The organism is Arthrobacter sp. NPDC089319 (assembly GCF_040684925.1).
Taxonomy (GTDB): Bacteria; Actinomycetota; Actinomycetes; order Actinomycetales; family Micrococcaceae; genus Crystallibacter.
Window position 1 is genome coordinate 1 of sequence record NZ_JBFBGZ010000004.1, and the last position, 348,185, is coordinate 348,185.

A 348,185-nucleotide genomic window follows, 5' to 3' on the forward strand; every position below is an offset into this window, starting at 1 on the left:
ATCGCCTGCACGCGGATTTGGGCGATGTTCAGGTCCGCGGTGTCCTCGCGGTTGATCCGGTCCAGGATCAGCGCTCTTTCAGTCTCCGTCAGCGCGGCCGGCTGGCGCCGGTCTTTGTGCGGGACCGGCGTCGGGCAGGGCAGTGGCGGATTCCGGTACCGGTACCAACTGGCCCGGGCAACACCGAGCAGGCTGCAGGCCCGGTCAACGCCTACTCCGGCGTCGACGAGTCCGGTGACTGCGTCGTTTCGGAAGTGTCTTTCAGCGGTTCCGGCTCCGCGCTCTCGGCAAGTTTCTCCAAGAGCGCGTGCGCTTTTCCCATGGACTCAAGTGCGGCGTTCAGGACCTCGCGGTCGGCCTGTGCCTTGGCCAGTTCCCTGCGCAGCCGCGCGATCTCGGCGCTCTGCCGATTCGGCGTCACAGCTGACTTCCCGGTCCGTGGCCTGTTGCCCTTGGGGCCGGGTCCGAATTCATCATGGTCCCGAGCATAGGCCCACCTGCCGATCGTGGAAGAGCCAAGTTTGTGCCGGCGAAGCACCTCGCCCTTCGACCCGTTTGGCGCTGCCTCGTACTCCGCAAGGATCTCCATTTTCTCAACAACAGTCCGGAAAGGGCCACGACGAGCTGATTTGGTCATTTCCTACATCTCTCCATCAGCCCTCATGAAACGGAATCGTCTCATTTCAGGTTGACAGAGAGGGATAGGCCCTGTCCTCGACGATTAACCCTGCCCTCGGCGACGAACCCTGTCCTCACCGGAGCGTTGCGCGCGGGGGCCGAGAGGCGGCCCGGGAGTGGCGCGGGGTAGCCGGATGGGCCGACCGGACGCGATGACCCGCAGCAGCGCCGATTTGTTGAACGGGGCCGCCGTCGTGCTAAAGTTTCAACGTCCTCGGGGATGTAGCTCAATGGTAGAGCCTCAGTCTTCCAAACTGATTACGCGGGTTCGATTCCCGTCATCCCCTCTGCAGTGAGAGGCGGTCCAGAAGGGCCGCCTTTTCTGTTAGCGGCTGCAGTGCCAGGGTTTCATCGGCGCAGCAGCACCGCGGACCGCAATTGTGCAGCAAGCCGGGATAGCCCGTAGACTTGCGTGTGCACTACGGGGCGTAGCGTAGTGGCTAGCGCGCCTGCTTTGGGAGCAGGAGATCGCAGGTTCGAGTCCTGTCGCCCCGACTCTGTATTCTTGGTGCAGATTCAACCCCTATAGCTATCAGGAGTCCTAACGCTGTGAAGAGCGCTGTCGAAACCCTCACCCCCACCCGGGTCAAGCTCAACGTTGAGGTCCCCTTTGAGGAACTCAAGCCCAGCATCGACGCGGCGTACAAGACCATCGCGGGCCAGATCCAGGTTCCCGGCTTCCGCAAGGGCAAGGTTCCCGCCAAGCTGATCGACCAGCGCGTTGGCCGCGGCTACGTCATCGAGACCGCCATCAACGAAGGCCTGAACGGCTTCTACCAGGGCGCCATCGAAGAGACCGGCATCCGCCCGCTGAGCCGCCCCGAGGTTGAAATCACCGAGGTCCCGGACCCCACCGCCACCGAGGGCCAGCTGGCCTTCCATGTGGAGGTTGACATCCGCCCCGAGATCGAGCTGCCCGAGTACGCCGGCCTCGAGGTCACTGTGGAAGCCACCGAGGCCTCCGATGAAGACGTGCAGAAGGCGCTGGACGACCTGCGCGGCCGCTTCGGCACCCTGAAGACCGTTGACCGTCCGGCCGCTGCCGACGACTTCATCACCATGGACCTGTCTGCCAAGGTGGACGGCGAAGAGGTTGATTCCGCCGCCGACCTGTCCTACCAGGTAGGCGCCGGCACCATGCTCGAGGGCCTGGACGAGGCCGTCACCGCGCTGAGCGCCGGCGAAGACGCCACGTTCGAGACCAAGCTGGCCGGCGGCGAGCACGCCGGCCAGGACGCCACCGTCACGGTGACGCTCAAGGCCGTCAAGGAGCGCGAGCTGCCCGAGGCCGACGACGACTTCGCCCAGCTGGCGAGCGAGTTCGACACCATCGCCGAGCTGAAGGAAGACCTGGCCAAGCAGGCTGCCGACGCCAAGGTCATGGAGCAGGGCATTGAGGCCCGCGACAAGGTGCTGGACAAGCTCATGGAGCTGGTTGAGGTTCCGGTGCCGGATTCCGTCGTCGAAGAGCAGATGGAACAGCACTTCCGCCCGGAGAACAGCCACGGTGAAGACCACGACACCGAGGAGCACCGCGCCGAGGTCCGCGAGAACACCGCGAAGGCTTTCCAGAACGAGATCGTGCTGGACGCCGTGGCCGACAAGGAAGAGCTGGGCGTCAGCCAGGCCGAACTGATCGACTACATCGTCTCCTCCGCCGGCCAGTATGGCATGGACCCGAACCAGTTCGCGCAGCTGCTGGACCAGTCCGGCCAGGTCGGCATGATGGTGGGCGAAGTCCGCCGCCGCAAGGCCCTGGCCAAGGTGCTGGAGCTGGCCAAGGTCACCGACTCCAACGGTGCCGAGGTGGACCTGAGCGACTTCGTCCGCCCCGCCGGCGAAGAAGAGCCGAACATCGAGGACATGATCCAGGCTGCCGAGGCCGGCAGCGCTGAGAGCGGCGATGAAGCCGAAGCAGACGCCGCCGACACCGAGTCGATCGAGGACGCCGACGCTGCCGAAGAGGCCGCCGAGGAAGACAAGAAGTAGGCAGCACACTGCCGCAGGACGGACCGCCGGACTCCCACCAGGGACCGGCGGTTCGCCGCTTTAACTGCCGCACGACGCCGGCGCCCGGCTCGGGCACGAGCGGAGCCGATGCGCGCACGACGGCGGGGCCTGGCCCGGGCACGAGCGGAGCCGATGCGCGCACGACGGCGGTGCCTGGCCCGGGTGGGATGGGTTGCACGACGGCGGTGACTGGCTTGGGGCGGTATAGGTGCCACAACGGCGGCGCCCGTCTCGGCCGCGTGACCTCCGTCCCGCCGGAAAAGACGCGCCGAGCGCATGGTGAACGGCCCTGCGGAAGGCAAGCTCCGGCGTCGTAATTCTGCTGCAGGCAGAGGGTTTTCCCGCGCCAACACTGGCCTGATGCGCCGTCAGCGAACAGTGCGTCGTCAGGGAGGAATCGGGCAGCCGAACACGTTACTGTCCAAGTAGATAAACGACCCGAGGGCCGCCGGATGACGGACTGGCCAGGGGAAGAAGCGAGAGGTATTTCAGCATGTCGAATGAATCCGCCACTCCGAAGATGGCAACGGTCGAGGCCGCCAGCCGCGAAGACTACATCTATAACCGCCTGCTCAAAGAGCGCATCATCTGGCTCGGCTCCGAGGTGCGGGACGATAACGCCAACGCCATCTGCTCGCAGCTGCTGCTGCTCTCGGCCGAGGACCCGGAAAAGGACATCTACCTCTACATCAACTCGCCCGGCGGCTCGGTTACTGCCGGCATGGCCATCTACGACACCATGAAGTTCATTCCGAACGACGTGGTGACCGTGGCAACCGGCCTGGCGGCGTCGATGGGCCAGTTCCTGCTGTCCTCGGGCACCAAGGGCAAGCGCTACGCCACGCCGCACGCACGGATCCTGATGCACCAGCCCTCCGGCGGCATCGGCGGCACGGCCTCAGACATCAGGATCCAGGCCGAGCTGATCCTGCACATGAAGCAGGTCATGGCCGAGCTGACTGCCGAGCAGACCGGGCAGACGGTCGAGCAGATCCTGATCGACAACGACCGCGACAAGTGGTTCACGGCCGAGGAAGGCCTGGCCTACGGGTTCTTCGACAAGATCTCCGCCCACGCCGGCGGTGTCACCGGCGGCGGCGGGACGCGAAACGACTCCGCCCCGGCCACGGAATCCTGAGCCCACGCGCCACCGACCCGAATACAAGCAGGAGAATCTCATGGACTACAACTTCGGTGCCGCTGCCGGCGGTTTCGCCGCGAACATGCCGCAGAGCCGCTATGTGCTGCCCCAGTTCGAGGAGCGCACGCCGTACGGCTTCAAGCGCCAGGATCCCTACACCAAGCTGTTCGAGGACCGCATCATCTTCCTGGGTGTCCAGGTGGACGACGCCTCGGCCGACGACGTGATGGCCCAGCTGCTGGTGCTTGAGTCGACCGACCCGGACCGCGACATCACCATCTACATCAACTCCCCGGGCGGTTCGTTTACCGCGATGACTGCGATCTACGACACCATGCAGTACATCCGCCCGGAGATCCAGACCGTGTGCCTGGGCCAGGCCGCCAGCGCCGCAGCCGTGCTGCTGGCCGCCGGTACGCCGGGCAAGCGTTTGGCCCTGCCGAACGCCCGCGTGCTGATCCACCAGCCGGCGCTGGGCGGCGGCGAACGCGGCCAGGCCTCGGACCTGCAGATCCAGGCCGACGAAGTGATGCGGATGCGTGCCTGGCTGGAGAACGCCCTGGCCATGCACTCGGGCAAGGACGCGGCCCAGGTCAACAAGGACATCGAGCGCGACAAGATCCTCACGGCCGACGGCGCCCTGGAATACGGGCTGATCGACCAAGTCCTGGACTCCCGCAAGATCCACAAACCGGCGATCACCAAGTAATACCGAGTAAGATAGCCGGATTGCCTTCACTGCCCGTGGCGCGTCATATCGCACCACGGGCAGTGTGGTTACTGAAACTGTCGGCGCAGTGAATTAGAGTTGGTGTCAGCTAGCTTCGGCAACGCAGCACCAGCCCGGCATTTCTCGGCGGGGTTGAGGCTACGGCTGCCGCGGCAAGTGCCGACGTAGAACCAAGTAAGGGGACGGATATGGCTCGCATAGGTGAGAGCGCTGACCTGCTCAAGTGCTCTTTCTGCGGCAAGAGCCAGAAACAGGTCCGGAAGCTGATCGCCGGCCCCGGCGTGTACATCTGCGATGAATGCATCGAGCTGTGCAACGAGATCATCGAAGAGGAGCTGGCCGAGGTATCGGACCTGGGCAGCTTCGAACTGCCCAAGCCGCGCGAGATCTTCGATTTCCTGCAGGAGTACGTGATCGGCCAGGAGCCCGCCAAGCGCGCGCTGGCCGTGGCGGTCTACAACCACTACAAGCGCATCCAGTCCGGCCATGCCCCGAAGGGCACCGCCAACCTGTCCGATGCCAGTCCGCTGGAGGACGTGGAAGTCTCCAAGTCCAACATCCTGCTGATCGGCCCCACCGGCTGCGGCAAGACCTATCTGGCGCAGACGCTGGCCCGCCGGCTGAACGTTCCCTTCGCCGTCGCGGATGCCACCGCGCTGACCGAGGCCGGCTACGTGGGCGAGGATGTGGAGAACATTCTGCTCAAGCTGATCCAGGCCGCCGATTATGACGTCAAGAAGGCCGAACAGGGCATCATCTACATCGACGAGATCGACAAGATCTCGCGCAAGAGCGAGAACCCGTCGATCACCCGCGACGTCTCCGGTGAAGGCGTCCAGCAGGCCCTGCTGAAGATCCTGGAAGGAACCGTGGCCTCGGTCCCGCCGCAGGGCGGACGGAAGCATCCGCACCAGGAATTCATCCAGATCGACACCACCAACGTGCTGTTCATCGTGGCCGGTGCGTTCGCCGGGCTGGAGGAGATCATCGGGTCGCGGGCCGGTCGCAAGGGCATCGGCTTCGGCGCCCCGCTCAAGGACGCGGCAGCGGAAAAGGACAGCTACGGCGAGGTGATGCCGGAGGATCTGCTCAAGTTCGGGCTGATCCCGGAGTTCATCGGCCGGCTGCCGGTGATCACCACGGTGTCCAACCTGGACCGGCCGGCGCTGATCAAGATCCTGACCGAACCGAAGAACGCCCTGCTGCGGCAGTACCAGAAGATGTTCCAGTTGGACGGCGTGGAATTGAGCTTCGAGCAGGATGCCCTGGAAGCAGTCGCTGACCTCGCGCTGGAGCGGGGCACCGGTGCCCGCGGGCTCCGGGCCATCATCGAAGAGACGCTGCAGCCGGTGATGTTCGAGCTGCCCAGCCGCGAGGATATCGCCTCCGTGGTGATCACCGCCGACGCGGTGCTGAACAAGGCGGAACCGACGCTGATTTCCCACGACGTAGTGGCCAAGCGGCGGAACAAGTCCGCCTGACACGCCGAACCACCGACGACCACCGCACGACCGCACGAGGACCAGACAAGGGGACACACTATGGCCCGGACCGCCGGAAGCGCGGAGCTTCTCACCTGCTCGTTCTGCGGGAAGAGCCAGAAGCAGGTCAAGAAGCTGATCGCCGGCGGCGGCGTCTACATCTGCGACGAATGCGTCGGGCTGTGCAACGAGCTGCTGGAGGAAGAATTCGGTACCGCGGCGGTCGCCGCCGAATTGCTGGAGCTTCCCAAGCCGCGGGAGATCTTCGGATTCCTGCAGGAATACGTGATCGGCCAGGAGCCCGCCAAGCGCGCGCTGGCCGTGGCGGTCTACAACCACTACAAGCGCATCCGCTCCGGCCACGCCGCACCGGGCAACGCCGCGCTGTCCGCCGCCGGCGAGCTGCAGGACGTGGAGATCGCCAAATCGAACGTGCTGCTGATCGGTCCCACCGGCTGCGGCAAGACCTACCTGGCGCAGACGCTGGCACGCCAGCTGAACGTGCCGTTCGCGGTCGCGGACGCCACCTCGCTCACCGAGGCCGGCTATGTGGGCGAGGATGTGGAGAACATCCTGCTCAAGCTGATCCAAGCTGCGGACCATGACATCAAGAAGGCCGAGCACGGCATCATCTACATCGACGAGATCGACAAGGTGACCCGCAAGGGTGACGGCCCGTCGATCACCCGGGACGTCTCCGGTGAAGGCGTCCAGCAGGCCCTGCTGAAGATCCTGGAAGGAACCGTGGCCTCCGTGCCGCCGCAAGGCGGACGGAAGAACCCGCAGCAGGAGTTCCTCCAGATCGACACCACGAACATCCTCTTCATTGTTGCCGGCGCCTTCGCCGGGCTGGAAGAGATCATCGGCTCGCGGGCCGGCCGCAAGGGCATCGGCTTCGGCGCCCCGCTGAAGGACGCCGTCCAACAGCAGGACAACTACGGTGAGGTCATGCCGGAAGACCTGCTCAAGTTCGGGCTGATCCCGGAGTTCATCGGCCGCCTGCCGGTGATCACCACGGTGTCCGAATTGGACAAGCCGGCGCTGATCAAGATCCTGACCGAACCGAAGAACGCCTTGCTCCGGCAGTACCAGAAGATGTTCCAGCTGGACGGCGTGGAGCTGGCCTTCGAGCAGGACGCGCTGGAGGCGGTCGCCGACCTGGCGCTTGAGCGGGGAACCGGAGCCCGCGGACTGCGCGCGATCATGGAAGAGACGCTGCAGCCGATCATGTTCGACCTGCCCGGCCGCGACGACATTGCCACCGCCGTGATCACCGCGGCGGCGGTCCTGAACGGGACCGAGCCCACGCTCATCCCGCACGATGTGGAAGCCATCCGCCGCCGCGACTCTGCCTGAGCACGCAGCCAGCGTCGCCGCGCTGACATGCGGCCCTCTGGGCTGCGGCGGAACAAATCCTCCGGCCGCGTAGTTACGCACAACAGCACCCATAACCGGTCTCTTGAAGGAGTACTGCCCTATGTCTGAAAACGCTGCACCGTCAACCGTTGACTTCTGGTTCGACCCGGCCTGCCCGTTCGCCTGGATCACCTCCCGCTGGATCCTGGAGGTGGAGAAGGTCCGCGACGTGAAGGTGGACTGGCACGTGATGAGCCTGGCCGTGCTCAATGACGGCCGCGATGAGTTGCCGGATGAATACAAGGAGTTCCTCAAGCAGGCTTGGGGACCGGTGCGCGTGATCATTGCCGCCCAGCAGCTGCACGGCGACGCCTACGTGGGGAAGCTCTACGACGCCATGGGCACCCGCATCCACAACGAGGGCAACAAGGACTACGAGTCCGTCACCGCCGCCGCCTTGGAAGAGGTCGGGCTGCCCGCGGATCTGGCCCGCTTCGCCACCTCGGACGAGTACGACGAGCAGCTGCGCGCCAGCCACGAGGAAGGCATCTCCAAGGTCGGCGACGAAGTAGGAACACCCGTGGTGGCCTTCAACGGCACCGCCTTCTTCGGACCGGTCATGACGCGCATTCCGCGCGGCGAGGACGCCGGCAAGATCTTCGACGGCGCCGTGGCGCTGGCCGAGTTCCCCTACTTCTACGAGATCAAGCGCTCCCGGACCACCAGCCCCAAGTTCGACTGATCGGTTCCGCCGGACACTGCTCCGGCGAGCATCTGCGCTAAACCGACGCGCCATGGCCGGCCGGAAAGAATTTCGGCACAGCTATGGCGTGTCGGCTTGCGCAGGAGTATAAATATCTATACGCATCCACCAAAAGATGCGGGACCGAACACCAAAGATTCAGTGACAAGTAGTGGACAAGTTCCACAAACTGCCAGCCAGTGACGAGGCTAGGAAGACCTGAAAATCAGCGGAGTTCGCGAGACCCAAAGCCGTCACCTTTGGATCAAAAGAGTCGAAGCCCCACCAACGGCGAAACGCTGATGGGGCTTCCCCTCGTTAACGGGTCCGTCTGAACGGCCCGGCAGCGGTTACTCGGCCGCGGCCTCCGCGGCGGCAAGCTCCACCTTGGTGACGGTCAGCTCGCCCTCGGCCTCGGCCAGCATGACCTCGCGGGCATTGCCGGCGGCCTTCAGGTCGCCCAACCCGGCCTCCAGTTGCGCGACCTGGGCGGCCGAACCGCTGATGGTCGCGGTGAGCACCTCGGTGCGCTGTTTGACCTTGGCTTCCGACTTGGCCTTGCGGATGCCACCGAGCGCCAGCCCGACGGTCCCCAGCAGACCCTTGTCCGCGGCCGAGGCAACCGTGGCGAGCCCCGCCGTCGTCGGCCATTCAGCGCGGTGCACGGAGCCGGCGCGCCACCAGCTCCAGACCTCTTCGGTGGCGAAGGGCAGGAACGGTGCGAACAGGCGCAGCAGCGCGTCCAGCGTGGTGGCCAGGGTGGCCAAAACCGAGTCCTGCTCCGCCTGGCCGGCGGCACCGTAGGCGCGGTCCTTGATCAGTTCGACGTAGTCGTCGGTGAAGGACCAGAAGAAGCTCTCGGTGACCTGCAGCGCCCGGGCGTGGTCGTACTTCTCGAACGCCGCCGTGGCGGTTTCCACCACGTCGGCCAGCTGGCCCAGCAGCGAGATGTCCAGCGGGTTGGTGACCACAGCGGCGTCGTCGGCCAGCACCGATGCCTCGGTGGCGCCCAGGTTCAGCACGAACTTGGAGGCGTTGAGCATCTTGATGGCCAGCCGGCGGCCGATCTTCATCTGCGCGACTTCGTAGGCGGTGTCCGCGCCGAGCTTGGCGGAGGCCGCCCAGTACCGGACCGCGTCCGCACCGAACTGCTCCAGCACGTCGGTGGGAACCACCACGTTGCCCTTGGATTTGGACATCTTCTTGCGGTCCGGGTCCAGGATCCAGCCGGAGAGCGCAGCGTGCTTCCACGGCGCGCAGCCGTTCAGCGCGTCGGCGCGCACCGCAGTGGAGAACAGCCAGGTCCGGATGATGTCGTGGCCCTGCGGGCGCAGATCGAACGGGAAGACGTTGTTGAAGAATGCCTCGTCCCGGCTCCACTTGCCCACAATCTGCGGTGTGAGCGAGGAGGTGGCCCAGGTGTCCAGCACATCGGCGTCGCCGATGAAGCCGCCGGGCTGGTTGCGCTGCGATTCCTCGAAGCCCGGGGCCGGCTCGGCGGCCGGGTCGACCGGCAGCATCTCGTCGCTCGGCAGCACCGGGTTGTCGTAGTCGGGGTTGCCGGAGGCGTCCAGCGGGTACCAGACGGGGATCGGCACACCGAAGAAGCGCTGCCGGGAGACCAGCCAGTCGCCGTTGAGGCCTTCGATCCAGTTTTCGTAGCGCGAGCGCATGAACGCGGGGTGGAAGTCGATCTCCCGGCCCCGGCCGATCAGCCGTTCGCGGCGGTCCTCATCGCGGCCGCCGTTGCGGATGTACCACTGGCGCGAGGTGACGACCTCCAGCGGCTTGTCGCCCTTTTCGTAGAAGTTGACCGGGTGGGACATCTTCTTGGGCTCGCCGTCCAGCTCGCCAGCGGCGGTCAGCAGCTCCACCACCTTCTCCTTGGCGGAGAACACGGTTTTGCCAGCCAGCTCGGCATAGTTCGCCTTGCCTGCCTCGGTGCTGATCCACTCCGGCGTCTCGGCCACAATCCGGCCGTCTCGGCCCACAATCGAGCGGGTGGGCAGCTGCAGCTCGCGCCACCAGGTCACGTCGGTCAGGTCGCCGAAGGTGCAGACCATGGCAATGCCGGCGCCCTTGTCCGGCTTGGCCAGCGGGTGGGCCTTGACCTCAACCTCCACGCCGAACAGCGGGGACTTCACGGTGGTGCCGAACAGCTTCTGGTAGCGCTCGTCGTCGGGGTGGGCCACCAGGGCCACGCAGGCCGGCAGCAGCTCGGGGCGGGTGGTCTCGATGTGGACCTTCTTGCCGTCGGCGGTCTCGAAGGCGTAGCGGTAGTAGGCGCCGGGCATCTCCCGGTCCTCCAGCTCGGCCTGCGCCACGGCGGTGCGGAACGTGACGTCCCACAGCGTGGGGGCCTCGGCCATGTAGGCGTCGCCGGCGGTCAGGTTGGCCAGAAAGGCGCGCTGTGAGACCGAGCGGGACACGTCGTCGATGGTCCGGTAGGTCAGGTCCCAGTCCACGGACAGGCCCAGCGTGCTGAAGAGGTTCTCGAAAACCTTCTCGTCCTCCACAGCCAGGGTCTCGCAGAGCTCAATGAAGTTCCGGCGGGAAACGACGTCGAAATCGCGCTGGTTCTTCGCCGGGGTGGCCGGCGGCTGGTAGTCCGGGTTGTACGGCACCGACGGGTCGCAGCGCACGCCGTAGAAGTTCTGGACGCGGCGCTCGGTGGGCAGGCCGTTGTCATCCCAGCCCATCGGATAGAACACGTTCTTCCCGCGCATCCGCTTGTAGCGGGCCAGCACATCGGTCTGTGTGTAGGAGAACATGTGTCCCACATGCAGCGAGCCGGACGCCGTCGGCGGGGGAGTGTCGATCGAGTAGACCTGCTCCCGCGTGGTCTCGGGGTTGAACTTGTAGGTTCCCTCCCCACGCCAGCGCCGGGTCAGGGCGTCCTCAAGGCCTTCGAGGGCGGGCTTGTCGGGAACGTTTACGGAAACGGGCGTGTCTGTGCCCGGGGTATGTTCTGCCATGCTCGCCATTCTTTCATGCCGGGCACGGAATGAAGATTCACGACGGCGGTGCCCGCCTGCCTGCATCGGCGCGCCTCACCCGGACTGCCGATTCGCACGACGGCGGTGCCCGCCCTTCCTGCCCCTGTCCGGCTCGCGTAGCATGCGGCTATGACGGACGTTCAGATCAAGCGGGTCTACGAACCGGCCGACGACGGTGACGGCTACCGGGTGTTGGTGGACCGGATCTGGCCGCGTGGGATCAAGAAGGAGGACGCGGGGCTGGACCTCTGGCTCAAAGAAGCGGGGACATCCGCCGAGTTGCGCAAGGAGTTCAGCCACCAGCCAGAGAAGTTCGAAGCGTTCACTGTGGCGTACCGGAAGGAGCTGGACGGTTCCGAGGTATTGAAGCGTTTGTTGGAGCTGGCCCGCGCGCATCCGAAGCTGTGCCTGCTTTACGGTGCCAAGGATGAGACGCACAACCAAGCGGCGGTGCTGCGGGACTTGATCCTGGAGGAACTCGGCGGGGAATCCGGCTGACATGCCGCGCCGGATGGGGGAGTTGCGTGGCGCCGGCGGCCGGCGGCGGATGAGCCGGGCGCACAACCGCCTCACAGAGGGCGGCACGCGCGGCTCCGGGCGCGGCACCTGGCGCAACGCCGTCCTGACCCTGATGGGTTCGGCGGCTTTGATCGGTTCCATGGCCGGATGCGGGATTATCCCCGGGTTCGAGGCTCCGCCGTGTCTCCCACCGGACTACTCGGTGACCCCCAAGGAGGCGGGTCCGGGGGAGACAGTAACGGTGTCAGCGCGGGACGCTGACTGCGACCCGCGCTACGGCAGCGAGGCCCAGATTGAAGTGATCGTGACAGACGCTTCCGCTGTAGAAGTGCTCCACGAGACCGCCCCGATGAACGACGGCGGCGGCTTTACCTATACCTTTACGGTCCCCGCGGATGCCGCGGCAGGCGAGGGGTCGGTGACTGCGATGCCCTACAACGTCGACTGGTGCGATGACACCGGCCGGAACAACCGCGTATCGGGAGCGGCCGCCGTCGTCGAACTCGAGCGGGTATCGTGCGCGATGCCGCTGAGGCCCCTCCTGATCACCCGGTGACCCCTGCTGATCAAACGGTCATCGCAGCTTCGCTCGGTGAAGTCTCGTTCCTGCCTGTCAGCTATCGCTCGGCCCAGCGGTGACGGACGGATCCCCAAGCATTCCAGCGGCTCGCCGCGGCGTCGTGCTGTAGGCCTCCGTTTTTGTTCGCCATTAGGCTGTGATCCATGACCAAGCGCGCAGTAGTAACGGGAGCAAGTTCGGGGATCGGCGCCGCCACCGTGCGGGCGCTGCGCGGAAGCGGTTGGGAGGTAGTGGCAGTGGCCCGCCGTGCCGACCGGCTTGCCGCGCTCGCCGAAGAAACCGGTGCGGTGGCGATGCCCGGCGATGTGACAGACCAGGCCTCCGTCGATCAATTGGTGGCCGGTGTGCTTGCCGGCGGCGGCGTCGATGCGCTGGTGAACATCGCCGGCGGCGCCTTCGGGGTGGACTCGATCGCCGAAGGAAAGTTCGCCGACTGGGAGAAGATGTACAACGTCAACGTCCTCGGCTCGCTGCGGATGATCAAGGCATTGCTGCCGGCCCTGCGGGATAACGGCGAAGGCTCGGTCGTGTTGCTGACCTCCACCGCGGGGATCGTGGCGTACGAAGGAGGCGGTGGATATGTGGCCGCCAAGTTCGCGCAGCACTCCATGGCCGGTACCCTGCGTCTGGAAGAGGCCGAACATAACGTGCGGGTGATCGACATCCTGCCGGGCTTGGTGCAGACCGAAGAGTTCTCGCTCAACCGTCTCGGCGGCGACCAGGCAGCGGCGGACAAGGTCTACACCGGCGTGGAGAAGCCGCTGCTGGCCGAGGACGTTGCCGACGTGGTGGCCTACTCGCTCAATCTTCCGCACCATGTGAACCTGGATCAGATCGTCATGCGCCCGGTCGCGCAGGCCGCCGCCCACAAGCTGATTCGGAAATAGCGGTAGAGCTTCGAGCTGTCCGGGCTCGGACTCGCGTAGCTCCGGGTTCGGAGTAGCCCAGTTCCGGGTTCGAAGTAGCCCAGCTAGCGGCTCGGGTTGGCTAGCTAGGACTCGTTTCTTCCCGGCACGGCACGGTCGGCACGCCGGCGACTATCCCTACACAATCGAGGAATCCGATTGCTTCGAATCTGTCTTCGAAGAAAAATGGATGTATGGCCAATGCGACGCTCGAACAGGATCCGGGGACACTTGCTTCCCTGGACCGAGTGCGCGTCGACTTGGCCAGCAGAGCGGGCAGCTTCGTCGCTGGAATGGACCAGATGTCTACCCGCGAGCTGGCAGCGACTGTTGCGGCGGTGGAGGACATCTCCAAGATCGTGGAGTTCTTCCAGTTGGCAGGAGCATGGGCAGTAGAACGGGCCGATGTTGCCCGGGTAGGGGAGCGGGACGGACTTTTCGGAGGCCCTGCGGCCGCCGGTTGCCGCGGCGCAGAATCCTCACCGGGTGGTGGCACAGTCCCTGCTGCGGGTGCGGACACGGGGGAGCCAAGTTGGGCGGATCCCGCGGAAGCGCTAAACGCCGGCACCGGTCGGGACGGAACTGACGGGCAGGGGGCGGCGGAGGGCGAGGACGGCAGCGCCCGCAGGGGGACGGAGTTCCGCACGAACGCCGAGTATTTGCGGGCCCGGCTGGGGATCGGTGCGGGCGAGGCAAAGCGGCGGATCAGGGTGGGTCAGGCTGTGCTCGCCGGACGACTGCCTTCAGGCGAGCCCGGGGGCGTCAGGCTGCCGGTGCTTGGGAAGGCGTTGGCCGAGGGCAGGATTGCGGGCCGGGCTGCGTCGCTGATCACTATTGCGGTGGCGCGGGTACGTCCGACTGCCGGGATGGATACTGCGTCGGAGATGGAAGCGGCGCTGGTGCGTCAGGCAGTGGAAGCCGATCAGGACGTATTGGGCAAGGTCGCCAGAATGTGGGAGGCGGCCGCGGATGCGGACGGGAGTGAGCCTTCGGAGGCGGCGCTGCGCGCGAAACAGGGTCTGTTCTATCGGGGGCGGCGCGGCGGCCTGCACTACTTCACTCTGGCGGCAGATGACGCTCAGTACCAGGCGCTGGCGACGGTGATGAATACAGCGACAAACCCGCGGCTGACCGGCGAGAACATCACTGCCGGCAACGGCGCGGGTGTGGCCGCAGGCACCACCGTCGAAGGGGATGGTGAAGTGCCAGGGACCGCCGCGTTCCTGCCCGCTCCCGCGTCCGGGACAACCGATGCGGTGTTTGGGGATGGGACCACGGACCGGGATGCCGCGTTGTTGGATCCGCGGTCGTTTGCGCAGAAGCAATTGGCCGGCCTGGTGGCCGGGTGCGTGGTCGCTTTGTCGGCTGGCAGGCTGCCGGCCACCGGCGGGCACCGCGCCCAGATCATGGTCACCACCGGTTACAAGGAATTGGCCGGCAAGTTGACCGGCCCGGCGCATCCGGTGTTCGGCCATCCCGTCTCGGCCAAGACTGTGCGGAGGCTGGCGTGCGACGCGTCGATCATCCCGGTGGTACTGGGTTCTCAGAGCGAGGTCCTGGATCTGGGCCGCGCGTCGAGGTTCTTCACCCCGGCAGTCCGCAAGGCGCTCGCCGTACGTGACTGCGGGTGCGCGTTTCCCGGCTGCACAATGCCGGCGGTCTGGTGCGAGGCCCACCACGTCGTTCCCTGGTACCGGGGCGGGCGGACAAACGTGAACAACGGCGTACTGCTCTGCATCTTTCACCATGACTTGGTTGAACAGGGCGACTGGGAGATCGCGGTCGAAGACGGCATCCCGTGGTTTATCCCGCCCGGCTACATAGACCCGCACCGCCGCAGGCGACGCAACCAATACTGGCGCACCAAAGTTCCGGATTTGTTGCCGGTTCAGTGAGGACGGTGGGCCGGCGAACCTGGCAGCGGCGGCCTCGCCAGCAAGGAGGCAGGCAAGCCTCGTGTGGGTCCAGGGCTCTCCACCGCGCTGTCGGCCGCGCTGCCGGTCTGCGTTTCGACAGCCACGGCGATGTGGCCCTAAACTTGAGCTACAAGCTTCGACCCGGCCATCACCGGTGAGCTTCCGGAAGAACGGTCCACGCAGCAACACCGGGCCCATTAGAGCCGGACGGGTAAGCCCGTCACAGCAGCGAACGAGTGGCTGTCCCTTTGCACCGGTTCCGGCGCATCAGGCCAGCAAGTGAGGTGGTACCGCGGGTTCGCCCCGGCAGCGGGTTCGGCTTTCAGGCCTAATCGGTGTGCTGGAGCAGGACACGTCCTCGCAGAAGTACCCACACTTGCCGAGCTGTCTTTCCAGGATGACGAAAATGCCACAGATCTATCCCAAGGCCTCCACCGCCGGCGCTGCCGCTGCCGAGAGCTCGCCCAAGTTCCCCGAGATCGAGGAACTGGTGCTCAAATACTGGCAGCAGGACGGCACGTTCCAGGCTTCCGTCGATGCCCGAGATGCCGGCGAAGATGGCGGGAATGAGTTCGTCTTCTACGATGGGCCGCCCTTCGCTAACGGGTTGCCGCACTACGGCCACCTGCTGACCGGCTACGTCAAGGACCTGGTAGCGCGCTACCAGACGCAGCGCGGCCACAAGGTGGAGCGCCGCTTCGGCTGGGACACGCACGGCCTGCCCGCCGAGCTGGAGGCGATGAAGCAGCTGGGCATGACGGACAAGAACCAGATCGTTGCCATGGGCATCGACAAGTTCAACGATGCCTGCCGCACGTCCGTGATGAAGTACGCCGATGAATGGCAGAACTACGTAACCCGCCAGGCCCGCTGGGTGGACTTCGAGAACGACTACAAGACGCTCAATGTCGAGTACATGGAGTCGGTCATCTGGGCCTTCAAGCAGCTGCATGAGAAGGGCCTGACCTACCAGGGCTTCCGCGTTCTGCCCTACTGCTGGCGTGACGAGACTCCGCTGTCCAACCACGAGCTGCGGATGGACGACGACGTCTACAAGATGCGCCAGGACCAGACGGTCACGGTTACCTTCCCGATCCGGGCGGACGACTCGGAGAACCCCTTGGCCGAGGAGCTGGCCGGCGTCAACGCACTCGCCTGGACCACCACGCCGTGGACGCTGCCTACCAACGCAGCGCTCGCCGTCGGCCCTGAAATCAACTATGTGGTGCTGCCGGCCGGACCACACGGGACCCAGGCTTCGGGGGACAAGTTCCTCCTCGCTAGGGATCTCCTGGGCTCCTACGCCAAGGACCTGGGGTACGACGACGCCGCTGCCGCCGCCGAAGCGGTCACCGCCACCTACGCCGGCTCGCAGTTGGCCGGCCTGCGCTATGAGCCGCTGTGGGACTACTACACGGACGCCGAAAAGTGGGGTACCAGCAATGGCTGGCAGGTCGTGGTGGCTGACTACGTGACCACCACGGACGGTACGGGTCTGGTCCACCAGGCGCCGGCGTTCGGCGAGGACGACCAGAAGATCTGCGAAGACAACGGCATCCCGGTGATCGTGTCCGTGGACGAGGGCGCCAAGTTCCTGTCCAATTTCGCCGAGGGACCGCTGGCCGAGATCGCCGGCATGCAGGTGTTCGAGGCGAACAAGCCGATCACCCGTGTGCTGAAGGCCGAGGGCCGGCTGGTCCGGCAGGCCAGCTTCGAGCACAGCTATCCGCACTGCTGGCGTTGCCGCACGCCGCTGATCTACCGCGCCATCTCCTCCTGGTATGTGGAGGTCACCAAGTTCAAGGACCGGATGGTAGAGCTGAACCAGCAGATCAACTGGATCCCGGAAAACGTCAAGGACGGCCAGTTCGGCAAGTGGCTGGAAAACGCCCGCGACTGGTCCATCAGCCGCAACCGGTTCTGGGGTTCGCCCATCCCGGTGTGGGAATCGGACAACCCGGACTACCCGCGCCGCGAGGTCTACGGCTCGCTGGCCGAGCTGGAGGAAGCGTTCGGCACCCTGCCGCGCAATCACGACGGCGAGGTGGACCTGCACCGTCCGTACATCGATGACCTGGTCCGGCCCAACCCGGACGACCCCACCGGCCAGTCGATGATGCGCCGGGTGGAGGATGTGCTGGACGTCTGGTTCGACTCCGGTTCCATGCCGTATGCCCAAGTGCACTATCCGATGGAGAACAAGGACTGGTTCGACAGCCACAACCCGGCGGACTTCATCGTTGAGTACATCGGCCAGACCCGCGGCTGGTTCTACACCATGCACGTGCTGGCCACCGCGCTGTTCGATCGGCCGGCGTTTCGCAACGTGATCAGCCACGGCATCGTGCTCGGCTCCGACGGGCAGAAGATGTCCAAGAGCCTGCGCAACTACCCGGACGTGTCCGAGGTCCTGGACCGCGATGGTTCCGACGCAATGCGTTGGTTCCTGATGGCCTCCCCGATCCTGCGCGGCGGCAACCTGATCGTCACCGAGCAGGGCATCCGCGATGGCGTCCGCCAGGTGATGCTGCCGCTGTGGAACGTGTGGCACTTCTTCAAGCTCTACACCAACTCCGCGAACAACGGCGCCGGCTACGAGGCGGGCTCCGTCCTCGGCGATACCGCCCGGATCGATGGGATGGAGTCGCTGGACCGGTTCATTCTGGCCAACACCGGGGATTTGGTCCGCGATATAACCGCCGCGCTGGACGCCTACGACGTTTCCGGTGCCTGCGACGCGCTGCGCGAGTACCTGGACACGCTGACCAACTGGTACATCCGCCGCTCCCGCCAGCGCTTCTTCGACGAGGACCGCGACGCGTTCGACGTGCTCTACACCGCGCTGGAAACCGTGTGCCGGGTGGCCGCTCCGCTGCTGCCGCTGGTGACCGAGGAGATCTGGCGCGGGCTCACCGGCGGACGCTCGGTCCATCTGACCGACCTGCCCGACGCCGGTGAGTTCCCGCAGTTGGCCGAGCTGGTGGAACTGATGGATACCACCCGGCAGATCTGCTCGTCCGGCTCGAGCCTGCGCAAGGGCGCGAACCTGCGGGTGCGCCTGCCGTTGGCCTCGCTGACCGTGGTGGTCCCGGGTGCCGAGCGGCTCTCCGGCCAGTACGCGGTGATGATCCAGGACGAACTGAACATCAAGTCCGTCCGGCTGATTGACGCCGCCGACGCTTCGCCGGAAGAGTTCGGCATCTCGCAAAAGCTGGTGGTCAATGCCCGGGCCGCCGGTCCGCGGCTGGGCAAGAACGTGCAGCAGGCCATCAAGGCGGCCAAGTCCGGCGACTGGTCGGTGGATGACGCCGGTGTGGTCACCGCTGGGGGACTGGCGCTGGAGCCGTCGGAATACGCGTTGGAAACGGTGGTCGCCGAGGATGCCGCGGCGGGTGCCGCCGTTACCATGCTGCCCGGCGGCGGCTTCCTGGTCCTGGACACCACCGTGACTGCGGAACTGGAGGCCGAGGGGGTGGCGCGCGACTACGTGCGCACCATCCAGCAGGCCCGCAAGGACGCCGGACTGGTGGTCAGCGACCGCATCCGCACCACGGTGACGGCAGACCAGTCCGTGCTGGACGCCCTCACCCTGCACCAGGGGCTGGTCTCGCAGGAAACCCTCACCGTGGACCTTGTCCTGGTGGCCGGGGACGGCGATGCCGTGTCCGTGGAAAAGACCGGATCCTGAAGGGGCACCGACCATGAGTGATGAATTCGGCGTTGAGAGCGTCTACGCGGAACTGCTGGGCCGCGCCCCGGAAAACAAGATGGAACCGCGGATGGAACCGCTGTTCCGTGCGATGGACATCCTGGGCGAACCCAACAAGGCCTTTGCGAGCATCCACCTGACCGGGACCAACGGCAAGACCTCCACGGCCCGGATCATCGAGGCCGGCCTGCGGGCCCACGGGCTGCGCACCGGCCGCTACACCAGCCCGCACCTGTCCAAGGTCACCGAACGGATCAGCATCGACGGCGAGCCCGTCGCGGACGAGACGTTTGTCCGGGTCTGGGACGAGATCCGGCCCTACCTGGACATAGTGGACCAGGAGCTGAACGCCGAGGGCGAACCGCGGCTGACCTACTTCGAGTGCGTGACCATCCTCGCCATCGCCATCTTCGCCGACGAGCCGGTTGAAGTGGCGGTGGTCGAGGTCGGTCTGGGCGGCGTCACCGACGCCACCAACGTGGTGGACGGCCAGGTCTCGGTGGTCACGCCGATCTCGCTGGACCACACGGACCTGCTGGGGGACACCACCGCGGACATCGCCCGGGAGAAGGCCGGCATCATCAAGAGCGGCGGCTTCCTGATCAGCGCTGCCCAGCCGCTGGACGCGGCCGAGGTGCTGCTGGAACAAGCGCGCGATGTGCAGGTACCGTTCCGCTTCGAAGGCGTGGAATTCGGCGTCGAGTCCCGTAAGGTGGCGGTCGGCGGCCAGCAGCTGACTATCAACGGGCTGGCCGGCCGCTACGAGGACCTGATGCTGCCGCTGCATGGCGCGCATCAGGCCCAGAACGCCGCGGTGGCCGTGGCTGCGCTGGAGGCGTTCCTCGGCGGCGGGGAGAAAGAGCTTAACGTCGAGGTGCTCCGCGAGGCGTTCCTGGAGGTCACTTCGCCGGGCCGGCTGGAAGTGGTCCGGACCGCGCCCACCATCATCGTGGACGCCGCCCACAATCCCGAGGGGATGAAGGCCAGCGCGCAGGCCATCCTGGAGGCGTTCAACTTCACCACGCTGGTCCCGGTGGTCGGCGTGCTGCAGGAAAAGGACGCCATCGGACTGCTCCAGCAGTTGCGCGAGCAGCTCAAGGACCTCACCGACGAAATCTGCGTCACCACGTCCAACTCGCCCCGGGCCATCCCGGCCGAGCAGCTGGCCGAGGACGCCATGGCCGCCGGTTTCCCGGAGGACGCCGTCCACATTGCGCCCCGGCTGGATGACGCCATCGAATGGGCCGTGGGACGGGCCGAAGCCAACAACGACCTCTCCGGCGGCGTGCTGATCACGGGGTCCATCACCCTGGTCGCCGACGCCCGTATCCTGCTAGGAAAGTAACAAGATCCATGGCCAAACTGACCAAAGCCCAGCGCGAATGGCGTCCGGACACGCCCAAGAAACGGCGTTCGATCAAGACCATGTTCGCCTCCACCGTGCTGCTGCTGGAAGCCTTCGTTGCTTTCTTCGCCACGCTGGTGGTGTTCGGGCTCTACCGCGATGAGGTGTCGCCGGCGCTGATCCTGAGCCTCGGGATCGGCCTGAGCATCGTGCTGGTGCTCTGCTGCGCGCTGCTGCGCCGCCCCGCCGGCTACGCCATCGGCTGGGGACTGCAGGTGCTGCTGATCGCTACCGGCATCGTCGAACCGGTGATGTTCGTGGTCGGGCTGCTCTTCGCGCTGTCCTGGTGGTACGCGGTACGCACGGGCGGCCGGCTGGACCGCGAGAACGCACAGCGCGACGCTGAGCAGGCGGACTGGGAGCGCCAGCACGGCGGGCAATCAGGGGAATCAGGGGAAGCAGGCGCCGCAGCCGGCGACGTCCGCTGATCCGCACGCCTACCCATCGGCCGCGGCAGTTCCGTCCGAATCGGGGGCTGCCGGCCCGTCCCGTAGGATAAAACGGGGTTAATCGTGAAGCGAAGAGGAGAAATTGTGAGCGTTGAACGCACACTGGTACTGGTCAAGCCTGACGGCGTATCCCGCGGTCTCACCGGCAGCATCCTGGCCCGCATCGAGGCCAAGGGCTACACGTTGGCCGAACTGAAGCTGGTGGAACCCACCCGCGAGCTGCTGGAGAAGCACTACGAAGAGCATGTCGGCAAGCCGTTCTACGAGCCGCTGGTCGAGTTCATGCTCTCCGGCCCGGTGACCGCCGCAGTGTTCGAGGGACACCGCGTGATCGAAGGCTTCCGGTCGCTGGCCGGCACCACCGACCCCACCACTGCCGCCCCCGGCACGATCCGCGGCGACTTTGGCCGCGATTGGGGCGTCAAGGTGCAGCAGAACCTGGTCCACGGCTCGGATTCGCCGGAGTCCGCCGAGCGCGAGATCGGCATCTGGTTCTCCTAGGCCCAGCGCAACCAGACCCAGCCCAACGCACAGAGGCCGCGCCCCCGAATGAACGGGGACGCGGCCTCTGGCCGTCAAACCGAACCCGGCTGAGCCGAAAATCAGCTGGGCCGAAAATCAGCTCAGCCGGAGATCAGCGCCAACGGATTCGGCGCAGCAACATCAGCCCAGGAACGCGTCGATGAAGGCCAGGAAGATGGTCCCGGCGGTCACGATCCAGAGCAGCGCCGTGATGGTCCAGGCCCAGCTGCCGACAAAGCGGACCACGCCGGCGGGCGCCTTGATGACCCCGTGCGCCAGGTTCCGCGCCGTGGTGTGGACCATCATCGCGATCATCGCGGCCCAGACTCCCATGCAGTACAGGCACAGGATGTGGATGTCGTAGAGCGCCTGGCTCCACAGCCAAACGATAAAGACGAAGCCCAGCGTGACGCCGGTCTGCAGGCCGATCCAGTACCAGCGGCGGAACCGTGCCCCGGCAAGGATCGCCACCGCCGTCGTCACGGGAACCGCGAAGGCGACGATGCCGATCAGCGGATTGGGGAAGCCGAAGAGCGAGGCCTGCCAGTGCAGGAACACCTTGCCGCAGGAGACCCACGGGTTGATGTCGCAGCTGGTCACGTGGCCCGGGTCCTGGTAGGTGGCCAGCCGCTCCAGCACCAGGATGCCGGACATGATCCAGCCGAAGACGCCGGTGACCAGCAGCAGCCAAGCGAACGGCTTCTCCCGGGCGATGCCGGGAACCTCGCGGTCCGGGCGGTGGCCGGAGGCGGTGGAGGCCAGGGATGTGGAGGGTTGCGCGTCGGTGTGCACCGTGTTCCTCGAGTTCGGGGGCATTTGGCTCGATTCTACGCCGGAGAGATGAGGCTAATACTCACCAAAACGGACCCGGTGTGAGAGAATGATCGTGGCTGATAGCGGCCCCACATGCTGCTATTGGTCCAGCGACAGGCTTCCAGGTCCGTCGGCGACGCTTCCCGAACAAGGAGCCCATCAATCCGGATGGGCGCTGGGAATCCGCCGGGCGGCCCTGCCGGTGAAGAGAAGATAGATACGGCAGACGGAAAAGCGCCGCTGGTCCCCGGGTGTGCCGCGCCCCACGTGATGGCGCGAGCTCGGGTGATACCAAGACGACTTTCGGTGGCGGGCAGCCTCAGGCGCCCGGACACCCGGCTACATGCCCCCGAGGGCACCGGGATGTGGCCGGTGCCGCAAGGGTTGGAGCATAACTTTAAATGGACAATGAACAGGTAATACCCGCTACCTCTACACCGGCCGACTCGCCGGAGGGAACAGCCAAGAAACCGCCGCGCCCCCGCCGCAAGCCCACCGTGTCCGCACCGTCGCAGGACCAGCTGGATGTGCAACTGCCCGCCGCGGCCGTTGATTCCACTAACGACGGCGGTGCCTCCGCCGCAACGCCGGGCACCGACACGGCTTCCGCGCCGGAGCAGCCGGCCGGAGTAGCTGCGGAAAGCAGCCAGTCCGCCGCACCAGCGCCGGCAGCCACCACCCGGACCCGCCGGCCGCGCAAGACCGCCGCCGAGAAGGCCGCCGAAGCAGCGGCCGCGCAGGCCGCGCAGCCGGGCGAGGCTTCCGCCGCAGGAGCAGAGACTGCTGCCGCAAGTGCGGCCGAACCCGCCGCCGCCCCGGCTGCCGAGGCCGCACCTGCCGCGAAGGCCCGAACCCGCCAGCCGCGCAAGACCGCCGCGCAGAAGGCCGCCGAAGCGGCTGCCCAGGAAGCGGCACTGCAGGAAGGCAGCGACGCGCAGCCTGCCGAGACCGCTGAGGCCGCCGGAGGAGCCGCGCCGGACGGCGTGCTGGACCCTGCCGTGCAAACCGATGCCGAAACCGCGGGCAAGCCGGCCCGCCAGCGCCGCAGCCGTGCAGCGCAGCCGGTTGAGCAGCCCGTCGATGCCGACGGCATCCTGGAGGCCGAAGGCGCGGAGGAACCCGCCGAAAAGCCGGCTGGCCGCCGTCGCACTGCCGCCACCACGCGGACCCGCCGCAGCACCGCCGCGCAGGCCACCGAGGCTGCCGCAGCAGAACTGACCACCGCCGAAGGCGAGGCCCCGGCCGGCGCACCGGAGCCCGTAGCCGCGGAAGCTGACGCTTCGGGCGCCCAGGCAGCCACCGCCGATGCAGCCACCGCCGACCAGGCCGCCGGCACAGAGGCAGCCACCGCAGAGGCAGCCACCGCCGAGCAGGCCGCCGGCACAGAGGCAGCCACCGAGCCAGCCGCCGCGGCGGTGGGCGAGCAGCCCGTGAAGGCGCCCTCCCGCCGTCGTCGTTCCACCAAGGCGGCGGCCCCCGCCGCCACGGAAGGAACGGAAGCCACCGCCGCGGAGCAGTCTGCTCCCGCAGCCGGCCCCGCCGTCGAACCTGCCGCCGAAGCGGCTCAGGCCGAAGACGCAGCAACGGAATCCGGTGCCGGGAACGATCCGTTCAGCATTCCGTCCTCGCCGGTATCCCTGCTCTTCCACGCCCCTGACCTCTCCGCCGTCGCCGCGGCCAAGCAGGAACCGGCCGCGTCAGCGGACTCCGAAGAGGAAGACGAAGACGGCGGCCAGCGCCGCAGCCGCCGGAACCGCCGCGGACGCACCCGCAACCGTGCCGAGGCCGAGACCGGCAGCGGCGAGGCGGGCGGCACCGAAGGAACCGACGAGGCCGCCGAAACCGCAGAAGAAAGCGCGGCGGGGGAGAAGGACGGCGTGACGTCGCGCCGCCGCCGTCGTCGTCGCCGCGGCGATGCCGATCTGGAACTCACCGGCGGCTCGGAGGATGATCCGCCCAATACGGTCACCCGCGTTCGGGCACCGCGTCCGGTGGCGGAGACGGCCCCCAGCAACAAGGTGGCATCGGTCAAGGGCTCCACCCGGCTCGAGGCCAAGAAGCAGCGCCGCCGCGAATCCCGCGAGTCCGGCCGCCGCCGCCAGGTGATCACCGAGGCCGAGTTCCTGGCCCGCCGCGAATCCGTCGACCGCCAGATGGTGGTCCGCCAGCGCGACGACAGGATCCAGATCGGCGTGCTCGAAGACGGTGTGCTCGCCGAGCACTTCGTTTCCAAGACGCAGCAGGATTCGCTGATCGGCAACGTCTACCTGGGCAAGGTACAGAACGTGCTGCCCAGCATGGAAGCGGCCTTCATCGACATTGGCCGCGGCCGCAACGCCGTGCTCTACGCCGGCGAGGTCAACTGGGACGCTGCCCACCTGGACGGACAGCCGCGCCGGATCGAGCTGGCGCTGAAGTCCGGCGACTCGGTGCTGGTGCAGGTGACCAAGGACCCGGTGGGCCACAAGGGCGCCCGCCTGACCAGCCAGATCTCGCTGCCGGGCCGCTTCCTGGTCTATGTGCCCGGCGGCTCGATGACCGGCATCTCGCGCAAGCTGCCCGATGTGGAACGCAACCGGCTGAAGAAGATCCTCAAGGAACATGTTCCGGACGGTGCCGGCGTAATTGTGCGCACCGCGGCCGAAGGCGCCAGCGAAGAAGAGCTGATGAATGACATCAACCGGCTGCGCGCGCAGTGGGAAGGCATCGAATCGCGTGCCGGCTCCACCAAGACGCTGGCACCGGAAATGCTCTACGCGGAGCCGGATCTGACCATCAAGGTGGTCCGCGACGTGTTCAACGAGGACTTCTCCAAGCTGGTAGTTTCCGGCGAGGAAGCCTGGGACACCATCGAGGCCTACGTGACCTACGTGGCCCCGGACCTGGTGGACCGGCTGGAAAAGTGGACCTCGGAGACGGACATCTTCGCCGCCCAGCGGCTGGACGAGCAGATCCACAAGGCGCTGGACCGCAAGGTGTTCCTGCCGTCCGGCGGCTCGCTGGTGATCGACCGCACCGAGGCGATGACCGTGGTGGACGTCAACACCGGCAAGTTCACCGGCTCCGGCGGCAACCTCGAAGAAACCGTCACCAAGAACAACCTGGAGGCGGCCGAGGAGGTGGTCCGCCAGCTGCGGTTGCGCGACATCGGCGGCATCATCGTCATCGACTTCATCGACATGGTGCTGGAGTCCAACCGGGACCTGGTGCTGCGCCGGCTGGTCGAGTGCCTGGGCCGCGACCGCACCAAGCACCAGGTGGCCGAGGTGACCTCGCTGGGCCTGGTCCAGATGACGCGCAAGCGGATGGGCACCGGGCTGCTGGAGGTCTTCGGCGAGCAGTGCGAGCATTGCGCCGGCCGCGGCGTGATCACCCACGACGAACCGGTCGAGCACCGCCGCGCCAGCGCCGCGACCGAGCACCACCAGGTCCGGATCGAGAAGCGTTCGGAGCGGCAGTCCCGCAGCGAGAAGCGCCGCAGCCGCGGCCAGGGCCAGCAGGAGTCGCCCGCCGAGACGCCGGCACCAGTGGTGCAGGAGGACGACGCCGAGCGCAAGGCCAGGGCCGAGGCCGCCCGCGCGGCACTGGCCAACATCGCCGCCGCGGCCCATGCCGCCCACGAGGCGGAAGAGCACCCCGAGGCGGCCAAGGCCAAACAGCACGACGCCGAAGCAGCCCCCGCATCCGGCGGCCCTCGCAAGCCCGAAGCCGCCGCCGCAACGGCCCCGGCGCAGGGCCAGCCTGCCGCCTCCGGCCGCAAGCGCCGGTCGCGCCGTGCCGACGATTCCGGCATCGCAGCAGCCGCTGCCACCCCGGCAGCGACGGCCGACGAGGATGGCGGAGCGGGAGTGCTGAAGATCAACGGCGAGACCGTTGCCATTCCGCGTGCCACGCATGCTCCGGCGGCCGCCCCGGCAGAGCCGTCGCTGACCCTGGAAAGCCTGACCGAGGCCTTCAACAAGGTCGCCCCGGTGGAGAAGCCGGAGCGGACCGCCCCGGTAGCCGCACCGGAGCCGGTCGCTGCCGACCGGTCCGCTGGCGCCGAGGCTTCGGTGGCCGCTGATCAGGTCCGGCCCGCGGCCGCCGCCGAGCCGCAGGCTCCTGCCGCAGCCCCGGTCCGCAAGCCGCGCCGCCGTCGTGCTGCCAGCAGCCCGCAGGGTGCGGCCGACGCTCCGGTGGAGACCGTGGATGTCTCCATCTCTCCGGAAGGCAACGGCAGCCACCGGCACGCCGCAGCGGCGCCGGCAGCGCCCGCCTTGGCCGAGGCGGCGGCAGGCAAGTCCGAAGCCGCCGCTCCGCTGGTGCTGGGCGTGGGAGTGCCGGCCTCGGAGCTGTAGCAGCCAGTTTCAGCACAGGCCGCGGACCCTTTGGGGCCGCGGCCTGTGCCGTCCCCGCCGTGTCGCGGAGCGGAAATGCACGCGTCCCGGCATGACGGCAGTAGTATTACTAGGTGCGACCGAGCGGATTCCAGTCCGCCCGCGCCAGGTAAAGGATCACGCAGAGCCCCTCCGGCACTCCCGGAGCCGCTGGTTTGCGGCGGATAGCCGCAATAGCGTAATCTAGATCTTCGGTGCGTACGCCTTCGAAGGGTTTCCACCCGCAGGCGCGGATGCACAGTGCTTTCCAGGCCGTCATGAACGTGCCTGCGTATTCGAGCAAAAACTGTAATAAACGTCTAGAGAAGTGAGTTCCCAAGTGGTGTACGCGATTGTCCGCGCCGGCGGCCGCCAAGAAAAGGTTTCCGTTGGAGACCTCGTGACCCTTGACCGCGTCCCCGGTGAGGCTGGTAGCACCATCGAGCTGCCTGCTCTGCTCCTGGTCGACGGCGACAAGGTCACCTCTGCTGTCGATGCCTTGGCCAACGTCAAGGTCACCGCCGAGATCGTCGAGAATCTCCGCGGTCCGAAGATCGTCATCCAGAAGTACAAGAACAAGACCGGCTACAAGAAGCGCCAGGGCTACCGTTCTGCACTGACCAAGGTCAAGGTCACCGGAATCGCGTAAGCGGTCCGCTGACTTTCTGTAACGTTCCTAAGATCAAAAGGTAGGCAAAACAAATGGCACATAAGAAGGGTGCGAGTTCCACTCGCAACGGCCGCGACTCCAACGCTCAGTACTTGGGCGTCAAGCGCTTCGGTGGCCAGGTAGTTTCCGCCGGCGAGATCATCGTCCGCCAGCGCGGTACCCACTTCCACCCCGGCGCCAACGTCGGCCGTGGCGGCGACGACACGCTGTTCGCCCTTGAGGCCGGTGCCGTTGAGTTCGGTACCCGCCGCGGACGCCGCGTGGTCAACATCGTGGCAGCGGCTGCGGAGTAATCTTCCAGCAGCAAAATGCTTTCCAGTGAGGCGGGCCGACGGTCCGCCTCACTGGTGTTTTAACCAGACTAGAATCACTGGTGGGCCGTTTCAGTTGTGGCCCATCGGCATAGAGGAGATCGATCACGTGGCAACATTCGTTGACCGGGTAGTCCTGCACGTTTCCGGCGGATCCGGTGGCCACGGTTGCGTCTCCGTCAAGCGCGAGAAGTTCAAGCCCCTGGGCGGGCCCGACGGCGGCAACGGCGGCAACGGCGGCGACGTGATCCTCCGCGTGGACAGCCAGACCACCACGCTGCTGGACTACCACCACGCCCCGCACCGCCATGCCACCAACGGCGGGCCCGGGATGGGGGACTGGCGCGGCGGCAAGAACGGCGCCACGCTGGTGCTGCCCGTGCCGGACGGCACGGTGGTCAAGACGAAGAACGGCGATGTGCTCGCCGACTTGGTGGGCGACGGCACCGAGTTCGTGGCCGCCGCCGGCGGCCAGGGCGGGCTCGGCAACTCCGCGCTGGCATCGGCCAAGCGCAAGGCCCCCGGGTTTGCCCTGCTGGGCATTCCGGGCGACGAGCGGGACATCGTCCTGGAGCTGAAGTCCATCGCCGATGTGGCGCTGGTCGGATTCCCCTCCGCGGGCAAGTCCAGCCTGATTGCTGCCATGTCCGCGGCGCGCCCGAAGATCGCCGACTACCCGTTCACCACACTGGTGCCGAACCTGGGCGTGGTGCAGGCAGGCGACGTGCGGTTCACCATCGCCGATGTGCCCGGGCTGATCGAAGGCGCCAGCGAGGGCAAGGGGCTGGGCCACAACTTCCTGCGCCACGTGGAGCGCTGCGCGGCCATGGTGCATGTGCTGGACTGCGCCGCGCTGGAAGCGGACCGCGACCCGCTGTCCGACCTGGACATCATCGAGCGCGAACTGGAACAGTACGCCGTGGACATGAGCTACGCCGGTGCCGACGGCGACGTGGTCCCGCTGAACGAGCGCCCCAAGCTGGTGGCGCTGAACAAGGTTGACGTGCCGGACGGCCGCGACATGGCCGAGTTTGTGCGCCCCGAGCTGGAAAAGCGCGGATACCGAGTTTTCGACGTGTCGGCCTCCAGCCACGAGGGCCTGCGTCAACTGGGCTTCGCCATGGCCGAGATCGTCACCAAGGCCCGCGCCGAAGTGAAGGCCGCGCCGCCGAAGGTCGCGCCTGCCGTGCTGCGCCCGCGGTCCGTGAACGACCGCGGCTTCATCATCCGCCGTGAAGAGAAGAACCTGGAACCGCTGTTCCGGGTGCTGGGCGACAAGCCCGAGCGGTGGGTCAAGCAGACCGACTTCAACAACGACGAAGCCGTGGGCTACCTCTCCGACCGGCTGGCCAAGCTGGGGGTCGAGGACCAGCTGTTCAAGTCCGGAGCGCGCCCGGGGGACACCGTGGTGATCGGCGAGGACGACGCAGTGGTCTTCGACTGGGAGCCCACCATGGCCGCCGGCGCGGAGCTGCTGTCCTCCCCGCGCGGCACCGACCTGCGCCTGATGGAGTACATCCGGCCCACCCGCGAAGAGAAGCGCGAGCAGTACCAGGAGCGCAAGGAGGCCAGGGCCGCCACCCGCGCCGAGCTCGAGGCCGAGCGCAAGTCAGGAGTCTGGATCGAGAAGGAAGACCATGACGACGACGATGAGCTCTGAGCCGGCCACGGCAGCCGGCCGGACCCTGCTGGCCACGGCGGATCGCCTGGTGGTCAAGGTCGGCTCGTCCTCGCTGACCTCGGTGGCCGGTGGCATCTCCGAGGAGGCGCTGCTGTCCCTGGTGGAAGTCCTGGCAACGCGCCGCAATGCCGGCACCGAAGTCATCCTGGTGTCCTCCGGAGCCATCGCCGCCGGACTGGCCCCACTGGGCCTGGGCCGCCGGCCCAAGGACCTGGCCACCCAGCAGGCCGCGGCCAGCGTGGGACAGGGCCTGTTGATGGCCCGCTACACGCAGGCCTTCGGCGCCCGCGGCATCACTGTCAGCCAGGTGCTGCTGACCGCCGAGGACCTGATGCGCCGCCAGCACTACGCCAACGCCTACCGGGCGATGCACCGGCTGCTGCACCTCGGCGTCGTCCCTGTGGTCAACGAGAACGACACCGTGGCCACGCACGAAATCCGCTTCGGCGACAACGACCGGCTGGCCGCGCTGGTGGCGCACCTGGTCAAGGCCGACGCGCTGCTGCTGCTGTCCGACGTCGATGCGCTCTACGACGGTCCGCCCAAGGACGGCGCGCAGCGGATTCCGCTGGTGTCCGGGCCGGAGGATCTGGATGGCGTGAACATCGGCCGCACCGGCGCCGCGGGTGTCGGCACAGGCGGCATGATGACCAAGGTCGAGGCCGCCGGAATCGCGGCCGGCTCGGGCATCCCGGCACTGGTCACGTCCACGCCGAACGCGGCCCGCGCGCTGGCCGGCGAGGACGTGGGAACCTGGTTTGCGGTCAGCGGCACCCGCCGGCCGCCGCGGCTGCTGTGGCTGGCGCACTTGGCCTCCGTGCAGGGCCGGCTCATCCTTGACGACGGCGCCGTGCAGGCCGTGCGGGACAAGCACCGGTCACTGCTGCCGGCCGGCATCGTCTCGGTCAAGGGCGACTTCGAACCGGGGGATCCGGTGGAACTGGCCGACGGCGACGGCCGGGTGGTGGCCCGCGGCCTGGTCAACTTCTCCTCCTATGAACTGCCGCGGATGCTCGGCCGCTCCACCAAGGAACTCGCGGCGTCGCTGGGCAGGCAGTACGAACGCGAAATCATCCACGTCGACGATCTGGTGGTGCTCTGAACCACCCCGCCGCCGGGCCGACGGCGTAACGTGACCTCCGTCGTCGTACTTCCCGTGGCGCACCGGCTAAAATCTGCTGTATGACCCAGACAGCCTCTTCCCAGCCCACGACCGAAGCGACCCAGGACGGCCAGAAGCCGGATGCCGCCGCGGCCGTTGAGGCCATTGCGGTCCGGTCCCGGAACGCAGCGCGGCGGATGGCACGGGCCAACCGGGCGTGGAAGGACAAGGCGCTGCGGGAGATCGCCGAGTCGCTGGTCGCCAAACGCGACGTGGTGCTGCAGGCCAACCGCCAAGACGTGGAAGAAGGCAAGGCAAACGGCACCAGCGCCGCGCTGCTGGACCGGCTGACGCTGGACACCAAGCGGATCGATGGGCTGGCCGCCGCACTGGAGAACCTTGCCGCGCTGCCTGATCCGGTGGGGACCGTGATGCGCGGACAGACCCTGCCGAACGGACTGCGGCTGCGCCAAGTCCATGTCCCGATGGGCGTTGTGGCCGCCATCTACGAGGCACGCCCGAACGTCACCGTGGACATCGCCGGCCTGGCGCTCAAGAGCGGCAATGCCGTGATCCTGCGCGGCGGCAGCGCGGCCCGGCACACCAATGTTGCGCTGCTGGGCATCATCCGCGATGCGCTGGACCGGGTGGGCCTGCCCTCCGACGCGGTGCAGAGCGTGGACGACTACGGCCGGGACGGCGCCAACGCCCTGATGCAGGCGCGCGGGCTGGTGGACGTGTTGATTCCGCGCGGCGGCCGCGAGTTGATCCAGTCTGTGGTCAACAACGCGAAGGTGCCGGTGATCGAGACCGGCGAAGGCAACGTCCACATCTACCTGGACGAGTCCGCGGGCACGGAGATGGCCGTGGACATCCTGCTCAACGCCAAAACGCAGCGGCCGTCGGTGTGCAACACCGTGGAGACCCTGCTGGTGCACCGCGATGCCGCGGCCACGGCAGATGTGCTCGCAGCCCTGGCCGGAGCCGGAGTGCGGCTGCACGTGGACCAGCGCGTGGCCGGCATCCTGCCGTCCGGCGTCGAAGCGACCGCCGCCACAGACGAGGACTGGGCCCGCGAATACATGGACCTGGACCTTGCGGTGGCCATGGTGGACTCCATGGACGATGCGCTGCGGCACATCCGGACCTGGACCACGGGGCACACCGAAGCGATCCTTACCAATGACCTGCGCAACGCTGAGCGGTTCATCGCAGAGATCGATTCGGCAGCGGTAATCGTCAACGCCTCCACCCGGTTTACCGACGGCGGGGAACTTGGTCTGGGCGCTGAGGTGGGTATTTCCACGCAGAAGATGCATGCCCGCGGCCCGATGGGCCTGCGTGAGCTGACCACTACCAAATGGATCGTGCAGGGCGACGGCCAGGTCCGCGACTGAACCTGTAGCGAGCCGGCGCAGTTCCGGCGCTGAATCACGGTTCCGCTGCCGGAACGCGTACCATGAGTAGGAAGCCATATCCCCGTCCGCCTGAGCGCGGCCGGACTGAAAACATCAAGGGAGAATCATGCTGTCTCAGGTCCTCGACGCCGCACTGGTGGCCAGCGAAGCCGCCCACGTCGAACTTCCCGTCCCCGCGTGGGCCATCGGCGTCGGATTCATGACGCTGTTCGTGCTCCTGATGTTTGCCACGATCGCGTTCACCAGCGTGGGCCAGCGCCACTCGGCCGTCGAGGAGCAGGTGGACCCGCACCGCCAGTTCCCGAATAAGCACGACCACGGCCAAGCCGCGCGCCACTAGCCGTTCGTGCCCGCGCTGCCTGTTGAAGCCCCGCAAGCCGGAGAACTGCACCTCACTTACCCGGGGCGCAAGCTCCGGCTTGGCGTCATGGGCGGAACATTCGATCCGATCCACCACGGACACTTGGTGGCAGCCAGCGAGGTAGCGTCCGTGTTCGGCCTGGATGAGGTGGTCTTCGTACCCACCGGCCAGCCGTGGCAGAAAACCGGACGCGACGTCAGTCCGGCCGAACACCGCTACCTGATGACGGTGATCGCCACGGCATCCAACCCGAGGTTCACGGTCAGCCGGGTGGACATCGAACGTCCGGGCCTGACCTACACCATTGATACGTTGCGGGACCTGCGCGCGGCGCGACCCGACGCCGAACTGTTCTTCATCACCGGAGCGGACGCGCTGGCGCAGATCATGTCCTGGAAGGACATCGACGAGTTGTGGTCGCTGGCGCACTTTGTGGGCGTGACCAGGCCGGGGCATGAACTGCATAATCTGGGCCGCAAGGACGTCAGCCTGCTGGAGGTTCCTGCGATGGCCATTTCCTCCACGGATTGCCGGGAGCGCGTGGGCGAGGACCAGCCCGTCTGGTACCTGGTTCCGGATGGCGTAGTACAGTACATAGCCAAGTACGGTCTCTACCGGCGCTCGTCGCAGGGCGCCGCAGTGACGAGCCAACTTGAACCGAGCCAATGAAATCAGTCGTTTATTACTGGGTGATCAGCAAAGCATGAGCAATCAATCCCAGCCGCCGCGCAGCCGCCGGGACCTCCGGAGGCAGCGCGATGGCGCCGTTACGGGTCCGGAGTCTGCCTCCGGGATCGTCCCGCAGGCACCGGATGCCCAAGCAAGTGCCCCGGTCGACGGCGGGGGAGACGCTGCCGCAGCCTCCGGCGACGCAGCCCCTCCAGCCTCCCGCGAACGCCAGGGCGAACGCTCCTCGCAGACCCGCGCCCGCGAGCGTGAGGCACGCCGTGCGCTCAAGACCCTGACCGCAGCCCTGCCGCAGATCCCCGCCCCGGAGCGGGAACAGGTGCCTACCCGGCGCCAGCTGCGCCAACAGCAATTGCAGCGTGAAAACCCCGGTCTGGCCCCCGAGGCGCCGGTGGATGGCCCAGCCCGTACCACGGGCACCGCTGGCGGCCGTGCCGGTGGCTCCGGCGTTCCGGCTGCTGATCCCGCCCGTTCGTTGGCCAAGCCAACGGACAGTCGTGCCCGCACCGCGGCTCAGCCTGCGGATGGCCGGGCCCGGACCTCGGCGGCTCCGGCTGACGCCCCGTATGAGCCACAGCGTCCACCGATCGAAGGCGGCCGCCGTGCCCGGCGCAGCGGCGACACCGGCCGGCACCCGGTCCAGCCGCAGGCCGAGGGACAGGAACCACAGCTCTCCGCCGCCGGACGCGAGGCAGTCGACGCCGGCGAGATGAGCGTGGAGCAGGCCCTGGCCGCCCGCGACCTGCTGATGGGCCAGGCCAAGAACATGGTCGCCATGATGGAGGCTCGGCAGGAAGAGTCTCCGCATGAGGTGGACCTGGAACTGCTGGCGCAGCAGAAGGCCCTGGCCGAGCGTGCCGCAGTCCTCAACCGCCGGGCTGCCGATAAGAAGCGGCTCAGCGACGAGAACGAACAGCGCCGGCACTCGGCCACGGACCGGCCAATACCGGACATAGCTTCGGCACCGATGGAGTTTGTGGCCGTGCCGGGATCCGACCAACACGTGCTCCGGCCGTCCTCGACGTCCTATGTTCCCGTGGTGACGACGCCGGTAGCGCCGGCTCCGACGCCTCCTGCCCGGCAGACTGGCTCCGCACGGCAGGCAGCCCCCGCGCAGCGGCGGCCCGCAGCACAGGTACCGAAGCCGGAAGCTTCCGCCGCAACCCGGGCTGTGCCGGTGCCGCGGGAAGCAAAGCCGGCACCCAGCGCCGCCCAGGCAACGGGTGCCGCGCCGCGGTCAAAGATCCTGGCCGAAGCCGAAGCGCTGGCCGGGGGACGCAGCGCTACCATCCACCCGCTCAAGGCCAGCAGTGCCCACGGACTGGATCCACTCGACGCCCGGACCGCGGGGCTGGCCCGCGTCCATCGGACCCGGCTTGCCGTCGGTGCCGCACTGGTGCTTGGCGCCGCTGCCTTCGCAGCGGGAATCGCCATGATGCTTGGACTTTTCGGCGGCTGAAGCCGCCAATCAATAGCTGGTTTACATTTCAAGGAGACACATGACCGCACCCGAAAGCTCTATCGCCATTGCGCGCACCGCCGCCAAGGCAGCCAGCGACAAGATCGCCGAGGACATCGTCGCCATCGATGTCAGCGAGCGGCTGGCCATCACTGATGTGTTCCTGATCGCCTCGGCGCAGACCGAACGGCAGGTCAACGCGATCGTCGACGGCATCGAAGAGGAACTGCACAAGCAGGACCTGCGCCCGGTCCGCCGTGAAGGCCGATCCGAAGGACGCTGGGTACTGCTGGACTACGCCGGCGTTGTCATCCATGTGCAGCACCAGGAGGACCGCGTCTTCTATGCCCTGGAACGGCTGTGGAAGGATTGCCCGCCCATCGACCTGCAACTGGACGAGAAGCCGGCGTCAACGGGGACTGAGTAGCCGAGGGTGAACGTGGCACCTGCGGCAGGGTACCGCCCTGCGCGGCGCCGGTGGCACGTTCCGAACCCGTCTGCTGATTTGGAATCCGTGCCGTTCTCTGCATAGAATATTCAAGTTGCTTCGAAGGAAGCGGCACGGAATCCGCAAGGATAACGGGGCTGTGGCGCAGCTGGTAGCGCACCTGCATGGCATGCAGGGGGTCAGGGGTTCGAGTCCCCTCAGCTCCACTCGTGAAGACACCATCGGTGATATTCACGCAGTGGAATACATGCCGTTACGTCGGCAAAGACTTCCATTTCAAGGGGCTGTGGCGCAGCTGGTAGCGCACCTGCATGGCATGCAGGGGGTCAGGGGTTCGAGTCCCCTCAGCTCCACCAAGATGATGTGTGAGACATCCTTTGCACGGATGACTCCGCTGATGGTCAACACCCCGGTCTTCGGACCGGGGTGTTTTCTTTGTCCGGCCTGCGCCGTCTTCAGAGGAACTTTGACAGTGCCGTGATGAGGCGGTCGATCTCAGCGTCGTCTTGTAGGGTGCGAGTCCAACGCGCATGCCGGCATCGACAGCGAGCTTGAGGGCTTGGAAGGGCTCGTGGGCGTAGAAGCTGCCGGCGGGAGCGAGGATGTCCTGGTCTGCAAGGAACTGAGAGACTTCGTTTGCGTTCTTGTCGCGGAAGGTAAAGAACAGGGTCGGGGTGCGCTCTGCTGCGGTCGAGTGAATGGTGATGCGGTCCCCGAGGTCGGCGAGACCTTCTTCGATGCGCTGACGCAGCCGCACTTCGTGGTGCTCGATGAGGTGGTGGGCAGCGATTAGCCGTTCCCGCCGCGGGCCCTTGTCCGGCGCGAGCCCCGCGATGAAGTCCACAGCCGCGGTTGTGCCGGCCATGATTTCGTAGGGCAAAGTGCCGAGCTCGAATCGCTCGGGGACCTTGTTGGTAGAAGGTAGCAGCTTGTCAGGTTTCAGGGTCTCCAGCAGGCCGGGTTCGGCGGCGAGAGCGGCGCAGTGCGGCCCGAAGAACTTATACGGCGAACAAGTGAAGAAGTCCGCACCCAGCGCCTTGATGTCGACTGCGGCGTGGGCGGTGTAATGCACGCCATCGACATAAACGAGGGCGCCGACCTTGTGTGCGCGCGCCGCGATTCGCGCGACCGGGGGCATGGTGCCCAGCAGGTTGGAAGCAGCGGTGACGGCAACCAGCCTAGTGCGCTCATTGACGATCTCGTCGACAGTGGATAGATCAAGTTCTGCGGTGCCGGGGTCGACCGGAATCCAGCGGACGGTGACGCCTGCTGTTTCGGCGGCCTGGAGCCAGGGCCGGATGTTTGAGTCGTGGTCGAGCCCGGAGACGACGATCTGGTCATCTGGTTTCCACGTCTTTGCCAGAGTGCGTGAGAAGTCGTAGGCAATCTGGGTGGCGCTGCGCCCGTACACGATCCCTTCGGGAGAGGCGCCGAGCAGGTCGGCTACGGCGGTGCGGAAACCCGAGACGGCGTTCTCGGCATTGAGTTCGCTGGCGACCGATGTGCCGCGGTTGGACAACGGGCCGGTCAAGGTGCGGGCAATCGCCTGTCCCACAACCGCTGGCGTTTGCGTGCCTCCGGGGCCGTCAAAATGAGCCAGTCCAGACGTCAGTGACGGGAACTCGGCGCGGAGGGCGGAAACATCGATCGTCATGCTGCTCCTTAGTTTTTGAGTGCGCTTGTGCTTGTCGAGCACGAAGGCCGCCACTGCTCACGTGTGTCGAGCGTGACACCACCGGCGTCCATTGCCAAGGAGGCTTCCATGTTTGCCCTGTGTCCCCCCGGTCTTCAGGCCCGGAAGCGCGCAGGCTCGGGCTGCCCTCCTGGTGTCATTGCTGGGCGGGCCGGAGGAAGGCTGTCCGGGAATGCGTGCCGTCCGCGGGGGATCCCGACAGCCACGCTCCAAGCGAGGCCGGTGTGTTGCGCAGGACGCATCCACTTGCGAAATAGTGCCATTTTCCGCGCCGGTGGTCACGATGGCATAACTCCTTGACAGCCCCGGGATTACGGGGCCAAACCGCTGCTAGCCTGCAATGACCTCAACGGTTTCCGTCCAATATTCAGCTCAGAGTGAACATCGGATTGTTACGGTTGGGGACGAACAACCAGTAATACGAACGGCATGTGGGCGAGCTATGCAGACCCGTGGCGGAGTCCACATGTGCTGGACGTCGAACTGGCGGTTGGGGGAGCTTCCCGTCATCGCTTCGGCGAAACCGTCTTTCTGGGCGCCGTAACCACGGCAACCAGGAGCATCTGAGTTTGACGCGTGTAGTTGTCCGCAAAAGACCAAGCACCAATCGCTGCAAAACTGTCCGTTCCTGGCGGGGCTGCAGCGTAGACGGGCCGTAGTGAACGAACAAATCGCACTGAGCGTACAAAATGTCTATAAGGTTTTCGGCAAGCGACCGGCCGAAGCCGTGAAGCGACTGAAGGCCGGAAAGACGCGCGAGGAGGTCTCCGCGCTGGGGACCGCAGCAGTGATCGACGCGTCGTTCGATGTCCGGGCCGGTGAAATCTTCGTGGTGATGGGGCTCTCCGGCTCCGGCAAGTCGACGTTGATCCGCACACTCAACGGACTGCAGCCGCAGACCGCGGGCAACGTGGTGGTCGGCGGCACGGATATTTCGACGATCTCCGACGGCGAGCTCCGGAAAGTCCGGCAGCAAAAGATCTCCATGGTCTTCCAGCACTTCGCCCTCATGCCGCACCGCACCGTGGCGGACAACGCCGCCTACGCCCTCGAGGTGCAGGGCGTGGCCAAGGCCGAACGGCTTGCCCAGGCAGAGAAAGTGCTGAAGCTGGTGGGGTTGGAAGGCTGGGGCGCCAAGTTCCCGGCGGAGCTCTCCGGCGGTATGCAGCAGCGCGTCGGCCTGGCCCGTGCGCTGTGCGCGGAGACCGACATTCTGTTGATGGACGAGGCCTTCTCCGCCCTGGACCCGCTGATCCGCCGCGAAATGCAGGAACAGTTGGTCGCGCTGCAGGCGGACCTGGGCAAGACCATTGTGTTCATCACGCACGACCTGAACGAGGCCATGTTCCTCGGCGACCGGATCGCCGTGATGCGAGACGGCCGGATTGTGCAGATCGGCACGCCCGACGACATCCTGACGCACCCCGCGAACGACTACGTGGCGCAGTTCGTCCAGGACGTGGACCGGACGCGCGTGCTGACTGCCGGATCGGTGATGGAGCCGGCCCGCGCCGTCGTCAATCTCTCGAGCGGACCGCGGAACGCGCTGCGCACCATGCGCGACCTGCAGACCTCGGCAGCCTTCGTGGTGGACCGGCGCCGGACCTTCTTCGGCACGGTACGCGACCGGGATGTGATGCATCTGGTCGAATCGCGGGCGCAGGATCTGGCCGCCGCGGTGCGCAACGGCAACGGCCCGGTGCGGGCCGAGACGCCGCTCGCGGAACTCTTTGGCCTGGCCGTGGAGAGTCCCATCCCGCTGCCCGTGGTTGATGACGAGGGCAGGCTGGTGGGCGTGATACCCCGGGTGACGCTGCTGGCCGCGCTGGGCAACGTACCGTCCAGCACCACAGACCTTCCGATCGTCGAAAGCGCTCCCGCGCCGATACCCGAACAGGAAGTCACACGCACGCTCAACAAGACATCAATGGATGTCACGACGCCGGTTGAAGGGGGGACCCGCTAGTGGATCTCGAATTCCGCATCCCGCTGGGCGACTGGGTCGACGTCGCTCTGGACTGGCTGTTGGCGACCTTTGCCGGCCTCTTCGCCTTTATCCGCAGCGTCTTCCTGGGGGCTTACGACAGCCTGGAGTGGCTGCTTATCACGCCTCCCTCCTGGGTGATTATCATCGTCTTCGCGGCCATCGCTTACGCGGCCAAGGGCTGGAAGCTGGCGCTGGGCACCGCAGTGGGCTTCCTGCTGATCGTCGGCGTGAACCAGTGGGAACATGCCATGGAGTCGTTCGCGCTGGTCATCGTCGCCACCGTGGTGGCCATTCTCATCAGCATCCCGGCCGGCATCCTCGCCGCCAGTTCCGACACCGCCTCGGCCATCATCCGGCCGATCCTGGACTTCATGCAGACCATGCCCGCCATGGTGTACCTGATTCCTGCCCTGGTGATGTTCCGGGTCGGCGTGGTTCCCGGCATCATCGCCACCATCATCTTCTCCATGGCACCCGGCGTGCGGTTCACCGAGCTGGGCATCCGCGGGGTGGACAAGGAAGTGGTGGAGGCCGGCTACGCCTTCGGGTCCAGCCCGGGCAGCATCCTGCGCAAGATCCAACTGCCGCTGGCCATGCCCACGATCATGGCGGGCATCAACCAGGTGATCATGCTGGCGCTGTCCATGGTGGTCATTGCAGGGATGGTCGGCGCCGGCGGATTGGGCGGCGAAGTGGTCGCCAGCTTGAACCGGATCGACGCCGGCCTCGGGTTCGAAGCCGGACTGGCAGTAGTCATCCTCGCCATCTTCCTGGACCGAGTCACTGCCAGCGTGGGTAAGGCATCACAGCCAGGAGGGCGCCAGCGCGTCAGCCGGACAGCGAAACGAAGTCTGCAGGACGCCTGACGCGGTTAGCTGCAAGACCAATCAACGTGCCCTCAGTGGGCATAACGAAGGGGAACAACAATGAAGCACTACAGCAAGCTGGCGGCCGTAGCCGCCGTCGCAGCCCTCGGACTGACGGCCTGTGGCAACGGTGGCGGCGAGTCCGGCGGGCAGGCAGCCAGCGGCCTGGACAACGGCGACCAGCAGGACGTCACCATCGCGGTCTTCAACGGCTGGGATGAGGGCATCGCGGCGTCGGAACTGTGGAAGGCCATCCTGGAGGATAAGGGCTACAAGGTCACGCTGGAGTACGCAGACCCGGCCCCGGTGTTCTCCGGCCTGTCCACGGGGGACTATGACCTGACCTTGGATACCTGGCTGCCGGTCACGCACGCCAGCTATTTGGAAGAGTACGGCGACAAGATCACCGAACTGGGTCAGTGGAACGACGAGGCCAAGCTGACCATCGCGGTGAACGAGGACGCCCCGGTCGACTCGCTCAAGGACCTTGCCGCCAATGCCGACCAGTTCGACAACCGCTTGGTGGGCATCGAGCCCGGCGCCGGCCTGACCGAGGCCACCACCAAGAACGTCATCCCGACCTACGGCCTGGACAAGATGGAGTACCTGACCTCATCCACCCCGGCCATGCTCTCCGAGCTGAAGTCGGCCACCGCCGCCGGCGAGAACATCGCCGTGACGCTGTGGCGCCCGCACTGGGCCTACGATGCCTTCCCGCTCAAGGACCTCGAAGATCCCGAGGGAACCCTCGGCGATACCGAGGGCATCTACGCCTACTCCAGCACCAGCTTCGCGGAGGACTTCCCGACCCTGGCCGGTTGGTTGAAGGACTTCAAGATGGACTCCGAGACCCTGTACTCGCTGGAGAACGCCATGTTCAACGAGGCAGACACCGACGACTACGGCCCGGTCGTGGAAAAGTGGATCGGTGAAAACCAGGAGTACGTGGACGGCCTGACCGCCAAGTAAGGCAGCCCGGAACACCAGCATCAATCAGCACGGCGCCGCCGGATCCCGTTCACCTCGGGAACCGGCGGCGCCTGCCGTTGCCTCGGGCGCTGAATGACGACGGCGGTACCCCGGGGCCGTCGCCGACCTTGTGTTTGCACTGAGGCGAAATTACGCTCTGCTCAGTGCGGGAGCTGCTGCCTTCAACCGGACTCGAGATGCAGGTGGGAGAACGGATGCGCCCGCGCCGCGACGTCCTGGGCGCCAGGCTCGATCGTCTTGACCCTTAGCGCTGCATCACGCCGAATCGACCAGATAGCCCACGGAACCGGGGGATAGATGATGACCGACCACCCGACGCAGGATCGAAGCTTCACCCTTACTCGCATTGTGGCCGCACCACGGCATGCTGTGTTCACTGCCTGGACCGACCCCGAGCACCTCGCTTGGTTTTACAATCCCGACATGCCCCTGCCCACCACACCTATTGAGGTTGACCTTCGGGTTGGTGGAACGTGGAAACAGCAGATGGTCGTCAATGAAAATCTCAGCTACCCCACTGGGGGGATTTACCTGGAGATTGTTCCCGACGAGCGCCTCGTGTTCCGCTGGGGAGCAGCCGGCGGTTGGCCTGATCTGGACGACGGGAAGGAACTAGATGCGCCTGTTGTCACGGTCCAGCTCAACGATCTCGGCACGGAATCGGAGCTTGTCCTCACCGTTCAGTTCTCCGCGAGCCGAGGCATCCAAAAGGTGCAGGACCCCGTTCTCGATGGCACCCGGGAGGGCTGGGGTGCCACCATCGACCGGATAAATGACAGTACTGCCTTGACTGCCTTGTCCGGCGGTCACATGGCAGGGCCCCAGCTCTATATCTATTTCCCCGGAACGGCACGCGAAGCCTTGAACTTTTATGCGGATGTCTTCGGCGGAGAGCTTGCCTTACACACGTACGAGGACTTTGGCAGGAGGGACGGCGCACCTGAGGCCATAGCTCATGGAACGCTCAACGGTGTTGTTGCCCTGGCGGGAGCGGACGCAGCCGAAGGTGAAACAACGGTCCGGTTCGAAGGAATCATGCTGTCGTTACTGGGAACCGCCGAACCGGAAGTCCTTCATGAATGGTTCCAGAAACTTTCCGTCGGCGGCTCGGTGATCGATTCCCTCTCGCCAAAGCCATGGGGTGCCTCAGATGGCCAGGTTATCGATCGTCACGGACTACATTGGCTTGTCGGCTACGAACCTAGCGAGTGAGCGCCGTGCAATTGATCAGTCGGCAAGCGAGTGGGGATATGCACTTCGAACCGTCGGCAGGCTCAGGGACAGACCTGTCGATTCGTGATACCGACAGCAGGGTGTTTCCTTCAGGCTCGCCGGGTAGTGATGCTCATGTCGCGCAGGATCAAGGACAGCTGGTCCATGAACAGGCCCAGTTGCGCGTTCTGCCTGTCGCTGGTTAATAACGCGAAGATGTTTCGGGCCAGCCGGATTTCCGGAACGTCCAGCACCACAATCCCGCCCGGCCCTTTGTGCATGGCCAACTCCGGGACGAGCGCGGCCCCTAGGCCGGCACCGGCCATGGCCAGACTGGCATTGAAGTCGTCGCAGTAGGCCACCACCCGGGGATGAAGGTTGCAGCTGGCAAAGAGCCGCTCAATCACGGTGGCGTCGGCCGTGCCCGGGTGGTGCATGATCCACGGCATCTCGGCCAACTGCGAGGCAGTCACGGAGGCGCCGGGACGGATGCCCCACGATTCGGGCAGCACCACGCGGAAGTTGTCGTCGCCGATCCACTGTCGGCTCACGGTGTTGGGCCAGGCCAAACCGCCCTGGCCCACCTGGAAGACCAGGGCGATGTCGAGTCCGCCGCCGGCCCGAAGCCCCTGGATCGTCTGTCCGGGCTCGGCGACCGAGACTTTGAGGTTGATTCCCAGGCCGGGCCATTCCGGTGCCTGCAACAGGCGGGGGAGTACATAGGTGGCCAAGCTGGGGAAGATGCCTAACCGGATCTCCTGGGTGCTGGTGTCTTGGCTGCGGGCGGCGGCCGCCAGCAGGGCATCGATATCCGTGAGCACCTTGGCCGCGTGCCGGGACATCACCAGCGCCGTTTCGGTCGGCTGGACGCTGCGGGCCGACCGCTCGAACAGTTTCGCGCCGGTTTCGCGCTCCAGGGCGGACATCTGCTGCGAGACCGCCGAGGCCGTATAGCCCAGGTTGGCGGCCGCCGCGGCGAACGAACCGTGCCGGGTCACCTCGAGCAACGTACGCAGGTGCACCGTGTTGACCATCAGCTCTCCTGTTGCATGTGGGTGATTCAGCCCAGCCTACCTTGGGCTATCGATAGCCCGGAGGTCCTGACGATACGTCGGACTTCCTGCCGGTGCGCCCAGTCGGTGCGCCCTGTCGGTGCGGACGGCGGGCTGTAGCGTCAAGGCCGCTCTCTGGGTGCGGTTACCGGCCGGCCGGAGGAATGTGACCGGGTCTTGCATTGTTCTATTAGGTGGGGAGCAGGAGGGTCCGCAGGAGGAGGGCCCTTTTGGCTGGAACGGCCCCGGCGCCGCCATACCAGGTGCCGGCGTGGGAAGTGTCCGAGCGGACCGCTATCGTTCACATCACGCACCAAGCGGTGAGCACGGACACTCTCCGACCTACGGACCACAACATCTAGTGGCGGCCGCACTACGAGCGACACGCCGACGAAGCGGCGACACGATACTTTCCCAAGCTGTGGGCAGGGAATCCACAGGCTGTGGACGGCGGAGTGAGAAGGCCGGAATATCAACTGTTTAACCACCGAAAGATATCCCCATGGGCTGTGGACGAAGCTGGGAATGGAATGACATACTTGTAATACATCATCTTGGGGTTCCGATTGGCCGAGTCCACTAGATGTAGTATTGGAGCAGCTGTTGGGCAGTGAGTCCGGGTCCTTCCACGGGAGGTCGTGCAGCCAAGAAAACAGCAGAAACGTCGTACCGAAAATTAGGGGAGAAGGACCATGACTGTAACGGTTTACACCAAGCCAGCATGCGTGCAATGCAACGCCACGTACCGGGCTCTGGACAAGAAGGGCATCGCCTACCAGAGCGTTGACCTGTCCCAGGATCCTGAAGCGCTGGAGCGTGTCCGTTCCCTTGGTTACATGCAGGCCCCTGTGGTTGTCACCGAGCAGGACCACTGGTCCGGTTTCCGCCCCGACAAGATCGAGGAGCTGGCCCAGGCCGCCGCTTCCGTAGCCTGACCCGCACCGAGCGAAGCCAGAACCACACGTCATGACCGAGCTGCTGATGAGTGAGGACGCCAGGACGCAGCAGGCAGGTCCGGCGGACGGCAGGACAGCCGATACGGACCTGATCTACTTCTCCTCGGCCTCCGGCTACACGGACCGCTTCATGCAGAAGCTGGGCCTGCCGGCGGCACGGATCCCGCTGCGCACCCAGCAGGAGAGGCTGGAAGCGCTCCGACCGTTCGTGCTGGTGCTGCCCACCTATGGCGGGGAATCCGGCAGGAACTCGATTCCGCCGCAAGTCATTAAATTCCTCAACCGCGAGGAGAACCGGCGGCTGTTGCGCGGCGTGATCGGTGCCGGCAACACGAATTTCGGCACAACCTACTGCCTGGCGGCGGAGAAAATCGCAGCAAAGTGCCAGGTGCCCCTTCTCTATCGATTCGAACTCATGGGCACGTCCGAGGACGTAGACCGGGTCAAGCAAGGATTGGAACTCTTTTGGAAACGACAGTTGCACACGCGGCCGTAGCCGACGCCAAGGCAGAGCTGCCGGCCGCCTTCAAGGGGCTGGGCTACCACGAGCTCAATGCCATGCTTAACCTCTACGGCCCGGACGGCAAGATCCAGTTCGAAGCCGACCGCGAGGCTGCACACCAGTACTTCCTGCAGCACGTTAACAACAACACGGTCTTTTTCCATGATCTGGAAGAGAAGCTCGACTACCTGATCAAGAACGAGTACTACGAGCGCGAAACGCTTGACCAGTACACGATGAACTTCATCCGCTCGCTCTACGACCGGGCCTACAAGAAGAAGTTCCGCTTTGAGACCTTCCTGGGCGCGTTCAAGTTCTACACGTCCTACACGCTGAAGACGTTTGACGGCAAGCGTTTCCTGGAGCGCTACGAAGACCGTGTCTGCATGGTGGCCCTGCACCTGGCCCGCGGCGACGAAGCCATGGCCACCCAGTTGGTGGACGAGATCATCGACGGCCGCTTCCAGCCGGCCACCCCGACGTTCCTCAACGCGGGCAAGGCCCAGCGCGGCGAGCTGGTCTCCTGCTTCCTGCTGCGCATCGAAGACAACATGGAGTCGATCGCCCGCGGCATCAACTCCGCCCTGCAGCTGTCCAAGCGCGGCGGCGGCGTGGCCCTGTCGCTGACCAACATCCGCGAGCACGGCGCACCGATCAAGCAGATCGAAAACCAGTCCTCCGGCGTCATCCCGGTCATGAAGCTGCTCGAAGACAGCTTCTCCTACGCCAACCAGCTCGGCGCCCGCCAGGGTGCCGGCGCGGTGTACCTGCATGCCCACCACCCGGACATCTACCGCTTCCTGGACACCAAGCGCGAGAACGCGGACGAGAAGATCCGGATCAAGACGCTCTCGCTCGGCGTGGTTGTCCCGGACATCACCTTCGAGCTGGCGAAGAAGAACGAGGACATGTACCTGTTCTCCCCGTACGACGTCGAGCGCGTCTACGGTGTGCCGTTCTCGGACATCTCTGTCACCGAGAAGTACTACGAGATGGTCGACGACAGCCGGATCAAGAAGACCAAGATCAGCTCCCGCGAGTTCTTCCAGACGCTGGCCGAGATCCAGTTCGAGTCGGGCTACCCGTACATCATGTTCGAGGACACGGTGAACCGGGCCAACCCGATCGACGGCAAGGTCATCATGTCCAACCTGTGCTCGGAGATCCTGCAGGTTTCGTCGCCGTCGCTGTACAACGAGGACTTGACCTACTCCGAGATCGGCAAGGACATCTCCTGCAACCTCGGGTCGATGAACATCGCCAAGACCATGGACTCGCCCGACTTCGGCACCTCCATCGAGACCGCCATCCGTGCGCTGACCGCCGTGTCGGACATGTCCTACATCAACTCGGTGCCCTCGATCGCCGAAGGCAACCTGCAGTCGCACGCCATCGGCCTCGGCCAGATGAACCTGCACGGCTACCTGGCCCGCGAGCGGGTCCACTACGGCTCCGAAGAAGGGCTGGACTTCACCAACATCTACTTCTACACCGTGCTGTTCCACGCCCTGCGTGCCTCGAACAAGCTGGCGATCGAACACCGCCAGACGTTCGGCGGCTTCGAGAAGTCCAAGTACGCCTCGGGCGAGTTCTTCGACAAGTACACCGAGCAGGAGTGGCTGCCGCAGACCGAGCGGGTCAAGGAACTGTTTGCGAACGTGGAGATCCCCAGCCGGGAAGACTGGCGGGAGCTGAAGGCTTCGGTGATGGAGCACGGCATCTACAACCAGAACCTGCAGGCCGTTCCGCCGACCGGTTCGATCTCCTACATCAACAACTCCACCTCCTCGATTCACCCGGTGGCGTCCAAGATCGAGATCCGCAAGGAAGGCAAGCTGGGCCGCGTGTACTACCCGGCGCCGTACCTGACCAACGACAACCTGGAGTACTACCAGGACGCGTACGAAATCGGCTACGAGAAGATCATCGACACCTACGCCGCGGCTACCCAGCACGTGGACCAGGGCCTGTCGCTGACGCTGTTCTTCAAGGACACCGCCACCACCCGCGACATCAACAAGGCGCAGATCTACGCGTGGCGCAAGGGCATCAAGACCATCTACTACATCCGGCTCCGCCAGCTCGCGCTGGAAGGAACCGAAGTAGAGGGTTGCGTCAGCTGCATGCTGTAGCAGCCCCGCACAACTGAAAAGTACGACGGCGGGTGCCCGCCCGCCGTCGTACGTGCACCGACGGGACACCGGCAATCCGGCCCGCCCGCGGGTGAGGGCCGGCCGCACCACGGCCGGCATTCGGGCATCATGGGACAACACAGACTTTGGGAAGAAGGGGACGCGATGTCAGCCGAGAAGGTCAAGCTTCTGCACCACGTGGAAGCGATCAACTGGAACCGGATCGAGGACGAGAAGGACGTTGAGGTCTGGAACCGGCTCTGCAACAACTTCTGGCTGCCCGAGAAGGTCCCGCTGTCCAACGATGTGCAGTCGTGGAACACGCTGACCCCGGACGAGCAGACACTGACCATGCGCGTCTTCACCGGCCTGACCCTGCTGGACACTATCCAGGGCACCGTGGGCGCGGTCAGCCTGATCCCGGATGCGCTGACCCCGCACGAGGAAGCGGTCTACACGAACATCGCGTTCATGGAATCGGTGCACGCCAAGAGCTACTCCTCGATCTTCTCCACGTTGTGCTCCACCAAGGAGATTGACGAGGCGTTCCGCTGGTCCACCGAGAATGAGAATCTGCAGAAGAAGGCGCAGATCATCATGGACTACTACCAGGGCGACGATCCGCTCAAGCGCAAGGTCGCGTCCACGCTGCTGGAATCCTTCCTGTTCTACTCCGGCTTCTACCTGCCGATGTACTGGTCCTCCCGCGCCAAGCTGACGAACACCGCCGACCTGATCCGGCTGATCATCCGCGACGAGGCCGTGCACGGCTACTACATCGGCTACAAGTTCCAGCGCAGCCTGGAAAAGGTCAGCGAGGAGCGCCGCGCGGAGCTGAAGGACTACACCTTCGAGCTGCTCTATGAGCTCTACGAGAACGAGGTGCAGTACACCCACGACCTCTACGACTCCGTTGGCCTGGCCGAGGACGTCAAGAAGTTCCTGAACTACAACGCCAACAAGGCGCTGATGAACCTCGGCTACGAGGCCATGTTCCCGTCGACCGTCACGGACGTGAACCCGGCCATCCTGTCCGCCCTGAGCCCCAACGCCGACGAGAACCACGACTTCTTCTCCGGCTCCGGCTCCTCCTACGTGATCGGCAAGGCCGTCAACACCGAAGACGAGGACTGGGACTTCTAGATCGCCGCGCCGTCGTTGCGGGGCGCTTCCGTCGCGTGAGACACGCCGACCTGTCCGAACAAAAGGACCGACCTATCTGAGCAGCGCTCAGATAGGCCGGTCCTTTCGCGACTTCGTGTAGTCGTAGAACCCGCTTCCGGTGGCTCGTCCCATTCGACCCGTTTCAATGAAATTTCGCTTGAGGATGTCCGCAAACTTGCGAAGTCCCGGATCCTCGCTGTGGCTATTGAGGTTTTAGGGCGTTTCCATCCCGATGACGTCGTGGATTTCGAACGGACCGAAAGGTGCGCCTGTGGTCCTGCGCCAGGTCACGTCGATGTCCGGCACGTCGGCGACGTCGCGCACATAGAGCTTCACGGCCGAGGGCATCAACGGAACCAGCAGCGAATTTAGGATGTACCCAGGCTGCTCTTTCGTCAGCCGGATGGGGATCATGCCGATCTCCTCGGCGAATGCGGAGTCGGCGTCGATGTTCTGCGGCGCGGTGCCTGCATGCCCCATGATCTCGCCGGTGTTCAATCGCCAGACCTCGTTTGCGAAGTGAAGGGCCAGGAATTTCTCGGGACGGCCGGTGGCAGCTGCGATGTCGCTGGGCAGGAGCGTCGAGGAATTTGGTCGCGAACAGAGAACATAAATGCACCGGTCCCAGCGGCAGCGCTTCGCAAACTGTGGCCTGGGCACCACGACACAGGGGCCACGACGGTGCAGGCGGTACTCGATCGCAGTGAAACGAAGCCGTGGCCTCCCTGGCCGCCGCTTCACCGCGGCAGCTGGGAAGAAGATAGGAGGACTGGGGGAATGGCTCCCGCTTCACAGCAGGTTCACAGTAGCGCCACAGTAGGGGCTCATGGCCGGGCCCGACGGTGAGTAAATGACGAACAACCTTCATCTTGGAGCGCACCGTTCCCACCGTATTGAAGAAGTAACTCCGGGGGCCGGAGCCCCTACGGATTCCGCCGCTGGGTCGGCCGAGCCTTCACATACCCATACCTCCCACACATCCCCTACGGACGAGCTCACAGGGTCTATGATCTCCCCCTGGCATTGGCTCATGTTCGTCTTGATGTTCATCGGCCCGTTACTCGTGATCGGCATCTACGAGTTCTTCCGCTTTCAGCCGCAGATCACCCAAATCATCGGAGGTTTCGGGTTAAACGGCATGCAGCTGTTTTGACGCGCTTTAGTGCGGGGGATGGCCGAGTTTCCCTCGTCCGTGGGCGGTCACGGTGAGGTAGAGGTAAACGGGTCGCGGCTGGTTCAATGACCTTGCATCGGCTGAAGCTACGTTTGCTAGGTCTTGGTCACGTGCGGTGGTTGCTTCACCCGCCGGCTACTCGAAGTACCCGGCCGGAAAGTTGAACGCTCAGCGATTCTGGGTCCCGAATGGGTGCTGCACGTTGCTACTTCCCGCAACTGTCGCCCCAAGGCAGGGGCCTGGCTGGGATGATCAACGCACCCGGGCCCTGCCCCTGCTAGGCCCTCAACAAAAAGGTGACTAACGATGTGGGAGCAGATCGCTGAAGGGCCCCGACCGGACGGCTGGATCGAAATCGCTGAGACAGGCTGGCACGCGATGATCTCCTGGTACGCCGGCCCGGGCAACATGCGACGTGAGCCGGACGTCGACGCCTACCTGAGAGATGCGGGCTTGCCACCTCGGCCGCGGGGCTACCGCTGGTTCCTGCGCCTGCCTGAAGGCCTCGATATGGCGGGGGTCGACGACGCCGCTAGCCGGGCCGTGATGGCCCTGCACGGGCAATCCGGCAATCCGCGTTATCTGGCACCGGCAGTCGAGCGTGCCGTCACAGACCTCTATGCCCGGGGACAGGAGAACACGCATCCGTGCGAAGACCATCGAGCCCACGATGGTCGACGGGAATTTCGAGGCGGCCCACGTCGTCCTCACCGGCACTCACCGGGGTGAGCTGATGGGCACTGCTCCCACCGGTAACTCAGTGGAGTTCGGCGGCATTGACATGGTTCGCATCCAGGACGGGAAGGTGGTCGAGCACTGGGGAGCGACCGACATGCTGAAGTTGCTTCAGCAGATCGACGCCGTCCAGACCTAAATGTCCGCAACGCCCAAGAGCGGTCCGCTGGTGCGGCACTAGCTTTGTCCCTCGGCTACGGTTCCGGCAGGAATGCTCATCGCCTGGGCCGGCCGTGAAGCGAGGTGCGCCTGCAACAGATCTTGCTTTGCCCGTTCCAGGCCGACGCTTCAAGAGCACCGTTGCCGACGACGGCAACCGGAACGTAACCAGCCAATTGTGGGGGCCGACCGACATCGTCCCGTCCGTTATTCAGATCGAGCAGCATCCCTTCGTCACCCAACCGGCCGAGCAGACCGCCGCCGCCGCGCACGGCATTCGTACCCAGGCCTGGTCACCGATCGGCGGCATCACCTTCTACCCGAATGGGGTGAAGCCCGCCGGAGCGTCATGGAAGAGCCCACTGGCACGAATCGACTCGCTCGACACCGGTATCCGCACCGGCCCGGACCCGGCCGAGGCACGCGAGGAAATCTTCTCGCGGATCGTCCCCGGTGCCTATAACGAACTAAGGATCTCCGGGGACTACCGCTGCCCCAGCAACACCGGTGTTCCAGCGGGCCACCTGTTCGGTTCAACGCTGATAATGGAGCGCGAAATCGTGCGTGTAAGGGCGGCCGCTCCGTCCCGGAAACGTGCCGAATCCGGCCCCCGTGGTCCCAGGGGTTCGGCATATTGCCACGCTTGGGGCGGGTGAGGAAGATGAAGGGGACAACCTGTGGCGCATCCACCGGTTTTCGGCGGGAGGGGCGCAACCCAAACGGTCCAAGGAGGACAGTCCGATGAGGAAGCTCGGGGGCAGGGGGCAGGGGGCAGGAGCCCACCGGTAAGTAGATCTCGGTCGACCCAGCCGGCACCTCAAGAAAGGCGTGGCACTGTGAAGAAGTGGACGGCCGGCATCATCCTCGGGTGCGCACAATTCGTCATGGTGCTGGACAGTACCGTGATGAACGTTTCAATCTCTACTGTTGTCAAGGACCTTAATACGACGGTGGCGGCGATGCAGGCCGCTATCACCTTCTACACGCTGACGATGGCCTCGATGATGTTGGTGGGTGCCAAGCTCGGTGACGTCTGGGGGCGGCGGCCCGCGTTCGTCGCCGGCTCAATTATCTACGCACTTGGCTCACTGACCACGGCGTTGAGTCCCAACATCGCTGTGCTATTCATTGGGTGGTCCGTGATCGAAGGGCTTGGGGCGGTCCTGGTGATACCCGCCATCGCAGCCCTCATCGCCAACAACTACAAGGACCGGGACCGGGTGACAGGGTTCGCGATCATCGGCGCCACATCGGGCGTCGCCGTCGCCCTCGGCCCGCTGATCGGTGGCTACGTTACGTCGTATCTGAATTGGAGGTACGTGTTCCTCGGCGAAGTTGTGGTCATGGCACTTGTTCTCGCCTTCGTGCGGCGTGTGCCTGACACCAGTCGTCCGCAAAAAATTCGAATCGATTTCCGCAGTGGCCTGCTCTCGGCAGCGGGTCTGACGCTGATTGTGCTTGCCCTGCTCCAGAGCAAAACCTGGGGATGGATCTTGCCCAAGAATTCTCCGGAGCTCGGCGGAGTTCCGATCAGTCCGCTGGGCCTGTCCCTGGTGCCGTACTTGATCCTGGCCGGCGGGTTTCTTCTGTGGCTTTTCTTCATCCGTCAGGAAGCCCTGGTCAAGCAGGGTCTGCCCCCGTTGGTCCACGTCTCGATGTTATCCATCAAGCGGCTGCGGTCCGGCTTGTCGGTCCTCGGCGCCCAGTATATGGTCACGGCCGGTCTGTTTTTCATGGTTCCGGTGTACTTGCAGATGACCTTGGGGTATAACGCCTTGGACACGGGAATCAAGATCTTTCCCCTGTCGGTTGCCTTGGTCCTGTTCTCAATCGGTGGCACCCGAATGACTGCCGTCTGGTCTCCGCGGCGCATCATCCGACTGGGGCAACTCATTCTGGTCGTGAGCAGCCTCGTCCTCCTCGGCTCGGTTTCCTTGGACCTTCGGAGCGTCGTCTTTGCTGTTGGAATGTTCTTCGCTGGCGCCGCCCTGGGCCTCCTGGCGTCCCAGATAGGAAACGTGACGATGTCCAGTGTTGGCGCGGAACAATCCAGCGAGGTCGGGGGACTGCAGGGGGTTTTCCAGAACCTCGGGTCCTCGCTTGGGACCGCCCTGATCGGATCGGTCCTGATCTCCGCCCTCTCGACCTCATTTCTGGGTGCGGTGGACGGCAGCAACCTTTCGAGCATCACCAAGGAACTCGTGGCGACCAGCACCCAATCGGGGGTTCAGATCGTACCCGTGTCCACCGTAAACGACATCGCCGCCCAGGCGGGACTGTCAACCAGCGACGCTGCCACATTGACCTCGTTGTACACCGACTCGCAGGTGTCCTCGCTCCGGGTCTCGTTCGTGGCACTGCTCTTTATCTCAGCCATTTCGCTGCTGTTTTCGAAGAACATTCCCACCGAACTCGTGCGCCGGAAGTCGACCGAAGGTCCCGGGGACGATCATGCGCACTCCGACGCCGCGTGACAGAAACAGGCAGCCCCGCATCGTCCGTCGTCAGGTCCAAGGCGCGATTCAACGCCTCCATCGCAGATTCTCCTGTCGGTCCGGGCCAGACTGAACTTCGCTCGGTTCGACGCTGGGCACCTGCGCGACGGCGACCTTCGTAGGCTCACCGGGGATTCAGCCATCTGGCGCTTCGGATCTCAGCGCCGTCTCAGCACGGGACCGACCGCGTCGAAGTATTTCATGAGCTTGCACTGCTACAGAACGGCGATTTGGGTCTACTATCTTTCCTAAATCCAGTTGCAGGCTGAAATCAGGCAGGCAGCGGTGGCCCGGCGTCAGGAGTGCGGCCATGATGGGTTTCTACGGCTGGCAGGGCATGGGCTGGATGTGGATATTCTGGATCTTGCTCATCGTTGGTTTGGTCCTGCTCATCATCCTGCTGGTCCGGCTCATCGGGGGCGGAATGCCGGGCCGTGGCGCCGGCGGATCCCGAACTAGTGGAGACAGCCGGGCCCGGGAGATCCTGGCGGAGCGTTACGCACAAGGGGAGCTCACCGCAGAGCAGTACCGTGAGGCACTTCGGACGCTCGGTGAGACCGGGGGATGAAACCCCTCAGCCGCAGACAGGCCCTGGCACTCGGCGTCGCCGGCGCCGGTGCCATCGCAATAGGCGGCGGAGGGCTGCTCTTGGCGCAAGCACCGTTCCGCCCGGAGACTGGTGGCCGCCTGAAAGAGCCGGTGGTTCTTAGTAACCGAGGAACAGTCTTGAACGTACGACTCGAGGCAGCGCCGGCCGCGGTAACCGTTGCTGGCAGGCCAGCGTCTGTGGCCGCCTATAATGGTTCCCTTCCCGGTCCAACGCTACGCCTGCGCCCCGGGGACCGGCTCCACGCCACCCTAGTCAATGGCCTCGGGGCGCCCACCAACCTGCACGTGCACGGTCTGCATGTTTCCCCCTCGGGTAACGGTGATAACTCCTTTGTCAGGGTGGAGCCGGGAGCATCCTTCGACTATGAGTACGTTCTTCCTGCCAACCACCCGTCGGGCACTTTCTGGTACCACCCGCATCACCACGGGAGCGTGGCGGATCAGCTTGCGGCTGGTTTGTACGGGGCGATTATCGTGGAAGACCTGGAAGAGGTTCCGGTCACCCGCGAGCGACTCCTCCTCGTCTCTGACATCAGCCTGACCGGCACCGGCAGCCTTCGGCCACCCTCTACGGCAGAGCAGATGTCGGGCCGGGAGGGGGAGACCGTGATGGTGAACGGGCAAGTCCGGCCGGTGCTGTCGGCAACTTCCGGGGATCGGGAGCGCTGGCGGATCATCAATGCCTGTCCGGCGCGCTACCTTCGCCTTCAGATGGAGGGAAGCCAGCTTCAGGTATTGGCCATCGATGGCCGTTCTCTCGTCACTCCTGCGCAGCTGGAAGAGTTCCTGTTGGCTCCCGGAAACCGTGCTGATCTGCTAGTGGAATTGGTCGACGGAACAACGATCCTCCGGGCTGCCCCGTATGACCGTGGAAGCATGACCGGAATGATGGGTCGCGGCAGGGCCGCGGTCAGCCGTCCGATAGACCTGCTGACCGTGACCACCGGCGGACCGCCGCACAGTGGCCTGCCTCCGGTCCCCGGCACCAGAGGTCTCAGGGATCTCCGCAAGGAACCGGTGGTTGCCCGCCGCCGACTCGACTTTTCCATGGGAATGGGATCTGGAATGAGCCCCGATGGCATTCAATTCACCATCAACGGCAAGGAGTTCGACGCCGGGCGCATCGACGAGATTGTCAGCGTGGGCAGCGTGGAGGAATGGACCCTAACCAACAGCAGCCCCATGGACCACCCCTTGCACCTGCACGTTTGGCCCGTCCAGATCATCGAGAAAGGACGCGCTCCTACCGGACCCACGTTGCAGGACGTAGTGAACATCCCAGCCCGGGGAGAAGTGAAAATCCTCGTGTCGTTCGATGACTTCCCTGGGCGCACGGTTTTCCATTGCCACATTCTGGACCACGAGGACATGGGCATGATGGGAGTCATTGAAGCCCGATAGTCACGCTCCACAGCACTTACCGGTGTAGTTGCGTGCCTGTGGATACTCGGCGACGACGTTAGCCCCGTCCGCAAACGGCAGTGCGGGTCCCGGGCGGCCTACTCCGCTGCCCTGTCCGGTTGGACTCGTGCGCGATCCTGCGGGACGTCAAGACGTTCCAATTCCGTTCTCATGAGCTGTCGGGATCGGCTGCTACTCTGTTGGCATGTGCCCGGTGACCCGCCGGCTCGAAGCTGCCGACGAGGCGAATTTGGTCCTCGACCACGCCGGCCAGGTCAACGTCTTCCTTGTTGCCGGCTTGCTGACGCAGGGCGGCTTCGTCGGGTCCGATGGCAGCCCTGACCTGACCGCCCTGCGCGTCTCCCTTGGCGAGCGCATCAAGACGCTGCCACAGCTCCGGAAGATAGCTGAGGTCACGGGCCGCCGGCACCGATGGGTTGAGGTGCAGCCAGACCTCGATTACCACATCCGGCTCGTCGGGGCCGTCGACGGACTTACCGGCCTGGAGCAGAAGTGCGGGGAGTTGATGACGGTGCCGCTGGGACTGGATCGCCCGCTCTGGGAGATTCTGGTGGTTCCGGGTTCGGCTGTGGGGGCTCTAGGGATCGTGCTACGCATACACCATGTAATCGCCGACGGGATGGCGGCGGCCGCGATCGTGCAGCAGCTCTTCGACCCCGCAGCAGCCGGGCACGCTGCAGCGTACGTGCCTCTTGTCCGACCAGCGGGGACGGCTCCGGGCCGCGATGTGCGGCAGGTGCTCGGGAGGCTTCGTTCCGGACTGCGCCGTATCCGAATGACGCTCAGAGGCCGGGAGGTGGGTCCCACGGTGCTGCTCGGTGAGCTTAGTCCCGATCGCGGGGTCGTATTCCTGGATGTCGATCTTGCTGCGCTCGAGAAGCATGTCCGGCCGTTGGGCGCCACAGTCAACGACGCCCTGCTCGCTGCAGTAGCGGTGGCCTACCGGGGGGTGCTGTCAGCGGCCGGCGAGCGGATCCCCGCCCGGCTCCCCGTCTCGGTGCCGGTCGCGCTGCAACGCCGCGGGACAGCGGGAAATCAGGTCGGGGTCATGCTCGTGCGGCTGCCCCTCGGCCAAGACGACTCCGACGTTCGTGTACGGATCATTGCGGAGCAGACCCGCGAGGAGAAGGTACTGGCCAGACAGCAGGGAACGCTCGAGTTCATGCGCGGCCCGACCGGTGCACGCATCATGGACCGTATCGGTCGGCACCAGCATCTCATCGCAGGGTTTGTCACGAATGTGCCCGGTCAAGCAGATATCTTCCGCCTCGCGGGTGCCCCTGTAGTCGCGATCTGGCCGGTTGGCGTGCTCGCAGCCAACGTCCGGCTCGGTGTCGCGGCCGTCTCCTACGCCGGCCGGCTCCGCTGCGGCGTCCATTTCGACGCGGATAACGTGCCCGGAAGAATTTTCGCTGTGGCCATGGGCAACGAGCTGGCGCGCTTGACCAGCTGACACTCCGCCAACTCGCCGTTGTCCCTCCTGCACCAGAAGGGACAGACAACATTGCCCTCTAGGCACGTCCGTCAGTTCGGGCCAGAATCTAACCATGGCTGGAGTGGAGCCGTGGTCAAGAAAGCGGAAAGCCAAGTCCGCTAAGAACCGGCGTCGATTCAGCTATGCAGTCGCGGTGATCGTCAACGCGGCCCTGTTCGGTGCGGTCAACGGTTGGCCTGGGTGGCAGTCCGTGCCCATTCTGACCGATGAGACGCCCCAAGTCTTGCCGATCTTCAATGCCTCCTCGTCGTCGGCTTCGTCAGCAATGTGCTTAATTTGGTCTTCGATTCGGAGAAGCTCAAGATCCTCGGTGAACTCGTGACTTCCGCGTTCGGAGCAGCCGTCATCCTGCGTACTTGGGCAGTGTTTCCGTTCGACTTCCATGGTTCTACCGTGCCCTGGGACCTGGTGATCCGGGTCCTACTCGGGTTCGCATTAGCCGGATGCTGCATCAGCATCATCGTCCAAGTGGTCTTTCTGGTGCGTTTATCGCGACGGGTCTCGCCTCTCAACTGACGCCACGATCTACGCGGCCGAACCGCGCTGGTCACCGATTCACCGGAATTGCCCTGAGAAAGGAAGAGAAAGTGAAAGCACTGGTATTCGACGGTCCCGGGAAGAAATCTTGGACCGAGGTTCCGGATCCCTCTATCCAAAACCCGACCGATGCCATCGTCCGCGTGGATACCACCACAATTTGCGGAACGGATCTTCACATCCTCAAAGGCGATGTCCCCGCCGTTCAAAGGGGAAGAATCCTGGGACATGAAGGTGTGGGAACGGTCGTGGCAACCGGGTCTTCCGTCACGGGCCTCCGCCCCCGGGACCGCGTCATCATCTCCTGTATCAAATCCTGCGGACACTGCGTCAGTTGCAAGACCGGGCTTTACTCCCACTGTCACGGGGAGGAAGGGGCTTCGGGTATCGGATGGATTTTCGGTCATCTGATCGACGGTACGCAGGCCGAATATGTCCGCGTCCCTTATGCCGACAATTCGTTGCACAAGCTCCCCGAGGGGGTGACGGATGAACAAGCGGTGATGCTCTCGGACATCCTCCCGACCGGGTTTGAAATTGGAGTCCAGTACGGCCGGGTCAAGCCGGGCGACACGGTAGTGGTGGTCGGGGCAGGGCCGGTGGGCCTAGCCGCGATCGCTACCGCCGGCCTGTACGGAGCAGCGTCAGTCATTGCCATGGATCTGGACGAGCACCGGCTACAGCAAGCCCGGGACTTCGGTGCCAGCACCGCTATCTCGTCGCGTTCATCGGATTGGAAAGAGCAAGTACTGGCGCTGACCGACGGGCTAGGGGCAGACGTAGCCATAGAGGCCGTGGGGATCCCCGAAACCTTCGAAATGGCCGTGGAGCTAGTTCGCCCGGGCGGGAATGTAGCCAACGTTGGCGTTCACGGGAGATCGGTAGAACTCCATCTGGAGAATTTGTGGATCCAGAACATCAACATCAGCATGGGATTAGTCAATGCCAACACCACTCCCATGCTCCTGAAACTGGTGGCCCAACATCGGATTCCCGCGGAAAAGTTCGCTACGCATAATTTCCAACTCACGGAAATTGTTGAGGCCTACGACACCTTCTCGCGTGCTGCGGACACCAAAGCCCTCAAAGTGGTCCTCACCCAGTGAGCAGATAACCAGCGCAGACCTCTGCGACCGAATGCCGGGCACTCCCTCAACGAACTGGCGCCCGTTAGATGCCTGCCGGACCGCCTCAAGGGTCGGACACCCGAGGAGCCGTCCGGTGAATGGTGAAGTCATCTGCAGCGAGGGTCCGGCGGCGGTTTTGCCGGTCCTCGCTGATCCAAACAAGCCTCAAGCCTGGTGCCGTGTCCTTGACCTGTCCTCGGTAGCAGGCCTCCCCGCGGCGGGCTTCGGATGTAGTCGGCACGCCGGATGAGAGAGATGTCGCTGATGCCGTTGGGGCTGGACTCATTAGGCATGGTTTGCTCCAGATGTGTGCTGTCGTTTGGAGTCGCCGTTGACTGCTTTCCATCCTTCCGCCGGCAGATTGCGGCCGCGTTTCGGCAGCGCTATGTTCCGAGGAAACGGTCTCAGTCTCAGGCGGCCCGCCGTCGCGTCCTAGTTTCGGAGTGTCCTGCCTGAGCGGCGTGTTGCAGGGTCGCCGGTGGGAGCATTGAAGCGGGGGATTCGAACCGAGGAAAGGAGCCGGAAATGGCTGGCGGATCAGGACTGATCGAACGGTTCTATCGGGAAGTCATGGCTGGAGGGAATCTTGACTTGATCGATGAATTGGGCAGTGCAGCCTTCACGGATCATGAAGAGCCCATGCCCGGGCAGCCGGCAGGACTCGACGGCATTAGGTTCTACGTCAATACGTTCAGATCTGCCTTCCCGGACATCCGTGTGAAGGCCATCGAGCCCACGATGGTCGACGGGGACTTGGAGGCGGCCCAGGTCGTCCTCGCCGGCACTCATCACGGCGAACTGATGGGCACGGCTCCCACTGGCAACACCGTGGAGTTCAGCGGTATCGACATCATCCGCGTTCAGGACGGAAAGGTTGTTGAGCACTGGGGAGCGACAAACATGCTGAAGATGCTGCAGCAGATTGGCGCCGTCCAGATGTAGCGGCCTTGACGAATAAAGTGGCCACGATCCGGGCGACAACTGGCCTCTTCACAGCCCGATACTGATCGGGAAGGTGGCGACCCAGAGGAGTGTGCCGACAAGGACCACGCAACCCGCAGCGAGTATGACCGCCCGGAGCCGGCGGCTGCCGATCTTCGTGCTGATGCCGGCGAAGAACAGGACGACGGCGTACAGGACCACCGTCAGGACGTAATTGCTCGCCCGTTGGATGTCGCGACGGACTTCCGCCGCCGATTCCTCTGCCTTCTCGTCGAGCCGTATCGCATCATTTTTCGATTCGACCTGATACTGCGCCATGGCGAAAGGAGTCGCCGGCGCGTCCGGGTTGGTCAAGGGTTCTGTCGCCATCCATGCGCGGAAGGCCACCGCAAACTCGGGACGGAAGCGGTCGAAGTAGAAGGTGGCAAGTTGACGATCGCCGCTCTGGTCGGCGTCGGCCCAGGCGATGAAAGTGGCGACGTCAATCTCGGTCTGGGCTTCGGCCAGGCTCGACGCGCGAGCGGCGTCGATCCGGACGGCATTGGTGTGGCTGGTCTCCTGGGCCTGCTCGCCATGCCACCGCGCGGCCTGATAACTGCTCCACGAGGTGGCAACGGCGGCCACCACCAATAGCACCGTCACGAGGAACTCGAGACGGTCGGGAGTGGCCGCGCTCTGGTCAGTGCGCGATGCCATTGCTGTCACAAGGCGGAGTGAGGTCCAGACCGGCGAAATCGAGTTCGGCGTCGATTTGTCGAGCTGTGCGCTCCATGGCTGTTGGGCGGAGCTGTCCCAGGCCCGGTCCGTGCGGATTGTTGAAGAAGACGAGAAGGGCAAGGAGAGTGGTAATAATCAGCGTGACGCTTCCCATCAGCATGCTCTGGGTGACGGCGCCTTCATCCGGATCAGCGAAGAACAACATATACACGAGGATGACGACGAAGATCGTGAAGAGGGCGATCCACAAGGGCAACGGAACGAGCCCTTGGGCCGCGTGTATCCGGTCTACCCGCGCCCGTTCACGTTCCCCGGTCTGATCCATCCACCGGTCGTAGGCCGACTGCTCGGCGGTGGATTGCGGATGAGCTGCCTTGATCGTCAGATACATCTGCCCGCCCCATGGATTGATCGACTCACTCAATTGCCCGCGCTCCAGGGCATCCCATTGCGGTCCGATGACCGAACGCGCATAACATACCAGCTGACCGGTGAGATCCTCGGCAGTATCCGCCGGCAGGAACTGGGCGGTCTGGACTTGCTGCAGCACGATCTCAGCCTCCATCTCAGCTCCCGCGCGCGATTCATCATAGGACTGAAAGGCGATCACAATGATGAAACCGAGGAGGACTGAAAACCCGGTGGCCAGGACGCCGAATACCCCAGACGCGCGGTCGCCGTCGCTGAAATAGCTCCCCGCCGGAGCGCGTTTACGCACAAGCAACATCGCGGTGATCGTGATGGCGGTGATCACGATCCCGACGGCGAAGCCGATGACCACGTTCACATCTTCCTCTTCCATGCGGAGGCATGCGGCTGCTACCCGCAAACAAGCAGCGAACCGTTTGGTGCAGGCGGTCTCGCTTGTACTCCCATGGTGCCCGGCGCGGTGAGTCCGGGTAATCCTCCGGTTCGGGTGACTAGCCGGAAGCGCTTCTGAGCCCTTCGCGGCAGATGGAGGTGCCGAGAGGGCCGGGAGCGCGGGGTCGATGCGCCTTCGCAACGGCTGGGCGGAAGCGTGGAACTCGCTTGAGAAGGAGAGGGGCGCTTCCCAGCGCCGCGGGCCACACCGCTGCGTCGGGTTCACGAGCGGGGCGGAATTTTTGGTCCGGGCCTCACCCCGTGCGGATGAAACGGAAGGTCGGAAGTTCAGCCTCGGCCGCACCCGGAAGCGCTAGATGATTCCGCGGGTTGCGGCAATCTTGAGTACATCGCGCCGGCTTGCCGCGCCGAGCTTACGGTAAATGGATCGCTGGTGGGTTTTGACGGTGTTCACCGATATGAACAGCGCTTTGCCAATATCGGCCGCGGTCATCATCGAGCGCATGTAAGCAAGGACTTCCAGTTCACGCTCCGTGAGACGCCAGTACAGGAACGTCGTCAGGTTGTCGCTGTGCGTATTTTCCTTCAACTGTGCCGCGACGAAAGCCTCATGGGCTGTGCCCCACACCGCGTGCTGCATGAGAAGCCCTGCTAGTTCACCCCTGCGCTCTGCGAAAGGACGGATGATGCGTTGCGGTTCAGCGAGGGAGACCGCGTGCTCGACCCGTTCATGAGCTGCTGCCATGTCACCGTCCCTTGAGGCCAATAGCGCTTCAGTCAGGGCAATACTGGTGCCGGTGTATGAGTTACGCTCGCGCTCTGTCACGGCCTTCGTGCAGTTCAGTGCTTCGGCAAACCTGCCGCTACGTCTGAGTGTCTCGGCAAGGAAGGCATCGACCAAAGGAGGATTTTCGCTGCGCTCCAGAGGCTTGACGAGCTCCAGCGCGCCTTCCAAGTCTCCTTCGGCTTCGGCTATTTTTGCACTTGCCATCGTGGATAGGGCATTCCACGAAGGTCCATAGAGTCCCCGTTCCTGGACCGATGCCAGCATCTGGCGTGTGTCAGCGATCTGGTCTGCGTCGCTGCCTGCGCAATCGACCAAGACGCGGTACACAGCCCCTAGTTTGTGGATCGAAGACGTCCGTCCTTCCGGGGGCCGGACCTTGTCCAGATAGGTCCGGGCGCCCGCGAGATCATCGCTCCAATAACTCGTGATTCCCTGCGCCAGCCAAAGACAGGGCATCTGGCCGTCCGGGCTCCATCCGAGTTCGTCGGCTCCGTGCAAGGCGTCCACAGCCCGCTCATCAGCGGCGATGAAATCGCCCGCCACTGCATATGCCAGCGCAATCTCAGACGTGAGGATGACTTCGTCTGCCACTGCTGAGTGGCTCCTGTCGGCGGCGTCTTCGCTCGGGGCTGCCGAAAGGGTGAGCTGCTCTTCCCCCTGCTGATGGGCGTCATGGGGTCCAAGTAGACGCCTCCCAGCTCCAAAGGCGGTCAGGTGGTCAGGTGTGCGCTGAGAGACTTCCGTGGATCGCCCGGATTTGGTGTACACCTCAAAGGTGCCATCGTTGGGGAGCAGCCCGAGCAAGTCCACAAACCGCTCGAACCGTCTCCTGGGGGCAATATCCACCGTAGAAAGACCGGCAAACGCGCGCTGGGCGAGGTCCGCCGCCGATTGCGCATCACCCGCGAGTGCACGGCATATGGACCTAATCATGAGCACTCCGGCGTGGTGACTCCAGGGTGACGGCATATCGAGGCACAACTGCTCAAGGGGGGACAGGCCATTGCGCAGCAGATACTCCAACCAATGGGCTGCCAGAGCGTTCACGGCCTGCTGAGGTTCTCGTCCTGAAAGAGCCTGGCTGACACTCTCTGAGATGTCCGAGTCCTGGTAGTAGCGGGCGGCGACCAGATGGAGGTGTTCCGCGAGAACCCGGTTCCGCTCCTCCAGTATTTCCCGGCACTGGGCAGCAAACAGGGGTTGCCAACGGTAAACGGACTCGTTCCCGAGGGAGTCTTGCTCCTCGATGAACAGTCCCTTTCTGATGCACTCTTGGAGGAGCGCGCCGCCGGTTGGCAGTCCGGACAGCGCGATGGCGAGTTCATGCTCAAGCCAGTCGCTGGTCGTGGCGCGCAAAACGAAGTCTGCCAGCGGGGGGTCAAGCTGGCCGAGAACTTCTTCCGCGATGTATTCGGTGAAGGCCCTTTCCGGCATGAATCCGCCGGGACCGCCTTCGCGATCCTTGTTTGCAGGCGTGCCGACTAAGCCCGCGTGCAGGGCTACCGGCCACCCAGCGGTGGTGCTCCACACCGCTTCAACATCCAGTTCGGGAGAAGGTTCAAGGCTGGACGCCAATTCCACCGCTTCCGGTAGGGTGAAGGCCAATTCAGCCGTGCGGAATTCCTCCAATCCGTCGGCGTAGCGGAGTTTTTCCAACCGCAGCGAAGAATGGTCACGGCCCGAGAGAACCAGCCGTAAAGCCGGAGGCGCTGAGCTGGTGAGTACGCCCACCACCCCGTCCACCAGGCCCGGGCCGGCCAGATGGACATCGTCGATGACGAGGGCAAGGGGTTCTTCCAGCAGGTCGAGCGCCGCGAGTAGGTGGTCATAGGATGCTACTTCGTCCTGGGCCTGAGCCCGGTCAGCGGCCAGCAGGACATCGTTGATGGCTGGGGACAATCCTGCGGCCGTCAACTGTACGGCGGCCAGGACGCCGCGGAGCAACCGTTCAGGCCGGGCGTCAAAACGATCGAGGGTGAGCCATGCGGAAGGCATGGCCGTACTCCGAACCCAGTCGCTTAATACGGTGGATTTACCGTAGCCTGCCGGAGCTTCGACGAGTATGAGCCGGTGTGAGCTTGCGGCAAGGGTCAGGGCCTCGCATAGACGCGGGCGCTGGATAGTTAGCTCCACGCGACGTGGAGGCTTGATCTTGAACTGGGGACTGCCCGAGATCTGTCCCACGTCGCTCATGGTAGGCGCAGACGCTGCGGTTCATCAAGGGCCACGCGGAATCTCTTATGCGTGTCTACCAGCCGACAGGGATCACACGACTGGCCGAGTGGCTGCCAGGCCAGATCATCCGGGGCGGGTGAGGTTGGACCGGACCGGTACGGGGAATATTTATAGGACCTGCAGTTCCGGCAAACAGGAGTTACACATGAAAGTCGGACCCGTTGAAGTGATGATTTGTGCGTTTCGGCGATCCGAGGTCGACGCCAAAGTCATCGATGCGCTGAGGGAGGCGGTCAAACCCGGTGCGGTGGCCATTATCGATCTGGTGTTGCTATCGAGAGACCAGCATGGAGCTGTGCGTGTTCGTGATCTGGAAGACCACCTTTCGGAGGCTTGGTCTGGCCTCGTAGATCACCCACGGTTGCTGACACTTCTCAGTGACACGGATCTTGAGGTCGCTGCCGAATCAATAGGAAATGGCGAAACAGCTTTGGTACTAGCGCTAGAACATCGTTGGGCGCAGCACCTTTCTGATGCGGTACAGGATTCAGGAGGGGTAACTACCCTTTACGCGAGAATTCCCCACGAAACAGTGGTCGCCGCCGTCGAAGCCGCCGGCATTTCGGCGACCTGACCCAGACAGGACCCCGAGAATTAGTGATGACTTTTGCAAGAAGTGGCCTGCCCGGGCTGCTTGGAACGATTGCGAGATCTGCTGCCATCTCGGGTGCAGCGCGCGTAACAGCAGGTTCAATCGACGAGCGCGTCCGTTCCCGCCGGGCTGCAGAACAGCGTGCCCCGAGCGTGCCGTCCGCTTCTCCTGCCGGGAAAGAATGGCTTGCAGACCAGCTCGAAATTCTTGCGGAGCTTCACGCTGCCCGGGTCTTGACTGATAAGGAATTCGCTGCCGCGAAAACGAGGCTCCTGTCATGAACGTTCGGTTCAATGCGAGTGCGGCGGTCAAAATAGCCAGGACCTATTGAGAGAGCACATGCGTCCGGTCATCTGATGACCGCCAAGAGAGCCTGAGGACCGCCGGCGGCGCTGCCTTGATGAGCGACCCCATGGCGTCCATGAGGTTTAACGACGACCGAGGATAACGACGACGAGGCTTTGCCGCCGTCCGTGGCTCCGGTCGGGTGTCCGCCAGCGCGCCGCTAACGCGAAGTGTGCCCTGTTTGGCCGCGGGACCGCTGGCCTTTCTGCGCGGCGTCGAGGCGATCGTTGAGGGTTATGGCGGCGTCGATCAGCGCCAGATGCGTGAACGCCTGCGGAAAGTTGCCGATCTGCTCACCGGTGGCAGCGATCTCCTCGGAGTACAACCCGACGTGGTTTGCGTAGGTCAGCATTTTGTCGAACGTCAATCGTGCCTCTTCGAGCCGGTTTGATCGTGCCAGGGCATCTACATAGAGGAACGTGCAAAGTGAGAACGTCCCCTCCGAACCGCGCAGTCCGTCGGGAGAGGCGCTCGGGTCGTACCGGTAGACCAGGCTGTCTGAGACCAGCTCAGCATCCATCGCCCGGAGGGTCGACTGCCACATGGGATCGTGCGGGGACACGAAGCCGACTTGAGGCATCTTCAGCAAGGCAGCGTCGAGGACGTTATCTCCATACTGCTGAACGAATGCCTGGCGTTCACTGCTCCACCCCTTGTCCATGATCTGCTGGTAGATGGCGTCTCGTGCAGCTATCCACCGGGCGATTGGCGCTGGGCGCCCATACGACGTTGCGAGACGGATGCCTCGGTCAAACGCCACCCAACACATGAGTCTTCCGTAGGTGAAGTCCTTGCGGCCGCCCCGGGTCTCCCAGATGCCTTCTTCCGGCTGGTCCCAGTTCTCGGCGAGCCAATCAAGCAATTCGGAGATGGCGATCCACCCGGATTGTCCGATTCCCACGCCGACGCTGTCGAGGTAGTACACCGCATCGAGCGCTTCGCCATAGATGTCCAGCTGAAGTTGGTCAGCGGCTCCGTTTCCAATTCGTACAGGGTAGGAGCCGCGATAGCCCTTCCAATCCTCCAGGACTTCCTCATGGAGGTCGGCGCTGCCATCGACGCGATACATGATATCCAGAGGGTAGGACCCTTCCGGGCGGGGCTCGGTGACACGGTCGCGGAGCCACTGGCTGAAGGCGGCAGCCTCATCAATGAATCCCATCCGGAGCAGCGCGTGCACCGAGAATGACCCATCGCGGACCCAGGTGAATCTGTAGTCCCAGTTGCGTTCCCCACCTAGCTCCTCCGGAAGACCGGCTGTGGGGGCAGCCACCAGGCTTCCGCTGGGGGCATAGGTGAGCAGCTTCAGTGTGATCGCCGACCGCTCCAGCACCGCACGCCACCGTCCTGTGTAGGTGGATTGACTTAGCCAGTCATGCCAGAAGCGCGCTGTGTCGTCAGCCAGTTGCTGAGCCTGCGCAGGTTTCATCAGCCTGGGGGCAACATCCGGACCCGTTTCCAGCATGACCCCACGCATTTGACCTTCCTCGAGGTTGAGGACGGCACGCAGCGAACCTTCGTTGGTGGAGACATTACGGCCCAGCTGTTCGTCGTCCTCCTCCCGGATGATGCTCAGGCTCAGACGGGTGTCGCCTGCGTCGAAGACTGCGCCTGCATCAGAAAGAGTCAGCTCATGGCTCTGCCGTCCGTAGTCAAACCGGGGAGCAACCTCGATGTCGAACGAAATCCGCCCACGTACACATCGGATCATTCTCACAAGGTCGTGCTTTTGGCTTGGGTCCGTGCCGGTCGTTGGCATGAAGTCAATGAGTTCTCCGACCCCCGCTTCAGTCAGGAACCGCGTAATCAGGATCGCTGTGTCGGGGAAGTAGAGCTGCTTTGTGGCGAACGCTTCCTCGCGAGGACGCGTGGTGAAGTGCCCGCCGCGCTCAGGGTCCAGCAGGGAGGCGAAAATGCTGGGCGAGTCGAAGCGTGGGCTGCAGAACCAATCAAGAGTGCCGTCCGTGGCAACGAGTGCCGCCGTCTGCAGATCACCGATCAGACCATGATCGGAGATCAGTGGGTATTTGTTCATCACGAAGACCCTTTCCCCAGGTAAGTAAGGCTGTTCTAACGTCTGCTGTCGGCAAGGTGGTAAAGGCGTTTCACGGCGCCGTGTTGTCAGGCCGGCAGCTTGGCGACTCTGTCTAATGTTTCAGGCGCCCGTGGCCGGTGTCATCATCCCCCAAGGATGAGCAGCCAGCTGGCGGTTCGATAAAGCTGTCTCGGGGAACCCGGGCTCGCGAAGCGTCTTCAGCGGCGATCCCACCGCGTCATCGGATTCAGGGCGCTGCGGCGCACGAAGGCACACCGCGGCGTCAGTAGCCGTCGGCGGCAGCCGACAGGGGCGGCCGGTCGGGCAGGACGGGCGGCGGCCGGCAGGGCGGATGGTCGGGCAGGACGGGCGGCGGCCGGCAGGGCGGATGGTCGGGCCGGACCGAGGCGGAGTAAGTCTCCGATGATGGTGACGAACGTGCCGAAGGCGTCCGCGAGGGGCAGGCCGCCGGCTGTAGCCTGAACTCAGGCTGCCTTCCCGCAGGCGGCGCGGAGGGATCTAGTCGCGTCGCTTGGCGTAGTCGGCGTATCCCGCCCAATCGATGACTACGCACTGCTCGTCGCCGATGACCCACGCATCATGGCCCGGCGGGACCGACATGTAGTCACCGGCTCCGAACTCGTTCTCTTCGCCGTCGTCCATGACGATCTTCATCCGTCCGGACAGCACATAGCCGGCGTGGTTCGCCTGGCAGCTGTCCGTTTTGGCGATTGGCTTCACGTGCTTGGACCACTGCCAGCCGGGTTCGAAAACGGCCCGCCCGACGCCGCCAGCCTCAAGGTGGACCAGATCGAGTTTTCCTTTACCGTCTTCGAAGGGTCGCGTTTCTTCGGGTTCGTTTAGACTCTTGCGGATCATGCCAGCCATGAGGATCTCCTTAGAACCAAACGGTGCGATGCTCAAAGTGTGGCAGCCTCCCGGGAAGGGGTCAATGCGCCGGCCAGAGCCTCCAGGCGACGGCCGGGGCGGGTTTCCCAACCGGTTCGAGGGTGCTCTCCGAGGCGGCATCTGGAGTGGAGTGGGCAGGTGTCCTGCCCCTTCAGAATGGCTCATCCGGGCGGTCCTGAGAGCGTTGGCTCGTTCGATGTGCTGCCGACCGGGGGAGCCGAAACGCCCTATTCGAATCCCGCCCTGGTCGCATTGTCCAGAGTGATCTCCCATGTTTGCGGGGACGCGATCGTGAACCGGCGTCCGGTGATGGCGGTGGGCGTGATGCGAACGAAGCGGTCCTTAGCGCCTGGACTCCACGGAAACAGGAGTTGGGCGACGCTGTTCCGAAACTCTTCGGTCTGTTCCACCTCTGCAGCCTGTCCTTTGACAACGACACTCCAAGCGACATTAGTGCGGCCATTGATGTGGTCTGCTTCCAGTGCCACCGGATTTCCCGCCAGTGCCGCGGATAATTTGGTGCCCGGCGCAGTCCGAAAAACGATGGTCTCTTTGTCGGTCCGGAAGTTGAGCGGAAACAATTCAGGGTGGTCGTCCACCCAGACAGCGAGCCGGCCCAGCGCAACACCTCGAAGCAGCCGCCAGCAGTCCTCTGCTTCCAGAACTTCAACGGTGGGCGGTGAGGGCTTGTTTTCCATGGCGGCGAGCCTACTCCGAACCTCAGCGGCGAGCCAGTGCCCGAATTCTCTTGACTTTGGCTATTGGTCGCCCGCTCCATGGCGATGCCAGTGCTGATTGACCTGCGTGCGCGGGTGGTCGAAGACGTCCACTCCGTCAACGGTTTCCCCGACCGTCATGGCCGGGCCCTTCGGCGTTCGGCGGCGGCAATGATCGGAATTGTCTTGAGCACGGTGTCTGGATTCAGGGACACCGAGTCGATCCCCTGATCAATGAGGAACTCGGCGAAGTCGGTGTGGTTGCTCGGGCCTTGTCCGCAGATTCCGATCCTGATTCCGGCCCGGTGGGCCTGGGAGATCACGTCCCGGATCATGTGTTTGACCGCTTCGTCCCGTTCGTCGAACAGAGGAGCCAGGAGTTCGGAGTCGCGGTCAACGCCGAGTACGAGTTGGGTCAGGTCGTTGGAGCCAATCGAGAAGCCATCGAACCGGGCAGCGAACTCGGAAGCCAGAATGATGTTGGAAGGTATCTCGCACATCATGTAGACCTGCAGACCGGCTTCTCCGCGTGTCAGGCCGTTCTCCGCCATGACCGCCAGGACCCGATCCGCTTCGGCCACCGTCCGGCAAAACGGAACCATGATGATGATGTTGCGAGAGCCCAGGTGCTCCCTGACCCGCTTCAGCGCCCGGCATTCGAGGTCGAAGCCTTGGCGGTAGCGATCGTTGTAGTAGCGGGAGGCTCCGCGGAACCCGAGCATGGGGTTCTCCTCTGGTTGCTCGAAGGCGCTCCCTCCCAGCAGTCGCGCGTATTCATTGCTCTTGAAGTCGCTGAGCCGCACGATGACTGGATCGGGGTAGAAGGGGGCGCTGATCTTGGCTAGCCCTGATGCCAGAGTGTGGACAAAGTAGTCCCGCGCGTCCGAGTAGGACCGGGTGCGGGTCTGGATTTGCGCTGCTTCGTCCGTATCAGTGACGCGTTGGGGTTGAGCCAGTGCCATGGGGTGGATCATGATCAGTTCGTTGATGATGAATTCCATTCTGGCCAGGCCGACTCCGGCCACGGGCAGACGCCACCATTTGAAGGCGGAGGACGGACTGGCGAGGTTGGCCATCACCCTGGTCGTCGTTTGGGGAAGAGCCTGCAAATCGACCTGTTCGGTCCGGAACTCGAGCGCTCCTTGAAAGACGTGCCCCTCGTCGCCTTCGGCGCAGGAGACGGTGAGCATCTCCCCGTCTGTCATGCGGTCCGTGGCGTTGCCGGTGCCGACAACTGCCGGCACTCCCAATTCCCGGCTGATGATGGCCGCGTGACTCGTGGGTCCGCCGTGTTCGGTCACGATTCCGGCTGCGCGCCGCATGATGGGAACCCAGTCCGGGTCGGTCATCTCTGTGACCAAGATGGAGCCGTCACGAAACCGATCGATCTCGGCCGGATCGCGGATGACACAGGCAGGACCAGATGCAATCGAGTCGCCGATGGCCGCTCCGGCGGCGAGAAGCGGACCACGTCCGATGAGACGATGCATGGTGAAGACGGTGTTGCTGCGGGCTGCCTGCACCGTCTCTGGACGGGCCTGGACGACGAACAGTTCGCCGGTGAGCCCATCCTTGGCCCATTCCATGTCCATGGGGCGGCCGTAGTGCTCTTCGATGACCGCCGCCCACCGACCCAGTTGAAGAACCTCGTCGTCGGAAAGGACCAGCGAGGTCCGCTCTCTTTCGGTGGTTTTGACCATACGCGTACGGGCGGTTCCGCCTCGTCCGTAGATGAGTTTTTGTTCCTTGGCGCCACATGATTTTTCGATGATGGGGAAGCAACCTGCCGCTTTCAGCAGGGGTTTGAAAACCACATATTTGTCCGGGTTGACGGTTCCCTGAACCACCGTTTCGCCCAGCCCCCAGGTTGCACTGATCACCGCCACGTCAGGGAAACCGGTTTCAGTATCCAGCGAGAACATGACGCCGGAGGCCCCAATATCGGCGCGAACCATCCGCTGAACCCCGATCGAAAGTGCCACGTCGAGGTCTGAAAACCCTTTCATGGCGCGGTAGCTGATGGCCCGGTCAGTAAACAATGACGCGAAACACCGCCGGCAAGCATCCAGCAGTGCTTCGTTCCCGCTGACGTTGAGGAAGGTCTCCTGCTGTCCGGCAAAGCTGGCGTCGGGAAGATCCTCGGCGGTCGCGCTGCTGCGGACCGCCACGGGAGGATTGCTGATCCCGGCGCGTGCCCCGAGGTCGGCGTAGAACTCCAGGATGGAGTCTGACATTCTGTCCGGAAACGCGCCCGCTAGGAAGTGGCGGCGAATTGTTTCGCCGGCGGCGCTCAACGGTATGTCGCCGTGTCTGTGGCGAGCGAGTTGTTCTTGGATCGCCGACCTCAGGCCGTTGGCGGCGACGAATTCGCGATAGGCCGCCGATGTGGTGGCGAAACCATCGGGCACCCGGACATCTTGGTCGGCCAATGTGCGGAGCATTTCGCCGAGTGACGCGTTTTTCCCGCCCACGATGCCAACGTCGTGAATCCCAGTCTCTTCGAACCACACCGCGTAGCGCTGTTCCATGCCGCCTCCAGTCTGACGTCGGCTTCTGCCGAGCCCTCGCCTCCGGGTTTTGTTATGCAGCGCCGGTCCGCTCACCGCTGGCTTCGGTGTGCATATGCGCCGCTTCCGCGGGCTTGATCGTGTAGGAGGGCTTCCTGAGAAGCTTCCGAACCATCAGCACCGGTGATGACGTGGCCAGCCCGTGGTTGTCAGTCATGGAAGCCTTCCCCAAGGGCCGGTATGCGCTCATAATCTACTCGCCGCGCAGCGACGGCACCAGAGACTCTGGGGCCAACCGCGGAAGGTCGGCCGGTCAGGGCGCGGCGGCGTGGGCAGATTGCCAGGAGGTCCTCCCATCAGCGGGCCGGAAGTGGATACTGGAGGGGAGATGTTCCGGCAGCTCCCCGAGCCGGGCGGAACGGTCACGCTACCGTGCTGAGTCCGTTCGCTTGCGGGGGAGCCGCCCCAACATTTCACGAAGGCTGTTGCTGCCGGTGAAGGGGCGCCGCGCCGGGGGCAGGATTCTTTGGTCAGGGTGCCACGCGTGGGTGGAGGCAGCAATGGGGTTTGCCCGCCGGTATCCCTTGGTGGTCGCGACGGTGCTGTGTTCGCTGGCGGTGGTCGGCCTGCTGCTGGGTGGAGCTGACTTGGCAGCTCAATGGTTGGCCAATGTCTTCGCTCTGCTCGTGGCGGCTTGGTTGGCCGTGGGGATGGTGCGCGCGGTTGCCCGGGGGCGGCGGGGGATGGACTTGCTGGCCTTGATGGCCGTGGTCAGCACGGTGGCAGTTGGCGAGTACCTGGCCTCGATGATCATCGTCCTGATGCTGTCGGGCGGCAGGGCGCTGGAAGATTACGCGCAGGGCCGGGCCCAGCGTGAATTGACTGCTCTCTTGGAGTTGGCCCCGCAGTCCGCGCATCGTGAAACGGATGGTACCCCGGAGGACGTGGGCGTCGACGAGATCCGCGTGGGGGACGTGGTTTTGGTGCGTCCAGCAGAGGTGGTGCCCGTGGATGGCCTGCTGATCTCGGATTTTGCGTCCTTCGACGAGTCAGCGCTGACGGGGGAGAGCTTGCCGGCCGAAAAGTCCGCCGGGGATGCCGTGATGAGCGGGTCAGTCAATGGAGAGGCAGCCGTTCGGGTGCGGGCCACCGCGCCAGCGGCTGAATCGCAGTACAGCCGAATCGTGACGCTGGTCCGCGAAGCGTCCGCCAGCCGGGCTCCGGTGGTTCGGCTGGCGGACCGTTTTGCCGTTCCATTCACCCTTTTTGCGCTGTCCCTGGCCGCTGCAGCGTGGTGGGTCAGCGGCGATCCCGAGCGATTCGCCGAGGTACTGGTAGTAGCTACCCCCTGTCCGCTCCTGATTGCCGCTCCGGTGGCACTTGTCGCCGGAATGGGCCGCGCCTCCCGATCGGGCATCATCATCAAGAACGGTGGAACGCTCGAGAAACTGAGCCAGGTGAAGTCAGCTGCTTTCGACAAAACCGGCACTCTCACCGGTGGCAAGCCGGTACTTTTGGAAGTCCGGCCCGCCGGCACGCCCCCGCAGATCCGAAGTGCGGAACTGTTGCTGCTCGCGGCCTCCGCCGAGCAGTACTCCTCCCATGTCCTCGCAGCCTCTGTCATGGCGGCGGCTACAGACCGGGGGCTGGTCCTGTTGCCGGCGGACGAGGCCGCCGAATACGCGACACAGGGTGTGCACGCTGTCTTTCCCGGCCGGTCGGTGAGCGTCGGAAAGCACGCTTTCGTGTCGCAACACGCCGCGTCCGTGGAAAAGACCCATCTGTCCGGAGGACAAATGGCCGTTTATGTCGCAGTCGACGGCGTTTATGCTGGCTCGTTGATCATGAGCGACGCCGCCCGGCCGGAGGCGGGACCGACCCTGCAACAGTTGCGAAAACTAGGCATCGGCGAAACCCTGATGCTCACTGGCGACGCCCGTGAGACAGCCGACCACATCGGCAGGGAACTGGGAATCGAGCAGGTTCAGGCTGAATGCACGCCGTTGGACAAGGTGGAACTGGTTAAGGCCCTTCCGCAGCGGCCGGTGATGATGGTTGGTGATGGGGTCAACGACGCGCCCGTGCTGGCTGCAGCCGACATCGGTATCGCCATGGGCGCCAAGGGGTCGACGGCAGCCAGCGAGTCCGCGGACGTTGTCGTCATGCTCGATGACTTGTCCAAGGTGGCCGAGGCCGTGGCCATCGGCAAGCGGACGGTGCGGGTGGCACTGCAGAGCATCTGGGTGGGTGTGGTCTTCAGCGTCGCGCTCATGATTGCCGCCGCTTTCGGCCATATTCCGGCCGTGGCCGGGGCCTTGTCACAAGAACTGGTCGACCTCGCAACCATCCTCAATTCCCTTCGGGCCCTGTCGCCGACGCGCCGCAGCGAAGCCAGAGCGCCGGCGCGTCCCGAGCAGGCCTTTCCACGGGTGCGGTAACGTCATGACGACGGTTGCCGGAGGCCTGAGCACAGCTGACGCTGCCCGCCAGCTATCAACGGATGGGCCCAACCTCCTGCCGCTGATGAACACGGTGCCGAGATGGCGCCAGGTCTCGGCGCAGTTCACTCATTTCTTTGCACTCATGCTGTGGGTTGCCGCTGCGCTGGCTTTTCTGGCCGGAATGGCCCAGCTGGGTACTGCGGTCGTCGTCGTCGTTGTCATTAATGGAACGTTCTCCTACGTGCAGGAGGAGCGGGCAGCACAGGCGGCGTCCAAGCTCCGTGCCATGCTGCCCGCACAGGTCCTGGTCAAGCGGGATGGCCGTGCGGTGAAGGTGGAAGCCGCGGATATTGTGCGCGGCGACGTTGTGCTGCTGACAGCGGGAGACAGGATTCCGGGGGATGTTGAATTCACCGTGGCCGAATCCTGCACCGTTGACGAGTCAATGCTTTCCGGCGAGAGCGAACCGGTGGCCAAGAACCGCGGCGATGGTGGTTACGGCGGAACCTTCGTTGTGAATGGGAACGCGGAGGCGCTGGTCACGGCCACCGGGCCGCGGACACGGTTGGCTTCTATCGCCTCATTGACGGCCACCACACAACCGCCGCAAAGTCCGCTCAATAAGGAACTGCGCCGGGTCGTCCGGCTCATCTCGGCCGTGGCGCTAAGTTTCGGCGGCGTGTTCTTTGCGGTTTCGCTGCTGACCGGCCTTTCGTGGCGGGACGCCTTTCTGTTCGCCATCGGTGTAGCGGTTGCCCTGATACCGGAGGGACTGCTGCCCACCGTGACGCTTTCGCTTGCCATGGGCGCCCAGCGCATGGCGCGGCGCAACGCCCTGGTTCGGCATTTGCAGGCAGTTGAAACGCTGGGATCCACCACGTTCATCTGCACCGACAAGACGGGAACTCTGACGCAGAACCGGATGAGCGCCGTTGAAACGTGGACTCCGGATGGGATCGTCCGGCTGAACGGCGAGGGGTACTCCCCGACGGGGGAAATCACCGGCAGCGCGCTCGCAGTGCAACAAGCACGCCGCCTGGCGCGCGCGGCCAGAGCAGCTTCACGGGGGCGTATCGTCCGGCGTCAGGAGCACTGGGTTGCAGACGGAGACCCGATGGAGGCGGCTTTGGACGCTTTGGCCCATCGGTTGTCGAACGGAGCGGCCATCGAGGATGTGCCGGTCGACTTCCGTTGGAGTTTTGACCCGGTGCGCAAACGGGAATCCGTCGCAGCCGGCGCCGAGCTCATGGTCAAAGGCGCACCGGAGAGCGTGTTGCCGCTCTGCGTGGCGGCTACCGATGCTGAGGCATGTCAGCGGGCCCTCGAAGACATGGCGGTGCGCGGACTTCGCGTCCTCGCGGTCGCTGAACGTACACTCCCGGATCATCCCGCGGGAGGTGGACGGCATTATTCCAGCGAGGCCGTGTTCTATGAGGATCAGCTGACTCTGCTGGGACTCGTGGGCTTGCACGACCCGCCGAGGGAATCGGTGCCCGGAGCGCTCAGGGCGGCACGGACGGCTGGTGTGAAAGTCGCCATGGTCACGGGTGACCACCCCTCGACGGCGGCTGCCATCGCCGCAGAGATCGGTCTGCTGGGACCGGAGAAATGGGTTGTCGAAGGAAGGGATCTTCCCGACGATGATCACATGCTCGGAGCGCTGCTGGACCGGGATGGCGTGGTCGTCAGCAGGGTGTCTCCAGAGCAAAAGCTGCGGGTGGCCAGGGCCCTGCAGTTGCGCGGACACGTACTGGCAATGACTGGCGATGGGGTCAATGATGGCCCGGCGCTGCAGGAAGCGGACATCGGCGTTGCGATGGGCGCCAGCGGCACGGATGTAGCGAGGGAAGCGGCGGACCTGGTGCTGCTGGACGACGATTTCGCCACGATCATGGCCGCGGTTGAGCAGGGGCGGGCCACCTACGCGAACATCCGCAGATTCTTGACCTATCACCTCACGGACAACGTCGCGGAACTCACCCCGTTCGTGGTGTGGGCCCTCTCCGGCGGCAGCTTCCCGCTGGCGCTGGGCGTGCTGCAAATCCTTTTCCTGGACATCGGGACGGACCTGTTGCCTGCTTTGGCCTTGGGCAGCGAGCGTGCCGGCAAGCACGTTCTGCAGCGGCCGCCGGAGCGCCGCCATCTGATGGACTCGGCTCTCATGATTCGCGTTTTCGCGGTTCTAGGGCCTGTTGAAGCGGTCTGTGAAATGACTGCCTTCACCCTGACCTTGTGGTTGGCCGGGTGGCGGCCCGGGGCGGCCATACCGGGTTGGGAGGTGCTGGCTGCTGCATCCGGGGCGGCGTTTACCACCGTTGTACTGGCGCAGTTGGCCAACGCCTTTGCCTGCCGAAGCGAATCAGTTCCGCCGTGGCGCCTGGGTTGGGGAACCAACCGGATGCTGCTGTGGGCCGTGGTGGTGGAGTTGGCTGCCCTGGTGGCCTTCCTGACGATTCCGCCGGTGGCGGCCATGCTCGGCCAGGCACCACCAACCACCATCGGCTTGCTGGCCGCGGTGCTCTCCATGCCGGCAGTGCTTGCCGCCGACTATTTGTACAAGCAGTTCAGGCCTCAGCATGCCGCGGAGTCGGCTTAGGCACCCGCATCGCGACGGAGCCTCCCGGTGCCAGCAAGGTAGCGTTTTTTCCCACCTTGATGCGGATGGGGGCGGCAGTTCCGTCGGCTGACTCCACCTGCAGGACGGATTCTTCCAGGCTGACGTCAAGCAAATGGCCGCGGTATCTGATCCGGAACGAAACTCGCTTCAGCTCAGTCGGCAAACGCGGATGAAAGACGAGAGTGTCAGCACTCATTCTGAGCCCGGCGAAACTGCGCTGTACGACGTCGATGGTTCCCGCCATTGCCCCCAAGTGGATGCCGGTGCGTGTGGTTCCGCCCTGCGTATCGTCGAGATCGGCGTCCAGTGCATCCCGGAAGGTGGCCCAAGCTCGTTCCGGATCGGAGGCAGCCAGCACCGAGGCGTTGGTCACCCTGCTCAAGGTTGAGCCGTGCACCGTCCGTGCCAGGTAATAATCGACGGTGCGTGCCAGTTGCGAGGCGGTCACGTTGTAGCCCATCCGGCGCAGGCGCTGAACCAATTGGTCCTCGCCGAGGACGTAAAAAAGCATCAGGACGTCGGCCTGCTTGGACAGTTTGTACCGATTCGTGCTGTCGCCTTCTGCAGCCAGGATCAAGTCAAGGCGTTCGATGTTGCCGTAAGTCCGGCGGTAGCGTCCCCAATCGAGGTCCTGCAGTCGGTCGAATCCTTCGAACTGGCTGATGATCCCGTCGTGGAACGGGACGTGCAGGTACCGCCCCAGCGAATCCCAGCGCTCAAGCTCGGCACTGGTTATCCCAAGGCTCTTGCGCAGGTCCCGCCGGTCTTGGCCCCGGAGGGCGGCCAGAATTTTGGCAGGGCGGGAACACACCCAGGCCGCCATCACATTCGTGTAGGCGTTATCGTCGAGACCCTGGCCGGGGCGCTCGGGATAGCCGTCATGGTATTCATCCGGACCCATCACACCGCGGAGATGGAACCGGCCATCCGGGCCGCGCTCCGCCATGGCAGCGAAAAGCCGGGCAACTTCAACCATGACTTCCGTGCCACGGGCCATCATCCAGTCGCGGTCCGCCGTTGCCTCGAAGTACTGCCATACGTTGTACGCAACTGCCAGACCACCATGGCGCTGAAGGCGGGAATGGTCCGCCATCCATTGGCCGGAGAAGCGGTTGTACAGCCATCGTGGTGTTTCCTCGGTCCCATCGCTGCCGCTCCGCCAGGGGAACATTGCTCCGGGTAGCCCTGCGCTGCGTGCCGCGTCCCGGGCGGCATCCAACCGGTGCCAGCGGTAATCGAGCAGCGAACGGGTGACCGAAGGCGTGCGGGAGGTGACCAGCGGCAACACGAAAAGGTCGTCCCAGAAGATGTGTCCCCGGTAGCCTTCGCCATGTAACCCGCGCGCCGGTACCCCCGCATCAAGGCCCTCCGTATTTGGCGTGATCGTCTGCAGCAGGTGGAACACATGCAGATTCAGCACCAGTTGGGTCTCCCTGTCAGCGTGCAGATCGAAAGTGAACAAATCGAGCAGCCGACGCCACGAGGCTTCATGGCTGACAAACACCGCGCCAAAGCTGTCAGGTGTTCGGTCCAGTACCGCGCGGGCACCGGCCTTGGCGGAGGACACACCCCAGTCCCGTGAACTGACGATTGCCGCGGTTTTGCAGACCACGAGGGGTACGCCGTCGACCACGTCAGCATCGTGCACCTGAAGCCAGCAGGAGCTCCCGGCCCCGGCATTTGGTGGCGGGGGAGAGGGCCGGCTGCGGGCGGTGTCGCCGGTGGCACCGGCGAAGGAGGTCCTTACCGCCACGGCAACGCGGATCTGGCTTTGGGTCGTCTCGACGTCGACCATTTCCACACCGTTTTGGACAGTGGCGCTAACGACTGCCAGGTGCCGGCTTCCCCATGCAGGATCTTCCACCACGTTGGCGTTGATGATGTCCCGCTCGATGCCGGTCCTCAGCTGAACGACACCGCTCCACCCTCGGGCGGTGAGGGTGGTTTCCAACACTGCCAGCCGGGGCTGGGCGATGGAAACAATCCTGCGCTGCGACACCTCAAGCTGCAGACCATGCCCGTCGTCTAACTGGACGAGACGGGAAAGAACAGCACCCTCCATGTCCAGTTCCCGGCGTTCACGAAGAGTCTTAGGTCCTCCGTCGGACCACCACCCAGCTGCGCCGAAGCGGATATCGAGAGGAAGCCAATTGGGGAGGTTGACCATGTGTTCTGACTCGGTGGTTTCTCCGTTCACTATCTCGGGTACCCGGTTGTAGTGACCTGCAAGATAGGTGCCAGGGTAGTGCACGGTGTCGTCCCTTGCCTCCGGGGAAGCACCTCGGGTGGCCATCCGGCCATTGCCCAGTGTTGTCAGCGCCTCGCGGTGGCCTTCGTGCCACGGATCGTAACCTTCATACACCAGCCGCCAAGGGTGGGTCAGGACCAGGCCGATGTCCAGTTCGCCCACATCGTGAAGGACTATATCTGCACCGGCTTCTTCCAGGTTTGGGCGTTGAGAGGACCGGTCGATCCCCACTACCAGTCCGAATCCACCCCGGCGCGCGGCGGCGATGCCTGCCGCTGCGTCTTCCACAACTGCCACCCGGGCAGGCCGGACCTTCAGTCGTCGGGCTGCTTCCAGAAAGGCCGCCGGGTCAGGCTTGCCCGGCAGCTGCAGTCGTGACACCAGAGTTCCATCAACGACGACGGTGAACATTTCCTTCAAACCTGCAGCAGCCAACACGGCTGAAGTGTTGCGGCTCGAACTCACCAGGGCGATCGGCACCTGGCTTTCGCGCAACCGGGTGATCAGGTCTACGGTCCCGGGAAAGATCTGCACGCCGTCTCGGCCCAGTTCCTCGAGAAATAAGGCGCTTTTGATTTTTCCCAGACCGACGGCGGTCCAAGCGCCGGGAGGATCGGCAGGGTCGCCCGGCGGCAGGTCGATGCTACGGGACCGCATGAACGCGAGTATTCCTTGTTCTCGGGGTCGGCCGTCGAGCAGGGTGGAGTAGTCACTGTCGCGAAAGGGAGCGGAGTTTGCCGTCGGAGGAATCCGCGGATCCGAGAGAACGGTATTGAACAGCTTCTTCCATGCTGCGCGGTGCACTGACGCAGTGTCTGTGACGACGCCGTCGAGGTCGAAAATCACTGCGTCGAACGGTGAGACGGCGCCCGCCACGGTAGGAGAACCGGTATGACGGGAAGCAACCGGCGGCGGTCCTTCACCTTGCGTTTTATGTGGACCAGGTGGCTCGTCAGGAAGCATCTTCATCGGCCGAAATGTGCAGCACGGCTGCGCCGTTGATCCGGTCCGCTGCCAGATCCGATAGTGCCCTGTCCGCTTCGTCAAACGGGTATGCGGTTGTGGCAGGACGCAGGGGGATTTGGGCCGCGAGAGCGAGGAACTCGCGGCCGTCCTGCCTGGTGTTGGCTGTCACGCTCAGCAGCTGGCGCTCTTGAAACAGCTCCGCGGCGTAATTCAGCTGTGGAATGTCCGTCAGGTAGATCCCGGCGACCGCCAGCGTTCCGCCGCGGTCCAAGGCACGCAGGGCGCCGGGGACAAGGTCCCCTGCCGGGGCGAAAAGGATGGCTGCATCCAGCAGTTCAGGAGGTTCCGCAGCGGCGGCGCCGACGAACGAAGCGCCGAGATCCGTGGCCAGGCTGCGGGCCTCCTCAGAACGGGTCATGACGTAAATATCGGCACCTTCAAACAATGCGACTTGAGCGGCCAGATGGGCGGAGGCGCCGAAGCCGTAGATGCCAAGCCTTCCTCCGCGCTGCAGACGGGATCTGCGGAGCGACCGGTAACCGATGATGCCTGCGCATAGCAGTGGCGCTGCCTGATCGTCAGAAAAGATGTCGGGTATCGAATAGGCGAAAGCCTCCGGCACGGTTGCCAGTTCCGCGTATCCGCCGTCTTCATCCCAACCGGTGAACTTCGGCTCCAGGCAGAGGTTTTCGTCCCCCCTCAGGCAGAAGCGACAGCTGCCACACGTCCCGCGAAGCCAAGCGATTCCTGCCCGCTCGCCGATCACAAAACGGGTGCAGTTGGCCCCCCGGCCGATCACTTCGCCGACAACTTCATGCCCGGGCACCACACGGTCTCTCTTCGCTGGCAGATCGCCTTCGGAAAGATGTAGATCGGTGCGGCAGACACCGCAGACGCGGACCTTGATGAGCAGTTCGCCGGCACCGGGCACAGGATCGGGTCGGGTGCCAAAAACCAGGGACGGCTTGTTTCCGAGGCTGGCTGAGGGGCCAGAGCGATCGATCCACCAGGCGCGCATGTCTTCCCCCTAGGAGGTGGACAGTGCTGGCCTGACGTCGTCGAGTGGCTGGTCGGCCAGCCTCAGGCCTTCAGTCTAGCCAGAATGCAGGCTGCAGGGCAGATGCAGGTGGAAGCGCGCGCAAGCCTCGCGGCGCCACCCAGCTGGGACGACCCGGGTTGTGGAAAACCGTTTCTCCCATGGCTCCAGCGAGCGGACCCAAGCCGTAGGAGGACGCTGCTCCGTGCGGGAGCACTGCGCTGCCCCGCCGGCGAGTTCTCGAAGAGCCCTTCACGCGAGGCAGGCGGGGGGATACACTCCATCTTTATCTGAGGGGCAAAAAACCGATAGCTGTTCCGGCCGGGAATTTTCACTAGTTCACGGCCGCACCAAGGGACGAGACCTGAACGCAGGCGCTCTGTCACGCCTGTTGCCTGAGGAGTGAAGACGATGAGTGATTCGCCGAGGTGGTCGCCGTTCGAGCGCCGTTCGCCCTTTGAACTCATGGAGCCCTTCCGCCGATTCTTTGAAAGCGACACGGAGAAATCCATGATCCGCGTCGAGGAGGAAGTCAAGGACGACATCTTGACGATTCGTGCCGAGCTTCCAGGCGTTGATCCGGATAAGGACGTGCAGGTAACGCTGTCCGAGGGGCAGCTAGAGATTCGCGCGGAACGGCAAGAACGGACTGAGCAGAAGGATAAAGGCAACTACCGATCCGAGTTCCGCTACGGATCCTTCTTCCGAAGTGTGCCGCTGCCTAAGGGGGTCAAGGGAGAGGACATCACCGCGACCTACAAGGACGGCGTGCTTGAAATCCGTGCGCCCATCCCACGGACGGAGCAGGAGCCGCCGCAGCAGAGGATCCCGATCAATTGATTGAGCATCATCGGACGAACGGGTGCGGCGTTAAATCGACTCGTGGAAGGAATGAGGCATCATGGCGGAAATCGACATCATCGGCAGCGGCCATATGGCCCGCGGCATTGCTACTCGGCTGCTCCACGGCAGAAACAACGTGCGGATCATCGGCCGAAATGACACCCAGATGAGGGACCTGGTGGAGTCGCTTGGAGCAGGCGCCACCGGCGCCTACGTGGGCAGCCCGCTGACGAGCAACATCGTGATCCTCGCTGTTCCGCACGGAGCCACCAGAGAGGTGATCCTGGAGTACAGCGACGGCTTGGACGGCAAGGTGGTCGTTGACATCAGCAACCCTGTCGACTTCGCAACCATGGACCGGCTCACCACCGCACCGGGGACTTCGGCGGCCGAGGAAACTGCTCAGATGCTGGCGGGCCGGGCGGATGTGGTCAAGGCGTTTAACACCACCTTCGCCAGGACGCTTGCCGCAGGCAGCATGGCCGGCCAACCGCTTGATGTCTTCATCGCCGGCGACTCCGAAATGGCGAAGGAGAAAGTCAGTGCCCTCGTCGCAGGCTGCGGGTTGCGTCCAATAGACACCGGACCGCTGCGTTGGGCCCGCGAGCTGGAGGCGTTCATGCTGTTGGTCATGGCACTGCAATCAAACCCGGAGCACCCGCACTTCAATTGGGATACAGCATTGAAGATTCTTCCCTAAAGAGGCGGCCCTATTGTCCTCGCTTGGCGGGGGTCTGCCGGCGCTTGGGAAAGGGGATCACGTCCAGATCCCGTGCAATAACGACGGCGGTGTTCCCCGCCCGGGCGCGGGCCTGCTCACCGAGCGGCGTCAAGTCGGCGTAGCGCGATGAGAAGTGGGTGAGCACCAGCATGCCCGCCTCGCCGCCGGCCGCGAGGTCGCCTGCCTGTCCCGCCGTGAGGTGGCGGTACTGCGCGGCCAGCGCGGCGTCGTCGTCGCTGAAGGTGGACTCCGCCACCAACAGGTCCGCACCGTCGGCGAGATCCTCAGCGCCGGGGCACACCGCCGTGTCCATAACGAAGGCGAACCGCTGGCCGGGCCGCGGAACGCTGACATCTTCCAACCGCACACCGTTCAGGGTCCGCTGGTAAAGCAGCCGTCCGACGTCGGGACCGGCAATCCCGGCGGCAGCGAGCCGCTCGGGCAGCAGGGTGTGGCCGTCGGGCTCGGTCAGTCGGTAGCCGTAGGCCTCAATCCGGTGGTCCAGCGGTCGTACTTCGAGGCCATCCGCAATGGCGCCGGCCGCTCCGTGCGGGTGCAGGTGCAGGTCCAGCCCCGGCGTGGCGAGCGAGACGAGCGCCCGGACCACGTCTTCGCCGGATGCCGGGTAATGCAGGTCGACCGGATGCTCCACCCCGTCCAGGACCATGCGCGAAAGCACGCCTGGCAATCCGTAGCAGTGGTCGCCGTGCAGATGCGTGAGGCAGATGCGGGTGATCCGGCTGGCCGAGACCCCGGCCAGGATCATTTGTCGCTGCGTGCCCTCGCCCGGATCGAACAGCAGGCCCTCGTTGTCCCAGCGCAACAGGTAGCCGTTGTGGTTCCGGGTCCGGGTGGGGGCCTGAGAGGCGGTACCAAGGACAACGAATGCGCGCATGGCTCCGAGTCTGCCACTGCGCATTGCCGCGTGTAGACCGGGCTGGGAAAATATCAACAACACCCGGTGGCAGCGCGGCCGGTGAAGGCTCTACGGAGGCGGTGAGGGACGGATGGACAGGGCAGCGGGGGACAATAGCAGGCGGATGGAACGCGCCGCCGAGTTGCGCGCTGCGCGGGAACACGGCCAGGCCGTCCCGGAGGACGCCGAACAGGCCAGCGCGGACGAGGAGAAGCAGCGGAAAATCCGGGAGCTGGACACCTCCCGGCGCGCGGATTATCTGGTCCGGGAGGCGATGGCGCGCGGCGAGTTCGACGACCTGAAGTATGCGGGCAAACCGATTCCGAACCTGGGCAACGGATACGACCCGGACTGGTGGCTGAAGGGGTTGATCGAGCGCGAGCACCTCACTGGGCTGGGTCCGGAAGCCCTGCTGCTGCGCACCGAGGACGCCGAACTGGACGGCCGGTTGGACCAGCAGGTTGCGGAACGGCAGGTGCGCGAAATCCTGGAGGACTTCAACGCCAGGGTAGTCAACGCGCGGCGCCAGTTGCAGGGCGGGCCGCCGGTCATCACCAAGACCCGCGACCTGGAGTACGAAGTGGAACGCTGGCACGAGCGCCGGGTGGCCAGGGCCGCCGCAGCGGCCGATGAGGCGCCGGAGCCCGAGCCGAAGCGCCACTGGTGGCGCCGGATCTGGGACGTCACCGACTAGGTCCGGAGCGCTACCGGCGCCCGCCGACCGAGAGCGGCTGCATCCCGGCCAACTCCTTCTTCACCTGTCGCTTGGCGACGGCTCGGAACCCTGCCGCCAGGTAGCGTTCACGCACGCCTCGTTCGGAGCGGAAGAGCGCCCAGCCGCGCTTGAGCAGGAACGGCAGCGGTTTGCGGTGCTCGCGGAGGTCACGCACCAGCCGGCGCACCGCCGTCGTGATGGGAGGGACCTTGATGAAGATGGCGTCCACCTCCACGCCGAGGCCGCGCAACGGGGCCAGGACGGCGTCGGCGAAGATGCCCTCGGCAATCACCGGACCTTCGGCGAGACCCACGGCGCGGTAGCCGTTGTAGCTGGAAGTGGCGATGGAGTAGTTGGGGATCTCCGTCCGCCCGGTCTGCAGCAGCTGCACCATCGCACGGGCCGCGGCATCGCTGTTCCAGGTCCCGGGATGGTCCCAGTCGATCTCCCCGTAAGGCGTTTGCGGCAGCGGGGAGGCGGCGGTGTGCTCGCCGATCTCTCGGTAGAACCCGTCGAGCTCCACGTGCGGGCGGCCGAACCGCGCGGCCAGATAGGACTTGCCGGAACCGGAGGCGCCGCCGAGCAAAATGAGCGGGGTTTGGGGAGAAGGCACACCGCTATTATTCCGTGTCCGGCGCTTACGTCCCCACCCACACGAGTCCGGGCGCGGGCTGTTCGGCCCAGGCCGCCGGCCGCGCCGTAAGATGGCAAGGGTATTCCGCCCCGGCCGGAAGCGCGGAGCAGCACGTTAAGGAAGCAGGCATGACGTTGGAGCAGTCACCGCAGAGCGCTGGCGGACTGGAATGGGTCCGGCAGCCGGAATCGTTCGGTGCGGACGCGGACCTGCAGTACGGGCTGGAACTGCTGGCCGCCGCCAAGCAGGGGCGGTTGGGTTCCACCATGCGCGTCTACCGTCCGGCGCCGACGGTGGCGTTTGGCCAGCGCGACGCTCACCTGCCCGGCTTCGACGAGGCAGCACGTCGCTGCCGCGAACTCGGGTTCGAGCCGCTGGTGCGCAAGGCAGGCGGCCGTGCCGCCGCGTACCATGACGGCTGCCTCATCCTGGACCATGTGGAGCCGCTGACCGACGCTATTGCCGGCGCCAAGAGGCGCTTCAGCCAGTTCGGCGAGCTGATCGCCGGCGGCCTGCGCGATGCGGGACTGCTCGCCGCCGTCGGCGAAATCCCGGGAGAGTACTGTCCCGGGGAGTTCAGCATTCACGGCGCGCACGCGGTTGATCCGCTGCGCCGGGTCAAATTGGTGGGCACCGCGCAACGGGTGGTGGCCGGCGCCTGGCTGTTTTCGTCGGTGGTGGTGGTGCAGGATTCGGCTCCGCTGCGCGAGGTGCTCACGGCCAGTTATGGCGCACTCGGACTGGACTGGGACCCGGCCACCGCCGGGTCGGCCGACGACCTGGTGCCAGGGCTGGACGTCGGCACGGTGGAACGGTCGCTGCGTGCGGCCTACGCCGGCCACGCAGCGGTGCGTGACGGGGCATTCGCCGAGCTGCTGGCACGGGTTCCGGCGCCCGTTGTAGTCGGAGTGCAGCCAGCCTAGTCTGGAAGGGACTTCGAGTCCCGGCACGGCGGAGGCGCACCATGGACGGGCCAGCGCAGCACGGTCCGCACACCCTGAACGACGCACTGGACCGGCCACTGCGGGATCTGCGGATTTCCGTGACCGACCGGTGCAACTTCCGCTGCGTCTACTGCATGCCCAAGGAAATCTTCGGCCGCGACTTCGTTTTCCTGCCAAAAAGACCAGCTGCTCAGCTTCGAAGAGATTATCCGGGTGGCCCGGATAGCCGCCGCGCAGGGCGTGGAAAAGATCCGGCTGACCGGCGGCGAACCACTGCTGCGGCGGGGGATCGAACATCTGGTGTCCGGGCTCGCCGAACTGCGCACCCCCGAAGGCCGTCCACTGGATCTGGCGATGACCACGAACGGTTCGGTGCTGGCCCGCAAGGCGGCGGCGCTCAAGGCGGCCGGGCTGTCCCGGGTAACGGTCTCGCTGGACTCCGTCGATGACGCCACCTTCCGCCGGATGAACGACGTCGACTACCCCGTGGCCACGGTGCTGGAGGCAATCGAGGCCGCGGCCGCCGTCGGGCTTGGCCCGGTCAAGGTGAACATGGTGGTCAAGCGCGGAATGAACGACGGCGGCGTCCTCGCGATGGCGCGCCACTTCCGCTACACGGGGCACATCGTCCGGTTCATCGAATACATGGACGTCGGTTCCACCAACGGCTGGAACCTGGAGCAGGTGGTTCCCTCCGCGGACGTGGTGCGCCGGATCGATGCCGAACTCCCGCTGGAACCGCTGGCGCCACGCTACGCCGGCGAGACCGCGACGCGCTTCAGATACCGCGACGGCGGCGGCGAGATCGGAACGATTTCCAGTGTCACGCAGGCGTTCTGCCACGGCTGCACCCGGGCCCGGCTGAGTACCGACGGGAAGCTGTTCACCTGCCTGTTCGGCACCGGCGGCACCGACCTGCGGGCTCTGCTGCGCGATGGCGCTGACGACGACGAACTCACCGGCGTGCTCGCGGGAGTCTGGCGGCGCCGGACGGACCGCTATTCGGAGCTGCGCAGCGCCGAGACCGCGAGGGGCAATCCCCGTTCCGGACGCGGTCCGGCCCGGGCAGAGGCCCCGCCGGCGGCCGGCTGGCCCGGGCGGAAAGTGGAGATGCACTACATCGGCGGCTGATCCGATGTGGGGCCGGGATCCGACCGATGTGAGCCGGCATGACGAGGCTGGAGTTATCCACATCGACCGATCCACCCCTGCCGCGGTCTCGGGCAGCAGGAGCACACTGGCTGGACAATCAAGCCCGAGGCGAGGAAATCCAGATGTGCGACATCTGCAACGGCATGACCCATCGGGAAGCCAGGGAGAAGACGCTCCGAACCATAGACAAGTACGGCTGGCAGTGCATGATCGTCGAGGGGGACACGGACAACACCGCTTTTGGATACACCATCGGGCTGACCCAGGTGCAGCATCCCGAAATTCTGCTCACCGGACGCACCGCGGCGGAAACCCACGCCATTCTCAGCCTCCTGGTGCATAGGGTGCTCCACCATGGCCGCACTCTGGTTGCCGGCATGGAGGTGCCGCTGCGGCCGCGGAAGGTGTCGCTGGCCCGGATTGAGCGGCCGGAGGATGTGCTCCTGGTCGCCGCCGACATCTACAAGGGCCGGCTTCGGGGCCTGCAGGCCATCTGGGCCGACGAGGAAGGTCTGTTTCCGTGGCAGCAGGACGTCCCGGACGTCCTGACCCAGCCCCTGTACGGAACACCGCCCGTGCTCAGGCCGAAATTGGCTTGAGCACGGGCGGCGCCTGAGTGCTGGAGACGGCTGTACTCAGTGTCCGCGGGCAATCCATTCGTCCAGCTGCGGTGCCTCGGCGCCGATGCTGGTGGCCTCGCCGTGGCCGGTGTTCACCGTGGTCTCGGCCGGCAGCGTCAGCAGCCTGTCCTTGATGGACTCGATGATCGTCTCGAAGCTGGAGTAGCTGCGGCCGGTGGCGCCGGGGCCGCCGTTGAACAGCGTGTCGCCGCTGAACAGCACGCCCGCAGACTCCAGATGGAAGCAGACCGAGCCGGGGGAGTGACCCGGGGTGTGGATGGCCTTGAGCTGCGCTCCCGTGACCTCGAACGTATCGCCGTCCTTGATCGAGTGGTCCGGCGTGCTGTCCGGGAAGACCGTGTCCCAGAGCATCCGGTCGTCGTCGTGCAGGTACACCGGTGCCTTCACCAGGTCCCGGAATTCGCCGACGGCGCGGATGTGGTCGTCGTGGCCGTGGGTCAGCAGAATGGCCTTCACGGTCCGGGATCCGACCGCGGCGGCGATGGCCTGCGGATCGTGAGCCGGGTCGATGACGAACACCTCGGCGTCGTCACCGACAATCCAGACGTTGTTGTCGACGTCCCAGGTGCCGCCGTCCAGCGAGAAGGTGCCGGAAGTGACCAGGTTTTCGATCATGGCGCTCATGCGACCTCCACCACCGAACGCAGGACCTTGCCGTCGTGCATCTTGGCGAAGGCTGCTTCCACATCGTCCAGCGTGATCCGCTCGGTGACGAAGGCGTCCAGGTCCAGGTTGCCCTGCTTGTAGTGGCTGACCAGCATGGGGAAGTCGCGGGAAGGCAGGCAGTCGCCGTACCAGGAGGACTTCAGCGAGCCACCGCGGCCGAAGACGTCCAGCAGCGGCAATTCGAGCTTCATGTCAGGCGTCGGGACGCCCACCAGCACCACGCGGCCGGCCAGGTCGCGGGCGTAGAACGCCTGCTTGTAGGTCTCCGGACGGCCCACCGCTTCAATCACGACGTCGGCGCCGTTGCCGCCGGTCAGCGCCCGGATGGCCTCCACCGGGTCCTGCTCCTTGGAGTTGATGCCGTGCGTGGCACCCAGGGACTTGGCCAGTTCCACCTTGTTGTCGTCGATATCTACCGCGATGATCGTGGTGGCGCCGGCCAGTTTGGCACCGGCGATGGCGGCGATGCCAACACCGCCGCAGCCGATCACGGCTACGGATTCGCCGCGCTTGACCTCACCGGTGTTGATGGCCGCGCCGATGCCGGCCATGACACCGCAGCCGAGCAGGCCCACCGCGGCGGGATCGACGTCGTCGTCCACCTTGGTGCACTGGCCGGCGGCCACCAGGGTCTTTTCGGCAAAGGCACCGATGCCCAATGCGGGGGAGAGCTCCGTGCCGTCCTCCAGCGTCATCTTCTGCGTGGCGTTGTGGGTGTTGAAGCAGTACTGTGCCTGGCCGCGCTGGCAGGCCCGGCATTCACCGCAGACGGCGCGCCAGTTCAGGATCACGCGGTCGCCGGGGACCAGGTTGGTCACGTCGGGGCCCACGGCGTTGACCACGCCGGTGGCTTCGTGGCCGAGCAGGAACGGGAAGTCGTCGTTGATCCCGCCCTGCTTGTAGTGCAGGTCCGTATGGCAGACGCCGCAGGTGAGGATGTCCACCAGCGCCTCGCCCGGACCCGGGTCCGGCACCAGGATGGTTTCGATGGAGACCGGCGCATTCTTTTCCAGGGCCACTACTGCCCGTACCTTGTGAACCATGCGGGAGTGATTCCTTCCTAGCGAAGTCTGGCGGGGCCGTCGTCGGCCACCCTGCCCATCCTAGGAAGAAAACCGGGGCGCCACAATTTCCAAAACGAATGTTATGGAAACTGCGGCTCCCCTGATGCCTGCGGGTCGGATTCCGCCGGTGGAGCCTGCAGCTGCTAGACGCCCAGGCGCTCCTTGACCAGCGAGAGCGGCGGGTTGGTGGCGCTGCTGCCGTCCGGGAAGAGCAGGGTGGGAACCGTCTGGTTGCCGTCGTTGAGATGCTCGACCAGTTCGGCGGTGCCCGCGACCTCTTCGATGTTGATCTCGGTGTAGCCGATGCCCTGCGCATCGAACTGGGACTTCAGGCGACGGCAGTACCCGCACCAGGTGGTGGAGAACATGGTGACGGTTCCGGCAGCAGGTGTGTAATCCAAGGTGGCTCCTTCTGGTGTGAAAGCTTGTGTACATGTCAACGTCGCGCCGGCCGTGGTCATTCCCGGCGCTGAGCGTTGCCGCGGACGTTTCCGGCCGGGGGCCTTCGTTCCGGCCCACGGGCGAGCTACAAGGATGCCACGAGAAGCCGGGAACTGTGCCCGCCCTGCGCCGTCTGGATCCGATGTACTGGACCATAATGGAGGCATGTGTGGCAGATACGTCATGGCGCGGGGAACGGGCGACCTGGTGGCTTCGTTCGACGTCGATGAGTCCTATGTTGAAGAGATCCAACCTTCGTACAACGTTGCACCGACTGACGAAGTCCCCCTGATCATTGACCGTAGGGGGCCTGACGGCGATGGAGTATCCAGAAAACTCATCATGGCCCGGTGGGGGCTCGTCCCCCCGTGGGCCAAGGATCCCCGCTCCGGCGCACGATTGATCAATGCACGCATGGAGACCGTCACGGAAAAACCCTCGTTCCGGAAGGCGGCGGCCAGAAAGCGCGGTTTGCTCGTTGCCGATGGGTACTTTGAATGGCAAAAGACCCCGGACGGCAAAATACCGACCTATCTGCACGGCGAACGCGAAGAGATGCTGGCCTTTGCGGCGCTCTTCGAGAATTGGCCTGATCCGGCCCTGCCGGAAGATCATCCTGAGAAGTGGCTGCGGACCTGCACCATCATCACCACGCAGGCTTCCGATTCACTCGGGCACATCCATGACAGAACGCCGCTGATCGTGCCGGCTGACCTTTATTCGGACTGGCTGGATCCGGAAACCACATCCGAGGCCGATGTACAGCAGTTGCTGGACGCCATGCCCGAACCGCATCTTGTTCCGCGGCGGGTTAGTTCCAAGGTCAACAACGTGCGCAATAACGGACCCGATCTCATCGCCGAGGCAGTGTGAGCGACGGCTCGGCCGTCCGGAGAAGTGATTTCACTGTCGTCGGTTTCACGCAAGTCCTTTTTCGTCGGACGTCCGCAACAATCCGGCAGAACTCGTTGTGCGCCAGCCTTCGCTGCTGGAAGCTAGGGGAAGAGCCGGACCCAGCCGCTATGGGGCGTCTGTCGGGTATGAGGCTGTCTGTGGGGGAGGAATCCATGACGGGAAAGTTTGTCGCCAGTTCGACGGCAACCATCGCGGCACCGCCTGATCGTGTCTGGGCGGTGATTACCGACCCCGAGGCCATCAAGGGGTTCATGTTCGGTACCGAGGTGAACACCGACTGGAGCGTCGGCGGGCCCATCCGCTGGCGAGGTGAATGGGAAGGCAAAGCCTACGAAGACAAGGGCCAGGTGCTGGAGTTCGAACCGGGAAGGCGGCTGGTTGTCACTCACTTCAGCCCGCTGACCGGACAGGCGGACGTGCCGGAGAACTACCACCGCCTCACCTGGACGCTGGCGGAAGTTCCCGGCGGAACCGAGTTCACGCTGTCGCAGGACAACAATGCCAGTGCCGAAGCGGCGGAGTACTCCAAGTCGATGTGGGACAAGTTGGTGGGCGACGTGAAGGATCTGGCCGAGCAAGGCTAGGCGAATGAGGCCGCGGACCGTCCCGCTGCGGCCGTGCGGCGATATTGATGAGATAGCAGCGTTCCTGGCTTTGCTCGGATTCAAGGCGTTGTATCGGCAGGTGCGGCCAAACCCGTACATCGCGTTCGGCCGGGACGGGCCGGAGTTGCATTACTTCGGGATGGACGGGTTCCGCCCAAGTCGAAGCACTCGCATACCTTGCCGAACTCCACATCCGGCTGGGGGATCCGGACAGCGCTCGCCGGGTGGTGGAAAGCCTGGAGTTGCTGGATCCCCGAGGAAGACTGTGCGGTATGCGGTCCAGTGCTGCGGCAGGCCAGGGAACTGCTGCAGGCGTAGCGCGCCCCGCTTCATCACTCTGGTTTTGTCAGTGCCTGTCCCTACGCTTGATCTTGGATTCGAACACATATTCGAATAGAATAAGAGGGTCAAGTTTTTCGGCAGGCGTGTTGGCGCAGGGGCGCGTGCTGCAGGGCTCTGACCCGTTGTCCAGATGAAAGGTGACTGGAACATGGGTGTTTTCAGTGAAGCTGTCGAAGTTGTTTGTTCCCCTGCCGGACAGCCTCTGCGGCTGCGGTGGCAGGGCAGGAGCTACCGGATTGTCGCAGAACCCGTGCGTTGGTATGAACGCCGCAAATGGTGGGCGGAAGAACTGAGGGCAGAACGGGGCAGGGGAGCCGGGTTGGTGGACCATGAAATCTGGCGCGTGCAGGCACGGCTGAACGGCAGGTCCCAGATCCGCACCCTGGACCTTTCCCATCAGGTGGATGCCGATCGCTGGCGACTGATCCGTGTCCATGATGCCGTCCGTGAACTGAGCGCCTGAGCGCAGACCCGCAGCATTTATTCGCCTCGGTTTTCGCGGCTGCCGCCGGATAACGATCCCGTGCCTTCAATAAGGCGTTTGGAATGACCAATGAGCTTTACCCATCTGCATGTATCCACGGCGTTCAGCGCCCACTACGGTGTTTCCTGGCCTGATGAACTGGCCGGCGCGGCCGCTTCCTTCGGAGCGGATGCATTGGCCTGCACGGACCGGGACGGGCTCTACGGAACAGTCAAGCACCTCAAGGCTTGCCTGGCGGTGGGGATTGATCCGATAGTCGGCGTGGATCTGGCAGTCCAGGACGACGGCGGCCGTGACACCGGGCGCGTTGTGGTGCTGGCGCATGGCGGGAACCAAGGCAACGGCTACCATGCGCTCTGCCGACTGATTTCGGCGGCGCATGACGGGACGGCAGGCAGCGGGCGGGGGAGCAGGCATCGAACACCCGGGGTGACGCTGGAACAACTCGCCCGGCATGCCGGTACTCCGGACGGCGGACCTGCCCTCACGGTGCTGTTGGGGCCGATGTCCGAGGTCGGCCGGGCACTGCGCCGCCGCAGCTATGCCGAAGCGCGCCGGCTGGCCGGACACTGGCGCACCGTGCTGCCGGTCGGATCGTTGGCAATGGAGATTGTGTCCCACCTCAGTGCCCCCGGCGAGAACCTGAGCACCGCCCACGCTGTACGGATGCTTAACCTTGCCGACGAACTGAAGATTCCAGCGGTGTTGACCAATGCCGTGCGCTACTGCGAAGAAGACGGAGCAGCTACCGCAGATGTACTGGACTCGGCCAGGACTTTGACGGCATTGTCCAAACTGCCTGAACTGCAGCCCAGTGCCCAGGGTTGGCTGAAATCACCTGCACAGATGCAGGCTCTGGCTCGGGAGATCGTTCAGGCAGCCGGTGGCGGAAGCCGGGACGTGCACCGACTGCTGTCCGTGACCGAAGCCGTGGCGGACCGGTGCCGGATGGACCCCTACCAGGACATGGGCTTCAAACATCCCGTGGTCCCGGAAGCCTCGGTTATCGGGATCGACGGGGAACCACTGACCGAGCTGCTGCAGCGCTGTGAAACCGGCATTGCCGAACGGTTCGGCGGAATATCCGGACGGGCAGAGCAGGAGCTGCGGGACCGATTGGCACATGAGCTGGGCATCATCTCCCGGCTGGGCTTCGCCTCCTACTTCCTGACAGTTGCCGAAGTATCGCGGATGATCACCGGCATGGGCGTCCGGGCTTCGGCCCGTGGGTCCGGGGCCTCCAGCCTGGTGAACTATCTGCTCTACATCAGCCACGTAAACCCGCTGGACCACGGGCTGATCTTTGAACGTTTCCTCTCCCAGGACCGCTCCACCTTGCCGGACATAGACATTGACGTGGAAAGCGCAGAACGGCACAACGTCTACCAAAAGATCTTCGACCGATTCGGCAGCGAGCGGGTCACCCTGATGAGTATGCAGAACGGCTATCGTGCCCGCGGCGCCGTCCGCGACGCCGGCCTTGCACTTGGCCTGCCGGAGGATGAAATCTCCGGCATCGCCAAGCAGCTCTGGCGGTTCTCCGCACGCAAATTCCGCGAAGCGATGGCAGAGAAGCCTGAACTGCGTGCGTTCTCGGCCCAGGTGGAGCAGAACCAACAACTGGATCTGCTGGTGGACCTGACCGAACGGCTGGACCGGCTGCCCCGGCATATCTCCATGCATCCTTGCGGGGTGATCCTGGGCGACACTTCGTTGCTGGACCGTACCCCCACCCAGCCCAGCGGACTGGGACTACCTATGAGCCAGTTCGACAAGCACGACATGGATCCGATGGGCATGCTCAAGCTGGACGTGCTGGGGGTGCGGATGCAGAGCTCGATGGCTTACGCGCTCGCCGAAATCGCCCGCATCCATCCAACCAAGGAAGCAGTGACGGCAGCCGGAAAGCACCCGGTGGGCGAGGACGGGGAAGGGCCCGGCTACATCGCGGCGAACGGGACCATCAACCTGGAACAGGTCCCGCTGGACGATGAACCGACCTACGAGCTGATCCGCAGCACCCAGACTCTGGGGTGCTTCCAGATTGAATCCCCGGGCCAGCGTGAGCTGGTGGGCAAGATGGCGCCGCGGGACTTCAACGATCTGATCATCGACATTTCGCTATTCCGGCCCGGCCCCATGCAATCGGACATGGTCCGCCCGTTCCTGGAGCAGCGCCACGGCTGGGCTCCGGAGCGCTTCCCTCATCCCGACCTGATCCCGGTTTTGAAGGAAACCCATGGCGTGACTGTCTTCCATGAGCAAGTACTGCGGACCTTTGATGTGTTTACTGGATGCGGGCTGGCCAAGGCGGACGAATTCCGCCGACTGCTGGGCAACGAGGAAGCCGAACCGGCAGTGGAAGATTATTTCCGTAAAGCTTCGCTGGACCGGGGATATCCGCCGGACGTGGTGGATACGGTCTGGACTACCTTGAAGTCCTTTGGCAGCTTCGGCTTCTGCAAAGCCCACGGTGCAGCCTTCGCCGTCCCCACCTACCAGACCGCGTGGTTGAAAGCCCACCATCCGGAGGCGTTCCTCGCCGGGCTCTGGGAACACGACCCGGGGATGTACCCGCGGAGGCTGTTGGTGGCCGAGGCACGGCGGCTCGGCATCCCGATTCTGCCGTTAGACATCAACCGCAGCACTGACCGCTACCGGGTGGAACGTGTTTCGTCCCCTGCCGGTGAAACGCTGGGCATCCGGCTCAGCCTTGCCGGCATCTACGGGCTCTCAGCTACTGAACTCCAGCGCATTGTCGCAGGGCAGCCGTACGAATCACTGGCCGACCTGAGGGCCCGCGGCAAGGTCAGCAAACCCGCGCTGAAACGCCTGGCCCAGTTGGGAGCCTTCGATGAACTGAACCGGGCAACCGGCCAGCGCGGCGGACGTGCTGCCAGCCGGACGGATCTGGTGTATCACTTGGACCAACCTGCCGCGCGCCCGGTGCCCAAGCGCTACCAGCCCACCGATGGCCAGCTGTCCCTGCCGCTGGGTGATCTGGAGCTGCGCAATCTGGTCCCGGTCTTCCCGGAACCGACGGCGGTGGACATGGTGCGCACCGAACTGGACTTGCTCTCGATCGACGCCAGCTCCCACTTGATGGAAAGCTACGCTCCGCTGCTGGCAAAACTAGGTGTCACACCGGCCAAGGATCTGCTGGGCCTGCGCAACGGAAGCGAGGTAATGGTGGCCGGTATCCGGGTCGCCACCCAAACCCCGCCGATGCGCGGCGGTCGCCGGGTGGTTTTCATCAGTGTGGACGACGGGACCGGCTGTGTAGACGCCACCTTTTTCCAGGAGGCACAGGAACGCTCAGGCTCACTGCTGTTCGGGACCGAGCTGCTGCTTATCCGTGGGCTCACCCGCCGGACCGGTCCCAAAGGAATCGGCTTGCAGGCGCTGGAGGCCTGGGACCTGTCCGACGCTGCCAGTCTGCCGCTGCCGGAAAACGCCGTCCGTCCCGAACCGCCGCACGCTCGGACCCCTGCCGCATCGCCAGCAGCACGGCCCACCGCTCCCGGTGCCCAACCAATGAGCACAGCCGAGCTCGCCCGCCGCATGGTCGAGGAAGGCCTGGACAACCGCGGCCCGGCAGATCCCTGGCTGGTCGGAAGCCGCCCGTCCCGGACCAGGTGAAGACTGCCGGATCTGCTCGCAGCTTGCGTTGTTACCACTCCACCTACACATGAGTCTCTTGCTGCACCTCGTCCACATCCACATTTCCACCTCTCCTACTAGTTTCGAGCCCTTCATAGGCTTGATCTATGGCGATCGAGGTGCTGGATGCGGCTCCGGGAGCAGGGCAGGATGATTCCGCTCTGCTGGCCCGGCTGCGCGCCGAGGTCGCCGGCTTCAACGACCGACTTCGTGCTGGCGGGCTGACCCGCAGCACTAAATGGGTGGCCCGCACGGCAGCGCAAGTGGAAGAGCTGGCCAATACCGTGGCCCAGACCCAGCTGATCCTGGCCCGGATTATCAAAGAGCAGAACATCGCGGCCGTCGGTGAAACGGATCAGCCCCATGATCCTGACGACCCGGACCGGCCGAAGCGCGGCGCCTTCACATCGAACGAGGATTTTCTGCGGGCCAAGCTGGGCATTGCCCGGCAGGAAGCCGCGCGCCGGTTCCAGCTGGCCGAGGCCACAGAGCCGCGGCCGGTTCCCAACGGCACACCGACCGCCCCGCCCCGACTTCCGGTGCTCGCCCGCGCTTTGGACGAAGGGCAGGTGTCCGGCCAAGCCGCAAACCTGATCCGGCGGGCCGTCGACGGGCTACGCCGGATCGCTGAGCCGGAGCAGTTGCGCAAGATGGAAGAGGCACTGGTCAAGCACGCCGCCGATTTCGACGCCGATTCGCTGCGGGACCTGATCCGGCAGTGGGAAGGCGGCCTGAATCCCGGTGGCGCCGATCCGACCGCGGCGGAGCTGAAGGCTCGCCAGGGCTTGTTCTACCGAGGCCGCCGCAACGGCCTGCATTGCTACGAAATCAACGCCACCGATGAGCAAAACGAGGTCCTGGCGACCGTGTACAACACGGCCACCAACCCGCGTTGGCGGGAAGGCACCGCCACCGCCGGCACGGTCGGGTTTGACGGCACCGGTACGCCCCTTGCCGCCCCCGGCACCGGGGATGTTGCCTCCGGCGAAGGCGCTGTCCCGTCCCTGCCAGGGGGCGTCGAACCGGACGCCAGAACCGCAGCCGGTGCGCGCCGACCAGACGATGCTGACCCGGCCGCCGCATCAGGTCATGAGCTGGACGGGCGGACCCGTCAGCAAAAGCAGCTCGACGGATTGATCGGTGCGTGCAAGGTCGCTCTGACCACAGACCTGTTGCCGGCGGCCGGCGGACGCCGTCCCCAGTTGCTTGCCACTATTGACTACAAGGACCTGGCCTCCGATCTCGGCCGCCCGGGATCCAGCACTTTCACCGGACCGGTCAGCGCCAAGACCATCCGCCGGATAGCCTGCGATGCGGACATCATCCCGGTGGTCCTCGCCGGCATGGGCGTGATCTTGGACGTCGGCCAATCGCAGCGGCTGTTTCCGAAGTACATGCGGCTGGCGATCATCGCCCGGGACGGAGGCTGCGCGTTTCCCGGCTGCACCGCCCCGTCGTCGTGGACGGAAGTGCACCACATCCGGTGGTTCGAAAAGGGCAGCCCAACATCCACCGACAACGGCGTTTTGCTCTGTGGGCACCATCACCACCTCATCCATGAAGGAGACTGGGCGGGTCGAGGTCATCAGCGGTGTCGCCTGGTTCTTCCCGCCGCCCGATATGGATCCTGCACAAAAACCACTGCGCAACCACATCTGGCTGAAGAACGCCCAGCTGCCCGAACGCCAGCCGGAACCGGCAACCGTTGGGCAGGGGGCCGCACACTCCGGCGGCCCGCTGCCGGTAAGAGAGCCAGCTCCCCAAACGAATGCCCCGGATCCATCGGCTCACAGAGCCGGTCCGCTGCAGGGCCCGTCGCAGGAAAAACTCAATATCACCATGCGCGGTGCCGCCGAAACCGCCAGTCGGAACCGGAAGTCCAGTCCCTTTGAAGGTTGGCCAGCGCAGCCGCTGACACCGCCCTTCTAGGGCCCGGCCGGTCTCTCGATTGCGGGGAACCGGCCTTGCTGTGAACCGGCCTTGCGGGTGACAGGCTTCGTGATGCGGCGCGGTGGTCAGGCCGGATCCGGCCGCGCCGATGTTGGTCCGGCAACTCGTCAGCGGATACGATCGTAGAGGCTTGCAGCGCCCACGTATGTCGCTGCAGTAACGGCCGCAGCCAAACAATTAGGAGACCTCTGTGTCAGCGCCCCAGAACATCACCCTCATCGTCGACGGCGAAGAGAACCAGGTGACCGAGGGCACGACGGGAGCCAACCTTTACGGCACCCGGCGGGAGGTCGTCGTGGCACGCGTGAATGGCGAGCTGAAGGACTTGGACCAGCCCATCCCGGCCGGCGCCAAGGTGGAAGCCGTGACCATCGATTCGGCCGACGGTTTGAACGTGCTGCGCCATTCCACCGCGCACGTGATGGCCCAGGCCGTGCAGCAGCTGCGCAAAGACTCCAAGCTTGGCATCGGTCCGTACATCACCGACGGCTTCTACTTCGATTTCGACGTCGATGAGCCCTTCACGCCGGAGGACCTGAAGCAGCTGGAAAAGATGATGCTCAAGATCGTCAACTCCAACCAGCGCTTCGTCCGCCGCAATGTCTCCGAGACCGAGGCGTTGGCCGAGATGGCCGGGGAACCGTACAAGGAAGAGCTGATCGGGCTTAAGGGCCACTCCGACGAGGCCGGCGAGGGAGCCAGCATCGAAGTTGGGGCCGGCGAACTGACCATCTATGACAACGTGGACGCCAAAAGCGGCGAAGTGGTCTGGAAGGACCTCTGCCGCGGCCCGCACCTGCCGAACACCAAGCTGATCTCCAACGCCTACGCGTTGACCCGTTCGGCGGCCGCATACTGGCGCGGCAACGAGAAGAACAAGCAGCTGCAGCGCATCTACGGCACCGCCTGGCCCACCAAGGACGACCTGAAGGCCTACCAGGAGCGGCTGGCGGAGGCCGAGCGCCGCGACCACCGCCGGCTGGGCGCCGAGCTGGACCTGTTCTCTTTCCCGGACGAGCTGGGTTCCGGCCTGCCCGTTTTCCACCCCAAGGGCGGCACCGTCCGCAAGGCGATGGAAGACTACTCGCGGCAGCGGCACACCGAAGCCGGCTACGAATTCGTCTACACCCCGCACATCACCAAGAGCAATCTGTACGAGGTCTCCGGCCACCTGGATTGGTACCGGGACGGCATGTTCCCCCCGATGCACGTGGACGAGACCCGGGACCCGGAGACCGGAGAGGTCGTCAAGCCCGGCCAGGACTACTACCTGAAGCCGATGAACTGCCCCATGCACAACCTGATCTTCCGCTCCCGCGGACGGTCCTACCGCGAACTGCCGCTGCGGCTGTTCGAGTTCGGTTTGGTCTATCGGTACGAGAAGTCCGGCGTGGTGCACGGGCTGACCCGGGTGCGCGGCATGACCCAGGACGACGCCCACATCTACTGCACCCGCGAGCAGATGAAGGACGAGCTGACCACCACGCTGAACTTCGTGCTGGACCTGCTCAAGGACTACGGGCTGGACGATTTCTTCCTGGAGCTTTCCACCAAGGATCCCGAAAAGTTTGTCGGCTCGGACGAGGTCTGGGACGAAGCCACCCGCACGCTGGCCGAGGTGGCCGAAGCGTCCGGCCTGGAACTGGTGCCGGATCCGGGCGGAGCAGCCTTCTACGGTCCGAAGATCTCGGTGCAGGCGCGGGACGCCATCGGCCGGACCTGGCAGATGTCCACTATCCAGCTGGACTTCAACCTGCCGGAACGCTTCGAGCTGGAGTACCAGGCCGCGGACGGCTCCCGGCAGCGGCCGGTGATGATCCACCGCGCGCTGTTCGGCTCGGTGGAGCGGTTTATGGGCCTGCTGATTGAGCACTACGCCGGCGCGTTCCCGGCTTGGCTCGCTCCGGTACAAGTTGTCGGCATTCCGGTGGCGGAGACCTTCAACGACTACATGCTGGAGATTGTGGCCAAGCTGCGGGCGCAGGGCATCCGCGCGGAGGCCGATCTGGGGTCCGACCGCTTCCCGAAGAAGATCCGCACCGCCAGCAAGGACAAAGTACCCTTCGTGCTGATCGCCGGCGGCGAGGATGCTGAGGCCGGAGCCGTCTCCTTCCGCTTCCGCGACGGCAGCCAGGACAACGGCATCCCGGTGGACGAGGCAGTGTCCCGGATTGTGCAGGCTGTCGCCAGGCGCGGCAACTGACGATGGCCGGGACGACCAGCGAAGCCATGATGGGCCGGGCGGATGACGAGGCAACGGACAGCTTCGAGCTGCCCGGCGTCCCGGATGCCTTCCAGCGGCTCTGGACGCCGCACCGGATGGCCTACGTCAAGGGCGGCCAGGGGCAGTTCAAGAACAAGGACGAGTGCCCGTTCTGCGTGGCGCCGGCCCGGCCGGACGAGGAATCGCTGATCGTCCACCGCGGCGAAACCGCCTATGTGGTGCTGAACCTGTTTCCATACAACCCCGGCCACCTGCTGGTCTGCCCGTACCGCCATGTGCCCGACTACACGGACATCACCCCGGAAGAAACCGCGGAGTTCGCCGAGCTGACCCAGACGGCCATGCGCGTGTTGCGGAAGGTGGCGAACCCCAGCGGCTTCAACCTGGGCATGAACCAAGGCGAAGCCGGGGGGGCGGGCGTCGCGGCGCACCTGCACCAGCATGTGGTGCCGCGGTGGGGCGGCGACGGGAATTTCTTTCCGATCATCGCGCAGACCAAGGCGATCACCCAGACCCTGGACGAGGTCCGCAAGCAGGTAGCCGACGCCTGGCCCGCACGGTAACGCGGCGATGCTCAACAAATACGCGCGCGGATTCTTCGGCAAGCTCTTCACCCCGCTGGCCCGCATCCTGATCCGGATGGGTGTCTCGCCGGACGCCGTCACGATCATCGGCACGCTCGGGGTCTGTGTAGGGGCGCTGGTTTTCTACCCGCTGGGTGAGCTGTTCTGGGGCACAGTTTTTATCACCGCGTTCGTTTTCTCCGACATGGTGGACGGACTGATGGCCCGCATGCTGGAGCGGAGCAGTCGCTGGGGGAACTTCCTGGACTCCACCCTCGACCGGTTGGCCGACGGCGCGGTCTTCGCCGGCGTGGCCATCTGGTTCTTTACCGGGGGAGAAAATCCGGCCATCGCCGTGTTCGCGCTCGTGTGCCTGTTGCTGGGCTCGCTGGTCTCCTACGCCCGGGCCAAGGCCGAGTCGCTTGGCTGCACGGCCGCCGTCGGGTTTGCCGAACGGTCCGAGCGACTGGTTGCCGTCCTGGTCTTCACCGGCCTGACCGGTTTGGGCCTGCCGGAAATCGTCCTGCTGGTGGTCCTGGTGCTGCTGGCCGCCGCCAGCCTGGTGACCGTGATCCAGCGGATCATGACCGTCTACCGCCAGACCCGGCTGGCGGCCTGACCGGCGGGCCGCCGCTCTGCAGGATGACGGCGGGAGGCGGGACTGCGACGCGAGGCGGGCCGCCGCCGTCGGGCGTTTTTGAAGGTTACGTCACCGGTGAGCCGGTTCACGGGCCCCGACGTATGATGAGATGTACGATTTCGACCGACTCCTAGGGGCTTTTAGTGTCCAGCAGTGAAGCAACGTCAACTCACGCCCCCGTGACCGGCAGCAGCCGGGTAAAGCGGGGAATGGCCGAGATGTTGAAGGGCGGCGTCATCATGGACGTCGTAACGCCCGATCAGGCCCGCATCGCCGAAGACGCCGGTGCCGTGGCCGTGATGGCTCTTGAGCGTGTTCCGGCGGATATCCGCGCGCAGGGCGGAGTGTCCCGGATGAGCGATCCGGACATGGTGGACGGCATCATCGAAGCCGTCTCGATCCCGGTGATGGCCAAGGCCCGCATCGGCCACTTCGTCGAGGCACAGGTGCTGCAGTCGCTCGGCGTCGACTACATCGACGAGTCCGAGGTGCTGACCCCGGCCGACTACACCAACCACATCGACAAGTGGAACTTCACCGTTCCGTTCGTCTGCGGTGCCACCAACCTGGGCGAGGCGCTGCGCCGGATCAACGAAGGCGCCGCGATGATCCGTTCCAAGGGCGAAGCAGGCACCGGCGACGTCTCCAACGCCACGGGCCACATGCGCCAGATCCGGTCCGAGATCAAGCGCCTGTCCGCGATGCCCGAAGACGAACTGTACGTGGCGGCCAAGGAACTGCAGGCCCCGTACGAACTGGTCAAGGAGATTGCGCAGACCGGCAAGCTGCCGGTGGTGCTGTTCACCGCGGGCGGCATCGCCACCCCGGCCGACGCCGCCATGATGATGCAACTGGGCGCCGACGGCGTATTCGTCGGTTCCGGCATCTTCAAGTCCGGCAACCCGGCCGAGCGCGCCGCCGCGATCGTTAAGGCCACCACGTTCCACGACGACCCGGACGTCATCGCCAAGGTCTCCCGCGGCCTGGGCGAAGCAATGGTCGGCATCAACGTGGACGAAATCCCGCAGCCGCACCGCCTCGCCGAGCGCGGCTGGTAAGAACTAACGACGGCGAACGCCCGGTCCCGCACGAAGGTGCGGGACCGGGCGTTTGGCGTTAGAGGCCCTCGGCGCGCCCTGGATAGGGTCGCCGGGCAGAGGCGAGCTCTCGCCAAGCGTTCGGTGATCGTTTCATCGGCGCACGTTTCCCGCAGGGACCACCTGAGGGACGCGGCAAATGCTTTTCGGAGCGAATTTGGTTCACTATTTCATCCTTGCCAGATGATGAGCACGCAGGTGTCCCGGCGGGAGACTGAAGTCACGGATGAATCCTGAGGCGATAGTGCCCGCCTGACGACAGCGCGCCTGAACGGAGCCAGCGATGACGGATCCAGGAATGACCGATGCCGAGGAGCTACGACGGCTGCGGGCCCGGGTGGCCGAGCTTGAGGCCGAACGTGTCCGTGCGCCGGGCGGCGCGCACGCCCCTGCCGAGGAACGGCATCGTTGGAGATCAATCGGCTCAGCGGTGCTGCTCACGCTGGCATGTGTGCTCGCTCCGATCTCGGTGGTGGGGGTATGGGCGGGCAGCGTGGTGTCCGACACCGACAGATATGTTGAAACCGTTAGTCCGCTGATCAACGACCCGTCTGTGCAGGCGGACCTGACCGACGCCGTCACCGAGGTCATCTTTACCCACGTGGATCTGGAGGCCGTCACCGACGAAGCGTTCAACGCGGTGTCAAACCTGGGGCTGCCTCCGCGGGCCCAAGCAGCGCTGACAGCCCTGCAACAGCCAATGATCTCCGGGATCGAAAATTTCGTACACAGTCGTGTTCAGCAAACGATCAGCAGCCCGCAATTCGATACCGTCTGGGACCGCTCAAATGAAATCGCTCACCAGAACCTGGTGAAGTTGCTGGAAGGCAACCAGGGCGGAGCCATCAGCGCCCAGAATGACACGATCTCGGTCAATCTCGGGCCGATCATTGCGCAGGTGAAGGAGCGGCTCGTGGCCGAAGGGTTCGGCCTGGCGCAGAACATCCCCAACGTGAACACCTCCTACGAGCTGGTGCAGTCGGACGCCGTCACCCAAGCACAGAGCGCTTACCGGGTATTGAACGCTCTCAGCATCTGGCTGCCGATCATCTTCGGCATCCTGTTCGTCGCGGGAGTGTTGGCGGCGCGTCACCGCGCCCGGGCCGTGATGTGGGGTGCGCTCGGCGTCGTGGCGGCGATGCTTGCACTGGGGATTGCCCTGGCGGTGGCCCGCATCGCTTACCTTCAGGCGCTGCCGGGCGTGGTGCTGTCGCGGGATTCGGCGGGGCTGGTCTACGACACCCTGGTGCGCTTCCTGCGTGACTCACTGCGCCTCACTGCGGTGATTGCGTTGGTGGTGGCCATAGCCGCGTACTTCACCGGCACCTCCGCCTCCGCTGTCCGGGCGCGTGCCTCAGCGTCTCGGGGGATCGCCCGGCTGCGCGGATCGGCGGAGTCGGCGGGCATGCGCACCGGCGGGGTGGGCAACTGGATTTACCGGTACAAGCGGCTGCTCTGGATCGCCACGGTCATTGTCGGCGGCCTGGTGCTCGTCTTCTGGTCAGAGCCCACGATCGGCGTGGTCATCACGATAGCGATCATCGTGGTGGTCGTGATCGCGATCATCGAGTTCATCGGGACTCCGCCAGCGGGGTCGATGGCCTCTCCGGAGGCTTCCGCCGAAGTACCGGTTCCGCCGAACCCCTGACCTTTCTCATCGGCCCGCTGATCGGCCGAGCGTAGCCGGCTCGAGGCTTTGGGGACCTCAACAGAACTGGCGCCACACGTCGTCGTGCCCTGCCGGAGCCCCACGTCCTCGTGCCCTGCCGACGGAGCCACACGTCGTCGTGCCCTGCCGACCGGAGTCAGCAGGGCACGCTTTTTGGCGATGAGCGGGTCAGCCCGCTCGTTTCAGCCGGCCAGGATCTTCGCCTTTTGCGCCTCGAATTCCGCCTCGGACAGCAGTCCCTGCGCTTTGAGATCGCCCAAAGCCTTGAGCCGCTCCAATGGATCGGCGGCCGGCGCCGCTGCTTGCGCGGAGGCTGTCTCATACTGTGGCTGCACGTACGCCTGTTGTGGCTGCGCGTACTGCTGTTGTTGCTGTTGCTCATATTGCTGGTGCTCATACTGCTGCTGCTCTTGGGCATCCCAGCGCGCCTGTTGGCGGCGCTGTACACGACCGCTCACAGCCGTCGCTGTCCCGGCGACCACTGCCGTGCGAGCCACTCCTCGTAACAGTCCCATGTCTGCGTCCTCCTCAGACCGTCGAATCGGATTCCAACGCGTCCAGCGCGGCCGTCACGTCCTCGGCGGGAATGCGCGCACTCGCGATGACGTCTCCGCCGGCGTCGCGTGCGGCGGTAATGAAAGGAATCGCCCACAGATTCTCGTAGACGATGAGCGCCGCGACGGTACCAGGTTCCATCGCAGACGCTGCTTCGGCGATTTCATCGTCGCCCAAAAGGCCCGAACGAACCGAGGCAAGCGACGCGAATCCTTCCAAGCCCTCGGTAACGTCTTCTGTCAGTTCGACGCCTGAGCTGGAACCGTCCGCGTCTTTCCTAATGATCAGGAGGTCGTAGACCCAGACCACCTTCCGATTAATCAGGTCCATCAGGGCCGCGACGGTGGCGCCGCTGCCCGTCTTGTCCACTGGAAACTCGATCAACACGAAGTCGATGGGGCCGTGCACTTCTCTTGTTGCCACGAACATCACCCTTGCAATCTGATTGGCCAACCGGGACCTGGCCAGAGTAGTTTTCCCTGCGCGGCCGGGGCATCACCCCGGCCGAATGATCTTGGCCCGGCGGTTGAGGAGGCCCTCTGCCGACCCCTGGACTCCTCCGATAGTCGGGCGTCGTCCAACGAACCCACCCGCGCTCGATACCAAACCAGCGGCTTCAGGACTGGGTGGCGTACCGCAGGTCCCGGGGATGAGCCATGACCGCCCAGATGATGACCACGTCGAGGACGATGATGATGGCGCCCCACAACGGGTAATACGGGAGCCACATGAAATTCAGGATCGCGCTGAGCGACGCCAGCACTACCGCCAGAATCCGAGCCCACATGGCGCCCCGGAACAAGAAAATCCCACCGAGCACCAAGAGCACCCCTCCGAGCAGGTGGATCCAGCCCCACGAGGTCAGGTCGAACCTGTAAATGTACTCCTCACCGGCCACGTAGAACTGATCGTTGAACAGTGCCACCAATGCCTGAACTATGTGAAAGGCCCCAGCCACGATCATGATGATCCCAGCGAAGAGGATCGTCCCCGCGGCCCCAACGTTGTAATCCGGGTCGACGGATCGCCCCGGACCGGTGGTCCGCCCAGCTGTATCGCTTGCCATGGTGGTCCTCCCTCAAGCGGTGCACCGGTGGCGACTCGGTTATGTCACCGGACACCCGGCCCACCCTCAGCAAGTCTTCACCGGCCCCGGCTGAGTTTCCTCATCCTTTCTGGGTGATCCTGATGGCACCCGTGCGCCGTACTTTGGGGCCTAGCGGCGGAATTTTTCAAGCGATGACGGGACATGGACATGACTGAGCCGACTGCTCGAACCCGGACGCGGGGAGTGTTGCTCCCCCTTGCACTCGCGCAATTCATCTGCAGCTTCGCCGGCTCGAACATGAACGTGATGATCAACGACATGAGCAAGGATCTTGACACCACTGTGCAGGGCATCCAAGTCGCGATCACGATCTTCCTGCTGGTCATGGCCGCGTTAATGATTCCCGGTGGCAAACTCACCGACCGCTACGGCCGCAAGCGGCTGTTCCTGCTCGGGCTCATGGTGTACGGCGTCGGCGCACTGATCAGTGCGATCGCGCCAGGGCTCCCCGTGCTGATCCTGGGCAACTCCATCCTTGAGGGCATCGGCACCGCGCTCTTGATCCCGCCGGTCTACATCCTGACCACCATGCTGTTCCACGATCTGGGCTCCCGTGCCAAGGCATTCGGCGCGATCAGCGCCATGGGCGGCATCGGATCCGCGGCCGGCCCTTTGATCGGTGGCCTGATCACGTCCGCCATCAGTTGGCGCGCCGCGTTTGTCTTCCAAGCCCTCATCATTGTGGTGATCGTGCTGCTCAGCCGGAGCATCGAGGATCCGCTTCCGCCGGATCCGACCCGCGAGTTCGACGTGCGGGGCGCAGTTCTCTCTGCCGGAGGCCTCATCCTGATCGTCATGGGGATCCTGGCCGCGGACAACAGCCTCTTACTGATGCTCACCCTGCTCGGTGCCGGCGTGCTGGTGCTGGTGGGATTCTTCGTGTCGGTGCGGGCAAAGGAGCGCTCTGGAAAGGAACCACTGCTGTCGCTCAGCCTGTTCCGCAACCGGACGTCGAACCTTGGGCTGATCACGCAGAACGCGCAGTGGCTGATGCTGCTGGGGTTCTCCTTTGTGGTCGCCAGTTTCCTGCAGGTGGTACGGGGCTACAACGCCATCGAGACGGGCGTGATTTTCACCGCCGCAACGATCGGCCTGTTGGCGTCGTCGTTGGCTGCCGGACCGCTGTCGAAGAAGTTCGCCCAGCGGACACTCATCGTTGCCGGCTTCGCACTCACGGCCGCCGGCATGTTGCTTGGACTATGGATCGTGCAGGGCACGCAGGTCGCCTGGGCATTTGCGCCCGGATTGCTGCTCACGGGCCTGGGCGTCGGCCTGATGCTCACCCCCTCGGTGAACGTGGTGCAGTCGAGTTTTCCGGAGTCAAAGCAGGGCGAGATCTCTGGACTGTCCCGCAGCGTCTCCAACCTCGGCTCCTCTCTCGGCACAGCGATCGCGGGCACCATACTCGTAGCCGGCATCGCGTCCACTCCCGGCGCGAACTACGCGCTTTCGACGATTGTTCTGGTGGTTGTGGGCGTCATTGGCCTCGTCGCTGCGCTGTTCATTCCCCGCAAGATTCCGGCGCCGGTCGAAGAACCGGCGAGCTGACCCCGATCTCCATGTACTGAAATGACGCGCATCTCGGCAGGTCTTCGCCCGTCCGGCGGGGAGTCGCGTAACCCGGCAGGTCAGCGCCAGTCCGGCCGTGCCGCCGTGTTCGAGGCCAAGGGCCGGATTACACTGGCGGCATGATCGGAGGGGAGGCACGGGGGCGCGGCCCGGACCAGGGATGGGTGCGGGCCACGATCCCGCTGGCCAAGAAGCTGGCTGCCCTGATGGTCGCGGCCCTGCTCATGGCCGGCTGTACCGGCGGGCCGAGCGGCGCAGACTCGGATCACGGCCGTCCGGAGGGAACCGAATCCGCAGCCGAGTCCGCCGGGCCGGACGCGTTGACCGGCACGGAAGACCGCGGCACAGAGGGGAGCGGCGCCGCGGGGGAGGCACCGCCGTCGTCCTCCACCACGGGCCCCGTCCCGGAGGTGACGGCCGGCGCGGGTCCGGACTGTCCCGGAAAGCGCTGCGCCACCGTGGCGATGACCGGGGACCTGCTGCTGCATGAAGCGCTCTGGGAGCAGGCGGCCGCAGATGCCCGGCGGACGGGCAAGCGGGGCCTGGACTTCGAACCTATTCTGGCCGCCCAGCAGCGATACCTGGACACCGCCGACCTTGCGATCTGCCAGTTGGAAACGCCGCTGGCGGAAGAAGGCGGCCCGTATTCCGGCTATCCGGTGTTCAATGCACCGCCGCAGATCCTCGATGCCGCGACCGCAGTGGGCTACGACGCCTGCACCACCGCGAGCAACCACACGTTCGACTACGGCAGCGCCGGTCTGGAACGGACCCTGGCCTCGCTCGACGCCCGCGGCCTGGCGCACACCGGGTCCTACCGCAGTGAAGCCGAGTCCGGCGACGTGCTGATCCTGGACACTCCGGCCGCGCGTGTAGCCGTCATTACCGGCGCGTTCTCGCTGAACGGATTGGTGCCGGACGCACCGTGGCAGGTGGACATGCTGGATCCGCAGGTGATGATCGCCAAGGCCAAACAGGCCCGGGCGGACGGCGCGGAGATCGTGCTGGGCGCCATCCATGCCGGGGACGAATACACGGACTACGCCAACCCGCACCAGCAGCAGATGGCCCATGCTTTGGCCGACAGCGGCGAATTCTCGCTGATTTACGGACACCACAGCCACTCGGTTCAGCCGATGGAACGCTACAACGGCAGCTGGATTGTCTACGGGCTGGGCAACACCATCGCAGCCCACGCAACGCCCAACATCCTCAACACCGAGGGGCTGATGGTCCGCGCGCAATTTGCGCAGCATGACGACGGCGGATCCTGGGAGGTAGCGCGGCTTGACTGGCTGCCGGCCACGTTCGCCGGTCCAGAGCATCGCTGGTGCCCGGTCTCGGCCGATGCCTTGGAGGCAGCTGCAGAGTCGGGGGAGTGGTGCGTCTCCGAAGCGGCGGATGCGGACAGCCGGGACCGGACCAAGGCGACCATCGAGTCGATGGGTGCCGCCGGCGACGTCGCCCGTGAATGGCTGCTGGGCGACGAGTGAGGACTTGAACGCAGGCTGAGCGTCCCGTTATCGACTGGGTGCAACGATCCCGGCCATGAGCCTTAGCGGGGCCGCGCCGCCGCGTCGGTCCGGGCCTCTGCCTCATGTGGAATGTCCAGCTGCACATCGTTGAAGCTGCCGTAACGCCGTTCTGCCGCGTGCCGGATCAGATAGTCGGCCACGGCCGGGTTCTTCGGCAGCAGAGATCCGTGCAGGTAGGTGGCAATGACGTTGTGGTAGCGGGCGCCCTCGGTTCCGTCCGTGCCGTTGTTGCCGTCGCCCTTGGTCACCCGGCCGAACGGCTGGACCTCGGCACCCAGTGTGGTCAGGCCGCTGTGGTTCTCGTAGCCGATGATGGTGCCGAATTCGTCGCTTTCCAGCACCGTGTTGCCGATCAGCCGGGTGGGTCCGCCAACGGTTTCGGCATCCAGCAGCCCGATGCCGGTGATCACCTCGCCGGTGTGGGTGGTGAACCGGTGGCCGAACAGTTGGTAGAGGCCGCACACTGCCAGCATGGGCAGGCCGTCGTCGGCCAGTTCGCGGAGCCTGCCGCCCTGGGCCAGCAGATCTGACTGGATCTTGTCCTGGCCTGAGTCCTGGCCGCCGCCGCCCACCAGCAGGTCAACCTGCTCGGGAAACGTGTCGCCGGGGTTGTACTCATGCAGCCGCACGTCATAACCGCGCAGCGCCAGCCGCTTGCGCAGGACCAGGACGTTGCCCCAGTCGCCGTAAATGTTCATGTCCCGCGGGTACAGCTGGAGCAGGTCGATCACGGGTGCGTCCATCAGGAGACCACTTCCACTTCGGTCAGTTTGCTCAGCTCGCGCCGCAGCGCCAGCATGGCGGTGTAGGTGCAGTAGATGCGCTTGGGCGTATCGGGATCGTCGGCGATAAACCGGTGCAGCGATGCATTCAGGTCCGTGCCAAAGCGTCCCACGGGAACGTCCTCGTAGAAGAGGCGCAGTCCCATGTCCTGGGCCCGGACACCGCTGACCTCGGCCACGCCGGTCTCGCGCAGCGAATCGAAGTCCACGTCCCAGAGCCAGGACATGTCCCGGCCATCGGCGTAGTTGTCGTTGATCGCTATCATGGTCCGGGTGCCCGCGGCCGGGAACGACTTCAGCGCGAGCCGGAAGCCGGCCGGGTTCTTCACCAGAACCAGATCCAGCGGCTGGCCGTTGACGGTGAGTGACTCGCCGCGCCCGAATGCCGGCGTGACGTTCTCCAGCGACGCCAGCAGCGCCGGTTCGTCCACGGCGGGACCGAGCACGGTGCGCGCCAGCACCAGCGCCGCGGCGGCGTTGAACACGTTGTAGACCCCGGTCAGTTTCAGTTCCACCTCGATCCCGCGTCCGTCCACCTGGAAGGTGGCGGCGGAACCTTCGCAGGCGGAAAGCACGACGTCGGCGCGCGGCCCCTCGGGCTGGCCTTCACCGGTTACGGCGGCCTCGGCCCCGGGAACGACGGCGGCTACGGCGTTCCGCATCTCGTCGTCGTGCGGGAACATGTGGCGCAGTTGCGGGGCCAGGCCGAAGTACTCGACCCGGGGCGCGGCCACGGCGGTGGCCAGGGCCAGAATGCGCGGATCTTCGCGGTTGAGCACCACGGCGTCGGTGGTGGCTGCGGCGATCTGGCGGAGGAAACCCGCCGTTGTCTCAATCTCGCCAAAACGGTCCAGCTGGTCCCGCATGACGTTGAGCAGCAGGCTGTAGCGCGGCCGAACCAGTTTGACGAAGTGCACGGCGTGGGCTTCGTCCAGTTCCAGCACCGCGATGTCCGCATCCAGCCGGCCGCGGGCGTCCGAATCGCCCAATACCGAAGCCACTACTCCGCGGGTGAAGTTGCTGCCGGTGCGGTTGGTGAACACCTTGAGGCCCTGGCCCTGCAGCAGTTCCACCACCATTTTGGTGGTGGTGGTCTTGCCGTTCGTCCCGCTGATCACGACGACGCCGCGTGGCAGCTTGCCGAGGGTGCGGGGCAGGAACTGCGGATCGATTTTCTCGGCCACCAGGCCGGGCAGCGCGGAGCCGCCGCCGCGGAGCCTGGCTACCGCCTTCACGGCCTTTCCGGCAACGGTCGCAAGGAGGTGTCGCATGAGTAGAGACTATACAAGCCGACGGCACCGCCCCGCCGTCGTCCACGATGGGTTGTGGCGTGCCGCACAGCAGCGGCCGGCGCGGTTTAACACCGCAGGACCGGTTGGTATTACTGTTTTTCCGTACGGCCGCCACGCGCGCGGCCCGATACCGAATCCGAGGAATCTTCACCGTGGTCACGATTGGTGTGCTCGCCCTGCAGGGCGATGTCCGCGAACACATATCCGCCCTGGAACACAGCGGCGCCGCAGCGATGCCGGTGCGCCGGCCGGGCGAACTGGATGCCGTGGACGGGCTGGTCATACCCGGCGGGGAATCCACAACGATCGACAAGCTCACCCGGATTTTCGAGTTGGCCGATCCGCTGAAGAAGCGGATCGAGGCGGGGATGCCCGTCTACGGCTCCTGCGCGGGCATGATCATGCTGGCCCAGGAGATCGCGGATCCCGCCACCGACCTCAAGGGCGAGCCCCAGCAGACCCTCGGCGGCCTCGACATTACGGTGCGGAGGAACGCCTTCGGCCGGCAGCGTGAGTCGTTTGAAACGGATCTGGACTTCCGCGGGCTGGAGTTCAGCGCACCGTCCCCGGACCAGGATCCGGCGCCCGTGCACGCCGTTTTCATCCGTGCGCCCTGGGTGGAACGGGTGGGCGACGGCGTGGAGGTCCTGGCCACCGTGGAACCCGCGTCCCACGGGACTTTGCACGGGACAGCTAGAATTGTGGCAGTGCGTTCGCGGCATTTGCTGGCGACTTCTTTCCACCCGGAAGTGACGGGGGAGCGCCGCATCCACGAACTATTCATCCGCATCGTCAGAGGAGAGGCCTAAGCATGTCCGGACACTCTAAGTGGGCGACCACCAAGCACAAGAAGGCCGTGATCGACGCCCGGCGCGCCAAGTCGTTCGCGAAGCTGATCAAGAACATTGAGGTAGCGGCCCGCGCCGGCGGCGCCGATATGTCCGGAAACCCCGGGCTGGAACTGGCCGTCCAGAAGGCCAAGAAGACTTCGGTGCCCAACGACAACATCGACCGCGCCATCAAGCGCGGCGCCGGCCTCACCGGCGAAACCATCGACTACACCGAAATCATCTACGAAGCCCGCGGACCGCAGGGCTCCGCCGTGCTGATCGAGTGCCTGACCGACAACAAGAACCGCGCCGCCTCCGAGGTGCGCCTGGCTATCACCCGTAACGGCGGCACCGTGGCTGACCCCGGTTCGGTCTCCTACATGTTCGCCCGCAAGGGTGTGGTGTCCCTGCCCAAGAACGAGCTCACCGAGGACGACCTGCTGATGGCCGTGCTGGACGCCGGCGCCGAGGAAGTCAAGGAACAAGGCGAGAACTTCGAGGTCCACTCCGACCCGACCGACCTGCGCGCCGTGGTGGCAGGCCTGGAAGAAGCCGGCATCGAGTACGAAACGGATGAAATCGAGTTCGTCTCCTCCATGGCCGTGGAGCTCGACGCCGATGCCGCGCGGAAGTTCCTGAAGCTGGTCGACGCCCTGGAGGACCTGGACGACGTGCAGAACGTCTACTCCAACGCCGACATCAGCCAGGACGTTCTCGCCGAACTCGAGAACGACTGACCTCGGTCAGAGCGTCGGCGACCGCCTTGCGCGTACTGGGCGTGGACCCCGGCCTGACCCGGTGCGGCCTGGGCGTGGTCGACGTCGAGCCGAACCGCCGCTCCACCCTGGTGGAAGTGGGCGTCGTCGGGACCACTCCGGACATGCCGCTGGAACTGCGCCTGCTGAAGATTGCCGAGACCATCGACGAATGGCTTGATGCCCACGCCCCGGACGTGCTCGCCGTCGAACGCGTCTTCAGCCAGACCAATGTCAGTACGGTGATGGGTACGGCGCAGGCGTCCGGTGTGGTCATGACCGCAGCAGCGCGGCGGGGGATTGCCGTCGCGTTGCACACACCCACCGAGGTGAAGGCCGCGGTCACCGGCAACGGGCAAGCGGACAAGGCGGCCGTGACGAAAATGGTGACCCGGATCCTTCGGCTGGACACTCCGCCGCGTCCGGCCGATGCCGCCGATGCGCTGGCGTTGGCGATCACGCACGCGTGGCGCGGCGGCGCAGCGAAGCCGGCCGCGGGCGGCGGCATGACGGCCGCCCAGAGGCTCTGGGCGGAAGCCGAAGCAAAGGCCAAGCGCAACCGCCGCTGAGCCGACCGGTGCGGCCCGGCGCGAAGGCTGCCAAGGGGCGTGGCGGTTGCCGGTAATGTCGGCGCCGCCCCGTAAGCTATTCGTAAATATGTTCGGACAATCCCTCCCGTGCCCGGGTCCGGGAAGCGGGCTCCGGACAGCAGCCAGTGCCGGAAGTGGGAGTTGGATCATGATTAGCTCGTTGCGCGGCGTCGTCGCCCAGGTGGGGTTGAACTCGGCCGTGATCGACGTCAATGGATTCGGCATGCTCGTCCAGGCGACGCCGCAGACCCTTGGCACGCTGTTCGTCGGCAGGGAAGCCCGGTTGGCCACCACCATGATTGTGCGCGAAGACTCCATGACGCTGTACGGGTTCGAGGACGCCGCGCAGCGGGAAGTCTTCGAGACCCTCATCTCGGTCAGCGGCGTTGGCCCGCGGCTGGGCCTGGCGGCGCTGTCGGTGCACTCGCCCGAAGCCCTGCGGATTGCCGCCGCGGACGGCGACAACAAGGCGTTCAGCAAGGTGCCCGGCATCGGGCCGAAGCTCGCCGGCAGGATCGTGCTGGAACTGGCCGGCAAGCTGGTGCCGACCGGCGAAGTGGCTCCGCAGCAGGCTGCCGGCTGGAAGGGCCAGGTGCAGCAGGCGCTCTCCGGCCTGGGCTGGTCGGACAAGGACGCCGCGGCGGCCGTGGACACCACCGCCGAGGAGAATCCGGAGGCAGCCGCCGCCGGCCAGGTGGGCGACCTGTTGCGGCTGACGCTGCGGCGGCTCGGGCAGGACGGTGCCCGGACCGGCTCGGCGCGGCGCCCTGCGGGAGTGAAGTAGCGTGCTCGAGGACGCCGGGGAGAACAGGTTGGTCTCCACCGCCTCGGAGGCCGAAGAGCGGGCCGTCGAATCGGCGCTGCGGCCCAAGAACCTGGATGATTTCGTGGGCCAGGCGAGAGTCCGGCAGCAGTTGTCGCTGGTGCTGGAAGCGTCCCGGATCCGCGAGCGGACGGCCGACCATGTCCTGCTGTCCGGTCCGCCCGGGCTGGGCAAGACCACGCTGGCGATGATCATCGCTGCGGAAATGAACGCGCCGCTCCGGATCAGTTCCGGTCCGGCGATCCAGCACGCCGGCGACCTGGCGGCGATCCTGTCCTCGTTGACCGAAGGGGAAATCCTCTTCCTCGACGAGATCCACCGGATGTCGCGTCCGGCGGAGGAAATGCTGTACATGGCCATGGAAGACTTCCGGGTGGACATCGTGGTGGGCAAGGGCGCCGGCGCCACAGCCATCCCGCTTGATCTGCCCCCGTTCACGCTGGTCGGAGCCACCACCCGGGCCGGGCTGCTCCCAGGTCCGCTGCGCGACCGGTTCGGGTTCACCGGGCACCTGGAGTTCTACGCGGTCGAAGAGCTGGAACTGGTGCTCCGCCGCTCGGCGATGCTGTTGGACCTGAAGGTGAGCTCAGCAGGGTTCTCGGAGATTGCCGGCCGCTCCCGCGGCACGCCCCGCATCGCCAACCGTCTGCTCCGCCGGGTCCGGGACTGGGCATTGGTGCACAAGATCGACGAAATCGATTCCCGGGCGGCAGCGGCTGCGCTGGACATGTACGAGGTCGACGAGCGAGGCCTGGACCGGCTGGACCGTTCGGTGCTGACCGCGCTGATCACCAAGTTCGGTGGCGGACCGGTCGGCCTGTCCACGCTGGCCATTGCTGTCGGTGAGGAGACCGAGACGGTAGAGACAGTGGCCGAACCCTACTTGGTCCGGGAAGGGTTGCTGGGCCGGACGCCGCGCGGGCGGATCGCCACTGCTGCCGCCTGGCGGCATCTGGGGCTGGCGGTGCCGGATCATCTGGCCGCGGGACAGTCCGGGGACCTGCTCGCGGAACTGCTGGAACCGGACACGGATTTCGCCGATAACTGAAGTGGCCGTGTAAGCGCGGTCACCGCGTAGAATGGTAGGAACGTGCGGAGTGCGCCGTTCCGTGAGGAACACGGCAGGCTGCGTATACGGTCCGGAATCTCCTGCCGGTCCGCCCCAGACTTCTAGGACGGAAATTTCCTGTGTTCGTAAATCTCTTCGCTGCTACCAATACCCAGCAGCAGTCCGGCGGTGGCATCGATGTGATGACCATCGGCCTGTTCGCTGTTTTCGCGCTGCTGATCTTCTTCATGTTCCGCAAGCAGAAGAAGGTCCAGGCCCAGATGCGCGAAAAGACTGAGCGTCTCAAGGAACAGATGGTTCCCGGCACCGAGGTGATGACCCAGTTCGGTCTCTTCGGCACCGTCGTTTCCGTCGACGCCGACAACAACAAGGTGGTCCTCGAACTGTCTCCGGGCAACACCGCCACGGTGCACACGCAGGCGGTAAACGAAGTGGTGACGCCGGAGACCCCCGAGGTCCCGGACGATGCCTCTTCGCTGACCGCTGAGCAGGCCGACCGGCCGGAGGAAACCGCCGAGGAGACCCTGAAGCGCCTCAACGAAGAGCAGAACAAAGACACCAAGTAGGCCAGCGACGGCTTAGCCGCATCGGCGTGCAGTGGCGGGGCATGCCCCCGCCACTTCGCCGTGTACCGGCCGGTTTCGCCGGCCGCCTGAGTCGATGAGAGAAAGATCTTCCATGGCACGATCCGGTTCCACCAGCATTGCTCGGCGGACACTTATTTGGCTCGGTGTGCTGCTTGCCGCCGGTACCGTCATCCTCGGCAGCGGTGTCTTCACCAACCAAGCGAGCTGGGCGCCTAAGTTGGCGCTCGACCTTGAGGGCGGCACGCAGATGATCCTGGCCCCGAAGGTCCAGGGCTCCGGGGGCGAGATCACCGGCGAGCAACTGAACCAGGCCGTGGAGATCATCCGCCAGCGCGTTGACGGCTCCGGCGTGGCAGAAGCGGAAATCACCACACAGTCCGGGCGCAATGTGGTGGTCAGCCTGCCCGGTATTCCGGACCAGCGCACCCGTGAACTGATCCAGGCGTCCGCGGACATGGAGTTCCGGCCGGTCCTGACCTCTGCGTCGGGAGCGGCCGTTCCCGAAGCAGAGCGGACGCCGGTGAAGGATATTCCGAAGCCGACGGGCAAGCCGGAGAACTTCAGCGACCCGAATTGGATCACGCCCGAGCTCTATCAGGAATTCGAGGCGCTCGAGTGCCTTGACCCGGCCGCTGCGGCTGACGAAACCCAGCCTGCCGATCCGGCCAAGCCGATGGTGGCCTGTGAACCGGACACCGGGATGAAGTACATCCTCGGACCGGTGGAAGTGCCCGGCACCGATATTTCCGACTCCAGCTTCGGCCAGACCCGCGGCCAGCAGGGCCAGACCCTGAACCAGTGGGCAGTCAACATCGAGTTCAACGGCGAAGGCACCCAAACCTTCAAGGCCGTCACCGAGCGGCTGTTCGGACTCTCCGGAGCCCGGAACCAGTTCGCCATTGTGCTGGACGGCAAGGTCATCTCCGCGCCGACGACCAATGCCGTCATCCCGGACGGCAAACCGCAGATCACCGGCAACTTCACCGAAGAGTCCGCGCGCGGCCTTTCCGAACAGCTGAAGTACGGCGCGCTGCCGATCAGCTTCGAGATCCAAAGCGAGCAGCAGATTTCCGCCACGCTGGGCGCCGACCAGTTGCGGATGGGCCTGATCGCCGGTGTCATCGGTCTGGTGCTGGTCGCGGGCTATTCGCTCTTCCAGTACCGGGCGCTCGGCTTCGTCACGATAGCGTCGCTGGTGGTGGCGGGCCTCATCACGTATCTGGCGATCGCGATTTTAGGCTGGACGGAAAACTACCGGCTTTCGCTGGCCGGTGTGGCCGGCCTGATTGTGGCCATCGGCCAGACCGCCGACTCGTTCATCGTCTACTTCGAACGCATCCGCGATGAGTTGCGCGAAGGCCGCGGCCTGGTATCTGCGGTGGACAACGGCTGGAAGCGTGCCCGGCAGACTGTGTTGGCTTCCAAGGCAGTCAACCTGTTGGCCGCCGTCGTGCTGTACTTCGTGGCAGTGGGCAACGTGCGAGGTTTCGCCTTCACCCTGGGCCTGACCGCGGTGGCTGACCTTTTGGTGGTCTTCCTGTTCACCCATCCGACCATGGTGCTGCTGGCAAAGACCAAGTTCTTCGGCGAGGGCCATCGGTTCTCCGGCCTGGATCCGCGCTTGCTGGGCGCGGTGCCGTTGTACCGAGGGGCAGGGCGCGTGCGCCAGCCGGGCGAACGCACAGCACCGGTCCGTGCCAAGAACACCGCGGCAGCTGCCGAAGCGGGCCGCCGCCAGACCATCGCCGAACGCCGTGCGGCCGAGAAGCAGCAGGCGACCAGCGGCGCAGGCCGCGGCGCCAACAAGGAGAGCAACTAATGGCCAACTTTGCTAAGTGGGGTAACGACCTCTACACCGGCAAGCGCTCCTATGACTTTGTCGGCAAGTACAAGGTCTGGTTCGCCATCGCCATCGTCGGCATTCTCCTTTCCATCGTGGTGCCGTTCGTCAAGGGCGGCTTTAACCTGGGCATCGATTTCCGCGGCGGTTCCGAGTTCACGGTGTCCAACGTTCAGAACACCGACGCCGGACCGGGCGAAGCTGCCGTGGCCAAGGTCGCCTCGGAGTCCGATCCTCGGGTGACCAACATCGCGCCCGGCACCATGCGGATCCAGACCGAACGGCTGGACGATGACCAGACTCTGCAACTGCGCGATGAACTGGTTGGCGCCTACGGCGTGCAAGCCAACGAAGTGACCTCCTCGTACGTCGGTCCCACCTGGGGCGCAGACGTGACCCGGCAGGCGCTCTGGGGCCTGGTGGTGTTCGTTGTGCTGGCGGCCTTCATGATGGCGCTGTACTTCCGGACGTGGAAGATGTCCGTCTCCGCGCTCAGCGGGCTGGTGGTGGTGCTGGTCCTGACCGCCGGCATCTACTCGCTCAGCGACTTCGAGGTGACGCCCTCGGCGATTATCGGCTTCCTGACCATCTTGGGGTACTCGCTGTACGACACCGTGGTGGTCTTCGACAAGATCCGTGAGAACACGAAGGACTTGGACACGTCCACCCGGCGGACGTTCGCTGAGGAGGTCAACCTTGCGGTGAACCAGACCCTGGTCCGGTCCATCAACACCTCCGTGGTGGCCGTCCTGCCGGTTGCCGCCATTCTGTTCATCGGCGCGTTCGTTCTGGGCGCCGGAACGCTGAAGGACCTGTCGCTGGCGCTGTTCATCGGCATCATCATCGGCGCCGCCACCACCATCTTCATCGCTGCGCCGATGTATGCACGGATCCGGGTCAAAGAACCGGCGCTGGTCAAGCAGGCCAAGCGGGTCGAAGAACGACGCCGCAACGAGGCCGTCACCGTCTAACCCGGCTTCTGCGGCCATCGCCGCCCGGCACCGCTCCGGGTGCCGGGCAGTACCAGCGGGCATAGACTGGACGTTGCGGTACAACATTGAGTTGGTGCTGAGGCCGGCGGCCGGAATAATCGACGCCAGCGGCAGTGCCAGGACAAGTCGGAAGGCGGGCAGGATTGGCCGAGAACCTCAGGTCGACAGAGCAGGCCAGTGATAGCGGCGCGAAGCCGGATTCTGGTTCTGCCGAGGTGCCTGCGGCCAAGGAAGCTCCGGCTACCGCACCGGTCCGACACGCGTTCCCGGGCCGCCGGGAACGCACCATGTCCCGGCTGGCCCGGTTGGCCGGCAGAGGAGGATCCGGCTATTCGCCGATCCTCGAGCCGCTGTTGCGAACCGTCCGGGCGAACAACCCGCGCGAGGACTTCGACCTGATCCAGCGCGCCTTCGTTGTGGCAGAGCGCAGCCACCGCGGCCAGAAGCGCAAGAGCGGCGATCCGTACATCACGCACCCGGTGGCCGTCGCCACCATCCTGGCCGAACTCGGCATGACCGGCACGACGCTGGCCGCCGCGCTGCTTCACGACACCGTCGAGGATACGGAATACACCCTCGACACGCTGAAGAAAGAGTTCGGCCCAGAGGTCGCCATGCTGGTGGACGGCGTCACCAAGTTGGACAAGGTGCAGTTCGGCGACGCGGCCCAGTCGGAGACCGTGCGCAAAATGGTCGTGGCGATGGCCAAGGACATCCGCGTCCTGGTGATCAAACTGGCCGACCGGCTGCACAATGCCCGCACCTGGCGTTTCGTGTCCCCGGAGTCGTCAGCCAAGAAGGCCCGCGAGACGCTGGAGATCTTCGCGCCGCTGGCCCACCGGCTGGGCATGAACACCATCAAGTGGGAGCTGGAAGACCTCTCGTTCGCGGCCCTGCACCCCAAGGTCTACGAGGAGATCGTGCGGATGGTGGGGGAGCGCACCCCCGAACGCGAGAAGTACCTGACCACCCTGCGCACCAAGATCGGCGATGATCTGCGTGCGGTCAAGATCAAGGCCACGATCACGGGCCGGCCGAAGCACTACTACTCCATCTATCAGAAGATGATTGTGCGGGGTAAGGACTTCGACGACATCCACGACCTGATGGGCATCCGCGTGCTGGTGGACACCGTCCGCGACTGCTACGCTGCGCTGGGCGCCCTGCATTCGAGGTGGAACCCGCTGCCTGGCCGGTTCAAAGACTACATCGCCATGCCCAAGTTCAATATGTACCAGTCTCTGCACACGACGGTGATCGGCCCGGGCGGCAAGCCGGTAGAAATCCAGATCCGTACCCACGAGATGCACCGCCGCGCCGAGTACGGCGTTGCGGCGCACTGGAAGTACAAGGACATTGCCCGCGGCGGCACGGCCGACGGCGGCGACATGGGTTGGCTCCGGAGCCTGATCGATTGGCAGCAGGAGACCAGTGATCCGGCCGAGTTCCTGGACTCCCTCCGGTTTGAGATTAACGCGAAGGAAGTCTTCGTTTTCACGCCCAAGGGCGAAGTCATGGCGCTGCCGGCCGGCTCAACGCCGGTGGACTTTGCCTACGCGGTGCATACCGAGGTGGGCCATCGCACCATCGGCGCCCGGGTCAACGGCAAACTGGTACCGCTTAACAGCGAGCTCAACCACGGCGACTGGGTGGAGATTTTCACCTCCAAGGCCGAGGGCGCTGGTCCGAGCCAGGATTGGCAGGGCTTCGTCAAGAGCCCGCGGGCGCGGAACAAGATCCGCCAATGGTTCACCAAGGAGCGCCGCGAAGAGGCAATCGAAAAGGGCAAGGAACATCTCACCCGCGCCATGCGGAAGCAGAATCTGCCGCTGCAGAAGATGATGACGCATGACGCGTTGATGTCGGTGGCCCAGGAACTGCATCACGCGGATGTGTCGGCGCTGTATGCCGCGGTGGGCGACGGCCATACCTCCGCGCAAAACGTCATCGAGCATCTGGTGGGCCTGCTCGGCGGACAGGAAGCTGTCGAGGAATCCGAACCGTCCATTTCGACTGTGGTCAAGCGGCCGAAGCATCCCGATTCCGGGGTCACCGTGGTCGGTGTGGGCGATGTCTGGGTCAAGCTGGCCCGGTGCTGCACGCCGGTTCCGCCGGATCCGATCGTCGGTTTCGTCACCCGAGGTTCGGGCGTCTCCGTACACCGCTCCGACTGCCGCAACGTGGCCGAGCTGCGGGAAAGCCCCGACCGCATGGTCAACGTCGCCTGGGCGCCCACGCAGTCCAGCGTGTTCCTGGTGGAGATCCAGGTGGAGGCGCTGGACCGCAAGAGCCTGCTCTCCGACGTCACCCGCGTATTGGCCGAGAACCACGTCAACATCCTCTCCGCGACGGTGCATACCTCAAGCGACAGGCTGGCCATATCGCGGTTCTCCTTCGAGATGGGCGACCCGAAGTATCTGAGCCACGTCCTCAGTGCCGTCCGGCGCATCGACGGCGTGTACGACGTCTACCGCACCTCGGGGTCACAGCGCCGCTGACCCGGTGCTGCAGCCCGCACTGGCCCGCGCGCGGCGGAGCGTCCGGCGCGTGGACCTTGGCTGCGCCGGGCGGAACATGCCGGCTACCGGTCCGCGCCCATCGCTGCGTTAAGACGCTGCAGCGCACGGGCCTTGCCCGGCAACCTGGGCCGTGCCTCGATGGCCTGCCTGATGACGTCCAGCCGGCAACCGAGTCCCTTGGCTCCGCCCAGCGCGCTCAAGACACTGACCGCATCCGGTTCCGGGGCGTGCAGTGCCACGTCCAGTGCGGTCCGCAACGGGGTACTGACCGGGACGCCGCCAATGGTCACCGTATCCAAGGGGCCCAGCGTCACTTCATGGATCAGGGCCGGACGGTAGCGGCCCTGCGAGATTGCCCGATGCCGGTGGTCCAGCAGTACCGAGAGCTTTTCGGGTTCCGGGGCGCAGCCGTATACCCACGCAGCCGTCAACCTCCCCAGCACCACCTTCCGACGAACCTGCTCGGGCAGGCTGAAAAAGGCCGCAGACGCTCGGTGCCGCGGCGTGATCTGGTCCCATGGCAACGCAAACCCCGATCCGTAGACGTTGACCAACAGGCCGTCCAACCGCATGCACTCGAGTTCGCTGCGACTGAACGGATATCCGGGACGCAGCACAGCCGGCGGCGCCTGCGCCGCAGAACCAGCCGGCCATGCAGGGGAGAGGTGAAGGACCATGCCAGCCAGCATGCCAAACGGCACACGACAGCCGAAGGGGCCGGGACCGCCTTGTGGAAAGCGGTCCCGGCCCCTCCGGTTGTGTAGGGCTTGGCGGCTAGGAGAAGTCTTCTGCAGAGCGCTGGAGGGTGTCCAGCCACTGGCGGCGCGCATCCAGGGCCTCGCGTGCGGCGGTGATCCGGCGCTGGTCTCCGGCGCGTTCGGCCTGTGCCAGATCGTCCTCGAGCCCGGCAATGGCCGACTCGAGCTGGGACAGCGCGCTGTTGGTGCGGGCCTTGGTTTCCGGGTTCGTCCGTCGCCAGTGGTCGTCCTCGGCCGACTTGACGGCATCCTCGACCTTGCGGAGGCCGGCGTCGATCCGCTGCATGTCGCCGCGGGGAACCTTTCCGGCTTCCTCCCAGCGGTCGCGGATCGATTGCAATGACTTCTTGGCCGCGGCCAGGTCGGTCACGGGCAGCAGCGCCTGCGCCTCGGCTACCAACGCCTCCTTGACTGCCAAGTTGGCGGAGAACTCCTGGTCGATAGCCTCATTGGCGGACTGGCGTGCAGCGAAGAACTTGTCTTGGGCTGCACGGAACCTGGTCCAGAGCGCGTCATCGTCCTTGCGGCTCGCGCGTTTGGAAGCCTTCCAGTCGTCCATCAGCTTGCGGTACTCGGCGGCCGTGTGGCCCCAGTCGGTCGAGCTGGACAGCTCTTCCGCGCGGGCGATCAGGGCTTCCTTGGCAGCCTTGGCCGCAGCGTTGTCGCTGTCCAGCTGGCTGAAGAATGCGCGGCGGTGCCGGTCGAAGACCGTGCGGGCCGAGCGGAACCGCTTCCAGAGTGCGTCCTCTGTGCTGCGCCCCAGCCGGACGCCGTTCTTCTGGGCGGACTTCCAAGCGTCGAAGAGCTCGTTCATGCGGGCGCTGCTGGTCTTCCACTGCACCGACGACGGATCCTTGCCCGCAATCTCCTCGGCCTCAGCGACGATGGCCTCTCGGGCAGCCAGTTCAGCCGAGCGCTGGGCCTCCTGGCCGGCCTTCTCGGACTTTTGCAGTTCTCTGATGGCAGCGCCGAGTGCCTCCAACCGGGCCTCCAGGGCGGGCACGTCGCCCACCATGTGGCGCTCGGCCGTCTGGGCCTTCAGATGCTCCAGGGTCTTGTGCATGTCGGTGGACGGGGCCTTGGCTTCCACCCGCTGCTCGAGCAGAGCCGCCTGGGCCGCGACGTCGTCGTACTTGCGCACAAAGTACGCCAGCGCCTCGTCTTTGGTGGTGTCCGGATATTGCCCGACCGGGTGTTCCTGACCGTCGATGAGCAGGAATACGTGGCCGTCGTCGGTTACCCGGGCCCATTTGGACGCCTCGGACAACGGCGTCGAGGCGACCGCCGGGGCCGGGATGACCTGCTGTGCCGGAGCGCCAGCAGCACTCTTACCGGGCATAGCGGCCGGCGTTGGCTTCGGTCCGGGCATGGGCTTCGGCGTCGGCTTGGCGGCCGGGCTCGGGGCCTGGCTGGGAGCTTCGGGGACGGCCGGGGCCGCTTCGGAGGAAGCCTGCGGTTCGGCAGCTGCGGGTTCCGGTGCTTCCGGAGCGGCCGCTTCCTGAGACTGCTCGGCCGGGGCCGGTTCTGCCTCAGCCTGGGTCTGCTCGGCCTGCGCGGGCTCAGCCGGAGCGGGTTCTGCCACAGCCTGCGCCTGCACAGCCTGCGCCTGCTCAGCCTGCGCCGGTACTGCCTCAGCCTGCGCCTGCACAGCCGGAGCCGGTACTGCCTCGGCCTGCGCCTGCTCAGCCTGGGTCTGCTCGGCCGGCGCCTGCTGAGCCGGCGCCTGCTGAGCCGGTGCCGAAGTGGCCGCGGCCTGCTCGGTCTCGGTGGTCGGCGCTGTTTCGTCGGATTGTTGACTAGGTGTCACCGCTAGAACTCTTTCGCTTGTGTCCGGGGCCGCCGGTAGAGGCGGCACCGTCGTGGTGTTGGGCTCACTGAAGGGTGAACGACTTAATTGTTACCGGTATTTTAGGCGGGCCGTCCTGGCTATTGGCATCCTCGACGCCGCCGGCCGCAATTTGCTCGATCACGTCCAGCCCTTCGGTTACCTTACCCATAATCGTGTAGCCGCCGGTATCCTGCGGGATCGTCGAATCTTTCCACGCAATGAAGAATTGCGTCCCGTTGCTGTAGGTATCGGCACCGCGGGCGACGGCGATGGTGCCCGCCGGGTAGACGCCGTCCTCGGGGGTGTTCTCCACCGGTCCCCACTGATATTCGGGATCGCCGCTGCCGGCGCCGTCCACTGAACCGCACTGGAGCACGCCCATGCTGGTGGCCGTGGTGAGCCGGTGGCAGGTTTTGCCTTCGAAGAACCCGTCCTTCGCCAAGGTGCTGAAGACCGCCGTCGCCTGGGGAGCTGCCTTGCCATCCAGTTCCACGCCGATATCGCCCTCATTGGTCGCGATGGTGCCGCTGAAAGTCTTACCGGCGGCGACCTCCGGCGAGGGAATGTGGGCTGCGTTGGCGGAGGCCGACGGCGAGGGCGCGGCTGCGGGGTCCTCGAGGCCTTGGCGGACCTGCTCCATCTCGGACGGGGTGGGGTTAGCGGCGAACACGGTCAGTTGGAGGGCCACGGCGCCGGCTATCAAAGCCGCGATGGCCACGCCGGCGGCAATGTTGTCCCGCTTGCGCCGCGCCTGCTGCTCCCGGCGCAGGTCGCGCTTGGCTTCCATCCTGGCAATACGCCGCCGGGCCTCGCGGTCCGGACTGTTCCGTGCCAATGCTCCTCCTGGTCTACGCTGACTGGGTCCGCCCCGCCAGCGGGGCCGCACCGGCAGGGCTGTTTGGTTCCGCTGCCGTTGCAGGCCTTAAAATGGTCCAGCAGCCAGTTTAGCGATTCAGTGCCGCCGCGCGGTCGCCGGCTTCAGAACGACCCGCTTCTTGATCCCTCATCTACTAGGAGATACGTCCGTATGGCACGCAAGGCCTCGCTGTCAGGCTTCCCGGAATGGCTTCCGCAGGAGAGGCTCGTGGAACTTCATGTGCTGGATTCCCTGCGCCGGACTTTTGAGCTGCACGGCTTCTCCTCCATCGAGACACGCGCCGTCGAAACCGTGGCCCAGCTGCTGCGCAAGGGCGAGATCGATAAAGAGGTCTATGGCCTGCACCGACTGCAGGCCGACGAAGCCGAGGGCAAGGGCGATGACAAGCTGGCCCTGCACTTCGACCTCACCGTGCCGTTCGCACGCTATGTGGTGGAGAACGCCGGCCACCTGGCCTTCCCGTTCCGTCGTTACCAGATCCAGAAGGTATGGCGCGGGGAGCGTCCGCAGGAGGGCCGCGCCCGCGAGTTCACCCAAGCGGACATCGACGTGGTGGGCGACGGCGAGCTGCCGTTCCGCTACGACGTGGAGCTGGCGCTGGTGATCGTCGAGGCCCTCGGCGCGCTGCCCATCCCCGACTTCAAGCTGCGCGTGAACAACCGCAAGCTCGCCGAGGGCTTCTACCGCGGCATCGGCCTGACCGATACCGCAGGCGTCCTGCGCAGCATCGACAAGCTGGAGAAAATCGGCCCCGAAAAGGTTGCCGCGCTGCTCCAGGAAGAGCTCGGGGCCACCGACGATCAGGCGCAGGCTGCGCTGAAGCTGGCCTCCATTCGCACCGAAGACACGTCCTTCGTGGAGCAGGTGCGGGCCCTCGGCGTCGAGCACGAACTGCTGGAAACCGGCTTGGCCGAGCTGGAGGAAGTCATCGGCGAGGCGCACCGGCGCGCCCCCGGCAAGGTGATGGCCGACCTGAGCATCGCCCGCGGGCTGGACTACTACACCGGCACCGTCTACGAGACCGTGCTGGTGGGCCACGAACAGCTCGGCTCCATCTGCTCCGGCGGCCGGTATGACGCGCTGGCCACCAAGGGCAACCGCACCTTCCCCGGCGTCGGGCTCTCCATCGGCGTGACCCGGCTGGTGATGCGGATCCTGGGCCAGGAGTTCGCCACCGCGTCGCGGCAGGTCCCGACGGCGGTGCTGGTCACCTTGGCGAACGAGGACAGCTGGTCGCAGGCCCAGGACGTGGCCGGCCAGCTGCGCAAACGCGGCATCAGCGTGGAAGTGGCCGCCAAAGCGGACAAGTTCGGCAAGCAGATTAAGTACGCCGACCGCCGCGGCATCCCGTTCGTGTGGTTTACCTCGGTGGCAGAGGACGGCAGTCACAGCCATGAGGTGAAGGACATCCGTTCCGGCGACCAGCACGCTGCCGATCCCGCCAGTTGGACGCCGCCGGCCGAGGACTTGGTTCCGCAGGTCACGCACGCCGCGCACTGACCTCGGACGTTCCCTGCGTCGGTGAGCCGCAGCCTTGATGCCGGTGCACGAGCGTCGGCAGCAAGGCGACCGGCCCGACGACGTTGGTGCTTAGGCGCCGGGCCGACGGCGGACCGGCGCCAGGGCGGCGCGGCCGACCACGCCGGCGCCGAGGACAGCCACCATCAGCACCACCGAGGTAAACGGCAGCGTGAAGGCCAAGACCAGGCAACCGACCAGCCCGGCAACGTTCAGCAGCTTCGGCGCATGCCACGGCCGCTCGTCCAGAGTCAGGGCGGCTGCATTGGCCACGCTGTAATAGATCAGCACTCCGAAGCTGGAGAAGCCCACCACGGCCAGCACATCCTGGGTGAGCAGCAGGAAAATGACGACGGCGGCGACCACCAGTTCCGCCGCCCACGGAACCTTGAAGCGCGTCCCCACCTTGCTGAACACCCGGGGCAGGTCGCCTTCCCGGGCCATGGCAAAGGTGGTCCGGCCGATGCCTGCGATCAAGGCCAGCAGCGCGCCGAGGCTGGCCAGGGCGGCGGCCATGGCAATGGCCGTGGTGCCCACGCCGCCGCCGACCTCTTCCATGACCGCGTGCAGGGGGGCCTCGGTCATCGCCAGCAGTTCCGGTCCCAGATAGCGCAGCAGGCCCAGACCGATCAGCACGTAGAGCACGAACGTGATCAATAGCGCGGAGAAGATGGCCAGCGGAATCAGCTTCTTTGGTTCGCGGATTTCTTCGCCCATGGTCGCAATCCGTGCGTAGCCGGCGAATGCGAAGAAGAACAGCCCGGCGGCCTGCAGGACTCCGTACGGGGAAAATTCGGCCGCCGTCGCCGGGCCGCCGATGGGATCGGCGTCGAACGCCACCACGACCACAAAAACCAAGATGGCGGCCACGAAAGCCACGATCCAGCGAGTCACCCAGGCGGTCCTCGTGATGCCCAGCAGGTTGACCGACGTCAGCACCACCACCGCGGCTACGGCGGCGGCGGTGGCGTACTCGGGGAAAACGTAGATGCCGAAGGTCAACGCCATGGCCGCGCAGGAGGCGATTTTGCCGGTGACGAAGCTCCAGCCGGCCAGGAAGCCGGGCCATTCACCCAGACGCTTCCGGCCGTAGATGTAGGCGCCGCCGCTGGTGGGGTAGAGGGTGGCCAGTTGCGCGGTGGCGCTGGCATTGCAGTAGGCCACGAAGCCGGCGATGGCCAGCGCCAGCGGCAGCCAGGGTCCGGCGGCTGCGGCGGCCGGAGTGAAAACCACGAAGACGCCCGCGCCGATCATGGAGCCCACGCCCACGGTGGTGGCGTCCACCCCGCCCAGCCGGCGTTCCAGCGATGATTCACTACTCACAGATGCCACAGCTCCTAGCTGCGGGGCCCGCGGGGTCTGCGGCCCGCCGGGCCACTGGGGCCACATGGCCGGGGTTCGGGTCCGGGGCGCCGCGTGATCAACGGTAAACTCGTGTACGTCTCCACTAACCATAGCCGTACCCCGCCGCCGCACCAGGTAAACAACAGCGGGCGGACAGCTGAGCAATTCGTTCTACCGGAAGGACTGTTGTGCTGCGCACACACGACCTCGGCACCCTCAGGGCCGAGCACATCGGACAAACCGTTACCCTCGCCGGCTGGGTGGCCCGCCGCCGCGACCACGGTGGTGTGGCCTTCCTGGACCTACGCGATGCCTCCGGCGTGGCGCAGGTGGTGGTCCGCGAAGAAGATGTCTTCCACGCGCTGCGCAACGAATATGTGCTGCAGATTAAAGGCACCGTGGAGAAGCGCCCGGAGGGCAACGAAAACCCGGGCCTTGCCAGCGGCGAGGTAGAGGTCATCGCGGAGGACGTCGTCGTTCTCAATACCGCCGACCCGCTGCCGTTCCAGGTGGACGAGCACGTGGAGGTGGGCGAGGAAGCCCGGCTCAAGCACCGCTACCTGGACCTGCGCCGGCCCGGCCCGTCGAAGGCGCTGCGGTTGCGCTCGGAGGTCAACCGGACGGCACGCGAACTGCTGCATGCCGACGGATTCGTGGAGATCGAAACCCCGACGCTGACCCGCTCGACGCCCGAAGGCGCCCGCGACTTTCTGGTGCCGGCACGCCTGGCCCCCGGCTCCTGGTACGCGCTGCCGCAGTCCCCGCAGCTGTTCAAGCAGCTGCTGCAGGTGGGCGGCTTCGAGAAGTACTACCAGATTGCCCGCTGCTACCGCGACGAGGACTTCCGTGCCGACCGCCAGCCGGAGTTCACCCAGCTGGACATCGAGGCCAGCTTCGTGGACCAGAACGACATCATCGCGCTGGGCGAGCGGATCGTGCAGGCGCTGTGGCGGCTGATCGGCGTCGAAATCAGCACCCCGATCGCGCGGATGACCTACGCCGAGGCGATGGACAAGTACGGCTCGGACAAGCCGGACCTGCGGTTCGGCCAGGAGCTGACCGAGCTGACCGACTTCTTCAAGGACACCACCTTCCGCGTCTTCCAAGCCCCGTACGTGGGGGCCGTGGTGATGCCCGGCGGCGCCTCGCAGGCCCGCCGCACGCTGGACGCTTGGCAGGAATGGGCCAAGCAGCGCGGCGCCAAGGGCCTTGCCTACGTGCTGGTCCAGGAGGACGGCGAGCTGACCGGCCCGGTGGCCAAGAACCTCACCGACTTCGAGCGCGAAAACCTGGCCGGCACGGTTGGCGCCAAGCCCGGTGACTGCATCTTCTTCGCCGCCGGCGACCGCGCCGCCTCGCGCGGCCTGCTCGGCGCGGCCCGGGTGGAAATCGGCCACCGGACCGGACTGATCAAGGACGGCGACTGGGCCTTCGTGTGGGTGGTTGACGCGCCGATGTTCGAGCCCGCCGAAGCCGCCGTGGCCTCGGGCGACGTGGCCGTCGGTTCCGGCAAGTGGACGGCCGTGCACCACGCCTTCACCTCGCCCAAGCCGGAGTTCATGGACACCTTTGACACCGATCCGGAGTCGGCGCTGTCCTACGCCTACGACATTGTCTGCAACGGCAACGAGATCGGCGGCGGATCCATCCGTATCCACAAGCGCGACATGCAGGAGCGCGTGTTCAAGGTGATGGGGTTGGACAAGGAGTCGGCGCAGACCAAGTTCGGCTTCCTGCTGGAAGGCTTCAAGTACGGTGCCCCGCCGCACGGCGGCATTGCGTTCGGCTGGGACCGCGTGGTGGCGCTGCTGGCCGGCGAGGATTCCATCCGCGAGGTCATCGCCTTCCCGAAGACCGGCGGCGGCTACGATCCGCTGACCGCTGCCCCGGCCGCGATCACGCCGCAGCAGCGCAAGGAAGCGGGCGTGGACGCCGAGCCGCAGCCCAAGGAGCAGAATAAGGACTCCGCCAAGGAATCGGCCGAGTCTGAGGCCAAGTAGCCCGGCGCCAAGCAACCGGGCACCGGTCCGGCAACGCATTCGGCACTGACGGACGACGGCGGGCGCGCACCTCTTGTGGTGCGCGCCCGCCGTGTTGTCTGCTGGGGGCATGACTACGGACACCGGCGCCGACGTGGCGATCGTGCCTGCGAATGAATCCTCGTGGGACCAACTGCAGTCAGTGTTGGGTGTCCGCGGCGAGGCGTCCCGCTGCCAGTGCCAGTGGTTCCAGACCCCGGCCGCCCAATGGCGGGAGGAGCACGTGGAGGAACGGGCCTACCGGCTCCGGGCCGAGACCGGCTGCGGTGACCCGGCGGCCGCCTCCACCAGCGGTCTGGTGGCCTATTTGGACGGTGAGCCGGCCGGTTGGTGCGCGGTGGAACCGCGGACCGCCTACCGGCGCCTGCGGACCAGCCGTGTGGTGTGGGCCGGCCGCGACGAGGACCCGGACGACGGCACCGTCTGGGCCGCGGTGTGCTTCGTGACCCGGGCGGGGTTCCGGCGCCGCGGCATTAGCAGGGCGCTGGCCGCGGCCGTGCCGGGCTGGGCGCAGGAGAACGGCGCCCGGGCCGTCGAAGGGTATCCGCTCATTCCGAAGCCCGGGCAGGAAATGACGTGGGGTGAACTCTACGTTGGCAGCCGCAGCATCTTCGCCGCGGCCGGTTTCCGCGAAGTCAGCCGCCCCACCGCCCGCCGGGCAGTGATGCGGATCGACTTCGAGCGCTAACCGGACGTCGCGCCCTGCGGGGACGTCGGCAGGCCGCGGCGCCGCAGGCAGAACCGCGCCGGCGCGGCCCTGGACGCTGCCGGCGGAGCAGGGCGGATGAACGGATAGCCTTGACGGTGTGAGTGATTTGTTCAGTGCAGCCGCGGATGACGACGAAGACTACGACGGCGGGGGCAGCGGCCACGGCCACAACTCGGCGTCCGGTGACGGCGGCGGATCCACCCGTCCGCGCAGCCCGCTGGCGGTCCGGATGCGGCCGCGTACGCTTGATGACGTGGTGGGCCAGCAGCACCTGCTCCAGCCCGGGTCACCGCTGCGCATGCTGGCGGCCGGCGGTGCGGCCACCGGACCGGCGGGACCGTCGTCGGTCATGCTGTGGGGTCCGCCCGGCACCGGCAAGACCACGCTGGCGCACGTGATCGCCCGCGGCCCGGGCCGCAAGTTCGTGGAACTCTCCGCGATCACCGCCGGCGTCAAGGACGTGCGCCGGGTGATGGACGAGGCGCTGACCGCCCGGGACCTGCACCGCACCACCACGGTGCTGTTCCTGGATGAGATCCACCGGTTCAACAAGGCACAGCAGGACGCGCTGCTGCCGGGCGTCGAAAACCGCTGGGTGGTGCTGGTTGCCGCCACCACGGAGAATCCATCCTTCTCGGTGGTCTCGCCGCTGCTGTCCCGTTCGTTGCTGCTGACCCTGAAGCCGCTGACCGCGGACGATATTGAGCAGTTGCTGGTGCGCGCGGTCCAGGACGAGCGCGGGCTGGCCGGCCGCGTGGAGCTGAGCGAGGAGGCACTGGAACACTTGGTCCGACTGGCCGCCGGCGACGCCCGCCGCGGCCTGACCTCGCTGGAGGCCGCCGCGGGCGTGGCCTGGGGCGAGTCCGGCGGGGAAGGTGAAGACGGCGCCCCGGTCCGGGTGGAACTCAGCCACGCCGAGCGCGCCACGGACCGTGCCGCCCTGCGCTACGACAAGGCAGGGGACCAGCACTACGACATCACCAGTGCCTTCATCAAGTCGATGCGCGGCTCCGACGTGGACGCCGCGCTGCACTACATGGCGCGGATGCTGGAGGCGGGGGAGGATCCGCGCTTCGTGGCGCGCCGGATCATGGTCCACGCCTCCGAGGACGTGGGGATGGCCGATCCCACCGCGTTGCAGACTGCGGTCGCCGCGGCCCAGGCCGTCCAATTGATCGGCATGCCCGAAGCCCGGCTGGTGCTGGCCCAGGCCGTGGTCCACATCGCCACGGCGCCGAAGTCGCCGGCCTGCCACGACGCGATCAACGCCGCGGTGGCGGACGTCCGGGCGGGGCGCGGCCAAGGGGTTCCGGTCCACTTGCGCGACTCCCACTACGCGGGGGCCAAGGGGATGGGCCATGGCAAGGGCTATGTGTACTCGCACGACGCCCCGCACGGGATTGCCGCCCAGCAGTACGCGCCGGACGACTTGGTGGGCCGGAACTACTACGAACCCACCACCAACGGCGCGGAGCGGGAGATCTCGGCCCGGGTGGACCGGCTGCGCAAGATCATCCGTGGATCCTGACGACGGCGGGGTCCCGGCTCCTCCACGGCAGGCCGCCTTACCCGCGGCGCGGCTTGGCGAAATCCTCGGTGTCCAGGCTGATGGTGAACGGGCCCGAGTTCACCAGTTCCACCTCCATCATGGCGCCGAAGACACCGGTCGCCACCTGGGCGCCCAGGCCGCGCAGCTCCGCGACGAAGCGATCCAGCAGCGGTTCACTGACATCACCGGGCGCGGCCGCGGACCAGGACGGCCGCCGGCCGCGCCGGGTATCTGCGTACAGCGTGAACTGGCTGACCACCAGCAGCGGTGCGCCGGCATCGGCGCAGGAGAGCTCGCCGTCCAGGATGCGCAGCCGCCAGATCTTCTCCGCCAGCACCGCGGCGTCCTGGCCGGTGTCGGAGTGGGTGGCGCCCACCAGCACCACCAACCCCGGGCCGGACAGGGCGCCCACTACCGTGCCGTCGACGCTGACGCTGGCGCGGCTCGCGCGCTGCAGAATGGCTCGCATCCAGCCAGCCTAGACGTGGCAGGGCGGCCGGTCGGCTGATGCTAGAATGGTTGGCTGACTGGCAAGCCGTTCTTGCGCCGTCGATCCCTTGAGCTCTTCAGCGAAGGGGAGAAGCGTGCCCGGGACGGACTGTAGCTGAAGGTAGCGGTTGACCAACGCTCTCCGGGACTTGGAGGCCAGCAAACCATTACACCGCACATAACTGGAAGGACATCGTGGCTAACAACACACGAGCCCGCCGCAAGGTCCGCATTTCGCGTGCCCTTGGCATTGCCCTGACGCCCAAGGCTGAGAAGTACATGGAGCGTCGTCCGTACGGCCCCGGCCAGCACGGACGCGCCCGCCGCAAGCAGGACAGTGACTACGCCGTACGTCTGCGCGAAAAGCAGCGTCTGCGTGCCCAGTACGGCATCCGCGAAGCACAGATGACCCGTGTCTTCGAGGAAGCCCGCAACACCGCCGGTCTGACCGGTGAAAACCTGATCGAGCTGCTGGAAATGCGTCTCGACGCCCTGGTGCTGCGTGCCGGCTTCGCCCGCACCATCGCCCAGGCCCGCCAGCTTGTGGTGCACCGCCACATCATGGTCAACGGCAAGCGCGTGGACCGCCCGTCCTTCCGCGTTTCCGAGGGCCAGCTGATCCACGTGCACGAGCGCTCCGAAAAGATGCCCCCGTTCCAGGTGGCAGCTGCCGGCGCTCACCGCGACGTGCTCCCCAACGTTCCGGCGTACCTCGATGTTGCTTTGGAGAAGCTGCAGGCCCGCCTGGTCCGCCGCCCCAAGCGCTCCGAGGTTCCCGTGACCTGCGAAGAGCAGCTGGTGGTCGAATACTACGCTCGCTAGAAACGTAGTTCCGGGGCCTGAAAACCTACGGAACCACCCCAGCGAGATGCCGCCTCCGTGCACGGAGGCGGCGCTGAACAGCCCGCGGCATCGGCCGCGGGCTGTTCAGTAGGTAAGGTGATGAGAGCGGCGGGAAAGATGCCTGGACCAGGCACGCCCCGCCGTCGTCAGCCGGACCCCGCAGCACAAGGCTTGCCTGCGCTGCGCGCGGACCGGATGGCGCCGTCAACCAACAAGAGGAGCGTTTGAACCTATGTCAGGTGGAGATATCGCCGGTCTGATCGCCGCGGGAGTATTCGCGGTGCTGGTGGCCCTGCTGGCCATCCCGGTATGGAAGCTCGGCAAAGTGTTTGATGAACTGCGCCAGGCCATCCGCGAGCTCAGCGACGGCACCACCCCGTTGATTGGCGAAGTCACCACCACGGTCAGCACCACCAACGAACAGTTGCGGAAGGTCGACGGCATCTCCAACAACGTGTCGGACGCCTCGGCCAATGTTTCCGCCCTGACGTCGCTGCTCTCCGCGACCCTGGGCTCGCCGCTGATTAAGGTGGCAGCCTTCTCCTACGGCGTGCGCAGCGCCTTCAACACCGCCGGCAAGGGCGCGCCCGAGGGCAAGCGCCGCCGCGGCCGCTAATCCGCGAGAGGAACCGACATGAAGCGAATGATTTGGATGGCCGCAGGTGTGGCGATCGGCGTGCTGGCGGTCCGCAAGCTCTCCCAGACGCGGGACGCGCTGGGACCGGCCGGACTGAACCGCGCGCTGGGACAGGTGGCCGATTCGGTGGCCACCTTCGCCGACGCGGTCCGGGACGGCATGCAGGAACGCGAAATGGACCTGCGCCTGGCCCTGGGCATCGATTCCGCCGACGACGTCCGCACGCGCTAAGTTTTTTAGGACGGCATTCAAGCCACGCACCGGCCCGCACGGGCGGTTTGTACCCTGGAAGGTAAGACACAGGCACCATGAAATCCCACGAGATTGTCCGCCGCTGGCTCGACTTCTTCGAGAAAAAGGGCCATGCCGTGGTCCCGTCGGCGTCCTTGGTGTCGCCGGACCCTTCGCTGCTGTTCACCGTGGCGGGCATGGTGCCGTTCATCCCGTACCTGACCGCGCGCGAAACGCCGCCGTACCCGCGCGCCACCAGCGTGCAGAAGTGCATCCGCACCGCGGACATCGAAGAGGTCGGCAAGACGGTCCGGCACGGCACGTTCTTCCAGATGTGCGGCAACTTCTCCTTCGGCGACTACTTCAAGGAGCAGGCCATCGCGATGGCCTGGGAACTGCTGACCAGCCCGGTGGAGCAGGGCGGCTACGGCCTGCCGCCGGAGAAGCTCTGGATCACCGTCTACGAAGAGGATGAGGAAGCCCTCGCCATCTGGCGCGACCAGGTAGGTGTCCCGGCCGACCGGATCCAGAAATCCGGCAAGAAGGACAACTACTGGTCCACCGGCCAGCCCGGCCCGGCCGGCCCCTGCTCGGAAATCTTCTACGACCGCGGTCCGGAGTACGGGATCGAGGGCGGCCCGATCGCCGATGAGACCCGCTACATCGAGATCTGGAACCTGGTCTTCATGCAGTACCAGCGCGGCGCCGGCATCGGTAAGGAAGACTTCGAGATCCTCGGCGAGCTGCCGCAGAAGAACATTGACACCGGCCTGGGCATGGAACGCCTCGCGATGATCCTGCAGGGCGTGGAGAACATGTACGAGACGGACCAGGTCCGCCCCGTGCTGGACAAGGCCGCGGAAATTTCCGGCCGGGAATACACCAGCGCCGAGTCCGACGACGATCCGCACCACACCGACGACGTGCGGCTGCGCGTGGTCGCCGACCACATCCGCTCGGCACTGATGCTGATTTCCGACGGCGTGACCCCCTCCAACGAGGGCCGCGGCTATGTGCTGCGCCGCCTGATCCGCCGTGCCGTGCGCGCCATGCGCCTGCTTGGTGTGGAAAAGGCATGCCTGCCGGAGCTGCTGCCGGTCTCCCGCGACGCCATGAAGGGCACCTACCCGGCGGTGGCGGACGACTTTGAGCGGATCAGCAGGATCGCCTATGCCGAAGAGAAGGCCTTCCTGCGCACCATCGCCTCCGGCACCGCGAGGCTGGAAGAGGCCGTGAAGGAATCGAAGGCCGCGTCGAAGCCGCTTTCCGGCGAGGATGCCTTCACCCTGCACGACACTTACGGCTTCCCGATCGACCTCACGCTGGAAATGGCCGAAGAAGCGGGCCTGCAGGTGGACGAGGCCGGTTTCCGCACGCTGATGGCCGAGCAGCGCCAGCGTGCCCAGGCCGATGCCCGCGGCAAGAAGCTGGGCCACGCCGACGTGACCGTCTTCCGCGAAATGCTGGCCGAGGGCGAAACCGTTTTCACCGGCTACGACGAGCTGAACACCGAGTCCACCGTGCGCGGCATTGTCCGCGGCGGCGAGGTGCGCGGTTTCGCCGGCCAGGGCGAGGAAATCGAGCTGGTGCTCGACGCGACCCCGTTCTACGCAGAGGCCGGCGGCCAGGCCGCCGACGTCGGGCTGATCACCGGCGACGGGTTCGTGGTCGAGGTGCTGGACGTGCAGAAGCCGGTCAAGGGCCTGAGCGTGCACAAGGCCGTGGTCCGCGAAGGCGAACTGCCCGCCGGCGCCACGGTCCAGGCCGCAGTGGACGCGCAGCGCCGCCACGCCGGCGAGCAGGCGCACTCCGGCACGCACATCATCCACGCCGCCCTGCACCAGATCCTGGGCCCGGAGGCGCTGCAGCGCGGTTCCTTCAACAAGGCCGGCTACCTCCGCTTCGACTTCTCCTGGGGCGAGGGCCTCTCCGACGCCGCCAAGTCGGAGGTCGAAGAGGTTTCCAACCTGGCCATCCGCAACAACTTCGAGGTCCAGACCCGCGTGATGCCGCTGGCCCAGGCCCGCGAGCTGGGCGCCACGGCGCTCTTCGGCGAGGCCTACGGGGACACCGTGCGCGTGGTGGAGATCGACGGCGCCTGGTCCCGCGAACTCTGCGGCGGCACCCACGTGGAGGGCACCTCGCAGATCGGCTCGCTGATGCTGCTGGGCGAGGCCTCCGTGGGCTCCGGCAACCGGCGGGTGGAGGCGTTCGTGGGCATGGAGGCCTTCCGCCACATGGCCGCCGAGCGCGCACTGGTGACCGAGCTGTCCGAGATGCTCAAGGTTCCCGGCGCCCAGCTGCCCGAGCGCATCGCCGCCACGCTGGCCAAGCTGAAGTCCGTGGAGAAGGAACTGGACAAGCTGCGCAAGGAACAACTGGCAGCCTCCGCCGGCGCGCTGGTCTCCCAGGCGCAGGACGTGGCAGGCATCCGCTTGCTGGCGCACAACGTTGGCGACCTCAACGGCGCCGACGACCTGCGCAACCTGGCCCTGGACCTGCGGACGCGCTTGGGGTCCGAGCCGGTCACCGTGGCGATGACGGGCGTGGCCAACGGCCGTCCGCTGATCCTGGTGGCGACCAACGAGGCGGCACGCGCCGCCGGTGTCAAGGCCGGTGCGCTGGTCAAGGTCGCCGCCGGAGTGCTGGGCGGCGGCGGCGGCGGCAAGGACGACGTTGCCCAGGGCGGCGGATCCGATGCAGCCAAGATCGACGAGGCACTGGCCGCCGTGACGGCCGCGGTCGCGAACCGCTAGGGGCCCGGCATCGTGTCTTCGACCGACTATCCGCGCGGCACCAAACTCGGTGTGGACGTCGGTGCAGTGCGCGTGGGCGTGGCCAGCTGTGATCCGGACGGGATCCTGGCCACGCCGGTGCGCACCCTGAAGCGCGACGCCAAGAAGGACAGCGACATCAGGGTGCTGGTGCGCGAGGCCGCTGAACGGGGAGCTGTCCAGGTTTTCGTGGGACTTCCGCGGACTCTTTCCGGCGGCGAATCTGCGTCCACCGAGATGGCCCGCAGCTACGCCCGCAAGCTGGCCGCGGCGCTGGCCGCGGCCGGATCGCCGGCCAGCGTCAGCCTGATTGATGAACGCCTGACCACCGTGGCGGCGCACCGTGGATTGCGCGATGCTGGCATGGATACGCGTCAACATCGTAAAGTGGTTGATCAGGTAGCTGCGGTAGGTATCCTGCAGCAGGCCATTGACATGCAACGGGCCCAAGGACAGGACGTGGGGACACCTGTCGCACCGCCCGCCGGCCGAGATGTGCCGGACGCCAGCCATGAGGAGCCGACGATTTCGCACGGACATGATCGAAGCGGGGATCCGGGAACGTGAGTAAGCACCCCGACGACTGGACCAACCTGCCGTCCCGGCGAGCCGCGCGCGGACGCCAGGCCGCTGATCCGCGCTTTGACGACACCGTTCCCCCTTACTGGGACGACGACGCGGTACCCGAATGGGAAGAGCCGCCCGCGGACGAGGCCTGGCCCGATCCGGCCAGCCAGCCGGCCGCGCCCCCCAACGCTCCCGCAGCGGACGAACCGGCTACCGGCTGGGACGACCCGGAGCCGGCCACCGTGATCCAGCATCACGTGCCCGCCCGCGGTGAGCCCCGCCGTCGTCCGCAGCCGGAGCCACAGCCAGCGGCAGAACCCGACGCAGAATATTCTGCGGGTGCCGCCGGCTCCGCGGCTCCTGGGGCGGACAGCGCCCCTTACTCCGCAGAGCGCGACTGGCAAGCTGCCGACGCGGACCCGGGCTACGAGGATGACGGCCAGATTTACCACGACGGTCGGCTGGACTTTTTCGAGGACGAACCTGCCTCCGGCCGGAAGCGTCCGGTCCGCACCAAGAAGCGCGCCCGCCGGCGGCGCAACACCATCATGCTGGTGGTCTTCGCGGTCTTCGCCGCGGGCCTGGTTGGCGTGGTGCTGTTCCTGCAGAACCTGCTGGGCATGGGCGGCGGCCCCGAAGACTATCCGGGCCCCGGCGAGGGACAAGTCACCTTCACGGTGCAACAGGGCGCTGGCCCGCTGGTGATCGCCGAGTCCTTGGTGGAGCAGGACATCATCTCCAACAGCGAGACCTTCCTGGGCGAACTTGCCAGCCAAGCGGACGGCCGTGAGGTTCAGCCCGGTGACTACCAGATGCAATACAAGCTGCCGGCCGCGGACGCCGCAGCCATCCTGTTGGAGGACGTGGGGGAGAAGGTCTCCTACGCCGCCATCAACCGCACCTGGCGCGAAGAAGAGGTTTTCGCGGCACTGAGCGAAGGCACGCAGATCCCGGCCTCCGAGTTTGCTGAACTGGCCAAAAACCCGCAGCAGTTTGGGTTGCCCGAGGACGCGCGCAATCTGGAAGGCTATCTCTTCCCCGGCGAGTACCGCTGGCCGCTGGAGACCAGCGCCAAGGACATTCTCACCGAACTGGTGGGCAACACCGTGGACCGGCTGACCAAGGACGGGATTTCCGATCCGCAGGAACAGTTCCGGGTGCTGACCATCGCCAGCATCATCGAGGCCGAGGCCGGCGAAGCCGACTACGCCACGGTGGCCGGCGCCATCCAGAACCGGTTAAAGCCGGACAACACCGAAACGAACGGCCTGATCCAGTCGGACGCCACGGTGACCTACGGGCTGGGCCGGAAGGGCTACGACATCACGCCGGAGGAAAAGGCGGACAAGTCCAACCCCTACAACACCTACGCGCACACCGGGCTGCCCGCCGGACCGATCAACTCACCCGGCGGACCGGCCATCGACGCGGCCGCCAGCCCGGCCGACGTGCCCTACTACTACTGGGTGACGGTCAACCTGGACACCGGCGAGACGAAGTTCGCCGAGACGCTGGAACAGCACAACGCGTACACCAAGGAATACCAGCAGTGGTGCAGCACTCAGAAAGAGGGCCGGTGCAGTTGACCGCCGGTCCCGCCGACAGCGTGTCTGCCGACGGTGTGCATGTCGGCCGCGTGTCCGGCGGCACCTCTGCCGGCCACGCGGTCGGCGGCACGCTGCCGGCGGCACGCCGGTACCAGGCCGCGGTGCTCGGGCACCCGATCGGCCACTCCCGGTCGCCCGCGCTGCATCAAGCCGCCTACGAGCTGATCGGCTTCGACTGCAGCTACCGGGCCATCGACGTCACCGTGGACCAGTTGCCGCGGTTCGTCGAGACCCTGCGCAGCGAGCGGGGGTGGGCGGGCCTGTCGGTCACCATGCCGCTGAAGGCGGCGATGGTCGGCCAGATGGACCGCACCAGCCCGCTGGTGGATCTGCTGGGCGTGCTCAACACCGTGGTTCCCCAGTACGACGGCGAGGGTCGGGTGACGCTGTCCGGCCACAATACCGACGTCGCGGGAATCGTCGGGGCGCTGCGCCACGGCGGGGCCCAGGAGGGCCGGCCGGCGGTCATTCTCGGCGGCGGCGGCACCGCTGCCGCCGCTGCCGCGGCCCTGGCGGAGCTGAAACCGTCCAGCGTGACCCTGTGCTTGCGGGATCCGGCGAAGTCGCATAACGTGCAGGCCATCGCCCGGCACCTCGGACTCCCGCTCCAGGTGGCCGGCTGGGACCAGGCAGCAGCAGCAATCCAATTGGCCGGCACGGTGGTCTGCACCCTGCCGCCGCATTCTGCCGACCCGTTGGCTGCCCAGCTGGCGGCCCAGCCGGGAGCGGACCGCGGCGGGAGCGTGCTGCTCGATGTGGCGTACGATCCGTGGCCCAGCGAGCTGGCAGCGGTCTGGCAGCGACAAGGCGGCTCGGTGGTGCACGGTCTGGAAATGCTCATCTACCAAGCGGTGGAACAGGTGCGGCTGTTCGCCGGCGACCGCTTCAGCCACACCGCCGATGTCACAAATGTGATGTGTGACGCGGTGGGTGCACCGCGGCGCTAAACCGCCCCCGGATGCATGGCAGTATTGAATCCATGTTGCGTTGGTTAACCGCCGGTGAATCCCATGGTCCGGCCCTGGTAGGAATTATCGAAGGCGTCCCCGCCGGCGTCGAACTGACAGCAGCCGAGGTGCAGGATGCGCTGGCGCGGCGGCGTCTGGGCTATGGCCGCGGCGCCCGGATGAAATTCGAAAAGGATGAGGTCACCCTGGTGGGCGGCGTCCGCCACGGCCTGACCCAGGGCGGCCCGGTAGCCATCGAAGTAGCCAACACTGAATGGCCTAAGTGGGAAACCGTGATGTCCGCCGACCCGGTCGATCCTGCACAGCTGGAGGATCTGGCCCGCAACGCCCCGCTCACCCGGCCCCGGCCCGGGCACGCTGACTTCACCGGCATGCAGAAGTACGGCTTCCACGAAGCCCGTCCGGTGCTGGAACGAGCCAGCGCCCGCGAGACTGCCGCCCGGGTAGCGCTGGGCACGGTAGCCGGAAAGTTCCTCTCCGCGCTGGGCATCCGGCTGGTCAGCCATACCACCGCCGTCGGCCGGGTTTCGGTTCCCGAAGGCAGCCGGGTTCCGGTGCCGGACGACGTGCTGGCCCTGGACGAAGATCCGCTGCGCTGTTTCGACGCCGAAACATCGCTGGCCATGGTGCAGGAAGTGGACCAGGCGCACAAGGAAGGCGAAACCCTGGGCGGCGTCGTCGAGGTGCTGGCCTACGGGCTGCCGCCGGGACTGGGCAGCTACGTGCACTGGGACCGTCGGCTGGACGCCCGGCTGGCCGCCGCGCTGATGGGCATCCAAGCGATCAAGGGCGTGGAGGTGGGGGACGGCTTCCTCACCGCCGCCCGCCGTGGATCCGCCGCCCACGACGAAATCGTCCGCGACGAGCACGGCACCATCGTGCGTGCCACCAACCGCGCCGGCGGCATCGAAGGCGGCATGAGCATCGGCGAGACGCTGCGTGTCCGTGCGGCCATGAAGCCCATCGCCACGGTGCCCCGCGCCCTGGCCACCATCGACGTCAGCACCGGCGAGCCGGCCAAGGCCCACCACCAGCGTTCCGATGTCTGCGCGGTGCCGGCGTCCGGCGTCGTTGCCGAGGCCATGGTGGCCCTGGTGCTGGCCGAGGCAGTCATCGAGAAGTTCGGCGGCGACTCCGTGGCCGAGACGGCACGCAACCTGCGGTCCTATCTGGCGGCCATCCCGGAGTCGCTGGATTCGATCGGCCAGTAGTGGCGGCCGGGGAACCGATGCGGCTGCGGCGCCACCTGGTGCTGATTGGGCCGATGGCGTCGGGCAAATCGACGCTGGGCAGCCAGTTTGCCAGCCGGCACGGACTCGCGTTCGCCGACAGCGACAAGCGGCTGGTTGAACGGCACGGGCCGATTCCCGCGATCTTCACGTCGCTGGGCGAGCATGCCTTCCGCGAACTTGAGGCCCGCGAAGTGGCTACGCTGCTCGCCGAAGGCAAGCCGCCCGCCGTGGTCTCGCTGGGCGGCGGCGCCATCCTGGACACCGGCACGCAGCAGTTGCTGGCCAACTGCACCGTGGTGTTCCTGGACATTGACGTGGACACGGTGCGTCCGCGCATCATCAAGGACACCGGGCGGCCGCTGCTCGCCGGTGACCCCGTGGGCCGCTGGACCGAGACGCTCCGGCAGCGGCGGCCGGTCTACGAGCGCCTGGCCGACCTGGTGCTGGACACCCGCGGCAAAAGCCAGCAGCAACTGCTGGCCGAACTGAAGAATCTGCTTGAGGAAAGGCACGAACCGTGAGCAACACCCCCGAGGCAACCGTCATCCCCGTCACCGGGACCACCCCCCAGGAGGCGTACGACGTCGTTGTTGGCCATGCGCTGCTGGGCCGGCTGCCGCAGGTGCTGGGGGAGCGGGTCCGCAAGGTGCTGGTGATCCATCCGCGGGCGCTGCGTGCCACCGGCGACGCCGTGCGTGAGGACCTGGCCTCGAACGGAATGGAGGCGCTGACCGCCGAGATCCCCGACGCGGAGGAAGGCAAGCACATCCAGGTGGCCTCGTTCTGCTGGGAAGTGCTGGGCAAGAACGACTTCACCCGTTCGGACGCCATTGTGGCGGTGGGCGGCGGAGCGGTCACCGACGTGGCCGGCTTCGTGGCCGCGACCTGGCTGCGCGGCGTCAAGGTGGTGCACATCCCCACCAGTCTGCTTGGCATGGTCGATGCCGCAGTCGGCGGCAAGACCGGCATCAACACCGCCGAGGGAAAGAACCTGGTGGGCGCCTTCCACCCGCCGGCCGCCGTGCTGGCCGACCTGGACGCGCTGCAGACGCTGCCGCCGAACGAACTGATCACCGGAATGGCCGAGGCGGTCAAGTGCGGCTTCATCGCCGATCCGGTCATCCTGGACCTGATCGAGGCCGACCCCACGGCGGCCAGCACCGCCGGCACTGCCCAGCTGCGGGAGATCATCGAGCGCTCCATCCGGGTCAAGGCCGAGGTGGTGTCCGCCGACCTGCGCGAGTCCGGACGCCGTGAGTTCCTCAACTACGGGCACACGCTCGGCCACGCGATTGAACTGGCCGAGCGCTACCAGATGCGGCACGGCGCCGCCGTGTCGATCGGCCTTGCCTTCGCCGCCGAGCTCTCCCGGATGGTCGGCCGGCTGGACGACGCCACCGCCGACCGGCACCAGGCGATCCTGACCTCCCTCGGGCTTCCAGTGACCTACCGCCGCGACCGCTGGGCCGCGCTGCTGGACGGCATGAAGCGGGACAAGAAGGCCCGCGGCGACCTGCTCCGGTTCGTGGTGCTGGACGGTCTGGCCAAGCCCGGCATCCTCGACGTGCCGGACACCTCGCTGCTGTTCGCCGCCTACCAGGAAATCGCCGCGTAGCAGGCGGCCCACGGGAGTGCGGGCCGGGCGCCCGTCGACTTTCCCCGAAAGTCCCGGGCGCCCGTCGTCGTCCTTCCCCGAAAGTCCCGGGCGCCCGTCGTCGTCCTTCCCCGAAAGTCCCGGGCGCCCGTCGTCGTCCTTCCCCATGCCTCGGGTCCGTTCCCTCGGTCGTGGCGGCCGCCAGGGCTGGGTGTATCTGCGAGGGCAGGGTCCATAAACCATCCCCTCGCAGATAAACCCCGTCCTGGACAGGGATACCCTGCCCTGAAGAACCTGCCCCGCCACCGGCACTCGCACCCTGAACACGCCGGCTCCACCAGACGGCTTGAACCCACCGGTCCCGGCCGGATAGATCCCGGGAACCCCGGCCGCTTCGGGCAGGCAGGCCGCCAGCAGGTAGAATGTCTGCTGGACTTCGCTCCGGGCCGGGCGGACCTTCCGCCGGCGGCCCGCCATCATCGACGAAAGTGAAACTGTGGCCACAACCAACGACATCAAGAACGGTACCGTGCTGAAACTGGACGGCCAGCTGTGGAACGTCATTGAGTTCCAGCACGTGAAGCCGGGCAAGGGCGGCGCGTTCGTGCGCACCAAGATCAAGAATGTCGTCAGCGGCAAGATCCAGGACAAGACGTTCAACGCCGGCCTGAAGATCGAAACTGCCACGGTGGACCGCCGCGATTACACCTACCTGTACAAAGACGGCGACGACTTCGTCTTCATGGACGTGCAGGACTACGACCAGGTCACCGTGCCCGGTCCGGTAGTCGGCGATGACGAGAGCTTCCTGCTGGAAAACATCAAGGTCAACATCGCCATGCACGACGGCACGCCGCTCTACATCGAGCTGCCGGCCTCCGTGGTCATGGAGATCACCTACACCGAGCCCGGCCTGCAGGGCGACCGCTCCACCGGCGGCACCAAGCCCGCCACCGTGGAGACCGGCTACCAGATCCAGGTTCCGCTGTTCCTGGAGACCGGCACCAAGGTCAAGGTCGACACCCGCAGCGGCGACTACCTGGGACGAGTCAACGACTAGTGAGTGCCCCTACTTCAGCCCGCGGCAAGGCCCGCCGCCGGGCCGTCGACGTCCTTTTTGAAGCCGAGCAGCGCGGCGTGAGTGCTGCCGAGGCGCTGGCCGGTCGGGACAAGACCAATCAGGTGATCAACCCCTACACAGCGCAGATCGTGGAGGGCGTCGCCGCCCTGCAGCCCACCATCGACGAGTTCCTCGCCACCTACGCGCAGGGCTGGACGCTGGACCGGATGCCCGCGGTGGACCGGATCATCCTGCGCGTCGGCTCGTGGGAACTGCTTTACAACGACGACGTGCCCGACGGCGTCGCGGTGAGCGAAGCCGTGGAGCTGGCCAAGACTCTGTCAACGGACGAGTCGCCATCCTTCGTCAACGGCCTGTTGGGCCGGTTGCAGCAGCTCAAGCCCACGCTGCTGGCTTAAGCCGCCTGTTCAGCCACCATCCCCACGGACGACGGCGGGCGCCCACCTTTAGCGGGCACCCGTCGTCGCCACGTCCCGGCCAGGCATGGTCACGTGCCGGGCATCCGCCGTCGCTGCGTCCCGGCCGGCCGCCGGCCTGTGCGGCGGGCATCCTCTGTCGACGCGTCCGGTCCGGCCAGCGCATCTGCGTTGGACAGCCGCCACCGGCGGCCCGGCGTTCGGTGAGCTTGCGCACATCGGCACCAGATCGCCGTCGTGCGGCCGTCACGAAGCAATCGGGCGGGGCTGGCCGTGGTAATTTTGAGGGCGCAAGCAACCTTTAAATTCCGTCCAGTGAGGCGGGGAAGGAGGCGGCAAAAGATGAGCACCGACTCGCCGGCGCGACAGCCGGCATCGTCGCGAGTTGTACTTGCCGAAGCGGACATCAACCGCGCATTGACCCGTATCGCCCACGAAATCCTCGAGGCGAACAAGGGGTCCCAAGACCTGGTCCTGCTGGGCATTCCACGCCGCGGGTATCCGCTGGCCCGGCGGCTGGCAGCCAAAATCGCCGCCGCCGATCCCTCCGTCGCTGCCGAAGACATCATCGGACAGCTGGACGTGACCATGTTCCGCGACGACCTCCGCCGCCACCCCACGCGCACCCCGCTGCCCACCCAGCTGCCGGCAGCCGGCATCGACGACAAGGTGGTGGTGCTGGTGGACGACGTGCTCTACTCCGGCCGCACCATCCGCGCAGCCCTGGACGCCCTGGTTGACCTGGGCCGGCCCCGGATTGTCCGGCTGGCCGTCCTGGTGGACCGCGGGCACCGCGAGCTCCCGATCCGGGCCGACCACGTCGGCAAGAACCTGCCCACCTCCTCGGTGGAAAAGGTCCGGGTCCGGCTGGCCGAAATTGATACGAACAACGGCAGCCCGGCCTCCGACGAGGTAGTGATCGAGGACTTCAGCGCATGAAACACCTGTTGTCCACCGCGGACCTGGCCAAATCCGACGCGGTGCAGATCCTGGATACGGCCGAGGAAATGTCCGCCGTGTCCCTGCGCGAGGTCAAGAAACTCCCCGTGCTGCGCGGCCGCACCGTGGTCAACCTCTTCTTCGAGGACTCCACCCGCACCCGCATCTCCTTCGAGGCCGCGGCTAAGCGGCTCTCGGCCGACGTGATCAACTTCGCCGCCAAGGGGTCCTCCGTGTCCAAGGGCGAATCGCTCAAGGACACCGCGCAGACCCTGGAAGCGATGGGCGCCGACGCCGTCGTGATCCGGCACTGGGCCTCCGGGGCACCGGCACGGCTGGCCGGTTCCGGCTGGATCGACGCCACCGTGGTCAACGCCGGCGACGGCACCCACGAGCACCCCACCCAGGCGCTGCTGGATGCGTTCACGCTGCGGCGCACCTGGGCCAAGCTCAACGGCACCGCCTCCACCGGCACGGACCTATCCGGCATGAAGGTGGCCATCGTCGGGGACATCCTGCACTCCAGGGTGGCCCGCTCCAACCTGTGGCTGCTGCGCACGCTGGGCGCCGAGGTCACCATGGTGGCGCCGCCCACGCTGCTGCCGGTGGGCAGCCGCGAGTGGCCGTGCACCATCAGCTACGACCTGGACGCCACGCTGGCCGCCGGGACGGACGCGGTGATGATGCTGCGCGTCCAGGGCGAGCGGATGAACGCCGCCTACTTCCCGTCCACGCAGGAGTACTCCAGCCGCTGGGGCTTCAACGACCTCCGGCTGGCGGCGCTGGACGCCTCCGGCCGCGACGGCACCATCATCATGCACCCCGGCCCGATGAACCGCGGGCTGGAAATTTCCTCCGCCGCAGCCGACTCGCCGCGGTCCACCGTGCTGGACCAGGTCCGCAACGGTGTGGCCGTCCGGATGGCCGCCCTCTACCTTCTGCTGTCCGGCGGCACCGTGTCCGCCGCTCCCGCACCCACTGCCGCCCAGGAGGCCAAGTGACCGAGTCCAGTTCCGGGTCCAACACCGTGTCCAACGGAGGGACCAGCTACCTGATCCGCGGGGCCTCGCTCACCGGCGGGGACCGGGCCGACCTGCTGGTCCGCGACGGAAGGATCGCCGAGGTCGGCAGCGCGCTCAGTGCGGCAGGCGCCGTCGTGATTGACGCCGACGGTCTGATTGCGCTGCCCGGCATGGTGGACCTGCACACGCACCTGCGCGAGCCTGGGCGCGAGGACGCGGAGACGGTGGAGACCGGCACCCGCGCCGCGGCCCTGGGCGGCTTCACCGCGGTGCACGCGATGGCTAACTCGTCGCCGGTGGCCGACACCGCCGGCGTGGTCGAGCAGGTCTACACGCTGGGCCGCAGCGCCGGCTGGGCCGACGTCCGCCCGGTGGGCGCTGTGACTGTGGGGCTGGCCGGTGAGCGGCTGGCCGAGCTCGGCGCGATGGCCGATTCCCGCGCCCGGGTCCGGGTGTTCTCCGACGACGGGATCTGCGTCTCGGATCCGGTGCTGATGCGCCGTGCGCTGGAATACGTCAAAGCGTTCGACGGCGTGATCGCCCAGCATGCGCAGGAGCCGCGGCTGACCGACGGGGCGCAGATGAACGAGGGCACCGTTTCGGCGGTGCTGGGGATGACCGGCTGGCCAGCCGTGGCCGAGGAGAGCATCATCGCCCGCGACGTGCTGCTGGCCCAGCACGTGGACTCGCGGCTGCACGTCTGCCATGTCTCGACGGCAGGATCGGTGGAGATCATCCGCTGGGCCAAGGCCCGCGGCATCAAGGTCACCGCCGAGGTCACACCGCACCACCTGTGGCTGACCGACGAACTGGTGCGCAGCTACGACCCGGTTTACAAGGTCAACCCGCCGCTGCGCACCGACGAGGACGTGCAGGCGCTGCGCGCCGGCCTGGCCGACGGCACCATCGACGTGCTCGGCACCGACCACGCCCCGCACCCCTCCGAGGCGAAGGAATGCGAGTGGGCGCAGGCCGCGATGGGCATGACCGGCTTGGAGACCGCGCTGTCCGTGGTGCAGCACACCATGATCGAATCCGGGCTGATCGGCTGGGCGGACTTCGCCCGGATCACCTCCGCCATGCCGGCGCGGATCGGCCGGTTGGCCGGCCAAGGCCAGCCGCTGGCCACCGGATCGGCCGCCAACATCACGCTGGTCGACCCCGCCGCCCGCTGGACGGTGGACCCGTCGGCCATGGCCACCAAGGGCCGGAACTCGCCGTTCGCCGGCCGGCAGCTGCCCGGCCGCGTGGAGGCCACCTTCCTCAACGGACACCCCACCGTGCTGGACGGCGCCCTGAACAAGCCCGCACGGCCGGCAGCGGAGGGCTGAGATGAACCAACTCCAAGCAGGCCTGGTGATGCTCGCCGTCGCCGTCGTGCTCCTGGTGCTGGTGGCGGTGGGCTGGCGGAACCGGCTCAAGCGCCAGCAGGACATCGCGCCGCTGCCGCAGATTCCGGCGGACACCGCCAACCCCACCGGCTACTACGAAGGCATGTATGTGGTCACAACGACGGCGGGGGACTGGCTCGACCGCGTGGCCGTGCACGGCCTGGGCGTCCGGACGAAGGCCGCGCTGCGGACTTATCCGCACGGCGTGCTGATCGAACGCCCCGGTTCCACTGACGTCTACATTCCGGCCGCAGCCATCTCCGGTGTGCGCACCGAGAGCGGCATGGTGGGCAAGTTCGTGGAATCCGAAGGGCTCGCCGTGATCACGTGGAAACTGGGGGAGCGCGACGTCGACACCGCCTTCCGCACCCGGCAGGCCGCCGATAAACAACCGCTGCTGGCGCAGCTGCAGACATACCTACCCGCCGTACAGGAAGACTAGGAAACATCGTGAGCGCAGAATCAACCTCCGCAACCGCACCGGCGCTGCTGGTGCTCGAAGACGGCCGGACCTTCCGCGGCCGCAGCTACGGTGCCCAGGGAACCGCACTGGGCGAGGCGGTCTTTGCCACCGGGATGACCGGTTACCAGGAGACCATCACCGATCCGTCGTACGCCCGCCAGCTGGTGGTCCAGACAGCACCGCACATCGGCAACACCGGGGTCAACGACGAGGACGCCGAATCCCGCAAAATCTGGGTGGCCGGCTACGTGGTCCGCGATCCAGCGCGACGTCCGTCCAACTGGCGCTCCGAGCGCAGCCTGGACGACGAACTGGTCAACCAGGGCATCGTGGGCATCCAGGGCGTGGACACCCGGGCGCTGACCCGCCACCTGCGTGAGCGCGGCGCGATGAAGGCCGGCATCTTCTCCGGCGAGGCAGCCGACCGCTCCGCCACGGTGCTGGTGGCCGAGGTCCTCGCGCAGCCGTCGATGGAAGGCTCCCGGCTGGCCGAAGAGGTCAGCGTCACCGAAGCCTACGTCGTCGAACCGGCAGACCATGGCTGGGAGGGCGAGCCTCGGTTCACCGTCGCCGCCCTCGACTTGGGCATCAAGGCGATGACTCCGGTCCGGTTCGCCGAGCGCGGCATCCGGGTGCACGTGCTGCCGGCCACCGCAACCTTCGAGGACGTCCAGGCTGTCTCGCCCGATGGCATGTTCATGTCCAACGGGCCGGGCGACCCCGCCACCGCCGACCGCCAGGTGCTGCTGCTGCGCAAGGTGCTCGATGCCGGACTGCCGTTCTTCGGCATCTGCTTTGGCAACCAGATCCTGGGCCGCGCGCTGGGCTTCGGCACCTACAAACTGCGCTACGGCCACCGCGGTATCAACGTGCCGGTGATGGACCGGCGCACCGGCAAGGTCGAAATCACCTCGCAGAACCACGGCTTCGCCGTCGACGCCCCGCTGGACGGCCCGACGCTGGCACCGGAGGAGCGCTTCGGCCGGGTGGAGGTCAGCCACGTCTGCCTGAACGACGACGTCGTCGAGGGCCTCGCCTGCCTCGACATCCCCGCCTTTTCCGTCCAGTTCCACCCCGAAGCGGCCGCCGGCCCGCACGATGCGGCCACGCTGTTCGACCGTTTCTCCGACCTGATGGATTCCCGCCGCTCCCAGACCGGGACCGCCGCTGAGAGCCCCGCTGACAGCGCCGCCGAGACGGCTGCTGAGCCGGCTTCCCCGACGACTTCCGAGACCACGAAGGAAAGCAAGTAATGCCCAAGAGAGAAGATCTTAAATCCGTCCTGGTCATCGGTTCCGGTCCGATCGTGATCGGCCAGGCGGCCGAATTCGACTATTCCGGCACCCAGGCGCTGCGCGTGCTGAAGGAGGAAGGCCTGCGGGTCATCCTGGTCAACTCCAACCCGGCGACCATCATGACGGACCCGGAGTTCGCCGATGCCACGTACGTGGAGCCGATCACGCCCGAGGTGGTCGAAAAGATCATCGCCAAGGAGCGCCCGGACGCCGTGCTGCCCACGCTGGGCGGCCAGACCGCCTTGAACACGGCGATCGCGCTGGACAAGAACGGCGTGCTGGAGAAGTACAACGTGGAGCTGATCGGCGCGAACATCGCCGCCATCGAGCTCGGTGAAGACCGCGAGAAGTTCAAGGGCGTCGTCGAACGCTGCGGCGCCGAATCCGCCAAGTCGGTGATCGTGCACTCGATGGACGAGGCCTTCGCCGCCGCCGACGAACTGGGCTACCCGATGGTGGTGCGCCCGTCCTTCACCATGGGCGGCCTGGGTTCGGGCATGGCGTACAACCCGGACGACCTGCGCCGGATCGCCGGAGCCGGCATCCAGTACAGCCCCACCAGCGAGGTGCTGCTCGAAGAGAGCATCCTGGGCTGGAAGGAATACGAGCTTGAGATGATGCGCGACAAGAACGACAACGTCGTAGTCGTGTGCTCGATCGAGAACTTCGATCCGGTGGGCGTGCACACCGGCGACTCCATCACGGTGGCGCCCGCCATGACGCTGACCGACCGCGAGTTCCAGAAGCTGCGGGACATCTCCATCGCGGTCATCCGTGAGGTGGGCGTCGACACCGGCGGCTGCAACATCCAGTTCGCCATCGAACCGGACACCGGCCGCGTTGTGGTGATCGAAATGAACCCGCGCGTCTCCCGCTCCTCGGCGCTGGCGTCCAAGGCCACCGGCTTCGCCATCGCGAAGATCGCCACCAAGCTGTCGCTGGGTTACACGCTGGACGAGATCCCCAACGACATCACGCAGCAGACCCCTGCCGCCTTCGAACCGACCCTGGACTACGTCGTCGTCAAGGTGCCGCGTTTTGCGTTCGAGAAGTTCCCGGCCGCCGACCCGACGCTGACCACCACCATGAAGTCCGTGGGCGAGGCGATGGCCATCGGCCGCAACTTCACCGAAGCGCTGCAGAAGGCGCTGCGGTCGCTGGAGCAGAAGGGCGCCCAGCTGGAGTTCGCCCCGGTCAACGACTACGACGTGCCCGAGCTGCTGGCCAAGGCCAAGTTCGGCTCCACCGAGCGGCTCTCGCTGGTGCAGCGGGCGCTGCTGGGCGGCGCCACCGTCGAGCAGGTCTTCGAGGCCACCGCGATCGACCCGTGGTTCCTGGACCAGCTGCAGCTGATCAATGAAGTGGCCACCGAGATCCGCAAGGCCCCGGCGCTGACCGAGGACATCCTGCGGCTGGCCAAGCGGCACGGCTTCTCCGACCAGCAGATCGGCAAGCTGTCCAACACCTCCGAGGCAGTGGTCCGCGGCGTCCGGCACGCGCTGGGCATTCGCCCGGTGTTCAAGACTGTTGACACCTGCGCCGCGGAGTTCGCCGCCTACACCCCGTACCACTACTCGTCCTACGACGAGGAGGATGAGGTTGAGCTGCACGCCAAGCCGTCCGTGATCATCCTCGGTTCCGGTCCCAACCGGATCGGCCAGGGCATCGAGTTCGACTACTCCTGCGTCCACGCCACCATGGCGCTGCGCAAGGCCGGGCACGAGACGGTGATGATCAACTGCAACCCGGAGACCGTCTCCACCGACTACGACATCTCCAACCGCCTGTACTTCGAGCCGCTCACGCTCGAGGATGTGCTGGAGGTCATCGCGGCCGAAGAGCGCACCGGCGGCGTGCTGGGCGTCTTCGTGCAACTGGGTGGCCAGACGCCGTTGAAGCTGGCGCAGGCCCTGGCCGACGCCGGCATCCCGATCCTCGGCACCTCGCCGGAAGCGATCGACCTGGCCGAGCACCGCGGTGCGTTCCAGCGCGTGCTGGATTCGGCCGGCCTGATCGCCCCGAAGAACGGCACCGCCGTCTCCTTCGACGAGGCCAAGAAGATTGCCGACGAGATCGGCTACCCGGTGCTGGTCCGTCCGTCCTACGTGCTCGGCGGCCGCGGGATGGAGATTGTTTACGACGAGGCCAACCTCTCCCGTTACATTGCCAACGCCACCGAGATCACGCCGGACCACCCGGTGCTGGTGGACCGCTTCCTGGAAGACGCCATCGAGATCGACGTCGATGCGCTCTATGACGGCAAGGACCTCTACGTGGGCGGCATCATGGAGCACATCGAGGAGGCCGGCATCCACTCCGGCGACTCCGCCTGCGTACTGCCGCCGATCACGCTGGGCGCCGAGGTGCTGGAGCGCGTGCGCAACGCCACCGCGGCCATCGCCGACGGCGTGGGAGTGCGCGGCCTGATCAACATCCAGTTCGCGCTGGCCGCCGACGTGCTCTACGTGATCGAAGCGAACCCGCGCGCGTCCCGCACCGTCCCGTTCGTTTCCAAGGCCACCGGCGTGCAGTTGGCCAAGGCGGCGGCGCTGATCGGCACGGGCGTGGACATCGACATGCTGCGTAGCGTCTACAAGCTGCTGCCGGAAACCGGCGACGGGTCCCGGCTGCCGCTGGAGGCGCCGGTGGCGGTCAAGGAAGCAGTGCTTCCGTTCAGCAGGTTCCGCACGCCCGAAGGCACCGTGGTTGACTCGCTGCTCGGCCCGGAAATGCGCTCCACCGGCGAGGTCATGGGCATTGACAAGTACTTCGACACCGCCTTCGCGAAGAGCCAGGCCGCGGCCGGCAGCGCACTGCCGACGTCGGGCAAGGTCTTTGTTTCGGTGGCCAACCGGGACAAGCGCTCCATCATCATGCCGGTGAAGCTGCTGGTTGATCTGGGCTTCGAAATCCTCTCCACCGGCGGCACCGCCGACGTGCTGCGCCGCAACGGCATCCAGTCCACCACGGTGCGGAAGATCGCCGAGGGAAGGTCCGACGACGGCGAGGGCACCATCGTCGACCTGATCACCGAAGGCCAGGTTGGACTTGTGCTCAACACCCCCTCCGGCGGCCAAGCCCGCGGCGACGGATACGAGATCCGCGCCGCAGCCACCTCGGTGGGCACGCCGATCATCACCACGGTGTCGGAATTTGGTGCGGCCATCCAGGCCATCGAGGCGATGCGGCAGTACGAGTGGGACGTGACCAGCCTGCAGGAGCATGCCGAAAAGCTGAAGGCCGCCATCCATGCCTGAGCCTGATGCCCGGCCGCTGCCCAGCTTTGGGCAGCGGCTGCGGGCGGCGATGGCGGCCCGCGGGCCGCTGTGCGTGGGGATCGACCCGCACCCGTCGCTGCTCTCCGCCTGGGGCCTGAACGACGACGCCGGGGGGCTGGAACGCTTCTCCCTCACCGTGCTGGACGCGGTGGGGGAGCAGGCCGCCGCCCTGAAGCCGCAGGTGGCACTGTACGAGCGGCACGGCTCTGCCGGGTTCGCCGTGCTGGAGAAACTGCTGGCCGCCTCCGCCGAGGCGGGGGCGCTGACCATCGCGGACGCCAAGCGCGGCGACATCGGCTCCACTATGGCGGCGTACGCCGACGCCTGGCTGCGCGACGGTTCCCCGCTGGCGGCCGACGCCGTGACCCTGAGCCCGTACTTGGGTTACGGATCGCTGCGGCCTGCGCTGGACCTGGCCGCGGCGACCGGGCGCGGCGTGTTCGTGCTGGCGCTGACCTCCAACCCGGAAGGCGCCAGCGTGCAGCACGTGGGCGGCGCCGAGTCGGTGGCGCGCCGCGTTGCGGAAGCGGCCGCGGCCGACAACGCCGCGGCCGGGCGCGACGGCGAACTGGGCTCGGTGGGCCTGGTGGTCGGCGCGACGGTCCGGGCCGACGTCATGGAACGGCTGGGGCTGGACCTGACCGCCGTCAACGGACCGATGCTGGCGCCGGGACTGGGCGCCCAGGGAGCCACCGGCGCCGACATCGCGGCAGCCTTCGGCCCCGCCGTCGGGAATGTGCTGGCCACCTCCAGCCGGGACATCCTCAAAGCCGGTCCGAACACCGCCGCCCTGCGCGAGGCGACCGAACGCACCCTGACTGGCCTGCCAGCCTTCTCCGGCTGAGCGGTCCGCCGTGGCGGCGGCCTTGAACCGGCCGCTGACTCTTCGGCCCGAGCAGCGCCGCAACCGGCTCCGGGCTCCGGCCAGCCTCCGGTCCGAGCAGCGCCGCAACCGGCTCCGGGCTCCGGCCAGCCTCCGGTCCGAGCAGCGCCCTGGGCACCGTTCCAGCACCGGCGCCGGAACGGTGTGGTTCTGGTAAGTTCAGTTCATGCCCAAAAGTGCCCGCCGGGCCGGCTTGTCCGACGGGCCGGATTGTCTGGAGGAGCTGTGGGTCTTCGACCGTTGACGGAGAGCGAACGCACTGCCGCCCGCCTGAAGGCCACGGCAGCCCGGGCTGACCGCGCGGAAATCAAGGCCAAGGTGAAGTCCGGTGCCATGACCATCGCGGAGGTGATCGAGGCCGCCGGGTCGATGGAATCGATCGGCCGCCTGCGGGTCGCCGAGCTGCTCGAATCGTTGCCGGGCATCGGAGAAGTCCGCGCCGCCGCCATTATGGATACGGTCGGCATCGCCCGCAGCCGCCGGCTTCGCGGCCTCGGCATCCACCAGCGCCGTGCACTGATTGACCACTTGGAGTCCCAGTAACAGATGGAAGATATGTCCGACAAACCCCGCCTTACCGTTCTCGCCGGCCCCACCGCCGTCGGCAAGGGCACCGTTTCCACCTATATCCGTGACAACTACCCCGAAGTCTGGCTCTCCGTCTCCGCCACCACCCGTGAACCGCGCCCCGGTGAACAGGACGGTGTCCACTATTTCTTTGTCGGCGCCGAAGAGTTCGACCGGCTGGTGGCCACCGGCGACATGCTGGAGTGGGCCGTGGTCCATGGGCGGAACCGCTACGGCACGCTGCGCCGCACGGTGGAGGACGCCATGGCAGACGGGAAGTCCGTGCTGTTGGAGATTGATCTGCAGGGTGCACGGCAAGTCAAGGAGTCCATGCCGGAGGCCACCTTCGTGTTCCTGGCCCCGCCCAGCTGGGACGAAATGGTCCGCCGGCTAGTGGGCCGCGGCACCGAAACAGCCGAGGAACAGCAGCAACGGCTGGAAACCGCTAAACTAGAACTTGCTGCCGAGCCCGAGTTCGATTTCACCGTCGTTAACGACGATGTCCAGCGGGCGGCAGACGAGCTCGTTTCACTGATGGGACTTCTTCCGCACCCGCGCTGAGCAGGTCTTGGAAGAATTGTCCCGGAACAAAATTGGAGATTTTGTGTCGACCAACCTCGAAGGCATCATCAACCCGCCGATCGACTCCCTGCTGGAAGCAGCGGATTCGAAGTATGCGCTGGTGATTTACGGTGCCAAGCGTGCCCGCCAGATCAACGCCTACTACTCGCAGCTGCACGAAGGCCTGTTCGAGTACGTTGGCCCGCTGGTGGATACCAAGCTGAACGAGAAGCCGCTGTCCATCGCGCTGCGCGAAATCAACGAGGGCCTGCTGGTCAGCAAGCCCGTGGAAACGGTCGCAGAGTAACCTTCTACAGCGTCTAACACCGGGGCAGGCATGCGGATCATTCTGGGCGTAGGCGGCGGCATCGCCGCCTACAAATCGGCATCCCTGCTTCGGCTGTTTAAGGAAGCCGGCCACCAGGTCACCGTGATTCCCACCGACGCCGCCGAGAAGTTCGTTGGCCGCGCCACCTGGGAGGCTCTCTCCGGCAACCCGGTCAGCAACAGCGTCTTCGACGACGTGGATTCGGTGAATCACGTGCGGCTCGGTCAGGAGGCCGACCTGGTGGTGGTTTGCCCCGCCACCGCGGACCTTCTGGCCCGTGCCGCCGCCGGCCTGGCCGGAGACCTGCTGACCAACACGCTGCTGGTGGCCACCGCGCCGGTGGTCTTCGTGCCGGCCATGCACACCGAAATGTGGCAGCATCCGGCCACCGTGGCGAATGTGGCCACACTGCGCGGCCGCGGCAGCACTGTGATGGACCCGGCCGTCGGGCGCCTGACCGGCAAGGACACCGGCCCCGGCCGGCTGCCCGAACCGGCGGACATCTACGATTTCATCACCGGTGGCCTCGCCGACGGAAGCCTGCAACAGCGTCCGACGGCGGTGCCTGAGCCGGCGGCGCCAGGCGCCTCCCTGCCGGGAGCCGTTGCTTCGGAACCGGGCCCGCTGGCCGGCAAACGGGTGCTGATCACCGCCGGTGGTACCCGCGAGCCGCTGGACCCCGTGCGTTTCCTCGGCAACCGGTCCTCCGGCAAACAGGGCGTCGCGCTGGCCCGTGCCGCAGCGGCCGCCGGTGCCGAGGTGGAACTGATCGTCGCGCACATCGACGTTGCCATCCCCGACGGGATCAAGTCCAGCTCAGTGGAAACGGCCCTTGACCTGCGCGAGGCGACGCTCGAAGCAGCGGCGCGCGCCGACGTCGTGATCATGGCCGCGGCAGTGGCTGATTTTCGGCCGGCCGAAGTGACCGAGAGCAAGATCAAGAAGCGTGACGACACCGCGGATCCGATCATCACGCTGGTGCGCAACCCGGACATCCTGGTGGAGGTCGTGCAGCAGCGCGGCACCGACGGCACGCCGCTGGTTGTCGGCTTCGCCGCGGAGACCGGCGACGACCGCGGGAACGTGCTGGACTACGCGCGCAGCAAGCTCGAACGCAAGGGCTGCGACCTGCTGGTCCTCAACCGCGTGGGCCGCGACCTGGTGTTTGGCCAGGACGATACCGAGATCACCGTGCTGGCCCGGAGCGGAGCCGAACCGCAGTCGCACCGCGGCAGCAAGGACAGCGCCGCCGCCACGGTGATTCAGCGCATCGTCGCCGAACTCGCCGGCTGAACGTCTGCCGGTGCCGGCTCCGGCCTCCGTGCCCCATATGTCCCCCTGTTTCGCTTCATGACCGGCGCCTCGGCGTAGTGTTGCCGGTTCCGTGCCGGTCCCCGCCAGCAAGTAAGGTATGTCTGTGACTTCTTCTGACAGCAATCTGCGGCTCTTCACGTCCGAATCCGTGACTGAAGGCCATCCGGATAAGATCTGCGACCAGATTTCCGACGCCATCCTCGACGCCCTGCTGCGCGTGGATCCCGAATCCAGGGTGGCCGTGGAAACGCTGACCACGACCGGCCTGGTGCATGTGGCCGGCGAGGTCACCACCCAGGGCTACGTGGAAATTCCGCAGATTGTCAGGGAGACCATCCTTGAGATCGGTTACAACTCCTCGGACAAGGGCTTCGACGGGGCGCGCTGCGGCGTCTCCGTCTCCATCGGCCAGCAGTCGCCGGAGATCGCCTCGGGTGTCTTCAACTCTTACGAGGTCCGCGAGGGCACCGGACATGACGAGCGGGACGCTCAGGGCGCCGGCGACCAGGGCATCATGTTCGGCTATGCCAGCGACGAGACCGAAGTGCTGATGCCCGCCCCGATCTGGCTGGCGCACCGGCTGTCCGAGCGGTTGACCGAGGTGCGTAAGGACGGGACCCTGCCGTACCTGCGCCCGGACGGCAAGACTCAGGTGACTGTCGGCTACGACGGCGACAAGCCCATCTCCGTGAACTCCGTGGTCATCTCCAGCCAGCACGAGGCAGGCGTGGACCTTGGCCACCTGCGTGCCGATCTGGCCTCGCACGTGATCGAGCCCGTGCTCGCGGCCAGTTCGCTGGACTCCACAGACGTTCGCTACATCTTGAACCCCGGCGGCGACTTTGTGATCGGCGGACCGGTGGGCGACGCCGGACTGACCGGACGCAAGATCATTGTGGACACCTACGGCGGCATGGCCCGCCACGGCGGCGGCGCGTTCTCGGGCAAGGATCCGTCGAAGGTTGACCGCTCGGCGGCCTACGCCATGCGCTGGGTAGCCAAGAACGTGGTGGCTGCCGGCCTGGCGCGCCGGGCAGAGATCCAGATCGCCTATGCCATTGGCATGGCCCGCCCGGTGGGCATCTACGTGGAGACCTTCGGCACCGAGACGGTGGATCCGGCGCGGATTGGCCAGGCCATCAACGAGGTGTTCGACCTGCGTCCGCTGGGCATCATCAGCGACCTGCAGCTCAAGCGGCCCATCTACAAGCAGACCGCAGCGCACGGCCACTTCGGCCGCGAAATTCCGGACTTCACCTGGGAGCGGACCGACCGCGCCGACGCACTGCGCAGCTACTTCAACGCCTGAGCCCGATGGGCTCTGATCCGCACCAGCTGAGCCTGCTGCAGGGCTTTGGGGCGCCGAAGAAGGCTCCCGGCACGTCGCCGGCGGCAGCCAACAACCCGGTGGCACAGGTGCTGATCGAAACGTCGCTGCCGCATCTCGACCGCATCTTCGATTACCTGGTGCCCGAAACTCTCGACGCCGAGGCCGTTCCCGGCGCCCGGGTCAAGGCCCGTTTCGGCGGCCAGGAGATGAGCGGCTTCATCACCCGCAGGACCTCCGACGCGCCGGAAGGCGTCAAGCTGGCCCCCCTGGCCAAGGTGGTGTCCGCGCAGCCGGTGCTGACCGACGAGCTGCTCCAGTTGGCGACCGCCGTGGCGGAGCGCTACGCCGGAAACGTCAGCGACGTGCTGCGCGCCGCCATCCCGGCCCGCGTCGCGAAAGTGGACAAGGAGTTCGCCGCCCGGGAAGCGGAGTCCGCGGCTGAAGATGCGCCGTTAGCCGATGGTGCAACAGCCTCAGCGAATTCGGATCCGGACGCCTCCACCCTTCATGCCGCCGAGCCCCAGCCCCAGCCCGCCGACGGCGCCGGACCCCAACCGCAGCCTGCCGACGGCGCCGGACCCCAACCGCAGCCTGCCGACGGCGCCGGACCCCAACCGAAGCCTGCCGACGGCGCCGGTCTGACCGAGCCGCCACCGGGTGCCGCCGAGGCCTATGCCGGTTACGAGGGAGCCGGGGATTTCCTGGCCCAGTTGGCCGCGGGTGCGGCGCCGCGGGCTGTCTTGGCCAGCCACAAGTCCTACGGCCCGGCTTCCTGGGCCGCCCAAGTCGCCCACGCGGTCGCCAGCGTTCGGCAGAGCGGGCGCGGCGCCGTCGTCGTGGTTCCCGACGCGAAGGACCTAGCCAGTCTGGAAGCAGAGCTGCAGCAGGTGCTGGGAGCGGATAAGTACGTCCGGCTGACCGCCGAGGACGGTCCCACACCGCGCTACCGGAACTACCTGCGGCTGCTGCACGGCGAGGTTTCCGTGGCGGTCGGCACGCGATCGGCGGCTTATGCGCCGGTGCGGGATCTTGGTCTGGTTGCCCTATGGGAAGACGGCGATGACCTCCTCCTCGAGCAGCGGTCGCCTTATCAGCACGCCCGCGAAGTGCTGCTGCTGCGGACGGCGCAGAGCGGCTGCGCGGCCCTGTTCGCCGCTGTTTCGCGGAGCGGCGAGGCTGAGCGGCTGGTCGAGAGTGGCTGGGCGGCGGCGCTCACGCCCTCCCGGCCCTTCCTGCGGCAGGCGACGCCACGCATCCTCAACACCGCGGACTCGTTCCAACAGGAACGCGACCCGATGCTGCGGCACGCGCGGTTGCCGCACGCCGCGTGGCGGGCGGCCCAGGAAGGGCTGGAACGCGGCCCCGTGCTGGTGCAGGTGGCGCGGACCGGTTTCTCGCCGGCGCTGTCCTGCCAAGACTGCCGCACGCCGGCCAGATGCACCGACTGTAATGGTCCATTGGCGCAATCGGGCCGCACCGCCACTCCTGCCTGCCGTTGGTGCGGTCGGCTCGCCACCAATTACGCCTGCCCCGAATGCGGGTCGCACCGGCTTCGCGCCTCGGTTGCGGGTGCCCTGAGGACGGCCGAGGAACTCGGGCGCGCCTTCCCCGGCGCCACAGTGGTGTCCTCGTCGGGGGACCACATCAAATCCGTGGTGGAGTCGAAGAAGGCCCTGGTGGTTGCCACCCCGGGGGCCGAGCCGGTGGCGCCCGAAGGCTACGCTGCGGCCCTCCTACTGGACGGAAACGCCATGCTCACCAGAGAGTCCCTGCGGACGCCGGAAGACGTGCTGCGCCGATGGTTTCGTGCTGCCTCCTTGGTGAAACCTTCTTCCGAGGGTGGGCTGGTGGTGGTCACCGCCGACCTGGCGACTGTGGTGGCCCCGTTGGTCCGCTGGGACCCCGCGGGCGCGGCGGCCAGGGAAATGCAGCTGCGGCGCGAGCTCCAGTTGCCACCGGCGGTTCGGATTGCCGCTCTGACTGGAAAGGCGTCCGGGATTGAAGCCTTCATGGCCGACTTTGAACTCGGCGGCAGCCTGCGCAGCGTCGGCCCGGTTGAGCTGCCGTCGCGTGAGACTCCGGCGCGTGAGCCTCAAACACGTGGTCCCCAGGCGGGTGGTCCCCAGCTGCGTGGTCCCCAGCTGCGGCCGGGGGAGACCAGCGAGCACCGCCTGCTGCTGTTCTTCAGCTACCAGGACGGGCCGGCAGTGACTGCGGCGCTGCGCCACCGCAAGGCGGCACTGGCCGCCAAACGGGTACCCGATCCGGTGCAGGTGCGCTGCGACGGTGTCGACTTGCTCTGAGGATGCAGCGCATTGTTCCGGATTCCGACAACTCCCTCCTCTCGAAACTAAGAACTACTTTCTACCTATTGTGTTCGAATTCACATACTAGTAAAATAAGAGCATGGCATCCGCACCACTCGAACCCGATGAGCCGGACACCTCCGGCCGAGGCTGTGTGCCATTCGATCCACGGGTGCCGGACATCTCCGGCCAGGGGAAGGCGCCGTTAGAGCCTCAGGTGCCAGACGCCTTCAAGCGGTCGCTAGCTGATCTGTCGCAGACTGAACCTGCCAGCGGCGCTGTATGCCGGGCGCCGATGGTGGGGCAGGGGCGCCGTTTTGGCGTGGTTCAGGAATTTGATGGCGACGGGATACCGGTTGATCCGGATCCGGGCTGGGTCTCGGGTCGGTGGGATGATTCTCCCGCAGCGGAGGCCTACTGGGCGGAACTGGAGGCGTCCTTAGACGTCTCGCTTGACGACCCGTGCGTGGACCCGCTGAACGGGTTGCTGCCGAGGGAGTTCTTCGACGACGAATCCTGTGTCCGGCCCGCTGGCGCGGATCTGCCTGAACAGACCGGCTTCCGTGATTCGGCTGGTTCGCCTGTTTCGGCTGGCGGTGCCGGTCTTCCCTCCGGTGCGGCGGCCGACGCCGGCACGGGCGGGACGGGTGCCGGGTTGCGGTTGTCCGGCCGGGAGTTGCTGGACGAAGTGGCCCGGCAGGAGCCTGCCCTCATGGTTTACGAGGAAGCCGCGTGCGCGCTGGTCCAGACCGGGCGGGTGCTAGCGTGGCTGGAAGCGCACAAGTTCAGCCTGCTCAACACCCTGTACCAGCAGGCGCTGGACGGGCAGGAAGATGCCTGGGCCACCCCGTACGAACCGGAAGGGCGCCGTCCGAACGGCCATGACGCCGAGTCCTCGGTGGTGGACGAAGCCGCCCGCGCGCTGCGGCTTGCGCGGAGGACGGCCCAAGAGAAGCTCGCGCTGGCCCTCAAGCTGCACGGCACCTTCCGGAACACGCTGGCCGCGCTGTCTGCCGGTGACACCAGCGCCGGGATCGCCGAAGCTTTGGTCGACCAGGCCGGTTCGCTGCCCGAAGACGCCCGCGCCGGGTTCGAAGCCGTGATGCTGCCGGCCGCGACCGAAGACGCGATGACACGGTCCAAGTTCGCCGCGCGCGCCAGGACTCGGCGCGAACGGGAACACCCCGAATCGCTCTCCGTCCGCCACGCCAACGCACGCCGGGACCGGCGGATCGAACTGCACCCGGACGAGGACGGCATGGCCTGGCTGAACGCGTGCCTGCCGGCTGAGGAAGCGGTCGCGGCGTTCAACCGGATCCAGTCCACAGCCGTTGCGTTGCAGGGTGCCGAGGAGTCACGCACGCTCACCCAGTTGCGGGCGGATGTCCTCGCCGACCTGCTGCTGACTGGCGTGTCACCGGGACCGCGGATGGGCAGGCCGGAACCGAGGATCGCCTCGCATGCTGACATCACCGTACCGGTGCTGACGCTGCTAGGGCTTGGTGAGGAGCCAGCCGAGCTTGAGGGGTATGGTCCCATCGCACCAGAGGTGGCCCGCCGGTTGGTCGGCGACGCAACGTCCTTCACCCGGATTCTGACCGATCCAATCAACGGTGCGGTCCTCGCACTCGACCGCAAACAGTACCGGCCCACTAAGGCACAGCGCCGTTTCCTGCGCACTCGGGATCGGACCTGCCGGGCACCTGGCTGCAACCGGGCCGCCGAACACTGCGAAATCGATCATGTCCACGCCTATTCGAAGGGCGGGAAGACTGATGTCGACTGCATGTGTTGCTTCTGCAAGGTTCACCATGCCCTGAAGACAGCTGGCTATGCGAAGGTGGGCCAGCCGCTCCCGGGCACCATCGACTGGACCACCGCGGCGGGGATCACCTACTCCACCACGGCTGAACCGTTGGCGGTCACACCGCCGGGGGAGCTGGCCGATATCCTCGAACGCCGTGAAATCAGCGAGCTCAACACCAAGCTCAAGGTTGCGTGGCGCAAGCACCAAGCCGCGCACCCGCCCACACCGCATGTCACCCACAACGGAATCGCCACGGACCTCACACCGCCACCGTTCTGAGCGTCCAAATCTGAGCGTGCGAACGTTGGGCTCGCGACGCGAAAAACCGGTAGTGGACGGATATGCCGCCTGGCGGGCCACCCGTAGCCTGATACCGCAAGCTGAGTCACAGGTCCGGCCGGCCAAGCTGCCGATCAGAAGACCGGGCCAATGGCTCTACCGCTCCCGGCGCCGGCGCTCCATGACTTCCTCGGCGGCAGCCACCAGTTGCTTGGCCGATTCGTCCCAGTCGTAGGCGGCGGCTCGCGCGATGCTGGCTTCGGAGGCGGCGCGGAAGGCGCCGGGTTGGTCCAATGCTGCCACGGCATGGGCGAAGTCAGCCGCTTGGTCCGGATCGACCAGCGTGACCGCGCCGCCGCCTACTTCGCGGAAGATGGGGATGTCACTGGCGATCACCGGGGTGCCGGCAGCCATGGCCTCGATCAGCGGCAGGCCGAAGCCTTCGTCCCGGGAGAGGGTGACCAGCGCGGTGGTGCGCTGCAGCAGTTGCTGGTAACCGGCGTCGGAAATTCCGTTGTGGAAGACCAAACGGCGCGAATCCGCTGCACGGGACTCCAGTTCAGCCTGCCGCTCCGGGCGGATAGGGCTGAGCAGGTGGAGCTGATAGTCCGGCAGCAAAGCCATGCCGTCGATAATGGTTTCCACGTTCTTGTATGGCATGAACGAGCCCATGTAGAGCAGGGTCTTGTCGCGGCCGCCGGCGGGATCCCGCGGCGCGCCGTGCGGCTGCGCGGCGTTGGAGACAATCCGGATGGGTTTGCGGGTGAGCCGGTGCCGCTCCATCAGCGACTGAGTCGTGTGGCTGATCGTAGCCACGGTGTCGGCACGGTTCAGCATCAGGCGCTGCGGCCAATAGGCCTTGTGGTAGAGCCGCCAGAGCAACTGCACCGGCTTGGGCAGGAATCCGGGAGGCTTGGGATGCGAGTAGTAGATCAGGTCGTGCAGCGTCAGGATGAGCCCGTAGTCGCGGCCAAAGCTGCCCATGGTCTGCATGGGACAGACCACGACGTCGGCGCCCAGCTTGTTCACGCGGCGTGCCACAAAGAGCTCGGCGGGGGAGAGCGGACTGTTGATCTTGGTCCACGGCACATCCGGCAAAAACTGCAGCTGGCGCTCGTCGTTGATCAGCATGCCCACGTCGGCCAGCCGGGCGGTGGCTTCGATCAGGCTCGCGCCGTAGCGGCTGATGCCGTCCAGTTGGTCGGTGCGGGTGAACCGGGCGTCAATCAGGAGTTTCATGCACTCATTCCGTCGATGAAGTCCCGGATGTACGCGGCGGCCGGGGCCGGGGTTTCGTAGTGGATCAAATGCCCGACGGCGGGAATCACTTCCAGCCGGGCGTCCGGGATCGCGGCGGCGAGCTTGCGCTGGCTGGGCACGGAGCCGATGTCGTCGCGTTCCCCGGCTATCAGGAGCACCGGGAGGTCCAGCCGTCCGGCCACCTGGGCGACGTCGGCGGAGATGGATGCCCGGAACGCTTCCAAGACCACACTTCGGTTCGCGAAGGCGCTGAAGTAGGCATCGTGCTGGGCGTGGATGTAGGTGCGCAGCTGTGGGTCCCGGGTCTTGGCCATCATGATGCTCATCGCGCGGACAATCACCCGGTTGCGCAACAGCCCAAAGCCCAGCCGTTCGGGCAGTTTGGCGCCGGCCCAATAGTAAAAGCCGGCGAGCCGGGAGGCGATCGCTTTGGGCCCCTGCAGTGCGGGTTCGCTGATCGGGTTGACCAGGATGACGGCCCGAAAGCTGTCCGGGTGCGCCGCCAGATAGTGGCTGACCACGATTGACCCGAAGGAGTGCCCCAGGATGTAGGTCTGCGGGCCCAGTTCCAGCGCGCCGGCCAGGCTGTGCAGGAAGCGGGCGTAGCCCTCGACGTCGTGGCTGCCGGAGGCCAGCGGTTCGGATTCGCCGAAGCCGGGCAGGTCAGGGGCGATCACGCGGTATCCGGGCAGTTGGTCAACCACCAGTTCCAGCCCATGGTGGTCGCCGCGGAAGCCGTGGATCATCAGGAGGGTGGGCGCGCCGTCGTCGTGGCCGGGGTACTCCCAATAACGCACGCGGGCTCCGTCGAGCAGCATCTCGCGCCGGAGTGCGCGTCCAGCCACGGTGGTCACGACTGGCTTCCTGCAGATTCCATGCCTTCGACTTTACCGATACGACGGCGCGGCAATGCGCAGCCCGGCTACGTCGGCGCGTGGGAACGCCAGGAGTGCGCGCGGCAATGCGCAGCCCGGCTACGTCGGCGCGTGGGAACGGTAGGAGTGCGCGCGGCAATGCGCAATTGACGCTGCCGTGCGCGGCCGGTTAGGTTCAACAGCAGCCGGGCACAGTTGCCCGGACGAATCGTGGAGGGGCTTAGATGGCGGAGTTCGTGCTGGCGATCGACCAGGGCACCACCTCCACGCGCGCGATCATTTTCGACCACAGCGGAACGCCGGTCTCCACCGGACAGCGGGAACACCGGCAGATTTTCCCGCAGCCGGGCTGGGTGGAACACGATCCGCTGGAGATCTGGGACAACACCCGCGAAGTGGTGGGCTCGGCGCTTTCCCGGGCCAGCCTGACCCGGCACGATATCGCCGCCGTCGGCATCACCAATCAGCGCGAAACCACGGTGGTGTGGGAAAAGAGCACGGGCAAGCCGGTGTACAACGCCATTGTCTGGCAGGACGTGCGCACGCAGCAGATCTGCGATGAACTTGCGGCTGACGGCGGGGCCGACCGCTTCCGCGAGCAGACCGGCCTGCCGCTGGCGCCCTACTTCGCCGGCACCAAACTGGCGTGGATCCTGCGTCATGTCGACGGCGCCCGCGAGCGGGCCGAGGCGGGCGAGTTGCTGTTCGGTACAACGGACAGTTGGGTGCTGTGGAACCTGACCGGCGGGCCGGACGGCGGCACGCACGCCACCGACGTCACCAACGCTTCGCGCACCCTGTTCATGGACCTGCGCACGCTGCAGTGGGACGAGGAAATCCTGGACGTCTTTGGCATCCCGAAGGCGATGCTGCCGCAGATCCGCTCGTCCTCCGAGGTGTATGCGGACGTGCACGGATCGCAGTTGCTGCGCCATGTTCCGGTGGCGGGCATCCTCGGCGATCAGCAGGCCGCCACGTTCGGGCAGGCCGCGTTCAAGCCCGGCGAGGCGAAGAACACGTACGGCACCGGGTGCTTCGTGCTGGTCAACACGGGCGGGGAAATTGTTAGGTCCTCGCACGGACTGCTGACCAGCGTCGGGTACCAGCTGGGAACATCCGCGCCGCAATATGTGCTGGAGGGGTCCATCGCCGTCGCCGGCTCCTTGATCCAGTGGTTGCGGGACAACCTCGGCATGGTTTCCTCCGCGCAGGAGGCCGAGCAGTTGGCGGGCACCGTGAAAGATACCGGCGGCTGCTACTTTGTGCCCGCGTTCTCCGGACTTTTCGCGCCCTACTGGCGGCAGGATGCCCGCGGCGCACTGGTGGGCTTGACCCGGTTTGTCACCAAGGCGCACATAGCCCGCGCGGCGCTGGAAGCCACGGCGTTCCAGACCCGGGAGGTGCTGGATGCCATCAACGCCGATGCCGCGGTGCCGCTGACAGCTCTTAAGGTCGACGGCGGGATGGTCGCCAATGACGCCCTGATGCAGTTCCAGGCGGACATCCTTGGTGTGCCGGTGATGCGGCCGCGGGTCACCGAGACCACGGCCCTGGGCGCAGCCTATGCCGCGGGCCTCGCCGTCGGGTTCTGGGAAGGCACGGAACAGCTGGCCGGGAACTGGGCGCAGGACAAGGTGTGGGAGCCGCAGATGCCCGCTGAGGAGCGGGAGCGCAGGCTGCGTTTGTGGAAGAAGGCGGTCACCCGGACCTTCGACTGGATCGACGACGATGTGCGGTGATCGTACGGTAAAGTGGTGCCATGTTCGCACTGCTCCTTAGCTAGCCGCTGCCGCGGGTTCCCAAACCCTGCTTCAGCGGCCCGCCCCTCCGATGATGAGGGGCTTTTGTGTGTCTAGGGGAGTCAGGCCAGTGCGCAGTACAGACAAGAGGACGAGGCAAGCACAGTGAGTACGCAGCCGGGTACGGAACAGCACGAGTACAGTTTCTCCGCCATGGAGGCCAAATGGCCGGCCGTGTGGGAGGACCTTGATGTCTTCGCACCCGCCGACGACGGGTCGCGCGAGCGCCGCTACGTGCTGGACATGTTCCCGTACCCCTCGGGCGACCTGCACATGGGCCATGCCGAGGCCTTCGCCATGGGCGATGTGGTGGCCCGCTACTGGCGGCTGAAGGGCTACGACGTCCTGCACCCGATCGGCTGGGACTCCTTCGGCCTGCCGGCCGAGAACGCCGCGATCAAGCGCAATGCCCACCCCAGCGAGTGGACCTACGCCAACATCGATACGCAGGCGGCCTCCTTCAAGCGCTACGCGATCAGCGCCGACTGGTCCCGCCGGCTGCACACCTCGGATCCCGGGTACTACCGCTGGACCCAGTGGCTGTTCCTGCGGTTCTACGAGCGAGGCCTGGCCTACCGCAAGAATTCACCGGTCAACTGGTGCCCGAAGGACCTGACCGTGCTGGCCAACGAACAGGTGGTCAACGGCGCGTGTGAGCGTTGCGGCACGCCGGTGACAAAAAAGAGCCTCAACCAGTGGTACTTCAAGATCACCGAGTATGCGGACCGCCTGCTGGACGACATGGACGAGCTCAAGGGCCATTGGCCGGAGCGCGTGCTGGCCATGCAGCGCAATTGGATCGGCCGTTCCGAAGGCGCGCACGTCCGGTTCACCGTCGAGGGAGCCGCCGGGCGCGCCGACAAGGACGTCACCGTCTTCACCACCCGGCCGGACACGCTGCACGGTGCCACCTTCTTCGTGGTGGCCGCCGATGCCCATCTGGCCCTGGACCTGGTCACGCCGGAGCAGCACGACGCGCTGATGGACTACCGCGAAAAGATCAAGGCGCTCTCCGACATCGAGCGCCAGTCCACCGAACGCGAGAAGACCGGCGTCTTTCTGGGCCGCTATGCGGTCAACCCGCTGAACGGTGAAAAGCTGCCGGTCTGGGCCGCGGACTACGTGCTGGCCGACTACGGCACCGGCGCCATCATGGCCGTCCCGGCGCACGACCAGCGCGACCTGGACTTCGCCAAGACCTTCGACCTGCCGGTGCGCGCCGTCGTCGATACCGGTGAAGAGGACCCGGCCGTGACCGGCGTCGCCACCAGCGGCGAAGGCAAGTTGATCAACTCCGGCGAGCTGGACGGCCTGTCCAAGACGGAAGCCATCGCCCGCGCCATCGAGCTGGTGGAGGCCGCCGGCACCGGCGAGAAGACCGTGAACTTCCGGCTGCGTGACTGGCTGCTGTCCCGCCAGCGATTCTGGGGCGCGCCGATCCCGATCGTCCACTGCGATGAGTGCGGCGAGGTGCCCGTCCCCGACGAGCAGCTGCCGGTGCGGCTGCCCGACGACCTGCGCGGCGAGGCACTCTCGCCCAAGGGCACGTCCCCGCTGGCCGCGGCCGCGGACTGGGTCAATACGGACTGCCCGAACTGCGGCAAGGCTGCGCGCCGCGACACGGACACCATGGATACCTTCGTGGACTCGTCCTGGTACTACCTGCGTTTCGCTTCCCCCGACTACACCGAGGGCCCGTTCGAAAAGGAAGCCACGGCGCGCTGGCTGCCGGTGGACCAGTACGTGGGCGGCGTGGAGCACGCCATCCTGCACCTGCTCTACAGCCGGTTCTTCACCAAGGTGCTCAAGGACATGGGCATGATCGATTTCGACGAGCCGTTCCGTGCGCTGCTGAACCAGGGCCAGGTGCTCAACGGCGGCAAGGCGATGAGCAAGTCGCTGGGCAACGGTGTGGACCTGAGCGAGCAGCTGGACAAGTTCGGCGTGGACGCGGTTCGCCTGACCATGATCTTTGCCTCGCCGCCCGAAGACGACGTGGACTGGGCCGACGTCTCGCCGTCCGGCTCCGCCAAGTTCCTGGCCCGTGCCTGGCGGCTGGGCCAGGACGTCGCGTCGGCGCCGGGCACCGAGTACGACGGCGGCGACCGCGCCCTGCGCTCGGTCATCCACCGCACGGTTGCCGACGCGGCGGACCTGCTGGACGCCGGCAAGTTCAACGTGGTTATCGCCAAGCTGATGGAGCTGGTCAATGCCACCCGCAAGGCCATCGACGCCGGTCCCGGCGCGGCCGATCCGGCCGTGCGGGAAGCCACCGAGGCGGTGGCCATCATCCTGAGCCTGTTCGCCCCCTACACCGCGGAAGACCTGTGGGCCCAGCTGGGCCACGAACCGTCCGTGGTGAAGGCCGACTGGCCCGCCGTGGACGAGTCCCTGCTGGTGCAGGACACGGTCACCGCCGTGGTGCAGGTGGCCGGCAAGGTCCGCGACCGGCTGGAGGTGGCGGCTGACGTCAGCGAGGACGAACTGGAGAAGCTCGCGCTGGCCTCACCCCAGGTCATCCGCACCCTCGAAGGCCGCGAAGTGCGCAAGGTGATTGTCCGCGCACCGAAGCTGGTCAACATCGTTCCGGCCTGACCGGACAGGCTGGTAGCCCATGAATTGGCTCGAGCAACTGGTGCAGCGGTCCAAGCGGCTGCTGCAGCAGCCGCCTGCCCGGCCGGGCCAGCCGCGGCATCGCGTCGCCGTCGTCACTGATTCGGCGGCGTCGCTGCCCGCGGACTGGGTCAACCAGCCGGACACCGCAGACTGGCTGCGGGTGGTGCCGATGCCGGTGATGATCTCCGGCCAGATTTACGGGGAAGGGGTCGACGACGTCGCTTCAGCCTTGGCGGTCGGCCTCGCCGAGGGGCGCGACATCAAGACCTCGCGCCCGTCGCCGGGGCTTTTGGAGCGGACCTACCGTGAGCTCGAGGAACTGGGCTTCGAGGCTATCGTCTCCATCCACCTCTCGGCCGAGCTGTCCGGCACCATCGAGGCCGCGGGCCTGGCCGCCGACGGCGTTGGCATCCCGGTGGAAGTGGTGGACACACGCAGCGCCGCGCTGGGCCAGGGGTTCGCCGTCATCGACGCGGTGATCGCGGCGCAGAGCGGCTTTGACCGGCAAACCGTGGCAGAGCGTGCCAAGGCAGCCGCCGTCTGCTCCGACGTCTACTTCTACGTGCCCAGTTTGGACCAGTTGCGCCGCGGCGGCCGGATTTCCGCTGCCTCCGGCGTGCTGGGTTCGCTGCTGTCCATCAAGCCGCTGCTCGGCATCCGTGACGGTGCGATCATCCCGCTGGAAAAGGTGCGCACCGCCGCGCGCGCCCAAGCCAGGTTGCAGCAACTGGTGGTGCGCCGGATCGAGGAACTCGACTACGAACCACGGGTCTCAGTGCACTACTTCGGCAACGAATCCGAAAGCCGGGCGCTGGCGGAAACCCTGCAGCAGCACCTCAGCGACGACGTGCTGGTCACCCCGGTGCCGTCGGTCCTGGCCGCGCACACCGGACTCGGCGTCATCGCCGTGGTGGTCGGCCCGCCGACGCCGCACTTGGGCTGAACGGTCTCCTCCGGGCCTCCCCATCCCTCGACAACCCGTGCTGGGCACGGTAAGGATGGAGGGGTGCCTGTCATCGGATTCCATGCATCCCACGAACAGATCTCGCCCGCCCAGCTGCTGCAGGATGTGAAACTTGCGGAGGAAGCGGGTTTCGATGCCGCCATGTGCTCGGATCACATCGAGCCGTGGTCCGCGCGTCAGGGACATTCCGGCTTCGCCTGGTCCTGGCTCGGTGCGGCGTTGGCCACCACTACGATGCGTTTCGGCGTCGTCACCGCACCCGGCCAGCGCTACCATCCGGCAATTATCGCGCATGCCGCCGCCACCCTGGCCGTCATGTTTCCGGGGCGGTTCTGGATGGCGCCGGGCAGCGGCGAGAACTCCAACGAGCACATCACGGGCGATGCCTGGCCCTCGAAGGACGTGCGTCAGCAGCGGCTGGAGGAGTCGGTGGAGGTGATCCGACGGCTGCACGACGGCGAGGAGGTCACCCACCGAGGACTGGTCACCGTGGAGCACGCCCGGATTTGGGAGGTACCGGAGCCGAAGCCGGAACTGATCGCCCCCGCCATCAGCGTGGAGACCGCCCGCCGCGCGGCGCATTGGGCGGACGGACTGATCACGGTCAACCAAGCGCCGGTACAGCTCAGGAAGGTCCTCGCCGGCTACCGGGACAATGGCGGCCGTGGGAAGGCCGCGCTGCAGGTACACCTCTCCTGGGCACCGACGGAGGAGGCCGCCGTCGGCATCGGTTTGGACCAGTGGCGCTCCAACACGTTCGCCCCGCACGTAGCGGCGGATCTGGCCACGGCCAGCCACTTCGACGCCGTGAGCGAGCACGTCGGCGAGGACCAGTTGCGCAAGGCGGTCAATGTCACGGCCAGTACGGGCCAGCATGCGGAGTGGCTGCAGGAGTACCTGGACCTGGGTTTCGACGAGCTGTACCTGCACTTCGTGGGCCAAGAGCAGCGGCCCTTCATCGAGACGTTCGGCGGCGAGGTCCTGCCGAAGCTGCGCTGACAGCCTGCCCTGGACCGTCCGGACGCATAGCGAGGAGAAGCCAGTGAGGATTACCGACACCTCCGACCTGTGGTGGAAGACAGCCGTTGTCTACTGCTTGGATGTGGAGACGTACTTCGATTCCGACGGCGACGGCGTGGGAGACTTTGCCGGTCTGGCCCAGCGCGTGGACTACCTGGCTGAACTGGGCGTCACCTGCATCTGGCTGATGCCCTTCTACCCCACGCCCGAGCGGGACGACGGCTACGACGTCATGGACTTCTACGGCGTGGACGGGAGGCTGGGGGACCACGGGGACCTGGTGGAGTTCCTCCGCACCGCCCGGGACCGCGGCATGCGGGTCATCGCGGACCTGGTGGTCAACCACACCTCGGACCAGCATCCATGGTTCCAGTCCGCGCGCCAGTCCAAGGACAGTCCCTACCGGGACTACTACGTGTGGCGCTCCGATCCGCCGCCGGACACCTCCAGGGAGGTTGTCTTCCCGGACCAGGAGCAGTCCATCTGGACCAAGGACAAGCCCACGGGGGAATGGTACCTGCACCGCTTCTACAGGCATCAGCCGGACCTGAACGTGACCAATCCGGAGGTCAGGGACCACATCGCCAAGGCCATGGGCTTCTGGTTGGAGCTGGGGCTTGACGGCTTCCGCGTGGACGCCGTGCCGTTCTTCCTGGAAACCATGGGGCAGGACGCGTCCGGGCTGCCGGATCCGCACGAGTTCCTGCGGGACCTGCGCCGTTACCTGAGCCGCCGCCGCGGCGGCGGAATCCTGCTGGGCGAGGTCAACCTTCCGTACAAGGATCAGCTGACCTTCTTCGGCGGCAGCGACGGCGACGAACTCAACGTGATGTTCGACTTCATCGCCATGCAGAGGATGTACCTTTCGCTCGCCCGGCAGGACGCCGGTCCGCTGGCGCAGGCCCTGACGGGCAGGCCCGCCATCAATCCGGACAACCAGTGGGCCACCTTCGTGCGCAACCACGACGAGCTGACGCTGGACAAACTCACCGATGAGGAGCGCCAAGAGGTCTTCGCGGCCTTCGGGCCCGAGGAAGAGATGCAGCTCTATGGCCGCGGACTCAAGCGCCGACTGCCCCCGATGCTGGGCGGGGATCCGCGCCAAATCCGGCTGGTGTACTCGCTCCTGTTTTCCCTGCCCGGCACCCCGGTGCTGTACTACGGCGAGGAAATCGGGATGGGGGAGAACCTGGAAGAGGAAGGCCGACTGGCCGTCCGCACTCCCATGCAATGGACTAACGGTCCGAACGCGGGCTTTTCCACGGCTGAGTCCGGACAACTGGTCTCGCCGGTGGTGGACGGGGGCTTCGGCCCGCAGTTCGTCAATGCGGCCCAGGCCAAACGGGATCCGGATTCGCTGTGGAACTTCATGGCCACGCTGATCAAGCGCTACCGCGAGTGCCCGGAGCTGGGCTGGGGACACTTCGAGATCCTCAAGCAGCCGGAGAAATCTGTGCTGGCCCACCGCTGCATCTGGGAGGAGTCCAGCATGGTCCTGCTGCACAACCTCTCGCCCGATCCGGTCACTGTAGAGCTGGACCTGGCCACGGAGGACCGGCCCGCGGAAGCGCTCCAGGAAGTGCTGCTGCTTGACCTGCTGGGCGATGCGGACGTGAAAATCGCCGAGGACGGCACGTGCACCCTGCCCCTCGAGGGGTTCGGCTACAAGTGGCTGCGCCTGCAGTGTCCCGAGGACCGACGGCTGCCGTAGTCCTGCGCGAAGGGGCGACGGCGGCTTCCAGCCTCTTGGATTCTCCGAGCCTGTTGTACGTCTTTTCCTCCACAGCCCGCGGCGTCGGACGGTCCGTCCACTATCGCGTGACGGGCGGATGAGGGTATCCATGCCACGGACCTAGTGTTGCCGCATGGGCCGACACCGCTGGCTTCCCGCAGCTGCCCGCGACGGCACTGCGTCGCGGCTGGGGCGCACACCGCGCTTCCGCATCGCCCTCGGGGCTGCCTTCGTGGTGGCCGGATTGTGTCTGGGCTACGGGATCGTCTCGGTGGCGACCGCAGACCTGAACCGATCGGCCGCTCCGGTTTTGGACAGCATCCCGTTGAAGTCGGGCCCCTCTTCGGGGCCAACCACCGGTGAAGACGGCGGTGACGAACCCGCAGGTGCCGACGGTGATGGATCAGGGGAGTCTGTGGGCGGCGCCGGCAGCGGCACTGGTGATGGCGGGACAGCCGGTGACGACGGGGCAGCCCCCGGTGCCGACGGCGGTGCGGCTAGCGGTGGCAACGGCGGGGCACGCATCATCGTCCACGTGGCGGGAGCAGTCGCCTCGCCAGGAATTGTCCGGCTGGTCGAGGGCGCCAGGGTGTTCGAGGCGATCGAAGCGGCAGGTGGTGCCAGGAAGGAGGCACAGCTCGAGGCACTGAACCTTGCCGCACCTTTGACCGATGGGCAGCAGGTGTATGTGCCGACGCCCGACGAGGCCGGGCCACCGCCGGTGCCGGGAACCGGAAGCTCGGGCGGTGGCTCCGGCAGCGGCCCAGGCGGACCCGGGGCGGGCGGAGGCGCCGCAGACATCGCTGGCAAGATCAACATCAACACGGCCACCGCCGAGGAACTGGCGGAGTTGCCGCGTGTGGGACCGGTGCTGGCCGGCCGGATCGTCGAGTTCCGCGAGCAGCACGGTCCCTACGGGCAAGCGTCCGACCTGGACGCGGTGCCGGGCATCGGGCCGGTCATGCTTGAGGCACTGGTGGAGCTGGTGACGGTGTGAGCGGCGCGCGATGGCAGCGGTACGCTGATGCTGCCCGCCGGCCGGTCGCTGCCGGGCCGGAGGACGGCGCTGTCCCAGGTGGAGCGGAGGCCGGCGGTGTCCTTGGCAGCCGGGAGCGCGGCGCGGCCACGTACAGAGGGGGCGGCAGCCTGCCCGCGGGAGGACAGCGCGGGGCATGGCGGCAGCTGCTGCTCAAGTACATCAAGCCGGAGCCGGCGGTGGCTTCGCAGGGAGAGACGCGGCGGCTGGACCTCCGGCTCGGACTGGCCGCGGCGAGCTGCTGGGCAGCGGCGCTGGTGTTGCCGCAGGCTCCAACTGGCGTGGCACTGACGACGGCGGCCCTGCTCTTGGGCGGAGCCTGCGCCGCGTCGGCCCGCCTGCTGCTTCCGATGAGCCTCGTGTGTGCCAGATTCCTGAGCCTCAGGAGAATGCTGCCGAAAATCCGTCCGTCGCCTGCAGATGATCCATTGTCCCGGCGCCGCGATGCCCGTGCACTCCACCATCCGCACCGTCTACATGACGTCGAACTCGGATCAGGCCTCCGGCGCACGCGCCGGCTTAAGCGAGGCAGCGGCGGGACGGGAGCCACCGCCGTCGTGCTGGTGCTGTGCAGTTGCACCGGACTGCTGGCGCTGATGGTGGGCGTGCAGCAGTCGCAACGACTCGCCGGACCGATCGAAGGGGCCATCGTTGCCGAAGAGACCATCACCGCCCGCCTGGTGGTTTCAGGAGACGCGTCCCGGGTGAAGGTGCCGGGGCAATTTGGCAGCGGTCCGCGCTTCAACGTGAAGGCGACCATTGTCGAAGCCACGGCCGCAGGCACGCGCTTCGAAGCCGATACTCCCGTGCTGGTGCTGGGCGGTCCGGACTGGTCAGGCGTCCGCTACGGGGAGCGGCTCCGTGCCTCCGGGAAACTGGCCGGAGCTGACTCCGGTCAGGCAGTGGAGGCGCTGCTGATTGCGTCGACGGCTCCCGCGGATCGTTCCGCACCACCGTTGGACGTGTGGGTCTCCGGACTTCGCGCGCAGTTCGTGGAGGCGCTGGAGCCGCTGCCGCCGGACGCCCGTGGGCTGCTGCCCGGCATGGTGCTTGGCGATAAGGAACACCAGGGCGACGACTTGGAAGACGCGATGCGGCGGACCGGGCTGACGCACCTTTTGACGGTGAGCGGCGCGAACGTGTCCTACGTTCTGGGGTTCGTTTACCTGCTCGCTTCTGCCGTGCGGCTGCCTCGATGGCTCAAAGCGGTTGTCGGGGTGGCAAGCCTCGCGGGATTCGTGCTGCTTGTTCGGCCGGAGCCCAGCGTCCTGCGTGCCGCGGTGATGGGCTCCATCGGAGTGGCCGCCGTGCTGAGCGGGCGGCGTCGGGCGTCGCTCTCCTTCCTGGCCTTGGCAGTGTTGGTGTTGCTGGTCATGGATCCGTGGCTTGCCGCCAATTACAGTTTCGTGCTCTCGGTGCTGGCAACATTGTCGCTGGTGCTGCTGGGCCCCGCCTGTTCGCGTTGGCTGCAGCGGTTCCTGCCGGTGCCGTTGGCCCACGCCGTGGCAATGCCGATGGCGGCGCAGGTGTTTTGTGCCCCGGTGATCGTGCAGTTGCAGCCGGAACTGGCGCTGTACTCGATACCCGCGAATGTGGCGGCCGGGCCGGTGGTTCCCTTCATCACGATTGCCGGAATGGTCGGGACCGCCCTGCTGCCCTTGCTGCCGGCCGTCGGTGAGTTGGTGCTGCACACGGCCGGGTGGATGACCCTGTGGGTGGCCGGCGTGGCGCGGTGGTTTTCGGAGCTACCGCTGGCGGCCGTGCCGTGGGCGGGCGGCCCGGTCGGGGCTGCCGGTGCCGCTGCTGCAGGTCTGGCGCTCCTCTGGGGTGTCCGCCGGGTGGCGGGCGGCAGGTCCGGAACGGATCGGCGCCCGGAGGATGGGCCGCGCGAGGCCGGGACCGGCCGCGGACGCTGCGGTTTCGCCGCACGCGGGCGGATTTTTCGGCTGGCCTGTTGGACAGCCGTACCGGCGCTGCTGGCGGGGGCGGCTGCCGGCCTGCTGGCCAGCATTCTGGGCCCGGGCGGACCGCCGCGGTCGTGGGACGTTGCCGCCTGCGATGTGGGCCAGGGCGACGGCGTGGTGGTCCGTACCGGCGAGCGAAGCGCCATCGTGGTGGACGCCGGGCCGGAAACGGACGTGATGGGCCGTTGCCTGGACGGACTGGGCGTGGAGCAGATCGACGTCCTGGTGCTCACGCACATGCATCTGGACCACTATGGCGGGATCGACGGCGTCTTGGCAGGGCGCCAGACGGAGCGCGTCCTGTACTCGAGTGCCAAGGAGGCATTGCCGGAGGTCGTTCGAGCCTCGCTCCAGGCCCATGGGCTGAAAGCCGAACGCGCTGCATCCGGTCAAACCGGTTCGTCCGGAGCGGCCGAGTGGACCGTGCATTGGCCGGTAGAAGAAAGCGCCGGCCTCTCCGAGAACGATTCCAGCCTCGTCGTCGAAATCAAGCTGCGAGTGGACACCGGGGGAGAGGTGAGGATGCTCCTGACCGGTGACCTTGAGCAGGAACAACTGCCCAAGCTGACGCGGCGCCTGGGCCCGGATTTCACCGTGGATGTCCTCAAAATCAGCCATCACGGTGCCCGCAACGGTGGGACGGCACTCATTACCGGCCTGCGGCCTGCCGCAGCCCTGATTTCCGTGGGTGCCGAGAACGACTACGGCCATCCGGCGGCGGAAATCCTGTCCGCGCTGCGGACCGCAGGCGTACAGGTGTTGCGGACCGACCAGCTCGGGACGGTCCTGCTGGATGCCGACCGCGGGAAGCTCTCCGTGCTCATCGGCCGGTAGGCTGCCGACGGCTTTGGGTAAAAACCGCGGAACGTGAAACTCTTGACCTGAACAAGGAGGAACCTGACGTGAACCCGCCCCCCGGATCCCGCGCTTCGGCCGCCAAGAAGAGCGCCGCGACCGTCTCTTGGCGCGACGTCGAGCCTGCCCCCGTCGTACTCGTCAGCGGTCCGGAAGAGTACCTGGCCCACCGGGCCAAAGAACGTGTCCGCAACCTGCTGCGCGGCAAGCAGCCGGACCTCGAGTTGACCCAGCTGGATGCCTCCTCCTACACCACCGGCGAACTCACCATGCTCGCCAGCCCCAGCCTTTTCGGCGAAGCAAAACTCATCGAAGCCTTCTCGCTGGCCCAGATGAACGACGAGTTCCTCGCGGACGCGCTGGCCTATCTGGCGTCACCGGCCGACGAGGTCTGGCTGGTCCTGCACCACGGGGGTGGAACCCGCGGCAAGAAACTCCTGGATGCGGTCAAGGCCTCGGGTGCTCCGGTGGTTGACTGCCAGGCGATGAAAAAAGACGCCGACAAGCTGGACTTCGTCAGGCAGGAGTTCAAGGCAGCGCGGCGGGCCATCGAACCAGCCGCGGCGCAGGCGCTGGTGTCCGCGGTCGGCTCGTCGCTGCCGGATCTGGCCGCAGCCTGCTCCCAACTGATTTCCGACGCCGACAGCGCCGTCACCGAAGAGACCGTGGAAAAGTACTACGGCGGCCGGGTGGAGGCCACCGGTTTCAAGGTCGCTGACGCGGCCATTTCCGGCCGCGGTGCGGCGGCGCTGACGTCGCTCCGGCATGCGCTGGCCACAGGAGTCGATCCGGTGCCGATAGTTGCCGTCCTGGCCATGAAGCTGCGCCAGATTGCCAAGGTCAAGAGTGCCTCCGCCAACGCGCGCGACCTAGGTATGGCCCCCTGGCAATTCGACCAGGCCCGCAGGGATGCGCGGCTGTGGGAATCGGAGGCGCTGGCCCGCTGCATCCAGGTGCTGGCCGAGACCGACGCGCAGGTCAAAGGCGAAGGCCGCGACCCGGAATACGCGGTGGAGCGGGCGGTCACGATGATCGCCACCAGCGCCCGGCGCTAGGGCCGCCCACGGCCGACGGCCCTCGTCCGACGGCTCGCGTACCGGCCCGGTTCCGCCCGGACAGCACGAAATCCTCACGCTTACCACCTCGAGGCGGCATCACCCACGGCGGGCAACGTTCGGTCAAACCTCGCTAGCGGCTGCGGGGTCAGCTTCCGTTCGGCGACTCTTCCGGGGTCATGTCCGGGGACTCTGCCGGTGCCGCCGGCTCCGCAATGACACGCGCGACGCATTCGAGACCCTTGGCATTGCTCGTGTGGATGCTGGCAATTGCTACGTCGGTGGAAACGCCGGGCGCGACGGTGAAGGACTCCTCCTTCATGCCGAGGACGTCTTGGCTCCCGGTTTGGATCACTGAGAAGCGGACTGTGTAGGTGTTGGTGGCGGTACCGACGTTCGTCAGGCGGGCCTTGCCCCGCCAGACCCCGTTCTCGTCCGGAGAACACAGGAACCCGCTCAACGCGCTGGGCGTCGTCGCTGTCGGGGATGCCGCCGGAGATGCAGTCTCCGTCGGGCTTGCCGAGCCCCCGCCTCCCGACGGATTCGAGCAGCCTGCCAGCAAGATTGCACCTGTTGCCAATGCGGTGACGGTTGTGGTCCGTTTCATGTGGCCAGAATAGGGGCGGCCAACGGGGGGAAAGATCACCCGATGGGGATGAAGAACAGGAAAAGGCCGGAGGCCGCCACCCTGAGCGGGGGACGGCCTCCGGCCTTCGATTGGTTCGGCCTGTCGGCCGGATGCGCTTTAGAGCGCGTTGACCTGCTTGGCCAGTGCCGACTTGTGGTTGGCGGCGTTGTTCTTGTGCAGCACACCCTTGCTGACGGCCTTGTCCAGCTTGCGGCTCGCGGTCACCAGAGCGGTGGCGGCGGCGTCCTGATCGGCGGACTGAACGGCACCGGTCACGGCGCGGATGGCGGTCTTGAGCTCGGACTTGACCGAGTTGTTGCGCTGGCGTGCCTTCTCGTTGGTGAGAATGCGCTTCTTCTGGGACTTGATATTGGCCACGAAATAACTCTCTGTTGTTGAGGAACTTTGGTCTTTGAGGGCATTCGGTCCGGTCATTGACTGAGCGGCGTGGGGCACCGTAATGGCAACCGGCCCGAGGTGCCCGTCGACCTGCGCGGACACACAGCTATAAATGTTAGCAGACCTGCGCTCCGGACGGGCGATTAGCGCTTCGGCGACACGCGGGCCGCCGTCACTTCCAGCCGCGGCGGCGCATGCTCTGGGCGACCTTCTCGAAGGTCGCCCGCGGCAGCACTGCCCCTTCGCGCCGCACAGCAGCAGGTTCAAGTTGGAGCACACGGTCCAGCTTGATCTCGCTCGGACGTCCGTGCACGTCCCAAGGGCCGGAGCCGATGTCCACGTAGTCCTCGTCAGGACTGCGGGCGTTGTTCCGGTCCCGGGAGGTCAGCATCAGTGCCAGCAGGCGGCCGCGGTGGTTGCCGATCACCAAAACCGGGCGGTCCTTACCCTGCGAGTAGTCTTCCTGGTACGGCACCCACGTCCAGACGATTTCACCCGGATCGGGGGAGCCGTCGGCTTCAGGGGAGTAGCTGATGGTCCCGGCGCCTAGATAGTCGCCGGCATACCGCGAGCCCGTGGCTGTGCCCGCCCCGCCGCCGCTGAAGCCGCCTCCTCGGGGCTGCGGCCGGTTGCCCGGCAGTGTGCCCTTCGGCCGCTTGGAAGCCGTGGTGCCGCGCGGCCGCGCCGAGCTGCCGGAACCGGATGCCGAGCTGCCGGAACCGGACAGCGCCCGGAAGGCGCGGACCGCGCTGTTAAGGAGCCGGTTGAGACCCTGTGGGGAAAATGCCATGACTCTAGGCTACTGAAGCGCTTGCCGGACCTCACTGGCTGCCCTTACCGCCGTAAAGGTGCGCAGATACCTGACGGGCGTGGGACACTTAGAGTTGAGCAAAATCTGCGTGCTGGTGGTATCGGCCGCATTGCCCGTCCGCTTGTCCGAGAGTAAGGAACCATCTGTGTCACCGATGGCCCGCACCGCACCGGTGCCCGCCGCCACCGATCCGGCGATCATCAGGAACTTCTGCATCATCGCCCACATCGACCACGGTAAATCCACTCTTGCCGACCGGATGCTCCAGCTCACCGGCGTAGTCCAGCCGCGCGATATGAAGGCCCAGTATCTGGACCGGATGGACATCGAACGCGAACGCGGCATCACCATCAAGTCCCAGGCCGTGCGCATGCCGTGGGAACTGGAGGGCACCAGCTACGCCCTGAATATGATCGACACGCCGGGCCACGTTGACTTCACCTATGAGGTGTCGCGGTCGCTGGCCGCCTGTGAAGGCGCAGTGCTGTTGGTGGATGCCGCGCAGGGTATTGAGGCCCAGACGTTGGCGAACCTTTACCTGGCGATGGAAAACGACCTGACCATCATCCCGGTGCTGAACAAGATCGACCTGCCGGCGGCACAACCGGAGAAGTATGCGGCCGAGTTGGCCAACCTGATCGGCGGCGATCCCGAGGACGTGCTCAAGGTCTCGGGCAAGACCGGCGTCGGCGTCGAAGCGCTGCTGGACAAGATCGTGCGCGATCTGCCCGCGCCGGTGGGCGACCCCGAAGCACCTGCCCGCGCGATGATCTTCGACTCGGTGTACGACACCTACCGCGGCGTGGTCACCTATGTCCGCGTGGTCGACGGCAAGCTCTCGCCGCGTGAACGCATCCAGATGATGTCCACCAGGGCCAGCCATGAACTGCTCGAAATCGGCGTCAGCTCGCCCGAGCCAACGCCGTCCAACGGTCTGGGCGTCGGCGAGGTCGGCTACCTGATCACCGGCGTGAAAGACGTCCGCCAGTCCAAGGTGGGCGACACGGTCACCAATCTGCTCAAGCCGGCGGCGGAATCCCTCGGCGGCTACGCAGACCCCAAGCCCATGGTCTTCTCCGGGCTCTACCCGATTGACGGCACGGACTATCCGGTACTGCGCGACGCGCTGGACAAGCTCAAGCTCAACGACGCGGCCCTGATCTACGAACCGGAGACCTCCGCGGCCCTCGGGTTCGGATTCCGGGTCGGCTTCCTGGGCCTGCTCCATCTGGAAATCACGCGTGAGCGGCTCGAAGCCGAGTTCAACCTGGACCTGATCTCCACCGCGCCCAACGTGGTCTACGAGGTCACGCTGGAGGACAAGAAGACCCTGACGGTCACCAACCCGAGCGAATACCCGGACGGGAAGGTGTCCGAGGTCCGCGAGCCGATGGTCTCCGCCACCATCCTGGCGCCCAACGAGTTCGTCGGCACCATCATGGAGCTCTGCCAGGCCCGCCGCGGCGACATGAAGGGCATGGACTACCTCTCCGAGGACCGTGTGGAGCTGCGCTACCGGCTGCCGCTGGCCGAGATCGTCTTCGACTTCTTCGACAACCTGAAGTCGCGCACCCGCGGCTACGCCTCGCTGGACTGGAAAGCCGACGGCGAGCAGGTGGCCGACCTGGTCAAGGTGGACATCCTGCTACAGGGCGAACAGGTGGACGCGTTCAGCGCCATCACGCACCGGGACAAGGCCTACAGCTACGGCGTGATGATGACCTCCAAGCTGCGCGAGCTCATCCCGCGGCAGCAGTTCGAGGTGCCCATCCAGGCAGCCATCGGCTCCCGCATCATCGCCCGCGAAAACATCCGCGCCATCCGCAAGGATGTGCTTGCCAAGTGCTACGGCGGCGATATCTCCCGTAAGCGCAAGCTGCTGGAGAAGCAGAAGGAAGGCAAGAAGCGGATGAAGATGGTCGGCCGCGTGGAGGTCCCGCAGGAGGCCTTCATCGCCGCGCTGTCGTCGGATGATTCCAAGGACAAGGCAAAGAAGTAGTTCTTACAGTGCTGAAAACAACGACGGCGGAGGCTCGCCTCAGTGCCTAGCGTCCTGCCCGTAGGGGACCCGGCACCGGCCGACGGCCTGCTGCCCGCACAGGCGGCAGACGGGGCTGCAAGCCGGGCCTTCTGCCTCTATGTGCACATTCCGTTCTGCCGGGTGCGCTGCGGCTACTGCGATTTCAACACCTACACGGCCAAGGAACTCGGTGCCGGGGCGTCGCAGGACGAGTACTCGGGCACCCTGAACACCGAACTGGATCTGGCGGCGCGCGTGCTGCGCGATTCCGACCTGCCCGACCGGCCGCTGGCCACCGTCTTCTTCGGCGGCGGCACACCAACCCTGCTGCCGGCAACTGACCTGGCCGCCATGCTGACCCAGGCCGAAAGCTTGTGGGGGCTGGAGCCGGGCGCCGAGGTCACCACGGAAGCCAACCCGGACTCCGTCACGCCGGAATCGCTGAAGATCCTCGCCGATGCAGGCTTCACCCGGGTCTCCTTCGGCATGCAGTCGGCCGTGCCGCACGTGCTGAAGGTGCTGGACCGCACGCATGATCCGGAACGGGTGCCGCAGGCAGTGCAGTGGGCACGAGAAGCCGGGCTCAAGGTCAGCCTTGACCTGATCTACGGCACACCGGGGGAGTCCATCGCGGACTGGGAGGCCAGCCTGGACTCCGCGATCGCCTGTGCGCCGGACCATATCTCCGCCTACGCGCTGATCGTCGAGGACGGGACCAAACTCGCGGCGCAGATCCGCCGCGGCGAGGTGCCCGGCATCGACGACGACGACCATGCCGCCAAGTATGAGATCGCCGACGCGCGGCTGGCAGCAGCCGGGTTCGGCTGGTACGAGGTCAGCAATTGGGCCCGCACGCCGGACGACCGCTGCCGGCACAACCTGGCCTACTGGCGCGGCGATGACTGGTGGGGCGCCGGCCCCGGCGCCCACTCGCACATGGGTGGCGTGCGCTGGTGGAATGTGAAGCATCCGGCGGCCTATGCCCAGCGTCTGGCCACCGGAGTCTCGCCGGCGGCCGGGCGTGAAACGCTCGACGCCGGTACCCGGCAGCTGGAGCACGTGATGCTGCAGACCCGCATTATCGACGGGCTGCGCACCCAGGATCTGGGGCCGAACGGCAGGAAAGCCGTGGCAGGACTGATCGCCGATTCCCTCGTCGACCCGGCCGCGGCCTTCGCCGGAACCATTCGGCTGACGCTCAAAGGCCGGCTGCTGGCCGACGCCGTGGTCCGGCGGCTGCTCGAAGACTAAGTCTTCCTAGCGCCCCAGCGAGCGGCCGATCCGGACGAGGGCCGCATCGTAGGCCGCAGCCCAACTCCAGCCCGCCGCCGGCGCGCCGGCCAGTTCCAGTGACACCAGCCCATGGACTTGGCCCCAGACGACGCCGACCATCGAGGCGATCTCGTCATCCGATGCCGCGGGCAGCGCGGCGGCAACTGCGGCAAACAGCGGCGCGATCGACGGCTCCGCCGCTCCCGGTGTCGGCTGGCACGGTACCTGGCCGGCCAGCGACCCGCCGAACATGAGGCCGTAGAGGACCGGATGCTCCAGCGCCCACGTTCGGTAGGCCCGGCCCAGCGCTTCGAGGCCGGCGGACGCAGCCTGCTGCTGGGACGCAGCAAAGGAGGCGAAACCGTCGTCGAGCACTGCGGTCAGCAGTGCCGCCTTGCCCCCGAAGAGCGAATACACCGCCGTTGTCGACGTTCCTGCCGCGGCGGCGATGCTTCGCAGCGACACGGCTGCGGCGCCGTCGCGGGCGATTTTGGCGGCCGCGGTGTCGAGCAGCGTGCGGCGCAGGGTCTCATCGTGGAGGAGGGGTCTTGCCATGCCATCAGTATTGCATAACACTGTTACGTAACACAGTTTTATAACGATGTTACGAATGGAGAAACTGATGTCGCAACGAGTGCACGCAGGACGCTTCACCGCCGATCCCGTCAGCGGGCCGGTGACGGTTTTCCTGATCGGTATGCGCGCCAACCGATGGTGGAAGTTCGCGAAGGTGGCGCGGGTAGGGGCGGCAATGCCCAGAATGCTGGCGCACCTGGCCCAGACGCCCGAGGCCGGGTTGCTGGGGTATCAGCAATGGTTCGGACGCACCACCATCATGGTCAGCTATTGGAAGAGCCCGAAGCATCTGCAGCGCTTCGCGGCCGACCGGGCGTCGCCGCACCTTGAGCCCTGGCGCCGGTTCATGCGCGAATCCGCCGGCAGCGGCGACGTCGGAGTGTGGCACGAGACCTATGAGACGGTGCCAGGTGGCAGGGAAAGTGTGTATAGCGACATGCCGGTCTTCGGGCTGGCGGCGGCCATCGGCCACGTGCCGGTGGGAGCCGGGCTGAACACCGCCCGCCAGCGCCTGCAGGCAGACGCGGTCGGGCGGCCGCGGTCCAGCGGTACATCCTGACCCGGGCGGCCGGGCTTTGGTCCATTGCGCCGCTCGTGCCCTGGGCGGACAATGAGCCCCAGCGGTGAAGCAAAGCTGCCGAGGCGGTGCGCTGCGTAAGGAACCACCGGTAGCCCTCGTGACCTTGCGCAGGATTTCCGCCGAACTGCCGCTGGAATAGGGCCGGTGCCGTGACGGACCGTGAAGGTCAGGGGATGCCATGGAGTTCGGGGAAGTCATAGAGGCAGTCGGCCGCCTCATGGACGCCGCGGGGGTTGCCGCCATCGTGGCCGGCGCAATAATGGCTGCGCTGATCGCCATCCCGCGGCTGGCGCGGAGGCAGGCCGGAGTCTATGAGCAATTCCGTCGGTTTCTGGGGCGGTCGATCCTGCTCGGCTTGGAACTGCTGGTAGCCGCCGACATCATCCGCACCGTCGCCATCAGCCCGACGCTCGAAAGCGTGGCGGTGCTGGCCGCGATCGTGCTGATCCGAACGTTCCTCAGTTGGTCGCTGGAGCTGGAAATCACTGGTAAGTGGCCGTGGCAGGGCAGGGCTGCCCAGGCGCCAAGCATGCCTGCCGTAGCGAAGGAGGAATGAAGACGGGATGACCGGGAGCTGGAGCGGCAGCCCGCGCGGCCTCAGGCTTAGCGGAACAGGCGCAGGTTGTAGGCGTAGCGATACGGGAGGCCGCGGTTGCATTTGATGCCGGCGATCACGGAATAGACCGTGAGGAAAACCCAAATGACCGCAGCGACGACGGCAAAGATGCCGCTGACCGCCGGGATGACGATCAGCAGGTTGGCCACAATGGCCACCACGGTCGGCGGGACCGTGAAGTTCAGCGCCTCTTTGGACTCCTGGGCGGTGAACGGTCCCCGGTCCTTGAAGATCAGGTAGATCACCAGCGACGGGAAGCAGCCCAGGATCCCGCCGAAATGCGCCATGGTTGCCCACTGCCGGTCCTCGGAAGGGGTCAACGGCAAGGCGGAAGCCGACGCGCTCTGGTACTGCGGGCGCGGCGCGGACTTGCGTTCCGGCTGCTGGTTGCGAGCAGAGTTCTCGGACACTGGACCTACCTTCGGAAAATCTGCTGATGGCTCACTGCTGTTCCTAGCCTAGCGGTTCCACCCTGCGGCCCGGTGCAGACCGGGGCCTCAGCGGGCGCTGAAACCGGCTCAGACGGTGAGGAAATCGATGACTTCCTCCACCCGGCCCAGCAGGCTGGGCTCAAGGTCCGCATAGCTGTTCACACTGCCCAGCAGCCGCTTCCAGCCGTCTGCCACGTCGATCTGGGTCCGGTGCGGCCAGCCCAGGCCGGCGAGGATGCCGGTCTTCCAGTCGGTGCCGCGCGGGACCACCGGCCACTTCGCCCGCCCGATCACCGACGGCTTGATGGCCTGCCAGACGTCAACGTAGGGGTGGCCCACAATGAGCACGTTGCCGGCGGCCGCCGGAACGGCCATGGCGGCCTCGGCGATCCGCCACTCCTTGGAATTCGGCACCAAGTGGTCCACCAGGATGCCCAGCCTGCGCTGCGGGCCGGGGGAGAATTCCGCTACGGCCGCGGCCAGATCGTCCACGCCATGCAGGGGTTCGACGACGATGCCCTCCACCCGCAGGTCGTCGCCCCAGACCTTTTCCACTAGTTCGGCATCGTGCTTGCCTTCTACCCAGATCCGGCTGGCGCGCGCCACTCTGGCGCGCTGGCCTTCCACCTTCACCGAGCCGGAGGCCGTCCGCTGGCGGACCGGAGCCTTGGAAACAGGCGCGGGCTGCACCACGTTCACCGGTTCGCCTTCAAACAGGAAGCCAAAGCCCAGCGGGAAGGAGCGCACCTTGCCCCGGCGGTCCTCCAGCGAGACCAAGTGCACGCCGCCGGATTTCTCCACCCGGACTACGGCACCCACCCAACCGCTCTGTGCGTCCTCCAGCACCTGTCCGGGATCGGCGGCGACTTCGCGCAGTGTCCGGGCCTTGGGCGCGGTGAGATCCTGGGGGCCCCAGCCGTAGCTGCTCATATGCTTCAAGTCCTTACACAGGTAGTACGTCTACGGCACCGCCGCGAAGACAATGCTAACAACGGGGGCAACGTATTAGACTTAGCACTTGGACGTGTTGAGTGCTAACAACTCGTCATCACGTTGAGCCGAAGACAGGAGGAGTGCAGTGAGCGAGGTCCGGAGGCTGGAAGTGCTCCGCGCCATTGTCGAGGACTATGTGCATTCACGCGAGCCGGTGGGCTCCAAAGCACTGGTCGACCGGCACAGCCTGGGCGTGTCGTCGGCCACGATCCGCAACGACATGGCGGCGCTGGAGGAAGACGGGCTGATCGTTGCCCCGCACACCAGTGCCGGCCGGATTCCCACGGACAAGGGCTACCGGCTGTTCGTGGACCGGATCTCTGACGTCAAGCCGCTCTCTGCCCCCGAGCGCCGGGCCATCCAGAAACTGCTGGACGGCGCCGACGACCTGGACGACGTGATGGAACGGACGGTGCGGCTGCTGTCCCAGCTCACCAACCAGGTTGCGGTGATCCAATACCCGCAGTTGGGTGCTGCCAAGGTGCGGCACATCGAGTTCGTCTTGCTGGCTCCCCGTCGCGTGCTGGTGGTGCTGATCGCCGACAACGGCAAGGTGGACCAGCATGTTGCCGTGCTGCCGATGGATGTGGCGGAAGATGCGCTGGCCACTCTGCGCACGGCCTTCCTCGCCGCTTTGTCCGGGAAACCGCTGGCCGGAGTGCCGCACCGGCTGAAGGCTTCGCCGGTGCCGGCGGAGCCCGCACATGCGGGGATCGTCGACGAACTGTCCGCGTCGCTTGCCCAGCTGGCCGCGGCCTCCAGCGAGGAGAGGATCTTGATGGCCGGAACGGCCAACCTGGCCCGCTCCACGGTGGATTTCCCCTTGAGCATCGGCCCCATCCTCGAGGCACTCGAAGAACAGGTGGTCCTGCTGCAGTTGCTCTCCGAAATGCACCAGGATGCCCACGGCATGTCGGTGAGCATCGGCCGGGAGAATCCGTACGGCTCATTGGCGGAAACCTCGGTGGTCGCCACCGGTTATGGTCCCGGCGCCACGGCCAAGGTCGGCATTCTCGGCCCCACCCGGATGGACTATCCCACCACGATGGCGGCAGTGCGCGCCGTCGCACGCTATTTGTCACGGATCCTCGCCGGCTAGCCCCACTGCCGCGCAAGGTCCGCACCGGCCGTCGTCGCCGGTGAACCAATCTCCAGGAAGTGAAGTATTACAAGGTGAGCAACCACTACGACGCCCTCGGCGTCAGCCAGGACGCCTCGACCGAGGAAATCAAGAAGGCCTACCGCAAGCTGGCCCGCAAGCTGCACCCGGATGTCAACCCGGGCCCGGAGGCAGCCGAGCAGTTCAAACAGGTCAGCCACGCCTATGAGGTGCTCTCCGACCCGCAGAAACGGCGCGTCTACGACACCACGGGCAACGAAAACGGCAACGACACCGGGTTCGGCGGCGGTTTCTCCGGTTCCGGCTTCGCCTTCCAGGACATCTTCGAGAGCTTCTTCGGCGGTGCCGGAGCTGGCGGCGGTCCGGCGTCGCGCACCCGCCGCGGCCAGGACGCCCTGATCAACGTGCGGATCGACCTCAAGGACGCGGTCTTCGGGGTGAACAAGAAGATCGAGGTGGACACCGCCGTGGTCTGCCCCACCTGCGACGGTAGCTGCTGCCGCCCCGGCACCAGCCCGCGCACCTGCGACATCTGCGGAGGGTCCGGCCAAGTCCAGCGCGCCGTACGCTCCATCTTGGGCCAGGTCATGACCACTGCCGCCTGCGGCAGCTGCCAGGGCTTCGGCACGATCATTCCCGACCCCTGCAACGAGTGCAACGGCGAGGGACGCATCCGTAGCCGCCGTTCGCTGACCATCAAGCTCCCGGCCGGCGTGGGAACCGGAACCCGGATCCAGCTGGCCGGCCAGGGTGAGGCAGGCCCGGCGGGCGGCCCGCAGGGTGACCTCTACGTGGAGATCCGCGTCAATCCGGACAAGAACTTCATCCGCGAGGGAGACGACTTGCACGTCAGCCTGTCGGTGCCGATGACCGCGGCTGCGCTGGGCACGGACGTCACGTTGGACACCTTCGACGGCGAACGCGAACTGAGCATCAAGCCCGGCACGCAGGCGGGGGAGACGCTCACGCTGCGCGGCCTGGGCGTGACGCATCTGCGCGGCTACGGTCGCGGCGACCTGCAGGTGCATGTGCATGTGGAGACACCGAGCAAGCTGGACTCGGAGCAGGAAGACCTGCTTCGCCGGCTGGCGCAGGCCCGCGGCGAGGAATACACCGAGGGCAAGCTGGCATCCTCCGGCACCGGTGTCTTCGCCCGGCTGCGCGACCGGCTCGGTAACCTCTAGGCGTGACCAGCCACCTGTTTTTCACCGCCCCGGGCGAGCTCGACGCGGTGGCCCCGGGCGATAGCTTCACGCTGACCGGGGACGAGGCGCGGCATGCCGTCACGGTCAAACGGATTGAGCCCGGCGAACTCGTCGACCTCGCCGACGGCCGGGGCCGCCGGCTGATCGGCGAGACCGTGTCCGGCGGGTCCGGCGAACTGACGGTCCGCGCGCTGCAGATTCTGCAGGAGCCGGAACCGGACCCGGAGCTGGTGCTGGTGCAGGCACTGGCCAAGGGCAACCGCGACGAACTGGCGATCGAGGCGGCCACGGAGCTTGGCGTCGACGCCGTGGTCCCGTGGCAGGCCGAACGCAGCATCGTGCGCTGGAAAGCCGACAAGGCGGCAAAGGGCACGGCAAAGTGGCAGATGGCGGTGCGGGCGGCCGCCAAGCAGTCGCGGCGGGCGCGCGTACCGGAGGTTGGACCGCTGGTGGAACGCGCTGGGCTCTGTGCCCTGATCCGCTCCAGCCGGTTGTCGCTGCTGCTGCACGAAGACGCTGAGGGCAGCGTGGCAGACGCCGTGCAGCGCGCCGGCTTGGGCGCCAACCGCGCGGAGGCGCGGGGAAACAACGACGGCGGTCCCTCGCCCGACGGCGGCGCCTCCCACACGGGCGGTGCTTCCCGCGGCGGCGATGGCAGTGCCGCCCGGGTGCTGATGATCGTTGGTCCCGAAGGCGGAATGAGCCAAGCGGAAATGGACGCCATGCTGGATGCCGGAGCGGTGGCGGTGCGGCTGGGGCCCCACGTCCTGCGTTCTTCCACAGCAGGACCGGCCGCCCTGACCTTGCTCAGCGAGCTGCTGGGTCGCTGGCGCTAAACCAACAAGTTGGCCGGACACGGTCTACGTGCTCGCCGCGGCCTACGCGGCGGACTACTTGACCGTGAAGACCTTGCTGTCCGGATTCTGCCGTTCTTCGGTCCGCCCGCTCACGTCCTCATGGAAGACATAGAGCTTGTAGGTGCCCGGGTCCAGCTTCTGGTTGAACCTGAACTCGCCGATTTCTTCGGCCGGTGCGTCAACGGAGACTGTCCCGGACTTGACCAGCTTGCCGTCGGCGGCGTCTTCAGAAGCGTCCGCCATCCGGTAGATCTGCCAACGCAGCTGCGATTCGAAGGCGACGCCGCGGCCGAACACCTCCACCCGCCCCTCGGACGAGGCACCCTGGGCCGGATCGATGATCCAGACCGGGGCCGCCAGGCTGCTGTCCCGGGCCATCGGTTCGCCCAGCGGCACATGGCCGAAGGCTTCGTAGCCGTGGTGGCCATCCACCAGGATCACCACTTCGAGCGGGTTGTCGGAGCTGCTGAGCCCTGCGTTCGCGGCGGCCGCGGTGGCCGTATAGACCAACTGCTGCACGGCGCGTTCGGCGATGCCCGCATCCACGCGGCGGTCGAAGGCATCGGATGAGATGTCCAGAGTGATGACCGAGCCGTTGGTAATGGAAGCGCCCACCTTGCTGGCCGGGCTGAGCGGATTGAAGTAGTCCGGATCCAGAGGCTGCAGCCGGGTCAAGGCGGACACCGCCGTCGTAATCGGGTCTCCGAGGTTCTCCGCCTGGCGGTATTCGCGGTACAGGAAGACATTGTCCGCGTTGGTGCCCAGCCAATAGAGGGGGGAGAGCTCGGAAGAGCGCAGGGTCTCCACCGGTGCGCTGGACACCAGCGGACTGCTGGCCACGGTTGGGGCAGTGGGGACGGGCATGGAGGTCTGCCCGCCGGTGGCACTGCCTTGCGGTGTGCAGCCGAGCAACACCAGCGAGGATGCGGTAACCAGCGCCAACCACGCGCCGAAGCGGCGTGTCGGGACCGAGCCCGAAGGCTGCCGGAGCTGGTTGCTGGTAATGCCGGGGTCCCTTCTGACGGTCCGGAAATGACGGGGTAAAAGCGGGGCAGGAACCGGTGGCTGACGGCTTTCCTGCCCCACTAGCTTGGCATATGGGAGGGGGGCTGATGGGTGCTTTAACCAGCCCTCAACCGGACTGATGCACGATTGATGCAGTATCGATATCTTGCCGTTTTCGCCCCCGTAGAGGACTGCGCGGTGCCCCGTGCCGTAGCATGTACCTTGTACCGTCAGGGCCGGGATACTTCCGGCTCACCGTCAGCAGCAGCGCTGGCAGCACCGCAAGCAACGCCCACCGAAGGAGCGATGAAAGGCCACATCGGCCGGACTATGTCCCAATCACGCCTGGATGTCGATCCGCTGGGATCAAGCAGCCGTTCCGTCCATTTCGATTCGCCGGAACACATGGTCAGGGCGCTCGGTGCCCACGACGAGGTGCTGCAGGTTATTGAGGCCGAGTTCAGCGATGTGAACCTGCATGTCCGCGGTAACGAGCTGTCCATTTCCGGTCCCGCCGACGCGGTCCAACTCACGCTGAACTTGGTCGAGGAGATCCGCGCGCTGGCCGCCAAGGACACCCGGATCACGCCGCAGGTGGTCGCCCAGCTGCTGCGCATGCTCGGTGAACAGACCGCGCAGCGGCCGGCCGAAGTCCTGACGTTGAACATCCTCTCTTCGCGCGGCCGCAATATCAGGCCCAAGACGCTCAACCAGAAGAACTACGTTGAGGCCATCGACAACCACACGGTGGTTTTCGGTATTGGCCCGGCCGGCACGGGCAAGACCTACCTGGCGATGGCCAAGGCGGTCCAGGCCCTGCAGCACAAAGAAGTCAACCGGATCATCCTGACCCGCCCCGCCGTGGAGGCAGGGGAGCGGCTGGGCTTCCTCCCGGGCACGCTCAGCGACAAGATCGATCCGTATCTGCGCCCGCTCTACGACGCACTGCACGACATGATGGACCCGGAGTCGATCCCGCGCCTGATGGCCGCCGGCACCATCGAGGTGGCCCCGCTGGCCTACATGCGCGGCCGCACCCTCAACGACGCCTTCATCATTCTGGACGAAGCGCAGAACACCACCCCGGAACAGATGAAGATGTTCCTCACCCGGCTGGGCTTCGGGTCCAAGATGGTGGTGACCGGCGACGTCACGCAGATCGACCTGCCCGGCGGCACCAGCTCCGGCCTGAAGATCGTCAGCGAGATCCTGGTTGGCGTCGAGGACGTCAGCTTCTCCCAGCTCGACGCCTCGGACGTGGTCCGGCACCGGCTGGTCAGCGACATAGTGACGGCGTACAGCCGCTGGGACGAGAACCGTCGCAGCGCGGGTGGCCGCCCGCCGCACCGCGCACCGGCCGCCCGGCGGAAAATTGAAGCGGAGGCCGGCCCGGAGGGTGGAGCATGAGCATCGAGGTCAATAACGAATCAACGGTCCCGGCCGACGAAGAAGAGCTGGTCCGGCTGGCCCGGTTCGTACTGGATTCGCTCTACGTGCACCCCGAAGCCGAACTGTCCATCATCATGGTGGACACTGAGGCGATGGAACGGCTGCACATCGAATGGATGGACGAACCGGGCGCCACCGATGTGCTGTCCTTCCCGATGGATGAGCTGCGTCCCGGCACCGCCATGAAGCCAGGTGCCGCCGGGGTGCTCGGCGACATCGTGATCTGTCCGCAGGTAGCGCAGGAACAGGCGCAGAAGGCAGGCCACGGGCTGCTGGACGAAATGCTGCTGCTGACCACGCACGGGATCCTGCATTTGCTCGGCTTCGACCACGCGGAGCCGGCCGAAAAGGAAGAAATGTTCGGCCTCCAGCGCCAGCTGCTTTCCTCCTTCACGGGCAAGGCTGCCCCCACCGAAACCACGCTGTAGAGACGCGCCGATGCTCTGGATACTTGCCGGCATGACGCTGGCTTTCATACTGGTCGCCGCCGCGCTCACCGCCGCCGAGGCAGCCTTCACCTACCTGCCGCGCCACGACGCCGAACATTTGCTGCGTTCCGGCCGCAGCCGCAGCCTGCGCGTGATCCTGGCCTCGCCGGCGGCCCACATGCACGCGCTGCGTTTCTGGCGCGTCTGGTTCGAGATGGCCGCCGCGGTAGCCATCGCGCTGCTGTTCCACGATCTGCTCGACAACATCTGGCTGGCCGGGCTGCTGGCTACCGTCACCATGGCCGGCGTCGGGTTCGTGCTGGTCGGGGTTTCGCCGCGGCAGCTGGGTCGGATGCATGCCAGTGCCGTCGTCCTCTCCACCGCCCTGCTGGTTCGGCTGCTCTGCGCGGTGCTGGGTCCGGTGCCGCAGTGGCTGGTCCGCCTCGGCAGTGCGGTGGCACCCAACGCGCCCCGTGCCGACGCTGCCTTCTTCACCGAAGAGGAGTTCCGGGAACTGGTGGACCGGGCCAATGAATCGGACATGATCGAGGACACGGAAGCGGAACTGATCCACTCCGTCTTCGAGTTGGGCGACACCAAGGTCAGGGCGGTGATGGTGCCGCGCACGGACATGCTCAGCATCGACTCCGGCTCCACGCTGCAGGAAGCCATGACGCTGTTCCTGCAGTCCGGTTACTCGCGCATCCCGGTGATCATGGATACCGCGGACCAGGTCCGCGGCATCCTCTACCTGAAAGACGTTGCCGCCAGAATCCATGGCCGGGCCGACCACGGCGCCGGCATGCTGGTGGACCAGATCTGCCGCGAAGTCCGCTACGTCCCGGAGTCCAAGGCGGTGGGGGAGCTGCTGCAGGAGATGCAGCGCGAGTCCACCCACGTGGCCATTGTGATCGACGAGTACGGCGGGACCGCCGGACTGGTCACCTTGGAAGACCTGATTGAAGAGATCGTCGGCGAGATCGTTGACGAGTACGACACCGAACGGCCCGAGATCGAGGCGCTGCCGGAGGGACGGTTCCGGGTCAGCGCCCGCACCAGCATCGACGACGTCGGCGAGCTGTTCGGCCTGGAATTGGACGATGAAGAGGTGGACACCGTCGGCGGGCTGCTGGCCAAGAGCCTCGGCCGGGTGCCCATCGTGGGCAGCGAAGTCCTGCTCGGGGGCCTGCACCTGCGCGCCGAACGGCTGGAGGGGCGGCGCAACCGCGTCAGCCACGTCCTGGCTTGGTATGACGCGCCGGCCCGGACGCAGTCCACTCACGACGACGGCGCTGCCGCCAACGATGCCGCGCGCCTGCCCGGGACAGAGAGGGAACGATGACAGAGAACACCCCTGATAAGGCGATGGCGATGCCGTCCAGCGGCTGGCCGGAGGACTATCGCGCGGGGTTCGTCTCGCTGGTAGGCCGGCCCAATGCGGGCAAGTCCACGCTGACCAACGCCTTGGTCGGGCAGAAGGTGGCCATCACCTCCGCCAAGCCGCAGACCACCCGGCATACGATCCGTGGCATTGTGCACCGGCCGGATGCCCAGCTGGTGCTGGTGGACACTCCCGGACTGCACCGGCCGCGGACCCTGCTGGGCCAGCGCCTGAATGACCTGGTGGCCGATACGCTCTCGGAAGTGGACGCGATCGGTTTCTGCTTGCCGGCCAATGAGAAGATTGGCCCCGGCGACCGGTTCATCGCCAACCAATTGGCGGGCTTGAACCGCAAGCCCGTGGTGGCGTTGGTCACCAAGACCGACCTGGTGGACAAGCAGGCGCTGGCCGAACAACTGTTGTCGGTGGCCGCTCTCGGCACGGAAGTCTTCGGCGCCGACGGTTTCGCGGCCATCGTGCCGGTGTCCGCCGCCAAGGGCGATCAGGTCCAGACCGTCGCCGACGTCCTGGTCCAGCAGATGCCGCTCTCGCCACCGCTGTATCCGGACGGCGAACTCACCGATGAGCCGGAGGCCGTGATGGTGGCTGAACTCATTCGGGAGGCAGCGCTGGAGGGCGTGCGCGACGAGTTGCCGCACTCGCTGGCCGTAGTGGTGGAGGAGATCGTTCCCCGCGAAGGGCGCAGTGCGGACAATCCGCTGCTGGATGTCCGGGTCAACCTGTTCGTGGAACGTCCGTCGCAGAAGGCCATCATCATCGGCAAGGGCGGTGCCAGGCTGCGCGACGTCGGCACCCGGGCGCGCCACGGGATTGAGGGCCTGCTCGGCACCAGGGTCTATCTGGACCTGCACGTGAAGATCGCCAAGGACTGGCAGCGCGACCCCAAGCAGTTGGTGCGGCTGGGCTTCTAGGCCGGGGTACAAACCGGGAACTTTCCCCAGCTTCAGGCCGTACAATACTTAGCGGCCTGCGTTCGGTCAGCCCGATCGCGCATCAATCGTTTCAACCGTTTAGAGGGGAAAGCCAGTGGTTCATCGCGGCAGCTCCAGTGATGATCCGCAGGCTCCGGCCGGCTCACATCCGCAGGCCCGGGCCGGTTCCCGTCCGCAGACCCCTGCCGGTTCAGGCCCGCAGCGGCGCGGACCGTCGCGCCGTTCCACCCCGCGCCACATGGGCCGCGGCCCCCGTTTGCTCTGGCTGAAGATCGTGTCGGGCGTGCTGGCCCTGGCTCTGGCAGCCGGGGTCGGCGTCGTCGTGTTCAAAATTGTTGGCCTGCGCGACAGCATCACCACGTCGCCGCTGAACCTGAGCACCGATGGCCCGGGGCTGCCGGTGGACCTGAGCCGGGATCCCGTGCAGATCCTCATCCTGGGCACGGACACACGGGACGGCACCGACGGCAAGTACGGCTCGAGCGACTCGTCCGCGGGCTGGGGCCAATCGGACGTGATGATGCTGCTGAACATGTCGGCGGACCGCAAACGCGTCACCGTGGTCAGCCTGCCCCGCGACCTGCTCACCGCCATCCCCAGCTGCACCGATCCGGAGAACGGGCAGGTCTATCCGGAACAGCAGTCAGCCCAGCTCAATGCCGCCCTCAGCTACGGCGGACCGGGCTGCACCGTCGCGGCAGTGAACGAGATGACCGGCCTGGAGATCGACCACTTTATGATGGCCGATTTCAACGCGGTCAAGGAACTCTCCACCGTTATCGGCGGCGTGGACGTCTGCGTCAACGAACCGATCAACGACAGTTACTCGAAACTGAAGTTGCCGGCGGGCGTGAGCTCGGTGCAGGGCGAACAAGCGCTGGCCTTCCTGCGCACCCGCCACTCCTTCGGCGACGGCGGGGACCGCGGCCGGATCAGGGCGCAGCAGAGCTTCCTGGCCTCGATGGCCCGCAAGATCCAGTCCGAGGGAACCTTGACCAATGTGCCCCGCCTGTATTCCATCGCCGAGGCCGTGGTCAGCAACCTGACCGTGGACGACGGACTGGCGGAGATTCCCCGGCTGCTGGCCCTGGCGGACCGGGTCAAGACCGTCGACCTCAGCAAGGTCGCCTTCGTGTCGCTGCCCACCCAGACCTCACCGGTGGACGGAAACCGCCTGGTGCTGGACGAGGAACCGGCCCAGGAGCTGTTCCGGATCCTGCGCGAGGACGGCGATGTGACCGCCCCGGAGGTCAATACCGCCGGATCGTCCGACGCCAAGTCCACCGACAAGGCCGGCGAGGGCTCTACCGCCGATGCGGGCGACGGGGCTTCCGCGCCCGCGACCGACGACGGCGGGGCGGCCGACGGCGGTGGGGCGGCCGACGGCGGCGCTGACGCAGGCGCGACCACGCCGGGCAACGAACCCTCCGCCGGCCAGGATGGGCCCGCCTTCGATCCGGCCGTGCAGCCCGTCCAGGTGGTCAATGCCTCCGGCGCGGCGGACCGCGGCGAGGAACTGAGCCAGCAGCTGCACGCGCTGGGCTACCTGTTGGCTGCCCCGGTGGCCGGTGATGCAGAACGGACCACGACCCAGATTTACTACTCTGCCGGCTTTGAAGAGGTGGCTCGGTCCTTGGCCAAGGAACTCAACGTTGCGCAGGCCAACGTGCTGGTCTCCGGCGACTACTACGGAGTGGCGCTTTCGGTGGGCAAGGACTTCACCAGCGGTAAGCAGCTGGCGAAGACCGGCGGTGTGGCGGGCGGCTTCAAGGGCCAGACTGCCGATCAGGTGACCTGCCAGCAGTCCGGCGCCTTCTAGCCGGCTACCAGATCCGGACCCGCTCCTCGGGCTTCAGCCAGAGCCCGTCCCCTTCGGCGGTGCCGAAGGCGTCGTGGAAGGCATCCAGGTTGCGCACCACCTGGTTGCAACGGAATTCGTTCGGTGAGTGCGGGTCGATCGCCAGCCGGCGCACCGCTTCCTCGGAGCGGATCTTCTGCCGCCAGCATTCGGCCCAGGAGTAGAAGAACCGCTCGCTGCCGGTCAGCCCGTCGACCACCGGAGCCTCCCCGCCCTGCAGGCTCAACTGGTAGGCGCGGTAGGCGATGGCCAGCCCGCCGAGGTCGCCGATGTTCTCGCCCAGTGTGAGTTCGCCGTTGACCGTGCTGCCGGGGGCCTCGGCCGGACTAAGCGCGGCGTACTGGGCCACCAGTCGGCCGGTCAGCCCCTCGAAGGCGGCCCGGTCTTCGTCCGACCACCAGTTCCGCAGTGCGCCGGTGCCGTCATACTGCGAGCCCTTGTCGTCGAAGCCGTGGCCGATCTCGTGGCCGATGACCGCTCCGATGGCGCCGTAGTTGGCGGCGGCATCGGCGTCCGCGTCGAAGAAGGGCGGTTGCAGGATGGCGGCCGGGAAGACGATTTCGTTCATGGTGGGCATGTAGTAGGCGTTGACTGTCTGCGGGGTCATGTGCCACTCGGCCTCGTCGATGGGGCCGTCCAGTTTGGCCAGATTCCGGCGGACCTCGAAGTCATTGGAGGCCTGCACGTTGGCCCAGACGTCGTCCGCAGGGGCGAAGCTGGAATAGTCGATCCACTTCTCCGGGTAGCCGATCTTGGTCCGGAAGCCCGCCAGCTTTTCCAGTGCCTTCTCGATCGTGGCCTGGGTCATCCACGGCAGGTCGGAGATGCTTTCTTTGTAGGCAGCGAGCAGGTTGGTGACCAGTTCCTCCATCCGTGCCTTGTGCGTGGGAGGGAAATGCCGGGCCACGTATTCCTGCCCGATGGCCTCGCCGAGGGCACCTTCGACCAGCGCCACCCCGCGCTTCCACCGCTCTTTCAACTCCGGGGTTCCGCTCAGGGTGCGGCCGTAGAAGCCGAAGTGGGTCTGGACCGCTTCATCGTGCAGGTAAGGCGCCGCCGTCGTCAGCAGTTGGAGCCGCAGCCATGCCTGCCAGCCCTCCAGCGGCTCGCTCTCGAGCAGTCCGTCCAGCGTAAGCAGGAAGTCCGGCTGGCACACCACCAGGTCGGCGGCGCCGGCCGCTTCCGGCCCCAGCGCCGCCAGCCATTCCGGCATCCAGCCGGCCACGGCCGCCACCTGCTCGGCGGTGCGCAGGTTGTAGGTCTGCTGCGGGTCGCGGCAGGAGACCTTGTCCAGGTGGCCGGCCGCCAGCTTGTGCTCCAGATCCAGCGCCGCGTCGGCCTGGGCCGGATCGAATCCGGCCAGTTCCAGCATCTTCGCGGCGTAGCCGCGGTAGGCCTCCCGGACGGGAGCGAATTCGTCTTCCCGGTAGTATGCCTCGTCCGGCAGGCCCAGCCCCGCTTGGTAGAGGTAGATCGCGTAGCGGGTGGGGTCGCCGGCGTCGTTGTTGACAAAGAAGGCCAGCGGATAGGCCGCGCCGCTGCGGCTGAAGGCGCCGATGATCTCGCGCAGGCCGTCCCGGTCGGAGATTTTCCCGATCGCGGCGAATTGCTCCGCCAGCGGGGAGAAGCCCTTGGCTTCGACAGTTTCGGTGTCCATGAACCCGGCATAGAGCACGCCGATCTTCCCGGCTGAACTGGCCGGGTCGGGGTGCTGGGCGGCGTCCTCGATGATGGCGTGCACGGCCTCTTCGGAGGCATCGCGCAGGGCGGTGAAGGAGCCCTCCAGCGCCCGGTCGTCCGGGATGGCAGTCTCCGCGAGCCACGTGCCGTTCACGTGTCGGAAGAGGTCGTCCTGCGGGCGGACGGCCGGGTCGACGTTGGACAATACGATTCCGGAGCGGCTCATATGGCGCCTCATTTCATAGTTGCGTCAGGGTTTCCCTCACATCCTACGCACCGTGCTAGTGTGAAATTGTGCGCGCAGGAATGCTCCTTCTTAGCTGCCGCGGCGAGGCCACGCGAACTTCTGTTTGACAGGCCGAACCCTCGCTGCGGAGTTTGTGTTGCCCGGCCAAAATTCTTCAATTAGCACTCATGAGAAAAGGCCACACACCAAAATGCGAAACGCACAAAAGCCCTCCGGAATGCCCATCCATAAGTACATTCCGTTCCAGGACCAGATCACCGTAGAACTGCCCGACCGCACCTGGCCGGACAAAGTGATGACCAAAGCCCCGCGCTGGTGCGCAGTGGACCTGCGTGACGGCAACCAGGCGCTGATCGACCCGATGAGCCCCGAACGCAAGCACAAGATGTTCGACCTGCTGGTGGGGATGGGCTTCAAGGAGATCGAGGTCGGGTTCCCCTCTGCCTCGCAGACCGACTTCGACTTTGTCCGCCAGCTGATCGAAGGCGACCGGATCCCCGACGACGTGACCATTCAGGTGCTGACGCAGTCCCGCGAACACCTGATTGAGCGCACCTACGAGTCGATTGCCGGCGCCGGCCGGGCCATCGTCCACCTGTACAACTCCACTTCCGTCCTGCAGCGCCGCGTGGTGTTCCGCGAAGACCAGGACGGCATCGTGGACATCGCGCTGCAGGGGGCCCAGCTTTGCCGCAAGTATGAAGAGGGGCTGAAGGGCACCGAGATCACCTACGAGTACTCGCCCGAGTCCTACACCGGGACCGAGCTGGAATTCGCCGCCCGCATCTGCAACGCCGTCACCGACGTCTTCGAAATCTCGGCGGACCGGAACGTGATCCTGAACCTGCCGGCCACGGTGGAGATGGCCACCCCGAATGTCTACGCCGACTCGATCGAGTGGATGTCGCGGAACCTGTCCAACCGTGAGCACGTGATCCTCTCGCTGCACCCGCACAACGACCGCGGGACCGGCGTGGCCGCGGCGGAACTGGGCTACCTGGCCGGCGCCGACCGGATCGAGGGGTGCCTGTTCGGCAACGGCGAGCGGACCGGCAACGTGGACCTGGTGACGCTGGGGCTGAACATGTTCAGCCAGGGCATTGACCCGATGATCGACTTCTCCAACATCGACGAAGTCCGCCGCACGGTTGAATACTGCAACCAGTTGCCGGTGCCGGAGCGGTCCCCGTACGGCGGAGATCTGGTCTTCACCGCCTTCTCCGGTTCGCACCAGGACGCCATCAAGAAGGGCTTCGAGGCGATGGACGCCGACGCAGCCCAACAGGGCAAGACGGTGGACGAGCTGGTCTGGGCGGTGCCGTACCTGCCGGTGGATCCCAAGGACCTGGGCCGCAGCTACGAAGCGGTGATCAGGGTCAACTCGCAGTCCGGCAAGGGCGGCGTGGCCTACCTGCTCAAGCACGAGCACAAGCTGGACCTGCCGCGCCGCGCGCAGATCGAATTCTCCGGCGTCATCCAGCGCCGCACGGAAACCGTGGGCGGCGAAGTCAGCCCGGCGCAGCTGTGGGAGGTCTTTAACGACGAGTACCTGCCGACCCCCGAGAACACCTGGGGCCACTACACGCTCGGCTCGGTGAAGACCGACAGCGCCGAAGACGGCACCTTCCAGCTGACCGCCACCATGGGCGTGGACGGGGTGCAAAGCCGCCGCACGGCCGAGGGCAACGGGCCGATCGCCGCGCTGCTGGAAATCTTCCGCCAGGACGGCGTTGACGTACGGGTACTGGACTACACCGAGCATGCGCTGTCCGAGGGCGGCAACGCCCGGGCGGCCGCCTACGTCGAGTGCGCCGTGGGCGAGCGGGTGCTGTGGGGCGTGGGTATCGACACCAACACCACCATGTCCTCGCTTAAGGCCGTGGTGTCAGCGGTGAACCGCGCCATCCGCGACGAAACCGCCAAGCAGAGCGTCGCCTCGGTCTAGCCCACCGAAAGAGTCCTTGCGGGCCTTCCTGCCGTACCGCGGCGGGGAGGCCCGCTTTAGTGGGAGAATGGAACGGTGTCCAACAGATCCTTCGCCTCCCATACCTACCGGGACCAGGGCGTCATCCTGCGGACCCACAAACTCGGCGAGGCCGACCGGATCATCACCCTGCTCACCAAGCAGCACGGCCAGATCCGGGCGGTTGCCAAAGGCGTACGCCGCACCAGCAGCAAATTCGGCGCGGTGCTGGAACCGTTTATGGTGGCGGACCTGCAGCTGGTTTCCGGCCGCAGCCTCGACATCGTCACGCAGGCGCAGATGGTGGGTCCCTATGGCCGCGACATCGCGGCCGACTACACCAAATACACCTCCGCCGCCGCAATCTGCGAGACGGCTGAAAAACTCACCGACGTCGACGGCGAGTCCGCCAACGCGCAGTACGGGCTGGTCATCGGCGCGCTCTCCGCGCTCAGCCGCAGCGTTCACGCGCCGGAGCTGATCCTTGATTCCTACCTGCTGCGCGCGCTGGCGACCGCTGGCTGGGCCCCGAGCTTCGACCAGTGCGCCCGCTGCGGCGAACCGGGACCGCACACCGCCTTCAACGCGCCGCTGGGCGGTGCGGTGTGCCACGACTGCCGGCCACCGGGATCCGCGTCGCCGGCACCGCAGACCATGCAGTTGCTCGCCGCCCTGCTCTCCGCGGACTGGCCGGCCGCGGATGCCTCGGCCACCGGACCCCGGCGAGAAGCCGCCGGGCTGGTGGCCAGTTATCTGCAGTGGCACCTGGAGCGAACCCTGAAATCCCTCAAGCACGTGGAGCGAGTGTGACCCCAACTTCCCGGAAACCACAGCAGCCTTGGCCGCACCCGTCCGGAGCCCTGCCGCCCGCCCTGCCGCCGGCGCTGGTTCCGGATCACGTGGCCATTGTGATGGACGGCAACGGCCGCTGGGCCAACCAGCGCGGCCTGCCCCGGACCGAAGGCCACCGGGCCGGCGAAGCGGCGCTGCTGGACGTGATGGCCGGCGCCATCGAGATCGGGGTCAAACACGTCAGCGTGTACGCCTTTTCCACCGAGAACTGGAAGCGGTCGCCGGACGAGGTGCGTTTCCTGATGGGCTTCAGCCGGGACGTCCTGCGCCGCCAGCGCGACCAGCTGGACGCCTGGGGCGTGCGCATCCGCTGGTCCGGGCGCCGGCCCCGGCTGTGGAAGTCGGTGGTCAACGAACTGGAGGTGGCCGAGCGCCAGACGGCGGGCAACTCCACCTGCACGCTGACCATGTGCGTGAACTACGGCGGCCGGGCGGAAATCGCCGACGCCGCCGCCGCCATCGCCGCGGACGTTGCGGCCGGCAGGTTGCGGGCGTCGTCGGTCTCGGAAAAGACCGTGCAGCGCTACCTTGACGAGCCGGACCTGCCGGACGTCGACTTGTTCCTGCGCACCTCGGGGGAACAGCGCTTCTCCAACTTCATGCTCTGGCAGTCGGCGTATGCCGAGATGGTGTTCATGGATACGCTGTGGCCGGATGTGGACCGGCGCACGCTGTGGGAAGCCATCGATATCTATGCCCGCCGCGACCGCCGCTATGGGGGAGCGGTGGACGCCGCGGCCGCGGGCGGCGCCTAGGCCGGTAACGGCGCCTAGGCTGGTTGCGGCGGACGGGCGGGGTGTTCGGTCATCCCGCCCTGGAGCATGTAGGCCTGCGCCCAGCGCTGCAGCCGTGCATAGGCGTCCTGGCGGACGTCGGCCCGTGAGAGGAACACATCGTGCAGGGCATCCTGCACCTGCTCGATGGTCACGCTGCGGCCCAGCCGCACCGCCCGCTCGGTCATGGTGCGGATGTCCAGCACCACGTCGGTGTTCTTCATGTCCTCGTGCCAGACCGGCCCGTTCATGCTGCGCGTCGAAGACAACACCAGCACCGGGATCTCCAGGTTGAGGCCCTTGGCGACCTTCGCCTGCCCGTCCCAGATGGCGCTGAGCCAGCCGGCGCGCACCGGGAAGGACTCCGGCGGGCGCAGCTTGGGGTCCAGATCCCATTCACCCTCGGCCGTTCGGCTGATGCTGCGGTAATAGAAGCCGCGTACCGGAAGCCTGATCTCGGCCTCGGGCTTCAGCCTGGACAGCGGCTCCAGCACGGCGCCCGCGGCGCGGCGGACCAAGGCGCTGCCGTGCATTTCCAGCCACGGGCTGTTCAGCACCAGCGCGCGCAGCCGGCCGGGATGCTCGGCCGCCCACAAGGACGCCACCAGCCCGCCGGTCGAGTGTCCCATCAGCGTGATGTTCGTCTCCGCACTGCCGTTTTCCTCGCGGATCAGGTCCAGCGCCAGGGAGATCTCGTCGTCGTACTGGCGCAGATCGGTCACGTAGCCCGCAGGCTCGCCCTCCTGCAGGCTGCGGCCATGGTGGTGCAGGTCCAGCGCGTAGAAGGCCACACCCTGCCGGTGCCAGAATCCGGCCAGTTCGGTGTTGAAGAAATAGTCGCTCCAACCGTGCACATACAGGACGGAGTGGCCGCCGGGGGAGCGCCGTGGGGACTGAGGCAGATAGCGGATCAGCGTGGCCCGCTGCGCCGCGCCATCGACGGCCGGCACCTGCAGGACCGTGGACTCGAACTCCGCACCGAGCATGTCTTCCTGCCAGTCGGCTGCCATCGCCAGGGTGGTCCTTCCTCTCGCCGGGATCGCTGACCCCATGCTAACGCCTAAGGCGACACGGTTTGGTGCGGCGGCCTGCACACGGAAAACTAGGACCATGCGCCTGTACCCAGCCTTCTTCCGCGCCGCGTTCTCCTGGATGGACGCCGAGCGCGCACACCGAATTGGTTTCCAGCTCATCCGTGCCGCGCACCGCTGCGGAGCCGGGGCAGTGCTCCGGCGCCTGACCCGTCCGCATCAGTCGCTGGCCACCCAGGCCCTGGGCCTGAGCTTCCCGTCGCCGTTCGGCCTGGCCGCCGGCTTCGACAAGGAAGGCCACGGCATCGAGGCCCTGGCCGACCTGGGCTTTGGTGCGGTGGAGATCGGCACCATCACCGGCAGCGCGCAGCCGGGCAATGCCCAGCCGCGGCTGTTCCGGCTGATCGAAGACCGCGCGGTGATCAACCGGATGGGATTCAACAACGACGGCGCGGCGGCCGTCGCACCGCGGATCGCCGCCGCCCGGCGCGGCCTCGCCGCCCGCTACGGTGCCCAGCGGCCGGTCATCGGCATCAACATTGGCAAGACCAAGGTGGTGGAACTGGACGACGCCACCGAGGACTACCTGAAGAGCACCCGGTTGCTGGCCTCGTCGGCGGATTATCTGGTGGTCAACGTGTCCTCGCCGAACACGCCGGGCCTGCGGCTGCTGCAGAGCGTGGACACGCTGCGGCCGCTGCTGCAGGCGGTGGGCGAGACGGCCGATTCGGTGGCGGGGCGGCATGTGCCGCTGCTGGTCAAGATTGCCCCCGACCTGAGCGACGAAGACATCGACGACGTCGCCCGGCTGGCGCAGGAGCTGCGTCTGGACGGCATCATCGCGACCAACACGACAATTTCCCGTGACGGTCTGGCATCGGACTCGGCCAAGGTTGCCGCGTGCGGCGGCGGAGGGCTATCCGGCGCGCCCCTGAAGCAGCGGTCGCTTGAGGTGCTGCGCCGGCTGCGCACCGCCGTCGGACATGATGTGGTGCTGGTGTCCGTGGGCGGCGTGGAGACGGCCGGCGACGTGCAGCAACGGCTGGATGCCGGGGCCACGCTGGTGCAGGGCTACACGGCGTTCCTGTACGAGGGGCCGTTCTGGGCCAGCCGGATCAACCGCGGCTTGGCGAAGCGTCGGCGCTGAACTTGCCGCGGGCATGCAAAAGGGTCGGGAGCAGCAGTGCTCCCGACCCTTTGACGCGGTGCCCTCCGCGGAGAATCAGCTGGGGTATTGGCCGCGCTTGACCTGCGGCTTCGGCAGGCGCATCCGGCGCAGCTGCAGGCCGCGCATCACGCCGTACCAGACAGCACCGCGTTCCACCTCGCCGAACTTGGCGGTCAGGCGCTTCTTGAGCTGCCGTCCCAGGATGATGGCGTCGACGGCCACCAGGCCCAGCAGCACCCAGAAGCCCACCAGGATAAAGGCCTGGACATTGAGGTCGCGGACAAAGCTGAGGATCACGAAGATCAGCGCGAAGACAATCAGGAATTCGCCCAGCACCCAGCGGGCATCTACGAAGTCCCGGACAAAGCGCTTCTGCGGGCCCTTGTCGCGGAACGGCAGGTAGCGCTCATCGCCGGTGTTCATCGCCTCGCGCATCTTCAGCCGCTGGTCCGCCTGGGCAACGCGGTTCGCGTCGCGCGCTGCCTTCCGGTCATTAGGGACCAGCGGGCGCTTGCGCGCGGCCTCCTGGTCCTTGCGCCGGGGCGTGGGCGCGCCCTTGCCGTCCCGGGGCTGCGCCGCAGGGGCCTGGTCGATGGTTTCTTGGGGCGTAGGAGCCTCTTTTTTACGTCCGAACACCAGTCAAGAATACCGGACCGCCCGCGCGTATCAGCCAGTATCGAAGCACCGGCACGGCGGCCGCCCCGCGGGCATCGGTGTGACCGCAATCCGGGCGGTAGGGTGGCGGCTATGACCAATGTAAACGTTGAAAAACTTGCCGCCGCGGTGGACTCCGGCATGGGGTACACCATTTCCTCGCTGGAGCAGCTGGTCTCCATCCCGGGGGTCGCCTGGGCGGCCTTCGATCAGCAAGATCTGGTCCGCAGTGCCGATGCCGTGGCCGGCTTGGTCCGCGAGCTGGGGCTGGAGGACGTACAGATCCTCAGCGTGCCGAATGGCGAGTCTGCTGGCGGCCCTGCCGTTGTGGCCCGCCGGCCGGCGGCTGCCGGCAAGCCGACCGTGCTGCTGTATGCGCACCACGACGTGCAGCCCCCCGGGGATCCGGCGCTCTGGAAGACGGAACCGTTCAAGGCCACGGAGATCGACGGCCGCCTGTACGGCCGCGGCGCCGCCGATGACAAGGCCGGGATCATGGTCCATCTGGCCTCGCTGCGGGCGCTGCTGGAGGTACTTGGCGACGACTTCGGCGTCGGCGTCACCTTCTTCTTCGAGGGGGAGGAAGAGGCCGGTTCGCCGACCTTCCGTACCTTCCTCGAGACCCACCGCGAACTGCTGCGCGCCGACGCGATCATTGTTGCCGATTCCAGCAACTGGAAGGTCGGCGTGCCGGCCCTGACCACCAGTCTGCGCGGCCTGGTGGACGGCACTGTTGAGCTGCGGGTGCTGGATCACGCCGTCCACTCCGGCATGTTCGGCGGTCCGCTGTTGGATGCGCCCACCCTGCTCGCCCGGCTGATCGCCACCTTCCACGACGACGGCGGCGCTGTCGCCATTGATGGTCTTATCTCGGCTCCCGCCGCGTCGGTGGACTATCCGGAAGAGGATTTCCGGCGAGACTCGTCGGTGCTGGATTCGGTGCAGTTGGCGGGCACCGGCAGCATCGCCGACCGGTTGTGGAACAAGCCGGCCATGTCAGTGATCGGCATTGACGCGCCCAGCGTGGAGCTGGCCTCGAACACCTTGATTCCGTCGGCCAGGGCCAAGATCAGCCTGCGGCTGGCGCCCGGCCAGGACCCCGACCGGGCGATGGAGGCGGTGGCCGCCCATGTGGCCTCCCACGCACCGTTCGGGGCCGAGACCACCTTCGTGCCGGGGGAGCGGGGCCAGGCCTTCGCCACCGACACCACCGCCCCCGCGGCCCGGTCCGCGCTGTGGGCGCTGGAACAGGCTTGGGGCACGCAGCCGGTGGAGGCGGGCATGGGCGGGTCCATCCCGTTCATCGCCGACCTCACGGAGGTCTACCCGCAGGCACAGATCCTGATCACCGGTGTGGAAGACCCCGATTCGCGGGCGCATTCGGCCAACGAGTCGCTGCATCTGGGCGACTTCCGCAATGCAGTCCTGGCACAGGCGCTGCTGCTGGCCCGAGTGAACGAAGAGGGCATCTGAGACGGCGTCAGGAGGGCCCCGGCGACCGGCTAAGTTATCCCATTTTGGGCGACGCGACGTACGATGGAACGGTAGCCCGACGCACCACTGAGTAATAGCAGCAGGTCACCGGACGGCCCGTCACAGATAAGGAAGTGCAATGAGCGCAACGACCAACTCATCCGCCCCGATCGCGGCACCCGAATCGGCAGAACTGCCCACGCACGAAGTGGCTCTGACCGATGTGGCAGCCGGAAAGGTGCGCAGTCTTTTGGAACAGGAAGGCCGCACCGACCTGCGCCTGCGGGTTGCGGTCCAGCCGGGCGGCTGCTCCGGCCTGATCTACCAGCTGTACTTCGACGAGCGGATGCTCGACGGTGACGCAGTCCGTGATTTCGACGGCGTTGAGGTGGTCGTGGACAAGATGAGCGTCCCTTATCTCTCCGGCGCCTCGATTGACTTCGAGGACACCATCTCCAAGCAGGGATTCACCATCGACAATCCAAACGCCGGTGGTTCGTGCGCCTGTGGAGACTCGTTCCACTAACAGCTGGCGGGGCATTCCCCGGCCGCAGGACGGCCGACGCACGGGGGAGCCTGTCACATGAAAGTCATGTGTGCGGGTAAGCTCTACAGTGAGTAGTAAAACTGGATATGAGGCCAGGGCTTTGCTCTGCCATGGCCCCATCACTTGCACGAAACAAAGAGGAAGGGCCGTCTGTGAGTTCGCAGGTTCGAACCGGCAGTCGACGCGCCAGAATTGCCAAGGCCACGGGTCTGGGTACAGTCGGGGCGTTGTTGTTGACGGGATGTTCAGAAGAAGTCCGCATGGGCTGGTTGCCCACACAGCGGGACGTTACCAACCACACTCCCGAAATCATCGATTTGTGGGTGAACGGATGGATCGCCGCGTTGGCTGTTGGTGTCCTGACCTGGGGCTTGCTCCTCTGGTGCATCATCGCCTACCGCCGGCGCAAGGGCGAGACCGGCTACCCCCGCCAGCTCAGCTACAACCTGCCGCTCGAAATCTTCTACACGGCGGTCCCGATCGTCATGGTCCTGGTCTTCTTCTACTTCACGGACAAGACCACGACCAACATCACCGCCCGGACCGACAACCCCGACGTCGTCGTCGACGTGCGCGGTAAGCAGTGGGCCTGGGACTTCAACTACGTCAAGCAGGACAAGTACTTTGCCGGCGTGCAGGCCCACCTGACCGGTGAGACCGGCGTTCCGGAGACCCTGCCGACGCTTTACCTGCCGGTAAACCAGAGCGTGGAGCTGCAGATCAACTCCCGCGACGTCATCCACTCGTTCTGGGTTCCCGCCTTCCTGCAGAAGGTGGACATGATCCCTGGCAAGACCAACCACCTGAGCTTCACCCCGACCCGTGAGGGCATCTACGACGGCAAGTGTGCCGAGCTTTGCGGTGAATTCCACTCCGAAATGCTCTTCCGCGTCGCTGTGGTCTCCGAGGCTGAGTTTGAGGCGCAGATGGCGCGGCTCAAGGACGGCCAGATCGGCGAAGAGTACGACCGCAACCCCTACGCTGAAGCGTCGAAGTAAAGGAGCGAGGGCCACAAGTGTCAACGTACGAATACACAGCTGACGACCGGGGTACCACGGTAGCTCCGCGCGTCGTCCCGAGGTCCAAGGGACGCATCGTCGTCAACTGGATCACCTCCACGGACCACAAGACGATCGGGTACATGTACCTGATCACCTCGTTCATCTTCTTCTGCCTCGGCGGCGTGATGGCCCTGGTCATCCGCGCCGAACTGTTCGAGCCCGGTATGCAGATCCTGCAGACCAAGGAGCAGTACAACCAGCTGTTCACCATGCACGGCACGGTGATGCTGCTGATGTTCGCCACACCGCTGTTCGCCGGCTTCGCCAACGTCATCATGCCGCTGCAGATCGGCGCCCCCGATGTGGCGTTCCCGCGCCTGAACGCACTGGCTTTCTGGTTCTTCCTGTTCGGCAGCGTGATCGCCGTCGCCGGCTTCATCACCCCGCAGGGCGCCGCCTCCTTCGGTTGGTTCGCGTATGCGCCGTTGTCCAACACCACCTTCTCGCCCGGCGTGGGCGGAGATTTGTGGGTCTTCGGCCTGGCGCTCTCCGGATTCGGTACCATTCTGGGCTCGGTCAACTTCATCACCACGATCATCACCATGCGGGCCCCCGGCCTGACCATGTGGCGGATGCCGATCTTCACCTGGAACACGCTGGTCACCGGCATCCTGGTCATGATGGCGTTCCCGCCGCTGGCCTCGGCCCTGTTCGCACTTGGTGCTGACCGGCGCTTCGGTGCCCACATCTTCAACCCGGAAAACGGCGGCGCCATCCTGTGGCAGCACCTGTTCTGGTTCTTCGGCCACCCCGAGGTCTACATCATCGCGCTGCCGTTCTTCGGCATCGTGTCCGAGATCTTCCCGGTGTTCAGCCGCAAGCCGATCTTCGGCTACAAGGGCCTGGTCTACGCGACCATCGCTATCGCCGCCCTGTCCGTGACGGTGTGGGCACACCACATGTACGTCACCGGATCGGTCCTGCTGCCGTTCTTCGCCTTCATGACCATGCTGATCGCGGTGCCCACCGGCGTGAAGTTCTTCAACTGGATCGGCACCATGTGGCGCGGATCGATTACCTTCGAAACGCCGATGCTGTGGAGCCTGGGCTTCCTGGCCACCTTCCTGTTCGGCGGACTGACCGGCATCATCCTGGCTTCGCCGCCGCTGGACTTCCACGTCTCCGACACCTACTTCGTGGTGGCGCACTTCCACTACGTGGTCTTCGGAACCGTCGTGTTCGCCATGTTTGCGGGCTTCTACTTCTGGTGGCCCAAGTGGACCGGCAAGATGCTCAACGAGCGTCTGGGCAAGATCCACTTCTGGATGCTGTTCCTCGGCTTCCACGGAACCTTCCTGATCCAGCACTGGCTCGGTGTCGAGGGCATGCCGCGCCGCTACGCGGACTACATGCCGGAAGACGGGTTCACCGCAATGAACCAGTTCTCCACCGTTGCATCGTTCGTGCTCGGCGCTTCGATGATCCCGTTCTTCTGGAACGTGTACATCACCTGGCGCAACGGCAAGAAGGTCGAGGTCGACGACCCCTGGGGCTTCGGTGCCTCGCTGGAGTGGGCTACCTCTTGCCCGCCGCCGCGGCACAACTTCACCTCGCTGCCCCGGATCCGGTCGGAGCGCCCTGCGCTGGACCTGCACCACCCGGAGCTGGCACCGCGGCACACCCCGACGACTCCGGTGCCGGCGGCCCAGCTGGCCGGTCCCGCTGACCAGAAGGACGCATAACTGTGAAGATAGAAGCCTGGCTATTCATCGCCCTTGCGCCGTTCTTCGCCATCGTCGCCACCGTCTACGGCTTCATGGGAGCCTGGCACGAACCGGTAGGTTACCTTGCGCTGTACCTGACGGCCGGACTGTCCCTGATGATCGGCGGTTACCTCTGGTTCACCGCACGGCGGGTCGGCCCCCGTCCGGAGGACCGGGTGGACGCGGAAATCCATGAGGGTGCCGGCGAACAAGGCATGTTCAGCCCCTGGAGCTGGTGGCCGCTGGTCCTCGGCCTTGGTGCCGCCTCCGGCTTCATGGGCCTCGCGGTCGGCTGGTGGATCGTCTACATCGCGATTGGTCTGACCACGGTAGCCATCATCGGATGGGTTTACGAATACAGCCGTGGGGACCACGCCCACTAAGTAAAGAGCAAGAACGAAGGGCCCGGAACCGCTTGGTTCCGGGCCCTTTCGCATGCCCGTGCAAGCCGCAAGTACGGCATGGCTGGTCTAGACCGGGATAGAATAGGGTCAATCCCCATTACCCGAGCAGGAGGCCGCATGTCCGCAAGTTCAGCCGCGATCCAAGGCGAGATCGATGCGTCATCGGCGACTGCCAAGCATGTTCAGCTGCGGGACATTTTGCGCCGGCATGCCCAGGAACGCTGTGAACCCGGAGGCGCATTTCCCTCGGAGCGGGACCTAACCGAACGCTTCTCAGTGGCGCGGATGACCGTGCGGCAGGCAATCGACTCGCTCGTTGCCGAGCAGGTACTGGAGCGCATCGTCGGACTGGGGACCTTCGTGAGCCAGCCCAAACTGGACCTGCAGGTCAAGCTCACCTCGTACACCGAGGAGATGCAGCGCCGCGGCATGGTCCCGGACGCCCGGGTGCTTAGCTTCGAACAGATCGGCGCCACCCCGCTGGTGGCCCGCGAACTCCAGATCGAGGAGGGCCAGCCGGTCGTACGGTTCCGCCGCCAGCTGCTGGCCGATGCCGAGCCCATGAGCGTGGACGAAAACTTCATCCCAGCCCAGCGGGTGCCGGGCATCCTGGACGAGGGGCCGCCGTCGTCGCTGTACAACGTTCTGAGCGAACGCTACGGCCTGATCATGGAGTGGGGCGAGGACACCATCGAGGCCACCGCGGCGCAGCCTTCAATCGCCCGGCTGCTGAATGTGGACATCGGATCACCGCTGCTGAAGATCCAGCGCCATGCCTACGTGTCCAAGACCATGGTGGACTTCTCCATCTCGTACTACAGGGCGGACCGCTACAAGCTCTGGGTGCCGCTGCAACGGCCTGGCGGACGCGCACCGCGTTCGTACAACGTGAAGAGGTATTAGGGCCCCCAGCACCCCGTGGAATGGCCGTAGCAGACGGATGTCAGGCAACTGCGTGTCGGGCTGTTGGCTCCATCCGTCTGCACGCCCGAGCTGCAGACAGAGGAACCGCAGACGCAGGAGCTGCAGACACAAGAATGGCCCCGGACTCAGTCCGGGGCCATTCTTAGTCAGACGGTTCCTTAGCGGCCGCTGACTTCTGCCTTTTCGGCGGGAGCCTCAACCTCAGCGTGGTGGCTGTGTGCAGCCTCCAGCTCGGCCGGGGTAACCGGTGCCACGCGATCCTCGAAGAAGAACCGCGACAGGGTGCCGCGCAGCTTCTCGGTGCGCTTGATGTGGCCGGCCTTGTTCGGCTGTGCCGGGAGCACCTCGGGGGATTCGAAGTTGACCAGGCGGTACAGCTTGTAGTCGTTCAGCGGCTCGTGGACCTCGATGAACTCGCCGTGCGGCAGGCGGACGATGCGTCCGGTCTCGCGACCATGCAGCGCGATCTCGCGGTCCTTGCGCTGCAGTGCAAGGCAAATGCGGCGCGTGACGATGAAGCCGAGGATCGGACCGAGGAAGAACAGCGCGCGCAGCCAGTACGTCACGTCGTTCAGCGACACATGGAAGTGCGTGGCGATCAGGTCCGAGCTGGCAGCTGCCCACATCACCGAGTAGAAGACGATGCCTGCGACACCAATGCCGGTGCGGAACGGTGCGTTGCGCGGGCGGTCCAGGATGTGGTGCTCGCGCTGGTCCTTGGTGATCCAGCGTTCGATCCAGGGCCAAGCGAACATCACGGTGAACAGCAGGCCTGCCGGGGCAAGGGCCGGGAGCAGCACGTTCAGCGAAATGGTCCGGCCGAAGATGACGAACTCGCCCACGCCTGGCATCAGGCGCAGCGCGCCATCCACCCAGCCGATGTACCAGTCAGGCTGGGTACCGGCCGAAACGGGGGAGGGGTCGTAGGGTCCGTAGTCCCAGATCGCGAGGATCTGGAAGTTGGCCGCAATGACGGCCAGGATGCCGAAGACCACGAAGAAGAAACCGCCAGCCTTGGCCGCGTAGACCGGGCCGATCGGGAAGCCGACAACGTTGGACTCGGAACGGCCCGGGCCGGGGTACTGCGTGTGCTTGTGCACCACGACCATGAACAGGTGGACGGCAATCATCAGCAGGATCATCGCCGGAACCAGCAGGATGTGGAGCACGTAGAGGCGTCCCACAATATCGGTACCGGGGAACTCGCCGCCGAAGAGCAGCAGGGAGATGTAGGTTCCGACCAGGGGGATTCCCTTGATCACGCCGTCGATGATCCGCAGGCCGTTGCCGGAGAGCAGGTCGTCCGGCAGCGAGTAACCGGTGAAGCCGGCAGCCAGGGCCAGAATCAGCAGGACGCAGCCGACGACCCAGTTCAGCTCGCGCGGCCGGCGGAAAGCGCCGGTGAAGAAAACGCGCAGCATGTGGAACGACACCGAGGCGACGAACAGCAGTGCCGACCAGTGGTGCAGCTGGCGCATGAAGAGTCCGCCGCGGACCTCGAAGGAAATCTCCAGGGTGGACTGGTAAGCGACCGACATCTCGACGCCCTTGAGCGGGACGTACGGTCCTGCGTAGTGCGTCTCCGCCATCGACGGATCGAAGAAGAACGTCAGGAACGTTCCGGAGAGCAGCAGGATGACGAAGGAGTAGAGCGCTACTTCACCGAACATGAAGGACCAGTGGTCCGGGAAGATCTTCCGCCCGAATTCCTTGACGATGGACGAGCCGCCGACGCGGGTGTCGACGAAGTTGGTGATCCGTCCAACCCGTGTCTTGGGTACGTAGGTATCAGTTGAAGCGCTCATGCTTAGCCACGCTCCCAGTAGCTCGGTCCAACAGGTTCATGGAAGTCGCTGGTGGCGACCAAGTAGCCCTCGTCGTCAACGCTGATCGGAAGCTGGGGCAAGGCGTGTGCGGCGGGGCCGAAGATCACCTTGCATTCCTGGGTCAGGTCGAAGGTCGACTGGTGGCAAGGGCAGAGCAGGTGGTGCGTGTGCTGTTCGTACAGCGCCACCGGGCATCCGACGTGGGTGCAGATTTTCGAATAAGCAACGATGCCATTGTAGTTCCAGTCTTCGCGACCGGGGGAGACATTCAGCTCGTCCGGGTTCAGCCGCATCAACAGGACGACGGCCTTGGCCTTCTCTTCGAGCTTGTGTTCGGCTTCGTTCAGGCCCTCGGGAATGACGTGGAAGGCGGAACCAATGGTGACATCCGAAGCTTTGATCGGGGTGCCGCTCGGGTCGCGGGTGAGGCGAACGCCGGCATCCCACATGGTGTGCCGCAGCACGTCCGGGTTCAGGTCCTTGGACAGGTCGCGGAAGATGCCGATGGCGGGCAGGATGGCCAGTACACCGGCTCCGATCAGCGTGTTGCGGATCAGCGGACGGCGGGAGATGCCCGATTCGTCGAGGACCTGGCCAATGATCTGCTCGGCGTCCCGGCGGTCCTCTTCGGTGCGGACCTCGTGGCGCTCTTCCACGATTTCGTGGTCAGGCATAAGGGTCTTGGCCCAGTGGACAATGCCGACGCCGATGCCAAGCATCGCGAAGGCCGTACCCATGCCCAGGGTGAAGTTCTGAAAACGCAGCGTTGCGATGGTGTCATCCAAACGGATGCCAAAGTACCCGACGAAGAAAAGTACGGTGCCGATGATGGAGATTACGAAGAGTATCGCAACCTGGCGTTCGGCGCGCTTTTCCGCCCGGGGATCTTTGTCGGCACGGCGCGGGCGGTGCGGGGGAAGTCCAGGATCCTGAAACTTCTCCACGTCGCTCTGACCAGCCGTAGCAACGGTGCCCGAGGTGCTCGGACTGCCGTGACTATGGTCGCCCATGATCCCTCTCATCCTTCTCTAAATAGTTCAAAAACATATATGACTGTTGACGCTTCTGCGGCGGCCCTTGCAGGCCGCCGGTGAGCGAAGGTTAGGAAGACCGCTGGGTCAGCCAGATGGTGAATGCGATAACGATTCCCAATCCGGCAGTCCACATCAGCAGACCTTCGGATACCGGACCGAGCGAGCCGAGCGAGAAGCCACCCGGGGTGCCCTGTTCTTCAATCGTCTTCAGGAAGGCGATGACATCGCGCTTCTCCTCGGGGGAGATGTTCGCGTCGCTGAACACCGGCATGTTCTGGGGGCCGGTGGCCATGGCTTCGTAAATGTGTGCTTCGCTGACGCCGGCCAGGGCGGGGGCGAACTTGCCGCGGGTCAATGCACCGCCGGCGGCGGAAGCGTTGTGGCACATGGCGCAGTTGACACGGAAGATTTCGCCGCCGGCGGCGGGATCTCCCTTAGCGACATCGAGCAGCTCTTCCTCGGGAATGGCCGGGCCGGCGCCGAGGGAGGCCACGTACGCAGCAAGCTGCATGGTCTGCTCTTCGGAGAACTGGTTCGGCTTGGCCTGTGCCTGCGGTCCGGACATCTGCATCGGCATCCGGCCGGTGCCCACCTGGAAGTCGACAGCGGCGGCGCCGACGCCGATCAAGGCCGGGCCCGCCTGATTGCCGTGTGCACCCTGCGGGGCCCCGACAGCACCAATTCCGTGACAAGTTGCGCAGTTGGCCACGAAGAGCTTTTCGCCCTCTTCGATGTCCTGCGCGGAAAAGTTGGTGGTCTGGGCCTTGGCCTCGTTGACATTGCCGGCGACGGCGTACAAGCCGCCGGTGACCAGCAATCCCAAGAGCAACAGGGCAACGGCCGCCAGGGGATGTCGTCGCCTCTGGGAGAGTGCCTTCACTTGATGGTTCCTAACTCTGCGGTGCGTGTGCGTAGATGTTCGGCCGGGGCGGTCCTGCAGCAGCGTGCAGGCTCTGGCCGTCTACTTCAGGAAGTAGATGATGATGAAGAGCGCGATCCACACGACGTCGACGAAGTGCCAGTAGTACGACGTGACGATGGCAGACGTGGCCTCGAAATGACCGAACTTCTTGGCGACGTAGGCGCGGCCGATGATCAGCAGGAAGGCGATGAGCCCGCCCGTGACGTGAAGGCCGTGGAAGCCGGTGGTGATGTAGAACGCTGATCCGTAGGCGTTGGAGGACAGCGAGACTCCCTCGGAGACGAGCATCGCGTATTCGTAGGCCTGGACGGAGACGAAAATGGCGCCGAGGAAGAACGTCAAGAGGAACCACTCGACCATGCCCCACCTGGCGATATTGAGGAGACCGCCGGTACGGCGGGCCTGCAGGCGCTCAGCGGCGAAGACGCCGTACTGGCAGGTGAAGGAGCTGGACACCAGAACAATGGTGTTGGCCAGCGCGAATGGAACGTTCAACTTTTCGGTTTCAATCGCCCACATCTCGCCGGAAGTGGCGCGGAGGGTGAAGTACATGGCGAAAAGACCGGCAAAGAACATCAGCTCGCTGGAGAGCCACACAACGGTTCCGACAGAAACCAGGTTGGGGCGGTTCAGCGTTGGATGCGCCGGGGTACTGGGGGCGTGGGTTGCAGTTGTCACAAGGCCATTATGTCTATAAATCCGCCCAGTTCACCAATGCATTCGAACGCCCGGCGCGGCGTTTCGGTTCCCAACCCGCAGGATTCCGCGGAACCGCGCGGAAGTTAACAATCCGGAAGTTTCTACAAAACGTAGATAACCTAGTGAAGTGACGACGGAACCGAACGCTCAGAACACACCCACCTGGCCGGAATTGATTTCGGCCCTGATCTCGCGGCAGGACCTCACTGCCGCTCAAACCCAGTGGGCGATGAACTCCATCATGTCCGGCGGGGCCACCGATGCGCAGATGGCTGGGTTCCTGGTCGCGTTGCGCGCGAAGGGCGAGACGGTCGATGAGCTAACCGGGCTGGTCGAGGCGATGGTCGGCAATGCCCGGCCAATCGAGATTCCGGGCGAGAAACTGGATATCGTCGGCACGGGCGGTGACCGGCAGAACACGGTCAACATCTCGTCCATGGCAGCCCTGGTCTGTGCCGGGGCCGGCGCGCGGATCGTCAAGCATGGGAACCGGGCTGCGTCGTCGTCCTCCGGTTCAGCCGACGTGATTGAAGCACTCGGGGTCCGGCTCGACCTCCCGGTGGACCGGGTAGCGCAAACAGCCGTGGACGCGGGAATCACTTTCTGCTTTGCCCAAGTCTTCCACCCGTCGATGCGTTACGCGGGGGCTGTCCGCGGAGAGCTCGGCGTGGCCACGGCCTTCAACTTCATGGGGCCGATGACCAATCCGGCGAACCCCACGGCGGCGGCCATCGGCGTCGCGGACGCCCGGCTGGCACCGTTGATTGCCGGCGTACTGGCTGCCCGCGGCATCCGCGCGCTGGTGTTCCGTGGCGGGGACGGGCTGGATGAGCTGACCACCACGGGTCCTTCCTCGGTATGGGAGGTCCGCAACGGTGCCGTGACGGAGCACGAATTGGAACCGTTGGACTTGGGCATCCCTCGGGCCACGCTGGACGATCTGCGCGGTGGCGACGCCGCCGCCAATGCCGAGGTGGTGCGCCGGGTGTTGGCAGGCGATAAAGGACCGGTGCGGGACGCCGTCGTCCTCAATGCCGCTGCCGCGCTGGTTGCCAACGACGTATCCGCGGACGCACCGCTGCTGGACCGGCTGGCGGACGGTCTGGAGCGCGCCAACGAGGCCATCGACAGCGGGGCCGCCGCCGGAGCGTTGCAGCGCTGGATCGACGTAACTCGCTGATACCTGCAGGCTGACCGGCCGGCAACGCCGCTCAAACTAAAGGCCCCGGACGCCAGGTCTACGTGGACTGGCGTCCGGGGCATTTCTGCGGGCGGAAGGCCCTATTCGAATCCGAGCGAAAACGCGGCATCCAAATCATGCTTGGAATAGGCGCGGAAGGCGATGTGTGTAGTGGTGGCCTGCACACCTTTAACTTTAGACAGGCGGTCGGCGATGACGTCGGCCAGTTCGTCGTGTTTGGCAACTCGGGCCACAGCGATCAAGTCCCATTCGCCGGTGACCGAGTAGACCTCGCTGATGCCCTCGAGCTCTGAGATTTCCTGGGCACACTCCGGAATTCGGGTTGCGTCGGTCCGGATGAGAACGAATGCTGTAGCCACTGCACTGCCTTTCTGCTGGAGCGGGATCTTCCTATCACCGAGGTTATTCCACCCGTCGGCGGAAGCGTAGTTTATTGAACAGCGCGGCCAGCGCGCGCCATCCCAGTAGCAGTGCCCCCAGCACCAGGAGCGTCACGATCTGGAATGACAGGGCAAGCCCACCGCCTGCGAGGCCGCGCAGGGCGAGACCCAAGACCACTGCTGCCAGCCAGACGACGACGCCGGTGGGCCAGAGGGCGGTCGGCCGGCGCCAAGCGCGTGAGGCGGCCCAGCCGATGAGTGCGCCGATGAGGAATGGGGCAGCGGTGACGAGGATGCCGATGGCGGCCAGTCCGTGTTCATGCGTGTTTCGGCCGGCGGCGGCAAAAATGACGATGGCTGCCAGATCCAGGGCCAGTGACCCTGCGACCAGCGGGAGGCCTGCGCGAAGCCGGTGAGAAGTTTCAATCACCACTCCACACTATCGGGCGGAGGCGGGCGTACGATTCGGCTGAGGAGCCCCTGGCGTGGAACTGGGGCCGACCGGACGGAGGACGGGCATGAAGCTGGCCCAGGTAGCCTTGGGCGTGCAGGACCTCGGGCGCGCTACCGCTTTCTACACCGAACTGCTGGGCCATCCTCCGGCCGGCACCTTCGATCCGCCGGGACTGGTGTTCTTCGATCTCGAAGGCGTCAGGCTGTTGCTGGAGGTCGGTGCGCCTGCGGCCCTGCTGTACCTGCAGGTGGACTCGGTCCGGACGCAAATAGAGGAACTTCGCCGGCGCGGGACGCCGGTTATCGCGGAGCCGCACGTTATCTTCCGGCACGCCGACGATTCTTTGGGGCCCGCGGAAACGGATGAATGGTTGGCTTTTGTCCGCGACTCCGAAGGCAATCTTCTGGGATTTGCCAGCCACGAGCCGTCGGAGTAGAGGCTGAAGGTTGCCGGTGCGGCTACAACCCTGCATACTTGTACGATCCACTACAAGGAAGCAGGGTTGTATGTTTGTCTTGACGGTGGACCAGCGCCGGTCCCGAAGCCGCGAGGATCTGGTCCGGGAAGCGCTCGATGTCCTGAACACCGATCCTGCCCGGCCGCTGCTTCGTGGCTTTGAGCGGACCGCCGGTGATGAGATGCAAGCGGTGGCGGCGGACGCTTCCGTGGCAATGGAGATTGCGCTGGACCTGGCTGCCAGCAACAACTGGAGCGTGGGCATTGGGATTGGCAGGGTTGATGAACCGCTGCCGGAATCAACGCGGGCGGGTTCCGGCGAGGCGTTCGAGCGGGCACGGGAAGCAGTGACCGCGGCCAAAACCTCGCCGGGGAACATCGCCGTCGCCGGTGCGCGCGCAGAAGCCGGGCATGCCGAGGCGGTGCTGCAACTGCTGGTATCGGTGGCACGCAAACGCAGCAGGGAGGCCCGCGAAGCCGGGGAGCTCAGTGATCAAGGACTCACCCAACAGCAAATTGCCGACAGGCTAGGGATAACGCAGCAAGCTGTCTCAAGCAGGCTGCATAGTGGACTGTGGCACGAATGCCGCCGGGGGCAATCGGCTGCACAAGCACTGCTGGAAGGAGCTGATCGATGAGCGCCGTGGCACTGGTGGTGCTCTGCGTGGCCGCCGCCGTGGCCGGCCCTATGTACTTTGAGCGGTTCCAGGGAGCCGGAAACCGCTTGCTGTACGCTGCCAGCGCCCTCTCGCTGCTTCTGCTGGGGGTTGCCGCGCTGTTGGCTGTGCTGGGTCACGGTGGACTGGGGCCGGTCGCCTATGCCTTGGGCGTGGCGGCGGCAGCGATCGGCGGCGGCCCGGCCACGGTCACCATCCTGCGGCTCTCGTTCAATGCTTCCCACCCGGACAACCACAGCGATCCGGAAGAATCGCCGGTTCTGCGCGGCGGAGCCTGGATTGGAGTGCTCGAGCGCACGGCCATTGCTTCAACCTTGTTGGCCGACTGGCCGGAAGGCCTGGCGGTTGTCCTGGCAGTTAAAGGACTGGGCCGGTATTCGGAACTCGGCCAGTCGGGGGCTGCCGAACGGTTCATCTTGGGCACATTTGCCAGCGTGTTGTGGGCCGCTGCGGCCACCGGAATTGCGGTGCTGGTGCGCTGATTCGGCGCGCCGCCGGTCAGTCCTCAAAGCGCGTAGCGGCGCCGGCCAGCGGTTCGACGATGCCCTGTGCCACGTCTCGAAGTTTGACGTTGCGAGCGTTTGAAGCACGGCGCAGGATCTCCATGGCCTGCATCTGGCTGCAGGAGTTCTGCCCCATGACAATCCCAGCGGCGAGGTTGATGGTGGTGCGGGACTCCAACGCCGCAACCAAATGCGCCGTCCGCTTAGCCATCCGGTCCAACCGTTCCGCGAGCAGAAGCGGTTTGGCCGCGAGCCGTGCATAGGTGGACACCGCCGCAAGAACCGCTTCGGAGAATGCCTGACCCCGGCGCTGATAGCAGGACATGACCGCGCCCAAGCCGCCGTCGTCCACCCGGAGCGGTACCGCCAGGATGGAGCCGATCCCGGCCGATGCTGCATCGGCCATCACGTCGTTCCAGCGTTGCTCCCTCCCGACGTCGGGCACCAGTACGGCGGCTCCCGAGCGCAGGGCACTCAGGCCCGGGCCGTCGTCGTACTTGGGTTGGTACTCCGCCCATGACGTCGGCCCGTTTCCGGGTGACGTCGGGCTGTACGTGGCCGAAACCGTGCCGTCCCTGGGTCCGCGCAGCACCAGCACGCTGCAAGTCACCTCTCCGCGTTCATCAATCACCGCCGCGGCATGCTGGGCAAGCTGGTCAAGAAAATCTTGCAGATCGTCGCTGTTGAGCAGCGCGTCCTGCATAGCGTCGACCAACTGCGTTTCTAATTCGGCCTCACTCATGGCAGCCACCCAAGCAGGGCGGGCCATCGCCGGTGGGCATCCAGCCCGCGTTTCGTCCGTTCCGAAACATTATGACGTGCTTTGTTGCCTGTGTCACACACCTCCTCTTATGATGGTGGCCGGTCAAGGAGCGGCCATGGGGAACTCTTGAGGGGACTGACTATGGATCCCAAATTGCGTGTAGTCGTTCATGTGGACATTGACCGGGAAGCCGCCCAGATCGAAGTGCGCGGACATGTAACAACCCGAAACATCGTGGCGCTGTATTCGCTGGTCCGGCGCACCAGTGCGCTGGCGTCCGGCCTCGGCGTCACCATCAATCTGCAGCACGCTCGCATTGAAGCTGCAGCACTTGAGGAGCTGCACGATTGCAGCGCCAGCGAGCATCTGCCCGGTTATGTGGCCCCGGAGGGGGAGGGCTGCAGGCTACGGGTCATCGATCCGCCAGGCACCCGGTCCGCCGTCCTGGCCCTGGCCGGCTCCGCGGGCTGAGCCGGGGAAGGCCGACATGACGCTGACCGCCGGTGGGCGTTCCGCCCAACCCAGTCCGGACGTGCCGAATGCACCCGATTGCCAGCACTGTGGCACTGACCAATATCTCATCGTCGAGGAATTCACGCCGTTGCGGCTGCTTCCGGATGGGCAGCGGGTGCCGGCAAATGCCAGCTACAGCTGCAGCCGATGCGGATCATTCAGCGGTCACGAAGTGCCCGATTCGTGGACGCCCGTCGGCTGGTTCTGGTACGCCTGACGCAGTTGGAACAGCCAACACATCCGGTACGTCCACTACAGGGGAGTAACCCATCATGCAGAAGATCACACCGTGCCTCTGGTTCGACGGCGAAGCCGAGGAGGCGGCAAGGTTCTACGTCCAGCTGTTCAAGAACTCCAACATCCTCGACGTCACGCACTATGGCGAGAGCGGATCAGGCTCGGAAGGGCAGGTCTTGACCGTCGAGTTCGAGCTGGACGGTCAAAGCTTTACTGCGCTGAACGGGGGTGCGCAGTTCACGTTCAACGAGGCGGTGTCAATGCAGGTGGACTGTGAGGACCAAGCGGAGGTGGACCGGCTCTGGGATGCCTTGACCGCCGACGGGGGAGCCGAGAGCCAGTGCGGCTGGCTCAAGGACAAGTACGGATTGTCCTGGCAAATCATTCCATCGGCGCTGCCACGGCTGATCGGCGGGCCAGATCCACAGAAAGCACAGCGCGCTATGGAGGCGATGCTGCAGATGAAGAAAATCGACATCGACGAACTGCAGCGCGCTTACGACGCTGGCTAGCGGCAGTTCCCGGTGGGTGCGCCTGCCGCGGAAGGGCCCCTAGCCGTCCATCTTGGCTGGCCATCGGCGCCCTCTAAGGCCTGCAGCCGACGGCCCGGCCATAGCCGTCAGGCGGCCGGAATGGCGCTGGCACCCTTGTGGCTTCCGTTACGCGGGCGTATACCGTAGGTATGTTTACTCCGGTTGGTCCGTTAGTGCATTGGCTGGAATTTTTTGCCTGGGGCATGGCTCTTGTGGGCCTGGTGGTCTTCCTGCTCGCCGCGGATTCGATAGCGTTTTCGCACCCCCACGGCGAACGGCTGACTCAGGATCACTCCAGGCACGTCACGATGCTGGTTGCCGGGTGGCTTGTCGCCATCGGCGCGGTGACCGGGTTCGTCCTGACAGCAATGGCCGTGTGGAACGGCGGCTACTGAAGGCGCAGCCCTGAGGACGGGGCGGCCTACGCCGCTCTCTATGACCGTGCACAGCGGCCGTCTCTAGGTGGTTTCTGACATTTCCACTGGCAGGGCTATGACATCCACCAGGGCTCCTGACCTCAGGACGGTCAGCGGAAAGGGAACGCCGATGGCGTCGGCGAAGAGCAACTTCTGGAGGCTTTCCGCACTGGAGACATGACGTCGGCCGGCGTCCACCACAAGATCGCCTGGCTTGATCCCGGCGCGCTCGGCGGGGGAGCCGGCAATGACCTCAACAACTCTCAGCGCATCCCGCTGTCCCGAACGAAGAGCCATGTGCGCCGGAAGGCGTACGGGCGTGCTCACCAGGCCGAGATAGGCGCGCCGAACCCTGCCGGCGCTCATGAGCGCTGAGATGATGCGGCGCGTTGTGGCATTGATGGGAACCGCCAGCCCAAGGCCTGTACCGGCGACGGCGGTATTGATCCCGACGACGCGTCCCCGGCTGTCGGCGAGGGCGCCGCCCGAGTTACCCGGATTGAGCGCTGCGTCTGTTTGAATCACGTCCTCGATGACGTGCCGGCCACGACTCGTCCGGGTGGGAATCGAGCGTCCAAGCCCGCTGACAACCCCGGCGGTGACCGATCCCGCCAACCCGAGGGGATTACCCACTGCTATGACGAGCTGGCCCACCCGCAGCGATTCAGCGTTCCCGAGCTCTGCGGGCAGAGGCGTCGTCGCCAGGCCGCGAATGACTGCAAGGTCGGACAAGAGATCGGCGCCGATAATCTCGATCTCCGTGACTTCACCATTGGCGAAGGCGGCAGAGCCAGCCGTGGCACCCGCAACAACGTGGGCGTTCGTCAACATGTAGCCATCATGGGTGAAGACCACAGCGGAACCGCTGCCAACCAGGGCCCGGCTGCCGTGGCCGTTCCTCACCTCTACGGCAGCTACGTGCGGGGTGACGATTTCGGCAACACGCATCACAGTCTGCGAGTAGGTGTCCATCGGATCGTGGTCTGCGGAACGGTCCGGGCCCATTCCATTGGTATCCATGGAATTCCTTGAGTACGTCGGGTAATAGTGGAACGGTTTTGAACCCGGCACTAATCCAGATGCTGCTACGCCGTCAGTGAACGTTGCCATCAGGAAGAGGGGAGATGAGCGGCACACCCTGCAGAAGCCGTCAAGGCCCCAGCGCAATGCAGACAGACACTAACTTAGCCGTATGGCTCAGTCTTCGGGGCAACTCGACGGTGTATTCCAAGCCCTTGCCGATCCGACCCGCCGTGCCGTGCTCGCCCGGCTGGGGGCGGGGTCGGCCAGCATTGGCGAGTTGGCGGCACCGTTCGACATGGCGCTGCCGTCGTTCATGAAGCACATCCGCTACCTCCAGGACACCGGGTGGATCACGACGCGCAAGACCGGGCGGGTGCGGATCTGCGCCCTCGTCCCGAAATCCTTTGACGACGCCGAGGCCTGGCTCAGCGACCAACGACGCCTCTGGGAAGCGCGCACCGACCGACTCGAGCACTTCGTCACCACCACGCAGGATGTCAGCACAAGGCCAGATAAGGAAGCATCGACATGATCACCACCACCGTTCACCCGGAACTTGACCTGACCGTCTCCCGCATCATTAAGGCCCCACGTTCGGCCGTCTGGAAAGCTTGGGCCGATCCCCGGAGCTTTGAGCAATGGTGGGTTCCCCGGCCGGCGGTCTGCCGTGTGCGGGACATGGACCTCCGCCCCGGTGGCTCCTTCCGCACCGAGATCAGCCAGGACGGCGGTGCGTTTGGCCCCCACATCACCGGCTGCTTCCTCGCCATCGATGAGCTCGAGCGAATCGTCTTCACGGACGCACTCGTCGTCGGATGGCGCCCCGCAGAAGCATCATTCCTGACCGCCGTGATTACTCTGAAGGAACACATCGACGGAACCGAGTACACGGCCACCGCCATGCACCGCAGCATCGCCGACCGTGACCAGCACGAACAGCTGGGCTTCCATGAAGGCTGGGGCACGGTCATCCGTCAGCTCGCCGAGCGCGTCGAGTCGCGTGCGTAGCCTGTGGTTCTCTTTCACCCTCATTGGGTGACGCCTGCCCCCACCGGACGCCTTAGCTTGAAGGGGTGTGACGGACCAGCCGTGGTCCATCGCGAAACCTCTCTCGAGGCTTCCGCCGTAGAGCGGGTGGCCAGCTAAGGAGAACCGATGTCACCCAAATTCCAGCCGACGGACGCCGACGCGGCGCTGTTCGGCAACCGATTCGTCACCGAAGAAGTGCCGAGCCGCGAGTTTCCTGAAGCCGGCATTCCTGCTCAGGACGCTTTGCGGCTGGTGGCGGAGGACCTGGCGCTGGAGGGGGATCCGGCCCGGAACTTGGCGACCTTCGTGACGACGTGGATGGAGCCAGAGGCCCAACGGATCATCGCCGAGAACCTGCACCGCAATTTCATTGACCATGCCGAATATCCACGCACGGCCGAGATCGAGCAGCGCTGCATTCGGATGCTGGCCGATCTCTTCCATGCCCCCGGCGAGACGACGGGAGCCCGAACGCAGGGATCGTCCGAAGCGATCATGCTCGGCGGCCTGTCGCTGAAGTGGAATTGGCGCAAGCGCCGCGAGGCCGCCGGTGCGTCGGTGTCGAGCCCGAATCTGGTGTTCGGCGGGGACGTTCATGTGGTCTGGGAGAAGTTCTGCCGTTACTTCGACGTCGAGCCGCGGATCGTGCCGCTCCGGCCGGGAAAATACACGATAGGGCCAGCCGACGTGCAGGCCCATGTTGACGAGAACACCATCGGCGTCGCAGCGGTGCTGGGCACCACGTTCACCGGGCACAAGGACGACATCGTCGGCATCAACGACTTGCTGCTGCGGATCAAGCGCGAGCGGAACCTCGACGTGCCGTTGCACGTGGACGCGGCCAGTGGGGGATTCGTCTGGCCCTTCCTGTACCCGGATTCCGAGTGGGACTTCAGGCTTGAGCAGGTCCGCTCGATCAATGTCTCCGGACATAAGTTTGGACTCGTCTATCCCGGCATCGGTTGGCTGATCTTCCGTGAGAGGGCCGACCTAGCCAAAGATCTGGTGTTCGAGGAGAACTACCTCGGCAAGACCGATTCAACGTTCACGCTGAACTTCTCCACCGGCTCGGCTATGGTTCTCGCCCAGTACTACAACTTCGTGCGCTACGGCCGGGCCGGCTACGCCTACATCATGCGCAACATGCAGGCCAACGCCGGGGTCCTCGCCGATAAGTTGGAGGCCATGGGGCTGTTCGAGATCATCGGACGCGCCGAGGAGCAGCTTCCGCTGGTCGCATTCCGGCTCGCCGATGAGACTGGGTACGACGAGTTCGACATTGCGTGGCAGCTAGCGGCAGAGCGGGGCTGGATGGTGCCGGCTTACACCATGCCGCCGGATGCTCAGGACGTAACGATCATGCGGGCCCTGGTGAAGGAAACGCTGAGCCGGGAGCACGTTGATACGCTCGCCCGTGACATCGAAGAGGCGTGTATCACTCTGGCGAAGAAGGGCGGGGCGCACGAAGCCGAACGGCAGAAGATCGTCACCGGACCGGGCCACTGACCCAGTGCACCTGCTGACACGTTCCGGGATGTTTGGCTGCACGGTGGTCAGCGGGTGGAAGGCTTCCACCCTGTGGTCGACAGCCATTGCGACAGGTTCAGTGACCCACTGGTGGGGTTTCTGGTGGCCTCGCAGTCCGCTTGGAAGGCGGGCAGCTCGGCAAACCATATGAACATGGCTTCTGCGACGCCGCGGGCTTCAAGGGCTTGGGCCTTCTTGGAGTCGGGGCGGCGGATCAGGGCGCGGTCCCGGACGCCCTGGTCGAGAAGCGCCTCGGCTGTGGACCCGCCCTGCTCGCCGGTGGCGGCGAAAACCCCGTAGATGGGAGCTTCTTGGCTAGGCATGAAAGGCCCCGTTCTAAACCATTGGAAGCCGACGTGGAAGCACCCTGCGGCAAAACTGCGAGACGCCGGCCACGCGGCACAGCGAAACAGGGGGACAGGCCGGTGCCGACCCGTCGGGGGAGCGCTTCTCAGTAAGCGTTCGAAACGGACCGAGAGTATGGTTCAGTCATGGTTCCGGTTGAGAACTTCTTCGCATTCGCCGTCACAGCGGCGGTGATCATCGTGATTCCCGGTCCTAGTGTGCTCTTCACCATCGGCCGCTCCATCGCCTTCGGCCGCCGGGCGGGAGTCTTGAGCGTCGCAGGCAACTCTCTCGGGATCATCCCCGCAATTCTTGCCGTCGCCTTCGGTGTCGGCGCCATCGTGGCGGCCTCTGTCGTTGCCTTCACCGTCCTCAAGATCGCTGGTGGTCTATACCTCGTCTGGCTCGGCATCCAAGCTATTCGCCACCGCCACGCACACGTATCGGGAACATCCCGGGTGCCAGCGTCCTCCTGGAAGTTGCTGCGCCAAGGCTTCATTGTCGGTTTCACCAACCCCAAAACCCTTGCCTTCTTCCTCGCCGTGCTGCCGCAATTCGTCGACCCCGCCACGGGTGCGGTGTGGGCGCAACTCCTCCTTCTCGGGCTGACCTTTCAGGCGATCGCGCTCGTCTGCGATAGTGTGTGGGCCCTCGCCGCTGGCACCGCCCGAGCATGGTTCGCCAAGTCACCTCGACGAATCTCCACGCTGTCGGGCTCGGGCGGGGTGATGATGATCGGCCTCGGCGGAACACTCGCACTCACCGGCTCCAAGAATTGACCTGCAGGCGGCGATGACCATAAGCGCGACCCGCTAGAGCTCCGCGGTGGCGGCGCGAGCGATTTTGGCCCGGACAGGCTGTCTTGTGCAGGCTTGCCGTTCTTTGTCTTTAGCTGACTTTAGGAAGGTGAGCCAAGCCCGTGGAATCCGCTCACCCAACCGCCTGGATGATGGGCAGGAGGATGTCGAGGATTTACGGTCGTAATCCACCCACAGCGGGACCGGTACGGCCGAGCCGGGGGAGCACCGATGGTTTCGGACGGTGCTGAAGAAAATGACCATGAGCCAAACCTCAGTCCGCAGCAGCCCCGCGCCGTCAAAGCTCGCCGACCTTCTCCCGGCAGAGGGTTAGGGGCTGACAGGGGCGCGAGCCTGCTGCCTGCGGTCCAGTTTGTCCGGGCCAACAGACGCTCACGATAGGACTTAGTTCAACTGGGTTGAAGGGCGGCTCCGCAGATCCAGCGCGCATTCAGGGTCAACGGACAGCGCGATGCCAGAACTGCGTCCGGTGGGCTGATCAGGCACCGGGAGCGGTAATGGCTGTTCTACTTGACATAATGTGGATTATCGGCGTTATGGATAGGGCCGGGCGGGGAGTTTTGCATCGGCGGCATGGCAGCTGACTCTCTGACTGCGGCGAACTTCCTGGACCGCCGAAAACCCGCGGATTTCCCCGGCCACGACGCATCTCCGGCCGGCTGTCTCGAACCGACGCCGTGTTGTATTTGCGGGCCAAAGTTGCCACGCGGACATGTTTGCCTGGATGCTGACTGTGTCAACGCTGAGACGATTGAATGCGAGCCGAGATGTCCGTGCAGTCCCTGGCGTCTGTGAACCGACATATTCGTGTTGAGATGCCCGTGTTGCAGCCGTATCCCTCTACGGCTCAGCAGGCGAAGCCCGGAACACCGACCCATCCGCGGCCGGCCGGCTGACGATCGCTAGGTTGACATAATCCTGCGCCATGGTTGGACGCTCATGGCGCAGGATTATCAGTCGCAACGGCAGCGTCAGGCTCCGACGTAGGCAGCCAGGTGTTTGCCGGTCAGGGTGGAACGGTCGGCAACCAGTTCGGCGGGTGTGCCTTCGAAGACGATCCGGCCGCCCTCGTTGCCGGCGCCCGGTCCCAGATCGATGATCCGGTCTGCATGTGCCATGACGGCCTGGTGGTGCTCGATGACGATGACCGATTTGCCGGAATCCACCAGCCGATCCAGCAGGCCGAGCAGTTGCTCGACGTCGGCCAAGTGAAGCCCGGTGGTTGGCTCGTCGAGGATGTAGATGTCGCCCTTTTCAGCCATCTGCGTGGCCAGCTTGAGCCGCTGCCGCTCTCCCCCGGACAAAGTGGTCAGTGGCTGGCCCAATGTGAGGTAGCCGAGGCCGACGTCCGCAAGCCGGTCCAGGATCTTATGTGCCGCCGGCGTGCGCGCCTCGCCGGAGCCAAAGAACTCCTCGGCCTCGGTCACGGACATCGCGAGCACTTCCGCTATGTTCCGCTCCCCCAACGTGTACTCCAGCACTGCGGACTGGAAGCGCTTTCCTTCGCATTCCTCGCAGGTCGACTCGACCGTCTCCATGATGCCGAGGTCGGTGTAAATCACGCCGGCGCCGTTGCAGACCGGGCAGGCGCCTTCCGAGTTCGAGCTGAAGAGCGCCGGCTTGACGCCATTGGCCTTCGCAAACGCCTTCCGGATCGGCTCGAGCAGCCCTGTGTAGGTGGCCGGATTGCTGCGCCGGGAACCGCGGATTGCGCCTTGGTCGACCACCACCACCCCCTCACGGCGGGCCACCGAGCCGTTGATCAGCGAGCTCTTGCCGGAACCGGCGACACCGGTGAGGACGCAGAGAATTCCGAGCGGGATATCGACGTCGACGCCTTGCAGGTTGTTCGTAGTGGCGCCGCGGACCTCAAGGGCGCCGCGGGCCTCGCGGACGGAATCTTTGAGCCTCGCCCGGTCATCCAGGTGCCGCCCGGTCAGCGTGTCGCTGGCGCGCAAGCCATCGACGCTGCCCTCGAAGACCACTTCTCCGCCCGCCGTGCCGGCGCGGGGGCCGAGGTCCACCGTGTGGTCGGCGATCGCGATGGTCTCCGGCTTGTGCTCGACGACCAGCACGGTGTTGCCCTTGTCCCGCAGCTGCAGCAACAGCTGGTTCATCCGCTCGATGTCATGGGGGTGCAATCCGATGGTGGGCTCGTCGAACACATAGGTGACGTCCGTGAGCGAGGAGCCGAGATGGCGGATCATCTTGGTGCGCTGTGCCTCTCCCCCGGACAGCGTGCCCGAGGGCCGGTCAAGGGAGAGGTAGCCGAGGCCGATTTCGGTGAACGAGTCGAGCAGATGCTGCAGCCCCGAGACCAGCGGGGCGACCGAGGGCTCATCCAGTTTCCGGACCCAGTCGGCCAGGTCGGTTATCTGCATCGAGCAGAGGTCCGCGATGTTCTGCCCCTTGATCTTCGACGACAGGGCCTCCTGGGCCAGCCGGGTGCCGCCGCAGTCGGGGCAGGTGTCAAAGGTGATGGCCCGGTCCACGAAGGCCCGGACGTGGGGCTGCATAGCCTCTCGGTCCTTGGAGAGCATCGACTTCTGGATCTTGGGGATGAGCCCTTCATAGGTGAGGTTGATGCCCTCCACCTTGATCTTGGCGGGCTCGGCGTAGAGCAGCTGATGCAGCTCCTTCTTGGTGTACTTGCCGATGGGCTTGTCCATCGGCAAGCCGGCACCGCTGAAGATGCGGCCATACCAGCCATCCATGCTGTAACCCGGGACCGTCAGGGCTCCCTCGGACAGTGACTTGGTGTCATCGTAGAGTGCCGTCAGATCGAAGTCACTCACCGATCCCATGCCCTCACAGCGTGGGCACATGCCGCCCAGCCGGTTGAACGTGGCCTTTTCGGCCTTGGTCTTGCCGCCGCGCTCTACCGTAATGGCACCGCTGGCCTTCACCGACGGCACGTTGAACGAATACGCGTTGGGCGAGCCGATGTGCGGGTCCCCCAGCCGGCTGAAAAGAATCCGCAGCATGGCGTTGGCGTCCGTGACGGTGCCGACGGTGGAACGCGGGTTGGCGCCCAGCCGTTCTTGGTCAACGATGATCGCGGTGGTCAGCCCTTCGAGCACGTCGACCTCTGGGCGGGCCAACGTCGGCATGAAACCCTGCACGAAGGCGCTGTACGTCTCATTGATCATCCGCTGGGACTCCGCGGCGATGGTGGCGAACACCAGCGAACTCTTGCCAGAACCGGAGACACCGGTAAAGACCGTCAGGCGGCGCTTGGGGATCTCAACACTGATGTCCTTCAGGTTGTTCACCCGCGCGCCCTGCACGGTGATCAGGTCGTGGCGGTCCGCAGCGTGCATCGGCCCGGGCTGCGAGTCCGTCGTGGTGGCCGTGCTCATCGTGTCTCCATCTGTAGGGCGGGGTCACCGTTGTGGTCTCCGGCGGTGAAGATATCCATGACGGTAATGCTAGCTGTGGCGTGGGCGCGGGCGCTTCTCCATTCCTGACCGGTCTGGCCGGGCGCCCCGCGGGAGAACCCGGGCGCCCGCGGGAACACCCGGCGTGCCCGGACGCGGCACGGTCAGGCGGAGGTGTCGCCGACCGTCGCCAACGCCTTGCGGGCGCGGCCCAGAGGCCCACTGATGTTCAGCTCGTTGCCGAGCCGATCAAGCCGTTCTGCATGGTCGCTGTCGGGTGCCCGCAAGCGCCCGTCAAAGCCGCCCAGGTCAAGGTCCCGGACAACGTTGACAACGGTGGGCGCCACCTTGAGATAGTCGGCAGCCTCGGCAATCTTCGCCCGGAACCGTCCGGACATTTCAGCGTTCGGGTCCGCCGCCGCAGCAATTATCCCGTCCAGGCTGCCATGGTCCTTCAGCAGCCCGGCCGCGGTCTTGTCGCCGATGCCGGCGACCCCCGGCAGGCCGTCCGAGGTGTCTCCGCGCAGCGTAGCGAAGTCCGCATACTGGATCGGCAGTACGCCGTACCTGCGCACCACTGACACGTCCGTGAGGACTTCCAGATTGCTCATGCCCCGGGCGGTGTAGATCACGCGGACGTCGCGCTCGTCGTCTACCAGTTGGAACAGGTCCCGGTCCCCGGTCACGATGTCGACGGGGACGTCGGCTTGGGTGGCAAGGCTGCCGATCACGTCGTCGGCCTCATGATGGTCAGCCCCCACGACGGCGAGGTCGAGGGCGGCAAGCACCTCACGGATCAGCGGCAGCTGGTCCACCAGCCCCGGCGGCGTCTCTTCGACATCGACGCCGCCCGGCACGGTGGCGGCCACGCGGTGGCGTTTGTAGGTAGGAATCAGCTCGACCCGCCAGGCGGGACGCCAGTCGTTGTCCCAGCAGGCGACCAGTCGGGTGGGCCGGTAGTCGGTGACCAGCCGAGCCACGATGTCGAGCAATCCGCGCACTGCGTTCACCGGCGTTCCATCCTTGGCCTTGATCGAGTCGGGCAATGCATGGAACGCCCGGAAATACAGCGATGCGGTATCGAGGAGCATGAGTCGTTCGTCCATAAAGTACCCTTTCGCTGCTGGCGAGAACCAAGTCCACCCGAGTTGGTACTACCTTAGTGGCATGGATCACGGCCGCCGAAGGAATGCGAGCTGTTCGGTGCTGCTGATGCTGGCGGCCGCTCTGCTCTCTGCCTGTACTGAGGCTCCAAGAGAACTGTCGCCCGCCACCCCGGCGGATAACCATCCCGTGTCCGCAGCCGTGGACCAGGGCCGCGCCCATTACACGGACCGTGTGGTCAACCTGCTGATCACGAACATTTCCCGGGACCCCGTGCTGGTGACGGCGGCCACGCTGCATTCGGCGCTGTACGAAGGAGCTGCGGATTGGAAGCCCACGCGCACCGGCGGGACCAGGGTCGCGGCCGGTTCGACGGTCAGCCTGCCCGCGGAGCTGCCCCCGGCCCAGTGTTCGAACGGTCAGCCGGCGGAGGCTTCGGCGCATCGGATAACAGTGACGATGGACAGCGTGCGGTCCGGGCTGAGCACTGTGGAAGTCCGGGCAAGCGATCCGCACAACGTGCTCTCCCGCAACCACTCCGAGGACTGCCTGGCGCAGGCCGCGGCGTCGGTGGCTCGGCTCCGGATCGACCGGACGCTGAAAGTACTCCCCGGCAGCGGGTCGGCAGTGGTGGGAATAGACGTGGAACCGATCGGTGGGAGGGAGTCCATGGTCATCGAGTCCTTTGGCACCACCACACTGCTGGACGAGGACGGCAAACATGCCTGGCCCCGGAACCTCCGCGTGCACGGAACGGACCCGGCGTCCCGCCTGAGCCTGCACCTTGTGCCCACGCGCTGCGATCAGCACGCCCTGGCCGAGGACAAGCTGGGCACGCGGATACCGGTGAGCATCGCCGCGGGGAGATGGCATGGCATCCTGCGCTTGGACGCGGGCCACGAGTTTGACCGCGCGGTGTACAGCTTCATCACAGAAGCTTGTGCGGCGGCCGGCCAGCCGGGCTAACGGCCGGCGGCCTGTGCCGCACGCCTGAAGGGGCTCCTCGGGCCGGCCAGGGCCTACACTTGGGGGCTGTGACCGACTACTCTGCCGAGCAACTGCGCGATCTAGTCCAGACCCTTGCGGCTTCCGGCGAGCCTGCCTCGATCCTTCGGATCGGCGAACCGGTGCTGCGGCGCCAGGCAGCCACGTTCGACGGGCAGCTGGACACTGCCGACCTGACCGCATTGTTGGAGCTGATGCGCCGGACCATGCAGGCCGCCCCGGGCGTCGGACTGGCAGCTCCGCAAATCGGGGTGCCCTTGCGGATTGCGGTTCTTGAGGACCTCTTCGAGGCGGAGCCTGAGATCGCCGAAGCCCGCCAGCGCACCCCACTTCCTTACTTTGCCATCATCAATCCGTCCTACCGCGCCGTCGGCGAGGAAACGGCTGCCTTCTATGAGGGGTGCCTGAGCTTCGCCGGATTCCAGGCCGTAGTGGAACGGCACCGCAGCGTCGAAGTGGACTACGACCAGCCCGACGGCAGCCACCGGCGCGGGAGCTTCTCCGGTTGGCAGGCTCGGATCGTGCAGCACGAAACGGACCATTTGTCCGGCACCATCTACGTGGACAAGATGCTGCCGAGATCGCTCTGCGGCAGCGCCGAGTACTTCCGCTACTGGGCGCAGCCAACGGTTGATCAGGCGCGCGCCGGCCTGAACTTCTAGGCCGGCGCGCGGCCAAGGCGGGCCTACGCCGGAGCAGCTGCTTTCGTCCCGGCTGCGGCGGCGAGCCCGCCGTCGTTGTTCTGCTGGGTGGGAAGGTGCATCGCCCACCACCGCAGGATCTCGTCAAAGCGCTGCCTCCGGTGCCACGGGGTGCCTGCACGGGACAACTCATGGTTTTCACCCGGGAAGATCAGCAGCTGGGTGGGAATGCCGCGCTGCTTCAGTCCCACGTAGTAGCGCTGGGCCTGCTCCAGCGGACAGCGCAGGTCATCTTCCGAATGGATGACGAACACCGGGGTGCGCACCGCATCCAGCTGGGCGAAGGGGTTCTGGCCGCGGACCCGCTCCGGATCCGTGCCGGTGTATTCGTCGGAGAAGAACCAGCCGATGTCCGAGGATCCGACGAACGACGGCGGGTCCAGGTAGCCGCGCTCCACGATCGCCGCCGCGAACCGGTGGTCCTGCGACACCGTCCAAGCGGTCAGATACCCGCCGTAGGAACCGCCCATGATGCCCTGCCGGCTGCCGTCCAGCTGCGGATACTTGGCGACGGCGCCTTCCAGGAACGCCAGCACGTCCGCCATATCCACGGTCCCCATAGCGCCCTGGATGGCCCGGCCATGCGCCTGTCCGTAGCCGGCCGAACCCCTCGGGTTGCACATCACGACGGCGTAGCCCGCCGAGGCGTAGACCTGGGCCTCATCGAACACCTCCCAGCCGTACTGGGCGAACGGCCCGCCGTGGATGTTCAGCAGCACCGGGTGCGGCCCTTCGCCCTCGGGCAGCAGCACCCAGCCGTGCACCGGGTAACCGTCCGCCGAGGCAAAGACCTCTTCCCGCGGTTCGCCAATGCCGGCAGCGCGCAACGCAGCGGAGAAGTCGGTCAAACGGTCCAGCCCTGCGTCGGAAACCTGTGCCAGGTCCCCCGCGGTCCCAGCGTCGGAAAAACTGACCACGGTCCGGCCCGCGGCGTGATCGGCCGCGGCCACATTCAGCGGGCCGTCGACCAGCACGTTGATGCCGCCCGCGGCGGTGACTTCCAGCAACTGCGCCGCACCCCGGTGCCGGTTTACGGCGAGCACGGAGTCCGGGCCGGCGGGCACCAGTCCGCCATCCAGATCCAGCGTCTCCGGATCGGTCAGCCGCCGCACCTCCTGCGGAGCGGACACTGGAGCCACATACAGTGCGGTGTTGCGGGCCACGAAGTCCGTCCCGCCGCCGATCGAGCTGCCCAGGTAGAACAACCAGCTGCCGTCGTCACTGGGCCGTGGGGAGCCGGCACCCAGCGTCTCGCCGGACAGGTTGGACATGAGCCGCGGCCGTGCATCGGCGGCTTCGGGATCCAGGGCGTAGACGTCGCTCCGCAGATCCTCGTCGGCGCCGTGGTGCAGGGCTGCCGCGAAGTACAGCGTCCGGCCATCCGGGCTAAAGGAAGGACTGTCGTGGTCCGCGTCCGCGGTGGTGAGCTGACGGGCGGGTGCCACCGCAGAGAACTCCGCGCCTGCATCCTCGGTGGCTTTGCGGGCCCGGCCCAGCGGTGCAACCGTCGGTTCGGTCTGCAGATCCGGCGCATCCACGATGAACAAGTGGGTGCGCTTGTCGCCGGTGTAGCCGGCGCCGTTCATCCGGTACTTGTAGCCGGTAACCAGCCGGGCATCCTCGGCACCGGGGCCAACGCCGTCCAGAGTGCCGTACCGGCCCTCTGCCGGGACCCGGGCGGCGAAGACCAGGCGGCGGGAATCGGGCGACCAGACGAACGCGGAGACCCCGAGTTTTTGCTCGGTGACGGCCACTGGCTCGCCGCCGCGGCTGTCCACAACCATCAGCTGCGGCCGCTCCCCCGGTGCTGCCGCCCGCAGGAAAGCCAGCGCCGCGCCGTCCGGCGAGTAGGCCGGGGCTGAGTCCCTGAAGCCGCGGGTCAGGCGGCGCGAGGCACCGCTGTCCCCGAGCGGAACTTCCCACAGTTGCCCTACATAACTGTCCGACGCAAAGTCCGGGTGGGTGACGGAAACAGCCGCGCGGTTCCCGTCCGGGTGGAGCGTCGGGACGGACAGCGAATTAAATAAAGCAATGTCTTCAGATCTCACATGTGTGAGCCTAGTCTCATCGCCGGGCCGGAGCGAATCAGCCGGGCCCGCCGCCGCTTTGCCTAGGATGGAGCATGCCCTCCGCCGCACACCCCCTGGATCTGATTCCGCTGCTGCTCTGCCCGGTCTGCGGGGAACAGCTGGAAGCCGCCGGGCAGATTGCGGCGCAAGGCCTGCGTTGTGCGGCAGGCCACCAGTACGACGGCGCCCGGCAGGGTTACGTCAACCTGCTCACCGGCCGCGGCACCCGCTTCATTCCGGATACCGCCGAGATGGTGGCCGCCCGCGACGCCTTCCTGGGCGCCGGGCTTTACGCTCCGCTGGCCCGGCAGTTGGCGGCGAAGGCCGGCACACTCCTGGCCGGAACGCCAACTCCGGTCTTGCTGGATGCCGGTGCCGGTACCGGGTACTACCTTGAGGCCGTGCTGCGCACCCTGGCGGACGGGCGGGCCCTGGCACTGGACCTGTCCAAGTTCGCCCTCCGCCGGGCTGCCCGGGTACTGCCCGATGCCTTGTGCGTGGTCTGGGACCTCTGGAAGCCGCTGCCGCTGGCTGCTGGCAGCAGCGACCTGATCCTCAACGTCTTCGCCCCCAGGAATCCGGCCGAATTCGTTCGGGTGCTGAAACCCGGCGGGCACCTGTTGGTGGCCACGGCTGCTCCGGGACACCTGGACGAACTGCGAGAGGTGGTACCGCTGCTGGCTGTCGATACCGACAAGTCGGAGCGGCTGGGCGAGACTCTGGCTGATGGATTCGAGGAAGTGGAATCGGTGGCGCTTCAGGTGCCGCTGCAGCTGGCTGCCGAGGATATTGTCCGGCTGGTGATGATGGGGCCCAACGCGCACCACGTTGACGCCGGGGAGGTCCGGGCGGCCGCAAATGCAGCCGCCGGGTCGGACGGTGCCCAGCTCCCGGTGACGGCACGGTTCACCGTGGCTGCCTACCGGCGACGCGGCCGCCGCTAGGCCAGCGCTACCTTCCCTCCGGCGAGTCGTGGACGGGCGCGTGGGCGGACTGATTGCGGGCGGCAGGGCTCAGGTCGACGTACATCCACTTCAGGCACAGCTGGATCAGGGGGCCGATGGCCAGCACGAACACCAGCGTGCCAAGTCCGACGACGCCTCCGAGCAGCCAGCCCGCCAGCGTCACCGCCGCTTCAATTCCGGTCCGGACAATCCAAACCTGCCACCCGGTGACCGCATGCAGGCCGGTCATCAAGCCGTCGCGAGGCCCGGGGCCGAGTCCCGCTCCGATATAGAGGGCGCTGGCGGCCGCCAGCAGCAGCAGACCCGAACCGAAGGACAACAACTGCACGGCGAGGTGGTGCCAGAGCGGAATGACCAGCAGCCCGATGTCGGCGAAAAAGCCAACGAGCAGGGCGTTGGCTATGGTGCCGGGACCGGGCTTCTGCCGCAGCGGGATCCATAGCAGCAGCACGGCGGCGCTGATCGCCACCGTGGCCCAGCCGAAACTCATGCCGGTGGTGCGGGCAACGCCCTGGCTCAGCACGTCCCAAGGGGCGGAGCCGAGATTCGCCCGGATCATCAGCGCGATCGCGATGCCGTAGGCGAAGAGCCCGGCCAAGAGCCGCAGCGTCCGCAAGGACAACCGGTTGCTTCTCAGCACGGTCTGCATGGCAAGCTCCGGGAGGCGCGGCTGGGCGGGGTTTTTAGCACCGCACCATCCTATCCAGCTTCGGGCCCCGGCCCGGGGCGATGCCGTTCTGGTTACAACTTGGCCACGATACGTCCAATACCGCTTGCAAGTGGCGAATTTCACTCCGCGGCGCTCCGCCGTCGGGCATGATGGAGGTATCAAGGGCAGCAGCAGCTCGCGGTGGATGCCTGCTTGAACGATGCAGGCTGAGGAAACGGCGGCTGCTCCAAACATCAGGGAGTGCTGATGATCGAATGGATTGTCGCCAACAGCTGGGTAACCTGGCTGGTCGTGTTTCTGATCCTGGCCATTGTCGAAATGGTGACGCTGGACCTGTTCTTCATCATGATGTCCTCCGGTGCGCTGGTGGCTTTGTTCGCAGCTCTGCTCGGACTGCCCTTCTGGCTTCAGGTGGTCATCTTCTGTGTTGTCGCGCTGTTGATGGTGCTGTTCGTCCGGCCGGTCGCGCTGCGGCATCTGCACCGGGGGCCGCGGGACCTGGCCACGAACGTGGACCGGCTGATCGGCGAGTCGGCGATTGCACTGGAATCCGTCACCGACCATTCCGGCGTGGTCAAGATCGGCGGCGACACGTGGACTGCCAGGTCCGCGGACGGATCGGCCATCCCTGCCGGCCAGCGTGTTTCTGTGGCCCGGATCGAGGGCGCGACCGCCGTCGTGACACCACAGCGCACCGACGGGCCGCTTCCGGCCCAGTAAAAACCGCTCCGGGCCGGGTCCCGGCGCCGTGAGCCACTGACACCACTCTTAGAGGGGAACTATGGATAGCAATATCGCAATCTGGATCGTGCTGCTGGTCCTGATCTTGTTCGTCGTGATCGTTCTGGTCCGAGCCGTACGGATCGTCCCGCAGGCGCGGGCCGGCGTGGTGGAGCGACTGGGCAAGTACCAGCGCACCTTGAACCCCGGACTCACCATCCTGATCCCCTTCGTGGACCGACTGCTGCCGCTGCTGGACCTGCGCGAACAGGTTGTGTCCTTCCCGCCGCAGCCGGTGATCACCGAAGACAACCTGGTGGTCTCCATCGACACTGTGGTCTACTTCCAGGTCACCGACGCCCGTGCCGCGACCTATGAGATCGCCAACTACATCCAGGCTGTTGAACAGCTGACCACCACTACCCTGCGCAACGTGGTGGGCGGCTTGAACCTGGAAGAGGCACTGACGTCCCGTGACCAGATCAACGGCCAACTGCGCGGAGTCCTGGACGAAGCCACCGGCCGCTGGGGCATCCGCGTCTCGCGGGTGGAGCTGAAGGCGATTGATCCGCCGCACTCCATCCAGGATTCGATGGAAAAGCAGATGCGGGCCGAGCGTGACCGCCGCGCGGCCATCCTGACAGCCGAAGGTACCAAGCAGTCCCAGATCCTGACGGCCGAGGGCCAGCGACAGGCGGCCATCCTCGCAGCCGAAGGCGATGCCAAGGCGGCCATCCTGCGCGCCGACGGTGAAGCCCAGGCCATCCAGAAGGTGTTTGACGCCATCCACAAGGGCAACCCCACGCAAAAGCTGCTGGCCTACCAGTACTTGCAGACACTGCCCAAGCTTGCCGAAGGCGAGTCAAACAAGCTCTGGATTATCCCCAGCGAAGTTGGCGAAGCGCTCAAGGGCATTGGCAGCGTGTTGGGCGCCGCGGTTCCGGACAGCGGCACGCCGGCCGTTGCCGCCACCGGCACCGAACCGCGCGGCTAGCGCCGCGGCCGAGGCCAGGCAGGGCCGGGATGCCCGGGGTTCCGCACGTGCGGGTCCGCCGGGTTTCCCGGGTTCGATTTACCGGGAACACCGGCGCGGACTATAATGGGTTGTTTGCCGGGAAGTTGCCGCTCATAACCATCCTTGACGTGGAGCAGATTGCCATTATCATCTGCGACCGGGAACAGACGGCCGCCCGCCGACGTTGAGGGTGTTAGCGAGCCATCGTGGACGTGGTTCAACCACGGTCCGCCACAAGACAAGAGGGAGAGATCATGAGCGATCGTAGCCTGCGGGGCATGCGCCTCGGAGCGCAGAGCATGGAGACCGAATCCGGAGTCGAGCCGGCTCCGCGCCAGCGCGTCGAGTACCGGTGCGAGGATGGCGAGCAGGTGTTCGTCACCTTTGCCGCAGAGGCCGAAATCCCCGCGGTCTGGGTTTCCAAGTCCGGCAAAGAAGCACTCCTCGTCAACGGAGAACGGCCAGTTGATCCGAATGCCAAGCCCGTGCGAACCCACTGGGACATGCTCCTGGAACGCCGCAGCGTCGAAGAGCTGGAACAGATCCTCGAAGACCGCCTGACCAAGCTCCGCGAACGCCGCGGGGAACGTCGCACCGCTTAAGGCTCCGACTCAGAAGTCCTCGAAAGAGAGGGGGCAACCCGGCATCCGGGTTGCCCCCTCTCTTTTGTGTTGTGGGCTAGGCCCGCTTGGCGCGGAGCCGCCGCCACTTGTCGGCAATCCCCCACTTGGTGACCAGGAGGATCGATTCGGCGACAATTCCGCCGCTCATTTTGGAGTCGCCGTACTCCCGTTCAACGAAGGTGATCGGCACTTCACGCACCGTCAGTCCAGCCTTCAGTGTCTGCCAGGTGAGATCAATCTGGAAGCAGTAACCAACAGACTCGACGGCATCCAGATCGATGGTGCGCAGCGTTTGGGCCTTAAAGGCGTTGTATCCGCCGGTAATGTCGCGGATGGTCACGCCCAGCATCAGCCGCGAGTACAGGCTGCCGCCCAAGGAAATGGCCTTGCGGTGGATGGGCCAGTTGACCACTTTCCCGCCGGGGATCCAGCGGGAGCCCTTGGCCATGTCTGCGCCCTCGCGCAACGCGGACAGCAACCTGGTCAGTTCCTCCGGCTGGTGGGAGCCGTCGGCGTCCATCTCCACCAGCACGTCGTAGCCGGCGTCAAGGCCCCAGCGGAATCCGGCGATGTAGGCTGCGCCCAAACCGGCTTTGCCCTCCCGGTGGAGCACGTGGATGGCGGCATCTTCAGCGGCCATCCGGTCGGCGAGGGCGCCGGTGCCATCCGGGGAATTGTCGTCGACAACCAGGATGTCGGAATCGGGTTCGGCGGAGCGAAGGCGGGCTACGGTCTTTGGGAGGGACTCAATCTCGTTGTACGTCGGGATGATGGTGACGACCCGCACTCAGTGGCCTTTCGAGCGTTGTGCTGCAAACCGCAGATTTCATGATGCGCGAAGCGCCCAACGGGCCTCCACGTCGACGGTCCAGTATAGGCCATCGCCCGGATGGGCACGTGGATGGTTGTCGCTGCGGCCGATGCCGGGAGGAAAGGGCGGGTAGGTCCGCACGCCTTCGGGCCACGAAAGCAAACCTGTTGGGGAACGCAGACATGTTTTCTACTGACATGCGGACCTACCCTGGAAAGTACCGGTTCGTCAAGGGGCAAAGGGAGCAACCGCACAGAGGCGGGCTGCCGCCAGCTGCCACTCTCCCCGGCACGGGCCGAAATCCGCGAAGAAATACCGGCCCACTGAGAGTTCAGCCTACTGGCTATGTTGGAAGTGTCAATACCGCCCTGACCTGCGCTTTTGTCCAAACATGCACGTCAGAGCGGGTCTCCTTGCGGCGGAAATGAGCAGAAGTTAAACATTTCATTCACATTTTCCGGACACCCACGGTACCTAGAGCACGTCATGGATGGTTATTCCGTTCACCACGGTCCGGACACACGACGGCAATCTGCCGTTGTCCAGTGACGGGAGCATCGGGGTTCCCGCGCGTGCATCGGTGCTCCAGGCAGACACCCTCGAGTCCGGCGTCTGGATGGAAAGTTCTTCCGCATCCCAGACGGCGAAGGTAGCCGGTGTGCCCGGAGCCAACTGCCCTTCCATGGGATTGCGCTCCCCTGCCGCCCGCCAGCCTGCTCTCGTGTGGGCCAGGAACGCTGCCCGTGCGGACATTTGCTCGCCCCGATTGTGGTGCTCCAAGCAGGCCTTCACAGTGGCCCACGGGCTTTGTTCAGTGACGGGAGCATCGGACCCGATGGCGACCGGAACGCCTGCGGTCTGCAGGGTTCCCACGGCGTTCATCGCCAGTGCCGCCTTCTCGCCAAGCCGGCTGGCATACATTCCCTTGGGGCCACCCCAATAGGCGTCGAAGAGCGGTTGCATGCTGGCGGTCACCCCGTGCTGCAGCAACCGCTCCAGGGCGCCGTCAGGCAGCATTTCCACGTGCTCCAGGCGCGGCCGGGCGGAACGCACCGCTGCTTGTCCGATGCGTTCGGCGGCCAGATCCATGGCATCGAGCACGCGGAGGAGCGCGGCGTCGCCGATGACGTGGAAACCGGCCTGGATGCCCTGTACGGCCGTCACTTCGAAATGCCTCGCTGCAGCCTCGGTTTCCACGTACAGCGAACCGTGCTCGCCGGGGCGGTCGGCGTATCCGGCGCTGACGGCGGCGGAGTGGGATCCGATGGAGCCATCCATGGTCAGGTCGCCGGCCAGCCCCCGCAGCCGCCCGGAAAAGCGCTCCATGGTCTCGGTGACCTGTTCGGCGGAGGTCATCAGCTCTCCCCAGTACGGCAGGATCCTCGGTCCAGGTTCGGCATCGCTCAGCGCGAGCAGTTCCAGCAGGTCCTCGGCGGGCCCCAACTGCGGGGCTGCCATTTCCGTCAGCGCGACGTATCCCCGGGAAGCAGCGTGCTGCAGGGCCCTGCGCTGGAGTTCCGCCCGCTGGCCGGCAGCGGGGGTCTGGACAGCGTGCCGGGCCCGTTCAAGGGCCGGACCGCGGACCGTGCCGTCTTCGGTCCAGCCCGGCAGTTCGGACAACCTCAGGCGGGCCGCCAGGGCCGCGGAGACAACCGCGGAATGGACGTCCACCCGGGTGAGGAAGATCTCGGCCCCCGCTGCGGCGCGGTCCAGTTCGGCAGCGCTCGGCGCGCGGTTCTCCGGCCAGCGCGTTTCATCCCAGCCGTGGCCCAGCACGGGTGCGGAGTTTTGCCGCGCGGCTGCGGCCACGGCGTCAAGCAGTTCAGCCAGGGATGCGCAGCCGGTGAGGTCGAGCGAGGACAGCGCCAGTCCGGTCTGGGTTACGTGGGCATGTGAATCCACGAACCCCGGGGCCACCAGCCGTCCGTCCAGATCGACGATGCGCATGGTGCTGTCCGCGATGGACGTGGCGGCATGCTCGGAGCCGATCCACGCCACGGTACCGCCGTCGACGAGCATGGCTGTGGCGTACGGGTCGGCGGCACTGTAGACGCTGCCATTGCGGTACAGCGTGAGACCCGTGGCGGCGGGCAGGACGGACTTACTCATGGAGATCCTTTCGGGTGGTGCAGCGACGGTCCAGGCTATTCGGCCACGGCCGCGTAGGCTACGACGCCGCGGCGGACCTGGCCGATGGCCTGTCTGCCGCGCGCCGCAAGCTGTGAATCGATGTTCGGGACCTTGACCAGCTGGTCCAGCAGGTCGATCACCTGTTTGGCCCACCGGACGAAATCCCCGGCAGCCAGATCCGTACCCTTGAGCGCGGTCTGCAGGGAGCGACCGCTGGCCCACTTGTACATGGGCCAGACGAGTCCCAGCTCCGGCTCCCCGCTGAGCGGCAGGCGGTGCTGTTCCTCAAGGTCGGTCAGCTGCGACCATTCGCGCACGGCGATGGTGACAGAGGCTTCCATGCCCGGCGAGGGCATCTTGGGCCGGACGCCGGCCTCCTCACGCTTGGCCTGGTACACCAGACAGGAGATAAAGGCGGCCAGTTCCGCGGCAGTGAGGCCCTCGAACGCGTCCTGCTCCAGGCACAGGGCCACCAGCAGGTCGCGGTCGCCGTAAATCCGACGGAGGCGTTCACCTGCCGGGCTGATGGCCACCCCGTCGCCGCCGGTCTCCAGATAGCCGTAGCTGTCCAGCACTTGGCAGACACGGTCGAAGGTCTTGGCGATGGTGTTCGTCCGGCCCTGGATCTGCGCGACGAGCTGGTCGGTCTCCTTGCGGAGTTTCCACCATCGCTCGGCCCAGCGGGCATGGTCCTCGCGGTCGCTGCAGCCGTGGCAGGGATGGGCCTTCAGCTGGCGGCGCAGGTCGTTGATCTGCCGCTCGGCCTGCTGCCCGCCGGGCACCACAAAGTCACGGTGTTCGGTCCCGCGCCGCGGCGGGCGCTTGTCGTGCAGGGCATTGCGCAGCGACGACGCCAGATCGCGGCGTTCCTTGGGGCTGCGCGCGTTAAACGACTTGGGAATCCGGATGCTGGAGAGGACCTCCACCGGGCCCTGGAAATCGTCAACCGAGATGCGCCGGATGTGCTTTTCCTGGGTCAGCACCGTCGGCCGGGGTTCGCGGGCCGATTCGTCCCGGTCCAGCACCACTGCGTAGCCCAGGCTCCGTCCTGCCGAGATGTCGATGATGTCCCCGCGGCGCAGCCGGTCCAGGGACGTGGCGGCCGCCGAACGAAGGTGCCGCGACTGGGTGCGGGAGGCGCGTTTCTCGGCCTCATTCAGTTCCCGGCGCAGCCGCGCGTACTCGCTGAAGTCGCCCAAATGGCAGCTCATCGCCTGTTCGTAGCCGGCCAGGGACTCTTCCCGGCTGCGCACCTGCTTGGCCAAGCCCACCACCGAGCGGTCGGCTTGGAACTGCGCGAACGAGCTCTCCAGGATTTCGCGGGCGGGGCCGCGGCCGAACTGGGCAATCAGGTTGATGCTCATGTTGTAGGTGGGTCGGAAACTGGAGTTCAGCGGATAGGTCCGCCGCGAAGCCAGTCCCGCCACGGCCCCGGGATCGGTGCCGGGCTGCCAAAGCACCACGGCATGGCCCTCGACGTCGATGCCGCGCCGTCCGGCGCGGCCGGTCAGCTGGGTGTACTCCCCCGCCGTGATGTCGACGTGTGCCTCGCCGTTGAACTTATCGAGCTTCTCCAGCACCACCGACCGCGCCGGCATGTTGACGCCCAGCGCCAGTGTCTCGGTGGCGAACACGGCACGCACCAAACCGTCGGCGAATAGCTTCTCCACCACCTCCTTGAACGTCGGCAGCATGCCGGCGTGGTGGGCCGAGAATCCGCGGGACAAGCCCTCGCGCCAGGTCCAGAAGCCAAGGACGTCCAGGTCTTCTTCGGCAATGTCCTGCACGGCCTCGTCCACCCGGCGGACGATCTGGGCGCGTTCCGTTTCGGTGGTCAGGAGCAACCCGGATTCCAGGCACTGCTTCACGGCGGCGTCGCAGCCGTTACGCGAGAAGATGAAGGTGATGGCGGGCAGCAGCCCCTCACTATCCAGCTTGGCGATGACCTGGGGGCGGCTGGCGCGCCGGATCCTGGTCAGCGCCTGCCGCGGGGGCTCGGGGGCACGCCGGCCCCGGCGGCCGCCGGTACGACCCCAGTTGGCGCTGCGGTTGAGCTTCTGCTCGGACGAGGCCAGCTTCAGCAGTTCAGGATTGACTTCATACGCCCGGCTGCCGCTGGTTCCGGACTCGGGCACCGACTCATCGAAGGCGATGTCGCCGGCAAACAGATCGAACATGTCCGAGCCGACCATCACGTGCTGCCAGAGCGGCACCGGGCGGTGCTCGGACACCACCACACGGGTGTCCCCGCGGACGGTATCCAGCCAGGCTCCGAACTCTTCCGCGTTGGAGACGGTCGCGGAGAGCGAGACCAGTTGTACGTCGTCGGGAAGGTGGATGATCACTTCTTCCCACACGGCCCCGCGGAAGCGGTCCGCCAGGTAATGGACCTCATCCATCACCACATAGGCCAGGTCCAGCAAGGTATCGGAATTGGCGTACAGCATGTTCCGCAGCACTTCGGTGGTCATCACCACTACATCTGCGTGCGGGTTGACCGAGGTATCGCCGGTCAGCAGGCCGACCCGGTGGGCCCCGTACGTGGCTACCAGTTCGTTGTACTTCTGGTTGCTCAAGGCCTTGATTGGCGTCGTGTAGAAGGCCTTCAGCCCCCGCTGTAACGCCATGTAGACCGCAAACTCGCCGACCACGGTCTTGCCCGCGCCGGTGGGGGCCGCCACCAGCACGCCGCTGCCGAGCTCCAGCGCCTCGCATGCCTCGCGCTGGAACGGATCGAGTTCGAACCCGAGCGTCTGGCTGAACGCATACAGCCGGGTCTTGGAGAAGGCCACCCGTTCGGCGGCTGCCAGATAACGCTCGGATGGGGAACTCATACCAAAAGACTATCCGCTTAAACGTGCGCAGCAGGTGGCTGCCCTTAGCGTCGGCGGACCACCAGCACTATTGGACGGTATCCGGCTTTCCATCATCGGCTTTCAACTGGTCCAGCGGAGTGGCCTTCTCAATCTGGGTGGCCTGGTCCAGCGTCGCGGCCTGGTCCAGCGTGGCGGCGACTTCAGCTTCTCGCGCCGCACGTCGCTTGTCGCGACGCTTGTCGTTGATCAGACTGATCCCGGTGGCCACGAAGAACAGCGCCAACAGCGGGCCCGCCAGGAGGAACATGGACATGGCATCCGGGCCAGGCGCCGCCATCGCCGCGACCAGGCAGACTACGAACACCACAATCCGCCAGCTCTTGATCACGCGGCGGCCGGACAGCAGGCCGGCGAAATTCAGGCCAACCAGCACCACCGGGAGCAGGAACGCGACGCCGAGCGACAGGAACATCCGCATCACGAAGGTCAGGTAATCGGTGGCCAGGATCTGGTTCACGCCGCCCTGCGGCGTGAACATGGTCAGGACCTTCACGATCTCCGGGAGCACAATCCAGCCGAAGTAGATCCCGAGCAGGAACAGCGGTACGGCGGCGCACATGAAGCCCAGCGTGTAGCGGCGTTCCTTGGATTTGAGTCCGGGCGTGATGAAGCCCCAGATCTGGTAGATCCACACCGGCGAACTGACCAGCAGACCCAGGAAAATGGAGACCTGGATCTTCAGGTCGAACGGTGAGCCGACGCTGCCGTAGTTGATCTCGGCGCGCCGGCCCTTTTCCGCCGAAATCTCCATCAACGGCTGCTGGACGGCCACCATGACCGGGTCATAGAGGAACCAGCCGACAATGGCCCCCAGCAGGACGGCGATGCCGGCAATGATCAGCCGGTTGCGCAGTTCTTTCAGGTGTGCCTTGAGCGGCATCCGCCCCTCAGGGTTGGCCTTGCGGCCCTTCTTACCGGCCACGGCCCTTACTGCTGGTGCGGCGATGGGGATCCACCGTTCGCATTCGGCGCCTGGCCGCGGTTATCAGTGTTGTTGCGCGGCGGGTTGACCACACGGCCCTCGACCGGCTCCGAGTCCGGGCCGGCAGCGGACGTATCGTCGTCCTTCATCTGCTTCACCTCGGACTTGAAAATCCGCATGGACTGGCCCACGCTGCGGGCGAGGCCGGGCAGCTTCGGTGCGCCAAAGAGCAGCAGCACAATGATGACCAGAATAATGATGGTCCAAGGGTTATCGAAGAGTCGTCCCATGCGTGGTTCCTTTCGTCTTCTACATCTTATGCCATGGCGGGGTCAGGAAAGCCGCAGGTCACGCAGCGACTGCCGCTGCCCTCGGGCCGCCCTGCGGGCCACCCGACGCTGCCGGCGCTCCTCGCGGCGAAGCTCTTTGCCCGCGGCGTATTCCTCCTTGAGCACGGCGGCGTCGGCGAAGACGGCCGGCCGTGGATGGTGCGGTTCCGCCAGCGGCGGTTCCGCCTGCAGGCCACTTCCCAGCCGGTCCGCCGCGGCCTCGAATTCACGCAGAGTTCGCATGAACTGGCGGAAGATCCGCCAGCCGAGCAGGGCCATGAAGATGATGGCCAGCGCGCAGAGGGCAACCCAAAGAAGTATCCAGAACCAAAGGGGCATGCTGTCCACTCTAGCCTCCGGTGGGAGCCGCTGCCGCGCGGTAGGCTTCCAGCGCATGCCGCAGCCATTCCTGCGTCTGCTCTGCCACGTCGGCCGGCTCCAGCACAACCACCTCGCCGCCGTGCCGGGCCACCAGACCGGCCAACACGGCCGTGGTGGACAACCGGATTTCGGCCGCCAACGAACCGTCCTCCAGCAGCGCCCGGCGCCGGGCGCCGTACTGGTCGGCCAGTTCGGCCAGTCGCTCGGAGACCTTCAGCACCACCAGCTGGTCTGTCTCCCGCGGGGTGAACAGGCTGTCCGGGAATTCGCTGCTGCGCGCCGCCGGAGGGTCAAAAGGCTCCCCGGTCTCGGTCAGCGCACGCATCCGGTCCACGCGGAACTGCCGCACGGCCTGCTGCCGGTGGCACCAAGCTTCGGTGTACCAGTGGCCGTCCACGGCGAAAACCCGCAGCGGATCGATCCGGCGGGTCGTGATCTCGTCCCGCGACGGCACCAGATACTCAATCTCCACGCTGCGCCGCGCGGCTGCGGCCTCCTGCAGCGCGAGCACTTCGGGTGCGCGCTCCTCGGCGGCCAGGTCCGCAGCGACGGCGGTATGCCGCCCGGCTACCCCGCCGGCCGCAGCCAGGAGTTTGCTCAGCGCGCTGCGCAGGGCGGGCTGCTCCCCTACCCCGGGAACCGTCTCCAAAGCCTGTAGGCCCACCACCAACGAGAGCGCCTCGTCCAGGCTCAGTCGCACCGGCTTGTCGATCTCAGCGGCATTATTGATCGAGATGGTGCCGTCTTCCCAGAACGCCTCGATCAGCTGGTCCGGGCCATAGCCTGGAGTACCGCAGACAAAGAGCAGGTTGAGGTCCTTGATCAGCTGGGTGGTGCTGATGTCGAACTTCCGGGCTGTCTCCTCCAGCGCCACGCCCGGGTTGGCGGTGACGTAGGAGACCAGGTCCAGCAGCCGCGGCAGCTGGTCCAAGGAGCCCGTCTTCCGGGACGGCCGCGACGTGTCCTCCGTCAGGGAGTACGACGGCGGGGCCTCGGTTGCGGCGGCCAGGGCGCCTTCCAGCCGGCGCACCACGGCGCCGCGCAGCTCGTCCGGTTCCTGCACCCAGGCGTTGGCGCCATGCGAGGCGATTTCCTCGGCCAGCACTTCTACGTCGCCGTAGCCGAGTTCCACCGCATCCCACCCTGCCGGCGGCCGGGCCGTCTCGACAGCCGCCGCGGCCGAACGCAGCGAATGGGCCTTGTCCTCGCGGAGCCAAAGCACCGCCGTGCCATGGTCCTGCGGCGCCTGCAGCCCTGCCAGCACGGCGCGCATGGTGAAGTCCTCCGGGATGCTGTAGCCCCCGGACAGCTTCTTCACGGTGGAGGTGACCCGGGAGAGCCGGAAGGTGCGCTGGGCATCGCGGTCCAGGTCACGGCCGGCCAAGTACCAGTGCCCGTACCGGTTGCCCAGGCCCCACGGCTCGACCCGGCGTTGCTGCGGCTGGCCGTCCCGGGGCGACCGGTAATCGAAGGAGACCGGCGTGTGTGCCAGCACTGCCTTGAGCATTGCCTCGAAAGCCGGTTCCGCGGTGCGGATCCGCGGTTCCACGCCGATCAAGGGATCACCCTCGGCGAGGGCGCCCTGAACGTCCAGCCGGCGCACGGCCCGGGCGGCGGCGGAGCCCAGCGAGGCCTGCTGCCAAAGACGCGATGCCAGCGAAAGGACGGCACTTTCCTGCGGGCTGAACTGGAGTTCCGGCAACCGGTACTTGTGCCGGTCGATCCGGTAGCGCAGTCCGCTTTGGTCGTTTTCATACAGGCTGTCGTCCGGGAACGTCTCCACCGGTACGCCCATTTCACGCAGGTCTTCTTTGTCCCGCTCAAACAGGCGGTTGAAGGCATCGTCGCCGGTTGCCTCTCGGTACGGCGGAATCAGCGCACGCAGTTCCTCCTTGCTGTAGCCGCGCCGGCGTTCCAGCAGCGCGATCAGCAGGTTCAGGAGTCGTTCGGTCTTGGAGGCGGACATAGTTGAAACGTTACTGGTTGCGGGGCTTTGCGAGCGAAGTTAACGAGCAGGGGCGGAGTAACGATGAACTAACGTTCACCGCTGCTCCGCCCCTGACAGGCTGCTGTCGGACCTAGCGGACGCCGAGCAGATCGACGACGAAGATCAGCGACTCGCCCGGCGCGATGGCCGATCCTGCGCCGCGGTCACCGTAGGCCAGGTGGGCCGGAATCTTCAGCCGGCGGCGTCCGCCGACCTTCATGCCCAGCAGGCCCTGATCCCAGCCCTGGATGACCTGGCCGACACCGACGCGGAAGTCCAGCGGTGCGCCGCGGTTCCAGGACGCATCGAACTCTTCGCCGGTGGACCAGGCAACGCCCACGTAGTGGGTGGAGACGGTGTCGCCGGCTTTGGCCTCGGCGCCGTCCCCCACGATGATGTCTTCGATCACCAGATCCTGTGGGGTGTCGGTCCCGGGGAACTCGATTTCAGGTTTGGTGCGATCGTAGTCGCGCTTGCCAAAAGACATGCTGAACCTCTCTTGCTTGACGTGTATGCCGTGCTGCCGTCGGCTACGTTACCGTACCGTCCGGCCCCTGGAACTACTTGACGTCGGTTAGTTCCACATAGAAGATGAGGTCTCCCACAGCATCCCCCTGGCCCTGGACGTAGGCCATCTCGGTGGGGATGGAGAGCATGACCTTGCTGCCTTCCTTGAGGCCGGTCAGGCCCTTGGTCCAGCCTTCAATCACGCCGTCGAGCGGGAACTCGGTAGCTTCTCCGCGGGAGAAGCTGGAATCGAACTCGGTGCCCTCGGACCAGTTCCACCCGGCGTAGTTGGCCTTCACGGTACTGCTTTCCGTGGCCTGCTTGCCGTCGCCTTCTTCGATCACCTTGACGATCAGGTTGTCCGGCGCGTCGTTGCCTTCTGGGATCTTGACGGAGGGAACACCCTCCTTATCGAGGGTAACCTCGGGCAGCTTGCCGGCCTTGTCCAGTTCGGCGACCTCGGCCGCATCGGCCTTGACGGCCTTGTCCCTGACGTCCTGCACGGTCAGGAACAGAAGCTGCGGGTTCTGCGCGGGTGCCGAAGCGCTGCTGTCTTCCGGCGGCTGGACGTAGTAGGCAATCTCGCTGCCCGGGTTGGAGCCAAGCAAAGCGTCATACAAGGCCGGGTCTGCGGTTTTGAAGCCCTCGCTCAGTTCCACTGTCTGGTCGACCGGGCCGGAGTAGGTCTCGCCCAACTGCTCGCCCGAGACGGCGTCCTTGGCCAGCAGCCGGTAGCGGATCCACTGGCCGTCGGTGGCACCGTCGCCCTTGCCTTCGGTGATGACTTCGGCGCTTGAGTCGGGAAGTTCCAGCGGGGCGGAGAAGTCCACTGTGGGCGCGGCACCCTCGGCGCCGGCTTTCACCGTGATGTCGTCCAGGCTGTCCGAGCCGGATTCGTTGCTGCCGCTGCAGGCCGTCAGGAGCAAGGCTGCGGGCAAGAGGATGGAGAGTATTTTGCGCACAATCGACTTTCTTATCGCGGAACATGTGGGCTCGAAGGACATTCTCGCAGAGAAAACTGGAGATCGGCTCTAAACCGCCAGCGGAAACTCACAAGGTGGCCAGAAGTGCCTCGACCCGCGGGTCCTCGCTTTTGAACGGGTCCTTGCACAGAATGGTCTGCTGCGAACGGTCGTTGAGCTTGAGATGGACCCAGTCCACGGTGAAGTCCCGGCCGTTCTCCCGGGCAGCCCGGACAAAGTCGCCGCGCAGCTTGGCGCGTGTGGTCTGCGGCGGAAAATCCATCGCATTCTTGACGTCCTGGTCCTCCACCACCCGGGCCACCTCCCCGCGGGACTGCAGCAGGTGGTACAGGCCGCGCTTGGACGAGATGTCGTGGTAGGTCAGGTCCACTTGGGCGATGCGCGGCGAGTCCAGATCGATCGATTGCCGTTCCATGATCCGGTCAATCAGCCGTTTCTTGATCGCCCAGTCAATCTCCCGCTCGATCCCGCTGTGGTCTCCCGACTCGACCGCCGCCAGCGTACGCTCCCACAGATCAAGGATGCGTTCCACATGCGGATTGTGCGCGCCATTGGCTTCGACAAACTCCCGCGCTTTGGACAAGTACTCCTGCTGCATGGCCAGCGCGGACATCTCCCGCCCGCTGGCCAGCTTCAGCGGTTTGCGTCCGGTCAGGTCGTGGGAGATGTCGCGGATGCTGCGGATCGGGTTTTCCAGCCGGAGGTCGCGCATGATCAGTCCGGCTTCGACCATCCGCAGCAGCAGGTCCACCGATCCGACCTTCAGCATGGTGGTGGCTTCGGACATGTTGGAGTCGCCGTTGATGACATGCAGCCGGCGGTAGTACTCGGCATCCGCGTGCGGTTCGTCCCGGGTGTTGATGATCGGACGGGACCGGGTGGTGGCCGAGGAGACGCCCTCCCAAATATGGTCGGCGCGCTGCGAGAACGCGTAGATGGAACCGTTTTGGGTCTTGAGCACCTTGCCGGCGCCGACCAGGATCTGCCGGGTCACCAGGAACGGGATCAGTATGTCGGCCAGCCGGGAGAACTCGAGTTTGCGCGGGATGAGGTAGTTCTCGTGGCTGCCATAGGAGTTCCCGGCAGAGTCGGTGTTGTTCTTGAACAGATAGACCCTGCCGCCGAAGCCCTCGCGGGCCAAACGCTCCTGGGCTTCGTTCATGAGGTCTTCGAGGATCAATTCGCCGGCCCGGTCGTGGGCCACCAACTGGGCGATGTCGTCGCATTCCGCGGTGGCATACTCGGGGTGGGATCCCACGTCCAGATACAGCCGGGACCCGTTCGTCAGGAAGACGTTGGAAGACCTTCCCCACGTGACCACCCTGCGGAAGAGGTAGCGGGCCACCTCTTCGGGCGAGAGCGGGCGCGAATCCGGCGCCGAATAGGAAATGCCGAACTCGGTCTCAATCCCGAAGATCCGTCGGTCCATGGCTAGCCGTCCATTCCCTCGCCCAATATCTCGGTTAGTTCCGCGGTCGCCAACCGACGGAAGGCACGTTGGCTCCCGCGGCTGGACAGCGGGTCGCGGTCCAGTACAGCTACTTCCAGTCCCTCGGGACGCAACTCTTTGGCCTGGCCGGACTCCTGCTCGCCGGTCTTGCCGGACAGGGCAGCGACCGCGGCCCGTACCGCCCCGGCGTAGTCCCGGCCGTCCTGCCACTGCCCGCGCAGGGCTTCGCCCACAGCTTCGGCATCGCCGCCCATCACCACGAACCGGCGTTCGTCGGCGATGGATCCGTCGAACGTGAGCCGGAACAACCGGTCCTCTGCCGGTGAAGCGCCGACTTCGGCGACCGCGAGTTCCACCTCGAACGGCTTGGTGTCGGCGGTAAAGACCGCGCCCAGGCTTTGTGCGTAGACGCTGGCCAGGCCGCGCCCGGTGACGTCCTCACGGTCGTAGGAATAGCCGCGCACGTCCGCGTAGCGCACGCCTGCCTGGCGCAGGCTCTCGAACTCGTTGTATTTGCCGACGGCGGCGAAGGCGATGCGGTCGTAAATCTCGCCGATCTTGTGCAGCGACGGCGAGGGGTTCTCGGCCACCAGGGCGATCCCGTCCGAGCAGCTGAGCACCACCACCGACCGGCCGCGGGCAATGCCTTTCCGGGCGAAGTCCGCGCGGTCCTTCATCAGTTGCTCAGGCGATACGTAGAACTGCTGCGTCATGCTCAGGCCTCCCGTCCGGCGACGGTTCGCCCGGCGATCACGGCTTCGGACGTCGCGGCCAGTTCGCGCTCCGGAATCCGGCGTGCGCCTGCGGCATTGACGGTAAAGATGACCGGCCACAGCTGACGGACGGCATCCGGGCCGCCGGTGGCCGAGTCGTCGTCGGCAGCGTCATAGAGGGCTTCGATGGCGACGCGGACGGCCGCGTCCTCGTCCAGGTTCGGCTGCCAGAGCTTCTTCAGGGATCCGCGGGCAAAGACCGAGCCCGAACCCACGCTGTGGTGCTCCTGCTCCTCGTAGCGCCCGCCGGTTACATCGTAGGAAAAAAGCCGGCCCACCCGGCGCTCGGCATCGAAGCCGGCAAACAGCGGAATGACGGCCAGGCCCTGCATCGCCATCGGCAGGTTGGACCGGATCATCGCGCCCAGCCGGTTCGCTTTGCCCTCCAGGCTCAGCAGCGTGCCTTCGATTTTCTCGTAGTGCTCAAGTTCCACCTGGAAGAGCCGGGTGATGTCCAGCGCAATGCCGGCCGTGCCGGCGATGCCCAGCACCGAATAGGAGTCGGCCGGAAACACCTTCTCGATGTGCCGGCTGGCGATGATGTTGCCCATCGTTGCCCGGCGGTCACCGGCCATCAGCACCCCGCCGGCGAACGTCATCGAGACGATCGTGGTGGCATGGGGCAGCATCGGCGCCGCTCCCGGCGGCAGCTGCTGGACCCCGCGGGCGCCCGGCAGCAGATCCGGCGCCGTACGCGCCAGATACTCGCTGAAGGAGGCGGTGGCGGAGTGCGAAATCTGGGCGAAAACAGAGCCTGGGCCGCCGGCCGGCATGTTCATCGATTACTGCCCGCCCTTCTGCACGAAACCGCGCACGAATTCTTCCGCGTTCTGTTCCAGCACGCCGTCGATCTCGTCGAGCAGATCATCGGTGCCTTCGGTCTCGGCCTGTGCGGCAGGTGCGGCGGCAGGCTCGGGGGTGGGCTCGTCGTCGTACTCTTCGTCTTCGCGGCGGGAGTCCGCGCTCCTGCGGTCCTGGGTTGCCATGATGGCCTCCTTCTGGTGTGACGATCGAGGTGTGTCCCTCATGCTTATGTTGCCACGTGGGGCTCGCTGCTGGGTCCCAACAACGCCGTAATAAATTCCTCCGCGGAAGCGGCCTCCTCGAAAAGCCTTCCGGTCAGCTCGCGGTTGCCGCGCAGCGGTTCCCGGGTCGGGATGCGCTGCAGCCGGCGCCGGTCGGGAAGGTCGAAAATCACCGAGTCCCAGCTTGCGCCGACGACCTCCTGCGGGAAATGCTGGATGCACTTTCCGCGGAAGTAGGCCCGGGTGTCCTCCGGCGGCTGGCTCACGGCGGTTTCGATCTGTTCGTCGGAGAGCAGCCGCTGGATCCGGCCGCGTGCGGCCAACCGGTGGTAGAGGCCCTTTTCCGGCCGGACGTCGGCGTACTGCAGGTCGATCAGCCCCAGCCGCGGATCACCCCATTCCAGACCATCCCGGTCACGGTAAGCCTGCAGCAGCTTCAGTTTGGCCACCCAGTCCAACTGGTCGGCCGCTCTCATCGGGTCGTGCCGCAAAATGTCCAGCACCGAGGCCCAGCGCCGGAGCAGCTCCGCGGTCTGGTCCGTATTGGTGCCGTGCCGCGTGCAATGCTCCACCGCCGCCTGCAGATAGATCTCCTGCAGGTCCAGGCCGGTGACCATGCTGCCGTCGCTGAGCGCGACTTTGTGCTGCAGCGACGGGTCGTGGCTGATCGCCTGCAGCGCCTGCACCGGGTCGGCCAGCTGCACGTCCGGGGCTTCACCATGCTCGATCATGGACAGCACCACGGCCGTGGTGCCCATCTTCAGGAAAATCGACACTTCGCTCAGGTTCGCATCGCCGATGATTACGTGCAGCCGCCGGTACTTGTCCGCGACCGAGTGAGGCTCGTCGCGGGTGTTGATGATGGGCCGGCGGATGGTGGTCTCCAGCCCCACCTCGGCCTCGAAGAAGTCCGCGCGCTGGCTGATTTGATATCCCGGCGTGCGGCCGTTGGTGCCCAGTCCCACCCGGCCTGCCCCGCACACCACCTGCCGCGAGACGAAGAACGGGACCAAGCCGGTCACAATCTGGTTGAACGGCAGGCTGCGCGGCATCAGGTAGTTCTCATGCGCGCCGTAGGAGACCGACTTGTTGTCCGTGTTGTTCTTGTACAGGTTCACCGACGAGAACCCCGGCGTAGCGGCGATCCGGCGCGATGCCGATAGCACGACGGCGTCGCCCGCCTTGTCCCAGCGCACCGCGTCCAGCGGGTTGGTCACCTCCGGCGAGGAGTATTCCGGGTGCGCGTGGTCCACGTAGAGCCGGGCGCCGTTGCTGAGCACCATGTTCATCAGCACCCCGGAGGACTCGTCCGTGTAGAACTCGTTGGCCGTCGCCCGGCCGCCGGCCAGCGCAATCTGCTCGGCGTCCAGAACCGGCGGCACGTCCGTCAGCTGCGACGGGTCGGCCGCGTCGCGCGAGAGGTCGAATCCACGCGCATCGTGCAGCGGCTCCTCGTCGGTGTAGTCCCAGCGGGTGCCGGCCAGGTTGCCCAGGCCCTTGCGCATGGTCGCCGCGTAGGCGTTGATCACCTGCGAGGAGAGGACCGTAGAGTTGGCCAGCGGTTCGCCCGGGGCGTGGATGCCATACTCCGTCTCCGAACCCATCACCCGGTAGACGCTCACAGGTACTGCCCCGTATTCGGCATCGTTTCGATGGACTTGCCGGCCTCCTGCCCGGCCTTGCCCTGCACAATGGTTCGGATGTAGGTGATCCGTTCGCCCTTCTTGCCCGAAATCCGGGCCCAGTCGTCCGGGTTCGTGGTGTTCGGCAGGTCCTCATGCTCGCGGAACTCGTCTACCACCGCACGCAGCAGATGTTCGATCCGCAGGCCCTTCTGCCGGTTGATCAGCAGGTCCTTGATCGCGTTCTTCTTGGCCCGGTCCACAACATTCTGGATGACGGCGCCGGAATTGAAGTCCTTGAAGTAAAGCATCTCGGTGTCGCCGCTGGCATAGGTGACTTCCAGGTACTCATTCGACTTGTCGGTGGAGTACATTTCCTCGACCGTGCGCTGGATCATCGCCTCGATGGTGGCCTTGCGGTCCTGGCCGTGCTCGGCCAGATCCTCCACATGGATGGGAAGGTTGGTGGTCAGGTACTTGGTGAAAATGTCCGCGGCGGCCTCGGCATCCGGGCGGTGGATCTTGATCTTCACGTCCAGCCGTCCGGGTCGCAGGATGGCCGGGTCGATCATGTCCTCACGGTTGGAGGCGCCGATGACGATCACGTTCTCCAGCTTTTCCACGCCGTCGATCTCGGAGAGCAACTGCGGCACAATCGTGGTTTCCACGTCCGACGAGACACCGGTGCCGCGGGTCCGGAAGAGCGAATCCATCTCGTCGAAGAACACCACCACCGGGCTGCCATCGGACGCCTTCTCGCGGGCCCGGGCGAAGATCAGCCGGATGTGCCGCTCGGTCTCGCCCACGTACTTGTCCAGCAGTTCCGGTCCCTTGATGTTCAGGAAGTAGCTGCGGGTGTCAGTCCCGTTGCGCTCGATCGCCTTGGCGGCCAGCGAGTTGGCCACGGCCTTGGCAATCAGCGTTTTCCCGCAGCCCGGAGGCCCGTAGAGCAGGATGCCCTTGGGCGCCTTCAGCCCGTGCTCGCGGTACAGGTCGGGATGCAGGAAGGGCAACTCGACGGCGTCCCGGATCTGGTCGATCTGCGGCCCCAGCCCGCCGATGTCCTCGTAGGAGATGTCCGGGACCTCCTCGAGGATCAGGTTCTCCACTTCGCTGCGCGGGATCTTCTCCAGCGCGTAGCCGCTGCGGGCGTCGATGGAGACGGCGTCGCCGACCCGAAGCCGCTCAGACAGCAAGGCACCGGACAGCTTGACCACCCGTTCCTCGTCCGCCCGGCCGACCACGAGGACGCGATGGCCGTCGAGCATTTCCTTGATGGTGACCAGCTCGCCGGAGCGCTCGAAGCCGAGCGCCGCGATCACCGTCAGCGATTCGTTCAGCAGGACTTCCTGCCCAGATCCGAGCAGGTCCATGTCGACCAGGGGGCTGACCGCCACGCGCAGTTTGCGTCCGGACTGCACAATGTCCACGCTCTCCTGCACCAGCGCGGCGTTGCTGACGCCCGGACGTGGCCTCTGCGCTTTGTGGACGTCGGTGATGGTGGCAAAACTGAAGGGTGTTTCGCCGTCGCGTTCGAGGGCGGACTTGAGCCGCACGATCTCCGTCTTGGCGGCCTCAAGCGTGGCTACCAAACGGGAATTGTTTTGCGTGGCTGCAGCAAGTTGCTTGTCCAGGTGGCGCAGCTTGTCCCGCAGCACGTTGATCTGGCGCTGTGCGACCGTCAGCGCATCGCGCTGTTCGTCCTGTTGTTCAGCCGGTGCCGGTTCATTGTTTTGGTTCTGGTTGTCCTTCATCACCGCGACCCGCTTCCTTGAATCGGTTCTTCCCTAGACCCTAACGGGCGCCTGAGCCGCCTGCACGTGTCTACGAAAAGAAACGCCGAATCGAAACATGGAATTCCAACGTCCGGCACGAAGAAGCTGTTGCGTGGTGTCGGATCATTACGCGAGATAACGAAAACGATGCCGCGTTGGTGCCCGAGAAGGCGGGGGTGGCAGCAGCAGATTCCGGGCGCGGCGGCGCTGGCCCGGACCGGCTGAGCCCGTGCGCCGCCCCAGGCGGCTAGTCGGTTTCGGGATTGACGTCCTTAAAGGCGCCGCGCTGGACGGTGGAGGCGGCGTCCTTGGCGACCCGGCGCAGCCGCTTGTCCGAGACGCTCCGCTCCCCCAGGCCCTCGGCATTCCAGTCTTCCTCGTTACCGGTCCAGGCCTGGACGTCCTCGGCGGCGAATTCGGTCTTGGACGGACGGCGCTTGGGTGTCAGCCCGGTCACTCCGCCGGCCAGCCGCCGGGCGGTGAGCAGGAAGCCAGTGTGCGCCACCATCCGGTGGTCTGGCCGAACCGCCAACCCCTCCAGATGCCAGCCCCGGACCATGGACTCCCAGCCTTCGGGCTCGGTGAACCGGCCGTCTTGGCGGATGGCTTCGGCCGTGCGGGACAACTGGGTCACGGTGGCAACATAGTTGATCCACACTCCCCCGGGCGCCAGCACCGTGGCCACGGCGTCGAGGCATTCCCACGGCGCCAACATGTCCAGCACCACGCGGTCCACGCTGCCGGGTTCCTCGGCCTTGATGACTTCATCCTGGAAGTCGCCCAGCGAAATTTGCCAGGCAGGGTGCGGTCCGCCGAAGAAGGTTTCCACGTTGCCGCGGGCCACGTCGGCGAATTCTTCGCGGCGTTCGAACGAATGCAGCCGCCCGCCGTCGCCCACCGCGCGCAGCAGCGAAATGCTCAGCGCACCGGAGCCGACGCCGGCTTCCACCACCCGCGCACCAGGGAAGATGTCCGCCATGGTGACAATCTGCGCGGCATCCTTGGGATAGACGACGGCGGCGCCCCGCGGCATGGACAGCACGAAATCCGAGAGCAGCGGACGCAGCGCCTGGTAGCGGTGGCCCACCGTGTTGGCCACAACGGTGCCTTCTTCCCGGCCGATGACCTCGTCGTGCGGCAGGAACCCCTTGTGCGTATGGAAAGCACCCCCGGGCGTGAGGGTGATGGTGTTCATCCGGCCCTTTTCATCCGTGAGCTGGACCCGTTCGCCGGGCCGGAGCGGTCCGCGTCGCTGGTCGGCGCCGTGCGGGCTGGTGGAGGAGCTCATGCGTGAATCACTTCCGGTTGTTGTTGCGGTGCCGCGGCGGTACCAACCGCCGGGTTGTGTCGATTGTATTCCGACCGGCAGCGGCGCTGCTGGCGGGGACGGTGGAGCGGGTCAGAGCCGGCCCGGTTTGCCCGTGATGGCGCGGACCACGGTGCTTTGCTGCAGCACCCCGGTGACCCGGCCGCCGCCGTCGATCACCGCGTATTCGCTGCCGGCCAACCGGGCCAGATACTGCACCAGCTCCTGTCCGGCGGCCACTTCGGGGACATAGGCACCCGGTGCCAACGCCCGGGAGACGGCTGCGGCAGGGGTCTGAGCCGCTGCCGACGGCGGTACCTGGCTCAGTGCACCGCGGTCAACGACTGCTTCGGGCTGGCCCGTGGCGGCGGTGAGCACCACGTTGAGCTCGGGCTCGCGCGCCAGAAGCTGCTGAACCTGGGCGACCATGGCGGTGGCGGGCAGCGACGTCGCCGGCAGTTTGAGCTGCCCGGCGCTGACGGAGGGCAGGCGCAGCCGCATCCGGGCGTGCTCGATGGCCGAGCTGGCTCCCATCCAGAGGAACCCGCAGACCAGCACCATGAGCACCACCATTTGCAGGTCCGGCGTGCCGCCCCGCAGCAACGGGATGCCGACGACGCCGACCACCAGCAGCACAACGATGACGCGGCCCGCCCAGCCTGCCGCCACGGTGCCCTTTTCCTGGCTCCCGGTCAGTTTCCAGACCGCGGTCTCCACCAGCCGGCCACCGTCCAACGGCAGCCCCGGCAGGATATTGAAAACCGCCACCAGGAAGTTCGCCAGGATGAAGATATCGGTCAGCAGGAACGGAATCGGCTCGCCGCGGAACAGCGGCAGGACCAACGAACCGAGACCGGCCAGCGCAAAGTTGGCTACCGGTCCGGACAGCGCCACCAACAGCGACTTGCCGGGTGTGGCGTTGAAATTGTCGAACTGGGTGTGGCCGCCCCAGAGATTGAGCACAATCTTAGCCGTTGGCCAGTGGAAGGCCCGGGCGGTCAGCGCGTGGGCGAGTTCGTGGACCAGCACAGAAAACAGCAGCAGCAGCGCATAGCCGAAGGCCACGCCGTAGGCGCCGACGCCAATTTCCGGCATCAACCGCTGGACCTGGGGCCCGAAGATCAGCAGGATGAAGGCCGCGATCACGAACCAGGACCAGGCGAGCAGCACCGGCACGCCGAACATCCGGCCCAGCGGAATCCCTCCGCTGCGCTGTTTTTCCTCCGGCGGCCGGGGTGTCTGCGTGCTCATACTCCTGCTTTCTGGGAAGCCGGCACCAGGAGCCGCTCCACGTCCATCAGGCCCTTGCCGGCCAGGCTGTCCCACTGCGGTCGCCCGGGGGCCGGCGGGACCGGCACCACGTGCGGAATGGCCACCGTCACCAGGCCGGCGGCTTCGGCCGAGGCAACTCCGGGAACGGAGTCCTCCAGCGCCACGACGTAGCGCTTGTCAGCGCCGGGCTGCCTGCCGCTGAGCCAGTCAAAGGCACGCTGGTAAGGCTCCGGGTGCGGCTTGCCTCGACTGACCATGTCTCCGGTGACCAGATACTGAAAGCTGCCCTCCGGCAGCGCGCGCACCACTTCGGCGGCCAATTTGGTCTCGCTCATGGTCACCAGCACGGTGGGGATGCGCGCCTCCAGCAGCTCGGCGAGCAGTTCGCGGGCCCCGGGCCGCCACGGGATGCTTTGGCGGACCCGTTCGGTCACGGCGTCGATCAGCCGGTCGATGATGTCGCGGACGCTGAGGTCCACACCCGCCTGCTGCAGCACCGCGGCCGATTTTTCCAGCGCGTTGCCCACCAGTTTGAGGCCAAGCTCGTCACTCCAAACACCGCCGAACGAGGCGACGAGTTCCGATTCGGCTTCGATCCAATACGGTTCGGTATCGACGAGTGTTCCGTCCATATCCCAGAACACCGCCTGCAGGTCTGGCTGAAGTGCGCCGGACGCAGCGGCGGAAGGGTCAAGTGCGGGCATGGCACCAGTCTACGGTCCCCGCCGGGAGCGCCGCGGCCCCGGCTAGGCGGCGGAATCCGGCCGCTATGCTTTCCGCGAATCGCAAAGGGGCTCACTGACAAGCCGTGTTCGGAGGATTAGGGTGAAACCGTGAGTACTCAGGACAGTGGCGATCTGCCCACGGACGGCCCCGGAGAGAAGCACGGCCTGCATCTGCTGTTCCCGCAGGCCAAGGCCGGCGAGGCTCCGCGGCGCTTTACCGTGATGCTGGCTGCGTTCGAAGGCTGGAACGATGCCGGCGAGGCCGCCACGGACGCCGTCAAGTACCTCAGCCGACTGTGGGAGAGCCACAAGGTGGCCACTGTGGACCCGGATCTTTACTACGATTTTCAGTTCACCAGACCGGTTGTCCACCGCACCGGGTCCGGCGAACGCCGGATCAAATGGCCAACGACAAAGCTCACCCGCAGCAGCGTTCCCGACGCCCCGGTGGACATCATCTTTGTGCACGGCGTGGAGCCGTCCTATCGCTGGCGTGCCTACACCGCTGAGCTCCTCGCCCACGCCGAGGAGCTGGGCGTGGACTGCATCATCCTGGTAGGCGCGCTGCTGGCCGACGTCCCCCACTCGCGGCCCATCCCCGTAACTGTCACCAGCGACGACGACGACGTCCGGCGTGCCTTGAATACCGAAACCAGCCAGTACGAAGGACCCACCGGAATCGTTGGTGTGCTGGCCGATGTGGCCTCGCTGGCCGGTATCCCGACCATGTCGGTTTGGGCCGCGGTGCCGCACTACGTGGGCCAGTCGCCCTCCCCCAAGGCCGAACTGGCGCTGCTGCACCGGCTGGAGGACATTCTCCAGGTGCCGCTGGAAGTTTCAGTGCTCAGCGAAGAGGCCGAAGCCTGGGAGCGCGGCGTCGACGAACTGGCCACCGAGGACCCCGAAGTCGCGGCCTACGTGCGGCAGCTTGAGGAGGCCAAGGACACGGCCGAGCTGCCGGAAGCCACCGGCGAGTCCATCGCCCGCGAATTCGAGCGCTACCTCAAGAAGCGCCGCAAAGAATAGGGGCCAGGTAGCCCTCCTCAATGCCGGTTTCGATCGGCGAGTTCCATGTCGCACTCCCGCCCGTGCTGTTCGGCTTGGGAATCCGCCTGTTCGAGGGCCCGTGCAGAGCCCTTCGCCGAGGACGACGCTTCTCAGTTGCACCGTGCGTCCGCGATAAGCGCGGAAGGCGGCCATGAGGAAACTGGCGGAGCGACGATGTCGCCATCCTCGTGCTCGGCTGCGACGTCTGTGCGGGGTTCGTCGGCCATTCGCAGCCCCCACGCTCCACGACATCCGGTGCGGCGCGGTCGGAACGGGCTCGCCGTTCAGCGCCGCCGGCACTCGTGAAGAGGGCGTGGCCCCTGATACAGGACGGCGAACGGTAGGACCCGACAAGGGTGCCGATGCCTGTTTCCGGAGCCGGGTCAGGGAGCCGAGGGACGGAACCGCTTGTTTCCCGTGTTCCGGATGATGTCGCTGAGTTGTGCCTTGAGGGCCGCCCGTTGCCGGTCGTCGCCGATCAGCAGGTGCTCCAGCCGGGCCGCCTTTTCAAGGGCAAGCACGCCCTGCTCGGATACGGAAACCAATTGCTGGCGGCGGTCCGCTTCGCTCCGTGCACGCGCAACGTGCCCGCAGGCTTCCAGCCGGGCCACCGTCTTGCCCATGGTCTGGGCCTCCACTCGCACCCGGTCGGCCAGCCGGCTCTGGGTCATCTCCCCTTCGGCGGCCAGCACTTCAAGGACGATGACTCCGGCATGGGTCAGGTTCAGCGACGCCAGAGACTCGTCCCACGCGTACTCGACCAACCGCGCCGCGGTCGACAGCAAGCGTGACATCGGCCAGTTCGACAAATCAGGCATCTACAAATCATAAGGCTACTTATCAAAAGCATCAATCTGCGGCTTCTAAGGCGGGCAGCCGTTCGCCGACGAGGATCACCGCGCGGATGGGATAGTCCGGAAGGCCATGGCCGGCCGGCCGCTCACCAGCCCAAGCAGCACGAGCCCTGCCCCCCGCAATGCGCGCATATCTAGGTTCCGGCGGCAGCTCCGCCAGTTCCCGCGCTTGGAATCAGTCGCATAGCGCAGCCCGGTTTCTGAATTCAAAAGCCGGAGGAAACAGGCGAGGCCGGAACAGTCAAGCCTCGCCGAGCGAGGAGTGCGGGGCGGGCAGGGTCCCGGCGTGGCGACGAAGTCGACGCGACAGGGCCCGCCCCAACAACCGGCTAGCGGCGTGCTGTTGCGGCGCAGGCCTCGCGTTTAGAGCCGGATTCCCAGGAGCGCGTCGAGCAGGGCGGCGAACTGTTCGGCGCCGTCCTGCGTTTGGCCGTTGGCCTGCTCGCGGGAGTGCTCGGCGAAGCCGTCGATTTCGGCCAGTGCGGCGGGGGCATTGAGGTCGTTGGACAACGCACGCCGCACCTGCTGCGCGAGCTCCGGAACCTGGTCCGCCTGCACAAAGGGTGCGGCACCGCGCCAGGCAGCCAGCCGCGCCTGCGCCTTCTGGAGGAGTTCCTCGGTCCAGAACCAGTCGCTGCGGTAATGCTGGCCCAACAGCACGGTGCGGATGGCAGCTGGCTCCACGCCGTCCTCGCGCAGCGCCGAAACCAGCACCAGGTTGCCCTTGGACTTGCTCATCTTTTCGCCGTCGAGGCCCACCATGCCGGCGTGCACGAAGTGCTTGGCCAGCGGCTTGCCGGCGAGGGCGTAGGCGTGGCCGGCGCTCATTTCGTGATGCGGGAAGCTCAGGTCGGAGCCGCCGGCCTGGACATCGAAGGTTTCCGGCAGGAACTTGCGGGCAATCACCGAACATTCGATATGCCAGCCGGGCCGGCCGTCGCCGAGGGAGGCACCCGGCCACTCGGGTTCGCCGTCGCGGGCCACGCGCCACAACAGCGCGTCCAGCGGGTGCTTCTTGCCCGGGCGTTCCGGGTCTCCGCCGCGCTCGCCAAAGAGCGGCAGCATCTCCTCTTCGGTCAGCCGGGAGGTGGCGCCGTTGTGCCAGCCCGGTCCGGCGGCAGCAACGGAGTCGAAGTAGACGTCGCCGTCGGGTTCGCCGTCGGTGCCGGGTACCCGGTAGGCCAGGCCGCGGGCCAGCAGGTCCTCCACCGCCGGAACAATCCATTCGATGGATTCCACCGCACCCACATACTGCTCGGGCGGGATCACGTTGAGCTCTTCCATGTCCGTGCGGAACAGCTCCGTCTGATCCTTCGCCAGGATCTGCCAATCCACACCGGTGGCGTTGGCACGTTCCAGCAGCGGATCGTCGATGTCGGTCACGTTCTGCACGTAGTTCACCGTGCGGCCGGCATCGCGCCAGTAGCGGTTGAGCAGGTCGAATGCTACGTACGTGGCGGCGTGGCCCATGTGGGTGGCGTCGTACGGAGTGATGCCGCAGACGTAGAGGCTTCCGGTGGCGGAGGGTTCAAGCGCTACCAGCGACCCCACGGAGGTGTCGTGGATGGTCAGTTCGTCTTTGCCGCCCGGAATTTCGGGTACGGCATGGGCATTCCAACCAAGCACTCTTGAGTTTCCTTCCAATGAGGTGGACCGGCCGCAGGGGCGCGGTCCCGCCGTCGTACATTAAAGCTCCTAACGTTTAAGGACGCAGGAGCCGGATAAATTCCCGCTCTGTCAGGCGTTGATGATCCCGAAGCCCAGCAGCACGAATAACAGGGTGCCCAGGCCGATCCGGTACCAGACAAACAGGCGGTAGCTGCGGGTGGACACGTACTTCAGGAACCAGCCGATGATCACGAAACCCACGCCAAAGGCCACGGCCGTGGCCAGCGCGGTCTCGCCCAGGCCGTAGGGGCCGGGTTCATCGAAGCTCTTGGCCAACTGGTACAGGCCGGAGGCGAAGACCGCCGGAATGGCCAGCAAGAATGAATAGCGGGCCGCCGCCCCGCGCGTGTAGCCCATCAACAGGCCGGCGGTGATGGTGCCGCCGGACCGCGAAACGCCCGGCATCAGCGCCAGCGCCTGGGCCAAGCCGTACAGAATGCCGTGCTTGTAGGTGAGTTTGTCCAGTGTGCGGGTATGGCTGCCAATGGTGTCCGCGACGGCCAGGAACAGGCCGAAGACAATCAACATGGTGGCCACGATCCACAGGCTCCGGAAAGTGGATTCGATCTGATCCTGGAACAGCAGTCCGAGCACGCCGATGGGGATCGAACCGATGATGACCAGCCAGCCCATCCGGGCGTCCGGATCGTTGCGCGGCACCTTGCCGGTCAGCGAGCCGAACCAGGCCTTGACGATGTTGACGATGTCGCGCCAGAAATAGACTACGACGGCGGTCTCGGTGCCAAGTTGGGTGATGGCGGTGAAAGCAGCCCCGGGATCGGCGGCGCCGGGCAGGAACTCGCCCACAATGCGCAGGTGTGCGCTGGAGGAGATCGGGAGGAACTCGGTCAGGCCCTGCACCAGGCCCAAGAGGATTGCTTCTAGCCAATTCACACACTAGACCCTATGGCACGCGGGCCCCGGAAACGGAACCAGACACAGTCGCCCGGGCGAAGTTCCACCCGGGGTATGAGGACGGTGTCCCTGCCCGGGCAGGGAGGATCGGGAGCGCGGCGTCGGCGGGCCGCTGCCAAGGGCACGGCACCGCAGGCCATAAGCTGGCTGTATGGAGCACAAGCGCTTGGGTAACAGCGGGCTGAAGGTCCCGCAGCTGTCGCTGGGAACGATGACCTGGGGCGAGGAGACGGACGAGGAGGGGGCCGGCGCCATGCTGCGCGCCTATCTCGACGCCGGCGGCACCCTGCTGGACACCGCCGCGCCGTACGCCGAGGGCCGCAGCGAGGCCATGCTCGGCGCGTTCCTTGGCGAGCTGGTCCCCCGGCAGGAAGTGCTGGTGGTCTCCAAGGCCGGCGTGACCCGCAGCGAGGGCCGGCGCGAGGTGGACACGTCCCGCGGCGCCATGCTGCGCAGCCTCGACGCCAGCCTGGCGCGGCTGGGCACCGACTATCTGGATCTGTGGCTGGTCCACCTCTGGGACGATGACTCGGCTCCGCTGGAAGAAACCCTGTCCGCGCTCGAGCACGCCGTTTCCTCCGGCCGGACGCGCTACGTGGGCGTATCCAACTATTCCGGCTGGCAGCTGGCCCGGGCGGTCTCGGTCAGCCCGGTTCCGCTGGTTGGGGTGCAGAACGAATACTCGCTGCTGCAGCGCCGGCCGGAGCATGAGGTGATTCCGGCCGCCACCGCGCTGGGCCCGGGAGTGATGGCGTGGTCGCCGCTGGGACGCGGCGTCCTGACCGGTAAATACCGCACCGGCACACCGGCCGACTCACGGGCAGCCTCCGAGCAGCACGCCGGCTTCGTGGAACCGTATCTGTCCGGCCGGCCGGCCCGGATTGTGGATGCGCTGGCCACGGCGGCCCGTGGCCTGGATGTGCAGCCGCTGGACCTGGCCCTGAGCTGGGTGCTGCAGCGGCCCGCCGTCGGCACTGCCGTGGTGGGACCGCGAACGCCGGCGCAGTTGGACGAGATCCTCAAGGCTCCGCTGGATGCCTTGCCCGCCGAGATCGCCCAGGTGCTGGACGAAATTTCCGCGCCCTGATCCCCACAGAATCGATGCCGGCGCGGTGATCCCCGCCGCGTTGATAACGGCGCGCCGGTCCTACTTTTCTTCGATTTCCAGATCGTCGTCGAACGGGTCCGCCACGTCGTCGGAGTCGTCCATGTCGTCCTCGTCCGACTCATCGTAAATGACCAGCGGCGTCACTTCGCCGTAAGCATCGTAGAGCGCGTCCTCATACGTCTCAAAGGATTCCATAATGGACGAGAAGGCTGCTTCCACGGCAGGATCGTCTTCACCTCGGCGGCTCGAAGCGGCGGCTAGATGCTCCTGCAGCGCGGAAACCAGTGACTCCAGTGCGACACGCGGATCAATGCTCATGATGTAGACGTTAGCCGCAATGTGGAGAATAAGTGAATAGAACAGGAGGGCAATGAGAGAACAATTTCTGGGTGCCGCTGTCACCCGCGAACGCGACTACGCCAGGCAGTACGAATACCTGGTCCTCACTGTCAGCAAGGGCGAATCAGTCGGGGAGGCACGCCGCGTGCTGACCGACCACGCCGAGTATGGCAAATGGGACCTGGTGCGCACCCGGCTGTATCTGGGCGGCGGCCGCAAATACTGGTTGCGCCGCAGGGTGCTCAGGGTCGAACGCACCGCCTGAACCCGCCAGGCGGTGCCCCGCACCGCAAGAGCCGTCCGGTCAGTCGTCCAGCGGCCCCAACCAGGCCGTAGCTACGGTGCTGTGCGCCGACTCGTCGTCCGACGGGTGGTAGAGCCCGGCCAAAACGTCCCGGTACAGCCGTTCAAGCTCCCGGCCGCGGAAGTATCCCCCGCCGCCGGAGACGCGGACGGCCTTCTCCACCACGTCCTTGGCGGTTTCGGTAGCCCGGATCTTGATGCCGGCCAGCTTGGCGAACCATAACTTTCCGTGGTCGGCCAGCGTGTCCACGTCGCGCGCAATGGACGCCAGCTGCGGGTACAGCCCGTCCATCGCGAGTGCGGCATCGGCCACCCGCCAGCGGATGTCCGGATCCTGCGCGTAGCTCTTGCCTGTTTTCAAGGAACGACGGCGGTGCACGGCTTCCACCGCCAGGTCCAGGGCGCGCGTGCCGATTCCCGCATACACGGAGGAAAGCAGGATCTCGAAGCACGCGAAGATGCCGAAGATCAGTGCATCCGGGTTGGGTCCCACCGGCAGCTTCCGGAAGATCCGGTCCGGCGCCGCAACCGCGCCTTCCAGCACGGTGGTGTTGGACTGGCTGGCGCGCATTCCCAGTGTGTTCCAGTCGTCCTTGATCCGGTAGCCCGGCTTGTCGCGGTCGATGAAAGCCCACACCAACTGCGGTGACACCCCGGAGTCGTCGCGGCCGAAGATGCCCAGCCGCGTCCAGGCCGGAGACAAGCTGGTGAAGACCTTCGTCCCGGTGAATTCGTAGCCGCCGTCCTCGCGGGGCGCCGCCACCGTGCGCGAGTCGAACAGGACCTGGTCATTGCCGGCCTCGGACACGCCGAAGCCGAAGACTTCGCCGCGGCCGGCCTCGGCCAGCACATAATCCAGCGAGTTGTCGCCGCGGGCCTGGAGCACGCGGGCAACGCCGGTCCAGACCAAGTGCATGTTGACCGCCAACGCCGTGGCCGGAGCCGCGCCGGCCAGCCGCATCTGCGCCCTGACCGCCTCCTCCAACGAGTAGCCAAGGCCTCCGTCCGCTTCCGGCACAAACATTTTCAGGTAGCCGGCCTCGGCCAGATCGGCGAAGTCCTCGTGGAAAAAGCTGTTCGCCTCGTCGTAGCCAGCGGCCCGTCCGCGGATGGTTTCCAGCAGGGCGTCCGGGAGCAGCTCTTCAACACTGGCAGGCATGCCTGTGGTCCTTTCGTCGTGCGTGTACAGAGTAGTTCGGGTAGAGATCAGTAGGTGGTGAGCAGCCGCTGCAGCACCCGGGTGCCGAACTTCAGCGATTCCACCGGCACCCGTTCGTCCACCCCGTGGAACATGCCGGTGAAGTCCAGCTCTTCCGGCAGCCGCAGCGGGGCAAAGCCGTAGCCGGTGATGCCCAGCCTGGCCAGCGACTTATTGTCGGTGCCGCCGGAGAGCGTGTACGGAAGCACCACCGCGTCCGGATCCTCGTGCTTGAGCGAGTCCACCATGGCATCCACCAGATTGCCGGCGAACGGTACTTCAAGCGACCTGTCCTGGTGCACGTAGCTCACGTCCACCTCCGGCCCCGCCAGCTCGCGGATGGTGGCCAGCACCAACTCCTCCTGGCCAGGCAGCGTCCTGGCGTCGATCCGCGCCTCGGCAAGGCCGGGAATCACGTTCTCCTTGTACCCGGCCTTGAGCACGGTGGGATTCGAGGTGTTCTGCAGCGTGGCGCCGACGAAGCGGGCCACGGTCCCCAGTTCCTTGAGCAGAATCTCCGGGTTGTCCGGATCAAACTCGACGCCGGTCAGTTCGGTCACGCCGTCCAGGAACTGCCGGGTGGTATCCGTCAACTCGATGGGCCACTGATGTGATCCGATCCTCGCCACCGCGGCAGCCAGCGTGGTGACCGCGTTGTCGGTGTTGATCTGCGAGCCGTGGCCCGCGCGGCCTGCGACGGCGAGGCGGAGCCAAGCGATCCCCTTCTCCGCGGTCTGCAGCAGATAGGCCCGCCGGCCGCCAATGGTGGCCGAAAAGCCGCCCACTTCCGAGATCGCCTCGGTGGCGCCGTCGAAAAGCTCCGGCCGGTTCTCCACCGCCCAGCGTGCCCCGTAGGTCCCGCCGGCCTCTTCATCGGCGAAGAACGCGAAGATGATGTCCCGGCGGGGCTGGATGCCGTTGCGGGACATATGCCGCGCAACCGAGAGAATCATCGCGTCCATGTCCTTCATGTCCACGGCCCCCCGGCCCCAGATCAGCCCGTCCCGCTCCTCCCCGCTGAACGGGTCCACCTGCCAGTCTTCGGCCTGCGCCGGCACCACATCAAGGTGGCCGTGCACCACCAGCGCCGGTGCCGACGGGTCCGAACCGGCCATCCGCGACACCACGGAAGCCCGTCGCGGCGCGGACTCGAAGACTTCGGTGGCCAGCCCGGCCTCTTCCAGCAGGCCCGCCGTGTACTCGGCTGCCTGCCGCTCCCCCGGGCCTTCATTGCCGCCATAGTTGGAGGTGTCGATCCGGATCAGTTCCTGGCAGATCCGGACCACTTCATCGTGCGGGTTCGGTGCGGTCATGAAGGCTCCCTCGAAGTCGATGTAGGTCCCCAGCCTATCCAGCAGCGGCGCCAGGGCCAGCAGCAGCGCCCGAGTTGCGCCTCCGCAGCATCAACGCAGAGCCGGCGCGCTGCCCGCACCAACGGACACACGGCGTCGCGATTCAACAGTTCCGGCAAAACATGTTAGAGTTTTTCTCGCTGCTTTCGACGGATTCAGTGCGCCCGAGGGCTCCTGATCATCGCTCGAAAACTCCACCTGCGCGGGTGGCGGAATGGTAGACGCGCTAGCTTGAGGTGCTAGTCCTCTTATTGAGGGTGAGGGTTCGAGTCCCTTCCTGCGCACAAAGAAAGCCCCGGAATTCCGGGGCTTTTTTGTGTCCTCCGACCGTCCCTCAGTGGGAACTCGCAGCACGCGGTATGTGGAGCGGCTAGCGGGATGGAATTCGCCCGGGATGGTCTTTGGCCCATTCGGCGCACAGCAGGGCGAGCGCCTCCCGGACAAGGTCATTGTCATCCTGCTCCGCGGCAGCACGTGTCCGGCGCAGCACCGCGTCCGCGCCCATGCCAGCGGAGCGCACCGCCCGCAGCGGGGCGAGGATGGCAGCCCGGCGCAGCCAGGGGTCCGGCTCCCGTGCCCAGCGATCAAGGATTGACTCAGCCCGGGCACGGGAGCCGTCCGTCAGACCGTGGATCAACGGGCCCACCACGTCGACCGCCAGCGGATCCACCAGCGCCGCCGTGCGCGCGTCCCGCAGAAAACCTTCGATCCGTGTCAGGTCGGAGTTCCGCAAGAGACGCTGGTGCGACTGCAGCAGGACCACGGCAGCCAGGCGCAATTCGAAGACCGGTCGCTTCCACAACTCGGAACTGAGTGACGTGACCTGATCATGCGAGAGCGGCCGGAACTTCCGGCCGGCGTCGCGGACTGTGCCCCGCACCGCACCGATGGACGCGCCGTAGTAGCGCAAACCGTCGGCCGATCCCTTCGCTGCCCGGGCCCGTTCCTCGCTGGCCTCCCGCTGCAGGGTGAAGTCGATGAACTCAGCCGCCTCACTCATCTGAAGATTCTTTCCTGCACCGTCGGTGCTGTCGAGCGAGCGGTGGCCGCCGCGCGGCGCCGTTCCCTGCAGGCGCAAACGCTTCCGGGGGTACCGCGTGCAAAGATGGCGGCATGGAACTGGACGGAGAACTGGCGGGCCATCAGCTTACGCCGGACGCGCCGGACCAGCGGGACATCGACTTGTACCGCAGCCTGAGCGCGGACATCGCCGCGGGCGTCGCGGTGGTCTCCACCCGGTGGCGGAACCGGGACTATGCGGCCACAGTCAGCGGCTATCTCTCCGTCTCCTATGACCCGCCCACCATGCTGGTCAGCCTCTATGAGGAGTCCCGGATCTGCGACGCGGTGGCGAGCTCCGGGACCTGGGCGCTGAGCCTGCTGGCGGCCCATCACCAGGGCACCGCGAACTGGCTGGCAAGCCCCGGCAACCCGGTGGAAGGTTTGCTCAACCAGGTTCCGTACCGGCGCGGCCCGGCCACCGGCGCTGCCGTGATCGGCGGGGCTCCGGCATGGTTCGAGCTGAAGACCACCGCAATGCATCCGGCGGCCACCCATTTACTGATCGTCGGCGAGGTGCTCGCCATGGGCCGCGACGCTCCCGGCGCGGAGAGCGCCGATCCGCTGATCCACTTCGCGTCCTCCTACCAGCGTCTCCGCCGGTAGTACCGGGGCCGGGCTAGGGCAGCGGCGGCGGCTCGGAAAAGCGCCCCTCCCAGACCGCCCTCGATCCGGATTCACCGGTCAGCACCACCGCCACCGTGGCGCCGGCGCAAACGGCCAGCACGACGACGACCAGGACCGCCGCGAGGATCCGGTACCCGGCGCCGAGCCTGCGCCGCCAGGCGGCTGCCGCCGTCGTGCCATAGCGGAACCAGAGCCACAGGCCCAGCGCCACAACGAACAGGCCGATCACCCAGGGCAGCATCATGTCGCCCAGGCGCATGTGTTCCATGGCCAGCGGCGTCTGCTCGATCCGCAGGAACAACCAGTGCCCGGCCTGCTGGGAAAGCGGCACCAGGACCAATGCCAGCAGCGCAATCAGCGGGGTGGCGATCCCCAACCGGCGCCGCGCCGCCGGCCAGAGGAGACTGAGCACAATGCACAGCGCACTGAGTGGGATGAACACCACCGTGGCGTGGACCAGGAGCACGTGCAGCGGCAGCGCATTGACTTCGTAGTCCATCGGATTCCGCTCCTTAGGCTCCGGGCAGGGCCCTCATCCGGTAAGACGTGCGCGCCGGTGATGCGGTTCAGCGCGGGTATCCGGGTGGCCGGTCCATTGTTTTCCCGGGCCGCCTGCCCTAAGAATGGACTATGACGGTCACGCTGAGGTCCTTGGAAACCGCTGTTCCGGAGACGGTCCTGATCCAGTCCGAGGCGCGTGATGTGTTTGCCACGCAGCCCGGCTTGACGCGCCTGGGCCAGCGGCTGGTGACCACCTCGTTCGACCAGTCAGGCATTGACACCCGGCACGCCGCCGTCGACGAGCTCACCACGGCCAAACGGGCCGAGAACCCGGTGTTCTTCGACGCCGGGACGCGGCAGCTGCTCTCCCCCAGCACCAAGGTGCGCAACGACTTTTTCGCGGCCAAGGCCACCCCGCTGTTCATTGAGGCCGCCGGCAAGGCGCTGGCCGCCTGCGACGGGATCGGCCCGGCAGACATCACGCACCTCATCACCGTCTCCTGCACCGGCTTCTTTAATCCCGGCCCGGACTACAAGGTGGTCCGGGCGCTCGGACTCAACCCGGGCGTGCAGCGCTTTCACCTGGGCTTTATGGGCTGCTACGCGGCCTTCCCCGCGCTCCGCGCGGCCAAATCGTTCTGCGACGCGGATCCGATGGCCGTCGTCATGGTGGTGACGGCGGAGCTATGCACGCTGCACGTGCGCACGTCCAACGACCCGGACACCATCGTCGGCTCGTCGCTGTTCGCGGACGGTGCAGCGGCCGCCGTCATCACCGCCCGCGATCTGGAGGAGACCGGCCCCGCCATCCGGCTGGACCACTTTGAAACCACCCTGACGCCGGTGGGCGAAGAATCCATGGCTTGGAACATTGGCGACGAAGGCTTCGAGATGGTCTTGGGAACGTATGTTCCGCACATCATCGACGAACATATCGTCGGCGCGCTGGAGCCGTTGTTGGCCCGTGAACCGGGGTTGGCGGCCAAACCCTACCGCGACATCGAGCACTGGGCGATCCACCCGGGCGGTCGGAGCATCCTGGACAAGGTGGAGGCCAAGCTCGCACTGACCGAGGAACAGTTGGTGCCGGCCCGCGAAACGCTGCGGCGCTACGGGAACATGTCCAGCGCCACGGTGATGTTCGTGCTCAAGCACATCCTGGAGCAACCGCCGGGCGCCGCCGAGGAAAGGATCTGCTCCATGGCCTTCGGCCCGGGGCTGACGGTGGAGACCGGCCTGTTTACCAAGACCGTCCCGGCCGTGATGCTGCAGGCCGAACACGCCGCCGCAGCAGCAGCGGTCTAGCCGGAGCGGACCGACGTGGTCCCCAGCTCGCCGGCGTCCAGCAGGTCAACGTTCCTCGCCGCCCGCGCCATCGACGCGGTGGAGGAAATGGACAAACCGGACTGCGATCCAGCCATGCTCGGGCGGACCTATGCGCAGTTTCCGCTGATCAACCGGGCGGTCTCGGGCTGGCACGGCATCTACCGGCGGCTGCTCCGGCCGCGCCTGGCCGCCATCGAGCATCCCACCTTGCTGGATATTGGTTCCGGCGGCGGCGACGTGCCGCGGATGCTCGCACGCTGGGCGGCCCGCGACGGCCTGGGCTTGCGCATCACTGCTATCGATCCCGACGCCCGCGCGCACGACTTCGCCAGCTCGCGGCCGCTTCTGCCGGGACTGGAGTTCCGACAGGCCTTCAGCTCGGAACTGGTCGCCGAAGGGCGTCGTTTCGACGCGGTGGTGTCCAACCATCTGCTGCACCACCTCACCGCCGCGGAGCTGGCCGGACTGCTGGAGGATTCGCGCCGGCTGACGCGTTCCCTGGCGGTGCACAGCGACATCATCCGCAGCCGGCCGGCATATCTGCTGTTTGCGGCCGGGACGCTGCCGTTCTTCCACCGATCCTTGATCCGCCGCGATGGCCTGACCTCCATCCGCCGCAGCTACACGCCGGCCGAGCTGCGCGCTGCGGTACCGGCGGATTGGCAGGTGGTACGGGACTCACGTTTCCGGCAGCTGCTGGTGCGAGGGGCCGATGACTGAGCCACAGTCCCCGCAGCGCCGGGCCGGCGTCCCTCCGGCCGAGGACACGCTGCACGATGTCGCCGTGGTGGGCGGCGGCCCGGTGGGACTGTTGATGGCCCTCCTCCTGGCCCGGCGCGGAATGGACGTCACGGTGCTGGAGCAGCGGAGGGCGCGCAGCAGACATTCCCGCGCCATCGGGATCCATCCGCCGGCCTTGGCCGTGCTCGACGACGCCGGCGTTGGTCCCGCGCTGCTGGCGGCAGGAGTCCGTATCCGTCGCGGCACGGCGCGCAGCCGCGGCCGCGAGGTCGCAGCGCTCTCCTTCGCGGCGGTCCCCGGCCGGCATCAGTATGTGCTGGCCGTGCCGCAGGTGGTCACCGAACAACTGCTGGAGGAGCAGCTGGAAGCGTTGCGTCCGGGTGCCCTGCGGCGCGGCGTGCATGTGCACGCCGCGGACGACGGCGGGGCTTCCGTCACGCTGTCCTGCCGCGTGGGCGCGGAGCCGGGATCCGGAACACCCGCGGGCGGCGGGCCGGAACGGGCAGCGGACCCGAGTGCCGAACCTCCGGCCGGTCCCGCTGCGGACACGGTCCGCGCCCGGCTGGTCGTGGCTGCCGATGGCGCGTACTCGGCGCTGCGCCGGCAACGCGGCGTCGCGGTGCGTACGCGGACCTATCCGGACGCCTACCTGATGGGAGATTTCGCCGACACCACCCCGGACGGGAGCACCGCCGTGCTCTATCTGGAGGCCGGCGGCATCGTCGAGTCCTTTCCGCTGCCCGGCGGCATCCGGCGTTGGGTGGCCCGGATGCCCGGCGTGGTCAGCCATCCCACGCCCGCCGGCCTGGCTTCCCTGATCGCCCGGCGCACCGGTATCGGACCGGCACCGGAGAGCTGTTCCATGCTGAGTGCCTTCTCGGTCAGTTCCCGGATGCCGCGCCGCCTGGTCGCAGGCCGTCTGGCGCTGATCGGGGATGCGGCACACCAGATCAGCCCGATCGGCGGGCAGGGCATGAACCTGGGCTGGCTGGACGCGGCGGCTTTGGCGCCGATCATGGCCGCGGCGCTGAGGGGCGAGCCGACGGCGGCGGCGCTACGGCAGTTCGAGGCGGACCGGCGGCGGGCCGCGGCCACCGCCACCTGGCAGGCTCACCTGAACATGGCGTTGGGCCGGCCGCTGCCGCCGGCAGTGCTCGCCGCCCGCAACCGTGTGTTCGGCGCGCTGACCCACATCCCCGGGGCCGCCGACGCGGTGGCGAACCGCTTCACCATGCACTGACCTGTCATCGAGCGGCTGCCGCTGGTCCGGACGGCTAAAGTTGCTGCTAGACAAAATCGGCAGCAGGCCGGTTTTCCACGGCTGGAGACGTTCCGGCCGGGCACACGGCACGGAGGTGGAGCATGGTCGGCGCGGAGCGCATCGCCGTGCTGTCGTTGCATACCTCGCCGCTGGCCCGCCCCGGCGGAGGCGATGCCGGCGGCATGAACGTCTACGTCCGCGCGCTGGCGAGGGAACAGGCCGCGCTGGGTACCGCCGTCGACGTTTTCACCCGCTCCCAACATGACGGCCAGGAACCGGTGGAACATCCCCGGGCCGGCGTGCGTGTGATTCACCTGGACGGGGCGCCGGCCGACGTCGTGGCCAAGGAACAGGTGCCGCAGCGGCTGGCCGCACTCGAGGCGTCGCTGCGCCAGTTCACGCAGCGGGACGGTGCCAGATACGACGTGCTGCACTCGCACTATTGGCTCTCGGGTGCGGTGGGACTGCGCCTGCAGCAGGACTGGCGGGTTCCGCTGGTGCATTCGATGCACACCATGGGGCTGGTCAAGAACCTTCACCTGCAGCCCGGCGAGGCACCCGAGCCGGATACCCGGGTCCGCGGCGAACAAGCCATCGCCGCCGGGGCGGGCCGGCTGATCGCCAACACGCTGACCGAGGCCTGCGAACTGGCCGACCTCTACGGCGCCGATGAGGGGACGGTGGACGTGATCCCGCCCGGCGTGGACCTGCGGACTTTCCGTCCGGAGGGCCGGCAGCGGGACCGGGCGGCAGCCGGACTAGGGGCGGATACCTTCCATCTGGTGTTCGCCGGCCGCATCCAGGCGCTCAAGGGGCCGCAGGTGCTGCTGGCCGCTGCGGCGGAACTTCGCCGGCAACGGCCGGACATTCGGCTGCGGATCTCCATCACCGGTGAGGCCAGCGGGGCCGCCGAACTGGACCTGCCTGCGCTGGCCACGCAGTTGGGGCTGGACGACATCGTGTCGCTCTCGCCGCCGGTGGAGCCGGCCGAGCTGGCGGCCACCTTCCGCAGCGCCGACGTGGTGGCGGTTCCGTCCTTCAGCGAATCATTCGGACTCGTGGCCTTGGAGGCGCAGGCCTGCGGCACCCCGGTGGTCGCCACCAACGTGGGCGGACTGCCGGTGGCGGTCAGCCACGGCCTCACCGGCCTGCTGGTGGACGGACACGACCCTGCCCGGTGGGCCGGTGCGCTGCGCGAACTGCACGACTATCCGGAGTTCCGCCGGCGGCTGGGCGCCAATGCCGCCGTGCACGCCTCCTCCTTCGGCTGGGAGCAAACCGCGGCGCTGACGGCCCACAGCTACCAGTTGGCGGTGGACCACTTCCGCCGGTGACGGCGTGGCCGCACCGCTAAGATTCATAGGTGCCAACCCCCGATTACCGCGTCCGCCGCGCCACCAGCGATGATGTTCCCGCCACCTTGGATATGAAATTGGCCGCGTGGCGGGAAACCTACGCCACGCAGCGTCCCGCATCCTTCTTCACCGCCGAAGCTGCCCGGCGGAAGCAGCAGGTCGACTGGTGGGCACGCGGCCTCGCCGCAGGGGCAGAACTGTGGATTGCCGAGGACCCCGCCGGCCGGATCATGGGTTGTTCCGGCGCAGGACCTGTCCAGGACGACGACGCCGATGCCGGAGTCCGGTACGAACTGCAGATGCTCTACGTGTTGGCGCAGGCCTACGGCACCGGGCTGGGCCTGCGGTTGCTGGAGTCCGCGATCGGCAGCAAGCCGGCGCTGCTGTGGGTCCTCGAAGACAATCCACGCGCCCAGGCGTTCTACCGCAAGCACGGGTTCGCCCCGGACGGGCGCCGCGAGCCGCTGACCGACCAGTGGGCCGGCCTGCACGAGATCCGGATGGTCCGCAGCGCCGGTTAGGCCCGACCAGTCAGGCTCGTGCGGTGACGCCCTTCCTCAGGCGCGTTCCAGCTCGGCCCGGATTGCCGCGATGCCGCGCCAAACTTCCTCGAAGCTGGTGGACAGCGGCGAGAGCCCCAGCCGGATGCCGTCCGGTTCGCGGAAGTCCGGGATCACGCCCTGCTCCCAGAGCTGGGCCGTGACGTGTTTGAAGGCCGGGTGGTCAATGGTGAGGTGCCCACCGCGTTCCGCCGGATCCAGCGGCGAGGCGATGGTGACGCCGAAACCGGCCAACGTCGCCTGCACGGCCTCGATGGCGAACTCGGTCAGGGCGACGGACTTGTCCCGGACCGCGGCCAGGCCGGCCTCGTCGATCAGCGCGATCATGTCCTGGATGGCGGTCATCCCGAGGATCGGCGGCGTCCCGGAGGCGAACCGGCGGATGCCGCCGGCCGGTTGGTAGCCCTGGCCCATCTCGAAGGGTTCCGTGCTGCCAAGCCAGCCTTGGATCGGCTGCTGGAAGTGCTGGTGTTCAGTCCGCACGTAGGCCCAGGCGGGCGCCCCCGGGCCGCCGTTGAGGTACTTGTAGCTGCAGCCTGCGGCCAGGTCAACGCCCCACGCATCCAGTTCCACCGGCAGTACCCCGGCGGAATGGCACAGGTCCCACAAAACCAGGGCACCGGCGTCGTGCGCCGCGGCGGTGATGGCGGGAATGTCCGCAATGTAGCCGGAGCGGTAGGCCACATGGCTGAGCAAGACCAGCGCCGTGTCCGGCCCGACGGCGGCGCGCACGGCTTCCGCCGTGACTCCCCCGCCATGCGGCGGTTCGAGCCAGTCCAGTTCGAGCCCGCATTCGGCGGCAATGCCCTCCACGATGAAGCGGTCGGACGGAAAATTGTCCCGGTCCACCAGGATGCGCCGCCGGCCGGGACGGGCCGCAATCGCGGCACGGGCCAGCTTGTAGAGCAGCACAGTGGTGGAATCGGCCACCACGCACTGGCCCGGGGCTGCACCCAACACCACCCGGCCCAATTCGTCGCCAATCCGCTCGGGCAGCGCCAGCCAGCCCTCGTCCCAGGCCCGGATCAGCCGGCCGCCCCACTGCTGCAGCATCACGTCCCGGACCCGGTCCACGCTGGCGGCCAGCGGCCGGCCCAGCGAATTGCCATCCAGATAGGCGGTGACAGATTTGTCGTCGTGGCCCACAAAACGGGAACGGTAAGCGGCCAGCGGGTCGGCGGCATCGAGCGTCCGGGCGCGGTCGGCTAGCTGAGCATCGGCGGTCATAGGGACAGCATAAGCGCGGGCGGCAGCGGCCGGAACGAAGGCCGACACGGGGCCGCGAAAAAGTTCTCCGCCCGTGTCGATATCCCTGTTCGCCGTTCGACGGCATAGTAGAAGGCGCACACCGCGTCCTCGGTACAGAAGGAGATAGCCGTGAAGTACATGTTCATCATGCGGTCCACCGACGAAGCCCTCGAGGCTTCCAAGGCCATGCCGTTCGAAGAAATGATCAACAAGATGGGCGCCTACAACGAGTCCATGATCAACGCCGGCATCATGCTCGGCGGCGACGGATTGGCCGACCTGTCCGACGGGACGGCGTTCGTCGTCGACTTCTCGGAGGATCCGCCCATCGTCACCGACGGCCCCTACGGTGAAACCCACGAGCTGTTCAACGGCTTTTGGATCGTCCAGGTGGCGTCCAAGGAGGAAGCTGCGGAGTGGGCCAGTCGCTGTCCGCTGGGCCCCGGCTCCAAGCTGGAGGTGCGCCGCGTGACCGAGGCCGCCGACTTCGCCGAATTCTCGGACAACGAGTACATCCAGAAGGAAGAAGGCTGGCGCGAACAAGAGGCGAAGCTGCGCGCGGAGAACGCGTAGCCGCGCAGCGGTAGGGGTCGGCCGTGGCAGAGTCGGACGCGAAGCTGGCAGCGGTGGCGGGCACTGGCGCGGAAGGGGCAGCGGCAGTCCGGCGCCGGCTGGATGCCGTGTGGCGCATCGAAGGCGCCCGCATCGTTGCCGCGCTGGCCCGGGCCACGGGTGACGTCGGGTTTGCCGAGGACATGGCGCAGGAAGCCGGAGCCGATGCCCTGCTCCAATGGCCGGACACCGGAATGCCGCGCAATCCTGCCGCCTGGCTGACCGCGGTGGCCAAGCACAAGGCGATTGACGCCTGGCGGCGGTCCGAACGCCTCGACGACCGCTACCGGCTGCTGGCCCGCGGGCTGCAGGACGAGGATGCCGTGTCCTGGGATCCGGTGCCGGACGACGTGCTCCGGCTGATCTTCACTGCCTGCCATCCGGTGCTCTCCCGGGAGGCGCAGGTGTCCCTGACCCTGCGGGTTGTGGGCGGTTTGTCCAGCGAGGAAATCGCCAGGCTGTTTGTGCTCCCGTTGGCCACGGTCCAGCAGCGGATTGTCCGTGCCAAGAAGACGCTGGCCGCCGCGAAAGTCCCCTTTGATGTCCCGGAACCGAACGAATGGGGGCCGCGGCTGGGCGGCGTCCTCCGGGTCATCTACCTGATGTTCACGGAAGGCTATGCGGCAACCTCCGGGGAACGCTGGATCCGGCCGGAGCTGGCCGGCGAGGCCCTGCGCATTGGGCGAGTGCTGGTTTCGCTGGTGCCGCGGGAACCCGAGGCGCACGCGCTGGTCGCTCTGATGGAGCTTCAGGCCTCGCGCTTCGGGGCTCGAACCCGGCCGGACGGCACCCCGGTGCTGCTGGCGGACCAGGACCGCACCCGCTGGGACCGCGCACAGATTGGACGAGGCCGCGCGGCGCTGGCCCGGGCGGACAGGCTGGGCCGCGGCCGCAGCAGTTACGCGCTGCAGGCCGCCATCGCCGAGTGCCATGCGGCGGCGCCCAGCGTCGACCGGACCGACTGGGCGCAGATCGTGCTGCTCTACGAGGCGCTCGGCCGGATTGCGCCCAGCCCGGTGGTCGAGCTCAACCGGGCCGTGGCGGTGTCCATGGCCACCGGGCCCGCCACGGCGCTGGCCATCGTGGACGGCTTGGCCTCGGCGGGCGCGCTGCGCGGATCGCATCTGCTGCCCAGCGTCCGGGCCGAGCTGTTGGCCAGGCTCGGCCGGGCAGACGAGGCGCGGGCCGAGTTCGCCGCCGCAGCCGCCTTGGCCAAGAACGACCGCGAACGCGACGTGCTGGAACGCAAGGCGGCTGCCACCTGAACCAGTGGTCGCCGCGGCCCCTTGCTACCGCGCGAGGGTATTGACGCTGCCCGTGAAGTGGAGCCGGTGGCTGCGCTCTCCCCAGCCGGTGAACTCGGACGCTTCCCACGATCCGTCCCGCTCCGTGTCATGGATCCGTACCGCCACCGTGGCGGGAAGGAAGACCGGGGCAGCGAAATCAATCCGCCAGGCAAAGGGTTCGCTGGCCGTGGCTTCCACGCTGGTCAGGACCCGGGAGGCCAAGTACATGCCGTGCGCGATGGACCGCTTGAGTCCCAGCATCTTGGCCGACACAGCGCTCAAATGGATCGGGTTGAAGTCACCGGAGACACCGGCGTACTCGCGGCCGGCTTCGGGACCGAGCCGCCAACGCGCCGTCGGCTGCGGCGGGATGAAATCAGTGCGCTCCGGCCTCAATGCCTTGTCCAGTCCGGGCAGGTAGACCGCTTTGGCCAGATAGTCCGAGACGCCTTCCCACACGGTTTCGCCGCCAGCTTCGATCCGGGTATGCAGTTCCACCTGCGTGCCGGCGTGGTGGCCGCGCAGGCCTTCGGCCCAGGCCGTCACGGTCAACGGCTCTGCGAAGTGGACCGGCCGCAGGTGGTTCACCCGGTTGGCCAGATGCACCATGCCGAGCAGCGGGAGCGGGAAGTCCGGCCGTGTCATCACGCTCATCGCCACCGGAAAGGCAACCGAGTGCAGGAACACCGAAGGCAAGGTGTCCCGCACGGTGCCGTGCATCAGTTGCTGGAAGCCGCTGACCCGCTCCGGGGCGATGTGCACGCCGTCGACGGTGTGCCGCACCGCCGGAAGCTGCTCGGCCTGCTGGCCCACGCCCAGCTTGTGCCGCGCCGCCGTGGAGGCAGCTGTTAGATACAGCCGCGAGAGCGTGGGCATCTCCCCCAGGATGACCTCGCTCATGCGCCGACCATGCTCTGGCCACAGACACGCAGCGTCTGGCCATTGATTCCGCCCGCAGCATCGCTGGCCAGGAAGGAGACCGCTTCGGCGACGTCCAGCGGCCGGCCGCCCTGCTGCAGCGATGACAGCCGGCGTGCCACTTCGCGGGTCACGAACGGCATCCGGGCGGTCATGTCCGTCTCGATGAAGCCGGGGGCGACTGCGTTGATGCTGCCGCCGGCGTCGGCGAAGTCGACTGCGGACGCGCGGACCATGCCGATGATGCCAGCTTTGGAGGCGGCGTAGTTGGTCTGCCCGCGGTTGCCTGCAATCCCGCTGGTGGAAGCCAGCGACACCACCCGCGGTGCTTCGCGGAGGACACCCGAAGCCAGAAGCTGCTCGTTCATCCTCAGCTGCGAGCAAAGATTGACCGCGATCACCGAGTCCCATTTCGCCTGATCCATGTTGGCGAGCAGTTTATCCCTGGTGATGCCGGCATTGTGCACCACAATGTCCAGCCCGTGGTTCCGCTCGGCGGCGTGGGTGGCGATCTTTGTGCCCGCGTCCGGGGCGGTGATGTCCAGTTGCAGCGCGGTGGCGCCGATCCGGTTGGCCACCTGAGCCAACTGCTCCCCGGCGGCAGGGACGTCGACGGCGATGATCCGGGCGCCGTCACGATGCAGGGTCTCGGCGATCGCTGCGCCGATGCCGCGGGCGGCTCCGGTAACGACGGCGACCTTGCCCGCCAGCGGGCGGTCCGGCTCCTCCGGCAGCGAGGCTGCGCCGGAATTAACCAGAAGGAACTGCCCGTTGACATAGGCGCTCCGGCCGGAGAGCAGGAAGCGCAAGGCACCGAGGACGGCCGGCGCGCCGGCATCCACGCCTTCGGCCAGCACAATCCCGTTGCCGGTGGCACCGCCGCGCAGCTCGTGGGCCAGCGACCGCAATGCCCCGTCCACCGCCTGCCGGGCGGCGGCCTGGGCGGGCTGTGCAGCGCCGGTTGCGGGGCGGGAGATCGTGACGATCCGGCCGCCGGGAGCCAGGTCCCTGAGGCTGGAGCCGGCGGTGAGCATTGGATCACCAAGTTCGTCCGGCGAGGCCAGTTCGTCGAGCACCAGGACGATGCCGCCCAGCCGTTCCTTCGGCGCCACATGCCGCCGGACATCCAGGTCCCAGCCGAGCAGCTCCTTGGCCAGGACGTCGGCGCCGGAACCGGAGCCCAGCACCAGGACGGGACCGGGCAGCAGCGGAGCCCCCGGCCGGTAGCGCCGCAGCACGGCGGGCTGGGGCAGTCCCAGTTTTTTGGCCAGGCTCTGCACGGGCCCGGCGTTGACCAGGTCGAGGTAGCGGTCGGCCATTAGTTTGCCTCCAGGATGGCCACCACGCCCATGCCGCCGGCGGCGCACACGGAGATCAGACCACGGGTGGGGCGCGACTCGGCGTCGGCCTTTTCGCGCAGCATCTTGGCGAGGGTAGCCACCAGCCGGCCGCCGGTGGCAGCGAAGGGGTGCCCGGTGGCCAGCGACGAACCGTTGACATTCAGGCGGGTCCGGTCGATGGCGCCCAGCGGCTTCTGCAGGCCCAGCTTGTTGCGGCAGAATTCCTCGCTTTCCCACGCCGCCAGGTGGCACAGCACGGTGCCGGCAAAGGCTTCGTGGATCTCGAAGTAATCGAAGTCGGCAAAGGTCAGTCCCTGCCGGGCCAGCAGCCGCGGGACGGCATAGGCGGGGGCCATCAGCAGGCCCTCCTTGCCGTGCACAAAATCCACCGCGGCGGCCTCGGAATCGACCACCTCGGCCAGCACCGGCAGGTCATTGCTCCGGGCATAGTCTTCCGAACCGATCAGCACCGCGGAGGCGCCGTCGGTCAGCGGTGTGGAGTTGCCGGCGGTCATGGTCGCTTCGGCGCCCAGGTTCTTGCCGAAGACCGGCTGCAGCTTGGCCAGCTTCTCCAGCGTGGTGTCGGCACGCAGATTGGAGTCCTTGGCAAGGCCGCGGTAAGGCGTCATCAGGTCGTCGAAGAAGCCGCGCTCGTAAGCGGCCGCCAGATTGCGGTGGCTGGCCAGGGCCAGCTCGTCCTGCGCTTCGCGGGTGACGTTCCACGCCGCGGTGGTCAGCGCCTGGTGCTCGCCCATGGACAGCCCGGTCCGCGGCTCGGCCGTGTCCGGCGCGTTGGGCGCCAGGTCCTTGGGGCGCAGCTTGGCCAGGGTGGTCAGCTTTTGCTGGACGGTTTTGGCGCGGTGCAGTTCCAGCAGGACAGCCCGGAGCCCCTCGCTCACGGCGATCGGTGCATCGGAGGCGGAGTCGACGCCGCCGGCGATGGCGGAATCGATCTGCCCCAGCTTGATCTTGTTGGCCAGGCCCACCACCGTTTCCAGTCCGGTGGCGCATGCCTGCTGCAGATCATAGGCGGGTGTTTCCGGCGACAGCGCTGATCCAATCACCGCTTCCCGGGTCAGGTTGAAATCGCGGGAGTGCTTCAGCACCGCGCCGGCGGCGACCTCGCCGATCCGTTCATCCTGCAGCCCGAAGCGGGCCACCAGCCCGTCCAAGGCGGCAGTCAGCATGTCCTGATTGCTGGCCTGGGTGTAGGCCCCGTTGGCGCGGGCAAACGGGATGCGGTTGCCGCCGATGACGACTGCCTTGCGCAGTACGTTGGCGGGACGGGTGCCGGTGGCGTCAGGTGAAGCGGCCATGAAGGCTCTCCTCGTGAATCGGGTGCAGGGCGGAACAAAGACAGTTACCGTAACCAAGCGTACCTGATACGCTGGGTAACGTGAATAGCGCCACAGTCCGCCCTGTGACCCCGACGTCCGGTCCCGACGGCCGCTCCGCCCGCTGGGACCGCCACCGGACCGAGCGCCGCCGGGAGCTGATCCGCGCCGCCCGGCACGCGGTGCACCGGCTGGGGCCCGACGCTTCGATGGAGGACATCGCGGCGGCCGCGGGAACCTCCAAGCCCGTCTTCTACCGGTATTTTGGCGACAAAGCCGGGCTGCAGCAGGCCATGGGCGAAGTGGTGATCGGCCGCATGCAGGCCCGGCTGCAGGAGGCGGCCGCCAGCGCGACCACTCCGCAGGAAGGCCTGACCGCCATGGTCTCGGTCTACCTGCAGATGGCGGAATCCTCGCCGCACGTCTACGCGTTCGTCACCCGGGACGGCCCCTTCGATCCTTCGGTGCCGCAGCAACTGGGCGGCGAGCCGGCACCGGCCGACATGGCACCGGAGACCGGCAGGTCCGCGGTGTTGCACGATTTCTTTGCCAACGTGACGGCAATGATAGAAGCCCCGCTGCGCGGCCACCTGAGCGCTTCCGCGGGCAGCGCCGCGGAACTGGCCGCGGCATCCTACTGGCCGCGGGCAGCCATCGGCATGGTGCGTGCTGCCGGCGAACGCTGGCTGGCCGCGCCCGATGACGGCAGCAAACCGAGCCGGGACCTTATGACCAGCCTGCTCACCCAATGGCTCCTCCACGGTGTCGCTCGCAGCGCAGACCATCCGACCCATTCGTGACGACTGAAGGAACAACCGATGACGTATACCCCCACTGCCGAAACGCCGGAACCGGTGGAAGACAGCGGCGCTACCGTTGACGTGGCCGGGCTCGGCGAGGTCCTGCTGGGCCGCTGGGCCGAGATCCGCAAGGCCGCGCGCGACCTCGCCGGCCGGCCGGAAATCCACCGGATCGACGGCCTGCCGATGGGTGAGCACCGCGAACGCGTGGTGGGCCAGTTGAAGTACCTGGTGGACGCCGGGGCCGTGCACCGTGCCTTCCCCCGGCGGCTGGGCGGCGAGGACAATCACGGCGGCAACATCGCCGGGTTCGAGGAACTGGTTACCGCCGACCCCTCGCTGCAGATCAAGGCCGGGGTCCAGTGGGGCCTGTTCGGAGCCGCCGTGCTGCACCTGGGCACCACGGAACACCACGACAAGTGGCTGCCGGACATCATGAGCCTGAAGACCCCCGGCGCGTTCGCCATGACCGAGACCGGCCACGGTTCCGACGTTGCCAGCATCGGCACCACCGCCACGTACGATCCGGAGACGCAGGAATTCGTCATCCACACCCCGTTCCGCGCAGCCTGGAAGGACTATCTGGGCAACGCCGCCAATGATGGTCTGGCCGCCGTGGTGTTCGCGCACCTCATCACCCGCGGCGTGGACCATGGCGTCCACGCGTTCTATGTCCCCATCCGCGACGAGCAGCGCAACTTCCTGCCCGGCATCGGCGGCGAGGACGACGGCTACAAGGGCGGCCTGAACGGCATCGACAACGGCCGTCTGCACTTCAACCAGGTCCGCATTCCGCGCACCAACTTGCTGAACCGGTACGGCGACGTGGCCGGGGACGGCACCTACTCCTCCCCGATCGCCAGCCCAGGCCGACGCTTTTTCACCATGCTGGGCACCCTGGTGCAGGGCCGGGTCTCGCTGGACGGCGCCGCGGTGGCCGCCAGCAAGGTGGCGCTGGCCATCGCCGTCCGCTACGCCACCGAACGGCGCCAGTTCAACGCGTCCTCGGACACAGCCGAAGAAGTGCTGCTGGACTACCAACGCCACCAGCGCCGGCTGCTGCCCCGGCTGGCCACCACCTACGCGGCGTCGTTCGCTCACGAACAACTGCTGCAGAAGTTCGACGACGTCTTCTCCGGTGCGCATGACACGGACGAGGACCGGCAGGACTTGGAAACCCTGGCGGCGGGCCTGAAATCGCTCAGCACCTGGCACGCCCTGGACACGCTGCAGGAGTGCCGCGAGGCGACCGGCGGGGCGGGCTTCCTGGCCGAAAACCGGTTCGCCGCACTGCGCGCCGACCTGGACATCTACGCCACTTTCGAAGGCGACAACACCGTGCTGCTGCAGCTGGTCGCCAAGCGCCTGCTGGCGGATTACGCCAACGAATTCCGCCATGCCGACTTCGGCGTAATGGCCCGCTGGGTGGCGCACCAGGCGGCCGACGTCACCCTGCACCGCACCGGCCTGCGCCAGGTCGCCCAGACCTTCGCGGACAGCGGTTCGGAACGCAAGAGCGCCAATTACCTCAAGGACCCGGAGACCCAGCGCCAGCTGCTCACCGACCGGGTCTCCACCATGGTGGCGGGCATCGGCGGCGCCTTGCGCAACGCCACCCGGCTTCCGCAAAGGGAGGCCGCGGCGCTGTTCAACGAACACCAGCATGAGCTGATCGAGGCGGCCCGGGCGCACGCCGAACTGCTGCAGTGGGAAGCCTTCACCGCCGCGATCACCCAGGTCGACGACCACGGCACCCGGCAGGTGCTGACCTGGCTGCGGGACCTGTTCGGGCTGTCGCTGGTGGAGAAGAACCTGGGCTGGTACCAGATGTACGGCCGGCTGTCGGCGCAGCGCGCCCGCATCCTCGGCACCTACATCAACCGCCTGCTGTCCCGGCTGCGCCCGCACGCCCGCGACCTGGTGGACGCCTTCGGCTACGGCCCGGAGCACCTGCGCGCGAAGATCGCCAGCGGCGCGGAGCAGGAACGGCAGGACGAAGCCATGGCGTATGCCCGCTCCCGGCGCGCCAGCGGCGAGGCCCCGGTGGACGAAAAGGTGCTCATCGCCCGACGCAAGGCCGCGGAGAAGCTCAGCCAGAAGCGGCAGAAAGTGGAAGCCAAGGGCTAGAACAACGACGGCGGGGCTCTCCCGGGGCGACACGGCTCGCCTTGGCGGGGCCCCGCCGTCGTGAGCGGAGCCCGACCAGCTAAGATTTTCTGGGCCCGCTACTCCCTTCCGCGGGCGGAAAGCACTCCCATGTCCTTCACCCAGAATGCCCTTGCCCGCTGGCAGGAGCTGCAGGCGCTGGCCGCCACACCCGGCCTCAAGCTCGCCTCCGCCAGCCCGTGGGTATCGGCGCTGTTCAGGACCGCTTTCACCCGTTCCCGGCCGCAGTTGCCGCTGGAAGAGTTCCACCGCAGCACCGACTCGTTCCTGGCCGAGCTGCGCCGGGCCGGGGTGGACCTGCGCGCGGACTGGTCAGCCCGCCAGTATGCCGATGACTGGGTGGCCCGGCGCTACCTGTCCCGGCTGCGCGAAGACGGCCGGTTCGTCTACGAACCCACCGAAACCACCGTGCGGTTCCTGGAATACCTGGATGGCCTGACCGGGACGTCCTCGTCGCTGAACAGTTCCCGACTGGCCACACTGCTCACCCGTGTTGAAACGCTGGCCCACGAAACCGATCCCGATCCCGAGGCACGGATCGCCGTGCTGCAGGCTGAAATCGCCCAGCGGCAGGAGAAGATCCGCGCGCTGGAAGCCGGCGAGACACCGGCGTCGTTGCCCGACGCCACAGCGGTGGAGGCCGCGCGCGATGTCTTGGCGCTGGCTGCCGGCCTGCCTGCCGATTTCAAGCGGATGCGGGATGGCTTGGAGCTGATGCTGCACACCCTGCGCGCCGAAATCGTGGAGTCGAACGCCACCAAGGGCATCACCATGGGCGAGGTCCTCGAGGCGGACAAGCGGCTGCGCGGCACCAGCGAAGGCCGGACGTACGAGAGCTTCACGGCCTTCCTGAATGACGAGGACCAGCAGCAGCGCTTCCGGCAGGCCATCGCCGAGGTGCTCGAGCGGGACTTTGCCGACGCACTGGACGCCGAGGACCGGCGGGCATTGCAGCGGCTCATGCCGCAGCTGCGGGCGCAATCGGCGGAGATCCACCGCATCTACGGCCGGCTCTCGGAGAGCATGCACACCTTTGTGCAGTCGGACGACGTGCGCGAATCGATCCAGCTGCGGCAGGCCATCCGAGCCGCCGAGGCCGCCATCCTCAAGTCCCGGCGCAGCCTGCCGGGCCGCCGCGCGGTGATCCCCGCGCCCGAACTCTTCGGCTCCGGCTTTGAATCGGTGAGCATGGTCCGGCTTTACGACCCGCAGGACCACCAGGCACCGGCCAAGCTGCCGCCGCCGCCGGCGTTCACCGAGGCAGACATCCACCGTGCGGTCCGCACGCCGCAGGCGGACGAGGCGGTCCTCTCCCACACCGTCCGCACCGCCGTGGAGGCCCGCGGGCCGGCTCCGTTGTCCGCGGTCTACGCCCAGTTGGAACCGCAGCACCGGCACCTGAACAGCCTGCGTTGGCTGCTCCAGCATGCCTTGAATTCCGGTGCCACGCTGGACGCCGACGCAACCGACACCGTGACCTTGATCCAGATCGACGGCAGCGAACGCACCGCGGTGCTGCCCGCCGTTACCTTCACGAAAGCTGCAGATTCATGAACGAGATGACCGAGGTCCGCGTTGAACCCGACGGAGCTCCGGACGACGGCGTCGCGCTGCACGAAGCGGCGGAGCTTCGAGAACAGGGGCCTGACGACCGGGCAGTGCTGGACGACCGCGCAGGTCTGGACGAAGAAACCGGGCTGGAAGAACCGGACGAACGCGAAGCACCTGCCCGGGACGAGGTCCGGGACGGTCCCGAATTGTTCGACGGCGACACCGGCACCCTGCCGCTGAAGCTGCGCCAGGCCCTGGTCAGGCTGCTGCGCGGCCCGTACCTGGACGCCAATTCCACCGACCGGGTCTACGACACAGTGGTGGAACACCGGCGGATCCTCGCTTCCCGGCTCAGCGAACTGTTCCTGCAACTGGTCATCGACGACGACCGCAAGGTCGCCATGCTCCGCCCTGTCCCGATGGCCGAGCCGCACACCACCGCCCTGCAACGGCAGCGGGACATGACCCGGGAAGAGACGCTGCTGCTGCTGCGCATGCGCCTGGTCCAAGACCGGCACGCCGGCACCGGAACCGAACCGCTGATCAGCCGCACCGACGTCATCGATGTGCTGCAGGACTACGTGGATCCGGAACAGCGCGATGCCAAGCACGTGGAGGACCTAGCCGACGCCTCCATCCGCAAGCTGGCCAACGAGCGCCGGCTGCTGCAGGCAACCGAGCTTCCGGATGTGTGGATCATCTCGCCGGCATTGCCGCTGGCCCTGCCCTTCGAGAATATCGGCGACATCCCTGCGGTGATCGGCTCGCTGGCCGGCGATGCCCTACCGGCGGACGGCCCGCCGGAAACGGACCAGTTGGCTTTCGACGGCGGGGAGGCCTGAGCATGAGCATTGAGACAATCCTGCCGATGGACGGGCTGCTCAACCCGGGCCAGCACCGGCTCACGTCCGTGCAGCTGGTCAACTGGGGCACCTTCGACGGCGCCCACACCATCCGGGTGGACCGCGCCGGCACGCTGTTGACCGGCGGCTCCGGCGTGGGCAAGTCGACCATCTTCGACGGCATGCTGCAGGTGTTGGACGCCCGGCCAAAAATGAACGAGGCGGCGCAGACCAACTCCGGCCAAGCGTCCGAGGAACGGCGCACCGCGTTCAGCTACATGCGCGGCAGGCTGGGTGCCACGCCGGCCGACGGCGATGATTCCCAGACCGCCACGTTCTACCAGCGCCCCGGCGCCATCTGGTCGGCGGTCTGCCTGACCTTCGACAACGCCCTGGGCCAGACCACCAGCCTCGCCGTGATGCTGGACCTCCCGGCGAACGGCACCGAACACAACGTGGGCCGCTTCTACGTCCTGCACAACAAGCCGCTGGACATCCCCCGGCTGGAGTCCGGCATGGCGGGCCGCTTCAGCAAGACATCGCTGGAGACAATGCTGCCGGGCAGCCAGGTCTTCGATTCGCACAAGGCCTTCGCGGAACGTTTCCGGCAGGCATTGGGCATTGATCAGGAGAAAGCTTTCGGCCTGCTGCGCACGCTGCAGACCGGCAAGGGGCTGGGCGGAACCGTCAACGATTTCTTCCGCAACCATGTGCTGGATACGCCGCGGACGCTGGCGGCAGCCGAAGAGGCGGTGCAGGACTTCAGCCACCTGCGCAGCATCCGGCGGCAGCTGGAACGCGTCCGGCAGCAACGGGACCTGCTGGCACCCGTGCCCCGGCTGCACGAACAGCTCCGCCAGACGCAGTCACAGCTGGACCGCAGTATTCTTTTGGCCGACGTCGCCCTGCCGCTCTACCGGCGCCGACTGGCACTGGACTGCCAAGACCGGCAGATCGAGCTGCTGGACGCCGAGGCGGCCAGCGCGGCACAGGAGCTGGCGGCGACGGAAGCTGCACGCGCCGGGCTCAAGCAGCAGACGGCACAGCTGACCGCCCGCTACGGCAGCGAAGGCGGCGCCGCGGTCGCCACCTTGGAGCGGGAACTGGCTGCGGCCCAGTCCGAGCTGCGGGCCCGCCAGGCAGTGGAGGATTCCTTCCGGGCCGAAGCCGAGGCCGCCGGCCTTGACGCCGACTTCAGTCCCGGCGGACTGGCGGCAGCGCGCAACCGCGCCGTGGTGCTGGTCAAGGAGCTGCTCACCGAGGCCGAGGCCGTCCGCGAACGCAGCAACGACGCGCAAGGCGAGGCCTGGAGCCTCAAGGGACAGATCCGGTCGCTGGAGCAGGAAATCGAGTCCTTCCGCCGCCGCACCAGCAACATCCGCCCGGAGAGCCTGGAACGCCGCCGGCAGATCTGCGCCGCGACCGGCATCGCGGAAGAGGAACTGCCCTTTGCCGGCGAGCTGATCGATCTTGCCCCGTCCGAAGCCCGCTGGCGGCCGGCAGCCGAACGCGCGCTGCGCTCCCTCGCTTCAGCGCTGCTGGTGCCGGGTGAGCGGATCAATGCCGTCACCCGGTATCTGAACAAGCACAACATCCGCGGCTTCCTGCGGATCATCGATATCAGTGCTCCGCTGGACGGCAAGGCCGAAGCCGACCCGGACGACCTGGTCAGCAAGCTGGTTACCAAGGACACCGCGATGGGCCAGTGGGTCCGGCGCAAGATCACGGCGCATTACGACTACGTCTGCGTCGAGGAGCCCGAGCAGTTGTCCGGGGTCCCCCGCGGCGTGACGTTGGGCGGCGCAGTCAAGCGCAGCAGCAGCACCACCGAGAAGGACGACCGGCACACCGGGGCCTCCGACCATCTGCTGGGCTTCGACAACCAGGACAAGATCGCAGCACTGGCCACCCGGTTGCTGGAACTGCGGGACATCTACGGCACGGCCGATTCGGAGTCCGCCGAACGGGCCCGGGAACAGCAGGACCTGGGCCGGCGGCTGGCCGCCGCCAAGACGGTGGCTGCGGACACCCGGAGCTGGGAGGAGATCTCCACCGACGCACACGCCGCAGCGGTGGCGGCGGCGGTTGAGCGGTTGGAGCAGGCCAGGGATGCCAACACGGACCTGGAACAGCTGCGCTTTGAACTGGAAACGGCCGAGCTGGACCTCACCGCTGCAACCGAGAAGATCGGCGTTCTCAAGGGCGAAGCGGCCCGGTTGGCCGCCGGGCTGGCTGCCGCGCGGCACCGCCGCGACAGCCTGGCCGGGGACGGCGAACCCGCCGGCCAGCTGACCGGGGAACTGGCATCCGAACTAGCCGCATTGTTTGCCCCGCATGGCGAAGTGACCGATCTGGAATTCCTCAGCGATGTCTGTACCAAGGTGGAGCGCGAGCTGCTGAGCTCCCGCGGCACGCTGGAAAGGGCCACGCTGGAGGCCGGCAACCAACTGGTGAAGATCTTCGAGGCCTACAACCGGCAGTGGGGGTCGGACTACGGCACCTCGCTGGACGCGGCCGCCGACTACGAGGCCCGCTACCACGACATTGTGGGCGAAGGCCTGCCGCAGCGGGAGGCGGAGTTCCGCGAGTACTTCAACAACCGCACCTACGAACGCTTCAGCGACCTGCTCCAGTTGCTGGATGAAGAACGCCGCAGCATAGCGTCCCGGCTGCAGCCGCTGAACCAGATCCTGCAGCGGGTCCATTACCACGCGGACAGCCACCTGCAGATCGAGATTTCCAACGCCGTTCCGGATGCTTCGCACAAGTTCCGGACCGATCTGAAGAACGCACTGCCGGTGATGGGGCGGCGGCAAACCGGCGATGACATGGACGCCCGCTACCTGGCCCTGGACCGCATCGTGGAGCGGCTGGCTTCGGAGGACGACCGCCGCTGGCGTGCCGAGGTCCTGGACGTGCGGTCGCACGTGGACATCACCTGCACCAACCTGCTGGCGGACGGCCGCGCGTACACCAACCTGCAGGCCAGCCTGATGTCCGGCGGCGAGGGCCAGCGCTTCACCGCGTTCATCATGGCCTCCGCGCTGGCCTACCAGCTTGGCATCGCCGGACAGGGCTTTAGCACCTTCGGCACGGTCATGATGGACGAGGCGTTCGTGAAATCGTCGCTGGCCTTCGCCGAGGCCAGCATCAACGCGCTCCACGAGTTCGGCTTCCAGCTGCTGTTGGCGGCTCCCGAGGACAAGGTGGACTTGGCCCGCTTCCTTGGCTCCGTCACGGAAGTCCTGCGCGACGAACCCGCCAACCGCTCCGGCATCCTGGAACGCGGGCGTTCGCTCGCCCGCCCGGTGGACATCGTTCTGCGCTGAACGTTGCCGGGCGATGCAGTGGTATGACTAGGGCATGTCCAAGGTGCACGCGGGTGTTCGTGGCTGGCCGTCTCCTCGGTCATTAAGTGTCCGGAGGGTATTGGCCGGCTTGGTGCTGGCCGTGCTGCTGCCGGCCGGCTTACAACTTCTGCTGCTGCAGGTGTGGCACGCCAATCTGACCACCGCGTCGTTGGTCCAGCTCACCGGAGCCGTTGGTGTGGCATTGGTGGGCGGGATCTGGCCTGCCCTCTTGGCCGCCTTCTGGAGCAGCCTGCTCCTGAACTACTTCATGACCGCGCCCACCGGTCAGCTGCTGATCCATGACACCGCCATGGCCGTGGCCCTGGTGTGTTTTGTCGCTGTGGCCGGGGCCGTGGCCTGGGTCGTGGACGTATCTGCCCGTCGGGCCGCACGGGCGCGCCGGGCCGGCGCCGAAGCTACAGCGTTGAATGAGCTGACCCGGGTGGCAATCGCCACGGAGGACCCCCTGCGGAGCTTGTTGGAACAGGCCCGGCAGGTGTTCAACGCCGATGCGGCGGCCTTGTTCGTGCGGCCAACCGGCAGCGGACTGGACACCGGTGATGAGTCCAGCTGGGTCCTGCTCGCCGGTGTCGGGCAGCAGCTGGCGTCTCCGGACACTGCCGACACCGTCGAACGAGTGGACGACAACACCGTGATGGCCTTGCTCGGTCCCCACCTGGCGGCGGCTGAGAGTCGGCTGTTGAAGGCCTTCGCGGCACAGGCCACAGCATTGCGGGCCCGCCAGCAATTAATGATCAGCCGGCTCGAGAACGAGCGCCTGGCCCAAGACAACTTGATGCGCGGTTCAATCCTTCAAGCAGTGAGCCATGATTTGCGCACTCCGCTGGCCGGCATCAAATTCTCGGTCAGCAGCCTGTTGCAACAGGGTGGTTCGTTTAGCACCGAGGAGCAGCGTGAGCTCCTGCAGACTACCGATGCCTACGCCGACCAATTGGAGTTGCTGGTGGAGAACCTGTTGGACATGTCCCGCATCAGCGCTCGATCCGTCGGGCCCTTGCTCGGGCCGGTCCACTGGGAAGACGTGCTTCCAGAAGCCCTGCGCAGCGTGCCGCCCGGATCGGTGACCTTCCAGATTCCCGACGATTGCGCTCCGGTGGAAGCCGACCCCGGGCTGCTGGAGCGGGTGATCGCGAACTTGGTCGAAAATGCGGCCCGCCACGCTCACCCCTCGACCGTCACGCTGCAGGCAGGGGAACCGCCTTCAACAGGAAGCCGGGTGCAGGGTGAGCTGCGGATTATCGACGCCGGGACCTCTCCGCTGCCCCATGATCTGGAAGAAATGTTCAAACCCTTTCAGCGGATGACCGACTCGGGGGAAGACGCCGGCGTCGGGTTGGGCCTTGCAGTCGCCCGCGGTTTGACGGAGGCGATGGGCGGAACCCTCAACCCTGAGCGCACGCCTGGCCGAGGACTGACGATGGTGCTGCGGCTGCCCTTGGCCGCTCCCCGTGCATCATCCAGCGCGGGCTCCGAGTCCACGGGCCTTCGGCAGGACGACCGGTGACCACCATCCTGGTCGTAGAAGACGAGCGCCGCTTGTTGCGGGCGCTGCAGCTGACGCTGCGGGCGAACGGGTACACCGTGATCGCCGCGCCGACGGGCAGCAGCGCCCTGGCAACGCTGGCCGAAGGGCCGGTCGACGCCCTGGTGCTCGACCTGGGGCTGCCGGACATGGCCGGGGTCGAGATCATACGCCGTGTCCGGACCGGCGGCCAGACCCCGATCCTGGTCTTGTCCGCGCGCCATGCCTCCGCGCAAAAGGTCAGCGCCCTGGATGCGGGGGCCGATGATTATGTGACCAAACCGTTTGGGCTGGACGAACTGCTCGCCCGCTTGCGGGCACTGCTGCGCCGCGGCCAGGCCGACACCCAGGAGGACATCGTGGAGGCCGCCGGCTTTGCGCTCAATTTTGCTGCCCGCCGGGCGGAGAAGCAGGGCAGCGCCGTCAAACTCACGCCGACGGAATGGAAGATCCTTGAGGTGCTCACCCGCCATCCCGGCAGGCTGGTGCCGCATCGGCAGGTGCTCGAGCATGTGTGGGGACCGGCATATGTGAAGGAGACCCAGTATCTGCGGGTGTACATCGCCCAGTTGCGCCGGAAGCTGGAAGCTGACCCGGCCCGCCCGAAGCATCTGATCACCGAGCCCGGGCTCGGTTACCGATTTGATCCCTGAACCATTCCGGCGGGCGGGGCGGCACCGGTCCGCCGGCGGCGGTCAGCCTACATGCACCCAGGGCCGGTTGGTCACATCCGGCTCGGCTTCACGCAGGATTTCCCGGGTGACCGGGGCGATTTCTCCTTCGCCGAAGACCAGGAAACGCAGGAGGTTGCTGATCGGGTTGCCCTCCGTCCAGCGGAAGTAAACGTGGGGCATCAGCCCGGTAATGTCGCGGATGTGAAGCAACACCGAAGCGATCGTGTTGGGTACCACGGGACCATGGACTTCCAGAATGTCATACCCGTGGCGGCTCACCCCGTGCACCTCCAATTCCGTCTCGAAGTCGGATGAGTCATCGACGATGACTTCCAGGAACAGGGGTACCTCGTCGGCCGGCAGGTTATTCACCACGCGGGCGGCTGCCAGCTTCTTGCGGTAGGCCTCCGCATCCAGTCGTTTGGGTTCGTGCGCGATGAACAAGAGCGGCCCGGTGTCGGACTGTGCGATCAACTCCACCGCACGTTCGTCGAAATGGACGTGCGTTGCATGCAGTTCGAACGAGCGTCTGGTCCGCGAGATGAACGAGATGACAACGATGCCCAGAATGAACAGTGACGCGATGCGGATACCTTCGGGCCGCTCCACGATGTTCGCGGCCGTGGTGTAGACGAAAGCCGCCGTGACTATTCCGAAACCCCAGGCGAGCCGTCGCTGACCACGAGACCGGGCCGAGAGCGTGACTGCCGCGGCTGCGGAAGTGATGAGGACCAGCACCCCGGTGGCATAGGCGCCGCCCTGCGCATCGACGTCGGCATCAAAGACCACCGTGACCAGGAAAGCGATGGCGCAAAACACCAGCACCAGCGGGCGGGAGGCTTTTGTCCAGCCGGGCGCCATGCCGTAGCGGGGCAGGTACCGGGGCACTACATTGAGCAGGCCGGCCATCGCCGACGCGCCCGCGAACCACAAAATGGTGATGGTGCTGGCGTCGTACAGCGACCCAAACCCCTGGCCCAAAAGCTCATGTGCCAGGTAGGCCAAGGCCCGCCCGTTTGCGGCTCCCCCGGGCTGGAACTCCTGCGCCGGAATCAGCAGTATGGAAACAAAACTGCTGGAGATCAGGAAGCCGCTCATGATGAGCGCCGCCACGGTCAGCAGCCGCTGGGTTCCGCGGATCCTGCCCGCCGGGCGGTCTGCGGCGTCCTCTGGGTTGCCGCGAATCTGCGGCATGACCGCGACACCGGTCTCGAAGCCGGACAGTCCCAGGGCAAGTTTGGGGAACACCAACAGGACGACGGCGATGACCAGAAGCGGATTTCCGTTCGACGACGTCAATGCCTGCCACCAGTCCCCCACCACCAGCGGGTGCGCCAACACGTCAACCAGGCAAACCACTACCAGCACCGCGTTCAGCGCTAGATAGACGGCGACCACTGCGACGGCAACCCCGATGGCCTCGTGGAACCCGCGCAGGAACACCGCGGCCAAGGCACCCAGGAGAACCAGCGTGATGGCCACATTCTGGCCTTCAAGCCAATGCGGCAGCAAGGGATTCTCGATCAGGTGGGCGGTCGCATCAGCGGCCGAGAGCGTCATGGTGATCATGAAGTCTGTCGCAACGAACCCGAGCAACGCCAGCACCAGAAGCTTCCCTCGCCAGCGGGGCAGCAGCCGTTCCAGCATGGCAATCGAGCCGGAGCCGTGAGGGCTCTCCTCTGCCACCCTGCGGTAGACGGGCAGTGCCCCGCATAGCGTTACCAGCACCACCAGCAGGGTGGCCAGCGGGGACAGGACACCGGCTGCCAGCGCCGCGATAGCCGGCTGATAGCCCAAGGTGGAAAAGTAATCCACGCCGGTCAAACACATCACCTTCCACCAAGGGTGACGGTGTTCTTGCGCGTCCAGGGTCCCATGCGGCCCCTGCTTCACTCCGGTGGCAGGCAGGTCGTGCAGCATCCACCCACGCAGCCGCACCCCGATGGGTGCCCGTGGGGCTGATGGATCGAACGGAGGCAGACTCAAGGTGGTCATCGGACGGAACCTTTCAACGTGGCCCAGCTATGGACCGGTTGTAACGGTAAACGCGATGACGCCGGTTGCGCGCAGTCTTAACGCTTTCTTGATACCCGGCAGCCGTGTCCGCGGGACGGACGGCAATGGCGAGGCTTGGCCGCTCCCGCACGTGCCGCTGGAGGACTAAAGTTCTGCCATGGGAACGCCGTGGGATCCCGCACTTCCGGGCGTACTGCGGCTGCCGTCGGGGCGGCTGGTGCGTGGCCGGGCCCTGCTCAAGCCGATGCCCGCGGGGCCGGCTCCGGAGTTCGCCCTCTACCTGAAGCACGGCGCGCCGCTGCCCACCGATTGGGAACAGCGCTGGGTGCGCTGGCGCGATCTCCGGCTGCCCGATGATTTCCACGACGCCGCGGCCGCCTTCCGCGAGGCGTGGCTGAGGGCCGAAGATGAGCGGGTGGAGGTGGCCTGTTTCGGCGGACGCGGCAGGACCGGGACGGCCTTGGCCTGCATCGCCATCCTGGACGGCGTCCCGCCGGCCGATGCCGTCGAATACGTCAGGGCGCGCTACCGGCCGGGCGCCGTGGAGACACCCTGGCAGCGGCGGTACGTGCGCCGCTTCCCTCAGCCCAGCACGCTGCGGTAGACCTCCAAGGTCTTATCGGCGATCGAGTCCCAAGAGAAGTGTTCTTCGGCGCGCCGGCGGCCGGCCTCACCCTGCCGGCGGGCCGCGGCCGGGTCGGCCAGCGTACGGTTCAGCGCGGCGGCGAAGTCGCGCACGAACTGTTCCTCGTCCAGCGGGGTTCCCGTCCCGTCGGCCACCTGTTCCAGGGGGACCAGGGCGCCGGTGACGCCGTCGTCGACCACCTCGGGGATGCCGCCGGTGGCGCTGGCCACTACCGGCGCGCCGCAGGCCATCGCCTCAAGGTTCACAATGCCCAGCGGCTCGTAGATGGACGGGCAGGCGAAGACGGTCGCGTGGCTGAGCACCTGGATCAGTTCGGCGCGCGGGAGCATCCGCTCGATCACCACGACGCCGTCGCGGGTTTCGCGCAGGCCGGCGATCAGGGCGTTGACCGCGGCCGCCAGTTCGGGGGTATCGGCGGCGCCGGCGCAAAGCACCAGCTGTACCTCCGGCGGCAGCAGCGCGGCAGCCCGCAGCAGGTACGGCACGCCCTTCTGCCGGGTGATCCGCCCCACGAAGACCACGCTGGGCCGGTCCGGATCAATACCCAAGGCGCGCACGGCGTCGTCGTTATGATCGGGTTTCCATTGCTGCACGTCCACGCCGTTGTGGACCACCTGCACCCGGCCGGGATCCACCTCCGGGTAGCAGCGCAAGATGTCCTTGCGCATCCCGGCCGACACTGCGATGACGGCGGCCGCCGCTTCGTAGGCGGTGCGCTCCGCCCAGGAGGAGAGGCGGTAGCCGCCGCCCAACTGTTCGGCCTTCCACGGGCGCAACGGCTCCAGCGAATGAGCGCTGAGCACGTGCGGAACATCGTGCAGCAACGAGCCCAGATGCCCTGCCATGTTGGCGTACCACGTGTGTGAATGGATCAGCTCCGCACCGGCGAAGCCATCCAGCATCTGCAGGTCGACGCCGAGGGTCTGCACGGCCGGGTTGGCCTGCGTGAGCCCGGCCGGAACCGGATAACTGCTGACCGCTGCGCCATGGAAGTCGGTCGGCCGCTCAGCCCCGAAGGCATGCACATGCAGGTCCAGGCGTCCGGCCAACACCCGGCTAAGTTCGGCCACATGCACACCGGCCCCGCCGTAGATCTCCGGTGGGAATTCTTTTGTCACAATATCTACGCGCACGAAACCTAACGTAGTGCACGCCGGGGGCTTCCTCTAGTGTGAAGATGGAGGGGGATGTCACGTTTCGGCCCTCAACGGCCGGGGCTACTGTGAAGGGGGAACATCATGGCACAGAAGAAGGTGCTGGCCGTTGTACTCGCCGGCGGCGAGGGAAAGCGGCTCATGCCGCTCACTGCGGACCGGGCCAAACCGGCGGTGCCGTTTGCCGGCAGCTATCGGCTGATCGACTTTGCATTGTCCAACCTGGTGAATTCCGGCTACCGCCAGATCGTGGTGCTGACGCAGTACAAGTCGCACAGCCTGGACCGTCACATTTCGGAAACCTGGCGGATGGCCGCTCAACTCGGCAACTACGTGGCCTCGGTCCCGGCGCAGCAACGGCGCGGCAAGAGCTGGTTCCTGGGCAGCGCCAATGCGATCTATCAGTCCCTGAACCTGATCCACGACGCCAGGCCGGACATCGTCGTCGTGGTCGGCGCGGACCACGTGTACCGGATGGACTTCTCCCAGATGGTGGAGGAACACATCGCTTCCGGCGCGGCCGCCAGCGTGGCCGCGGTACGCCAGCCGCTCGCGCTGGCCAACCAGTTCGGTGTCATCGAGTCGGAACCCGATGCACCCACCAAGATCCGGGCGTTCGTCGAAAAGCCGGCCACCACTGCGGGCCTGGCCGATGATCCAGACAGCTTCCTGGCCTCGATGGGTAACTACGTCTTCAACACCGATGCCCTGCTGCAGGCGCTGGAGGCCGACGCCGAGCGGCTGGATACCGACCATGACATGGGCGGCGACATCATCCCCTACTTCGTGGAACGCGGCGAGGCTGCGGTCTACGATTTCACCGCCAACGTCATTCCGGGTTCCACCGGGGCGGACCAGCAGTACTGGCGCGACGTCGGGACACTGGATTCCTACTATGAGGCGCACATGGACCTGATCAGTCCGATGCCGGCTTTCAACCTGTACAACCTGCAGTGGCCGATCTACACCCGGCAGTCCGTCTCGCCCCCGGCCAAGCTGGTCCGCGGGATGAGCGGCACCGCGGGTACGGCCCACGACTCCCTGCTGAGCCAGGGCGTGGTTGTTTCCGGGGCAGGGGTCACCGAATCCGTGCTGGCAACCGACGTCTTCGTTGCCGAGGCCGCCCAGGTCCACGGCAGCGTCCTGATGGACAATGTGACCGTGGGCGAAGGCGCCGTGGTGCGGAAAGCCATCGTGGACAAAAACGTGCACATCCCGGCCGGGGCCACCATCGGGGTGGACCCGGAGCTGGACCGCGCGCGGGGCTTCACGGTCACCGAATCCGGTTTGACGGTGCTGAGCAAAGATGAGCGTGTATTGCTCACCGCAAGGACCGACATTGAAGCCGCCCACAAACCTGCAGGCTTGTAGTTTGCGCCACAACACCCCAGCCTTGTGACCCCCGGCCAGTCACCGGACAGCGGGAGGGTCCGGGTTCCGCCGGAGGCGGCCGCCCCGCGGTCCCGCGCCGAACGCTGGATCCGACGGGCCGGGCCGGGACTCTTGCTGGCGGCAACGGCCGTGCTTGCCTCTTTTGGCCTGCACTGGCTGGTGCCGGCGGTTCCGGTGATGAGCTTCGCCGTCGTCCTGGGGATTGTGGCCGCCAATGTGCCGCCGACGGCCGCGTGGACCGGCGGCGCGGGACAGCCCGGCCTTCTCTTCTGCGGCCGGACGCTGATGCGCGCTGGGATCGTGCTGCTCGGTGCCCGGCTGGCCCTGTCTGATCTGGCAGAGCTGGGCTGGTTCGCGCTGGTGCTGGTGGTGCTGGTGCTGCTGCTCGCGTTTGCCGGAACCTACCTGCTGGCCCGTTGGCACCGCCTGCCCGGCGACCAACCGGTGCTGTTGGCAGCCGGCTTCGCGGTCTGCGGTGCCTCGGCCATTGGCGCCATCGCCGCCGCCCGCGGCAGCCGCGCGCAGGACAGCCTGATGCCCGTCGCGCTGGTCACGCTGTGCGGCACCCTGGCCATCGGGGTGCTGCCTGCGGTCATGGCCCTCACCGGCATGCCGGCCGAGGTCTTCGGCTTCTGGGCCGGTGCTTCCGTGCACGATGTTGGACAGGTGGTGGCCACGGCGCAAAGCGCGGGCACGGCGGCGCTGACCATCGCCGTCGTGGTGAAGCTGGCGCGCGTGGTGATGCTCGCGCCGCTGGCGGCCGCCGTGGCGGTACACCGGCGCCGCACGGCCAAGGCGCCCCGTGTCGGGGAGGCGGGCCCCGCGACCAAACAACCGCCGGTGGTGCCGCTGTTCATCCTCTGCTTCCTGGCCCTGGTGCTGCTGCGCAGCACGGGATGGCTGCCGCAGCCCGTGCTGGACGGAACCGCCCTCGTGCAGGAGATCATGCTGGCCGCAGCCTTGTTCGGGCTGGGCTCAGCCGTCCGGCTCCGGGAACTGCTCCGTTCCTCGCTGCCGGCCATCTCCACCGCGCTGCTGTCCTGGCTGCTGATCGCCGGGCTGGGCCTCGGCGCTGCCTGGCTGGCCATGGCCGGCGGCTGACGCGCTCCAACTTCCCCGGCCAGCCGTCCGCCGCATGGTTAAATGGGCCGGATGACGAACCAGAACCTCAGCCGCGACGAAGCCGCGGCCCGGTCAGCCATCCTGCGGGTGGAGAGCTATGAGGTCTCGCTGGACCTGCGCGGCGCCGAGGACCGGGACGAACCGGGCTTCATCTCCAAAACCGTTATTACCTTCAGCTGCAGCGAACCCGGCTCAACCGTGTTCGCCGACTTCATCCACGGCGGCGTCCACTCCGTGCTGCTCAACGGGCGCCCGCTGGAGCCGGCCGAGGTGGTGGACGGCGCGCGCATCCTGCTGCCCGGACTGGAAGCACAGAACCAGGCCATCATTACCGGCACCGCGCTGTACAGCAGCAGCGGCGAAGGCCTGCACCGGTTCGTGGATCCTGCCGACGGGAACACCTACCTCTACACCCAGTACGAACCGGCCGATGCCCGGCGGGTGTTCGCCAACTTCGAACAGCCCGATTTGAAGGCTTCCTTCACCTTCCATGTTGCCGCGCCGGACGGTTGGACCGTCGCCTCCAACGCCGCTGTGGCCTCGACCGAGCCGATGGCTTCCACGCCCGGGCACTCGGTCCGCCGCTTCCACCCGACCCAGCGCATCTCCACCTACATCACCACTGTCCTGGCCGGGCCGTACCACGCCGCGACGGACAGTTGGCACCGCCCGCTGCCCGACGGCGGCGGACTGCAGGTGCCGCTCGGGGCCTACTGCCGTGCCTCGCTGGCCGGCTCCTTCGACGCGGAGCAGATCTTCTCCGTTACCAAGGCCGGCCTCGATTTCTTCCACGAGCTCTTCGACTACCCGTATCCGTTCGGCAAGTACGAGCAGGCGTTCGTCCCCGAGTACAACCTCGGCGCGATGGAGAACCCCGGCCTGGTCACCTTCACCGAGGCCTACGTTTTCTCCTCCCGCGCCACCGATGCGCAGTACCAGGCCCGGGCCAACACCATCCTGCACGAGATGGCGCACATGTGGTTCGGTGACCTGGTCACCATGAAGTGGTGGGACGATCTCTGGCTGAAAGAGTCGTTCGCCGACTATATGGGCGCCCTCGCCTCGGCCGAGGCCACCCAGTGGAGCAATGCCTGGATCACCTTCGCCAACCGGCGCAAGGGCTGGGCGTATGTGCAGGACCAGCTCCCCACCACCCACCCGATCGTCGCCGACATCCGCGATCTGGAGGCCGCCAAGCAAAACTTCGACGGCATCACCTACGCCAAGGGCGCCTCGGTGCTCAAGCAGCTGGTGGCGTACGCCGGCTTCGACTCATTCATTGGCGCCTCCCGCCGCTACTTCCGCGAACATGCCTACGGCAACACGTCGCTGGCCGATTTCCTCACCGCGCTGAGCGCGGCCTCCGGCCGGGACATGGAACACTGGGCGCATCAGTGGCTGCAGACCGCTGGCATCTCCACCTTGGCCTTGGACCTGAGGCACGACGGCGGGGCGATCACTGCCGCGGCGATCGTCCAGGATGCGGTGGATCCGGTAACGGACGAACCGGCGCACCGTCCGCACCGCTTGCGGCTGGGCTTCTACAACCCCGACGCCTCCGGCCGGCTGCTCCGCACAGACCAGCTGGAGCTGGATGTGGCCGGTCCCCGGACGGACCTGCCACAACTGGTCGGCAGGGAGCAGCCGGCACTGCTGCTTCTCAACGACGACGACCTGACCTACGCCAAGGTGGTCTTCGACCAGCGTTCGCTGCAGACGGTGCTGTCTTCGCTGGACCGGCTCGCCGATCCGTTGGCCCGTGCCCTGTGCTGGTCCAGCCTCTGGAACATGACGCGCGACGGGCTGCTCCCGGCCGCGGAGTATGTGGAGGCCGTACAACGGTTTGCCCCGGCCGAGACCGAGAACAGTGTGCTGCAGGTGGTGTTGGATTGCGCCAAGACGGCCATGGACCGGTACGCACCAGCGGGCCGCCGGCCGGCACTCCAGGAAGCTTTCGTCGCCGCCGCGCGGCGGCAGATGGAGTCCGCGGACCCGGGCAGCGACCAGCAGCTGACCTGGGCGAGGTCGCTGGCCGCGGTGGCCCGTGCTGCGGACAGCCAGGCCACCTTCCTGCGGGACGTGGTGCTGGGACGGGTCGTGGTGGACGGGCTGGCTGTGGACACGGACCTGCGCTGGCGGATCTGGCAGGCGCTGGCTGCCACCGGCCACGCCGCCGTGGCCGAACTCGATGCGGCGCTGGAGGGTGACCGGACGGTCGCTGCACGGGCCGGCCACTTGGCCGCCCGGACCGCCCGGCCGGATCCGGCGGTCAAAGCCGAAGCGTGGCGCACCGCTGTGCACACCGATTCGCTATCGAACCAGCTCCTGGACGCCACGATCGACGGCTTCTGCCAAGGTCCGCACGATCTGCTCAACGCGTACGTAGAGCACTACTTCGCGGAACTCGTCCGGATCTGGTCGTCCAAGAGCATCGAGATCGCGGCCCGGCTGGTCCGCGGGCTCTACCCCGGCGGTCAGGACCTGGCGGCCGGCCAGGCACCCACCGAGCACCCCGCCGTCGTCCTGACCGATGCCTGGCTGGACGGCAACGGCGATGCACCCGCCGCGCTGCGCCGCATCGTCATCGAACAGCGCGACCACTTGCTCCGGGCACTTCGTGCCCAGCAGATAGCTGCCCCGGCGGAGAGCCGCGGCTAAGCCGACAGCGATAGCCCGGTAGTTCCCGGCACTCGTACGGTCCACTACACTGTCAACTCCCGCGGGCACGGTCCCGCTGGGTGTGGGCGGCGAACAGCTTCTCCTCGCCGGCGAGCTCGGCATCGGCGCCATAATCATGGGACGGAACATGTTCGGGCCGGCTGTGGCCAGGAAGGCACGCTGAGCGCCGATCTGCGGCCCTGCTACCGGACGCGCTACAGGCCCAACTAGGGCACGCGGTGCAGCCACTCGTCCGTGCCGAACTTGGTCTGGACGAGTTCGCGGGCCATGGCCATCTCCTCGTCCGAGAACCCGCTGTTCACCGCGGCGTACCGGTCCTTGAACGTCCGGATCATGACGGCGATGATCTCTTCCCGGCTCAGGCCGGTCTGCCGCCGCAGCGGGTCGACGCGCTTCTTGGCACTGCTGATGCCCTTATCGGAGATTTTCTCCTTGCCGATCCGCAGCACGTCAGTCATCTTGTCCGCGTCGATGTCGTAGGACATGGTCACATGGTGGAGCATCCCGCCGTTGGCCAACCGCTTCTGTGCGGCGCCGCCGATCTTGCCCTCCGGCGTGGCGATGTCGTTGAGCGGCTGGTAGAACGCCTTGATCCCGACCTTCTCCAACGAGGACATCACCCACGCATCGAGGTAGGCGTAGGAGGCCTCGAAGCTCTGCCCGTCCACCAAGGTCTGCGGCAGGTACAGCGAGTAGGTGATGGCGTTGCCCCGCTCCATGAACATCGCCCCACCGCCGCTGATCCGGCGCACCACGGTGATGCCGTGCCGTTCCGCCCCATCCGGATCCACCTCGTTGCGCACCGACTGGAAACTGCCGATCACCACCGACGGAGCCTCCCACTCCCAGAACCGCAGCGTCGGCTGCCGCTTCCCGGCGCCTACCTGGCGGGTCAGCACCTCGTCCATCGCCACATGCATGTGCGTGGGCAGCGGAGTGGGCGGGATGACCTGCCACTGGTGGTCCAACCATCCGGTGGCCTTGTTCAGGGCCCGGCGCACGGCAACGGCAACGGCGTCGGCGGAGAAACCGAACAGCTGGGCGTCGGGCGGCAGCGCCGAACTGATTCCCGCGGCGAGGCTGGTGTGGCTGCTTTCGGTGCCCATGCCGTCCAGCGCCGTGTTAATGTCCGCCAGCGCCTCGTCCGGTTCCAGGAAGAAGTCACCGCTCACCGAGGGACGGACGATCGTTTGGTCCACCACGTCAAAATCGACAACAACGAGTTTGCCGCCCTGGACCTTGTACTCTCCGTGGCGATGGTCGGACATGCTTGCTCTCCTTGGTCAGGCGGGATCGGCCGGTTGCAGCCGTCGGGTCGGCAGGCTCGGCAGGCGCGGGATGGGGCCACCACAGTCTTACCACGACGGCACGGCCTCCTGCCGCTGGTCCCACTCCCCTGCTGTCGGCAGCGGTTCGCCGACAAACCCAGCTTTCTCCCAGCCGCTGCCGGGGCTGTACCCAGAAGCCTGCCGTAATGTCATAGACACCTCATCACGGTGCGAGTGAAAGAGGGACCGGACGTGCCCGGTCCAAGCGCCGGCGGGTATGGAGTATTTCCCCCGACTTCTCCATTACCTGCCGGCGCTTTTTTCATGCCTTCTCGGTGCGCTTCCCGTCTACCAACTTCAGGCCGATGACGCAGCCGATGATGCCGGCGAGGAACAGCACCTTCAGCGCGCTGGCCTGCTCGCCGCCAAAGACCATGGCGTAGCCAACGGTCAGTGCCGCCCCCGTTCCCGTCCAGACCGCATACGCGGTGCCGATGGGGATGCCGCGCATCGCGTAGCCCAGCCCCAGCATGCTCAGCGTCACGGCCACAAAGAACACGGCGGTCGGCAGCGGGTCGCTCAGCCCCTCGGAGAGGCTCAGCGCGGTGGCCCATACGGCTTCCAGCACGGCGCTGGCCAGCAAAATGATCCAATACATGTGTGCCCCCCGTTAGCCGATCGCCTTGAGGCCGACTACGCAGCCGATGATGCCCAGCAGCAGGGCGACCCGGATCAGCGAGGCCTTCTCGGCCCCGGTGACCATGGCAACGGCGGCCGTCAGCACCGCGCCGATGCCAACCCAGACCGCGTAGGCGGTTCCCACCGGTATGGCGGTCATGGCATAGGCCAGGCCGGCCATGCTCAATGCCATGGCCGCAACAAAAATGACTGACGGCCACAGCCTGCGGAAGTTTTTGGATGCGCCCAGCGCTGTGGCCCACACAGCTTCCAGGACGCCGGACAGGATGAGAATGACCCATTCCACGATTGATTCCTCTGGCCAGTCTTGTCGCGCACCGGGTACTGAACCGTCGTCCGGAGACCTAGGAATGAGGTCTTGAGCTCAAAAATAGCAAAGCACGACGCCGATGCGCAGCTTTGGTGGCTAAGCTCACCAGCGCGCCGGCCGGGTGGGTGCCGGCCGAGGGTTCACTCGTTGATGGCTTCAATGCCTTGCCGCTTGAGTTCTGCCAGATGGTTCCGCATGTGCTGCAGCACCTCGGGAGCATGCGGTTCCCACTCCAGGACCTCTTCGATGATGCGCAGCGGTTCCTTCGAGCGGTAGGACCTGGTGGGGTTTCCCGGGAACCGCTGGTCTGTCAGGTTGGGATCATTTTCAATCGGGCCGGTGGGCTCTACCCGGTAGATCCTTCCCGGTCCCTCCCCCACTCCGAGTTCGGCTCCCCAGGTGGCGGCGTCAAGGGTTGCGGTGAGGTAGACGTAGTTCGCCTTGATCCGCTCTCCGTAGTTCGAGTGGTAGCCCGGTTCCAGTATGTCGCCGGGCGCCAGGTCGGCTTTCGTACCGTGATAGAACGGGCCGGGGTCGCCTGCCCCGGCCCGAATCGGTTCGTTGTGCATTCGCCATCTCCGATCGCCGTACATTGTCCGGATCAATCGTCGCCGCCCAGGAGCCCTGCGACGAGCGCTTCGATAACGTCGTCGGTTGACGTGTCCGGGTCCAGCGGGTTGGTGAGCCGGTCGAACAGCAGCCCGTCCACCGCATAGTGGAAGAGTGCGATGTCGCGACGGCTGCCGGGAAGCCCCGCCGCGGTGTTGAACGCAACGTCGCCCTCAAAGGCGGCCCGCTGCCATTCCCCCAGGACGGCTGCGACAGCCGGGCGCCGGGTGCTCTCCAGACGGAGCTCGAACAGCGCAAGCGTGACCTCCCGTTCGGCGGTAAGCCGACGCACAATATCGCGTAGATAGTCTGAGAAAAGCCTGCGGCTGGGCGGCTCCGCCGCGAGGCGCTCGAGGACCGCCGGCTCCGGACCGAGACGCTCGCCGATGCGGTCGACGAGGCCGGAGATCAATGCATCGCGGCTGCGAAAGTAATTCGACGCGGTCCCGAGGGGGACGCCCGCTGCGTCGTCTATCGCGCGATGCGTCAGTCCGCGCGAGCCTTCGCGAGCGAGAACTGCCAGGCCTGCGTCGGCGAGCAGTCGTCTCCGCTCATCATTCTTTGCCATGCCCCATCCTAGCCCAACCACTACATGTGATGTAGTCTGCGCATCACCAGACAAGTCGTGATTGGAGCGCCATGCGGGAACTCGTTTATTACGTCGCGGTCAGTCTTGACGGCTATATTGCCGGACCGTCAGGAGAATTCGATGCCTTTCCGATTGAGGGCGACCACATGCAGCCGCTCACCGCTCGGTTCGCCGATGCCATTCCTACCGATATTTCCGCTGCCTACGGCATTGAACAGGACGGTTCGGTTTTCGACACGGTGTTGATGGGTTGGAACACCTATGCCGTAGGGCTCCCCGCCGGCGTCACGAGCCCGTACCGCCACCTGCGTCAGGTGGTGTTCTCGCAGGCACGGACCAAGGCTGATATCCCGGGGGATCCGCCGAATCTAAGGGTCAGCAATGACGATCCGGTGGACGTCGTCCGCCGGTTGAAGGCGGAGTCCAGCACATCAATCTGGCTGTGCGGCGGTGGTTCACTAGCGTCGGTGTTGGCCGACGAGATCGACCGGCTGGTGCTCAAGCGCAGTCCCCTGCTCTTCGGCAGCGGCATCCCGCTCTTCGCGTCGGCCGCCTACAAGCCTCAGCGCTTCCGTGGAGTGGAGACCACAGCCTACAACTCCGGTGTGGTGGTATCCGAGTACGTGCGGCGGCCGATTGCGGCGGCGCAGGCAGAAGCAAGGATCACGGACGGCTAGAGCAGCCGGCGACTCCAAGCCCAAGAAAAAGCCGGCCGCCGCTACGGGCTGTCCTGCGGGAACGCCACGCCTTCGCCAACCACCCGCAGGCAGAGCTCGGTCCCGGGCTTGGTGATCGAAGCGTTCCAGTGCCGAATAGTGATGACCTCACCGCCGCCCGGGTACCGGTGCCCGTTGCCGGCAGCGGCGCGCTGGGACGCATTGGTCTCGGCCAGCTTGATCCGCACAGTGGTTTCCGGGCCGAAATAGTCGGTGTCCACCACCACGCCGCGAATGGGGCCATCCGGTGCAATCCGGATCTGCTCGGGGCGGAGCATCAGCTGGACCTTGCCCTGTGCCGGCGGCCGCCGGACCGGGACTCCGCCCAACGAGCAGGTCGCCAATGAACCCTCCATCCAGGCATCCAGGATCACCGCGTCCCCCAGGAACTCGGCCGTGGCACGGTCGGCCGGCCGCGTATAGACCACAAAGGGATTGCCGATCTGGGCCAGCTTCCCACCGCGCATGATGGCTACCTGATCCGCAAAGGAGAGGGCCTCGGCTTGGTCGTGGGTCACCAGAATGGTGGTTACGCCGGCTTCATTGAGCACCTTGGCCACGGCGCGGCGGGTGGCTACCCGCAGCCCCGCGTCGAGTGCAGAGAACGGCTCATCCAGGAGCATCAGTTCGGGTTCGCGGGCCAGCGCACGCGCCAACGCCACCCGCTGCTGCTGGCCGCCGGACAGTTGGTGCGGGCGTCGCTTGGCCATCGCGGCGTCCAGTGACACCATCTCGAGCAGGTCCTGGACGCGCGCGTTCACGGCCCTGCGCCCGCCGTCGAGTTTTCCGGCGTTAAGGCCGAAGGCGATGTTCTGCCCCACCGTCAGATGCGGGAAGAGCGCCCCGTCCTGCGCGACGTACCCGACATGCCGCTTGTGGGCCGGAGTCCACACACCGTTTCCGGCAACGGGCTGGCCGCTGAGGCTGATGGAGCCGGTGTCCGGATGTTCGAAGCCGGCGATCAGCCGCAGCAGCGTGGTCTTGCCCGATCCGGACGGGCCAACGATCGCGGTGGTTCCGCCCTTGGCCACTGACAGGTCGACGCCTTTGAGCACCGACTGCGAGCCGAAGTTCTTGGTGACCTCGGCGATCTCCAAATGCGTGTTGGTGGTCGGTGCCACGGAGGGCGCCACGCGGAACGCCGGAAGGCTGGAAGGGGAATATTCGGTCACTGTCCGGCCACTTTCTTGGACTGTTGGAAGAGCAGGTAGGTCATGGGCGCTGAGAGCAGGATCATCAACAAGGCATAGGGTGCCGCGCCGGTGTAGTCGATCTCGCTGCTCTTGCTCCAGAACTCGGTGGCCAGGGTCCGGGTCCCGTTCGGAGAGAGCAGCAGCGTGGCCGTCAGTTCGTTGACGATGGCCAGGAAAACCAGTGCTGCGCCGCCGGCCGCGGCGGGCGCGGTGAGGCGCAGCGTTACCCGAACAAAGGAAGTCAGCGGGGCCTTACCCAGGGACTGGGCGGCTTCGTCGAGTTCCTTGGGCGCCTGGGCCAGCCCCGAGCGCAGGTTGACCAGGGCCCGGGGGAGAAACAGCAGCACATAGGCGGCGACCAGCACCCCCGCCGTTTGGTAGATTCCCGGGACCACCCGGATGCTGACGGTGACGAACGCCAACCCCACCACGATGCCCGGAAGCGAACTGGTCACGTAGTTGGAGAGTTCCAGCAGCTTGCTGAACCCGCTGGGGCGCCGCACGGCCAGATAGGCCATCGGGAAGGCAACCACGGTGGTGACTGCCGCACCAAGGGCCCCGTACATCAGCGTCTGCAGCAGGGCGGGCATGAATTCATCGGCCGCCCAGACCTCTGCACCGCCGGCGATGAGCCATTTCAGCACGAACCAGACGGGAACCCCGAAGGCCAGCACCGTGACGGCGGCGAGCGAGAGCTGCGCGGGCAGCTGGTAGTGGCGGAGCGGCAGCCGGGTCGCCTTGGCCGGCGCACCCGAGCCGATGCGGGCATAGCGTGCGGTGCCGCGGCTCTTCACCTCGGCCAGCAGCAGGATGAGGCACAGGAACACCAGCACGCTGGCCAGCATGTTGCCGGCGGTGCCGTTGAACGTCGACTGGAACTGGACCATGATCGCCGTCGTGAAGGTATCGAAGCGGATCATGGCAAAGGCGCCGTACTCCGCCAAGAGGTGCAGGGACACCAACAGCGCGCCGCCGGTGAGCGCGATCCGGAGCTGTGGAAGCACCACACGGAAAAAGACGGCCCACGGGCCCAGACCAAGTGATGCCGCGGATTGCTCGATGGCTGGATCCAGGCGGCCCAGCGCCGCGGCCGCCGGAATGTAAACCAATGGGAAGTAGGACAAGGTGGCGATGAGCACGCCGGACCAGATTCCCGCCAGCGACGGAACGGCCGAGACCCACGAATAGCTGTTCACAAAGGCCGGAATGGCCAGCGGTGCGGCCAGGGCGACAGCCCACCAGCGGTGCCCGCGCAGCGTGGTGCGCTCCACCAGCCACGCGCCGCCCGCGCCCAGGATCAGGCAGAGCGGGACGGTGATCACGGTGAGCAGGATGGTGTTCAGCAGCAGTTCGCCGACCCGCGGACGGAAGATGAGCTCGACGGCGGTGTCCCAGCCCGTGGCGGCCGTCATGTAGGTGACGTACCCCAGCGGGATGAGCGAAAACAGCGCGATCAAGACCGCCAGCAGGGACACCGTGGACACGCCGAAAGGCGGGCGAAGGCGCTTGCCCCCGCCCGCCGTCGTGCTCCCCGTACTCGGCGTACCGGGAGCCAATAGATCAGTGGTCACAGAACTACAGTAATCCTGCCTTGGTCATCAGGTCGGTGACTTGGGTGGAGTTCAGCTTGGCCGGGTCCACCGTGGGAGCCTCGAGGTCCTTGATCGGCACCAGGGCTTCGTTGGCCTCCACCTCCGAGCCGACAGGGTACTCGAACGAGGTGCCGTTCTTCAGGATTTCCTGGCCCTGCTGGCCGGTGATGAACTTCAGGAAGGCTTGCGCGTCAGCAGCGTTCTTGGAGGACTTCAGCACGCCACCGCCGGACACCGAGACGAAGGCCCCCGGGTCCTGGTTCTTGAAGTAGTACGGCGTGACGTTGTTGGAGTTCTCGCCGGTTTCGGCCTGATCGCCGTAGTAGTAGTAGTGGTAGATGAGCGCGGCGTCGACTTCGCCGGCATTGACTGCCTTCATGGCCGTGCTGTTGCCCTTGTAAGCCTTGAAGTTTTCCTTCATGCCCGCCAACCATGCGTCGGTGGCGGCTTCGCCCTTGAGCTCAAGCAGGGCGGAGACGATGGCCTGGAAGTCGGCACCGGTCGGCGAGGCGGCCCACTTGCCCTTCCACTCGGGGTTCGCCAGGTCCAGCATCGACTTCGGCAGCTTGTCTTCGCTGATCTTGTTCTTGTCATACACCAGGACCGTGGAACGGGCAGCGATGCCGGTCCACTTACCGGTGGACGGACGGAATTCGGCCGGAACCTGGTCAACGGTTGCCTGGTCCACGTCCGCAAAGAGTCCGGCGTTCTCAACCTGCGTCATTGCCGGCGAATTCTCCGTCAGGAACACGTCGGCCGGCGAGGCCTCGCCTTCCTGGATAATCTGGTTGGACATTTCGGTGTCAGAGCCCTGACGAACGGTGACCTTGATGCCGGTTTCTGCGGCAAAGGCGTCGATCCATTCCTTGGTCAGGCTCTCGTGCTGGGCGTTGTACACCGTGATGCCATCGCCTGCGGCGGCGGATCCGGACGCGGCGGGGTCGGTCTCGGAGTTCGAACCACAGGCTGCGAGGCCGAAGACGGCGGTGGCAGCTACTGCGATGCCGACCAGGGCGTTCTTGCGGAGCTTCATAAGGGGAGCTTCTTTCTGCAAACTTGGAGGGGATGTAGGAATCCTCAAGAAGCTTAGGTTAGCCAAGCCTAAGCAGCCAAACCGAGGGCGTGCTTTTGCTCCGGCATTGATTTTTATGACGATCACGGGATGGGCCCGCGAACGGAGGGGGCCGGGATTGCCGCGGCGGTCAGGACAGGTTATGGCGTCGCACCGAACGCCGGCAGCACCCGTGGCTTTATTCGAACACTCGTTCTACCTTTAACAGATGGACCGGGATGCCCTGGCGAAGATCGCTGCCCGTTATGCCCGGCGGGCGGAGCCGGTGTCGCTGACGCCGGAGGAGCTGGATCTTGAGCATTGCCCGGTGACCCGCGTGGTGCCGGGGGTGCCGGTATGGGCGTGGATCCGGTTCCCGGGGGCGGCCGAACTGGTCCAGGGCGAGGCCTTCGGCTGGACGTCGCGGGCAGTTGAGGTCGCGTGGACGGATGCCGGGGACCGGAGGGTTACCTGGGTCTGGGCGTCTGCCGTGCGCCGGAGGGACGATCAGGTCCGGAAAACGGCGCTGGGAGACAGGACCCGCCAGCGGCCGTGAGGCCTACTCCCCCGCCTCGCAATACAGCTGCAGCTCGGCCTCGCCATCCCGGACATAGTGCAGCCCGGTGAACCCATGGCCACCGCTGAAGCGGGATGCCAGGGACGAGCCGTCCTCCAGCTGGTACAGCATGCTGGCAAGCAATTGCCCCTCGGCATTACCGATCGACAGCGAGACCGCCCGTCCGTCCGGGGCTGCCCCGACGTAGCTTCCGGACAGCCGGAAGGTGCCCGTCGACAAATCCTGTCTGGTTGCTGCCGGCCCGTCGACCCGCGGCAGGACGAGTTGCGCGGCTTCCTCTCCGGCACTGCTGCCGTAGTCCGGACGGTACTGCGTGGTGCAGGTAATCGCGGCTGGCAGTTGCTCCGAACCCGCGGCACAGCCGGTGATCAGGAGTGTGGACAAGGCCAGCAAGTTCAGTACAACGAAACCCCGCCGGCCGGAGACGTTCCCCCGATTCCTGCCCAAGGGGAACGGGACCGTGCCGCCGCTACCAGGTGCTGTCATGGCAGCAGCGTAGCGTCGGAACCGGCCCCGGCCGGCATTCACACCGTCGGCGTCCCTCCCGGCGAGGGCGCTTACCGTCGTGTTGCAGTCGTGGCCACCCGTCTAGTTGCGGTGCTGGCCAGCGTCCCGTTGTGCCGTGGCCAGCGTCCTGTTAAGCAGCAGAGCCCGCACCACACGGTGCGGGCTCTGCTGAAAGGCGCGGGGGCGAAGAGTTACTTCTTGCCGCCGAAGCCCTTGAAACGTGCGTTGAAGCGCTCCACACGGCCGGCGCTGTCCATGATGCGCTGCTTGCCGGTGTAGAACGGGTGGGACTCCGAGGAGATTTCAACCTCGATCAGCGGGTAGCTGTTGCCGTCTTCCCACTCCACCGTCTTGCTGGACGTAGCGGTGGACTTGGTCAGGAAGGAAACGCCGGAGGCCAGGTCGCGGAAAACAACCGGGGCGTATGCCGGGTGGATATCAGACTTCATAGTTGTACCTTTTCTACACGCCCCTGGATTTTGCCAGCGACTAGAAGGATGGAAAGATGGCGGCCCCATGAGGGCCAGCAAACAACTCTACCGCATGTACCGGTCCCGCGTCGAAGCGACACGGACCAACCGCACGGCCGTACCCGGAGCCTAGTCCGGGCGGCAGGCCCAAAAGGCCACGGCGCTGGCCGCGGCTACGTTCAGCGAATCAACCCCGGCCCGCATCGGGATCATCACGGTCAGGTCCACCTGTGCCAGCGTCTGCGGCTGCACTCCGGCGCCCTCGGTGCCCAGCACCAGGGCCAGCTTGTCGAAAGTGCGCCGTTCCAGCTCGTCCAAGGTGATGGCGTCGTCGGCGAGCTCAACCGCCGCCGTCGTGAATCCTTGGCCACTCAACCCCGCCAGTCCCGCCGGCCATTCCTGCAGCCTTGCCCACGGAATCTGGAACACGGTGCCCATGGAGACCCGGATGCTACGCCGGTACAACGGATCGGCGCACTGCGGGCTCAGCAGCACGGCGTCCATGCCCATGGCGGCGGCGGACCGGAAAATCGCGCCCACATTCGTGTGGTCCACGATGTCTTCCAACACCGCCACCCGCCGGGCGCCGGCCAGCACGTCCTGAGCGCTCCGCGGCGCAGGCCGGTGCATGGCGGCCATGGCGCCGCGGTGCAGGTGGAATCCGGTGATCGCCTCCAGGACGTCCGGCGTCCCGATAAACACCGGCGCCTCGGGGAACCGCTCGATCACGTCGCGCAGGTCGTCCAGCCATTTGTCGGTCAGGAAGAAGGACCGCGGGGTATGGCCGGCCGCAACGGCCCGGCGCAGCACCTTGGAGCTTTCGGCGATGTACATTCCTTCCGCGGGTTCGCGGCGGCGGCGCAGGGCGGTGTCGGTCAACTGCGTGTAGTCGGCCACCCGCGGGTCGCCGGCGGAATCCAGCCGGACCAGGTTCATATGAAGAGGTTCCTGACCAGCACAACCAGGGCCACCAGCCCCAGCGTCACAATCACGCCGCGCAGCACCGCCGGCTTCAGCCGGCGTCCTACGGCGGATCCGACCAGCGCACCGATTAGCGAGCTGATGGCGATCACCAGGACCACCGGCCATTCGATCCGGTCGAAGGCAAACAGCATGTAGGAGATGGCCGCAATGATGTTCACGCCGAGGACCAGCACGTTCTTCATGGCGTTGGCCTGCTGCATGGTGCCGTGCAGGAAGACACCGAGGATACCGACCAACAGTATGCCCTGGGCGGCCACGAAGTAGCCGCCGTAGACGCCGGCAAAATAGACCAGCGCCAGCAACGCCCAAGGACGCGGGCGGGTGCGGGCCTGCGCGGCCTGGCGCTCCCGGACCCAGGCTTGAAGTTTTGGTTGGAACACCACGAAGACCAGCGCCACCACAATCAGGAACGGCGCGGCAATGCCGAAGACTTCCTCCGGCAGGTGCAGCAGCAGCCATGCGCCGGTGATCCCGCCCAGCAGCGACGCCGGCAGCAGGATGGCGACCGTGCGGCGCAGCCCGGCCAGTTCACGGCGGTAGCCGTAGACCCCGCCCACGTTGCCCGCGATCAGGCCGATCGCGTTGGAGATGGTCGCCGTCACCGGGGCATATCCCAGCGCCACCAAGACGGGGAAGGTGACCAGCGTGCCGGATCCGACGATGCTGTTGATGGTGCCGGCCCACAGCCCGGCCAGCCCGATCAGGGCAGCGTTGAGTAGATCCACGGGGGCAGGGACCGCCTAGGCGCGCTTGGCTACGGCAGTGTAGCGGCCGTCGTCGTGCTTGAGGCTGAGCGGCATGTCGAATGCGGTGCTCAGGTTGTCTTCGGTCAGCACCTCGGCGATGGGGCCTTGGGCTACCACGCCGCCCTCGCGCAGCAGCAGGGCATGGGTAAAGCCCGGCGGCACTTCCTCCAGGTGATGGGTGACCAGCACCAGCGCCGGCGCGTCCTCATCCTTGGCCAGTTCGCTCAGCCGCTCCACGAGATCCTCGCGGCCGGCCAGGTCAAGCCCGGCGCCCGGCTCATCCAGCAGCAGCAATTCCGGATCGGACATCAGCGCGCGGGCGATCTGCACGCGCTTGCGTTCGCCTTCGCTGAGCGTGGCGAAGGTGCGGTTCATGAAGGTGGACATCCCCCACGCGTCCAGCAGGCGGAACGCCCGCCGCTCGTCCATCTTGTCGTACTGTTCGCGCCAGCGGCCGGTCACGCCGTAGGAGGCGGTGACCACCACGTTGAGTACCTGCTCGTGCTCCGGGATCTGGTTGGCCAGCGCGGCGGACGCCAGGCCAATCCGGGGCCGGAGCTCGAACACGTCCACTTTGCCCATGGTCTCGTCAAGGATGCCGGCGATTCCGCGGGTGGGGTGCAGGCGCGCGCCGGCGATCTGCAGCAGGGTGGTCTTGCCCGCCCCGTTGGGGCCCAGCACCACCCAGCGCTCCCCCTCCTTGACCTGCCAGTCAACGCCGTCCAGCAGGGTTTTGCGCCCGCGGACAACAGTGACCCCGGCAAACTCAAGTACATCGCTCATATCAGTAGACAGTAGGCTAAAACGTGTAGTAATCGCCAAACGCGACGCCGGACCCTGCCCTGACGGATCCGGCCCCCTCCAGCTTTACGCAGAACGGAATCATCATGCCCTCGCTCCTCCGCGTTGTCTCCTACGGCCGGGAACTGCCCGATGCCTACCTTGCCGCCGTGCAGGCGGCGGTTACCGGGGCCGGCGGAAACATCGTTGAACTGGAGAACGCAGCCAACGGCCGCTTCCAGGCCACCGTATTGACCGTGGAGTACGACGGCGCTGCCTCCGACGGCGTCACGGCATTGCGGGCTGCGGTGGCACCCGTGCTCACCGGTGAGCTGGGCACGGCCGTGATGGAAGCGTCGCTGGCCGGGCAGGACCGGAAGCTGCTGCTCATGGATGTGGACTCCACGCTCATCCAGCAGGAAGTGATTGAACTGCTGGCGGATCACGCCGGCAAGCGTGACGAGGTTGCTGCGGTCACCGAAGCGGCGATGCGCGGCGAACTGGACTTTGCCGAGAGCCTGCACGCCCGGGTGGCCACGCTGAAGGACCTTCCACTGGGCGTGATCCAGCGGGTGCGCGATTCCTTGCTGCTGACGCACGGTGCCAAGGAACTGGTGGAGGCCTTCCTGGCCGCCGGCCATGCCGTGGCGGTTGTCTCCGGCGGCTTCAGCCAGATCCTGGACCCGCTGGCCGAGGAACTCAACCTGACGTACTACCGGGCGAACACGCTGGGCATCGACGCCGACATGCTGACCGGTACGGTGGACGGCGACGTGGTGGACCGGGCGGCGAAGGAGGCCTCGCTGCGCGAATGGGCCGCCGCGGAGAAGATCGACTTGGCCCAGACCATCGCCATCGGCGACGGCGCCAACGACCTGGACATGCTGGCCGCCGCGGGGCTGGGGATTGCCTTCAACGCCAAGCCCGCCGTCCGCGAGGCCGCAGACGCCGCCATCAACATCCCCTACCTGGATGTAGCGCGCTACTTCGCCGGTGTCTGACGCCGGATGCGTGCGCTGCCCGTGTGCGATCCCACGCGGCCCTGTCGCCGGACCGCGCACGGGAGTAGGGTCGGTTTGAACATCCCCCGGACAGCGCTGCCGATGGGTGCAACGGGACCCGGGATTCCCTGAACCTTCCGTGAAGGAGATCAGTGATGAGCGCCGACTCCACGACAACCACCACCTTGGATCCGAGCCTGGCGGAGACCTGCCGTGCGCTGGCCGCGCAGCTGCGGGTCGATTCAATCCGCGTCACCAGCCGGGCCGGATCCGGCCACGCCACCTCCTCCCTCTCGGCCGCCGATCTCATGGCTGTGCTGTTGGTGAACCATCTGCGCTACGACTGGCAGCGGCCCGAGCTGGCCACGAACGACCATCTGGTCTTTTCCAAAGGGCACGCCTCGCCGCTGCTCTATGCCATGTTCCGGGCGGCCGGGGTGATTGATGAAACGGAGCTGCTCGAAACGTACCGGCAGTTCGGCGGCAGGCTGCAGGGACATCCCACACCTGCCCTGCCGTGGGTGGACGTGGCCACCGGATCTCTGGGCCAAGGACTGCCCGACGCCGTCGGCATCGCCTTGGCCGGGAAATTCCTGGACCGGCTGCCCTACCAGGCGTGGGTGCTGTGCGGTGATAGCGAGCTGGCTGAAGGGTCCATGTGGGAGGCGTTGGACAAGGCTGCCTACTACCGGCTGGGAAATCTGACCGCCATCGTGGATGTGAACCGGCTGGGCCAGAACGGGCCGACCGAGCTGGGGTGGAACTTGGCGCAGTACGCCGATCGGGTGCGGGCTTTCGGGGCCCAGCCGCTGCCGATTGACGGCCATGACCTGGACGCGATCAATAACGCCCTCGCCACGGCCCGAGCCACCACGGACCGGCCCAGCGTCATTCTGGCGCGGACGATCAAGGGCAAGGGCGTTCCCGAGGTCGAGGACAAGAACGGCTGGCACGGAAAGGCGCTGCCGGACGACATCGCCGAACCTGCCATCAAGGCGCTGGGCGGACGCACCCAGATCCGGGTCACCCCGCATGCCCCGGCCCCGGGAACGCCGGCCATCACGCCGAACCCGTCGGCCGCCATCAAACTTCCCACCTACACGGTAGGCGACGCCGTTGCCACCCGGACCGCCTTCGGCGAAGCGGTCTCCGCCCTTGCCGGACGGCCCGAGGTGGTGATGCTGGACGGCGAAGTGGGAAATTCCACCAAGGCCGGTGAGTTCAGCAAAGCCGCCCCGGACCGCTTCTTCGAGATGTTCATCTCCGAGCAGCAAATGGTGGCTGCGGCCGCGGGGCTATCGGTGCGCGGCTATGTGACGTTCGCCGCGAGTTTTGCGGCCTTCCTGGTGTCCCGCGGTTACGACTTCATCAGGATGGCCGGCGTTTCCGAGGTGGACATCCGTCTGGTCGGAACCCATGCGGGCGTTGAGATCGGCCAGGACGGGCCGTCCCAGATGGCCCTCGAGGACCTGGCCGCAATGCGCGCCATCCACACTTCGACCGTTCTCTATCCGGCGGATGCGCCCTCCACCGCACGGCTGATCCAGGCCATGGCGGACACGCCCGGCATCAGCTATCTGCGCGCTACCCGGGGCGATTACCCAGTGCTCTACGAGGCAGGCGAGGAATTTCCCCTCGGCGGCTCCAAAGTGCATGGGGCCACCGGCGACGACGCTCTCACCCTCGTCGGGGCGGGTGTCACCGTGCACGAATGCCTCGCCGCCGCCGCCCAACTCGCCGGTGAAGGCATTGCCGCCCGCGTGGTCGACCTGTACTCGATCAAGCCGATCGACCAGGAAACCTTGCTGGCCGCGTGCCGGGCCACCGGCGGGCGCATCATCACGGTGGAGGACCACTATCCCGAGGGCGGGCTTGGTTCGGCGGTCGCGGATGCGCTGACAGAGGCCCGCGTCCCGGATCTCAAGCTGGTCCGCCTGGCCGTGCAAGGACTGCCCACCTCCGGCGCACCGGAGGAGCTGTTGGACGCCGCGGGCATCTCCGCAAAGCACATTGCGGAGGCGGCGCGCAGCCTGGTCCGCGGGTAGCACTTCGCCAAGGTCCGCGGGTGCAACTCAGCCTGGTCCGCAGGTAGCTTCCCCAGCCGGCGAAGCCGCGGGCCTAGGTGGCCCTCGGACGATCCCCTAGGCCAGTCCCCTAAGCCGCCGCGAGGGAAACGCCCGCAGACGGGCAGGGCCATTCCACGAGCCGGACAAAGTTGCCGTTCTCGTCATAAGAGCAGTCCTCGCAGATAGCCGGCGCGGGTAATTCGTCGCAGGCATCACAGCGTCCGCAGGAATTCGGTTCCATGAAGTCGATCCCGACGCCGCGGGAATGTGTCTTAGCCATCTTCGCTACCCTCCTAAAGGTCCAAGGATGCGGCCAACCTAGCACCCGCTACGGACAGCTTCGGGTATTTCAACCCGGCATGCCCCGCACTGATGCGTCACCCCAGTGAGGGGCACGGCGTTCAGGGAACAGCGCGGGAGCGCGCCGTTCCCTGAACCGTCGTCAAACAGCTGCTGCGTACACCTAGCCCTGGGACTGCGCGTACACCTAGCCCTGAGACTGGAAGGACGCGGCCCCGCCCACGTATTCGGTGTGCCCGGAAGGAACATCGGCGGTGACCATCTTCGCCACTTCTGCGCCGAACTCTTCCACGGAATAGAGCTTCCCGGCCTCGGCGCGGCGGGCCTCAAGGGCACCGGGGCGTGCACGGTCCAGCAGCGTGGCGGTAACGGTTCCTTCGATCATGTCGCCGGAGACCACCACCAGCGAGATGCCCTTGGCTTCCAACTCCGGCAGCAGGTCGCGCAGCGCGTCTTCGCCGGCACGCTTGCTCAACGCCACCGGTTCGTATTCCGGCATCGTGGGCACGGTACGGATGAAATGGGCCTGATGGCTGGTGACAAAGACCACCCGGGAACCTGCCGGCATCACTTCGGCCGCCGCCTTAAGCATGTTCACCTGGGCATCGCGGTTCAGGCGCAGTGCGTAGTCCTCGCCCATGCTCGTCTCCATGCCGCCGGAGGCGTTGAGCACCAGCACGTCCAGGCCGCCGAAGTTTTGCCGGGCGGCGTCCACGAGTGCCTGCGAGCCCTCCTCCGCGGTGAGGTCGGCGGCCACGGCGACGGCGCGGCCGCCCGCTTCCTCGATCTGCGCCACGATCTTGTTGGCCCGCGGTGCCTTCTGCCGGTAATTGACCACTACCGCTGCCCCCTCGGCGGCGAGCAGCTTGGCCACCACGGCGCCGATTCCGCGGGACGACCCCGTGACGATTGCTGCTTTGCCATCCAGTGCACCCATGGCTGCTCCTAAGGTTCTCGGTAAATTTTCCGTGGTGGGCCGGTACGCGGTTGTAGGAAACGCTTAACCGGATAAGGCTTCGGGTTCCATCTTGCCAGCCCCCGAAGCCTTATCCGTTGTAGAAAACCCACAAAAGCGGGCCGGTCACCTGCTGGACGTCTTAGTGACCCATGCCCAGTCCGCCGTCCACCGGGATCACGGCGCCTGAAATGTAGGCAGCTTCGTCGCTGGCAATCCACCGGACCACCTTCGCCACTTCCTCGGGTTCGGCAAAGCGGCCGGCCGGGATGGAGGACAGGTAGCTCTTCTGCGTGTCTTCCGGCAGCACCGCGGTCATTTCCGTGTTGACGAATCCCGGAGCCACCACGTTGGCGGTGATGTTGCGGGAGCCAAGCTCGCGGGTCAGCGAGCGGGCAATGCCCACCAGGCCGGCCTTGGACGCGGCGTAGTTGATCTGGCCGGGCGACCCGTAAAGACCCACCACCGAGGAGATCAGCACCACGCGGCCCTTGCGCTGCCGGATCATCCCCTTGGAGGCACGTTTGATCACCCTGAACGCCCCGGACAGGTTGGTGTCCACCACGCTGGTGAAGTCTTCCTCGCTCATCCGCAGCAGCAACGTGTCCCGCGTGACGCCGGCGTTGGCCACCAGCACCTCCACCGGGCCGTGGGCGGCTTCTACCTCGGTGAACGCAGCATCTACGGACTCGGCGTCCGTGACATCGGCCTTCACACCCAGCAATCCTTCAGGCACGTCGCCGCTGCGGTAGGTGATCGCCACCTTGTCACCGTTCGCTTCGAAGGCCCGGGCAATGGCCAAGCCAATGCCCCGGTTACCACCGGTGACCAGCACGCTGCGGCCGGTCTGCTGTTCGTTGCTCACACTTACCTCCATGAAGCTGCTGTTTCCCTAAGGAATCCTAGCCCGGGAGATCCTGCGACCGGGGACTCGTTGCGTCGGCTTTAGACATTCCGGCCGTCGTGGGAGAATTGATACAGCCCTGATGGAGTGTGATGAGCAAGCAGCCTGACGAGAAACCGGAAGTCCTGAGCATTACGGACGTCCCCGAAAGCCACACCGATGAGATGCACCGGCGCATGGTCAAGTACTCGCTCGCCATGGGCATCCGCTTGGCTTGCTTGCTGCTTTTCTTCTTCATCGACAGCTGGTTCCGCTGGTTCTTCGTGGCCGGCGCCGTCTTCCTTCCGTGGATAGCCGTGATCATTGCCAATGGCGGCAGCGACAAGTCGCACCTGACACACAGCACCGCGCTGCTGGACCAAGCTCCGATGCCGGAGCTGGAAGCCCCGGCCGCAAGCGCCAAGGGCGGAGGAACCGAGGACGGCGAGTTCCTGACCGGGGAAGTTATCGACGACGGCCAGCCGCCGGCCACTGGCCAGGGCCCCACCACCACGGAGCAGGAACGGCACACTCCCGCAGATGCGGTTCCGGAGGCGGACCAACCGAGAGCATCGGCGGCCACAGGATCACTGGCCGGCCAACCGCCGCCCGGTCCCGCAGAGCAAGACGACTATGAGCAGCCCGCGTTCATGGGAAGCCTCAGCCCGGTGGTCAAGCGGCGCCGACGGAAGACTGCCGCATGAACCTCCTGGGCCAGCTTGGCGGTGCAGCTGCCGCCGAGACACCGATCTGCTCACGGAAAGGTTGCCGTGGGGACGCCCAGTGGCAATTGCTCTGGAATAACCCGAAACTCCATACGCCCGAGCGCCGCAAGATCTGGCTCGCGTGCGATGGGCATCGCGAGTGGCTGCAGGACTATCTGGTCCAGCGAAGCCTTTGGAAGGAAACGCTTCCCCTGGAAGAGTCCGCTACACCGGAAAGCAGTGCCTGAATGTCCTACCGATTCCTGCTCAGCGGCAAGTGGCTGGGCTGGCTTCTGATCGTTGCCCTGCTCGCCGCCGTCTGCGTGGTGCTGGGTAACTGGCAGATGGACCGCCGGGACCAGGCGCGTGCCACCATCGCCGCCGTGGAGACCCATTACGACGCCGATCCTGTGCCGTTCACCAAGGTTCCGAAGATCTTCGCCTCTGCCGATGATTCGGTGGAATGGACCCCTGTGGTCCTCAACGGCACGTACGACGACGCCGGCCAGCGGATTGTGCGGAACCGGCCCCTGAACGGCCGGCCGGGTTACGAGGTTCTCATCCCGCTCCGCCTCGAGGGCGGGCCGGCCGTCATCATCAACCGCGGCTGGTTGCCGATCGGCAACAACCAAGCCGGCCACCCGGACACCATCCCGGCCGCGCCCAAGGGGGAGGTCACCGTCGTCGCACGGGTTAAGCCGGGCGAAGGGGCTGTCAGCCGTGGCGCCCCCGAAGGCCAGCTCGCGTCCATCCAACTGGACTCGTACGCGTCCGAACTGGGCTACCCCATCTACACGGGCAGCTACGGCCTGATGGCGGCGGAGTCCCCCGCTGCCGCCGAGCAACCGGTGCAGATCCCCAAACCCGCCATCGATGAAGGCCCGCACCTGTCGTATTCGATGCAGTGGTATGCCTTTGGCGTGCTCCTGTTCGTCGGCTACGGCTACGCGGCCCGACAGCACGCGCACCATGGCCGGTTGACCGAGGAAGAAGAGGCGCTCAGCGGCTACCACCAGGCCAATCCGGCCCCGCGTGCCGCGGCGGCTCCGAAGCGCCAGCGCAAGCGGCCCACGGCCGAAGAAGAGGAAGACGCCCTGCTGGATGCCCAAGGCTTCCGCACCGACGGGTCCCTGCTCAGCCAGGACGACTAGCCAGCATTTACCGGGCGCGACGTCTCGAAGCGGATTTACACGGCGCTTAGACGCCTCGCTCGTTCCTCGGTCGGCGATGTGCGCCTTAGTAAATCCGCTTCAGACGCTACATGCCCATGAATCAGGCCAGGGTCACGAGGTCCAGGTAGTCCTCGTTCCAGAGGTCTTCGACGCCGTCCGGCAGCAGCACAACACGCTCTGGATTGAGCGCCGCGACCGCGCCCTCGTCGTGGCTGACCATGACGACGGCGCCGCTGTAGTTGCGCAGGGCGCCGAGGATCTCGGCGCGGCTGGCCGGGTCCAGGTTGTTGGTGGGCTCGTCCAGCAGCAGCACGTTCGCCGATGACGCCACGATGGTGGCCAGGGCCAGCCTGGTCTTTTCGCCGCCGGAGAGCACTCCTGCCGGCTTGTTGACATCGTCGCCGGAGAACAGGAAAGAACCGAGGATGTTCCGCACTTCGGCATCCTGCAGATCCGGGGCGGCGGTGCGCATGTTCTGCAGGACGGTGCGCTCCACGTCCAAGGTGTCGTGTTCCTGGGCGTAGTAGCCGATCTTCAGCCCGTGACCGGGGAGCACATCGCCGGTGTCAGGGGTGTCCACGCCGGCCAGCATGCGCAGCAGGGTGGTTTTGCCGGCACCGTTCAGGCCCAGGATCACTACGCGGGAGCCCCGGTCAATGGCCAGGTCGACGTCGGTGAAGATCTCCAGCGAGCCGTAGGACTTGCTCAGGCCTTCGGCAGTGAGCGGAGTCTTGCCGCACGGTGCAGGGTCGGGGAAGCGCAGCGCCGCCACCTTGTCTTGGGCCCGGACCTCGTCCAGGCCGCTGAGCAGACGTTCGGCGCGCTTGGCCATGTTCTGTGCCGCCACCGCTTTGGTGGCCTTGGCCCGCATCTTGTTCGCCTGGTCCATCAGGACCTGGGCCTTCTTTTCCGCGTTGGCCCGCTCGCGTTTGCGCGCGCGTTCGTCGGTCTCGCGCTGCATCAGGTAGCGCTTCCAGTTCATGTTGTAGATGTCGATGGTGGTGCGGTTGGCGTCCAGGTGGAAGACCTTGTTGACGGTCGCTTCCAGCAGGCCGGTGTCGTGGCTGATCACGATCAGGCCGCCCTGATGGTTCTTGAGGAATTCGCGCAGCCAAGTGATCGAGTCGGCGTCGAGGTGGTTGGTCGGCTCGTCCAGGAGCATAGTTTCCGCGCCGGAATACAGGATCCGGGCCAGCTCTACGCGGCGGCGCTGGCCACCGGAGAGCGTTCTGAGCGGCTGGTTCAGGATCCGCTCCGGCAGGGCCAGGTTGGAGGAAATGGCAGCCGCCTCGGCCTCGGCCGCATAGCCGCCGCCGGAGATGAACTCGGCCTCCAGACGGTCATAGCGGCGCATCGCCTTGGCCTGCACCTCGGCGTCGCTGCTGGCCATGTCCGTCTGCGCTTCACGCAGTTTGCGGGTGACCACGTCCAGTCCGCGGACGGAGAGGATCCGGTCGCGGGCCAACTGTTCCATGTCCGGGGTCCGAGGGTCCTGCGGCAAATACCCGATCTCCCCGTTGCGCACCACGGTTCCGGCGGCGGGCAGGCCTTCGCCGGCCAGCACCCGGGTCAGCGTGGTCTTGCCAGCGCCGTTGCGGCCCACCAGCCCCACTTTGTCGCCCTTGTCCACACGGAAGGAGACCGCCTCCATGAGCAGACGGGCTCCAGCACGCAGCTCGAGATCGTTGACTGTAATCACAGTGGAGGCCTTTCAAAAGGGTGCGGGACGAGATCCCCGGGCGCCGTCCATGAACGGACGGGGCGGAAATCAACCTTTCCAGTCTACCGGCATCGGCAGCCCGCACCCGCCAGCCCGCCAGCCGCCCGCCGGCCGGACCGTTATTCTTGGCTCATGAGTTTCTCCCGCGGCTCCCGGCTGGATACGTCCCAGGTACAAGACCGTCGAGGCGGTTTAGGCGGCAAGATCGCCATCGGCGGCGGCGGCTTGCTGGTGCTCATTGCCAGCCTGCTGGGTGTGCCTGCTGAGCTGTTGGAGGGATTCGGGCTGGGCAGCGGTCAAGAACAGCAGCAGGCTGGCGGCCAGGCCCTGCAGGAGGAATGCCTCACTGGTGCCGACGCGAACGAACGAACCGATTGCCGCATTGTGGGAACTGTCAACAGTCTCAACGACTTCTGGGCCGGTTATCTCCCCCGCTACAACATGCAGTATCCCGCCCCCCAAACGGTCCTTTTCGACGGCGGTGTCAGCACCGGCTGCGGCAGTGCCAGCAGCGCCGTGGGCCCGTTTTACTGCCCGAGAGACCAGACCGCATATTTTGACACCGCTTTCTTCGCCGAACTGACCAGCCGGTTTGGCGCCAGCGGCGGACCGTTGGCCGAGGAGTATGTGGTGGCGCATGAATTCGGACACCACATTCAGAATCTGACCGGGGCGATCGATTACTCCCAGCAGGATCCACAGGGAGCGGACTCCGGTGCGGTCCGGGTGGAACTCCAGGCCGATTGCTATGCCGGCGTCTGGGCGGCGAATGCGACCGAGCAAATTGATGAGCGGACCGGCCAGCCCTTCATGCAACCGCTGACGGAGCAAGACCTGCGGGACGCTCTGTCCGCCGCAGCCGCGGTGGGCGACGACCGCATCCAGCAGTCGGCCACCGGCCAAGTCAATCCGCATACCTGGACACATGGTTCCATGTGAACAACGCCAGCGCTGGTTCCTGCTGGGATACCAGACCGGTGATGCCGGCCGCTGCGACACCTTCTCCGCGCCGGACCTCGATAGGCCCGCCTGACGCGGGTGGCCACGAGCCATCCACCTGCAGGGGCTACAGGTCGCGCGGATCCACCGGTTCGGTTTCCCGGGTGCCTCCGGCGAACGGCGGGCCGTCGGTTCTCTTGCCTCCGGCGGCGTCGGGCGGTCCGTAGCCCGGCAGGTACCCGTCGGGCTCACGTCCCATCGTTGAGTCCAGCAGCAGGAAAACCATGGTGGCTCCCAGCCAGAGCAGGATCAGGCCGATGCCCATCATCAGCAACTGCCCCGCCGCCGGGACCGGCCCGGCTGTGTAGGGCAGCCAGCCCGTGACGGCTCCTCTGAGGCCCGTCCAGAGCACCCAGAACCCCGGGAAGACCAGACCGAGCGTGGCTGCACCGGCGCTGATGCGGGGCCGGGGACCAAAGATCAGCCAACCGGTCACGACCACTACCGGCAGCGCGTACAGCAGAAGCCGATCGGCCATTACCCCGGCCACGCTCATTTCGGCGGTGCCGGGCAGCCCGCGGTACGGGGTGAACTGCGCCAGGAAGACCAGCAGCATGGCGGCCAGCGTGGCCGTGCGGGCGGCACGCCAGAGCCGTCCTCCGGCCATGGCCGAGTCCATCAGCAGTGTCAGGCTCACCACGAAGACCAGCAGTGCCGCCTGGACACCGGGCGCGCTGGCATAATTCCACCACGAATGCGCGGCCGCGGCGGCATAGCCAGGCGCTGCGGGCACGGCCGTGATTCCGAGAGCGAGGCCCACCACGGCCAGCAGCGCCGTCAGCCCGTGGAAGGCCGCGGCAACATGGACTTCGTCATAGCGACCGCGCTCCCGCGCCTTACCCACGGTGGAAACTCCCATACGCCGATCCTAACGCGGCGGCCTGACACCAGACAGAGGATCAGGCAGGTGTTCAGGCAGAGGACCAGACAGGTGTTCATACAGAGGCGGACCGGCCACCCAAAGGTGACCGGTCCGCCGTCGTTACGAGAAACCGTCGTTACGAGAAACCGTGGATCAGATGTTGAAGCCCAGCGCGCGCATCTGGTCGCGGCCGTCGTCGGTGATCCGTTCCGGACCCCACGGCGGCATCCAGACCCAGTTGAGGCGCCACTCGTCGACAACGCCGTCCAGCGCCTTGCCGGTCTGCTCCTCGAGGACATCGGTGAGCGGGCAGGCGGCGGTGGTCAGCGTCATGTCGATCAGCAGGGCACCGTCGTCAGCGTACTTCAGGCCGTAGAGCAGGCCGAGGTCCACGATATTGACGCCCAACTCGGGGTCGATGACGTCCTTCAGCGCTTCTTCGACGTCCTCCAGGGACGTCTGCGGGGCATTAACTTCAGTCATCATGAGGCCTTTGCTGCGGTCAGGTAGCGGTCGTAGCCCTCTTCTTCGAGCCGGTCGGCCAGCTCGGGGCCGCCCTCTTCGGCGATGTGGCCGTCGACGAAGACGTGCACGAAGTTGGGCTTGATGTAGCGCAGGATCCGCGTGTAGTGGGTGATGAGCAGGGTGCCCATGGCGCCTTCGGCGTGCACCCGGTTGTGGCCCTCGGAGACCACCTTGAGCGCATCAACGTCCAGACCGGAGTCGGTCTCGTCCATGATGGCGAACTTGGGCTTGAACAGTTCAAGCTGGAGGATCTCCACGCGCTTCTTCTCGCCGCCGGAGAAGCCTTCGTTGACGTTGCGCTGGGCGAAGTCGGCGTCGATGCGCAGCTGGCTCATCGCTGCCTTGACGTCCTTGGTCCAGTGACGCAGGCTCGGGGCCTCGCCGTCGAGGGCGGTCTTGGCGGTGCGCAGGAAGTTGGTCATGGTCACGCCGGGGACCTCGACCGGGTACTGCATGGCCAGGAAGAGACCGGCGCGGGCGCGCTCGTCCACGCTCATGGCCAGCACATCTTCGCCGTCCAGCGTGATGGAGCCGGAGTCCACGTTGTAGCGCGGGTGCCCGGCGATGGTGGAAGCCAGGGTGGACTTGCCGGAACCGTTCGGGCCCATGATGGCGTGGATTTCGCCGGTGTTGATCGTCAGGGAGACGCCCTTGAGGATCTCCTTGCTGCCCTGCTCGGTGTCAATGCTGACGTGCAGGTCCTTGATTTCAAGAGTAGACATCTGTCTGCTTTCTCCTTTGCGCCCGGTGAGGGCGGGCGTAAGTTCGCGTGTTGAAGTTTTTAGTTAAGGTCCGGAGCAGGCGCCCCGTTGAGGACGTTCGTGACGTCCACGTAGACGCTGTCGCCGTCGAGCGTCAGCGCGAACACCGGGACGGGTTCAAACGCCGGCAGGCTCAGCGGTTCGCCGGTGCGCAGATCGAACTGGGAACCGTGGCCCCAGCACTCGATGGTTGTGCCTTCGACGTCGCCTTCGGAGAGTGAGACGTCCGCGTGCGAACAGGTATCCCCGATGGCATGCAGTTCGCCCGCGGAGTCCCTGACGATGGCTACCGGATAGTCATCGACCAGGATGCGCACTGCCTGATTGACCTGTACGTCCGAGGCATTGCACACCAGTTCGCCGCGCGGAGTCTCGCTCATCAGAGGTTGCCCGCCTCGAGTTCGCGTTCCAGCGATGCGTTGAGGCGCTCTTCCAGAGCGGGAACCCGGATCTGCTGGATGATCTCGTGCAGGAAGCCGCGCACCACCAGGCGGCGGGCGACGTCCTCGGGGATGCCGCGAGCCATCAGGTAGAACAGGTGCTCGTCGTCGAAGCGGCCGGTGGTGCTGGCGTGGCCGGCACCCTCGATCAGTCCGGTTTCGATCTCGAGGTTCGGCACGGAATCGGCGCGCGCGCCGTCGGTCAGAACCAGGTTCCGGTTGGCCTCGTAGCTGTCGGTGCCTTCGGCTTCCTTGCGGATCAGCACGTCGCCCACCCAGACGGTGTGCGCGTTCTTACCCTGCAGGGCGCCCTTGTACAGCACGCGGGACTTGCAGTTGGCCACCGCGTGATCCACGAACAAGCGGTGCTCAAGGTGCTGTCCGGCGTCGGCAAAGTAGAGGCCGAACATTTCCACGTCTCCGCCGGTGCCGGTGAAACGGGTGGACGGCGTCACGCGGACCAGATCGCCGCCGAGGCTGACGGTCACGTGCTTGAACTTCGCGTCACGGCCTACGCGGGTCTGCTGCGAGGAGGCGTGTACGGCGTCGTCGGCCCATTCCTGCACCGAGACAACGGTGAGGTCCGCGCCGTCCTGCACGTCGATCTCCACGTTCTGGGAGACGGTAGCGCTGCCCTTGTGGTCCAGCACGACGACGGCCTTGGAGAACTTTTCGGCCACGATGACCACGTGCTGGGCGGACAGTTCGGTGCTGGTGCCCTCAATCACGACGGCGACACCGGTCTCCAGCTGGGCCTCGGCCGGAATCGTCACCACGGTGGCCTCCTTGAAGGCCTCCCATGCGGCTGCGGAAACGCGGTCCTCGGGAATGCCGGCAACGCCGATGCGTGCATCGTCGCGGCCGACGGTTTCAACGACGACGCCTGCCGGAAGGTCGGTGCCTTCCGGACCGCTGACGGTGACCGCCGGAGCGGTACCGACCAGTGCATCGCTCTGCAGGCCGCGCAGCCGCTTGAGCGGGGTGAACCGCCAGTCTTCCTCGCGGCCGGTCAGCGGGCCGAAGTCGTCCGCCTTGTACGAGGTCAGGCGGCCGGCACGGGAGCTGTCCGGAATGCCGACGCCACCGCCGTGGCTGTGGCTCTTGGCGCTGGCGCCGGCCAGCGGTCCCGCCGCAGCGTTGACCGGGGAGAGGTTTTCGCCCTCTTCGGTAAACCCGTCGATGGCCGGAGCACCGATACGTGCCTTCTCAGTGATCTCAGTCATTAACCTACGGACCCTTCCATCTGCAGTTCGATCAAGCGGTTCAGCTCAAGTGCGTATTCCATCGGCAGTTCCCGCGCGATCGGCTCGATGAAGCCGCGCACGATCACGGCCATGGCCTCGTCCTCGGGCAGGCCGCGGGACATCAGGTAGAACAGCTGCTCTTCGCTGACGCGGGACACGGTTGCCTCGTGGCCCATGGTGACATCGTCTTCACGAACGTCGATGTAGGGGTAGGTGTCCGAGCGCGAGATCGTGTCCACCAGCAGGGCGTCGCAGACCACGGAGTTCTTGGTGTTCTTCGCGCCTTCGCGGACCTGGACCAGGCCGCGGTAGGCCGAGCGGCCGCCGCCGCGCGCCACCGACTTGGCCACGATGGCACTGGAGGTGTTCGGGGCAATGTGGACCATCTTGGAGCCGGTGTCCTGGTGCTGGCCCTCGCCGGCGAAGGCGATGGACAGGGTCTCGCCCTTGGCGTGCTCGCCGACCAGGTAGACGGCCGGGTACTTCATGGTCACCTTGGAACCGATGTTGCCGTCGATCCACTCCATGGTGGCGCCTTCGTGTGCAATGGCGCGCTTGGTCACCAGGTTGTACACGTTGTTGGACCAGTTCTGGATGGTCGTGTAGCGGACGCGGGCGCCCTTCTTCACGATGATTTCGACGACGGCGGAGTGCAGCGAGTCCGAGGTGTAGATCGGCGCCGTGCAGCCTTCGATGTAATGCACGTAGGAGTCTTCGTCCGCGATGATCAGGGTCCGCTCGAACTGGCCCATGTTCTCCGTGTTGATCCGGAAGTAGGCCTGCAGCGGAATCTCCACTTGGACGCCCTTGGGCACGTAGACGAAGGAGCCGCCGGACCAGACTGCGGTGTTCAGCGAGGCGAACTTGTTATCGCCCACCGGGATCACCGAGCCGAAGTACTCCTGGAAGATCTCCGGGTGTTCCTTCAAGCCGGTGTCGGTGTCCAGGAAGATCACGCCCTGGGCCTCAAGGTCTTCGCGGATCTGGTGGTAGACAACCTCGGACTCGTACTGGGCAGCGACGCCGGCCACCAGCCGGTTGCGCTCTGCCTCCGGGATGCCGAGCTTCTCGTAGGTGTTGCGGATGTCTTCGGGCAGCTCTTCCCAGCTGCCGGCCTGCTTCTCCGTGGAACGGACAAAGTACTTGATGTTGTCGAAGTCAATGCCGGACAGGTCGGCGCCCCAGGTGGGCATCGGCTTGCGGTCGAAGTACTTCAGGCCCTTCAGACGCAGATCCAGCATCCACTGGGGCTCGCTCTTCTTGGCAGAGATGTCGCGGACGACTTCTTCATTCAGGCCGCGGCGGGCGTTGGCCCCGGCGGTGTCGGCATCGGACCAGCCATACTCGTAGGTTCCGATGCCATTCAGCTCGGGGTTTTTTTCCAAGATTTCGGAAATGGTGGTGTCGGCTACATCGGTCGTCCCGACCGCGTTCCTCATACTCTGATCCACTTGGTCCGTCATCACGGCCTCTCTTGCAGATTGATGGATACTCGTCTGGTTCCTGTCGCCGGTTCGACGGGTCGAACCGCAGACCTTGTTCGACCCACCGGGATGTGGGTCGTACAAACATGTCCCCCGCCGGCCAGTGTGGAGAGTCGCCTGACATCCACCCCGAGCAGCCGGGAGAAAACTTCAGTTTCGCTGTCGCAGAATTCCGGGAAGTCTGCCGCCAGTTGTTGCACCGGGCAGTGCCCTTGGCAGAGCTGGACTGCCAGCATGGTGCTGTGCGGCGCCTCGGAGCCAACCATTGTGGTGGATCCGACAAAGCCGTCGGTGCTCAGCGCCTCCGCCAGCGCCTTGGCCCGCTCTTCGATTCCGGGCCCCGCTGCCTCTACGATCGGGCGGTAGCGTTCCTCCATGTCCCGGTACCGGTTCCGGGCAAACTCCGCAACCGCCTCGCTGCCGGCAGCCTGGCTCAGCGCTGCCAGCGCAGTCCGGGCGATATCCAGATAGTCATCGCCCAGCCGGGTCTGGCCCTGCCTGCTGAGCACGTACTTTCGCGCCGGACGTCCGGCGCCGGAGGCGGAATTCGCGGTGAGCTTGACCTCGATCAAGCCCTTACGGGACAGGGCGTCAAGGTGGCGCCGGACGGCCGCCGGTGTGAACCCGAGGATCCTGCCGAGTCCGGCCGCGCTGACGGGTCCGTGTTCCAAAACGGCGTTCAAGACCCGGTCCCGGGTCCGCTCCTCGGACTCGGGTGCCTGGGCACGCGAAGAAGCACTACTGGTCATGGAATACACAACACAATCATGACGTATTCTGTTCCGGCCCACCAGTAAGGCAGTCCTTAGCGCGGCTCGCTCTACGTCACGTAGAATGTTCGGGTGCCTATCTCCGAACCCTGCCTCGACATCCAGGGACTCGTGAAAGATCTGGGGCCGGTCGAGGCCCTGGATAACAAGATGGTCCGCGTTATTGACGGGGTCCATCTACGCGCCTACCCCGGGCAGGTTACCGCACTTCTCGGACCTAACGGGGCCGGCAAAACCACAACTTTAGCCTGCGCGCAGGGCCTGATGCCTCCCAACGGCGGGACCGTCCGGCTGCTCGGCCAAAATCCTTACCAAGCGGGAGCAGAGCTCCGGAGCCGCGTGGGAGTCATGCTCCAAGAAGGCGGCCTCCCGCAGGCCATCCGGCCGCTGGCCCTGCTGCAGCACGTAGCCGGGATGTACCAGAACCCGCGCAGTGTGGACGAACTCGCGGAGCGGCTCGGCATTCAGGGTTTCGCCAACACACCCATCCGCCGTCTGTCCGGCGGTGAGAAGCAACGGGTTGCGCTGGCCGCCGCATTGGTAGGCGATCCGGAAGTCCTCTTCCTGGACGAGCCGAGCGCCGGGCTGGATCCACAGTCCCGGGCAGTCGTGTTCGACCTGATCCAGGAGCTGCGCGCCGAGGGCCTGGGCATCATCCTCACCACGCACCTCATGGACGACGCCCAGCGACTGGCCGACTACGTCTTCATCATCGACGCCGGCCGGACCGTCGTGCACGGCACCGTCGCGGAGCTGACCGCGGCCACGGACGAAAGCGCCGGCGTCGAACGGTTGCTCACCTTTGACGCTCCCCCGGGACTGTCGCTCGACCTGCCCGAGCCGTTCACCGCCGTCGAAAGTGTTCCCGGGCGCTACACAGTGGCCGGGCAACTGACGCCAGCGGTGCTGGCCGCGTTGGCCGCCGAATGGGCGGCCCACAACGTCATGCCGGCGTCCATCCATATGGCGCCTCGTTCGCTCGAGGATGTCTTCCTCGATATCTCCGGGAAGGATCTGCGATGAGCGCACCCGCCGCCCTGATCCGCCGGATCGCTCTTCAAGGCCGCTACGAGACGATGGGCATGCTGCGCAACGGCGAACAACTGCTGATTGCCATCATCCTGCCGCTGCTGGCGCTCATCGGCCTCACCGTCACACCGCTGCTCGACACGTACACGGACGACCGGATTGCCATGGCGGCCCCGGGCGTACTGGCGTTGTGCACGGTGTCCACCGCGCTGACCGGCCAAGGGATTGCCACCGGCTTTGACCGCCGCTACGGCGTCCTGCGGTTCCTGTCCACTACCCCGCTGGGGCAGAGCGGCTTAATCCTCGGAAAGATCATTGCCGTGCTGGCCATCATGGTCATCCAGGTGGTGGTGGTGGGCGGGACCGCCCTGCTGTTCCTCGGCTGGCAGCCGGCACTTGGCGGCCTGCTGCCGGCGGCTGCGCAGCTGGTGCTGGGCGCCGCGGCCTTCACTTCGCTGGGCCTGCTGATCGCCGGCACGGTCCGCCCGGAAGCCACGCTGGCCATTACCAACCTGCTCTGGGTGCTGCTCGCCGCTGCCGGAGGTATCCTCTTCCCGGTGGCCAGTTGGCCCGACGTTTTCGAGCCCGCCGCCCACCTTTTGCCTTCGACCGCCCTGGGCGACGCCCTACGTAGTGCCCTGATCGACGCGCAGTTCAATCTCACCGCATCAATCGTCCTGCTGGTCTGGACCGTAGTGGCCAGCCTTGCCGCCATCCGCTGGTTTAAATGGAGCTAAGTCAATGACCACCGCCACCCCCAAGTCCCGCGCTCTCCTGGACCGGCTGCCGACCTCCGTCAACCGAACCGTCCATGGCTTGGCCATTGCGTCGCTGGTATCGCAGATCGGCATCATCATTACCGGCGGCGCCGTGCGGCTGACCAAGTCAGGCCTGGGCTGTTCGCAGTGGCCCAACTGCGTGCCCGGCTCCATGACACCGACGCCGGAAATGGGCATCCACGGGCTGATTGAATTCGGCAACCGGACGCTGACCTTCATTCTGGCCATCATTGCGGTTGCCATGCTGGTCTCGCTGTGGCGCATGCGCCGGTCGCACCGCACCCTGTTCGGCTTGGCCGTGGGGCTGCTCTGCGTGATCCCGGTGCAGGCCCTGATTGGCGGCATCACCGTCTGGACCGGTTTGAACCCCTGGGTGGTCAGCCTGCACTTCCTGGCCTCGGCCGCCCTCGTGGCGGTGGCCACCCTGCTGGTCAACCGGACTGGAATGTACTTGCGCGGCGGCACCGCTGTAGCCGTCGCCCCGGTCCCGAGCATCCAACGCACACTGGGCTGGACCATCGCCGCCGCGTCTGCCGCCTCCATCGTGTTGGGCACCATCGTGACCGGCACCGGCCCCCACGCCGGCGACGCCAGCGCACCCCGCCATGACTTCAACGCTGATCTGGTCACCCGAATCCACGTGGTGCCGGTCTACCTGCTGGTTGCTGTGACCGTGCTGGCGCTGGTGCTCGCCTACCGCCACGCAACCTCAAGGCAGCTGCGCGCTGCCCTGTGGGTGCTGGCCGCGGTGATTGTGCTCCAAGGTGGCATCGGCTACCTGCAGCACTTCACCGGCCTGCCCATCGGCCTGGTGTTGCTGCACATGCTCGGCTCGGCCCTGCTGGCCGCCGCTGCGACAAACGTCTGGGACCGTTCCACGGGCAAGTTCCCGCTCTAGCCCTTAGTAGGCGAACGAGTCGACAAGGTGCGGACAACCGGTCGGGTCGACAAGCGTGACCCTCTATCGTGGCCCTGACCGCGATGGATCAGCAGCACAGTACTGGCCGGCAGGCTGAGCGGGCCAGGAAGCCCCGTGATCCCTTGAGCCGAGATCGGCGAGATCCTCCGGCTCGTGAGGGTGACCATGACGCTGCAATTGTTCGCCGTCCCCAAGCCGGCCGCGCCGCAGCACCGGTAACTGCTGGAACGGATCTCAATACCGCGCCGGAACACGACCATTTCTAGGGGGCCTCGGGTGAGGGCCTCGGCGCCCGTCCAGGCTGAGCTCTTCGGGTCGGTGAAGTGTTTTATCTAAATCGCTGAACCGGTTGCCGCTCCTTTGCCCCTTGCACCCCTTTACCTGAAGGTGATATCCCGGTCGCAATTCCATCTCGATGAGGATAATACTGTTGGAAAGCCGAGTGAGGTCATGACTGGTGAAACCAAAAACAGGTGGGGCGTGCTTGCAGGCCTTCTGCTGGCAATGACCTTGGGATTATCCGGTTGCGGAGGTTCCGGCGATTCCGGCTCTTCGACCGCCAATCAGCGCGGGGCGGACTCCGCCGAAATAGGATCCGGAGCGGACGGGGGTGATACCACTATCGAGGGGCCCGGTGTGCAGACACTCGGCGAATATTCGCAATACGTGCAATCCCCGCCCGCCCAAGACGGGAACGACACCATCGCCATCACCTCGGAAGAGTTGGCCGATATTCAGATAGCCCAGACGATCACGGATCAGTTCTGGCGCCTGCATTGGAGTGAACTGTTCACTGGAACCTACACGCCGCCGACGGTCGTAGGACTATACGATGGCAGAGACCCAAGCAACGCACCCACTTGCGCGGGCAAGCCACTTCGGCCGGACAACGCCTTCTATTGCATTCCAGAGGATTACGTGGCCTGGGACACTTCGCTCATGGAACGCGGATTCCAATTCGGAGACGCTTGGCCTTACTTGGTCATCGCTCACGAATGGAGCCATGCAATCGCGAACCGGCTCGACCCCAGCCTCCGGTCTCAGGCCTATGAGCTGCAGGCTGACTGCTTGGCGGGCGCGACCCTGTATGGGGCGGCTGCAGACGGAACTCTTATTTTTGAACAAGGTGACCAGGGCGAACTGGTTACTGCGCTGAGTTCGCTTGGCGGAAACACCCCGTGGACGAACCCGCAGGACCACGGCGACTCCTCCGAACGGGTTGCGAACTTCAATGTCGGACGCACCGGCGGCGTGCTGGCATGCTTACCGTCACAACAATAAATAGATTTGGCCAACCGGTCTGACCTCTCTCAGGTCGTTTGACTTCAGAAGGGTGGCGGGTCCTGCTGTTGATTCGGTGACGGCCCATCGTGCAGTCGATCGGTTGCCGGTGGTTCGTTCTGGTGGTCTGCTGCTTGATTCTTATGGACCGGGTGCCAGGGCGGCAACCAACCGTCATCGCTGGAGCTGTCCCCTGGCCCGAATCCCGTCGACGGTTGAACGACCAGCGGTTGGATTCGTGGCCGGTGGTCTTTGGGGAGCGCGGCGGTGACGGCGGGCGGGTAGGCCGGTTGGCCGGGCGGGTCGTTGTCTTCGCCGGGCCGGTCGGTGTAGGTCCGGCCGGCCGGGGTGGTCACTTCGAACACTCCGGGCGCGGGCTGTGCCATGTTCCAGCCGGCGCGGGTTTTCAGCCCGTGGTGGGTCTCGCACGGCGGGCCCAGGTTCCCGGCGTCGGTTTCGCCCGTGGCGCCGTCGGCGCGGAAGGCCTGGGTGTGGTCGATCTGGCAGGCCTTGCCGTGTTTGCGGCAGCCGGCAAACGGGCACACCTCGTCCCGTTTCCGCACCGTCCGGGCCAGGTCCGCCGGCGGGCGGTACCGGGTTCGGCCGTAGGAGAGCCGGGCCCCGGTCTCCGGGTGGGTCAGGATCCGGTAGAACGACTTCGCATCCGCACACAGCTGCCGGGCCGTGTCCGCCGGGATCGGCCCGAACCCGTCCAGTGTGGCCGGTTCCTCGCTCAATCCCAGCAGCGAGAGCACCGGGACGGTGACCGCCGGTTCGGCGTGGATCCCGGCCGCCGGCCCGGTCTCCAGGCCCGCATGCACGAGCAGGTCCGTGAACACGTCGGCCCGCAACTGCCCCCTGGACCGGGTCTCGCCGGTCTGGCCGCGCAGGTGGTGGGCGGTGCGGGTGAGCCGGTCATCGATCGCGGCGGCCTGCTCGGCCGGCAGGTACGCGTTCAGCCACGCCATCCCGTCCGGCGCCGGTTCCACCCCCACGTTCCGCCGTTCCTCCGCGGTGCGGCGGCGCTTTGTGATGGTTTCCGGGTGCGTGCGCTCGCGCAGCCGCCGGGCCATGTCCCGCAGCGACCGCAGCGACCTGCCCTTCACCCGGCCCAGCAGGGTCTGTTCGAATTCGGCCGCCGCGTCCTCGGGCAGGGACCGGCCCTGGCTGACAATAATGGCGGCCTGTTCCCGGTCCAGGTCCCCGGCGGCCATCGCCGCCAGCGTGGCGGGGAACAACCGGTGCAGGTCAGCTGCCTGGTCCATTCTGGCGCAGGCCTGGTGGTCGGGCAGGCCGAGGAGGCAGCCCAGTTCCTCGGCCGCGGACGTCGCGGCCAGCAGCTGCCGCTGCTTCAAGGTGGTGCACCCCGGCCCCGGCTGCGGCAACTGCTTCAGCGCCCTGCGGCCCAACTGCGCCTCCAGCGCCACTTCCCGGGCATCGAGCCAGCACCTGACCCGCTGCACCGCGGCCAGATGCTCCACCGCCTCCTGATACCCCAGCCCGCCGGTTTCCGACCCGGTCAGCGTGGCCAGCAGCACCGCCGGCTCCGCGCCGGTCACCAGGGTTTCGAGACGTTCGGTGTAATAGTCGGCGTTCGCTGCCGACTCAAACAACCCCGCCGGCAGCCAGCACCCCTCGGGTAGATTCGGCAGCTCCGCGAACTCCGCCGGCACCGCACCCACCCCCGGCGGCCGATCGGTCGCGTCGTCGAGTTCCCAGGCCGCGAAGTCCTCCCGGTGCGCCCGGTTGCCCTGGTCAAGGTCCTCATCCGCGGCCGGCGGGATCACCAGGCCCGCGTACGGGTCCGGGCCCGGCTCGAACACCGGCTCCGCCCACCGCTCAGGCACAGACACCGGTTCCTTCCGGGCCGGCTTCATCCGCGCCAGAATCGCCGCGATCGCCGCCTCACGCTCCTCCTGCGTAGGCAACCGCCGGCCCTCCCCAGAAACCGGTTCCCGCTCCGTGCCGTCCATAACCCCACTCAACCAGCTGCCTACGACAATTTGGGAACGTCGCTGGTGGCCCGCCCGCTGATCAGCCGCCAGAGGCTACTTAACTGCCAGTGCGAGACCTCTCGGCACTTCGATCCGAGCCCCGGCTCGCGGCCGCGCTAGGCGGCGGTACGGAAGGCCCCGGCGGCGCGACAGGACCTGCGCCGGCTCTCCCTACAGCGGAGGTGTGCCGAGGCCGTAGTGGTGTCACAGCCGTGGGGCAGCAAGTCTGGGCCGGGGGTTCGCGGCGGCAATGTTACATCCGGCGGCCGCCCCCACCGGGGTCGCAAGGAACCCGCTGGCCGTCCCCCGGGATGCGCTACTCCCCCGCCGTGGCCCGTTCGATAGGTGTGTACGCTTCGATGCCTTCGAGCAGTCGGGCCAATTCGCGAAGACTGCTTCCGGGCAGTGGCTGCAGCGGCAGGCGCGGATCGCCCGCCTCGATGCCCGCCGCCCTGGCCAAGCCGTACAGGTTACTGAGCGGCCGCAGTGTCCCGAAGTACCCCATCAGCGGAGACAGCACCGCGCGTGCCGCGTCCGTCGCTTCCTCGTCGCCGGCCTCCAGGGCATCGCGTAGCAAGCGGTAGTGTGCCGGCAGGACGGCGATCGGGCCGCCGTGCCAGGCATCGGCGGCAAAGCCGGCGTCGGCGATCAGCGCATCTCCGCTCATGCCATGGCTGAAATCGCTCGTGTCCGCCGGCAACACGCGGCGAAGCTGTTCATACCGTGTGCGGAATACGTCCGCATCTGCCGCGGATTCCTTCACCGCCACGATGTTCGGTTCAACGGCCAGCTCTGCCACCAACTCCAGGCTGAAGCTGAACTGAGTGGTGCGGGGATTGCTGTACAGGCACACAGGGAGGGCCGACTGCCGCGCAGCCGCCAAACATTGGGCTGCAACTTCCTCGTCCGTCAACGGATAGTAGGAGACGGTGGAAACCAGCAGCCCATCGACACCCGAGGCAGCGGCCTCGTCGATGTTTTGCAGTAGTTCGCGGGTGCCCACGGCGCTCACGCCGGCACACACCGGCAGTCCCGGGCGCACAGCCTTGACGGCCTCTACGGCGGCCGTGATGACATCCCTCCGCTCCGCACGGTCCAGATAAGCGAAGTTTCCTGAACTGCCAAGCACCGTTATTGCGTCGACGGGTGATTCGGCAACCGCGGAAACGTGGCGGGCCAGCTCGGGAAAGTTGACGGTGCCGTCGCCGTGAAAGGGAGTCACTGGATAGGCAATGAGACCGCGGAAGGGATTCATGCCGCTATCTTAGGTCAGCGCGGCCGGCGCTTGGACACAGGGCGACGACGGCGCAGCGAAACCGGGCACAGCGAGCCGGAGGGAGCCAACGCCGTCACGAAAACGCCGCGGCGGTCAGCCGAAGACGGGGCCGCCGATGAAGGGGTCAACGGCCAAGGCCAGGAACAGCACCGTCAGGTAGCTGATGGAGCCGTGGAACACGCGCATGGCGCTCTTGTTCGTGGCGGCCGGGGTTTCGGTACCGCGCTTGGCCAGCGCGTACAGGCGGTGCGATTCGTACACGAACCAGCTGCCGCTTAGCAGCGCCACGACGGTGTACACCCAGCCGGCACCGCCGACCGGGGCCAGCAGCAGCGAGCAGACCAGCGTGGCCCAGGCATACAGGACAACCTGCACGGAGACCTGGCGGGCACTGGCAATGGCGCCGAGCATCGGGACGTTGGCGGCGTTGTAGTCGTCGCTGTACTTCATGGACAGCGGCCAGTAGTGCGGCGGCGTCCACAGGAAAATGACCATGAAAAGGATGACGGCGGGCCACGCCACCGTATTGGTCACGGCGGCCCAGGCGATCAGCACCGGGAAGCACCCGGCGGCGCCACCCCAGACGATGTTCTGCGAAGTGCGGCGTTTGAGGATCAGCGTGTAGATGACCACGTAGAAGAAGATCGCGCCGACGCCCAGCATTCCGGCCAGCGGGTTCGCGCCGAACCAGAGCAGCGCAACGGCCACAATGCCCAGCACCCAGGAGAACACCAGCGCCTCGCGAGGAGTGAGTTCGCCGGTGACCAGCGGCCGGTTCTCGGTCCGGTGCATGAGCTTGTCCATGTCCCGGTCGATGTAGCAGTTGAAGGAGCCGGCTGACCCGGCTGCCAGCGCGCCGCCGATCATCGTGACGGCCATCAACCAAAGGTCCGGGAAGCCGCCGTAGGCGAAGATCATGGTGGGCAGGGTGGTGACCAGCAGGAGTTCCATGACACGGGGCTTCGTGAGCGCTATGTACGCTTTGGCCTTGCGCGAAAAGCCGGGCTTGGCCGGGACGGCCAACGCCTGGTCCGGCACGGTCTGCATATTCAAGGAAAAACCACTCAGTTCTGCTGGAGTCCGTCTGACACACGAAAACGCCCGGCCGCATAGGGCGGGTCAAGGTGCACCTACATCATACTCCTTCTATCTGTCGTAGAAACCGACCCACGCGTCGGCCGCGTCGGCCGGTACAAAATCAATGAGTGCCTATGTGACTGCGCGCACCGTAAAGCGTCCTGCGCATTGCAGGCTCAACGGATAGAGTGGGGATCGAGTGCCAGTCCGCGGGGATATGGCGCAATAATGCTCAAGCAGTGCCAACGGCGAATGGTCCTCCGGGTCCGCGGTTGCGGGCGCCTTTTCCGGACCGTCGGTGCTGCTATGTCGATCAGAAAGGGCCCCACCGGTGCCACATATGCAAGATCAGGAATTGTCGTGGACATCGCTGGACCAGCGGGCGGTGGACACAGTGCGCGTTCTCGCCGCCGATGCCGTGGAGAAGGTCGGCAACGGCCACCCCGGAACCGCCATGAGCCTGGCGCCGGCCGCCTACTTGATCTTCCAGCAGTTCATGCGGCACGACCCGACGGACCCGCAGTGGGTGGGACGCGACCGCTTTGTCCTCTCCCCCGGCCACACCTCGCTGACGCTGTACATCCAGCTGTTCCTCTCCGGCTACGGTCTGGAACTGGACGATCTGAAGGCGCTGCGGACCTGGGGCTCGCTCACCCCGGGCCACCCGGAGTACAAGCACACCGCGGGCGTTGAAATCACCACCGGCCCGCTGGGCCAGGGCCTCGCCTCCGCCGTCGGCTTCGCCTACGCGCAGCGCCGCACGCGCGGCATGTACGACGCCGATGCTGCCGCCAACGAGAGCCCCTTCGACCACACCGTCTGGGTGATCGCGTCCGACGGCGACCTGCAGGAAGGCGTCACCTCCGAGGCCTCGTCGCTGGCCGGCCACCAGGAGCTGGGCAATCTGGTCGTGCTCTACGACGACAACAAGATCTCCATCGAAGACGACACCGACATCGCCTTCACCGAGGACGTCCTCAAGCGCTACGAAGCGTACGGCTGGCACACCCAGCGGGTGGACTGGACCAGGACCGGCGAGTACGCCGAGGACATTCCGGCCCTGTTCGAGGCGCTGAAGGCAGCGAAGGCCGAGACCTCCCGGCCCTCGATCATCTCGCTGCGCACCATCATTGGTTGGCCGGCCCCGAAGAAGCAGAACACCGGCAAGATCCACGGCTCCGCGCTGGGCGCCGAGGAAGTCGCCGCCGTCAAGGAGGTGCTCGGCTTCGATCCGGAGCAGCAGTTCGCCGTCGAGCAGGACGTGCTGGACCACGCCCGGCAGGTCGCCGCGCGCGGCAAGCAGGCCCGGGCCGACTGGGACGCCGGCTACCAAGCATGGCGTGAAGCCAACCCGGAGAACGCAGCCCTGCTGGACCGGGTCCAGGCTTCGGAGCTGCCGAAGGGCTGGGAGCAGGCGCTTCCCGAGTTCCCCGCCGGCAAGGACGTGTCCACGCGCGCTGCTTCCGGCAAGGTGCTCAACGCCATCGGTCCGGTGCTCCCGGAGCTGTGGGGCGGTTCGGCCGACTTGGCAGAATCGAACAACACCACCATCGAGGGCGCTCCGTCCTTCGTTCCGGAGTCGCGGCAGACCGAGATGTGGTCCGGCGGCCCGTACGGCCGGGTGCTGCACTTCGGCATCCGCGAGCACGCGGCGGCGTCCATCGTCAACGGCATTGTGCTCAGCTCCAACACCAGGGCCTTCTCGGGAACGTTCCTGATCTTCAGCGACTACCAGCGGCCGGCCATCCGGCTGGGCGCCCTGATGGGCGTGCCCTCCATCTACGTCTGGACGCATGATTCCATCGGCCTCGGCGAAGACGGACCCACCCACCAGCCGGTGGAGCAGCTGGCGAGCCTGCGCGCCATCCCGGGCCTCGACGTCGTGCGCCCTGCCGATGCCAACGAAGTGGCGCAGGCATGGAAGGCGATGCTGGAGAACCACAGCAACCCGGCCGGCATTGTGCTCACCCGGCAGAACCTGCCGGTGTACGACCGCGGCGAAGCCGGCTTCGCCTCCGCCGACAACGTGGCCAAGGGCGCGTACGTGCTGGCCGAGGCGCAGTCCGGCGGCACGGACGCCACTCCGCAGGTGATCCTGCTGGCCACCGGCTCCGAAGTGCAGCTGGCGGTCCAGGCCCGCGAAATGCTGCAGGCGGACGGCGTTGCCACCCGCGTGGTTTCCGTGCCCTGCCTCGAGTGGTTCGCCCGCCAGGACGCCGCCTACCGCGAGTCCGTGCTGCCCGCCGGCATCAAGGCCCGAGTCTCGGTGGAAGCCGGGATCGCGCAGTGCTGGGACGGCTTGGTTGGCGACGCCGGCCGCAGCGTGTCCCTGGAGCACTACGGTGCCTCCGCCGACTACAAGACCCTGTTCCGCGAATTCGGCATTACGGCCGAGGCCGTTGTCGAGGCCGCCCGCGACTCGCTCGCACAGATCAACAACTCCTAAGGAGAACGCGATGTCCAACCCGAATACCCAGGCTCTCTCCGATGCCGGTGTCTCCATCTGGCTCGACGATCTTTCCCGCGAGCGGATCAGTTCCGGGACCCTGAAGGCCCTGATCGACGAGATGAACGTCGTCGGCGTCACCACCAACCCGTCCATCTTCGCCTCGGCTCTGCAGGACGGCCGCAGCTACGAGGCACAGGTGAACCAGCTGGCCGCCGACGGCGCCGACGTGGACACGGCGGTCTTCGCCATCACCACGGCCGACGTGGCCGAAGCCTGCGACCTGTTCTCCGCGCTCGCCACGGACACCGACGGCGTGGACGGCCGGGTGTCGATCGAGGTGGACCCGCGGCTGGCCCGGGACACCCGCGGCACCGTCGAGGAGGCCAAGCACCTGCACAAGGCCGTGGGCCGGACCAACGCGTTCATCAAGATTCCGGCCACCACCGAAGGCCTGGAAGCGATCACCGAGACCCTGGCGGCCGGCATCAGCGTCAACGTCACGCTGATCTTCTCGCTGCAGCGCTACCGCGAAGTGATCAACGCCTTCATGCTGGGGCTGGAGCAGGCCAAGGAAAACGGCAAGGACCTTGCCAGCCTCCACTCGGTGGCCTCCTTCTTCGTGTCCCGGGTGGACAGCGAGATCGACAAGCGCCTGGACGCGGTCGGCTCCGAGGAAGCAACCGCGCTGAAGGGCAAGGCCGGCGTCGCCAATGCGCAGCTGGCGTACCAGATCTACGAAGAGCAGTTCGCCACCGAACGCTGGCAGGTCCTCGCCGCGTCCGGTGCCCGGCCGCAGCGTCCCTTGTGGGCTTCCACCGGGGTGAAGAACCCGGAATACCCGGACACTTTGTACGTCACCGAACTGGTGGCCAACAATGTGGTCAACACCATGCCGGAGAAGACGCTGGAAGCCGTCGCGGACCACGGCAAGATCGAGGGCGACCGGGTGACCGGCAGCTACCAGGAAGCCAACAAGGTGCTGGACCAGATTGCCAAGGTCGGCATTTCCTACAACGAAGTGGTCGAACTGCTCGAGGAAGAGGGCCTGGAGAAGTTCGTCACCAGCTGGCAGCAGCTGCGGGAGACCGTCCAGACCGCGCTGGACTCGGCACCGGGGGCTCCGAAGGCATGAGCTCGCTGGCCTTCGAAGCATCGGGAGCCGCGCTGGCCGCTGTCCGCCGGCACATCGACACCTTGGTCGAGGACCGGGTCGCGTCCCGGATCGCCGCCCAGGACAATACCGTGTGGGGCCCGGAGGCTGAAGCGGAGGCCGCCATCCGCCTCGGCTGGGTGGACGCCGCGGCGCTCTCCCGGCCGTTGGTGGCGGACATCCTGGAGCTTCGCAAGGAACTTGCTGCCGAGGGCGTGACCCGGTTCGTGCTGGCCGGCATGGGCGGTTCCTCGCTGGCTCCCGAGGTCATCGCCAATACCGCCGGGGTGGAGCTGACCGTGCTCGACAGCACGGATCCGCAGCAGGTAGCTGCCGCGCTGGCGGAGCGGCTTGCTGACACCGCCATCATCGTGGCGTCCAAATCCGGTTCCACGCTGGAAACAGATTCGCAGCGCCGGGTCTTCGAGCAGGCATTTGCCGACGCCGGTCTGGATGCCGCCTCGCGGATCATTGTGGTCACCGATCCCGGGTCGCCGCTGGACCAGGCGTCCCGGGAAGCCGGCTACCGGGCGGTGTTCAAAGCCGATCCCGACGTCGGCGGGCGCTACTCCGCGCTGACCGCTTTCGGGCTGGTCCCTTCCGGGCTCGCCGGTGTGGACATCGAAAAACTGCTTGACGACGCCGAAGAGGCAGCCGAAGTCCTCTCCGAGGACTCCACCGACAACATGGCTCTGGCTCTGGGCGCGGCCCTAGCCGGTACCGAACCGCTGCGCAACAAAGTGGCCATTGCCGACGAAGGCTCCGGCATTGTCGGCTTCGGCGACTGGGCCGAACAGCTGATTGCCGAGTCCACCGGCAAGCTGGGCACCGGCGTGCTGCCGCTGGTCGTCAACTCCGGTGATCCCGAGACTGTTTCCAAAGCCGCCGATGTGCTGGTCGTCCGGCTGGTCTCGCCCGATCACGAGGTAACCCTCGGAGCCGACGAAGTTGCCGTCGGCGGCAGCCTGGGCAGCCAACTGCTGCTCTGGGAGTACGCCACGGCAGTGGCCGGCCGCCTACTGGGCATCAACCCCTTCGACCAGCCGGATGTGGAGGCGGCCAAGGTCGCCGCGCGCGGACTGCTGGAAGAGCGCCCGGAGGCGGTCCTTCCCGACTTTACCGACGGTGCCGTCCAGGTACGCGGCAGCGGGCTGGCCATGGGCAACTCGCTCGACGACGCGCTCCGCGACCTGCTGCGCAAACTTGGGCCGGACGGCTACGTCAGCGTGCAGGCCTATCTTGACCGCTTCGGCCAGGCCGAACTGGAACGGATCCGCCCCCTGCTGGCCGAAGCCACCGGCCGTCCTGTGACCTTCGGCTGGGGACCGCGCTTCCTGCACTCCACCGGCCAGTTCCACAAGGGCGGACCGGCCACCGGCGTCTACCTGCAGTTGACCGGCGAAGCAGCCGCGGACGTCCCCATCCCGGGCCGACCGTTCAGCTTCGGCGAACTCATCGACGCCCAAGCAGCCGGCGACGCCAACGTCCTGCGCGAGGCAAACCGCCCCGTCCTGCGCCTTCACTTGGCTGACCGTGCGGCGGGTCTGCGCCAGGTGATCGACGCCGTCTCCCGACTCGCCGGAAAGTAGTCATGGCACCTTCCACTGCACACGGCCGTCCGGCCAACCCGCTGCGGGACCCCCGCGACCGCCGGCTGGACCGTATTGCCGGCCCGTGTTCCCTGGTGCTGTTCGGCGTCACCGGAGACCTGGCGCGGAAGAAGCTTATGCCGGCGGTTTATGACCTGGCCAACCGCGGACTACTGCCGCCCAGCTTCGCGCTGGTCGGCTTTGCCCGCCGGCCGTGGGACGACGCCGAATTCGCCGCGCAGGTGAAAGAGTCCGTGCAGCAGCACGCCCGCACCCCGTTCCGCGAGGACATCTGGACGCATCTGGCTGCCGGCATCCGGTTTGTCGAAGGAGCATTCGACGACGACGACGCCTTCGAGCAGTTGGGTGCCACGTTGAAGGAGCTCGATGAACAGCGCGGGACCCAGGGAAACCACGCGTTCTACCTCTCAATCCCGCCCAAGGCCTTCGAGCAGGTGTGCCAGATGCTCTCCTCGCACGGCCTCGCCCAGGCCACCGAAGATGCGCCGGGCACGCCGTGGCGCCGGGTGGTTATCGAAAAGCCCTTCGGCCATGATCTGAAGTCCGCGCGTGAGCTGAACAACATCGTTGAATCGGTTTTCCCGCCGGATGCGGTATTCCGGATCGACCACTATTTGGGCAAGGAGACCGTCCAGAACTTACTGGCGCTTCGCTTTGCCAATCAGTTGTTTGAACCGCTCTGGAACGCAAACTATGTGGACCATGTGCAGATCACCATGGCGGAAGACATTGGGATTGGCGGCCGTGCGGGCTATTACGACGGCGTCGGCGCGGCTCGCGACGTTATCCAGAACCACCTGCTCCAACTGTTGGCCCTGACCGCCATGGAGGAACCGATCTCCTTCAACGCGGAGGACCTGCGGGCGGAAAAGGAAAAAGTGCTGGCCGCTGTCAAGCTCCCCGAGGACCTCTCGACCCATTCGGCCCGGGGGCAGTACACCGGCGGCTGGCAGGGCGGGGAAAAGGTCACCGGATATCTGGAGGAAGAAGGCTTCAACCCGGATTCGGTCACCGAGACCTATGCGGCGCTGCGGCTGGACATCCACACCCGGCGCTGGTCCGGTGTTCCGTTCTACCTGCGCGCCGGCAAGCGGCTGGGCCGCCGGGTGACGGAGATCGCCGTCGTGTTCAAGCGGGCGCCGAATCTGCTGTTCCCGAACCACAGCGAGGACGACTTCGGCCAAAACGCGGTGGTGATCCGCGTGCAGCCGGACGAAGGGGTCACCATCCGCTTCGGTTCCAAGGTGCCCGGTACCCAGACGGAAGTCCGCGACGTCACGATGGACTTCGGCTACGGGCACGCGTTTACCGAGTCGAGTCCCGAGGCCTATGAGCGGCTGATCCTGGACGTACTGCTCGGTGAGCCGCCGCTGTTCCCGCGGCACCAGGAGGTCGAGCTCTCGTGGAAGATCCTGGACCCGTTCGAGGAATATTGGGCCGAGAGCCGGACCCGGCCGGAGCCGTACTCCCCCGGCAGCTGGGGGCCGGCGTCGGCCGATGAACTGCTGGCCCGCGACGGACGCACTTGGAGAAGGCCGTGATTAAAGACCTGAAAGACACCACCACGTCGAAGGTCTCGAAGGAGATCGTGGCCATGCGCGAGCAGGGCGGCGTTGTGGCGCTGGGCCGCGTGCTCACCCTGGTCGTGGTGACTCCGTTGGGCCATGAGGAGGAAGCCATCCTCGCTGCCAATGCAGCCAGCCGTGAGCATCCCTGCCGGATCATCGCGCTGGTGGATGCAGGTTCGAAGGAGAAGACCCGCCTCGATGCCCAGATCCGGGTCGGCGGCGACGCCGGAGCGGCCGAGGTCATCGTGCTGTACGGTTACGGCCAGCTGGCTGCCGAAAGCGAGTCCTTGGTGGCTGCCCTGCTGCTGCCCGATGCGCCGATCGTGGCCTGGTGGCCGCACGGCATGCCGAAGGATGCTTCGCGCACCTCGATTGGCCGGATCGCGCACCGCCGCATCACGGATTCCGGCAATGAGGCCGACCCGCAGCGGGCGCTGTTCAGCCTGCGCGACACCTACACCGCGGGCGATACGGACCTGGCCTGGACCCGGCTGACCAGCTGGCGCGTCCAGCTGGCTGCCGTCTTTGACCAACTGGAGCCAGCCCCGGTGACAGCCGTTGCGGTGGAGGGGGCGTCCGACTCCCCCAGCACCGTCCTGCTGGCGGCGTGGCTGACGCTGGCCTTGAACGCGCCGGTCACCATCGTGGAGAACCTCGCGGGCACCGGCATCAGGGGTGTGGAGATCTCGCGCACCACCGGCGACATCCGCATCCTGCGTCCCGGCGCCAGTGTGGCCGAACTTCTGCTGCCCGGCCAACCGGTCCAGCGGATCTCGCTGCCGCGCCGGCCGCTGGAAGAATGCCTGGCCGAAGAGCTTCGCCGGCTCGACCCGGATGATGTTTTCGGTGAAGTATTGACCGATGGATTGCCCCGGACCAATTTGAGGAGCGTGCGCCGCAGTGAACGCTGAACCACACGTCATAGTCCATTCCGACGTCGCCGCCGTCGCGGGCGCGACCGCCCAGAGGCTGGTGGAGCGGCTGGCCGCCGCCCAGGCCGAACGCGGCGAAGCCACCGTGGTGCTCACCGGCGGCAGCCTGGGCATCAACACCCTGAAGGCGGTCGCCGCCGTTGAGCTTCCCGCCGGTTTCGACTGGTCGAAGGTGAATGTTTGGTGGGGTGACGAACGCTTCGTCGCGAAGGACAGCCCGGACCGCAACGAGCGGCAGGCGCGCGAAGCGCTGCTGGACGGGCTTCCGCTGGACCCGGCCCGGGTGCATCCCTTCGGCGCCGCCGGCGAATACGCCGACCCGGACGCGGCCGCAGTTGCCTATTCCGCCGCCCTCCGACAGGCTGCGGCCGACGAAGGCACGAGTGGCCCGGTGCCGAAGCTGGATGTGCTGCTGCTGGGCGTCGGCCCTGACGCCCACATTGCCTCGCTGTTTCCCGAAATGGCCGGAATCCGGACTGAGGACCGCTCGGCCGTCGGTGAAACCGATGCGCCGAAACCGCCGCCGGAGCGCGTGTCCCTCACGCTGCCCGCGATCAATGCGGCGGACGAGGTGTGGCTGGTGGTGGGCGGCAGCGACAAGGCCGGCGCGGTGGGGCTGGCCCTGGCCGGCGCCAGCCCGGTGCAGGTTCCCGCCGCCGGCGCACGCGGACGCAAGCGAACAGTATGGCTGCTGGATCAGGACGCGGCGTCCAAGCTGCCGGAGACGCTGCTCTCCCCGGCCGACAACGGCAACGACTAGTACGGGCCTCTAGTCGCCGCGGCGCTGGCGCCCTGACTCCGCCCGACGAAGTGCTTCCCGCCGGCGCCGCCGCAACTTCTCCAGGGCCTGTTCCACCACGGCCTCCGCCTCGTCCGGGCTGCGCCGTTCCTTGGCGTACTCCAGATGGCTCTTGTAAGGCTCGTCGCTGCTGCGGGCCTCGGCACCGCCTCCGCCAGGTTCCCTGGCCGCCGTCTGGCCGCAGTGCGGGCAGTCCCACGAGGTGGGGATGTCGGCTTCGCTGAGATTGGCGAAAACCGGTGTGGTCTGGTGTCCCTTCGGGCACCAGTAGGTGACCGGGACTTTGGTGACCGGCACCACCGTCCGGCCGGTCACGGCCTGCCAACCGGCAAGCCCGGCGCCCGTTTCGGAACCGACCCGGACGGCCCGGAAGGAATTCGACGGATCAACCATGTTTGCCCCCGATTACCAGAATGGATGCCCCCTGCATCGGGCACCAGTCTACGGTGGGAACAGCGCAGGGTTAAGGGGTCGGGGCAAAGTCTCTCGGAATTCCGTCCCAGCCGAAACCGGTCCGGTGAGCGGCAGGGCCGGAAGAAAAGTCGCTTAGGATTCCGCGCTGAAACGCATCATCAGGCCCAGGGCCACGATGACCGTGCCCCAGACCAGTCCAAGAACCACCGTGAACCGGTTGAGGTTTCGCTCTGCGACGCCGGACGATCCCAGGCTGGTGGTCATTCCACCGCCGAACATGTCGGACATGCCGCCACCGCGCCCCTTGTGGAGCAGGATGAGCAGGGTCAGCAGCAGGCTGGTGATGCCGAGCAGGATTTGCAGAGTGATCTTCAGAGCTTCCACAGTGGCCTTTCGTCAGCTGTCGGGATATCCCAGTGGCGGGCAGACATCACTTTGTCAGCAGATGGTGTTCGAACCTGACAATATTAGCAAATTCGCCCGCGTCCAGGCTGGCCCCGCCAACCAACACGCCGTCCACGTCGCGTTCGTTCAGGATTGCCGCAGCGTTGCCCGCCTTTACTGATCCGCCGTAGAGCAGGCGGACGCCGGCTGCCACGCTCTCGTCGAACAGCACGGCCATCTCGGCGCGGATGGCGGCGCACATCTCCTGAGCGTCTTCAGGGCCGGCCACCTCCCCCGTACCGATCGCCCAGACAGGCTCGTAGGCGATGACCAGTCGGGCCGCTTGCTCGGCATCGAGGCCAGCCACATCGGCACGCAACTGGCTGAGCGTGTGCTCCACGTGGTTTCCTGCTTGGCGCACGTCAAGGCCCTCGCCGACGCACAGAATGGGGGTCAGCTTGTGCCGGTAGGCCGCCTTCAGCTTCGCGTTCAGCAGGGCGTCGTCCTCGCCGTGGATTTCGCGCCGCTCGGAGTGGCCCACCAGCACATAGGTGCAGCCCAGCTTGGCGAGGAACTGTCCGGAAATGTCCCCGGTGTACGCGCCCGAGTCCTGCGGCGAGAGATCCTGGGCGCCGTAAACAAGCTTCAGATTGTCGCCGTTGACCAGCGTCTGCACGCCGCGCAGATCCGTGAACGGGGGAAAGACCGCGACCTCCACCCGGGTGTAGTCGTGCCGGGCATCGCTGAGCGTCCAGGCCAACTTCTGCAGCAAGGTGATGCCCTGGACATGGTCCATGTTCATCTTCCAGTTGCCGGCGATCAGCGGTTTGCGGTCGAACTTGCCGTTGGTCGAAGTGGTCACTGCGGTCTCCATCTGTGGTGCTGGGCGTCGTTCTGCGCGGCCGGGCCGCGCGGTGGCTGGGCAATGCCGGAACCAACCGCCGTATGGCGGCGAAGGTCCGGGCGGCGTCAGCGGTCCAGTGCGGCGAGGCCGGGCAATTCCTTGCCCTCAAGGTATTCGAGGCTGGCACCGCCGCCGGTTGAAATATGGCCGAAAGCGTCGTCGTCGAAGCCCAGCGTACGCACCGCAGCGGCGGAATCGCCGCCGCCGACCACGGTGAAGCCGCCGCTTCCGGTCAGAGCCTTGGCAACGGTGCGGGTCCCGTTGGCGAAGGCATCAAATTCAAACACGCCCATCGGCCCGTTCCAGAAGACCGTATTGGCCGAATGGATCTGGTGCGCGAAGGCTTCGGCCGATTCCGGACCGATGTCCAAACCAATGCCATCGGCACCGAACGAGGTCGATTCGATGCCCTCGGCGGGCACCACTTCCCACGCGGCGTCGGCAGCGAACTTCTCCGCAACCACGATGTCGGTCGGCAGGATGAACGTGCACCCCAGTTCCTTGGCACGGGCGAGGTAGCCGCGCACCGTGTCCAATTGGTCCATTTCCAGCAGGCTGGCGCCGACCTTGTGCCCTTGCGCGGCGAGGAAGGTGAAGACCATTCCGCCGCCGACCAGCAGGTAGTCCGCCTTGCCCAGCAGGTTTTCGATCACGGCCAGCTTGTCCGAGACCTTGGAACCGCCCAGCACCACCACATACGGCCGCTGCGGGGCCTCGGTGAGGCGATTCAGCACCTGGAGCTCCGTCCGCACCAGGTCGCCCTGGTAGGCGGGAAGCAGGCGGGCAATGTCGAAAACGGAAGCATGTTTGCGGTGCACGGCGCCGAAGGCATCGTCCACATAGGCCCCGTCGCCGGCGGTGAGCCCGGCGAGTTCGGCGGCAAAAGCCTCACGCTCGGCGTCGTCGTTGCTGGTTTCGCGCGGATCGAAGCGCACGTTCTCCAGCACCAGCACTTCGCCGTCCTGCAGGCCGGCAGCTGCCTCCCGGGCTGCCGGACCCACGGTGTCCTCGGCGAACTTGACCGTCACAGCGGCCAACTCTTTCAGCCGGGCGACCGCGGGGCGCAGCGAGAACTTCTCCTCGGGCGCGCCCTTGGGCCGGCCGAGGTGTGCCGTCACGATGACCCGGGCCCCGGCCTCCGCCAGCTTGGTGATGACCGGCAGCGAGGCGCGGATGCGCCCGTCGTCGGACACCTTCAGCCGGGGCGATTCGCCTTCCAAGGGGACGTTCAGGTCCGAACGGACCAACACGTGGCGTCCGCGGACTCCGGCGGCCAACAGTTCATCGAGAGAATGTGCAGTCATTTCTACCTTCGTGCGGAGGACGGGTGGTGCCGTGCCTAGGACAGCTTTGAGGCGATCAGGACAGTCAGATCCAACAGACGGTTGGAGTAGCCCCACTCGTTGTCGTACCAGCCAACAACTTTCACCTGGTTACCCATAACCTTAGTCAGTCCCGAGTCGAAGATCGAAGACGCCGGGTCTGTGACGATATCGGACGACACGATGGGGTCCTCGGTATAAGTGAGGATTCCGGCCCAGTGCGGGTCCGCGGCGGCGTCCTTGAAGGCCTCGTTGACCTCTTCCACCGTCGCTTCGCGGGACAGCGTGACGGTCAGGTCCGTCATGGAGCCGGTGGGCACCGGCACCCGCACCGCGAAGCCGTCCAACTTACCCTGCAGCTCGGGGAGCACCCGCCCAATGGCCTTCGCCGCGCCGGTTGACGTCGGCACCAGGTTAATGGCCGCCGCGCGGGCGCGCCGCAGGTCCCGATGCGGGCCGTCCTGGAGGTTCTGGTCGGCGGTGTAGGCGTGAATGGTGGTCATCAGCCCGTGCTCGATGCCGAACTTTTCGTGCAGCACCTTGGCCAGCGGTGCCAGGCAGTTGGTGGTGCAGGAGGCGTTCGAGATCAGGTGGTGCGCATCGGCGTCGTACTCGCCGTCATTGACGCCCATCACGATGGTGATGTCCTCGTCCTTGGCGGGCGCGGAAACCAAGACCTTCCTGGCGCCTGCCTCCATGTGCTTGCGGGCGCCACCGCTCTTGTTGAACCGCCCGGTGGATTCGATCACGATGTCCACGTCGAGTTCGCCCCACGGCAGGGCTGCCGGGTCCTTCTCGGACAGGACACGGATCTTCCGGCCGCCGACGATCAGGTTGCCGGCGTCCACCTCCACCGTTTCCGGCAGGATGCCCAGCACGCTGTCGTATTTGAGCAGGTGGGCCAGAGTGTCCGCGTCGGTCAGGTCATTGATGGCCACGATTTCCAGATCCGGTTTCTGGGCCAGAGCTGCGCGGAAGTAGCTGCGGCCTATCCGGCCGAATCCGTTGATACCTACTCGAGTAGTCATGTGCGTCTACCTCCTGGAGGAGATGGCGGCCGGTGCGGGGATTCCCATCTCCCCCGCCCGGCCGGTGCCTGATAGGTTCGGCCTTACCTGGCCGGGGTGATCAGCGCGGAAGCGCCGGTGCGGGCGGCGTCGAAGCGGGCGGCGACGTCGGCCCAGTTGACGATGTTCCAGAACGCCTTGACGTAGTCGGCCTTGACATTGACGTAGTCCAGGTAGAAGGCGTGCTCCCACATGTCCAGCATCAGCAGCGGGATGGTGCCCACCGGAATGTTGCCCTGCTGGTCGTAGAGCTGCTCGATGACCAGGTTGCCGCCCAGCGGTTCGTAGGCCAGCACGGCCCAGCCCGAGCCCTGCAGGCTCAGCGCCGCGGCACCGAAGTGGCCGCGGAACGCGTCGAAGGAACCGAAGTACTCATCGATCGCCGAGGCCAGCTCGCCGGTGGGCTTGTCGCCGCCTTCCGGGGAGAG

306 protein-coding genes, 5 tRNA genes, 6 pseudogenes and 1 riboswitch are annotated in these 348,185 nt (G+C 66.2%); of the genes and pseudogenes, 196 read left to right on the plus strand and 121 right to left on the minus strand.

Going from position 1 to position 348,185, the window contains the following annotated elements:
- Nucleotides 1-211: 211 nt before the first annotated feature.
- Nucleotides 212-421: a hypothetical protein gene (locus AB0N75_RS06875; protein WP_364647072.1), complete on the minus strand. Its 210-nt coding sequence runs from the start codon at nucleotides 419-421 to the stop codon at nucleotides 212-214.
- A 473-nt stretch (nucleotides 422-894) separates the two neighbouring features.
- Between AB0N75_RS06875 and AB0N75_RS06880 the strand changes: the two genes are divergently transcribed.
- The 8 genes from AB0N75_RS06880 to AB0N75_RS06915 all read left to right on the plus strand — a co-directional run bounded on the left by AB0N75_RS06880 (nucleotide 895) and on the right by AB0N75_RS06915 (nucleotide 8,138).
- A tRNA-Gly gene (locus AB0N75_RS06880) sits at nucleotides 895-965 on the plus strand.
- Nucleotides 966-1,100: 135 nt separating this feature from the next.
- Nucleotides 1,101-1,173, plus strand: a tRNA-Pro gene (locus AB0N75_RS06885).
- 54 nt (nucleotides 1,174-1,227) lie between these two features.
- Nucleotides 1,228-2,667: a trigger factor gene (tig, locus tag AB0N75_RS06890; RefSeq protein ID WP_364647075.1), complete on the plus strand. Its 1,440-nt coding sequence runs from the start codon at nucleotides 1,228-1,230 to the stop codon at nucleotides 2,665-2,667.
- Between the two features lie 541 nt (nucleotides 2,668-3,208).
- Nucleotides 3,209-3,826: an ATP-dependent Clp protease proteolytic subunit gene (locus AB0N75_RS06895; protein WP_364647861.1), complete on the plus strand. Its 618-nt coding sequence runs from the start codon at nucleotides 3,209-3,211 to the stop codon at nucleotides 3,824-3,826.
- A 40-nt stretch (nucleotides 3,827-3,866) separates the two neighbouring features.
- Complete coding sequence (locus AB0N75_RS06900; RefSeq protein WP_127513688.1) at nucleotides 3,867-4,538, plus strand: ATP-dependent Clp protease proteolytic subunit; 672 nt, start codon at nucleotides 3,867-3,869, stop codon at nucleotides 4,536-4,538.
- 209 nt (nucleotides 4,539-4,747) lie between these two features.
- Entirely contained in the window at nucleotides 4,748-6,040 is a 1,293-nt protein-coding gene (clpX, locus tag AB0N75_RS06905; protein ID WP_364647078.1) for an ATP-dependent Clp protease ATP-binding subunit ClpX, read from the plus strand.
- A gap of 60 nt (nucleotides 6,041-6,100) precedes the next feature.
- Nucleotides 6,101-7,396, plus strand: a complete 1,296-nt coding sequence (gene clpX, locus AB0N75_RS06910) for an ATP-dependent Clp protease ATP-binding subunit ClpX (protein WP_364647081.1) — start codon at nucleotides 6,101-6,103, stop codon at nucleotides 7,394-7,396.
- A gap of 121 nt (nucleotides 7,397-7,517) precedes the next feature.
- The gene (locus AB0N75_RS06915) at nucleotides 7,518-8,138 is read left to right on the plus strand and encodes a DsbA family protein (RefSeq protein ID WP_364647084.1); all 621 of its coding nucleotides are present in this window, start codon (nucleotides 7,518-7,520) and stop codon (nucleotides 8,136-8,138) included.
- Nucleotides 8,139-8,488: 350 nt separating this feature from the next.
- On the opposite strand, the gene valS is transcribed toward AB0N75_RS06915, so the two are convergent.
- Nucleotides 8,489-11,113: a valine--tRNA ligase gene (gene valS, locus AB0N75_RS06920; RefSeq protein ID WP_364647087.1), complete on the minus strand. Its 2,625-nt coding sequence runs from the start codon at nucleotides 11,111-11,113 to the stop codon at nucleotides 8,489-8,491.
- Between the two features lie 150 nt (nucleotides 11,114-11,263).
- On the opposite strand from valS, the gene AB0N75_RS06925 reads away from it, so the two are divergent.
- The 8 genes from AB0N75_RS06925 to ndk all read left to right on the plus strand — a co-directional run bounded on the left by AB0N75_RS06925 (nucleotide 11,264) and on the right by ndk (nucleotide 21,118).
- Nucleotides 11,264-11,632: a DUF488 domain-containing protein gene (locus tag AB0N75_RS06925; RefSeq protein WP_364647088.1), complete on the plus strand. Its 369-nt coding sequence runs from the start codon at nucleotides 11,264-11,266 to the stop codon at nucleotides 11,630-11,632.
- Between the two features lie 13 nt (nucleotides 11,633-11,645).
- Nucleotides 11,646-12,209: a hypothetical protein gene (locus AB0N75_RS06930; protein ID WP_364647090.1), complete on the plus strand. Its 564-nt coding sequence runs from the start codon at nucleotides 11,646-11,648 to the stop codon at nucleotides 12,207-12,209.
- A 167-nt stretch (nucleotides 12,210-12,376) separates the two neighbouring features.
- Nucleotides 12,377-13,120, plus strand: a complete 744-nt coding sequence (locus AB0N75_RS06935) for an SDR family oxidoreductase (RefSeq protein ID WP_364647092.1) — start codon at nucleotides 12,377-12,379, stop codon at nucleotides 13,118-13,120.
- A gap of 212 nt (nucleotides 13,121-13,332) precedes the next feature.
- On the plus strand, nucleotides 13,333-15,033 hold the full coding sequence (locus AB0N75_RS06940; RefSeq protein ID WP_364647094.1) for a DUF222 domain-containing protein: 1,701 nt from the start codon (nucleotides 13,333-13,335) through the stop codon (nucleotides 15,031-15,033).
- A 418-nt stretch (nucleotides 15,034-15,451) separates the two neighbouring features.
- Nucleotides 15,452-18,742 (plus strand): isoleucine--tRNA ligase, encoded by a 3,291-nt coding sequence (gene ileS / locus AB0N75_RS06945; RefSeq protein WP_364647096.1) that lies wholly within the window; start codon nucleotides 15,452-15,454, stop codon nucleotides 18,740-18,742.
- A 13-nt stretch (nucleotides 18,743-18,755) separates the two neighbouring features.
- A complete protein-coding gene (locus tag AB0N75_RS06950) occupies nucleotides 18,756-20,108 on the plus strand; it encodes a Mur ligase family protein (protein ID WP_364647099.1) in 1,353 nt (450 codons plus the stop codon).
- A gap of 8 nt (nucleotides 20,109-20,116) precedes the next feature.
- Nucleotides 20,117-20,596 carry a DUF4233 domain-containing protein gene (locus AB0N75_RS06955; RefSeq protein ID WP_364647102.1) on the plus strand — a complete coding sequence of 160 codons (480 nt, stop codon included), beginning with the start codon at nucleotides 20,117-20,119 and terminating at the stop codon, nucleotides 20,594-20,596.
- A gap of 105 nt (nucleotides 20,597-20,701) precedes the next feature.
- The gene (ndk, locus tag AB0N75_RS06960) at nucleotides 20,702-21,118 is read left to right on the plus strand and encodes a nucleoside-diphosphate kinase (protein WP_364647105.1); all 417 of its coding nucleotides are present in this window, start codon (nucleotides 20,702-20,704) and stop codon (nucleotides 21,116-21,118) included.
- 162 nt (nucleotides 21,119-21,280) lie between these two features.
- On the opposite strand, the gene AB0N75_RS06965 is transcribed toward ndk, so the two are convergent.
- A complete protein-coding gene (locus AB0N75_RS06965; RefSeq protein ID WP_364647108.1) occupies nucleotides 21,281-21,955 on the minus strand; it encodes a vitamin K epoxide reductase family protein in 675 nt (224 codons plus the stop codon).
- A gap of 398 nt (nucleotides 21,956-22,353) precedes the next feature.
- On the opposite strand from AB0N75_RS06965, the gene AB0N75_RS06970 reads away from it, so the two are divergent.
- The 12 genes and pseudogenes from AB0N75_RS06970 to AB0N75_RS07025 all read left to right on the plus strand — a co-directional run bounded on the left by AB0N75_RS06970 (nucleotide 22,354) and on the right by AB0N75_RS07025 (nucleotide 34,800).
- Nucleotides 22,354-26,289 carry an Rne/Rng family ribonuclease gene (locus AB0N75_RS06970; protein WP_364647111.1) on the plus strand — a complete coding sequence of 1,312 codons (3,936 nt, stop codon included), beginning with the start codon at nucleotides 22,354-22,356 and terminating at the stop codon, nucleotides 26,287-26,289.
- A 358-nt stretch (nucleotides 26,290-26,647) separates the two neighbouring features.
- Entirely contained in the window at nucleotides 26,648-26,956 is a 309-nt protein-coding gene (rplU, locus tag AB0N75_RS06975; RefSeq protein ID WP_127513859.1) for a 50S ribosomal protein L21, read from the plus strand.
- A gap of 53 nt (nucleotides 26,957-27,009) precedes the next feature.
- Nucleotides 27,010-27,270, plus strand: a complete 261-nt coding sequence (gene rpmA, locus AB0N75_RS06980) for a 50S ribosomal protein L27 (protein WP_364647114.1) — start codon at nucleotides 27,010-27,012, stop codon at nucleotides 27,268-27,270.
- Nucleotides 27,271-27,397: 127 nt separating this feature from the next.
- Nucleotides 27,398-28,915, plus strand: a pseudogene (obgE, locus tag AB0N75_RS06985) (GTPase ObgE); the annotation flags it as partial.
- Nucleotides 28,916-28,925: 10 nt separating this feature from the next.
- Nucleotides 28,926-30,071: a glutamate 5-kinase gene (gene proB, locus AB0N75_RS06990; RefSeq protein ID WP_364647117.1), complete on the plus strand. Its 1,146-nt coding sequence runs from the start codon at nucleotides 28,926-28,928 to the stop codon at nucleotides 30,069-30,071.
- An 80-nt stretch (nucleotides 30,072-30,151) separates the two neighbouring features.
- On the plus strand, nucleotides 30,152-31,468 hold the full coding sequence (locus tag AB0N75_RS06995; protein ID WP_364647120.1) for a glutamate-5-semialdehyde dehydrogenase: 1,317 nt from the start codon (nucleotides 30,152-30,154) through the stop codon (nucleotides 31,466-31,468).
- A 127-nt stretch (nucleotides 31,469-31,595) separates the two neighbouring features.
- A complete protein-coding gene (locus AB0N75_RS07000; RefSeq protein ID WP_364647123.1) occupies nucleotides 31,596-31,829 on the plus strand; it encodes a hypothetical protein in 234 nt (77 codons plus the stop codon).
- A gap of 45 nt (nucleotides 31,830-31,874) precedes the next feature.
- The gene (gene nadD / locus AB0N75_RS07005) at nucleotides 31,875-32,519 is read left to right on the plus strand and encodes a nicotinate-nucleotide adenylyltransferase (RefSeq protein WP_364647864.1); all 645 of its coding nucleotides are present in this window, start codon (nucleotides 31,875-31,877) and stop codon (nucleotides 32,517-32,519) included.
- Nucleotides 32,520-32,553: 34 nt separating this feature from the next.
- Nucleotides 32,554-33,996, plus strand: a complete 1,443-nt coding sequence (locus AB0N75_RS07010; protein WP_364647126.1) for a hypothetical protein — start codon at nucleotides 32,554-32,556, stop codon at nucleotides 33,994-33,996.
- 40 nt (nucleotides 33,997-34,036) lie between these two features.
- Nucleotides 34,037-34,423: a ribosome silencing factor gene (gene rsfS / locus AB0N75_RS07015; protein ID WP_364647129.1), complete on the plus strand. Its 387-nt coding sequence runs from the start codon at nucleotides 34,037-34,039 to the stop codon at nucleotides 34,421-34,423.
- A 154-nt stretch (nucleotides 34,424-34,577) separates the two neighbouring features.
- Nucleotides 34,578-34,650: transfer RNA gene (locus tag AB0N75_RS07020), tRNA-Ala, on the plus strand.
- Nucleotides 34,651-34,724: 74 nt separating this feature from the next.
- Nucleotides 34,725-34,800, plus strand: a tRNA-Ala gene (locus AB0N75_RS07025).
- A 203-nt stretch (nucleotides 34,801-35,003) separates the two neighbouring features.
- Here AB0N75_RS07025 and AB0N75_RS07030 read toward each other — a convergent pair.
- Nucleotides 35,004-36,098: pseudogene (locus tag AB0N75_RS07030) on the minus strand (cysteine desulfurase-like protein); the annotation flags it as partial.
- Between the two features lie 697 nt (nucleotides 36,099-36,795).
- Here AB0N75_RS07030 and AB0N75_RS07035 point away from each other — a divergent pair.
- The 5 genes and pseudogenes from AB0N75_RS07035 to AB0N75_RS07055 all read left to right on the plus strand — a co-directional run bounded on the left by AB0N75_RS07035 (nucleotide 36,796) and on the right by AB0N75_RS07055 (nucleotide 41,192).
- Nucleotides 36,796-38,103 (plus strand): glycine betaine/L-proline ABC transporter ATP-binding protein, encoded by a 1,308-nt coding sequence (locus AB0N75_RS07035; RefSeq protein ID WP_364647132.1) that lies wholly within the window; start codon nucleotides 36,796-36,798, stop codon nucleotides 38,101-38,103.
- The gene (locus AB0N75_RS07040) at nucleotides 38,103-38,990 is read left to right on the plus strand and encodes a proline/glycine betaine ABC transporter permease (RefSeq protein WP_364647135.1); all 888 of its coding nucleotides are present in this window, start codon (nucleotides 38,103-38,105) and stop codon (nucleotides 38,988-38,990) included. Before AB0N75_RS07035 ends, AB0N75_RS07040 begins: the two co-directional genes overlap by 1 nt.
- Before the next feature lie 60 nt (nucleotides 38,991-39,050).
- Nucleotides 39,051-39,959 (plus strand): glycine betaine ABC transporter substrate-binding protein, encoded by a 909-nt coding sequence (locus tag AB0N75_RS07045; RefSeq protein WP_364647138.1) that lies wholly within the window; start codon nucleotides 39,051-39,053, stop codon nucleotides 39,957-39,959.
- Between the two features lie 321 nt (nucleotides 39,960-40,280).
- A pseudogene (locus AB0N75_RS07050) lies at nucleotides 40,281-40,742 on the plus strand (SRPBCC domain-containing protein); the annotation flags it as partial.
- Between the two features lie 48 nt (nucleotides 40,743-40,790).
- Entirely contained in the window at nucleotides 40,791-41,192 is a 402-nt protein-coding gene (locus tag AB0N75_RS07055) for a VOC family protein (protein ID WP_364647866.1), read from the plus strand.
- A gap of 110 nt (nucleotides 41,193-41,302) precedes the next feature.
- On the opposite strand, the gene AB0N75_RS07060 is transcribed toward AB0N75_RS07055, so the two are convergent.
- Entirely contained in the window at nucleotides 41,303-42,226 is a 924-nt protein-coding gene (locus tag AB0N75_RS07060) for a LysR family transcriptional regulator (RefSeq protein ID WP_364647140.1), read from the minus strand.
- Nucleotides 42,227-42,936: 710 nt separating this feature from the next.
- Between AB0N75_RS07060 and nrdH the strand changes: the two genes are divergently transcribed.
- The 4 genes from nrdH (at nucleotide 42,937) to nrdF (ending at nucleotide 46,977) form a co-directional block, all read left to right on the plus strand.
- Nucleotides 42,937-43,179, plus strand: a complete 243-nt coding sequence (gene nrdH, locus AB0N75_RS07065) for a glutaredoxin-like protein NrdH (RefSeq protein WP_127513743.1) — start codon at nucleotides 42,937-42,939, stop codon at nucleotides 43,177-43,179.
- Nucleotides 43,180-43,219: 40 nt separating this feature from the next.
- Nucleotides 43,220-43,696 (plus strand): class Ib ribonucleoside-diphosphate reductase assembly flavoprotein NrdI, encoded by a 477-nt coding sequence (gene nrdI / locus AB0N75_RS07070; RefSeq protein WP_364647869.1) that lies wholly within the window; start codon nucleotides 43,220-43,222, stop codon nucleotides 43,694-43,696.
- 17 nt (nucleotides 43,697-43,713) lie between these two features.
- Complete coding sequence (gene nrdE, locus AB0N75_RS07075) at nucleotides 43,714-45,834, plus strand: class 1b ribonucleoside-diphosphate reductase subunit alpha (protein ID WP_364647872.1); 2,121 nt, start codon at nucleotides 43,714-43,716, stop codon at nucleotides 45,832-45,834.
- Between the two features lie 165 nt (nucleotides 45,835-45,999).
- Nucleotides 46,000-46,977: a class 1b ribonucleoside-diphosphate reductase subunit beta gene (gene nrdF / locus AB0N75_RS07080; RefSeq protein ID WP_127513744.1), complete on the plus strand. Its 978-nt coding sequence runs from the start codon at nucleotides 46,000-46,002 to the stop codon at nucleotides 46,975-46,977.
- A gap of 234 nt (nucleotides 46,978-47,211) precedes the next feature.
- Here the strand turns inward: nrdF and AB0N75_RS07085 are convergent, their stop codons facing one another.
- Nucleotides 47,212-47,739, minus strand: a complete 528-nt coding sequence (locus AB0N75_RS07085) for a 3-hydroxyacyl-CoA dehydrogenase NAD-binding domain-containing protein (protein WP_364647145.1) — start codon at nucleotides 47,737-47,739, stop codon at nucleotides 47,212-47,214.
- A 289-nt stretch (nucleotides 47,740-48,028) separates the two neighbouring features.
- Between AB0N75_RS07085 and AB0N75_RS07090 the strand changes: the two genes are divergently transcribed.
- The 8 genes and pseudogenes from AB0N75_RS07090 (at nucleotide 48,029) to AB0N75_RS07125 (ending at nucleotide 55,045) form a co-directional block, all read left to right on the plus strand.
- Complete coding sequence (locus AB0N75_RS07090; protein WP_364647148.1) at nucleotides 48,029-48,151, plus strand: hypothetical protein; 123 nt, start codon at nucleotides 48,029-48,031, stop codon at nucleotides 48,149-48,151.
- Between the two features lie 327 nt (nucleotides 48,152-48,478).
- Nucleotides 48,479-48,670 (plus strand): annotated as a pseudogene (locus AB0N75_RS07095) (DUF5956 family protein); the annotation flags it as partial.
- 103 nt (nucleotides 48,671-48,773) lie between these two features.
- Nucleotides 48,774-49,046, plus strand: a complete 273-nt coding sequence (locus AB0N75_RS07100; protein ID WP_364647151.1) for an ester cyclase — start codon at nucleotides 48,774-48,776, stop codon at nucleotides 49,044-49,046.
- Nucleotides 49,047-49,173: 127 nt separating this feature from the next.
- The gene (locus AB0N75_RS07105; protein WP_364647154.1) at nucleotides 49,174-49,722 is read left to right on the plus strand and encodes a hypothetical protein; all 549 of its coding nucleotides are present in this window, start codon (nucleotides 49,174-49,176) and stop codon (nucleotides 49,720-49,722) included.
- A 180-nt stretch (nucleotides 49,723-49,902) separates the two neighbouring features.
- Entirely contained in the window at nucleotides 49,903-51,540 is a 1,638-nt protein-coding gene (locus tag AB0N75_RS07110) for an MFS transporter (RefSeq protein WP_364647157.1), read from the plus strand.
- Between the two features lie 331 nt (nucleotides 51,541-51,871).
- Nucleotides 51,872-52,129, plus strand: coding sequence for an SHOCT domain-containing protein (locus AB0N75_RS07115; protein ID WP_364647160.1), 258 nt, complete (start codon nucleotides 51,872-51,874; stop codon nucleotides 52,127-52,129).
- Nucleotides 52,126-53,571 carry a multicopper oxidase family protein gene (locus AB0N75_RS07120; RefSeq protein WP_364647163.1) on the plus strand — a complete coding sequence of 482 codons (1,446 nt, stop codon included), beginning with the start codon at nucleotides 52,126-52,128 and terminating at the stop codon, nucleotides 53,569-53,571. The genes AB0N75_RS07115 and AB0N75_RS07120 overlap by 4 nt, the downstream gene beginning before the upstream one ends.
- Before the next feature lie 205 nt (nucleotides 53,572-53,776).
- Nucleotides 53,777-55,045, plus strand: a complete 1,269-nt coding sequence (locus tag AB0N75_RS07125) for a wax ester/triacylglycerol synthase domain-containing protein (protein WP_364647165.1) — start codon at nucleotides 53,777-53,779, stop codon at nucleotides 55,043-55,045.
- A 162-nt stretch (nucleotides 55,046-55,207) separates the two neighbouring features.
- On the opposite strand, the gene AB0N75_RS07130 is transcribed toward AB0N75_RS07125, so the two are convergent.
- Complete coding sequence (locus AB0N75_RS07130; RefSeq protein WP_364647168.1) at nucleotides 55,208-55,471, minus strand: hypothetical protein; 264 nt, start codon at nucleotides 55,469-55,471, stop codon at nucleotides 55,208-55,210.
- A 203-nt stretch (nucleotides 55,472-55,674) separates the two neighbouring features.
- On the opposite strand from AB0N75_RS07130, the gene AB0N75_RS07135 reads away from it, so the two are divergent.
- Both AB0N75_RS07135 and AB0N75_RS07140 read left to right on the plus strand, forming a co-directional pair.
- Nucleotides 55,675-56,730, plus strand: coding sequence for a zinc-dependent alcohol dehydrogenase family protein (locus AB0N75_RS07135; RefSeq protein ID WP_364647171.1), 1,056 nt, complete (start codon nucleotides 55,675-55,677; stop codon nucleotides 56,728-56,730).
- A 546-nt stretch (nucleotides 56,731-57,276) separates the two neighbouring features.
- The gene (locus tag AB0N75_RS07140; RefSeq protein WP_364647174.1) at nucleotides 57,277-57,693 is read left to right on the plus strand and encodes an ester cyclase; all 417 of its coding nucleotides are present in this window, start codon (nucleotides 57,277-57,279) and stop codon (nucleotides 57,691-57,693) included.
- Nucleotides 57,694-57,741: 48 nt separating this feature from the next.
- On the opposite strand, the gene AB0N75_RS07145 is transcribed toward AB0N75_RS07140, so the two are convergent.
- The 3 genes from AB0N75_RS07145 to AB0N75_RS07155 form a co-directional block, all read right to left on the minus strand.
- Nucleotides 57,742-58,389, minus strand: coding sequence for a hypothetical protein (locus tag AB0N75_RS07145; RefSeq protein ID WP_364647177.1), 648 nt, complete (start codon nucleotides 58,387-58,389; stop codon nucleotides 57,742-57,744).
- The gene (locus tag AB0N75_RS07150) at nucleotides 58,373-59,212 is read right to left on the minus strand and encodes a hypothetical protein (RefSeq protein ID WP_364647179.1); all 840 of its coding nucleotides are present in this window, start codon (nucleotides 59,210-59,212) and stop codon (nucleotides 58,373-58,375) included. The genes AB0N75_RS07145 and AB0N75_RS07150 overlap by 17 nt, the downstream gene beginning before the upstream one ends.
- A gap of 372 nt (nucleotides 59,213-59,584) precedes the next feature.
- Complete coding sequence (locus tag AB0N75_RS07155; RefSeq protein WP_364647182.1) at nucleotides 59,585-62,203, minus strand: LuxR C-terminal-related transcriptional regulator; 2,619 nt, start codon at nucleotides 62,201-62,203, stop codon at nucleotides 59,585-59,587.
- A 196-nt stretch (nucleotides 62,204-62,399) separates the two neighbouring features.
- Between AB0N75_RS07155 and AB0N75_RS07160 the strand changes: the two genes are divergently transcribed.
- A complete protein-coding gene (locus tag AB0N75_RS07160) occupies nucleotides 62,400-62,828 on the plus strand; it encodes a DUF6325 family protein (RefSeq protein WP_364647185.1) in 429 nt (142 codons plus the stop codon).
- A 523-nt stretch (nucleotides 62,829-63,351) separates the two neighbouring features.
- Here AB0N75_RS07160 and AB0N75_RS07165 read toward each other — a convergent pair.
- The 5 genes from AB0N75_RS07165 to AB0N75_RS07185 form a co-directional block, all read right to left on the minus strand.
- The gene (locus AB0N75_RS07165; protein ID WP_364647874.1) at nucleotides 63,352-65,226 is read right to left on the minus strand and encodes a glycoside hydrolase family 15 protein; all 1,875 of its coding nucleotides are present in this window, start codon (nucleotides 65,224-65,226) and stop codon (nucleotides 63,352-63,354) included.
- A 519-nt stretch (nucleotides 65,227-65,745) separates the two neighbouring features.
- Complete coding sequence (locus AB0N75_RS07170) at nucleotides 65,746-66,114, minus strand: cupin domain-containing protein (RefSeq protein ID WP_364647188.1); 369 nt, start codon at nucleotides 66,112-66,114, stop codon at nucleotides 65,746-65,748.
- Nucleotides 66,115-66,362: 248 nt separating this feature from the next.
- Nucleotides 66,363-66,833 carry a pyridoxamine 5'-phosphate oxidase family protein gene (locus AB0N75_RS07175; protein ID WP_364647191.1) on the minus strand — a complete coding sequence of 157 codons (471 nt, stop codon included), beginning with the start codon at nucleotides 66,831-66,833 and terminating at the stop codon, nucleotides 66,363-66,365.
- Nucleotides 66,834-66,988: 155 nt separating this feature from the next.
- Nucleotides 66,989-69,379, minus strand: coding sequence for a phosphoenolpyruvate synthase (ppsA, locus tag AB0N75_RS07180; RefSeq protein ID WP_364647194.1), 2,391 nt, complete (start codon nucleotides 69,377-69,379; stop codon nucleotides 66,989-66,991).
- Between the two features lie 52 nt (nucleotides 69,380-69,431).
- Entirely contained in the window at nucleotides 69,432-69,575 is a 144-nt protein-coding gene (locus tag AB0N75_RS07185; protein ID WP_364647197.1) for a hypothetical protein, read from the minus strand.
- Between the two features lie 343 nt (nucleotides 69,576-69,918).
- Between AB0N75_RS07185 and AB0N75_RS07190 the strand changes: the two genes are divergently transcribed.
- Both AB0N75_RS07190 and AB0N75_RS07195 read left to right on the plus strand, forming a co-directional pair.
- Nucleotides 69,919-71,796: a heavy metal translocating P-type ATPase gene (locus AB0N75_RS07190; RefSeq protein ID WP_364647200.1), complete on the plus strand. Its 1,878-nt coding sequence runs from the start codon at nucleotides 69,919-69,921 to the stop codon at nucleotides 71,794-71,796.
- Between the two features lie 4 nt (nucleotides 71,797-71,800).
- Entirely contained in the window at nucleotides 71,801-74,395 is a 2,595-nt protein-coding gene (locus tag AB0N75_RS07195; protein ID WP_364647203.1) for a cation-transporting P-type ATPase, read from the plus strand.
- Here AB0N75_RS07195 and AB0N75_RS07200 read toward each other — a convergent pair.
- Together AB0N75_RS07200 and AB0N75_RS07205 are read right to left on the minus strand one after the other, a co-directional pair.
- Entirely contained in the window at nucleotides 74,364-77,540 is a 3,177-nt protein-coding gene (locus AB0N75_RS07200; RefSeq protein WP_364647206.1) for an HAD-IA family hydrolase, read from the minus strand. The genes AB0N75_RS07195 and AB0N75_RS07200 overlap by 32 nt on opposite strands.
- Nucleotides 77,541-77,616: 76 nt before the next feature.
- A complete protein-coding gene (locus AB0N75_RS07205) occupies nucleotides 77,617-78,648 on the minus strand; it encodes a zinc-dependent alcohol dehydrogenase family protein (protein ID WP_364647209.1) in 1,032 nt (343 codons plus the stop codon).
- A 429-nt stretch (nucleotides 78,649-79,077) separates the two neighbouring features.
- On the opposite strand from AB0N75_RS07205, the gene AB0N75_RS07210 reads away from it, so the two are divergent.
- The gene (locus AB0N75_RS07210) at nucleotides 79,078-79,506 is read left to right on the plus strand and encodes an Hsp20/alpha crystallin family protein (RefSeq protein WP_364647212.1); all 429 of its coding nucleotides are present in this window, start codon (nucleotides 79,078-79,080) and stop codon (nucleotides 79,504-79,506) included.
- A gap of 61 nt (nucleotides 79,507-79,567) precedes the next feature.
- The gene (locus AB0N75_RS07215) at nucleotides 79,568-80,209 is read left to right on the plus strand and encodes an NAD(P)-binding domain-containing protein (protein ID WP_364647215.1); all 642 of its coding nucleotides are present in this window, start codon (nucleotides 79,568-79,570) and stop codon (nucleotides 80,207-80,209) included.
- 10 nt (nucleotides 80,210-80,219) lie between these two features.
- Here AB0N75_RS07215 and AB0N75_RS07220 read toward each other — a convergent pair whose 3' ends face one another.
- On the minus strand, nucleotides 80,220-81,125 hold the full coding sequence (locus AB0N75_RS07220) for a ribonuclease Z (protein ID WP_364647218.1): 906 nt from the start codon (nucleotides 81,123-81,125) through the stop codon (nucleotides 80,220-80,222).
- A 145-nt stretch (nucleotides 81,126-81,270) separates the two neighbouring features.
- Between AB0N75_RS07220 and AB0N75_RS07225 the strand changes: the two genes are divergently transcribed.
- The gene (locus AB0N75_RS07225; RefSeq protein ID WP_364647221.1) at nucleotides 81,271-81,840 is read left to right on the plus strand and encodes a DUF1992 domain-containing protein; all 570 of its coding nucleotides are present in this window, start codon (nucleotides 81,271-81,273) and stop codon (nucleotides 81,838-81,840) included.
- A gap of 10 nt (nucleotides 81,841-81,850) precedes the next feature.
- Here the strand turns inward: AB0N75_RS07225 and AB0N75_RS07230 are convergent, their stop codons facing one another.
- Nucleotides 81,851-82,474: a uridine kinase gene (locus tag AB0N75_RS07230; RefSeq protein WP_364647224.1), complete on the minus strand. Its 624-nt coding sequence runs from the start codon at nucleotides 82,472-82,474 to the stop codon at nucleotides 81,851-81,853.
- A 149-nt stretch (nucleotides 82,475-82,623) separates the two neighbouring features.
- On the opposite strand from AB0N75_RS07230, the gene AB0N75_RS07235 reads away from it, so the two are divergent.
- From AB0N75_RS07235 to AB0N75_RS07245, 3 genes and pseudogenes are all read left to right on the plus strand, one after another.
- Nucleotides 82,624-83,418 carry a lipoate--protein ligase family protein gene (locus AB0N75_RS07235; RefSeq protein WP_364647227.1) on the plus strand — a complete coding sequence of 265 codons (795 nt, stop codon included), beginning with the start codon at nucleotides 82,624-82,626 and terminating at the stop codon, nucleotides 83,416-83,418.
- A gap of 41 nt (nucleotides 83,419-83,459) precedes the next feature.
- Nucleotides 83,460-84,570: pseudogene (gene moaA / locus AB0N75_RS07240) on the plus strand (GTP 3',8-cyclase MoaA).
- Between the two features lie 143 nt (nucleotides 84,571-84,713).
- The gene (locus AB0N75_RS07245) at nucleotides 84,714-85,190 is read left to right on the plus strand and encodes a DUF4262 domain-containing protein (RefSeq protein WP_364647230.1); all 477 of its coding nucleotides are present in this window, start codon (nucleotides 84,714-84,716) and stop codon (nucleotides 85,188-85,190) included.
- Between the two features lie 36 nt (nucleotides 85,191-85,226).
- On the opposite strand, the gene AB0N75_RS07250 is transcribed toward AB0N75_RS07245, so the two are convergent.
- From AB0N75_RS07250 to AB0N75_RS07260, 3 genes are all read right to left on the minus strand, one after another.
- Nucleotides 85,227-85,856 carry an MBL fold metallo-hydrolase gene (locus AB0N75_RS07250; protein ID WP_364647233.1) on the minus strand — a complete coding sequence of 210 codons (630 nt, stop codon included), beginning with the start codon at nucleotides 85,854-85,856 and terminating at the stop codon, nucleotides 85,227-85,229.
- Entirely contained in the window at nucleotides 85,853-86,941 is a 1,089-nt protein-coding gene (locus AB0N75_RS07255) for an S-(hydroxymethyl)mycothiol dehydrogenase (protein WP_364647236.1), read from the minus strand. The genes AB0N75_RS07250 and AB0N75_RS07255 overlap by 4 nt, the downstream gene beginning before the upstream one ends.
- 164 nt (nucleotides 86,942-87,105) lie before the next feature.
- Nucleotides 87,106-87,363, minus strand: coding sequence for a glutaredoxin domain-containing protein (locus tag AB0N75_RS07260; protein ID WP_364647239.1), 258 nt, complete (start codon nucleotides 87,361-87,363; stop codon nucleotides 87,106-87,108).
- Nucleotides 87,364-87,568: 205 nt separating this feature from the next.
- Between AB0N75_RS07260 and AB0N75_RS07265 the strand changes: the two genes are divergently transcribed.
- From AB0N75_RS07265 to AB0N75_RS07310, 10 genes are all read left to right on the plus strand, one after another.
- Nucleotides 87,569-88,276: an SOS response-associated peptidase gene (locus AB0N75_RS07265; RefSeq protein ID WP_364647877.1), complete on the plus strand. Its 708-nt coding sequence runs from the start codon at nucleotides 87,569-87,571 to the stop codon at nucleotides 88,274-88,276.
- A 194-nt stretch (nucleotides 88,277-88,470) separates the two neighbouring features.
- Entirely contained in the window at nucleotides 88,471-88,902 is a 432-nt protein-coding gene (locus tag AB0N75_RS07270) for an SRPBCC domain-containing protein (protein ID WP_364647242.1), read from the plus strand.
- A 511-nt stretch (nucleotides 88,903-89,413) separates the two neighbouring features.
- Nucleotides 89,414-89,728, plus strand: a complete 315-nt coding sequence (locus AB0N75_RS07275; protein WP_136785395.1) for a DUF6504 family protein — start codon at nucleotides 89,414-89,416, stop codon at nucleotides 89,726-89,728.
- 90 nt (nucleotides 89,729-89,818) lie between these two features.
- Nucleotides 89,819-93,388 carry a DNA polymerase III subunit alpha gene (gene dnaE / locus AB0N75_RS07280; RefSeq protein ID WP_364647246.1) on the plus strand — a complete coding sequence of 1,190 codons (3,570 nt, stop codon included), beginning with the start codon at nucleotides 89,819-89,821 and terminating at the stop codon, nucleotides 93,386-93,388.
- Nucleotides 93,389-93,516: 128 nt separating this feature from the next.
- Complete coding sequence (locus AB0N75_RS07285) at nucleotides 93,517-95,301, plus strand: DUF222 domain-containing protein (protein WP_364647249.1); 1,785 nt, start codon at nucleotides 93,517-93,519, stop codon at nucleotides 95,299-95,301.
- A 248-nt stretch (nucleotides 95,302-95,549) separates the two neighbouring features.
- Entirely contained in the window at nucleotides 95,550-97,562 is a 2,013-nt protein-coding gene (gene thrS, locus AB0N75_RS07290) for a threonine--tRNA ligase (RefSeq protein ID WP_364647252.1), read from the plus strand.
- Nucleotides 97,563-97,588: 26 nt separating this feature from the next.
- A complete protein-coding gene (locus AB0N75_RS07295) occupies nucleotides 97,589-98,146 on the plus strand; it encodes an HIT domain-containing protein (RefSeq protein WP_127512778.1) in 558 nt (185 codons plus the stop codon).
- 7 nt (nucleotides 98,147-98,153) lie between these two features.
- Nucleotides 98,154-98,765, plus strand: a complete 612-nt coding sequence (gene pgsA / locus AB0N75_RS07300; protein WP_364647255.1) for a phosphatidylinositol phosphate synthase — start codon at nucleotides 98,154-98,156, stop codon at nucleotides 98,763-98,765.
- A gap of 164 nt (nucleotides 98,766-98,929) precedes the next feature.
- Entirely contained in the window at nucleotides 98,930-99,844 is a 915-nt protein-coding gene (gene pdxS, locus AB0N75_RS07305) for a pyridoxal 5'-phosphate synthase lyase subunit PdxS (RefSeq protein WP_127512691.1), read from the plus strand.
- Between the two features lie 322 nt (nucleotides 99,845-100,166).
- Nucleotides 100,167-101,531, plus strand: coding sequence for a hypothetical protein (locus AB0N75_RS07310; RefSeq protein WP_364647259.1), 1,365 nt, complete (start codon nucleotides 100,167-100,169; stop codon nucleotides 101,529-101,531).
- A gap of 203 nt (nucleotides 101,532-101,734) precedes the next feature.
- On the opposite strand, the gene AB0N75_RS07315 is transcribed toward AB0N75_RS07310, so the two are convergent.
- The 3 genes from AB0N75_RS07315 to AB0N75_RS07325 all read right to left on the minus strand — a co-directional run bounded on the left by AB0N75_RS07315 (nucleotide 101,735) and on the right by AB0N75_RS07325 (nucleotide 103,173).
- Nucleotides 101,735-102,067, minus strand: a complete 333-nt coding sequence (locus AB0N75_RS07315; RefSeq protein ID WP_364647262.1) for an SHOCT domain-containing protein — start codon at nucleotides 102,065-102,067, stop codon at nucleotides 101,735-101,737.
- 13 nt (nucleotides 102,068-102,080) lie between these two features.
- On the minus strand, nucleotides 102,081-102,530 hold the full coding sequence (locus AB0N75_RS07320; protein WP_364647265.1) for a DUF6325 family protein: 450 nt from the start codon (nucleotides 102,528-102,530) through the stop codon (nucleotides 102,081-102,083).
- A 193-nt stretch (nucleotides 102,531-102,723) separates the two neighbouring features.
- The gene (locus AB0N75_RS07325) at nucleotides 102,724-103,173 is read right to left on the minus strand and encodes a hypothetical protein (protein WP_364647268.1); all 450 of its coding nucleotides are present in this window, start codon (nucleotides 103,171-103,173) and stop codon (nucleotides 102,724-102,726) included.
- 189 nt (nucleotides 103,174-103,362) lie between these two features.
- Here AB0N75_RS07325 and AB0N75_RS07330 point away from each other — a divergent pair, with 189 nt between their 5' ends.
- Both AB0N75_RS07330 and AB0N75_RS07335 read left to right on the plus strand, forming a co-directional pair.
- Nucleotides 103,363-104,763, plus strand: a complete 1,401-nt coding sequence (locus tag AB0N75_RS07330; RefSeq protein WP_364647271.1) for an MFS transporter — start codon at nucleotides 103,363-103,365, stop codon at nucleotides 104,761-104,763.
- A 140-nt stretch (nucleotides 104,764-104,903) separates the two neighbouring features.
- Nucleotides 104,904-106,277 (plus strand): CapA family protein, encoded by a 1,374-nt coding sequence (locus AB0N75_RS07335; RefSeq protein ID WP_364647274.1) that lies wholly within the window; start codon nucleotides 104,904-104,906, stop codon nucleotides 106,275-106,277.
- 62 nt (nucleotides 106,278-106,339) lie between these two features.
- Here the strand turns inward: AB0N75_RS07335 and AB0N75_RS07340 are convergent, their stop codons facing one another.
- Both AB0N75_RS07340 and AB0N75_RS07345 read right to left on the minus strand, forming a co-directional pair.
- A complete protein-coding gene (locus AB0N75_RS07340; protein WP_364647277.1) occupies nucleotides 106,340-107,062 on the minus strand; it encodes a glutamine amidotransferase in 723 nt (240 codons plus the stop codon).
- Nucleotides 107,062-108,372 carry a MurT ligase domain-containing protein gene (locus AB0N75_RS07345; RefSeq protein ID WP_364647280.1) on the minus strand — a complete coding sequence of 437 codons (1,311 nt, stop codon included), beginning with the start codon at nucleotides 108,370-108,372 and terminating at the stop codon, nucleotides 107,062-107,064. The genes AB0N75_RS07340 and AB0N75_RS07345 overlap by 1 nt, the downstream gene beginning before the upstream one ends.
- 155 nt (nucleotides 108,373-108,527) lie before the next feature.
- On the opposite strand from AB0N75_RS07345, the gene pdxT reads away from it, so the two are divergent.
- The 9 genes from pdxT to AB0N75_RS07390 all read left to right on the plus strand — a co-directional run bounded on the left by pdxT (nucleotide 108,528) and on the right by AB0N75_RS07390 (nucleotide 118,377).
- Entirely contained in the window at nucleotides 108,528-109,202 is a 675-nt protein-coding gene (pdxT, locus tag AB0N75_RS07350) for a pyridoxal 5'-phosphate synthase glutaminase subunit PdxT (RefSeq protein ID WP_364647880.1), read from the plus strand.
- Nucleotides 109,203-109,204: 2 nt separating this feature from the next.
- The gene (locus AB0N75_RS07355) at nucleotides 109,205-109,960 is read left to right on the plus strand and encodes a YebC/PmpR family DNA-binding transcriptional regulator (protein ID WP_364647283.1); all 756 of its coding nucleotides are present in this window, start codon (nucleotides 109,205-109,207) and stop codon (nucleotides 109,958-109,960) included.
- Between the two features lie 26 nt (nucleotides 109,961-109,986).
- The gene (gene ruvC, locus AB0N75_RS07360; protein WP_364647286.1) at nucleotides 109,987-110,547 is read left to right on the plus strand and encodes a crossover junction endodeoxyribonuclease RuvC; all 561 of its coding nucleotides are present in this window, start codon (nucleotides 109,987-109,989) and stop codon (nucleotides 110,545-110,547) included.
- Nucleotides 110,548-110,716: 169 nt separating this feature from the next.
- Nucleotides 110,717-111,352, plus strand: coding sequence for a Holliday junction branch migration protein RuvA (ruvA, locus tag AB0N75_RS07365; protein ID WP_364647289.1), 636 nt, complete (start codon nucleotides 110,717-110,719; stop codon nucleotides 111,350-111,352).
- Between the two features lie 28 nt (nucleotides 111,353-111,380).
- Nucleotides 111,381-112,439 (plus strand): Holliday junction branch migration DNA helicase RuvB, encoded by a 1,059-nt coding sequence (gene ruvB, locus AB0N75_RS07370; protein ID WP_364647883.1) that lies wholly within the window; start codon nucleotides 111,381-111,383, stop codon nucleotides 112,437-112,439.
- 140 nt (nucleotides 112,440-112,579) lie between these two features.
- A complete protein-coding gene (gene yajC, locus AB0N75_RS07375) occupies nucleotides 112,580-113,026 on the plus strand; it encodes a preprotein translocase subunit YajC (protein WP_364647292.1) in 447 nt (148 codons plus the stop codon).
- A gap of 112 nt (nucleotides 113,027-113,138) precedes the next feature.
- Entirely contained in the window at nucleotides 113,139-114,866 is a 1,728-nt protein-coding gene (gene secD / locus AB0N75_RS07380) for a protein translocase subunit SecD (protein WP_364647295.1), read from the plus strand.
- Complete coding sequence (gene secF / locus AB0N75_RS07385; RefSeq protein WP_364647298.1) at nucleotides 114,866-115,858, plus strand: protein translocase subunit SecF; 993 nt, start codon at nucleotides 114,866-114,868, stop codon at nucleotides 115,856-115,858. The genes secD and secF overlap by 1 nt, the downstream gene beginning before the upstream one ends.
- Before the next feature lie 308 nt (nucleotides 115,859-116,166).
- Nucleotides 116,167-118,377: a bifunctional (p)ppGpp synthetase/guanosine-3',5'-bis(diphosphate) 3'-pyrophosphohydrolase gene (locus tag AB0N75_RS07390; RefSeq protein WP_364647886.1), complete on the plus strand. Its 2,211-nt coding sequence runs from the start codon at nucleotides 116,167-116,169 to the stop codon at nucleotides 118,375-118,377.
- Between the two features lie 83 nt (nucleotides 118,378-118,460).
- On the opposite strand, the gene AB0N75_RS07395 is transcribed toward AB0N75_RS07390, so the two are convergent.
- The 3 genes from AB0N75_RS07395 to AB0N75_RS07405 form a co-directional block, all read right to left on the minus strand.
- On the minus strand, nucleotides 118,461-118,970 hold the full coding sequence (locus AB0N75_RS07395; protein ID WP_364647301.1) for a type IV toxin-antitoxin system AbiEi family antitoxin: 510 nt from the start codon (nucleotides 118,968-118,970) through the stop codon (nucleotides 118,461-118,463).
- Between the two features lie 202 nt (nucleotides 118,971-119,172).
- A complete protein-coding gene (locus AB0N75_RS07400) occupies nucleotides 119,173-120,753 on the minus strand; it encodes a DUF349 domain-containing protein (RefSeq protein WP_364647889.1) in 1,581 nt (526 codons plus the stop codon).
- A 274-nt stretch (nucleotides 120,754-121,027) separates the two neighbouring features.
- Complete coding sequence (locus AB0N75_RS07405) at nucleotides 121,028-121,819, minus strand: peptidylprolyl isomerase (protein ID WP_364647304.1); 792 nt, start codon at nucleotides 121,817-121,819, stop codon at nucleotides 121,028-121,030.
- A gap of 192 nt (nucleotides 121,820-122,011) precedes the next feature.
- On the opposite strand from AB0N75_RS07405, the gene hisS reads away from it, so the two are divergent.
- The gene (hisS, locus tag AB0N75_RS07410) at nucleotides 122,012-123,361 is read left to right on the plus strand and encodes a histidine--tRNA ligase (RefSeq protein WP_364647307.1); all 1,350 of its coding nucleotides are present in this window, start codon (nucleotides 122,012-122,014) and stop codon (nucleotides 123,359-123,361) included.
- Between the two features lie 90 nt (nucleotides 123,362-123,451).
- Here hisS and AB0N75_RS07415 read toward each other — a convergent pair whose 3' ends face one another.
- Nucleotides 123,452-124,702 (minus strand): APC family permease, encoded by a 1,251-nt coding sequence (locus tag AB0N75_RS07415; RefSeq protein ID WP_364647310.1) that lies wholly within the window; start codon nucleotides 124,700-124,702, stop codon nucleotides 123,452-123,454.
- Nucleotides 124,703-124,911: 209 nt separating this feature from the next.
- Between AB0N75_RS07415 and aspS the strand changes: the two genes are divergently transcribed.
- The 3 genes from aspS to AB0N75_RS07430 all read left to right on the plus strand — a co-directional run bounded on the left by aspS (nucleotide 124,912) and on the right by AB0N75_RS07430 (nucleotide 128,999).
- Nucleotides 124,912-126,723, plus strand: a complete 1,812-nt coding sequence (gene aspS / locus AB0N75_RS07420) for an aspartate--tRNA ligase (protein WP_364647313.1) — start codon at nucleotides 124,912-124,914, stop codon at nucleotides 126,721-126,723.
- 109 nt (nucleotides 126,724-126,832) lie between these two features.
- A complete protein-coding gene (locus AB0N75_RS07425) occupies nucleotides 126,833-127,450 on the plus strand; it encodes a GNAT family N-acetyltransferase (RefSeq protein ID WP_364647316.1) in 618 nt (205 codons plus the stop codon).
- 118 nt (nucleotides 127,451-127,568) lie between these two features.
- The gene (locus tag AB0N75_RS07430; protein ID WP_364647319.1) at nucleotides 127,569-128,999 is read left to right on the plus strand and encodes a replication-associated recombination protein A; all 1,431 of its coding nucleotides are present in this window, start codon (nucleotides 127,569-127,571) and stop codon (nucleotides 128,997-128,999) included.
- Nucleotides 129,000-129,036: 37 nt separating this feature from the next.
- Here AB0N75_RS07430 and dtd read toward each other — a convergent pair whose 3' ends face one another.
- On the minus strand, nucleotides 129,037-129,489 hold the full coding sequence (dtd, locus tag AB0N75_RS07435) for a D-aminoacyl-tRNA deacylase (protein ID WP_364647322.1): 453 nt from the start codon (nucleotides 129,487-129,489) through the stop codon (nucleotides 129,037-129,039).
- 215 nt (nucleotides 129,490-129,704) lie between these two features.
- Between dtd and rpsD the strand changes: the two genes are divergently transcribed.
- From rpsD to AB0N75_RS07565, 26 genes are all read left to right on the plus strand, one after another.
- Nucleotides 129,705-130,331 carry a 30S ribosomal protein S4 gene (gene rpsD / locus AB0N75_RS07440; RefSeq protein ID WP_136785369.1) on the plus strand — a complete coding sequence of 209 codons (627 nt, stop codon included), beginning with the start codon at nucleotides 129,705-129,707 and terminating at the stop codon, nucleotides 130,329-130,331.
- Between the two features lie 253 nt (nucleotides 130,332-130,584).
- The gene (locus AB0N75_RS07445) at nucleotides 130,585-130,968 is read left to right on the plus strand and encodes a DUF948 domain-containing protein (protein WP_127512668.1); all 384 of its coding nucleotides are present in this window, start codon (nucleotides 130,585-130,587) and stop codon (nucleotides 130,966-130,968) included.
- A gap of 18 nt (nucleotides 130,969-130,986) precedes the next feature.
- The gene (locus AB0N75_RS07450) at nucleotides 130,987-131,220 is read left to right on the plus strand and encodes a DUF6167 family protein (RefSeq protein ID WP_364647327.1); all 234 of its coding nucleotides are present in this window, start codon (nucleotides 130,987-130,989) and stop codon (nucleotides 131,218-131,220) included.
- A gap of 77 nt (nucleotides 131,221-131,297) precedes the next feature.
- Nucleotides 131,298-133,976 carry an alanine--tRNA ligase gene (alaS, locus tag AB0N75_RS07455; protein WP_364647330.1) on the plus strand — a complete coding sequence of 893 codons (2,679 nt, stop codon included), beginning with the start codon at nucleotides 131,298-131,300 and terminating at the stop codon, nucleotides 133,974-133,976.
- Nucleotides 133,977-133,988: 12 nt separating this feature from the next.
- Nucleotides 133,989-134,561, plus strand: coding sequence for a Holliday junction resolvase RuvX (ruvX, locus tag AB0N75_RS07460; protein WP_364647333.1), 573 nt, complete (start codon nucleotides 133,989-133,991; stop codon nucleotides 134,559-134,561).
- A complete protein-coding gene (mltG, locus tag AB0N75_RS07465) occupies nucleotides 134,558-136,147 on the plus strand; it encodes an endolytic transglycosylase MltG (RefSeq protein ID WP_364647336.1) in 1,590 nt (529 codons plus the stop codon). Before ruvX ends, mltG begins: the two co-directional genes overlap by 4 nt.
- 92 nt (nucleotides 136,148-136,239) lie before the next feature.
- The gene (locus AB0N75_RS07470; RefSeq protein WP_364647892.1) at nucleotides 136,240-137,115 is read left to right on the plus strand and encodes a shikimate dehydrogenase; all 876 of its coding nucleotides are present in this window, start codon (nucleotides 136,240-136,242) and stop codon (nucleotides 137,113-137,115) included.
- Nucleotides 137,116-137,147: 32 nt separating this feature from the next.
- Nucleotides 137,148-138,347, plus strand: a complete 1,200-nt coding sequence (aroC, locus tag AB0N75_RS07475) for a chorismate synthase (protein ID WP_364647339.1) — start codon at nucleotides 137,148-137,150, stop codon at nucleotides 138,345-138,347.
- Complete coding sequence (locus AB0N75_RS07480; protein WP_364647342.1) at nucleotides 138,347-138,889, plus strand: shikimate kinase; 543 nt, start codon at nucleotides 138,347-138,349, stop codon at nucleotides 138,887-138,889. Before aroC ends, AB0N75_RS07480 begins: the two co-directional genes overlap by 1 nt.
- On the plus strand, nucleotides 138,886-139,983 hold the full coding sequence (gene aroB / locus AB0N75_RS07485; RefSeq protein ID WP_364647345.1) for a 3-dehydroquinate synthase: 1,098 nt from the start codon (nucleotides 138,886-138,888) through the stop codon (nucleotides 139,981-139,983). Before AB0N75_RS07480 ends, aroB begins: the two co-directional genes overlap by 4 nt.
- Before the next feature lie 475 nt (nucleotides 139,984-140,458).
- Nucleotides 140,459-141,022, plus strand: coding sequence for an elongation factor P (gene efp / locus AB0N75_RS07490; RefSeq protein ID WP_364647348.1), 564 nt, complete (start codon nucleotides 140,459-140,461; stop codon nucleotides 141,020-141,022).
- Nucleotides 141,022-141,441 (plus strand): transcription antitermination factor NusB, encoded by a 420-nt coding sequence (nusB, locus tag AB0N75_RS07495; protein ID WP_364647351.1) that lies wholly within the window; start codon nucleotides 141,022-141,024, stop codon nucleotides 141,439-141,441. Before efp ends, nusB begins: the two co-directional genes overlap by 1 nt.
- Before the next feature lie 360 nt (nucleotides 141,442-141,801).
- On the plus strand, nucleotides 141,802-142,398 hold the full coding sequence (pyrR, locus tag AB0N75_RS07500) for a bifunctional pyr operon transcriptional regulator/uracil phosphoribosyltransferase PyrR (RefSeq protein ID WP_364647354.1): 597 nt from the start codon (nucleotides 141,802-141,804) through the stop codon (nucleotides 142,396-142,398).
- The gene (locus AB0N75_RS07505; RefSeq protein WP_364647357.1) at nucleotides 142,395-143,399 is read left to right on the plus strand and encodes an aspartate carbamoyltransferase catalytic subunit; all 1,005 of its coding nucleotides are present in this window, start codon (nucleotides 142,395-142,397) and stop codon (nucleotides 143,397-143,399) included. The genes pyrR and AB0N75_RS07505 overlap by 4 nt, the downstream gene beginning before the upstream one ends.
- Nucleotides 143,396-144,751, plus strand: a complete 1,356-nt coding sequence (locus AB0N75_RS07510; protein WP_364647360.1) for a dihydroorotase — start codon at nucleotides 143,396-143,398, stop codon at nucleotides 144,749-144,751. The genes AB0N75_RS07505 and AB0N75_RS07510 overlap by 4 nt, the downstream gene beginning before the upstream one ends.
- Nucleotide 144,752: 1 nt before the next feature.
- Nucleotides 144,753-145,253 carry a hypothetical protein gene (locus tag AB0N75_RS07515; protein WP_364647363.1) on the plus strand — a complete coding sequence of 167 codons (501 nt, stop codon included), beginning with the start codon at nucleotides 144,753-144,755 and terminating at the stop codon, nucleotides 145,251-145,253.
- An 8-nt stretch (nucleotides 145,254-145,261) separates the two neighbouring features.
- A complete protein-coding gene (gene carA, locus AB0N75_RS07520) occupies nucleotides 145,262-146,527 on the plus strand; it encodes a glutamine-hydrolyzing carbamoyl-phosphate synthase small subunit (RefSeq protein WP_364647366.1) in 1,266 nt (421 codons plus the stop codon).
- On the plus strand, nucleotides 146,527-149,826 hold the full coding sequence (gene carB / locus AB0N75_RS07525) for a carbamoyl-phosphate synthase large subunit (RefSeq protein WP_364647369.1): 3,300 nt from the start codon (nucleotides 146,527-146,529) through the stop codon (nucleotides 149,824-149,826). Before carA ends, carB begins: the two co-directional genes overlap by 1 nt.
- On the plus strand, nucleotides 149,819-150,691 hold the full coding sequence (gene pyrF / locus AB0N75_RS07530; protein WP_364647372.1) for an orotidine-5'-phosphate decarboxylase: 873 nt from the start codon (nucleotides 149,819-149,821) through the stop codon (nucleotides 150,689-150,691). The genes carB and pyrF overlap by 8 nt, the downstream gene beginning before the upstream one ends.
- Before the next feature lie 264 nt (nucleotides 150,692-150,955).
- Nucleotides 150,956-151,273 carry an integration host factor, actinobacterial type gene (gene mihF / locus AB0N75_RS07535; RefSeq protein ID WP_364647375.1) on the plus strand — a complete coding sequence of 106 codons (318 nt, stop codon included), beginning with the start codon at nucleotides 150,956-150,958 and terminating at the stop codon, nucleotides 151,271-151,273.
- 12 nt (nucleotides 151,274-151,285) lie between these two features.
- The gene (gene gmk / locus AB0N75_RS07540) at nucleotides 151,286-151,858 is read left to right on the plus strand and encodes a guanylate kinase (protein WP_364647378.1); all 573 of its coding nucleotides are present in this window, start codon (nucleotides 151,286-151,288) and stop codon (nucleotides 151,856-151,858) included.
- Nucleotides 151,859-151,901: 43 nt separating this feature from the next.
- On the plus strand, nucleotides 151,902-152,165 hold the full coding sequence (gene rpoZ / locus AB0N75_RS07545; protein ID WP_127512652.1) for a DNA-directed RNA polymerase subunit omega: 264 nt from the start codon (nucleotides 151,902-151,904) through the stop codon (nucleotides 152,163-152,165).
- A 30-nt stretch (nucleotides 152,166-152,195) separates the two neighbouring features.
- Complete coding sequence (locus AB0N75_RS07550) at nucleotides 152,196-153,479, plus strand: bifunctional phosphopantothenoylcysteine decarboxylase/phosphopantothenate synthase (protein ID WP_364647381.1); 1,284 nt, start codon at nucleotides 152,196-152,198, stop codon at nucleotides 153,477-153,479.
- Nucleotides 153,480-153,597: 118 nt separating this feature from the next.
- The gene (gene metK, locus AB0N75_RS07555; RefSeq protein ID WP_364647384.1) at nucleotides 153,598-154,809 is read left to right on the plus strand and encodes a methionine adenosyltransferase; all 1,212 of its coding nucleotides are present in this window, start codon (nucleotides 153,598-153,600) and stop codon (nucleotides 154,807-154,809) included.
- Between the two features lie 5 nt (nucleotides 154,810-154,814).
- Nucleotides 154,815-157,133 carry a primosomal protein N' gene (locus tag AB0N75_RS07560; RefSeq protein WP_364647387.1) on the plus strand — a complete coding sequence of 773 codons (2,319 nt, stop codon included), beginning with the start codon at nucleotides 154,815-154,817 and terminating at the stop codon, nucleotides 157,131-157,133.
- A gap of 103 nt (nucleotides 157,134-157,236) precedes the next feature.
- Nucleotides 157,237-159,222, plus strand: coding sequence for a DUF222 domain-containing protein (locus tag AB0N75_RS07565; protein WP_364647390.1), 1,986 nt, complete (start codon nucleotides 157,237-157,239; stop codon nucleotides 159,220-159,222).
- Nucleotides 159,223-159,378: 156 nt separating this feature from the next.
- Here AB0N75_RS07565 and AB0N75_RS07570 read toward each other — a convergent pair whose 3' ends face one another.
- Nucleotides 159,379-160,461, minus strand: coding sequence for a glycosyltransferase family 1 protein (locus AB0N75_RS07570; RefSeq protein WP_364647393.1), 1,083 nt, complete (start codon nucleotides 160,459-160,461; stop codon nucleotides 159,379-159,381).
- A complete protein-coding gene (locus AB0N75_RS07575; RefSeq protein WP_364647396.1) occupies nucleotides 160,458-161,336 on the minus strand; it encodes an alpha/beta hydrolase in 879 nt (292 codons plus the stop codon). Before AB0N75_RS07575 ends, AB0N75_RS07570 begins: the two co-directional genes overlap by 4 nt.
- Nucleotides 161,337-161,581: 245 nt before the next feature.
- Here AB0N75_RS07575 and glpK point away from each other — a divergent pair, with 245 nt between their 5' ends.
- The 8 genes from glpK to holA all read left to right on the plus strand — a co-directional run bounded on the left by glpK (nucleotide 161,582) and on the right by holA (nucleotide 174,398).
- Nucleotides 161,582-163,096: a glycerol kinase GlpK gene (glpK, locus tag AB0N75_RS07580; RefSeq protein ID WP_364647399.1), complete on the plus strand. Its 1,515-nt coding sequence runs from the start codon at nucleotides 161,582-161,584 to the stop codon at nucleotides 163,094-163,096.
- A gap of 165 nt (nucleotides 163,097-163,261) precedes the next feature.
- Complete coding sequence (gene leuS / locus AB0N75_RS07585) at nucleotides 163,262-165,751, plus strand: leucine--tRNA ligase (protein WP_364647402.1); 2,490 nt, start codon at nucleotides 163,262-163,264, stop codon at nucleotides 165,749-165,751.
- A gap of 19 nt (nucleotides 165,752-165,770) precedes the next feature.
- Nucleotides 165,771-166,715, plus strand: coding sequence for a DegV family protein (locus AB0N75_RS07590; RefSeq protein ID WP_364647405.1), 945 nt, complete (start codon nucleotides 165,771-165,773; stop codon nucleotides 166,713-166,715).
- Nucleotides 166,716-166,778: 63 nt separating this feature from the next.
- Complete coding sequence (locus AB0N75_RS07595; RefSeq protein ID WP_364647408.1) at nucleotides 166,779-167,735, plus strand: TIGR03885 family FMN-dependent LLM class oxidoreductase; 957 nt, start codon at nucleotides 166,779-166,781, stop codon at nucleotides 167,733-167,735.
- 43 nt (nucleotides 167,736-167,778) lie between these two features.
- Nucleotides 167,779-169,467, plus strand: coding sequence for an alpha-amylase family protein (locus tag AB0N75_RS07600; RefSeq protein WP_364647411.1), 1,689 nt, complete (start codon nucleotides 167,779-167,781; stop codon nucleotides 169,465-169,467).
- Between the two features lie 154 nt (nucleotides 169,468-169,621).
- A complete protein-coding gene (locus tag AB0N75_RS07605) occupies nucleotides 169,622-170,485 on the plus strand; it encodes a ComEA family DNA-binding protein (RefSeq protein WP_364647419.1) in 864 nt (287 codons plus the stop codon).
- Complete coding sequence (locus AB0N75_RS07610; protein WP_364647424.1) at nucleotides 170,482-173,322, plus strand: ComEC/Rec2 family competence protein; 2,841 nt, start codon at nucleotides 170,482-170,484, stop codon at nucleotides 173,320-173,322. Before AB0N75_RS07605 ends, AB0N75_RS07610 begins: the two co-directional genes overlap by 4 nt.
- 68 nt (nucleotides 173,323-173,390) lie before the next feature.
- The gene (gene holA / locus AB0N75_RS07615) at nucleotides 173,391-174,398 is read left to right on the plus strand and encodes a DNA polymerase III subunit delta (protein WP_364647427.1); all 1,008 of its coding nucleotides are present in this window, start codon (nucleotides 173,391-173,393) and stop codon (nucleotides 174,396-174,398) included.
- A 148-nt stretch (nucleotides 174,399-174,546) separates the two neighbouring features.
- Here holA and AB0N75_RS07620 read toward each other — a convergent pair whose 3' ends face one another.
- The 3 genes from AB0N75_RS07620 to AB0N75_RS07630 form a co-directional block, all read right to left on the minus strand.
- Entirely contained in the window at nucleotides 174,547-175,005 is a 459-nt protein-coding gene (locus AB0N75_RS07620) for a hypothetical protein (protein WP_364647431.1), read from the minus strand.
- Nucleotides 175,006-175,143: 138 nt separating this feature from the next.
- Nucleotides 175,144-175,404 (minus strand): 30S ribosomal protein S20, encoded by a 261-nt coding sequence (gene rpsT, locus AB0N75_RS07625; RefSeq protein WP_364647434.1) that lies wholly within the window; start codon nucleotides 175,402-175,404, stop codon nucleotides 175,144-175,146.
- Nucleotides 175,405-175,597: 193 nt separating this feature from the next.
- On the minus strand, nucleotides 175,598-176,215 hold the full coding sequence (locus AB0N75_RS07630) for a type II toxin-antitoxin system PemK/MazF family toxin (RefSeq protein WP_364647441.1): 618 nt from the start codon (nucleotides 176,213-176,215) through the stop codon (nucleotides 175,598-175,600).
- Between the two features lie 166 nt (nucleotides 176,216-176,381).
- Between AB0N75_RS07630 and lepA the strand changes: the two genes are divergently transcribed.
- Together lepA and hemW are read left to right on the plus strand one after the other, a co-directional pair.
- On the plus strand, nucleotides 176,382-178,235 hold the full coding sequence (lepA, locus tag AB0N75_RS07635) for a translation elongation factor 4 (protein ID WP_364647444.1): 1,854 nt from the start codon (nucleotides 176,382-176,384) through the stop codon (nucleotides 178,233-178,235).
- A 42-nt stretch (nucleotides 178,236-178,277) separates the two neighbouring features.
- Complete coding sequence (hemW, locus tag AB0N75_RS07640; RefSeq protein WP_364647447.1) at nucleotides 178,278-179,507, plus strand: radical SAM family heme chaperone HemW; 1,230 nt, start codon at nucleotides 178,278-178,280, stop codon at nucleotides 179,505-179,507.
- Nucleotides 179,508-179,513: 6 nt separating this feature from the next.
- Here hemW and AB0N75_RS07645 read toward each other — a convergent pair whose 3' ends face one another.
- A complete protein-coding gene (locus tag AB0N75_RS07645; protein ID WP_364647450.1) occupies nucleotides 179,514-180,083 on the minus strand; it encodes a TetR-like C-terminal domain-containing protein in 570 nt (189 codons plus the stop codon).
- 55 nt (nucleotides 180,084-180,138) lie between these two features.
- Between AB0N75_RS07645 and AB0N75_RS07650 the strand changes: the two genes are divergently transcribed.
- Nucleotides 180,139-180,663, plus strand: coding sequence for a DUF4188 domain-containing protein (locus AB0N75_RS07650; protein ID WP_364647453.1), 525 nt, complete (start codon nucleotides 180,139-180,141; stop codon nucleotides 180,661-180,663).
- A gap of 199 nt (nucleotides 180,664-180,862) precedes the next feature.
- Complete coding sequence (locus AB0N75_RS07655; protein WP_364647456.1) at nucleotides 180,863-181,240, plus strand: DUF1622 domain-containing protein; 378 nt, start codon at nucleotides 180,863-180,865, stop codon at nucleotides 181,238-181,240.
- Nucleotides 181,241-181,287: 47 nt separating this feature from the next.
- Here AB0N75_RS07655 and AB0N75_RS07660 read toward each other — a convergent pair whose 3' ends face one another.
- Both AB0N75_RS07660 and AB0N75_RS07665 read right to left on the minus strand, forming a co-directional pair.
- The gene (locus tag AB0N75_RS07660; protein ID WP_364647458.1) at nucleotides 181,288-181,710 is read right to left on the minus strand and encodes a DUF4870 domain-containing protein; all 423 of its coding nucleotides are present in this window, start codon (nucleotides 181,708-181,710) and stop codon (nucleotides 181,288-181,290) included.
- Between the two features lie 108 nt (nucleotides 181,711-181,818).
- Nucleotides 181,819-182,661 carry a DUF3097 domain-containing protein gene (locus AB0N75_RS07665; RefSeq protein ID WP_364647461.1) on the minus strand — a complete coding sequence of 281 codons (843 nt, stop codon included), beginning with the start codon at nucleotides 182,659-182,661 and terminating at the stop codon, nucleotides 181,819-181,821.
- Nucleotides 182,662-182,809: 148 nt separating this feature from the next.
- Between AB0N75_RS07665 and hrcA the strand changes: the two genes are divergently transcribed.
- The 3 genes from hrcA (at nucleotide 182,810) to AB0N75_RS07680 (ending at nucleotide 185,885) form a co-directional block, all read left to right on the plus strand.
- Nucleotides 182,810-183,823, plus strand: coding sequence for a heat-inducible transcriptional repressor HrcA (hrcA, locus tag AB0N75_RS07670; protein WP_364647464.1), 1,014 nt, complete (start codon nucleotides 182,810-182,812; stop codon nucleotides 183,821-183,823).
- Between the two features lie 74 nt (nucleotides 183,824-183,897).
- Complete coding sequence (gene dnaJ, locus AB0N75_RS07675; protein ID WP_364647467.1) at nucleotides 183,898-185,028, plus strand: molecular chaperone DnaJ; 1,131 nt, start codon at nucleotides 183,898-183,900, stop codon at nucleotides 185,026-185,028.
- A gap of 2 nt (nucleotides 185,029-185,030) precedes the next feature.
- Nucleotides 185,031-185,885, plus strand: coding sequence for a 16S rRNA (uracil(1498)-N(3))-methyltransferase (locus tag AB0N75_RS07680; protein ID WP_364647470.1), 855 nt, complete (start codon nucleotides 185,031-185,033; stop codon nucleotides 185,883-185,885).
- Nucleotides 185,886-185,939: 54 nt separating this feature from the next.
- Here the strand turns inward: AB0N75_RS07680 and AB0N75_RS07685 are convergent, their stop codons facing one another.
- A complete protein-coding gene (locus tag AB0N75_RS07685) occupies nucleotides 185,940-186,848 on the minus strand; it encodes a GerMN domain-containing protein (RefSeq protein WP_364647472.1) in 909 nt (302 codons plus the stop codon).
- 393 nt (nucleotides 186,849-187,241) lie between these two features.
- Between AB0N75_RS07685 and AB0N75_RS07690 the strand changes: the two genes are divergently transcribed.
- The 5 genes from AB0N75_RS07690 (at nucleotide 187,242) to AB0N75_RS07710 (ending at nucleotide 192,941) form a co-directional block, all read left to right on the plus strand.
- A complete protein-coding gene (locus AB0N75_RS07690; protein ID WP_364647895.1) occupies nucleotides 187,242-188,318 on the plus strand; it encodes a PhoH family protein in 1,077 nt (358 codons plus the stop codon).
- Nucleotides 188,315-188,788, plus strand: coding sequence for an rRNA maturation RNase YbeY (gene ybeY, locus AB0N75_RS07695; protein WP_364647475.1), 474 nt, complete (start codon nucleotides 188,315-188,317; stop codon nucleotides 188,786-188,788). Before AB0N75_RS07690 ends, ybeY begins: the two co-directional genes overlap by 4 nt.
- Before the next feature lie 31 nt (nucleotides 188,789-188,819).
- Nucleotides 188,820-190,130, plus strand: a complete 1,311-nt coding sequence (locus AB0N75_RS07700; protein ID WP_364647478.1) for a hemolysin family protein — start codon at nucleotides 188,820-188,822, stop codon at nucleotides 190,128-190,130.
- Nucleotides 190,131-190,153: 23 nt separating this feature from the next.
- A complete protein-coding gene (gene era, locus AB0N75_RS07705) occupies nucleotides 190,154-191,101 on the plus strand; it encodes a GTPase Era (RefSeq protein ID WP_364647898.1) in 948 nt (315 codons plus the stop codon).
- Nucleotides 191,102-191,360: 259 nt separating this feature from the next.
- Nucleotides 191,361-192,941: an LCP family protein gene (locus tag AB0N75_RS07710; RefSeq protein ID WP_364647480.1), complete on the plus strand. Its 1,581-nt coding sequence runs from the start codon at nucleotides 191,361-191,363 to the stop codon at nucleotides 192,939-192,941.
- Between the two features lie 4 nt (nucleotides 192,942-192,945).
- Here AB0N75_RS07710 and AB0N75_RS07715 read toward each other — a convergent pair whose 3' ends face one another.
- Nucleotides 192,946-194,886 (minus strand): M13-type metalloendopeptidase, encoded by a 1,941-nt coding sequence (locus AB0N75_RS07715; protein WP_364647483.1) that lies wholly within the window; start codon nucleotides 194,884-194,886, stop codon nucleotides 192,946-192,948.
- 211 nt (nucleotides 194,887-195,097) lie between these two features.
- On the opposite strand from AB0N75_RS07715, the gene leuA reads away from it, so the two are divergent.
- The 3 genes from leuA (at nucleotide 195,098) to AB0N75_RS07730 (ending at nucleotide 198,477) form a co-directional block, all read left to right on the plus strand.
- The gene (leuA, locus tag AB0N75_RS07720) at nucleotides 195,098-196,852 is read left to right on the plus strand and encodes a 2-isopropylmalate synthase (RefSeq protein WP_364647486.1); all 1,755 of its coding nucleotides are present in this window, start codon (nucleotides 195,098-195,100) and stop codon (nucleotides 196,850-196,852) included.
- A 75-nt stretch (nucleotides 196,853-196,927) separates the two neighbouring features.
- Nucleotides 196,928-197,680, plus strand: a complete 753-nt coding sequence (gene recO, locus AB0N75_RS07725) for a DNA repair protein RecO (protein WP_364647489.1) — start codon at nucleotides 196,928-196,930, stop codon at nucleotides 197,678-197,680.
- Nucleotides 197,677-198,477 (plus strand): isoprenyl transferase, encoded by an 801-nt coding sequence (locus tag AB0N75_RS07730; protein ID WP_364647492.1) that lies wholly within the window; start codon nucleotides 197,677-197,679, stop codon nucleotides 198,475-198,477. Before recO ends, AB0N75_RS07730 begins: the two co-directional genes overlap by 4 nt.
- A 14-nt stretch (nucleotides 198,478-198,491) precedes the next feature.
- Here the strand turns inward: AB0N75_RS07730 and AB0N75_RS07735 are convergent, their stop codons facing one another.
- Nucleotides 198,492-199,505, minus strand: a complete 1,014-nt coding sequence (locus tag AB0N75_RS07735; protein ID WP_364647495.1) for an alpha/beta hydrolase — start codon at nucleotides 199,503-199,505, stop codon at nucleotides 198,492-198,494.
- Nucleotides 199,506-199,605: 100 nt separating this feature from the next.
- Here AB0N75_RS07735 and AB0N75_RS07740 point away from each other — a divergent pair, with 100 nt between their 5' ends.
- Nucleotides 199,606-200,673 (plus strand): quinone-dependent dihydroorotate dehydrogenase, encoded by a 1,068-nt coding sequence (locus AB0N75_RS07740; protein WP_364647498.1) that lies wholly within the window; start codon nucleotides 199,606-199,608, stop codon nucleotides 200,671-200,673.
- A 75-nt stretch (nucleotides 200,674-200,748) separates the two neighbouring features.
- On the opposite strand, the gene AB0N75_RS07745 is transcribed toward AB0N75_RS07740, so the two are convergent.
- Entirely contained in the window at nucleotides 200,749-201,330 is a 582-nt protein-coding gene (locus AB0N75_RS07745) for a DUF3043 domain-containing protein (protein ID WP_364647501.1), read from the minus strand.
- 111 nt (nucleotides 201,331-201,441) lie between these two features.
- On the opposite strand from AB0N75_RS07745, the gene AB0N75_RS07750 reads away from it, so the two are divergent.
- From AB0N75_RS07750 to AB0N75_RS07775, 6 genes are all read left to right on the plus strand, one after another.
- Complete coding sequence (locus AB0N75_RS07750; protein WP_364647504.1) at nucleotides 201,442-202,821, plus strand: dipeptidase; 1,380 nt, start codon at nucleotides 201,442-201,444, stop codon at nucleotides 202,819-202,821.
- A gap of 139 nt (nucleotides 202,822-202,960) precedes the next feature.
- Nucleotides 202,961-203,347: an iron-sulfur cluster assembly accessory protein gene (locus AB0N75_RS07755; protein WP_364647507.1), complete on the plus strand. Its 387-nt coding sequence runs from the start codon at nucleotides 202,961-202,963 to the stop codon at nucleotides 203,345-203,347.
- 173 nt (nucleotides 203,348-203,520) lie between these two features.
- On the plus strand, nucleotides 203,521-204,366 hold the full coding sequence (gene coxB, locus AB0N75_RS07760; RefSeq protein WP_364647510.1) for a cytochrome c oxidase subunit II: 846 nt from the start codon (nucleotides 203,521-203,523) through the stop codon (nucleotides 204,364-204,366).
- 17 nt (nucleotides 204,367-204,383) lie between these two features.
- The gene (ctaD, locus tag AB0N75_RS07765; protein ID WP_127512614.1) at nucleotides 204,384-206,111 is read left to right on the plus strand and encodes a cytochrome c oxidase subunit I; all 1,728 of its coding nucleotides are present in this window, start codon (nucleotides 204,384-204,386) and stop codon (nucleotides 206,109-206,111) included.
- A 2-nt stretch (nucleotides 206,112-206,113) separates the two neighbouring features.
- Nucleotides 206,114-206,515, plus strand: a complete 402-nt coding sequence (locus tag AB0N75_RS07770) for a cytochrome c oxidase subunit 4 (protein WP_364647513.1) — start codon at nucleotides 206,114-206,116, stop codon at nucleotides 206,513-206,515.
- Between the two features lie 138 nt (nucleotides 206,516-206,653).
- Nucleotides 206,654-207,439 carry a GntR family transcriptional regulator gene (locus tag AB0N75_RS07775; protein ID WP_364647516.1) on the plus strand — a complete coding sequence of 262 codons (786 nt, stop codon included), beginning with the start codon at nucleotides 206,654-206,656 and terminating at the stop codon, nucleotides 207,437-207,439.
- 179 nt (nucleotides 207,440-207,618) lie between these two features.
- Here the strand turns inward: AB0N75_RS07775 and AB0N75_RS07780 are convergent, their stop codons facing one another.
- The 4 genes from AB0N75_RS07780 to AB0N75_RS07795 form a co-directional block, all read right to left on the minus strand.
- A complete protein-coding gene (locus AB0N75_RS07780; RefSeq protein ID WP_364647519.1) occupies nucleotides 207,619-209,265 on the minus strand; it encodes a cytochrome bc complex cytochrome b subunit in 1,647 nt (548 codons plus the stop codon).
- A 2-nt stretch (nucleotides 209,266-209,267) separates the two neighbouring features.
- Entirely contained in the window at nucleotides 209,268-210,296 is a 1,029-nt protein-coding gene (locus AB0N75_RS07785) for a Rieske 2Fe-2S domain-containing protein (protein ID WP_364647522.1), read from the minus strand.
- Nucleotides 210,297-210,387: 91 nt separating this feature from the next.
- Nucleotides 210,388-211,200: a cytochrome c gene (locus tag AB0N75_RS07790; protein WP_364647525.1), complete on the minus strand. Its 813-nt coding sequence runs from the start codon at nucleotides 211,198-211,200 to the stop codon at nucleotides 210,388-210,390.
- A gap of 81 nt (nucleotides 211,201-211,281) precedes the next feature.
- Nucleotides 211,282-211,920 carry a heme-copper oxidase subunit III gene (locus AB0N75_RS07795; RefSeq protein ID WP_364647528.1) on the minus strand — a complete coding sequence of 213 codons (639 nt, stop codon included), beginning with the start codon at nucleotides 211,918-211,920 and terminating at the stop codon, nucleotides 211,282-211,284.
- A 148-nt stretch (nucleotides 211,921-212,068) separates the two neighbouring features.
- On the opposite strand from AB0N75_RS07795, the gene trpD reads away from it, so the two are divergent.
- Nucleotides 212,069-213,121: an anthranilate phosphoribosyltransferase gene (trpD, locus tag AB0N75_RS07800; protein ID WP_364647530.1), complete on the plus strand. Its 1,053-nt coding sequence runs from the start codon at nucleotides 212,069-212,071 to the stop codon at nucleotides 213,119-213,121.
- Nucleotides 213,122-213,222: 101 nt separating this feature from the next.
- Here trpD and AB0N75_RS07805 read toward each other — a convergent pair whose 3' ends face one another.
- Both AB0N75_RS07805 and AB0N75_RS07810 read right to left on the minus strand, forming a co-directional pair.
- Nucleotides 213,223-213,501 (minus strand): Lrp/AsnC ligand binding domain-containing protein, encoded by a 279-nt coding sequence (locus AB0N75_RS07805; protein WP_127512606.1) that lies wholly within the window; start codon nucleotides 213,499-213,501, stop codon nucleotides 213,223-213,225.
- A 43-nt stretch (nucleotides 213,502-213,544) separates the two neighbouring features.
- A complete protein-coding gene (locus AB0N75_RS07810; protein ID WP_364647533.1) occupies nucleotides 213,545-213,952 on the minus strand; it encodes a DUF3054 domain-containing protein in 408 nt (135 codons plus the stop codon).
- Between the two features lie 88 nt (nucleotides 213,953-214,040).
- Between AB0N75_RS07810 and AB0N75_RS07815 the strand changes: the two genes are divergently transcribed.
- The 3 genes from AB0N75_RS07815 (at nucleotide 214,041) to AB0N75_RS07825 (ending at nucleotide 215,591) form a co-directional block, all read left to right on the plus strand.
- Entirely contained in the window at nucleotides 214,041-214,412 is a 372-nt protein-coding gene (locus tag AB0N75_RS07815) for a VOC family protein (protein WP_364647536.1), read from the plus strand.
- 70 nt (nucleotides 214,413-214,482) lie between these two features.
- Nucleotides 214,483-215,070, plus strand: a complete 588-nt coding sequence (locus AB0N75_RS07820; protein WP_364647539.1) for a sigma factor-like helix-turn-helix DNA-binding protein — start codon at nucleotides 214,483-214,485, stop codon at nucleotides 215,068-215,070.
- Nucleotides 215,067-215,591, plus strand: coding sequence for a hypothetical protein (locus AB0N75_RS07825; protein ID WP_364647542.1), 525 nt, complete (start codon nucleotides 215,067-215,069; stop codon nucleotides 215,589-215,591). The genes AB0N75_RS07820 and AB0N75_RS07825 overlap by 4 nt, the downstream gene beginning before the upstream one ends.
- Before the next feature lie 16 nt (nucleotides 215,592-215,607).
- Here AB0N75_RS07825 and AB0N75_RS07830 read toward each other — a convergent pair whose 3' ends face one another.
- Nucleotides 215,608-216,354, minus strand: coding sequence for a GAF and ANTAR domain-containing protein (locus AB0N75_RS07830; protein WP_364647545.1), 747 nt, complete (start codon nucleotides 216,352-216,354; stop codon nucleotides 215,608-215,610).
- A 162-nt stretch (nucleotides 216,355-216,516) separates the two neighbouring features.
- Between AB0N75_RS07830 and AB0N75_RS07835 the strand changes: the two genes are divergently transcribed.
- The 4 genes from AB0N75_RS07835 to AB0N75_RS07850 all read left to right on the plus strand — a co-directional run bounded on the left by AB0N75_RS07835 (nucleotide 216,517) and on the right by AB0N75_RS07850 (nucleotide 218,053).
- Nucleotides 216,517-216,846 (plus strand): hypothetical protein, encoded by a 330-nt coding sequence (locus tag AB0N75_RS07835; protein ID WP_364647548.1) that lies wholly within the window; start codon nucleotides 216,517-216,519, stop codon nucleotides 216,844-216,846.
- A 16-nt stretch (nucleotides 216,847-216,862) separates the two neighbouring features.
- Entirely contained in the window at nucleotides 216,863-217,105 is a 243-nt protein-coding gene (locus tag AB0N75_RS07840; RefSeq protein WP_364647551.1) for a hypothetical protein, read from the plus strand.
- A 55-nt stretch (nucleotides 217,106-217,160) separates the two neighbouring features.
- On the plus strand, nucleotides 217,161-217,637 hold the full coding sequence (locus tag AB0N75_RS07845) for a VOC family protein (RefSeq protein WP_364647554.1): 477 nt from the start codon (nucleotides 217,161-217,163) through the stop codon (nucleotides 217,635-217,637).
- A 170-nt stretch (nucleotides 217,638-217,807) separates the two neighbouring features.
- Entirely contained in the window at nucleotides 217,808-218,053 is a 246-nt protein-coding gene (locus AB0N75_RS07850; RefSeq protein WP_364647557.1) for a hypothetical protein, read from the plus strand.
- A 63-nt stretch (nucleotides 218,054-218,116) separates the two neighbouring features.
- On the opposite strand, the gene AB0N75_RS07855 is transcribed toward AB0N75_RS07850, so the two are convergent.
- Nucleotides 218,117-219,094, minus strand: coding sequence for a trypsin-like peptidase domain-containing protein (locus AB0N75_RS07855; protein WP_364647901.1), 978 nt, complete (start codon nucleotides 219,092-219,094; stop codon nucleotides 218,117-218,119).
- A 172-nt stretch (nucleotides 219,095-219,266) separates the two neighbouring features.
- On the opposite strand from AB0N75_RS07855, the gene AB0N75_RS07860 reads away from it, so the two are divergent.
- From AB0N75_RS07860 to AB0N75_RS07870, 3 genes are all read left to right on the plus strand, one after another.
- Nucleotides 219,267-219,629, plus strand: a complete 363-nt coding sequence (locus AB0N75_RS07860; protein ID WP_364647560.1) for a metalloregulator ArsR/SmtB family transcription factor — start codon at nucleotides 219,267-219,269, stop codon at nucleotides 219,627-219,629.
- Nucleotides 219,626-220,105, plus strand: coding sequence for an SRPBCC family protein (locus tag AB0N75_RS07865; protein WP_364647563.1), 480 nt, complete (start codon nucleotides 219,626-219,628; stop codon nucleotides 220,103-220,105). The genes AB0N75_RS07860 and AB0N75_RS07865 overlap by 4 nt, the downstream gene beginning before the upstream one ends.
- A gap of 147 nt (nucleotides 220,106-220,252) precedes the next feature.
- Nucleotides 220,253-221,632, plus strand: a complete 1,380-nt coding sequence (locus tag AB0N75_RS07870; protein ID WP_364647566.1) for a glutamate decarboxylase — start codon at nucleotides 220,253-220,255, stop codon at nucleotides 221,630-221,632.
- A gap of 47 nt (nucleotides 221,633-221,679) precedes the next feature.
- Here the strand turns inward: AB0N75_RS07870 and AB0N75_RS07875 are convergent, their stop codons facing one another.
- Complete coding sequence (locus tag AB0N75_RS07875) at nucleotides 221,680-221,976, minus strand: NmrA family NAD(P)-binding protein (protein ID WP_364647569.1); 297 nt, start codon at nucleotides 221,974-221,976, stop codon at nucleotides 221,680-221,682.
- Between the two features lie 168 nt (nucleotides 221,977-222,144).
- On the opposite strand from AB0N75_RS07875, the gene AB0N75_RS07880 reads away from it, so the two are divergent.
- Nucleotides 222,145-222,777, plus strand: a complete 633-nt coding sequence (locus AB0N75_RS07880; protein WP_364647572.1) for a LysE family translocator — start codon at nucleotides 222,145-222,147, stop codon at nucleotides 222,775-222,777.
- Between the two features lie 1,010 nt (nucleotides 222,778-223,787).
- Here AB0N75_RS07880 and AB0N75_RS07885 read toward each other — a convergent pair.
- Nucleotides 223,788-226,175, minus strand: coding sequence for an excinuclease ABC subunit UvrA (locus tag AB0N75_RS07885; RefSeq protein WP_364647575.1), 2,388 nt, complete (start codon nucleotides 226,173-226,175; stop codon nucleotides 223,788-223,790).
- Between the two features lie 182 nt (nucleotides 226,176-226,357).
- A complete protein-coding gene (locus AB0N75_RS07890) occupies nucleotides 226,358-227,299 on the minus strand; it encodes a 5'-3' exonuclease (protein ID WP_364647577.1) in 942 nt (313 codons plus the stop codon).
- Nucleotides 227,300-227,486: 187 nt separating this feature from the next.
- Here AB0N75_RS07890 and AB0N75_RS07895 point away from each other — a divergent pair, with 187 nt between their 5' ends.
- Both AB0N75_RS07895 and AB0N75_RS07900 read left to right on the plus strand, forming a co-directional pair.
- Nucleotides 227,487-228,263 carry a hypothetical protein gene (locus tag AB0N75_RS07895; RefSeq protein WP_364647579.1) on the plus strand — a complete coding sequence of 259 codons (777 nt, stop codon included), beginning with the start codon at nucleotides 227,487-227,489 and terminating at the stop codon, nucleotides 228,261-228,263.
- Nucleotides 228,264-228,331: 68 nt separating this feature from the next.
- Complete coding sequence (locus tag AB0N75_RS07900) at nucleotides 228,332-228,964, plus strand: peptide deformylase (RefSeq protein ID WP_364647581.1); 633 nt, start codon at nucleotides 228,332-228,334, stop codon at nucleotides 228,962-228,964.
- Nucleotides 228,965-228,987: 23 nt separating this feature from the next.
- On the opposite strand, the gene AB0N75_RS07905 is transcribed toward AB0N75_RS07900, so the two are convergent.
- Nucleotides 228,988-231,051, minus strand: a complete 2,064-nt coding sequence (locus AB0N75_RS07905) for a S9 family peptidase (protein ID WP_364647583.1) — start codon at nucleotides 231,049-231,051, stop codon at nucleotides 228,988-228,990.
- Nucleotides 231,052-231,125: 74 nt separating this feature from the next.
- Here AB0N75_RS07905 and AB0N75_RS07910 point away from each other — a divergent pair, with 74 nt between their 5' ends.
- Nucleotides 231,126-232,016, plus strand: coding sequence for a putative RNA methyltransferase (locus AB0N75_RS07910; protein WP_364647585.1), 891 nt, complete (start codon nucleotides 231,126-231,128; stop codon nucleotides 232,014-232,016).
- Nucleotides 232,017-232,023: 7 nt separating this feature from the next.
- Here AB0N75_RS07910 and AB0N75_RS07915 read toward each other — a convergent pair whose 3' ends face one another.
- Nucleotides 232,024-232,686 carry a hypothetical protein gene (locus AB0N75_RS07915; RefSeq protein ID WP_364647587.1) on the minus strand — a complete coding sequence of 221 codons (663 nt, stop codon included), beginning with the start codon at nucleotides 232,684-232,686 and terminating at the stop codon, nucleotides 232,024-232,026.
- Between the two features lie 267 nt (nucleotides 232,687-232,953).
- Here AB0N75_RS07915 and AB0N75_RS07920 point away from each other — a divergent pair, with 267 nt between their 5' ends.
- The 3 genes from AB0N75_RS07920 (at nucleotide 232,954) to AB0N75_RS07930 (ending at nucleotide 235,044) form a co-directional block, all read left to right on the plus strand.
- A complete protein-coding gene (locus tag AB0N75_RS07920) occupies nucleotides 232,954-233,427 on the plus strand; it encodes an NfeD family protein (RefSeq protein WP_364647904.1) in 474 nt (157 codons plus the stop codon).
- A gap of 61 nt (nucleotides 233,428-233,488) precedes the next feature.
- Nucleotides 233,489-234,421 (plus strand): SPFH domain-containing protein, encoded by a 933-nt coding sequence (locus AB0N75_RS07925; RefSeq protein WP_364647590.1) that lies wholly within the window; start codon nucleotides 233,489-233,491, stop codon nucleotides 234,419-234,421.
- Between the two features lie 275 nt (nucleotides 234,422-234,696).
- On the plus strand, nucleotides 234,697-235,044 hold the full coding sequence (locus AB0N75_RS07930) for an RNA polymerase-binding protein RbpA (protein ID WP_127512581.1): 348 nt from the start codon (nucleotides 234,697-234,699) through the stop codon (nucleotides 235,042-235,044).
- Between the two features lie 76 nt (nucleotides 235,045-235,120).
- On the opposite strand, the gene AB0N75_RS07935 is transcribed toward AB0N75_RS07930, so the two are convergent.
- The 18 genes from AB0N75_RS07935 to AB0N75_RS08020 form a co-directional block, all read right to left on the minus strand.
- A complete protein-coding gene (locus AB0N75_RS07935; RefSeq protein ID WP_364647593.1) occupies nucleotides 235,121-235,852 on the minus strand; it encodes a polyprenol monophosphomannose synthase in 732 nt (243 codons plus the stop codon).
- 498 nt (nucleotides 235,853-236,350) lie between these two features.
- A complete protein-coding gene (locus AB0N75_RS07940) occupies nucleotides 236,351-237,985 on the minus strand; it encodes an amidohydrolase family protein (protein WP_364647596.1) in 1,635 nt (544 codons plus the stop codon).
- A 35-nt stretch (nucleotides 237,986-238,020) separates the two neighbouring features.
- A complete protein-coding gene (locus AB0N75_RS07945) occupies nucleotides 238,021-240,840 on the minus strand; it encodes a DEAD/DEAH box helicase (RefSeq protein WP_364647599.1) in 2,820 nt (939 codons plus the stop codon).
- Nucleotides 240,841-240,907: 67 nt separating this feature from the next.
- Nucleotides 240,908-241,804, minus strand: a complete 897-nt coding sequence (gene tatC / locus AB0N75_RS07950) for a twin-arginine translocase subunit TatC (RefSeq protein WP_364647602.1) — start codon at nucleotides 241,802-241,804, stop codon at nucleotides 240,908-240,910.
- 5 nt (nucleotides 241,805-241,809) lie between these two features.
- On the minus strand, nucleotides 241,810-242,094 hold the full coding sequence (gene tatA, locus AB0N75_RS07955) for a Sec-independent protein translocase subunit TatA (RefSeq protein WP_364647605.1): 285 nt from the start codon (nucleotides 242,092-242,094) through the stop codon (nucleotides 241,810-241,812).
- Between the two features lie 42 nt (nucleotides 242,095-242,136).
- Complete coding sequence (locus tag AB0N75_RS07960; RefSeq protein ID WP_364647608.1) at nucleotides 242,137-242,472, minus strand: hypothetical protein; 336 nt, start codon at nucleotides 242,470-242,472, stop codon at nucleotides 242,137-242,139.
- Between the two features lie 10 nt (nucleotides 242,473-242,482).
- Nucleotides 242,483-244,480 (minus strand): WYL domain-containing protein, encoded by a 1,998-nt coding sequence (locus AB0N75_RS07965; protein ID WP_364647611.1) that lies wholly within the window; start codon nucleotides 244,478-244,480, stop codon nucleotides 242,483-242,485.
- A 112-nt stretch (nucleotides 244,481-244,592) separates the two neighbouring features.
- Nucleotides 244,593-244,988: an FKBP-type peptidyl-prolyl cis-trans isomerase gene (locus AB0N75_RS07970; RefSeq protein WP_364647614.1), complete on the minus strand. Its 396-nt coding sequence runs from the start codon at nucleotides 244,986-244,988 to the stop codon at nucleotides 244,593-244,595.
- A gap of 73 nt (nucleotides 244,989-245,061) precedes the next feature.
- Complete coding sequence (locus AB0N75_RS07975; protein WP_364647617.1) at nucleotides 245,062-245,970, minus strand: FKBP-type peptidyl-prolyl cis-trans isomerase; 909 nt, start codon at nucleotides 245,968-245,970, stop codon at nucleotides 245,062-245,064.
- Nucleotides 245,971-246,058: 88 nt separating this feature from the next.
- Nucleotides 246,059-247,420 carry a Pup--protein ligase gene (pafA, locus tag AB0N75_RS07980; protein ID WP_364647620.1) on the minus strand — a complete coding sequence of 454 codons (1,362 nt, stop codon included), beginning with the start codon at nucleotides 247,418-247,420 and terminating at the stop codon, nucleotides 246,059-246,061.
- 2 nt (nucleotides 247,421-247,422) lie between these two features.
- Nucleotides 247,423-248,154 (minus strand): proteasome subunit alpha, encoded by a 732-nt coding sequence (gene prcA / locus AB0N75_RS07985; protein WP_364647623.1) that lies wholly within the window; start codon nucleotides 248,152-248,154, stop codon nucleotides 247,423-247,425.
- Between the two features lie 2 nt (nucleotides 248,155-248,156).
- Nucleotides 248,157-248,993 carry a proteasome subunit beta gene (gene prcB / locus AB0N75_RS07990; RefSeq protein ID WP_364647625.1) on the minus strand — a complete coding sequence of 279 codons (837 nt, stop codon included), beginning with the start codon at nucleotides 248,991-248,993 and terminating at the stop codon, nucleotides 248,157-248,159.
- A 3-nt stretch (nucleotides 248,994-248,996) separates the two neighbouring features.
- A complete protein-coding gene (locus tag AB0N75_RS07995; protein ID WP_364647628.1) occupies nucleotides 248,997-249,200 on the minus strand; it encodes a ubiquitin-like protein Pup in 204 nt (67 codons plus the stop codon).
- A 44-nt stretch (nucleotides 249,201-249,244) separates the two neighbouring features.
- Entirely contained in the window at nucleotides 249,245-250,843 is a 1,599-nt protein-coding gene (dop, locus tag AB0N75_RS08000) for a depupylase/deamidase Dop (RefSeq protein ID WP_364647907.1), read from the minus strand.
- A gap of 14 nt (nucleotides 250,844-250,857) precedes the next feature.
- Nucleotides 250,858-252,615, minus strand: a complete 1,758-nt coding sequence (gene arc / locus AB0N75_RS08005) for a proteasome ATPase (RefSeq protein WP_364647631.1) — start codon at nucleotides 252,613-252,615, stop codon at nucleotides 250,858-250,860.
- 268 nt (nucleotides 252,616-252,883) lie between these two features.
- Nucleotides 252,884-253,924, minus strand: a complete 1,041-nt coding sequence (locus AB0N75_RS08010; RefSeq protein ID WP_364647634.1) for a tRNA (adenine-N1)-methyltransferase — start codon at nucleotides 253,922-253,924, stop codon at nucleotides 252,884-252,886.
- Between the two features lie 111 nt (nucleotides 253,925-254,035).
- Complete coding sequence (locus tag AB0N75_RS08015) at nucleotides 254,036-255,193, minus strand: site-2 protease family protein (protein ID WP_364647637.1); 1,158 nt, start codon at nucleotides 255,191-255,193, stop codon at nucleotides 254,036-254,038.
- Nucleotides 255,190-255,918: an HAD family phosphatase gene (locus tag AB0N75_RS08020; protein WP_364647640.1), complete on the minus strand. Its 729-nt coding sequence runs from the start codon at nucleotides 255,916-255,918 to the stop codon at nucleotides 255,190-255,192. Before AB0N75_RS08020 ends, AB0N75_RS08015 begins: the two co-directional genes overlap by 4 nt.
- A 186-nt stretch (nucleotides 255,919-256,104) precedes the next feature.
- Between AB0N75_RS08020 and AB0N75_RS08025 the strand changes: the two genes are divergently transcribed.
- Entirely contained in the window at nucleotides 256,105-256,965 is an 861-nt protein-coding gene (locus AB0N75_RS08025) for a PAC2 family protein (protein WP_364647910.1), read from the plus strand.
- Between the two features lie 404 nt (nucleotides 256,966-257,369).
- Here the strand turns inward: AB0N75_RS08025 and AB0N75_RS08030 are convergent, their stop codons facing one another.
- The 3 genes from AB0N75_RS08030 to AB0N75_RS08040 form a co-directional block, all read right to left on the minus strand.
- Entirely contained in the window at nucleotides 257,370-257,804 is a 435-nt protein-coding gene (locus AB0N75_RS08030; protein WP_364647642.1) for a MarR family transcriptional regulator, read from the minus strand.
- Nucleotides 257,805-258,203: 399 nt separating this feature from the next.
- Nucleotides 258,204-259,466 carry a cysteine--1-D-myo-inosityl 2-amino-2-deoxy-alpha-D-glucopyranoside ligase gene (gene mshC, locus AB0N75_RS08035; RefSeq protein WP_364647645.1) on the minus strand — a complete coding sequence of 421 codons (1,263 nt, stop codon included), beginning with the start codon at nucleotides 259,464-259,466 and terminating at the stop codon, nucleotides 258,204-258,206.
- A gap of 111 nt (nucleotides 259,467-259,577) precedes the next feature.
- Complete coding sequence (locus AB0N75_RS08040; protein ID WP_364647648.1) at nucleotides 259,578-260,402, minus strand: undecaprenyl-diphosphate phosphatase; 825 nt, start codon at nucleotides 260,400-260,402, stop codon at nucleotides 259,578-259,580.
- A 172-nt stretch (nucleotides 260,403-260,574) separates the two neighbouring features.
- On the opposite strand from AB0N75_RS08040, the gene AB0N75_RS08045 reads away from it, so the two are divergent.
- Nucleotides 260,575-261,510 (plus strand): aldo/keto reductase, encoded by a 936-nt coding sequence (locus tag AB0N75_RS08045; RefSeq protein WP_364647651.1) that lies wholly within the window; start codon nucleotides 260,575-260,577, stop codon nucleotides 261,508-261,510.
- Nucleotides 261,511-261,570: 60 nt separating this feature from the next.
- Here the strand turns inward: AB0N75_RS08045 and AB0N75_RS08050 are convergent, their stop codons facing one another.
- The gene (locus AB0N75_RS08050) at nucleotides 261,571-261,849 is read right to left on the minus strand and encodes a hypothetical protein (protein WP_364647654.1); all 279 of its coding nucleotides are present in this window, start codon (nucleotides 261,847-261,849) and stop codon (nucleotides 261,571-261,573) included.
- A gap of 52 nt (nucleotides 261,850-261,901) precedes the next feature.
- Here AB0N75_RS08050 and AB0N75_RS08055 point away from each other — a divergent pair, with 52 nt between their 5' ends.
- Nucleotides 261,902-262,135 carry a DUF5703 family protein gene (locus AB0N75_RS08055; RefSeq protein WP_127512560.1) on the plus strand — a complete coding sequence of 78 codons (234 nt, stop codon included), beginning with the start codon at nucleotides 261,902-261,904 and terminating at the stop codon, nucleotides 262,133-262,135.
- A 39-nt stretch (nucleotides 262,136-262,174) separates the two neighbouring features.
- Here AB0N75_RS08055 and AB0N75_RS08060 read toward each other — a convergent pair whose 3' ends face one another.
- Both AB0N75_RS08060 and AB0N75_RS08065 read right to left on the minus strand, forming a co-directional pair.
- Nucleotides 262,175-263,332 carry an acyl-CoA dehydrogenase family protein gene (locus AB0N75_RS08060; RefSeq protein WP_364647658.1) on the minus strand — a complete coding sequence of 386 codons (1,158 nt, stop codon included), beginning with the start codon at nucleotides 263,330-263,332 and terminating at the stop codon, nucleotides 262,175-262,177.
- Between the two features lie 47 nt (nucleotides 263,333-263,379).
- Nucleotides 263,380-264,684: a M20/M25/M40 family metallo-hydrolase gene (locus tag AB0N75_RS08065; protein ID WP_364647660.1), complete on the minus strand. Its 1,305-nt coding sequence runs from the start codon at nucleotides 264,682-264,684 to the stop codon at nucleotides 263,380-263,382.
- Nucleotides 264,685-264,923: 239 nt separating this feature from the next.
- On the opposite strand from AB0N75_RS08065, the gene AB0N75_RS08070 reads away from it, so the two are divergent.
- A tRNA-Leu gene (locus tag AB0N75_RS08070) sits at nucleotides 264,924-265,007 on the plus strand.
- Nucleotides 265,008-265,093: 86 nt separating this feature from the next.
- Here AB0N75_RS08070 and AB0N75_RS08075 read toward each other — a convergent pair.
- Nucleotides 265,094-265,723: a DNA alkylation repair protein gene (locus tag AB0N75_RS08075; protein WP_364647663.1), complete on the minus strand. Its 630-nt coding sequence runs from the start codon at nucleotides 265,721-265,723 to the stop codon at nucleotides 265,094-265,096.
- Between the two features lie 113 nt (nucleotides 265,724-265,836).
- Between AB0N75_RS08075 and AB0N75_RS08080 the strand changes: the two genes are divergently transcribed.
- Nucleotides 265,837-266,388, plus strand: a complete 552-nt coding sequence (locus AB0N75_RS08080; protein WP_364647666.1) for a flavin reductase family protein — start codon at nucleotides 265,837-265,839, stop codon at nucleotides 266,386-266,388.
- Between the two features lie 13 nt (nucleotides 266,389-266,401).
- Here the strand turns inward: AB0N75_RS08080 and AB0N75_RS08085 are convergent, their stop codons facing one another.
- Nucleotides 266,402-266,908 carry a hypothetical protein gene (locus AB0N75_RS08085; protein ID WP_364647669.1) on the minus strand — a complete coding sequence of 169 codons (507 nt, stop codon included), beginning with the start codon at nucleotides 266,906-266,908 and terminating at the stop codon, nucleotides 266,402-266,404.
- Nucleotides 266,909-267,039: 131 nt separating this feature from the next.
- On the opposite strand from AB0N75_RS08085, the gene AB0N75_RS08090 reads away from it, so the two are divergent.
- The 5 genes from AB0N75_RS08090 (at nucleotide 267,040) to AB0N75_RS08110 (ending at nucleotide 272,114) form a co-directional block, all read left to right on the plus strand.
- Nucleotides 267,040-268,215 carry a type III polyketide synthase gene (locus AB0N75_RS08090; protein WP_364647672.1) on the plus strand — a complete coding sequence of 392 codons (1,176 nt, stop codon included), beginning with the start codon at nucleotides 267,040-267,042 and terminating at the stop codon, nucleotides 268,213-268,215.
- A 114-nt stretch (nucleotides 268,216-268,329) separates the two neighbouring features.
- Nucleotides 268,330-268,956, plus strand: a complete 627-nt coding sequence (locus AB0N75_RS08095) for a methyltransferase domain-containing protein (RefSeq protein WP_364647675.1) — start codon at nucleotides 268,330-268,332, stop codon at nucleotides 268,954-268,956.
- Nucleotides 268,949-270,217: an NAD(P)/FAD-dependent oxidoreductase gene (locus AB0N75_RS08100; RefSeq protein ID WP_364647676.1), complete on the plus strand. Its 1,269-nt coding sequence runs from the start codon at nucleotides 268,949-268,951 to the stop codon at nucleotides 270,215-270,217. The genes AB0N75_RS08095 and AB0N75_RS08100 overlap by 8 nt, the downstream gene beginning before the upstream one ends.
- A gap of 122 nt (nucleotides 270,218-270,339) precedes the next feature.
- Complete coding sequence (gene mshA, locus AB0N75_RS08105) at nucleotides 270,340-271,572, plus strand: D-inositol-3-phosphate glycosyltransferase (protein WP_364647679.1); 1,233 nt, start codon at nucleotides 270,340-270,342, stop codon at nucleotides 271,570-271,572.
- A 29-nt stretch (nucleotides 271,573-271,601) separates the two neighbouring features.
- Nucleotides 271,602-272,114, plus strand: a complete 513-nt coding sequence (locus AB0N75_RS08110) for a GNAT family N-acetyltransferase (RefSeq protein WP_364647682.1) — start codon at nucleotides 271,602-271,604, stop codon at nucleotides 272,112-272,114.
- A gap of 36 nt (nucleotides 272,115-272,150) precedes the next feature.
- Here the strand turns inward: AB0N75_RS08110 and kynU are convergent, their stop codons facing one another.
- A complete protein-coding gene (gene kynU, locus AB0N75_RS08115) occupies nucleotides 272,151-273,380 on the minus strand; it encodes a kynureninase (protein WP_364647685.1) in 1,230 nt (409 codons plus the stop codon).
- A gap of 150 nt (nucleotides 273,381-273,530) precedes the next feature.
- Here kynU and AB0N75_RS08120 point away from each other — a divergent pair, with 150 nt between their 5' ends.
- Together AB0N75_RS08120 and AB0N75_RS08125 are read left to right on the plus strand one after the other, a co-directional pair.
- Entirely contained in the window at nucleotides 273,531-273,974 is a 444-nt protein-coding gene (locus AB0N75_RS08120) for a YciI family protein (protein ID WP_364647688.1), read from the plus strand.
- 53 nt (nucleotides 273,975-274,027) lie between these two features.
- On the plus strand, nucleotides 274,028-275,278 hold the full coding sequence (locus AB0N75_RS08125; RefSeq protein WP_364647913.1) for a DUF6596 domain-containing protein: 1,251 nt from the start codon (nucleotides 274,028-274,030) through the stop codon (nucleotides 275,276-275,278).
- 24 nt (nucleotides 275,279-275,302) lie between these two features.
- Here the strand turns inward: AB0N75_RS08125 and AB0N75_RS08130 are convergent, their stop codons facing one another.
- The 3 genes from AB0N75_RS08130 to AB0N75_RS08140 are packed head-to-tail and all read right to left on the minus strand — an operon-like array spanning nucleotide 275,303 to nucleotide 278,873.
- Nucleotides 275,303-276,199 (minus strand): MaoC/PaaZ C-terminal domain-containing protein, encoded by an 897-nt coding sequence (locus AB0N75_RS08130; RefSeq protein WP_364647691.1) that lies wholly within the window; start codon nucleotides 276,197-276,199, stop codon nucleotides 275,303-275,305.
- Nucleotides 276,196-277,536, minus strand: coding sequence for a 3-oxoacyl-ACP reductase (locus AB0N75_RS08135; RefSeq protein ID WP_364647694.1), 1,341 nt, complete (start codon nucleotides 277,534-277,536; stop codon nucleotides 276,196-276,198). Before AB0N75_RS08135 ends, AB0N75_RS08130 begins: the two co-directional genes overlap by 4 nt.
- Nucleotides 277,536-278,873, minus strand: a complete 1,338-nt coding sequence (locus AB0N75_RS08140) for an acetyl-CoA C-acetyltransferase (protein WP_364647697.1) — start codon at nucleotides 278,871-278,873, stop codon at nucleotides 277,536-277,538. Before AB0N75_RS08140 ends, AB0N75_RS08135 begins: the two co-directional genes overlap by 1 nt.
- An 80-nt stretch (nucleotides 278,874-278,953) precedes the next feature.
- Between AB0N75_RS08140 and AB0N75_RS08145 the strand changes: the two genes are divergently transcribed.
- The 7 genes from AB0N75_RS08145 to AB0N75_RS08175 all read left to right on the plus strand — a co-directional run bounded on the left by AB0N75_RS08145 (nucleotide 278,954) and on the right by AB0N75_RS08175 (nucleotide 289,796).
- Nucleotides 278,954-279,691: a TetR/AcrR family transcriptional regulator gene (locus AB0N75_RS08145; RefSeq protein WP_364647700.1), complete on the plus strand. Its 738-nt coding sequence runs from the start codon at nucleotides 278,954-278,956 to the stop codon at nucleotides 279,689-279,691.
- Between the two features lie 18 nt (nucleotides 279,692-279,709).
- Nucleotides 279,710-281,818, plus strand: coding sequence for an acyl-CoA dehydrogenase (locus tag AB0N75_RS08150; RefSeq protein ID WP_364647703.1), 2,109 nt, complete (start codon nucleotides 279,710-279,712; stop codon nucleotides 281,816-281,818).
- Nucleotides 281,819-281,947: 129 nt separating this feature from the next.
- A complete protein-coding gene (locus tag AB0N75_RS08155) occupies nucleotides 281,948-283,411 on the plus strand; it encodes a DUF3375 domain-containing protein (RefSeq protein WP_364647706.1) in 1,464 nt (487 codons plus the stop codon).
- Nucleotides 283,408-284,250, plus strand: coding sequence for a DUF4194 domain-containing protein (locus tag AB0N75_RS08160; protein ID WP_364647709.1), 843 nt, complete (start codon nucleotides 283,408-283,410; stop codon nucleotides 284,248-284,250). The genes AB0N75_RS08155 and AB0N75_RS08160 overlap by 4 nt, the downstream gene beginning before the upstream one ends.
- Before the next feature lie 2 nt (nucleotides 284,251-284,252).
- Nucleotides 284,253-287,579, plus strand: a complete 3,327-nt coding sequence (locus tag AB0N75_RS08165) for an ATP-binding protein (RefSeq protein WP_364647712.1) — start codon at nucleotides 284,253-284,255, stop codon at nucleotides 287,577-287,579.
- A gap of 100 nt (nucleotides 287,580-287,679) precedes the next feature.
- Nucleotides 287,680-289,125: an ATP-binding protein gene (locus tag AB0N75_RS08170; protein WP_364647715.1), complete on the plus strand. Its 1,446-nt coding sequence runs from the start codon at nucleotides 287,680-287,682 to the stop codon at nucleotides 289,123-289,125.
- Nucleotides 289,122-289,796 (plus strand): response regulator, encoded by a 675-nt coding sequence (locus tag AB0N75_RS08175; RefSeq protein ID WP_364647718.1) that lies wholly within the window; start codon nucleotides 289,122-289,124, stop codon nucleotides 289,794-289,796. Before AB0N75_RS08170 ends, AB0N75_RS08175 begins: the two co-directional genes overlap by 4 nt.
- Before the next feature lie 42 nt (nucleotides 289,797-289,838).
- Here AB0N75_RS08175 and AB0N75_RS08180 read toward each other — a convergent pair whose 3' ends face one another.
- Nucleotides 289,839-291,812 carry an amino acid transporter gene (locus tag AB0N75_RS08180; RefSeq protein ID WP_364647721.1) on the minus strand — a complete coding sequence of 658 codons (1,974 nt, stop codon included), beginning with the start codon at nucleotides 291,810-291,812 and terminating at the stop codon, nucleotides 289,839-289,841.
- 178 nt (nucleotides 291,813-291,990) lie between these two features.
- On the opposite strand from AB0N75_RS08180, the gene AB0N75_RS08185 reads away from it, so the two are divergent.
- Nucleotides 291,991-292,437 (plus strand): protein phosphatase, encoded by a 447-nt coding sequence (locus tag AB0N75_RS08185; RefSeq protein WP_364647724.1) that lies wholly within the window; start codon nucleotides 291,991-291,993, stop codon nucleotides 292,435-292,437.
- Here the strand turns inward: AB0N75_RS08185 and glgA are convergent.
- Nucleotides 292,416-293,612, minus strand: coding sequence for a glycogen synthase (gene glgA, locus AB0N75_RS08190; protein WP_364647727.1), 1,197 nt, complete (start codon nucleotides 293,610-293,612; stop codon nucleotides 292,416-292,418). The genes AB0N75_RS08185 and glgA overlap by 22 nt on opposite strands.
- A gap of 105 nt (nucleotides 293,613-293,717) precedes the next feature.
- Here glgA and glgC point away from each other — a divergent pair, with 105 nt between their 5' ends.
- The 3 genes from glgC to pepN are packed head-to-tail and all read left to right on the plus strand — an operon-like array spanning nucleotide 293,718 to nucleotide 298,805.
- Entirely contained in the window at nucleotides 293,718-295,004 is a 1,287-nt protein-coding gene (glgC, locus tag AB0N75_RS08195; protein WP_364647730.1) for a glucose-1-phosphate adenylyltransferase, read from the plus strand.
- A 24-nt stretch (nucleotides 295,005-295,028) separates the two neighbouring features.
- A complete protein-coding gene (locus AB0N75_RS08200) occupies nucleotides 295,029-296,126 on the plus strand; it encodes a putative sulfate exporter family transporter (RefSeq protein WP_364647733.1) in 1,098 nt (365 codons plus the stop codon).
- A 51-nt stretch (nucleotides 296,127-296,177) separates the two neighbouring features.
- Nucleotides 296,178-298,805 carry an aminopeptidase N gene (pepN, locus tag AB0N75_RS08205; RefSeq protein ID WP_364647735.1) on the plus strand — a complete coding sequence of 876 codons (2,628 nt, stop codon included), beginning with the start codon at nucleotides 296,178-296,180 and terminating at the stop codon, nucleotides 298,803-298,805.
- A 227-nt stretch (nucleotides 298,806-299,032) separates the two neighbouring features.
- On the opposite strand, the gene AB0N75_RS08210 is transcribed toward pepN, so the two are convergent.
- The 5 genes from AB0N75_RS08210 to AB0N75_RS08230 form a co-directional block, all read right to left on the minus strand.
- Nucleotides 299,033-300,094, minus strand: coding sequence for a biotin/lipoate A/B protein ligase family protein (locus tag AB0N75_RS08210; RefSeq protein WP_364647738.1), 1,062 nt, complete (start codon nucleotides 300,092-300,094; stop codon nucleotides 299,033-299,035).
- Nucleotides 300,095-300,416: 322 nt separating this feature from the next.
- Nucleotides 300,417-300,752 (minus strand): multidrug efflux SMR transporter, encoded by a 336-nt coding sequence (locus tag AB0N75_RS08215; protein ID WP_364647741.1) that lies wholly within the window; start codon nucleotides 300,750-300,752, stop codon nucleotides 300,417-300,419.
- Nucleotides 300,753-300,764: 12 nt separating this feature from the next.
- Nucleotides 300,765-301,079 (minus strand): multidrug efflux SMR transporter, encoded by a 315-nt coding sequence (locus AB0N75_RS08220; RefSeq protein WP_364647744.1) that lies wholly within the window; start codon nucleotides 301,077-301,079, stop codon nucleotides 300,765-300,767.
- Nucleotides 301,080-301,089: 10 nt separating this feature from the next.
- A riboswitch (guanidine-III (ykkC-III) riboswitch) is annotated at nucleotides 301,090-301,155 on the minus strand.
- A gap of 88 nt (nucleotides 301,156-301,243) precedes the next feature.
- The gene (gene arr, locus AB0N75_RS08225; protein WP_364647747.1) at nucleotides 301,244-301,672 is read right to left on the minus strand and encodes an NAD(+)--rifampin ADP-ribosyltransferase; all 429 of its coding nucleotides are present in this window, start codon (nucleotides 301,670-301,672) and stop codon (nucleotides 301,244-301,246) included.
- A gap of 32 nt (nucleotides 301,673-301,704) precedes the next feature.
- Nucleotides 301,705-302,280 carry a TetR/AcrR family transcriptional regulator gene (locus AB0N75_RS08230; protein WP_364647750.1) on the minus strand — a complete coding sequence of 192 codons (576 nt, stop codon included), beginning with the start codon at nucleotides 302,278-302,280 and terminating at the stop codon, nucleotides 301,705-301,707.
- A gap of 71 nt (nucleotides 302,281-302,351) precedes the next feature.
- Between AB0N75_RS08230 and AB0N75_RS08235 the strand changes: the two genes are divergently transcribed.
- Entirely contained in the window at nucleotides 302,352-302,978 is a 627-nt protein-coding gene (locus AB0N75_RS08235; protein WP_364647753.1) for a dihydrofolate reductase family protein, read from the plus strand.
- Nucleotides 302,979-303,019: 41 nt separating this feature from the next.
- Here the strand turns inward: AB0N75_RS08235 and AB0N75_RS08240 are convergent, their stop codons facing one another.
- The 3 genes from AB0N75_RS08240 to AB0N75_RS08250 are packed head-to-tail and all read right to left on the minus strand — an operon-like array spanning nucleotide 303,020 to nucleotide 306,835.
- Nucleotides 303,020-304,189: an ABC transporter ATP-binding protein gene (locus AB0N75_RS08240; protein WP_364647756.1), complete on the minus strand. Its 1,170-nt coding sequence runs from the start codon at nucleotides 304,187-304,189 to the stop codon at nucleotides 303,020-303,022.
- Nucleotides 304,186-305,781 (minus strand): iron ABC transporter permease, encoded by a 1,596-nt coding sequence (locus tag AB0N75_RS08245; protein WP_364647759.1) that lies wholly within the window; start codon nucleotides 305,779-305,781, stop codon nucleotides 304,186-304,188. The genes AB0N75_RS08240 and AB0N75_RS08245 overlap by 4 nt, the downstream gene beginning before the upstream one ends.
- A 4-nt stretch (nucleotides 305,782-305,785) precedes the next feature.
- Nucleotides 305,786-306,835, minus strand: coding sequence for an iron ABC transporter substrate-binding protein (locus AB0N75_RS08250; protein ID WP_364647762.1), 1,050 nt, complete (start codon nucleotides 306,833-306,835; stop codon nucleotides 305,786-305,788).
- Between the two features lie 247 nt (nucleotides 306,836-307,082).
- Between AB0N75_RS08250 and AB0N75_RS08255 the strand changes: the two genes are divergently transcribed.
- A complete protein-coding gene (locus AB0N75_RS08255; RefSeq protein WP_364647765.1) occupies nucleotides 307,083-307,409 on the plus strand; it encodes a hypothetical protein in 327 nt (108 codons plus the stop codon).
- Between the two features lie 3 nt (nucleotides 307,410-307,412).
- On the opposite strand, the gene AB0N75_RS08260 is transcribed toward AB0N75_RS08255, so the two are convergent.
- The 5 genes from AB0N75_RS08260 to AB0N75_RS08280 form a co-directional block, all read right to left on the minus strand.
- Nucleotides 307,413-307,916, minus strand: coding sequence for a hypothetical protein (locus tag AB0N75_RS08260; protein ID WP_364647768.1), 504 nt, complete (start codon nucleotides 307,914-307,916; stop codon nucleotides 307,413-307,415).
- A gap of 212 nt (nucleotides 307,917-308,128) precedes the next feature.
- Nucleotides 308,129-308,386, minus strand: coding sequence for a type B 50S ribosomal protein L31 (locus AB0N75_RS08265; protein WP_127512525.1), 258 nt, complete (start codon nucleotides 308,384-308,386; stop codon nucleotides 308,129-308,131).
- A 150-nt stretch (nucleotides 308,387-308,536) separates the two neighbouring features.
- On the minus strand, nucleotides 308,537-309,343 hold the full coding sequence (locus AB0N75_RS08270; protein ID WP_364647771.1) for an RNA methyltransferase: 807 nt from the start codon (nucleotides 309,341-309,343) through the stop codon (nucleotides 308,537-308,539).
- Nucleotides 309,340-310,116: a sulfite exporter TauE/SafE family protein gene (locus AB0N75_RS08275; protein WP_364647774.1), complete on the minus strand. Its 777-nt coding sequence runs from the start codon at nucleotides 310,114-310,116 to the stop codon at nucleotides 309,340-309,342. The genes AB0N75_RS08270 and AB0N75_RS08275 overlap by 4 nt, the downstream gene beginning before the upstream one ends.
- 15 nt (nucleotides 310,117-310,131) lie before the next feature.
- Nucleotides 310,132-310,920, minus strand: a complete 789-nt coding sequence (locus tag AB0N75_RS08280) for an ABC transporter ATP-binding protein (protein ID WP_364647777.1) — start codon at nucleotides 310,918-310,920, stop codon at nucleotides 310,132-310,134.
- Between the two features lie 104 nt (nucleotides 310,921-311,024).
- Between AB0N75_RS08280 and serB the strand changes: the two genes are divergently transcribed.
- Both serB and AB0N75_RS08290 read left to right on the plus strand, forming a co-directional pair.
- Nucleotides 311,025-311,918, plus strand: coding sequence for a phosphoserine phosphatase SerB (gene serB, locus AB0N75_RS08285; protein WP_364647780.1), 894 nt, complete (start codon nucleotides 311,025-311,027; stop codon nucleotides 311,916-311,918).
- Nucleotides 311,919-312,073: 155 nt separating this feature from the next.
- A complete protein-coding gene (locus AB0N75_RS08290) occupies nucleotides 312,074-313,963 on the plus strand; it encodes a transketolase (RefSeq protein ID WP_364647783.1) in 1,890 nt (629 codons plus the stop codon).
- A gap of 508 nt (nucleotides 313,964-314,471) precedes the next feature.
- Here AB0N75_RS08290 and AB0N75_RS08295 read toward each other — a convergent pair.
- Both AB0N75_RS08295 and AB0N75_RS08300 read right to left on the minus strand, forming a co-directional pair.
- The gene (locus AB0N75_RS08295; protein ID WP_364647786.1) at nucleotides 314,472-315,221 is read right to left on the minus strand and encodes an SDR family oxidoreductase; all 750 of its coding nucleotides are present in this window, start codon (nucleotides 315,219-315,221) and stop codon (nucleotides 314,472-314,474) included.
- Nucleotides 315,222-315,381: 160 nt separating this feature from the next.
- Nucleotides 315,382-316,116 (minus strand): beta-ketoacyl-ACP reductase, encoded by a 735-nt coding sequence (locus tag AB0N75_RS08300; protein WP_364647789.1) that lies wholly within the window; start codon nucleotides 316,114-316,116, stop codon nucleotides 315,382-315,384.
- A 119-nt stretch (nucleotides 316,117-316,235) separates the two neighbouring features.
- Between AB0N75_RS08300 and AB0N75_RS08305 the strand changes: the two genes are divergently transcribed.
- The 3 genes from AB0N75_RS08305 to AB0N75_RS08315 are packed head-to-tail and all read left to right on the plus strand — an operon-like array spanning nucleotide 316,236 to nucleotide 317,977.
- Nucleotides 316,236-316,826 (plus strand): DUF3099 domain-containing protein, encoded by a 591-nt coding sequence (locus tag AB0N75_RS08305; protein ID WP_364647792.1) that lies wholly within the window; start codon nucleotides 316,236-316,238, stop codon nucleotides 316,824-316,826.
- Complete coding sequence (locus AB0N75_RS08310) at nucleotides 316,823-317,074, plus strand: acetone carboxylase (protein ID WP_364647795.1); 252 nt, start codon at nucleotides 316,823-316,825, stop codon at nucleotides 317,072-317,074. Before AB0N75_RS08305 ends, AB0N75_RS08310 begins: the two co-directional genes overlap by 4 nt.
- The gene (locus AB0N75_RS08315) at nucleotides 317,075-317,977 is read left to right on the plus strand and encodes an SURF1 family protein (protein ID WP_364647798.1); all 903 of its coding nucleotides are present in this window, start codon (nucleotides 317,075-317,077) and stop codon (nucleotides 317,975-317,977) included.
- Between the two features lie 121 nt (nucleotides 317,978-318,098).
- Here AB0N75_RS08315 and abc-f read toward each other — a convergent pair whose 3' ends face one another.
- A complete protein-coding gene (gene abc-f, locus AB0N75_RS08320; protein ID WP_364647801.1) occupies nucleotides 318,099-319,697 on the minus strand; it encodes a ribosomal protection-like ABC-F family protein in 1,599 nt (532 codons plus the stop codon).
- Nucleotides 319,698-319,850: 153 nt separating this feature from the next.
- Here abc-f and AB0N75_RS08325 point away from each other — a divergent pair.
- Nucleotides 319,851-320,751: pseudogene (locus AB0N75_RS08325) on the plus strand (neutral zinc metallopeptidase).
- Nucleotides 320,752-320,784: 33 nt separating this feature from the next.
- Here the strand turns inward: AB0N75_RS08325 and AB0N75_RS08330 are convergent.
- From AB0N75_RS08330 to AB0N75_RS08360, 7 genes are all read right to left on the minus strand, one after another.
- A complete protein-coding gene (locus AB0N75_RS08330; protein ID WP_364647804.1) occupies nucleotides 320,785-321,576 on the minus strand; it encodes a Pr6Pr family membrane protein in 792 nt (263 codons plus the stop codon).
- A gap of 156 nt (nucleotides 321,577-321,732) precedes the next feature.
- Nucleotides 321,733-322,062, minus strand: a complete 330-nt coding sequence (locus AB0N75_RS08335; protein ID WP_127512512.1) for a metal-sulfur cluster assembly factor — start codon at nucleotides 322,060-322,062, stop codon at nucleotides 321,733-321,735.
- On the minus strand, nucleotides 322,062-322,826 hold the full coding sequence (gene sufC / locus AB0N75_RS08340) for a Fe-S cluster assembly ATPase SufC (protein WP_364647807.1): 765 nt from the start codon (nucleotides 322,824-322,826) through the stop codon (nucleotides 322,062-322,064). The genes AB0N75_RS08335 and sufC overlap by 1 nt, the downstream gene beginning before the upstream one ends.
- A 59-nt stretch (nucleotides 322,827-322,885) precedes the next feature.
- Complete coding sequence (locus AB0N75_RS08345) at nucleotides 322,886-323,245, minus strand: non-heme iron oxygenase ferredoxin subunit (protein WP_364647810.1); 360 nt, start codon at nucleotides 323,243-323,245, stop codon at nucleotides 322,886-322,888.
- Nucleotides 323,245-324,528: a Fe-S cluster assembly protein SufD gene (gene sufD / locus AB0N75_RS08350; protein WP_364647813.1), complete on the minus strand. Its 1,284-nt coding sequence runs from the start codon at nucleotides 324,526-324,528 to the stop codon at nucleotides 323,245-323,247. The genes AB0N75_RS08345 and sufD overlap by 1 nt, the downstream gene beginning before the upstream one ends.
- A complete protein-coding gene (gene sufB, locus AB0N75_RS08355; protein WP_364647816.1) occupies nucleotides 324,528-326,012 on the minus strand; it encodes a Fe-S cluster assembly protein SufB in 1,485 nt (494 codons plus the stop codon). The genes sufD and sufB overlap by 1 nt, the downstream gene beginning before the upstream one ends.
- Nucleotides 326,012-326,782: a MarR family transcriptional regulator gene (locus AB0N75_RS08360; protein ID WP_364647818.1), complete on the minus strand. Its 771-nt coding sequence runs from the start codon at nucleotides 326,780-326,782 to the stop codon at nucleotides 326,012-326,014. Before AB0N75_RS08360 ends, sufB begins: the two co-directional genes overlap by 1 nt.
- Before the next feature lie 171 nt (nucleotides 326,783-326,953).
- Between AB0N75_RS08360 and AB0N75_RS08365 the strand changes: the two genes are divergently transcribed.
- The 4 genes from AB0N75_RS08365 (at nucleotide 326,954) to AB0N75_RS08380 (ending at nucleotide 330,811) form a co-directional block, all read left to right on the plus strand.
- Nucleotides 326,954-327,826, plus strand: coding sequence for an ABC transporter ATP-binding protein (locus tag AB0N75_RS08365; RefSeq protein ID WP_364647916.1), 873 nt, complete (start codon nucleotides 326,954-326,956; stop codon nucleotides 327,824-327,826).
- Nucleotides 327,823-328,569 carry an ABC transporter permease gene (locus AB0N75_RS08370; RefSeq protein ID WP_136786802.1) on the plus strand — a complete coding sequence of 249 codons (747 nt, stop codon included), beginning with the start codon at nucleotides 327,823-327,825 and terminating at the stop codon, nucleotides 328,567-328,569. Before AB0N75_RS08365 ends, AB0N75_RS08370 begins: the two co-directional genes overlap by 4 nt.
- A gap of 4 nt (nucleotides 328,570-328,573) precedes the next feature.
- Entirely contained in the window at nucleotides 328,574-329,509 is a 936-nt protein-coding gene (locus AB0N75_RS08375; protein ID WP_364647821.1) for a COX15/CtaA family protein, read from the plus strand.
- Nucleotides 329,510-329,980: 471 nt separating this feature from the next.
- A complete protein-coding gene (locus AB0N75_RS08380) occupies nucleotides 329,981-330,811 on the plus strand; it encodes a hypothetical protein (RefSeq protein ID WP_364647824.1) in 831 nt (276 codons plus the stop codon).
- Nucleotides 330,812-330,855: 44 nt separating this feature from the next.
- Here AB0N75_RS08380 and AB0N75_RS08385 read toward each other — a convergent pair whose 3' ends face one another.
- From AB0N75_RS08385 to AB0N75_RS08395, 3 genes are all read right to left on the minus strand, one after another.
- Nucleotides 330,856-332,739, minus strand: a complete 1,884-nt coding sequence (locus AB0N75_RS08385) for a DUF222 domain-containing protein (RefSeq protein WP_364647827.1) — start codon at nucleotides 332,737-332,739, stop codon at nucleotides 330,856-330,858.
- A 382-nt stretch (nucleotides 332,740-333,121) separates the two neighbouring features.
- Complete coding sequence (locus tag AB0N75_RS08390) at nucleotides 333,122-334,060, minus strand: dihydrodipicolinate synthase family protein (protein ID WP_364647829.1); 939 nt, start codon at nucleotides 334,058-334,060, stop codon at nucleotides 333,122-333,124.
- 114 nt (nucleotides 334,061-334,174) lie between these two features.
- Nucleotides 334,175-335,128 (minus strand): heme o synthase, encoded by a 954-nt coding sequence (locus AB0N75_RS08395; RefSeq protein WP_364647919.1) that lies wholly within the window; start codon nucleotides 335,126-335,128, stop codon nucleotides 334,175-334,177.
- Nucleotides 335,129-335,498: 370 nt separating this feature from the next.
- Here AB0N75_RS08395 and tkt point away from each other — a divergent pair, with 370 nt between their 5' ends.
- The 6 genes from tkt to pgl are packed head-to-tail and all read left to right on the plus strand — an operon-like array spanning nucleotide 335,499 to nucleotide 343,627.
- Nucleotides 335,499-337,604 carry a transketolase gene (tkt, locus tag AB0N75_RS08400; protein ID WP_364647922.1) on the plus strand — a complete coding sequence of 702 codons (2,106 nt, stop codon included), beginning with the start codon at nucleotides 335,499-335,501 and terminating at the stop codon, nucleotides 337,602-337,604.
- A 10-nt stretch (nucleotides 337,605-337,614) separates the two neighbouring features.
- Nucleotides 337,615-338,739 (plus strand): transaldolase, encoded by a 1,125-nt coding sequence (gene tal / locus AB0N75_RS08405; protein ID WP_364647832.1) that lies wholly within the window; start codon nucleotides 337,615-337,617, stop codon nucleotides 338,737-338,739.
- Entirely contained in the window at nucleotides 338,736-340,346 is a 1,611-nt protein-coding gene (locus AB0N75_RS08410; RefSeq protein ID WP_364647835.1) for a glucose-6-phosphate isomerase, read from the plus strand. Before tal ends, AB0N75_RS08410 begins: the two co-directional genes overlap by 4 nt.
- A gap of 2 nt (nucleotides 340,347-340,348) precedes the next feature.
- On the plus strand, nucleotides 340,349-341,908 hold the full coding sequence (gene zwf / locus AB0N75_RS08415; protein WP_364647838.1) for a glucose-6-phosphate dehydrogenase: 1,560 nt from the start codon (nucleotides 340,349-340,351) through the stop codon (nucleotides 341,906-341,908).
- Nucleotides 341,905-342,846 carry a glucose-6-phosphate dehydrogenase assembly protein OpcA gene (locus AB0N75_RS08420; protein WP_364647841.1) on the plus strand — a complete coding sequence of 314 codons (942 nt, stop codon included), beginning with the start codon at nucleotides 341,905-341,907 and terminating at the stop codon, nucleotides 342,844-342,846. The genes zwf and AB0N75_RS08420 overlap by 4 nt, the downstream gene beginning before the upstream one ends.
- Nucleotides 342,836-343,627: a 6-phosphogluconolactonase gene (gene pgl, locus AB0N75_RS08425; RefSeq protein WP_364647844.1), complete on the plus strand. Its 792-nt coding sequence runs from the start codon at nucleotides 342,836-342,838 to the stop codon at nucleotides 343,625-343,627. The genes AB0N75_RS08420 and pgl overlap by 11 nt, the downstream gene beginning before the upstream one ends.
- 9 nt (nucleotides 343,628-343,636) lie before the next feature.
- Here the strand turns inward: pgl and AB0N75_RS08430 are convergent, their stop codons facing one another.
- From AB0N75_RS08430 to AB0N75_RS08455, 6 genes are all read right to left on the minus strand, one after another.
- Nucleotides 343,637-344,059: an RNA polymerase-binding protein RbpA gene (locus AB0N75_RS08430; RefSeq protein WP_241912970.1), complete on the minus strand. Its 423-nt coding sequence runs from the start codon at nucleotides 344,057-344,059 to the stop codon at nucleotides 343,637-343,639.
- A gap of 153 nt (nucleotides 344,060-344,212) precedes the next feature.
- Nucleotides 344,213-344,464 carry a preprotein translocase subunit SecG gene (gene secG, locus AB0N75_RS08435; RefSeq protein ID WP_127515609.1) on the minus strand — a complete coding sequence of 84 codons (252 nt, stop codon included), beginning with the start codon at nucleotides 344,462-344,464 and terminating at the stop codon, nucleotides 344,213-344,215.
- Nucleotides 344,465-344,510: 46 nt separating this feature from the next.
- Nucleotides 344,511-345,326, minus strand: coding sequence for a triose-phosphate isomerase (gene tpiA / locus AB0N75_RS08440; RefSeq protein ID WP_364647849.1), 816 nt, complete (start codon nucleotides 345,324-345,326; stop codon nucleotides 344,511-344,513).
- Between the two features lie 107 nt (nucleotides 345,327-345,433).
- Entirely contained in the window at nucleotides 345,434-346,672 is a 1,239-nt protein-coding gene (locus AB0N75_RS08445; protein ID WP_364647852.1) for a phosphoglycerate kinase, read from the minus strand.
- A gap of 35 nt (nucleotides 346,673-346,707) precedes the next feature.
- A complete protein-coding gene (gene gap, locus AB0N75_RS08450; RefSeq protein ID WP_364647855.1) occupies nucleotides 346,708-347,718 on the minus strand; it encodes a type I glyceraldehyde-3-phosphate dehydrogenase in 1,011 nt (336 codons plus the stop codon).
- An 83-nt stretch (nucleotides 347,719-347,801) separates the two neighbouring features.
- The coding region (locus AB0N75_RS08455) for a Fe-Mn family superoxide dismutase (RefSeq protein WP_364647858.1) at nucleotides 347,802-348,185 on the minus strand (384 nt) is incomplete at its 5' end.

What these genes read in the sequence shown, in the direction of transcription:
- AB0N75_RS07325 (WP_364647268.1), bottom strand. Translation starts at nt 103,173, where the DNA reads ATGGCAAGCGATACAGCTGGGCGGACCACCGGTCCGGGGCGATCCGTC.
- AB0N75_RS07665 (WP_364647461.1), bottom strand. Translation starts at nt 182,661, where the DNA reads ATGAGCAGCTACGGCTGGGGCCCCCAGGATCTCACCGCGCCCAAGGCC.
- AB0N75_RS08185 (WP_364647724.1), top strand. Translation starts at nt 291,991, where the DNA reads ATGGGAACGCCGTGGGATCCCGCACTTCCGGGCGTACTGCGGCTGCCG.
- arr (WP_364647747.1), bottom strand. Translation starts at nt 301,672, where the DNA reads ATGCACAACGAACCGATTCGGGCCGGGGCAGGCGACCCCGGCCCGTTC.
- AB0N75_RS06970 (WP_364647111.1), top strand. Translation starts at nt 22,354, where the DNA reads ATGGACAATGAACAGGTAATACCCGCTACCTCTACACCGGCCGACTCG.
- AB0N75_RS08235 (WP_364647753.1), top strand. Translation starts at nt 302,352, where the DNA reads ATGCGGGAACTCGTTTATTACGTCGCGGTCAGTCTTGACGGCTATATT.
- AB0N75_RS07865 (WP_364647563.1), top strand. Translation starts at nt 219,626, where the DNA reads ATGATCACCACCACCGTTCACCCGGAACTTGACCTGACCGTCTCCCGC.
- kynU (WP_364647685.1), bottom strand. Translation starts at nt 273,380, where the DNA reads ATGACCGCCGATGCTCAGCTAGCCGACCGCGCCCGGACGCTCGATGCC.
- AB0N75_RS08365 (WP_364647916.1), top strand. Translation starts at nt 326,954, where the DNA reads ATGGTCCGCGTTATTGACGGGGTCCATCTACGCGCCTACCCCGGGCAG.
- AB0N75_RS07890 (WP_364647577.1), bottom strand. Translation starts at nt 227,299, where the DNA reads ATGGACGAACGACTCATGCTCCTCGATACCGCATCGCTGTATTTCCGG.
- AB0N75_RS08065 (WP_364647660.1), bottom strand. Translation starts at nt 264,684, where the DNA reads ATGACCGCACCGAACCCGCACGATGAAGTGGTCCGGATCTGCCAGGAA.
- AB0N75_RS08390 (WP_364647829.1), bottom strand. Translation starts at nt 334,060, where the DNA reads ATGAATCCCTTCCGCGGTCTCATTGCCTATCCAGTGACTCCCTTTCAC.
- AB0N75_RS08015 (WP_364647637.1), bottom strand. Translation starts at nt 255,193, where the DNA reads ATGAGCACGCAGACACCCCGGCCGCCGGAGGAAAAACAGCGCAGCGGA.
- AB0N75_RS07140 (WP_364647174.1), top strand. Translation starts at nt 57,277, where the DNA reads ATGGCTGGCGGATCAGGACTGATCGAACGGTTCTATCGGGAAGTCATG.
- aroC (WP_364647339.1), top strand. Translation starts at nt 137,148, where the DNA reads ATGTTGCGTTGGTTAACCGCCGGTGAATCCCATGGTCCGGCCCTGGTA.
- AB0N75_RS08180 (WP_364647721.1), bottom strand. Translation starts at nt 291,812, where the DNA reads ATGACCACCTTGAGTCTGCCTCCGTTCGATCCATCAGCCCCACGGGCA.
- AB0N75_RS08010 (WP_364647634.1), bottom strand. Translation starts at nt 253,924, where the DNA reads ATGAGCTCCTCCACCAGCCCGCACGGCGCCGACCAGCGACGCGGACCG.
- glpK (WP_364647399.1), top strand. Translation starts at nt 161,582, where the DNA reads ATGGCGGAGTTCGTGCTGGCGATCGACCAGGGCACCACCTCCACGCGC.
- AB0N75_RS07000 (WP_364647123.1), top strand. Translation starts at nt 31,596, where the DNA reads ATGCTGTCTCAGGTCCTCGACGCCGCACTGGTGGCCAGCGAAGCCGCC.
- AB0N75_RS07620 (WP_364647431.1), bottom strand. Translation starts at nt 175,005, where the DNA reads ATGAAACGGACCACAACCGTCACCGCATTGGCAACAGGTGCAATCTTG.
- AB0N75_RS07830 (WP_364647545.1), bottom strand. Translation starts at nt 216,354, where the DNA reads ATGAGTGAGGCCGAATTAGAAACGCAGTTGGTCGACGCTATGCAGGAC.
- dop (WP_364647907.1), bottom strand. Translation starts at nt 250,843, where the DNA reads ATGGGTTCGGAGACGGAGTATGGCATCCACGCCCCGGGCGAACCGCTG.
- AB0N75_RS08050 (WP_364647654.1), bottom strand. Translation starts at nt 261,849, where the DNA reads ATGAGCATTGATCCGCGTGTCGCACTGGAGTCACTGGTTTCCGCGCTG.
- clpX (WP_364647078.1), top strand. Translation starts at nt 4,748, where the DNA reads ATGGCTCGCATAGGTGAGAGCGCTGACCTGCTCAAGTGCTCTTTCTGC.
- AB0N75_RS07645 (WP_364647450.1), bottom strand. Translation starts at nt 180,083, where the DNA reads ATGGCAAGACCCCTCCTCCACGATGAGACCCTGCGCCGCACGCTGCTC.
- AB0N75_RS07345 (WP_364647280.1), bottom strand. Translation starts at nt 108,372, where the DNA reads ATGCGACACCTCCTTGCGACCGTTGCCGGAAAGGCCGTGAAGGCGGTA.
- sufD (WP_364647813.1), bottom strand. Translation starts at nt 324,528, where the DNA reads ATGACTGAGATCACTGAGAAGGCACGTATCGGTGCTCCGGCCATCGAC.
- AB0N75_RS08020 (WP_364647640.1), bottom strand. Translation starts at nt 255,918, where the DNA reads ATGCCCGCACTTGACCCTTCCGCCGCTGCGTCCGGCGCACTTCAGCCA.
- AB0N75_RS07235 (WP_364647227.1), top strand. Translation starts at nt 82,624, where the DNA reads ATGACGTTGGAGCAGTCACCGCAGAGCGCTGGCGGACTGGAATGGGTC.
- AB0N75_RS07565 (WP_364647390.1), top strand. Translation starts at nt 157,237, where the DNA reads ATGGCATCCGCACCACTCGAACCCGATGAGCCGGACACCTCCGGCCGA.
- AB0N75_RS07315 (WP_364647262.1), bottom strand. Translation starts at nt 102,067, where the DNA reads ATGGGACTGTTACGAGGAGTGGCTCGCACGGCAGTGGTCGCCGGGACA.
- AB0N75_RS08260 (WP_364647768.1), bottom strand. Translation starts at nt 307,916, where the DNA reads ATGACAGCACCTGGTAGCGGCGGCACGGTCCCGTTCCCCTTGGGCAGG.
- AB0N75_RS06925 (WP_364647088.1), top strand. Translation starts at nt 11,264, where the DNA reads ATGACGGACGTTCAGATCAAGCGGGTCTACGAACCGGCCGACGACGGT.
- AB0N75_RS07930 (WP_127512581.1), top strand. Translation starts at nt 234,697, where the DNA reads ATGAGCGATCGTAGCCTGCGGGGCATGCGCCTCGGAGCGCAGAGCATG.
- dnaE (WP_364647246.1), top strand. Translation starts at nt 89,819, where the DNA reads ATGAGCTTTACCCATCTGCATGTATCCACGGCGTTCAGCGCCCACTAC.
- AB0N75_RS07150 (WP_364647179.1), bottom strand. Translation starts at nt 59,212, where the DNA reads ATGGAAGAGGAAGATGTGAACGTGGTCATCGGCTTCGCCGTCGGGATC.
- AB0N75_RS07715 (WP_364647483.1), bottom strand. Translation starts at nt 194,886, where the DNA reads ATGAGCCGCTCCGGAATCGTATTGTCCAACGTCGACCCGGCCGTCCGC.
- AB0N75_RS08430 (WP_241912970.1), bottom strand. Translation starts at nt 344,059, where the DNA reads ATGGTTGATCCGTCGAATTCCTTCCGGGCCGTCCGGGTCGGTTCCGAA.
- ybeY (WP_364647475.1), top strand. Translation starts at nt 188,315, where the DNA reads ATGAGCATCGAGGTCAATAACGAATCAACGGTCCCGGCCGACGAAGAA.
- leuA (WP_364647486.1), top strand. Translation starts at nt 195,098, where the DNA reads ATGCGAAACGCACAAAAGCCCTCCGGAATGCCCATCCATAAGTACATT.
- AB0N75_RS07215 (WP_364647215.1), top strand. Translation starts at nt 79,568, where the DNA reads ATGGCGGAAATCGACATCATCGGCAGCGGCCATATGGCCCGCGGCATT.
- AB0N75_RS07915 (WP_364647587.1), bottom strand. Translation starts at nt 232,686, where the DNA reads ATGCAGACCGTGCTGAGAAGCAACCGGTTGTCCTTGCGGACGCTGCGG.
- AB0N75_RS07120 (WP_364647163.1), top strand. Translation starts at nt 52,126, where the DNA reads ATGAAACCCCTCAGCCGCAGACAGGCCCTGGCACTCGGCGTCGCCGGC.
- AB0N75_RS07655 (WP_364647456.1), top strand. Translation starts at nt 180,863, where the DNA reads ATGGAGTTCGGGGAAGTCATAGAGGCAGTCGGCCGCCTCATGGACGCC.
- AB0N75_RS07750 (WP_364647504.1), top strand. Translation starts at nt 201,442, where the DNA reads ATGACCAATGTAAACGTTGAAAAACTTGCCGCCGCGGTGGACTCCGGC.
- tal (WP_364647832.1), top strand. Translation starts at nt 337,615, where the DNA reads ATGTCCAACCCGAATACCCAGGCTCTCTCCGATGCCGGTGTCTCCATC.
- AB0N75_RS07785 (WP_364647522.1), bottom strand. Translation starts at nt 210,296, where the DNA reads ATGGGCGACCATAGTCACGGCAGTCCGAGCACCTCGGGCACCGTTGCT.
- AB0N75_RS07870 (WP_364647566.1), top strand. Translation starts at nt 220,253, where the DNA reads ATGTCACCCAAATTCCAGCCGACGGACGCCGACGCGGCGCTGTTCGGC.
- AB0N75_RS08160 (WP_364647709.1), top strand. Translation starts at nt 283,408, where the DNA reads ATGAACGAGATGACCGAGGTCCGCGTTGAACCCGACGGAGCTCCGGAC.
- ileS (WP_364647096.1), top strand. Translation starts at nt 15,452, where the DNA reads ATGACGAAAATGCCACAGATCTATCCCAAGGCCTCCACCGCCGGCGCT.
- zwf (WP_364647838.1), top strand. Translation starts at nt 340,349, where the DNA reads ATGGCACCTTCCACTGCACACGGCCGTCCGGCCAACCCGCTGCGGGAC.
- AB0N75_RS08130 (WP_364647691.1), bottom strand. Translation starts at nt 276,199, where the DNA reads ATGAGCGAGGTCATCCTGGGGGAGATGCCCACGCTCTCGCGGCTGTAT.
- AB0N75_RS06950 (WP_364647099.1), top strand. Translation starts at nt 18,756, where the DNA reads ATGAGTGATGAATTCGGCGTTGAGAGCGTCTACGCGGAACTGCTGGGC.
- AB0N75_RS08075 (WP_364647663.1), bottom strand. Translation starts at nt 265,723, where the DNA reads ATGAGTGAGGCGGCTGAGTTCATCGACTTCACCCTGCAGCGGGAGGCC.
- AB0N75_RS08080 (WP_364647666.1), top strand. Translation starts at nt 265,837, where the DNA reads ATGGAACTGGACGGAGAACTGGCGGGCCATCAGCTTACGCCGGACGCG.
- AB0N75_RS07220 (WP_364647218.1), bottom strand. Translation starts at nt 81,125, where the DNA reads ATGCGCGCATTCGTTGTCCTTGGTACCGCCTCTCAGGCCCCCACCCGG.
- AB0N75_RS08085 (WP_364647669.1), bottom strand. Translation starts at nt 266,908, where the DNA reads ATGGACTACGAAGTCAATGCGCTGCCGCTGCACGTGCTCCTGGTCCAC.
- era (WP_364647898.1), top strand. Translation starts at nt 190,154, where the DNA reads ATGGCGATGCCGTCCAGCGGCTGGCCGGAGGACTATCGCGCGGGGTTC.
- rpmA (WP_364647114.1), top strand. Translation starts at nt 27,010, where the DNA reads ATGGCACATAAGAAGGGTGCGAGTTCCACTCGCAACGGCCGCGACTCC.
- AB0N75_RS06930 (WP_364647090.1), top strand. Translation starts at nt 11,646, where the DNA reads ATGGGGGAGTTGCGTGGCGCCGGCGGCCGGCGGCGGATGAGCCGGGCG.
- AB0N75_RS07045 (WP_364647138.1), top strand. Translation starts at nt 39,051, where the DNA reads ATGAAGCACTACAGCAAGCTGGCGGCCGTAGCCGCCGTCGCAGCCCTC.
- AB0N75_RS08215 (WP_364647741.1), bottom strand. Translation starts at nt 300,752, where the DNA reads ATGTATTGGATCATTTTGCTGGCCAGCGCCGTGCTGGAAGCCGTATGG.
- AB0N75_RS08370 (WP_136786802.1), top strand. Translation starts at nt 327,823, where the DNA reads ATGAGCGCACCCGCCGCCCTGATCCGCCGGATCGCTCTTCAAGGCCGC.
- AB0N75_RS07335 (WP_364647274.1), top strand. Translation starts at nt 104,904, where the DNA reads ATGATCGGAGGGGAGGCACGGGGGCGCGGCCCGGACCAGGGATGGGTG.
- AB0N75_RS06965 (WP_364647108.1), bottom strand. Translation starts at nt 21,955, where the DNA reads ATGCCCCCGAACTCGAGGAACACGGTGCACACCGACGCGCAACCCTCC.
- AB0N75_RS07815 (WP_364647536.1), top strand. Translation starts at nt 214,041, where the DNA reads ATGAAGCTGGCCCAGGTAGCCTTGGGCGTGCAGGACCTCGGGCGCGCT.
- AB0N75_RS07310 (WP_364647259.1), top strand. Translation starts at nt 100,167, where the DNA reads ATGACGGATCCAGGAATGACCGATGCCGAGGAGCTACGACGGCTGCGG.
- AB0N75_RS08300 (WP_364647789.1), bottom strand. Translation starts at nt 316,116, where the DNA reads ATGGAGGTAAGTGTGAGCAACGAACAGCAGACCGGCCGCAGCGTGCTG.
- AB0N75_RS07250 (WP_364647233.1), bottom strand. Translation starts at nt 85,856, where the DNA reads ATGAGCGCCATGATCGAAAACCTGGTCACTTCCGGCACCTTCTCGCTG.
- AB0N75_RS07920 (WP_364647904.1), top strand. Translation starts at nt 232,954, where the DNA reads ATGATCGAATGGATTGTCGCCAACAGCTGGGTAACCTGGCTGGTCGTG.
- AB0N75_RS08095 (WP_364647675.1), top strand. Translation starts at nt 268,330, where the DNA reads ATGCTCGGGCGGACCTATGCGCAGTTTCCGCTGATCAACCGGGCGGTC.
- AB0N75_RS07175 (WP_364647191.1), bottom strand. Translation starts at nt 66,833, where the DNA reads ATGGAAAACAAGCCCTCACCGCCCACCGTTGAAGTTCTGGAAGCAGAG.
- AB0N75_RS06995 (WP_364647120.1), top strand. Translation starts at nt 30,152, where the DNA reads ATGACCCAGACAGCCTCTTCCCAGCCCACGACCGAAGCGACCCAGGAC.
- arc (WP_364647631.1), bottom strand. Translation starts at nt 252,615, where the DNA reads ATGAAGGACAACCAGAACCAAAACAATGAACCGGCACCGGCTGAACAA.
- AB0N75_RS08045 (WP_364647651.1), top strand. Translation starts at nt 260,575, where the DNA reads ATGGAGCACAAGCGCTTGGGTAACAGCGGGCTGAAGGTCCCGCAGCTG.
- AB0N75_RS07210 (WP_364647212.1), top strand. Translation starts at nt 79,078, where the DNA reads ATGAGTGATTCGCCGAGGTGGTCGCCGTTCGAGCGCCGTTCGCCCTTT.
- AB0N75_RS07270 (WP_364647242.1), top strand. Translation starts at nt 88,471, where the DNA reads ATGACGGGAAAGTTTGTCGCCAGTTCGACGGCAACCATCGCGGCACCG.
- AB0N75_RS08090 (WP_364647672.1), top strand. Translation starts at nt 267,040, where the DNA reads ATGACGGTCACGCTGAGGTCCTTGGAAACCGCTGTTCCGGAGACGGTC.
- AB0N75_RS08155 (WP_364647706.1), top strand. Translation starts at nt 281,948, where the DNA reads ATGTCCTTCACCCAGAATGCCCTTGCCCGCTGGCAGGAGCTGCAGGCG.
- AB0N75_RS07880 (WP_364647572.1), top strand. Translation starts at nt 222,145, where the DNA reads ATGGTTCCGGTTGAGAACTTCTTCGCATTCGCCGTCACAGCGGCGGTG.
- AB0N75_RS07060 (WP_364647140.1), bottom strand. Translation starts at nt 42,226, where the DNA reads ATGGTCAACACGGTGCACCTGCGTACGTTGCTCGAGGTGACCCGGCAC.
- AB0N75_RS07710 (WP_364647480.1), top strand. Translation starts at nt 191,361, where the DNA reads ATGGGCCGCGGCCCCCGTTTGCTCTGGCTGAAGATCGTGTCGGGCGTG.
- hisS (WP_364647307.1), top strand. Translation starts at nt 122,012, where the DNA reads ATGGCACGCAAGGCCTCGCTGTCAGGCTTCCCGGAATGGCTTCCGCAG.
- AB0N75_RS07295 (WP_127512778.1), top strand. Translation starts at nt 97,589, where the DNA reads ATGATGGGCCGGGCGGATGACGAGGCAACGGACAGCTTCGAGCTGCCC.
- AB0N75_RS07515 (WP_364647363.1), top strand. Translation starts at nt 144,753, where the DNA reads ATGAACCAACTCCAAGCAGGCCTGGTGATGCTCGCCGTCGCCGTCGTG.
- AB0N75_RS08310 (WP_364647795.1), top strand. Translation starts at nt 316,823, where the DNA reads ATGAACCTCCTGGGCCAGCTTGGCGGTGCAGCTGCCGCCGAGACACCG.
- AB0N75_RS07965 (WP_364647611.1), bottom strand. Translation starts at nt 244,480, where the DNA reads ATGTCCGCCTCCAAGACCGAACGACTCCTGAACCTGCTGATCGCGCTG.
- AB0N75_RS07255 (WP_364647236.1), bottom strand. Translation starts at nt 86,941, where the DNA reads ATGGTTCACAAGGTACGGGCAGTAGTGGCCCTGGAAAAGAATGCGCCG.
- AB0N75_RS07690 (WP_364647895.1), top strand. Translation starts at nt 187,242, where the DNA reads ATGTCCCAATCACGCCTGGATGTCGATCCGCTGGGATCAAGCAGCCGT.
- AB0N75_RS07630 (WP_364647441.1), bottom strand. Translation starts at nt 176,215, where the DNA reads ATGGCATTTTCCCCACAGGGTCTCAACCGGCTCCTTAACAGCGCGGTC.
- pepN (WP_364647735.1), top strand. Translation starts at nt 296,178, where the DNA reads ATGACGAACCAGAACCTCAGCCGCGACGAAGCCGCGGCCCGGTCAGCC.
- pgsA (WP_364647255.1), top strand. Translation starts at nt 98,154, where the DNA reads ATGCTCAACAAATACGCGCGCGGATTCTTCGGCAAGCTCTTCACCCCG.
- AB0N75_RS08280 (WP_364647777.1), bottom strand. Translation starts at nt 310,920, where the DNA reads ATGAGCGATGTACTTGAGTTTGCCGGGGTCACTGTTGTCCGCGGGCGC.
- AB0N75_RS07125 (WP_364647165.1), top strand. Translation starts at nt 53,777, where the DNA reads ATGTGCCCGGTGACCCGCCGGCTCGAAGCTGCCGACGAGGCGAATTTG.
- mshA (WP_364647679.1), top strand. Translation starts at nt 270,340, where the DNA reads ATGGTCGGCGCGGAGCGCATCGCCGTGCTGTCGTTGCATACCTCGCCG.
- AB0N75_RS07445 (WP_127512668.1), top strand. Translation starts at nt 130,585, where the DNA reads ATGTCAGGTGGAGATATCGCCGGTCTGATCGCCGCGGGAGTATTCGCG.
- ppsA (WP_364647194.1), bottom strand. Translation starts at nt 69,379, where the DNA reads ATGGAACAGCGCTACGCGGTGTGGTTCGAAGAGACTGGGATTCACGAC.
- AB0N75_RS08255 (WP_364647765.1), top strand. Translation starts at nt 307,083, where the DNA reads ATGGACCGGGATGCCCTGGCGAAGATCGCTGCCCGTTATGCCCGGCGG.
- AB0N75_RS07775 (WP_364647516.1), top strand. Translation starts at nt 206,654, where the DNA reads ATGTCCGCAAGTTCAGCCGCGATCCAAGGCGAGATCGATGCGTCATCG.
- ruvA (WP_364647289.1), top strand. Translation starts at nt 110,717, where the DNA reads ATGATTAGCTCGTTGCGCGGCGTCGTCGCCCAGGTGGGGTTGAACTCG.
- tkt (WP_364647922.1), top strand. Translation starts at nt 335,499, where the DNA reads ATGCAAGATCAGGAATTGTCGTGGACATCGCTGGACCAGCGGGCGGTG.
- AB0N75_RS07885 (WP_364647575.1), bottom strand. Translation starts at nt 226,175, where the DNA reads ATGAGCACGGCCACCACGACGGACTCGCAGCCCGGGCCGATGCACGCT.
- AB0N75_RS07265 (WP_364647877.1), top strand. Translation starts at nt 87,569, where the DNA reads ATGTGTGGCAGATACGTCATGGCGCGGGGAACGGGCGACCTGGTGGCT.
- AB0N75_RS07605 (WP_364647419.1), top strand. Translation starts at nt 169,622, where the DNA reads ATGGGCCGACACCGCTGGCTTCCCGCAGCTGCCCGCGACGGCACTGCG.
- AB0N75_RS08055 (WP_127512560.1), top strand. Translation starts at nt 261,902, where the DNA reads ATGAGAGAACAATTTCTGGGTGCCGCTGTCACCCGCGAACGCGACTAC.
- AB0N75_RS08305 (WP_364647792.1), top strand. Translation starts at nt 316,236, where the DNA reads ATGAGCAAGCAGCCTGACGAGAAACCGGAAGTCCTGAGCATTACGGAC.
- AB0N75_RS07190 (WP_364647200.1), top strand. Translation starts at nt 69,919, where the DNA reads ATGGGGTTTGCCCGCCGGTATCCCTTGGTGGTCGCGACGGTGCTGTGT.
- AB0N75_RS07590 (WP_364647405.1), top strand. Translation starts at nt 165,771, where the DNA reads ATGAATTGGCTCGAGCAACTGGTGCAGCGGTCCAAGCGGCTGCTGCAG.
- AB0N75_RS07740 (WP_364647498.1), top strand. Translation starts at nt 199,606, where the DNA reads ATGCGCCTGTACCCAGCCTTCTTCCGCGCCGCGTTCTCCTGGATGGAC.
- AB0N75_RS07875 (WP_364647569.1), bottom strand. Translation starts at nt 221,976, where the DNA reads ATGCCTAGCCAAGAAGCTCCCATCTACGGGGTTTTCGCCGCCACCGGC.
- AB0N75_RS08100 (WP_364647676.1), top strand. Translation starts at nt 268,949, where the DNA reads ATGACTGAGCCACAGTCCCCGCAGCGCCGGGCCGGCGTCCCTCCGGCC.
- AB0N75_RS08150 (WP_364647703.1), top strand. Translation starts at nt 279,710, where the DNA reads ATGACGTATACCCCCACTGCCGAAACGCCGGAACCGGTGGAAGACAGC.
- prcA (WP_364647623.1), bottom strand. Translation starts at nt 248,154, where the DNA reads ATGACGCAGCAGTTCTACGTATCGCCTGAGCAACTGATGAAGGACCGC.
- AB0N75_RS07115 (WP_364647160.1), top strand. Translation starts at nt 51,872, where the DNA reads ATGATGGGTTTCTACGGCTGGCAGGGCATGGGCTGGATGTGGATATTC.
- AB0N75_RS07245 (WP_364647230.1), top strand. Translation starts at nt 84,714, where the DNA reads ATGTGCGACATCTGCAACGGCATGACCCATCGGGAAGCCAGGGAGAAG.
- AB0N75_RS08345 (WP_364647810.1), bottom strand. Translation starts at nt 323,245, where the DNA reads ATGAGCGAGACTCCGCGCGGCGAACTGGTGTGCAATGCCTCGGACGTA.
- AB0N75_RS07170 (WP_364647188.1), bottom strand. Translation starts at nt 66,114, where the DNA reads ATGGCTGGCATGATCCGCAAGAGTCTAAACGAACCCGAAGAAACGCGA.
- sufC (WP_364647807.1), bottom strand. Translation starts at nt 322,826, where the DNA reads ATGTCTACTCTTGAAATCAAGGACCTGCACGTCAGCATTGACACCGAG.
- AB0N75_RS06895 (WP_364647861.1), top strand. Translation starts at nt 3,209, where the DNA reads ATGGCAACGGTCGAGGCCGCCAGCCGCGAAGACTACATCTATAACCGC.
- AB0N75_RS07780 (WP_364647519.1), bottom strand. Translation starts at nt 209,265, where the DNA reads ATGAGCGCTTCAACTGATACCTACGTACCCAAGACACGGGTTGGACGG.
- AB0N75_RS07225 (WP_364647221.1), top strand. Translation starts at nt 81,271, where the DNA reads ATGGAACGCGCCGCCGAGTTGCGCGCTGCGCGGGAACACGGCCAGGCC.
- AB0N75_RS07755 (WP_364647507.1), top strand. Translation starts at nt 202,961, where the DNA reads ATGAGCGCAACGACCAACTCATCCGCCCCGATCGCGGCACCCGAATCG.
- AB0N75_RS07550 (WP_364647381.1), top strand. Translation starts at nt 152,196, where the DNA reads ATGCGGATCATTCTGGGCGTAGGCGGCGGCATCGCCGCCTACAAATCG.
- secF (WP_364647298.1), top strand. Translation starts at nt 114,866, where the DNA reads ATGGCCAACTTTGCTAAGTGGGGTAACGACCTCTACACCGGCAAGCGC.
- AB0N75_RS07560 (WP_364647387.1), top strand. Translation starts at nt 154,815, where the DNA reads ATGGGCTCTGATCCGCACCAGCTGAGCCTGCTGCAGGGCTTTGGGGCG.
- AB0N75_RS07945 (WP_364647599.1), bottom strand. Translation starts at nt 240,840, where the DNA reads ATGAGTTCCCCATCCGAGCGTTATCTGGCAGCCGCCGAACGGGTGGCC.
- AB0N75_RS08330 (WP_364647804.1), bottom strand. Translation starts at nt 321,576, where the DNA reads ATGGGAGTTTCCACCGTGGGTAAGGCGCGGGAGCGCGGTCGCTATGAC.
- AB0N75_RS07995 (WP_364647628.1), bottom strand. Translation starts at nt 249,200, where the DNA reads ATGGCAACCCAGGACCGCAGGAGCGCGGACTCCCGCCGCGAAGACGAA.
- AB0N75_RS07285 (WP_364647249.1), top strand. Translation starts at nt 93,517, where the DNA reads ATGGCGATCGAGGTGCTGGATGCGGCTCCGGGAGCAGGGCAGGATGAT.
- AB0N75_RS07700 (WP_364647478.1), top strand. Translation starts at nt 188,820, where the DNA reads ATGACGCTGGCTTTCATACTGGTCGCCGCCGCGCTCACCGCCGCCGAG.
- AB0N75_RS07205 (WP_364647209.1), bottom strand. Translation starts at nt 78,648, where the DNA reads ATGCGCGCCTGGTGGATCGATCGCTCTGGCCCCTCAGCCAGCCTCGGA.
- pafA (WP_364647620.1), bottom strand. Translation starts at nt 247,420, where the DNA reads ATGGACCGACGGATCTTCGGGATTGAGACCGAGTTCGGCATTTCCTAT.
- AB0N75_RS07165 (WP_364647874.1), bottom strand. Translation starts at nt 65,226, where the DNA reads ATGAACAAATACCCACTGATCTCCGATCATGGTCTGATCGGTGATCTG.
- AB0N75_RS07860 (WP_364647560.1), top strand. Translation starts at nt 219,267, where the DNA reads ATGGCTCAGTCTTCGGGGCAACTCGACGGTGTATTCCAAGCCCTTGCC.
- AB0N75_RS08265 (WP_127512525.1), bottom strand. Translation starts at nt 308,386, where the DNA reads ATGAAGTCTGATATCCACCCGGCATACGCCCCGGTTGTTTTCCGCGAC.
- AB0N75_RS08395 (WP_364647919.1), bottom strand. Translation starts at nt 335,128, where the DNA reads ATGCAGACCGTGCCGGACCAGGCGTTGGCCGTCCCGGCCAAGCCCGGC.
- AB0N75_RS08375 (WP_364647821.1), top strand. Translation starts at nt 328,574, where the DNA reads ATGACCACCGCCACCCCCAAGTCCCGCGCTCTCCTGGACCGGCTGCCG.
- AB0N75_RS07130 (WP_364647168.1), bottom strand. Translation starts at nt 55,471, where the DNA reads ATGGAAGTCGAACGGAAACACTGCCCAAGTACGCAGGATGACGGCTGC.
- prcB (WP_364647625.1), bottom strand. Translation starts at nt 248,993, where the DNA reads ATGAACATGCCGGCCGGCGGCCCAGGCTCTGTTTTCGCCCAGATTTCG.
- AB0N75_RS06900 (WP_127513688.1), top strand. Translation starts at nt 3,867, where the DNA reads ATGGACTACAACTTCGGTGCCGCTGCCGGCGGTTTCGCCGCGAACATG.
- proB (WP_364647117.1), top strand. Translation starts at nt 28,926, where the DNA reads ATGACGACGACGATGAGCTCTGAGCCGGCCACGGCAGCCGGCCGGACC.
- AB0N75_RS06935 (WP_364647092.1), top strand. Translation starts at nt 12,377, where the DNA reads ATGACCAAGCGCGCAGTAGTAACGGGAGCAAGTTCGGGGATCGGCGCC.
- AB0N75_RS07330 (WP_364647271.1), top strand. Translation starts at nt 103,363, where the DNA reads ATGACTGAGCCGACTGCTCGAACCCGGACGCGGGGAGTGTTGCTCCCC.
- AB0N75_RS07940 (WP_364647596.1), bottom strand. Translation starts at nt 237,985, where the DNA reads ATGAGTAAGTCCGTCCTGCCCGCCGCCACGGGTCTCACGCTGTACCGC.
- AB0N75_RS08135 (WP_364647694.1), bottom strand. Translation starts at nt 277,536, where the DNA reads ATGGCCGACCGCTACCTCGACCTGGTCAACGCCGGGCCCGTGCAGAGC.
- AB0N75_RS07185 (WP_364647197.1), bottom strand. Translation starts at nt 69,575, where the DNA reads ATGACTGACAACCACGGGCTGGCCACGTCATCACCGGTGCTGATGGTT.
- AB0N75_RS07850 (WP_364647557.1), top strand. Translation starts at nt 217,808, where the DNA reads ATGTTTACTCCGGTTGGTCCGTTAGTGCATTGGCTGGAATTTTTTGCC.
- rsfS (WP_364647129.1), top strand. Translation starts at nt 34,037, where the DNA reads ATGACCGCACCCGAAAGCTCTATCGCCATTGCGCGCACCGCCGCCAAG.
- AB0N75_RS07275 (WP_136785395.1), top strand. Translation starts at nt 89,414, where the DNA reads ATGGGTGTTTTCAGTGAAGCTGTCGAAGTTGTTTGTTCCCCTGCCGGA.
- AB0N75_RS08295 (WP_364647786.1), bottom strand. Translation starts at nt 315,221, where the DNA reads ATGGGTGCACTGGATGGCAAAGCAGCAATCGTCACGGGGTCGTCCCGC.
- serB (WP_364647780.1), top strand. Translation starts at nt 311,025, where the DNA reads ATGCCCTCGCTCCTCCGCGTTGTCTCCTACGGCCGGGAACTGCCCGAT.
- pyrF (WP_364647372.1), top strand. Translation starts at nt 149,819, where the DNA reads ATGCCTGAGCCTGATGCCCGGCCGCTGCCCAGCTTTGGGCAGCGGCTG.
- AB0N75_RS07845 (WP_364647554.1), top strand. Translation starts at nt 217,161, where the DNA reads ATGCAGAAGATCACACCGTGCCTCTGGTTCGACGGCGAAGCCGAGGAG.
- valS (WP_364647087.1), bottom strand. Translation starts at nt 11,113, where the DNA reads ATGGCAGAACATACCCCGGGCACAGACACGCCCGTTTCCGTAAACGTT.
- AB0N75_RS07960 (WP_364647608.1), bottom strand. Translation starts at nt 242,472, where the DNA reads ATGCCCCTTTGGTTCTGGATACTTCTTTGGGTTGCCCTCTGCGCGCTG.
- AB0N75_RS07390 (WP_364647886.1), top strand. Translation starts at nt 116,167, where the DNA reads ATGTCCCGGCTGGCCCGGTTGGCCGGCAGAGGAGGATCCGGCTATTCG.
- gmk (WP_364647378.1), top strand. Translation starts at nt 151,286, where the DNA reads ATGTCCGACAAACCCCGCCTTACCGTTCTCGCCGGCCCCACCGCCGTC.
- AB0N75_RS07340 (WP_364647277.1), bottom strand. Translation starts at nt 107,062, where the DNA reads ATGGACGCACCCGTGATCGACCTGCTCCAGCTGTACCCGCGGGACATG.
- AB0N75_RS08290 (WP_364647783.1), top strand. Translation starts at nt 312,074, where the DNA reads ATGAGCGCCGACTCCACGACAACCACCACCTTGGATCCGAGCCTGGCG.
- glgC (WP_364647730.1), top strand. Translation starts at nt 293,718, where the DNA reads ATGGCACAGAAGAAGGTGCTGGCCGTTGTACTCGCCGGCGGCGAGGGA.
- AB0N75_RS07735 (WP_364647495.1), bottom strand. Translation starts at nt 199,505, where the DNA reads ATGGCAGCCGACTGGCAGGAAGACATGCTCGGTGCGGAGTTCGAGTCC.
- clpX (WP_364647081.1), top strand. Translation starts at nt 6,101, where the DNA reads ATGGCCCGGACCGCCGGAAGCGCGGAGCTTCTCACCTGCTCGTTCTGC.
- AB0N75_RS07160 (WP_364647185.1), top strand. Translation starts at nt 62,400, where the DNA reads ATGAAAGTCGGACCCGTTGAAGTGATGATTTGTGCGTTTCGGCGATCC.
- AB0N75_RS08210 (WP_364647738.1), bottom strand. Translation starts at nt 300,094, where the DNA reads ATGTCCGACCATCGCCACGGAGAGTACAAGGTCCAGGGCGGCAAACTC.
- AB0N75_RS08270 (WP_364647771.1), bottom strand. Translation starts at nt 309,343, where the DNA reads ATGAACCTGGTCCGGCTGGATTCCGCCGGCGACCCGCGGGTGGCCGAC.
- AB0N75_RS08230 (WP_364647750.1), bottom strand. Translation starts at nt 302,280, where the DNA reads ATGGCAAAGAATGATGAGCGGAGACGACTGCTCGCCGACGCAGGCCTG.
- AB0N75_RS07970 (WP_364647614.1), bottom strand. Translation starts at nt 244,988, where the DNA reads ATGTCTTTTGGCAAGCGCGACTACGATCGCACCAAACCTGAAATCGAG.
- AB0N75_RS07090 (WP_364647148.1), top strand. Translation starts at nt 48,029, where the DNA reads ATGTTCGTCTTGATGTTCATCGGCCCGTTACTCGTGATCGGCATCTAC.
- AB0N75_RS07840 (WP_364647551.1), top strand. Translation starts at nt 216,863, where the DNA reads ATGACGCTGACCGCCGGTGGGCGTTCCGCCCAACCCAGTCCGGACGTG.
- AB0N75_RS07055 (WP_364647866.1), top strand. Translation starts at nt 40,791, where the DNA reads ATGGCAGGGCCCCAGCTCTATATCTATTTCCCCGGAACGGCACGCGAA.
- pyrR (WP_364647354.1), top strand. Translation starts at nt 141,802, where the DNA reads ATGAGCACCGACTCGCCGGCGCGACAGCCGGCATCGTCGCGAGTTGTA.
- AB0N75_RS07570 (WP_364647393.1), bottom strand. Translation starts at nt 160,461, where the DNA reads ATGAAACTCCTGATTGACGCCCGGTTCACCCGCACCGACCAACTGGAC.
- AB0N75_RS08315 (WP_364647798.1), top strand. Translation starts at nt 317,075, where the DNA reads ATGTCCTACCGATTCCTGCTCAGCGGCAAGTGGCTGGGCTGGCTTCTG.
- carB (WP_364647369.1), top strand. Translation starts at nt 146,527, where the DNA reads ATGCCCAAGAGAGAAGATCTTAAATCCGTCCTGGTCATCGGTTCCGGT.
- AB0N75_RS06915 (WP_364647084.1), top strand. Translation starts at nt 7,518, where the DNA reads ATGTCTGAAAACGCTGCACCGTCAACCGTTGACTTCTGGTTCGACCCG.
- AB0N75_RS07825 (WP_364647542.1), top strand. Translation starts at nt 215,067, where the DNA reads ATGAGCGCCGTGGCACTGGTGGTGCTCTGCGTGGCCGCCGCCGTGGCC.
- AB0N75_RS07820 (WP_364647539.1), top strand. Translation starts at nt 214,483, where the DNA reads ATGTTTGTCTTGACGGTGGACCAGCGCCGGTCCCGAAGCCGCGAGGAT.
- gap (WP_364647855.1), bottom strand. Translation starts at nt 347,718, where the DNA reads ATGACTACTCGAGTAGGTATCAACGGATTCGGCCGGATAGGCCGCAGC.
- AB0N75_RS08445 (WP_364647852.1), bottom strand. Translation starts at nt 346,672, where the DNA reads ATGACTGCACATTCTCTCGATGAACTGTTGGCCGCCGGAGTCCGCGGA.
- AB0N75_RS08250 (WP_364647762.1), bottom strand. Translation starts at nt 306,835, where the DNA reads ATGAAGCTCCGCAAGAACGCCCTGGTCGGCATCGCAGTAGCTGCCACC.
- AB0N75_RS07925 (WP_364647590.1), top strand. Translation starts at nt 233,489, where the DNA reads ATGGATAGCAATATCGCAATCTGGATCGTGCTGCTGGTCCTGATCTTG.
- AB0N75_RS07835 (WP_364647548.1), top strand. Translation starts at nt 216,517, where the DNA reads ATGGATCCCAAATTGCGTGTAGTCGTTCATGTGGACATTGACCGGGAA.
- AB0N75_RS07395 (WP_364647301.1), bottom strand. Translation starts at nt 118,970, where the DNA reads ATGCGGTTGGACGGCCTGTTGGTCAACGTCTACGGATCGGGGTTTGCG.
- metK (WP_364647384.1), top strand. Translation starts at nt 153,598, where the DNA reads ATGTCTGTGACTTCTTCTGACAGCAATCTGCGGCTCTTCACGTCCGAA.
- AB0N75_RS08335 (WP_127512512.1), bottom strand. Translation starts at nt 322,062, where the DNA reads ATGACTGAAGTTAATGCCCCGCAGACGTCCCTGGAGGACGTCGAAGAA.
- AB0N75_RS07355 (WP_364647283.1), top strand. Translation starts at nt 109,205, where the DNA reads ATGTCCGGACACTCTAAGTGGGCGACCACCAAGCACAAGAAGGCCGTG.
- AB0N75_RS07425 (WP_364647316.1), top strand. Translation starts at nt 126,833, where the DNA reads ATGACTACGGACACCGGCGCCGACGTGGCGATCGTGCCTGCGAATGAA.
- AB0N75_RS08060 (WP_364647658.1), bottom strand. Translation starts at nt 263,332, where the DNA reads ATGCCTGCCAGTGTTGAAGAGCTGCTCCCGGACGCCCTGCTGGAAACC.
- nrdF (WP_127513744.1), top strand. Translation starts at nt 46,000, where the DNA reads ATGTCAGCCGAGAAGGTCAAGCTTCTGCACCACGTGGAAGCGATCAAC.
- tatA (WP_364647605.1), bottom strand. Translation starts at nt 242,094, where the DNA reads ATGGGACGACTCTTCGATAACCCTTGGACCATCATTATTCTGGTCATC.
- AB0N75_RS07910 (WP_364647585.1), top strand. Translation starts at nt 231,126, where the DNA reads ATGCCCTCCGCCGCACACCCCCTGGATCTGATTCCGCTGCTGCTCTGC.
- AB0N75_RS06955 (WP_364647102.1), top strand. Translation starts at nt 20,117, where the DNA reads ATGGCCAAACTGACCAAAGCCCAGCGCGAATGGCGTCCGGACACGCCC.
- sufB (WP_364647816.1), bottom strand. Translation starts at nt 326,012, where the DNA reads ATGACGGACCAAGTGGATCAGAGTATGAGGAACGCGGTCGGGACGACC.
- AB0N75_RS08410 (WP_364647835.1), top strand. Translation starts at nt 338,736, where the DNA reads ATGAGCTCGCTGGCCTTCGAAGCATCGGGAGCCGCGCTGGCCGCTGTC.
- AB0N75_RS07195 (WP_364647203.1), top strand. Translation starts at nt 71,801, where the DNA reads ATGACGACGGTTGCCGGAGGCCTGAGCACAGCTGACGCTGCCCGCCAG.
- AB0N75_RS07505 (WP_364647357.1), top strand. Translation starts at nt 142,395, where the DNA reads ATGAAACACCTGTTGTCCACCGCGGACCTGGCCAAATCCGACGCGGTG.
- AB0N75_RS08030 (WP_364647642.1), bottom strand. Translation starts at nt 257,804, where the DNA reads ATGCCTGATTTGTCGAACTGGCCGATGTCACGCTTGCTGTCGACCGCG.
- AB0N75_RS07450 (WP_364647327.1), top strand. Translation starts at nt 130,987, where the DNA reads ATGAAGCGAATGATTTGGATGGCCGCAGGTGTGGCGATCGGCGTGCTG.
- AB0N75_RS07145 (WP_364647177.1), bottom strand. Translation starts at nt 58,389, where the DNA reads ATGGCATCGCGCACTGACCAGAGCGCGGCCACTCCCGACCGTCTCGAG.
- alaS (WP_364647330.1), top strand. Translation starts at nt 131,298, where the DNA reads ATGAAATCCCACGAGATTGTCCGCCGCTGGCTCGACTTCTTCGAGAAA.
- nrdH (WP_127513743.1), top strand. Translation starts at nt 42,937, where the DNA reads ATGACTGTAACGGTTTACACCAAGCCAGCATGCGTGCAATGCAACGCC.
- AB0N75_RS07855 (WP_364647901.1), bottom strand. Translation starts at nt 219,094, where the DNA reads ATGGATACCAATGGAATGGGCCCGGACCGTTCCGCAGACCACGATCCG.
- AB0N75_RS07650 (WP_364647453.1), top strand. Translation starts at nt 180,139, where the DNA reads ATGGAGAAACTGATGTCGCAACGAGTGCACGCAGGACGCTTCACCGCC.
- AB0N75_RS06940 (WP_364647094.1), top strand. Translation starts at nt 13,333, where the DNA reads ATGGCCAATGCGACGCTCGAACAGGATCCGGGGACACTTGCTTCCCTG.
- secD (WP_364647295.1), top strand. Translation starts at nt 113,139, where the DNA reads ATGGCACGATCCGGTTCCACCAGCATTGCTCGGCGGACACTTATTTGG.
- AB0N75_RS08380 (WP_364647824.1), top strand. Translation starts at nt 329,981, where the DNA reads ATGACTGGTGAAACCAAAAACAGGTGGGGCGTGCTTGCAGGCCTTCTG.
- AB0N75_RS07010 (WP_364647126.1), top strand. Translation starts at nt 32,554, where the DNA reads ATGAGCAATCAATCCCAGCCGCCGCGCAGCCGCCGGGACCTCCGGAGG.
- dtd (WP_364647322.1), bottom strand. Translation starts at nt 129,489, where the DNA reads ATGCGAGCCATTCTGCAGCGCGCGAGCCGCGCCAGCGTCAGCGTCGAC.
- AB0N75_RS08360 (WP_364647818.1), bottom strand. Translation starts at nt 326,782, where the DNA reads ATGACCAGTAGTGCTTCTTCGCGTGCCCAGGCACCCGAGTCCGAGGAG.
- AB0N75_RS08165 (WP_364647712.1), top strand. Translation starts at nt 284,253, where the DNA reads ATGAGCATTGAGACAATCCTGCCGATGGACGGGCTGCTCAACCCGGGC.
- AB0N75_RS08140 (WP_364647697.1), bottom strand. Translation starts at nt 278,873, where the DNA reads ATGGCCGCTTCACCTGACGCCACCGGCACCCGTCCCGCCAACGTACTG.